Raw genomic sequence first — 454,206 nt, 5'->3', positions numbered from 1 at the left:
GTACAGGTAAAAAACGCAGTCCGTAAAAATTCAAGTTTGCATTTTCCACAATATTCTTTTGTAAAGAGTTCATATCAATGTTATTGGAAACAATAACAGTGCTTACCCAATCTACCTGTCCATTTTCACGATAGTCCCACATCTTTCTTAACAATTCTGTGGAAACAAAAGCCTTCGGTGCTGCGCGATATAATTCCCAGTATTCTTCATCGCGGTCACTTACAGTACTTAGATCTACTTCAAATGGAACATTCCAATCTCTTATATTATCTGCGTTTGTTAGTCCTTCAAATTCGGGAATTAGTTTTGAGGAAACTACGCTATTGTTCATCGCAATTTTTTTTGTTACTTTCAAAGTTAACGTTTTCGTTACCAAACGTCCACTGACCGAAGGAATAAAATACTCAAATTCCACTTCGTTATTTCCATTTAGTTTAAGATCTTCCGCCAGCCAGCGATTTACAAAAACCTCCCCCTCGGGTATCTCCAGCCCCTCAACTCCTCCAATCATCGCGTATGCTGCCACTTCTTCGCCGTTTTGAATTTTGTTTACCACGTAAACAGAGGCCAAACGTGCTTTTTCTTGCAATTTTTCCAAAGCTTTCTGAATACCCGACAACTCATAGTCATGGAAAACAAAATTTTTACTTTGAATAAAACGTTCGTCTTTTTCCAAACGAAAGTATATACCAAGGTCTTCACAAGAAAGATGCTCTCGCACATCTTTAATAGGGTCACCTGATACCAATAAAGTATTGATATAATTTTGCCGCTCCAGTTGCTTTGCTAAATAGTCTTGTGAAACAAAAACATTGCGTGGCATTTGAGGATTTGCATCGAGACGAAAACCTCCCATCCCCTGATCTGGTAAAATAGCCACCACTTTCACACGCAAAGTGTAAACATTATCTTCAAAATTCTTTCGCGCGAATAGAGTTTCCGTCGGAACAAAGCTCGATCGATAAATGTATAGAAGCAAACGCTGGTTTATTTTTATACCCAAATCTTTGGCAAGTGACTCGTTGATGGCCACTTCGCGCTTCTTGAGATTTAATTTCTGTTCATAGAAAGTGGCAAATTTATCGTCCACACCAAGAATATTCACCTGAGGGATGGTCATTTGCGAATGTTTGGTAACGCCAGACAACATCAATGCCGATGCAAATTGATTATTAGGATATTTTTTTTCTATATTTTCGACAAATTTTCGCGTAAACAATTTTGTACTTCTGAGCGCATAGTCAATATTACCAATGCGCGCCATCGCGTTATCCAGTAAACTTTGAGGAACAGATTTCCCAATAATCATCGAACCGGTAACCACAGTCGTTCCAATAATAATTCCGATGGTCACGAGCAATATTGTTTTCCAATAGTATTGGACACTACGCCATAACAAACGATACTTAGTCACTTTATACTCCTTCATTTACAAGGCGACCACTGCGCAAAACATAACAAGTATCAAATTGCTTGGCATATGCGACATTATGCGTGACCATGACGACAACCACTTTGTTTTTAGCAGCAATTTCTTTCAACAGACCAATAATTTTCTGTCCATTTTCTTCATCCAAATTACCTGTTGGCTCGTCGCATAGTAGTAATTTAGAAGCACTCATAATTCCACGAGCAATCGCAATTCTCTGACATTCACCTCCAGATATTTGCCATGGATAGAAGTCTTTGCGCTCTTTGAGACCTACGAAATCTAAAATTTCATTTGCTTCCACCTGAATATTTGTATTGACAAGTGTTGGCAGCAATACATTTTCCAGAGCGGTCAGCTGTGGTAGCAGATGATGATTTTGAAACACAAAACCAATATGCTGTGCGCGGAACATTTCTTGCTCTTTTTGTGAAAGTTCTTGTAGCTCACTCTCTCCCAGTTTTACACTACCTGAATTTGGTTTTTCTAACAAACCGAGTATATTGAGTAGCGTACTCTTACCTGACCCAGAAGGGCCAATAATTGCCACCGTTTCTCCTGGATTTGCAGAAAATTGAACATCTTGCAATATATTAATCGTAGAATTTGCATGCGCGAAACTCTTCGAGATAGATTCAACTTCCAAACGATCTGTATTCATAATTTGCAACTTTCTATGATGGACACGCCTTAGAAAAAAAAGTATTTTTTGCTACATTCTTTATATTCTGATACAATTTTAGAACTGTAAGCATGTAATTATAATAAGTTTTCTTCACTCTTTTCAATAGGTAGAAAATGGATTCTCCACAGTATATAACCGTAAAATCGCCCAGATATATTTCATATCTAATAGGACAAGCTTTCGGTGTTGCCAATGATAATGCAATAAAAATGACCATGACGGCTTTTGTACTAAGTACAATCATTCGCGAACAACAAGTTTTTTATACAAGTATTATTGCCGCTCTTCTTCCCATTGCATTTTTGATGTTTTCCCCATTCGCAGGTTACCTTTCCGACCGTTATGCAAAAAATAAAGTTTTGTTCTATTCAAAAAGCCCCGAAATTTTTGCCATGTTATTTTCTTGCGTAGCTTTGTATTTTAATAGTTTACCATTGCTACTAATTTCCTTTTTTTTCATGTCCATGCAAAGTGCCTTCTTTGGTCCGGCGAAATACGGAATACTTCCCGAAGCATTCCACAAAGAAGACCTATCAATGGCGAATGGACTATTAAACATGACCACCAACATCGCTATTTTACTGGGGGCTGTACTTGGAGGATTGTTATTCGACGTATTCGAAGGTCAATTGGTATGGGCGGGCGTTGTGTATCTCGTCATTGCTTTGTTGGGAACTTTTTTTGTTTACTTCGCTCCCCCGGTGCAACCCAAAAGGCCTGATGCTCCCGTGGAATGGAATGTGATCACATACCTATGGAAAAACTTTCCCAAAGTTTCCAAGACACCTGTTGTAATGAATACGATTTGGGGTATTACATTTTTCTATGGGCTCGGTGCTCTTTTTATGACGGTAATTCCTGTTTATGCCAAAAACGTTATGGGCCTAGACAGCGCTGCCGCCACTTTAACATTGGCCCTTTTAACAGTAGGGGTTGCGATTGGCTCTGTTCTCGTAGCACATTTATCACGAGACAATATTGAAGTTGGTTGGGTTCCTTACGGCTGTTTTGCCCTGGGACTTTTTGCGATAGACCTCGCCTGCTACGGTGACACAGGCACGCGTACTTTTATGAACTTTACGATACGTTCTGTTGTAGATCTATTTTTGCTGGGAATTGCCTCGGGTTTTTTCATTGTGCCTCTTTTTGCACAGCTACAAAATAAAAGTCCGGAAAACGAAAAAGGACACTATATCGCCTTCTCCAATATTATTAGCTTTGGAGGTATTCTCGCCGCTTCTCTACTTGCGATCTTCTTCTCCAGTGTACTTGGGATGGATTCAAGCAGCATTATGATAACAGTTGGTATTGTCACCATTTTATATTCCCTCGTTATGGCAGCGACCATTCCCGATCAGATACTACGTATTATTATTCTCGAAATTGTAAATACATTATATAAGGTACGTGCGATCAATAAAAAAAATCAACCGAAACGCGGTATGGTTGTGTCCAATCACTTGTCATATTTTGATCCCTTTGTTCTGGGATCAACTTTTGAAAAAATGTTGAGCTATCTTATGTTTCGTTCCTTTTACGAAATGCCTGGTACTACCTGGGTATGGAAAAAATTAAATTGCATTCCCGTGTCTGGTGGTGATTCTGCGGAGAAAAAACAAGAATCTCTCGATATCGCCCACAAATTTATTGCTGACGATGGTGTAGTGTGTATTTTTCCCGAAGGAAAGTTATGGCGCACAGGCAATTTATTGCCCTTCAAAAGTGGATTCCAAAAAATCGTCGCTGGCGTAGATTGCCAAGTAGTGCCTGTTTACCTAGACGGCTTATGGGGAAGTCAGTTCAGCTATGAGAGAGGTACGTTTTTCTTTAAAAAACCTATTAAATTTTCAGATTCCATCAATGTGATATTTGGTGAACCACTGCCATCAACTGTCGATGCTTTTACCGCCAGATCAAAAGTCATGGAGCTTTCCGCGGAGGCCTATCGTCATCGTCTCAAAGACCCACAGCCACTGCATATACAATTTATCTCTGTTGCCAAGAACAACTGGAAGAAAACTTTTATCATTGGTGAAAAAGCTCATCTCACTTTTGGCGAAGTTCTAACACAAGCATTGTCGTGGAGTTGTCCTACCGAAATTCCAGCGGGTTCTAGGGTGGCCGTATCTCTACCAAACGATACTGCATTTATAGTACATCTTGCTTTGTTATACAAAGGTTTGATTCCCGTACACATTTCTGACGTTGTACAGTGCGAAAAACTTGAGATCACTCATGTGATAACAAATGAGGAAACACAAAACTCCAAATCCAATCTCAAAACTTTTTCATGGCAGTCTCCCACACAAAATGTATCCTTGGCCTTTAAATCGTCAAAGAAAATAGAAAAAAATCATGTGGTAGGAAATCCTCATTGCGACGATGAATTCACGGTATATGCCGAAAGTAATACCTCCATCAGTCATCGTAATGTGTATAGTAGTATAAAATCATTCCAACAAACCTTTGAATTAAAAACAGATACTATTTTAGCGACAGAATCGATACATAAGCCTTTTTCTTTTGTCGCAAATTTTTGGATCCCTGCACTACAAGCACAACAAATAATGTGCATTTCGCCTGATAGTAGTAAATTCAAAGAGTCTAGCAACCAAATATCGATAATATTCACCGACGATCCGCAAAAACATTTGTCATATATCAATCAAATTAGCTCACAAATTCGTTATTTTGGTGTGGTCGCAGATACCATAAACGAAAAAATTCTCGGTCAATACAAGGAAGATTTCAATATTGACATTATGCAAATGTATGCATTAGACACTTGCAATATCGTAACTTTAAACCGCCCAGACTTTATAGATGAGGCAAACTTTAACACACAAATAGGAAAAAGACCTGGGTCTATCGGTCTTCCACTACCTGAGGTCGCTATAAGAATAGTCGATATTGAAACAATGGAGGATGTGGGTATGGATGCCGAGGGTACCATCATGGTCAAAGGACCAAATGTCGCCCAAAAAGACAGAAATCCCCAACTTCAGTTTCACAACGATTGGCTTGTTACAAAACTAAAAGGACATTTTGACGAGAAATGTTTTGTACACCTAGCTTCCCACGATGCGTAAAAAGTCCATGGATTGTAGTCGTCCTAACAACAAAGCAGTGGCAACACCTAGTGTCATTAGTTGCTTGCTTTGTCTGTCAAAACACCTTATACTTAAGGTAAGTCTGTTAAGTTTTTGGTGGTATCTGTTGTTTCCATCGAAAGTGTATTTGCCCTAAAACTTTGTAGTACTCACAAAATAATGTGGGTACTCACGCTCAGTTAAAACATAAGTGCATAATGGCATCACAGTCTCAAAACATGTAAAGGTATCTTTATGAACATAACTTCCGAAGAAAAACAAGAAATACAACATCTATGTGGTGTGCATCAACAAGTATGCGAACAACTAAAAAAGCGTATTGTTGGCCTAGAAGAAGCCATTGACCAAATATTGATCTCTATTTTTAGTGGTAGTCATGCACTGGTAGTTGGTGTTCCTGGCCTAGCAAAAACTCTATTAATTCGTTCTATATCGGAATTGTTAGATTTACAATTCAGTCGTATTCAATTTACGCCGGACCTTATGCCCTCGGATATCACGGGAACCGAAATTTTAGTCGAAGATACAAGTGACAACTCTCGTAAATTTTCATTTTTAAAAGGCCCTATATTTACCAACATACTACTTGCGGACGAAATTAACCGTACACCGCCTAAAACCCAGTCAGCTCTACTAGAAGCTATGGAAGAACATACGGTTAGTTCCATAGGAACACGCTTTGACTTAGATCCACCATTCTTTGTTTTGGCGACGCAAAACCCTGTAGAACAAGAAGGAACATACCCACTGCCTATTTCGCAATTAGACAGATTTATGTTCAATATTCTTTTTGATTATCCCAGTAGGGAACAAGAGTACCGAATTTTGCGCCTCACAGTATCCAATAAGAGCGACGTTTTTACACCTCTTCTTTCGAAAGAGACTATCTTGAAATCTTTGCAATTGGTTCGCAAAATACATACACCACAAGAACTCGTAGATTACACGATTAGGTTATGTCGTAACACCCGACCAGATGTGAGTAAAATACAATTTGCCATCGATAATATTGCTTGGGGAGTGAGTCCACGTGCCACGCAAGCTGTTCTTGTAGGAGCCAAAGCGCGTGCAATGCTACGTGGTCGTTTTGCTGTTACCGCCCAAGACATCCGCGAAATCATACAACCGGCTTTACGTCACAGAGTTGTACTCAACTATGTTGCAGAGGCAGAGGGTATTACACCTGATGAGATTATCGAGCATATTGTAGATAACACACCTTCTCCGGATGGCTACAAAAGAAAAAATACAAACAGTAATTATTCACAAAAACTATACATTGCAATGGCAGGCCAAAGATAGGGGGCAAAATTATGGATGAATGGTTTGAAGTAGTCGTAGAAATATTACAAAGTCATAAACAAGGTGACTACTCTATTTTACAAGAAGCAGAAACTCTACCTGAAAATGCCCCAATAGACATCAAGGCACTACTTTGCATGTCTCTTTGTCAGATGGCCATGGATGCCAATGAAGCAGAATTGGCCGAAGAATACCTACAAATGGCCATTGAGTGTGCAGACGAAGATGCAACAAACATGGTACAACACGAACAATTGTTCTATTTAGAATGCTTGCTAAACAGTAAGTTTTTCCACCAATTCGACAAAACAATCGCCAAAGCCCGGGGGAGTCGTTACAAAAACCACTACCTGATGCAGTCTATTGTGGGAGATTGTTTGTATTGGTGTGGGCACTTCTCCGAAGCTAGAGAAGTCTATACAAAGATATTAGATGAAAACACTGCCGAAGACTTTAACAGTGAAGAATATCTGTACAAACTCGCCTCCACCTACGTCCAACTCAATGAAACCGATGAAAGTAGAAAAATACTGGAACAAATTGTCGCCAATCATCCGCATATCAGTGATGATACACCTGAGTATGTATTTCACGCGATCGCAAAGCTAGTAGGACTTAGCCCTTACAAACCAGGTCTATACACGCAAGAACTACAAAACTTAGAGCTAAAACATCCGTATAAAAATGCCTACCTCAACCACATACTGGGATTAGATTTGTTTGTTCGAGGCGTAGATGATTTGGACAAAGCCGAATACTTTTTCCACTCCGTTTTGCAAGCCCCCATTCGCGACTTCGAAAAACTACCGTCCGTACGTTTTTTGATACATACTTACCACAAAACTAACCAACGCGAAGTCATGGAGCCACTCGTAAACAAATACTCGTTTACCAACATGTATTGGGAACAAGAGATTCAAAATATACTCTCCCCTGAAAAATTAGAGTCTCCCATTGAAACACAAGAGCCACCTTATGAGGAAAAAATCGAGACTCCCGTCGTTCCTGCGGAAAGCGAGACTTTGGTGCAAGAGGTTGCCGATACTATTGCGCAAAAAGAAGATGCGACACAACAAACGACTACTCCTATTGTCGAAAAAGAAGAGACAACACAACAAACGACTGCTCCTATTGCCGATAAGGAAAATGCGACACAACAAACGGACACTGTTCAACGGGTAAGCAAAAACATCCTACAAAATGTTAGTCCCACAAAAAACGATACAGAGAACAATACACAAGACACGGAAGACAGAGAAACTTCCATTCCGTTAACTGCTCTTTTGCTAGGTTTAGAATCTTTCCATAAACAAAACTAATACACAATGCATACATACAAAACAGGCGATGTTATAGACAATCGCTATAAATTAGACAAACTCCTTGGTAGTGGTCGTGTTGGTAAAGTCTATCTTGCCAATGACCAACAAAAAAATAGAGATGTGGCGGTTAAAATACTTGCCCATAGTTTCTCTTCGGAAAGAGAACAAACTCTTTTTAAACGAGAATTTTTGTCGATCAAAAATCTAAACCACCCCGGAGTAGTAAAAGTTTTCGAACAAGGGGAAAACTTTTTTACTATGGAGTATGTCAAGGGTTCTCCTTTAGATGTCTTAAAAGAGTATGAGTTTTCTCAAATATTCGATGTCTGTACCGAAATTACAAAAATTTTGGACTACATACACAAGCAAGGGGTTATTCACCGTGACTTAAAACCTGACAACATAAAAATAGACAAGAAGTTAACCCCTAAAATACTCGACTTTGGTTTTGCCACCTATGACAGTGTACAGAATTTTCTAGACCCACAGTCTGACATCATGGGAACCCTGGATTACATGGCCCCAGAAATGATCAAAGGTTTTCAAATTGATACACGTGCAGACCTTTACTCATTGGGCGTTTTATTTTATGAACTTGTTACAGGTCATGTTCCGTTTAAAAGCGATGATATTATCACCACAGTTTTGAAACAAGTAGAAACTACCGCCGTTCTCCCAAGTAAAATAAATCCAAAAATAGTTGGTGGCTTTGAAAAAATCATTATGAAACTTATCGAAAAGTCACCAGCAAAACGCTTTCAATCCGCAGAAGAACTCCTAGCAAGTATGCTGAGGCTTGCCGGAAAATCAGAAATCCAAAATATAAAAATAGAACGCGGAAAACACTTACTCGGTGCACCGACATTTTGTGGACGTGAAGACGAACTCAAGCATCTTTCATTGGGTTTTTCAAAAGCTTTAAAGGGCCGTGGATACTTTATCGCAATATCCGGGGAAAACGGTATTGGTAAAACCGCACTGCTCAAGCACTTTCAATCGCAAATTTCGGAAGGAACGGTTTCTGTTTTTGTTGACTGTACTCCGCAAGACACCATAGAATATCCTATTTTTCACCACGCGGTAACGCATATTCTCGAACACTTTAAAAGGGAAACCCCCAGTATACTTTCTGAAATACTCGATCGCTGGGGAAGTGTCCTGTGGTCTTTAAATCCGCAGCTATTCGAACAAGATAGTTATTTCTCTCATGTGAAGCCCGAAAAATCTTTGCCTACCAATATTCTACAGGAAAAGATATGCGAATTCTTTATTGAGATATCCAAGTACCACTTCCTCTCTTTGTTTATCGATAATATTCACAACCTTAACGAACAAAACTGTCAACTTCTGCTCAAATTTGTGGAAAAAACTCAAAATATCTCCATGTTTATTTGTTGCGCGTACAACAATATTCTCGAGGATATCCAAAGCCCTCTTAATAAATTTATTTCTAGCTTACAATGGAAGAAATTTTGCAAACAAATTGATCTGTCTCCTCTTAACAAGGAAGATGTTAAAGTTTTGTTTACCTCAATGGTAAATAATGAGTACATTGCCCCAACTATATTAGACAAACTTTTCGAAGTAAGCCGTGGAATTCCCATACTACTAGAAGACTCTATTCACAAAATAGCTGATGATGGACTTATATACCAAAAGGGTGGCTCGTGGGTCATCGACATTGACGATTTACGTAAAATTAAACGTCCAAATCTTTTGGAAGAGTCTTTACTGGAAAAATATAACTCGTTGGATGGCAAAAAGCTACAAATCATTCAACTTGCCACAATTGCAGGGCACCCACTTTCTGAGGAGTTCATAAAAAAAATACTCCACATAGATGAATTAGAACACCAACTACAGGAACTCATTGCCACTGGATTTATTGTCGCGCGAACAGATCAATATATTATTGGTTCGCAAAAACTAGCAAAAAAGATTTATAACAAAATACCCGTTGCCAAAAAACGCCACCTACATAGTCAAATAGCGGAAAAACTCAAAGAGCAAGAACCACAAAATGTTGAAAACTTAGCCTACCATTACACACAAGCCGCGCAAAACGACAAAGCGTTTCATTATCTCATTCAATCGGGAGACTTATGTAAAAAACAATATCTACATAGCGCGGCACTAAATTATTATCACCAAGCAATCCAACTAGGATACAAAACGGAACCACAACACCAAGTTGACTTGTTAATAAAGCTAGGTAACATACACCTAGCCTGTGGTCAATATAAAGAATCACTGTCTGTATTCGAAAAAGCTCTGTCTGTCGTGGCGCAAAACAAATTAGAAAAAAACTATGCCATTGCCAAGGGAATCGGCGACGCGGCATTCAAAAATGGTTTATTTGACAAAGCTCTACATCACTACAAAGATCTATTAAGTCATCTGCGTAACCAAGGGAAAAAAATTGCTGAGGAATTACTCACCATGGCGTCTATTCATATTGTAATGGGCTCATACAGTGAGTCGGAAAAACTCCTTGCCGAATCCCTAGAACTCGCCAAAAGCGAAAAAAATATTGAATTACAGGCATCTATTTATAGTTCATTTGCATCTATTCACTTCATAAAAGGGCAAATTCCCAATGCGATGAACTACTACCTTACGGCGTTTAAAATTCTTCACTCATCGGAAAATCTTCCTCTCAAAGCAAAAGTCGCGGAAGGCATCGCTCATGCGTATATTCGCAAAGGTCAAACGGACCTTGCATACCGCTATTTAGAAGAAGCATCTTACATCTCCAATATAGTCGGAGATCGTGAGCGCTTCACGATGGTTAAAATTAACCTTGGAAAATTATTTGAGTTACGTGGTCAATTTTCGCGCGCACTTAAAATTTATAAAGAGTGTCTCAACTTTGCAGAAGAGAGCCATGTCAAAATAGCTGAAGGTTACGTTCTACTGGAACTCAGCTATGCGATGAATATACTAGAAAAAAATGACGATGCTCTACGTTTCATACAACGCGCCATAAAAATTTTCGACGACTTAAAGATACAATCAGCGTCAGCAACCGCTTACAAAATATTAGGGCAAACATACACGGCATTAGGCCGTATGAGCGAAGCGCAAGAGGTATTCAAAATTAGCGAAGCATCTTTTCTATCTTTAGATATGAAGTGGGCCTTAGCAGATGTGTACCTAAGTTTGTCGGAGACTCTTCCAGATGCGGAAGCAAATAAAATGCTGAATAAGGCATTAAAAATAAGTAAAAAACACGATGACGATATGATCTCCGCTAAAATACACACACGCTATGGCGTATTTTGTACGAAAATCGGGCACAACCAAGAAGCCTTAGAACATTTTGTGTCCGCCACGGTCCTTTTAGAAAGGGTCACCAACAAGTTAGAGTTAGCAAAGACTTACTTTGAATATGGAAAAGCCTTGCTCCATTTTGAACAAGAAGGAGAAAAAGGCTTTGTAAAGGTAGCAATTAATCAACTGGAAAAAGCCCGAGAAATATATGCAGACATAGCTCCTTTACAAAAAAAAGCAAATTTACTTATAAAGCAGTGCAAGCGAGAGACACCCGTTGTTGATCACAAGAAAAATTTAGCTGCAAAGCTACGTAAATTTGGACAAGAAATTTCTTCATTGGAAAGAGAATATAAAAAACAAATACACGATTTACAACAACAACTTGAAACGGGTAAAGACATGGGACAAGAATATGTAGATGAAATTCATCGAAAATTGGAAGAAATACAAAATAGTTTTGATGAAAAATTACAAGATTTGACGTCAAAAAACACCATGCTAATAAATCAAGTTCAAGAACTCAAAGCAGAACGCGAAAGTTTATTGACATTGCAAAAAGTCTCCACAACGATTAACTCTGTTCTCGATTCGAAAAAGCTCTTTGATCTCATTATGGACATGGTGATTCGCGAATTAAAAGCAGAGCGTGGTTTTGTGGTATTAAAAGACGGTGAAAATCTCAACTTTAAGGCTGCGCGAAATATCGACGAAAAAGAATTATCGACTTCCGAAAGCAATTTATCAACGAGTATTGTGCAAAAAGTTATCAAAACAGGGGAACCAGTACTCACCTCGGATGCACAGGCAGATGGACGATTCCAGTCACAATCCATTGTAGATTTAAAGTTACGTTCTATTCTGTGTGTTCCTTTTAACATAAAAGATAAAACCATTGGTGCAGTTTATGTAGACAATCGCCTTGTTTCAGGTCTTTTTACCGAACATGATTTAGATTTTCTCATCTCATTCTCCGACCAAGCAGCTATCGCATTAGAAAATGCTTTCCTATATGAAGAACTACGCGAAAAAGAACGAATTGAACAAGAAATCAGCATCGCAGCTAAAATTCAATCGGGCTTACTACCCAAAGAGCTACCCAATATAAATGGCATTGACGTATATGGAAAGATGATACCAGCGCGTCAAGTAGGTGGCGACTACTACGACTTCATCACCGATCATAAAAATGACGCCTTATCTATCGTTGTTGGCGATGTTTCCGGAAAAGGAGTCCCCGCGGGACTAGTAATGGTAATGGCGCGCCTTACTCTCCACCACTTTCTAATAGGAAGAAAACTATCTACGAAAGAAATACTTCTCGAAACCAATCGTATATTAAAGGACAATACGGAACCCTTCATTTTTATGTCCATGCTTTTGGTTCACTGGGACAACAAAAACCAAAAGCTTGTTTACACCGGAGCGGGCCACGAAAACCTGATTATTATCAAAAATGACTCCCCTCCTATAGCAACACCAGCAGGAGGAGTGGTGCTTGGTGTCAAAGACAACATAGATAGTTTCTTGGAAGAAAAAGAACTTGATTTATCCTGTGGAGATAAAGTAATTTTTTATACCGATGGTGTTACAGATGCTATGTCACCAACAGGAGACATGTTAGAAATGGACGGCCTGCTAGAAATAATCAATAAGCACCGTGATAAAAAACCACGCGATATGGTATATGGTATCCTGGATGATCTTGAAGTTTTCATGAAAGACCAAGAACAACACGACGACATAACTTTAACTGTATTACAAAAACTCTAGGACGTGTCAATAAATTTTGTTTCATTGCTAACAAGCCCTAGCCCATCATCCACAATAAAAATAATTTGCATATAATTGTGAAGTTGCTTTATAATAGGCATGTCACCCTTTCTGATATACATAACCCAAAGAAAAACAGTAGAATCTGTAAATTTGGGAATAAATTTATCATTTTTTTCTACCCTAATGGTAGGGTAGAATACTTCTTGCGAAAACAATTCACAATTTTTTGGGTATTTTTGTCTACATATTCATATCAGCTAGACACCTCAAGATCAAAGGTAACAATATGTTAGAAGAACACTACGATATTATAGTTGTTGGTGCAGGCCATGCCGGATGTGAAGCAGCTTTGGCTTCTGCGAGAATAGGTGCGAAAACTCTCTTGGTAACTATGGATTTAGATCGCATAGCGCAAATGTCTTGCAACCCGGCCATTGGTGGTTTAGGCAAGGGACACCTTGTGCGTGAAATAGACGCTCTCGGCGGAGAAATGGGCAAAGCAATTGATGCCACAGCGATTCATTTCAAAATGTTAGGTCAAAGTAGAGGACCTGCTGTTCATGGACCTCGTGCCCAAGCGGACAAACAAGAATACCAAAGATACATGAAAAGAATAGTTGAAAATACACCTAATCTGACTGTTCGCCAAGATCGTATTGAAGGCATTTTAGTGACCAACGATCAAATAAAAGGTTTAAAATCACTTACGGGAACCTACTACTACGCCAAGGCCGTCATTTTAACCACGGGGACTTTCCTCAACGGAAAAATACATATGGGCCTAAACAACTATAGCGGTGGTCGTGCTTCGGAACCTGGGACGGGTGGTTGTAGCAATAGCCTAAAAGATTTCGGTTTTGAAATTGGAAGACTCAAAACAGGAACTCCTCCGCGAGTCAATACCCGGTCTGTCAATTTTGATGTTTGTGAAGCGCAACATCCCGACGACAATCCACATTTTTTTTCGTTTACGACAAAAAGTATTCAGCGAGTACAAGTTCCGTGTTATATCACATGGACAAACCCCAAAACTCACGAGATCATACATAGTGCCTTAGATCGTTCGCCAATGTATTCAGGGGCTATTCAAAGTGTTGGGCCGCGATATTGTCCGTCTATCGAGGACAAAATTGTTCGCTTTGCAGGACGCGAAAGACACCAAGTATTTTTGGAACCAGAAGGAATGTATACCGCAGAAGTGTATTGCAATGGTATATCGACTTCTCTTCCCCCAGATGTTCAACTACAATATGTTAGAAGTATTGTCGGTCTTGAAAAAGCGGAAATTATGCGTTTTGGTTACGCCGTAGAGTACGACTTTGTGTATCCCACACAAATATTTCCCAGCTTAGAAACAAAAAAAATAGAAGGCCTATACCTCGCAGGGCAGATAAATGGTACAACGGGGTATGAAGAAGCTGCCGCTCAAGGAATAATGGCGGGCATTAATGCCGCACGTAAGGTGGCAGGTAAAGATCCTGTTATCCTTACTCGCGACCAAGCATATATCGGAGTTCTCATCGATGATTTGGTCACACGTGGAACGGAAGAACCTTACAGAATGTTTACTTCACGAGCAGAATACCGACTTATTTTACGTCAAGACAATGCCAATCGACGCTTGACACCTGTGGGATACGAAGTTGGTTTGGTACCGAAAGATTTGTACGAAGAGCTCATCGCATACGAAGAAAGAATTGCAAAACTACACAAACAAGTGGCTAGTTTAAAACATGAAAATAAACCATTGAAAAAAGTCCTACGCCGTCCAGAGATAACAATTGATGACATTTGCCGTGAAAAAGAAGAACTACAAGAGTGGTTTAGCGATCCTCTGGTACTACAACAAGTAGAGATAGAAGTAAAATACGAAGGGTATATTGAACGTCAAGAAATACAAATCAATAAATTTCAAAAAATGGAAAATACTCATCTACCTACGAATACGGACTATTTTGCAATTTCAGCTCTTTCGCGAGAAGCACAGGAAAAGCTAACGAAACATACTCCAAGTTCGATTGGTCAAGCATCGAGAATCTCTGGTGTTACCCCAGCAGACATCTCTGTATTGTTAATTTATATTTCTGGCAACAAACTACCATGTAAAAATACTTAGGAGTTTTAAGCATGAGTCGAAGAAAGGTTCGTAAAAGGAGAGTTCCCCGACAACGCGTACCACGTGAAGCTCGTCCTATATCAAAAGATAACAGTATTATAGGTGTGTTGAGTTTTGTCGGTGCCTTTTTATTTTTAGTACTGATTGGCATTATATTCACGGACACAGGAAACAATCGTTCAGATGACTATCAAGAAGAATTTGCTTACAACGACAATTCCAACGAATATGATAAAAACAAAAACCAAAGGCCAAAGAACAATAAAAAGCCGCAAAAAAATACAACGGGCAATACAAAAAAAGATACGCCAAAAGATACACAAAAAGTCGCGAATAACGAAAGTAATAACGTAGACAAAAACGAAAACGAAGACGAAAACAAAAACAACAAAGATAATAAAGAAAATAATAACGCCGAAAAACAAATGGCGGAAAATAACAAACAAGACGAAGGAATTAGAGGTTTACCTGCACAACAAGTCAACAAAGAGAATCCCAAAAAAGACTTCAACTTGTCAGATGATGAAAAGTATCGTATTCGTTATGAGAGAGCGCGCCGCTCGGGTAGTCTTCAGGAGTTAATGACATTGGCAAAATGGTGCCAAGATAACGAAATGCCTGGCCGTGCGGAAGACGTTTACCGTCAGGTTATTTCCATAGAGCCGAACAATCCTACAGCACGTGCAGCCTTGGGCTACATTCGTCTAGGCGCAACATGGGGTACAGAGGACAATGCCGCACAACTTGGATATCATAAATACAAAGGAAACTACGTTAGCGCAAAATCACTACGTGACAAAGGACTATTTTTTTACGAAGATGAGTGGCTCACGAAACAACAACTTAGAAGAAAAAACCTTGTCATCCACGAAGGTAACGTAATGACGAAGCAAGAGCTAAAAGAATTCAAGAAAAGACAAAAAGAAGAAAAGCGCAAACTTCAATCTTCTCGTGAAGAAAGAGATGAAAAAGAAAATAAAATTGATTACAGTAAACAGATTACCCTGAGTTTTCGCCAAGTTAGAATTCTCACTCCGCCAATTGGTAACTGGTCTCTATCGAGTTCGGGCAGTCGTGGAGCACAAGGGATTTCGCGATCCAATAATCCAAATATCAACAATGTTCCCAACCCTAACAGTGGTGCGCTCAGAGATACTCTCACAGACTCTGACAGCGGCATTGTTCTTAAGATCCAAGGTTATAGTCCAGAGCTTTTATACACATTTGCCGACGGAAGTGCCGCACAAGGAAGTGAAATTACAAATCTACTCAAAGCGTACAGAGGTGAATCACTTAATCTCTACCAAAATTTGCGTTTTGATAGAGTACGTCGTGCGCGATATGGTTCGGAAACAATGACCCAACAATTTGGAATTGGTAGTAGTAACGGTAAAAAATATGCGGTTGTATTAACATTTTTCCGCTACGGAACTTTAACCTACGCTATTCGAATTACTTATCCTGTTCCAGACAACAAAAAAGATAACAAACTCGTTCAGCAAAAAATCAACTATTTGTTTACGTACATGCAAAAAACACGAAATGACTACTAGAGAATGTTTGACGGATTAACATGTTCTAGCTAAAATATTCTCTACAATTAACATTTTATAACAAACTGTACTTTGAAAGACCAAGTTGATCGTAGTATTTTCTTTAATAAAGAAAAGCATTGCTGCGAAATAAGATGAAATCTCTCAGGATATTTCTAATTTTGTTGACAAATTTATGATAAAATTCTAAACTAGAATTTTGTTAAGTCTCTAGGAGAGAATGGTCTACTAAAGTAGATTAAATTTGAGGAAAAACAAATGGCGAGCAATGAAGTATGGGGCATCGACATAGGGAAATCTGGTGTAAAAGCCGTAAAAATGCGTAAAGCAAAAAACCAGTTAGAAGTCGTTGCCATAGATATAATTGAATATGAACAGGCTTTATCTGAATCGGAGGATGTTGATCGAGAAGAACAAATTCGTCAGGCATTAGGTGAATTTCAAGCTCGCAATAAAATTAAAAGTAGTGACTGTATTTTTGCATCGATCCCAGGGCAAGCTACGTTTAACCGTTTAATCACCATCCCACCAGTTGAAGCAAAACGAATAAAAGAAGTTGTGACTTATGAAGCACAGCAACAGATTCCTTTTCCCATTGAAGACGTGATATGGGACTATCAATTAATTGGTAGCGTTGATAACAAGAATGTAGAAGAACGAGAAGTAATGCTTTTTGCGGTGCGCAAAGAATTGATTAACAACTTTTTGAGTAACCTAGAAGCGGCACAACTTCCCGTACAAGGAATACAAATTGCACCATTAGCTTTATACAACTTTGTACGTTTCGAACGCCCAGACATGGAAGCTGGCGTTGCTATCGACATAGGAGCGGAACACACAGATCTTGTCATCGTAGACTTAGACAAACTTTGGTTACGCGCTGTTCCTTATGCTGGTGATGACATTACCAAAGCCTTACAAAAACGCTTTAAGATACCTTACTCTGAAGCCGAAAAATTAAAAATAAAATCTGGGAAAACAAAACAGTCTCAAAGAATTTTTGAGGTAATGAAACCCATATTGAAAGACCTAGTCGGCGAGGTACATCGCTCGGTTGGATACTACAAATCATCAATGTCTAAAAACATTAAATTTGAGAAAATGTTATTTGTAGGTAATGCCACAAAATTAAACGGCTTTGAGCAGTTTTTCACTCAGAACATGCAGTACAATATAGAAATTCTTTCGCAAGTAAAAAATATTCACGTATCTCCCAAAATCAACGTGAATCAATTTCAAAGTAACATAGCGACCTTTGCCGTTGCACTTGGTCTTGCGATTCAAGGTTTAGGAAAAGCGAAAAACGATATAAAGCTTATTCCGTCAGAAATATCAATCGTTAATAATTTTAACAAAATAAAACCTTTTCTTGTTGCAGCCACAGCTCTACTTTGCGTAGCACCTATTTTGGAGTATCAGAAAGCAAAACAAATCCAAACAAATATGACGCAACTATCACGAGATGTTAGTCCAATTATCAACAAGATAAAAAAGCTACAAGATCGCCTTAAGAAGGTAAACAACTATGCTGGTATCCAAACAGAATTAAAAAAGGTAAGTGTTTACGGACAAGGGCGCGATATATGGCTCACAACACTCAACTTGCTCAATGAACAGTACTTGGAAACTTCACAAAAAGTTAAAGATGAAAATAAACCCAAATTCTGGATCGTAAAAACAAGTGCAGAAAAAAAACTGGATACAACGGTTGTAGACGCGAAAGATCCAAAAGATGCGCGTAAAACAATCAAAAAAACCATTGTAAAAAAACAACTGTTAGTCCAGTTCACAGTTGTCTTTAAAACCGTAGCCGAAAACTCATTGGGAAATAATGATTATCTAAGTAATTATCTAGTTGTACCATTAAGAGAAAAATGCAAAAAAACCTATGGTGAAAATTTTGGTACTATAGATATCTTGGAAGGTAGCTGGGGCTTTGTTGCAGGAGTTTTTCCCAATAGTAGTGATCAAGAAGAAAAAGATCACTTTAAGGTAACAATAAAATGGATATTGAATTTGGGAGAATAGGTGATGGAGCAACTTAAAAATAACCAATTTGCTGTAGCAATTGCAGCGATTATATTTATATATATTATTTTGTATATGTTTGTCGTAAGTCCCATATACACAGATGGGCAGAGAGGGATTGAAATCTTAAAACGCAAGTTATCAAAAGACAAACGACACTTGGATAAGTATACAAACCCTAGAGCTATTATTCCTAGTGAGGACTTAATAAAGTTCCATACAAAAAGAAAAGACGAACTCGTAGCCGCTCAGAAAAAAATATACGATATTTTTATTAACAAGAGTAAATCACTAAAGAAATCTTTCAAGGAAGTAGAAGAAAGACAAAAACAAAACGGTAGTGTATCTCTCTCTTACTTTCAACTGGTGTACGAAAAAGAAGTCTCCAACATTGTCAAGAAATATGCCAATGGCAATAGTAACCTGCAAATAGGTGAGTCTAAAGAAGATGACTTCTTCGACGGTGCGAGTAGTAAAGAAAAACAAGTACGCGAGATTCTCAGATTCGACGATTCACGCAGTATCGTCAGTACGACAACCCAGGCAGAAGCACAAAAAAAGTTTTGGATCATACAAAATATATTAGATATCCTCGAAGATAGCAAAGTAAAATCTCTAAAACAGCTTCTTGTGCGTAAAAATGATAAAGCCAACTATCCGGGTTTTGAAGAGTACAACGTTGAAATGACCGTAAACGTAGATTTCAAAAATATGCCCACAATCGTACAAAAGATACTTCAAACAGAAGAGATGCTAACAGAAATTTTGTTTGTCAACATGACAAGAAACGAAAGTTATACTCCTGACGATATTAAAGTATTTGTAAAAATCGGTCAAACAGAGCAACAAGCTCAAGAAGAAGCATTAAAGAAGCGGGGAATTTCATCAATCCCTGTCAGTGTAAGAATCGGATGCAAAATTTTAAATTACATACAACCTCAAAAATAACAAGGTTTTCTTAAATCTCTATTGGTAATCGGTTGCACTACTATTTGGCAGCCGTTTTAGTATAAGTTCTAACAAAAGCTGCAATCCATCAGAGATCGCACAGCATATTACCAGCTTTGCATTTCGAGAAAAGTAGATAGGCATAAGACTTAGCCGTTACTCTACTTTTGTTAGAAACTCTTAACATAATGAAAATTTCATTGTGGATTGCAATTTTTGTTGTTCTACATTTTTAGGAACGGTAAATAGAATGAAAAGCAATAGTAATCGTTGGATATACAGTATTGTTACTTTTGTATGCTTGTTATTCATTGTCGGCTGTACAACCACTCAAAATAAGCAACCTCAACAAGCCGAAGAGAATAAACAAGACGTAGTAAAAGAACAAGCTGAAGAACAACCACAAGAAACTCAAGTGGCGGAAAATACATCTGAAGATGTAGAAAATGACGCCGCTGATGCACAAGAACCTCAAGAGATTGATGGCGACGTTTCTCAAGAAGCGGCAGAAAATTTTAAAGCTACCGTGGAAAGAGAAAGACTTATCAATCAAAAAAGAGGCTTCATTGTACAAAGTTTCTTAAACAGTGCGAAAAACTATGCAAATGAAGGCAAATATGCGGATGCATATCAATTTGTGATAGAAGCACTAAACCAAGATCCAGAAAATAGAGAAGCACTTACTCTAAAACACATGTATGGTAAAAGACTTGGTTATCGCCCAGATGAAATTGCACAACAACTAGATGAAGCAGAAGCTGTTGCAAACGTAAAAATAGAACAAGCTCGCCTAGAAATTGACAACAAAATCATCCAGGGAAAACGTCTTTTCAATGATGGAGAGTATGGCAAAGCTATTCCACACTTTAAGCAAGCAAAAGAAATTCTTAAATTTATGCCTTATTACTCTATGGACACAAAAGGTAAAGCGCGTCAGATAGATTACCTAATACAACGTGCCGACGAAGAGAGAGAAAAGAAAGAAGAAGAAGAGCGTATCGAAAGAATGGCTGCTGCCGAAAAGCAAGCTTTGCAAGAAGAGGAAAATCGCCTACGCACTCAACAAGAGAAAATTGGCTATCTTTTCCGTCAAGCAAACTCTGCTTTCCAAAGAGAAAAGTATGACATCGCTGAAAATATTTGCAACCAAATCATGGCTATTGAACCAGACAATAAAGAAGCACAAAGTCTACGTCGCGTAGTTCGCGAAACACGTCATGAATTTATTGCAGGTCAAAACAGAGATCGTTATTCTGAAGAGTGGAAGAGAATTTTCGAACAAGTAGATGAAGCAACAATACCAACTACTGATATTCTGGTCTACCCAAGTTACGAAAAATGGAAAGAAATCGAAAAAAGAGGAAGTAAAGACAATCAAAATGATTTAGATCAAGATGATCCAGATACAAGAGCAGTAAAAGAACGTCTGGAAAACGAATCTATTACCATGAACTTTACCGAAGCTCCTCTACCAGAAGTAATCGACTTCTTAAGAACAACAACTGGTTTAAACATCATTATAGCGCCATCTGTATTCACTGAGTTTCCAGAAGAAGAAGCTCTAAAAGTAGAAATTACAGTAAAAGAACTAAAACTGTCTTCTATTTTGAACCTAATTTTGGCCAACAACGACTTAACATACAGAGTCGAAAACGGTGTAATCATTGTTTCTACAAAAACAGATGCTACCGAAAAAGCGATCTTGGATCTATACGATGTTCGCGACTTAACCGGAAAACTAACAGACTTTGCTGGTCCTGAACTTGACCTAGCAGAAATTAACCCTAACGAACAAAGCGTTGGTGTACAGCTACAAGAAGAAGATGAAGCTCCTGATTCTGCAATTACAGAAGAACAATTAACAGACCTAATCAAGAGCAACATTGACAAAAACTCATGGGATGAAAATGATCGTTCTATCGATGCAAGAGGTGGTACACTCATTATTCGTCAATCTAAATCTGTACACAAAAAAATCAGAAACTTACTTGAAGATTTACGTACATCAACAGGTATTCTTGTAACTGTTGAAGCTCGTTTTGTTGACGTAACCGATGACTTCTTAGAAGACGTTGGTGTTGACTGGCGTGGACTTGGTGCTGTAGTTGACCCAGGTATTGGTGAAATTGCAGAAGACGACATCACCAACAACAACGTAAACGGTATTGCTGCTGGTGAAATTGGTGTAAACGATACCATTGGTGCAGAATTCCGCAGATTAGACGACTTCGTCTTTGATGCAACAGGTGGTGATGCTGATGGCGCTATTGGTACAGGTTCTGCTGCTGGTTTCTTTGGTCTTTCTGGAGACAATGTGGAAACCAAGCAAAGAATTGAAAACTTGTTCAACCAAACACTTGGTGATGGTGCAACCTTCCGCGAGACAGGTGGTCTTTCACTACAGTTGGCATATGTTGACGACATCGAACTACAAGCGATCTTGAAAGCAGTAAGAAAGAAAGCGCGTAGTAACGTAGTTAATGCTCCTCTATTGACACTATTCAACACACAACGTGGTAACGTAACGATCATTACCCAAAGATCTTTCATCCAAGATTTTGACGTAGAAGTTGCGACAAACGCTGTAATCGCCGACCCTATTATCGGAACCTTCCAAGAAGGTGTGGTACTAGACGTGCGCCCAACAGTTAGTGCTGATAGAAAGTATGTAACATTAGAACTACAACCTACTTTAGCCGTAAACTTTGATATTCGCGAACTACAAACAGAATTAGGTAACGCAGCTGCGGGTGCGGTAACTATTCAGTTCCCAGATATCGAATTGACAAAAATTAGAACCACAGTTACCATTCCTGATGGTGGTACTCTTCTAATTGGTGGTCTAGCTCAATCGCGTAAAGTAGACCAAATGTCAGGTGTTCCTATTCTTTCTGATTTGCCGCTTGTTAGCTTCTTTACTTCACGTAAAGGTCAATCGACACAGAAGCTACAAAAGCTAATCCTAATCAAGGCAAAGATCATTCTTCCAGAAGAATATGAGCCAAAAGCTGGTCTAAGACAGTACTAAAAGCATTTAACTAGTCAGTCGAAAAATAAATGGGTGAACAAAATTTTGTTCACCCATTTTCATTTAGGTAAATAACATGACACGCCGTAGAAAAACACGCGCAATAAGAAAAGCCTCTAACTCTAGTGACACCTCACGAACAAATTCCAAAGCCACAAGAAGAAACAAAACCTCACGCCGACAACAGAAAAAAAGCGATACGTCACTTTACATAGGTATTGGATCGGTAGTTGTAGTCGTTTTGTTTATCATTGTCCTAATGGTTTCGTCTTCGTCACCAACCAAAAGAACCCCAAATCGCACCGGCACAGAACCTGATATTGCGAAAGCAGAGCAGTTATCGAATCGTGGTTATGAATTGTACAAGCAAAAGAATTATCGCGAAGCGCAACGAGTGCTCAAACAAGCGAAGAGTATTCTACACAAAGGCGTTGAATACTACAAAAACGATGCACGCAAACAAAAGAAAATGGAGCGAATGCTAGAAATTGTCAACAAACGTTATGTGGATGCGTACCACCATAGTGCGATTAAGTAGGTTTTCTACGGAAGTTGAAAGGGAAGAGTTTCGTTTTCAGATTGGTGCCCTCACCATCGAATTTAAGGTTTCAGCTTCGCTGAAAGCCTTTATTCTCATGCCTCTTCCACAGGGAGAGGCGTAACACGTCTTCATTTGTTTCCATTTGCTTTCTTTGATGCATATTCTAGATAATACGGTTTCGTTTTCAGATTGGTGCCCTCACCATCGAATTTAAGGTTTTAGCTTCGCTAAAAGCCTTAATTCTCATGCCTCTCCCACAGGGAGAGGCGTAACACGTCTTCATTTGCTTCCATTTGCTTTCTTTGATGCATATTCTAGATAATACGGTTTCGTTTTCAGATTGGTGCCCTCACCATCGAATTTAAGGTTTTAGCTTCGCTAAAAGCCTTAATTCTCATGCCTCTCCCACAGGGAGAGGCGTAACACGTCTTCATTTGCTTCCATTTGCTTTCTTTGATGCATATTCTAGATAATACGGTTTCGTTTTCAGATTGGTGCCCTCACCATCGAATTTAAGGTTTTAGCTTCGCTAAAAGCCTTAATTCTCATGCCTCTCCCACAGGGAGAGGCGTAACACGTCTTCATTTGCTTCCATTTGCTTTCTTTGATGCATATTCTAGATACAACATTAATCAAAAGATTGTATTACATCACTACTTTCGACCCGCAACTCAAGTAAATTTAGTTTTTTACAAAAGAGAAGCATTACACCTCTCCCTGTGGGAGAGGTATGAGAATAGCAGGTTTCAGCGCAGCTGATAACTGTTATTCGATGGTGAGGGCACCAACTCAAAGAAGAATATCTAAAACAAATATTCTTAATTTATAAATTCAACAATCTTGTCCACCACAGTTTGAAGTAAATCATCAGCGTCAATGATACAATCACAATCGCAGTAAAATTTATAGCGTTCGTTGTACATTTCTTGCATTTGAGCTTTAGATTTGGCTAGTGGGCGGGCGTAGCATTTGCTTAGTCGGGTGTGTAAGGTATCAATATCTACCTGGAGAAAGACGCGTGTACCGGTTTTTGCCATTAATTCGCGGTTTTTGCCACTTAGGATACATCCACCGCCGGTGGCGATCACACAGCTTTTTTCTTTTTCGCGCACAATCGCTGCCAAGGCTTTTTCTTCTAGCGTGCGAAAGTGTTTTTCACCGTGGGTTTCAAAAATCTCAGGGATGGACATGTTCGCTTGTTGTTCGATATACACATCCATGTCGACGAAATCGTATTCTAGACGTTGTGCGACGATCTTGCCCACGGTGCTTTTGCCTGCTCCCATCATACCGATGAGAAAAATGTTATTGGATTGCATTGTTTAGCTCTTTGCGAATCATCTCCACTGGTGGTGTCAGACTCGTCCATAGTTCAAAAGCATAGATTGCTTGATAGATTAGCATGCCTAGACCATCTACTCCTACAGCGCCATTTTCACGTGCTATGCGCAATAGTTTTGTTTCTAGAGGTTTGTACACCAAATCAAACACAACGTGATCTTTGTGTATACTCTCGCGCGAAATAGGCGATACATCGGCATAGGGGTACATTCCCACGGAAGTTGCGTTTATGATGATATCTGCGTCGTATACGATGGCGTTCTCTTCGCCAAATAGCACACCATTTCCGCCGAATAGCTCTACAAGCGTTTTTATCTTATCGCTACTTCGTCCGACAATGGACAATCCTGCGATATTTTCATCGACAATAGCCGCCAGTACCGATTTCGCTGCACCTCCGGTTCCTAACATCGCCACTTTTTTGTGTTGTAAATCAATGCCCTGTTCGCGAAGAGCACGTAGGGCACCTTTGCCGTCTGTAGAACTGCCATGCAGTTTACCGTTCTTCATATACAACGTATTGACCGCACCGCATCTTTTTGCCACAGGGCAAAGTTCGTCCACGAAATCTATTACCGAACATTTGTGGGGAATCGTGACATTTGCTCCTCCAAGTTTGCCATTGCGAATGTCATCTATCTTCGTAGACAACCCATCCATCACTACGTCGCTTAATGTATAGTGATGATCCAAAGAAAAGTGCACAAAGGCAGCATTGTGTATTTTGGGGGACAATGATTTGGCGACAGGGTGGCCAATCAGTGTATATTCCATTATTTGCGACGTCTTTTCTTTTTTAAACTTTTCTTCATTTCATTGTTCGCTATTTTTTCTGCAAAAAAATCTTTTTCATGCAAGTATTGCAGTAGTATCAAAATTAACGGTGGAAATATAATTAAAGATAACCATTCTAGTTTGGAAAATAACATTGCGATCATCATATTTCTTTGTCAACCTCATTGATAATTTGTAAAATTTCACAGCCATATTTTTCTAACTTCACTTTGCCAATACCAGAAATTTGCGCCATTTCTTCTAGAGTGCGCGGTTTTGATTTCGCCAGTTCTTCTAGCGTAGTATTGTGCAACACGACAAATGCCGGTTTATTTACTTCTTGAGAAATCCGTCTGCGCATTTCCGAAAGTTTTTTATATAAACGCAAAGTATCTCCATGAGTTGCAATTTCAGTTTTAGATTCTTTCTTTTGCGGTTTGCTAAAATTTCGCAGCGCGTCCAGTCGCGATGAGCGCTTTGTGGTTTTGGTTTTTGTTTTGGTCTGTTTCAATAAACCATCTTGCGGAAAGTAGCATTTTTCTTCGCCCATCATCACACTTCTTCCCATTTCGGTTAGATATAGTAACGGATAACGTCCGTCTTTTAGGCGAACCTGTATGTAACCCACTTCAATTAGCTTATCCAAAAAATCGCAGACATCTGTTTGCGAATATTTTTCTAACACTCCATAGGTAGGTATACTGTTGACGTTTAATGAAAGAAGATCTTTTGATTTGGAGCCAACGAGTAGTTGTGCAATACGTACTTTTCCCCAACGACCATTCAAACGTGCCACAGCACTTAATGCTTTTTGCATGTTGATCAAATCTTCTCCTGTAGCTTCTTGTAGCGCAACTTCATTTTTACAATTGTCGCAGGCATGACAACTTTCTTTGGTGTTAGTGTCTCCAAAATAGTCGAGAATCCACAAGCGTCGGCACCCTTTGTGGTATGCATACTTCACCATGTTGTTTAATTTTTGCTCGTCGTGCTCTTTGCGTTTTGCGTCATCGGATAAAATATTCTCTAAAATCGAAAATCCTTCTTGGGAAGGAGTCAGCACGTAAAAATCTCCAGGGTTTGCTTTTGCCACAAGGCCGGCACGTTCAAAAAATCCCAAAGTGTAGCGCACGGTCATATAACTAGAGGCCTTACATTCCGAAGAAATTTGTTCGATGCTGGGAACCACTTGTTCATTCTGGATAAAACTCCACATCTTATGAGCAAACTGTACTGTGGGATGAGCTTCTTCAATAAAAAAACGTGGTATACGTGTATCGGCATAGTTGAATAACAAATAGCAAGATGCAGGCTTGCGATCGCGACCTGCGCGTCCCACTTCTTGGTAGTACGATTCCATATCACCAGGAATGTCAAAGTGTACCACAAAACGAATATTTGCCTTATCGATTCCCATACCAAACGCATTTGTCGCCACAATAAGATCTATTTTGTTCTCCATAAACTCGTTTTGTATGGCCTCACGCTCGCTGTCTGACAATCCGGCGTGATATTTTTGAACATTCATACCAAAACGCGTCAATTCATTACAAATATACTCTACATTCTTGCGCGTACCAGCATAAACAATTCCCGCGGCTCCCTTTTCATCAAAAATTTCCGCAATGCGCTCTATTTTCGTTTTTTTCGATGCACAAAAAACCACAGAAAAATACAAGTTATTGCGATCAAAACCCGCGACATGGTCTGCCCAAGACTCAAGGCCTAGTCTCTCGGCAATTTCTTCGCGAACAATTTGCGTTGCCGTTGCCGTAAGAGCAACAGTTTGTGGAAAATCTAAATATTCGCGAATATCTTTTATTTTTAGATAATCAGGTCGAAAGTCGTGCCCCCATTGGCTAATACAGTGTGCTTCATCTACGGCCAGCATGGCAATTTTCGTACGGCGAAGCGCTTCTTGGAAACCTTGATGTTGTAGTCTTTCGGCAGATACATACACTAAATCGTAATAACCTAGTTGCATTCCATTCATCGCGTTATGTCGTTCTACGGAACTCAAGGTACTATTAATATAGGTAGCTTTCACTCCAATTTGTTGTAGACTATCCACCTGATCTTTCATCAAACTAATGAGAGGTGAAATGACGATGACCGTACCATCAAATACAACCGCTGGCAATTGATACAACATTGATTTCCCAGCTCCTGTAGGCATAATGGCCACAACATCTTCGCGTTTTAATACATCCTCAATGACTACTTTCTGTCCTGGTAAAAACTCTTCATAGCCAAATTGACTCTTGAGTACTTTTAGAGACTCTTCCACAGAAAAAGTTTTATTTTTGGTCATGCAACTGCTTTTCCTCACTCAACCAATCAAAGGGAATCTTGGTTTTCTCCCACAGAAAACTGTTTCTTCCCACCCGATCTCGAATATGTTTAACGATGTTGTAAGTTTTTGGGTCACGTAATCGTCCCAAGGCCCAAATAATTGCTGCCACTTCTTCTATATCATTGCGAATATCCATTTGCTTTAATTTTTGTATTAGCCACCACACAGAGTTCTTTGTACGAAATTTAATATCCGTGTTCCCCATTTTCCCCAAACATTCAATGGCTAAACGTCTCTGCCACACGAGAGGACTTTCCAAAAGAGATATAAGTTGTACAACAACATCTTTCTGTGGCATCGTAATTACCTCATTCACATATTCATCAAAAATACCAAATTGTGGTGGGGTGGCTAAATTGCGCTTAATGGCCGAAAGACGATTCAGATAGTATTGCTGTTGGCCATCTTTATATTGTTGTAAAATGTCAGGTAACTGCTCCGCCTCACGGCCTCCAATGGCACGGCAACGATTAAATGCCAATTCACTCAAAAGGTAATTATGAGCGCCGAGAGCAATAATACCTATGCCTTTTTCCACACGATACAGCAAGCTACGAATGCGACTGTCATCACCAAAAAATACCTGACACTTCTCCAAAGAACTGCGCATTTTGCGATAGTCTTTAATCAAATCTTTGCGCTTTTCCAGCTCAGACAGTGGGATATTCGCTCTTTGGCTTTCTCTAATTTGTAGGTATTGCGATTTTTCGGATGAGTCTAAAAAGTTTTGAACTTTTGCAATGGTAGATTCCAACTCTTCGAGGTAAGACTGCTGCGTTTTGCTTTCACGTTGACTTTGTCGCTCTTTTGCCCAGTACTTCACCATCACAATACCCAATATTATACTGAGCATCGTGACAAATACAAAAAATACGCGCAACAAAAATTTCTCGTGTCTACGAATGGAGTCCACAATATAAGACGAATTTCCCCACAATTGTACCTGAACTTTCTCCCCACGTAGAAATCGCTGTAAATCGTCCCCCATGAACGCCGCGCTGCGATAGCGAAATTCCTTATTTTTTTGAATAGCTTTCAAACAAATATTATTGAGTTCTTTGGGAATGCGCGAGTTGATCTTAATCGGTGGAGTTGCGGGAATGTTCATAATTTGATGGTATATCTGTGTAAAAGATCGACCCGAAAAAGGTAGGCGTTTTGTTAACATCTCGTAAAGAATAATACCCAATGAATACACATCCGTTCTCTCATCTACTTGATTGTTCTTTCCGCTTGCCTGCTCAGGAGACATGTAATAAATAGTTCCGAGAGAAGTACCTGTTTTTGATAGTTTTTCACTGCTATGGGTAATTTTTGCCAAACCAAAGTCCATAATTTTAGGTATGCCACTACTCGTAATAATGATATTACTCGGCTTTAAATCGCGGTGTATGATTCCTTTGCGATGTGCATAGTGCATTGCGTTGGTTAACTGGCCAACAATTTTACTTATTTGGCGCATGGTCAATAAATTATTCTTAATCGCCTCCGCGAGTGTATATCCAGAAAGAAACTCCATAACAAAAAAGTACGGAGGCGATGTAATTTGGATATCGTAAACTTTGACAATATTGATATGCTCTAAAACAGCAATTGATTTTGCTTCGCGAAAAAATCTTTTTAGTTGAACTTCATTGCAATCGACATCGCGCAGTACTTTAATAGCAACTGTACGTTCTAATTTAGAATCATGCGCTTTATAAACTTTCCCCATACCACCTTGACCCACTTCTTCGATCATTTCGTAGCGGTCAAAATAATTGATCATTCTTGCTGTCCTCTAAAACGATTTTCAAACTAGCGCAACAAATTTTACTTTACTAATGAACAGACTTTTGCATAATTTAAATATACCCTAATTGCTAGCGTTTGATGCCTTTACTCCGTGTTATTGATAGGAGGGCATCACATGTTAGCATTTACATAGTATTAAATTGTTGGCTAGTATACACGATACTTTAGCCACTTTTTAACGAACAATTAGAATACATAATAGGGCATGTAATTTAACTCACCATGACCAAAATCTAGCTGTTCATCATGGTTATAATTTAGAACAGTAGTCGTAATTGTAATCAAAAATAGTATAGCAAAAAAATAAACAAAAAGCTATTTTATCTCGAGTTTAGCTACACCTTGAGATTACTGTTGTACCTGTTTTACCAACAAATAATTTTATGATGCTCTATACAAAAATATATGCAACAAACGGCATAGACCTGAAAGGACAAATGAATGAAATACTGGTGTATTTTATTGGTAACTATGATCTTGCCACTGACGTTGTCAGCAAATGATTGTAGCGTTACTGTTGGTTCTATGGAAATATCACAATCTGTCCCAGATAAAGTTTCCATAGGAGAAGAGTATGTAAATAATATCGAGCTAAGAGCAAAAACAAACGTTCGCAAAGTACAAGCGACCGTATTTCTATCTCCAGGAATGGAATACGTAAAAAGTACACCTCCTGCACAAGTAGACGGAGATACTCTAACCTGGGACTATGATCAGATGAGTGCAGGAGAAACACAACAAATACAGCTGGCACTACGTGCTTCTTCTGAGGGAGAGTTAACAGCATGTGCGACAGTTTCGTCAATACCCGTTTGCTGCGCAACCACCTTTGCTGGTAAAGCGACTCTTGCTGTCGAAAAAACAGGCCCGGCAACGGCGACTGTAGGACAGAAGGTTACATATACCATCACAGTGAAAAACACCGGTTCTGCAACCGCACGCGATGTAAAATTGGTCGATAGAATTCCAGAAGAATTGGCCTATTCGAAAACCCAAGATCGCAAAGAAATTCGCCATTCATTGGGCAATTTACAACCAGGCGCATCCAAAACTTTCACATTGAGCTTATTCGCAGTTGCAAGAGGAAATGCATGTAACGTAGTTGAAATCAGCGCTTCAAATGCGGAAGCTGTATCCGATCAAGCATGTACTGACATCCGTCAGCTTGGTGCAGAATTAGTACTACAATGCCGTAGTGTTAGTTTCATCAACAAGTATTCCAAGAATACGCTAATTATACGCAACACTGGTGACGCTACTTTGACAAATGTCAAGGCAACGGTCAACATTTCTGACAAACTGAAAGTTGTCAAGACATCCATCCCTGCAGAGGGTTATGGTTCGCGTTCGACATGGACATTTGATGAAATCAAACCTGGAGAAGTCAAGAACATAGACATCGTTGTCATCTCCAAACACAAAGGTAAGCATTGCATTGAAGCCTCTCTAAGCACAGCAGAAGGGCTAAAGAAATCTGCAAATTGTTGTACAGAATGGCGTGGTTTTGCTGCGATCCTAATCGAGATGATCGACACAGAGGATCCGCTAATTGTCAATGAAGAGACAACTTATATCATCAAGATCACCAACCAGGGAACAGCAGACGACCACAATGTGAAAATTGATGTGCGATTCCCACAAGAAATTACACCAATTAGTGCATCTGGGGCTACCAAAGGTACCGTAGAGGGTAAACGCGTTGATTTCCAAGCATACCCTGTTTTTAGACCGAAACAAATCATTGAGTTCCGCGTTCGTGCAAAGGGAGTTTCTACAGGAGATGCTCGTATACGCGTATTCCTGACCTCAGAACTTCTCAAAAAGCCCGTACCAGAAGAAGAAAGTACCCACGTATACTAGAACATATAACAAATGCCCTCTCAACGAGGGCATTTCACTCATACACCTAAGGAGAAAATAATGCCAAGAGAGCCCATCCCTTCGCATTTTTTTACCATTATTGTTGCTCGTCAAGGACATAAATTCTTACTTGTACAAGAAAAAAAAGGCAAATGGTATTTTCCTGGGGGAGGTGTCTTGCCACGTGAAGATCTTTTACAAGCAGCAGAAAGAGAAACATTAGAGGAAGCGGGCATTCACATTTTTATCGAAGGAATTTACCGTATTGAGTACATTGCAAATCCAGATAGTACTAGTCGATTTCGCATCATTTTTACAGCGCGTCCGGTAGACGAAACTCCCCCTAAGTCACAACCTGACGAAGAGACATTGGCAGCACAGTGGTTTACTGTAGACGAAATAGAACAACTATCTTTGCGCAGCCCCGAAGTTTTACAAATTGTCAAACATATACTAAACGGAGCTGCTATTTCACCACGAGATTTACTACGCACGAATCCCTTACGGGTAAAAAAACTATAGGTTTTGCTCTAAATTAAAATGATAAACAACTGGTATCATCGAATTGTTGCATGCCCAAATCTCATTACCACAAAAACGTCCGGTTATCAAAGCGCGATCCGTTGCAAAAACTTGAAGTGCGCGACCTGTGTTCAAACACCATAAACGCATAGTCCCATCCAAAGACGTCGATAAACCAAGTTTGCCATTAGGAGAAAATGCAACGGACGTTATGCTTTTTTTGTGACCAGCAAATGTAAACACTTCTTTGCCTGTTTTCGTATCCCATAATTTTACCAAACAGTCTTTCGCTCCAGAAATGGCAGTTGAACCATCATGAGAGTATGTAATTGCTGTTACGGTGTCAAAGTGTCCTTCTAATTTGCGAATGTTATTCGTCTCTAAACTCCACAAGATTACATTCTTATCCGTTCCACCGGAAATCATCTCGGTGTTGCGCGGTGAAAAACTCAACGAAGTAACAGCACCTTTATGGCCGCGGAAAACACGAAGTAGTCGTCCGGCTTCGATACTCCACATTTTGATAATACCATCGCGTCCACCAGAAGAGAATAGGCGACTATATGGAGAGAATGCTAGAGATAAAATCCAATCGTTATGCCCTTTAATCCTCGTTACCAAGGGATCGTCTTGCTTCCAAAAGCCAATGGTATCATACTTACAAAAAATGATATACTTGCCATTAGGTGCCATTTCCACAACATTGGCGTCTGTTACTTTTGATAACAAAGTCGAAACTTCTTTCCCCGTCGCAGTGTCCCAAGTTTTTACAGAGTTCGGTGTCGCAACAATGATGCGATTACCGTTTTTAGAAAATGTTGCCGAGCACGCATTGCCTGCGTATTTTAAGATCCGCGTTGTCACCAATTTAGACGAGTCGTTTTGAATGCGATTGATTCTTTTTAACCAGTAAGAATTTTTTTTCCACGCCACATGATTAAGAGAATTCTCCAGAATATTTACAAGTAAATCTCCGGTGCGGTTGTTTTCGCGAATATTACTATACACCTGTTGAATAAAAAAGTGCGGGATATGTGCAAATTCATCAATATATTTCTTTTCTTTCACAAGAGCAGAACGCAACTTATCAATTTCCTTATTTCCTTCACTCCACACAAACGCAATATTAAAATCATCGATGATAGACTGTAAGTCTCGTTTGAATAGTTGCGCCTCTAAAAAAGAAAATTCTTTATACAAATCAAAAAGTTTCTGGGCCATACCTTTGCGAAAGTTACGCATCGTATTTTTGTCATTTAATTTAAAGTAATTCATTGTTTCACTGCGAATTAAACTATGCATCGACAAAGTGTTGTCCAAATTTTGATTTAGGAGCTTTAGACCTACCAAGCGCTGCATATTCTTTTTAATCACATCCGAGGTTTCATTAGCACCCAAAAAACACGCAAGTGTGTTGAGGGTAACACTACGATTCTCGGGAAATAATGCCATGACTTTTAACATGGTCATCGCACTTTCCTCTTTTACTAGCTCAAGATGTTTTTCGATAATTGACTGCACAACAACGAAAGGAGACATCTCTTTGGAGCTAAAAGACTGAACATACTGCGTATAGGTGCTATTCATATTTTTCCCAAAGTAGCTGCATAAAAGAGTCACAGCGATAGGGAAAGAATGGATATGATTGCACAATTCGCGTATTGCTTTTTCGTCGAGCATACTTGTGGGTTTGTGTATACCATTTAAATAAGAGAGTGTATCTTCAGCAGACACAACAGGTGTTTGGTATGTTTCAATACCTTCTATTTCTGTTTGCGAACTTATGTATATACTGTGACAATCACAGCTAAGCGGTGCAAAGCCAGGTACGATATCATGAGACATTTTTTCAAAATCCCCCACGTTATCCACCACCAACAAAGTTTGTTCTTTTTGCATATACATTTTGAAATTCATCAAAAATTGAATATTGTTTTTGTTATACTCAATATTCAAATTTTTTGCAGCATTGACAAATTCTTTTTCGAGATTGTTCGCACCGTTGATCCACACGATACCTTTTTCGAAAACACAGCCAAAGTTTTGCACAAATTGGTATACAAGCTCTGTCTTACCAATACCATGCGACCACTTTGCATCTGCCGGAATCACACAAACTTTCTGAGAGTCCAGTAGTTTAAGGTATAGACTGACAAGATGTTGATGATCTCCATAATAATTATTGTTGGCTTTACCAAAAAAACTTTGTTTTAGTGGTTTTACGTTGGCAATTTTGCGGCTCAGGCGATTCTTTGCCACGTTGTTCATAATCGTCAACAATTCTTCGGCACCTTTGCGAAACTTCCGCAATGACACACTTGGTAGGTTTTGCAATGGTAATGGAAGAGCGTACTCGTCATTGATAAAGCAGGGGATTACTTGCTTTTTTAAGATAACACCTATTGCCCATTCGCGACTAAAAAAAGTGCGGTCATCTGTACTGTCAGAGCACAGCAGTACTACAGAGTCACTTTCTAAAAGAGCGTTGGTAATTTCTTTCGTCCACTCCCCTCCTGTTTGGTAACGACAAATGTTGTAACGGTTCTCCATGAAATTTTCTTCAAGTTCCTCAGCCACACTAACATCATCGGGTGAGTGACTCAAAAAGATGCGCTTTTTGTTTTTATCGACGGTTTTATACTGTAGCTGATTTGGGCGCTCCTGACGAGAAGTTTCGCTCACCTTACTTATCGCGGGTTTTTTCTCACCACCGCTGTTTTTAAAAGCTGCAATGGCCTCTTCTTCACTATCGAAAATACCTAAAAAATGTTGGACCCCCATCATCTCAAAAAACGTTTTGATTTTGGGGCGCACATACACCAGGTTCACTTCCCCCTTCATCATTTTTGCTTTATTGGCAATTTCGATAATCATTCCAAAGGCCGTGCTCTGCATGTGCTCTACATCTTTAAAATCTAAAACAATGCGAAAATCCCCTTCGAGATAGCACACCTGTAGTTTTTCTTTTAAAAAAGTAATACTTTCTTTGTCTATTTTTCCTTTCAAACGCAGCAAAAGCACTCGTGCTTCGCCCGGTACTTCATGGTAGCTTTCGTCCACAATTTGAAAATTTTTCATATTAGACTTGAGTATCTTTTCGATCTCTGGGCTTAAAACTTTACGCTGCGTCTGCTCTATGGGCTCCACTTTTTCTATTTTGTCGATCTTATCGATAAGAGGCGTAAATCTCTCACTGGGCTTTTCCTGCTCATTTTTGGAGACCAATTGATAATTTTGCTCAATAAGCAAATCGGCCAACACTTCAAAAGTATCGAAAACCCCGTCTCCAGAAACAGCAGACGCCGATGTTTCGCGCGCATCCATGTAGTTCACTTCTTTTTGTAGAACTTTGATATCCTTTGCCTCTTCATGGTCGCGTTTATTCCACTGAATAACTAGTGGAATATCGTTCAGTTGAAGGTTTTGCTCCAAGAGCGAGTTTTCTAGTGCTGTGATCGCCTGAACACTTCCATCTAAATCGCAGCTATCGGCAACAAAAATAATTCCATCGACATTTTGTAATATAAGTTTGAGTATGGGCATGTAATCTTTAGAGCCTGGCACACCAAAAAGTTGAAAAGTTGTTTTCAACCCGCCCATTACGCCAACGTTCAAAGATAAAAAATCGAAATTTAAATCTTTCCCTCTCTCAGTAGCAATAGATGTAAGTTTATTTCCACGAGCATAAGAAGAATTTTGTTCGATATACTTTAAATTCGTAGTTGTTCCAGAAGATTTTGGACCATAATAAACAACTTTATACGAAACCTCTTTCTTCGTAGCGTTATATTGCACCATTTACTTCTCCATATTAAAAATCGACTGAGAAAAGTACTGAATTCTGTGATTAAGAGCATCCACAATAAAAAGCTGCCCATTTGCAATGACGACATCCCAGGGGTTGGCAAACATACCTATTTGCCGCCCTCCTGTACCAAAGTAACTAATTGCTTCACCATCTAAGGTAAATTTTTGTATACGGTTGTTTCCAAATTCACTTACATACAAAGCGTCTGGTGTTACAACAACTCCATAAGGATAGGATAGATCTCCCAAATCACTACCTATCTTTCCCCAGGTAGCAATAAGATTTCCTTGAAGGTCAAATTTTTGTATGCGGTGGTTGCACGCATCCGCTACGTACATATGATTGTGTTGATCAATCGCAAGACTCATTGGTCGATCAAACTCACCAGGTGCACTGCCTCCTTGTCCCCACGCGTCGATAAAATTTCCTTCATAATCAAATTTTTGTATACAGTCGTATTTACCTAATGCACCGCCATACTGCGAAACATATATATATTTATCATCAGCAGTCACGTCGGTAACATATATAAAATTGGGCGGTTTTGTACCATATTTTCCAAAAGAAAATAGTTTTTTTCCCTGAGGAGTATAGCAAAGAACACGGTGATAATGTGTATCAGCGACAAGCAGATTTCCGTTTTTGGCAAAACCTAATCCAGTGGGTTTCCCTTTTGCAATAGCAGGGGTATTGAACAAAAAAAGAAATTTTCCATAGGTATCAAAGACCTGTATACGTCCTGTCATATCTACGATGTAAAGGTTACCATCTTGTGATACGGCAGCCCCTCGTGGTTTATTAAACATTCCAGGGGTATTTCCTCGCCCACCAAATGATCTGATGGCATCATCATTTTCCATGTATGGATTAGAATCGCATCCGCATAAAATAACGGTTAGTAAAAACAAAAAGTATTTTATCATGAGTTATACAGGACCTAGTTTTGCAAATATTTTCAAAGCCTCGTCAACAATGTAATCGGTCGAACCATTTTTTTCGTCGAGATCAATCCATGGCATATTAAAACTTCGCCACCATGTCATTTGCCTTTTTGCATAACGCCGTGTATTTCTTTTGATCACATCCACCAAGTCCTCTTCGGACTTTTCACCTAGGATCACTTCAATAACATCTTTGTATCCAATGGCCTTGGCCGCTGTTTTAGAAATACCTTTTTTTGCAGATAACAACTCTCTTGTTTCGTTCATTAAACCTTGTTCAAACATCATGTCGACGCGTTTTTCAATGCGGCGGTATAGTAAGTCGCGTCGCCAATTTAAACAACATCCTCCCCAAGGATAGTGAATCGCAGGTTTTGTTTTTTCTCGTTGTAGCTTAGAAATCGTTTCCCCTGTCAAATGGAAAACTTCCAAAGCACGGATGACACGCTTACGATCGTTTACGGCAATACGTTCCGCCGCTTCACTATCAATCTCCTGCAATTTACAGTGAAGGTCAGCACTGTCTTGCAACTCTAACTTTTTGCGCAATTCTTCATCGGCCTGGGGTGCTTCAAACATTCCCTCGACTAGCGCCTTAAAGTATAGAGGCGTGCCCACCACTAATAAAACTTTTTTGTTACGCTTGAATATATCTTCAATGGCCTCAATACAGAAATGTAAAAATTTTTGAACATTAAATTCTTCCCATGGTTCGCAAATATCTAACAAATGATGACGTATTTTTTGCCGTTCATGGGGCAAAACTTTTGCTGTTCCTACATCCATGTTCTTATAGACAGACATGGAGTCAACACATATAATTTCGGCATCTAAAGTTTGTGCTATTTTGATAGAAGAATTCGTCTTTCCGCTTCCTGTAGGTCCGGCCAAAACATATAAAAATTTACTCGGATCCACTAGATATTTTATCCATTATATCATCCGATATCTCAAAATTGGAATATACGTTGTCAGCATCATCGTAATTCTCTAATTCGGAGACCAAACCTAAAACTTGGCGAGCGTTTTGCTCATCGAGATCTATTTTGTTACTTGGAACGGTAGTAACTTCGGCTAAGACAATTTTCACTTCTTTTGCCTCTAAAGTTTCCTTGACATCTTTGAGACTTCCGGGGTCTGTTACAATCTCATAACCATCCTCTTCATGCACCACATCATCAGCACCCGCCTCTAGAGCTATTTCCATCAACTCATCTTCCGAAAATCCTTTTTCTTCGACAGAAATAACACCTTTTTTATCAAACATATAAGCGACACAACCACTTTCGCCTAACTTACCGCCGTTATTTTCAAATATTTTTCGTATTTCAAAAGCAGATCGATTGCGGTTATCCGTTATAACCTCTACCATTACCGCAACACCTCCAGGGCCATATCCTTCATACATAATTTCGGAGAAAACCGTTCCCCCAGCAACAACACCTGCACCTCGTTTAATAGCGCGTTCGATATTATTTTTAGGCATATTGCCTTCTTTGGCGCGATCAACGGCATAGCGAAGTTTAAGATTACTACTTAAATCTGTACTTCCTCCACCGTCTTTTACGGCAATAATAATTGCTTTTGCGAGTTTTGAAAATAGCTTTCCACGTTTTTTATCAAGTGCACCTTTTTTATGCTTAATACCGGCCCAATGCGAATGTCCTGCCATCTTTACATCCTCTCTAATCACTTATATTTTTTTCACTGACAACAAAATCAAAATCATCATCGTCGTCAGAGTTTGTAACAAGAGTAATATCTACTTCAACATTGCTTTCTTCATCATCAAAAATGTGCAAATCATCTTCATTGATATTTAATGTTTGCGAAGCGGTTATTCCCAAGTGATCCTTGGTAAAATTTGCAATGCTTTCTAAGCCTTCTTCATCAATTTCTTCGATTTCTTCGATTTCTTTTTCTTGTGTCTCTTTGTCTGGTGAAGGTATAGGCAATGACAAATCTTTCATATCTTCATCATCGAGAACCAAATGTACTTCAGAAGAAGCGTTTTTTATAATGTCGGAAATTTCTTCTTTGACTATAGGTAAAATTTTTATTTCTTCGGAATCTTTTATTTTGAGAACTTTGCGAAAAAAATACGGTGTCAAGTACCCATCGTCTATCATAATCTGCTGTACAGATACATACTTTTTTTGTCTGCGAATTATATTGAGTTGTTTCAACAAACATTTGTTAATTCGCCATGGGCTCAAATATCTTTTTCGTGCAATTTTACGCGCAATTACAATATCATCTTTTTGTCGTTTGTAAAAAGGATATTTTTTTGAAATTGTTTTTTGCGCAACTTTATTCATTTTCTGCGCGCTTTTATCATTAATAAATCCTTTTTGCAGAAGAATTCCCAACAATTTTTTATTTGGCCAACTATCCTTTAATTCTGCCCAACATTCTTGTAGTTGATATTCTGATATGAAATCGTTCTTTACGGCGATTTGTCCTAAATATCGATCTTTTTGATATTGCGTAGCATCAACAACTAAATCCTCGGGAGATGAATGCTTTTTGGATTTCTTTCTCAGCAGTTTACGCACCATATATGGTGTCACATAGCCCTTTTCTACAAATAACTCAAAAAAGCATTTCTTTGTACTCTTTCGCAAATCAGCACAAAACTCAATATCCTCTTTGCAAACCAATTTCAGATTTTTGACTTCATGTAAAAACCTTTTATCCTTTTTACGTTTACGCTCTTTGCTTTTGACCTCTTCGTAATTTGCCTCTAACATCATAAGTTCATCGAGAGTTCCTTTGGTCAATATATTCTCCGCAAAAAGTATTTCTCCAAGATGCCTTCGCCCTTCCTCTTGAGCTTCAATGCACTTGTAGTACTCCAATTGGTCTTTAGATAATATTTGTTTTGCTATTAATAATCTCTCAAAGATTTTGCTCATAGCATCTCCTGATCATCCGTTTTATTCAGAGCTTCCCACTTCACCAGTTTTTGCATCATAGGTATATTTTTTACCAAGAGGTAATGGTTTTATCTCGTCTAAACCCGACTTGTTCACGATTTCCTGCAAATTGTTTGGAAAACGACCAAATTTTTTCTTAAATCGCTCCACCATTATTTGTATGCCGCGGACTTGTTTTTCCAGTCTTTTTTGTTCGATGCTAGGACTTAATACGCGATTAAGTTGTATGATATATTGTTGTCCATTAGGAAATTTTTTAGGCATATCTTGATGAATAAAACGGAAAATCGCTTGCTCCATTTGTTCTGCGGTCATAGACTTTTGCAACGAACTCATCACTAAGTTCAAAAGTTCACCGGTTATTTTACGCATGTCTTCTTCGCGTGGCTCTAGAGGAACAAAATGCATACATTGACTTAGTTTCGTGGGATATGATCCATGAGTTTTGTGATATTCACTAAATTTTTTGTGTATCGTATCCAAATGGGCTTCCGCAATAAGCTCACGTATAGTTTTTAAAATAAGATTTTGCAGTACCTCATTATCTCCTGCACTACTGTAAATTTGCAACCATGTTACCAAATCAAATGAAAAACCTTCGTCCAAACGCACCAGGAAATAAGCAAAAAACTGCGCTCCCATATGTTTGCCATCACTTAACTGCAAACACTTATTCATACAAGCCATTGCCTTACGCATTGTATCTTTAACAAAGATCATCTCTTTGTTTTGTAGTTCTAGACGCTGTAAACAGTATATACGCCCCAGCAGATACCACATCCACGGTTGACCAGAAAGTTTTTCGCTTTCGGGATATTTCGCACCAATACTTTTTTCTTGCTGCAAAGACTCCTCGATAAACTGAACCCCAGGCAGAGGTCTCTTTTCCACCATGTTGATGTAGATGCAGGCCGTTTCATACATTCCTTGAAAATGAGGATCTAATTTAGCAATACTCTTGTATACTTGCTTTACCTCTGGAAACGGCGTTTTTTCGATAGCGTATTGACGAAAAGCTTGGATACTGAGCATCCACAATATGTCGGCATATTCCGCTTCAAAACCAAAGGCAAACGATTTAATTTGGTTATTCTTTGCTAAATACAAAAATTCTTGTAGCTCTTGGTTTGGCCGAATATCATCCATTTTTTTTGCAATGCCGACAACAGCACTCATCATTACCACAATAATAACAAAGTGAATTATGAAAGACTTTACGCGTTTCATATTACAAATTCCTTTTGTTAATCGCCAATGACGCCAAATACAGCATCACGGAACTGTAAACAACCATGTACAAAAATGCATATAAGTAAACTTCACTTGGTATAGTTAACGCATGTGTTGCTTCTTCTTTAATGTCAAAATTATTGAAGTTCGGTAGTATGTAGTACATTATATTTGTCAGGTAATTCAGCGTCGCCGAATCACTAAATTGTGGTATCGCTTTTAAGTGATACGTGCTTCTTCCGATAAAAAAAGTAATCGCTGTTACGATAATGCTTACCGAAGAAGATGTCAGCACCGACAATAATATTGCCACGGAGTTGAGAACCATGAGTCCCATAAAAAGCATGACAATACAACCAACAAGGTCAAGACTAACTTGCCCGCCCATAAGAAAGTAATAACTACAGAAGAATATTCCCATGACAAACGTGGAAACAAAAAGCGTCATGCACATTCCCAAATACTTACCAAATATAAATTCCCAGCGATTCATCGGACAAGAAAGTATGGTATACAAAGTCTTTTTGTCTATTTCGCGTTGAATTAAACTGGCCCCAATAAAAATACACAGCACCACGCCAAAAATATCGATAGTTCCCAAAGAAAAGTCGACCAAAATCTTCAGGTCTTGACCAATAGACAACTCGCCAATTATCTTAGAAATGACAATGACAAAAATCGATACTCCAACAATAACCCGCAAAATCCGGTCGCGCATAGTTTCGCGAAATGTATTCAGAGCAATTATGGTAAATTTCACCTTAAACTCCTCTAGAATTTCTGACATAAAAATCTTCTAAATTTTCCCGATGAGGTATCATTGCACGTAGCGTTCCACCTCCCTTTTCCAAAATTTCCTTCGCTTGTTGTGCTTTTTCTTCGGTATCAACAGTAATGAGTACGGTATTATCTTTGTGTACCATATGCTTGCAAAGTTTCTCTAATTTCTTCAGGCAACCTTGCTCAAAACCCTCGCCGTGGATATCAACGGAAATCACTTCGCGATTAATAAGCTCATCAATCTTACCGAATGAAACCAATTCCCCTTGCGAGACAAGAGCTACTTCGTCACAAAGCATTTCGACATCGGCAAGTACATGTGATGTGAAAAAAATAGAGCTGCCTTTTTTCTTCAACTCAATGATCTTTTCGCGAACTTCACGACGTCCCACAGGATCTAAACCACTGAGAGGCTCATCCAAAATGTAAATTTCAGGATTGTGAACCATTGCCTGGGCCAATCCCAAACGCTGCTTCATACCTTTAGAAAAGCCCTTCACCGCGCGAGACTTAGCATCCTTTAGCCCAACTTCATCTAAAAGTTCATCCACACGCTTATTGATATCCTTTCGTGGGATTCCACGCAAACGCGCATAAAAAGTTAGTGACTCTCCCGCCGTTAAATATTCGTAAAAATATGGATTTTCTGGTAAAAATCCTATTTTGTTGCGCGCAGCGACGTTGTTAACGGATATCCCCATAATCTCCGCTTCTCCGCTAGTTGGTCGGCATAGGCCCGTCAAAATTTTAATTGTTGTTGTTTTTCCAGCGCCATTGTGTCCGATAAAACCAAATATAGAACCTTCCGAAACTTTCAAACTTAAATTGTGAACAGCTCTCTTTTGGACACCCCATTTCCCGCGAAAAACAACCGTTAAATTTTTAGTTTCAATTGCTGTCTTCATATCAAAAAGTTTCCATTTTTATAAATAAGTTCATCGTCAATGTAAACTTCGCTATCTTCACGCATATCTTTTACTATATCGAAGTGAATAGCCGAACGATTTGTCCCCCCCACCTCAGGATAAGCGTCTCCAAGAGAAACATTGCAAGTTCCCGCAATCTTTTCGTCAAAGAGAATATCGTTTGTCAGTTCTTTAATATCCGGATTGATACCAAAACCAAACTTTCCTAGCCGTTTTGCACCAGGATCAGTTTCCAGTAGCTGTGCAAATTCATTTTTGTTGCCGCTAGTGCTGCAATTTACGACTTCTCCATCTTTAAATTCTAAAAACAAATTGGGAAATTCTTTTCCGTTGTAAGAAGCACTATCAAAACGAATGTGGCCATTGACAGAACTATCGCACGGCGAACAAAAAATTTCTCCATTAGGTAAGTTAATGAGCAACGAATGCATGGTAAAAATTCGTCCTTCCCCCAGAGAAAAGTTCAGCTGTGTATCGTTTGTTTTAATGTGAAAGTTTTTGCCACTGTTCAACCGCTTCTCTATATGATTGTACTTTTTGTATAAGTTTTGCAAATCTACAGATACAGCGCTATAAAACAAGTCTTGGTATTCATCTAAACTCATATTCGCCTTATTTGCATAATATGCATTGGGAAAAATAGTCACCAATGTGGGCACAAAATCAAGTCTAGAGTGATATGGTTCAACAGTTTGATTCCACAAGTTAAGTCGCTCTTGATCAATTTTACTCAATTGGTTAGGGTTTGTTGCGGCATCGATAGAAATGAGTTTGGTTGCCAATTCGATATCTTTCGCCAAACCTGGTGGAAAACGTCTTAGGTGTTTTTTTTCTCCATATTTAAATAAAATATAGCGTGTCTCTTCTAGGGTAATGTGTATTTCTGGAAAAGCCTTGCGCAGTAAGATTTCTTTTTGCAACTCAAAAAGCAAAGAGGCGGTATTTCCTGTGCTCATGATAAGGACTACATCATCTTCTACTATCTCCAAAGCGTCACATATTATCTGTGTAAAACGAGTAATTCGCGGATCGCTCATTGTTTCCCTTTCTACAGTCAAGAACTCGTTTTTGCTTACATTGCCAATTTAAAGTCTCTCGGATAAAATATATTTTTGCGCATATGCCTTATTTTCAATTTGCCGGTTTATCATCGAACTTTTCGAGTTCAAAACTTTTTCCATAACGCACACATTGCGACGAATAGGGTACGGATGTAAGAGGAAAGCTCCGTCCGTTTTTTCCATGTCAGAATTTTTAATTACCCACTTATCAAATTGCTTTTGGTAAACTTCTTCCGCAGCACGATCGGCATAATGTTTACAACTACGCCAGTTCATCGCATATACAATATGTGCTCCATTTAAAGCATCATCCATTTTATTGCTCACTTCAAAAGAAGAGCGATTGTGCGCGGTATTCTTATCAATTAATTTAACAATACCAGAGTCTAATTCAAAACCTTTGGGTGCCGAAACCGTCAAATCCATGCCTAACTTTGAGGCGGCCAAGGCGAATTCGTTCGCACTCCCCACCCCATGGGCGTACGGGTGGTACGTCCAAACAATACCAGCTTTCCAACCATTGAAATTTTTCAACAATTCCTTAACACTCACAAGATCAGCCAAACCTTGTAGAGGGTTGTACAGGTTGGATTCCAAGTTAATAATCGGGATAGAGCTATAACGCGTAATATAGCGTAGCAGTGAATCCTGGCGATCGGTACGCCATGATCCTGAGTACGGTAAATGACGAATAGCCAAAGCATCTCCACATGTGTCTAAAAAAGCGGCAGCATCGCGAATATGAGCCATATTAGGATGAAGACACATCACACCACTTTCGTGAAGAAGATTCCACTTTTCACTAGAAAAGTTGATGTTAACGATACTACCTCCCAGTTTTTTTACTGCAGACTCTAGAGAAAGACGGCTATATATACAATGATCGGGAAAAAAACCGAGTATGGTTTTGTGCTCTAAACCAGAAAAGTGATTTTTTTCTTTTGCCTTAATTACACCTTCAATAAGATCCTCCAACTCATCGCGTCGTAGTTCTTGAAGAGTCAGAAAGTGTTTCGTTCTAAATCTCATTTATGCGCTTTCTAAATTTTTTTTTGTTTTTGTTGGCGGAACAACAGGCTGTTTACCTTGTATCATACCTTCGGTAATCGTAACGGTTTTGATATCACTTCGCGATGGAATTTCAAACATAATGTCTAACATAAAACTTTCGAGGATCGAACGCAAACCGCGTGCACCTGTACCGCGATCAAGCGCTTTTTTTGCTACAGCGCGCAATGCATCGTCTTCAAATTCTAACGCCACATCATCCATCTTAAAAAACTTCTCGTATTGACGTACAATAGCGTTTTTGGGTTCCACCATAATGCGAACTAAATCGTCTTCAGATAAAGGATTCAAGGATGCTACGATAGGTAAACGCCCTACAAATTCGGGAATTAAACCAAAACTGACCAAGTCTTCTACTTGTACCTGTTGCAAAAGGTCTCCTTTTTCTTTCTCGTTGAGATCTTTTGCATCTTCGTGAAAACCTATTAATTTTTTGCCTATGCGTTGTCCAACAATCTCTTCTAGCCCAGTAAAAGCTCCACCACATATAAATAGTATATTGGTAGTATCTAATTGAATATAAGATTGTTCGGGATGTTTGCGTCCTCCCTGAGGAGGGATATTCGCCATGGTGCCTTCGAGTATTTTTAAGAGCGCCTGCTGTACACCTTCTCCAGAAACATCGCGTGTTATAGACACATTTTTACTAGTTTTTCCGATCTTATCTATTTCATCAATAAAAATGATACCGTTACTTGCCCGCTCGATATCATAGTCCGCGGCCTGAACTAAGCGCAGTAGTATATTTTCGACATCTTCCCCTACATAACCCGCTTCGGTAACGGTCGTTGCATCGCCAATTGCAAAAGGAACATCTAAAATTTTTGCCAGAGTTTTTGCCAATAAAGTTTTCCCAGCTCCTGTAGGTCCTATCAATAGAATATTACTTTTTTCTATTTCAACTTCATCTCCGACATTTCCACGCAAAATTCTCTTGTAATGATTGTGAACGGCAACCGATAGAACTTTCTTTGCCATTTTTTGGCCAACGACAAATTTATCAAGTTCCGCCATAACTTCTTTAGGAGAAAGTAGTTTTTTATCTTTTCCAGAACCTTTTTCCTGTCCTTTGCGTCTGACTTCTTCTACGAGAATAGTATTGCAAAGTTCAATACATTCATTACATATGTAGATACCCGGGGGGCCTGCGATTAATGTATCAACTAATTTTCTACTCTTACCACAAAAAGTACATCGCTCAACATTATATTTCTTAGACATGAAGTTTCCCTAAAAAAGGCGTTTACGTAAAATGCATGAACGACCTCATCCATGTTTCTTTGATTTAAGGTCTCTTATACACTACAATATTCTTAAGTCGATTTATTTACTACATAACTATACAACAATCATACAATTAAAATTCAAATTTGCAAGATTTCTTACAAACGTTGTCATACAGTGTTATTAATTACCAAATAACCGATGAAAAAAGAAGACTTTGCCGACAGCAAAAATAGCAAATTTATCGTCTTTTTAAGGAAACGTTTATCTAAGAAAACTCTTTTATTTGCTGCTTTTCAGAATCGGGATTAGGGTCAAGATTGGGATCAATTAACTTTTTGCAACAGCACAAGTCGTAATAACGGAAATAAAACAATTGATAATCCCTACAAAAAATTGTACTATAATTTAAAATTAACCTTCCAAGTGAAGACTTGACTTATATCACAGACATGATATACTCAAAAAGATTATTATAACTATTCCAAATTAGGACAGCTATTTGCTTGACTAACTCAATATGTTTGTCAGTAAGAATTTGTCCTTGTAACCACGAACAGTTTTTGACAATACTGCAAGGAGGCCTAATGTGGCGGATTTGACATTTACTGTTGAGCAATTGCCAGAAATGAACACCGCAGCAATTGTCCGCATAAACGGAGCCATTGATGCAAAAACAGTAGTCCATTTCCAAGAAAAGTTGGATGAGCTACAAAACGGAGGATATACGCGCTTTATCTTAGATATGGTGGGAATCAAATATGTAAACAGTACAGGTTTAGGTACTCTGGTTAATGTCGCTGATGCCCTCGAAAATCGAGGTGGGGGTATTGCCCTTGTCAAAATACATCCCAAAGTAAAGGTTGTATTTGATATGTTGGGTTTGAACGCTTTCTTTAAGATATTCTCTAACGAAAAAGAAGCTCTAGGCTTTTTTCAAAAATCAGCCAAGCCAGAGGAAATGGGTGGCGGTTCTTCCCAAAAAAGTCAAACCCAAGAAAAACCAGCGAGTAGCAGTAGCAGCAGTAGCGGCAGTAGCAGTAAACCACCGGCTAGTAAAAGTGCTGACAGTGGCTACAATGTAATAAAAACAAAAGTACCGCCTCCACAATCTCCAGGATCTCCTTATTCACTAGTCTGCGCTGTATGTACTGTGAAGCTTACTATTCCCAAACCTGGAAGTTACAAATGCCCAAGATGTGGAACTTTCTTTAAGCTCACCAAAGACGGTACAGCAACATTTACCGAGAGAAAAAAAGCCGCTTCACTACAAATGAAATTGGCATGTACAGACGAATGCGTAGAAGGTCTTTGTGAATTTGTGGGTGTTCTTGCCAGTCGCATAGGTTTTCCAGCGGACTCCATCAAAGCAATAAAAGAATGTCTAATGGAAATTTGCGGCGCTGTGATCGAAAAAGCGTATGACAACAAACAATATTATTCTTACAGCGTTGTTATCAATCCATCCTCAACAGAACTCAAGATCCAAATATCTGATTATGGAAAATTCATTTACGACAACAAATCGTGCTTTGATAGAAGTCGACAAGTAATGGATGAGTTCGAACACAAACAACACCCTAAAGGCGGAAATGTCATCACCATGGTGAAAAAATTCAATTAGATTTCCCAACACGAATTCAGCAAATTTATTTGTTTACAAACTAGTATTCTTGCTGGATTCCGCCTTTGGCGGGAGTGTAACAAAAGATTGGATCTTTGATGAGTTTACAGTTAACAATACTAAACGGTGCTGGCAAAGGAATAAAGTTACAACTAAAACCAGGAAGTAACCTCGTAGTTGGTCGCGGGGATGACTGTGATTTACAAATAGCAGATGAAAGCGTTTCACGTGTTCATTGCTATATTAGTATGCTAGACCAAACGCCTTCCATCAGAGATGCCAACAGCGTCAATGGTATATTTGTTAACAATCAAAGAATTCAAGATCGTGCAACATTGTACACCAACGACCTAATTCAAATAGGTTTGATCAAAATTCGCCTCCATGAGAGTAACGAAATCCCTCAATACTCCACGCTTGAAATAGATCTAGAAAACAACGTACTTTTCCGTAAAAAGAAAAAAGACCCCACCTTTTCGAAAAACTTTCAAACCATCAAAATGCATCGTGACCTGATACTACTGCACAAGATTAGCAAATTAGTTTACAATTACCATAGCATTGACGAACTTTTGCAAGTACTCATCAAAGAGGTCACTATCGAGTTGTGCTCTGAAAGAGGCTGTGTATTTCTCATGCAGAGTTCCATGCAACCCAAAGAAGCTAAGCACATATTCTTTTCGAGAAAAGCTTCTGGTGAACAAAGCATGAAAGAATTTGAGCTAGACAAATCCATTCTCGATAACACAATCATCAACGAACAAGGAACGGTAAGTACAAAAGAATCACTACTCGAAAGTACACACTCGCAAAGACTCAAGATTCGCTCCACTATTTGTGTACCACTAATGGGACGATCTGGGTGTCTAGGAGCACTGTATCTCGACTCGACATCAACAGACAATCTATTTGGTGAAGATGAACTAGACCTTTTAACAGCCATCGCGCGTCAAGTAGGCCTCGCTTTGGAACGCATGCTTCTCGAAGAAAAGCTTATTGCCTCTGCAAAACATTACCGTTCTGTCTACCAATCCATAATAGAACATGCTTCGGATGTTATTTATCGTCATGACCAAAAAGGTAATTACCTACTCGTCAGCCCTTCCGTGGAGAAAATTTTGGGTTACGAACCAAAAAACTTCCTAGAAAACCCCAACACCTGGGATTTGTGTGTCTTTGAAGATGATTTTGAAACTTACTATGAGAAACGCAGTAAGGTCTTTGAACAAAAACACTGTTCTCTCCGATATCGAATGGTACATAAAAACGGTAAAGTCATCTGGGTGGAAGAAATACGTTACCTAGTTATCGATGAAAACGACACGTATATCCAAGGTATCCTACGCGATGTTACAGAAAAAATGGCCCTAGAAGAGCAATTACAACGCGCGCAACGTATGGAGGCGATGGGACTTTTGGCTGGTGGAGTAGCACACGACCTCAATAACATTCTCAGTGGACTTCTTGGTTATCCTGACTTACTGCTCATGAAACTTCCACCAGACAGTCCGCTTTGTAAATATTTACATGGAATCAAAGAGTCTGCCGAGCGTGCCTCTGATGTTGTCAATGATTTACTTGCTCTTGCACGCCGTGAAAATTATAGTATGGAACCCATTCCGATCAACCGCATTGCAGAAGACTATTTGCATTCGTTAGATTTTCAGGCCATCAAAAATCGCTATCCCAATGTAGACATTGACCTAGTACTCGATAAAGGCAACACCTTCATAAAAGGTTCTCTTTCTCACCTCATAAAATCATTCATGAACTTGATCATAAACGCAATGCAAGCAATGCCTAAAGGCGGCGAGTTGCGCGTTTGCCTAAAACAAAGATCCTTAGATGAGTCTTTTTTCGGTTACGAAGAAATAAAACCAGGTGATTATGGTGTGATCGAAATAGAAGACAACGGACAAGGAATCGCCAGCAAGGATATCAAAAAAATATTCGAGCCGTTTTACAGCAAAAAAATACACAAAAGGGGTACGGGATTAGGACTTGCCATTGTCTACGGCGTTATACATGATCACAATGGCTTTTTAGACATTAAAAGCGTGGAAGGCAAAGGCACAAAATTTTCGGTTTATTTACCGGAAACCGCCCCTCGCGAAAAAAGTGTTGCCACAGCATCGCTAAACTTAAGAGGAACAGAAAGTGTTCTTGTCATTGACGATGTGCCGGAACAGCGCGAACTGGCCAAAGAATTTTTAACGCCACTGGGATACAGAGTTCATTGTGTGACATCAGGTGAAGAGGCAGTGGCCTATCTATCGAAGAACTATGCTGATATACTCATACTCGATATGATTATGGAAGACGGTATAGATGGATTGGAAACCTACCAAAGAATCCTAAAAATACATCCAAATCAAAAAGCCATCATTGCCAGCGGTTTTGCAAATAACGAACGCGTAAAAAAAGCGCAAGAGCTGGGTGCGTGCAGTTATCTAGGAAAGCCTTACACTAGGCAACAGTTATCCGTTGCCATTCGCAAAGAATTGAATCGCAAAAAAAACAAAACTTTTTAAGTAAATTTGCTTGACACTCATCAACTATTTTTGTATTCTACTCTACTCAAGCCGAAGTGGCGGAATTGGCAGACGCGCTGGATTCAAAATCCTGTGAGGGCAACCTCGTGTGGGTTCGACTCCCACCTTCGGCATCCCCCAAATTTATCAAAACTACTTCTCCACATCATAACGTTCAAAAACAACAACCAACATAACTCCAACACAGCACATTCCACCACAAATTAATAAATGCGTCCATGATGCACTGGGCAAAATATTCTCCCCATAAAATGTCATGTTATCCACCACCAACGCTTTCTTAAACGGCCAGATACTATATAGAGAACCCAGTATAAGCCCTGAGAGAAAAAACATCAGTGTCGACTCATATTTTTCCAGAAGATATTTCATGACCTTCGTAAATCCAATCAAGCCCACCAAACATCCACATCCAAAAAATCCAATTATCCAAAGATCAAGTTGTTTAATTGCCAAAAGAACATCAAAATATGAACCCATCAGCAGCAAAATAAATGATCCGCTAACTCCCGGCAATATCATTGCAGAAATAGCAATAGCCCCTGCCATAAAATAGTAACCGAGTTCTGTATAGTCCACGTCGAGTTTTTGCTGCGCGACGCCTTGTTTTATCATAATTTTCTTCTGATGTGCCTGCGCTTGTTCCTCAGCGGACAATCCAAAAGAAAGACATACGACAAAGGTAGCTGCTATCGCGGCCGCCAACCAACCGTACCATGTTTTTTTGGTAATATAGCGAAAGGGGATTACAATAGAAGCCAGTATCAATCCAAAAAACAAACTGTATGTGGCATCGTGAAAATTCTTTAAGCAATAAGAAATGGCGAAAGAAAAAGCATATACAAAGACCAAAACGCCACAAAGAACCGTTGCCAAAAACCATCCTTGGATTTTAGACATCTCTTCTTTAAACTTACTCCAGCTCGATAAAGACTTCAATAACGACAAAACTGCTGTGACGTTCAGCGAATCAATTACCCCTATTAATCTTTTATAGATACCCAAAATAAGGGCCACAGTTGCCCCGCTCACCCCCGGAATAATATTACCTATTCCGATGAGTCCTCCCTGGATAAAGTGTTTAATTGTTTCTTTCATCACCATCCCTAAAACTTTTGTAATTTACCATGATAACCTTGCCACATTAAATATGCCACATATCCATATACAAACGACACCCAAAATAAATCGTCTCCTAATGGTGCACGTAGCATCGGAAGAACAGCAAAAACGCAAATTCCCAAAGCAAGCCATGAAGTGAGAAGAGGCAACCCTTTGCCACCTACTTCGTCTAACGCTCCGACAATAAGCCCGGCCAAACAGCCAAAAGCAAACGCGCGCAATAGAAATTCTGCTTGCACATAATCAACACCGCGTTTACCTATAATAAAAAAACAATAAACGCACATTCCTCCCACACCTGCCACAAGTATCTTGCGCAAAAGATCATTCATATTTCTTCTCCCTTTTATTATAAAATCGTAAACGAGGTAGTATCTTAATCGCCTCCCACGCAATGTCAAAAGACATTTTCGATTCACCATACACGCGGTCTTTAAACACGATGGGAAACTCCTTAATTCGGTAGCCTTGATTATGAATACGATATGTCGTTTCCACTTGAAACGTATATCCTTGAGAGCACAGTGATGCGAGATTCATACTACGAAGTACTTTGACATCGTAACATTTAAATCCACCAGTGAGATCTTTGTAACGTAAATTCAAAAAAATTCGCGCGTATATATTACCTCCACGCGAAATAAACTTGCGCCATAGAGACCATCCATCCACTCCGCCGCCGGGTACATATCTAGAACCCAAGACCAAGTCATATTGCTTAGACAACTCCACCATACGCACTAAATACTTTGGATCATGTGAAAAATCACAATCCATAGTAATTACTTTGTCATAATTTGCCGCCATAGCTTCGTAAAAGCCATGGATATAGGCACGACCTAAACCTTCCTTATTTTTGCGGTGAATCACAGAGATGTTGCGATATTTTTCACGCAGATTTTCCGCGACCTTCCCTGTACCATCAGGAGAATTGTCATCAATCACAAAAATATCTATTTGTGGTTTAAGTTGACAAATAGCCTCGACCATGAGCGGCAGGTTGTCTTTTTCGTTGTATGTAGGTAGTAAAATAACGATTTTCATATGATTGCTGAATGTAAAAAACCTGGAAATAAAAAAAATTTAGGTATATAATACCTGTTAATAGGAAAAAAATAAACATTTTACTGTTAGCAAGGTACAATAAATATGCTAGAGATACATGGAACAACGGTTCTTTGTGTGCGCGACAAGAATACAGTAGCTATGGCGTCCGATGGCCAAGTTACCCAGGGCAATGTAGCTATACTAAAAAACAACGCCAAAAAAGTACGCAAAATAAACGGAAACATACTGATTGGTTTTGCTGGCGCAACAGCGGACGCATTCACATTGATGGAATTATTTGAAGAAATGGTCACCAAGTTTCAGGGGAACATACAAAAAAGTGCGATAGAACTCGCTAAAAAATGGCGTACAGACCGCATCCTTCATCGCCTTGATGCACTCATGGCCGTTGCAAACGCCGAATCATCTTTACTTATTTCTGGTAGTGGTGATGTCATTGAACCTGCTGATGGTATTTTAGCGATTGGTTCTGGAGGTATGTATGCTTACGCTGCCGCAAAAGCCCTACAAGATCACAGTTCACTAACCGCCAAAGAAATCACCAAAGAAGCTCTGCTAATAGCTGCCTCGATATGTGTTTACACAAACGATCATATTACCATGGAGGAACTATCCATTGATTAATCTAACACCAAAACAAATCGTAGAAGAACTGGATCGATACATCATTGGGCAAAAAGAAGCTAAACGCAGTGTTGCCATCGCCGTACGTAATCGTTGGCGTAGACAACAACTTTCGGGAGATCTTAAAAACGAAGTCGCTCCTAAAAATATCATTATGATCGGTCCTACCGGAGTGGGTAAAACAGAAATAGCGCGACGACTTGCGCATCTAGTGAAAGCTCCTTTTCTAAAAGTCGAGGCCACTAAGTATACAGAAGTAGGCTACCATGGCCGCGACGTTGAATCGATGATTCGCGATCTTGTTGAAATCGGTGTCAATATGGTCAAACAAGAACAAACACAAAAAGTACAAGACGCCGCTTCCGCGGAAGCAGAAGAGAAGCTGCTCGACTTGCTTTTACCTCTACCACCGATACCTCAGGGGTCGGGAAGCGAAATAGACAACGAACAATATGAAGAAGAGAAGAAAAGGCGCGCAAAATCACGCGAACGCATGCGTCAAAAATTGCGTGCGGGCGACTTGGAAGACAGCACTGTAGAAATTAATGTCGAAGAAAAATCAGGACCCGTAATGGAAATTTTTACGAGTGGTAATAATCCAGAGCAAATGGGAATGGATATTCAAAACATATTCGAAAAAATGGTTCCTGGACGTAATCAACTCAAAAAAATGACCGTAAAACAAGCGCGCACTATACTCATACAGCAACAATCTGAAAAGTTGATTGACCGTGAAAAGGTGTCAAAAGAAGCGCTTACGCGTGTCGAAAACACCGGTATTGTGTTTATTGATGAAATAGATAAAATAGCCGGAAACAATGCCGGAAAAAATCCCGATGTTAGTCGCGCAGGTGTACAACGCGATTTACTTCCCATTGTAGAGGGTAGTACTGTTGTCACAAGATACGGAGTTGTCAAAACAGACCACATTTTATTTATTGCTGCGGGTGCATTTAGTTTTTCAAAACCGTCTGATTTAATTCCAGAATTGCAGGGGCGTTTTCCCATCAGAGTAGAACTACAATCTCTTTCTCAACAAGATTTACTCAAAATATTGACAGAACCACGTAATGCTCTTTTAAAACAATACATAGCTCTACTTGATACAGAAAACATTAGCATTAGTTTCCGTGACGACGCCATTTCCGAAATCGCCAAAATATGTGAAAAAGTCAACAAAAACACCCAGAACATAGGTGCGAGAAGACTACATACAATTATGGAAACCTTACTGGAGGAAATCTCTTTTTCTGCTCCTGATCTAAAGACAAAACAAGTTGTTATTGACAAACAAATTGTTTGTGAAAGACTAGATAAAATAGTGCAAGACGAAGATCTATCTCGTTATATTTTGTAGTGTTGTAGCTCCTTTACATTCAAGGATATTTTCATGAAAGCGCAACTTCTTATTCGTACAGCAAACAAAGAAGAAATACAAGTTACACTTAGTAGAACACAAAAAACAACGCTTGGTAGAAGTCGTAAATGCTCTGTGCCTATCAATGATGTACGACTTTCTCGTATCCACTGTGCTGTGTTTTTTCGCAATGAGAATTTCTATATCCAAGATAATGGCAGTACTAATGGTACTTACGTAAACGACCACAATATCGATAGCCCAACAAAACTAGAACATCCAACAACCATAACAATCGGTGGGTCGCAAATTATCTATACAGAAAACGGCAAAAAAGTCAAAAGTAGTTCTCTTCCTAGTGAAAAAATAGGTCCCTACAAACTATTAGAAAAGTTAGGAAAAGGTGGAATTGGAGCTGTGTATAAAGTGCGCAAAGATGAAACAGAGGAGATATTTGCACTTAAAATTCTAAAGCCAGAAGTGGTCGAAGATGAAAAAATAGTGGCGCGTTTTATTAAAGAAGCTCGGGTTACGGCGATCCTGGACCATCCCTCCATCGTGAAAACAATCGACATGGGTATACATGGTTCAGACCCTTATATCGTTCTAGAGTATTTACCGGACCCCTCTCTCTCGGAAGTGGTCCATAAAAAACGCAAAATTTCTTTAGAACACACATTGTATATCGCAGAACAGATTGCCAGTGCCCTTGCATGTAGTCACAAACAAGGTATTATACACCGCGATATCAAGCCTTCTAATATTTTGGTTTCCGAAAATTGGCAGGCAAAATTAATTGACATGGGTTTGGCGAAAGTCATCCATGAGAGTGGTTTAACCCTGAGTGGACAAGCGATGGGAACGCCACGCTATATGTCACCTGAACAAATTGTCGACTCAAAGTCCGTTGATCCTAGAACAGATATATATGCACTAGGTGCGACAATGTATTATTGCATCTGTGGTAAACCACCATACTATGACGTACACGATAAACGCATCGCAAGTTTACTAAAGAAAATATATGATAGTTCACCAACGCCTGTTAGTACGATCGTTGAAGTTCCCAAATTTATTGAAGAAATTATAGAAAAGTCTATGGCGCGCAACCCAACAGACCGCTTTCGCAACGCAAAGTCATTTTGCAAAACCTTGGGTAAGGCACGTAAAAAGTTAACTTCGAAAGAATAAATTGAAATGTAAAGGTAACACGGGAGAATATCCGGTGTTACCCAAAACCGCGATTAGTAACCGGCGTTATTCTCTCTGATGCGATACTCCACTTTATTTATGTCATAGTAATCCATATTGACATAATCCGCATGGTTTTGTTCCGCCCAAAATTTGTGATACATTTCAGGATAAGAGATCACATAACCGTTGTAGTAGGCATCATCTAGTTTGTCTTGCAGTTGATTCGAAGGACGTGTCAAACAGACATTGTAAAGTTCAAGAATCGGAGATGTTGCCAAAACAGTGACTTCTTTGAAGGTATTCACGGGAAGGTGGTATAGTAGATATCCGGCCCATGTAACAGAGTGTTTCGCACTCTCTGCCATGGTGACACCGCATGATGGCCAGTCAGTTCTCAAAATAGGTTCGGTTTCTGTTTCCTGTTGCAAAGTCACAATCTGGGCATAATTTTGTTTTGCAACTTGCAGGGATGGATCAACGACAGGCGTATGTGTTGCACAACCCACGACTAGAATTACACTTACTAAAATAACCATTCTCATAGTTCTCTCCTTATGTAGTAGAGGTGTGATCGTGAACGGAATAACCACTTGTTAGGTCTGTATACGCGTATGTACCTTCTAATTCAGAGGTTAAATTTGCTTCTACCTTACGACCGATTTTCAAATCCATTTTCCCAATAACGATTCCCTTACGTCCGCGTTCTTTTGCAGGAACAAATATCAACATGCGATCAGATGCGCCTAGGATATTGCTGCGAAAATCAGACTCGGGACTTTTGTTCGCTTCTTTTGCCAATTCAACCATGGCGTCGATTTGGCTATCTTCGCGAGTAGGATCATGGTGGCCTATTGCGACATTGGGGACTTTGAGTTTTTGCGCCATCTCCCCTATCAATTCGACACGCCCGTGACCAAATCCAGGGATATAGTTCTTATTTTCATACTGACCATCAATATAGAGAGCATCGCTACCTGCAACTTGGTCGCGAAAATATGTTTCTCTATAGTCCGTGTCGCGAATATCGTGGTCTGTCATGAAGGTAATGGCCGAAACAATTTGATTGTCGTGATTATAAGTTTCATAACGATAACTAATGCATGGATCAGGATGACAGGTAGGAAAACATTTTACCACAACACAATTTGCAAGATCATGACTCACTTTTTTATGCTTGATTTGTGGAACGTTTTGCTTCAATAAATTTTTAAACTCCGAACAACCCATCTCTTTAAAGTCGCCATCTGGTAAAAAAATAATCACCGAGGAACGCGGGTCTTTAATTTGATAAAACGCGTAGCTAGCATTCATTTCGCTAAAGTCGCGCGGAAAAACAGGGCGCTTGAATACATTTTGAAACATGCGTCTGGGACCCCAGCCACCAATAATCATTTTACGTATTACCAGGGAGTGAAAAAGACCTGTCAAAGGTGCTCCTGTATGCAAATGGTCATAATGATAGTGGGTATACGTATTGACCACTTCAGAGATGACGTTGGAGACTTTTTCTTTTGAATCAGCAAATGGATTTATACCTTGCGAAAAACACTTCCTGATAATGGCTTTGTCTATTTCTAAAATACCACTTCCACCATCACCAATGTATAGATAGTTGTTGGGGAGTTTTGGACTGTAAATTTGATAAGAGGTTGTGTTGCCACCATAACGTAAACATTCAGGTCCTGAAAAGGGAGTACTACCACGTGTTCCGTAAGTAATCATCAGAAGATCATTGTCATAAAAGTCAATGATATTTTCCCCTTCGGGACCTTTGTGAACATTTACCCAATCAATTTCAGATAAACATTTAATAATGTAATCCGGAAGCAACAATTTATTTGTATTCTTTCGGATAAGCTTCATCGATTCTCCTTTATAATAGGTTCTTCAACTATTCATACATATAAGATAGGTACCGATGGATAGTTGATTTTATAAATAAGGACGCATTGGAGTATGTAACACGCCATAACAACAATGCGTCCAAAATGTTGACAACAACATTTCCTAGAGTGCCTTGGCACTCTAAACAACAGGGAGATACGACTAGGGCAATGCCCTAGTGAGCCTCATCTAAATTTTACGAAAACAATTACTCTTCGTCTTCCTCTTCATCTTCGTCGTCGAGAAGATCTTCTTCGTCGAGTTCTTCTGCACTATCATCTAAGCTAAAACTAAACTTTTCAACAAGTCTGTCGTAGTTAACAAACTCATCGCGTAATTTCTCGCGGTAACGTAACTCCCAGAGCCCTTGTTGAATATTCACTAGTTTTGTTTGTGGAATTTCATTCAGAGTCGGTTCACGCTTAGAGTTCAGTAAAAATAGGCAAACAGATTTTCCTTCACTATCCTCAACAGGAACGCCGACGGAGCCAATGCTTGCTTTTTTAATCTCAGAATCAATTGTTTTAAAATCTTTGAGCCCACTGACATCAGCAATGTTCACAAAAGGAGCACTGCGATGGTATGTTAAAGAATGCTTGAGCGCTACAGTACGAAAAACTTCTTGCGAAATTTTTTCTAACTTTGCAATTTTTTCCGATTCAATCTCTTTTGCATCCTTACCTTCGAAATATGTATCGATACTCTTTTTGGCTTTTGCAAGTGTAGAAGTAAATTCAGCGGCCACATCGTTTGCGAAATTCTTCGCCGCGTCAACAGCTTGCTTTTGCAAGAACTTTTCTTTGACTTCTTCACGTACTTCTTCAAATTTTTCGCCGTCTTTACTTTTGTGCTCTAATACGATAAAGAAGTACTTGCCGTTTTTGTAATCGACAACTTCGGAAACCTTGGTGTCTTTTGTAACATTTGGCGAAAATTCATCGTCACCAGGAACATTTTCTTTTTTGATTTCATCGACGGTTTGTAAAGATGCACTTTCGTAATACTTTAGACCAACACGTCGTCCTAACTCTTCTACGGCAGGCCCGACATTTGCGTTGTTACCTAAATTCTTACATTGTTTTTGCACAGCGCCGATCTTTTGAAGAATACGCGTCTTTAGAAGATTTTTCGCACGAGAAAGAACATCATTTTTGACAGAATTAAAATCTTGATACCCATCTTCTGTCTTATACAGTTCTTCTTTGTACTTATCATAAAATTGCTTTAGATCATTGGTCGTAGGAATCAATGACTTTTCAATTTCATTGTAGTCAGCAACGACATATGCCAAACGATATTCATCTACGGACTTAAAGTCCCATTTGTTGTTTTCATAGTACGCTTTGAGAAAAGCGTTTTCATCATTGGCAACATCTTCTTTTGATAACCGACCATTTTCTACAAGTTCGGTTAGACGTACAAAGAAGTAACCTTGCGTTCTTCCTGCAAACACACGGCTAAAATCTCCAGACTTCAAACTTTCATATATTTGTTTCTTCGCAGATGTGGTTCCCACATCTTTTAAATCTAGAAAATTCGTTTCCGCTACGTCTGAGTGTTGACCATAACTCAAATTATAAGATTTTGCGATATTGTCTAGAGGAACTTTTCCGGTTAGATTCCCAAGAGTGATACGCAAAGAACTAAGTGCCGATTGTGCTTTTTGTTTTGCGATACTGGCGTTTAAATCTTCGATGATACGTCCGCGTTTTAATTCCAAAACCTCTTCTAACAAATCTTCTTCATGGTCACGATATCGATCCATGTTTTTGTCTGCGTAGTTTTTGATTTCTTCTTCGCTTGGAGTGTTTTGTGGTAGGAATGCTTCTTCGTTTGCGTATACAAACTCAAAACTTGCCGACGGAGGTCTAACGAAGAATGCTAAATCATCGTTCTTTTCAAAAAATGCGATGCGCTGTTTGCGCGAGTCGGCTTCATTTTTTGCCACAAAAGAATCAGAGTTTACAACAACGTAATCCACCTGAAACTCTTGGTAATCACTTTTCACATTTTCAAAAACCTCTTTCGAACGAACCTTTATAGTGCTTGCTTTTGTGTCGATTAGCTTCGCAATCGCAATCGCTTGGCCAATAATGCTGCGAAAATCAGAATACAACATACGCATGCTCTCGGAGAGTTCGCGATTAAACGCCTGACGTCCACCAAGACGATCAATGGTATTGCGCACAACAGTATCCACCTCTACATTGGAGACCTGAATACCGTGGCTAGCAGCTTCTTCTGCTAAAATAAGACACTTCCATACATCTTTTTCGGTAAGAGGTTCTTGCGCTCTCTTTTTGTTGTCTTCGCTCATGTTCAGGTAAGCGTCAATTCTTCTTTGCAAAATTTCTTGTGCTGTCAAGGGGTTAGGCGTTGACTCAATTTGCTTGTCAATTTCTGCGTCTACCTTTTGCACTGCATTACTTAACATGTAAACTTGGTTCCATATAGGCGGTGCTTCCATCTGGTCAAGGATCATACCTTGCATAAATCGAATGTACTGTTGGTAGTCTTGTCTATCGATCTGTGCACCTGCCGCTTTTGCCTGAGGGCTCATTTTTCGCGATAGTCGGTGTATCCCTCGCCAATGTTGTACTGCAACAGCGAATTGAGATTGAGAGTAGCTTTTGTTTAGTTCACCAATACTTGCGATGGAAGTAAAGTTACTTGGGTCAAAAATGGTAAAACACACACCACCTAGACCAAACGCAGCTGTGAGTAAAACAGTGATAAAAACTAAAAATGCCTTTTGATATTTTTCTATAGTCGTAAACATTTAATTATTCCTATTTTCGAACAGGTTCCTGAAAACGGGTTGACGTGTAAAACGTCTTAAAATCTATTCCAATTTTTCTGTAGCCTTGTATTCTTTTTTCATATGGTTCAGCCACCGTTTAAAATCTCTGGGAGACGGTTGCCTTTTTTTGAGAGATTTTTGAATCTCATTTTTGATAGATGACCAGCTAGCATTGGGAAAACCGTTATGTACACTTAATACTTCGACAACATGATATGCATTTTGCGAAAGTATCGGGTTACTAATTTGTTTGGGCTTCATATTCCATATTTTTTTCTCAAGATCGGGTGGTAGCTCTCCAGAAAATGCGATGGGTAATTTACCCCCCTCATCTTTCGTGGTCATGGCTTTCGACTTTTGTTTAGCCAAAGCCGCAAAATCTGCCCCCTTGTTTAATTTAGAGATAATATCCTGAGCTTCTTCTTTTGTCTCTACCATTATATGTCTTGCTTCGATGTGCTTACGTCGCAATTCAAACAAACGTATAAGTTGTTGAACAGATAAACTATAACGCCACTTAATAAATAAGTTTCTTTTTAAGTCACGCTCTGTTCCCCCTTGGCTCTTCAAATAAGCGGTCCAACTTTTACCTAATTCTTTTAACTTCTTCTTGGTTTCATTTATCTCTTTTAAAACGTTTTGAATCACGTCATTGCGACTAATTTTCACTTTTTCTTTTTCCACTTCCTTGCGAATGATGTAACGAACGACAAGTTGGCGGATCACTTCATTTGCCTCAAGTGGATATTGACGGACAAACAGATCAAAAACATCTTCTTTGGTAATTTGATAGTCATGAAATTTGACGATTACGTTTTTTTTGTTGTTTTGCGCCATTGCGGAAGTTGTTAAAGTGGCGAGAGATAACAACACAACTAAAGATCTAACAAAGGTATTCAAAACGTTCTCCTGCCAGTATCAAAATTAAGATAAGAGGTTAGTTTAAGATTTACTTTTTCGTTTGTCAACAAAATACTAAGGTATGTTTTGCCCATAACCCGGCGTGTTGACGCACCTTTATCCCAAAAAATCACTTTTTTTGATTTTTTACACATATTTACTTATAATAAAATATGTATTGCAAAAAATATCGAGCACTTCTTCCTTAGATTTCAAATAAAATTATGCAAACCTCCGCACCTAAGTTATTCCAATAATTACGGTTACACAGAAATTTTCTTTTCTGCAATACAAAAGACAAACTTCCTACGACCTATACATGAAAGTATACTATGCAAAATCTCCATTTTCCAGGCTTCGAAATCTTAAAAAAACTAGGTGAAGGCGGTATGGGTGCTGTTTACAAAGTTCGCGAAATACAAACAGCGCGCATTTTTGCCATCAAAACGATTCTGTCTGCGAAAAAAGACCAAACATCTTATCAAAGATTTCTGCGCGAAGCGCAAGCGTATGCCTCCGTACAACACCCAAATATCGTGCGCATTTACCGCATAGAGCCCCATCAAAACAACCCATTTATGGTAATGCAGTATGTAGACGGTTTACCGTTAGATGACTATCTAAAAAACAAACTCTCCGTCACACAAAAATTACAACTGTTTTGTGACATTGCTCAAGCCGTACATGTTTTACATAAAAGCAATATCATTCACCGCGACCTCAAGCCAGCAAACATCATGATCGATACGTCAGGTAAACCTTACATTATGGATTTTGGTCTCATCAAAGCCATCGACAACAGAAGCAAAGGTCTTACCAAAGAAGGAGATGTCCTTGGCTCTCCAAAATATATGTCGCCGGAACAGGTTGCGGGGAAAAAACTAGATGCGCGCTCCGATGTATACTCTCTTGGGGCATGTTTTTACGAAATGCTCACCGCAAGGCAACTTGTTGAGGGAGATAGTGCTATTAGTATTATGTTTGAAATATCGCACGGAACCATTACTTATCCGCGTAAAATCGACAAAACGATCCCTGTGGAAGTCGAAGCTATTTGCGTAAAGTGCTTGGAGAAGCAAACCAAAGAGCGTTATCCAAACGTATCGTCTATTCTCAAAGATATCGCAAGGTATGAAAATGGAGAAAAAATAAAAGCGAAGGAAGTCAATTTTTGGTACAACTGCAACAAAACTTTACAACGTTACACCACCGAAATTACAGTTGCCTGTGTGTTTTTATTGTGCTTATTCTTAATATGGGGTAGTTGGTCACAACAGCGGCAGATTTTGCTAAAGAATTTACGCGATTTTTCCAAAAAAGAAGCGATGGAAACATTGAACGAAGAACGTCACAAATACACCCAAAAAGACATCGCCATACAGGTACGTTACCTCCACAGTCTTGGCAACTACGCACAAGCTCTACAAATTTTGCAAGATACAAAATCAAACAGCACGCTGCAAATACTGAAGGGTAAAACCTTTTATAAAATGCTAGAATACCACAAAGCCTTAGCCATATATGAAAACATTGACAAAAGTGAGATAGAAAGTTCGGAAGTAAAAGAGTACCTCGAACTACAAATACTAAAAGTAAAGTTTGCTTTACAGGAAAACTTCGCCTTAGAAGACAAGTCCATTCCAATAGAACAATTTTGCAAAAATGCCAAACATAAAACAATACAAGTTGAAGCCCACTACCACTTAGCACAAAAATATCTAGAACACTTCGAGAACTATTTCTACAATTTCAACATCAATCAAACAAGAGGTCTACCATATCTAAATAGTGCCTTAAAACACTTCACACAGTCGCAAAATAAACAAAAACAAGTAAATCGCTGGGTTGTAGACATTTCGTTGGGGATCGCCGCGTGTTTTTTATACAAAGCGCAATTTGATCAAAAAAGCAATCAAAAACAACTCATTGCGAAAGCAGAAAAACACATTATGTCACCACAAAGCGAAAATTACGACAGCCACACACAACTTCGTTTTCATTACACAAAAGCATTGGAACACAAGCTCAAAGGAAAAACGCAGCAAGCTATAGAACAATACAATATCGCCATTAAAATAGATCCTTCGAATTCACAACTTTATGCGCAACGAGCCCATTGTTACAGGCTACTACAACAGCACTCGTTAAGTGAACAAGATTACCTACAAGTACTCGATATGGAACCACACAATTTTTCGGCTGCCTATGATTTAGTCAACAATATCTTTGAAGATACACCTATCCAGAGTAAATTTTCCACTTTACAATTATTACAAAAAATTGCGATAAGATCCTTCGCGCTATCAAAAAGTGATTTGTTCACCAAAGACAAAGAACAGCTATACAAATCATCGCGTTTTACAAAAACCCAACCCTACAACAGCGAACAAGTGCAACAATTTTTAAAAAAACTTGTCGATTTCGAACAAATAGAAAATCCCACACTACAAAAAAAACTGCAAAACTTAGTTATCAGTGGCTTGGAATGCCTGGGAGAATTTGAGAAAGTTTACAACGATTTACAAAAAAAACGCGATGTCCTGGCAACAGACAAACAGTCCCCCAAATCATTGAGGGAAGTGATCAAAAAAGCGCAGGATAAAGTCATTATTCGTGGACACATAAACATGTTAATTGATCTTTATCTTCGTAAAAAACAAAAAATTAACGTGGTGCCCAATCTTCCCCGCACCACAAAAACCCTTATCCGCATCATCAACAACAACTCCATTGCATCACAAAATCCCCATCATGCTGCGATCATCCGATATCTAATTTTCAAAGCGCTTGTGGACATTGGTTCACCTTTTTCTGCAGATTTTCTCGAAGGTGTTATTGACAAAGCCCGTTCCAATCGCACAACACTTTCACAAACCAAAGCCGAAAATTTAGCGATGTGCATGACATTGTTTTACAATAACTACTGGCCTTACAATTTTGCAAAAGGTCGCAAGTTATATGAAAGAGAAGTACAACGAGATGCACAGTTACTACTGTTTGCCTTAGAAAAAAGTAGTGAAATTGTACGTTGTTTTGCGCTAAATTCTATGCCGATAGAGTATAAGACAATTTTGATGAGTACCTTACGCATTGGCACGAAAAAAGAAACATTGTATGCGGCAAAGCGACTATGGGTACACGGACACTTGGAGGGAGGAGAATATTTATGTGATTTCATACGAGCACCTCAAGAGGAAACATTACTCGCCTTTGCTTACCAAGCACTATGGGAAGCTTACAATTTCGGAGCCACCAAAACAAGCTCTCTGCAAAAAAATAAAATGCGTAAAATCTGCCAACAGCAATTACCACACATGATCTACACCTTGCAAAAATGTGGCGATAGCCTAAAAAATACGCTGTTTACGAACCTAGCGGTGGTCGCTTCACCAGAATACGACAAAAACATTGTTGATTATATATCATCGCCCACAACAGACCCTTATGTTCGTTTACGTATTATCTCGAGACTAGGGCAAAGAAAAGATATTTCCATCATAAAACAAATTGTCAACGAAACATCTATACCTTTACTCTTTCGTATGATCGCTGTTGTTGGCGCCATCGACAACGATCAGAACTACAAAGAAATGCTAGATGTACTTTCCATACTTAAAAAGTCGCAAAACCCCAAAGTACAAAACCTTTTGCTCATATACTCAATCATGTATAGCAGTAATATCTCCAGGAGAAATCCCCTGCTGAAGGTAAGCGACACGTTCAAACAACAAGCGTACAAAAGTCTAGCAAGTAAAAACCCTCAAAAACAACTAGTCGCCCTTGTCGCTCTCTACGGAGAAAAAATTGCCTTAAAACATATGAACAAACTAAAGCCGCTCATAGCATCCACATCGCGTAAGATACAACGTTATGCAGCAATGAACTTAGGTGTACAACTTATTTACTTGTCCAATCGCCATCAATACGTGCAACAAATCTGTGGCGACCACATCGACAAAAAAAATGTTCGCGAAGGGATTGTACTTGGTTACCAAAGGCTTTTTTACGAATCACTAAAAAAAAGACGCAACACAAATTATCTTTTAGCCAGCACCACCTTGAAGAATTTCCACATGCACTTCACACATGAGAGAAATTTAGATACCGGCTTGCGCATGACTAAACCACGTCAAAAAGAGCGACAATGGAATTATATTCGCAAGTGGAGCAAAAACCTGTCACCACAAGTTCAACAGCAAATCCTTTTTTGGGATGGCTTATTACAAAATAGAATGGGTCTATACCAAAGAGCCCTGGCAACATTCCAATCTCTGCAAAACGATTTACAAAGAAACTACTGGCTAGCGAAAACTCATTACCGAAAAAATAGAATCAAAAAAAGTTTCGCTTGTATAGAAGAGTGTTTAAAAATTTCGCCGTGGGATATGCCGTCTCTACGCCTTAAATATTTCCTAATGGCAAAGGCCTCTGTGTTTCAGGTAAAAGATATAGAAAAATACATGACAGCGTCTGTGTATCCCTCATTTGAGTTTGCTCCCAAACAATATCGTTACGATGTCTTTTATTTCGCCTCCCAACGATATAGACAAAAAAACATTTCCCGCGAAGAAAAAAAACTATACGCAGAAGAAATGCGTGGCGTCATCGAAAACCTTCCCATGACACGTCTATCAGCGATTACACTGAGATCCCGCGCTCTTATTTATCTTCGTCAGCCATATCTTACAAACCAACAGGACACCAACTTCATCAACGACTGTTCTAAACTAGCGCATGATTATCTACTCTATAAAAATCAATTCTTCCACATACCTTTAAAAAGAATATCGGAATTCAAAAAATTACATGAGCTATTTACCAAATCAGAGCTGCAACAATTCCTTAGATAATAGTGTTACATTTTGTAACACTGTGTATAAAATAGACAACTCTAACAAAAGATAACGTTGAGGAACAAACGTTATCTTTTTATTTCTCCGAAATTCCTAATGCCTATTATTACATGGCATAGAGCGCAAAATCGCCTCCTCAAAAAAACTTTTGGCACGCTACTTGCATTACTAGAAGACTGCAATAATCAAATATAGGTACCACAATACCTTAAATACCAAATAATTAAATAATTAAATATAAAATGTTAAGATAGATCGAAAAAACAAAAAACACAGAAAGGGCTTAACATGAAACCTTTTATTTTTCAAGCACAAGAAACACAACCACCAGCATTAAATGTTAACACCATGTACCAAAGAGAGCAAGCTTTTGCAAGTAAACTAGGTGTTCGTTTCTTAGGTTTCGATACATGTAGTGAATCAAATGGTAAATGTGACGACGAAGATTAACATTACAATGTAACCATTTAGCCATCCCTTCTGTGGATGGCTAACAGCTTGGACTCCCCGATGATTCTAATAATTAGTAAACCAGACGATGCACACACCGTAACAATAGAAAAAAGAATACAACAATTAGAACCTGATCTACCCGTTGTAGTACTTGACACCTCACTTTTCCCCGAAAAAATGACTCTACAAGCCCACTATGGCAATGGTAAAAGCGAATATATATTCAAATATGCAGGAAAAACCTTTTCAAGTAGTGATATTCGAAGCGTTTGGTATCGGAGACCGCAAAGACCCACTATCCCCACCTCAGTCACAGATGAAGATACTAGGTCCTTCATCGAACGAGAATCCAATTTCGTTGTAGATGGCATATGGCGTTCATTAAATTGTTTTTGGGTGAACGACCCAGTATTGAATGCACGAGCCAACTATAAAATATATCAACTACAAATAGCCCAAAACTTTGATTTCCGTATCCCCAATACCATTGTTAGTAATGATGCAGAAGCCGTTCGTACTTTTTGGGAAACCAACCATCGCAAAATCATCTACAAACAAGTAAGAGGTATTTCGACAAGATCGGTAAAAACGAGCCTAGTCACGGAAAAAGAATTGGGGTTTCTCGATTCCCTGCAAATATCTCCTGTTATCTTTCAAGAGTACATACCTGCACAATACGATTTACGGATTACGGTGATGGGTAAAAAAATATTTTCAGCCAAGATCCATTCACAAAAGAGTGATAGCAAGCTAGACTGGCGTTTTGACCACGCACGACTATTAGAGCCTTATACACTTCCACAAGAAATAGAACAAAAAATACGTCAATACATCGACTTCCTCGGCTTGGTATACGGAGCCATTGACATGCGTGTCACCCCTGAAGGAGAATATGTATTTTTTGAAATCAACCCCAGTGGACAATTTGTTTTTGTAGAAATACTCACCGAACTACCACTTTCCGAAGAATTTGCCAAATTGCTCATTCGCGGACATGTATAAATAAAATCGCCTAGATTTCCTCCACATTTTCCATTCCAACAACACTAAAACCCACAACCACAAATACCTATGTACATTCGCAGTTTTTTCTATGGTTACTTTTGTTTAACTTGAGTTAAACAATTAAAGGTGCTATACTTATTGTAAAATTCAAATACATATTTTCGTAAAAAAATTACTGACCTATTTCACAATGATACACCATAATAATAGAGGATTTTTTCGATGCCAAAAAGAATAAGAATGCGGCAGTCACAACAAGTTGCCTCGGTACTTTATATTGTAGTGGGAGTTCTTATTTTAATTCGTCCGGATATTGCACTGACACTCCTCGCAGTGTTCTTGATTGTGATCGGCGCTCTGGGGTTACTTGGTTAGTATGCCGGCAAAAACAATCAAACGCAATGAAACTTTCCCATGTGGAAACTGCGGCCTTCAAGTGCCGATCGCCAAAAAGTCATGTCGTAACCACTGCTGTTTTTGTTTGTGGAGTTTACATGTAGACGGCGACGTTCCAGGAGACCGAGACTGTTCGTGTCATGGTCTTATGGAACCCTACAAAATCGAAACATCCGCCAAGGGGTATGTCATACACCATCGTTGTGTAAAATGTAAACAAATTAAAAAAAACAAAGCCGCCCCAGACGACGATTGGGATAAAATTATAGAACTCTCGCAATTTGTGTAATCGACGATGAAAGAATATATTGTGAAAAGAATACTACTATTTACGTCACTACTTATTATTTGTGCATGTAATGACACCACTCCCAAACCGCAAGTGGTTGTTTATACCGCTCTAGACAGAATGTTTTCAGAGCCTATTCTCAAAAAATTTGAGCAACAAACAGGAATCGAAGTGCGTGCAAAATACGACAACGAAAGTACAAAATCCGTTGGTCTTACGGCTTGCATTATTGAAGAGAGTTTGCGCCCACGCTGCGATGTATTTTGGAACAACGAAATCATCAATACTTTACGCTTAAAAAAACGCGGCTTACTTGCGCCTTTTTCTCCACCACAGGCCAAAAATATTGCAAAAACGTATAAAGATCCACAAAACTACTGGACGGGTTTTGCCGCACGTGCTCGCGTTATTCTCGTCAACACCGACAAGGTGAAGCCGCGTGATTATCCCAACTCCCTCTGGGATTTTACCGATGAAAAATGGCGAGGAAAATTTGGCATCGCCAAACCTGTCGCTGGTACAACAGCAACACACATCGCGTGTTTATTTGCTCTTTTAGGTGCAGAAAAAACCCAAAAGCTTCTCCAGCAATTAAAGAAAAATCAAGTGTCCATAGAAAGTGGGAACAAACAATGTGCACGTAAAGTTGCGGAGGGCGAACTATGGGCGGCACTCACCGACACCGATGACGCAATGATTGAAATTAACGACAACAAACCCGTTGCGATGGTTTATTTAGACACAAAAGGCATGGGGACTTTATTTATACCAAATACACTAGCACTCATTGCAAAAGCCCCTCATCCGCAAAGTGCAAAAAAACTCATTGACTTTTTACTCTCTCCACAAGTCGAAGAACTTCTGGCGAAAGGACCATCGGCACAAATTCCGTTAAACAGTAAAACAAAAACCCCGGCACGGGTAAAAACCCCCTTGCAAATCAAAGGTATGAAGGTAGATTTTGCCGAAGCAGCTTCTTCATGGGAAGAAGCGAGAAATTACGTCACTAAGTTTTTCCTACCTTAAGATTAGGAGTGAAAAATGCACCAAGCAGAATTAATTGGTCAAGTTATCGGTGGATGTCGCATTGACACCTTGCTCGGCAAAGGAGGCATGGGCTATGTTTTTTTAGCTCATCACCTAAATCTTGACATACCGATTGCTCTTAAATTACTCAATATCAGTATGTCTTCGTCACCTGAGCTCATCGAGCGTTTTATACTCGAAGCGCGCGCTGCCGCAAAACTAGATAGTGGCAACATTGTCCGCGTGATGCAAGTTGGCGAAGAGCGTGGTTTTTATTACATTCAAATGGAATATGTCGAAGGCGAAAGCCTAGCATCGTATCTAAAAAGAAATATTCCACTTGAGGTTCCGCTCGCCTTGCACTTTCTAAAACAAATTGCCGTTGGCCTACGCGATGCCCACATCGAAAATATTGTCCATCGCGATATCAAACCCGATAATGTACTCATGAATCGCAAAGGTATATTAAAAATTGCTGACTTTGGGCTAGTCAAAATTACGGAAAACGACAACAACTTAACTGCAACAGGCCAAGTACTCGGAACTCCGTATTATATTTCTCCGGAACAATGTGAAGGTAAAAACATCGACTTTCGCAGTGATATTTACTCGCTCGGAATCGTAATGTACTACATGCTCACCGGACATCTTCCTTTTGAAGGAGAAAGCTCTTTGGTCATTGTTGTTTCGCGTTTGCAAAAAGATCCACCACCTTTATCCCAATATCGCGAAAATATTCCACAACAAGTGAAACAACTCGTAGAAAAGATGATGCAGCGTCACCCGCAAGATAGACATAAGAACACCGAAGAACTTATTGATGATATCGACGAACTTATCGAAAAACATACACAAGGTTACAGATACAAAGCCTCACAGCTAGACATTAAAGTACCCAAAGCAGTGGACTTCACCAAGTCAAAGACAGAGGTCAAATTTAGTTCTGCGGCGACCGTATCCAATCTTGTTCCCGGGCACAGCAGTGGAAATATCGCGGCAAATGTCCATAGCGCCGAAACACAAATGTCCCTCAATACATCGCAGGCACAACAAAATACAATAGCAGAACCAACGGCACCGCGAGCAATGCAAACTCTGGCAACTCCTGGTGCACAAACAGTTCCGACAATGCCAGCGCCTAGTCCACAAACAGCTTCAACAACGCCAGTTCCTAGCCCACAAGCACCTCCAGCGTTGTCCCCCTTGCCAAAAAAGAAAACATCAGGACTTATGATGGCTGGTATCGAAATATTCGTGGCCATCTTAATTGCTTTCTTAGTCGTGCGTGGCGTGCGCAAGAATCAAATAATATCTTATACACATATCTACGACCAAGACTTTGGGGAAGCTCACTCTCTTGTCGAAAGCGACGCGGTAAAAAAATATCATAGAACAATATCTTCTGTTGTCGACAACAACAGCGACGAGGCATTGCAAAACATAGACACATTCTTGAGTCAATATGGCTATACTCCTTATGCAGAAGTTGTTAAGGAAGTAAGGGCTCTAGTCCTCCACAAAAAAGCTTTTTTAGCGGACCTCGACAAACAACTACAAAAGATCGTAAAACCGACATTACAAATTCAGTTAGTTCCACCGCCACTGCTCAATCATATGGTAAAAGATAACGAGCAAGATTTGCGTTCATATGTAGAAAATCACGCTGCACTGCGCAAAGTTTTTTTCTTATCCTTCGATGATGAGGTACAAGAAATTCTAGATAAAAACTTACAACTTCTACATGAACGCGTGGCCAAACACAAAGCACAGCACCAACAGCTAAAAGAAAATATAAAAAATGCCTTAGAAAAATTCGAAAACGGAGCGCACAGCCTATACAGAAAAACAAAGTCGAAAATACAAAGTACAGATTCCGTAGCGCAATTAAAGCTTGTTATGCAAGATTACAAAGCGTATACACAAAAAATACTCAATGAAGTGCTTTACCCTTTTGATGACGAACAGACAAAACAAAAAATCAAAGATATTGCCCTGAGTATTGCAGAAAAATTTGCACAAGACTTAGAACGCGATGCGGTAAAAAGGCGTCATAAAATTGTACGCTACCAAGGTGAACCCAAAAAGAATCCAAAGAAAAACAGGAAAAATAAAAACAAAGCTATCAATGATTTTTTCAAAGCGGCACAACGCATCGCAAACGATATGCCGGGTTTTAGAGGAAGAATCGTTCGCAGCCAGTTAAAGTCAATGCAAAGGCGTTTAAAGAAAAACCCTTCCGATGTCATCATTTACAAACTACTCAAAGACTTTGGCTCAAGAAATCCCGCCCTCAAAAAAGAGATTGATCAATTGTTTTCTGATATTGGTAAAGAAAAGTAAGGAGACGATATGCGACTTGTGTTTATTTCTATCTTTTTGATACTTAGTTCCTGTGGCACTGTAAGTAATGAACAGAAACCCTCAGGTAAAAACACCAATGAACCACGACAGCTAGATACGCTCTCCGAAAAACAAGTGCAAAAAAAACCGGTGAAAAAGGACAGTGCTTACATCGTAGAGGAACGTCTTCCATCACAATTTTATATATCGGGAAATCCCAAAGTAATACCGGGAGAAAAATACACCATAGATCTCAGCACAAGAGAAAAAGACACGGTGCAAACCATTGTGTATCACGTTAAAACCCCCTTGGTATTTACCGACGAAATTACCAGTGTAGAAAACCCCATTATTTCAGACGCCATACTGGCAACTCTCAGCGATGCACTGGTAAAGAAAAATCGCGCCGACCTCATTTCATATCAAAAAGACCGACAAATACAAACGATTGGAAATTGTGAAGTCGTGGATATCAAGGAAACGTACATCATCGATACATCTCCAGGGTGGGACAAAAGACAAATAGTTCTTGAATCCATTACCAAACCCGGTATGTACCTACTAGAAGTGCGTATAGGTCCCCAGGCGGCTTTTATCGTTGTTACAGCAAACGCCATGACGTCTGTCGTCGAAAAATATGGAAACAGAACTCTCGTGTGGCTAACAAATTCGAGTGGAAAAGGTATTGCTGGACTTCCTCTTTTTTATGAAGACCAAGATGGTAACTCTCTACAAAAACTCACCAATGACAAAGGTGTGGCCGTCATCGATTGCTACTCTCCATGGATTCTCGCTTGGAAAAAATCACAAGTCGCCGTTTTTACCAATCCACAACGCCAACACGATGAACGACGTTTGTGGCTTGACAAAAAAATATATGCCCGTGGTGAAACAATACATGTTGCCTGGAAACACGCATTGCCCTCACAAGCAACAGCCAAACTTCTATCGGCCACCGGAAAAGAAGTCATACGACAAAATATTTCCCCACAACCGAATATACAAATCGTTGTACCTCAGGAACTTTCACCTGGAGAATATAAAGTACAAATCGAAAATATTTCACAAAAAATAATCATCATCGATCACAAATCAGATCTAGAACAACCCACACAAATCACTACGGATCGCTACGCTTACAAATCAGGTGATATTGTTACCCTGAACATCTATGGCGTAAAAAAACGCGAAGTACAAATTGATATTTACCAACACAATACACTAGTGGATCGTCAAATACAAATCAGCAATAATGGTATGGCCACCTGTTACCTACAGTTACAAAAACAAGGTAACTATAAAATTCAAAGTTGTGGAGCCACAGCAGAGATATTTGTTGACAATGAAACATTAACAGCAAAAAAAGCTTTTCCAGAAAGAAAAACTTTTAACAAAAACTACGCGAAAATACTTTTGCCCAAAAACGACAAAAGTGTGTTGTACGTCTTGCAAGGAAGTGAAAACATATATCATGTACAACCTCCACAAGAATTAGGGATATGGAAAGAATTTGCCATAGAAGAAAGTGGTCACTGGCAAGGGACAGTCTTTAGTAATGGTACAAAGCAAAATACTTTTGAGTTTCACGTAAATGGTTCTTTTCGTTTGTCTATTCCAGCAGAAATGCATACACAACAAAAATATCAGGTCGGTATTGACTTTGCGCAAAAAAATGATAAGTATTTATTATGGGCCACAAATGGTAGTTATGTTTACCAAAAACCACAGCCAAATGACAAGATTCAAAGTAGCGACGCACGCAACTTACCCTATTTATATAAAAAATGGGTACATGACAAAGTAAAAGCGGACTATGCTCTCGCAATAGTAGACGCTTCAAAAAATAGACATGCTTCGGCAGTATACTTATGTCAGCAGATTTTAAAATGGATACCACAGCATAAACCTGCTCAGAGTTTACTACAAAAGTCTATTCGCTCTATGACAATCAGCAGTAACAAAGAATATTTATCTCCTAAAGAACGTTTAAAATACACATATGTCGGTGGTCTATCTCCCAAAATGACCTTCCAACAGCTCGTAAGTAAAATCGAAGAACAGGCAAACGTTTATATCGAAGTAGATCCCAAAGTTTACGAAAAATATCCGGCGCAAACATTTACAATCGCTGGTCTACCCAACGGAGAAAATGCCTTTTCATTACTCAGCTACTTTTTCACAACGCGCTCTTTAACTTATAAAGAAGAACATGGGACATTGTTTATTACACTAAACTCCGAAAATATTCTTCTAGACTTACTCGACAAACTCGATAAACGAATAGACACACAACTTGAAAACCTAAAGAGCGAATCCCCAAAAGTAAATAGCGACAAAAGACTTTTAAAAACGGCTTTTTGGAGCAATTGGAAGCCGGGAACACAACAAAGCACTATTTCTTTTCCCACACCGGGAATGTGGACAATACACGGAGTTATCGTTGACAAAAATAACAAGCACTATTCCTTTGTACAACAAGTATGGGTGGCCGATAAATTGCCATAAGCCATACACATTTTCCACATATTATACATTTAAGGAATTACTATGTCTGATGAACCAGTTAGACCTCACAAACCGGTAGCTGCTCTTGCAGCTATTTTTTGTTTATTCAATGGCGCCCTATTGTATTTAACTTCTCTCGATTTTACGGGAGATGGGGGAATGGGAACATCACAAAGCCAACAGCAAAACGAGAAAACCACGCAAAAAAATTTAAAAACGATTTATTTTCAAACAACCGCAGACAAAATTATGTACATGGGTAAAGAAATTTCCTTCGCGGAATTTTCGCAAATTGTAAAAGCAACGCAAAGAAAAAACAAAATACCGGAAATATATTTTGGTGAAGATACCACAAATGGTTTACACCAACGAATAGTATATTTTTTCAAACACAACAACATTACTTATCGCAGAGTTGAAAAAACCTCACTACAAAGTTCCGTCAAGCATTAGTGTTTGCGAGAAGCATAGCTTCTCGCGATATTTATATGAGAGAGGTGGTTTATGCGTTATTTTTTTATCATTTTACTATATGTATTCATACAAACAGCTTTTAGTGATACCGTCTATTTAAAAAATGGTAACCAAGTCACAGGCAAAGTGATCAGTAAAGATAAAAGCGGTGTAACCGTAAAAATGGCTTACGGAAAAATTTTTATTCCGCGGAAAAATGTCAAAAAGATTGTTCGTGAAAGTTTTGAGAGAACAGTTATTGCCCAAAGCAACCGTTTGATTGCATTGGGAGCTGATTACCAAGGAATCGCCTATCTCAAAAGAGCGATGCAAAAATACCCCAAAAAATTAACGCTAAAAAATGCCTTGGCAGATGTCTACTTTCAACTGGGACGCAAATATACACAAAGAAACCCCAAAAAGGCGCTGGACTATTTTTCTAAAGCCCAAAAGTTGAACGAAAAATTAGATATTCTTCCCTACAGCCAACAAATATCGCAAATACAAGATCAAGCTCTCGAGGTAAAAAAGAGTGCGGATGAGCTTCTACAGACGCAAAAATATCCACAGGCCTTGCAAAAATATCAAGAGGCTGTGAAACTAAATCCCGACTTACAACATACCATGGCCCAAGTAATGTCCCATTGTGCCTCGCAAATCGCCAACAAGCTTTTTCGTTCGAAAAAATATATAGAGGCTCTCGAATACTTTGAAATGGCCTTAAAACAATACCCCAAAGTATATCCATACATAGAACAACCGTGGTTGTATAGTAAAACACAATTTATTATGCAAGAGCACATGAGCAAACAAGACTGGAATGGCGCGGTCTTGCAGCTACAGGAAATTTTAAAACATCGCCCGGATTACCCACTTGCTCTTTTTCTTACGGGGAGCTGTTTAGAAAAATTAAAAGACTATGAACGCGCATACCAATACTATGGCAGTGTAGTTAACGAACGCAAACCCTGGGATCGCAAATTTACCTCTTTAGAACAAGCACGCTTGCGCTCTCAACAAGTAGTAAGTCGTCTAAGTCTACAACCGTTCTTTGTTCCCCAGGATACTCCGGCAACTGGAAATTGGATCAAATCAACCACGCAACACTTCAATGTTTTTTATCAAAACAAACAGCTTGCAGAAAAAGTGGCATCCACACTCGAATACCACTGGCAAGTGATCCAAAAGAAACTCGCACCACAAAACTGGGACAGAAAATGGCCACAACGTTGTGACGTCTACATTTTTCCCTCACGCCAGGAATACATGAAAAATACCGGCCTACCACAATGGTCCGACGGAGTAACGCAAATGGCTTTTCGACAAGGGCGTCTTTTTCAACACAAAGTATATCTATATGCAAGTGCTCCGCTACTTCTTTCCAATATCATTCCCCATGAACTCACGCACGTGATGTATCCATGGTTCTTAAAATATCGTACCTCATTACCACTGTGGCTCAACGAGGGAATTGCGATGACAAGCGAAGCTAACTTCCGTACGCGAAATCGCAAATTTATTTTAAAGCGCGCCTTAAAAAGCGGTAATGTATTTCCTGTCGCTCAGCTACTCACCATGAAACAATACCCGGAATCCGAAAGCCAAGCGGCCATTTTTTATTCGCAAAGCCTATCGATCGTTGAATTTTTACTGCAACGCGGTGGATCGCAAAGGCTGTTACTATTCGCCCAAAAAGCTGGTTCCAATGCACAAGGTGCTATCCAAGAAGTATATAATATTCGTAATTTTTCAACTCTCGAAAGGCTGTGGTTACAATATGCCAACAACTAAAACTCACCGAAAAGGTGCCGCTCTCATACTCGCAATTGTTGCCCTAAGTATGCTAGTTATTATTGCCATTCCCTTTGCTTCTTCCATGGCTGTTGAAAAAAGGGCTTCGCAAAATACTCTTGCAAAGGCCCAGGCTAAAATGGCAACGAAAGGTGCGATTAACTACGCGTTAGCACGACTCACGCAAACGCATGACATGCGTGAACGCGAAAGCGATGCCACGCATAAAACCCCTTTTGCCGACAGTCCAGACGAATACAATATAGATATTAAACTTCCTGCGATGGACACCAATAATCCCCGAGGGCAAATATGGTCCGTTGATGTGCAAGACGAACAAGGAAAGATCAATTTACATTCCGCGACTCCGTGGCTATTGGGAAATTTAATTGCTTCTGCGATCGCTGAAGAATTAGCCACAGATAGTGATAGTACGATTACCGTCGACTCTACTTCACAATTCACCCCAAAAAATGGCTTTTTGTGGGTAAATGGCGAACTCATTAGTTACAATTACACGGATGATAAACATTTTTTTGGTTGCACACGTGGTTTGTTCCAAGATAAACCAAATTTTCTCCCCCCACGTAACATCCGTCGCGGTACGTTAATAGTGGATGCAAGTGCTTACCGTATCATCAGTCATCAAACCGTTTTTGGTTTTTTTCGCACAATAGAAGAAGTAAAAACCATTGCCAATGTCGGAGGAAACTTCGCGATTTCTCCTCAGGTATTCGACAAACTATACTCCACCCTTACCGTGCACTCAACAACAACAAGTAACAGCGACTGGGTAAATGAACAAGTAGCTGATCTCATACCCAATACCCAGCCAAGTGATCCCGATGCTTTTACCGTAAATAATTCCATTTTTTATACTCCGGGGATGATCGTAAAAATATCTAGCGGTAGCAATACCGAACTTGCGATGATACTCGCTAGCGGAGGAAATCGCGTTGTGATTGACCGCAAATTACAAAATCGCGGAGGCCCATTCACGTTGGCCGCCAAGCCTCCCGCGGCGATTAATATCAACACCGCGTCTCCAAGAGTATTGTTTGCGACTTTTAAAGGCTTACGCGCCGGAGGAAGTTGGTTAAGTAGAGAAGAAGCAGCAACCCTCGTCAATGAAATACTCCTTGTACGTACCAAAGGAGGACACTTTACCTCTCTCGAAGGTTTTCAAAATTTCCTCAACGATTTACGCGAAAAATACGCGCAAAAACTCGACATCAACGAAAAACCCTTTTTCTCCAAGAAAAAAATTCGTCGTATTCTTTCCGCTGCGATCAGTACAAATGGTCTTAGAAACCGATTTCACGGCATTAACATCCGTCCAAGTGCGACAAACTATCGCCAACCTTTTCCCGTATTAGCTCCCATTATATTTCACAACCACGATACTTATACATTGCAAGCCACGGCAGTCATTAACAACTCTGCGGGAATTCCTCTTGCCCAACACACGCGTAAAACTATTTTAAGTGTTGCCCCTTCACAAACGTTACATTGGCGATTAAACACCCAACAAGATTTCCAAAATTTTTTAAACAATCGTTTAGCCACACGCGTTATTAGCCATCCGGTTTTAGTCGACATGTTTAGCCAATTTCCGCAACAAACTCCTGGGGATACCACTGGGATTTCACTAGATACTTTTACTGCAAACTATCGCTCACCACAAGGTGGCCAGCTCATACAAAAAAGTTCTTTTGACAACACGCACGAAGGGATTACCGGACAACAACGGGTAAACAACATTCGTACCCAAGGTTTAGAAGTCCGTCCAGGATGTATTTCATTGTGGTTCAAAATCCAACAACCAGCGAGACGTGTAGAAATATTTAATATGGGAGACCGTCAACAAAGTCAAAATCGCATAACGTGCTTTCTCGAAGGAGGTAACTTAACGTTACAAGTATTTGACGCCACGCAAGAAAATAGTTGTGCAGAAATTACGGCGCGCATCAATCTAGGTGGTCTGTGGACACACTTAATGGCCACTTGGTATACGACAGATTATGGTGGTTTATCGTTGTGGGTTGATGGTCGTCCCGTAGGTGATTTCCGCTACGATTTCGATGGCGCTAAAGTAGATATACGCACAAGACAACAAATAGACAGTACCGCAGATTCCATCTCCGTAACTTCCACACGTGGTCTTCCCTCTCAAGGGGCGGTACGCATCGGTAACGAAGTGATTGAATACCAAAGTATCTCCGGCGGTAGTCTACTTGTACGTAAGTCTTATCAAGACTTTACAAAAAATCAACTTGCCCGAGGAGCCCGAGGCACAATTGCCAATGAGCATGAGCAAGATGTCGCCGTTGTTCCTTTGGGTTATAGTAGTGCTTTGCGTTCTAAAATATTTCCAGCAACAACCATCACATCAACCATTGGATTAGGCGAACTGTTCACCACAACAACTTCACCCATTAGTATCTCCGAAACAACTATTGAGGTAGAATCCACAAAAGATTTTCCTCGTTCGGGATTCGTATTGATTGCCGACGCAACAACCGGAGCCACGGAGAAAATTCGTTACTTGCGCAGTGACAACAAAAAACTACGAAATTGTATTCGTGGGCAACTCAGTACCAGTGCCGTAGAGTTTGAAGAAGGTGCGTTTGTCGTCCCAATATCTATATCCGTTGCCAACAATAGCGAATACGATAACAATGGCATTGTGCAGATTGACAACGAATGGATCCAATACACCGGCAAAGTCGATAATAATGTTTTACTACTAAACCCCTCTAACAGTTCGATCAATCAATTGGTATCCACACAACAGTATAACCCAAATTATCGCAATGTTGCGGACACCATCAGCGCTTCACATTCTCGGGGCAGCAAAGCACTACCCGTTTTTCGCACCAGAACGCGCCTTTTAGGTAGATTCGACAGTGTCACAATTGTACAAGACAACGACTTTTCGCAACAAGAACAGATGGAAATCAACTGGGCACAAGGAGACCTAGCGGCGTTTACCGAAGATGTATCACGCATCTATGAACCCCAAGGACAACGAACGCGCATCATCAAATTTCCTTCAGGGGAACTTCCCAGTGAAGTAAAAGATTTTACTGTTGGACAAGGAGGTGTTGTCATTGACGAACTACAAGTCATCCAGGCTCCGCGAAAATTTGATATCTTACTCAACCAACCAACAGCAAGTACAAACCAGGACTTTGCAGTTGGTAATCAAAATGTTTTACCCGACGATGGCGGTATTTTAAAAATGGGAAATGAGTATATTAGTTACTCTTCGATTGTAAATGGACAGTTACAAAACGTACAACGCGGTTTTTTCAATTCTACGGCGAGAAACAATGACGCGGCAACAGCGATGTTCCCGATGTTTTTTCTACCAGTGTCTTCTCTAACCGCCGGCATTAGCGGAAACTCTATTTCATTGGGCAATACGACGGACTTTCCTACAAGTGGTTATGTGCGCTGCGGAGAAGAAATTATTGGCTATAGCATTCGCCAAGGAAATGAACTCATCTTACCCGAAGTCATCAGAGGCAATGGTGGACGAGGAGCTTTTGGCTCTTCCATTCAGCGCCACTCAGTAAATACACTAGTTCATTGGATGCCTACTCGCTATTGGGATCGTGCCCTTGTCAGTACGAATGACAACGAGGTGGCTTTCTTTGAAGCAGCAAAAGTAGCACCGAACGCTCGTTGGAAGACGGTTACCTGGCAAGCACAACTGCCCTCGCGAAATTTTAGCACCATAAAAGTTCTTGCTCGCGTGGATGGCAAGCCTAACTGGACAACAGAGCCGCAAAATACTCCTGGACAACTCTATGAGTTTACAGATCCCAAAGCGGAAAATCGCATTGATGTGACAGGAGACTTATTGGAGATCCGCGTATACTTTGTTTACAAAAACGGAGCCTTTCGTCGAGGAATTTGGAAAGAAAGTCCTCTGCTACAATCTCTCGATATTACGTACCTTCAACGTCCACAAAGATATCAAACAGAGTAGTTCCACAAAATAATGGTTGCATCTTTTAACGAATGCCTTAATAATTTAGTGTAGGCACCTTTTTGTTCATCAAGATTTTTTTGAGGATTTTAAACTATGAATAAATTAAGTATTTTTTGTGTACTGGTTCTTATCAATAGCATTTTTGCGCAACAATTCGACGTGGAAATTATTCCAACGCTTGCAGATCCTTCTCTTGACTACTGGCACAAATCCTTTGACAAAGATGCTTACACTATTCCCCAGGTTAAAAAAGTAGTTCCTGGACAAACATTCCGTTTGTGTATCTTTTTCGAAAACTATGGAACACAAAACAACGCAGCGAATGTAAAATTTTGGGTAAAATGTGTAAAACCAGACGGATCAAAGGGCTTTACCAAGAACAAATTAACGGGGCTTAGCGATAGCGGTACGGGAAAAAAACAGCTTTGTGAAAAAGTAATACCAATATCTTTTAGCAAAAACGATCCTATTGGAGAATATGAAATTCAAGTTCTTTGTGTTGATTACATCAACAAAAAAAAATTAAAGCGAAATTTTAAAATAGAACTCACTGAGTGGAAACGCGGTAGTTATCCCGGTTCTCTACAGGAGTACTCGCAATGGATGCACAACTACTACAAAAATCCGTCTCCTAACTATGCAGTGCATGCTTTTTTAACACACTTTACTCCGATAAAAACAGTAAAAGGAAAAAAGCAATTCCAATACGATGTTCTACATTTTTTCCGCACAGTTTTTACAAAAAATGAATACCTAATGGATCTAGCACTCAAAGACTTTGCTTCTTACTCTACTTCCGAAAAAGTAAAAATGGCCACATTGTGCAATGCAATAGGTAAAACAGACAAGGTTCTTAGCTTGTGCGATGAATCGGAACGCCAAATAGTCTCCAAAACAAAAATTCAAATTCCCGATCCATACAGTGAAGTGGACAATTTCGTGCAAATCAGCATGCTATGGATTGAATTTTACGCAACAGGTAATATAACTCCTATTGAGCAAATCGTCGACGCTCTAAAAAATGTAAAATACTTCGGCGCACAGAAAAAATATAAAGACTCCGCTGCGCAACACCAACAAGAAATTGTCAAAGATTTACTATTTCAAGTAACCGCATGGTCGCTACAACAACATTGGCGTATATCACCTCTTGCTACCAGCTATACAAGATACATACTAGACACAAATAAAAACTCACAAAAAATGTCGATACGCGCTCTACAGCAAGTTCTACAAAGCCAACAAAGAAAAAAGTAACAGCCATAAGCAAAATAGATAATTCGCACAGAACAAAGAGTCCCTATTCTAAGTGCAAAGCCTGGAAAGGATTGCACTTTGCACTTGCTTATGCCCCACAAAAATTATATACTAAGAAAAATTCTTTTCTAATCATGTTGTTGTTCTTGAGAAAGGAGATAGATAGAATTCCTATCTAATCTGCCATGAAAATTAATACACAAGATATCCAAAACAATATCAAATTAATAACATTAGAAGGGCATATAGACGAAAATACTATTAGCCTAGTTCAAGATACTTTCAACAGCCTTTTCAGTCAAAATAGCAGTAAAATAGTTTGTAACATGCAGGGTGTTGAACATATAAGCGCCCCTGTACTCAAAAACTTCTTAGAAAATGTCCAAGGTGCTCGCAATCGCGGCGGCGATTTAAAATTGCTCAACGTCCAAGCTTCTCTACAAGGTATTTTCAGATATGCTGGTTTTAACGACGAATCGGTATTTTGCAATAACGTACAAGTTGCTGTCCAACAAATAGAACAATCAGCACAAGCCAGATACGATAGTAATCAAGAAGACCCTTTTGGAGCTACCATTCAAACATCAAATAGTGGTTTTGCCCAACCAGCCAATGATGTATATGCTCCCACAATCCAAGGTGGCCAGTCTCCTTTGCAAAATCGCAACCAAAGTAGTGTACAAGACCCTTATGGTGCCACAATTCAAATGACCGGTTCTCCTCTACAAAATCGCAACAAAGGCAATCAGGCAGATGACCCTTACGGTGCCACAATTCAAATGACCGGTTCTCCTCTACAAAATCGTAACAAAGGCAATCAAAGTGCTCAAGCAGACGACCCTTACGGTGCCACAATTCAAATGACCGGTTCTCCTCTACAAAATCGCAATAAACCAGAGCCAAAGTCAGAAGAACTTTACGGAGCCACAATATCTCTAGATGAGTCACCTGTAAAAGGCTTATCGTCCGCAGCACCTCAGCCAAAAGTACAACACAGTGTTGATGATTTAACAAATGCAAGTTTCACAGCAGAATCTGGTGAACAAGACCTGAGTTTCTTATCCGACGATGGGGCTTCTGCCGCGGCAAATCAAACTCCACAAATACCAGCAATAGAAGCAAACCCAGCACCTATTGCGATAGAACCCACTGTCACTGCCGATTCCCAGTTTACTGGCACACAACAAGATACAAAAGTATTCAAATACGAAATCACCTACAAAATCGCAGATAAAATTGCCGAAGGGCATATGGGAAAATTGTACCGTGGTGAAGAAATAAGTGCTTGTGGATTTAATAAGCCTGTAGCTTTAAAATACCTCAAAACACATTTTTCCAAACAATCTTATTTGGAAATATTGACAAACGAAATACGCAGAGCTTCTTTAATTACACATCAAAACATTGCGCAAGTACATAAACTTGTAGCTCTTGGTAACTACTACTTTGTTGTCATGGAGCATGTTGATGGTGTTAATTTAGCCACAATGCTTGATAAACTTAGACAAAATAATCGTTTATTGCCTCCACACTTAGCATCTCTTATTGTTTACAATATATGTAGAGCTTTAGCTTACGCTAACCGCAAAATAGACAGTAGTGGTACAATTATTGATATTATCCACGGAGAGATCACTCCACAAAATGTTATCATCAGTAAAGATTTAGATATCAAGCTCGTAGGTCTTGGCGTATCGAAAGCAAGTAACTTAATTCGTCACCAAGAAAACCCATCATTCGCACTTGGATTTACTCATATGGCACCTGAGGTAAAACAATCTGGTATACCTTCAAAATCAGGCGACATATTCTCTCTAGGTGTTTTATTCTACGAATTATTGACGAATCAAAAACCTTACACGGCGGAACAAATCAACAATCAATCCAATGAAATCGTATTCCCAAGCCGTATCAACGCCAAGGCGACAGATATCGTTGATGGGCTAGTTTTGAGATGTTTGGGTGCTAACCCTGCCAGCCGTTGGAAAGACTTCGAAGACCTAGGACTACAACTAGAAGAAAGCTTGCAAGACAAAGGATTTAGTTTAACGCAAGCGAGTCTAAAGAAGTTCTTAGAAATCAACTCTATTTTCTAATTTCACTACTGAGTTTGTTCAACATGTAAACTATCTTAAGTGGCAAAGTATAACTTTGCCACTTTTCCCGTTTGAGATTTAAATATTATGAGTAACTTAAGCAACCGGAAACAAGACCACATAGATATTGTTCTAAATGAAAAAACGGAACCACTGCAAAGCTCTTTTGACAAATACTACCTCCCTTACTGCGCACTACCTGAAATAGACATGGCAAAAATAGACTCCTCGGCCATGTTACTAAACAAAAAACTATCATTTCCCTTTATCATTTCATCTATGACTGGTGGATTAGAAAAAGGCGAACAAATTAACAAAAACTTAGCCATCGCTGCGCAGCAAGAAAAAGTGGCTCTGGGTTTGGGCTCGATGCGTGTTATTATTCGCTACCCAGAAATGTTGAAAACATTTCAAGTCAAACAACATTGCCCGGACATCCCTCTATTCGCCAACATCGGTATCGTACAACTCAACTACGGTTTCACTGCAGAGGAGCTAAAGAAAATCGTTGACGGAGTAGAAGCAGATGCTCTTTTTGTACACATAAATCATTTACAAGAAGCCATTCAACCCGAAGGGGATACTAATTTTGAAAATCTTATTCCCAAACTGGAAAAAGTGGTAAAAGAACTTTCCGTACCCATATTCGCAAAAGAAGTAGGTCATGGCATTGACTTCAATAGTGCAAAAAAACTTCGCGATATTGGCGTAAAATACATTGATGTATCAGGCATGGGGGGATGTTCTTGGGCATGGATCGAAGGGTACCGTTTAACAGAAGAAGCTAACTTGGGTCATACTTTCAGAGCAGAAGGAATCCCCACAGATCACGCTCTAAAGATGTGTTCAAAATTACAGGATGTCACTCTTATTGCTGGAGGAGGTGTTCGCAGTGGATTAGATGTAGCAAAATCAATGACAATGGGCGCTTCTTTTGCTACTGCTGCAAAACCTTTTCTTGGGCCAGCACTACAATCGAGTGATGCTGTCGCAAAAGTCATACAACAGTGGAGAAAAGAATTCATTGTTGGTCTCTTTACTTGTGGGGCAGCCAATGTACAAGAGATATCAGGCATGGAATGTTTAAAAAGGGATTAATAGGTGAAAGAAAAAATCGTTATTCTACAAAATGATATATGGAATATGGAAGTAGACGCTATCATTTGCCATGCAAATACAGAACTAGAAATGTGCGAAGCAATTTCATCGCAACTTCTGGAGTATGGAGGTGATGAAATACAAAATGAATGCAATAGCTTCGATCAACTTTTCAAAGGGCAAGCGGTCATCACAACCGCAGGACAACTACCAGCGCAAAATCTAATTCACGCCATTGTGCACAACCTTGGCGAAGACTTTAATGATGGTGAGGAAGAATTTTTAATGAAAGCCATTCGCGAATCTTTCATCATAATTCGCGAAAAAAAGCTCAAAACAATCGCTTTACCTCTTATCGGAAGTTCTAGTCTAAACATCCCTGTCAAAAGAGCCGCAGAGCTTATCATGGCAGAGATAAAAAAGCATCTTGATGGTGAAACATGCGTAGAGAATGTATATTTTGTCGCACAAAATTACATTGTATACGACGCGATTGATGAGGCGCATCGGCAACTATAGGTGTATTATAAGGTTTGCGATGCCCCCGCAATCGGTGAAACCGATTGTGGGGGCACCAAATACTAGCATATCACTTCTGAAAAAATTCCAACCACTTCTTTTCAAACTTCTCAACAGGCATACCCACCAGTTCTTCAAAAGCTTTCACTTGGTCTTTACCACTCCATATATTGCGTACGTATGGACCAAACACATCTCCTTTACGTAGATCGAATAAGGTGGCAATATAGTAAACCACAGCCCATGATTGGATGTAGTGTAAATTAGAATTTTCCAAGTTGTCGCTCGACATAACCATAAAGTCTTTATATCCTGCAACCAAAAGATCTTTTATGGCGACAGCGTTATTACGCTTGGTAAATTTTTTCAAAAATCGCAAACGATCTTTATCCATCTCACCGATAATCAGGCGATCATTAGAGAAAAAAGATGACTCAAAGTATTGCGCAAGTCCTTCGTTCAACCAACGCGGAACATACATCGTTTGTTCTTCTGTAAATAAAAAGTTTTTCAAAAATGCATGAAATGCTTCATGATACATCATTTCAACCATAGAATCGACATACTTTGGTATAAGTTTTGAATTTTGATAGTCGTAACGACGTACTTCACTCTTCAGCTTTTTCTGATCGCGTAAGATACTGTTTACTTGTTTATTGATATTGGTGATTTGACTGCGAATATTACGATAAGCGTTGTCATAGTCACGTTGTTTTATCTGACCGCGTGCAAGACGTTTATCTAAATCATCGTGGAGTCTTCTTTTTTGTTGCGTAATTTGATTGCGATATCGCGCAATGCTTTGCTCGTTTTTTGCAATAGAAGCTCTTATCTTATCATGATGTTGTTTAATTTTGGTAATTTCTGATTTATAACTAGATAAATCGCAACTCGCCACAATATGGTTGTGTGTTGGTGAATAGTAGGCAGGATTGGAAAACGCCTTACCTATGTACCTTTGATATTCTGCGGTAGAATTAAAGATATATATCTTTATCTTTTGATCACTATTGCGTGTTATCGGAAAAAACTGTTTGTACGCTTCAAAGATAGACTCCGTGCGAAACGCAATTTCACGAGTAAATTCTTCTGGAGTGTTGCAGTAAAGGACAAAATGTTTGCTAGTGTATACAAGTCCTGTACCTTTACCAAATTCCCAAGCAACTTTCTCTAATGGAACAAGGTCAATCTTCTTGCGATCAACAATATTTTGTTTACCTATATTTTCTAAATCTTGCAACCGTTGTTGACGTATTTCATCAGAAATGCGCTTTACTTTCGCAATCTTGCTTTTTGCTATCTTTACCTCAACAAAAGAGGTCTTACCTTTGGCTATCTTTACCACAACAAAATGAATATACCGCGAGCTTTCTTTCTTAATAAGCCCCTTCATTTTTCGTTTTGATTTTGTATAAATAATATCAAGTGCTTTTTGTGAATAAACCGTTGACCCACGAACTTTTTGTGTATTTTCACCATCGCGATTTATTTTTCGCTGATCAAATTTTTTGGGTTCCCAAGTGACAAATTTTTCCTTGAGATCGTTGCGCACCATATTACATATGGCTTCCTGTAAATCTCCCGTTTGTTTCTTGGACAACTCTAAATAGATATTGGAAGAAATAACATCTTCCCAGTTCTTCACTTTGTTCGACTCCACCCAATAACTGACATTACACAAAGCGCGTAAACGGCGAATATGCTTGCGCTTTTTATCGCGATTGCCAAAATAACTACCGATATTCGCTTCGCGGTATTCACACACAATCCAATGTTTTGGTCGATCTTGCTGTGGTGTTCGCGATGAGAACTTTGGATACACATTGGCACGTATAATACTTTTTTCAATACCTGACATCACTTGATCGCGAAAATCGGTGGTGTCGTAGTCACCAAAAAAGTTAAATTTTGTGTATACGTAAAGAGTGCTGTCCTTTACAATTTCGTGGTGTCTTTGTTTTAGCTCTTGTGCTTTTTCAGAGGGGAAGTCAATCTTGTCCCACGTAACAATTTCCGAAACATTTTCCAATTCTTTTTGCATTACCTGAATTGCTATTCCCTGTTGCTTTAAAGAGATAAGATTGTCAACAAATTCCATATTGTCTGTATGCAAATCCACTAACGACTTGGTAATATCATTCTTATATTTTGTTTCAACGGACAAGTTTCCTTCAATAGAATTTGACAACTTCGAAAATTCGGCGGCAATATCACCGTACTGACCGAAAAATTTATCCCACTCGGATAAAAAATCTTTTAGCTGTACGTTTTTATCTTGTTGTAAATCGCTTAGTATGCTCTCGCGTATTTTTTCCAAATTCTTCCGTCCCACCGAAGTTTGGGAAACTTTATCCTCTAAGTCACTAAACAACTTACTTACCAAAATCCAACCATTTTCGGTTTCGATATACCCTTGTTTACGCAAATCGCGTGTACTCAGCCATAATCCGCCCATGAAATGGTATTTTTTCTTATATGTATCCGGCTTTAGTTTAACAAGGCTTTGGATGGCTTCTTGACGTAAATCTTCAGGCGTAGATGATTTCGCCAACAAACCCTGTAGGGTTATTTCGGAGTCTACGTTTAAGTCTCCCAATGCCCTAACCGCGTATATTCTCGCTTGATGCGTAAAAGCATTGGCATAATCTTCGACAACTTCTACGAGATAAAATGATGCACTTTGCGGATATTTACTGATATGGGTAATGATATCTTTGCGCATTTTCACCTGGGGACTATTCAAACCATAAACTAAAACTTCTACGGCATCTTCACCGCGTAACTTCAATTCAGAAAAAGCGTCCTGTTGTTTTTCGATATCTTGAGATAACAAATCTTCTTGCAATGCAGCAAGACTTTTCGGCATCATCAAAATTAAGCCAATAATCATCACTAAAATCGCTGCCGCCCCGACAATAGGGTATTTATGCTTTTCAAAAAGATTTTGGGGAGCGGCAGCCACTCCACCTTCTTCAGGCAAAATTTCCAGCGGGTCACCCGCCGGCGGTAATGCATCGTTCTCTTCAAAATCTAATCCGCTGGTACTCACAGGCTTCTTTGCCACCACGGGTGCCGGAGCCTTAGCCTGTACAGCAGGTTGGGTCTCTGCAGGCTCTAGGTCCAGATCATCTTCCAAAGCAGCATCTGCCGATGATTCATGAAGTTGCACTTCGTCGGCATCATCATCTTTGAAAGCCAAGTCTGTCGAAAGACCTATACTTGTAGGTGACTCAACAATGTCATCTCCCTGTTCGAGGCAACGTTTAATATCAGCGATCATCTCTTCACAATGATGGTAACGCTTTCCAGGATCTTGTTTCAAAGCCTTCATGCAAATAGCGGATAATTTTTGTCCAAGAGGTGGCAAAGAGCTTACCACATGTGGTGCCTTGAGGTTACCCTGGGTAACCATGTAACAAATTTCTTGCACAGTTCCTTTGAAAGGACATTTTCCCGTCAACATTTCGTAGAGAATAATTCCCAAAGACCAAAGATCTGATCGCTTGTCCGGAGGATTTTGCGACCATAATTCTGGAGCCATATACGATGGAGTACCAGATGTTATATTCATTGTCTGCGAGCTACTATCGGACAAACGCGAGATACCAAAGTCAGTGATCTTAGCTATGCCGTCTTCAGACATCACGATGTTTTCGGGTTTCAAGTCGCGATGAACCAACCCTTTTTTATGCGCAAAGGCCAACCCTTCTGTGATACCTAAAAATAATTCTATGCGTTGTTTTAAGTTGAGAACCTTTTTCCGGCAGTAATGATACAAATTACCACCCGCAACGTACTCCATTAAGAAAAACTTCTCTTTTGGATTGGCATAGTACATCGTAATGATATTTGGATGGTTTAATGTGGCTAGGATTTGAATTTCTCGCTTAAAACGCGAAAGCTCTTTGGGTGAAATAGAGGTCACAATTTTACAGGCTTCATAACGCCCACCAGTGTTGTTATTACGTACGAGCCATACACTTCCTTGGGCTCCACGTCCTAACTCCTGTACAAATTCGTAACCATCTGGCAACGTTGGTAATGTGTTATTAGACATTTTCTTGTCCTTTGTGTTGAAAAAAGCATACACGTGTCCTATAATAGTATAGGAAGGGAGAATAGTTATGAAATGCGACGAGTTTCGAGACAAAAAACACCAAGAAATAAGCTCAATGGTGCGTATGATGCATATAACACCGAGCAAAAACTTTAAAAAAAATCTGTATAAAGCTTTACACCACGAAGACACATCTTTTTGGGAAAAGTTTAATCTTATATTTGATTATGCCATTTATCGTTTTGTTCATACTCCGGTACATACAGCATGGATGTCTTTTTTAATCATAACAACGATTGCTTTACCGATCTGTTATTTTAACTACATGGAAAACCAAATACAAAACCAACAGCAGGCACTTCCGTTGTGGAAAATGCCCGCACAAATAACAGCAAACAAGTAATTTTTACTAGTTATCGTTGTTTGTTGGTAAAAAGATCTTAGAAGGAAATCTCTTAATTAGTTTTCCACTACGGCGAATACGAATCATTACGTCAAAAAGTCCTTTGGGATTTTCTTGTGGTCGTGTAGAGTCTTGTCGAGGATATGAAATCTGAATATTATAGGAGAACTGCGCCAAAGCTCCTCCAGTATCATCCTCACTAACCGCAACATTGAATCCATTGGCATTTTGGCCTAACAAGGCAAAATTTACATCGCCTCCCGCTTGCAATTCCGCGGTGTAAGTGGTTGTTGTTTTACGGTTGTCAACAGGACCCGCTGTTGGTGGATTCGCACCAATAGATGGTATACCTATAGACTCATCAACTTGTGGCAAAACATATTCATTGACGCGACCCCCGGAGTTAATACCATCATGGAAATAAATCAGGGGGTCTCCAGGAGCCATTTGTGAAGCGGAAGCGCGTAAAGAAGCATACACAGAATCGGCAATAAAAGCCGCATATGTCTCTTCCGCAGCCTTTTTCGTAGATTTTATTCCTGCAGGAAAAAGAGTTAATATCCCCACAACACCAAACACTAGAATTCCCAAAGAAATTAAAATTTCGATGAGCGTGAACCCAGCTGTTGATTTATTCTTCATGTACTTCCCTCCTAATTATTGGCATTTGCCACCCAAAAAACGCGACTAACGGTATGTGTAACGCGACTTTGTGAATCGGTAACGTCCATACGAACTCTCACGGCATCCACATTTCCGTTATTTACCGTCAATATATCCCAACGGTCGTTTCCCCCTGGGCTTGTATCATCAAAATAACTAGCGAAGTCAAAACTGATTCCAGGAATAGCTCCATTTCTTGGTGCTGCAATAAACTCGCACATTACATCATTTCCAACAGCACGTGCATTTGCAACAACAGGAGCAATGTTAGGATCGTCAAGGTTCGGGTCGTCGATCGCAGGAACGATAAAGTTACGCAATAAAACCCAGCGTTGATTGTCGCTTCCCTCTAGAGGAATAATACGATAGCTAATATTTGCCAAGCCTGTTTCAGGACCACTCGCTCCATCAAAAGTAATCACCGAACGAAAAGATAACAAACTTTGCTCTGCAGGAGTTGCTTGTGTTGGATTAATCTGCAAATTACCACGTGAACTCGCCAATTCTTTCGCCATTAAGTCGAAAGCCACGCGAGCATTCTGAAAAATGTTCATATTTGCTTCAGAAAGATTAAAAAGTTGCGTTGAGCGACTAAAAATAATAACGATCGCCCCCATAAGAATTAACATTAGAGATACCGCAACTAGTAGCTCTATCAATGTAAAACCTTTTTGTAGTTTTCTACGCATATACTTACCTCTCGTTATGGAGTGCGAATTTCAGAACGAACTTGTCCAATATTATTTACAATATCAATTAAAGCAATGTGCTCGCCATTATCTTGCTGTAACATTATATCTGCAACATCACCAGTAAAGGCCGGCTGGCCAGGAACCGGTAAATCACCTGTGTAACCTGTCACAACGCGTACGCTACCTGTCGGCGAAAATTCCAAAACCAATGGTTCGGTATAATTATCAACGTTTCCCAAACTTTGCACAGAGATAAAGTCGGGAAATTTTTCTGCTTGTGTTCTACTTTCGAACTCACGATTTGGGTTGTTTTCGTTAGAGTCAAATACTTGAACTGTGTTTACAAGTGCTTGCTGTTGGGTTGCTCCAGGTACGTTATCAAACGAAGAAGCAGGAACAGTGACTAACGTATCTGGCTGCGAATTTGCTTGCGTAAAAAGAACGACAAATTGTCGTTCGCGTTGTGCGATCGCCTGAGAGCGCGCTTGTAAGCATGCCATTTTTATCATGGATGCCGCCCCTTTCAAACGACTTTTTGACATGAAGTCAAGTGTTGTCGGTAGTACCGCGGCAGCAATCATTACTATAATAGAAATAACAACCAATAGTTCGATTAGAGTAAACGCTTTGAAATGTCTTTTATTTAATAGCACAACAAAACACCCCTAAAAACAAAAATTTATATATATTTTAGTATTTTATGTCATAATATTTTGTACAAGGTCATTATACATGATCATCAACCATGACTGCAAGAAAAACTTAGGATACATCTAACGTAAGTAACTACCAGTTATACTGGTACTAAAATAAGGGGTTTTCTAACACCCTATGGTAAAAAAATACGTAAATTTATATTTTTCTCTTGCATTGCCTTCGCACTATTAGTTTAATAGTTTAAATCTAAAAAGTTCTCAAAAAACAAGATTTTTCGAGAACAGTAACATGCAAATTAAATTTGCATATTAAGAATTGTTCTTTTTTGAAAGGACTTCACATATGATTAAAAATTGCATAATAATGTTAATGGTTTTTACAATGACTGCTTCCGCTTGGTGCTGTGGTGTTAGATCTATTAACTTAGTTCAAGCACAAAACCAAGTTCAGCAACAACAACCACAACCTGCTCCACCGATTACTCAGCCAGCTCCAGCTCCAGTACCTGAGCCAGAAACTCTAGCTGAAATTATTAAAGCTGACCTAGCTGATTTCGATAAATTTGGTTCTAACGATCAAGAAACAAATTTTGATGATAACGCAGTGGAAAGATTGTCTGAAGCAGCTATTAGAGAAGTTGAACGTTTCGAAGAAGCTTTAAACCTTCCTACATTTGCTGGCGACTCAGACGAGTCTCGCATTGACAGAAACGAAAAGCAACTTGACATAGCTGAAAACTTGGCACCTCAGTTACAACAAAGAGTTCTTGAGTTCATCAGTGATGTAAACAATGACGTAAGTAAGTTTGTTGCACCTGAAAACCAAGCTATTCTTGCAAATGCACCACAAAGTGTAATTGATTCTTTCTATGATCAAGTAAGTAACTTACATGAAGAGTTTTTTGTAGACTTAAACAACGCTATTAAGCTTGAGCTACAAACAGGAATCGACCCAAACAGTGTTTCTACAAACACATTGCCAGACGGCAGTACACAACAAGAAACAACAGATAATTTGGCTCAAATCGATGACACAAACTCTGCAGTTCCAACAGCTCAAAGAATTCTTGATAGACTACAGTTTACACAACAAGAATTCTTGAATGACTTCAAATTTGTAAGAGAATCTACTCTTGAAGAAATTCAGAACATTGAAACAATCAATAATGATCAAAGTAGTGAAATCAACACTACTCCTGACTTTGATGGAGCGCTTGACTCAACTTTTCAATCTCCAACTCAAACAAACAGAATTCGTTTAGACGTATTGAATCCATTGAGTCTACCTGGTGCAAATTTCGATCGTGGAACTGCATCTATCGTAAGCATGATCCAAGATCTACAAAATCGTTTTTCTGGCTCACAATTGGCACGTGACCTAGATTTCTTCTTGGCAGTATTTCCTTCTTCACAAGAAACAGCTGTTCAAGATTCTCTTGAGCCACGAACAGATCTATTCGTTAATGGTCAAACAACTCTTAACGATTTACAAGATCGTGAACTAAACCAAAACGATGCTAACCAACTAGCTGATTTCGAAACAGAAAATACTTTCACAACAAGTAGTTTCGCTATTGGACTAGACGGAAGACTTGTAGGTATCGATCAATCTGACGACAATCCAGTTATCAGTCAGTCTGAAAACGTAACAAGAATACAAAATGGAAGTAGTTTCAACACAAGAACTTTCGGTGGTACCCCTGGTCAATTCGAAAGTGTTAGAATCACAGTTGGTGACCGTACATACGAACTTTACGATCACGTATTCACAAGTCCAATCGTTCTTGATATGGATGGCGATGGAAAATTAGAAGCTTCTAACGGTGTTTACCTACCACACGTTTACAAAGATGGACGCGTTGTTGAGTTCGATATCAATGGCGACGGTTTCGTAGATCTTACCGAGTGGGTTGGCAAAAACGATGGTCTTCTAATTCAGTATGATTCAAGCAAGCCAGTAAGTGGCGCACAATTGTTTGGTGATGCTGATGGTTTCATCAACGGTTACGAAAAAATGAGATCTCTAGACGCTGACGAAAATGGTACTCTAGAAGGTCAAGAACTTTCTACTCTAAGTGTATGGCAAGACAAGAACCTAAACGCTAAAGTAGATGCAGGTGAAATTCAGTCTCTAGCTGATCTTAAGATTACAGAACTCAAAGTAGAGCACGACAACTTTGTTTCTCAATTCACAATTGATGGTGAAGAACGCACCATGTGGGATTGGTATCCAAGTGTTTTCCGTGTAAAAAAGAGAAAATAATCTGTAGAGATTGACACATGTAAAAGAGAGTATTATGCTTGACATAATACTCTCTTTTTTTTTTGGATTATTGCGTAAAATACCCGTAGAGTACTTGTAATCACATTTCCTGTATGACATAATTCTTACAGAAAATACATTACTGTTAATAAAAATAGGGGAAAACATGAAAAAGCTGTTAACAATTTTGTTAATATTAATAACCTGTATTTTTGCAGATAAATACAAGGTTTCGGTCGATGACATATCTCAATATAAAGTCGACTACAAAATCCTTAATCCATGCGCTGTTTCTAATGATGCAAGCTACTTCTTTGCAACAGAACGAGTATACGATGTCAAAAAAATTGCAAGAGGTAATGCATATGACCTAATCATTTTTCGTTTTAAAGATAAGAAACTAGAAACGATTGATCGCATACCGCTTAAGATCTATCACTTGGTCAATGTTGCTTATGACAGTGATAGGCATCGCATTTTTATCGTGGGAAACCGCGGAAACAAAATAATCCGTGTAGATCCGCGCAACAACAGAAAAAAAGTGGAATTTGAATACCAGCAAGGACAAAAAGGATTCAAGGCAGGACCATTTGTTTTTTGTCACAAAAGTAAACTATACGCTACGGGTTGGTTTTACGATGAAGAACAAAACTGGTTAGGTGATTATGTTGCAAGAATCGCCTTTACCAAAAAAGGTGTTCGTTTCCAAAGAAAAGCGAGTTTAGACTATTTATTTAAATATCGATTTTCCAATAGAGGAACTGTAAGAACAAACTTCTATGTCTCAGGCGATCTCTTTTATTTCTCATTAATTGATCAGGTAGAAAAAAAGACATTTCTAATGGAACTTCGCAATAAAAAACTCACTCCAGTTGATAAAGAACACATAATATCGACCTTTGCCGCCACCGATGAACGTATTTTTTACATCACCAGAGATGCAGATGGACATTATCATCACTTTCTGAAAAATTTTACAACTGGCGAAAAATATACCATCGGTAGAGAAAATGATCGTTTCACCTATCCATTTTTAGTAAAAGACCGACTTGTTGTCCTAAAAACAGATCTAAAACGCAAAACTTTCAATGCTTATGTTGGTATAGAAAAAGATAGATATCTACTACAACGTTTTATCAAAAATGAAACACTGGGTGCGATGAAAATATCTCAAAATGCAAAATACTATCTCTTTATGGGGATAGATGGCATTACAATCGGTACTCTAGTTAGAAACGAGTCAACAGAATAATGTTTTTTTCACAATGGTTCCTTTGAGGAACCATTGTTATCATCAATATTGTTAGCGAGTTCATTATGATAAAAAAAATTTTATGTATATTCTTTATCACCACATTCATTTCTCTCCATTCGCAAGAAGCAACAAAGTTTGTCAAAGTAAAAACGCTTGATTTAAAAGTGGTTCCCTATCCTTGGGCGAATGAACTTAGTTTGTCGATTAACATTTTTGCCAAAAGAATATTCAAAGACGTCAAATTTCAAATTCGCTTACAATACGAGGGTAGAAAGATAGGCTCATACACCGTCACCGTAAAAGAAAATGAAGGTCGTTACTACGCCAAAAAAAAATTTGAGCCCTTAAATAAGCCAGCACAAGAAGTATTGTATGGTGATTACAATGTATACATCGAAATGGTGGTAGAAGAACAAAATTCTAAATTTAAAGCACGCTGGAAAAAATTTTCCTCGGCAACACGACTTGCTATTGCCCAAAAAACTTTTTCTATTGGCAAAAAAAACCAAGTACAAAAACAGCAAAAAGAAATTCAAGAATTTTACATCGAGCGCATGAAAGAACTGAACAGGCTATACAAAATACTCAAGAAACAAGAAGTCGTTGAGTATAGAAACAGAGGTTTTCGTCGCCAAAAATGGCGCCAATGGCTATACACGGAGTACTTGCAAAAGATAAATAATGAAAAAAAACAATTAGAGATTCGCCAAGCAAGAGTCTACCATCCCAAATACAACTATACTTTAAACGGTATGAAATATTATTGTGATCTACTCGTGCGTATAGGTAAAACCTCGACAATGATTCTTTATAAGCGCCACGGTTTAAAGCAAGATGCCACCTCTATGTCAGGGATCGATCCGTTTGCGATCAAGAGTCGTAAGAGTTTAAACAAAATTATTGAGGGTATTCATCGCAGTAGCGCCAAGGAAATGGGCATTTCTCTCAAAAAAGAACTGGGCTTCATACCACCACCAAAATAATACGTCGAGGTGCAACCAGGCTGGAACTACAAACTACAAAAGGTGTCATCCCTGACTTGATAGGGATCCAGAGTTTACAAGTCAATTTTATGTTGCTGGTTTCCCGCTTACGCGGGAATGACATGAATTTGTGAGCCTTATATGTCGGGGACTGTGAGCATTATAGACTCTGTATCCCTTGTAATATCAAAAATTTTCCTTAACTTAATGGCATTGATTCCTGCTTTCGCAGGAATGACACCTTGTGGTAGTTCCGTCTCAATAAAACTGAGGTTTATCCGTTGCTGGATTCCTGCTTTCGTAGGAATGACATTTCGAGATAGATAACAAAAATAGGAATGCCCCCGATCTCAACCACCTAAATTTCGATTATCACACAAAAAAATTCGTAAAAAACCATAAAAAACTCACAAAATTCACAGAATAATTTCCCACCTACTCCCCACTATAATATACAGTTAAACGCATACAAACAAACACATTTAAATCTTTACACTCCTTTTATTTTATTGTAGAATGAAATAAAATTTAGTGAACAAGATTTCACTTTCTACTCCTTAAATACAATTCATTAGAAGGAGGTTTACGCATCTATAGGATGTGTTTTAAAAAAAACATGAAAAAGTTAAAAAATAAAGAACGCAAAGGTATCACCCTAATCATAGTAACAAGCATTATGTTGGTTTTATCTACAACAGCCGTTACTTTCGTACGCTTAACAGGCTATGAACGTACAGCGGCCAGTAATTATGCGTCCACTGTCGACGCCAAGCTAACTGCTTATGCTGGGGTGGATCATGCATTAGCACTCATTTACGATAACATAAGAAGAACAGGTCGCATTGGATTAAGCGAACCACCAGTCAATGGTGTTACCTTACAATATCCGGCGAACTCAGACCGCGATGTATTCCTTGCGAGTCAGACACCTGAACCAATCTCTTTGGAATTAGACATCGATCTATACAATGACGGTGACAACAATGATCCTTTTACGGTTTCAGGGCTTGTTGGTCGTACTATTGGTGGAGATATCTTTGGAACCAGCGAATTACATGGTAATTTTTATTCGCTAAAACTAGAAGACTCCTCGGGTAAACTCAATGTAAATAGTTTTATTCCCGTGAACGTCAATGCCAATGGTAACGTAACACTAAGAACCGACGCTGCGACAGTGGTTCCAAGTGCCGAGACCATGCGACGCCTGTTATTAACACTTGCAGAATTGGCTTTTCCGGCATCGGATGCGAATTTCCACAACGCATTGGCAAGTGCTGTTCTCAATACCCCTCTGAATCCAAACACACGTACGCGCTTTACCAGTATGCAAGAAGTAGAAACCAAAATAAATACAGACGTTGCTGGTTTTGAAGGATCTGCGGGTGCGGAAAGATTTTTGAGCAATCTTACAACCTCTTCTATTATCGATACAAGTACGGTCGCAGTAAGTGTCGAAGATGCTCTCGACCTACGCGATGCTCCCGAATACTACCATGAAGCACGTGCTCCGGTGAACATAAACACCGCATCACGAGATGTTTTGATCGCTTTGATTGTCAACATTCGCGGTCGCGCTAACTTTTTTGCTAGTCAAATCCAAGATGATGATGATCCAACCTTTAGTAACAATGCGATTAGAGTAGAAACAACTCTGCGTAACGACATAGCCCAGTTTGAAATTGCAATTCCTCAAGCAGAGGCCGAAGCACTTGCCGACGAAATTATTCGTCGTCGCGAAGTGGATGGCAATCCGTTTTTGGACCAAGGTGAAATTGATGAGTTTTTCAATGCGCAAAATATCAACATTCCTGTTCCAAATCTTGGTGACCCTACCAATGGTGCTATCAATGCGGCAACTGTGGTCAAAAACACAGGCTTAAACCCAGGTAGCCCTGTAGTTTCACAGCAAGTATGGAACCAAGCTGTACGCGATATGCTGCGTAGTAACTTCAACCCAAATACCGTTGAAAATTTTTGGAATCCCAATGCCGGAGCATTCCGCCGCGTAAGTACTTCTGATTTAGTACGTATTGAAAGCGATGGTACTAATTTACAGACAAATCCTTCTCACACTTTAGAGCTAGTACCTTCTTCTGTGGGTAGTGTTGAGATTACATCTGTAGGTCGTACCACCGCACAACAAGGTAACCTAGTTACCGGTATATCGATTATCGAAACCGTAGCAGAATTTGGTCGCGAAGTAACGCATACAACACAAAGTGACTTCGAGCCAGACACAGGTCTCGCCACCACAGTGACTTCACCAAACAACATTGCTCATCAAAGAGCAGTAGGAGCCCCTGTTGATGAGGATCTGTTCGCTGGTGCGGTAGAACCCAATCCGATTTTAGACATCAACGGAGACAACCCCGGTAACGGTAATAGAACCGGTGGCGGCAACAGTTTCTCTTCCGGTAACAACTTTGTCGCAGCGGGTAACAACGAGCAACAAAATCGATTCAACACCAACGGTACTTATAAATCGCCCGCACAATGGACAACCCAAACGGTAAACCCTGGAGGTGCGAAAACCATCAAGTACAATGTCAGAGCTGCCAACAATTCTCTGATAAAATCGTTTGAGGGGCTACCATTTATTATGGAGGCGAAAAATACGGTTCGTCAACCAGGCAACAATATCACATATGACGGCTTAGTTTCACGAAGAATGTATTACACGCCTGACTTTGTACGTGAAGTGAGTCCTTCCGATGCCGCAATAGGTCTTCGCCAAAATGACAGTTTAGAGCGTTACCTAATCGAAACGTGCTTCGAAGATTTCACCACTAGTTCTGGTGGAGACAACGTATCCTCTTATCTCGCGAACCGTAGTGTCGGAAATTCCCAACCAGATCTACGTTCAGGAAATACTTCTGGAGAGAGTAAGATGGGAAATCGCAATGGATCTGTCCAATTTTGGGTAAAATTCGATGCCGATAATACCGACGACATTAATGGAAACTCCATCGCTTGTGGTCTATTTGGCGCGACAACTGCGAGTGGTTTTCGTCAAGGACGTGTCGCAAACGACTCCCAAGGCAACGACCTTTTCGGACGTACCGATATATTTTTTCGTGAAGGAACGCAAACATATTTGTATATAAACGCCTTAGGAGAACTACGTGCCACAAGGCTATACTATGCTCTATGTTTTCCATTAACTGGCCAAACACCTTACGGAGCTTTCTTTGATACAGAAGTCGATTTTGCCAACCGCAAAGTACCGCGTCGCGACGTTATCATGAGAACAACCCCATTTAAGGCACATGAATGGTATCACCTACGTCTTGTTTGGGATGACACTCTGAATGGAAACGCATCTATAGACCTATTTGTCAATGACGAAAAAGTAACACCAAACATTGCAACAATCGAAGAAGTAGATGAGTTGGCGTTCAACAATGAATACTGTTTACTCAACGAAAGAGAACCACTCGATGGTATGTTCATAAACGGATTTCCTCGTGCACAGGCAAAAAAAGGTGGGTATTTCCACTTCAATGAAGACGGAGACCACATCCACATGCCAGGAAACGCAACCATTGATCAGTTTATCTCTTCAGAGAGTAAAAACTTTGCCACGACAAGTGGGGACAGCCGCCGTCGTTTTCCGGAAACCACGACATACACAAATTCATTTAACTTAAACGACGACGATGCTGTGATCGCTGCTATACGCTGGACATCGTATCCTCCTTATCGACAAGATGCGGATGATGACTCCGATTTTCCAAGCGTTCGCTTGTCTTCCGTAACGGTAAATGGTACTTCGCAAGGAGTTAACCAAAATAACACCACTACCGAAGATTCTCAGCAAAGAGAATTGGTTGTTGCCGGTGATATCATTGGTAATACCAATATAAATTCGCAGCAAGTCGATTATACTTTCGAATTTACTTCACCGCGTCCAAAGCAACCAGTGAACAATACGAACGAACTACAAGGAGCGCGCTGCGCAACTTTAGATTCGGTGACATTACTTATGTTGAAAAGGTATCCTGTGCTTAGAGATACTGAAATTCAATAATGAATTAGAATGTAGTTTCTACAAATAAAGTACTATGGGAAAATTCCCATAGTACTTCCCCCCAATCACTGCTTTATACCTATTATGAGGTCACAAAAATGGCTAAAATTCGTCTATCTCATCAAAGTTATGAAAAACACGATTGCGTTGAAATTCCCAAAAACACAAAAATAACCCCTGATATATTCGAATATCTCAAAAAACGAACTTTACGCGCCCAAGAGAAAAATAAGAAAATACTCATCACCTTACCAGGAAACACTGCTGTATCGAAAAGAAGTATCAAAGAATTTTTGCAGTTTTTTCAACAAAACAAGGAATACCTATTTATTCCTCAGGAAGCTTTGAAATGGGGGAGAATATGGGATAACATTATCAATGATGATTTAGCGACTACGGATATGGATAAAGCTCTGGCATGGCTTGCCGATGACTCATTCCTTACACCAAAAATCGTTCGTCGTGAATTGGGAAATGTCGCATACATAAAATTTAGTGGCCATGTTGCGAACGCCTCAAAGCATGCCGCAAAAAAAATTATCCAATCCTTAGAAGAGATAAAACCTTCTGGACGCATGCTAGAAGTTGCCAATGTTTTCGATACTGGTATCTGCAATTCATGGGTTCCCATATCAGGAGCCATTGTTCTCGACATCGCCGATTTGTTTATTCTCAACCAAAGATTTCTAAGTGCCATTACCGAAGCTCTGGAAGAATACAATTTAAGTGTCTCTTCAAAAGGAATTTTCTTTGTTACCTCTGGACTTTTCCAGTCGTGGCAATTAAAAAAAATCCTCAAAGGGCAAACGATCAACGAAATAGGTAACATGATCCGGGTGATCTCCAGCCGTGACAGTGACAACGAAAGTAAGATCCAAAAAGAATTAGCGGCAATTACCTCTGCGTCGCAAAAAAATGACCCACCAAAGCCTTTGTTCTTGCACACAGTACAAGGTCATGACTCCGCCCTAAAAACCATTGACTATTTTTCTCCTGATCTCGTTATCGTTGATGAAATCAGCGAAGCCACCGCAATAAAGCAGAACGTTCTCAAAAGCCGTGGTGAAAAAATCAATCACATTATACCAGCGACGGACCCCGGTTTACGCATATTGTCTCCACAAATGATCACCAAAGGTTACGACTACGATCTATTTGCCGAATACGTCATGTCGCGTTATTTGCATAACCGTGGAAAACCAAACGAAACATACATTTACTACCTGAATACCGACCAAGACCGCATGCGCAAAACGTCAATGTTCCTTGGTGGTGAACTATCGCATGTTATTGATGAAGACCTAGAGCAAATCATAGAATACCTTCCCCAATGTGAAACACAACCCGATGCCCAGGGAAGCTTTACCATTGCTCTTCTCGAAAAACAATTTTTAAAATTTGAAGTAGACCTGCACTTTACGGTAAACGGATTCAGTCAACTACTTTCCAAATATCCGAACCTATTTACCAAACACAAAGACAGCTTGACAACCTCAGTGCGCTTATACTTAAAAGCGGCACAAATATCGCATCCGATACAGGCGAAATTGCACTTAGCGGAAAGCTTCAATGAATTTTCCATCACCGAAGAGAACATCAATATCGAAATACGCGTACAAGACACGCGTAATATGCTTACATTTAAGGCCACACCTCACGAAGGATTAGAAAAGCGCTTTAAAACGCTCTTTACACTGCTCAATGGTAGCGACATATTTGACTCCCTACCCGACAAAGAGTTGTTTATCGAACTAGTATCATTGTTGTGGGAAAATTACCAAGCATCCATGTACAGAACTCAGGGTTTTACCATAAGTCTTATTTCTGAAAATGACGGTAGTTTTCGACTAGAAGTGTTCCAAAGTAAGCAAAATAAAGCCATTTTAAGTGGAAAAGTCGTTGATGGAAAACGTCAACTACGTTTTACTGGTAATACGCTTCATCACCCACAAGCCCAAAAACGTTTACTGAAGATGATTAGTTTGTATTTCAACTCTGGACAAAACGATCCAACAGAAAACACATGGCGCTTTGCTTGCTTCGAAGCCATGACCCAGGTGCTGGCAAATGGTTCACAAAACCAGTCACTAAGTTTTGATCTACAAGTTCAAGAACCGCGATGGGCGGCAATCATTATGTGTGATAGTATTGCTCCTAATATGATTGCCGAACGTTCGAAAAAAATGTTCGACGAAGGCGCAGACCTTGTCAAAGTAGGGGACAATGGTCGCCAAGTAACCCTAGTCAGAAAACCCGATCCAAAAGAAACAGACGCGGTATTGGGTTTTGATAGTTTACAATCAGAACTGGACGGCCTGCAAGAGAATGCCATTCTCGAAAAAGTCGAAAATGTGAAAAGCCAAGAGGCGGAAGAACGAAGTTTAAAATTACAAAAGACATACGAAGAAGCGCTCAAGGCGTACAATCAAAAATATGGTGGTATGGACGATGAAGACGACATGCAAGCAACAGGAAGAACATCACGTCCAAAAACTTTAGAAGAATCGGCACGGGTAAAAGTTGTTCGCCGTCGCGTCATGCCCAAAGGGGAAATAGAGAAGCGTCGCAAAAAAATGCGTATGTATATTGCAAGTGGTGCTACGGTATTCCTCATAGCAGCAGTATTGTTTGTATCCGTCAGTTTTTCAGGAAGAAGTACAGGTGAGCGTAAAGCATTGCGTGTAAAAAATATCGACTCAATGAGTGATGCGGAACTCGCAGAAATGTACGCAAAAAAGAAAAAAACCAAAAGCCCTTCGAAGGTGGATAAACCGCAAAAAGATAACAAAAAAAGAGACCCCGATCCACATGCGCAACTTGTAAAAAACACATGTCGCGCGCTATATGTTGCAGATGCACCAAAGCAGGAGTTGCTCAACGCCCTACTTAAAGAACTGTTTTTTGCTCTCAGAAAGTCACCAAATAGCGCGGATGCTCACAATTTGATGGCCAGACTTTTTTGGTATAAAGTCCATCTTGATACGCAGAAAATTTTTCCAAAGAAATGGAAAGTAAGTTGGCGTCGTGAGGCAAAACTTCATTTTGAAAAGGCACGTGAATTGTATCGCAAAGACACGATTCAGTCAGGGATATCGCTGCGAATACGCACATGGATGCCTGAGTATTACATCTATGAATCCAACAAGCCGAAAAAAGACAAGTCAAAAAAGAGCGTTTTTTATGCGAAGTACGATGTATACAAGGAAGCATTGAGCGATATTGACCTATTAAACTCACAGCTTCGTTAAAAGCGTTACATAATAAAAAAACCTACCTTTTCTAAAATAAAAAAGGTAGGTTTATAAACTACTTTCATAGTTAATACCAGTGTAGTTCATCGTACTACTTGCGAAGTAATTTTTCCACTTTTGCAAAAAGTAAATCGTTATCAAATGGTTTCGCTAGGATATCGTCAAAGTTTCTCTTCTTCAAATCATTGAGTTCTTTTTTGGTAATATTTCCAGAAATGCCTAAGATACGTACATTTTTCATTTCAGGCATGTTGCGAACATATTCACAAACGGTATTACCATCAATATCCGGTAAACAAATATCGAGAATGATGACATCGGGTTTAAATTCTTTGGCTAGTCCAGCATCGAAACCTCTTGATACACAGCGAATATCGTAGCTATCTTCATCAAATATTCCTTGGAAAACCTCAAGTATAATTTCTTCATCATCGACAGCTAATATCTTTGGGCGATTTTTTTGAAGCTGATCAATAGGAATATTGTGTTTTTTCATAAACTTGATTAAATTTTCTCTGGTAATACGACGGTTTTTCGATCCAGGAATTTTAAAGCCTTCGAGCTCGTTTGATTCAATCCACTTAATGACAGTTGGAATGGTTACATGGCAGAGTTCTGCTACTTCACCAGTAGTAAAACCTTTTTTATCATGCATATTTGAAACCTCAAAAATTAAATATTTTTTGCCTATACGCACCCAAAATACATATTGCAAAGAATATCTTACATTAAATTATATGAGTCTTGTCTTGTAGTTAGGTTAAGAATAATCTCTTATATAATATAGCATTATCACCGCAAATGTATTTAAAAAAATTTTTTTTTTTCCACTTTTAAAGAATTTTATCATTTTTGAGCGCTATCTATAAAATTCTACGGTAAAAATAGATTATATTCTACAATAAATCAGTACATTTTATTCATGTCGAAGGGCGTATTTTGCAATGCTTCGCACCAGAAATAGATTATATTCTACAATAAAAACCTGCGTATACTAGAGAATTTATAAATTTTCTATCGGTGGTGCCGTTCGACACGCCCTACGCTAATCCTGTTTCAATACCTGTTCGTAAGACTCAGATATATTATACAACAATAAATCATGAACCGTTGCCATATCTCTCAATTCTTCAAGTTTATTCTTCACGTGAACCCCCATCTCCCAAAAGTAGATGGTATTTATCGACGTTTCGAGAGAATCAATCACTGTAAATGCGCAACGATTAGAAGCATAATCCATAAATCGTACATATTGCTCGATGTCGCAGTTGATAAACTTCTGCCAAAAGTCTTCTTTTGCTTCTAAACTCTTACGTGTTTTACGTGGTATTAAATTGCGTAATTTTTTCTGATCGACACCAAATTCCGCCGAATCAAACATATTTTTCCCAAAGCAAGAATAAATCATTTTCCAATGTTCATGAAGTTCGTGCATTTCCAATTTTTGAACTAATATCTGTTTCAACGAAACATAAAATAAATACTTTGCGATCAAAAACCGCAGATACTGCTCACTCAAGTTATCCACCAAGTTTTTGCATATGATAAGACTTGGTGGGTTGGTATTTTCTAAGAAAATTTTGTTACGGTGTTTCGCAGTAATGTACATGTTTAGGTCGCGAATTCCCATTGCTTTCATAATACTATGTGTATGGTACCAAATGGGCCGCTGTACACGCTCCGCTCCCAAGTGTTCGCGTTTTTTAATATCAAATTTTTCTTCTATATTGGTTTGGTATATTTTCTCGCAATAATCTTCAATAGTCGAAATAACTTCACGCACTTCTTGTATTGGCTTCGGAATGATAAAAGAAGAAATCAAATCGTTATTTACCGGAACCAACTTACTGGATACTTCGACTTTTTCATTGCTCAAATATTGATATGCACGATAACACTTCATCGCGCGATTTTTTTTGTCGGTCTTCTCTAAAAGATCGTGCAAACTCAAGTACGAATCCACACGCAAGGAATCTTTCTTCAATATACGAAAATGTCCTTTAATCGCTTCTTCTTGACTCGCCGGTTCTTTGGTTTTTATTTTTGTCAAAGCAATAAGAGCCTCTGTATGATCATGATCTAATTGCAACACTGCTTCAAATTGCTCAATAGCCAAGTCATCTTTTTGAATTTTTTCCAGATACAAAAATCCCAAAGCAAGATGAATTGGCAAACCATTTTCCTTCTTGTCTTCCGGTAAATTCGTCAAAAACTCCCGGTAGGAATTTGATAAAGCCGACCAATTTTCTTCGGCAAGATATATCTCAGCAATTCCCTTAATTGCTTTTATACATATAGGATTTACCTTCAATGTTTCTTGGTAACAATGAACGGCTTCGCGTTTTTGACCTAAGCCAATCAAGATGCGCGCGTGTAAATTGCGATTTTCTTCTTTATCTTCGGCCTCTTGTAGCTCTGAAAAACACAAATCATTGTAATTGCGTGCTGCTTCCCAATCTTTTTGTCGAATGTAAAGAGCCACCAGTTTTTTCTTTAACTTAATATCGCTCTTACCATTTTCGATGGCCTTGAGATAGTAATCGATACTTTTGTCTAGATTATCGAGTTCTTTGTAAATATCACCCATTTCTTCGTATGCCACAGATTCCTCACCTTCTGGCGACTCATTTACCACTTGCTGTTGGTATAGAAGGGCACGATCCCATTCTTTCTTTAGGGAATATAGTGAACTCAACGACTTCAAAGTCTCTAAACGCGAAAATTTGCGATCGAGAAGCATCTGATAAAACTCAATGGCCTTATCGATATTCCCTAAGATTTTGTGCAATATCGCCGATTGGTGAATGATATTGATATTTGTCTCTTCACTTTCCAACGAATACGCTTTTTCGTAGTAGGTAAGAGACTCATGGAACGATTGTTTGCTAAAGTAAATTTTCGCCAAACTCAAGACAGAAGGTAAATGTTCATTGTTTTTTTCCACAGCACTTTTGAAATAACCGATCGCTTGATCAATTTTCTTTTGCTTCTGTGCCGCCACACCCCAATCGTAATATGCTTCAACAATTTTGTCTGTTTCCTCCTCAGGCAACACCGAAATGAGACGCTCTAACAAAATTTCCGCTTCTTTCCATTTTTCATCTGCGGAATATATGGCGATCACTTCGGAAAGCGGCTCTATTGATTTTGGTTGAATATCCAAAGCCTGGAGGTAATATCCTTTTGCTTTACTCAAATCATTGATGGAGGACTTGTAAATACTCGCGACTTTGGTGAGCAAAGAATATTTTTCTTGTGGATTTTTTGTGGTACCAAGAGCGGCCTGGATATAATCAATCGCTTGTTCCCAATTTTGCTCTTCGACCAAAATATCGGCAAGAAGCTTGATCGAATCGATATGCCCAGGGTCTTCATTTAGAGACATACGCAAGTGTGCAGTTGCTTGCTCGGTATCCTGGTAATTTTCCAAATAAACACATGCTAACTTATAGTATGTGTCAGACACTACCGCGGGATCTTCTACAGCTTTTAGCTTCAGATTGTAGACATTCATCAACGCTTCAATATTTTGCTCTTGGCTATATAGACCTTCGAGTTTCTCTAGAGCAAGTATCTCTGTCTCCGAAATTTGTAGGATTTTTTCGTAGTAGTGTACTGCGTTTTCTGGTTGCTGCAGTTTATCGATATATACATTTGCCAATCTATGTAACACCGTTATTTTTTGTTGCTCGTCTTCGGTGATGTTCATCTTATTTGTCAATAGATTTGCAAGTTCTTTGTATTGTTGCCGTTTTTCTAAAATTTCTTCCAAAAGATCAAATGCTTTATCATTGCTCGGTGAAAGTTCCAAACAACTTTTAAACAAATTGTATGCTTTATCGTAGTCTTCCAAGTAATAATAATATGTCTGAGCGGCATCCAGTTGCACTTTTAACTGTTCTTCTGTATCCATACGTAGTTTGGCATCGGCGATCAGCTTGTCGTAAATTCCAATGAGTTTGTCCCATATATACTGGCGCTTATAGATCTTTGCTAGTGCGTAGCAAGCATCAATATCATCTTCAATATCGAGAATATTCTCATAAGCTCCTATTGCGGAATTATCGTCAAAAATACGTTCGCCGTATATGTGCCCTAATTTATGGTATAAAGCAATTTTTTCATGGCCGTTAGCTCTATCGATAATAGAAAGGATGGAGTCCACCAATTTTTTGTAACATCCCCACTCTTCGTAAACATACTGCAATTTACGGATAGTTTGTAAATCTTCTTTGTATACAAGGGCCTGTTCGTAAAAGTCAATTGCACGATTTCCTTCGCCGAGATGCTCATGAAAAACTTCTCCCAACTGCACGCATAAATTGTACAATTCCTCCGGGTCTTGGGTATTGCGCGTTTGGCGATTGAGTATCCCAATATACATTTTCCAATCTTTGCGATATTTTGAGATTTCCGCCATCACTTTTAGCGTTTCAGGGTGCTGAGAATCAACCTTCAGCACTTTGGAATACGTGCGAATGGCTTCATCGGCTTTATGCAACTTATACCAATATATTTTCCCCAGCTGCAAATATTTATTTAAGCGCTCTTGCGGTTCACATTTCCGAGCGTCTTCCTCTAAAATCTTCGTCATGCCCTCGTAATCATTTAACTTTTCTTGAATCTCCACCAATGTTTCACTTGTCTTACGGTGGAAACCATACCCAATCACTTTCAAGTAGTTATCTCGTGCCTGGATGGGTGAATTTAGCTTTTTCTCCCATATTTCTCCTAGGCGGAAAAATATCTTCGCTTTCTTCTCTTCTGCTTCGAGTTCACTTTCTTCTAATAGCATCGCTGCCGCTTCTGGCCAACGCTTCATTTTCTCATATAGTGTCCGTAACCCTTTTACTACCGCTAAATTTTGAGAATTCTTGCTGTAGGCATACTGGTAATGAGGTAGAGCTTTTAAGTTATCCTGCAACTTATCTTCCCAAGTATAGGCAATTTTTAAATGAAGATTCACCACTTCCTCTTCATGCTCAGAGACCTGGGCCGTCCATTCATATACGTTTATCAAACGCTCCCAATTTCCCGTCGCCGAATATATTTGAATCAAATTCATCAGCGCCTTAGAATGCGAAGGATTCACATTTAAAATTCTTTCAAAACAGAAAATCGCGTCTTCTTTCTTATCGAGTAACGCGTATATTTTACCCGCTTCGAGATACAATCCACAAATTCGTTTACGATCTCCAATCTCGTAAATAAGGTTCGCTTCTTTCACACACATTGCGGCAAAGGATTCTTCCTCTTCCATTTTTTTATACATTTTTTGTAGGTATTGTATGGTCGGTAAATAGCCTTCGTCTATTTCAAGTATTGCCAAACCGTGATCTACGGCTTTTTGCCACTCGCGCAAATAGTTGCCATATGTTTTCATCGCGCTTTCATGTACTTCCAATACATTTTTATAGCGCTTTGTTAACTCAATTTTCTTTTCGAGAATAGCAACATACTCGTTCCACATTTTCTGTCCATGTAGAAGTGTTTCAAGGCTATTGATAATAAAAATATCATTGGGCCATGCTTCGTGGACAACACGGTAGTACTCAATACTTCCCTCGGGGTCCTTGAGATAGCGTTCTTTTAATTTCGCGATTTCGAGGTGTAGTTGCAAAGCGCGTGCGTCCTCCGTCTGTAACTGGAACTCGCGGAGAAGCATGACTTGTAACTCACTGTATTTCTTTTGCGCGCGATAAACTCTTTGTAAACCGCGAAGTGCTATCAAGTTATTTGGATCGAGTTCATTGTAAAGAACCTTGATGTAACTTTCGTGTGCTTGATCCCAGTCATGTAGAACAAATTCATATGTATCACCGCACATCAAATACAACCAAATGCGCCGTTCGCGCTCTATACTTTCCACTTCCAACTCTTGGATATACATTTTCAAAAGTGCTTCGGTATTTTTTTGACGCGCATAAATTGCCTGTAAGCCACGAATTGCCAGTAAATTCGAAGAATCCAACTCTAAAACTTGTTGGTACATCTCCAAGGCTTCATCACATTTATTTAGTTGCTCCGACCAAATATTTCCCAAATTGTTATAAAGATCGGTCATCGCTTTATAGTCGGTATTTTTTTGAAGCTCCTCTTCAAAAAACTCAATAAGAAGTTCCCATTTCTTTTGTGTACGTAGTATAGAAACTAAAGCTTTTTTTGCTTCTTCGTGCTTATCGTTTAGTTGCAGAATCTCCTTATATGTGGTAATAGCTTCATCCCACTTTTCGGTTTTTTCGCAGATATACGCTTGATTTAACTTTAAAGACAGTCGCCTTTTCTCATCCACTTCGCATCTATTGTGTAACACCTTGAGTAATTTATCGTACTCTTCTCTTTTATGATATAACGACTCCAGCCGATAAAAAGCCTCCTCGTGCATAGGGTCGACTTGCAGTAACTCTTCTAAGGTACTCGCGGCCATGGTGGGTTGATTAATATGATGTTGCGCTAAATTTGCTTTTTTCAGCAACAACTCAACTTTTAACTCGTGAGAAATGTCAAGCTTCAACTCACGATTAACTATTTGTAAAGCCTTGGGGTACTCCTCGATATCGCCATACAGATTGCGTAAAATCTCTAAGATACGTCGATCATTTTCGTCGATAGCAAGAACGTCATTGTATACTTTAATCGCTTCGTTTAATTGCATTGTTTTGCGATGATATATATTGGCTATTTTCAACAATATTTCACGACGTTCTTCCGGACAAATGCGCATTTTTAATTGCAAAATGCCCAAGAGTTTCTCCCAGTTTTCGCTGTGTATCTGTAAAAGATTTTCAATGGCTTGTTTATTTTTATTGTCCGAGTGTAAAATTCGTTCGTAGTGTACCGCTGCCTGCGATGGTGAATCGACATGTTCTTTGTAGATATGCGCTAAATGGGTGTGGTATTCGATAATTTTTGGTTTTTCACTACATATTTCGAGTTGTTTTTTACGGATATCAATTAATTTTTCCCAATTTTCATCGCTTTGATAAAAAGACGCCAGTTGCTCCAAAGCTTCTTTATTTTTGGCGTCTAATTCCACAATTTTTTGGTAATACAGCGCTTTATTGTCACATATTTGCGCTGCGTCGAGATACAGCTCAATCAATTTGTTATTGTCAGTGGTGACAACGCTCAATTTCTCGTATATGGCCTCTAACTTGTCAACGTCTCCTGCACCTTTATATAATTTTTTTAACCTAACAAGTGCATTGATATGGTAGGGATCGTTTAGAATAACATTTTCATATGCCCACATAGCGCGCTGAGGCTCTTTTAATTTCTCTTCTAGGATCATACCTGCCATAAAAATATAATTGACACGCTGAGAAACTTCTACAGACAAATATGAATTTTGCTGTAATATTTTTACGAGTTTCTCAAAGGCCTCTAGTTGTGTATATAATACTTCCAGTTTGCGCAGGACATCTACATAATCGGGTTTTAAAGCCTTGATCTTTTCAAAATAGAGCACTGCTTGATCTGCATCACGCAATTTTTCTTGGTAAAATGTGGCTATTTTGTAATAGATATCAATCACATCTTCGATTTCGCTACACATTTGCGATTGTTTTTGCAAAACAGCGATCAATTTTTTCCAATCTTGTTTTTTCTCATACAGCGCTTTTAGAGACTCAACTGCTCTGGAATTGTGACTGTCTACTTCAAGAACATTTTTCAGCTGTTCTTCTAGCTTAGAAACTAAATCACGCTCCTTATAAAAGTCACACAGTGAAAACAACAGATCGAGTTTTTCTTTAAACTTTGGTGTAATAGAAGCTAACTTTGATGTTATTTGCAAATACTCCGCTTTTTTATTATTTCTTTTGTACAGTGAACGTAAGCGCCGATATGCTTCGAGATTGTCAGGTACCGCCTGTATAATTTTCTCATAGCTCTTGCAAGCAATATCAATGTTATTTAAATGATTTTCGTAAATTTCCGCCATTTCCATATAACCATGCTCGTACATGGATTTATCCACATTGACGATTTGCTGTAAAATGGCAACGAGCTGTTTATGCTCCTGTTTTTCGCGATAGTAGTCCGCCAACAAATACAATACTTTGCGGTTGTTGGGTTGCAATTGCTTAATTTTTTGATAGTATACGATTGCTTCATCTTCCTTGCGCAACAACGTACAAAGTTCCGCAATCTCATTGAAAACTTCAACGCGCTCTTCCCCGCGTACTAACTTACTTTTCTTCACCAGAATCTGTAACAGCTTTTCTTTTTGATCTTCCTCGGCACAAATTTTTTGAAGCTCTTCGTATGCATGAAGGTTTTCGTCATCTAGTTTGAGAATATCTTCGTAAACGGCAATTGCCTCATTCCACCGTTCTTTCCCTTGTAGAATTTGTCCCATTTTTCCCCACAAATCCACTTTCTTTGCCGGATCTTGTAACCAGTTCACCTCTAAACGATAAATGTCCAGAAGACCATCTTCGTCGTCTGACTGCATACTCTTAAGGCGCTCAAGTATTTCCTTATCTTTGGGAAAGTCTTCCAAAGCTTTATACAAACAGGCAATGGCATCGCTCTTGCTGTTATGCTCTTCGTGTAATTTTGCCAACGCAAAATAAACTTCGCGTTTCTTCTTTCTCTCGCTCGCCAATTCAATTTGTTTTTGATAAACTCCCGCAAGTTTTTGCCAATTTTGTAATGTGCTGTAGTGTTTTTCTAAGCGTGTCAAAATAGCAAAATCTTCTTTGGCGACCGCCCCTTCCAAAAACGAAACGCATAACTCGTTGTCTCCTAGCTTGTTTTCGGCAATATCCGCCATGGAGATCAAATAATCATATAGTTGTGGCTCAGATAAACTCTGCGATTTCTTACGCATAATTCCCAGTACTGCTTGCCAATCTTGTTTTTCGGTATATATACTTTCTAAAGCGTTTAATGCGTACTCTTGCTGCGGCTGCAAGCTGAGTATTTCCATATAGAACTTTATGGCTTCGTCCGTTTTCTGCAATTGTTCGCACATACTAGCCACTTGCTGCAAACGCTTGAGTTTTATGTCATTTTCCGAACTGCTTTGAATTTGCTGGCGATACATCGCGATTAACTTTTCGTAATCGTCATCTTCCAAATACAGGAGTTCCAACTTTTCAAATGCTTCCTCGTTGTGGGGAAACTCATCGACAATACGTCGAAATATTTCTTTTGCTTTTTCACGATTCTTTATCTCTTGTAGGTGACATGTCGCAAGTTGTTGAAGTAGACTTATCTTTTCGTTGTCTGATTTACTATTTTGCAGTTGCTCTTCCCAAATATTACATAATACTTCCCAGTTTTTCATACTTTTGCATAACAGTATGAAACTGGACATATACGGATTGTTTTGTTTTTGTAAAGCATATGATTTTTGATAAGAAGCAAAAGCATTCTCGCTACGTGATAGATACTTTTCTTCAATGCTCGCTCTTTCGCCGTAAAGCTTCGCACCCAATTCGGGATCTCGCTTTTCAACAAAACCAACATGTAGAGAGTAAAGTTCTACAAGTTTTTTCCAATCTCCCACGCCAAGAAAAGATTCCTTTAGAACTGCAAATTGTTCTTCATTTTGTGGAGAATCTTGAAACTCAGCCCAAGCCTTTTCTAATTCTTCACCTCTTATCATAAATGCTCTCCCAGGTATATCTACATTCTGTCATAACAATCGTCACCGAACCTGACCACAACAGCACCCTCAATAATAGTGACCGTCTTCCGCAAGCCTTTGTACCATTACGAGTGTATATTTTTTTTAATTCGTCGTCAAACAAAATTGCCCAAAACCCTTATATTAACTCGTTTAAAAAACTACACTATCTTGATGTAACACCCCCTATATGTTTATTCCCCTGACCGTATACGAAACGAGAAATAAAATTCTTGCCAAAAACTTTCTGCTCGAATATCATAAACGTGCGCAAAACAGCGTACCGCAATTTTTACTGAGGAGATTATTTGCAAATGGCTCAAAAGTATATTACAAAAGACAATTACTTGGGAATCAAGGGGGATCTTACTCTTCCACCAGTGTGCATAATAACAGGAGAAGAAGTTCAAGGAGAAAGTGTCCATTCAAACATCGTCCAGCGTTTCTTTTCCCCTTTGCATGTTATCCTGATCTCGGTATCTACGGTGTCGCTATTCCTTGTGCCCTATGCGCTTCTCTTCTATGTATCCCTTTATGTGTTCTACAAACTTTGCACGCGAAATCGCTATCCACAAACGATTCACTACTACATCTCTCGACGCGCGATACGCACTTCCATGTTATGGAATTTGTGTGCCGCAACTAGTTTTGCCGTACTTGTCGCCTACTACGAACGTATATTTCCCGGAATCCTCGCGGCATGGTTAATCCACTATATGTTTGCACGAACGGAAATTTATATTGTGAAGCGCGAAGCATCGTATACTTTTCTCCACGGTATCTCCACGAGAGCAAGGAAAAAAATTCTCTCATTGAATATCAGTATGGCAAACCGCCCTTTTCCGGCAACAGCGTCAAGCGAAACTCTGGGTAATGATCATAACCTTTTGCCTCCTCATGTCATCGAGAATTTATCACCACCCAGCAAAGGTAATCTGCAACCTATCGTAAAAAAACAAAGTAAAAAAACCATCGATATCAGTGGGCAAAATCTAAAATACGTACATCAAGAACTATTGGAGGGAGTTGTCGAAAAAGATGTGGAGGAATTCAAAGCTTCCAACAACCCTATAGGGCAAATTCCTCCGGGAATTTTCGCTTTTGAGAACCTACGTAACTTGGAAATGAACAACACGCGCATCACATTTATGACCGGCATAGACAAACTTTCTCGATTAGAAAAGTGTTATGTGGCGAGTAATCGCATACGCAAAATCCCCGATGAAATACGCAAGCTATCCTCACTGACAACTTTGGATGTCAGTAGCAATCGTCTAAAGGACATCCCTGCGGAAATATCGTTTACGGCTCTCATAGAACTACGTTTACACAATAACTTTATCAACAAAGTGCCCGAACAAATCATTCACTTGCGCAGTTTAACAATTCTCGACTTATCCAATAACAAAATTAATGAACTTCCTGAAAACATAGGGCAATTGAAGCTTTTACAAAAACTATATCTCCAAAACAATCATTTACAATCTCTTCCCCATTCGTTTGCTCAATTACACCAACTCGAAGAACTCAACCTTGGCAATAATCAGTTTAGCGAAATACCTCAAGAACTTCAGCATTTACCTAAACTGTGCCATCTAAACATTTCGCAAAACGAAATAAGCGATATATCTGGAAACAATTTGCAAAACCTGATGAACCTTGACGTTAGCCATAACAACCTTAGCCAAGTGACGTTGTGTTTTCCCCAGTTGCATACGATAAACTTTTCCCATAACAATTTAGCACATGTAGTCATCGACGTAGAAACTAGTCAAAAACTCCGGCAAATCGAATTATCACACAATAAACTACAGCAATTACCACAAGAAATTTTTCACATTCCTTCTCTGGAAAAATTGTATTTAAACCACAATCAATTGCAAAACATTCCCTCTCTAGAAAATGCGCAACAATTAAAGAAAATAGAACTTCGCAACAACGATTTGCACGAATTTCCAAAATCTTTTGCCAATCTACAACACAAAGTACACATTGATGTTTCACAAAATCCACATATTGACATTCCAGCGCAACATCAACATGAAATTGAATACGATTGGTCCAAACTAAACGTTTTCGATAACAAACAGCCTCTCAATCCTTTTATCGTGAAGACAAAAGAGCACGTAATTGAATTGACAACAACAGAATGTATTCCCTACCCAGATATCGAAAAATACCAACAGCAAACTTATCTATGGCAAAGCGGCCACCTGAAGCCTTTGACAAAAATAGAAAACACAATACCTGAAAACACAGCTATCATTAGTGAAAATAAACTACATTTTGTTCGCGAAAAAAGACGCTTTGCCATCAAAGAAACTTTCGCACACTACTCACTGCTCCTTCCCTGTCCAAACAACGACTCATTGTCCAAAGTTTTTGTGGCTTACGACAATCGCAATTTTTGTCGTATAGAAATTTTTGAAGCCTCGCTCTCGTTTCACAAAGATTTTATCACCTCGTTGCAACAAGAAATAAAAAAGCAACGCGGCCAAGAAGCAACGACAGTGTATACTCTAGGACAACACCAACAACAAATATATGTAGTCACAAATTTTTACAAAGGAGTCCCTCTACAACACTACATACAAAACAACCAACTGTCTTTAGGTGAAACAATCTATTGGATTGTACAAGTTCTATCTTTAGTAAAGCGCGCGACTATTGACAACAACTACATAACTTTAAACAACATTAACGCCTACCACTACACGCTTAATTTGGTGGGTCTAGAAACACAAAAAGCCAGAGAGTCTGTACAAAAAAATATATCGCACCAAGGGAAAGTGCAGGACAATAAATACCATTTCTGCTCTCCACAAGTTTTAATGGACAAAAGCACCCCCAACACACAGCCAAATCTAATATATAGTCAGGGAATTATCTTTTTCTTTTTACTTACGAAAAGACTTCCGTTTCACCATACACAGCTCTTGCAGCTAATTTTGCTAATTATTGACAAACAACCTGGAGATATGACGATCTACAACCATAGTTTAAAAGCACAACCCATATGCGACATCATCTATAAAATGATCGCCAAAAAACCGCAGGACCGCCATCAAAATGAGCAGCAAGTGATCGCTGACATACAAAAGCATTACCCGAAACTATTTATAAAACATTTTTGTATACACAAACAAGTAAACTCGGGAAAATACTACAAAATGTATACCGGTCTTGATACAAAAACAGCCCAAGTATCTTCTATTATTACTTTCCATGACACAATCCAGTTGTCGTCTATACAAAAAAAGTGTATACACGCCTATCCGCAGATACAATTTTTTAACGACAACGGCCACAATGGCGTTGCAATTCCTCATCGTCATTTACATCGCATCACCGAAAAACAACAGCCATTAACCGTGGTGTACTTTGCCCTGGAAATCATAGACATTTTACAAGAATTAAACGCTTACGACTTATTTCCCATTCTCCATGAGAATATGCTTGGTATCGACGAAAAACAAAACCTCCGTCTAAATATTCCCGAAATGATGCAACAACTCGCCACAAAAAAAGAAGACAGCACACAACTTGTCTCGATAGAAAAAGCTTGTAATTTAAACAACTCAAAAGAAATAAACTATCGTTTACCCGATGAAATACTCACTCCACAGTACAATACCACGGCACAAATATACTCTCTGGGAGTTACCATGTACAACATGGTTAGTGGTAGTTACCCATACACGAAAAAAGAGTTGTTACACATGGATAGTTCGTTCTATCATCGTCGTATTCTTCTACATAGCAACGAGACACCACAACCTTTACGCAAAATAATCAACAAAGCCATTTCCTACCTAGACCCTACATATACCAAGTGGCAACAGCTTCGCCAAGATTTACATCAATGTTACAATGAACTAAAAACAAAGTTGCTTAATTCTGCGTAAAATATTACAATTTACTGTTTCTAAAGTATAGAAATTTGCTAGTATTTGCTACCCCTAAAATCAGCTTCGCCGGAGCTTACGTAATGAAAAAACGCAACTTTGGTTCGAGTCGATGAGTGCAGTCGGTGGCATGGCATACTAGAGAAATATCATTTAAAGTTTCTAGACTTATTTCTGGAGGTCAGTATGTTGAAACACACAATTATACTTTTCATCGCAATGATTACCATCATTTGCGATCCATATCCTAAAGAAGGTAAGGTTTACAAAAACCCCAAAGATCTACAAGACAATACAACCTTTGCCCTTGCACCACTGATGACAGAACAACAAGTGTTTTCCGAGGCACAACAAGTGATTCGTGTCGAAGTTGAATGGCTTTCCACCACAGACACATTTCGCTTTGCATATGCCGTTATTGAAAATTCCGGCACAGCAGCGCTAAGCAAACGCACGAAAAATTTGGATACATTTGGTAGTTACCGTGGTCAACTCGTCGACACCAATAACAACGCAATTTTATACTACAATTCACTAGGCACAGGGCAGCAATACCGGAAACTATCGCGCTCTTTGACGTTTCGTTTCCCCATCCCTCAGGATGTCGTTGAATTTCAAATGATTGCTGAAAATCCACAAACCGGTATCATGGAGCACGTTCTCACACAAAAAATAGATCCACAAACCATACCTGTGGTAAAAAACTCTATGACGTTTAACGATATCGAAGTGCGGGTACTACAACAAGCGACAAAGTTACCAAAACTTATCGTGAACGTTTATGCAGAGGGTTATGATACTTCTGGTAAAAACTCTTTCTGGCAAGACGCGCCTAAAGTAGTGGACCGTTTACGCAGCAAAAACTTCCCAATGTTTGAGCATCTTGAATTTCGTGGCGTTTTTGCCGTGTCACAACAAAAACTGGGTTCCGCAAAAAAACTGGGATTTCCGATACCAGAAAGAGATTCTTTTTTAGGTTTGTATTATCCGTACTGGGATGATTTTGGTCGTTGGTACCACGTAATATATCCCACACGAGAAAAGCGCTTTCGTCAAAACATCGGCCTTGTTCCTTATGACTACCCCATCGTTTTGGTAGATAGTAGTAGTTACTGGGGTGTCGGTAACTTTAAAGAACATACAGCGATTCCTGCACGTAGTAGTAGTTTTACTTATTTACTCATGCACGAATTTGGACATTATTTTGGTCTCAATGAAGAGTACGATAGTGGTGGCAAAACAGAATTGGCATTCGCTCCAGGTATTCGCGAACCATGGTCGCCAAACATTACTTTTCTAAATAATAAACAAAACGTCAAGTGGAAACAGTTTACCACAAAGGGAGTTCCCATCCCCACTCCCAAAAGCTATTGGACTGGAAGCGGTCCCTATGGGGCATATCGTGGAGGATACGCACAAACACCTCCTTTTGGTAAAAGTTACAAACCTGGTTTTGGCTGCATTATGAACAGTGGCAGTAATTTTTGCGATATTTGTCGTTTTTCCATCACCCAAAGAATACGCTTTGACTTAGGTTTGGAAACAAAACCCTTTAGCTTTAATAACACACAACAATGTTGTAAGTAGAAAGGAAATACTTGTGTTAAACATTGCTCATTTTATCCACAATTCCAATATGCGCTCCCCGCAAAAAACGGCGATGCGCTTAGGTGAAAAATCCTTTACTTACCAAGAGCTCACCGCACTTGCTGGCAAAGTTGCGTCGTTCTTAGAAGCTCAGGGCATTAAAAAAGGTGATACAGTGGCCCTTTCCTGTCCCAACGTTCCGTATTTTCCCATTGTTTACTATGGAATACTCCAACTAGGGGCTGTTGTTGTTCCACACAATGTCCTTCTAAAACCTGCAGAAATTGAATACCTACTCAACGACTGCGAGGCAAAAGCCTATTTTGCTTTTGAAGGAACCCCTGAGCTTCCCATGGGACAAATGGCATGGGAAGGTACGCAAAAAACACTGTGTAAGACATTTGTCATCATGACGGCCGACCCTGCGGCCCCCTCTCCAATAGAGGGAGCAACTACTCTAGGACAAATTCTAGCAACTTCACAGCCGAAACAAGAAATTACCCCTACCGACGCCAATGACACAGCGGTCATTCTCTATACATCAGGAACAACGGGTAAGCCAAAAGGTGCGGAGCTGACACATTTTAATATTTTCATGAATGCGCAAATCAGCCGCGATCTCGTTGCCGATGGTGCAGGACATGAAGATGTATTCATGATGGTTTTGCCGCTATTTCATTCATTTGGACAAGTTGTGGGAATGAACGCGACTTTCTACCGTGGCGCAGAACTTGTGATGTTGCCACGCTTTGATCCACAAGTTACCTTGCAACTAATGTATAAGCACAAAGTCAACATTTTTGCGGGTGTCCCCACAATGTACTGGGCACTTCTCAACACTGCGAGTAAAATACCCGAGGAGCAACTGACCGCCGTAAAAAATAATATCAAAGTTTGTGCTTCTGGTGGTGCGGCTCTTCCTGTGGAAATCCATCAACAATTTAAACAAGTCTTTGATGTGGAAATACTAGAAGGTTATGGACTCTCCGAAACTAGTCCTGTGGCAAGCTTTCACCATCGTGGACGTCCTCTCAAGGTAGGTTCCATTGGTGAGCCGGTTTGGGGAGTGGAGATGAAAGTATTTAATGAAGATTGCGAAGAAGTTCCCGTCGGCGAAGTAGGTGAAATAGTGATCCGCGGTCACAATATCATGAAAGGCTACTATCGTAGAGTACATGAGACAGAGCACGCAATGCGCAGTGGCTGGTTTCACTCAGGAGATATGGGAAAAATGGATGAAGACGGTTACTTTTACATCGTAGATCGTGTAAAAGATATGATCGTTCGCGGCGGATTCAACGTCTATCCACGAGAAATTGAAGAGGTTTTACAACAACACGAAGCAGTATCCCTTGTGGCCGTCATTGGCGTTCCACATGAGCAACATGGCGAAGAAGTCAAAGCGTTTGTTGTATTGAACGAAAACGCCCATATTACGGTGGACGAATTAATTGCGTGGGGTAAAGAAAAAATGGCAGCATACAAATACCCACGACTCATCGAGATATGCACAGAACTTCCCATGAACGCGACCGGCAAAATACTCAAACGCGAGTTGCGCGACCGCGAAGCTAAAAAGCAAGAGGATAACTCTCAAGAGTAAAACCAAATATGTAGCCGTAGTAATTACGGCTACATAACCAAGCCTAAAGCGTTTTTATTCTATTGACAAAAAAACTATCAGGATTTTAAAATGAAAAAACCAACGAATAGCAAAAATACGAAAAAACCTGTGAAAAAATCAGTAGCGAAAAAACCTGTAAAAAAAGCTGTAAGCTCCACAAACCGCAATGTCGTAAAAAAGAAAAACGTTACTAAGGCCGCAAATAAAAAAACGGTAAGCTCATCCACTAATCGCAATACTGCCAATAAAAAAACGGTAAGCTCATCCACTAATCGCAACGCTACCAATAAAAAAACAGTAAGCTCATCTACCAATCGCAATACGGCCAATAAAAAAACGCCAAGCTCATCTACCAATCGCAATACAGCAAACAAAAAAAAGGAAACGAAAAAACCAAAGCTGCGTACCTGTTCCAAGTGCAGTCACAAAGTATCTCCTTCGGCGAGAGTATGTCCAAGTTGCGGACACCCCATGGGGTTTTTAAGTTGGCTGACGGAAAACAAATTTTTACTCCTCATCACCAGTATCGTCGGAGTAAATGGCTTGTGGTTTGTCGATGTATGGGACTATTTTGCGAAAACAGAAGACACGGAAGTGCACGCGACAGATCACAACGACAGCACCACCAATAATCCACCGGTGATTCAAAACCCAGTTGTTGCTCCGGATAACACCAAAAAAGAAAAATGTAAGGTTTGTCGTGGTACGAAAAAGATGACATGCCCGGTATGTAAAAGATATGGAGGACAAGGGGGTATTCCTTGCTCCACATGTCGCGGACAAGGTAGAATGCGCTGTACGAAATGCAATGGTAGCGGACGCATGACAGTAGGTCAAGCCTCTGGCTTTTGTGATAAATGCCGCGGCTCGGGAAAAACACAATGCAATGTGTGTCGTGGTAGTCGCTTTCAAAGATGCCACAGTTGTAGTAACGGCAAGGTGCCGTGTAACTATTGTTATTAGCAGAAGACAACTAGAAAAAAAGTCTCGTGGTCGATACCACGAGACTTTTTTATTTATTTAACCGAAATCAATTTCCCACTAGAAAAAGCGGAAAATTCAGGTGCATACATACTTTGCAGCGTTGCAGGTCCCACACGAAAATCACCATTCATATTTGCACGAACACGGTACGTAAAATTGTATTCGCCTTGCGGCAGACGTTCGAAAAAGAAATTGGCTCCTGAATCGCGAATTTCTTCATACCATACAATACCATACTCCCAACGATGACGGCTTACACTATTTTCTGGTTCAAAACCCGCACCACGTGGATCGCGTAAGTGCACATACTCCATGGGGTGTTTGCAGCGAATACTGAGATGCACTTCCAATTGCTCACCAATGCTTACCTTCTCGACTTCCTCAAGAGGAGTAAGAACGTACTCTTTTCCTTGGTGTTTGCGCACAAAATATTTACGCGTCACTTGTAGAAAATCACCACGTGCTTCATCTGGTAGCTTTTCCGTGGAATAATGCCAGTTCATCGAAGCGAACATGTAACCTTTGCCTTCTTTTTCTATGGTAACCTTCGCCATCGTTTCCGGCTGAATATCTTTTCCTTCCACTACGATTTGTTTCTGTCCTCCTTCGTAAGTATCCGGACGGAAAACAACTTCATTTTTATTACCACCTAAATGCACTATGGCTTTTTCCTGAACCGCCAAAGATCCTTGTTGCTTCATAAAAGTGACGAGCGAATAAATCACTTCCGCAGTGGCGCGTGTTGATTTCCACTGATTCATCTTTTTATTTAGCAACAACCACAACACCAATCCATCGAGATGTTTATCGTTGTATGGTTGTACTTCCATGAGAGCACGTAGTATAAAAGCGTGAGACTCGATGGTATCGTTGTACCACAACCAACCACGATCTTCTGGTGCCCAAAACGTCCCTTGGTCTTGTTTGGTGATAGCACTATCCATAATACTGTCCATGACCATTATGGCGTCGGCACTGCGCTTCATACGTTTTAGTGTCAGTGACAACATCGCTTTGATGTATGGACTATGATCTTTCCAGTGCTTAACTGAATATTCCAGCATTGCCCAACGTTGCTTCTCGCTAAATGCGTGTTGATAGCTCTTCGCGTCGTAACATGAAAGAACATAGTTCAAGAATGTGATAAATTCATACCCATAATTCTCGATTACCATGCGTTTTTCATAATAATCACGGAAATGTTGCCCCATAAAAGTCCATGCTTTTTTTATCATGTCTTGTGGGATATCCACCTTGAATTCCAGAGCGCGTGCAAAACTACTCAGTAAGTATAGTGTCATGTAGGCGCTCGAAGGGCCACCCGTCCACCATGGAAACCCACCGTTATTGAGTTGTGCCTTGCGCAACTTATCCAGTGACGACTGGCGATAGTAATTGGCAATTTTCGGATCTAAAACGTTGATCAAATTATCCTTACTACCACCTTCGGCAGAAACCAACCATGGAGTTTCGGCTAAAGCCATCTTGCGATTGGCATCGGGTGCATTCCACTTTGCATATTTTGTATCGCGCTTCGCGGCGAATTCTTCCGCCATTTTCTTCATGGCGGGATACTGATCGTACATAGATGTCACCATGCCTGTGCATACAAAACGGTTCATGGTTTGCTCCACACACTCGTATGGATACTCGGTCAAAAATGGCAGAGCTTGCAACACAGTATATATAAGCTGTCCATTGAGATTCACCACAAGTGAGTCGTGAATCAACGACGCATCTTTCTCTGCATCGCGAAGATCTTTAATTTCCATAATGCGCATGTCATTGTTTTTCAGTGTCACAAAACGCGATTGGCTTAGATGTATTCTACTTGGCAGAACAGGCACGGGGCGCAATTCACCATCAGATACATTATCACTCACCGCAACAACCTTGAACGCATACTCACCTAACTTACTTGGAGCCGTTAAACTCCAGGAAACATTCGTGCTACCATTTCCTGCACATGTCCACTTTTGTTCGTGATTCTGAAGAGAGAAATCATTAGAACGATCTTTTTGGGTGTTGCGATCTAGAATACGCAAGGTCACTTTACCATTCATTTGTTTCGCTGTAGCGTTGTTGATCACCGCTTTCAAGGTTGCCTTATCGCCTTCGCGAAAAAAGCGTGGAACATATGGACGCACCATCAAATCTTTGCGCGTTGCCGTTGTGCGGTTCATACTCATATACTTAAGATCAGAGGTAATCGCATGAACATATACCTTCCACTCCGTAACACTGTCAGGTATTTCAAATTCAATCGTTGCCACACCTTTTTTGGTAACAATGTGTGGCAAAAAGAACGCCGTTTCCGAAAAATTACTGCGTACACGTGGTTCCTCGCCTTTTTTCTTTTGTGCAGGTACTTTAGGGGCACGTGGTACGGCCTGTTGTTTCAAAACCGTGTTTCCTTCGGGTACTGCCCCGCCCAGATCTCCACTCTCCACACTACTATCATCGGCAAATCCCTCTTCACCAAGAGATTCTTCCGAACGCAAATGAATCGCTGGACCGGTTTCTTCTGGACGAGTAGTAACGCGATAAAACTGTCTTCGTCCGGGTCCGCCTACACCATAAGAACGAAACGCCATGAACTGGTCGCGATAATATGATGGCGCTGCGGGAATGGTGTACCACCCCTTGTTCACGATGCTATAAAAAGAACGCGTAAAAAGACCATGACGTGTGTATTCCACACCGTATTTCGCGGGATATAACGTCGCCGGAGAAGTAAAAGTATGTGGAGCGAAAAAATCTAAACTACGGTCATACATATAAGCCAATACCTCTGCGGCAACATCTTCGGCATTTGGCCCCTTAACTTGTACAGTCCATGTTTCTTTTTGTCCAGGACGCAACACATCGCGAAAGGTAGCAAAATTCAATTGCAATTCCTTGTTGTCCCACGGTACAAGTATGTTCTCTGTTAAACTGTAGTATTGATAGTCGTGAACTCCATGAATACGTACGCTAAAACCACCACGATGTTTTTCAGAGACTTTTACTTTAAACATGCGCGTTTGGCTAGCATCGTCAATCCACATGCGTTTTAGCATATGTCCATTCTGATGAACCTCCACGCTAAGAGGTTGGTCGGAAATACCTGAACCCAAAAAGAATACAGCTTCTCCTCCCACACTTACTTTATTTTGTTTTGGAATCAAAAAAACCGGTACCGCAACACGTGCATTGTTATCGGCAACAATAAACTCTTTTTGTGTGGCATAGGCACTACCAAATTTGTCTTTGGTATTGTAACGAATGCGATATACACCTGGCGTTAGATCAGAAAACTCAAGGTTCGCCTTACCATTCTTTCCATGGGTAACGCTACCTGATTTCACCTGTTCACCATCCGCAAAAGAAAACAGATATTCTTGTAGAGAGCGGTTATGTTCCCAACGCGGGCGCATTAAATCTCCCGGTGTGTATTTTTTACCAGGTATTTTTTCGAATGGTAAATCTTTAGGCAACATCGCCTGTTGTGGTTGCTTTACACGAAACAAAGAATACTGAGCCTCTCCAGCGCGTGCAACGCCGTTTAGATCTTGCAAATGAATGTTTATCTTTGCCGTTTCTTTGGCAGAAACAAACTTATCGTTAAGAGAGATTTCGGCCTTCACCGCCACAAAACCAATGTTGTATGTCGAAGAAGAGTTACGCGTTTCTCCACCTTCGTCGGTAATTTCCGCATAAACTTCAAAACGATAGCTAATTTGTTCTTTGTTCGGCAAGTTATCATTGGCTTCCGGAGTAAAGTTAATTTTAAATTCCCCTTGGGTATCCAGCTGTGTATACCCAGAAGCCACTTCGTCGCTACTTTGCACCGAAAGGTCGCGATAGTACCACCAGTACCAGTATGGATAAACCGGTACACGTGTCACGCGATAAAAGACTTTTCCTGTTGTCAAAGGAAGACCAAAATAGTAACGCGCATTTCCGGTAATTTGCGCTTCATTATTCAAACGTAGCTCTTCTTTTGGTTTTTGCAGTTCAACTTCAAAAGTAGGGCGTTTGTATTCCTCAACGCGTACATTTGCATAACTGGTTTTACCATCGACAACAGCACGCAAACGATAGAGTCCCAAGAGTCTACCTTGTGGCACAGTGAACGATTCCGAAGCCGTTCCATAAGAATTCGTCACCACAGTCTTTGTTTCTACTTCTTTCCAGTTGGGGTCAAGAAGCGAAAGCTTTACCTTCTTATCGACCATCGCCTGATATTTTCCGGACAGTGAATTACCATCGAAGGTGACTACCTTACACATGATTTCTTGTAAAGGCCTATATATACTGCGATCGGTGTATACAAAACTTCCTTTGCGGTTGTGACTCACATTACTCGGATAAAAGTACAATGTATTGGGGTCAAAAGACACATCATTGTCTTTTTCCGCAACCATAAAATAGTTAGAGCCCCGTCCACTCATTCGAAAAAACGCCGTGCCACTTAGCGATGTCTTTCGCGTATCGATCAAACGCGCACCAACATTGTAATTGTATTGGTATAACTTCACCGTAGCTCCGGCAACACCTGTCCCTTTTTTACCATCAACAATCCATGCTTCCCAACCACCTTTTTTACGGTTTTCTAAAACGACCATGTTGCTAATCAACATGTAGGTAGAGGAAATCGCATTTTTGCTCGTGGAGAAATTCTCGTCTGCCGACGCAAATACCGCGAAAAAGCCATTGCGTTTCATTGGTGCGGTGGTGTATGTGTTGTGATACTCAAAATCTTTTAAGTCTTCGAGATCTACGCTCCAAGAGTGGGTAGGTCTTTGCTTATCTAGTGTTTGACGTAAGTCGTTGGTGTATACACTGCCAGGGTAGCGATGTGGACGTTTTAGAAATGCGTCAAAATTAATCATGTACGCGCGAAAGAACAACTTTTGCATATTCTTGTGTTGTATGCGTAGCGATTTTTCTCCGTGATGATCTACCCCCATCGAAATGATATTAAAAGCGGGCGCTTCCAATGTCTTTTGTAGCGTGAGACATTTTTTCCCACCTAAAGACTCGGGATATTTTTCCACCGCTTTTACTGCCGTTGTGTGTGCAGCAACACCTAATTGTTGCTCTTGTTGCAGTTTTGCCAGCTCATACATTCCCGCGGCCCACCACGGATACGAACTATACTTTTCGAGAAAAAAAGACAATTCCTTTGCCATTTTTTCTTTGTGGTGCTTTTCCCCAAAGAAACTTTTCAGCAAACGTATTTTTTCTAACTGCGATTCTAGAGCGGATTCGACTCTACCGTTGTCTATACTCCAAAAATACACATCATCCAAAACGTGCACTAATTTGAGAATGGGGTGAACATCGCTTAGCAAAATATCATCCAGTGTACGCTCGCGAAGATCAGAGGCCTTTAACAAATGCTCAAAATCAATACGATATTTTTCTCGCGATTGTTGCGGTGTCCAAGTTTGTGTGCTAGCGATAAACCCTGCCCAGCTATAACACAAAAAATCACGCATGGTGCCACGTACACGTTCGGGATACCCACCTATGCGGATAAATTGCTTAAAGTCTTTTACAGATAATTTCCCTAAGGTATAACGCACCTGGTAGGCTTTGTAATAGTGCTTGTGGATACGTTTAAAAATTTCGTTTTTACTCCACTTTTTTAAATCGACATCCTTCGCAGAAGCTACTTTTTCACGATTGTTAATTTCCCAACGATATGCGTAGTAGTACACTTCTAACGTATGCGCACAAAACATATTTAGTATACTGTTGCTTTCTCCGTCATGAGGCCATGCTTCCTCGTATAGTGTACGCACCGATGTTTCGTAGCCATGCAAAGCCGTCTGCAATGTAACTTTGCGAATGAGTGATTTACGCCACTCTGTTAAATTTTTCTGCTGCTGTGCGTTGTCGAGAATAACATCGACTTTCTTCAAAGCAGCTTTATATTTTTGTTTTTTCTCCAATTTGCTTACTTCAGCCCAAGGATCCGAAGTTTGTGCAAAAATGCATGAGAAACAAACAAACAACAAACTTAGATATAACTTCATTGTAAGCCTTTCTGTAGAACAGTCCGTGAATAAGTGGAAAATAGAATATCGCTTCCTAAGTTAGCAGTTAGCGACTATTCCGATTCCTAACTTTCCTTCAAGGAGCTACACAACAAATGTATAGGCATCTCTTCAGGATCGTCGAGAAAAATAGCTTCACCAAAGTATTGCTTGCTCATTAGAGAAAAGCGACTCTCTTGACCGATAAAGTCACTTTCTTCCCAATCTTCTACAGCAACCATCGCGATAAACTCGGCTATTTCCGCCTTGCGTTCATCGTTCAACTCCACAATAGAATCGACATCACATATAGCGCTATCGTAGATAATACTTTCCACAGCTTTTTGATGAATGTTTTTCCACAACATTGCATTTCCCGCCATCTCTAGCAGATAGTTAGTCTCTATTCTTTTTTCTTTCACCCAGATAAATGGATTCACTTGAATGGCAAAGAAACCTATTTGTTGTGGTTGTGGATTTTTTAAATCATCGAGCATTTTTTGCGCACGATTACGCACCGCGATCATTTGTTTGCTCATCTTTATATTTTGTTCATTCATCAAAGAACTTTGCTCTTCCATGCTACCCATAGTTATCGTTCTTGTACACGTAAAAGATTCCGAGCCTGAATTTGTATGGGTTACAGATTCGTACGTGCGTATTTTTTCCCAAGTCTGTCCTTGGTTTTGCGTATTAAAACGCAATCCCGAAGATGTGATGTCACTGCATACAGTAAAGTTTTTATTTTTGCCGGGATTCCAACGTCCATGCTGTACACATTGAACAGGAATTTCGTAACACCCTTGAGAAATAAGACAACTATGATATAACTGACGATCTTGGCCACCACCGATCAATAGATGCCCTTTAATACCAAGAGCATAACCTTCACCTTTGTAATCGACAGTCAACCGCGGTACGTTGCTGTTTTTTTGTTCTTGTATTTTCATCGTACCATCTTTAAGTGCCTCACCAAAAAGTTTGGGGACATGAAAGTCATTTTGCTTTTCGGAATACACGGGGATGATTGTCAAACCAGGATACGATTTGGCTTCATCAACACAAATATCCAATTGTTTGAGTGCATCTACCATAGATAACTCCTTTTGTTCATACTTGGACGTTTCAAGGTCGCAAAAGTTCCGATTTTTTTAGAAAATTGTTTCAAGGCTTAGTCAAATATCAACCTTTTTCGTAGCCGTAGTCGTCACCGTGACCGTAGTCGTCACCGTGACCGTAGTCGTCACCGAAAGATTCCTATTACGTTATGCTTACTTATTTAGATAACGATTACGGTAACGATTACGGTAACGATTACGGCTACGGTCAGGGTCAGGGTCACGGTCACGGCTTTAAACTAATTGATAACTGTCCCTAATCAAACATAGCTTGACGCAGTTGACAGCCAGAGAAAGTCGCTATCCCAGCGACAACGCCACCAACAACACCGCAGACAGCAATACACAGTGCGGGATGCGGAAGAGAAAACAAGTCGCTAATGCGCGTTGCAATAATCTGTGATGTAGTGAAAAACTGTAATGCCGCAACGCATATCCACAGTAATGCCACGCCACAAAATCCTTTGGCAAAAACCACAAAATCATTCTTGCCTTCTACCATCACAAAGCCAAAAATGAAGGCCGCAACAGCCATACTCCACCACGGAAAAAACATCTGTGCCACACCACAAACCACAAAAAGACCTATCATATTTCCCATTACTCTGCTCCTATGACTAATTTACGAACACATTTTTCTTGACGATCTTGTGGGCTAGCCAAAAATAGCAATTCGTAAAGCTCTCCCTGTTCCCACTTGCCAATAAAGTCGTCGTAATGCTTACTTCCAGGGTTACCTGACTGTCCTCCGGGATAAACTCCCCAAGCTTTTATGGGAGAAGAAAGCTCCACCACCATACGCCACGAAGGTCCCGCATTTTTTCGCGTAGCATTCACAATATGTCGGCCACCTCCTACAAACAAATCTTTTCGACTAAAGGCTCCTATACGCATCAAATGATTTACGTCACAACCACGATGGTTTCCCCATCGCCACTTTGTGTTTTCACTGGTAAGTGTCCCGTGTGCGTTACTCAATTTCTTAACAGCACCAGAAAACGTATTTTGCGCAAGTTCTTCTAAGGTCTCTTGTTTTTCGGTCGTAACATTGTCAAACCACTTACTACGGGGATCTTGTACAATAATTTCTACGGTGCGATGCCAACCTGGTTTGGTATATTTCTTGCCATCGCGGAACTCATCCCAAATAGCGGGAACCAATGATCTCCACCATTCATAAAAAATAGAGGGTGCTATTTTGTCAGGATCGTTGTTATAATCCCACTTTTGCAAAATCTCGATAGCCGACTTACTGTCCGCATCGTCACCTTTTACCATTTTTAAAAGTGTAGGAAGCACTGTAGAGGCATGTACGTTGTAATTATCGTTTAGTAAGCTGTTGAATTCCTTTATCGTAATGTTTTGCATCTTTGCCAAACGTTCGTTGATGCGTACATTGCGATAATATTCAAAACGTCCGTTGTAATAATATGGATATGTATCGTCGGTCGGATGTTGGTTTGCCGAACTCACAAAGCCACTCTCGGGATTTTTGATATGTGGTCTGTGCTCGTAAGGAACATAAGCTTTCCACTCTGTACTCGATGTAGTGCCGTCTTCGAGCATACGCCCAAAACCATCGGGCTTTATCGGAAATTTTCCATTGGGAGTAATGGCAATATCACCATTGACATCCGCAAATACGATGTTTTGTGCGGGGCTATCGTAATAAGTTAAGGCTTTGCGGTAATCATCGTAATTCTTGGCGCGGTTTAAGATGTAAAAAGCTTTGAACTCTAATGATGGATCGTGAGCCGTCCATCTCAAAGCGATAGGAACCGGTTCGTCAAAAGAAACTGGACCGTGATGGGTATAGACAACGTCAAATACATAGTCCTCTTCACCACGTATCTTAATTACTTCGCGGCGCTTTGTCGTTGGCAACCATTTATCGTCAAACCGGTAAAAGTCTTTTTTGTCGCTTTTGTACTTTATTTTGTACCAATCGATGACATCCCATACCGAATTAGTCATCCCCCAAGCCACATTTTCATTAAAGCCGATTACGATACCCGGCAAACCAGGAATCGTCACGCCATACACATTTACTTCAGGGCTAGAAAGTTGCATTTCCAACCAAATAGCGGGCATAAAAAGTTTTAGGTGCGGATCGTTCGATAACATCGGGCGCCCACTAAGTGTTTTTTTTCCAGACACCGCCCAGTTATTGCTTCCCTTGATCATATCTGGACGATTGGGGAATGGAATATCGTATATCTTATTGGTATTACGCGCATTTTTATCATCTTTAATGCCATGCGGAGTAAATGCCCATTCGGTTCCCGATGGGATAATAGGACTCGTTGAATTTTTCAGCGGAAACAAATTTTCCATGGTTTTGCGATCATACGCCGCAATGATGTTGTTCATTTCGCGGTCTTCGCTACGATATGACAATGATTTAGCCATATATTTTTGTACAAGAAATGTCTTTAGAGGACTCCATAACTCCGGTTTATAATCTAAGACTTTACACTCCACGGGGTAGTCTTCATAGGAAAGTGAATTAATGTATGCATTCACCCCTTCACAGTAAGCGTCGAGTAATTTTTTTACTTGCGGTGCTTTTTCCTCTAGTGCAGCGACCGTTCTCTCCGCAGCGAATGTTAAACCAATGCGACGATTTTCCTCGTCGAGTTTTTTCGCTCTGTTTCCTACAACCTCACACAAACGTCCACTCGCAACTCGTGCAAGAAAATCCATTTGCCATAGGCGATATTTCGCCGTCAAGTAACCTTGGGCGATCGACACATCGCGTTCGTTTTTCGCAAAAATGTGCGGAATTTCACGTTCATCCCAAACAACAGTAACTTCGTCTTTCAAAGCGGGAAGAGACAATGTCGTTTGTGTTTTACTCTCACCGTTGGCCCAAAAACCATGAAAAGGATCGCAAAACTTACCCAAAGGTGGCAGGGCTTTGTTATTGCCTATTGGCAAACGCGAATTACCGGTGATCACAACAAAAATCAATACCACCAAAGAACATGTAAATTTTAACCACTTCATACCTTCACCTTTCCAAAGAGGTATTTATCATACAAGTGTCATCACAGCAAAAGTTTTTAGCATATCCACTAAAAACATCCCCTGCAATGTAGTTACAAATATTTTCTTAACTTTCGCCATTTAGAAAAAGAATATGGATCCTTACTCAGAATCGATTTTCATCCATCAACTAGCGCAAGCCGTAATTTACTACAAAATAACATAAGTGTTGTGTATTGAAAATATAAAACTTCGCTGGAAGTTGTATGCAAATTCGGTTATTATAGTATAGATAGAATCTATTTTTGAAATTTTATTCTCTGTAGATAATTCGGGCTCAGGTTCACAAACAAATTCAGTTCTAATTTATTCATAAAACATAGGAATATGTAAAAGTATGTCGGAAAACAATAGTAGCGAATCGAACACACTGCAACCGCGTGTTACTCAGGTAAACACGATACAGTCTCCCCAGAAAGCCAAGCAAGAATATATTCGTGTAAGAAAAAATTTTCACAACTACTATATCGAATATAAACTTCAAGATAGTGGAATTGCAAATTTATATCGCGCTATTGACCAACAAACGACCACACCTGTGCTTATTAGAGAATTTGACGCCACAGATAATGAATTTCGCGACTACTTGTCTTGGGAATATAACTTCCTCAGCCATATCAACCACCCTAATATTGTCAAGGCACGCGAATTAATTGATTGCGGAGATAAAATTGCCATTGTTTTTGAATTTGCCGAAGGTTTGTCATTAAAAGAAATACTCGCCGAAGAGAGAAAATTTTCATGGCCAGATCGCATCGCCATCGCCTACAACATCGCCAATGGCGTCAACGTTCTTAACAAAGCAGGAATTATACTTCGCGACATGAAACCTGCCAATATCATGATCAATCAGCAAATGAATCAAATAAAAATACTATATCATGGCCTTGAAAACCCTTCGAATAAAAAAAACCTCCGTATTACTTTACGCAATAAAGTAGATGAGTCGGTTATGTATTTAAGCCCTGAGCAAACAGAGGGCCGCCAGAGTGACCGTAGCAACGTTTTTTCACTGGGAACCATTTGTTATCAGCTATTTGCCAATAACAAAAAGTCGCCCTTTTACTCCGACAATCCTTTTAGTTGTTGCTATATGGTTGGTAGTCACAACCCACTCATTCTCGAGAAGGTAATCAATAGCAGAGACATCGACAAAGATCTACGCAAGTACATATCAAATGTTATAAAGCGTGCTATGGAAAAAAATGACAAAGAAAGATGGGTGAGCGCCGAAGAAATGGCGATGCAGTTAGCTCGCTGTTACTTTGCCGTCATAAATAACGACAATACTCTTTTACAAAAACCTTTGGGTTTTCAACCACAAATAGATCTTTCGGGAAAAGAGGTACAGCTACAGGAAAAAGAAGAGATAACGTCTCTAGTTCTCGATATCGACAACATTGATATTGAAATACCGGCAGATGACATTCCCATCAATGAAGAAACACCACCCAAAAAAAATAAAAAACTAACGAATCGCATACAATATGAATTGCCAAATTTGCAAAAAGCGACCCAAGGCCGCAAAATGACACTTTCAGCACTTGTTATCCTCAACGTGGTAATATCTTGTTGGTTAATTTTAGCGGCACCTAAACAAAACACCAATGAAGGCGTCACAGAAAAACCACAATACACCACTGCCAAAAAGTTATTCGTGCAAAAAAGATATTTAGAAACGATGCGTGTTCTACAAAAGATAATGCAAAAAGAAAAAAACAATGCACAACTACATCGCGATCTAGCCGCATGCTATAAAATATTTGGTGAATACACCAAAGCAATTCATCACTACGAAAAAATGTTAGAAATCACCCCAAATGCAGAGATATACTATGCGCTTGGAAACTGTTATGCGTATTTACTGAGCTACAACGAAGCGATATCCTGCTTTAAAAAAGCACTAAAAATTCAACCCACTTTTACCCTAGCAGCGGTCGGCATGGCCGATATCTTTTATGCAACACGACAGCATACCAAAGCGATTTATTACTATAAACAGGCCTTAAAACAAGCCACAACCATAGACGAAAAAGCGAAAATTCACTTTCACATAGCCCTGAGTTTCTTTAGACAAAAAAATTACGCAACCGCAGTGGATCACTACTCAACAGCAATAGAGTTAAAACCGCAAGAAGCGCGCTTTTACAACAAACGTGCCGCAGCATACAAACAACTAGGCAAAGAACAACTCGCCGCAAAAGACCTTGCAACGTTTCATTCATTGCAAATTAAATAACTAGAATTCCCGATATATGACCTACGATAATATTTATAGTTCTCCACGAAAAAAAATCGAACGCTTCCGGTTTGACAAAGAGGTGGTTGATGTTTTCGACAATATGATCACACGTTCTGTTCCCGGCTACCTGACCATTGTGCAAATGATTTCCATGATGGCAAACAACTATGTACAACCAAACACCTCCATTTACGACTTAGGGTGTTCATTAGGTAAAGTCTCTAATGCCATTCGCCAAAAGTGCGCGACACCAATTATTGCCGTAGATAGCTCGGAAGAAATGGTGCAAAGTGCGCAAAAAAATCTCCAAGGATTATCCGATATTCAAGTCATTTGTGAGGATGTGTGTAAAACGAAGATAGAAAACGCTTCCGTGGTGATCATGAACTTCACTCTACAGTTTATTCCCCGCGAAAAACGCCAACAGTTATTGGAAAAAATATACGCTGGTTTACATCCACAAGGTATATTCATTCTCTCGGAGAAAATACAAAACTCAACGCTACAAATAGATCTACACCAAAGTTTTAAAAAAGACCAGGGATACTCGCAACTAGAAATAGAACAAAAAAAACGCGCCCTACAAAATTTTATGCTACTAGATAGTAAAGACGAACATTTACAACGTTTACACAGCGTCGGTTTTACAAAAAACGAACTGTGGTTCCAATGCTTTAACTTTGTCTCTTTTTTCAGTCAAAAATGCTAAACTACCAAAACCTATACGATACACTAAACGACGACGATCGCCTACAAAACTGGCTCTCACATTTACCACAAACAGTAAATCGTGCCTTAGATCCTTCGCAAAATAGCAACATCATCAAGTGGCGCTCCGCTTTGGAAAAACTTCCCGATGTAAACATAACCTCTGTGGATCTAAAAGACTCCGTCACCATAGACGGAAATTTTACCGATACAGAGTTCTTACGCGAGTTACTGTCACAGTTTCACCCATGGCGCAAAGGCCCCTTTTCTCTATTTCAAACGCACATAGATACCGAGTGGCGCTCCGATTGGAAGTGGGATCGCATCAAAAACGCGATTTCCCTAAAACAAAAAACCATTCTCGATGTGGGATGTGGAAATGGTTATCATTGCTGGCGTATGGCCGGTAGTGGTGCCAACTTAGTGGTGGGAATAGATCCATTGCCACTATATATAATGCAGTACCAAATATTTGCCAAATATTTACCACAAGTACCGGCCTATGTTTTACCTCTAAAAATAGAAGATGTGCCTATGGATTTGCGAGCATTTGACAGCGTTTTTTCCATGGGAGTGTTGTATCATCGCCGTTCACCAATTGATCACCTTTATCATCTGAAGTCATGCCTAAAACACCACGGACAACTCATACTAGAAACTCTAGTCATCGACGGCGAAAATGGACAAACCTTACTTCCAGAAAAACGCTACGCAAAAATGCGCAATGTATGGTTTATCCCGAGCTGCCTTACATTAGAAGCGTGGTTAAAGCGCTGTGGTTTTATTGATATCGAACTCGTCGACGTTAGCACTACGTCATTACATGAACAACGCGCAACGAAGTGGATGACGTTTGAATCACTACGCGACTTTCTCGATCCACAAGACACCAGTAAAACCATCGAAGGCTACCCCGCCCCCAAGCGAGCTATATTTATTGCCACGAAAAAATAGTTAAGTATCATTCAAAGCGATTTCCAACGATAGATTGTGATTATTCTATCTATTCTGTTTCATCTGTCAAAAAAAGCGAAAGACTTTCAAAAAAAACATTTGGCACTTCCTCCCTTGATATTGCAAGTATTTGACATATGTAGTAGACATAAAAAAAATACGTGTATTATGTATATATGTTTCAGAAACAGGTGAAAAATGTTTGGGAAGTATACGGATTATTAGGAAGCGGTTTGGATAAATGCAATGGTTTTATGCTAATCGTTTTTATGCTCTTTAAGTGTCTGGATGAGTATGGGAAGAACAGCTTTATCTTTTTCTCTACCAATTTCTTTTTTTAGTTCAATCAGGCTTTGTAGACTTTGAACGCGAACTTGTATTTCTCCTATTTGCATTAAATGAGAATTTGGTAAAAGGTCATTGTAGTCTTGTCCATTACCAAAGGTTCCCAGTAAATCAAGAAGTCCTTCATCTGTAGTCAATAAATGGTGCCCTGAAGACGCAAGGCCAGAAACATCAGGTTTTATAACTATACCGCGCCTTGTTCTGTAGGAGGTGTTTAGCTCATCTAATGCTTTTTCAAGACTCTGTAAATTTTGTGGGTCTCGATTATGCACTAAATCAAATCAAAAGTTGTTACTGGAGCACCATTAATTACAGCACTTACTCCACCAATAACAATATATTCCACATTATGCTTATTTAGAATTTCAAATATACGAAAGAAATTAGTTGATTTTTGTTGCACTTTGTAACCTTTGCATTACATTTATATGATCTTGTAAATATTGAAGTCTTTCCGTAGGAGTGAGAGACTTCATCTAACGAATAAGAGTCAAGTCTACACCTTCAGGACTATAGGCTTTTTCTTCACCTTCATTAACAATTTCAATTGGTTTCATTGTCACCTCCTCGGCAATTAACTTTTTCAAAATCGGTGCCAGACTCAGCCATTGAACAGTAGCGTACCCCAAGATTTCCGAAGCGTCATTGGCTTGGAGCTAAAGTAATTTTAGCTATCTACAGTTATGTAAATAGTTGCCCGTCCTTTACCTTTCTTTTGCAGAAGCCCATCCTTTACATATTCTTGTAAGTCTCTTCTTGCAGTTGCTTCTGATACTTTTGCGATATCTTGATAACAAGAAACTGTAATTTTACAATGCTTTTTTATATAAGATGCCATTGTCGTTTTTCTTGCTTCTTTTTTGTTATATTTTTTATCTTCTATCTTTAAGTGTATTTTATTTTTTAAAACAGTCAATTCTTCACGTATGCTGTATATGTTCTTCGTTCCATCTTTACGTACTAAGTAGATAAAGTTTTCTTCAAGTAGCCTCTTGAAATACATCGAAACATTTGATGGTTGTAACCCGAGACTGGTTGTAACACTTTTATTTGAAAATTCACTTTGCTTTATCATTTCTGATAGAATAACTAACTCTTGTCTTGATAGGGTATTGGTTTTTTGCTTAATAATTTTAGTTAAAAATTTAATTGCTTCTTCTTTTTTTAAAGTCTTGTATTTTTTGTATGGATAACTTAAAACAACTCGTGCGATACTATCCATAACAAATCTGATTTTGCCTTTATGAAGCTCATACAAGTATTTTATAAAACTATTTTCGACAGGTTTAATTTCTTTACCTTGTTCTATTGAAAGTAGTGCGTAACGAGTGTTTATAGCCTCGATAACTTCTTGATAGGTGAGAGGTGGTACTTGAATGGGCCATCCCATGATACTACTAACTCTTTCTGAAGGTGAAATAACTTGACTAAAGAATCCCTTACGCGCAACAAAGATATAGTATATATCTGGAAGAAGTAAAATATCTCGTATTTCTTCGAATAGCATTTTACATTTTTTCAAATCATCACTAGATAGTAACTCTAAATTATCAAAATGGAGGAAAATTCCGCCATACCCTAACTCTTGAATTTCTCTTATGATGTCCATTAAATAACCAATCAATTGACTTTCCGTTAAGTCTGGTATATTTAATTGTGTTTGGCGATTATAACTTATGCCACATCCAAATATGTTACCTTGTATATCATGTGATTCGCGGTAGAAAATGTCATACAAGAAACGAATTTTCTTTAGTTGTTGACTTTTCTTTATTTTCTTTTCTTGTGCCAACAGTAGCATTTTGCTGGATATGTGCCCTAAAATTTCTACGAGTAAACTCTTTGCAGTAGTTTTCCCATACACAGATATTTCTTTTATTGGGGTAAAGAGTTTATCTTCAGCTTCTTGTTCCCACAAATATCGATGATAGTTGACCAGTGTCGTTTTTCCAACTCCAATATGCCCTTCCACAATAGCTCGTCCCCCGCCTGAATTACGTATGACATTGAGTAATTGTGTCGATTCATTAGAGCTCATCGAACGTCCAACAAAAGCCTTGCTAATAGGGAGTAGCTTTGAGTGTAAGGTCAGAGCATTGGTATCAAATGGGTTTCCATTAAAACCCCAATGTTGCCAAATATTACGGACTAGTTTTACTTGCACGAACAGTTATCCAATCAAAAATATAACAAGTTTATAACAAAGAAACTACGATTATACAGTAACTGTAGTATCTTTTCCCAATCACTATATCATATTAATTTTAGTTTCTATGTCAAGGAAATCCAATCAAAAATATAACAAGTTTATAATATCAAATGTATACTTTATAAAGGTTGTATTGACGTTTTTCGATCATCCTTTGTAATTCCGTATGTGGTTCATTAACTTTCATAAAGTTCATGGCACACCGAGAGTTCATGGCACACCGAGAGTTCATGGCACACCGAGTCTGACACCCAAATTGAATTTATTGCTGAGTCTGGCACCAATTTTAATAGCTGACCTTCTAAATAAGAATAAAGTTTTACGTATCAATCAAGGAAAAAAAACAATTTACAAATTGTGTAAATGATATCAGATTCTGCAGAGAGTTCAGACTGAGTGACCTTAGTTTAACTGAATGGCACCAATTTATTGCTGAGTCTGGCACCAATTTTACGAGTGACCAAATTTTAGAGTCTGGCACGAATTTTTTTAAAGCGCAAATCGAGTCTGACACCCAACACCCCAAATTGAGTCTGACACCCAAATTGAGAATCGAGTCTGACACCAAAATCGAGTCGTTATATGACAGTCCTAATCAGAGTAGTCATCATCTTTATTCAAAACAACGTGCTTCCAGTTGTTGCCATCCGCTCCCACCCCAACACACCATGTTCCTTCCAGCTTATTTGTAGGCGCAGAATTTTCATTATATGCCGCGTTTGCCTTTGGTATCTTATCACCACTATAACTATGCTCTTTTGTGGCGAGGATAAAACCACTTTCATTTACCGCAAAGGCCCTGTGGCCTGTTTTACCTCTTTCTTTAGGCCATGCGTAAATGACAAAGCGTCTTTCCTGATCGGTAATAATTGCGCTGTCACTCTTCAGAGTTTGGACGTCGTCTTCAGTCATCACCTCGTTTTCACCAGGAAGGTAACAATAAAAGTAGTAGTTTTTGTTTGTGAAAAACCGCTGTTTCTCTTCGGCAATGAGACGTGGAGCTAAAGAATGTTGTTTACCGCGTATTGCTGTCACCCCTGCGAGTTCTTGTAGAAAACCATATTCTCCACGGTCATTGTTGTTCTGATCACAGTGTACCTCGGCGCGAAAGATTTGTTGTTTTGTCGCGTAAGATTGTAACAACGCAATTGCCTCATTTTCATTGGTAGAAAAAGAGCTCATCTGCATAATATATTCCCAAAATATTAGAAATACTATGACAAAAAAAACACAAATATACACAATGGCGGCCATCAAAAACTTACTCATTGCCAGCGCAGTGCGATCACTCTTTTCTTCGACTTTAACGCGAATTAAACGATCGCGAATTTCCGCAACGTACGGGTCCTCGATGCCTTTTAAAACTTGTAAATGCGTTTCGGCTAATCCTGAATCTTTACACTGCAATGCAATATCGGCAAACTTAGCATGTGCATAACGTTTCTTTTCCGTTGCGTGCTCGTTGCCACTCCATATTTCGATACTTCTCTCGTATAGCGTTATCGCCTTGATTAAATTGGCGTACAAGTAATTGCGATTCATCGCGTTTAATCTACTGGGTAAAACACCTATCTCTTTCTTAAAACAAACGGCTTTGATAAATTGCCATAGAACAAAAACTACATTGGAAACAATAAAAAGACATGGTATGCCCACTAAAACAGAAAGGAGAAGACTCTCGTCTTCAAAATAAAAAGAATAAAAAGAAAACAGCGCAATATAAATAGCAAAAATACATTTCCCTAACATATTACTGTAATACCAGAAGAAAGGAAATAACATGCGACCGGGAATATCAAAAAAGATGTACTTGAGTTTTGCTAACAACAAACGCCCTTGTTTTTGTTCTTCTAAATAAGTAGTGATTTCATCTAAGATATGATCGGCTTTTTCGGTAAGTATCAAACTTTCGCGATGCTGTAGGAAATTTTCAATCGCATGCTTGAATTCCGCAACATTGGGATAACGTTCTTTTATATCGCGAGACAAAGCTTTGTTACATATATTACGTAATTCTAGTGGAATGGACTCGTCGTAGCTAGGCGCTTTTCCTAAACTACAGGACATAATTGCCTCTAGTGGATTACCTCGATGTGGTGGTTGTTTCATCAAAATTTCATACAGAATACCACCGAGCAAATACGTATCTGTCCAGGGACCGATATCTTCACCTTGTCCATTGGCCAATTCATAAGGTATATATGCTGGAGTTCCCATAGGACTTTCGACATGTGATTTATGCAACATGTTTGTTCGTGGTTTTGCTGCGATGTCTACGGCAATTCCCCAATCCATAACGAGCACCTCGCCAAACTCGCCAATCATAACATTTGATGGTTTGAGGTCGTTATGCACAATATTCTTACTATGAGCAAAAGCCACAGCATTACATACGTTTAGCAAAATTTTTAAATGCTTCTCTAAACTATATTTTTTGTCAGTGTCTTGTGTATAGATAATCTCTTTCCACTCGACACCCCCGACTAATTTCATTGCCAAAAAAACATGTCCGTCTTCATTACGACCTAAATCATGAACAGGTACAATATTCGGATGGTTCAGGTAAGCCGTCATCACCGATTCCGCAATAAACTTTCCCTCGCGGTTCTTATCGGTACTGATACTTTGTTTTATGGCAATATCGCGCTGTAGATTTGTTTGCCGACCGCGAAAGACAATTCCCATGCCTCCTTGAGCGATTTTCGATGACAATGTGTAGTTTGTCGACGGCACATGAATGTTTTGCTTTACGGTTTTGTCACTGCCCACCGTTCCCATCAGCGTTGCCAGCGTTTCCTCCGGTAAACTACCACTACCTTTGTAGGTAGCCGTTGCATTTTCGTTGTCTAAACCAATGAGTGCTTTCCATTTTTTATCTATGTCCATTTATTTCCCCAGCCATGTGAGTTTATTCGCATTGCGAATGCAATAGCATACTTACCTATCGTTACAACCAATTATACTCTTTTTTCGTACCGTAGCGAAATCCCAAGTTGCCTTATGTAAAAAACTCATACAATCCCCTTAACAAAACCAAAATATTTTTGCATTTTTTTTATTTTAAAAATATAATGAAAATAATTAAGTAAAAAACAACAGTCAATGGTTAGGAATTTTCGTATGGATCGCAAAAAATTTATTTACTATGCCCAATCGCTAAAGTTTGTCGATGCGCCCGTGTGTAATGAAGCGTCGTATTGTCATTTAGTGGAAACACTTTCGCCACAGCAAAAGCAGGCCATTCACTTTATGATGTTACAGGATCAGATACTACAAAAATTAATCTCGGTAAATAAAATCAATGTTCCGCAGGCAGAAAACGTTTTAAGTCGCAGTTTCCATGCAATGAAGAGCAACAAAGTCCAATCTTTTTTTTCACATGTGGGTGTTACTCTGAATGATTTGCAAACCACCATTCAACAGAACGAACAATTTTATAATGACGACGAAAAGAAAGTGGCGCAACTCCTTTTGCGTATGGAGTCTAGTAACAAAAATCTAGATTTTGACTATTACCAGATTATAGAAAAATTGGGAAGTGGCGGGATGGCGACGGTCTATAAAGCCTACGATTCCAAGCTACAACGATATGTTGCTATAAAAAAAATGCATGGAGAGAATGACAAAATAAAAAAGCGTTTTCTCCAAGAAGCGCAGATTACCGCCAAGCTAAAACACCAAAATATCATTGCTGTTCACGAAATTTGTCCCGAAAAAAACTATATTGTCATGGATTTTGTCGATGGCAAACCGTTGACCGAACATTTAAAAAGCCGACGCCTTAGTGTTCGCCACGGCCTAGAAATTTTGCGCGATGTTGCCAATGCGATTCACTATGCTCATAATCAAAAAGTGATTCATCGTGACTTAAAGCCTGACAATATTATGATTGAAAACAAAACCAGGCGTGCGATTGTCATGGATTTTGGAATCGCAAAAAATACCGATGCCAAGAACGACCTAACCAAAACAGGTGAAATTGTCGGGACACCGCGTTATATGGCTCCGGAACAGTTTCAAGGGAAAAAAATCGTCGGTAAACAAACCGATGTCTATGCACTGGGAGCTATTTTATACGAATTACTCACCGGCAAAAATCTTGTTCTTGGCAAAAATACTATGAATTTGATGTACGAAATACTCAACGTGCCGCCCATTCCACCACGCACCCGCAATCCGCGTCTATCTGTTGACTTAGAAACCATATGTCTAAAAGCGGTGGAAAAATCTCCGCAAAAACGCTACGTAACCGCCGCAAAATTTGCCGCAGATATTGATAGTTTTCTCAAGGGAGAAGTCATCGCCGCAAAGCGCAGAAGCCGTTTGTATGTTCAGTGGCAAAATATAAAAAAACGCAAAAGTTTTGCCATAACGGTTTGTGCTCTTTTACTTCTCATTGGCTACCTTATGCATCGTTCTTTTTTTGCCGCGGCCTATATTAAAATTATCGTACACAATTCTCAACAACAAGTTGTCACCGACGCCAAAATTCGCGTCAATGGCGTCGCTGTTCCACCGAACAAATTTGTCAAAATAAGTGCCGGATTCAAGAAGTTTGTATTTACCTCACCCTCTTATCAACAAAAAGCGATTCACAAACGAATTTATCCTGGCGAAAAAGACGTCATCAAAGAAACGCTCGTGACCAAAAAGGGCTTTATATCTCTGGGTTCAGTTCTGGAAAACGTTCACGTTTCCCTACGTAAAGATATGCAATCTCCCATCGAACTCGTGGCCCCTATTCGCAATCATGCCCTGAACATTGGGAAATACACAATTACATTTTCTAAACAAAACTATTTTTCGTACACCGTGCAAACGGAAATTCTCCATGACAAAATCTTTCATCACAACATACATTTGATTCCGATGTTGATGTGGACAAACACTATTTTTCAACAACCACTTGCCATCGCCATTGCCAGCTCTGATATAGATAAAGATGGATTTGCTGAACTTATTTACGGAGATAAAAATGGGGACCTGTACTGCTTTAGTTTAAAAGAGCAAAAACAGCTGTGGAAAATCACCAGCAACTTGCCAGAAATACACAGCACTGGAAAAATCACCATACTCGATGTCAATAGAGATGGTACCGATGACATTGTTTGGGCACACTATACGGAGTTTTCTATTATCGATGGCAAGACACAACAGCGACTATTCCATCTACAAAATTGGTGGGGGAGGGAATTCGTTTTTGCCAACGCCAACGACGATGTGTATCCCGATTTAATTTTATTTCCGCGCTACCAAGGAGCCACTTGTCATGATATTTTTCACCAAAAAGTATTGTGGCAAAATCAGTTTATAGCACGCCGCATATGTAACCCGCGTTTTCGTTTGGCCAATGAAATTATTGTGACCCAAGGAAACTATATGAAACAAAAACTGAGCGGTGTGATTTCTATAAATGTAAGAAATGGTCATCTGCGTCCACTTGCGAAAATTTCAGGGCACTCCCCCGCCATGGATTACAACGCCAAAGAAAATCTATACACGCTGTTTTATCCATCACAAGGCCTTAGTTTACAAAAAATAAACGCGCAACGACGCATCATTCATCAAAGTGACAGTACCTACTTTGATGAACCGCAATTTTTTGATATTGATAACGACAACAACGATGAAATCATTTTATTTAGCGACAAACTATATGCTTTCGATACAAAAAAACGCCGTATAAAATATATGATGTGGGACCCGAAAGACGTAGCGTTTACGCGCAATGACATGAAGAAATACATTCTGGATATCAACAAAGATGGTATCGCCGAAGTCGTTTGTGTCTTTGATCACGTCGTGACAATTTCCAACTATAAATCACAACAAAAATCCGTTGTGCTAAAGTTACCTGAAAGAATTCTAGGCTGCGTTTTTGTCGATACCAATAACGACAACATACTAGATATTGTCTGCCTTTCCGCGAAAACCATATACTGCTTTTCTTGTTTCATCGACAAAACACATGTCGTCGACGAAAACACACGCTTTAATCAATTTTGTGTTGCTCCCATCAACCAGCAAGTTATCGTTGCCAATGCGGCAGGTAACATTCAAGCGTTTGACGCGCAAAATTGGCAAGAATTATGGAATTACACCACAAAAATACCGGGAAATGCTTCCATTACTGCCGCAAATATATTAGATGATTCTGGGGAAGAAGTTGTTGTGCATCATGATAAAGTCATCACACTATTGAAGAATGGTAAAAAAGTATGGGAGAGTAACGTTTCCGACACTCCGTCAAGTGTGCACAATGTGATTGCGGTAAGCGACCAAGATCGCGACGGGACCAAAGAGATATACAGTGGCTTATTTTTTGGAGGGATTGTGTGTCTTAAAGCAACCACCGGAAAACTTCTGTGGAGCAAAAATATTGGAAATATACAAACCAAGCCACACTTCGCGGATGTGGACGGGGACGGTAATGTAGAGTGCATTTTGTTATCAAGCCAAGGTTTATACGCGATTGACAAAACAGGTAAAACAAAATGGAAAACGTTTCTGGGACCACAGAGCGAAGGTCCGGCAATTCAAACTCATCACCAAACTATTATTGTGGGACAGAAGCAAGGTGTTGTATCTTGTGTCAATGGGACCACAGGGAGGATTCAGTGGCAAAAGAAAATACCATGCTCCATGATTAGTGCTGGCTATCTAATAGACATCGACAATAACGGAGACAAAGAGTACGTTTGCACAACGATCCGCGGAAAACTCATCGCTCTTCATCCACAAAGTGGTCATATCAAATGGATGCGACACAACCCAGATTACCGTTACATGATCATGGATCAAAAACACAATAGGCTATATGTAACGGGTAGTACTTTTACGATTGCCAAAGTAAATGCACAGGGATACTCTTACGACCACGTTTCTCATCAAGGAATCATCAGTGGTAGTAAGCTACATATCGCGGACCTGGACAATAACGGCAAAAACGAATTTATCTACATCAATGAAGAAAGACGGTTAGTTTGTGTATATAACTGGTTCGAAAAAAAGCGTAAGCAGGTAATTTTGTGCTATGATTCTTATACGCGAAAGTTTCTCCATGATTTACAACAAAGCAAATCTTTGCCACACATGTCACAGCGTAACAATAGGCGAAACGATACAAATTCCCTACATGCGATTCATGACCTCTTACAGCAACGTAATTGGTCCAAAGCACAACAACAACTATCAAAATTACACAAATTATATCCGCAAAGTATGGAAATTGAATTTTTGCAACTCATGGTCGCACTACACACAAATAATAAAAATGATATACACCGTATCGTACGAAATTGTATCAAAAAATCCGTATTGCAATTTGAAGCGTTATGGCAAAAATACGATGCCTTGGTCCATAAACATCGTCAACTGCACCACTATGCGTCCACTGCCATCGCCAAGACAAAAACCTATGCCAAATTAGAAAAAATATATTGGGGTTTAACATACAGCCATGGCAATGCAAATGAAATTTTACCGATACTCGCCAAATACGATATGACAAAAAATAAAAAATACCGCACGAAATACAAAAATACTCTATTTGCACATATTGACAAAAATAAAGCGGTATACACCCAGTACATCCACATTGAAATCATAGAACGCGGCATAAAGCAGCTTGTCAAAGACGACGAACTGTCCTATAAAAAATCGTTGTATCAATTTATATATAACTACGACACAAAACCGTTGCAAACGAGTGCTCTCATAAAAAAAATGCCTGTCGAAAAGCAAGCGCTAGGCTATGCGCTTCTTGCACTTTCTTTTGCTCACGACAAAACACATCTGAAAAATTTTTCGCGTTTAAATTTACAAAAAGATAGCCTTTTGTATAAGATATATGGATGTATTGCTCATAAAACACAAAAGGATATCGAGAATACTTTTCAGCAACATTCGCCACAAATCAGTCAAAATCCTTTCTATTCATATATTTTTCAAATTTTGAGACAGAGAAGATCACGATGACAGCAAAAAAAAACGCCTTAATGCAACTACAACGTGTTCTACAAACAAATATACAACAAAAAGAGTTTCGCCAACTCACCGTTCGCTTGGAGAGTAAAGGTCGTGTTAAGAATGTTCCCCTGTTTAAATGGATGGAAAAAAAAGCGACCACACACGTTGCCACTTGGCCAGAGTGGGCGGCTCTTATCGACAAACAACCAAAGAAAAGCGCACTCAAACGCTATGAGAAACAACAGTCCAAACCTGTAGCCATTACTCCAGGAGTTTTTCACATGCAACACAAAAAAACTCTAAAATCCCTTCACAAAGATATGCAAACATACTTGCAGAAATCGATAATGAACAGTTTGAATAAGTTTGAGCAAATAGCCGCATACAAAGAGGCCACAGCGAAGGTGAGAAAAAATATTTCCATAGCACGTATCGAAAAAATTCCCGAACTACTTCCCCTGAAAGACATTTTGCATCCCAGTAAATACATTGCTCGGGATATCATAGAAGAAATTAACGAGCGTATTGCGCAAAATATAAAAGATCTGCAAACATTGCCATATCCTTATCGTAAGGACGAACACTTGCGTTGGAACTTAGCCATGATACTGCGCGTTCAGTCCTTATTAAAAACAAACTATATCGATCGTTTGTCGCGTATTATTGCTGCGGCAGAAAGAAACTTTTATCACGTTTTTTGCAAAGAAATCATCACTGCGGAAGTATTGCCATGCCTTGTTAGAGTAATTAGCAATCCCAATTTGCTTGCAAAGTTGTAAGTGGAAGGCTTTAATATATAAAAGAAAATTACAAACGTTTCCGATCCCGTTCCGAAATCAATTCGGTAGCCAGGATCGAGATTCTTTAGATGAAAGGAAAGAGATGATTTCGCAAATCGCAACTATATTAGGGACGATATCTTTTGTTGTCCAAAAAATTATCGAATTTATACGCCCACTCCTTGAGGCCTATATTCCGTGGTTTAATTTTTCCGATATCAAAGTGACAGAGAAAAAGATCAGTTTACTTGACAAAGTGTATGCCAACACACTACATCAAACACAAGCAGGGGATATTAAAATTATCGACAATGGAGAAGATTTTACCTTTGGCGATGATATGATGGCTGTCGTTAAATTACGCGCAAAACTTTTGCAAAAAGTAAGCAATCGCAAAAAGTCAAAATCGCGTCGTTTTATGGTATTGGGTATGCTAATCGGTATCGTTTTATGTCTCATTATCAGTAAATTGATGGGTGTAACGTTCTTTAGTCTCGCGGAAGGCTACAAAAATTTACAGGCATCTGGCGCTTACTGGTTGTTGGATTGTGTTGTTGCCGGTATCTTAGTTGGTTTTGGTAGTAAGCCAGTAAACGATGTACTCAGCTACTTTAATGGTAGCGAAAGAAAAAAGACTGTCTAATATCCTATGAGTGAGCAACAAATACACCAAATATTTCATCCTACAGACTTGTCAAAAACAAGTGATGTCGCTTTTGCCCACGCTTTAAAACTAAGTCTTATCGGTAAAGCAGAACTCGATATTTTGCATGTTGGTGAAAATGTAGATACAAACAGTTTTCCCAAAGTACTTAAGTTCTTAGAAAGATGGAGCTACCTTCCACCGGGAAGTACAAAAGCCGACATTCTAAAATTAGGATGTTTTGTGCGTAAAATTGCCGCTCCAAGCAGTGATCCTTTTTCATGGATAATGGACTACTTGAAGACACACCACCCCGATTTAATTGTGCTACTGACACATCAGAAAAAAGGTATTACGCGTTGGATTAAGAAATCTATATCGGAGCCAATTGCTCGTAAATCAAAAGCAATGACGCTGTTTATTCCCGATGAAACAACAGGATTTGTGAGTGTTGAAAACGGATATTCACGGTTAAAACACATACTAGTCCCCGTGACCTCGGACCCCAGTCCACAAATTGCCATGAAAGTCGCGAGTAAGTTTGCGGAAAAAGTGGCAAAGGAAAATCAGGTAAGATTTACTCTATTGTTCGTAGGAGATCTAGACGATAAGCCTGTCATACCTCTTCCGAACAGAAATTGGGAGATTATTATCAAAAACGGCAACGTAGTGGAAAAAATTCTCCAAGTTGCCAAGTTTAAACAGACCGATTTGATTACAATGACCACAAAAGGACATGATGGATTTCTGGATGCTTTACGTGGAAGTACGACAGAGCAAGTAATTCGTGAAGCTCTTGTGCCTGTTTTGGCAATTCCCGCCACGAGAAAAAAAGATTAGCGTTGTATCCCCGTTTTTACGGGGATACAACAATTTTGGTATGCTAGTTTAACAATCGCAGCGTCTTCGTAATCAACGACTTGAGTTCTTCGTCTTTTGTTCTTTCTAGGTTGGTATTCAAATACTTTTTATAGCGTTGCAAAACGTTTAGCGTGCGTGGCGTTGGATCTAGTTTAAGTAGAGCGTAGATCGCCGCTATTTTCACCTGTGGAACGCTGTCGCGTAATCTTTCCTGTACTCTTCCGATAGATCCCATAAATTTTTGCTTTTCTATCAACAACACCGCACGGTAACGAATGTCTTTATTGTTATCAAGTGTCGCAATACCAATCATATCTTCCATTGGTGAAAGATCTTCTTCGGTCGAAAATGACGCGTTGATAACAGCACTACGCATTTCGCGACTTTGGCTACGCAAACGGCGTTTGAACACATTGATAATACTTTCTTCACCACTGTAAATCTTTCCTAGAGATGAGATAGCCGCAACACGCATTTCGCGACTTTCCTTGTTATCTCCTGCAACAGAAACCAAAGCGGAAACCGCGTTCTTTTCTTTCATCATCCCCAAGCGCTTGATAGCACGTATTCTTAGTCTTGGGTCCTTACCGTAAAGCACATGGTTGATTTCTTGAATGCTAGAGAATTGTCTTTGAGGCTTCTCATTCTTGCGGATGGCTTTGCTAAAGTCTACTTCCTCTTTTTTTGGCCCTTCGGCTTCCGGTTTTTCTTGGTTTTTCTCTGCTGTCGGAACACGATCGTCTTTCACTTCATCACTAGATTCTTTTGCACTTTTCTTTTGCTCGCGTTCGGCCTTTGCTTCCGCTTCTCTTATCTTCGCCGCTTTTTCTACTGCCACTTTCCAAGTTTTGAAATTCTTAACGAATGTTCGTTCTTTCTTGTTAACACCTCCGAAAAAAGTCTTAGCAATACCACCATTCCCTGTTCGCGAAAAGTTGTTACGTGCACGATTAAGTTGCCGACGTAAACTATGGTACTCTTCTTCGTTCCACTTCGCGTTGGGGGGATAGTCTGCGAGGAGTTGCTCTTCCTCTTGTGTCAAAGTAAGTTCTTGTTTGAGACGTTCTTCCGCAGCAACTCTATCGCGTTCCGCTTGTTGTTCTGCTTCGACCTTTCGTTGCTTGGCAAGTTCTTTTCGTTTCTCACGGCGCTCCACTTGTACATCGCGATAATCTTTGGCCACTTCACTGAGTTTCTTGACCACCTTATCACGTGCATCGTATCCTCTTTGAATAACAATGATCATCTTCACGTCACCATAGGGAATATATAGATGCCCAGGAGAATTTTTTACATACCACAAGCGAATACCGAGATTGCGTTTACTTGAACGTATCGACCGACTCTTCTTTTTCATTAAGTCATTCACGATTTTGCGATTTTGATTTTTAAGAACCACATACGCGCCATAACTTTGTTTTTCTAAAAATATTGCATTTCGCGCAACGCCCTTAATCGAAGATCCATTTTTTAATTTCACTTCGACCAACCAGTCATTCTTACCTTGTTGCTGCGCAAAAATACACGCCGTGCTAAAAACAATCATTAACAAAATCTGGATATTTTTCATTTTTCAACTCACTTTGCTATATTACAAACGCCACGCATTCCACAACTTCCACCGCGCCCTTCGGGGTTGCGGCACCTACGTGCTGTTGTTCGTAAAAACTTTTTCCCTGTATACCATGAACCACCACGTAAAACTTTTCCAATGTCTCCTTTACTCGGATCAATTTTTGTAGCATCTTGCTTACTTGGACCTTTGGGATTTTTGCTCGGAGACTTGGCATAGTAACTTTCGCCATACCAATCTTTACACCATTCCCAAACATTACCCGCCATGTCCAGACAACCATAGGGAGATGCCCCTTTAGAGAAGCTTCCTACACGCGAAGTTGACTTTTGCCCACGATTTCTTCCATAGTGAGGTTCTTCATTGTAATTTGCCAGCCATGTTCCATTCTCATCCGGCAAAGAATTTCCCCAGGGATATGTTCTTTTGGCATAAGGGTTTTTCTGTTGTTGTGTCTCATCTCCGTCTAACCAAATTCCCCCTTTTGCCCCTTTTTCCCATTGTGCCTCGGTAGCCAGTATTTTACCTGCCCAGATACAATAAGCTTTCGCGTCTAACCAACTAATGTTGACCACAGGGTGCTCTTCGTAAATTCCCCATTTGGGAGGTGCAGGCTTTGTATGACCTGTGGCATCGCAAAACATGAGAAATTGGCGCCATGTTGTTAGGTATTTGTCTATAAAAAATCCATCGAGATAAACGCGATGCTCGGGTTTTTCGATCTGTCCAGAAGCCTCATCATTGCCCATAATAAACTCTCCACCGGGAATGTAAACAAGTAGAGATTCGTCTTTTTCACAGATGATGTGATTGTCATCAAACCAATGAAAACCGTTTGGCAATTTAATTTGCATTTGTAAATCAGATAGCCCATTTTCTGCTTTAAGAGCCTGAGATTGCTCTAAAATTACTTCAAAGTCTGATGTTTTTAGGTGCACATCTTCTTTTTCTACTTCGGGTTCGTCTTTCATCGCCAAAGATGATGCGACATAATCGGCAATATCTGCAGGTGGAACTTCAATAACTTGCGTTTCTTCTTCAAAAACAACTTCGCTAACTTTCGAATCTTGCTCCTCGTTCTCGGTATCAAGTTCTTGCTCCGCAACTTCGGTGTTCGCGTCTTGCTCTTCCATTTCGACACTTGGTTGTTGTTCGTCTATATGGGAATCATCGTTTGCGCTACCATCTTCCACTTCATCAACTTCATCCAACTCGTCGTCTGTTGCTTCTACCTCAACATCTTCACTACTGCGTTTGACAGAAGAAGGTATCATTTGCACAAGACTGTCTTTCACCGTATTTATTTTCTCCAAAAGCAGCATCCAACTTTCATTCTCCTCTGCTTGAAGAACTTTTTGTAATGTGGCGTAGATATCTTGTTTTGTTTGCACATCGCTCTCTAACTTATATCTTTGAACCAAATCAATAATGAAATCAAGGCTTTTTTGAAAATTGCTATGGCCTGTCGCACTCGAAAAAATTTCTTCCAGAGATTTCTGTTGTTGCTCTTTTTCCAACTGCAGCACACGTTCTAGCTCTTCTCTTTCGACAAGCCCTTGGTCAAAGCCCTCTTGCAATACACGCGCTGCCTGAGAATAGTTTTTTGTCTTCTCATATTTCGCGACATACTTTTCGATATATTCTCGTAAGGCATCTTGTATGTCCTCAAGCATTTCACCGGCATGTTGGTAACGATCTTCTTGTTTTTTGGCAAGCGTTTTATCGAGTATTTTACCAATGCAAGGCGCAACGCCGTCAACGGCAGGACATCGAAGCCCCAAATCCAATATTTTTTCCATACAGTCGATGCGTTTATTTTCATAACATACTTCGGTAATTTTTCCAAAAGGAGGATGTCCGGTCAGCATTTCATAAAAAAGAACGCCCAAAGCATAAACATCTGCTCGTGCATCGGGACGACCGCGTAAATCTAGCTGTTCAGGCGCCATATAAAGAAGCGTTCCATGAGGACCAAGTATATTAGTGGCACTGCGGCCAAAACGTGCCAGTCCAAAGTCTAAAACAACAGGCTTATCTTCTCGAAAACAAATATTTTCAGGTTTTATATCCAGGTGCCAAATAGGTTTTGATTGGGTATGTGCGTGAGCAATTGAGTCGGTTATGTGATATAGAAGTTTCAGTGATCGCAAAGAGGAAATGGGGGCTTCCCGGTTTATGTATGCGCGCAAAGTCTCCCCTTGAATAAACTCCATTGTATACCAGGGAATCTCCGCGTGAATATCCGCGTCTAAAATCCCGACAATTCCAGGGTGACTGAGTTGTTGCAGTGCTTTGACTTCTTCTTTAAACTGCGCAAGAAGGACATCTCCCGAATCGGAAAAAGGTGCTTTTATTAGTATATTCTCGTGCTTAACATTATAAACAGCACCCATTCCGCCAACATTAAATTGTTTGTCTATCACATAATTCTTAACTATATCCCCTTCGTGAAAAGGTGGCTTCCCCATGAATATACTCCAGTATGTGTAGGACTATGTTGCTTTTGTGTAGTATTTACAAATTATAACTTAGGGATTGTAGGAAATCCTTGTTTGATTATAGCATATCGGCTACTTATTGACAAGAGCGCTCTTCTTTAGAATACGTTCCTAAAAACTACAACTTCAAACCGTATTTTTTTACTTTATAGCGCAGAGAACGAAAAGAAAGGTTCAGTAATTTTGCTGCTTGAGTTAAGTTACCATTCGTTTTTGCCAAAGCTTCTTTTATGTAAAAACACTCCACCTTTGTCAACTGATCTTCGAGGTCAAAACCGTCCTCGATGAGTTCCGGCAAAGAATTGTCCAAACTTTTTTCGCGATGTATTTCCAAATCTTCTTTGTGAATGATGTCTCCCTCGCACAAAACCACCGTGCGTTGAATAACGTTACTCAGCTCGCGAACATTGCCTGGCCAATCATAATCGTGCAATAATTGCATTGCTTGAGGTGAAAACTGTGTGACATTTTTGTTATTGTTACTTGCATACAAAGCAAGAAAATAACCGGCAAGAAGAGGTATGTCTTCTTTGCGATCTCTCAATGCTGGTACTTGAATAGGGATAACGTTTAGTCGGTAGAAAAGATCTTCGCGAAACTCTCCTCTTTTTACCATCTCTTGTAGGTTACGGTTTGTTGCCGTGATAAAGCGCACGTCTGCTTTTTGAGCTTTTACGCCACCAATAGGCATAAACTCGCGATTTTCCAAAACACGCAGTAATTTAACTTGCGTAGAGAGAAGCATTTCTCCCACTTCATCAAGAAACAATGAACCGTCATTTGCTACTTCGACAAGACCTTTTTTGTTTTGCACAGCGCCGGTAAATGCCCCCTGGACATGTCCAAATAACTCAGACTCTAACAGATTCTCGACCAAGGAACCGCAATTGATCGATATAAAAACTTGCTCTTGCCGCGAAGAAAAATTATGTATGGCCCGCGCCACCAACTCTTTACCAACACCACTTTCTCCATGAATAAGTACCGTAGCGTCCGTAGGGGCGACTCGCTGAATCAAATTCTTGAGCTTTTGCATTTGTGGGGAGTTGCCAATTATCTTGGAATCTTTTTCACGTTCCGATTCCGTAAGCTCTAGTTGGCGGATACCACGCCGTACGATGTTCACAATGTTATCGTTGTCAAATGGCTTACGTATATAGTTAAAAGCTCCCAAACGCATCGCTTCAACAGCAATCTGCCAATTCGAAAATGCGGTAATCACCACAATAATCATATTGGGATAGCGCTGCTTTATTTTTTTCAACAACTCTAAGCCATCGATATCTGGTAATTTTAAGTCTTGAATTACCAACCCAAAACTTTCATTCTCTAAAAGCTCCAGGGCACTCTCACCGGTTTGCGCCGTTTTTGTGTAAAAATTTCTCTCTTCTAACACATACGACAAAATTTGACATATGCTTTTTTCATCATCGACAATTAGTATCTTGTTCATAGTAACTAGTTTTCCACAGGAAAAAAAACAACAAAATCAGTACCTTTTCCCAAGGTACTTTTGACATAATAAGCTGCACGATGTGATTCTAAAATTTGTTGTACAATGGCCAAACCAATACCACTCCCCCCTGACTTCGTTGTAAAAAAAGGTTTGAAAATCTTGGTCGTTAGCTTCGGATCAATGCCCTTACCTTTATCGCAAAATGAAACCTGAATGCCCGCCGTTTCCTCTTCATAATGAAAGCCATGAAGTGTGCGATGTGTGTCACAAAAATCACCAAAAACACATGGTTTTGCCATCACTTCAATCAAATTGCTATTTTGATTTTCTTGTGCTTCTATCGAATTAATACCTAAATTGTAAAATAACTGTTTTAAATGCCCAGAATCTCCTTTGATAAGGAGCTCTTCTTCTCTCTGTACTTGTATTTGAGTATATTGGTCTCGTTGATTTAGTAGCAAAACGACTTCTTCTAAAATATTTCCTACTTCGCATATTTGAAAATTCGGTTGGCGTAGTTTAGAAAAACGCAGAAAATCATCCACGATGCTGTTAATTCGCTGCGATTCTTTTACCATAATATCAAATAAAATTTTGGCACTGTCTTCACTCGAAAACTTACGTTGTAACTCTTGACTTGCTCCAAGAATAGATGCCAAAGGATTGCGAATTTCATGTGCGATCATCGTCGCAGTTTCGTTGACAATGGATAGACGTTCTGCAACTTTTATCGTCGCTTCCATGCGTTTTTGCAGAGAAATGTCTTTCAGAATCACAATCGATGCTTTGGCTTTATTTATGGTAATAGGTGTAATGTCAACTCTCAAGGGAATCTTTTTGTTCGCATACTCCCAGGTAACTTGATACTCCAAAGCACGATGCATAAGTATACCTTTGAGTAAATTGAGGTGAATATCATAGTTCAGTAGCTTTAAAATCGAATCATTGCTGTAATTTTTGGAAAAAGATAAACCAAGCATTTTTTTTGCCCTCTGGTTTATATAATTCACACAATTCTTGTTATCCACCACTAAAACACCATCCACCAAATGCTCTAAGATTTCCTTGTGTAATATTCTTTCTCGGTAACGAATATCTGTAAGACGCCCACTAAAGAACGCGATGAGGTAAAACGAAATTCCTTGAGCAAATAAGTACGCACGGCAAAAATTTAAATCGTTTTCTTGAGGAAAGGAAATCGGTGGAAAAATATTAAATATAGGAAGATAAGAGGAATGAAGAATGCTGATGTAGTATATGATGACACTAATCGAAATACCGGTAATGGCAAACGAAGCGCAAAAAATACTGACGCGTAACGAAACAAACAAGCCCGCATACAAAACCGAAACAAAATAGAGGATGACAAAAGCAGATAAAATTCCACCTGTTACGTATACAAGGATTGTTTCAATAAAGAGATCTGTCATGATCTGCACAATGGCAAATAACGACCAAGAATGGCGTACATATGGTGTTACGATTAAGAACAAAACATTGATAATCAGAGCCGCGGTGAGCACAAAAATATTCAGCGTGTTTACTTTTTGTCCATAGTCGAGAAAAAAATGCGCAATAAGACACAAAGCGACAATAACAAAGCGGAATAAAATTAGCCAGTAGATTCGAGTTTTCGTAATAGAGTTGCTGTGCATTTCCATAGATGTATTCATGTATTGTAGAATTTTCGCTGTTTTCAGGACGTTTTCAAACCACTAGGCAACTGTTGCATCAATAACACGCGGTAGCCATCCTATAGAGGTGGATGGCTACATGGTGAAATTCCGCTATTAACCACCGCGAGCGAGCTGTTCCTGTAGTTTAAAGATCGGTAAGAATACCGCCAAAACGATCCCACCTACAATAAATCCCATAACGCCGATCATCAACGGTTCGATCAAAGAAGTAAGCGTTTCTACAGATGCAGAAACCTGCTGATCGTAAAATTCAGAGATTTTTTCCAATAGGGATTCCAGTGCCCCTGCGCGTTCTCCAATGGCGATCATCTTGGTAACCATGGGCGGAAATACCCAAAAATCCGACAATGGATCGGCAAGAGATTCCCCTTGTTTTACGTTATTCATTGATGCGCGTACCGCGTCTTCAATGATGGTATTTCCCGAGGTTTGACCTACGATTTCTAACGAACCAAGAATGGGTACACCACTACGTATTAGCGTTGCAAATGTTCTTGTAAATCTTGAAATCGCTACCTTCTGAAACAGCGGACCGAATACCGGTGATTTGAGTTTTACGAAGTCAAAATGCCTACGTCCTTGTTTTGTGGCGGCGTAAACTTTGAGAAATACAGAAAACCCAATAAGTCCTCCACCGAGTTCTAACCAATACAACTGGAGAAAATCGGAAAGTTCAAGAAGACCTACTGTAATTCCAGGTAAATCAACACCTAATGATACGAAAATTTCTTTAAATTTTGGTATGATACCTACTAAAAGAAAACCAGTGATACCAAAAATCATCGCCAGTGAAATAACAGGGTATGTCATCGCACTCTTAATTTCTCTGCGTAACTTCGCAGTTGCTTCTTGATATTCAGCCAATCTTGTCAAAATAACATCTAACTGACCACTAGCCTCCCCAGCTTTCACCATACTAACATATATCTTCGGGAAAATCTTTAGGTGTGCTGCGAGAGCTGTAGATAAGTCACTACCTGAACGTACGCGGTCAACAACGTCACCCAAAACTTTTGCAAAACCTTGGTTGGCCTGTTGGTCCTGGAGTATCTCCAAACTTTCGAGAAGAGGAATACCGGCAGATATCATTGTCGATAACTGACGTGTAAAAATTACCATTTCATCGAGTTTGACTTTAACTTTGGCTTCGCCAAACTCCATTTGCAGCAAACCCTTTTTTTGTTCAATCGTGATAACAATAAGCTGTTTCTGTCGCAATTGAATGACGACATCCTCACGGCTAGCGGCATTCATTTGACCTTTGAGCTCTTGGCCGCTATTATCTTGTGCTACATAATTATAGACAGGCATGCTTCTTTACCTTTCCTACCTCATTAAAATCTATTTATTCCATTTCATAAACTGTCGATGCAGATCTTCAGGATCTGTACTTCGTAATAGAGCTTCGTCTTTGGTAACTAATTTCTTGTCTACTAAATCGAATAAGGATTGGTTCATCGTCGTCATTCCAAACTTTCCACCTGTTTGGATAAGACCTTTTATCTGTTCAATTCTTTTTTCACGAATCATATTGCGTAACGCTGGTGTAGCAATCATAATTTCTGAAGCAAGTACACGTCCTCTACCAGAAACATGAGGCAAGAGTTGTTGGCAAAAAACTCCCTGAAGTACAAAAGAGAGCTGTGTAAGTATTTGTGCTTGTTGGTATGCAGGAAATACGTCAACAATACGGTTGATAGTTTGCGGACAGTCAGTGGTGTGAAGTGTCGCAAAAGTTAAGTGCCCTGTTTCCGCAACAGTTAGCGCCGCTTCAATTGTTTCCAAATCGCGCATTTCCCCTACAAGAACAATGTCGGGATCTTGACGCAACACAGTACGTAGTGCATACTTAAAACCATGAGTATCTCCACCAATTTCTCGCTGATTTACTAAGCAAGCTTTGTTCGGGTGGACAAATTCAATAGGGTCTTCAATCGTCATAATATGTTCTGCACGAGTCTCATTAATGTGGTTGATCATAGAGGCAAGAGTAGTTGATTTACCACTACCTGTAGCACCAGTAACCAGTACCAAACCTTTTGGCAGTGCGCATAATCTTTTGCAAACGTTTTCAGGTAAACCGAGATCTTTGAAAGTCAATATTTCATACGGAATAACCCGCAAAACTCCGCCTACAGCTCCACGTTGTAAAAAAACATTCGTACGAAAACGACCTAAACCTTGGATACCAAATGATAAATCCAGCTCCCAATCTTTTTCAAAACGAGCAATTTGTTCGTCATCAAGGATCGCATACATTAATCTTTGTGTCGTTTCTGGATCAAGCACATCATAATCTGTCTCCACCAACTCACCATCTATACGAACACGTGGCTTTGATCCAGCAGATAAATGAAGGTCTGATCCACCTTTTTCTACGAGAACTTGTGTTAATTCTTCAATGCTAGAAGGAAGCATCGCCTATCCCTTTTTAAATTTTTTTTGGAAATATACTTATTTTTGGGCGTCGTTACATCGCACGTAACAACGCCCAAAAAATTACTTTTCTTGTTCTGCTTTTGCTTTTGCAATTATTTTTTCTTGCAAATTACTTGGAACCACATCATAGTGCGAAAACTCCATCGTAAAAGAACCTTCTGCACCGGTAATCGCTTTCAAATCAGCAGAGTAAGTTAGCATTTCAGCTAAAGGTACATGCGCTTCAACTACTTGGAACTTACCTTCCGCATCACTACCCACTATGCGACCACGACGCGTATTCAAATCTCCCATAATGTCTCCCATGTAGTCTTGAGGTACAAAGATTTTTACATGTTCAACGGGTTCGAGAAGTACAGGTTTTGATTGCATAAAAGCTTCCTGAAAAGCTTTAGAGCCAGCTATTTGAAAAGCAGCATCAGAGGAGTCTACATCGTGTGTTTTGCCATCGTAAAGAGTTACGCGCACGTCCACAATGTGATATCCAGCAAGAATACCTTTCTCCATGGTTGCGATCATACCTTTTTCCGTAGACGCGATATAAGGAGATGGTATTACCCCACCAACGATCTTGTTCACAAAGTCAAACTTCTCGCCGCGCTCCGTAGGTTCCATTTTGATCGCAACTTCGCCAAACTGACCACTACCACCACTTTGTTTTTTGTGTCGGTAACGAGAGTCAGATTTTCCGGTGATGGTTTCACGGTATGCAATCTTAGGTAATTTTTTCGTACACTCTACCTTAAAACGTGTTTTCAAACGATTAAGTATAATGTCAAGGTGCAAGTTACTCATACCTGAAACCACAAGCTCTGATGTTTCATCGTCTCTGCGCATAACAAACGTAGGGTCTTCTTCCACAATTTTATTCAGTGCGGCAGAAATTTTCTGTTCGTCACCACGACTCTTTGGTTCTACAGCAAGAGGAACCATCGGTGTCGGATACGTAACTTTCGGAAACACTAGCTTACTTTTGTCAACAGATAGCGTATCACCATCTTGTATATTTTCAACTTTAGCAACGGCAACAATTTCACCAGCAACAGCTTCGTCGACTTGTTTTTGGTCTTTACCAAAGGTTTTCAAAAGCTGTCCTATACGTTCTGTGCCTTCTGTATTGGTCACGTAAATAGACGATGCGGACTTTAAAGTTCCGCTAAAAATTCGGAAATAAGAAACTCTTCCAAATGGGTCGTTAAAAATTTTGAATACTTGCGCAGAAAATTCGCCATCAGCAGAGGCTTCCACTGTTTTTGCTTCGCCATTTTCTTCCGCTTCTCTTGCAGCAGCATCTGCTGGAGAAGGACATAAAAGATCAATGCACGACATAAATTCTTTTACGCCGATGTTTTTTGTAGGGCAGACCACAACTATCGGGAAAATTTCTCCGCTAAGAACAACTTTACGAAATTGTTTTTTAAGATCATCGATAGGTATTTCTTCGCCTTCGAAATACTTACTCAACATTTCATCGTCTGTTTCCACAACTGCTTCAATAAGTTGTTCTTTGTACGTTGCTACTTTCTCATTGTCACTGGTCAATACGCTATACACTTCAGTTAACGCGTCACCATCTCCTGAAGGTATAATAAATGGCCGACATTTTTCTCCCAAGTCTTGTTGAATCTGGGAAACTGTATCGTCAAAACTGACATTTTCACCATCGAGTTTTGTCACAACGACAAGAGAAGCGACACCTTTTTTGCGGCTTTCTTCCCATCCTCTACGCGTATTAACAGTTACTCCATCAGCTGCAGAAACAACACAAACAGATGTTTCTACTACGTTTAAAGCACTAATAGCACTGTGTATAAAATCTTGATAGCCAGAAGTATCGATAAAGGTGATTTCTTTATCGTTCCATGAAAATTGAGCAAGAGCAGAATCAATACTTCCGCCTCGATCTTTTTCATCGGGAAGATAATCCATTATCCCCGCGGGAAGTCTGGTAGCTAGACCAGCCTCCATGAGAACAGCTTCACATAAAGTGGTTTTACCAGATCCACCATGTCCCACGAAGACGAGATTTCTCAAACTGCTTGTGTCATTTTTTGCCATAAGTTTTAATCCCATATGTTTGTGTTTATTTTATAGTAAATGTAACAGATTCTAACTTTTTAGGCTCTAGTTTTACAAAACGCAAGTAACAGATTTTAGAGCTTTACTTCGCAGATGTGCACTTCACTTTGCATATGGGTAAATTTTATTATGGTGACACATCCTCAGGAAGGAGAGTTCTTGCCCCGAACATACTATTTAGTTTGTTAAGAGCTCTGTAACTTTGCTCAAAGATTGGTCTCCGTTTTAACAAAAGCCAAAAATTCAAGATTCATGACTCCATTTTGCTTATGTTTCCGAAGCTCCCATGGAATGCCGATTGATGTACCTAACTTGTAGTAGTTGGTACGATATGGGATTCAGCTAAGGTATACAGCAAATCTACTAAAAGTAGGTGTTCATTTGATAACAGAGAAAGTTCGTATAAATCTTTCTTTTTTACGGACAACAATGCTATGTGCCAAGGTTTTACAATAAAAGCAGTAAATTTTAGGTTTCGTAGCTTATCCTAAAAAGACAGAACACACACAAGATAGTTCTTGTAGGTATTCACCTACGTTTGTTTGTATAGAGTGCTTTTCTTTACTTTTCAACCTTTTCCATACAATGGTTTCGTGATTTATTTTTACATAAAACGCGTTTTTTTGCAATAGTTATTTTATTACGCGCATAAACACACAAGAAGTTATAGAATTACAAGAAGATAAAAAACTTCAATACTTTGGCGAAGGTCGTGCTATTGTGGTGATAATTGTGGGAATAACAATGTTGTTAAGTTTAGAAGTGCTTACAGGAAGGTATTTGGCGGGCATCGCATTCACGACACCCGCAATGATTTGTAGAATTTTGGCTATTCGTCGTCGCTATCGTCAAGACCTAAATCAATCGTCAATTCACGATTTTGTTGCGGCTTCCTTGGTTGTTTATCAGGTGAAGAAGGAAATGTCATTGCCGCACCGCTTACGTCCAAATCATCCACCACCATCTCTACATCCGAATCTTCGTCGTCATAAGAGTCACTTGTGTTCACAGGCATCGTCATTTCTTGTCCGCCTCCCACAACAAGTTCGGCATCCGAATCGTCTTCATCGTTGTCGGTGTCGTCTAGTCCCAGGTTGATGGTCATTTCTCGTCCTGCTGCTGGTTGCGACGGTGTTATCTGCGGTGTGGGTGTCATTGCTGAAGAAGGTGCCATTGCCGCACCACTTACATCCAAATCGTCGACCACCATCTCTACATCCGAATCTTCATCATCATAGGAGTTACTTGTATGCACAGGCATCGTCATTTCTTGCCCACCACCCACTTGCGGTGTCGTTGCGTGAGAAGGAGTCATTGCCGCACCACTTACATCCAGATCGTCGACCACCATCTCGACATCCGAATCTTCGTCGTCGTAGGAGTTGCTGGTATGCACAGGCATCGTCATTTCTTGCCCACCGCCTACTTGCGCAGCCATATCGACCACAAGTTCCGCATCCGAGTCGTCTTCGTCGTTATCGGTGTCGTCTAGTCCCAGGTTTATCGTCATTTCCCGCCCTGCCGCTGGTTGCGACGGCGTTATCTGCGGTGTAGGAGTCATTGCCGGCGAAGGTACCATTGCCGCACCACTTACATCCAGATTGTCGACCACCATCTCTACATCAGAGTCTTCATCGTCGTAGGAGTTGCTTGTGTGTACAGGCATCGTCATTTCTTGCCCACCGCCTACTTGTGCTGCCATATCAACCACAAGTTCCGCATCCGAGTCGTCTTCGTCGTTGTCGGTGTCGTCTAGTCCTAGGTTTATCGTCATTTCCCGCCCTGCCGCTGGTTGCGACGGCGTTATTTGCGGTGTAGGATCTATTACCAAAGCGCTTCCGACATCGAGATTTTCCACCACCATTTCGCTATCGGAATCCTCCTCATCGTATGAGGCATTTGTATAAACAGGCATTGTCATTTCTTGCCCACCGCCCACTTGTGGTGCTACATCTACGACGAGTTCCGCATCTGAATCATCTTCATCAGCGTCATCCAACCCCAGATTTATAGTCATTTCTTGCCCTGCGGCAACAGAGCCATCCGGTGTCGTTTCAACAACAAGCTCCGTATTAGAATCATCTTCCGCAAAGTCGTGTCCATGATCCTCTAAATTCATGGTGACTTCTGCAGCAACCAACTCACCATCATCATGTCCGTCATCTAGCCCTAAATCAATCGTTACTTCTTTACCAAGAACAGGAAGAACATCATCTTCATCGTCTTCTTCGTCTTCGTCATCCGTTCCGAGATTAATCGTTACTTCCGGACCTCCCATATCTGGTATGTGTAAATCATCTACAGCTAAGGCACTATCAAGATCATCATCCGCACTGGTGGCCAACATAACTTCGTTGTTGTCTTCACTAGCACTGACAACTATTCCTTCGTTATTTGCGGTAGCAGCGGTAGCTTCGATAGGGTTGTCATCATCTTCATCAAGTTCGATGGTAACTTCGGGGGCGTTAGCAGCGGCTTGTTTCTGAGCTTCATACTCTTCTTTTGACACTCCTTTGAGTACTTTTCGACTGTCAAGAGAAGTTGTCGTTTTCTTTTCTTTTTCCACCAAGTCGCGAATACTTTTCGTCTTTGTTTGACCTGGCATAGGAACAATTACAGCTGTCGAACACGTTTTACACTTAAACCGCTTACCCACATCTTCTTGACTTACTCTGTACATTGTACGGCATTTACTACAGTGCACAATACGTTGTTTACTTGATTCTTTAATGATTTTTAACTCATGATTGGTAATAACTTTATTCTTAATCATGAAGACTTCGACACTGATACGAGGGTCTTTTTTACGCAGATCATCAAGTTCATCAAGAAGTCTCTGCATTTCTGCTTTAGAAATAAGGTCTTTGGAAGCAAGTAATTTCGCAAATTCAATATCTTTTTGTGTAGGCACGGTTCTCTACTTTCTTTAAGAAAAGAATAATGAGGATTTGTGGGGCTTTACACTTATACTCTAAATTTTAGTACCCATCCCAAGGTTTATTATAGCCACACCTATAAGCGTAGTTTTTATTAGGACACAATCTTAGTAAGGATTATTACCATAAGAAAAAATTCGCTCCATCATTATGAAGGATTTCCCCTGTGTCTTTTCAGAAATTTTTAATTTTAATATAAAAAAATTATGATATTCTAGGGCATATTTAAATTATGTAATTATAGTATAACTTTTCTGCAAATAAAATCTATTTTCTTAAAATTCTACAAAAATATCATATACTTCTTTCAGATACTAAACAGAAAACGATTTTACGAAAACAAAAAAATATGAAAATAGCCATCGAAGTACAAAAACTGCACAAGCACTATGAGTCATTCCACGCTTTAAAAGGTATTGATTTAAGTGTTCATCACGGGGAAATTTTTGGTTTCCTAGGCCCCAACGGTGCAGGAAAAACAACGACAATACGTTGCTTGCTAGATCTTATTCGCCCAAGTAGTGGAACGGTGAGAATATTTGACATCGATCCGCAACAGAATAGCGTAAATGTAAAAAAATTCATTGGTTATTTACCGGGAGAACTCAATTTAGATGATCGCTTAACCGCCAGACAATCGCTGTCACTATTTGCTGCTCTTCGCAACCATCAAGCGGACTGGAAATGGATTGAAGAACATGCAAATAAACTCAAATTGAGACTAGACACAAAAATTAAAAACTTCTCCAAAGGAAATAAACAAAAAGTTGGTATTATTCAAGCGTTTATGCACCAACCACGACTACTCATACTCGACGAACCAACAAGTGGTTTAGATCCTCTTATGCAAAAACAAGTATTGCAAATGGTAACCGCGGCAAAAAATAATGGTGCCACAGTGTTCTTTTCTTCTCACATTCTCAGCGAAGTAGAAGAAGTAAGTGACCGCGTAGCAATCATTCGCGATGGTGTAATTATTGATACCGCAGTCGTGCAAAACTTAATTGCCAAAAACGTACGTTGCGTAACAATCACGTGTGAAAAACAAATAGATGTTGACGGCTTACTAAACAAATTACCCCACTTAAAACTATTAGAAAATAAACAAAATACTATTGTGTTGCAGGTAGAAAAAGAACTAGCAAAAGTAATTGACTATTGTTCACCGTATACAATAAAAGACTTTGTGACCAAAGAGCCTTCTTTAGAAGAAATATTTTTAACATACTACACTAGCTAAAGGGATACTATGCTACCAATATTTAATCACAACTTTAGACGCTTAGTACCACAAATATTTGGCTGGGGCATCGGCTTGGCCTTTTACTGTGCTGTTGTCTTATGCTTTTTCCATATAGTTTCGGACAACGCCAACGAAATTCAAAAATTAATAGAAAGTCTTCCCAAAGCTCTCACTTCATTGGTTGGAGACCTGGACAAGTTCAATACTCCCGAAGGTTACATGAGCATAAGAATTTTCACCATTTTTCCCATTCTTCTAGGTATATTCGCAATTATTTGTGGATCCGGGCTATTACTGCGCGATGAAGAACAGGGTTTTCTAGACCTCATGATGGGGTATCCCATTAGTCGCCGTCAAATATTTTTTGCCAGACTTAGCTCTCTTATTGTTGCCATAATGGGAATACTACTCATCGTCTGGTTAGGCATTGCCATTGGTATATGGGTTTCAGACTTGCAAGTGTCGGTATGGAAAATTTTCTTTCCTCTCACCTCGCTATTTGCCATTTTATGTTGCTTTACAGCTCTTAGTCTTCTACTTAGTATGTTGCTACCATCACGAATTGCGGCAACCATGACCAGTGGGCTAATCATGCTCATCGCACAAATGATTGCCAACCTCGCCAAATTAAGTTCTACACTACAACCAGTAGCTGTTTTTTCTCCCTTTGAGTATTACCAGGGAATAAAAGCACTGGAACGATTCGACTTGGGACATTTCATACTTCTCATCGCCATCGCAATTGTTTTTACCATAATGGCTTTCTTGCAATTTAAAAAACGCGATATTCGCGTTGCTGGCGAAGGGGATATGAATTGGACAAAGTTCACTTTAGCAACAGTAACCACTTTGTTCATTTTTGTTTATACGCTCATCTCTCTCACACGAGACGTCTCACAAATAACCCCACGTAATTGTTTCAAAACAACCACGGTAAGTATTGAAGAAAAAAATTGGAAAAGCCTCACAAAGTGCATTAGTGAACAAACCAAAAAAGAGTGGTGTGCCGCCGCTCTGTTACGCGGATCTTTCGTAGCATTAGATGTCGGCGACAAGGGAGCAATACGCATGTGGCAAAACTCTGACCAACGTTTGGAGATAGGAAATGTTGAGCAGAACGGCACGCAACAGCAAGTTATGCAATCGCTTATTCAAATGCAAATAGCTGTGGCAAATGTGGACCTAAAAGTATTGCGTAGAAATTTAGAAATTATTCTTCGCTATCCCAACAAGCTATTTCTTACAACAGACGAAGTAGAAAAACTCGCCAGCGCTGTCAAAAGTAAAGATGCGTTCATTCAAGCTGTTTTACGTGCGACCAGTAACTTACGACAATTTGAAAATTACAGTGCAATAGAAAATATCAAATTGAAAGAGACAACTGCCACAGCAATTGCCATCACAAATTATGGACAAAAAGTTCCGATCTCTTTCACTAAAAATAAAACCAAATGGCACATTCACCTTCCTGCGCTCGATTTTGAAGCGAGTATACCCGCTGACAAAAAATCAAGCGAAGACAACTTGGGAGACTACATGCTATACGAAAATATTGTTTACGACACAAAGCATCAACTTCTACTAGACGCTTACATTCCGCAAAATTCTCAAAATAATCCAGGAATTTTACTCGTGCATGGCGGGGGATGGCGTACGGGAGATAAAGAACAATTAGCAAAATACGCACACTTTTTAGCCAGCAACAATTTTGCGTGTTTTGCAATTAGCTATCGTTTAGCCCCACAAAATATGTTTCCCGCACAAATAAATGATTGCCGCACCGCCTTAACGTGGTTGAAAAAAAATGCCACAAGCTACAAAGTAGACATAAACAATGTAGGTGCTGTAGGCTACTCAGCAGGGGGACACTTGGTTTCACTTTTGGCAACCACCAATGAAAAATCAGATTTAAAACTTCGTGTGGTAGTTGCAGGAGGAGCTCCGACAGACTTTAGCACATTGAGCGACGAAGTAACTACTTTTCGCTACTTGTTTGGAGATATTCCCTCCAAGGCGAAAAATTTATACAACTTAGCATCTCCGGTGGTACAGGCATCGAAACAAACGTGTCCCATAGGTTTCTTCCATGGACAAGAAGATATGCTCGTTTCTCTCGATGGTCCACTAACTCCCGTAAAACTCCATAAAAAACTACAAAAATTACAGGTGGCTACAGAATTGGAAACCATTGCCACAACGGGACACTTTGAGGCAATCTATCATCAAAAATCTCTTGACTTCACTTTGCGATTTTTGCAAAAACACTTAGGTAACCGCTAAGGAGATATCAATGGTTGGCCCGAAACATGTGAGAGACGCCATGGCAAATCTTGCCAAAAATTTTCATCAACATGTAGAGAGTTACAAAAAGGAAAAACAGGCGCAATTTGCCCAAGGCCAAACAACGGAACTTCAAAAAGAATTAGAAAGTATCCATGGCTACTTAGACCTCTATTATTCCGACAATGGCTCTCGCGTTTGTGATACTGCTGAGAATATAGCTTTTCAACAACAAAAAATATCGATACTTCAGCAAATTCTGTCAAAAAACAGTGGAAATGAGTAAATGATGGCAAAAAACCCGCAAAAAATAATCGAGAAAATACGCGAGTGTATTATGCAATATCCTGAAGTTGAAGAAAGCTCGGCATGTACGCGAATTTCTTTTAAGGTGCGTAAGAAAGGTGTGGTATTTGTCAGCGAAAAAAACTACGACATTATGGTGAAACTTGACAAATCGCAGCAACAAGTTGCAAAACTACAACAAAAACATCCGCAGAACTATCATATTGGTAAGCATGGCTGGGTTACTATTGTATTTGAAGGCGAAAGCGCACCTTCTTTCACCACAATGAAGAAATGGATCGATGAGAGTTACCGAATTTTGGCACCCAAGAAACTAGTTGCCACATTAGAAAACTAATACAACATTTATAGTGTGGCCGTGAATTTAAATTTTCACGGCCACAATTTATATTAACGGCTTACTTTTAGAGTACTTGTCCAGGTGTGACCATTTCCACGACACAACCAGTTATAAGACTTAACTGTTGGTCCTGACCATGGATCCATAACATAGGATGTACTTCCCGACAAACCTTTGCACACAACAAAGTGTCCGCCACCATTGTCCCATCCCCAACGTACAACAACAGGTCTTCCCGAATTGATTTCCGCTTGTAGGGCATTGTAACTTAGTCGGCTATTAACCCCAGAACTACGTAGTCCCCATGTGGAAAGTAGCTCGCGAATTCCTTTGCGATATGGGTTATTGGTAACGCCCCACAGCCAATTCCAAATATTGAGACCTCTTGTACCTTCCTGAGCGATTCTCTCTTGAGCTACATTTTTACCAAAATAATTGAAAATAGCCTCACTACAGCCTGCCCAACACCACTGGTTATATTTTTGGTAGCGCTGTGGTAAATTCAACACTTGACGCGTAGCATTAAAAGCCGCAGCATCTTCAACAGGTAGAACTTCGTATTCACGTTGCTGCATATTTTTTTGAACTTCTTGCCACAAGTTTTCCGCTACTTGATCAAGAGCACTTACATAGTGGTAATCTATCGCTTGCTTGGCGTGTAGTTCAATAACGGTAAGATTTTCTTTATTAAGTTGTGGTATGTGAAAAAAATATTGGCGTGCTTGGTAAGAAACAATGACTTGTGGCTCGAAACCGCGTTCATTTGCCCAAGTCTTTTGTATATTTTGCAATTGTGACGCTAAAAGAACGTTACCCAAGGATACTGCTTGCCATTTTTCATCGACCTTAGCCACACTTAAAATGGCAATATTTTTTTCTGCAGAAACGATGGCAAAATACCATGTATCGGTGTCCTGAGAGATAGACGCTACAGTATCTTCATTTGTATAAGCGCGTAATTTTTCAGGTACGATAGCTTTTAGCTGAAAAGACATACCAAGAGAACAGTTTGCTAACTGTTCCTTACTGGAAAAACCATATTCATCTAACATTGAATCAGGTATGGAGTTTAGGAAAAATCCCATTCCTTCCTGTGCAGCTTTTTCTGCCTCCTGCGGTGCAGCACAGACAAAAACCATGGCAAAAAGCGCCAGGAAAAATATCTTTTTGTATAGCTTCATAAATATCTCCCCTAATTTGTCGAATATTCCTAAACATTCGACTTGTGTATAATAATTAAAAACTCTGCCTATAAGTACATATGCTTATATAATAACAAATCACATAAATCATGTCATTAACCATTTTTGAAACCATAGTACCATGTTCTGCCATAGATCATCCCAGTCACTTTCACGCATAAAGTGTTCGGATTCAGGATATTCAATGTATCGATGTTTATCTTTTGCATAAAACTCCCGTAAATGTTGATGCAGTTCTCGAGCATCGTGTGCAGGAACGGAGGTATCTTTACCTGCATTGAGAGACATTAGTGGTGTTGGAAAAAAACATTTGTGATGTAAATGCGGACTATAAGGATTATTACCTTTCCATTTGGGGCTACCGAGAATAGACACCGCTGCTTTGAATTTCGGATACTCAACAAGAGCACGATAGGTAATAAATCCCCCCATAGAAATACCCGTAACACCAACCTTGGCATTGTGTATCAAGTCGCGTTTTTGCAATTCTTCAATAAGAATAGGTACTTCCTGAGCCGTTTCGAGAACGGCTTGTTGAAAATCTTGCTCTAAATTTGTATTTTTCGTCGAAAACCGCGTGTCAAAATCTTCATATTTTCGTTCCCCGTGACCAACATTATCAATTCCTACAACCAAAAAACCATGTTGCGCAAGATTTTCGAGGTCGTGTAACTGAACATCTTTTGAAGCTCCCAATCCATGAAAAAACAAAATAGTACCATTTCTCACAGCTTTTTTTATTTCATCCTTATAAAGAAAAACACAAGGAGTATTTTGTAAGTGTTGACGTTGTGTGTGTATCATTATTGTGTAATTTGTCCTTCGCGAAATAAACGGTTCATCTCTTTAAAACAGGAATGATTTTTGTCTCTTGCCCATTCAAAACCAACAGATTCGTGATTCGTAATGCTAGCACCTTCTCTTTGCATTCTTTGTAAGGCATGATGGCGATATTCTTCTCCACGTCCACTGATACATTCCCAACACAAATGCGTCTCCACACCACGCTGGATTAATTCAACTACAGTTTGCATAACGCAAATATGTGCTTCAATTCCCGCAATCACAACTTGTTGCTCTTCTAGCGCAACATCCGGCCTTGCAGATTGTAGCAAAGAGTAAAACTGCTCGTCACCACAACAGCCAAAACTATCTTTTTCCATGTGCATTTTTTCTGTCGTTAAACCTTCATAAACAGACAATACTTCAGGATGCGTTTTTCCTAAGCCTTTTGGGTATTGTTCGGTGATGATAACCGGTACTTTAAATATGTCCGCTAACTTCATCAAACGTATTGTGGACGCAATCACCAAATTAGGGCGATAAATCATATCCATCAATTTTCCCTGTAGATCAATCACCACTACAATGCTACGATTCACATCGAGTAATCCCATCATTCTCTCCAAAAAAATAAGAAATATTTACTGAAACATCTGTGCGATGTACACTATAAAATAAACCACAATTTTATAATAGACATTCAAAAATAGCAAATGTGGGTATACAAATCGTATTGAAAACCTTATAAAAAACGGGGTGCTGTATGAAAAAGATCTGTTTATTTTTAGTAGTTTTGTGTTGCATTTGTGCAGACAAATATCCTCCTTACGAAGATATTGCTGATAATGCTGCGAAGTATTACAAAAAAAACGTCGCATTTACTTTTGGTTTCGCAGGAGTACGATCCAAAGTTTCTGGAGCAATGAAACGCAGAGGATTCCGCGACAGTCAATATAGTCAGTTGTATGCAAATGATGTCAAGTTGGCGTTACTCATCACCAAAAATGGAAGTGCATGGAGAACAATAGAGTCCATGAGCAAAGGGACGAAGTTACTATGTAGCGGAAAAGTAAAACGCCTGAATGCGCGCTCAGGAGGCGACTTTTACTATCTAGAGATTGCTGCGATTAAACAATTAGAGTCGGAAGAAGATTCGACATCTGAGCAAGAAACAACGATTGAGGCGATAGCAAAATCTCCGGAAGAATTTGTGGATCGAGAAATAGAAACAAAAGATACCTTTATCCGCATAGTAAATTTTCAAAAAATTGATCGTGAAAAATACAAACGAGTACAATGTACATCAAAAATGATTATCGTTTTTCCCAACAGCAACAAGAGTATTGAAAATGCGCTTCGAAAAATATCAAAAAGAACCCCTATTCGTATTTTTGGAAGTATAAAGGAAGTGAAAATAAAGAAAAAAGATCGTCACGTACTTATTGTCAGTAAAATCGAATCGACAATCAAGGCAATAGAAAACAAAGCTCTACCTAAAAATGAATTTCGTAGACGTGGACGTCGACGCGGTAGAAACTAATCTTTCGTTAGTAATGCCCTCTTCATGGAAAATAGTCCACAGAGGGCATCAAAATCCGATAAGTATTATCTCCCACTTAGCCACCTCCCCCAACCAAAAGTAGACTATAAACTACAAAAACGAGTATTTCCCTCACAAAAATTCATCTTTGTTTTTTGCACCTCAAAAGCCTGCAAGCCTTTTAAAAAAAAGGCAACAGAACTAAAACTCTATTTACCAAAATACAAAAACAAAAACTTTTTTCATTTTCCACTTGCAAAACTGTAGCCTATATATTACATTTAGAAGTACATATGTGGAATATATTTGGTTTTGTTTTGTAGCATTAAAGACCATAAAGATTTAGAGTGGAGCTATTTGTCCTACTACGACCTAGATATACACCATGATTTTGGACAAATAGCATCGCTTGTTCAGCAACTTGATATTCATCTTTGAAGAACAAGCAAAAATCTAGACACAGAATGAAACGCCTGTTGCGTTGACCTCTGTGTCTACTCCTCAAAATAACATTCAGTTCAAAAGCGGTAGAATAAAGTCAACAAAATTAAGCTCATTACCCAACGATTAGCCAGCAAACAGCTGGCTATTTTTTTTGCTCACCCCCCTTTCAAACCAAGAAAAAATGAATCAGATAAACCTTTTTACAGTTTTTTTTATTTTCCTCTTGCAATATTGAAGTATATATATTACATTATTGTTAATATATGTGGAATATATTTGGTTTTGTTTTGTAGCATTAAAGACCATAAAGATTTAGAGTGGAGTTATCTACTCATACACAATACCATGTATCGTGACATTGGGTAGGTAACATCGTTTGTTCGATAGATAAGCGTTTATTTTGAAGAACAAGCAAAAAATCAGGCACAGATCAAGATGCTCGTTGCATCTCTGTGCCTGATACATCAACATAAGTAGCAATATGGAATTTGCAATTGCAACCAAAGCAGTTCAAACTTCAAATAAATTTTTTTATTTTTCTCTTGCAAAAATGTATAATATAAAATACTATATTAATAATTAATGTTTACTATATATATCAAACTTATAAATAATTGAGTGTATATTAAAAGTATAAACATTTTAGGCAAAAGCCTGCAGAACTAATAAAGTAAGTATCCTAGTAAACATAGTTGATATGTATTTAAAGAAACAACATACACCTTAGATTAGCAACTTGACGTACACCTTAGATTAGCAACTTGACGTACACCTTAGATTAGCAACTTGACGTACACCCTAGAAGAGCAACTTGACGTACACCCTAGATTAGCAGCTTGACGTACAACCTAGAAGAGCAACTTGACGTACACCTTAGAAGAGCAACCTGACGTACATCTTAGATTAGCAGCTTGACGTACACCTTAGAAGAGCAACTTGACGTACACCTTAGAAGAGCAACTTGACGTACACCTTAGAAGAGCAACTTGACGTACATCTTAGATTAGCAGCTTGACGTACACCTTAGAAGAGCAACTTGACGTACACCTTAGAAGAGCAACTTGACGTACACCTTAGATTAGCAACTTGACGTACACCTTAGATTAGCAACTTGACGTACACCCTAGAAGAGCAACTTGACGTACACCTTAGATTAGCAACTTGACGTACACCCTAGAAGAGCAACTTGACGTACACCCTAGATTAGCAGCTTGACGTACAACCTAGAAGAGCAACTTGACGTACACCTTAGAAGAGCAACTTGACGTACACCTTAGAAGAGCAACTTGACGCACACCCTAGATTAGCAGCTTGACGTACAACCTAGAAGAGCAACTTGACGTACACCTTAGAAGAGCAACTTGACGTACACCTTAGAAGAGCAACTTGACGTACACCTTAGAAGAGCAACTTGACGTACATCTTAGATTAGCAGCTTGACGTACACCTTAGAAGAGCAACTTGACGTACACCTTAGATTAGCAACTTGACGTACAACCTAGAAGAGCAACTTGACGTACACCTTAGAAGAGCAACTTGACGTACACTCTAGATTAGCAACTTGACGTACAACCTAGAAGAGCAACTTGACGTACACCTTAGAAGAGCAACTTGACGTACACTCTAGATTAGCAACTTAACGTACACCTAGATTAGCAGCTTGACGTACACCCTAAAAGAGACATACCCAAAAATCAGACACGGAATCCGATGTAACAAACATCATATTCTGTGTCTGCTTACTAAACTCAACGAATCCAGCTTGGCCAATCCCACACACAAAAACAAATCGTACAAATGCAAATTTTTTTTATTTTCCCCTTGCAATAATGAATTATATATATTACATTATAATTAATATATGTGGAATATATTTGGTTTTGTTTTGTAGCATTAAAGACCATAAAGATTTAGAGTGGAGCTGTTTGCCTCACTATGATTCAAATATGTATCATAATTCCAGGCAAACAGCATCGCTTGTTCGACAATCAGATCCGTCTTTGAAGAACAAGCTAAAAACTCAGGCGCAGAGCAAGATGCTCGTTGCATCTCTGCGCCTGCCTCCCCCCCAAAAGCATATGTAAAATAAATCCCACAAAATCACATGAAATCTGACCTCACTCAAAAGTCCAAATTTCCCTGAATACGTCTACTTTACTACCTTAGAGAAGGCAATGCACTTAGGCACACCACAACAATTTCAATTTCTTTTATTTTTCCCTTGCAATATTGACGTTTATATATTACATTATCATTAATATATGTGGAATATATTTGGTTTTGTTTTGTAGCATTAAAGAACACAAAGATTTAGAGTGGAGTTATTTGCCCTACTGCAACATCGTTATACATCATGACACCGGGCAAATAACATCGCTTGTTCGACAATCAGATATCTAATTTGAAGAACAAGCTAAAAACTCAGGCGCAGATCAAGATGCTTGTTGCATCTCTGCGCCTGCCTCCCCAAAAGCATATGTAAAATAAATCCCACAAAATCACGCAAACTCTAACCTCCCCAAAAAACCCAAATTGCCTTGAATGCCCTTATTTTACTTTCTCATAACAAGTAACACACATAAACACCGCACTAATTTCATTTTTTTTTATTTTCCCCTTGCAATACTGACGTTTATATATTACATTATTATTAATATATGTGGAATATATTTGGTTTTGTTTTGTAGCATTAAAGACCATAAAGATTTAGAGTGGAGTTATTTGCCCTACTGCAACATTGTTATACATCATGACACCGGGCAAATAACATCGCTTGTTCAGCAACTTGATATTCATCTTTGAAGAACAAGCTAAAAATCAGACACAGAACGAGATGCCCGGCATCGAAGTCTGTGTCTGGCCCTTAAGTAACATTCAATTCTAAAAAGCGGTAGAATAAAGTCAACACAATAAGCTCATTATCCAAATAGGCCAGCGAGACATCTCGCTGGCTGTTTTTATTTACCTTAAAGATATAAAATTACACACAATTCAGAGTTATTTTGTTGATCTCATTTTTGTAAACTGATAGACTCTTTTCTTCCAATATATTACATATACACCAAGCACCTAACTGCTAGCTGTAAGCCACGGAAATAAACCCTGCCACTCATTTCGAAACAGCTACAAAATCATACATATTTTCTCGAAGTGAGTTGTGAGCAAGCAAGGTACTTGATTTTAAACTTTGCATAAAAGACATTTTGCTTTGGAGATCAGAATATCAAATGACGAAACAAGCCTTAGGTAAACATATACTCGTAGAATTTTATAATTGCCCATGTGAAATCCTCAACGACGTAGTACGCATAGAAAAATGTATGCTGCGTGCGGCAAAAGAAGCAGAAGCCACTATCATAAACTCTGCATTCCACCACTTTTCTCCTTTTGGCGTCTCTGGAGTTGTTGTTATCCAAGAAAGTCATCTTGCAATACATACTTGGCCAGAGTACGGCTATGTCGCACTAGATATATTTACATGTGGAGAAAGTGTAGATCCATGGACAGCTTATGATGTTTTGATTAAAGATCTCGAAGCAGAACACGGATCGGCAATGCAAATATCACGTGGTCAACTACAGCTACTTACAAAACAAAGTAATGTACCGAGTCAGCAACAAATTTTAGAACAGCGCTCAAAACATATAAGAAATATTTGGTTTACTGAGCGAGGTGAAAATATGAGTGTATCTTTTCGCCACAGCGGAGACGTTGTTTTTCGCGAAAAGTCTAAATACCAAAAGGTAGAGGTTTACGACACGTATGCATACGGCAAAATGCTCACAATCGACGGATTGGTCATGTGTACAGAGAAAGATGAACATGGCTACCACGAAATGATTACCCATGTGCCGATGCTAACACATCCCAACCCAAAAAATGTGTTGGTAATAGGTGGAGGTGATGGCGGGACTATTCGTGAGGTAACACGCTATAAAAATTTGGAAAAGGTCACTCTTGTTGAAATAGACCAAGTGGTGATAGATGCGGCGAAAAAACATCTCCCAACAATATCAAGTGCCTTTAATCATCCTAAGTTAGAGTTACACGTTGCAGATGGTATCGAATTTGTTCGTTCTGCTCCTACTGGGGCGTACGATATTATCATCGTCGACTCCAGTGAACCGTGTGGTCCATCAGAGGGCTTATTTACCGAAGAATTTTACCGCAACGCATACAATGCCCTTAATGACGATGGAATACTTGTAACTCAAAGCGAATCACCGCGCTTTAATGCTCCGGTTTTTTGCGAAATGTACGATTGCTACAAAAAAATCTTTGGAGCTCATAAAGTTCACTGTTACCTCGCCTTTATACCTACATATAACTCTGGCATGTGGAGCTTCTCTTTTAGCAGCAAAGGCGAAATCCATCCATTACAAAACTTCAAAGAAGAACAATATAATGAACTTGTTCGTAACAACGACCTACAATACTATAACAAAGAGATTCACCAAGCAGCTTTTGCATTGCCTAACTTCGTTCGTAAAATGTTAAAAATTTCTCCATAACATAGAAGATGCAACCATGGCCAAAACACACGAGTGGGGAATTAGTGACTCGGAAAATCTTTTTTCTATAAAAGAATGGGGTGACGGTTACTTTACCGTTAACAAAAAAGGACATATTGCAGTATGCCCCAAAGGAAACTGTTCTCCAGACATAGACCTAATTGATGTTATCAATGAATTACAAGCGTCACATAGCAATATTTTTCCCATTGCTATCCGCTTTACCGACATACTACGCAACCAGACACAACGTTTACGAAAAAGTTTCCAGGAAACTATTCGTGCATCACAATATCAGGGTAAATATTTTGGAGTTTACCCCATTAAAGTAAACCAATTGTGTGGAGTGGTCGAAGAAATTGCAAACGCCAAATGCCAAATGGGCCTAGAAGCTGGTTCTAAAGCAGAGCTATTAGCTATTCTATCTACTTCGACAACAGAGAACACAGTTACCATTCTCAATGGTTATAAAAACGAAGACTATATGAAAATGGCCTTCATCGGTTCTAGACTAAAAGACAACCTAACGGTAGTAATTGAAAAACTTTCTGAAATTCACTTATTTCTGAAATTAGCTCGTGAACACACAGCGATTCCCTCCCTAGGCGTAAGAGTCAAACTCACAACGGAATCTTCGGGAAAGTGGAGAGACAGCAGCGGATTCAATTCGAAGTTTGGTCTAGTGACTAGCGAAATTTTAATGTTAATCGATTTATTACGCGAGGAACAACTACTACATAAACTGAAACTCATTCATTTTCACTTAGGTTCGCAAATACCGAATATTCATACATTAAAAGAGTCGATTATCGAGGGAGCACGTGTATACAGCCATCTCAAAAAGCTATGCCCACAACTCGAATATATAAACACCGGTGGTGGTCTAGGTATAGATTATGATGGTTCCGCAACGGCGAGTAATTCCTCGCGAAATTACAAACTCAAAGAGTATACCGACAACATCGTACAAGGTATCATGCAAATTTGCGATGAAGAAAATGTTGCGCATCCACATATTATTACAGAAAATGGAAGAGCTTTAACCGCGCATCACTCATGTATAGTGACCAACATAGTCAACCAAATCCAAACAGATCTCAATTTTGACCTAAGTATAGAAGAAGAGGAAAATGCTCTTTTGCAAAACATAAGAGATGTACTTACAAATATAAAGCAAAACTATCGCGTACAGCTTTTACACGATGCAACCAATCTATATCAACATTCCCTACAAGCTTTTAAAATGGGTATATTATCTATTACCGAGCGTGCCAAAATCGAGGTCATTTATTTAAAAATTCTTCAAGAAGTATCACTACAAAATGCTTTACAGAAAGCCAATAAAAATTTGCCTCTATATCTTTCTTCGCACTACATTTGTAACTTCTCCGTATTTCAATCAGTAATAGATCACTGGGCAATAGAGCAACTCATTCCGATAGTTCCTATTCAAAGGTTACAAGAGCGCCCCACAAACTATTCGATGCTTGCCGACATTACATGCGACAGCGATGGTAAAATAAAAAAGTACGTAACCAAAAATAGCAATAAAAACCATATACCGTTACACGATATTACCAACAAAGAAAAATATCTACTGGGGATATTCTTAACTGGTGCCTACCAAGATGTTATGGGAGACAACCACAATTTGTTAGGGCGTATCAATCAGGTATATATTTCTCACGACGAAACAGCAGAAAAAAATTTTCGTATAGATCGTTATGTAAAGGGGAGTAGTGTAAAAGATCTACTAAAAGTAATGCACTATGACACCAAGAGTTTAAGACAAAAACTCTGTGAGAAAATTTCGCAAAAATACCGCGACTCTTCTCACCTACAAGACTACTTGAATTTTTGTTCCACTTACTTAGAGGATTCGACTTACATATGAATGAACACCACGAAAAACCCCAATTCAGTAGACTACACTTTATGGGATCACAAGCATCAGAACAACAAGCGCAGTGGTACATAGTTGGTATACCTTACGATGGTACTTGCAGTTACAGACCAGGTTCACGCTTTGCGGCAAACGCAATTCGCGAAGCGTCCTGGGGACTAGAAATGTACTCTCCACAACAAAACGCCTCACTAGAAAACGTATCATACTACGACAAAGGTGACATAGAGCTTCCTTTTGGTAATTGTGCACGTACTCTAACACTTATTCACAGCGCCACACAACAAACTCTACAGCAACAAAAAAAGTGGCTAGGAATTGGTGGAGAGCATCTAGTTACCTTACCCACAGTGCAAGCATACGCGAAACATTTTCCGCAGCTTGCCGTAGTACAGATAGACGCTCATGCCGACTTGCGCAGCGAATATATACAAGAACCTTTATCACATGCTTGCGTCATGCATCACATCAGTAAAATAGTCTCGCCACAGAACATAACACAAATAGGTATTCGTTCTGGAACAGCAGAAGAGTGGCAGTGGATGCACAAACATAACAGCCTATTTACCTGCAAAGATACATTGCAACAACGTCTGGATTTATGGAAAGACATTCCCATTTTTCTTACCATAGACCTTGATGTATTCTCCCCGGGCATTTTTCCAGGAACAGGAACTCCCGAACCAGGTGGCTTTACGTGGAATGAATTTATGGAGTGGTTGCTACAACTGCGTAATCTGAACATTGTAGGTGTCGATGTTGTTGAATTAGCACCTCACTACGATACAAGTGGAATATCGAATATTCTCGCGGCCAAAGTCATTCGAGAGGTATTGTTGATGGTATCTTAATTAGCAAACGCCAAAACAATCTTCACCACTTAACGAAAACTGTTTTAGCCAAAACTACTAGGGCGTGTCATCAATTAACGAATTACACAAATACTAGATAAAACATACTCCTGGTGTCATCCCGCACTTGATGCGGGATCCACGAATAAAATTAGAAAAGCTTAAAAAATAAGGAATTCTTATTTCTAAAAATATTTCTTTTTATTTTTGATGTTTCTATTTATTAACTTGGATCCCTGCTTTCGCAGGGATGACACGAGAACGGAACAAATTTTCTAATTGATGACAGCCCCTAGCCATTCCAAAAATGCCAAATCCAATCAAGTCTTCCCCAGCCTGCCCTGGAGAAATACGGTAGGTGCGGTAAATTTTTTTGCCATACATCGATGCTTATATCACCTATGCATACCGATAGCCATTTTAAATTAGGCAACTGTTTAACATAGTTTACCACCTCTAATCTTAAGGGAATATCCGCTAAATCGAGATGTGTTAAAGAGGGAAATTTTGCTAGAGCAACATAATCGTCAAAATCAGAGTCGGCCAAATTTAAAAATTTCAAATTCGCCAAAGCAGGTAAATCTGCCAAATCTTTGACTTTGGTCTCATTGAGAAATAGACTTTGTAGGTTGTGCAAATTTCGTAAATGTTTTAGCCCACGACTTGTGACATTTGTTCTACCCAAGTTGAGAATTTGTAAGCTAGAGTAATCTTTTAAAAATTCAATATTGCGGTCGGAACATGCCGTATTGGATAAATCCAATTTAAGCAGCTGTGAAAACTGCATTCTAGCAAAATCATCACTAAAAACGTAAGCGGGAACCCCTCGCAAATCTAGAGATTGAAGATTATCAACACGCAATAACATTTCAATATTTTCCACTTGCATATTTTCTAGACTCAATTCGACAAGGCTATCTACACTGGTTAAAGATTCAATGTCTATTTCCCCACCACACAGAAGAAGCCGTTTTATGTGACAATCCCGCAATGTACTTTTGGGCACATAGTTGGTATTGATTTCGATAAAATGACATTTATGAAAAGTGCTATTGCGAAAATTTGATGTTAAGATGTGAAAGTTACAACAAGTGAATTCGCAATTTTCAATATACTGAATCATCAGTGACTCATCGCGAAAGCTGCAGTGCTCAAAAATGCAATCCATCACTTTGGTGACAGCTCGGTCAATAAATACCGCACAATTTATATAGTGGGTATTATTTTCAAGCCAGGAAATGTTTTGACGACGTACTTTTTTATTTACTTGCATGGCAATTATTTTAGTAAAGGGATTCGTAAGATTTTCATACACAAGTTGTGTTTATAAGGGCTAAGTAGTGAATGAATACGCCGGGATAACATACCCTAAAGAAAAACCTAAAATAAACCAATGATTTTTTTTAGAGATTATGGTATCTTAGAAGTATATGTAGGACAAATTTTAGCAAAATTTTTCATACATGTAAAGTTTTTAGGGTGTTGTGCGCCTTAAGAGAACGAAAAATTTCTTTGAAAAGTGTGGTTGAGATGGAATATATTTTTGTTTGTTTAATGCTACTTGCTTTTATATACTTCGTTATTTTTTCCGGACGCGGAAAAGATAAACCACGTAATCCCTACGACGCATTTGCCATGACAGGTATTGGCCGTGGTGGTGGAAATGGCGTTTTTCGCTCTCGTAAAATAAAAAATAATAAAAAACGTCGGGAATTTTACATAACAGGTGAAGTTGCTGGCGCTGTTTTAGGTGAAAAATCTGAACCTGAATTTGAAGTAAAACCCGTAACAGAACCATATAAAAAGAAGACGCCTGGCGAAAATAAAGATACAGATAACCAACCAAATAAACACTACAAAATACCAATAGAAAAACAAAAAGACGAGCAGCAAGTAGATTCGCTGGAAATAGAAGATCAAGAATCTGAAAAAATCGTACGTGAAATATTAGCGCCCTTTCAAGAGGACTCCAAAAAAGAAATCGACTCGTTTGTTCCTCCACAGCACAAAAACAATATCGATAAAGATCTTGTAGATGCTCTAGAACAAGTCCATTTAGAGGAAGAATTACAACGCAAGAAAACCGATAATGATTTTTTTGGAAAAAAGAAACGAAAGTCGTCTACCGACCGTTATTTTCCGAAAGGAGAATCTATGATCGATGCGAACAAAGAAAAAGAGCAAGATATATTGGCTTCGCTGGGAATTGACGATTTATTAAAGGAAGTAAATCAAATAAAAGAAATGTACAATGGCGGCCTCCCTCCAAAATCGGAACCTTCAACTAACCCATCATCTGCCGAGCATTACGAGGAAATAAATTCCAAAATATTCCAGAAAAAAGTAAATGATGTACTTAGTCAGCTACCTAATATTGAAGATCTAAAGGGAAACGAGCTACCCAAAATAAAAGCCGAAAAACTGTGGACGAGAAAAAGAAGTTATGAACGCTCGCAAGCTGTAGATGAGTGGCGTGCAAAACTTGGTTTAAAAAACTTTGATGACGTTTGATGCTAAGTAAGGAACACACTATGCCTTTGTTGCTAAGAGGCAAACTAAAAGATACGTTGGAGATACTATGGGATTTTCCTTGTGAAAAGATGATGGTATGTTCTAAAGACAATGAAGTTTTATACTCTTCAGATGTAACATCGCAAAATAAACTGAACATCCGCCTTGCCGATTTAGACTTTTCGCAAATTAGCGCAAAAGAATTAGATATTATTGCCGTTGCTTCTGATGTGATTTCACAACCAATTCGAATTCAAAAATGCCCACATGATGATTGTGATTTATGGGGACATGTCAAAGATGATGGGTACTGCAAGCACTGTGGACGACGCGTAAAAAAACACCAATACACCACCGGTTTTCCCAAACTTGGAATTAGTTGTATAAATGTTACTCTTGCCGATGGAGAACAAATCTCACTGTGGAAATCGAAAGAACAACATGAGCACGATAATTCGGTGTATTCCATAGGCCAGTACCAAGCGTCTGACGGGCAAAGAAAAGATGTCGATATTCTGGAAGAACAATTTTCAGAAAACACAAATGCCAAATTTTTACAACTATACAAAATTTTAGAAAACAGCGATCTCCTCGGCGAATACTGGCAGCCACCGCTTGTTAGCTTCCAAAAAGAATTCAATCGTATACTATGGATTTACCATAAACTTAAGAAAAGTGAGTTTCCTAGCATTTCCGCTTACGATTACATCACCTCAAAAGTGAATGAACCGTTGACAACAAAAGATATTCTGGGAATAGGAATTCAACTTTGTATTATCGCACGCAAAATACATTCTTACAAACAATACTGGTGTAGTTTGCGTTTAGCAGACCTCATTCTGCAAAGAAAACCAAAAAGTAAGTACCCCATATCTATTTACTTACGCTCACGAGATATAAGTTGGCAAGAGAATCCATCACCCAAACTGGTAGACAATAGTTTAATTCCCTGGGAATTGTATTGGGATGACTCTTCAGGACGTAAAATAAGTCAGGCTTCCGAAGTTTATATCATTGCCGCCGCTTTATACTTACTGAAAGCAAAATCTCCCAACCTTCTTCACTATAACGCCATATCGTATCACTGTGGTTTACCAAGTCTAAAGCTTTTTAAAGGTGACACACCATTGTCACCAGAGAAAAATGAACAAGATAAATACTTCGAGTCTATTATAAATCAAGCTCTCGTTGCTCATCCTGACGAACGTGGTTATCAAAACATAAAAGATTTCCAAGCTGTTCTCGAATCGCTATATCGTTCCACCCCCAGTGAAAACTGCGGAAAATTTCAACTTGAAATAGGCAGTGACCTTGATGTGGGAGATGCGAAACACACGAGTGACTTTACTCAAAATCAAGATTCTTTGTTTGTCACTCATTATACACTCATGCAACAAGGATGGGGACTATTTGTTCTTTGTGACGGGATTTCCACCTGTAGTTTTGGTTCAGGTGCAGAAGCAAGTAAAATTGTTACTGATACATTTAGAGAGTGGTGGGCCGAAAGTAACGAAGAACGGCGTAAAGAAGTGTGTACATACGCCAGCCACAACCACCAACAAGGCTGCAAATTTTTAAACGAACTTGTCGACAGTGCCAATGCGAAAATTAGAAAAAAAGTCATTCAACACGCAGGTGAAGTAGATTTTTCATCGATTATGGGCAGTACGGTAACCGCAGGGTTAATCCACGACGACTTTGTACTTTTTTCTTGGGTGGGAGACAGTCCCATATTTCGTTTTAGCAAGTATGGTTGGGAAAGACTCAACTTCGAAGATAACGAACGCAATATAAAGCTACTGTTAGGTAGACCCTTAGAAGAAGCGTTTGTCGATGGTGGTAGCGCTATTACACGATGTATAGGAGCCAATTACTACAATAAAGACCACGTAGACATGCATTTCGACTACACATACTTAAGTGCAAACGAAAGTATACTGATCTGCTCTGATGGAATTCCCGATTATATAGAACCAGAGTCCGATCTATCCTTACAAGAAAACTACCGTATGATGAGGCTAGCCTCTATTTTTTCATCTTACAATAGTGATTCCCTTGTCAACTCGAAAGCACTTTCTAGTATTTTAATTTCGAGTGCAAACCGCATTAGCGGTGGGAAAGACAATTTATCCGCCATTGTGTTACGTACTTTGCCGAAAACGTTCCATCCCAAAGTAGAGTCTTACAATAGACTTCGACTATTATCTTTTGTACGACAAAAGAAACTTCAAAGAGCAAACGCCGATGAAACGGCAAAAGTAACACGTAGGCTGTCTATTACCCAAGATATAGATTGAGGAGTTGTAGATGTTAGATGCAGAAAGCATTTTTAGTTTCAAGTGTGCCATAGAGCAAGTATATCTCCGCAGTGATGCGCCAGATCCGTTAGAAAAAGATATTCTCATTGAAGCATATCTACAAGATGAATTACGTGTAAAGCCTGAATTACTTTGCAATACACATTTTATATTGATGTTAGATATTAGCGGATCAATGGATGATATTCTGGAAGAAAATAAAACAAAATTAGAAGCGGTAGTACAAGCAGCGTGCCATGTAATTGACCAGCTACAAGACCAAGATCTTATTTCCATTATTACGTTTACCACAGAAGAAAAACTCTTTTGTTGGGCTGAACCAGTGAGCAATAAAGGAAAACTGCGCAATAAGATAACGGAAATTTATGAATACCCTCGTGGTTCAACAAATCTTTTTCCCGCGTTAAAACTAGCCAAGCAAAAACTACAACGCATGAAAACTAGTGCACAAAATGTTGCCACGAAGCTTCTTATTTTAACAGACGGTATGATCCACGATGTGGAAAGTTGTGAACCAGAAGCACGACATTTTCACGAGCAAGGCATAGATATAGATACTTTGGGTATTGGCGCAGATTTCCGCGGTGAAGAAATGGAACTCTTAACCAGTGGTTTCATGGAAAAACTAGAGAATGCCGCACAAACAATGGCTGTATTTGAACGTAGTTTGCGTATCTTACAAAATACAGTTGCCACAAAAGTAAAAGTAGAGCTAGAAACAACTCATGGAGTTGAAATCAGAGGCATCGCCAAGATTTCCCCGGACATAAAAATGGTCAACTACCAATCGAACACGATTTCTTTCGAAAATGTAGATCGCAATCGTCGTTACGCTGCGGTAGTAAGGACATTAATCGACCCAGGACTCATTGGGGAAAAAGCGATTATGACAGCTACCTTAGGTTTCGATGTACCAAAGCAAAATATTTTTGATGAAGTGATCGAAAGAATTGTAGTCGTCAACTTCACAAGTGACCAAGCACGGCTTTCCGAACCACCAAATAGCGAGGTAATTCATGCCTCGACGTACTACACAATTGCGATTCGCGCCCAGGAAATTCAAGATAATTGCGAAAACAAAGATTTAATTATGCGTAACCTGAAACTCATCATCAACCGACTGAAAAAGATAGGTGACTTGGAAACAATGGCAAGGTGGGAAGCCGTTAGAGATAGCTACATAAGTAAAGGACAATTTTCACTGGAAGAGTACAATAGTGTTGCCGTTTCAAAATCAAAAACAAGTGCCGCATATTCGGCTTTACCACCACCGGACATCTTAGATGAACATTATGACGACGAACTGGCTTGGTAGGCAACCGTATAAAAGGGTAAGTGATGGATAAGATTTTTTGCCACATATGTGATGAAGAACTCGCGGATAACGTAGAGCAATTACCGGAAAAGTGTCCAATATGCGACACACGCAAGTACGAAATTATACAGGAAATCAAAATTTTAGAAGAAACACAAGAACCAGGAGCGCAAACACAAACCCCACAAATAGAGGTAATCGCAAGTGCTCCCCTGATGGCAAAACAACCTGAGGTAACCAGCGAACCGCGCGTTGTAGAACAAGTTAGTGAACCACAGGTAATAGAGTCTCCTCGGGTAGTAGAATCTACACAGGTAGACGAACCTACAGTAGAAGAAAATGATAGCATAGAAAAGCAATCGAATGTAACACAAGTAGAAGCTTTTCGCAGTAATATGCCCGCTGTTGTCGTCGAAGAGCAAGATCCTATTAGCGATATTATGTGTTATGACGACGAAAGCGATGACCAAATTATTTTTAAAGAAAATATATCCATAGAGGAAAATCCGGCAAAAAACGATGTAATTTTTGACGAAACAGACGTAGTCTTCGATGATACTCCCGATGTAGTTTTCGAAGATGAAACCCCGAAAACCCAAGAACCAAAAGAGGCACCACGCGTACCACAGAAAACAGGGGCAAGTTCTTTGGAGGTTCTTCCCGACAGAGATATTGGTTTTCCCAAAGGCAGTTATTTAGTTTTATACAATGCCGAAAAAAAAGCAATTGCCTACTTTAAAATAGATGGTGCTGGGTCCATTATCATTGGTCGATCTAGTGAACGTGGTTCCCCCAATGATATTGATTTAACCATGGCTTGGAAACATGCATATAAACACAAGCTAGAAGCCGGAGCTTTCCAGGAAAAAATGAAAATGGTGAAGGGAATTTCGCGTAAGCACGCGCTTATTCGCTATGACAAAAATAAGAAAAGCTATGTGTTTTTCCATCTCTCGGAGAAAAACTATACGATTGTGAAAACACCACAAGGAGAGAAGCGAGAGCGTCCACCAAAAAATCGTAACCCAGTTCACCTGGAGCCAGGTAGTTTAATCTCAATGGGAAACCACAAAAATTATATTATCATGCGTTTTAAAGAAATTAGATAGTATTTGCGGTAAATGTTATGTCACAAACACTTGGACAAATAAAAACATATGATACGGTAAATGGCATGGAAGAAGCATTGTGCTTTGTTCACGAAGGCAAAGAACACTGGGTCAAACGTTACTTAAACAATGACCGCTACCAAGTTTGCGGATTTCTGGGAACTGGTGGCCTAGGCTGTGTGTATACCGCTTATGATCGTTGGAATTGCGACAACATGGTCGTTATCAAAACCCCCTACTACATGGGCGACTATTGTTTTCCGTGTGTTTCGAGAGGTAAGGCGGTTTTTGAACGCCAAATTAATAGTTTAAACAAGATATATCTTCGCGAAAAAAAGCATCTTGTCGAACTATCCAATGCTGGTTTTGACAGTGTTGTCAATTTAAATGATTTTTTTTACGATCGAAGTGTTGATCTTTGCAAATCTTTTCACAATGCTGCCCGAGTAAAATATCAAGTTGCTGAAAATTACCGAGAAAATACACCTTTTCTTGTAATGAAGTACATTCGCGGAAAAACACTCGGCAAAATAATAGAAGAAAAACCTCTGGGGAACTACAAAACCCTTGTCATTGCCAAACAAATTCTTGCATTAATGAAGTATATGCACAAACGAAGAGTTTCCAACAAAGGAAAAGAATATTATTACTTATTATGTGACTTAAAGGCGGAAAATATTATTGTGACAGATGATATGCATATAAGTTTAATTGACTTTGGAGCGGTAAAAATTTATTGGACAGCTCATGGAGAAGTAGATATTCCTATTTTCGTAACTGATGGCTACGCTGCACCAGAAGTTTACTCGGGTAGTCTTGAGTTTATAGACAATCCACGTATTGACGAACGTTTTGATCTATTTACTCTTGGAGCTTTAATGTCTTATTGTCTAACAGGTATAAAACCAAGAGACTTTTTAACAAATACAACTCCTCCACAATATAATTTCGATTTGGACAATTACGATAACATCACTAAAAATGTAAAAAACATCGTCAAAAAATCCACAATGCACCAACGACAAGAGCGTTATCAAAATAGCAGTACAATGCTATACGAAGTACTAAACGAATTGAGTAGGTTCCAGGGGTAGTGTATGAAGTTTTCTCCAGGTCAAACAATAGATGGACACTTGTACTTCAACAAGAATCGTTCCAACATAGCCGTCAAAGTAAAAGTAATTGAGTTGTTATTTGCAGGTGAACATTTTCACTACTACAAAGCACTAAATTGCAATGGGGACCATGTTTGTATTAAAGTAATTCGCTATCGTAGTGAAGGGCGAAATATTTTTAGTTCTGCCATGGACTATGTAGTATACCGACGTAAAATGCTACTAAATGAGCATCGTATACTTGCGATTTCGCATCCTTCCATTCCTGAACCTTTGGCCATGATTACCATTGAAAATAATTGTGACGATGATGAAAAATTATTTCACAAATTCCCTGATTGGCAACAATTAAAAACAGAAGAGCTCATTCTTGTTCAAGAGTACCTAGCGGGAAGCCCTCTACCGCAACTACAAGATCAAATCCAGTTATTTTCGATTAAACAACGGCTCAGCATTTTTTACAAACTCATTAAGCTCTTTTCTTTTGTTCACGAAAAAGGTTTTGTCATACAAAACCTACATCCAGAACATATTATTATGAATCCTGAGCACAACGACAACATCAATATCGTGGGTTTACACTACAGTTGTCCGCTCAAATCCTTGGAAAATACAGCAAAATATAAGAAGGCCTTGTTTCTATCTGGACAAAAGGTACCAACGCAGTATCGTCCAGACGTTCGCAGCGATGTCCAACAATTAGGCATTATACTACACTATTTGCTAACGCTTGACAATCCGTCATCAAATGATCGTGTAGACTTGAACGTAACCAAAAAAGCCGTTGAACAGTTAAGTTCTCACCACTCATGGGTTCTTAAACTGCTGGAACAGTTGTTATGTAATTCTATTCACAAACGTCTACATTCGGTAAATTGTATTGCGAGCTACTTAAATAATCCACCACAGCAAGATATAGACTTCGATATCGTAAAAGCCTCGCGTTCACAATTAGAAATAAAAATAACCCACGCCCCTAATTGGAGTAAAAATCTAGAATTTAGGATAGAGGACCACGACAAAGGAACCATCACCGAAAACAAAATTGCCTTCAGTCGCACCCTCCTTATACCGGGAAAATGGGGAGGTGAAATCACTTGCGGAATTCGCGCCACAAGTGGAAGTTCTTTTACATGGTGGAAGTACAAAAATGCCTTAACAGCACAAAAATTTCCTCTAAGTGAAATCCCTGACCTACCTACAGATCAAGTAGGTTTTGAGTGGCCTCCAATGCCAAACTTAAAGAACGTTTCTTTTTTTCTTGAAGAAAACAATCGTTTAACAAAGTTGTGCGATGCGCAAGAAAAGGTCATTTTGCCCGTCGATGGACAACCTCTGCCCTATAATAAAAAAATAAAGATTATTTGCCAGCCCAACTTCTTGCGTCAAGAGCAGAACCCAATGCAAATTATGCAAGAGGTATATTTAGTACCAACCATAAACGTTCCCGTCGTATACAACAAGCTTAACCAAATCTTTTTCGAAATTGTGCTCAGTAGCGAACAGCAAAAAATAATATCGCAAATAGAATTGCTACATAATGGCGTTCCTTACCGTACCCAAATAAAAGAAGACTTTATACAACAAATCCACAACGAAAAAATTGTATTTAAACTCAACAAACGCAATTTGCTCATGTTTGAAAAACACGTATTTTCGTGTCGTATTTTACTAGATTCTATTGGTTGGAAAAAAGGTCCGAATTGGCAAGTAGATATATCTCCGCCAGGTATTCAATCTCTTGCCATTGAGGAGCCCAAACTAGGTACATTACAACTAAGTTGGCGTAGTTATCCCAACAAATATTTACGTGATTATGGTATTTTTTACAACGGTGAAGAAATTGCCAAAACCACAGAGAACAACTACCAATTACAACTAGACAATGCGACAATCTCTCGTGAGATGGGCAACAGCGCAACCATTGAAGTTATTTCGTATTATGAGCAAGATGGCATTGTAAAAAAATCGCAGCCTTACGCAAAAGAGTATCTGTTCCCCACTATTGAAAATATCTTGCGTTGTAATATCAAGCGTTCTATTTCCCCAAAATCCGTCACTTTCGAGCTAGATTTCAAGCATTTCCATATTGTGCAGGACTTTTTCTACATCTATTTCTATCGCGAAGCCAATAATGAAACTTCATTAATTTCCAAATCTATTTTACGCGAAAAAATGTCCCTCAAAGATGAAAAAGTTTCCCCAGGAAAGACTTACAAATACTTTGCAGAAGTAGAAGGCGTTAAATACAAAATTTTTGACGAAACTCCCGAAATTCCGCAAATTGGAATTACCTTTTCCTTAGAAAAAGTGGGCTATGAAACTTGTTCATGGTTAATTCGCATTGACGAAAAAACGCTACAATGCATGGACGAAAATATCGAAATTCAACGTTTAGGCCAACAACAAAAAACCCATAAATTTATGTGGGACAAACGTAAAACCAGTTTGCAATTCACCGATAAATACTTAATTCCGGGTGAAGAGTTCGAATATTATTTGTATTTGTACTTGGAAAACGAGGAGCGATATGAGTATTTCCTAGGAAACATCACCACGAAAAAATTTGATTTAGACGTAGACGTAAATACCACATATAATTGCGCCAATATTAGCTGGAAACCTTCTCCACAAAACAGAATCGATTGCATCCAATTATACGATCACAGCAATAAATTTTTAGCCGCGACAAAAAGCGATTCCATCACCTTGGAAAACCTGGAACCAGAACGTGAATATGTATTTCCACTAAAATACAAGTATTTGTCTGGTCACATACAACAAGGAACCGCCATAAAATTTAAAACCAAACCATACAAAATGGAAGCGGAGACCACGGATTTTACCACGGATTCTTTTCGTTTAAAATGGGACATTACCGATACGGCCTTTGCCATGAAATTAGTTAAGTTGTACCTCAAAGTATCGGCAAATGTCGGAGAACACGAATTGAGTCATGAGACAAGAAGTGTACAACTCAAGCAACTTCTACCTTGTACAACATACCATTGGACAATACACGGACAATTTAAATCGGGAAGAAGATGTCTACTTGCAAGTGGAGATGCCACAACAGAAACACCTAAACTCAATGTAGAAATTGAAGTAGGTCTTATACACCACATAAAGTGGAGCTACAAAAAAATTCCTGCCATTTCAAAAATAGAAGTGCATCGCAATGACTTACCTCTCATTGAAACCGACGAAGATGAGCTATATGACAGTGATTTTAAAGGCGGAAAAGAAATTACTTACCGTTTCTTTTACGTAATGTCCGATGGAAGAAAGCTACTTGCCACAGAGAAAAAAGTTCAATCTTTAAGTATGAAAGATCTGTTTTCCGCTATCAAAATACAGCCCAAAACGGGCGCCATTTACTGGGACTTTAGCGAGCTTAAACGCTACACTTTCTTCCAAAGTGTTGAATTGTTTCTCAACAACAAATCTTTATTTCACCAAGAAAACACCGATGGTTCTCTAATATTTGAAGACTGGGGACAGAGTGTAAAAGCAGGCAAAACCATTGGTTTACCAGAAAAATCGATGAATTTTGAATTGGCCGTTGTTGGAATTGCCCCCATCAAACGAAAATGTAAAAAGAAATGGACACTTTCGATAAAAGGGATTAAATGTTATTATAGTAATCTCCCATATCAATTTAATGTATTTCGCGAGTACTCGACTATTTACTTTCAGTGGGAAAAAATGCCTACCGAACTCTTAGAAGAAGTTGTTTTAGAACGACTCAGCGACAACAGAGTTATTTACAGTGGGATAAATGAAGAAGTTTATATCGTTGATGATAATGATGGTTACGGCTTAGAATCACATACGAGCTATCAATACATCATGAAACTAAAGTATAAAAATCACCAGACCTTAAAAAAAATAGAAGTACTGTTAGAAGATTTTGACGAAGATAGACTCAACATAATCGAAGAACAAATCTCTGACTCTACATTACAAATTTCATGGGATAGTGAGCTCGATACTTCTATCACTCATATTGGTTGGGGTAAATCATTGCAATCTTTTGTACCCAAATTTTTAAAGAGATATCACTTTGTTGATTTTGCGCAAGGAAAAATCAACATTCCGATACAACCACAAGATATGAGTTATGAATTAGTTTACAAAGACTGCTACAATAATATATTCTATGGTGTCCGCAGACATATGCCGAAGGAACTTATAAAGTAGGAATAAACGATGAAAGAGATACTTTATCAACTGGCACAGCAATTAACACAGTATGAAATTACCCAAGATGATGCCGCTGAGAAAATTACATCTTTATCCACCGAGCCTCTAGAGTGGAACGAAGTTATTCAAGAAATTTCACAACAATGCCAGAATAAAAGTTTTGGTAACAATTTACTGTTTGTGATTCAGAAGCATTCTGAAATTTTGGAAAAAACCGAGCAATTGGAAAAACTAGAGCTTATCTACAAACAGCTAGAAAATAGTAATGTATACCAAGGATTATCGACGTTAGCAACCACAATAGGTAACCTACACCGCGATACCGGCAGTTTTGAAAAAGCGATTCCATATTTCGAAGTATCGCGCAAAATGTTGCAACTTCTCGACGAAGAATTGTTGAACTCTGAAGATGATGAAATGACTTTTGTTCCTTCAGAAGATGGCATGGTCGCAATTGAAGACACCACCGTAAGTTCTCCTATTTCTAAAATGGCTCTTCCCCCTGTAAAACTCCATCAAAAATCCCCTGAGGATACTTTGGCATTAGAAAAACTTGAAGAACAATTACAACAAGCCCGAAAACATCATGATAAAATTACCCAAAACGATCTACTTGTTCAGATGGGAGAGTATCACTATCGGCATAAAAATTTAGACAAAGCTAGTAATATTTGGCATGAATGTCTAATGATCGCCAAAGAAATAGAATATACAGAAAATATTATCCAAAGTTACGGAAACCTTGGCAAAGTAGCGATAGAACACCGCGAAATGGAAGAAGCCTCAAGCTTGTTATCTTTCGCTCTTGAAGGACTCAAAACCCTGAAGGATTACATTCCTAAAGTAGAAAATATTGACAAATATAAAAGTATTTTCCACAGTGCTGTCACCAGTTGTTTGTCGCAAAGTAATTTTAAAAAAGCCCTCTACTATACCGAGTGGGCACGCCGATGGCTATATTCCGCAAATATTGATGACTGTGAAGCCATACAATATAGCTCTGCACCCGCGGAGTTAAAAGGACAATATGCAGATTTACTACAGAAAAATTACAGCACGTATGAACAGTTACTCACCATGGATGGCCATTTCGAACAAAATGTCCAAACACTAAAGCAAAATTCCCCCTCTCTTAAACAATTGCGTCAACAAATCGCAGAACACGATCCACAGTGGAATGAACGCTTTGGTCGCGACTTTAACTTCGATATTCCGAAACTACAACAGAAAATAGATAGTTCAACAGTTCTTATTGAATTTTTAGTTACCGAAAAAGGTATGTATGTTTTTATGGTGGACCAAAACAGCATTGATGCTTTTTTAGTTCCGGAATTAACACACCAATACCTTGCTAATTTATACGAGCCTATTCTCAATATTGAAAAGTTTTTACAACTTTGGTCAAAATGGTGCATTGAAAAAAGTTACGGCTCCCAAGAGTCTTTCCAAGAAATTAGCGATAAAATCGGTAATTATAGCTGGAAGAATGCCTACGAGGCGCAAAACTCTTGGAAAGTACAACTTGGCCTCGCAACAAAAAAAATTGCAGAATCTATTTTGCCAGAAATCGTTTCGCGTATCGAATCACGAGGAAATGCCATCAATCGTTTGATTTTAGTGCCGGAAGGTGCGTTGCAGCTGTATCCTCTCCACCTCATGCAAATAGAAGGTGCAAATTTCCAAGTATACTTACAGGACCGCTACGAAGTTATTTACGCCCCCACAGCCTTTACGTTTAGTGAGTGTGCGCACAGTGCCTTAAACCAGGAATACAAAATAGTTATCGCCCACTGCACCCAACAGAATATCCCATTCATGCGCGAAGAAATTCGCATTATGAACCGCATTTGGCCAGGAGAAATAAATTTCCAACTAGGTGGAAACACCACATTTGAAAACTTCAAGAGCAACTTTAAACATGCGTCGCATATTCACCTTGCTCTACATAGTAACAATACCTATCCAAAAGTTCAGGATTCCAGTATTCTCCTTGCAGACAGCCAGGTCTTTATTAAAGATATTTTAGGAAACATTGGCGAGAACAATATCAACGCCATTACTTTTTCTGCAAACGAACGCAATATTGAAAATTTGGACAACTTTGGCGATTTAATGGGGCTACATTGGGCACTACTCAAAGTAGGAGTAAAAAACGTTGTTTCACCGATGTGGACGGTTCCTGATATCGCAACTTTCTTTGTTACAGAAAAGTTCTATAATGGCTTGGGGCAAGGACTAAGCCCCGCGATGGCGCTTCAAGAAGCACAAAACGAACTGCGCAAAATGACGATAAGCGACATTATTGAACGTATAAATCTACAACAAAAACTTTCCAATGAACGCGGAGCAAACTGGCTATCAAATTTATGCCAATTTCTTGTGGATTCCGATAAAGTAACTTTCGATGACAAAAAAGATGCGGTGGCCACACTACAAACAAATCGCAATATGATTCAATTCGAAGGCAAACCCATTAAAGTTCGGTTAAGTGATTTTATTCTAGATGTTAATGGAGCCATTCCTGGCGAAAAGGAATTTAAAGAGAAAAATTTTAGACCATTTTCCCATCCATTCTACTGGGGAGCATTTTATTGCGCAGGTGTTGGACTAACAGAATCATACCTTGGCGATGAAGACTCTGAAGAAGAGTATTATGAAATGGCAGAAGCAGTTGCCGAAGAAATGATCGAAGAAGCTCACGTTGCCGAGGAAGTAACCGAAGATAGCTACGTGGAACAAAATCGCGATCAAAAAAGTCCTTTTGACAAAGTAAAAATCCGCGCAACATGTCCACATTGTGGCACAAATATTCACTGTTTTCTTCCGATGGCAAATAAAACAGCGAAATGCCCGCGTTGCAAACTAAAAGTAAAAATTCCGAAAAGAGAAATTTTGCTCACCGAAATTGCGGCCGGTGATCCACACAGCAGTGTTTTATTGATAAATGGATAGAAATGGCTAAAATAAAAAATCTACAAAATAACGATATAGTTTCCTTTGATTCGTATGTAAATTTAGGACGCGCCTCGCGGTGCTCGATTACCCTAAAAGATCCCAAATTATCTCGAATTCACTGTGAAATTATTCGTGTAGATACAGATTTCATTCTAGTTGACTTGCAAAGTCAGAATGGAACAAAAGTAAACTCAGAGTCGATACTAGAAGTGCTTCTAAAAAACGGAGATACTATTGAGATTGGTCGATCGAAGTTACTTTTTGAAGTGTCATAGCACTAAGACTAAGATTCAGTTGAATTTGAGATAAAAATTGCTATAATAAAAAAGTTTATAAAACATTACAACGACATAACAGGGTAAAACTAACAAATGGCATATGTGAGGGTTTGTCATTTCGTTATCGAAAAAATCATGCACCCTAAACATAAAAGTGTAAAAGTCAAGCTGGAGGTATAAAAGGTGGATAGTGTTGGTCATGAAGCATTAGAAATCGAAAAACTAATAGGGCCAGCTATGGAAGTTATTGGGCAAGATAAAGTAGAATATGCGCATGCTTTTCTAGCAAGTAAATTGGAAAACGAAAAACTCAATATAGAAAAAGCGAGAACTCTATTTGATAAGATTCCAAATTCTCATCCCAATAAACCTATTCTTGCAAACAGAATAGGAGTCATATTGTTTGCAATTGGTTCGCCCGAAAAGGCATCGGAATATTTTCGAAGAGCGCTCGTTTTATCAGGAGCAGATCACCAACAACGTGTCAACATTGAAAGTAATTTGTTCCATGCCTTGTTAAACAAGGAAAGTTACGAAGCGGCTCTTAGTTATATGATGCAATCTTTAGAAGTGGGCAATGAAGAATGTGATTTGTTCGATGTAGAAAGATACGAGCCACAAAAAATACTTGGCGCCGGCGGTATGGGTGTTACTTTTTTATGCAATGATGTATACGAAGAACGGGAAGTTGTCGTCAAAACACTATGGCGTAACGCAAGCGGAACCATAAAAGAAGTTTTTTCTGAAGCACTCATATCCAAAAAAATCAATGACCCGCGCGTTCTTTCTATATATGAAATCCGCCGACATAAAGGAAGCCGTCCTTACATAGTCATGGAGTACTTTGAAGGCGTTGACCTTTACAAGTATGTCGTGAATAACAACAATAACGAACCCCTTGCGTTTGAAGAAACCCTACACATTATTCACGAAATAGCAAAAGGGATGCAAGCAGCGCACAATCTAGCAACACCTATCATACACCGCGACATAAAACCAAGTAACATATTGTATGATCCGCAAACAAAAGAAATACGAATTATCGATTTTGGGATCGCATGTATGCTGCCCGATGCGAAAGAAATTCATCGTACAGTAACTGTGAACTCCAACAGTGTTATCGCAAGAAAAATGTTGGGAACTCTTGGATATATGGCACCAGAGCAACAACGAGGTGATCAACAAATAGACACAAAAGCGGACATCTTTAGCCTCGGTAAAACTCTGATGTTTTTATTAACGGCGCAAACACCGCCAACGGAAAATATCTTAGCAATTAACCATACAGGTATTCGTAATTTGATCGCGGACCTTGTAGGGCACTGTTTAATGCCAGAGCCCAGTCGAAGATATGGTACCGCACAGGTTGTGCAAAAATTAGAAGAAATCAAGCAGCACGTCGAAAAACATGGTTATGCTCATGAACCAACCCCTCCATCACCACAACCAGCAACTCCAGTGGAAGCAATTGCTTTAGATGATGGGTTTGACGAAGATGGATTTGAAGACGATCCGTTCAATAACTTTGGTCAAGCTCCGCAACAATACTCTAATCAGGAAGAGATGGATGAAGTGGAAGAAATAGAAGAAATTGATGAGATAGATGAGATAGAAGAAGTGGATGAAGACGAGGAAAATGCAAAAGCAAACAACCCTGCTCAAGTTCCTTCTGAACCCACACTAGAAGCACCTAGCATGTTTGATTCTTTTGTCATAGAGCCAGACTTAGAAGAGTCTCAAGACGAGTCAAACCAGTCACCGATGGCAAATAATTTTGACTCAGTGGTTATCTCACCTGAAAACTTTGATTCACCAGCAAATGAAGAAAAAACCTCTCATATTACAGATACAGAAGCGGATATTCCAAGTGTCCCAAGTGAATTCGAGCCAAGCCCAGTGTCGATAGAACCTGAGGTAACAGGCCTATCAAGTAACGTAGAGCCAACTGTTGATATGGAACCTCTAGACATGCAACCTCTAGACATGCAGCCTCTGGATATGCAGCCTCTGGACATGCAACCTCTGGACATGCAACCTCTGGATATGCAACCTCTGGATATGCAACCTCTGGACATGCAACCTCTGGATACAGCCCCCGTCAACATGGACGGTCCTGACATAGAACCAATCGCCGATATACCAGAAGTAGATAATTCCGCATATGGTCTTGAAGAAGACAGTTCTTTTGGCGGAAGCCAAATGGGAATACAAGCGGAGAGAGGAAGTGTTGTCGAGGAAATAAATACAGCCACTTTAGCCTCGACCATCAACTTACCCATGGGGTTTAGTTTAGATGAAGAAGCAAATGAAATTATCTGCGAAAAAGACGGCTCTGTAATGATATATATCCCTGCGGGTTCTTTTCTGATGGGTTACAATGAAGCCGAATATGAATGTGAGAGAGGTGAACACGAAATAGCTCTCGGGGGATATTTGATCGACCAATGCCCTATAAGTTGGCTACAATACAATCATTTTTGCGATATGACAAACAGAGAAAAACCACGAAAACCAGCCTGGGAGTTGGACGACACAGAACCTGTTGTCAATATTACCTGGGAAGACGCCATGGATTATGCAAAGTGGGCAGGAAAAGACCTCCCTACGGAAGCACAATGGGAAAAAGCGGCGAAAGGTGGCTTTTACTTTGATGGAAACAATGGTACAAAACCCAATTCAAACCACCATCGTAGGTACCCCTGGGGAAATCAAATACCCAGCAAGGGCGGATGGAAGGCAAATTGTCAACATGAACCAGAATACGGCGGTAGAAGTACATCTCCTGTTGGACATTACCCTAAAGGTGCCTCTCCCTATGGATGCCTTGACATGGTAGGAAACGTATGGGAATGGTGCAATGATTGGTTTGATGATAGCTACTACTCAACTTCCCCAGCGGAAGACCCATCTGGCCCAAGAACAGGAAACGGTAAAGTAATACGTGGGGGAGCATGGAACAGTGACCCGAAAATGGTTTCCACTACTTTTCGCGGATGGATGGAAGTCGATCAGTGGTGGAATATAATAGGGTTTAGAACCGTTTACAAACTGTAACTCTGTATTCCTCATAAAAAGGCATTTGTGCCTGGCACTTTTTTTACGTCTTTGGGCGCGCTATCTAATGGTAGGTAGTGCGCCCAAATTTGTTTTGGGAATGTGGTAAACACTCTATCGCTGTATTCCCTTAGAAAGGTCTGTTGTAGAATGTTGAAAAATTTCACATGTGTATTTTTATTGATGTTGTCTTTATTTGCTGAAGATGTTCATCTATTTAAAATAGACAAAGTTTTTGCCAATAATACGCCGACGGATATTGTCATTTACACAGTAGATAGTAAAAATAAACCCGTCGATTTTGCCAGCAAAGTCTCGATAGAAGGTCTCGAAATTCCCGAAGAGCAACAGCTGGTTTTTGCTAAGGGAAAACTTGCATTAAAAAATGTAAAAAAACTACAAGATACGATTGTTATTGATTTAGAGCAGAAAAAATTTACCGTAGTATTTCCCGTGGTAGATCATTTTACATGTAATGATTTATATCAAAAAAACATACCGCAAACTTTTGTTTTTAAAGCCGTCGACAAAGATGGAAAAGTAATTGATTACACAAAAAAAATTACCCTGGTAGGGGTAAAAATTTTTGATGACACCTTCGAAGAAATGGAAAATAGTGTTCCTTTTAAGGCAGGTAGCGCAACTGTTCACCGCGTCAAAGTAACAAACGACGAAATCCATTTTATGGATAATGACAAAAAATATTCCATTACCCCTCCAACCTTTGATCATTTTGCAATAAAGGACTACTTCGCCAACAACCTTCCACGAGATATTGTCATTCATGCAAAGTCAAAAAGTGGTAAAGTCCTCAACTACAATAAAAAAGTAATTATTGAAAATCTTGAGCTTCTCAATAAAAAAGATAAGGTGTACAAAAAAACGGAGTTTCAGTTTAAAAAAGGTGTACTAAAACTAGAAAAGTGTACCATAAAAGGCGATGGCCTTATCATCAAAGAAAAAGATAGCGAATTTAAAGCGGACTATTCCTCTTTCAGCCCTTTTTGGACTTTAGTACCACCACTTTTAGCCATTCTTCTCGCTATTATTACCAAGGAAGTACTGTTGTCGTTATTTGTCGGTGTTTGGAGCGCCGTATTTATCATGAGCGGTTTTGATATCGCGGGTAGTTTACTAGACACTTTCACCGTGAAATTAGTTGCAACATTGTCGGAACACGAATACGTACAGGTAATTGTATTTACATGTACGATTGGTGGTATGATCGGGATTGTTTCAAAATCTGGTGGAATTCACGACTTAGTAGAGAAAATCTCTTTATGGGCCACCTCACCACGAAATGGTATGATTTCCACCTGGCTGATGGGTGTGGTTATTTTCTTCGATGATTATGCCAATACATTGATTGTTGGTAATAGTATGCGTGCGATTACGGATAAGTTAAAAATTTCTCGCGAAAAACTCGCGTACATCGTCGATTCAACTGCGGCACCGGTTTGTAGTATTGTGCTTATTTCTACATGGATTGGAACGGAACTTGGTTACATCGGAGGTGCCCTACAAGACTATGGGCAAGGTAAAAGAGCTTTTGATTATTTTTTCAATTCCATTCCTTTTCATTTCTATAGCATATACACCATTATTTTTGTCTACTATATTGCCTCTTCACAAAAAGATTATGGTCCGATGTTACAGGCAGAAAAAAGAGCGCGTTCTACAGGAGAAGTTCTTGGCCCCAACGCTGTTCCACTGAGTACAGCAGAATCCATCGAAGCTCCCGAAGGCAAACCACACCGTTGGCAAAATGCCGTTATTCCAATTGCGGTTGTTATTGTAGCTACGATGATTGGTTTATATATAGATGGTTCACGTGCATTAGGTGAAGAAGCGAAAGACGCGGCGCTAATGAACATCATCGGCGAAGCAAATTCTTATGTAGTACTTTTATGGGCCGCCTTTTGGGGATCACTATCCGCATTTGTCATTATTGTCGCGCAAAATATTCTCACAGCAAAACAAGTTGTAGATGCTTGGGTCGGTGGAGCAAAGGCCATGTTACTCGCTGTTTTAGTACTTATACTTGCTTGGACACTAAAAGATGTATGTAAAGAGTTGGGAACCAATAAATACATATACTACAACATCAAAGACATCATTTCGGTCAAGTTTCTACCAACGATCGGCTTTCTAACTTCTGCCGTAGTTGCCTTTGCGACAGGAACATCATGGGGAACAATGGGTCTACTATTTCCGCTCCTTATTCCTTTAGGTGTCGACCTATCACAACAACAGCTTGATTTGGCTTTGGATCTAAATAACTACATTTTACTTGGTACTTTAGGAAGTGTATTAGCAGGAGCAACTTTGGGAGATCACTGTTCACCGATTTCCGATACAACGGTTATGTCTTCTATGGCAAGTTCTTGTGATCACATTGACCATGTAAAAACACAAACGCCTTATGCACTTACATGTGGAATCATTTCATGTGTATTTGGGTACATACCTATTGGGTTTGGTGCTCCGGTGTGGTTGTGTCTTATACTTGGAATTGCAGCAATTATAGTATCAATACGCGTTTTAGGTAAAGAGTCTGTATAAAAAATAAGCCCGAAACACAATGTGTTTCGGGCTTATTTTATGCTTATTCGTGTTATGATTGCTTATGAAGATCTATACTGCTCCATGAGCTAGCATAGCGTCAGCAACTTTCACGAAACCAGCGACGTTTGCACCTTTCACATAGTCAACACCAGCGCCAGATTCGCCATACTTAACGCACTGGCCATGGATATTTTGCATAATACCTAGAAGTTTTTGATCTACTTCTTCTCGTGACCATGGTAAACCTGTTGCATTTTGAGTCATCTCTAAACCAGAAGTTGCTACACCACCAGCATTTGCTGCTTTACTCGGAGCATATAGTATTTGTGATTTCACAAATACACCGACACCATCCATATTAGTTGGCATATTTGCACCTTCAGAAACAAGCGTACAGCCATTTGACATCAACGATTGTGCATTTTCACCATTGATTTCATTTTGTGTAGCGCACGGGAAGGCTGCATCACATTTAACTCCCCAAGGTCTTTGACCTTCCAGATACTCACAACCAAATTTGTCTGCATATTCTTTAATGCGACCACGACGGTTGTTCTTCAAGTCTTTGACAAACTCAAGTTTCTCTTGGGTAATACCATCAGCATCGTAGATGGAACCACCGGAATCAGACATAGTAACAGGCTTTGCTCCTAGTTCGATAAGTTTTTGTACCGTAAACTGCGCTACGTTACCAGAACCAGAAACCGCACAAACTTTTCCAGCAATATCTTCGCCTTTGTGCTTCAACATTTCGTTGGCAAAATATACACATCCGAAACCTGTTGCTTCTGGACGGATCAAACTTCCACCGTATGCAAGTCCTTTACCTGTTAGTACACCGGTAAATTCGTTAACGAGTCTCTTGTATTGACCGAAAAGATAACCAATTTCTCTTGCGCCAACGCCGATATCACCCGCAGGAACGTCTCTCTTTGCACCGATATGACTATACAAAGTTGTCATAAAAGATTGGCAAAAACGCATAACTTCGCGCTCTGATTTACCTTTAGGATTAAAGTCAGAACCACCTTTTCCTCCACCCATCGGCAGAGTAGTAAGACTGTTCTTAAATGTTTGCTCAAAACCCAAAAATTTAAGAATACTTAAGTTCACAGAAGGGTGAAAACGCAAACCACCTTTATATGGACCTATCGCATTGTTAAATTGAACGCGATAACCACGGTTAGCACGAATGTTCCCTTTGTCATCTTCCCAACATACGCGGAAAGAAACAATGCGGTCAGGCTCCGTCATTCTCTCAAGTATATACGCATCGCGATACTGCTTGTGTTGCAAAATATAAGGCATAACGCTAGCTGCAACTTCATATACTGCTTGATGAAATTCTGGTTCCCCAGGATTACGTCGCTTTAAGCCAACCATGAATTTGTCAACTATTGCTCCGACGCTTTCGTCTAAGTCCCACATGTCATGAACCTTTCTGTGTGTTAATTAATGTAAATAGAATAAAATCAACTTAAAATAACGCCATTTGCAGTAGCCGTGGGCTTTAGCTTGTGAAGAACAACCTAGAGGCTGCGGCTACACAACGATACTTATTTCACTGGTTTTATGTTTATACGATAACCTAAATAAATGATAACAAGAGCTATTAACTCTGCCACATATAGTATTTCTGTATGCCCCATGCGTGCGGATGCTCCTCCCGCCGCTGCGCAAAATGTACCCAATGTAATCAAAACGTTTCCAATGAAACGGTTATAGTGTTCTCGACCTTTTTTGTAAAACCTCCATGCAGAGAGCAGTGCTCCACCGCCGAGGAAAAAAACCGCGTATACATTTAAGAAAATGCTGAAGTAGCGTACTTTTTTCCAGACAATCACTTTACCTGTAAGTTGTCCCCCCTCAGCAAGAGAGGCGTCGATAGGAGTCAAAAAAACAAATGTGGAGGCAATGACAACAAATAGAGAAAGAAAAACAGCAAGGGTGTGGGCAATTTTTTTATTGAGCAATAAGTATACTGTTCCTTGGGCAAGCGGTGCTGCTCCAAGTAAAGCTCCGGTGATATACCATAAACGGAACAAAGAGGGGTGCCATCCAAAAAGAGTCACACAACTTTCGATAAGAGTTCCTAAGCCGAAGCAAACAATTCCAATACTCCACCATAATAAATGAAGTCCCTGGCGCTCTCGATAGCGGTTGGCAACTTCCCAACTAAAAAATACGGCGGTTATTGTTGTAATAATCGGAAGATAATAGACTAGTTGCATAGGTCTTTCTTAAAAAGGACTGACTAATAATAGTAAGAGTGGTAATGATTTGTTATGAGTATGGCGCGCAATAGAAGAAAAGAAATCAATGAAAAACAACCGATTAAAAACCAAAAAAGATCATAATCTCTCATGCGATAGCTTCCCATAGCGCTACCAAGGAGAAATACATCGATTAATATGATAACCAACAGATATGGCACTATTGGTACAATGATGCGTAACGACAAATACGCAACAATAATACCAACAATGAATAACAGAGGTGATTTGGGAAAATCAAAAGTTTTTCTACTTGTTTTTCTTTTCATGCACTCAATATTTCTAGATACCCTAGCTTAAAGTCTCCTCTAGAGACGGTAAACCAATTGGAGAGGTTTCCTGTATTAATTTTGCCAAGGCAAGTACGTGTTCTTCGCTAGTCGGTTTACCCACGATTTGTAAACCAACAGGTAGTTTTTGTTGCGTCAATCCGCAAGGGACGCATCCAATGGGGAGACTGGTTAAACTCAACAGGAACGTTGGAGCGACCCAATCAATATATGTTTTCATTTCTTTCCCAGCAATAGTTAGAGGATAATTTTGTTTTGCTGGAAAAGGGGGAACGGCCATGCACGGAGTAAGTAAATAATCATATTTTTCAAAAAACGATCTAAATTTGTACCATGTTTGTGCACGATCATGGTGTGCCATAGCCAAATCTCTTGCAGATATTTTTAGCCCCGCATCAATATTTCCCAATAAATTGCTGCCAAATTCATTGCGTCGTTCGATGTTTTTATATTGTTGAATCAACATCCACTCTCCTCGCAAATGCAAAAACGCTTTACGAGCGAAAGATAAATCAAATTTTATTTCCTCAACCTCGACACCTTTTTCACGTAGAAGAAACGAAGCTGTGCGACATAGATTTTCGACTTCATCTTCAATACCGATATCCGCTATGTCAGAACAATAGGCAACACGTGTTCCCGCAGGTATACCTTTCAGTACTGTTTCTAGAAATTGTCTTCCATGGGTAGGTTGTCGCATGGGGGATAAAGGACTTTCTCCGGCAACAGCATCGAGAACAATAGCGATATCTTCCGCAGTGCGTGCCATGGGTCCTGTGACCTGCATATCATCCCATAAGTATTCAGATGGATATGTAGGAATCAAACCAGGGGTAGGTCTTAAACCAACAATACCACAGAAAGAAGCTGGTATACGTAAAGACCCCCCCAGGTCTGTTCCTTCTGCAATCGCAATCATGCCACTCGCAAGAGCAGCAGCCCCTCCACCTGTGGATCCTCCCGCACTAAGCTCAGGATTCCAAGGATTGAAGGTGGTGCCAAATACTTCGTTAAACGTGTTACCACCCGTTGCAAATTCGGGAGTATTTGTTTTCCCTAAAATAATGGCACCATTCTCTTTAAGACGCTGAACTACAAGAGCATCTTCTTTGGGAACATGGTTTTCGTAAAGTTTGCAGCCATACGTTGTACGCAGGTTGGCGGTAGGTGTTACATCTTTAATTCCTACAGGCAAACCATGCAAGGGATAAAAATTATCATTTTTAGCCTCACGTTCCCATTTTTCAGCTTGTTGAAAAACATCATCGCTAAGTGAGCAAACAGCGTTTAATTTCGGATTGTATTTTGTGTAACAGTCCATATAAGCTTGTATAACTTCCATGGGTGAAAGTTGCTTTTGACGAATGAGTTGTAAAGTTTCATGTGCACTTAGTTTTGTAATTTCCACTGTTTTACTTTCTAGTTACGACTTTCATATTTCAACAAATCTCGTAAATAAGCTTCTTTAATTTGTGCGATAAGCTTTTTGTATTCAGTTGTACTATGTAAATTGCGCAAATCACCATCACTACTCGCCCATTTATAGTCTCTAAAACCTCTGGCAAAAGCATCTTTGAGAGCCTTAATTGCCTTTTGTTTTGATCTACGTCGTGCATGAGCGCATGCTAAATGATAATACGCTAAACTATCATCAGGATTCACAGAAACAGCTTGTTTGAGATAACGAATCGCTTGGTAATTACGTCCTACACGTAGCAACATAAGCCCGAGATGGTAACAAATGTTGTCATCCGTAGGATCTTTTTCCACAAGTTTTTTGTCATGCTCAATGATCTGATTCCACCATGACCGAAATTTAAATTCTTTCAAAATACAGGCAACAGAACGACGCATACCCGGATCTTTGTGGTAACGCATTTTGCGCAATCGAGCCAATACCATAACTCTTTGACGTTTGCCCATAAACTCTTGCATTTGCGTAAGAGCATAGCCCGCCAAGAGCTTCATCTTTTGTCCTTTAGGATAGTTTTCCGTAAACTCCAAATGAATAAATCGATAATTGTCTTCCGTGTACATAGCAAGAAGAGGTTTGATGACACGCCCCCCCATTTTCACAATAGGTTTGTATTGTTCGTAGCATAGAGAATGCCCACCATAAGGTGAGATCAACTTTGCCAATTCGCTTTCCACCTGTTTGTAAGATAACGTATCGATAATTTCCTGAAGAGTATTTCTCTCTTTACGTGTCTGCGGCGTAATTTCCTTCAAACTGTTGACGAGGAGTGGTTCTCGATCAGACAGTTCCAGTAAAGAACCCGCTACACGCATCCTTACACCTTCGTCGCTATCGTTGATTGCTTGAAGAATGTATTCAATAGAGCGTTTATCGCCTATTCTTTGCCAAATGTCAATAATTTCACGCTTCATCAAATAGTTGCAGCGCGAGTATATTTTTGCCAAGTAGGGAGAGACGTTTTTTCCTAAAGAAATCAATTGTTCAGCAGCCAACTTTCTCTTGTGAGAAAACGGATGCTCAAGTAGACGACAAAGATTATCGACTTTGCGTTTAAACTCTACCTGTGTATTTTGGGAATATATAGGAATTGTTAAGAATATTAGCAAAGCTAATGTTAGATATTTTTTATTCGTCATAAACAATATTTCCTACCTACAATAACTTGTTATTATGGCAAACATTTAGCCTATTATTATATACAAATTACCCAGCCTATGCTAGTCAAAAATTCGATTCTTGGACGACAACATAAATTTTAGGTACGGATTCCATTTTGGGGGTACGGCTCTGGGATTTGACGTCAAACTCATACAAAATCCTAAATTCTTATTTTGCGATTACCTCTCATATAAAATAGAATTGTGTTTTGTAATTTACATTTGGTTAGCATAACGTAAAATTTTCACTTTGCCTGAGGGAGTCAAACATGAGATGGGAAATTTTCATCTTAGTTTTTTGTCTTGTATTAAATATCGAAGCGCAAAATAACACAAAAATAAACGAATTACAAAAAACGCATAACTGGTATCAACAACACTATGAAAAAGGTGCCTACGCGAAAGCATCGCCATATGCGGAAAAAATATACGCGCTTTCGAAAGAAATCTTTGGAAAATCTCATCCTGACACCCTAACGGCTTTGAATAATTTAGCGGGTTTGTATTGTCATCAGGGAAAATATAATCAAGCACGACCATTGCTCACGAAGTGTCTCAAACTACAAAGAAAAAACCTCGGAGACTCTCATCCAGACACCCTACAATCTCTAAATAACTTAGGCATGCTTTACTACAAACAGGGAAAATATGACAAAGCACAATCATTGCTCACGAAGTGTCTAAAGTTACGAAGAAAAAACCTCGGAGATTCTCATCCTCATACTCTCGTATCGCTAGATAGTTTAGGCGTACTGTATGAAAAACAAGGAAAATACCACAAAGCAGAAACTTTTTTGGTAACATGCTTCGAACTAAGTCAAAAACACTTGGGCAATTCTCATCAGAGTACGTTATTATCTCTAAACAACTTAGGAGCACTTTACTACAAACAGGGAAAATACCACAAAGCAGAAACTTCGTATCTCCAATGTTGGAAATTGAGAAAGGAAACTCTGGGAGAAGCTCACCCCCATACTCTAGCATCGTTAAATAATTTGGGAATGCTTTACGAAACACAAGGAAAATACAGCAAAGCAGAGCATTTGTATCTCCGTTGTTTAAAGCTAATGCAAGAAACCCAAGGAGACTCTCATCCCAACACGCTCACGGCTTTAAATAACCTCGGGATACTCTACAAACAACAAGGACGATACGACAAAGCAGAACCGATTTACATCCGGTGTTTACAACTCATAAAAGAAACTCTAGGGCACTCTCATCCTTACACTATAAAATCACTCAATAACCTGGGTATGCTCTATGACACCCAGGGAAGATATGATAAAGCGGAGCCTTTACTCCTTCAATGTTTGGAATTATCACAAAAAACTCAAGGTGACGCTCACCCCGACACACTAACGGCTTTAAACAATTTGGGAATGCTTTACAAAAGGCAGCTGAGATACAACAAAGCAGAACCTTTTCTACTAAAATGCCTCAAGCGAACCCGAGAAAAACTAAAAGAGACACATCCACACACCCTATCGTCAATGAATAACTTAGGTGTACTTTACCGTCTACAGGGGAAATACGATAAAGCACTGCCTTTGCTGTTAAAAAGTTTAGAGTTCATGCAACAAAAGTTTGGGAACACTCATCCGAATACTCTTTTGTCACTCAACGACTTAGGAATGCTTTACCATAGCAAAGGAAAATATGATAAAGCAGAGGCGATTTATATCCGGTGTTTACAGTTGATGAAGGAAGCACTTGGCGACAGTCATCCCAATACTCTTCAAGTACTCAACAACCTAGCGGTACTTTACAAAAGCTCCAAGAGGTATAATCAAGCACAATCTCTCTTTCTCAAATACATAAAACTCAGTAAGGAAAAACTCGGAGATTCGCATCCTGATGTGGTCGGGTCACTAAGTAATCTAGGGCTGCTTTACTACAACCAAAGAAAATACGAACAGGCTCAAAATATACTTCAAAAATGGTTTGATAAAAGAAATGACTCTTTACATGACTTATTACTCGCGACAGATAAAAAAACTCAGAGTCACTACCTAAAGCAAGACAAATATGTAAATGAAGTTTTGCTGTCTCTTTATCTGCAGAAAAACGATACGGCCTCATTACAAAAGATAGTTAATTACTCCCTCAACCGCAAAGGTATCTTACTACATTTTTCCCCTGACACACTTTCTCACACCCAACGCAAAGATAAAAAGATACAACAAGCTTTTCGCAAACTCCAAAGTGAAAGATCTACACTTTCACAGTTGATCATAAATCCTCCACAGAATATCTCGGCACAACAACTACAAACAAATATCAGTACCTTAAGAAACGAAATAGAAAAAAAAGAGGGGATGGTGGCGAGGTTAAATCACAACTTTCGACGTGCAAGTCGTAAAATCACAGTGAAATCTTTACAACAAAAGTTAAAACCACAGGAAATCATTATTGATTTTTTAGTCATGCAAATAAAAAACCTAGATAACAAAAAATCCCGACAATTGCTGGCAACAATTACAACAAAGAGCGAAGTGTACTTAGTGAGATTTGGCGAATTCTCTACAATAAAAAAGTCTATTCAAGACTACAGGAAAAAGATACTAAATTCGGAGACAAAGCCCAACAAAATTGCCAAGAAAATTTACAAAAAAATATGGCAGCCGCTACAAAAATACTGCAAAAATTACCAAACAATATACGTAATACCTGATGGCGAACTACATCTATTACCTCTACAAGCGATGGTAGATGAAAATAACCGTTATGTACTAGAGACACACAACATTCAAATGATAACCTCAGCTCGTTACCTAAGCTACACAACAGACGATTATGGTGTGGCCATGGATAACCCAACTATATTTGCCAGCCCCAACTATAAAAATCCCAATACCACACAAAAACGGAATCCTCACTTCGGAGACATTTATTTTTCACCGCTTCCAGGTACGAAAAAAGAGGGATTGGCCCTTGCTGAAATGCTAAAAACAAAGCAAAAAACCGCCGTGGTATATTTGGAAAATGAAGCCAATAAAAAAAACCTTCGCAAGGTAATTGCCCCACGGTTTTTGCACATAGCAACGCATGGTTTTTTTCTAAAAACACAAAGTACGGCAAAAAATGGCAGTAGAGGAATAGGTACCTTAGAAAAACAGCCTGTAATAGCATTGCCTAATCACAAAACACAACCAAGTACGTCCACCACGCCAACCAATTTAGCAAAAGCCGAAAACCCTCTGCTTTATTGTGGGTTAGCTCTTAGTGATGCAAATATTGATCAATTACAAGGTATCGTGACCGCCATGGAAGTATCATCTCTAAATTTATCTGGTACAGAGCTAGTAACTCTTTCCGCATGCAATACTTCCGAAGGAGAAGTAGTCTCGGGCGATGGTGTGTATAGTTTGCGCCGCGCTTTTCAAGAAGCTGGTGCTAAGGTAGTCCTATCTTCCTTGTGGGCAGCAAGTGATAAAGCGACGTTGTACTTGATGAAGAAATTTTACCACCATTACCTAAACAACGCCACCCCTCAATCCGCTCTACGTATAGCACAGTTAGAATGTATTGCCGAGGGGAGATACGCACATCCCCGCTACTGGGCAAATTTTGTCATGCTCGGATCAGATCGTCTTTTTCCCAATCGTCGCGTATTGAAGGTAATACCTGTCAAACGTAACCCATTACATATGTATCTGTGGATATTTGTAATGGTCGTTTTTGCTTCTATTGTAGTTGGATGGCTCATAATATTACGAAAACAAAAAGCACAACGCGAAACACTTCGTAGAGAAAGACAGCAACGCAGGCAAAGAAAGTAACTTATATAATTTCACATTTTATACACAACTAAAGTCCCACAAAATAAAGCCAATCAAGGAATTACAAACTCTATTTTTCAAACTCAGTTGTAAAAATTTCACAAAAAAAGTTTTTTTTGTCTATTATTCTCAACAACAATGTGGTATATATGTTTCATATCGTATTCGAAATGTAGAATATTGATCACAAACATAACGCAACCCAACAACATTGTAAAATATAAAGGACAAAAAAATGAGATACATTCTTCTTGGTCTAATCGTATTAGTAGCACCTTTTTGTCAAAAAGATATCGTAGATACAGCTGTCGCCTCAGGCAAGTTCAACACTCTTGTAGCTGCCGTTAAAGCAGCCGGGTTAGTAGATACGCTAAAAAGTGACGGCCCATTTACAGTTTTCGCTCCCACAGATGAAGCTTTTGCCAAACTACCTAAAGGAACCGTCGAAGCCTTACTTAACGATCCACAAGGTTTAGCAGCTATTTTAAAGTATCATGTAGTAGCGGGTAAGGTTCTATCAAACGCCGTTGTCACCAAAAATGGCCAAGGTGTAACAACAGTTAATGGCGCAGATGTCGTCGTTACAGTAACCAAAAATGATAACAAGGCTGGCGTGAAAATTGACGGAGCCAATGTTGTTGTTGCCGATATTGAATGTAGTAACGGTGTAATTCATGTGATTGATGCCGTGATTCTTCCACCAAGTAAAGACGTAGTTACAACAGCGATCGGAAACGATCAATTTAAAACCTTAGTAGCTGCGGTAAAAGCAGCGGGACTTGTTGAGACATTACAAGGTGATGGACCATTCACCGTTTTTGCTCCTACCGATGGGGCTTTCGGAAAACTTCCACAAGGAACTGTCGAAGCACTTGTTGGCGATAAGCCAAAGCTAACCGGTATTCTTACATACCATGTAGTGGCAGGAAAAGTCTACTCAGGAAATTTGCAAAGTGGAAAAGTAAAAACTGTCAATGGTAAAGAATTAGACATTGTTGTTAAAGACGGTGCTGTAACAATCAACGGCGCGAAAGTAGTTGTTGCCAATGTAAAATGCAGCAATGGTGTCATTCACGTAATTGACACTGTTGTTCTACCATAGCAAGAACATATATCGTCCAATTGACGTTCATCAACATTTGCAGCCAGAAGCGCTATTGTTAAAACTTCTGGCTGCAATAGTTTTTTCAACAACTGGCGGATTATTCCACCAAATGTACTGAAAAATGCGAAATAAAGACGATTTCATGTAATGCCCTAAACACTGCATATTGACAAAGGGATAAAACAATATGGAATTGATCATTTACATTTTACGATGGTGGATGTACTTCATAGTCACCGTTTTTGTTCTATTTTTAACACCCATTCTATTTGCAAATCTTTACGATTTGTTAAAACATAAGAAAAAGTACACAAAGAAACTATTGATTTCTTTCTACGTCTTAGTTCTTTGCACCACGGTTGTTGCCACAACAAACATAATCACATCTGAAAATGTATGGGCGTCCAATGCAGTACTGATCTCAAACCCTTGGGCACTAGCAGCATTGTTGGAGGCATACTTCGCATTTCTCACCTTTTATATTTGGGTTTTTTACAAAGAAAATAGTGTTATAGCCAAAATACTATGGTTTCTTTTCATAATAACCCTAGGTAACATAGCGATTGCAGTGTACATGCTAATTCAAATATCACGCTGGCAGGAAAATGAAGGTATCGAAAAACTCGTATCTAGGATATAAAATGGACGAAATTAAAACCCCCGCAACATCAGAACCCTCTATAAAAATATATCCATATACCTTAACCCCTGTAAAACCAGGTGATACCATATGGACAAGCTACGAAATAGATAGTGACGATCCGCAACAAAACCTTGCGGCGAAGAAGTACGAAGAAATAAAGGAAATAGGCCGCGGTGGTATGGGACGTGTCGAATTATGGAAAGATAAAAACATAAATCGGGTTGTTGCAGCAAAAATGCTATTAAAAGAACACCAAAAGTCAAAGCAGGCTCTAAAAGGTTTCCTGGAAGAGGCACAAATATCTGGTCAGCTAGAACATCCCAATATTGTCCCCATCCACGACATAGGCAAAGACGCTTCAGGTAACTTATTTTTTACCATGAAATATGTCGAAGGAAAATCGCTACACAACTTGATAGAAGATTTGAAAAACGATCCACAGAAAAAGCAATATTTTTCATTGAATAAACTTTTACAAATCATGCAATCTATCTGCCATTCCATTGATTACGCCCATGCAAAAAATGTCATTCATCGCGATCTAAAACCCAACAACATTATGTTGGGGAATTTCGGTGAAGTAATGGTAATGGATTGGGGAATAGCGAAAATTTTAGAGAGCAAACACGATATTCTAGATACAGAAAATTCTATTGTATTAAAGGAAAAAGGACAATTTCAAACGATTACCGGAAAAATTGTGGGCACTCCTATTTATATGTCACCGGAACAAGCACAAGCCGAATGGGAAAAGATAGATACACGAACAGACATATACGCGTTAGGTGCCATACTTTTTGAAATGGTAACAGGAAAAAAAATGATCGACGCATCGAATATTTTGGAAGCGGTTTTTAAAGCGAGTAATGGCAAAAAAATTCCCTTTCCGAAAAAAGGAATTTTTGGCAGCATTCCTCCCGAACTACAATCCATAATAGAAAAAGCCACCGCTTTTCAACCGCAAGATCGTTATCAAAAAGCAAGCGACATGTCACAAGACATACAAAATTTTATTGATCACAGCCCTGTAAAAGCACATTCGTATTCCACCACCGAAAAATTAGCAAAAATTTTTGCCAAATGGAAACGAGAGATCTTTTTGGTCCTCGTCACAGCCTTTGTTATGACAACCGCTTTTTCTATTTATAAATTTTATGAAGAGAACCATGCGGCCTTACAACACGAAAGAAAAGCAGATAGAATATTAGCGGAATTGGAAAAGCTACAGTCGCAAAACATCAATCCTCAAGATTTTTTAAATAAATCTATCGCGAGTATGGAAGAATATGGCAGTGCCTATGATGAAAAACAATGTGATGTTTGCAAGTTAACTCTAGAAAAATTGATCTCAAAAAAGATAGAGTTATCGCTTATCATTTACAAAAAAATGAAAGAAGTCGGAAACACACAAGCTGCGACTCTCCTCAAAGGACAAATCCGCGACATGAATCGTTACAACTACATCAAAAAAGATCACCCTCTATACAATGAAATCTTTGTTGAAAAATAAAATACCAATAACGGTCAAAATTATAAAACAAAATGGTTTTGTAATTCCCGAGAACATGGAACATACAAACCTTTATTTTCTTTATCGCCATCCATCAAGCTCGTCAAATGTATCCTCCTGCAGTTCTTACTCTAGCGCTCATTATTTGCTCCTATTTTTTCAATAACTGTAACAATTACTTGTACTTCACCAAAATGAGTTGTACATTTTATTGATACTCAATCATCATACACGGATCAACAATAGACAAAGCAGAAAACAAAGAAGATAAAAAATAAATCATTTTAGTAGCTGAATTTACGAAGGAAAAATAATGAAACCCAACATATTACTAAGTCACTATCACCAAGACCAAGAAATTGTCCAAGTGCTCGCAAAGCTAATTCAAGAAGTGACACGTCAACAAATCAATATATGGTTCTCCAGTGACATGTCAGGAAGTGGTGGAATTGAAGCAGGAGATATTTGGCTCAATACTATTCAAAAAAATTTAGAAGCTAGTGATGCAATTGTTGCCGTGCTCACCCCTCAAGCCTTAAATCGTCCATGGATTTATTTCGAAAGTGGTTTCGCGGCGGGAAATCCCAAAAGTTTTGTCATTCCTATCTGTGTGGGAATTGACAGCCTAAATGATATTCCTTTTCCTCTAGCGATGTACGAAGCGTACCAACTCATCAATGTCGACTCGCTCAAAGTATTTTTGAATAAACTTCTCGCCAAATTTGAACTTTCTCTCCTAGATTCAGAAGCTACGCAATCTGTCATACAAAACGCCATCACCCAAATTACCAACATAATAAAAAATACAACTTACGAAGCCGTGCAAGAAAATCCTATCGTAGACGAAATAAAACGTCATGTTGACCGTCGTTTTTACCAACTAAGTAACCAAGAGCAAAAAGGTAAGTTTTCTTATTCTGTTCCCTTACACATAAAGTTACCAAACTTAGAGCTAAAAGAATACATTGTCATCGACGAGAATACCATGGTAAGTAATGTCGCCGACCGCGTATATTTTATGCTGCAAAAACAAGTCAAGCCTTTTTCTTACTTGGTGGAGTGGGTCTTTTTTGAAACGAACAAAAAACAACCTCTGGTCATAGAAGATTTTTCTTTGGTTATTCCTGCAAAATATGTATTTGCGCCAGAGACAACTTGGGAAGTTAGAGCTCTTGAACAACCATATACGTCCATAAATCGTCAACAAAAAAAGCACTATCTTCAGTAAAAGATTTCCTATCTCGAGCGTAGGAAAATGTTCTCTACAAAACTTTCCTATGCATAGTATTAAGAAGTGGAGACAAGATATTCGTGATCATGTTTCAACTTATATCGATACGCGTTATTAATGAGAAGTTGCTGTAAGACGAGTTTTTGCAGCAACTTCTCAACTACGTTACAAAATAGTTCGTCTTAATATTGAAGCTTTTGTACAAACTTTTGCCATTTCGTTTTAAACTTATGCATATCCTTTTCTTCTAATACTTTCTGCAATGTAGCATAACCGCTGACATCTTTTTTATGGTTCTTGGTAAACTGTTGATAAAATTCACGTAATAAGCCTTTTTGCTGTAGATAGTAACAAAGATATCTCGCTTGACTGTAGTTAGTACCTGGGTCTTCATTATAAAATTGGTATGTTGTTGTACCTGTTAGGGTTTTAAATGATGGCACTTCGTTATGGGTAATCGCGATCTGTAAACCACGCAAGCGCCAATTTGTAAAACCGACTATGCGCTTATTTCTTTCGCCACATTGTTCAAAAAGCGATGCCAAACCTTCATTAAACCATGCAGGACAATCAGGAAAATTGGCGTGCATAAATGGATGGACAATTTCATGAACGAGTGTTCCTCCACCAGTACTAATGTTCATAACAAGTGCACGATCAGAGTAAGAATAATATCCAAATGGTGTACCTGGTCTTTTACCAAAAAGATGATATGTATTTTTCATATAGCTATTCCTGTTTTTAAACAACCATATGTTAATAATGTGATCCGGATCTTTTGTAAAGTAATCTTTCTTTAGTAAATTTACGGCCCACCGAACAGTGTTCTTAGCGCGACTTTTTACCTTGCTAGGAGATTCATCACCGATCACCACAAAGGGTTCCTCAATCAAAATTGTAAATTTCCCGCGCGGAAGATCTTTTTTAAGTTGTAGGATATGTTGTGCATAGTCCGCTTTCGTAAAATGCGTCGTGGCTTTTTTTACAGGAAGGTTTTGCGAATCAATGACCAAGGGCATGCGAATAAGAGTCCAATAATTTTTTTTGTATTTTAGAGGCCACAGTTTTAGGAACAAACTGCGCTTCATCCGTTTGTAAGCTCCTCTTTTTTCTGCTGGTTCGTGGTAGATCACCGTGTCTTTTTTTGCATCATATCCAAGAACTAGCCGAAAATGTTCCGTGGTGTGTGGCTCATCAGAATAATGCATACACACAATGGACGGGGTCCCACGCAATAAATCTTGATATAGTTTGTTCCATTGCTGGTGAATGCCTATATTGAAATTGGGGCCTTGTGCCTTGTACCATATACGTCCAACTTTAAAACCCATTTCTTTTAAAGATGTCGCTAACTCAGGCGTATAACAACCTCTTCCTAAAGATGCATCCAGAGTGGAAAGGTTAAAAACATCGTCTTGGTCTATTTTTGTACCAAGTTTTTGCAAATACATTGCAGCACATGCTTCGCCACAAAAATCCGGCTTTTGTTTTATATGCGGTACGTCGGTAATCAACGTGCTTTTGTACTCAGCGTGGGCATGGCAATAAAGTGCCAAAAGTAGAAGTAATGTTGTATACGTTTTCATTTGTTCTCCATTCAGGTAGAAGTAATTGTTATTTCTAGAGTACAACATTCTTCTCGCCACTTGCTGTAACAAGTTTGTAACAATAGACTGGGTAATCAAAACAGCGCATAAAAAAAGAGTGAGCCGAAATCGACTCACTCTTTTTCCTACAAATTTACAACGCTACCAAATTCGCGGAAAAACGCGCCCGGTTTGTTTCATATAACCGCGATATTCTTCACCAAAATGATCCAACATCATTTTTTCCTCTTGTGGTACACGTAGAAAATACATCAGGCCAAACGCAACGATGCCAGAAAAACCGGCGATCCAATTTTGCAGGAGAAAAGCTTGCGCAATTGCCCAAAGCCAAATAGACGAATACATAGGATGGCGAATATATTTGTAAACTCCCACAGTTACTAAACTATGCTTTTCGCGTATCTGTAAAGTCGGTGACCAATTTAAACCCAAATCGGCATGGCTTTTCGCAAAAAAGTATATACCACTCAAAAATGCACCAACACCCAAAAAGCCCATCCAAGATTCGCCGCTGTAATTTGCAAAATCGAATACACGACTAAAAATATAGATCAGAGGTATCAGCATCATGCCAATGCCAACGGCCGCAAGCAAAAATTTTTCAAGATTTGTCTTGCGATTATCCGTAAATGTATTTTTTCTGTATTTACTATCGTAAGGAATGCGTATGACAAAAGATACCACCATGCACACCAAAAACGTCATTTCCCAAATATTTATTTTCAACTCAAAACTCCTACGGCCCTGTCCATGTAACTTGTTTTTTGTACCACACTAAGTATTATTTAGGCTAACATGCGAAATGATCCTTTATCGCAATAAAAAAAAATTTCCGCAAAACGTAACGCGAGGTTTGATTCCAGACCAAACAAAATCGCGGTAGATCAAATTTGTATTGTATGTTATGCTATAAGATATGATTGCATAACATCCTAGTAAAGGAATTCGTAGAAAAATTTTATGCACCCATCAGTAAACTCCGTTAGAAAGTAAAATAGCATGAAGGCAAAAGTCATTACACTAGTGATAGTTCTTACGATTTGTGGCTGTAGAGCAATGTACTCTCCAACCCCACAGCAACACCCGCGAGAGGCACGCGATTTCAGCGATTGCATTCAAAAATGGGATTTCAAGAGCAATAAATATCTAGAGAGAGTGCGCGACAAATACAAGTATGTACAAAAAAATGTCATTCGCGCAACAACAATTACCAATGACTACACGCCATTAACTTTTGGTGATTTTACTATTTTAGACGAACAGGTACTTTTTGCCAGCAAACACAATGCGCACATTTTCGTCGATAGTAAATTTTTCAGTACATTATTGGTTGTCGATGTACCTAGATTGGTAAAAGAGAAAAAAGAGCATGTTGTCGGCAAATTTTTTCTTCTCAACGTCGAAGTTTTTCCACAACTGATCAAATTCTTACTCAATAGTGAAATTATAAGCACTTACCGCTATAACAAATCAGAACTATGTCTAACACAAGAAAAAATTACCGAAGAGTACTACCAAGCATACTTTAACACAAGACGTGTAAACGACGTGACCGCTAAAAACGAAGAATACTACCAATTTTCAATCCGAGTATACAAAACAAACGGACAAATCGTCGTCAATGGAGCGTAGGTATGATCAAAAATATCACCATTCGCAATTTTAAATCAATAAAAGAGATAGATATTACATGCGCAGACATTAATATTTTTATCGGTAAAGTAAATTCAGGGAAGTCCAACATACTAGAAACATTGGCCTTCTTGAGCTATTGTGGTACGGTTCAACCAACAAATATTCAAAGCTTTATTCGCGCGCAGCAAACATCAAATCTGTTTTACAATGAAATGATTCTTAACCAACAGATGAACATCCATCTACAAACAAAGTCGCAAAAATATTACACAACGCTCAAGCCAGACGCTTCAAGTGCGTTCTTTGATTTTTCAATCTCCCAAGGTAACGAGTCTCTTTATAAGTCGAAAATAGAACATAAAATCTCGCGTATGGAACATCCCAAATGCAGCGAACTAGAATTTATCAGATTTTACCAATATATACATCCATCTGAATTTTCTAACTTGTTTACGCAATATCTGTTGCCTCCACATGGAAATAACCTTTTTTATGTTACCGCGTCGCAAAAAAAGCATAAAGAAAGTTTTAAGAACCTTTTTAAAACACATGACGCGCGGATTTTATTTCGCCACCAACAGTGTACCTTTGAAATTCAAAATCAAGTGGAGGATGACGTTACGAACCTCCCATATTCATTGGTGTCAAACACGCTGAGAAAAATGGCATTTTATTGGATGATGATCGAATCGAACCGCAATGCGACATTAGTATTCCAAGAAGATAACGCGCCACCACTTTTCGCAAAAATGTTGGCAGAGAAAATTGCATTCGATAAACAAAACCAGTACTTTATCACAACGCATAGCATTCCATTTATCCAATCCATACGAAAAGCAACCTCGCAAAATGTTCGTATTTTTCATGTGTTTACCGATCAACGGCAAACCAAAATAAAAACATTAGATGAGCTAGATGAAAATACTCTACGTCGTTGTTTAGGTTAATTTCTTCGTCTACGAAAACGATTTCGGATAAAACGCTCGCGTGGTATTTCTTTTATACTCGCTTTGACTCGGTCTAATTCTAGAACATACACCTGACGATTTCTTATCTGCATCTGCCGTATTTTTCCACTGACTTTGATGGGATGTTTTTCTTGGACATCATTTAAAATATTGACGATGTTTTTTTGTTTTTTATTATAGACAATCGGCAGTCGCGACAACGTCCAAATTCGCTGGTAGTCTTTGTTGAATTGCGCTGTTTTCAGAAATAAGATACTAAGTTCTATTTTTTGCCCTGCGAAATCCTGTGGACGTTGGCCAAGTTCTTTCAGAGTAGGATTTTTTGTGGCTTTATTGCGATTTGGTTCATCATTTGTGTTTTTTTCAGAAGTGGATGTATTTTTTTGTTCGTCTTCACTTACTTCACGCACACTGCTAATAAGCACATAATAAAATTTATCTCCCCAACGCGCGTTCCAATACTTCACCTTTCCCAAAAACATCAATGAGGTATTTCTATCTGTTTTGCGCAACTTTTTATCAACAGAACTATTCTTATGCGCCAGAAGAGCAAGTTTTAGATCATTGGCTTGCAATTGAATATATTTTTTTTCACTTATCCCGTGATTTATGATCGCAGGGCTAATATGAGCGCGTAAACCTTTATAGCGAAAAGAGAATGTTACTGTTTTTTTCTTATAGTCCGCGGCATTGTTAGCTAACGCATCATACGTAGTTGTATCACAAAATACAACGGACATAAGTATGAACAAAACGATATATTTATTCATGAAAAACTCCTTTTTGTATACTGGGATTTTTGATATTTCATCATACGATATGTTACGCTAACTATCACTAATTTTTTGGCTATGCGCACGCGACTTTTTCATACATTAGACTACAAGTAGCTACACTATGATTAGCGCTTCTCGCGAAAACCCGCGTATTCTCCTATTTTTCCACGTGCTAAAAAATGTTCAAGATCCTTTGTTGTTATTACATTCATTTCTATACCATTTGCTTTTACTACAGTAACTTGTGCATCTTTTCTGTCGGCAACAACAAAAGACTGGTGGTAATCCATATACTTTACATATTTACCACTACCAAGTTGACGAGACAATCGGGTTGCAGAACTCACTTGATGGGGAAAAACGCGTATCGCACTTCCTGCCGCAATATCATTTTGACGATCCTTCATTATAAGTAAACTCTTGTCTTGTGGAGGCTTCTTTACCGAAACTTTTCCTTGATACACCCAAAGTTTTCGACCTTTATATTTGATTTGTAACCAACGTCGCTCCTTTTTAAGTTTTTGTAATTCTGTACCTCTTTTCACTCTTACAACGGAAGATTTATTGCTGGGGTCTTGGTACAACGAAGCATATTTTGATTTGACATAAATAGTTTCGCCATTTAATAAACCTAAAAATAGCAAAAGAAAAATAGCTCTTATCATCTGATTTCCTTATCATCGTCAATTGATCTAATCCATCTACGCTCTGTCTGTTGCCTATAACCCCCTAAGAAATTTTTATTTATTCACCTATTCGTTGCTGTTATAATATTTTTACAATAAACAAAAACTCTTTGCTGGGGTGCTAGGATGTTAAAAAAAATAAATGCGAATTGTTTGTGGTTGATTTGTGTTTTCATGGTTTGTACACATACACAAAATTTAGACTGGCTAAAAGTTCAAGAAGCTAAGTTTAAATTTAAACGCTATACTTGGGGAGATGAGTTTTCTTTCCTTATACGTGGAAATTCTCATCAATATTTGAAAAACGCCAAACTTATTTTAGAAATTCGTTACCAGGGCAAACTTGCGAGTCAGTATAATTTTCAACTTACAACCGATTCTTCGGCAACATATTTTCCATTTCGTCTTTTATGTGGACCTCTCAATGAGCCCTACCAGAGAGTTCTTGCGGGAAAATACAAGGTTACTATCTACATAATTATAGCAGGTCAGTCTCTCAAAGTACGTAAAAAGCTATCTTCTTTTAAAGGAGCGAAATACGATCTATTTAATGAGAGTATTTACTGGAAAACAGAAAAAGAATTTATCAAAGAAGATCGTGAAATAAAGAACTTTTACCAAAAACGTTTACAACGACTTGATACTTTATACAAAGAACTACTCAAGAATGCACAGCTAGCACTTGAGGTACAAAAAAGTATTCAATATAGAAAACCTAACCCTTTTATCGGCAAAAAGCAGCAAAAATTCTCCCCCATTTTATGGCGCAAGTGGTTACAAAAAAAATTACAAGAACCGACAAAAAACGAATTGGCAATGTTGCGGAAGTTTTATAAAAAAACATATTGTAGGCGTTATCCTGAACCAAATAGTAATTTGGAAGAGTTTGCATTTGTTTTGCTGCGCTATGCTCGTATTTTAAGTATTCGCATCCATGAGTACCACAAGGTCAAGGTAGATGTTCGCGATGCAAGCCGCGTAGATCCTTTTGGGGTTAGCCGAGAACAAGGTCTTATTAATCACTTATCAAAATTACTTCGCAATACAGCAAAAAGTTTAGAAAATACCAAATAGCCTTCTCTAAGACATCGTTTTACTGGAGAACCAAACAATGTTATTATCGAGTAAAAAACACAAAGCGATAGCACTTATGACAACGATAGGAGTACTTCTCGTACTCTCGACAACGGGCGTTACTTTTGTGCGTTTATCTATCATGGAACGGCAATCATCACAGAATTATACAGATAAAGTTGCAACGCGTTTGTATGCTTTTGCCGGTTTAGATCACGCCATAGCCGTCTTAATTGAGGAGGCTTCAGAAAAAGGCTTTAATGATATTCAAGATGTGCCGTGGCGTTTTCCCCATGACGAATCAGTAGATATTCGCGAAGCAATGAGTGAAAACTTCCCGTTAGATCCAGGACAAGGCACAGGAGTTTCGATTGAAGAAGGTATTGCTTTAGCTATTCGTTACTCTGGCCTACTAAAAGAGAGTGATTTTACACTTGATAGTTACTCACTAAAAATAATAGACACATCCACCCAAATAAACCTCAACAGCCACATCGCATTGCCACAGTCAGGAGTTCCGGGTAATCAACAACCATCCAATGTCACTCTGAATCGTATTGTGCGCAACTTGGCAGTAAACTGTGGTTTTTCAGGCGTAGACGCCACGACCATTGCCGATGCCCTTATCGATGTTAACTTCGCTCCTTTTTATACAGATATAACACAACCACTTCCACGACGTTGGCAGTCAATGGAAGACGTACTTTCCGTGATCAACTCTTTACCACTAAGTGTTAGCACTGTAGACGAACAACGCTTTATTAACCGTATCACCACTGATTCTTGGGTGGATGATCGCACATCACGCGCGATCAACATAAATCCGAATACGGATGCCATTCCTACATTTGTTGGTGAAGCACGTAGTCCCATCAACATTAACTTGGCGTCTCGCGAGGTTTTATCCAGTGTTCTACAAGGTTTACAAGCGGCCCCTGTTATTATTGATAACTCTGCCATTGTTCGCCAAAGTTCAAATGAAGGAAGTGTCAGCTCCGGTGACATTTTTGATGAAACAAATATTGAGTCGTTACCTGTACGCATCACACTAAATTTAATTCCCGATAAAGCCGCCGCAGATGCTATCGCAGATCAAATTATTAGCTTTCGTGCATTGCGACCATTTAAGAATTGGAACGGTCTGTATAAATTTATCGATGGTCAACTAACTGTTGGTGTTGAATTACCACTGGATGCAGATATCATTGAACGTCTACATCCTAATCCAACATCTCCCGAGATCACGGACCAAAACCTGGGAACGACCATTTGGGAACAAATTTGCCGCGATGCTCTCAAAGCGAACTTCAACCCCAACAATGTAGACAATCGTTTCAATCCCAATAACAATGCATTTCTGCGTGTCACAAAGGGAGACTTATTTTCAAATACCACCCTACAAGGGTCGCACACAACAGAGTTTAGTTTTTCCTCCATGGGAGTTTATGAAATTACATCCCTAGGACAAATGGCTCACGCCAATTTGGGCATCGTTGCCCAGACAATCATTGAGAGTAATGTGTCCATTATGGAAATTTTGCAACACACAACACAAAGAGATTTTGAAGACACAACACTTGTCTCACCGAGTTTTAGCAATACAACTAGTTTTCCCGCGGTGATTAAAAATTTAAATTGGCAACCAGAAGAGCACGTTGGGCGTATCGAGCCAGAGGTGCGGTCAACCACCCCTGCCGGAGCGCTATTTACCTCTAATTTTGCCGTTTCACGTGCTGGTACCCCTACATTACCAAATAGTAGCTCACAACGTTTTCTGACCTTTCCTGGCGGACTTCAAGATATGTCCATAGGAACAAACATACGTGATCCACAAAACAATATTGTTAACGATGGAATTTTTTCGGACATAAGACAAGTTAGTGACCCAGCACAGTTGCGTTATCACAGTGTACCAGCAATGCCTGCCGGTGTTGTTCGCGGTGAAAATACGACAGCAGGAGCGCAAATATCTTATTACCAAGGAACCATGGAGTTTTGGGTAAAGTTAACCGAATCGTCCAACACACAACTTGGTAGCGCGCTAGTCAGCGCAACTTTCATAAATCCAAATCCTCCTTACAACCCTGAAGAGGGAGATCTCACCAATCAGGCAAATTCTGAGGGTGTCCAATTTTATATTTTCAAAAATACTCTGGGAGAACTGCGATTTTCCCGTTTGTATTTTTGCATCACATTTGATGAGAGTCAAAATCCAATAGGTACACACTTCACCACCAATGCCGATGGTTGGGATATACCTAACGATGTGTGGCAACCACAAAGATTGGCAAATGGTTTTCGTTTTCCGATCCCACGACAAGATGTGGTGGTAAGGGCAAACGATTTAAATTGGGAAGCACATACTTGGCACCATATAGTGGTATCATGGAGTAATATAAATCCCGACACCCCTCTGCAAATAACCATTGATGGAGAAGAAAAAGAAACTGCTATTCAAAATATTGACTTTACCCCCGGAAATTTAGATGATCCGGAATTTTGTTTATTGAACGAAAGAGCTCCTAGAGATTGTTTTAACATAGGTGGCTTTTTTCGACCACAAGTGGATGCGGCACGCGGGCTATTCAAGTTTGCAAATAATGTTCACTTTTCCGCAAATGGTACCATTTCGAACATCAGAACGTTTGCAAATCCAGGAACTGTGGTTGAATTGAATAATCGTTTTGAAAACACCGCGAGTTTTACACACACATTTGTCATTCCGCGTAAGAGCAGCCTGGGAACTTTACACTGGAGTTCCTACCCTGATAAAAGCGATAATGGCGCAAGTGTAAATGTAACAACAACCATCAAAAATGCCGCGGGTAATACCGTTGCAAATTTTACAGAACCTACAGATATCGATACGGCAGGTTTTGATGGCGATGGTTTACCAATGGATAGCACCAATGTAGAAGAAGGATTTCAAGTAGAATACACCGTGGACTTTAATAAAAGTGGTAATGACGTTCCTGTTCTAGATGATGTACAGTTGCGTATCATCCGCGTTGCTTTTTTGGAAATAAAAGAGGTTCTATAATTTGGGAAGTGGAAAATGGCGACGACCTACTTTTGCAATTTACTTATTATCCGCGACACTGCGGATAAAAAACTGACGAGTTTCTATAGCCAAACTTTTAATAAATTTCCTACACAAAATATTTGTATCGGAAGCTCTGTAAACGCAGACATTATTGTAAAAAGTTTACAACCAGAGCATGTAAATATGTACTTTCAAAAAACAGCGATGTTCATGAATGCCAAAGCAAACACGCAGCTCAATACCAGTTCAATGCGCGACACGTTTGTTTCTGGAGCGATGCGCATTCCTTTTTCGCGTGAATCGCTAGATATGTTTCGCTGGCAAATAAAGGTAGCACCTCATTTATATATTGCAGGGCAAATTCACAAAGAAAACATCGCGACATTTACTTTGGAAAACAAAGTAAAACAAAAATACGGTATGTTGCGTAAAATTTGTGAAAAAGAGTACATTAGCTATCGTTTGGGGACACGCTATGTTGTGCAGATTCCTTCTCCTAGCTACCAAGATTGTTCCCAACAAATGGCCATTGCCAAAGAGCGCAAAAAATCTAAGTGCCAAATATTTCCATACATAAAACACATCAACGAAGAAGATAAGTTTATTATTTCTGAGTATTTTCATGGTTCAACTCTGGAAAATTATCGCGGACAAAACGGTATTTTGTCCGACAGTGAAGTTGCAATAATCGCCAAGAATATTAGCAAATACCTCGATAAACTAGGAGAGTGTAAAGTTGTATTAACTCCCGATAATATCTTAGTCGACCACAACAACGAAATTCGCGTCACAGGTTTGTCAACGCGAATAAAGGGCCGCTATCACTACTACAATCCTCCAGAATGTATGTTCGACAATATGCCTCAAGATCTTCTTGCAAATGTATATACCCTTGGAGTACTTCTTTTTGAACTTCTTAGTGGTCGTAGTTTATTCAGTTCTCTTGACGACTACCAAGAAGCGGTAAAAACCAACACCAATCCTAATTTGAAATTTTTAGAAGACGTATCTATACGCACCGAAGTGAAAGAACTTGTCAAAAAAATGTTGCTCTTCAGTCGCAAAGACCGCGCATCACACATCGATGTTGTTGAGACTCTAGAACGTCTAACTCAAAAAGAGACCGACAAACCAACTCTAATGGAAAAACTGGAGCACATTGAAAATATTCAAAAAACCGCAATGCGTACCAGTAGCCCCCTTGACCACATAAACTCCATCATAGACGGTTCTTCATCCCAAGTAGACTACACAAAACAAATGCAAACGAGTGTGCGTCAACCGCCCAAACTAGGAAAAAATCAGACACGAGCATTCGTCTCTCCTAATGAGAGCGAAAACATACCTGACGCCGTTCATAAAGAGATGCTTGAAACAGCCATTCGTCCCACATCAGACAAAGAAAGCGCATTTACTGCAATCTATGATGAGTTCAACGATAAACAATCGCCAGACAAGTCGCAAAGGACACAGCACGGTGTCAGTAATTTTTTGCGCGCGAACAAGAAAGAAATAAATGAATTTAATAAAAAATCGCGTTATGTTGTCATCGGATGCATTGCCTTTTTCGCGATAGTTCTCGTTGTTTTGACAAATCCATTTTCAACATCACAGATCACAAAGAAAAAACCGCGAAAGATCGTCCATAAAAAAACGTCAACAACTACAAATGCGACAAAAAACGTAGCAGCGATCAAATCGCCCTCAAAAAAGAAAATTCAAGTAACGACGCAACAGAAAAAGTTTTTGCGCAGTATTCAAACAAATTTATATGTATTGCAAAAACCTTCGCAAAAATACTTAAATGGTATTCTAAAAAAAATTACTATCGATATTGGAAACTATAGTCATACGCCTATCGCGGGAGATCTATACAATCTCATTGCTCGTTTGTATTTATATAAGATACATCTCGACAAGGAAGAACAGTTATTTGAATCGTTTTGGAAAAAAGAGTGGTGGCGCCAAGTCAAATTAAATATGCAAAAAGCTAAAGAAGCTTACCAACGCGAGGACGTTATTGCAAGTTTACAACTCATTGTGTTGCCATGGATGCCAGAAAAAAATTATGTTAAGAACACCGCGGTTGTTTATCGAAGTAATAAAGACGCCCTCAAAGACATTAATCTATGGTTAAATAATTTGGTAAATAATAGATGAATGATATAGCAAACTATAATGCGCAAATTGCACAAATTCTCCATCAACAGCAAGCATTACAAGAAAACACTATTCAACAAGCACTATCATACTGTAATGCCCAAAAACTTAATCTAGCCCAAGTACTGATACAGCGCAAAGTTCTGCCTGCCCAGTATGTGGCGCAAGTCATTAAAATGATTCACACGCGCCAAGGTTTAAATGAAACCCACGCGAATAGCACAAGTACTGTGCAAGAAGAACCATCAAAGTCCATCGTCAAAACTATTGGCAAATATGAAATAATTAGTGAGCTGGGACGTGGGGGAATGGGGGTTGTCTACAAAGTGAAGCAACCGGGGATCAATCGCGTTTTAGTTTTGAAAACGCTTCTGAGCAATATAAGTTCCGATCCCGTTAGTGTAAAGCGCTTTCACAAAGAAGCACAAATGATATCGGCTCTACAACATCCGAATATCATTCCCATCTATGATTTTGGCGAAGAAAACGGTTTTCCTTATTTTGTCATGCAGTTTATTGAGGGGATCGATTTTCAAGAACTGATCGATAAAAATACCTGTGAACGCGACGAACTACTGCAAATTCTCATTAAAGTCGCCAATGCTTTAGATCATGCCCATAAAAATGGTATTGTGCACCGCGATGTCAAACCAGCAAACGTTTTTCTTGATAAAAACAACAATCCATATCTTGCGGATTTTGGTTTGGCAAAAATGAGCGATAAGTCATCATCATTAACACAATCAGGTGCTATTATTGGTACTCCATTTTACTTATCTCCCGAACAAGTTCGTGGGCATCGCAAAAATATTGACCATCGCTCGGATGTATATGCGCTAGGAATTATCCTTTACAAACTCATTACCGGACAATTCCCCTTTGTCGACAACCAGTTTTCAGCTCTCTACAAAAAAATTCTCCAAGAAATGCCCACCGCGCCACGCAAAATCAATCGCGAAGTTAGCAAAGAACTCAACTTTATTTGTTTAAAGACCATTGCGAAAAATGTCGAAGATCGTTACCAAACAGCGGCAAGTTTTTCCCAAGCACTCCAAGCCTATCTCGCAGGAGAAAAACAAAACATCGGCAAGGAACGCATGGCATTTGAAACAAAATTATGGTGGAACACCTACAAAAAAACAGTAACAGCGGTTGTCGCTCTGTGTATTACAGTCATCGCAATGTTTGCATGGTGGCAAGTAGCAAAATACCAAACTTCAGAAACAGCACAACGCGAACGAATCTACTACAATGCCTATGACTTAATGCGTGGTGAAAAATACGATCTCGCCTTGCAAAAAATTTCACAAATCAAAAGTAATACTTCGCGCTTCACAGCCTTGAAAGCGCGGATCTATCAACTAACAGGTGAGATCAACAAAGCGCAGAAACTATTCACAAAAGCTTTACAAGCACAAGACAAAGACAACGAAGTATTGTTCCTCTACGCGCAATTTTTATACGACACCCAAAAATATCAAAAGGCGTTACAGTATGCGAACCATATTGTGAAGAATTCTCGCGAAACGGCAAAGTACTATAGACTACGTGCCGCTATTTACGAAAAAAAACAGCGCCAAAAATTTGCCACGCGCGACCGAGTCCGCGCAAAAAAAATTGAAGATAAAAAAATTGCTATTGAGTTAAAACAATTGCACAAGTATCAAAATACCAATGTTGACAAAGCCTTAGCCATCGCCAGTCAACTAACCATCACTTTTCCAAGACGCGCAATCGGTTTTCGTGAACGAGCACAAATTTTTCTACGTAAGAATAAATGGGACTTAGCGATTAACGATTTGCAAACTGCGGTAAAATTAGAACCTATTCCCAAAGATTACAAAAATTTAGGCGATATAGAATACAAAATAGGTAATGAGTCGCAGGCTCTGTCGTATTACAAAAAGTATGACTCCTTGGAAAAGATTGTGGAGTCTGGCACCTTAAACAAGGTATTGAGTTTACAGGTAAATTTAAAAAAATACCTCGAAGCAAAAGAAACATGGAAAAGCATTACCGCAAAATCAGCCATAAATTTATTGCAAATATCTCGTGTATATTACTATTTACAAGATTATAAAAACGCGAAAAAATTTTTACAGCAAATCGCAACCTCCGATGAGAAATTACAAACAGAAGTATTGTACTACACGGCCATCACATATTATGAATCAGGTGAGAAAAACAAGGCGTTGACACTGTTGAAAAAACTGTTTGCGCAAAAAAACGCTCTAAACCACGAAAAATTCTTAGTGCCTTTCTATCTCGGTGAGTGGGAATTTGACAACAAAAATTATGAAGCGGCGTTTGAGTATTTACAAACAGCGGCGACGCTAAACGGCGAACATGCACAAACGAATTTTTTATTGGCAAATTGCCATCGCTTGCGCAAAAAGTATACGAAGGCCATCGAGCTTTACACAAAAGCCATTGAATTAGAGCCATGGATTGATACGTACTATAAGGAACGTGCTTTTTGCTATATCTCGGTAAACCAAAAACGACGTGCCAACGATGATTTTCTACACTGCATTGAATTAGATATTGGTAACTTATATTTAGCGAGTTATGTATACAATAATATGATTCGCCAATCCAACATATTTGAACGTTTTGTCTTAAAAAAAATGCTACGCGGTCGCGTATTTCTCAACTATGTTGACGACAAAATTGACTTATTTTTCAAAGAAAAAACAATACTAAGTCGTCGTTACGCACAAACGGCGACATTGCAAAACGCCAAACAAGATCCTAAAAATATTGAGCGCGCACAGCGCTTAATCGATACGTTGAAAACCAGCAAAGAGAAACAGATAGACGACATTGCCCGCGAAGGACTTATGGGAATGTTTATGATTCAAGAAGTACGCGACAAGCTAGCACAAATCACCAAAGACAAAAGTTTAGATAACAGCGTACGTCAAAAGTTCCAAGCTATCTATAATGATATTCGTCAACAATACATCACTAACCAAAAGGCCTATTTCCGCAAAATTATCAGTCGCTACTACATGACCGAAGATAATAGTACATTGCTGTCACTACACTCAAATAAGCAGATTAACATCGATGTACTACAACAAATAATGATAAATCCATGGGAAGATATGATTACGCGCTTTTTTGCGGGACAAATCATTGTTGAAATCGCGAGAAATGATGTGCGTAACTTTTTCAAAACAGCGTATCAGTCAGAATCACCTCTGACGAAACTACTCATCAATACTCTTAGTATGAAGAATAACCTAAATTTAAAGTTCGAAATACCACAAAGAATCCCCGCAGATACTCCGGTATTTTTACAAGCAAAGCTAGCGGAAAGTTTACCGGTTAACCACAATTTATTAAAATATCTTTTACAAAGTGATGATGCGAAAATATCACTACCCGCAGCGCAAAAAATGTGGCTCGCGGGCAAAAAAACCCCGCAAGCAATTTTACTGCGCTATTGCAAAGATAGTAGGGAAACTATCCATGCCTATGCACTCGACACACTGTGGAATTTACAAAAGTTTCCGCGACCTTTCCAGCAACAAATTGTCGAAAAATACACACAAGTACTTGTTGCCGGTGCAGACCATAGTTCGCAAAAAGTCAAAAGAGTTGCTCTATCGAGAATGAAGTACTTCACAAAACCCGAATTCGTCAAAAAACTCAAAAAATATGCGTGGAGCAAAGAAACACCGGTGCGTTTGCAATCGATATTCTCTTTGGCCATACAAGGAGAAATCACCTCTTTAATTCCCATCATTAGCAATCCCGAGGAAAATTTAGCCTTACGCGCAGCACCAATGATTTATTTTGAGTCGGACCACAAAAACAATACCCCTATTTTTGACATCATCACTTCCGCGCAAAAATTGGTGCAAGACGATAATCCAACCATGCGTTCTATTATGATCGAATACTTAATGCGCGCTAGTCGCGGTAGGCTCATCAAATTTTTTCTAAGTCACATAGATCAAAATAATCCGAAAAGTGCTTGGGCAATGGCCAATGGACTCATCGAATGCGATATTGAAATATCAAATTTGCTATTAAAGCTCTGCAAACATAAACATAAAATGGTACGTAGAGCGGCAACGATGTCATTGGTACACAATTATCTTCGCCACAAAAAAATAAAAGAATTAGACGCCTTGCACAAAAAGCTACGAAAAGCAGACAAGAAAATGCGCACTTTTGCGGCTTTTGGATACTCTTTTCGCGTATACCACAATTTGTATAGTGCGAAATATTTTGCCTCGAATATCAACAATTTTGAAAACAACAACACCTATATAAAATTTTTGCAAAAGTTAGAAAGTCACTTTTCAAACAAAAAACTACATGAAACAAGTCAATACAAAATGTGCTTAGATCGCGCTGTGGAACTCGATCCACAAAATGATCGTTGTTTGTTAGAAAAAGCCATCGCAGATTATCTGTTGCAACAACCACAACAGAGTTTACAAACATTGCAAAAGATTAAGCGCGAGAACTGTCTACAGCAATACTGGATGGCAAAAGCACATCTTAAATTGCGCAACCTAGAGGCCGCGCAAGAAAATATCAAAAAGGCAATTCTAAGCCAACCATGGAATGCAAAATTTTTAAAACTAAAGTCACAAATTGCTACACAAAAAAATCTAGATAAGGGAAAGTAAAATGTCAGATAAACTCAAAGTATTGCTACAATCATTTCACTTCAATCAAAATTTGATTATTTTTGCTGACACAAAAGCAGTTGCGATCTTGACAATCAATGGAATTTTGATGGGATTTATCGTACCTTTGGGGAAAGTTCTAAAAGGTATGGCAGGGTACTCATTTGGTCTAATGCTAACTCTTTATATTTGTTACTTACTCATCGCATTTACCTGCTGCATATTATGCGTAGCGGTCATCTATCCGCGACCACATCGCCGCGGGGCAGATGTCGCAGATCTATTCAACATGGCAAGTATACAAAAACATTATCCCAACCCAGACGATTCGCAAAGTTACGCCGAAAATTTCGCACAAACAGATATCCACAAACTTGAACATGACTACGCGGTGTTACTACACCGCGAATATTTAGTTTCCGCAAAAAAATATCACTACGTCAAAAAATCAGTATTCTTTTTCTTGATCTCGGTAATCTTTGCCATGACCGTATTTACGATGAATGTCTTTCTCAATATTTGAAAGCAGATGAATGTATACAAAGAGATTGTTAAACGCTATTTTTTGGGCGAGTTTGGTTTTGAGTATCACCGCTTGTGGTACCATACAATCACAAGCGCAACAAAACGATTTTAGTGAAAACAGCGAATACATAGGACCATTTTCGGGAGTGGTATACGACGGAAAATGGTCCGTCTGTAACCCGCTTCGTTTGGTAGATTTACCCGTAAGTCTTGCGGCAGATGTTGTGATTTTTCCTTACACCATATACCGTGCCAATGAAAAATGCCGCGCCGAAAAATGTGAAGCTCCCGAGTAGAGGCTTAGACCTCGCAGCTTAGAATCTGGCTCTAGACCGAAGCCCGCGAATTACCCGTTGATCACTACCCTCCATTGAAGTTTGCTTTTCCTACGTTTACGATAATGATGTTTTCAGTATCAACCTATTTTAGGAGTCAAAAATGAAAAAGACACCAACCATTTTTAAACGAGATGAACAAGATCGAAAAAAAGTGATTGATGAAGTTTACCCTGGATGTGAGTGGGTATTTGCTGGCGAAGGAGTTGCTACACGTAAATACGATGGTACATGTGTAAAAATAGAAGATGGTAAATATTTTAAACGCCGCGAAGTAAAAAAAGGTAAGAGTATCCCAGACGGATTTATCCAAGAGGTACTTGACGAAACTACGGGAAAGCGTTTTGGTTGGATGGAAGTTGATCCTGAACTAGCGGAGAATAAATGGCACATGGAGGCCTTTGACGCGTCTTTGACACCTGGTACTTACGAGCTTGTTGGTCCAAAAATCCAAGGTAATTTAGAGGGCTATGAGACACATACACTAGTCAAACACAGCGATGCTGAGAAATACGATGACGTCCCAAGATCGTTTTCGGGCATATCTCAATGGCTAGAAGATAAAGATGTAGAAGGACTTGTTTTTCATCATCCAGATGGGCGTATGGCAAAAATCAAAAAACGTGACTTTGGATTAAAACGATAAACAGTTTTATTGGGTGTCCTCTCCAAGTTATAGAATTTAGATTTTGTGACAAATCAAGTGAGGACACAATAAATGTTTTATATTCACAATATAAAAATCCTATTTGTCGAATATTTCTGATCACTTTATTCCATTACAGGCACAAAAGAAACTTACATTTGGTCAATTTTGAAAGGGCGGTCATGAGCAAAATAGTACTTTTCATTTTTATTTTATCTTCCATTATCGCAGAAAATTGGGGACATCGGGCTGGTGTAGATCACTATACAAATTTACCTGAAAACTCTTTGTACATTTTAGAAAAATCATTAAACACCATTCAGGACAATGAAAATTTTGTGTATCTTGAGTTTGATATTCAAGAAACATTTGATGGAAAGATTGTCGTATTTCATGACAAAAAATTAAAAAGAATGTTGCCCAATGCCGGTGATAATCGCGAAATATTTTCGGTGCTATATCAAAAACAAAAATTCATAGAGCGAATGAAACAACTATATGGGAAAACGCCGAAGGCACATGATTTAAAAATTGCTGATTTGACATTAAGTGAATTAAAAACCTTGTACTTAAATGGAAATAAAGATAACTTACAACAGCGCATACCAGAGTTAAGTGAATTTTTAGCTTCATGCGAAAAACATAAATTAATCAAGCCCATGGTAGTAGAAATAAAATACTTGAAAACAGAAGAAGCTCGGGAAGATTTATTTAACGAAATCCTAGTCTTCAGAGATCGTTATGTCAGTCAAATCAACGTGATCAAAGAAAAGGACTACGACTTTCCTTTTGAGATAGGATTTATGTGCTTTTATAGCAACTGGACATCCTCATATGGGTCAAAAGAAAATCGCGAACGCTGGTGTCAAATCTTAAAAGATCATGATTTTTACGGTATGTTTATGCCCATTACACATTGGAGCCATTGCGGCTTAGAAAAAAACGCTCAAAAACAGTAGAAATTGGCAATCGTATAAAAGCTCAATATCTTTTGAAACAATCGTCAACTCTTTTGTAAATATATTCTGCTATATTCCAATACAGCTCAACTAGCTTCCGATTTGCAATTCTAATATAATTCTCTTTTGATGAAGTAATTAGCTTTACAACTTCATTTCAATTTTCTTTAACATCTTAGTTACCTTTTGTCTCAACATGTTGAGACAAAAGGTAGCCGAGTTTCTGAAGGCAGTTAATACAAACAGGAAAATATGATTTTAAAATTAGAGTGATACAAGTGTAATTTTTCAACTCAATAGTTATCATTGTTATCAAACACTATGAATCCGTATATTCGCACAAAACCCATATTGCCCAAATCTTAGACCAATGGATTTTGCCTTGAACAAACTTCGTCCACAAATCAGTACAGAATTTGTCATTGAGAGCTGATTTTGTGACTTTGTCATGGAAAGATTCGCGACCATGATCCTGCAACCACCTTGCAAAAGGAACGACAAAACCTTGTTTTTTGCGATACGCTACTTCTTTGGGGAGCAAATCAGCAAAAGATTCCACGAGTAAACATTTGGGAAATCTTTTGGATAGGCGCAAGTGCTCTTCAATACAAAAAATGTCTTTGAGGAATGAGGCATCTAAGAAGGGAACTCGAATTTCCAAGGAATGCCCCATGCCCATCACATCGCTATCGCGAAGTAACTGATTTTTCATATACAAATCTAGTTCTAAATGACTTATATAATTACGCGGCGAACACCTGGGTGTCTCCAATTCCAATTGCTGTAAAAAATCCCAAATCGATTTTTCAGATTTTCCCAATAACATAGCGATTTCATCGGGACGAAAAAAACCGCGCAGTACTAAATAGTACCTATATGGATTATTCAATTGCAAAAAAGTCAAGCGTTTCAAGTTATGGGGCAACAGCAAACCCAACTTCGCAAATAATTTTGGGAGAAATAGATTCAAAAGCTTTTCCCCGTGGCCAAAAGTTGTGTACCCGGCAAAAAGTTCGTCTCCTCCAATACCAGCAAGAACAGCCTTCAAACCTGCTTGTTGTGCGCACCTTGAGACAAAGTAGGAATTTACTCCATCGGTGGTTGGTTGGTCCATTTTTTGAAAAATATCTGGCAGCGATTCAAAAAAGTCTTGGTAGGTAATTTTATGGGCGGTGTGTTTGCTCGATATTTTATCCACAATCATTTGTTGGTATTTTTCTTCGGAGTAGGAGCTATCATCAAAAACAATAGACAGTGTACACAAATCACTTTTAAACTGCTTGGCGACAAGAGCGATAAGGCTAGAGTCTATTCCTCCGCTGAGAAAAATACCAAGAGGTGCGTCAGAAATGAGATGCCTTTCAATGGCGTTTTGCAATGAATTTCTCACGGTCGCAATCGCCGTATCGTAGTCTGTTATTGCTTCGCTAAAATCAAACTGGGCATAGCAGTGCTGTTGTTTGATGATTTTGCCATTCATATTAAATTTACAAAATGTGCCTTTTGCCAACATATGCACGTTGTGTAAAATGGTATATGGCTCCGGAATGTGGCCAAACGACAAGAACAATTCTTGCCAATGGTCACTTTTTTTCCACTGTGCGTCATAGTGATAAAACGCGCGAATCTCCGAAGCAAATATCAATTCATGATCGTCGTAATAAAAATAGAGAGGTTTTATTCCACTGTGATCTCTTACTAGATATAGAGTATTGTTTCGCTTGTCTAGTAGCGCAAAAGCAAACATTCCATGTAGTTTTTCAAAACTGTCTTCGCCCCACTCTAAATAGGCTTTGATAATGACTTCGGTGTCTGATTCAGAGACAAAATGGTGTCCCTCTTTCTCTAAAAGCAATTTCAACTCGCGAAAGTTATAGACCTCTCCGTTGTAGACAACGACAATATCATCTGCGATAAAAGGCTGATGAGCATCTTGCGACAGGTCAATGATCGACAAACGTCGATGTCCCATCGCGATGTTTTTTCCCAAATAGAAACCGCAATCATCTGGGCCACCGTGGGACAAAGAGTCGCGCATTTTTTCAACGATAGAGGTTTCTATTTTTTTTTGGGTACTGAGTACTCCGACGATTCTGCACATGTGAAATTCTTTTCAAATATTGGTTGATAAAAACGACTACGAAAAAAACATATGCGCGTTTTTGGAAAATATTTTATCTTTTATACTACTCGAAGTTTTTAGGTGCTCAATTCTTCTCACCTCAAAAGGGAAATAGTAGTACGGTGAACCACTACCAAATAGTACGCGTTCACTACCCAGTTTATCGATCGCATCTTCGATATAGTCTTCGCGATAGATACCACTGGTTTCAAAAAAAGTATTTTCATGGTCGCGAAAAATCTCAAAAGCTTCCGCCATGTGCATACCGCTGATGTTAATTTGCCCACCATGCGTTATGATAAAGCGTACATCGGGAAATGCGCTCACGAGTGGTTGCACTTGCGCACTATGGGAAAACGGCAAATATCCGCAAGCGAGCATAACGGCGAGATTTTTACTTTTTGCTTCTTCGACGACTTGCTTCACCAGAGGATTTGTGGGATAGATTTGCTCTTCGAAAAAATGCAAAAATAGCACCGGACTTTTTGTTTCTTTGACCATGCGTAGCGCCTGTTCATTACGCCAGGGGTCTACACGTAAAATGTGATGTAAATCCTCATGATTTTGCGCGAGATCACACAAATCGCCGTTGGGTTTTTCATAGTCGTAGTCAAACGGCTTTGTCGGTATCACCGCTGCTTTTGTGAGAGAATATTCTTTTTGTAATTGCTGCACATTTTCTAAGAAAAAATCCTTGTGAAATAAAGATTTTCCCAGGTACATATGAATGTCAAAAATACTCATTTGGATCCTAACAATTGCATAATGTTATCGTGAAATATTTGTTTTTCGTCTTGTGCATCCAGCTGCAAAACGGTTATTTTTTCCACCTCCAATTTAGGCAAGCATCCTGGACCATCGCTACCAAAAATCACGCGATGTGCTCCCAATTCTTTCACGGCTTTTTCGATGATTTTTGGATTTGGGGTCGCCGAAGTTTCCAAATAGCAATTTTCATAGTCTTTTGCCACGGCAATGGCATCTTCGACGTGAAAATATCCCCCCATATGTCCAAGAATCACTTTCGCGTCGGGAACTTTCTTCAGTAGTTTCGCAATTTGCAGCGGAAGTGTCCATTCTTCATCTCCACAATGAAACAAAGTGGGGACTCCTAACTCACACGCCTTTTCTACAAACATAACCGTTAAGGGATCAGCTGGGTGTATAGATGTCCCGACAGGGTGAAATTTTAAGCCGCGTATCCCGTCTTCCACAACGGACTTTTCGAATATTTCCACCCCTTCTTTTCCACCACCTGGGTGCATGCGCGCAAAACCCATTAAGCGCTCAGGAAATTTTTTGACCGACGCAATCGTATATTCAAGAAGACTTAGATCTTCGGGTAAAATCTCTCCATATGGCATAATCACCGCTTTGGAGATATTGGCCTCATCCATCAGTTTTACAATTCTTTCTGGAGGAGAGTCCCACATGTGATTGGGCAATGAATGAACATGTGTATGCCCATCTATTATGTCAAAATTCATAAATCACTTTCTAAAAAATCAGAAAAACGTTTTTCCATAAAGCATTATATTATATAATTGAATGAAAATGTTTATCTTGCAAATTTCATATAGTATATAAATTACAAGAATAGGAAGGTCAGATGCTAAGAAAAGCAATATTTATTATTTTCGTAACTGCATTCGTTTGCAGTGAAAAACTTCCTGTTGTTTATTTTAACTTACAAGTATTCAATTCTCCAACTATTGTCAGTGAATTGACAGAAGAATTTCATTCATATGTGAGTTATCAACAAGATACTATTCCAGCGTCTATAAACAACAGCTATTCCAAATCAGCTCCTACACACAATCCTTTTTACAATAGTGACGAACAACCACAAGAAAGTTTCTACAGTTTGAGTAACCCACGACTGATAGAAGGTCTTCTCGCCAATGGTTATCACGTCAATGTCTATATGTGGGTTGTGAAAGACGAGAAACCTGTTTTTGGAACCACATGCACCATCGTAGGTTATAATCGCGAAGAAAGTACCTTTATTGGACAAAACAGTAACGGTACCGAAAGTAAGATTTCCTACGAATATGCTGCGAAAAATTTTCGTCTTGCCGAAGTATACAGTGAAAATCCGAGTGAAAATAACTGGAAATGCTTGGCATACTCGATGACAGAAGATCCGACAAAACCTTTGCAGGTAGATCTAACAACATCTTCTTTTATCGGAACTTCCGAAAAAATTTCTCAGCAAATTACCGCAAATGACTGGTTGATGCAAGACGTAGCATGTCAGGCGCACATCGTTCCGCAAAAGCTCAACCTGCGTGAAAAGGAAGCCAGCGCCAAGTTCAGCATGCAAATCAAAAAGAAGAAACTGTCTTCTAAAGGTTGTGGTGGATTTATTTGGTGGCCAACGGGTTCGAAGGAATGGGACACCATCGTGTGGGACTCAGAGAAGAAAGGCCGTATCCTTTACCTTGATCCTACCATGCCGATTGATTATCCTAAGTATGGTTCCAAAAACTATATCCACAACCGTCACGCCAGATGCCACCCTTGTGGTAATAGTACCATGGTACCAGGTGTGTGGGTCAATGTGAAAATCGAAGGCAACATCATTCGCACCAGAATCGTCAAGAAAAGTACATGCAACATAGGTCATGGATACTTGGACAAATACGGTAACTCCACAGCAACTGTTGTTGGTCTTATCAATGTATGGGTGGCAAAATAACCCATCATAAATAAGTAAATTTCCGTATACTACACAAAAAAGCTCCCTGTAAATAAGGGAGCTTTTTTTATTAGACACCAGAGGTTTCTCATGCTGAAAAGAGCTTAGGAAATAAATATTCTACATATCAATACGAAGAGACGGAATCCTTTCGATTTCATTTGGTAACTTTGTTATTTCTGTATCCCACAAAGATAACAAAACAAGAGAAGTAAGTTTTCCCATCTCTTTAGGCAATTCGGTTATGCTTGTTTCATCCAGATATAGCTCCTTAAGCGAAGAAAGTTCTCCAATTTCCTTGGGTAGCTCTGTTATTTTTGTCTCACTCAAGTTTAAACAAGTAAGACAAGAAAGCCTTCCGATCTCTTTGGGCAACTCCACTACTTTTGCTTTACTTAAATCCAAATGCGTAAGAGCAGATAGTTCTTTTATCTCTTTTGGTAGCGTTGTTATTATTGTATTATCCAAATAGAGATCCGTAAGGCATGACAATTGCCCTAATTCATTAGGTAAATCTACTATTTTTGTTCCACTTAAATCTAGATGAGTAAGAGCCGATAGTGCTTTTATCTCTTTTGGCAATTCGACTATTTCGGTACAACTCAAGCCTAGTTCGCGAAGAGAAGTGAGTCCTTTTATCTCTTTTGGCAACGCGGTTATTTTTGTATCGCTCAAGTATAGATGAGTAAGAGCAGTAAGTTCCTTTATCTCTTTTGGCAACGCGGTTATTTTTGTATAGCTTAAGTACAGCTGAGTAAGAGAGGTTAGTTTTTTTATCTCCTTTGGTAAACCTGTTATTTCTGTGCAAACCAAGTTGAGATAAGTAAGAGAGCTTAGTTGAAATATCTCTTTTGGTACCTCTGTTATTTTTATCTCATTTAGGTACAGATGGGTAAGAGAGGTTAATTCTCCTATCTCTTTTGGCAACTCCATTACTTTTGTCCCCTTCAAGTATAGATGAGTAAGAGAGGTTAGTTCTCCTATCTCTTTGGGTAACTCTGTAATATTTGTATAACTCATATCTAGATGGATAAGACCGGTAAGTTTCTTTATCTCTTTTGGCAGCTCTGTTGTTTCTGCGCAACTCAAGTTGAGTATTGTAAGAGAACATAGTAATCCAACTTCTCTGGGTAATTTTGTTATTTTTGTTCTACACGAACATAGATGAGTAAGAGCGGTTAGTTCTCCTATCTCTTTGGGTAACTCTGTGATCTCTGATCCAGTTAAATCCAAGAGAGTGAGAGCAGATAGCTGACCAATCTCTTGTGGTAACTTTGCGATCTTTGTATCACCTAAGTATAGATCAGTAAGGGAGGTTAGTTCCTCGATCTCTTTGGGTAACTCTGTTATTTCTGATCCATTTAAATTGAGATGGGTGAGGGATGATAGCTTACCGATCTCTTGTGGTAGCTTTACGATCATTGTATTATTCAAATATAGATGAGTAAGAGAGGTTAATTCTCCTATCTCTTTGGGTAACTCTGTGATATCTGTTTCACTTAAATTGAGATGGGTGAGGGCTGATAGCTGACCAATCTCTTGTGGTAGCTTTACGATCATTGTATTATTCAAGTATAGATGAGTAAGAGAGGTTAGTTCTCCTATCTCTTTGGGTAAATCTGTAATATCTGATCCAGTTAAATTGAAATGGGTGAGAGCTGATAGCTTACAAATCTCTTGTGGTAGCTTTACGATCATTGTATTATTCAAATATAGATGAGTAAGAGAGGTTAGTTCTCCTATCTCTTTAGGTAAATCTGTGATCTCTGTCTCACTTAAATTGAGATGGGTCAGAAAAGCTAATTTAAATATATCTTCTGGTACCTCTGTTATTTCTGCACCACTCAAGTCAAGACAGAACTTACTCGAGAAACTACAATTAATGAAACGACTATTTACTATTTTGCAAAAGTTTACATCTGTGCGAAAACTACAATTTTCGAAAATGCAACCATTTGCTTCGTACTTTTCGTCTTGGCCTAGAAAAAAAGTACAACCATGGTACGAAGTATCATTCTCTATTTCGTCTAATGATTTCAATTTTACTTCCATTGACAACATCCTCATTTATTTTTCGTTTTGCGCTTTTGAATCAAATAAACAATAAAAGAGTATACACTGGAAAACTTATACTCGCGATCTACGTATTTTTCGATGACATAAAACATGAAGTAGTAACTTCGCGCAGAGCTCCAAATCAACACGCCAATAAGCATCGCTCTTCGCCATATTGCGCCTTCAAATAACAGCAATAATGCACTTGTAACTACGATAAAAATAAATAAAAACCCTTTGACATAAATCCAAAATAAATTAAGATCGTCACCTAGTTTCATCTTTGTCTACTTTCATCTTTGTCTACTTTCATAAACTCTTTTGACTTTTATGATTTATTTGCTGAGCTGCGTTCACGTATATTTTGAAATGTGATAATCGTCTACGGCATAACACAAATAAAGAATAGCTTCCATCTACGAAAACGATACTATCTCCTTATAGCATGTTTTATCTCTTCGGGTACATCTGTTATTCCTGTTCCTCTCAAACTTATCCTATTTAGAGAGGTCAATTCTCCTATCTCTTTTGGCAACTCTGTTATTTTCGTATAATCAAGGTATAAATACGTAAGAGAGGTCAGTTGTCCTATCTCCTTGGGCAACTTTGTTATTCCTGTATAATCGAGGTATAAATACGTAAGAGATGTGAGTTGTCCTATTTCTTTCGGTAACTCTGTTATTTCTGATTCTTTCAAACCTAGGTGCGTAAGCGAAGACAGTTGCCCTATTTCTTTCGGCAACTTTGTTATTTTAGACTCACTAATATATAACAGTTCAAGAGAATTTAGTGCTCCTATTTCTTTCGGCAACTTCGTTATATTTGTATCACATACGTATAGATAAGTAAGAGAGGTTAACCCTCTTATCTCTTTTGGTAACTCTTTTATTTCCGTAGCAATGAGGTTTAAATTTATAAGAGAATTTAGTTGTCCTATCTCCTTGGGCAACTTTGTTATTTTTGCGCCTATCATAGATAACTCCGTAAGAGAGGCGAGTTGTCCGATTTCCTTGGGTAACTCTTTGATTTCGGTATTACACAGAGATAAGTGTGTTAGTGAAGAAAGCTTCCCAATGTGTTGTGGCAATGCCACGATCCTTGTTGAGTCCACATGCAACTCTACTAGAGAAGTGAGTCGTCCGATCTCTTGTGGTAACTTCGTTACTGCTGTGTAACTTAATGTGAGTCGTGTAAGAGAAGTTAACTTTCCTATTTCTTTTGGCAATTCGGTTAGTTTTGTATGGTCTAATCTGAGGTGTGTGAGCGAAGTTAGTTGCCCAATCTCTTTTGGCAACTCTGTTATTTCTGTTTTACCCAGACTTAGGTCAGTGAGTAAAGTTAGTTGCCCGATCTCTTTTGGCAACTCTGTTATTTCTGTCTCATCCAAACTTAGGTCAGTGAGCGAAGTTAGCTGCCCGATCTCTTTTGGCAACTCTGTTATTTCTGTCTCATTCAAACTTAGGTGAGTGAGCGAAGTTAGTTGCCATATCTCTTTTGGCAGCTCTGCTATTTTTGTTTTCACCAGACCTAGATGAGTGAGCGAAGTTAGTTTTCCTATTTCTTTTGGTAACTTTCTTATTTTTGTTCTGCCCACATCGAGGTGAGTGAGCGAAGTTAGTTGCCCTATTTCTTTTGGTAGATTTCTTATTCTTATTTCTGTTGAACTCACATCTAAATATGTGAGAAAAGTTAGTTTCCATATCTCTTTTGGTAGCTTCGTGATTCCTGTTCTACTCAAATTGAGGTAAGTCAGCGAAGTCAGTTGCCCGATCTCTTTTGGCAGCTCTGTTATTTCTGTTCTACTCAAATCTAGATGAGTCAGCGAAGTTAGTTTCCATATCTCTTTTGGCAGCTCTGTTATTCCCGTTCCCCCCAAATCCAAACAAAACTTACTAGAAAAATTACAGTTCACAAAACGACAATTTTCGATGTTCGAAAAATGGACATCTGTGCGAAAACTACAATTTTCAAAATGGCAACTTTCGATGGAAAGTACTCCATTTACAAAAAAAGCACAATCATAGTACGAAGTATTATTTTTTATTTTTTTCAATGATTTCGCTTTGACTTTCATTGAGCCCATCCTCATTCATCTCATATTTAATGACAAGCATTGTAACTTATAGTGATCTATCATTTTTCGTGCATATTTCAAAAACTAGTTTGTATCTAAAAGCTTGATTTTACAAGCAAAAAGTACTTTAATTAAGGTAGGAATAAAACAAAGAGTCTACGATGAGGGAAATCAACATGAAAAAATACTTATGGCTTTTACTGATCATTGCGAGTGTCTACGCCGAAGAGTACACAATGGGTGGCTTTGAAATTATGGGCAACAAAACCATGACGCGCGAACAAGTAAAGGAGTTGTACCCTATTTCTCCGCAAGACATTTACACTCCGCAAAATGCGATGCAATACTATAAACGCTTGATGTCCTACAACAAAGAACTAAAAGACAAATACAATTTGTACCATGTCGACGCGACGATTGTTTCCTATCTCAATTTTAAATTTTACGTGGTCATCGATATCGTCGAAAAAAGTGAACAGCAACGCGCACAATTTCGTAAAGCTCCGGAAGAAGAAATCGAGTTTGTCACCAAAGAAACTTTAAAGTTGTATCAAAAACTACAAAAGAGACAGCAACAATTGTTTGAACAAGGAAAAGCGGTAAACGAAATTGTAAAAGACGGAAAATATCGCGACTACAGTGATCCGCAAATGCATGAAATTGTACTAAAACTCATCGAACAAGTTCCTGCACAACGCGAAAATATATTACACGTTTTGCGATACTCCAAAAATACTTGGCATCGTATGCAAGCAGCGACTCTTCTCAATTGGGCATTAAAACCTGCGGAGAGCATCGCCGTGGCACACACTTTTCTTGATGACCCCAGCGTAGGAGTACGCAATAATATTTCGCGATTTATGATGCCTTTTACATCGTATATTAAAGACCCAAAACTCATTCGCGCCATTAGCGACTCTTTAATAACGCAGCTACATCGTCCTTCACATGGTGATCGCAACAAAGCGTTGTATTCGCTTCTTACGATTGCGGAAATTTCACCGCAAAATCATGCGTATATATTGGAAAAAAGTAGAGGTATATTAGAACACATCGCCGAAAACAGCGTACTAGAAAATGTACAAAAACCAGCGCAAGATTTGTTAAAAAAACGCGTGAGTGAATAGAAACGTGCATTCACCTGTATTCGAAGGACGGGCGGACACTAGGTCCGCCCCTACATTTCACCACGATTCCCGTTGTCCCTAGCTACACAAAAAAAGCACTCTACCAATTGTAATGATAGAGTGCTTTTATAATCGAAAAGACGTCTAGAACTATTTCTTTTGTTCTAACAATTGCTTTTGTTGCTCTTCTAGAAGGTCGCAACGGCTGCGATTGCTGCGTACATTGACCATATTGCAGTTTTTGCCGGGATGTTTGTGGCTCTTAGAACGTTCACCAGGAACTAGTGTAAAAAACTTGATTACCGCTTCTGCGTCTTTTGCTAAATTAGCAGAGTGTGCAAGTTCTAACAACATAGTCCAGATACCGTGAGCGTTGTAGCACCAATCTTCAAATGCACCAGTCGCGGGATAAATCACATCTGCGTGTGTACCGGTACGATAGTTGTTGATCTTGCAACATTCTTTACCGATCATGTCGTAGATTTTATGATCTGCGGTTTTGGTTTTTTTGGTGTACATTCCCCATGGGTAAGTAAAAGTTCCGATGTAACCGTGAACGGTTACGGCACCCAAAATATTGTTTCTTTCTACAAAGTTCGCAATATTTTGTGTACTCATTAATTTGAAGTATGAGTTGCTATCACACGGATCAGGATAGTCGCGATTTGGATCGTGAGAGTATCCGTTTTTATCGCGTTCTGCACGACTGTAGGCGTTAAAACCACCGATGTTAAGTACAGGTACTACATAGATGACAGAAGCAGATAATCTCGCGTAATGCTCATGGTTACGATTTTTAAGAATCTTTACCATTTGTTCTGCTGCTTCTACGCACAAATAAGCACTTTGGCGTTCGTTTCCGTGGTGAGTACCAACTAACAAATAGTTTTTTTTCTCTTCGTCAACTTTAAACGTAGCATTTTCAATTTTTACGCCGCGGATATCTTGGCCTTGGTCGTTCTTTCCAATATCCATCCACTGTGCGATCTCAGAGTTGTTGTCAACTAAGTTTGTCAAACTATTAATGATCTTATCATACTCTGCACTCCAAACACTTGCACAGAGAATCAAAGCAATAAATAAATGTCTCATTAAGACCTCCTAAATGTCGCCAAGGAAAAGCAACATTTCTTCAGAATCGGTTTTATCTTCTTCGTAAGGTAAAATATCTTAAGAAGTGAAACTATATGATGAGGATATTTTAGCAAATGTTTGAGTGTATTTGCCAGAGAAATCTCCCCGTTTGCTTTTAAGGTATGTGTTAAATCGGGCAAACGCATAGCGAAGGTATCAAGAACCACGCGAATGGAAAGTAGATCTTGCGACTGCTCCGCTAGCCAAAAACCTTCCATATCAACAACCCATGCACCTTTCTCATAAAGCCTTGTCTTTTCACTTTGTGCGGCAATGACTCTGTCTGCGGTATATACGCTTTGATGATATGCACAAATTCCTTCTTTGTTGAGATGAGCAACGAACTGTGTGGCGAAATCAGTGTGTTTTTTGCAGGTAATCTCTTTATCATTGTGCATAAAATGACTACTCACCACAATATCTCCTGTTTTTAATTCAGGAGACAAAGCTCCTCCATAACCAACAACAACTGGAAATTCACAAGGGATAATGTTTTGTTTACCTACACCAAAGCATGTGCAATAAAAATCAGAGACCTCATAAATAACGCCACTTTTATGCGAGGAATAAATCGCTTGTAGTTCATTGGTGGTAGGAAATAAAAATAATAGGTCCATTATTTCATTTCAAAAAGAGTAATAGGTGCGAGATTCTTCACCGCAAATGTAGATGTTGTCTTAGTATCAAACAAATTTTCGGTGACAATACGCGGATCAGTAGAAATGGCAACTTCTAACAAGTATCCAGGTATATCGGAACGTAAATCAAACGAGGATTTGCGCGGTTTCACTTCCTCAGAATGGCCATCGATAATATTGCGAAACCATGTTGGCATGCTGTCAAGGGATGTGCTTCTCTTAACCGCCTGCTCTAGCTCCCAGATGCGAATAGTGGCATCTGCGGATGTCGAAATAAAACCCTTCCCATCAGGGCGAAACGCCATGCCGGTGATCTCAGAACTTGAGTGCTGAAAACGCGACACGAGTTTGCCGGTAATGACATCCCACAACAATATAGTGTTATCTGCCGCCGTTGAAATAAGGGAGTTACCGCGAAACATAAGAGAAACGATGGGCTGCGAATGTTCTCTTAGCACATAAAGTTGTTTCCAATCCGAGGTATCCCAAATGCGAATAGTTCTATCATCAGACGCGGAGGCTAAAAATTCTCCACTAGCGCTAAACACCACAAAGTTTACTGCCGCTTTATGCCGCGAGATGACTTTTAATTGTTCATTGTTTTTCGTATCCCAAAGACGAATCGTGTTATCCTCAGAGGCGGAGGCGAGAATTTGATCGTTTGGATGAAATGTAATCGAATTTACCTTGGCAAGGTGTGCATCAAACTGCATTATTTTTTTATGGCGTATTTTACTTGTGGCGCGTTCAATACTCCATAAATTTATGCTTGTGTCTACAGAGCTCGATGCTAAAATACTGGCGTCACTATTGTACTGTATTTGAGTAATGTGCTTTGACTGCGTTGCGAATGAGTATAGAGGGTCAAGACTACCACTATCCCACAAGATAATCTTTCCATCTTCACTCGCCGAAGCGATTTCTTCTCCGTTGTAGCTAAAAACAACCTTAGACATTTTTGCATTGCGGCGTTTTTTCACGCGAATGGGGCGTGAGTCTTTGTGATTCCAAATATGAATATGGTCATGACTAAGTGTCGTAAACAACTTTCCTTGGGGATGATACGCAATATCATGGATTTTTTGGTTTTTATATCCTCTACGCAAAGTAATTTGAGGTTGCGCGGGAATTGTCCATAAGCGCAGCGTTTTATCCTTTGATCCAGAAAGTAATTTTTTTCCATCAGGGCTATACGCAATATCTGTTACAAAATCGGTATGTCCCGTTAAAATTTCCACGGGTGCCCCCGTGGCAATGTCCCAAAGTTGGATATTATTCTCCAGTGCAATAATGAGCATTTGGTCGTCTTTAGTGTACTGTAAACTCTGAACGTTCTTCATATCGTCAATTGTGATGTATGCCTTACCGGTTGCGATATTCCATATCTTAATGACACCATCTCTAGACGCGGTGGCGACCGCATTTCCAATCCCATTGTAGCACACTTTGTGAACAACGTCTTTGTGACCATCATTACCGAACAACATCCACGTTGCTTTTCCTTTTTCTACATCCCAAATGCGAATCGTCTTATCACTAGACGCTGTCGCTAAATATTTTCCCTTCGGACTATAGTGAACCGATTCAATACCTGAATTGTGCCCTTCAAATTCCGCGGTCACTTTTTTGGTGTTAATATTCCAAATTTTCACAAGCCCGTCGTCAGAGACAGAGGCCAGTTCCTTGCCATCCGGGCTAAAGCAAATGTCGTTGATCTTATCTGTGTGCCCAGAAATAATTTTAGTAAGTAGACGCTTTTGTTGCGCATCCCAAATAATGAGATCACTCTTGGAGAATGAAATTAAATAGCGCCCGCCCTTGGTGTAAAAAACGCCGTTGACATCGCTATCGTGTTGTTTGAATTGTTTGATTTTTCGTCCCGAGTTACAATTCCATATACAAATGCTTTTGTCCGAAGAACAAGAGGCCAATTCTTCTGTTTGTGGACGAAATGCGACCCCTTTTACCCAGGAACGATGACCTTGAAATTTAAAAATACGCGTTCCGTTAAAATCCCAGATATAAACATTACTTCCCGCAGATGTGGCAAACATCGTACGTTTGTCGTGAAAATCAATCGCACTTATGTCCGAACTATGGGAAAATCGCTTTTGTTCTTGAAAACGATCATTCCACATAATGGCATTGTAGTCAGAGGAAGTAGAAACACAAATTCGCTTATTAAAATTTCCCTTTAAATCTGTTACCCAGGCGCGATGTTTACGGTATAGTTTTACCAACTTTTTGCTCTGCAAATTCCACAACGCAATTTTTTTATCCTTACCACCGCTGAACAAGAACGGCTTATTTGCAAAGAAAAATAAAGAAATCACCGGTGCGCGATGTGCCGCAAATACTGCGAGAAGCTTTCCTTGCTTCGCGTCCCACAAACAAACACGATTGTCATCTGCGGCGGATGCCAGTAAACTCTTTTGCGGATGAAAGAGTAGTTTGTTAATTTTTCCTGTGTGTTCGCGTAAAACGAAACGTAGTTTGTTTCCCTGCCAAACACACACCGCATTGTCTTCACCACCAGATGCAAGCATACTACCGTCATTGTTATATGCCAAAGCGGTGATCGCCTTATCATGACCGGAGAGTACGGCTTGTTGATTGCCCGAGGGAATTTGCCAAATGCAAATATCGCTGTCCTTAGAGCCAGAAGCAAAAACAGCACCTTTCGGGTGTACGGCAACTTGTGTTATGTCATCATTATGTCCATACAGTGCTACACTACTATCATTTTCGAGGTCCCAAAGTTTTACCTTGCGGTCAAATGACGCCGACGCAAGTAAATTCTTTTGTGGATGAAAAGCAACGTCGGCGATAGTGTCTTTGTGCGCTGAGATCTCGCGAACTTGTTTTCCAGTACTAGTATTCCAAATGCGAATGGTGTTGTCTTTTGCAGAAGATGCGGCTAAATCTCCACGAAAGTTAAATGCGACCGATGTGATCTCTTTGGTGTGGATGGGGAGATGCGATTTTCTCTTACCATCGTTCCATACATGAACATACCGATCTTGGGTGCTCACGAAAAGAGTTTGCGCTTTTTGATGGTATGCCATTCCAATAATTGCCGCGTTGTGGGTAATTTTTTCCCGTGAATTTTTAGATAAGTCCCAATTATTGACCATTCCGTTTTTGTGGCTCGAAAACAGTATGTTGTTGGGAATGAACACCAAATCAGTGATCGGCGACGAAATGCTAATTTTTTGAATAGGTGTACCGTTGTTTTTGTACAAAACAATATGCGCGTCGTTTGCCATAGCTAGAACGGTTCTCTTCGGGCTTACCGCCGTTAATTTTACCTCGCGAAGGCTTGTAAACTTGCGAACGATATCCCCTGTAGAGATATCTAAGTACATGCCACTTTTATACGCGACAAGTAGTAGTTTACTACTTAGGAATTTCATATCTTTGACCGTAATATTTGCCTGCAGCTTCACGCGTCGCCATATCTGAAAAATACCATTTTTTGGCCGAAAAATAATAATTTCACCTTGACCACCAACGACCAAAGTATCCCCGTCATATGCCATACAATTTACCGCAAAAGTGTCACAATATATACTTTGGATTTGTTTACGCGTTTGTAAATTCCACAAACGTATTGTTTTGTCCTCAGACGCAGAAACTAGTATATTCTTATCATGCACAATGTTGCGAATCGCTGCGGCATGTCCCGAAAGAGAAAAACTTTGTTTACCCGTAACAGTACTCCACACGCGAATCTCTTTATCGTTCGCGGCAGTAATCAGTAAGTCATCCTCATCAATACACAACATTTTGTGGATATAATTTCCATACCCAGGATTTGTTTTCCAAATCAAATTTTCTTTTTGCAATGCTAGGCGAATAAAACTGCGATTTTTGCGACGCAAATTTGCACTTGTGTTTTCGGAAAAATCCTTAATCAAATCCAAACCAATCCCCGCATACACACCGCAATTTTTCCACTGCGCATCTTCGTAAGCCTCGTTGGCTTTTTGTAATGCAATTTGTGCAAGTGTTTCTTTGGCTTGTTGTGCCTCTTCGACAACTTTTTTCTTTTGTTTTTCCAAGGCTAAAGCATATCCTTCGGCCTTTTCTTTGGCACGCTTTGCTTCATTTTCGCGATTAATTGCCTCGTTACGACGATAGTACGCATGTTCGCGCTGCCGTGCTGCTTCCGCAGTTTGAATCTCCGTACGCTTTTTCTCTTCTTGCAAAGACAAGGTAAATAGTGTCAACCCCACGATAATAAGAACGATTGCCCCTAAAAGCATGTGACGTAAACGACTATAACGTTTTTGGTGTTTATGGAGATTTTTTTTGGCTTTTTGCACTTTTCCCAGAGTAGTAGACGCCTGCGAGTGGTTGCTTACCTTTAGCAATTCCGCTTGGGCTTCCGCCAAACCAATGTCCCCATTTAATAAAGCAAAATCAGCGTACAAGCTCCGCGCCTGCAATTCTCCGCGATGCGCGGGATAATTTCCACGCCATAGCATTTGCGCCTGCTCGAAAAAAGCCACCGCTTGTGCAAACTCGCTATACAAACGGTTGCGCTGTGTTTCTTGCATTTTTACATGATTTTTCATCAAGTGTTCGACATTGTTTTGACATTTTTGCAAAACAAACCGCGCTTTTTCTTCGATGGCAATACTTTCGCGGTGCTTCAAGTAATCTTCGATGGCTCTTTGGAACTCTTGGATACTTTGGTAACGCGATTCTTTGTTTTTACTTAAAGCTTTATAACAAATTCCCTGCAACTCTTCTGATATATCATCATCAAATTTCGGTAACAACCCTTCGCGGCATGAAATGAGAGACAACCATACTGTTTCTTGATAATGAGGTGGACGCCCGGTGATCAACTCGTAAAGAATGGCCCCCAACAAATACACGTCTGTCCAGGGGCCAATATCACACCCTCGTCCTTCTGCGAGTTCTATCGGAATATAGCTTGGGGTTCCCATTGGCTTCACAACCTCGGATTTGTGAAGTGTTCTTGGTTCTTTTTTTTCATCGCTAATGTCTACGGATATACCCCAGTCCATCACAAAAACTTCACCAAATTTTCCCACCATGATATTGTCGGGTTTCAAGTCGTTGTGGATAATTCCCTTGTTATGGGCATAGGCAACCGCATTACACACGTTGATAAGTATTTTGATGTTGTCAATTAATTTATCATTGCGTTCTTCTTGGGTACTGTTTTCACGTAGAAGCGTCTTCCACGATACGCCATCAATCAGCTTCATCGACAAGATAACATTTTGTTCCTCATCGTAGCTCAGTTGGTACACAGGAACGATGTTGGGATGGTCGAGGTAGGCTGTGACCAAAGCCTCCGAGATAAACTTTTGCCGGTGTGAGGCAATATTACGATTTTGTGGTAGGATTTGTTTTACGGCAATGTCTCTTTTTAAACTAGCTTGTCGACCGCAACTAATCGTACCCATTCCACCGCGATTTATCTCAAAAAATATTTCATAATCATTGCGCCGCGAAGGAATAGATAAATTTCCGTCGCGTAAATTGTCGTCAGTAGTTTGCCCAGAAAGTGTACCTGGTTGTTGTTCGTTGAGCGTTTGTCCAGACAGTGTACCTGGTGGTTGTTGTTCGTTGAGCGTTTGTCCAGACAGTGTGCCTTGGACCACTTCTTCATTCGCTGTGACACCAGACAACGTATCTTTAGGATGAGTGCTTTCGCAATCCGGGCTCATATAAGAAATATCTTCTTCGACCACTATGGGTAAAGGCTCTCCCGAATCGTCCTTGAGTTGTAAACTATCATATAATGAAAATTCATGAGAATCTTTAAACGTCGCATCGCAGCGACTGCCATCAAGATATTCTTCCGATACCATATCTTCCCATATTTTGCGAAAGCTTTTTTCATCCATAATACACCTACTTTTGATCCTCTGCATCTATGTGGGAAACCGTAATTCGCGAATCACCTATACTAAACTTTCCTGGAGAAAGAGCGTAACACTGGCTTTTAGAAGGATTGTGCAACCATAAAGTATTGTTAATATATATAATTTCGATAATGCCATCGCTCTGTGGATAAAGTCTACCTTTGGAATCTATCCCCAAACGAAAGCTTCCAGGTACAAGAGCATAAGAATGCTCAGCACCGTTATCGGGACGTTCCACAAATATTGCCGGAGCAAGATAACTACGACCTTCATTTTCGACACTGTAAACAAGGTTAGGAGACGGAATACTATATATATTTAGATCCAATACCTTGGCGATGTTCACTTGGTGGTGTTTTTGCAATTCAATCATCGCATTGGCTTGCGCTTTTTCTCCATCAACGGTGGTACCATATGTACTGTTCGTGTCCGCAAAATAACTCTTGTTGTTTTTTGATACCAGCTTGCAGTGTTTTCCTGAAATTTTACGCGTAGAACCCTCATTGCCCTTTGCGGGTCGCAAACGCAAACAGACATGTGTGGCTTGCTCCTTCGTCGAATTTCGTCCAAACGAAAGCTCACCCCCACCATAAATAAAAATGGTATAGTCTTCTCGACCATTGAATATCGAAAATTTCGCTTGCTGCATTCGCGTTTTGACATTCGCAATCAGTTCCAACTTTTTGATGCGCGATGTCACACGTTGCATATCTATCTTGCGCAATTCTGGAATCGCATCTTCGATATTTTTCCCATAATGCAACATAAGTTTTTCAATTTTTGCCAGCGCTTTGTTAGGAGAACTTGGTCTCTTACGTGGTTTTTTTGCCATCAATTCGCATAAAAAATCAAAGACTTCTTTACGAACTTCGACATTGGTAATTGGCGGAACTGGTGCGTAAAGATGTTGTTTTAAAATTTCGACCAATCCATCGGCGTTAAAAGGAAGATTCCCGGTCATACATTCGTAAATCATAACACCTACGGCGTATAAGTCACAACGAATGTCTACTTCTTCAGGAGAGTATATTTGCTCCGGAGCCAAGTAGTATGGCGTCCCCACAACATTGTCTTGTTGCGTTAACATTGTACGGTCCGATGATGTAGAGCGTATTAAACCTAAATCCGAAAGTTTTACTGTTCCGTCGCGATGGATCAAAATGTTACCTGGTTTAATATCGCGATGTACCAAGCCAAACTCGTGTATTTTTGCCAGAGCTCTTAGTACTTGACGCCCTATTTTTAGGCAATCAAGTTCCGACAAAGTTCCTTTGGCGATCACATCTTCCAGAGAGCCACCTTCAACAAGTTCACAAGCCAAATACAAAGTGTTGTCTACTTCTCCGGTGTCAAATGTCTTTACGATATTTGGATGTTGTAACTCCATTGCGTATCGAGACTCGCGATTAAAACGCAAACGTGCAACACTAGTATCTTCGTGCTCATTTTCATTGCTAGAAATTAATTTTAAAGCCACTTCTTTGCCATCGGGATCTTTAGCGTGAAAAACCACTCCCATAGAGCCTTTGCCAATAGTAGAAATGATTTCATATTTTCCAAAACTACTACCTATCATTTGTTGTATTACCTTACTTAGAAGAGTCCTGTTTACTTGCGTAATTTACATATACTTTGTGCCATGAAGTTTCACCTAGCTTATTATAACATTTTGCCAGACCTAAATATAAGTTTTTGTTGCTAGGAAAAAGTAATATCAATTTGGAGTATACTTTACGGGCTTCTTCGTATAAACCAACTTTGACATATAACTCCGCAATCGATTGCATATTTTCTAAATCATAATTGTGGATTTGTAGTTTGGCTAACCATGCTTTGGCTTCATCCACTTTCCCTATCTCATGGTAGATTTTTGCAATAGTATAAATATATTTATCGCTGTTTTCAGCAAATTTTAATGCTTTTTTCAAATCTTCGAGTGCCGCATTGTGTTTTTTGTCAAACATATGAATCAAACTGCGCTCATAGTAATAGTATGCTTCCGGATACAGATCTATGGCAAACGTTATACGTTCTCTTAAATGTTTTTTTATTGTAGGGTAGCGAAAAAAGAGTTGCAACTTCTCAATATAGCTTTCGTAGTATTGATTTTTAGAATCGAGATTAAAACGTCCTTCTTGATCCATTCTTGCTAAGATAGGAACGCGCGCTGAACTATAAAAACCGACAGCCGCTCCCTCAAGTATATTCTTTTCTTTGCGCGTTTTCACATCGTCAAATAGCACTCTTTGTTGGTCAATATTTAAAAGAGATGCGTAAGAAATAAGCGCCGCTTTTTGTATAACGGTATTTTTATGATTTAAAAACGGCTGTATAATGGAAAGTTCGCGACGGTGGTTGCTACTACGACTACTAAGTAACTTAAATTTAATATTTGCAATAATATGTGCTTTCACATAAGGATCTTTTTCATCCTTAATAAAGTCGGTAGGCTGAAAGCCAGCGACGGATAAAAAACAATATATAATAAAACGAAAACGCGGTTCTGGATCTTGGGTTAATTTACCCAATTCTTGGAGCAACTTAAAAAACTTACGTTGAATTTTTGGTTTGCGCTCATGTTTGGGGGTTTTTCCCATAAAAAATAAACGACACATAAAAGCAAGGGCACGTGTCGAATATAAATATTTGTCGTGACTGTAGATCATCTCATCAAACATGGCGTTGTCGCTATCATAAGTTGCTAAGCCCGATAAAGCCATACGCAGTACCGTATCTTCTTTGGCACTTCGCAGTAGAGCGCACAATTCATCCCATAGCTTCGGGTCGACAAATAGATCGCGGTAAAATAGTACGCTTTTCTTCACGCGTATATTTGGATCGCGTAACCCAGCAATTATATAATTGAGATGTCGCATTTTGTCTTCATTGACAATATACGAGCGCCACAAAAAATAATGGGCATAACTTCGAATGTCGGGGCTTTTGTGCTGTGTTAGTTTCGCTAAAATTTCCCGAGCGTTAAAGAGATGCTGCCGGTTTTCATTGCGTTGTGCGACATTTGCAGCGGCGTAAAGACGCACAATTTCATCGCGGTGTGCCTTAAACAATAGCCAGTCTTGTGCAGAATGCTTTCCATAACGAGCGACAAACTTGGTCAATAGCAAATTGTCTTTCCAAGGTAAGTTTTTGTAGCGAAAAGGTCGAGGAAAACCACTTTCGTTCAGCACCGTACGGCAGATTACGGCACATGAATTTCTTTTTTTTGCCAAGTTTTCGATTTCTTTAAAATCCAACAATTTCATGATAATCTTTGCCGCCAAGTATCTCATGAAAGTATTTTCTTCTTCGTCGCGTAAAATATCATAAACAAACTGTACTTGAATATTCTCTTCTATTTGCTGCTGCGATATGTGTTTGACAAAATAGTATTTCGCAATCAAATAATAACTCACATATTTTTGCTCTTCACGACGCATGCGGAAAATCATACCAAAAGTCTGAGCCAAACGCTCTTTCACGTGCTTTTTATAGGCACCATTTTGCAGCGTTTTCGCCATCAAGTCTATCTCGGGATGATAACGTAGTGTCAACAAACCTTTTTGAATAGAATCGTATATCTGCAAGGATATATTTTCTTTTAACAAACGCTTCGCAAAAGAGTGGGGATTTCCCTGAGTTTTTTTTATCGCCAAATATTGAATGTAGGCATTCTGGTACTTGCGTTGTATTTTCAAAACATCATTGGCCATCAAATCTGTTGCCGCAACTTTTTGTATTTTATTTAAATAATACATTAGATGCTGAATATTCGTTTCGATAACGGCAATATCGCGCAGCGGGACAGTAAGAAGTCCCCTTGTCGCCGTAAAATTCTCACTGTCAATATCCAAAGCGCGAATATACATCGAATTTGCCTCGCGGTATTCTCCTAGAGCTTCAAGACTATTTCCTAAATGTGCATAATACATACTGTTGTTTGTATCTAGTTCTACACATTTGCGAAAACATTCCTGGGCTTTTTTGGCATCGCGAATAGGACTTTTTTCCTTCAAATAACATGTACCTAGAGCCGAATATATGTCCACGAGATTGGGCAAAAAGTTTTGCGCTTTTTTCAAATAATTTTCTGCCAAAGAGTAATTCTTTTCGTTTAGGTAACAATTACCCAAATGTAAAAAAAGCGTTGCCTTCAGAGAATCATCAAAATTATTATTGTTTTTAAAGAGTAAGTGCTCCACTTTCTCTAAAAATTTTTTAGCGCTGTTGTAGTTCCCAAGTTCATAATCCGTTTCCGCTAAGTAAAACATCACCTGTATTTGTTTTTGTGGAAACTTTTTGCTGTCTTTTAAATTTTGCAATAAACTTTGTGCCGTAGAATAGTTTTCTAAATAATAATGGGCTTTGGCTATGGCCAACATAATTTCAGGATTTTTCTGCTTTGTAGAAGAAAGTTTTTGGTAGTGAAAAAGAGCTTGTTGGTAATGACTCAAATTCACGCTTGTTGCGATTAAATAGCAACGAATCTCTTCTTCTCGCGCGTCTAAATTCGGAGTCGCCAATGCTTTGGTAAATATTTCATGGGCCTGCTGAAAAAACCCCTTGTCGACAAGCCTTTTCCCGTACTTCGGCCACTTACTTGGTGAGAGTTGTTCCCAAGAAATTCCCAGTTGATAAATATCGTTCTTTGTTCTTTGCCCAAAACCATAACCAATGTATATCGACAACAAACTCGTCATGACAACAATCGCTGCTATACGCCATTTTTGAGTAGAGATAGGATTTCGCGCATGAACTTTTTCCCCATTCTTAAATCGTTCGAGATCTTCCGCCAACTCTTTACCACTCTGATAACGTTTGTACACTTTTTTATGCATGGCCTTAAGACAAATGGCTTGTAAAGGCTTCGGGATACGTGGATTTATTTTAGAAGGGAGTACGGGGTCCGCTTTGGTGATTTTGTTTAGAATTTGCATTGTCGATGGCGCACTAAATGGTACTTCTCCAGTAAGTAACTCATAAAGAATCACACCTAAAGAATAAATATCTGTCGTACGCTCAATATCTTTGCTCTTACCTGTGGCTTGCTCAGGAGACATGTAATAGGGTGTTCCCATCACCTCTCCTGTTTTTGTCAGGCTTTTGTCCACTTTATCCAGTTTTGCTAAACCGAAGTCCATGACAAATGGTTCCTCTTCTTCGCTTAGCAATATATTTGCCGGCTTTAAATCGCGGTGAATCACACCTTGGCTATGGGCATAATCAATGGCATGAGCCACTTTAATCATGATATTGACAATTTTAGGTATACGTAGTTTGCGATTCGTTCCTGTTTCGTGTAGGGTTGTCCCTTCGATAAATTGCATGGTAAAAAAGCGCTGCCCTTTGTCCACGCCTATTTCATATAGACCGACAATATTGGGATGCTGTAATTTCGCCACCGCCAATGCCTCTCGCGAAAAGCGCTCAATTACTTTTTGCATATGGCTATTACGCGGCAAAAGCACTTTCAATGCCACAGGACGATTGATTTTTGTGTCCCAAGCTTTATAAACTTTCCCCATTCCACCTTCGCCAAGAATACCCGTAATTTTATAGTGCCGTAACATATTTTGCGTAGGTTCTTGTCGCTTAAGATTCATCGTACTACGACCTTTTACGCGCGTAACGGCATATTTGTCTTGACTATCATCTGAATTTGCAGAATGGTGTGTGGCCATTTATATAAACTTTCGTATAATATACTATTTAGGGGTTGTCAAATGCTTCCATATTATTTTACAATATAATATAAGTTACGCAACAATAAAGCTTAGGGGCACGCTACTGTAGAAAAAATATTGTACAATTATTGACAATATTGTCCATAATAGGTAATATTAGTTTATTATGAAAATAAGTATAAAAAAAGCAGCAAAAGAGCTAGGAGTATCAGCAAAAACTCTAAGGCGGTGGGAAGAAAAAGGTAAGATAAGTTCAGAAAGAACAAAGGGAGGACACCGCCGCTACGACATACGAGAATTGCGCAAAGCGAAAATGCTGGGAGTACAGTCAGTAGAAGAAGTCACACTAGCATACGCGAGAGTATCAAGTCACGATCAAAAGCAAGATTTAGTGAGACAGGCAAAACTACTGGAGTCGTATTGTAGTTCCCAAGGATGGAAATACGAAGTACTAAAAGATATGGGCTCAGGCTTGAATTATCGCAAACGTGGATTAAAAACGCTGATAAAAAAGATCTGCCAAGGAGAAATAAACAGGCTTGTATTAACACACAAAGACAGATTACTGAGGTTTGGTTCAGAAATCGTGTTTAGTTTGTGCGAACAATTTGCCGTAGAGGTGGTGATTATAAATAGTTCAGAAGAAGTAACTTTTGAAGAAGAACTAGTAACAGATGTATTAGAGATAATAACAGTGTTTTCAGCACGATTGTATGGAGCTAGAAGTCACAAAAATAGAAAAGTGATGAAGCAGCTAAGGCAAGTTGCCGAAGAAATAGAAAAGGAATAAATGCAAGTAGTCTCATTGAAAATCCCATTTTGGAAACCTTCTCGTCGTTGGCTATTCTTTGATGACAAGTTGCAAGAACTTTATCGGACACGCCGAGAACAGGTTAAGGTGTTTCTCTACTCTCTTGCAAATCGTCTTTTTCGCGAATATGATGTTGTCAGTGTTGGTGACTACACTCCAAATGGTGGAGGACTTACCTCCAAAATGCGAAGAGCGATGAATAATCAATCTCTCATTGGTCAATTCAAACTTATCTTAAATTGGGTCGCTAATCGTTCTGGTCGTGTTTTTGTTGAATGGTCAGAAAAGGCTTCAACCCGTACCTGCCATGATTGCGATCATGTTGTTAAAGATCGTATTTCTCCCGAGTTTCGTTATTGGACTTGTCCTGAATGTGACTCCTTTCATTTTCGAGATGAAAATGCTGCCAGAAATGGCTTAAACAGAACTCTGCAAAAATTACAGATGCCTTGCTCGGGCCGTCGTAGTGTTTCTAAGCGGCGAGCTTGGCGGTTTAGTGGTCTAGGAGTTTTCGAACTTCCGGGGATTACTGACGAACAGGTAAATTCTTACGCTGTTAGCTGCCAAGAAATTAAATCTAAGGGTGATACCCTGAAATCCAAAGATGGGTAATATTGTCCAACTTTGGAAGAGCGGCACTATCCGAAATTCACTGCATCTCAAGGGTTATATAAAAAGAATTGTTTAGGGCGCGCTTATGACAAATTTAAATAAACCATGTTCGACAATGACCATCGAATTGATCCAATATATCCAAAACAATCCAGATACAATCCAACATATGGATGCTTTTTTATCTCGATACCAGACGCCTATCTTCAATTTTGTACGTTTAACGGTCGGGCACTACCACGATAGTTACGATCTCACCAACAAAATTCTGCTTACGCTATCGAAAAAAGTCAAAGAGGTTCGCGAAAAAAAGGCTTTTAACGCTTTGGCACTAAAGGTGATTAAAGGTGAAATAAGCAATTATTGGAAAGGTAAGAAGACCAAAAAAGCACAACTGATGCGCCAAGCAACCATATACCACAACGATGAGCACATCTCTCTTTTATCTACGCTCGAGAGTAACGAAAAAAAAGCAGAAGAGGTACTCAATTTATTGGTAATACGCGACTTAATCGAACATGCCGAAGATCCACTAATGAAACAGATTTTCATTTTGCGTTATCGTGACGATGAGAGTATCGAATCTATCGTAAAAAAATTAAACATTACCGATTACCAAGTAAAAAAGTACTTGAAAAGTATTCACAATGAAGTCAAAAATTACTTGGAGGAGGGCGAAAATGAGTGATGTATCAAATAGGGTAGATGCTCTATTGCGCCAATGTGCCAAACTACTACCCGACGAAGATAGTGCAAATGATCTCGACAATCAACAAACAATGAGCGAAAAATCCGGAAATGATTTAACGGCAACGGTCGGACAGCAACGTTTTGAGTTCCAAGGAAAAATAGGACAAGGCGGTATGGGAGTGGTATACAAAGCGTATGACAAAATACTTTCGCGCGTAGTGGCCATCAAACAAATAAAACTTCCTTCGGCGATTGCCCTCAAGCGCTTTCAAAGAGAAGCGCGCAATAACGCGTCGTTACACCACCCGAATATTGTTGCTGTTCACGATTTTCAAACGATCAATAATTCCCCATGTATCATCATGCAATACATCGAAGGAATCTCTTTGGCGGCATACCTCAAGAGCAAAAAACTGCACATCAAAGAAACCCAACATATTTTTATGCAAATTCTCGACGCCATAGAGTATGCGCATAGTAAAGAGATCGTACACCGCGATCTAAAACCGAGCAACATACTCATTGATGAAAATGACAATGTATTCATCACCGACTTTGGAATCGCCAAGGCACTAAACGAAGGAAATTCCAACTTATCCATCACCGGAGAAGTTCTAGGAACCCCCATGTATATGTCACCAGAGCAGGCATTGGGACAAGCAGTAGACCAACGCACCGATATTTATTCATTGGGTACCATACTATATGAAATGCTGGCAGGACGCCCCGTCTTCACCGGAAAGAATCCCTTTACCATACTCCAAAAAGTGATCAAACAAACTCCGTCTCCCATCGAAGACATGTCACCGGTTTGGAATAACTTCTGTAAAAAAGCGCTGCACAAAGATAGAAATATGCGCTTCGCGTCTGTCACGGAGATGAAAAGGTCTTTACAAAGTAGACAGAAAACGCCAGTTTTCATCCGTTATGCTTCGGTACTCGCCGTTGCAATCGTTGTCTTTTTTGTTGCTGTGGCGTATGGTAAAAATAGGCAAGAAGAGGTTCCGGCGTCCATGGCACAAAACGAAAAACCACAAAGTAATGAAAACAGCAAGGAAGAGAATAAAGATCGCAAGGGCAAGGAAAAGGACAAAAACCAAGACGCAGCGCCTCCACAACAGGTGATTACCCAAAACTTTATTATGGAGTATGATCAAAATCAAGATCAAAAGATTGGACTAAATGAATGGCCTTTTAAAAAGGATAGTTTTCGTTCGATTGATCGAAATAACGATAAGTTATTAACCAAAAATGAGTTGAGTAAAAAATTCAAAAACATTTTCAATTATATGGGAAAGAGGCGTGAGGCACACGTATGGATGCAACGCATGAGAAAGCAAAAAATGATGCGTAAGGTACCGCCTTTTCATCAACTAGACAAAAATAGCGATGGCAAACTATCCAAAGCCGAATTCAACAAACCTCTGTTTTGGAAAATAGATAGCGACAAAGACTCCTATATTTCCAAACGCGAATACCGCATGTTTGTTCGCAGAGCAATAAAAAACAAATAGAAAAGCTTGATGAAATATCAAGCTTTTATCGATCTTTTAGGTTAAGGTCTTATTTTTTACACCAACGCGTTTTCATATAAGCAAATTTACGTTGACGGTTCTGTGAACTTCAACTAGATCGGATCGAAAAAATAGGCGATATTCTAGTACCGCGACACGTCTTAGTAAAATGTTCCAAGATATATCCATATGTAGATAATTACCACGATAATCCCTACGTAGACAAGATAGTAAGAAGAACTTGTGGTGATAAGTTGTGGTGGCTCATCATGCAAAACACTTTCTAAATCCTCTGCGAATCTTTCTGCAGATACGTAGCGTAGCTCTCTATTTTTTTCAAGCGCTGTGAGACATACTTTTTGTAAATCTTCGGATATTTCGCTGCGAATACTTCTTGGAGATATAGGCTCAGAACGTAATATCGCGTTGATGACCATCATATTTGACGTACCCATAAACGGAAGGCTACGCGTCAAAAATTGATAGAGAACAACACCCAAAGCAAAGACATCGCTACGCGCGTCAATATCACTGTCCCCGCTCGCCTGCTCGGGTGAGAGATAATACAGTGATCCGATCACCGTATCGCTATCGGTCAATTTCGTGTTGTACCCCAAAGATTTTGCAATTCCAAAGTCCATGAGAAAGGCCTGATGGTCGGATGTCCATATGATATTCTCCGGCTTTAAATCACGGTGAAGTATATTCTTTTGGTGGGCATGGTGCACCGCTTTTGCGATTTGGATAAGAATGCGCAAACCATCTTCCACGGACAAATCGTTCCATGTATCCATTGTAAACAGTTTGCCTTCAATGAAATTCATCGTATAGTACCAACGTTTTTCAAATTGCCCCGCTTCGTAAAGAGTCACAATATTTGGGTGGTGTAGTTTACGCATCATATTGATTTCTCTAGTGAATCTTTTGATGTGAACTTCACTTTCTGATTCCGCAGCAACAATGGTCACTTTTAAAGCTTTGATCACATGATCGTCTTCAAGATCTTCGACTTTGTATACTAAACCCATGCCACCTTCGCCAATTTTGTGCAAAACTTTGTACCGATCGGCAAAAACTTCCCCAGGGTACAAGGCAAAGTAGATGTCCACATTATTGATCTCATTGTTATCAAGACTCGTTTCCTCACCACGCAAAATGTTTGTGGTTTGCAGTTGGCGACGAATCGTGTCTTCTCGTGCTTTTTTCTTATCACTCATGGTCTTACCACCTATTTTATATCGTAATGAATACCGCACGCTTCGCGAATTTTATCGAGTATACCCATAAGTTCTAAGCTGTCTTGCCAACTCCACAAAGAGCTTTGCTGTTGTGTTCTTTCCATTGAGCGCATCACTTCTACAATTTCGAATGTATAACCATTGCCTATATTGTCATAATTAAAGCGAAATTCTTCATCGTCATTGTCTTCATATTTTCGTAGAGTGAGGTGTGAAGGTGCATACCATGGAGATTCAATCTCTAAACGTGCGTTGCTTCCGTATATCATCGCTTGTGTTTTTGTTTTACAGGTAATGGAGGATAATAACGTGGCCATTGCACCGCTCGCATAGCTCATATTCATGGAACAAATTTCATCGACATTCGTCTTACCAATGTTGGCTTCGGCTTCGATTTTTTGTGGCACACCTAACAACAAATACGATAGAAACACAGGATAAATTCCCACATCGAGAAGGGAACCACCACCTAATTGATTGTTAAAAATTCGTTTTTGTGGATCAAAGGGAGCGCGAAAGCCAAAGTCCGCTTCAAGTAGACGAATATCGGAAACAGTGCCATTGTCGACAAAGTCTTTCACTTTACGTATGTGAGGTAGAAAACGACTCCACAAAGCTTCCATAAAAAAAACGTGATATGTTTCCGCAGCTTTTACCATCTCTTCGGCTTGTCTACGGTTCATTGCCACAGGCTTTTCACAAAGAACACTGATATGTTTCTGCATACACATCAATGACACTCTATGGTGCAAATGATGAGGTGTTGCCACATACACAATGTCCAATTCCGCATTGTCTAATATTTCTTCATAGCTACCGTAGTAGTGCGGTACATCGTATTTCATGGCAAACTTTTTCGCTTTTTCCATTGAGCGAGATGCAACAGCGCATAGCCGCGCTTGAGGAACATGCTTTAGTCCTTGGGCAAATAAATGTGCAATATTTCCAAGACCTATAATTCCCCAGTTGTAGGTATTTTTGATCATCTTACATTTTCCCGCAATTTCATCAAATTTTATTCTCACCGTCCAAAATGTTCTAGACATAGAATTTTTTTATCATCTGGTAATTGTAGCAAAGATTTTTTATTTTAGATAAAAAAAATTGTTCTCTTCACTTCTCTATAAAGGAGTACAAGACTTTGTTCTTGTAGTGCATTGTATGAAAAATCAACAAATACAAGGAATCATGCTTCTTTTTGCCGCAGTGATTATTTTGGCGTCTTCCAATTCTGTGGTAAAAAAACTCGTCGCCATAGGAGCGCAAAATCCCATTAACCCCATTACTTTCTGTAACGTACTTTTTGTGGGGAATTTGTGTGCTTTGCTATCTCTACTCATTATTTATCGCAAAGATCTCGAATGGTCTTTTTTTCGCAGCGCTTCGTATAAGGAAATACTATCACTAATAAGTGTTGCGGTGTTGTCGGTAGCGATTGCTCCCGCTTGTATATTTATTGCCTTAGAAAATACAACCGTAACCAATGTCGTTTTAATAGGACGCATCGAACCACCACTACTACTTTTTTTATCTATTTTACTGCTAAAAGACCGCGCCTCAAAATTACAAATAGCGGGTGCGATTACCTCTTTTGTTGGTGCCATTTTATCTGTGATCTTACAGCAAAACATCATGGAACTCTCTTTTGGAAAAGGAGAGATATATGCCGCAGTTGGTGCCATCGCTTTTACCTGCTCCACTGTCATTAGCAAAACGAGCTTGGATCGTATCCCCATGTGTATATTTGCGATCTTCCGCATGGTGGTAGGTACAATTGTATTTTTTACTCTTGCCACTTACCTTTATGGACTACAGCACTTCTCTGATGCCTTTTCGGGAACACTGTGGAAATGGATGCTTCTTTATGGAGGGATTATTGTCGTTGCTGGACAATTATGTTGGTTTAGTGGACTAAGAATCGCTTCCCCTTCGACTGTGCCTCTGATTACGACATTTAGTCCCGTCGCTGGTCTTCTCGCGGCTTTTCTTATTTTGGGCGAAGTTCCCAGTAGCGCACAATTCATCGGTGGCTTTATTATCTTATGTGGTATGGCACTTTCATTGAAGAAACCAAAGGTTCCTGATGTTAAAGCGCAAATGGATACAGAAGTGGGTTTTAAAGGAGTGTAAAAGTATAGATAATCGCATAGTTTGCGATTATCTATTCAAAACGCATTACTGTTGTCTAAAGACAATATACTACGTTAGTAAATGTTGCACTGCGTCTCTCTCTTCGCTGAGTTCTTTTGTGGTCGCAGCAATTTTTTCTTGGGCAAATTCGTTATGGCTAATGCCTTGTACGATTTCCCATTCTTCGCCATTAGAACGCACAGGATAACCAAACATCAAACCTTCTGGTATTCCGTAGCTACCGTCAGAACAAACGGCAACAGAAAAATGCTTACCTTCAGGTGTCGGAGTCACAAGATTTCTCACGGTATCCACGGCTGCATTTGCCGCTGAGGCAGCGGAAGACAAGCCTCTTGCTTTAATAATCGCTGCACCGCGTTGTTGAACTGTTTTAATAAAATCTCCCTTTAGCCATTCTTCATCGCTAATGGATTCCGTTACTGGCTTTCCTGAAATGGTTGCGTTGTAAAAATCAGGGTATTGAGTGGAAGAATGGTTTCCCCATATGGTGACATTTGATACATCGGTATTGTGAGCATTTGCTTTTTGCGCTAGTTGGGTAACGGCGCGATTTTGATCTAGCATTGTCATGGCGAAAAAGTTTCTCGCAGGAATGTTTGGTGCCATGCTCTTTGCAATATAAGCATTCGTGTTGCAAGGATTTCCTACAACCAAAACTTTGCACGTATTTTTGGCATTGTCATTTATCGCTTTCCCTTGTCCGGTAAAAATACCTGCATTTTTTTCCAGCAAGTCTTTTCTTTCCATGCCTGCCTTACGTGGAAAAGCTCCGATGAGTAGCGCCCAATCAACATCTTTGAAAGCCACATTAGCGTCAGAAGTTGTGGTGATAGATTGTAGAAGAGGAAATGCACAATCGTCTAACTCCATCTTAACGCCTTCTAAGGCAGGTAAAGCAACTTCTAATTCTAATAGATTAAGATGTACTGCTGTATCAGGACCAAACATCTGGCCAGAAGCAATGCGAAATAGAATAGCATAACCAATCTGTCCAGCGGCACCAGTGATCGCTACACGTACTGACTTTGTCGACATAAGAAGATCCTTTATAAGAAATTTGCAAAAAAATAAGTGTGAAAACATCCACTCACACATGCGTACTATCATCTTACAATTTCAAGTAATATTGTAAAGCTTAATTATGAGAACATAACTCATTTCTTGCAATACATCGATTTTTTGCATAAAATAGCTAAAGCGTGTCATCAATTAAATTTTGTTTAAGGTCTAAAGTTATTGTAAATTCTAGCAAGGCACGACAAAGGTATTATGACCTAAGTATTTAACTTTGCCGTAATGCAGCTAGTGTTTTCAAGAGCTAGAGATTAGATAAGAGTTAACTGATGATAACACTTTAACTCAACAACAATGTTATCTATGGAGGAAATTCATGGAAGAATCACATAATGTTTACGATCAGTTAATCGCAGATTACACAGCTCAAATAGAGCAAAATCCTACAGCTGAGTCTTACAATAAGCGTGGTGTTTGTCATTACAACAAAGGTGACTATGATACCGCTATTGCCGATTTTACAAAAGCAATCGAAGTACAGGGTGATTTTGCAAATGCTTACGACAACCGTGGTGCTTGCTATCACAAGCAAGAGTTGTACGAACAAGCAATCGCTGATTGCAACAAAGCTTTACAACTCAATCCAAACTATGCAAACGCCTATTATAATCTTGCATGTAATTACTGCATGCAAAAAGACAAAGCAAAAGCTTTAGAATGTTTAGAAAATGCTTTGGAAAATGGTTTTAAGGATTTTGATCATCTAGAACTAGACGATGATTTAAATTTCATCCGCGAAGACCAAGAATTCAAAAATTTAATGGACTCTTACGAAAAAGAACCTTTGGAATCAATCGGAATGTTTTAATTATTTAATTTGCCCATGATTATTTTAACTTTTAGATTAGGATCTTTTGCAAAAGATCCTAATCTAGCAATGCATCAAGTCTTACTTAAAATTACGATTTCTTCTCGCGCCACCATGCCAAAAACTCGTCCACCCCTTCTTCCACAGTTTGTTGCGGATCATAACCAAGTTTTTCACGTGCTTTCGCGATATTTAGCGTCATAGACTTCGCTAGGGCTGCGACAGTAATGGGAAGTAAACGCGGTTCTTCTTTGCGTTTAACGCAAATAGCCACCATTTGGTTAACTCTTGCCAGCCTCAACATCAAGCGATATGGAACCTTTTTGCGTTCTGTAGAAATGCCCATTTTTGTCAATACCATGTCGACAAATTTCCAAAATTTTACCGGCTCACCGTTACTAATATTGTACACTTCTCCCATGGCATCGTGGGGGGCCTTTAAGCATAATAAAATAGCGTCTACAACATTCTTCACCGTGGTGACATCAACAATGTTTTCCCCATCGCCTATTTGTACCAACATATTGGATTTTTGCAAACGAATCAGTCGCGGAAGAATTTGATTGTCCCCCGCACCAATGACAAAACGTGGACGCAAAGAAACCGTCAAAAACTTTTCATTATGAGCTTTCTCCACAACCTTTTCCGCTTTGAATTTCGTCGTGGCATAATGATTGGAGAATTTTTTTGGTAAATCTCCTTCCACAAGGTCTAGTTGATCGCGATAATCAAAATATATACTTGGGGAAGATATATTTACAAAGCGCTGCACGCCGCTTTTTTGTGCTGCGGCGACTAATTTTTCGGTGGCAGTAACATTTGCTTCATGATAATCCTCGTATTTTCCCCATGTCCCTGCCAATCCAGCACAGTGTACGATCATGTCGATATCACGTGTGATCTCATTCACATGCTTATCATCTAGCAAACTGCCTTCATGAAAGCAGGCGCCTTTTTTTTCTAAGTGTTCTGCCTTACTGCGATTGCGTCCACAGCATCGTACTTCATCGTAAGAAAGCGATAGAAGTGCTTCCACAGTACGACCTCCGATAAAACCTGTAGCTCCTGTAACTAATATCTTCATTTTGCTTCTCCTTTATTTTGCGCGTTTATTTAATATAGAAGAAGCTTCACGTAAGCGATCCTCTAAAACTAAAAGCTCGACACTACCAACGAGCTGTATCGGCATCATTTCCATGCCTCCACTATCATCTGCCGAAACTCGTGCCATAATTCCTTCGGCTTCTAAAAGCGACTTAGCTAATTCAGCCTCGAGACGGTTGGGAAATTTTTTTACACACACAATTTTGGACATAGCAAAACTCCTCAAGCAAAAATTTACCTAGCACAACAACAGATTTTAATTATAATGGTTGTAGGGCGTAAACCCCTAGTATCATTCAAATAACTATCAGGTAAAAGTGTTTTATATAGGAAAAACAAAATGACATATTATGTATTCTCCGGAATTACAGGACTTGTGGGAATTATCTTTTGGTTTATACGTGGATCTTCATTAAAAAAACTACAACAAATTGTAGACACTCCTACCTCAACAGTAAAACAACTCGAAGATCAACTTCATCACAGTAAAGGGCAAAATGCCAGTAAAGAATTTCGCCAAAAAGTAGAACTCAAGGGTAAAATCGTTTGTGAAAAACCTCTTTTAGGCGAAATATCTCAACAAGAATGCGTTTATTACAATACAAAAGTAACACATGAATTTGAAGAACGCTATCAAGACCGCGATTCTGACGGCAATGTCCGATCTGGAACAAGACGCCGCAGTGAAATAATGACCAAAGACACGCGTCATATACCCTTTTATCTAGAAGACGAAACAGGCAAAATTCGCATTGAAGGCGAAGGTTCTGATGTCGATGCTATTGAAGTTGTCAACAAATTAGAAAGACACCCAAAAGACAACAATTTGGCTATGGGAAAACTGGTTCTTGATCTTGCAAGTATGGTTCTCAATAAAGGACATCGTACTATTGGTTATCGTATGCAAGAGTCCATCATTCCTCTTGATCGTAGACTATACATTCTCGGTGAAGTATGTGGCGACGAAGAACTTGTTGTAAAAAAACCAACGACCTCGGGTGCCTCTTTTATTATCACAACAAAATCAGAAGAAGAGCTTGTGCGTAGCCAACAAAGTACAGCAAAATGGATGGCAATCCTAGCCTATATCTTTTTTATCGCAGCAATTGTACTTCTGGTCTTGGGAATAAAAGCGAATTCATAAATAACAAAAGGAAACTGTATGGCTTTACGCAAAAAAGGTTCACGACTGATCACCGTAGATGATGTAGAATATCGTTGGGTTGTTGCCTCTGACAAAAAGGGTATCCACTTGGTTATCGAACATGCCGAGGAACCAGGCCAACGATTAGTAGTCGCTTTTCATCGCAAAGATAAAGACGGAGAAGCAACCGCAGTGACTCCCACAAATGTAAAAGATATCGTGGAAATTGGCTTACAAAAAGGATGGAATCCAACAAAGCAAGCGCAGCAACTGCATCTTGGACAAGGTGAAGAAATTCTACAATATTTCTAACCTTTTGCTAACTTGCAACGCACAAAAGAAGCATACCTTTTACAAAGTGCATTGCAGGGGCGGACCTAGTGTCCGCCCGTTCCTCAAACTACGTTAGGCCTAAGGAACAAAACCTATTCGTCACTCTTATTGAATTACCTCCCACCCTCAACAATAAGGCGCAAGATTCCCTCCATGCCTAAATCAGGATACACTTTGTCTATTTCAAAAGAAGCGCGTTCAATTTTACTGATCATACCCCCACTGGCAACAACAGGTATATCATCGCGGCCAATCTCTTTCTTCATGCGCGAAATAAGGCCATCGACAAGGCCAGCGAAACCATACAAAATCCCACTGCTCATGGCCGTTTCCGTTGTTTGTCCAATCGCTTTCTCTGGTAATTCTAAGTATGTTGTACTTAATAACGCCGCATTATCAATCAATGATTCGACAGAACCTTTGATACCCGGGGCAATCGCTCCCCCAATCAAAATACCTCCCACGACGGCAAAAACAGTTGTTGCTGTTCCCGCGCAAACAATGATAACGTCTTTTTGATTCACCATTGCCATCGCTGCTTCAGCAAGTATTAGAATATCAGCTCCGATTTTTTTACCGATGCGCTCATCAATGGTAAAAGAAAAAGGACTATCGGCATCAATAAACGTCATGGAGATCCCTTTGGTTTTCCCCAACATTTCGAAAGCAATATTTACCGACGGAACTACACTAGCAATCCATAAATGAGGAATTTGTAAAAGATCGTGTTCGCGACAAATATTGCGCAACTGGAAATAATATTCGTCGATAGACTGTTCGCGAATCGTACGAAAACGATACACTTGTTCCACAGTTTTGTTTTTGATGATCCCAACTTTGTAGTGCGTATTTCCTACATCAATTGCCCAACACATCGCGCGTTTTTTCCTCCACTTTCTGTAGCAGTTGTCGTTTTTCATCGAAGGGTAAAAATGCCGCAGTAAAACTGTTTATGATGAGCTCTTTGACTTGCTTCTTGCTAAATGAATATGTATTGATGGCCAGCATATATTCATCCGTTAATGTTGTTGCAGACATGAGGCGATTGTCTGTGTTTAAAGTAACACATAAACCTTTTTTGACAAATCGAGGTAGTGGATGTTCTTCTAATGGTGTTCCGGTTTGTGTATTGCATTTTAAACAAACTTCAATCGCAATGCGATGATTGTTGACATATTGGAATAACTGTTCATTTTCCTCTAAACTGATGCCATGTCCAATGCGATGAGCACCTAATTCAATAGCTTGGAAGATACTCTTTGCACCAAAAGCTTCTCCCGCGTGAATGGTACGGTTGACTAAACTCTTGCGTATCATAGCAAACGCTTTGCCGAATTTTTTGGCTGGATTTCCGGCTTCTGCACCTGCTAGGTCAAAGGCAACCACACCCTTTCCATAATACTTTACGCACAGACGCGCCATTTCTAAAGCCTCGTCCAAAGACTTTTCGCGCATCGCACAAATGATAAGTCCTACTTTTATATTGTACTTTGCTTCGCCTTTTGCAAAGCCGCGCAACACTGCCTCAACAATTTCACTGTAACTCAAACCTTTTTTGTCGTGTAAAGTGGGAGAAAATCGAACTTCAAAATACCATAAATTTTCTCGTGCAGCATCTTCCACTAATTCAAAGGCGATTCTTTCTAAAGCATCCTTGTCCTGCATCACCGACAAAGTCATGCGAAATGCATCGAGATACTCCACTAAATCAACAACTTTGCGTCCACAAATAAGATGTTTCTCTAATCCGCTCTCTTCATAAGAGGGCAATTCTATTTTGTACTCACGCGCAAGATCAATAATTGTATTTATGCGAACAGAACCATCTAAATGACAATGCAGTTCACTTTTGGGTAAGGATAAAATATCTTGTTTGGTTATTTCCATAAACTGGCCTACATATCTAGTTTACCGCTTTACAATGTAAAACTACACAGGAAAGCGCACGTAACATTTCCATACAAATTTCCAACATGGTATAACATAATCATTCATTATCGTCATGAAAAACTGCGGATAATTCCAAAAGACAAACAATAAGGCAATGACTCCAATGAGATCTATAATAATAAAAAACCGCCAACGCGGTAAAAATCCATAAAAAGCTTTGATGCCATCAAGAGGGGGAAACGGAATCATATTTAGGCATACGAGCAAGGCATTAATCAGTACACAATTCCCCAAAAAGTTGATCATTAAACTTGTCTTCAATTCGTCAGGTGTCATGAAAAATTTACTCATGATCATAATAACAAGCGTTACAATAATAAGTAATAAATTCATACCTGGTCCGGCGAGAACCGCAGCCATGGTATCGCGACCACGATGGCGCAAAGCTTCAATGTTAATGGGTACAGGTTTAGCACTACCGAAAATTACTTGGCCACCTGATGCGTATAAAATAAGAGCGGGAAACAATATCGTTGGCACTAACCCGATGTGCTTTAGAGGATTTAGAGTAACGCGCTTTTCAACACCCATATCACCACAAGCGTAGGCAATACGAGCATGGGCGTATTCGTGGAGTCCAGAAAAGATAAATATCATACCGAAAAAATATGCCAAGCTCACATAATGGTCAGAACTCATATGAAAAAAGATATCCCACATTACGCCGTTTCCTCCGTATTTTGTCTACACCACAGAGCAATTCGTTCTAATTCTTTCAAATCGTTCACTGTACGTCCTGTCTCGCCAATCGTCTTGACCTCGCCAAGAACTTGCAATGCAAATGTATCTTCAACATCTTCCATACCAATTTTTTGTAACCCATACTTTACCGAAGAAATTCCCGACATGTGGTCCAGGCATATTTCCATTTTACGTCCAACAATTTCTGGGGCAAGGCTATGGTAATGCAGAGGATTAATCACCGCGGCGTGTGTATGCACCCCCGCACAGTGGGTGAATGCGTTTTGCCCAATAATCGGCAAATTTTTCGCGATGGCAATTTTTGCATAATGGCTTACAAACTCATACAGCTCATTCAATTCCAACAAATTCCATTCATTTGTTACAGAAAAATCTTCGCGAAACAATACCAAAAGTTGCGCTAAGTCAACAATACCAGCACGCTCGCCAATCCCTAACACTGTGCAATCAATAATATCCGCTCCGGCACGATATCCATCAATCGCGTTTGCCAACGCCAAACCTCGGTCATTATGGCAATGAACTGCAATTTGTGGAGCGACACCTTCTTTGTCGAAAACCAATTTTAGCTTTGTGACAAAATCGTACATACTGCGATCGGTTCCAGGAATCATATAGCCGGTGGTATCCGCAATACTAATCACATCCGCCCCTGCTTTTACTGCCGCCACAGCAACTTGTGCCACATTATCAAAATTCGAACGCACTGTGTCCTCAGGTGTATAGCGAATCATAAGATCTGGACGTTGCTCACGTGCATAGGAAATAATTTTGCTAATTTGTTCGGTGGCATATGAAAGATCTTTTTTGAAAACACCATCCAGACGTGCATTCGACACACAATAAAATATGCCGAGAAAATCAACACCACAATCTAAGGCGATATCGACATCTTTTTTTGTCGAACGCGAGTGAGCCGCCACCTTGGCCTTGAGACCCATATTGGCAATCTGCTTCACCGCTTTATAAATATTATTGCTAATAAGAGGGTGTCCTGCCTCGATAATATCGACCCCCACACTATCGAGCTTTTCAGCAATGGCTAATTTATTATGCCCCTCAAAATATACTCCAGGAGTTTGCTCGCCTTCACGTAAAGTTGCATCTAGTATTTTAACCATAATTCTCTTATTCACCTATATTTTCTAAAAATTCGCCAAAAGGATGGTACTGGATAATTTCGTTAGGGTCCATTTCCAAATTTAATCCACATTCCGGGCATGTGGTCGCATTTTCGACATGTGTACCACATGCAGGACATTCTCCGGTAAAACCACTCCCAGAACCCAAACCAAAAAAATCCTTTACCACTTCCACTGCTGCGGCAAATTGTTTCTCAAGTACTTCAAAAGTGACAATCTCAGCGTAAGAGGGATAGTCAGGATGTCCACAACACAAGACATGTTCGCGAAACACAATTTTTTGCTCCGCAAAAAGCTCTTTGATTTTTTCCGCTTCTTCTCCAGAAAACTTCCAAATTTTTTTGAGCTTAGCTGATTTTTCATTCATACTTTCAGAAAACTCTGTGACAATCGGAACCTTTGCTCCCAGCAATGTTTGCATCATTACGCGCTTCACTTCTTCATCATTTTCAATATTGATCGCTTCTTCAACACCCAAAAAACCTTGTTTACTTTCGATGCCAATTTGTCCAATAGTACTGACTAAACGATAGCGAATTTGCCAATCATCACTACCTAAAAACGGTAGTATTGCGTGTATTGCTGGTTGGCCAAAACCAACGAGAACTTCACGTAACTCTTCGCGAATTCCTCCATCTTCTTCCTCAATGATCTTTTTCACGAGATCTTCAATATCATCTTTCATCTATTTACCCCAAAAAATAATTAAAAAAACTATTGTAAAATTTTTGTGATGATATTCCAGCAAAATACGCGAAACTTTCTCTGTGGTATGAAATATTTACAAACAACAGCAAAAAACGCAGTACTTTACAGCACTGCGTTTTCATGATTTGTATTAGCTAATAACACACTCAGAACTATTATTCTTCAAAAGCAATTTCTTTAATAAAAGAAAGCTCTTTCACTACTTTTTCCGGAAAATTACAATTTTTACTATTCACATAGCTGAGTAATTTTTTGCTGTAAGCAATTTTTACATTCATACCACGGCCGATACTATTTTTTGGTGTTTCTTCTTCTGCTTCCAACCACAATTTTCTCTTAGTTGTTTTGCGCAAACGGCCTATTTTCGCGAGAAAATCCTCTTTTAATTTTACTAAATCGTCATCCTCTTGTTGTTTGAGCTCGATTTTTTCGACAATCTCTTTCTCGCGTTTTTCAGCAATCTCGATGCGTGCTTTTTCTTGTTCAGCCCACTCTTCGCCCCAATTTTCTGCCAACGCTTTTTGCAAATACGGCGAATAGTTTTTCTTAGCATAGTTATTGGCATACAATATATTCCACTTTACGTATTCAAAACCGTGAGAATCGTAATATTTTCTAACAGCTTTTTTCAGTGCATTGGAGCACTTTTTGACATTCATTTTTTTGAACAGGTCACTCAGATCGGCATCTATTTTGTCTTGATCTATATCCATTTTGCTTTGTTCAAAATCATAATCTAGTTCTACGGACTCAGGTTCGTCCTGAAATAATGAGAGCTGCGAATTGTCCGCCGGAGCTACTTTTCTGATTTGCACGTCCTTTTTCTTGGCATGCTTCATAAACTCTTTGTGAATCCACACTGCCTTGGGCTTTTCATTTTTTTCAACTAATTCTTCATAGCTACCACGTATTTTTGGATACAGATCAATTACTTTTGATATGGGTAAAGAGGCAATATCTCTTTTTTTACTTTTATGAAAATATGGTATGTTGTTAATCCAGTCGAGAAAATCGACAAAAACCGCTTGCTCTTCTGCAGTAACAATACAGTCTTTAGCATTATCTTTTCCAGAAGAAGTTACGATATCGTGAACTTTAGGAGTGGGGTTTCTTGCATATTCAAAAATACACAATTTCTTCTTTTTGTCAAAAACATAGCTAGACAAAAAGCCTTTATCAATAAGTGAATTAGATATCTTTGCGAGACGTTTGCGGCGATTGGTTACGTTTTTATCCACAATAGGTAACCACCGACACAGCGCTTCTTCAGAAATGGTAAATTTTCCATCGACGTTATGATAGTGTCTCTTAGCTAAGTACTCGTAAAGACGCCGCGCAAGACCTTCTGGTAAAGCGCGATACCATACCATATCCAAAAGCTGGTAGTACTTCGCTTCGAGATTTCCTTTTATGATATCGGGAAAAATTAACTCCGATTCGCTAATTCTTTTGCTTTTTCCGCGTTCATGCTCAAACAAGCTAGCGGAATCAAATAGTGAAAAGTGTGTAGAAACTTTTTTATTCCCCGCGTCGTCGGCTTTAATAAAACACTGTACAAATTCATAACGCGCTTGCGCAAGCTTGCGCAACGATTTCTTTATTTTTCCCACCCATGCCTTGATCGGTGTTAAATTTAACTCTCGTGCAATATCGCTATAGTTCAATTTGATACTCGTCGCGGGCATACCATTTTTTACCCAAATTCTCATGCAGGCGGCATAAACGTCTTGTTCAAAACTACCAGGAACACCATATTGACATACACAGGTTAATTTATAATTTCCTCTACCATCCGCCCATTCACTGATTGTTTTTTCTGGGACTGGTCTTCTTTTTCCAAAATGAAAAAGTGATAGTTGCAAAAGATTATTTTCTTTTGCATAAGGCTCCATATAGTCCATAGATATCCTATTTAATCATACTTTCAAAAAAAGTTAATCATACCGCCAGAAAAGAAATATCAAGTATTACAGCGATATGTACCTAAAAATCAACAACGCAACATGATTTCACAAAAATCAATATTTTGAGAGTTCAATCATACCTTCAAAAAACGATAATCATACTTTCAAACAAGTTATAATCATACTTTCAAACAAGCGTAATCATACTTTCAAACAACTGTAATCATACTTTCAGAAAAAAAAAATGCTCGGATAACCTTATAAAATATACGTAGTCGCAAAATGTATACTTTACTATACTCTTATAAACTATTAATAATAAACTACTACTATACAAGAGCGCTTGTCGTCGTTGTTTTTTTGGAAATAAATAAAAAGAAAAACAACAAATCCAAAAACAATTCTTTTAAGGATGAATGGATTCAATATGTATCAAATACATAAGGAGATCCACATAAGTTGATAACCGAAGATTCTATTGAAGTTCTCATGACCGTATTAATAATAGTTTGAGTTTGTTGTATTTGCAAATTTAAATTGAAAAACTTTTTTCAAAGTATGATAAAATTTACAAAGATTGCATATCAAAGTTTTATGAAAGTATGATTAAAAATGTGAGTTATTTATGGGAAAGTCTAGGTATAACTTGTGTTGTAGTATGATTGACGTTTTAAGTTTTACTACAAAAGTTTTATGAAAGTATGATTAAAACTACGAAGATAGGTAGCTTTTCTTTTATGAAAGTATGATTAAAAATGTGAGTTATTTATGGGAAAGTCTAGATATAATTTGTGTTGTAGTATGATTAACGTTTTAAGTTTTGCTACAAAAGTTTTATGAAAGTATGATTAAAAATGCGAAGATAGGTAGCCTTTCTTTTATGAAAGTATGATTAAAATGATATAAATCTATTTTAAAATAAACAATCGTCATGCTCACATCAAAAAGACTCACATCAAACAAGACCGCAAAACAACAAACAAAGAGATCGAAATCGACGCATTACGCCTCTCCTTGTGGGAGAGGCATGAAAATTAAGGTTTTCAGCAAAGCTGAAACCTATAATTTGATGGTGAGGGCACCAATATGAAAACGAAATTCTTTATGGTGAAGTCACCAATATAAAAATAAAACTCTCTATGGTGAAACCACCAATATGATACAGAAACCTTAGCCGAAAGGTTGGTGCATAGCAATAAATGTACCAAAAGTTTTATGAAAGTATGATTGAATGGCCCGAAAAAATGTACATGAAGTTTTATGAAAGTATGATTAAATTTTCACCGAAATAAAGTAGTTTTGATATTTATGTTCGTATTGAAACCTTTGTAAATAGGTTTTTTAAATTGATACCATTCAAAAAAAATTCAAATAAAGTTTTATGAAAGTATGATTAAAATCTTACAAAAATAGAGTATAAAGTTTTATGAAAGTATGATTAAATTTTTTGTATTTTTCTTTTTTTTGGTGTGGTTGGACTTCTAAGTTAAGAGTTTCGTACTTCTAAGTTAAGAGGTTCATTTTCATATTAGTTTTCTCACCTTCGCATTACACTAGTACTTTTTAGTTAGAGTTTCGTTTTCATATTGGTGCCCTCACCATCAAATTACAGGTTTCAGCTTTGCTGAAAACCTTAATTTTCATGCCTCTCCCACAGGGAGAGGCGTAATGCGTCGGTTTTGATCTTTTTGCTTGTTGTTTTGCGGTCTTGTTTGGTGCGTGTTTTTTTTGAAAGTATGATTAAAATTGGTGTGAATAAGTGGTTTGCGGTCTTCTTAGGTGCGGTCTTTTTTTGTGCGGGGTTCTACTCGATGCAAATCTTTTATGAAAGTATGATTAAATTTAACCGAAAATCGTCTGTAAATCGTTATATAAAAATTACATAAATATTACTGCCCCATGACATTTTGATGATATTCATTTGCTATACTTTAAACATTCGTAAAAAGGCTTGGAATTTGCAGTAGCAATCATGACAATCGTAGTGGCTATCCCATGATAGCCACTTATTTTTTTATCTACGTCGAAAAACTATTGTGGAGGAATAAAATATGAATCGTATAAGTATAGCATTAACCATACTGGTTGTTGTAGGAGGGTGTACATTAGGTACACCTAAGACTTCTCGTGAGTACAAAACGGCAAAGCGTTATGATAGTCAGAATAGCGATTTGGATGAAAGACCATTGGTAATACCTGAAAGTCAAAGTGTTGTAAATAGTAACTCAGGTTCTGGTCAAGAAACAAGAAGCCTCTCTAAATCTAACCTTGATTCCAATTGGCAGCATAGCGATATGGGAGGAATGGCATATGGAGACGAAAATTCCATGCACGGTATTCGCACATATCCATCTTATGAGGAATGGAAGCCAATTACGCCTCCCCGAGATCAAACTACCGAAGAATACCAGCATACCGCAGAGAACGATTACAAAGATCCACATCGCGAAGCCTTATCTACTTTTTCTATAGATGTTGATACAGCATCTTATAGCAATATGCGGCGCTATCTTTCAGGAAATCAATTGCCGCCTCGCGATGCTGTTCGTGTGGAAGAGCTTGTCAATTACTTCTCATATGATTATCCTATTCCACAAGATAACGCGCCTTTTTCGCGCACAATGGATGTTGCAGAATGTCCGTGGAATCCAAATCATTGGCTTGTACAAATTGGAATACAAGGATTTAAAGTACCACAGCAACAAATGCCACCTTCTAATTTAGTTTTTCTACTCGACGTTTCTGGGTCGATGAGTAGTGCAAAAAAATTGCCCTTATTAAAAACAGCTATGGGACTGCTTACGCAACAATTGCGACCTGAAGATACCATTTCTATTGTGGTATATGCTGGTTCCGCGGGTTTAGTACTGCCACCGACGTCTGGGCGCAATAAAGATCGTATACTTCGTGCGATGAGTCAATTGCAGGCTGGTGGGTCGACAAATGGCGGTCAGGGAATTCAGTTGGCTTACCAAATTGCAACAGATAACTTTATCCCTAACGGTGTAAACCGTGTTATACTTGCTACTGATGGAGACTTTAACGTCGGGATTTCTAATTCTAACGACTTACAGAGGCTGATCGAGACTAAGAGGCAGAGTAATATATTTCTTACCGTTTTGGGTATGGGAATGGGAAATTTAAAAGACGCTACCATGGAACAGCTGGCAAATAAGGGAAATGGAACGTATCATTATATTGATACGTTGTCTGAAGCGCGAAAGGTTCTCATTCATGAGTTAGGTAGTACGTTGTTTACTATCGCAAAAGATGTTAAAATACAAGTAGAATTTAATCCTGCATATGTCGGAAATTATCGTTTACTTGGATATGAGAATCGTTTGTTGGCTGCAGAAGATTTTAATGACGATAGAAAAGATGCAGGAGAAATAGGTGCAGGGCATACGGTAACAGCTTTTTATGAGATCGTACCGCGAAATGCTGATTTTCGTCCACGAGTTGACCCACTAAAATACCAAAGGAAGCGCCCTGTTCCTCAGTATAATTACAGCAATGAAATTTTGACATTAAAAATTCGCTACAAGGCACCTAAAAGTGATACGAGTAAACTTCTCACTAGTGTATTGCGAACACCCGTGAAGCAAATTAATGAAACTTCACCTAGTTTTCGTTTTGCAACAGCGGTTGCTGCTTTCGGAATGATTCTGCGTGATTCGCAATATAAGAATAACGCTTCTATGGAGTTAGTACGTAGTTTGGCAATGAGCTCTCTGGGTGAAGATTACTATGGATATAGACGCGAGTTTGTCGATTTAGTGAATATTGCAGACACATTGCTGAAAATGAGTCGGTAAATTTGGGAAAATACATTGGTAAGGCAAATAAAATGTCAATAAAAAGAAATATCATCTGTGCTTTTGCAATTTTTTTTATCGCTGTGTGCTGCTCAAGAAACTCTTCTATGAGGGGTGGAGACAGCCTAGCTTCGCCGTTAATGATGTCGGCCACAGATGCCCGAGAACCGGGTAACATTGTTATAAATGAAATGGGGATGTCTGACAGTGTTGTTGAAGAGATGAACACCGAAGAGTATTCACATATCAAAGAAAATGAATTTAAAGATACGGTGAAAGAACCACTTTCCACATTTTCTATTGATGTGGATACAGCTTCGTATAGCAATATGCGACGATTCATTACACAGAACAAACTTCCTCCTAAAGATTCTATACGTATTGAAGAGCTCATCAATTACTTTTCTTATGCTTATCCTATACCGGAAGATGGTGTGCCTTTTTCGCGTTCTATGGAAGTCGCAGAGTGTCCATGGAATAATGACAATTGGTTAGTAAAAATAGGTTTACAAGGGTATAAGATTGAAACAAAAGAGTTGCCTCCTATGAATTTGGTATTTCTACTGGATGTTTCGGGATCAATGAGTAGTAATCAAAAACTACCCTTATTAAAAACAGCGATGGGCATGTTGACAGGAGAGTTGCGCGCAAGCGATACGGTTTCTATTGTCGTTTACGCCGGGGCGGCTGGTCTTGTTTTACCACCTACACCAGGGAACGATAAATCCAAGATTCTCGGAGCGTTTAATTCTTTGAATGCTGGTGGATCGACAAATGGTGGAGAAGGTATACAGTTGGCTTATGACGTTGCTGCGCAAAATTTTATCCCCAATGGAATTAATCGCGTAGTTTTAGCCACAGATGGAGATTTCAATGTAGGGATTTCTAGTGAAGGTGATTTGATACGTCTCATTGAGGATAAACGTAAGAGTGGCATCTTTTTGAGCGTTTTAGGATTGGGTATGTACAACCTGAACGATTCGATGATGGAAAAACTCGCTGACAAAGGAAATGGAAATTATGCCTACATCGACACTTTAGCGGAAGCAAAAAAAGCCCTTGTGGAAGAACTCGGCAGCACGCTATTTGCGATTGCAAAAGATGTAAAAATTCAAGTGGAATTTAATCCTAATTACGTTACAAGTTATCGTTTAATTGGTTATGAGAATCGTTTGCTTGCAGCAGAAGATTTTAACGACGATACAAAAGACGCAGGCGAAATAGGGGCTGGGCATTCAGTAACAGCACTTTACGAAGTCGTTCCCCAAGGAAATTTAGCACAAGGTGGTAATGTGGATTCTTTGAAGTATCAGGGAGAAAGACCACTTTCTGCGCAATCATTTAGCGATGAGATTTTAACGCTTAAAATTCGCTATAAAGCTCCTGATAGCGAAGTTAGCGAATTGTTGAGCAGTACTTTACCTATGCCAGTGAAGAGTATTAACGATACTTCGACAAGTTTTCGTTTTGCCTCTGCTGTTGCTGGTTATGGTTTGCTCTTGCGTGATTCGAAATTTAAGGGAAATGTCTCGATGGAATTGGTAAAAAGTTTGGCAATGAGTGCGCGGGGTGAAGATCGCAATGGTTATCGTAAAGAATTTATTGATTTGGTGGACATTGCGCGTACTTTACTGGAAATGAGACAACCATAGAGTTCTTTTGAATTCTTGAATAGATAAATCACAAATCTATGTGTATAACGCAAAAAAGGTGGGCTAGAAAATTTTTGTTTTCTGGCCCACCTTTTTTTATTGGGGTGAAATGTTGTAGGGGTTCTAACGATCCTACCATATCCTGTATATAGTTGTGAGGGGTATTTCTGAAAGCTATTATTGTTTAGTTTGTGGTATGTCTACCAAACCTATTTATTAGGTTTCTATATAAACCAAACATCATGTTTTTGTTTGCTATTGTTTTTATTGTTACTTCTATAATACAACATAAAAAATGAAAGTCAATAATAAAGTACGAAAAACTTACGGTTTTAATTATTTTTTCGTGTAAAATTAATTATATTAAGTACTTAAGGTTTTATTTTTTTTTGAAAAAAAGAGAGTTTTTGGGAGAAATTGAGGAAAGGTACTGCTGGATAATGAGTGAATGGAGTGTACATTGACTAAGAAAAAATTTTTGTTTGGTGTGAGATGACCCCAGACTGTCATCCCTGCAAAAGCACATATGTGTCAAGCTAAGATACAAAAACCTTATGGTGTCATCCCTGCAAAAGCACATATGTGTCAAGCTAAGATACAAAACCCTTATAGTGTCATCCCTGCAAAAGCAGAGGGATCCAGCGTTCACAAGTCCACTTTACATTGCTGGTTTCCCGCTTACGCGGGAATGACACGGATTTGTAAGTCTTTATTAAGAAAGTTTCACTCTTAATTTGACAGCCATGTGCAAAAGCAGGGATCTGGCGTCTATAAATCGACTAAGGTGTGCAGAAAAAGATGTCACTGGTATGTGAATTGTAAAACAATTTGATGATTTTACTAAAAGTAGCGAAGATATCTTTGTACGCGTGACTGGTCGTTTTCGTTTAAGTCGTTTTTGGGTAGAAATAGCGTTTTACGAGATGGATTGCGGAAAAATATCTTTTCGAATAGGTCGCGTGCTTCCGACCACATTTGTAGTTTTGCATAAACTTGTACCACTCTTAACAGAAAAAGATTATCTTGGGCGAGAATTTCTTTTTTGATTGGGTTACCAAAGAGGTTTTTTACTTTTATTGTTGCTTGTGGCGCGCTTTCGTTTTGCGTGTAGTATTCTGCTAACTTTAGACGACTCATGATCGTTTCAATTGCCGCCGGAGCGTGGTGACTTTCTACAATTTTTTCCCATGTAAAAACGGATTGTATCAGTTGGTTGTATGCTGATTGAATAATGGCCTTTTCAAATTTGTATGTAATATTATCTGGATCTAATTGGATGGCTCGATTTAGGTGTTTTAGTACTTTTTTGTGCATTTTGCGTTTGCTCTTGTCTTGTAGAGAGGCAATATAGGTGTAATATTGTGTGTTTAACGATTGTATTTCATCTGCGGCGAGAAATCGTGAGAATGTCATTAGTTTCACAAAACCGTGTATGGATTGGGCAAATATAATTTTTTCGGTTTTACTTTTCTGAAGGTAGGAATCAAATAAACGTTGACGTCCTTCGCTATTAGAATAAACATACGAGGCGAGTAGTGCGTTACTGCGTATGAGTTTATTGGAAGATTCGAGGTGTTTGTTGACAAATTGTAATTTTTGTTGATCGCTCCACTTGTCTTTAATTTCTTGGTTTAGGGCTTGAAGTACAAAGCTGGCGAGAGGATTGTTTTGGTTTTGTAGTCCGCGTAAGATTCCATATTTTAAATAGCAGAGATTTTGTAGAACATGAGCCTTAATGATATCGTTTTCGCGGTCAAAAGAATCGAGCGTGTGAAAGCCAAATATGGCAGATATGTAGTAGACGAAAAGTTTATAGTACCTGTCATGCGAGCGTTTGTTTTGCATTTTACGTAGATTTTTTTTTAAAAATCGCATTGTTTGGATCGCAGTATTTGGTTTCCACGACTTAGAGGAACGTTTAAAAATTTCACTATTGTATGACAAAATTCTCGCAATAGGATGCTCACCTTGGGTGTCGAGTGGTTGGTAGTAGGGAAAGTGAAAATATAGAGTTTTGATTGCTTGTAGTCGTGAAACACTTATGTGTTTTGATTTTTGACGCTCACTTTCAATGTACCTCGCCATAAATTGTGCAATCACATTTACCTTGTTTTGGTCAAATATTTTGGATCTAGCAAGTAAAATCATTGACGAAATAATCGGTTCATGTGTTTCTTGCCACGCTTTTGCATAGTACGGCCAGTACTTTGTCATGCGTTGTTTCACATAATTGTTTTGCCAAAAGTAGTAGTGGGCGAAAAAACGCTCTTGGACTTTATTGCTATCCATTGTTTGCAATAAAACGTTTTCTGCTTGTGCCCATAGTTTTTGTGGCATTCCACGGATAGCGAAAATAACTTGCGCCGCTTGCATGCGCACAGACTGTTCATTGCGTGATAATAGTAGATCTTGTAACAGTGACAGTGTGGAAGTCTCGACGTGTTCTCCGTTTAAGTACAACAAGTGGATCGCGAGCAACTTCAATGGAGACAGCGCTTGTTTTTGTTTGAGATAATGGACAATGGGTGCAATTTCTACAGAAATGGACTCACTGCGATATGCCATGCAAGTGATGAGCTTTGCTGTTGTCGAAGGGGTAGTATTCAGGTAATTTTCTGTGTATTGTGTATCTTGAGAATTAAGTAAAGCTTTTGCGGCCAGATATCTGTATATAATATTTTCATTTTCATTGGTCAGTATGGAACGCAAACTTTTTTTATCTTCTGTGGCAAAGCCGCTCTGTGTCCAATCAAGTAACATTTTGCGATCTCTGTGTAGATACCATCTTGCGAGTCGATAGTAGTTTGCTTGTGCTAGTTCACGTTGTTTTTTCTTAATAAAGGTGTTGAGTATTTCTAAATATTCACTACTATCGGAAAATTCTTTTGCGATATAACTACGCATTTGCTCTTCCATATTGTGGTGATGACGAATTAAATTCAAATAAGAACGCAATTGATTCATCGTACGGAAAAAACTTTTTTGTATATTCAGTTTTTTTGCGTTGTGCTTTGTTCGCCACCATTGTAAACGCTCATATGCGTCTCGATAATTTTTTTCAAGTTCTTCGACCTGTGCCGCAATGCAATCCGGAGGAGTCACTTTGTCAAAGTTTTTGCTGTAAAAGGTCATCGTCATGTAATATTCTTGTTTTTGCTGCGGATTTTGATAGGCAAGGTCAAGGAATGCAGTACTAGCAATATTGTTGCGTGGATCTAGCTTTACCGCTTCGATAATGTATTTATATGCTTGTACAAAATCCTGACGAGCAATATCGACCTCAGCAAGTAAGTTATAGTAGCGAGCGCGGCCAGAGGTGAGATCTATGCATTTTTGGAAGTAGGATTGTGCCTGTGGTAAATCAGATTTTTCAATAAGAAGTGACCGACCTAAATACTCATATACATCAGGGTTATTTGGCAATTGTTGTTTTAGATCATTTAAAATATCTTTGGCCTGCTGTAAATGAAATTTTTTCTTACTTTCCTGATATGCTTGAAAATAAGCTTTTCCCAAAAGTAAACGACTAAATATTTGCTTACTATGAATAGGCTGTAACTCAGAATTTTTATTAGTTTTAAGGCTTTTGAGTAGTGTAGAAATGACTTCCTCATACCGTTTGGTTTTGTAGAAAATTTTTGCTTTTAAGTAGTAAAAATCCGTCGCGAGAAAGTGCGTACTTGACACCTTATGATTTAAATATTTTCGTGCTTTTTTCCAATCTCCTTGCTCAAAATACATATGCGCCAACGCAAGGTCTGCTTGTAAGATATTTTTACCGCGAAAATAACGTAGGGCCAACGTTTCCAACTTATACCACTTCTTCTGTCTTTTGTATATTTCGATCATCGCTAGGTGCATTGGCTGTCGTAAAGGACTTTGCAAGTTTATTTTTTTCTGCAAAGAAGTTAGTTGTCGCAAAGCATCCTCATCGAGACCATAGTTTATTAAATTTTGCGCATTTTGTAAGATGTCTTGAGGAGACGTGATACGCAGATCGAAAGAGTCGCGACGGTTTTGTGAAAACCACACCGCTAAAATCATCGCCACACAAATACATACGGGGATTAAAAATTTTTGTACTTTACTTTTTATACGCCACATGTTCGCCATTGGAGCTTTATGTTGTAAAAATTTTTGTAGATCATTGGCAAATTCCATGGCGCTCTGATAGCGATTTTTTGGGTTTTTTTGTAAAGCTTTGTATGCGATACATTCAATTGCGTAGGGCGTATCTTTGTTTATTTTACGTAGTAGAGTAGGATTTTCGTAAGAAACTTTGCGGAGAATTTCCATTACATTTTCACCACTCACTGCCGGAACGTTGCCTATTAACTCATAAAATACAACTCCAAGTGAATATATATCGGATAAATGATTGAGTTTGCGCGTTTCTCCGTCTGCCTGTTCCGGCGACATGTACGTTGGCGAACCCATTAGCATACCCGTTTTTGTTAGAGTGGCATCTACCTTCATACGTTTTGCTAAACCAAAATCCATCAAATATGGTTCATGTTTTTTATCCATCATGATATTTTGCGGTTTAATATCGCGGTGCACGATATTTTGTTGGTGGGCACAGTTGGCAGCATGTAGAATTTTTATAAATAGCTCTACTTTTTGTGTTATCGTTAGAGTATTTTGCTCCATGTATTGGTTGAGAGTAACTCCATCAATGTATTCCATTACCAAGCATGGAAAATTTTTTACCATAATGATTTCGTAAATTTTTAGTATGTGGGGATGCACTAACGATCCAATTGATTGCGCTTCGCGCATCATTCTTTTGATATAGTATGAACTTTTATCGTTGATATGCTTTATGGCAACTTTTCTCTTGAGCGTTTCGTCATATGCTAAATGAACAGTTCCCATTCCCCCTTCGCCTAGCTTACCAATTATTGTGTATTTTCCAATAGTTTTTGTCATGATGAACATTTCTAAGTAAATAGTGAAGAATCCGCGATAACCACCTTATAGGAAAGTCTAATGCGGATAGACGATAAATGCAATACAAATGTCTATCCTCAGTACAAAATGCTATCTATTTCGCGACAACACTTTGAGAAAAATGAGTATGCTACAAAAAATTAAAATGGCCGCAAGTACAAATGGTGCACCCGGAAAGTGAAATATTTTTTCTTTGCCTGTGAAATGACTAAAAGTTTGTGTCATGACAATGGGAGAAAGAATGGCCGAGAAACTTACAATACAACTTACTGCTCCTTGCAATTCACCTTGCTGATTTTCGTCGATTTGGTTTGACATGAGTGCGCGAATAGAAGGATCGATAAATCCCCCGAGAGAGGATACAAATATAAATAAATACGCCATCCAGGTTTGGGTGATGAATGCGAAACCTACAAATGCGCAGAATGACATGAATAAGCCGAGTAGTAATGTTTTATTTTCGCCTAATTTGGGAATGGCAACACGTATAAGTTTTCCTTGGACAAGAGCCAGTAACAATCCGACAAGAGCAAGCGAGTAACCTACTTGGCTTTCTGACCAAGTAAAGTTTTCCATGGCGTAGTATGTCCAAATACTTGGGTAGATGTCGCGGGCAAGTTGTGACACAAATAACACTGTTAGTAGCCCTGAAACGAGAGGAAATTGTTTCATTTCCATGAGTGCACCTACAGGGTTGGCACGTTTCCATGAGAATGAGCGTCGTTTGTCGAGACTAAGCGTTTCTGGGGCGACGAAGAAACCATAAATAGCCGCCAAAAAAGCCAAAACAGCAGAAAGATAAAAGGGAATACGTGTACCATATTCGCCGAGCGTACCTCCAAGTGCTGGGCCTATAATAAAACCGACGCCAAAAGCGGCACCTATCACGCCAAAGTTTTGCGCCCGTTCTCCCGGCTCACTGATGTCGGCGATGTATGCCGCTGCTGTTGCGTAAGATGCCCCCGCTATCCCTGCAAGAAACCTTCCGAGGAACAACCAATATAGATTAGGTGCTACACTCATAATTGCATAGTCGATGCTTAATGATACAAGCGAAAAAAGCAGTACCGGACGCCTTCCGTAGCGATCACTGAGGTTACCGATAATCGGAGCACAAAAAAATTGCATGAAAGCGTAAATAAAGAACATCCAACCACCGTAAACCGCGGCACTGCTTATTCCTTCACCAGTCAGTTCCATAATAAGTTCGGGCATAACAGGAACAATAATCCCAATACCCACAGCGTCAATGAAAACAGTGAGGAAAATAAAGTAGAGAGCTTGTTTACTGTGCGTCATGGTTTTCCTATTCTTAATCATATGGAAGCGGTGCATTTGTTATTTATAGCGCATGTAGATTATTTTATGATAACGTTCGCGAAATGTGAATAAATATCTAAAATAAAGAAATTGTTTGTTACGCGTGATCTTTCCAGTAAAATAGGTTATCCGTGTTTTTATTTTTAGAAAGAGATTTGCATGACAAACGAAGAGATGCAGTGTATGGAAGTGTGGGGGGGAAATCGCGATTGTGATTGCCACCTTGATTTAATGGGCTTAGGTGTAGAGGTCTACAGTAAGCCATATGCTGGTAGCGAAGACGGCGGGGATGTCTATTATGTTTCTTCGTGTGCGACTGGACGCATAACGCGTTTGATGGTTGCCGATGTGAGTGGCCATGGTAAAGACGCTTCTGAATGTGCGAATCAATTGCGGCGGCTTATGGGAAAGTATATAAACTTTGTAGATCAGAGCCGTTTTGTCGAAGAAATGAACAATCAATTTACCACAATCGTGGAACAAGGAAGATTTGCGACGGCGGTTGTCATCACTTACTTCGCACCAACAAATGAAATGCTTATTTCCAATGCGGGACATCCTTCACCGTTGCTGTATCGCAAAAAAAGTAATCGTTGGTGTTTTATTGATAAAAATATGATCGGGAAGCGAACGGATATTCCACTGGGCATCCTGAGTGGAACCAACTATCATCAATGTAAAGTATACTTGGAGCCTGGAGATATTGTACTGTGCTACACTGACTCTCTTATTGAGCTACGTAAAAACAAAGAAGACAATGTAATAGGACCAGAAGGTCTACTCCGTTTTATGCAAAAAGTTACGGACTTGAGTTTACCCAACGCGCAAAAACTTCTACAAAATCTTCAGGAAGAAACACAGGCGCAATTTAACGACGATGTCACATTGGTAACATTGGCGATTAACGACGCACCACGCGTATCTTTGGCGACGAAATTTTTAGTGCCGTTACGTATGTTACAGGTCATTTTTCGCGCAGTGATTTGGAACCGTATACCTGTTCCAAAAACAGAGTGGTCGATAAAAAACCTTGGGGGCGCTTTTTTCTACAAATTGAATTTTCTTGGATATAAAAAGAAGAAACCATAAAAAGAGGTTTCTGACAAATCAGATATCTAACGTCTTAAATCGAAAATATTGCATTTGCAAACCTTCGGCCACTACTTGATGATGGGTTGTTGTAAAACCCATTTGTAAATATAAGTTAACCGCCGGAATATTTTTTTGTGGTGTTGCGACAATCACATCTTTCTTTTTTTGTAGTATGAATGAAACCAATGATTTTGCAATACCTTTTCGCGAGTGATTTGGGTCTACCATTAATCGATGTACGTCCAATACCTCGTTGTCTATTTTGTACGAAATGACACCCTGTATTTGCTGTTGTTGTACATATCCCACGAAAGTTTCCTCACTGTGATGTAGATCCTCTCTTGTTTCCTGCAACGGAGGAATATCATAAAAATTAATCAATTGTGCCTCTTGTGTATAACACTTCCTCTGAAGAGCATGTACCGCACATCGTGTTTTCAAATCATTTATATCTAAATATACGATCATTTTTTCTTTCCGTTTTGTTTTTGTATATCGTTCCCTACATTTTTTCTTGACTTTGTAGAATAAATTCCTCATAATGGAATGCCAAATACAATATAACAAATGACAGCGAGTATTGTGGGGGAAAAAATATGAAAGAAAAAGCTCTATACGGCGTTCAAAGCGTACGCAAAGATGACCATTGTAGCGAAAAAAGCCCAAAATCACGACGTACTCCCAAAAAAATTATTTTGAATGCGGCCAAGTTGTTTACCAAAAATAAAAATATAGCTCGTGCGCAACGCGAAAAAAAACCTGATCAAAAAAATGTAATTAAACTAAAAACTTATCGAAACGACATCGACACGCTGAGAATTGTTGGTAAGGAAATAGATGACAGGTATTTGATTGAAAGAGCAATCGGCCACGGAGGGATGGGGGTCATCTATTTAGCGAATCACAAAAGACTCGAGAAAAAATACGCGATCAAATTTTTGTATGATAAGAATCAGGAAAGTAGCATTAGTGACGAGTTGGAGCAAAGATTTGTTATGGAAGCACGTATTGCCACGGAAATACGTCATAACAATTTAGTTGAGGTTTACGATGTTTCTTCGTACAAAAAATATCTATACATGGTAATGGAATACATCGATGGTGAAACGGTGGAGCAAGCGGTTATCCAAGGAAAAATTTTTACAGAGCAAGATGTGATTCGCATCATGAAAGAACTGTTGAGTGCTTTGGAGGTAATGCATGAAAAAGGTTATGTTCACCGCGATATAAAGCCCTCTAACATAATGGTAAATCAGAATGGTGTTGCAAAATTAGTGGATCTTGGCATTGCCAAAGATTTAAGTAGTACAGAAAATCTCACACAACCCTACATAATTATTGGTACCTTAGAATTTATGTCTCCAGAGCAAATTGCCGACGGCGATGTTGGCTTTGCAAGCGACTTATATTCTCTTGGAGCAACGGCATATTACATGCTAACCGGAGAGAATTATGTCGAGGGTAGCAATATGCAAAAGATGGATGCGATATGCTTGGGAGATTTTTCTATTGATCTTCCTCATGTTAGCGAAGAATTTATGGAAGTTTTACGACGTATGATGACTACTTGTAAAAAACGTCGTTTCCAAAGGGCAAAAGATGTTATTGAAGTACTAAACTTAATTGAAAATGTACGTAAAACTCAATCTATACAAAAAGATCGCTTTAAAATGAAATAATTCGAAACCAAAGCTGTGCGGATATGTTTTAGAAAACTTATCCGCAAATGCAAATTAGATTTTCCTGCCATACTTAGCTCTCACCTATAAAATAGCACTGCACATTTTCGTTGTCTATATCCCACATTCACCTCTGCCTCGCCTTCATATTAATGGATCCCCATGAATATCAACTCTCATTTTGCGGTAGTTATGTCGATAAAATTCTACTTCTTGAGTATTTTTTGTAGATAAAAAACTACTTTTTTGCTTGAATATGTCGATTAAATTCTATACAATAAAATTGTAAAAACAGAATTGAACAAAATATAGCAAAAATGACTGAATGATAATATCGTGAGGAAAATATGAAAAAAAAGGTCCTATATAGCGGCCACAGTATTTTTGAGGACAACTACCGTGTTGGGGAAACTTCCACGCGGAAAAGTACCTCAAAGCCGAGAAAGGTGGTTCGCGCTTCCGAATCTTTTCTTGCCGAAGATAGAAAATCCGAAGGTTCCAAGCCAAGAAAAGTGATTCGTACTTCCCAAACATTTCTTGTCGAAAATAGAAAATCAGAAACTGCAACACATGAACGACGGGAAAACAAAAGTAGCGTGTCAAAAATATATACAACAGAACACGAAGTACATAACAGTGAAATCGACACACTGAGAATTGTCGGGCAAGAAATAGATAACAAATACATCATCAAAAAACCAATCGGACATGGTGGAATGGGTGTTATTTACCTAGCAAAGCACAAGCTTTTGCAAAAAGAATACGCCATAAAATTTTTGTATGACAAAAATCAAGTGTACAACACAGATGACGAGTTAGAACAACGCTTTATTTCCGAAGCGAGTATGGCCGTAGAACTACGCCACGACAATTTGGTCGAGGTTTATGATATTTCGAAATACAAAAACCACTTCTATATGGTAATGGAATACATCGAAGGGGAAACGATTGAGCAGGCGATTGCCAAAGGCAAAAACTTTGTGGAACAAGATGTGATTCATGTCCTACACGAGGTTCTCAGCGCCCTGCAAGCGATACACGAGAAAGGTTTTGTCCATCGCGACATAAAACCTTCAAATATCATGATCAATCAAAACGGCGTTGTCAAGGTCATGGATTTTGGTATTGCCAAGGATTTAAGTAAGTCTGAAAATCTCACACAGCCGAATATTATTATTGGAACTCTCGAGTATATGTCACCAGAACAAATCATGAGTACGGATGAAGTGAGTTTCACGAGTGATATATATTCGCTTGGAGCAACAGCATACTACATGCTAACAGGGGAAAATTATATTGAGGGCAATAATATGCAAAAGATAAGAGCGATTTGTTCTGGGGACTTCTATATCGAAATTCCGGGCATAAGTGCCGAATTTTCTGAAGTATTGTTGCGTATGATGAATACTGATAAAAAACAACGCTTTCAAAATGCACAAGAAGTGAAAGAAGTATTGGCCTTATTAGAAAAAGGGAGAGAATAATGATGGAAATTCGGCTTACATATGTCAGTAAATTTTCGCGTCGTTTATCAAACGAAGAGATCGAGCAAATTGGGGAAGTTTCTCAGAGAAATAACTCTAGAGAAAATCTAACAGGTATGCTAGTTGCCTTAGGTGGGATGTTTTTCCAAGTCATCGAAGGAGACAAAGATAAAGTTGAGAGGCTATTCGATAAAATTTGCCGAGACGATCGTCATAATCGCGTGATTATGATTCGCGTAGAGGAAGATATCGAGCAGCGAAACTTTTTCGCATGGGGAATGAAGACCCTTAACCTGGACAATCAAATAGGGGCTCTTATACAACAACCGATTCAAACGCTATTCTCGGTAATGTTGGAACAATTACAACACCGTTGTTTTTTGGAAAATATTCTTATGCAAACAATAAATCGTAACGCACAAAATGTATTACGTGTGGGTTTTGATGAATGTTGTGATTTAACAGAAGCGAGTAAAGCATGCATGTTTTTGTGGGACGAAGAAGAAAAGACCTACAAATCTACAGAAGTTGTCGGTGGTAGTACGCAAATTATTTCGGCCAAACCAAGGACTCTTGACACCTACATGCTACAAATGGCGAAAGTTAGACAGACATCTCATATTGTATTACTCCCCATTACGTCGCAACAAAAGACAGTGGCGATTTACTTCATTCAGCGAGATGAAATTTTTCATGAAGATGCACTGCGCAACTGCGAGCTTGTGTGTTTACAAACTTCTAAAACGTACGAAAGTTTACTAAAAATTGAATCGGAAACAGGTAATTTTCAAAGGCTGGGTCAGACAATCACCATTCCTGACGATGAGCTACCAAAAGGCCTAAATGGCAGCATTACCGAGTTTGTGGATACGATGGCCTCATTTGTCAATAATTACGAGTGCGATGACAATACCCCCGACAATGAGTTGAAAAAACTACAAAAGACAATGAATAGCCTGGTGGACAAAATGGAAAAGAATAGAAGTGACAGGACTACTGATGAAGTTAGCGAAGTGAAGAAAGTCGTTTAAATGAACACATCTATTTATTTGCAAAATGTTTGTAAATCATACCGTGAAGGTGACAGACAGCTTTCTGTTTTAAACAATGTCAACACCACATTGTCTCACGGAAAATTTACCGTACTCTTAGGGAAAAGTGGTTCGGGAAAGAGCAGCTTACTGAACCTTATTACGGGTGTTGACACTCCCGACCGTGGAGATATCGTCGTTGGAGACACAAACATAACGACACTATCAGAACACGAAAGAACACTGTATCGACGAAGAAATGTCGGCATTGTCTTTCAGTTTTTCAACCTAATCCCAACCTTAACCGTTCTAGAGAATATTACCTTGCCGTTAGATCTTGATGGTAAGCCGCGAAAAAAGAGTGTGGAAAAAGCCCTATATTTATTGGAGAGAGTTTTTCTCCAAGACAGAGCGCACAGTATGCCAGATGTACTATCGGGTGGTGAGCAACAGCGCGTTGCCATTGCCCGCGCTCTTGTACACGACCCGCATTTGATTATATCGGACGAACCAACGGGGAATTTAGACCAAAAAACCGGCCAACAAGTTTTGCAATTACTACTCGAAGTAACGAAAGATAAAACGCTGGTCATGGCCACTCACAATCTCGATGTGGTTTCTCATGCTAATTTTGTATATCGCATTGCGGAAGGTGACCTTGTCGAGGAAAATGTGCAATGAATTTGACACTTCTGCGTTTGGGACTTAGCAATGTAAAGCGTCATCCGTGGCTTACATTGTTTTTGATTTTAGGGGTAACACTTGGTGTCGCCGTTATCGTCGCTATTGACATTGCAAATCAAAGTGCGATGCGCTCTTTTTCGATGTCTTTAGAAAGCGTTTCGGGTAAAACCACCCATCGCATTGTGGGGGGATCGCAAGGAATTGACGAGAAAATCTATTCCGATTTGAAAATCAAACTAAATGTTGCCAAATGTGCCCCTGTCATATCCAACTACGTGAACGTAGGACGTGATATAAAACTCATCGGTATTGATATTTTTGCCGAAGCGCCTTTTCGCAGCTACGTGAACAGAGACAACTTGTCGTTAAGCGATGATGCCTTCGTGGCGTTTTCACAACAGGAGCGCGCAGTGATCTTGTCGCAGCAGTTGGCCACAGAGCTCAATACCGGAGTTGGAAAAAAAATAGATATGGAGTTTGGCGGACAACGCATACCCGTTTCTGTGGTTGCTGTTATTTCTCCACAAGATCCATTCGTCCAAAAATCTCTTTCCGGTATTATGATTACTGATATTAGCAGCGCTCAGGAAATTTTCGGTAGTTATGGACGTCTGTCACATGTCGATTTGATTATCGAAAAAAATATAGTAGAAACACTAAAGAAGATTCGCAACATACTACCGGAAGAAGCACGTATTGAAGAACTACAGCAAAGTAACCGCAAGACACAACATATTATCTCGTCGTTTCAACTCAACCTTTCGGCACTCAGCTTACTTGCCATTTTAATCGGTGCGTTCATTATTTATGACACCGTCACTTTCTCCGTGGTTCGTCGTCGGCACGTAATTGGAGTACTGCGTTCGGTGGGGGCCACCAAACGCAACATTTTTATGATGATTATGGGCGAAACATGTGTGATGGCTCTTGTGGGTGTATTCTGTGGCTTTTTTCTCGGTGTGGTTCTTGCCAAGTTTGCGGTGACCATGGTAATGCAAACCATAAACGATTTGTATTTTACGCTTACGGTTACCGATTTTTCCATCGCGGGAACCACTATATTAAAAAGCTTACTGGGCGTGGCGATCGCTCTGGTTGCGGCATTGATACCCTCTGTGGAAGCGGCAAAGATTCCTCCGGTTGGTATGTTGCGGCGTTCTGTTCTCGAATCGAAAATCCATGCGTACTTATCACGTTTTACGCTAAGCGGTATCGCACTACTCTGCCTGGGAGTTGTGGTCTTTTTCATTCCCAGCAAAAGTTTGATTCTTGGTTTTATTGGTATTTCTCTGGTCATTTTGGGCGCGTCGCTATGTGTACCACTACTATTGCTAGTGTTGATGAAACTGATCTCGCTAATCGCGGCGAAGAATAATTTTGTCATTGTAAAAATGGCAGCGCGTAGCATCGAACGTTCCTTAAGCCGTACTTCTGTAGCGGTTGCAGCCTTAACAGTCGCTGTTTCTTGTTTAATTGCGATCAATATTATGATCGGTAGCTTTCGCATTACCTTTATTAACTGGATTGATTCGGTTTTGACCGCAGAGATTTTTGTTTCTGGGGATAACAAAGGCATTGCAAGGGCAAAGGAATTTTCGCGTGAATTGGCAGCCAAAGTTGCCCAAGTCGATGGAGTGAAAAGTATATCTCTGTCGCGTATTACCGATGTCAAATCGCAGACAAAAGATATTGTGCGCCTCAATGCTGTAACACGTAACATTGCGAATCGTGGGGTGTTTTCTTGGACGCATAAAAATATTGATGGTAAATGGAATGATATCAACGAACGCTCCATTGTGGTCTCTGAGCCCTTTGCCTATCGTTACAACATGGCCCAAAACGAGGGAAATTCTATTTCCCTTTATACAGATAAGGGTTTACAGGAATTTCACGTTGTAGGTATATACGTTGACTATGCTTCCGATCGCGGACAAATTTTAATGGCCGACGAAGTGTATCGTCATTACTGGAAAGACGACAAGATAACAGCAATTGCTGTATTCCTGAAGGATGGATACAACCGAGACTCGGTGGGGAAAGAAATAGAAAAGTCTTTAGAAGGTTATGAAGACTTAGTCGTAAACCCCAGCGAAAATTTGCGCGAAATAGCTCTGAATATTTTTGATCGCACCTTTGCCATCACATTTGCGATGCAAATTTTAGTGGGATTTGTGGCGTTTATTGGAATTATTAGTACATTAATGGCATTACAGCTGGAGCGAAAAAAAGAGATTGGAATTTTGCGCGCCAATGGCATGACGCCCCGACAATTACGTAAATTAGTGTATTGTGAAACAGGTCTCATGGGAGCTGTCGCCGGCATTATCTCTATTCCGCTAGGGTTTGCCGTAGCTGTTATTTTTATTTATGTGATTAACGTGCGTTCTTTTGGTTGGACAATTCAATTTTTTCCATATGCCAAGTATTTTGTTCAAGGTCTAGTTACGGCCATTATCGCCGCAACACTTGCTGGTATATACCCGGCATGGAAATTTGCGGTGACGAATATCGCCAGTGTTTTGCGAGAGGAGTAGACAAGTGAAAATATTGCTCACATTTTTTAGTTTTTGCTGTATCGTTTTGTACCTTGCCACGTCAGATGCGTTTGAAACAGGAAAATATGAATTGCCTTCGGTGGCGAATGCCCTATCTTTAGGGAAAACAGAAGGCTTTTCGCGTGCCGATAAACCATACGCGTTTTCGTTTCCTCGAGATGAGGGACCTCATCCTGACTTCCAAACGGAGTGGTGGTACTATACCGGAAACCTTACCACAAAAGATGGACGACGTTTTGGATACCAATTTACTATTTTTCGCCGTGCGATTTCCCCAAAGTTAGAGAAGCGCAATTCTCCGTGGTATACCAACCAAATATACTTTGCACACTTTGCGGTGAGTAACATCCAGGAGCAATCTTTTTTGCATAGCGAACGCTTTAGTCGTGGGGCAATGGGACTTGCCGGGGCAGAATTGGACCCTCTGCGCATTTGGATTGAAAATTGGTCGATTACACACCACGCTGACGGAAGTGTACATCTTGACGCTGTGGCAAAGGATTTCGCCATTGATTTAGTACTTCATTCGCAAAAACCGAGAGTCTTAAATGGAGACCGCGGCCTAAGCCAGAAAAGTAGCGCTAAGGGAAATGCTTCTTACTATTACTCGCGAACACGGCTCATCACCTCAGGTACCATTTCTGTCGCGAAAGAAAAGTACGCTGTGAATGGTTTGAGTTGGCTAGACCGCGAATGGAGCACCAGCGTATTGGGAAAAGATCAGCAAGGTTGGGACTGGTTTTCCATACAGCTCGAAGATGGCCGTGAAATTATGTTGTACGAATTGCGTAAGAAAGATGGAGGGGTTGATACAAACTCTTCGGGAACTTTTATACTACGTGATGGCAAATATAAACATCTAGCCAAAGAGGACTACAAAATTGAAGTTCTTGATCACTGGACAAGTGACAGCAGCGGTGTTCGCTATCCCGCGCATTGGAAAATCACGATAGAAAAAGAAAACATTGTTTTCTATGTAAAGCCACATCAACCCAATCAAGAGCTATCGGTGAATTTTGTTTATTGGGAAGGTGCAGTGCGCGTTTATGGGGAAGGAATCCGTGGTAACGGTTACGTAGAACTAACAGGATATAAATGATTTGTACGAATAAATAATATACGATACTTTCTTTGTTCAATAGCGCCTATCTTAGGCGCTATTTTTATTGGCCATACCTCACTCAATACATCCCACAGTCTATCTACATGCGTTTTGGAGCTTTTCAACAACTTCCCATGTGATGGTCACGCCAAGTCTGCAATGATGTCATTCCACTTCAAGTTTAAATTTTTGCTTTTATCGATTTTAGAGGATAAATAGCAAAAGCATAAAAAAATGGGGTATCTAGGATAGCTATGCACACCTTTATGGTGTAATCACCTATAATGAGTTTGGCGATATTGATTGCCGGCATAGTAAACGCAAAGGCAAGCGTGAAGAAAATCGCGGTGTCTAAAAGCTGCGAAACCATCGTGCTGCAATTATTACGCAACCACCATAAGGCCTTATATTTCTCTTTTAGACGATGAAATATATGAATATCGATATTTTGTGAAATAATAAACGTTAAAATAGAGGCGCACGCTATGCGCAGATCTGCGGCAAAGGCCGATGGGATAATGGCAAGTACCACTCCGTATTTGACGACTTTTTGTACATCGTGTTTTCCATATTTTTCTGACAAAATATCTGTAAGAAGAAAAGTGAATGGATAGATGACCGCACCATAGGTAAGCCAGTCATTTATGGGAATTTGTACCGTATAGTTGGCAATGGTAATGAGAGCGGCAAAGATAATGGCGAATAGCCATACTGATTTGTTGTTCATCTCGTGGTAAGTCCTTAAATCATGCAAATAGCGCCTAATTAGGCGCTATTTTTTGTATCTCTAGTTGTAAGGGAAGAAGCCATCTTCGATTACAGGTCCAAATCTTGGTTCTGGAGCTGGAACTATCGGAGGAGCCGGAGTTGTGATTGGTGGCGCCGGAGTTGTGATCGGTGGTGTTGTAGGCGTTGGAGCTGGAGCCACTGGTGTCGGTGTCGGAACAGTTGGTGTTGGCGCTGGCGTAGGCTCTAAAAGAGGGCCTTGTGGGGTTGTCTCTTCTGGTTGTGGTGGAGTCGTTGCCGCGTCAATTTGCTGTTGTATGGATGACAATTCCGATTCCAATTGTGAAATTTGGCTTTCCAAACTGTCGCGTTGTGCTCTTAATCTTTTGAGAACAGACCAGTAGTTTGGATGCGCTTTGTCAGAAAATTGTCCAAGGTCGCTTAGTGCACTTTGGATGAGACTTTCTGTTTCGGCAATCTGGCTGTTAACTTCTGCTAACTCGCTCAAAGAAGCGCTAAGTTGCGCTGAGGTTTCTAAAAAGGATTCTTGTAAGGAACCTAAACTTTGAGCAATACAACAAGACATAACAAAAAGAAATGTTATAATATATTTCATGTTGATCCCTCGATTAAGTTTTGTTTTTTATTTATAAATTTCGCTACAATGTAACATATTTTAATTATACTTAATCGTTTATGTTTTGTTAAACAAGAAAAAACAAAAGTTACAAAAGCGCTGATAATGGTTTGCGCTACAGTATACAAATTTAGTAGGGGAAGTTATGTTTCGTAAAATTTTTATGGTGGTAATTTGTTGTTTGCCTGTGTTGATGGCGGAGTCGAAAAAAAAATATGATCTTACGTGGCGTTTTCGCAAGGGACTTGTAAATATCATGCCTGAAAAGAGCGTTATTGATCGCCAAGTGTTTCTAGTGGAAGGCGAAAAAGAAAAACTCATCGATTCGGAAAAAATGACGTTTCAAGGCACAGCGCATTGGAAGGTCGAAAACGTAATTAACAAGAAGCAAGCGGCGATTTTAAATATTATCCAAGGTGATCGACTCGAAGTGATAAAAAATGGCAAAAAGTTTCGTTACAATCCGAATAAAGACTGGAGCGAGCAGGACGAAGCTCTGTTGCCGTACAAACAACGTGTGGGTTTTGGCATTGCTTTTCTTTTGGATATTGATACGCAAAAAGTACTTGTTACCTGGGATGTGAAGAAACAAGACGATGGTTCGTATAAAAGAATTATGTATCGTGGTAAACAAGATCCCTATGATCTAGGTACGGCATACAAACAACTTGTGAATAAAAAAGTTCCGATGGGACACACTTGGACCTTGCAACGCAAAACAACACAGGGATTTATTTACAACTACCGTTATACTTTTGCCGACATCGTGCGCCACAAAGGAAAGTCTGTGGCAAAGATCGAAGTGAGCGGTGACATTTTATGGAATAACTTAAAGATAGGGTCTATTTCCGGTGAAATGCTACATGACTATAGAACGCGGTTGATGAGAGAGTACAAAGTGACCGAATCTGTAGAACAAGTTACAGAGCAAGGTGGAAAAAAATATATACGCCGTGTGGTTGTTGACATGCGTTGGTATTTAAAGAAAACTAATGCCACACAACAATGAGACGATTTTGTAAATCCAACTACAAATACCAAGAATTTTTTTGCGAAGAAAACATTTGGTGGCTAGGTAAATCTTTACATGAAGAAGGTTTTGCGTTAGAGAGACAGCACGTTTTGATCTTTTCTAACGCTAAACAAACCACACCTCTTTTTTGCCAAGGTGAGAATTTACTCGTTTGGGACTACCATGTCGTTTTATATTACGAAGACTTAGGCATTTTTGACTTTAATACGCTTTTGCCATTTCCATGTGAAGCAGAGCGTTACTTTGCATGTACTTTTCCACAACTATTACCTGAAGACTATCGAGTATACGTACGTAAAGTTGCTATGGAAGAGTACCACGAGCATTTTTGTAGTGATCGTTCACATATGCTGGATAAAGATGGCACTCCTGTGCAACCTTTTCCTTCATGGGCTGCAATTTGTCACAAAAGAGAAAACGTGGTTCTTCTCAAGGATTATATCGACTTTTCGCAGAATTGTTCTAGCATAATTGCCACAAATGAGTTTGTGACACGTTTCGTTGTAGACTAACAATGTGAGTTTAGTGCTTTTTGCAACACAATATTACAGTCGCAAACAGCTTTTGCCGTAAGCTTTTCACCGTTATAGGTCACGAAACCCATTTTCTTATAGAAATTTTCTGCGCGGTGGTTGTTCTCTTTCACTCCGGCAAACATAAATAGAGCGTTGCGTTTTTTTGCCCAATGAAAAATTTCTTCGAGAATTAGGCGTGCGGTATTGGTACCGCGATATTCGGGAGATACCCACATCGCCACCAAATGTGAATGATGTTCATTGTCTTCATCGGGCAAACCAACACCCATGGCGATAGGCTTTTGATTGTCGAAGGCAATCGCACAAAACGACTTTTCTCCTTGCGCACCTTCCGATGTGCGTTGTTGCCAATGCGCGTCTGACATTTTCTGGGCAGTGGCGAAAGATGTAGCAAACGCTTGTGGGGCGTCCTGTAAAGCGGCTAAACGTATTTTTTTCATTAGTGCCCATTCGTTTGGTTGTATTTGTCTTGCGGTAATTGACATGATCCCCTCTTGCTTCCCATAATAAATTGTGCTACAAATATAAAACATTTTAGGCGTTGGCAAACGCCTCACTACTATTATAAGTTGAAAGGAAAACAATGTTGAATAAAAAATTAGCGATTGCATTGCTGTGCTTTGTTACATGCGCTGTTTATGCAGATTGGCCGCGTTATTTAGGTAACGATTATGGACAAGCGCAAACAAAAATTGCGCGCCAGTGGCCAAGCGATGGGCCTAAAGTTTTGTGGCAAAAAAAATTAGGCGTTGGTTATGGTGGAGCATGTATTCACAATGGAGAGGTTTTTCTTCTAGACCGTGTGGATAACAAAGAAGATGTGTTACGCTGCTATAGCCTTGAGAACGGTAAAGAATTGTGGTCGGTTTCTTTCGCCGCGAAAGGGCGCTTATCCTATGACGGGTCACGCTCAACACCTGCTGTTAGTGACACCCATGTTTACGCTTTTGGTCCTTTTGGTGATGTATACTGTGTTGATCGTAAGACTCACAAGGTTGCGTGGACAAAAAACTTAGGTAAAGAATACGGGTTTGCGATGCGTTCTATACCTCACCGTTGGGGATTTGCACAATCTCCATTGCTACACGATGGCAAAATCATTTTAACACCGGCCATTTCGCGACGCGTTGGTCTAGTGGCTTTCGACGCGAAGACAGGTAAAGAGGCATGGAACAATAAAGAGTTTCGCGGACAAACATATGTTTCGCCGATGATTTATAATATTGCCGGCGTTGAGCAGGTTGTGGTGATGGTTTCGCGTGCGATTGCCGGGGTTGATCCTACAAATGGTAAAACGCTTTGGACTTACAAAGGTTATAAAAATCCTATTCCCATTCCCACAATGACTCCTCTGGGAAATGATCGTTTTTTTATTACTGGTGGATACCGCAGTGGTTCCGTTGTTGTGGACTTTACTCAAAAAAACGGTCGTTTTCAAGTAAAAGAGGTAGCAAAACTCGACAAGGGGGCGCAAATTCATCCGGGAGTTTTGGTTAATCGCTATATCTATGTTAACCTCAATGAAAATGCAAATCTAAATAGTTCTCCGCCAAACTTGGCATGTGTAAGTACCCAAGGAAAAATACTGTGGGAAAGCAAAAAAGGTCCTGCCATTGGACGCGGAGGTATCATTGCGATCAATGGTTTGCTACTGATTCTTGCGGGACAAAGTGGCGAACTGCATTTAGTCGAACCTAGCCCTACAGGAGTGAGAACTCTGGCAAAAGCTCAAGTTTTTCAACAAAGCGGTGGAAATTATATTTGGGCTCCCATGGCATTTTCGAATGGAAAACTGGTTATTCGCGACCAAACCAATTTGAAGTGTTTGGATCTTCGCTAAAGCATAGTCAATGTCGCTAACATTGACAGATTTTTTCAGGAGTCCTTCCTTGGGCTCCTGAGGATTATACCGTTCCCATCTAATGATCTATTCATTTTCATCAAATAAGAACTTTACATGACAAATACCTGCCTCAACACTTATCTTTAATTTATGCGACGATGACTTTATGATATTCAATACTTTGTTGTTTTCCGCTAGTATATCCATTGCCACCCCCCTAACTCCACGTTCACGAGCAATTTGAATAAGGTTATTTATTAACAGCCTGCCAATGCCCTGGTTTTGCCAGTCGTCGCGTACGACAACCGCTATTTCGATCATATTGGAACGTTTTTCTAGGTAGTAGCGCGCAACGCCTAGAATATGTTGATGTTCTTTATCAATCGCACATAAAGCCATTGTCGTGTCGTAGTCAATGTGTACGAGATGATGGAGAATTTTACGCGGTAAATATTTGATGGTGGTAAACGCACGAAAATAGATCGTTTTGTCGGAAAGAGAGTAGAACATTTGTTTGATCAAATCTTCATCACTACTCTTTAGTGGACGAATAAAAATAGGTCGATTAGTTTTGGTACGTACGTTTTTTTCTGTGTGCTGAGGATAAGTATTTTTTTCGCTAGTAATGGTTATTTGGTCTTCGGGAAGGTAATGATTTGTTTTTGCCTGTTGTAGTAACTGGGCTCTAAATTTGGGGTGAGCTATATTTATTAGTGATAGCGCACGTTGACGAATACTTTTGCCATGCAAATAGGCAATGCCGTATTCTGTGACCACATAGTGTACATCGCCGCGGGTTGTGACAACACCAGCACCGCTAGACAATTCTGTGACAATACGCGAAACTTCACCGTTTTTTGCCGTCGATGGCAGAGCAATGATTGGTTTTCCCGAAATGGAACGCGCGGCACCGCGTATAAAGTCTAATTGACCACCAATGCCGCTATAAAAAGCGTGACCAATAGAGTCGGCACAGACTTGTCCGGTTAGGTCTACTTGCAAAGCGGAGTTGATGGCAACCATATTATCATTTTTCGCAATGATAAAAGGATCGTTGGTGTACTGCGATGGATGAAATTCAACATTTGGATTGTTGTCGACAAAATCGTATAGTTTTTTACTACCCATGACGAAACTGGTAATGATTTTATTGCGGTGTAGTGTTTTGCAATTGTTAGTGATCACTCCTTTTTCGATGAGAGGCAAAATGCCATCAGAGAACATTTCTGTATGTATACCCAAGTCTTTTTTGTCGTGTAGGTGTGCTAAGACTGCATCGGGAATGGAGCCGATCCCTATTTGTAGGGTTGCGCCGTCGTCAATCAGCATGGCGATGTAGCCGCCTATTTTTTTAATGACATCGTCTTTTACAGGGGTTTTGTATTCCAAAATAGCGCTGTCATGAAGAACTACCTGATCGATGTTGTCTATGTGTATAAACGAATCTCCCTGTGTTCGCGGCATTTGTGTGTTGATTTCCGCAATGACGTAGTCCGCAGACTCCACGGCAGACTTTACAATATCCACTGATACTCCGTAACTGCAAAATCCTTCTTCGTTTGGTGGGGACAGTTGTACTAAAGCCACGTCAATGGGAAGTATTTTATTGGTAAATAGCTGTGGAATTTCCGAAAGAAAAATAGGAGTGTAATCGGCTTCGCAATTTTGTACTTCTTCGCGAATGTTTGCCCCCACAAAGAAAGTGGCGTGGTGTAAGTTTTGTACGGAGCGATTTTCCACTGTGGGGTCCACTCCGAGAGTAAGTATATGAACAAGCTCGGTATCGTATAACTCATCAGATCTTTGTGCGAGAGCTTGCATGAGTTGTTGTGGGACCGCAGCACCTGAACCAATGAAAACTTTTTGTCCTGACTTTATTTTTGTCACCGCTTCTTTTGCTGTGACGGTTTTTTGTGATAATTTGTCATTGTCATACATAAGTTTACTCTTCACTTGCGTTTTAGAAAGATGGAATTATGTTTCGTTAATAACTTATATTTTATCCCAAGTCAAAAACTTTTTGTTGATCTTAACTTCGGCATGTTATGAATTCGCCATGCGGAAGATGGATAGATTTACAACGGAACGTCTCCTTTCCTGTACATCTTCTACAATTTGCTCTTCTCCAGTGTTAAGGCATATTTTTTGCTTTTAGACATTACGTACTATTAACTATTAACGTCTGTTTGTCATGGAGATTAAAATGAGATACATCATATGTTTCGTAATACTATGTTCCCTAGGAATACAGGCTCAAAGTTCGTGGAAGAAAGTTTCTGGTTCGGTACATCTTGTTTTACAGGGAAATGACGGAGCTGTTTACAGTGTGAAGCACGATCAAAATATTTATCAATATCAAGGTAAACAGTGGCAAAAGATTGGTAATCGCGCAAGAAATTTTGTGGTGGCGCGTGGCGATTTGTATGCGTTGTCAAGCGATGCGCAAAGTGTTCTCCTCTATAACAAAACATTGAGTGCATGGCAGCGTGTGGGAGGAGCCGCTACGGAGATATACGGTGGTGGTGCAGGTTTGTTCGCGAAAAATGCGATGTCAGAAATCTATGCGTATAATTGCCACTTGTCACAACGTGGCTGGAGTAAAATTTCAGGTCCAGCGCAAATGGTCGCCGGTGCATCGGTGAACGGACAATACTATTTGTATAAAATTCATAGTAATGGCGCGACCGTTTCCCAATACGATTTTGCTAGAAAAGTTTGGAAACGCGTTGGGGGAGCAGCCGGAGCAATTTATGCCGGAGGTGACCAGCTATACGCTACAAATCCGCAAAATGGTGATTTATGGCAATACAAAAGAGGTCGCTGGCGTAAAATCAGTCATCGTGCACGGATGTTTGCTGTGGCAAATCGTACTGGAAAACTATACCGTTCACTAGAGGAGGGCGTTTACCAGTACAACGATGCGCAAAATAGGTGGTTTAAGATCGGTGGTCCTGCGCAAAAAATCTTTGTATCTGCTGTGGGCGACGTGTACGCAACCAATCCACAAACAAACGAACTATGGACACTGACTTCGGAAAGCGAAAGAGAACCGCGACAAAAGGGAATGCTTAGTAACATTAGTATTGCGAGTATGATTGCCGCACACCCTTGTCCTGAAATGCTGTGGGTGACATTGCGCTTACTACAACGTTACCAACAAAATTTTCCTGGCGGTGCCTCGCAAATAGAAAGTTATTTCCGCAATTCGATTGCTACGGCAAAAGAGCGAGAAAATTTGCAAAACATTACCCGTGGTTTGGCGAAACATGCGGCAGCAATACAAGCGCGCGTTCGTACAGCAAGTTTGCGCAGCATGTCTGTTCAAGATAGAATTTCGCCACAAGTGATGAAGATGGTTGTTAGTGCGATGAAAAAGCCAGTTAAAGTGCAAAAAACGTACAATATAACCGAATTACCCCTTGGAAAATTGTTGTACAACGCACGACATTTTGGGCAAAAGTATAACATTCGTCTTGTGGGGATTAAATCGCATCGCGATGCTGACGACGAAGGTTGGGAAATAGGGCCTGATCACGAAGAACCTGTTGTTATTTGGACAATGTTTGGGCAAAATTATTTTCGCGCAGGAACAACAGATGCGGCAAGTATTGCTTTAAATGAGGAACATCAGTTCAAAAAAGACATCAATGTTTTTGGAGGACCGCAATACGAACCGTTGACTCCCGCACAGATCTCTTTGTTCACCTATCAGGTGGTAGAACTTGATAGCGATGGTCCGTCCGTCGATGATATGAAAAATACATTAAAAACCGCAGGGAAAGCTGTCTTAGCAGGTTTTAAAGGCGATTGGGGGGCTGCCATTTCCAACGGTCTCGATGCCATTGGTGATACCATCAAAATTTGTTTGGCGATTGCTGCAGGTGGGCACGATGTCTCGCCACTAATGTTGGCGGTTTTTACGCCCGATAATTTGTTAAAAATGACTTCGGGAAGCCAAGAGTATCCCGTGGATAAAGCTTATCTAAAAAGCGTTGGTGACTACAAATTGTTAAGTATTCGCCGTGCAATAGTATATGGTACCTCCAATAACCCGCAGTGGTCCGTATACTACGTAATTACACGTACCAATACCCGCAAATAACTGCGGAACTGTAAAAGACGCTAGCTGATTTGTATATTGTACGAGTCAGCTGGCGTTTTTTTATCGGATGTGTTACGATGCTGTTCTATGATTCTGTAGTTTTGCATACGAGGAGAAAGAAATGCCATTAGAGCACACAAGTTATGAAAAGATTTCCGAAAATGAAAACAAATGGGTGGTCACCGAAGAAGATTATCGCAAATTCAACAAGCATAATTGGGTAGTGACCGAAAAAATTCACGGGGCCAATTTTTGTATTTTAAGTGACGGAGAGCGGGTCATCTGCGCGAAGAGAAAAGAAATTTTAAATGCCGGAGAGAGTTTTTTTGGGCATGCAAATGTGGTCCATCGAATATCGACACAAATACGCAAGCTGTATACAATTCTTCACCAAGATAATCCACAATTAACAAGTATTTCTGTATATGGTGAGCTTTTTGGCGGAGATTACCCACACGCGGAAGTAGAAAAAAAAGCGGGAATTTCCGCTGTTCAAACCGGAGTTTATTATTCTCCTGATATTGAATTCAGCATATTTGACATTGCGATCACCAGCGGCGCAACGCGTGAATATTTAACTTGGGACGTATTTTGCAAAGTACTCGACGAAGTTCAGTTACTGAGATGCCAATCCCTGTTTACTGGGAAATATCAAAAAGCAATGGCGTTTAATGAACGATTTCAAAGTACGATTCCCTCACTCCTTGGCTTGCCTAAAATAGAAGACAACTTAGCCGAAGGCGTTGTCATTAAGCCTGTAGTTCCTGTGTATGTTTCCAGCAAAAAAGGTGCGGTGCGTGCGATACTCAAAAAGAAAATAAGCGAATTTACTGAAAGCAAAAAGTTTCACGAAGCGCAAAAGTGGAGCGAGTCGTCTATTTGGGAAAGTTGGAAATACACCATAGATGCGATGTTAACGAAAAATCGCGTCGACAGTGCGATTTCCAAAATAGGCAATGTATCGGTCTCTGATGCCGCCCAAGTTCAAAAAGTCTGTGACTTGGTTGTCGAAGACCTGGCAGAAGAGTTAAACTTAGATGTATCACAACATGACTTGATGACAAATGTGAGAGCAACGGTGCAAAACTTTGTTGTACAGTGTTTGTAATGACACTGGTTTGCTGGCTTTTGGTGTGTGGCGTCTGGTGCCTTTAATTGAAGTTTTCCTATGGGTGTCATTCCTGCGGAAGCAGGAATCCACAATGTAAATTTGACTTGTCAACGCCTGGGACCCTGACTTACTCAGGGATGACACCTAGTGTCAATATGCGATTGGTTTGCTGGTTTTTGGTGTGTGGTTATGTTTGTTTATTGATTACGTTAAACAAGTGATGGATGAGTGCAATTGGAATGTCGTACACTCATTGTGAGTATGATTTGCGAAGTGTTGAATCGAAACGCTGGCAAATTCGGCTGTGGAATCCTCTGTATTTTGTATCTCTAAATTTGCAAAGTTGCAATAGATGAAAAAGCTGTTGGTGATTTTGCTAAAGATCGTTTTGTCGCGAAAAGTGCAGTTGTAGAAGCTACAATTTTGTACTTGTTGCGGTGTGTCTAAATAAAATGCGCAGTTTTCGTAATCATTACCTGAGATAATTTTATGTTGTGTTTGCTGTTGCTCTTTTATGGGGCTTCTAAACTGAGGTGTTTGCTGTATATGCTTTTGCGTTAGTTGGTCTATGCATGTGTAGAGGCAGGGAAAGACACCAATATTTTGTGGTGCCGAAGCTAAAAAGGCGGGATAGTTTTGTGGATTTAGGGCTTGTTGTAGTGTATCCACGTTTTCTTTCGCGGGGCTGTCGCGAAAATTCCACTGGAAAACCTGAGGAATATCGTTGTTGTTTAGCATTTGTAGTGTATCGGTTTGTTCTTGCTGTTGTTGTGCGAGTTTATTTTTATCGCTGTCGATGATCCATATCAAAGCATCTGCGCCGTGTAGAGCGGTGCTTCGCGAAGAGTTATGCGCTGTGGCCGGAACATAGTGTATGGTAAATATGTATTTATAATTGTGGTGTTTTATTTTGTTATTTGCTTTGCGTGATTGTAGTTTGCAGTGAAAAATTCTTTTCCTTCCCGTATCTATAATACCACCCTTCTGCACAACTTTATGATGTGGAGTGTGTGCTGGTAAGTGGCTGATATTCGTTGTTTTCCCGGATAAGGGAATTCCCACCAACTTGATTTGTAAATGAATTTCTTTTTTGGCAAAGTTAACTTGCATCTCTTATTCTTCTCCGAAATAGTAAATCTCGCAATTTTGCAACTTTTCTTCGGCCACTTTTCGTTGTTGTGGATTTCCGGAAAGGTATATCCATTGTAAGTTATGGAGGTTTTCAATTTGTGGTGGTAGCGTTTGTATATTGTTTTGGCGAATGTCTAAAGCCACTAGTGAGCTGAGCTTCCCTATTTCATCAGGAATTTTTTGTAAGTGATTGTTTTGCAAATGCAAAACTTCCAGTGTGCGCAAGTTTTGTATTTTGGCTGATAGATGTTGTATTTGGTTATTGCTCAAATTTAAAAATGTCAATTGTGGCAGTGAGTAAACTACTTGAGGGATTTGTTTAAAGTGATTATTGTTGAGCACCAGCAGCTCAAGTTGTTGTAGTTGCGAAAAACTTGGTGGTAGTTCGCTGAGAGAATTGTGCTGTAAGTTGAGGGATTGCAAATTTTCTAAGTTACCAATGTTTTCTGGCAGTCGCGAAATTTCATTTTGTGCCAGACTCAGTGTGTCGAGATTGCAGTGTAGTAATGAGTGAGGTAGTGTGGCAAGATGGTTATCCTCAATACTGAGCTCACGTAGATTTGGTAGGTTGTAGAGGTGAACCGCGGATTCATTTAGAGCGTTATTACTCAAGTCAAGCAAATACAGTTGTGTTAAATCGCGAATTTTTACATCGTTCAGTTTGTTGTAAGAGAGTATTAATGTTTGCAGTTGTGAAAGAGAGTTCATTTCTTCGGGTAGGTTACTGAGGCTGTTTCTGTATAAGTCGAGGTGCTTGAGATGTTTTAAATTTCCGATTGTAGTGGGGATTTCAGAAATGGAGTTGTGTTGTAGATTCAGTTCGCGGAGATTTGCAATATTGGTCACCGACTGCGGAAGTGAACGCAAATAATTGGCCGATAAATCTATGGCACGTAGGGTTTTTATTTTCGCGATTTCTTGGGGAATATCACTAATGTAGTTACCTCGAAGATTTAGTTCAATAATGGGGAGTTCATATACATACTGTGGAATATGCTCTAGGTTTTTTTGTGATAGATCTAAAATAAAACCTTGTAAAAAACTACAGTTGGTAAATGTGCAATTCTCCACAGTGGTAAAATGAATCTTTTCGCGGAAACTGCAATTGTCAAAATGGGTATTTTTGATGTTGTACCACACGTTGTTGTTGGTGTAAAACGTACAGCCATAGTAATGATTATTGCTGTGAATTTCTTGTAGAGATTTACTTTTTATTTTTAACATAGAGGTCCTAACAATTATAAAATACAATATTATCATATATATTTTTTTAAGGAAAAACAATGGACAAAGTGATGTTCAACTCAGAACTACCAGGAATTCATAGTGGCAAGGCGGCATTTGCCGATACAGCATTGGCCAAATCATATGCACATTTTCATCGTTTGGCCAACGACAATAGCACTATGTACTTTGCCAGTGCTGATGACTATGAAGAGGGAAGGATTCGCGGACATTGGTTGCCGTGGCATGATGCGTGGATTCCTGTGAGTGAAGAAGTTCCAGTAACATTTGTGTTTAACAAACTCGATTGTTGTGACGAAGTTCACGCGCAAGTACTTAATGATTTGCGTAAGCGCAAGATACCGATTTACGGTGATTGTGCACTCGGAGAGTTTGTCGCGGACAAATGGCAATGCTATGAGGAATTTCGCGATTATTTTGCGCTTACATGGCGCATTGACAAAGACAAAGACGCTGCACAACAAATTCGCGACTTCTTTGTGCGTATGGATTCTTTTTATCGAGAACACAATAATGCGGTCATTCTCAAGCCAATAAGCGGCTGGCAAGCACGCGGAATACATCTTGTGACGCGCGAGGACGATGAGCAACTACAACTACGTTATTTATTTGGGCAACCAGTGGATGATGAGCGTTTGGTAAAGCACATTTTACAACTATTCACCCATGTACCTTATATAATTCAAGCGTATGTCGATACCAAAGGTGGAATTCCTGAAATTGGTTTGGGAGAAGTTGCTTTTCACGATGTGCGTTTTGTTTTTTACATCAAGGAATCTGGAGTTGCGCAGTTTGTGCAACTGTATTTAAAAACGCCGCAGGGTATGGTGTACCATCCCATTGAAAATTTTCCACAGGAGGCTTTTTCTGTCGTGGAGCCCGTGGCGACGAAAATCGCGGAGAAGTTTGCTTTTGGCGTTTTTTCTGTGGATGTCATGCGCGATCGTGGAGGGGCTTGGTATTTAACAGAACTAAACGATCAAATAGGTTTCAATATCAATTGGCAGCAAACGAGTGATATTGAAAATGTAACGCATTTAATGATTACTTTTCTGCAGGATATGGAACGTTTGCAACGTAAGTTGTTGTAACTTGCGTGGTGATTTTTTTGGTGTTTAATGATTTTCAGTATGTTACAATCTTTTGTGTACTACGTTGTTGTGATTATGCTTAATTATCTGTCGTTTTCGCAGGTATTTTGAAATTTTGTCGTTCAGGTATGACGGAGGCTAAATTGAAAAGAATACACATTATACTTTTTATAACGGCTATATGTTTATGTATTGGATTTGCAAAGTTCTTTAATCAAAGTATTTTGACTTATACTGCGATGATGGAAAAAGATGCAAATGTCCAAAAAAACGAGGGCGTGATAGGACTAAACGGGCAAGATGAGATTTCCGTTGTAAAAAGCGCAAACAAAAAAAGAGATAGTCGCAAACTGCGAAACGAGGAACCACGTGCTCAGAGCTATGAGTCGGCTGTGACCGTTTATGAATCGGAAGCTACGAGCCACGAGTTAAGAGCTACGAGCCACGAGTTAAGAGCCACGAGCCACAAGCCACGAGTTACGAGCCACGAGCCACGAGTTACGAGTCATGAGCCACGAGCTACGAACGACGAGCCACGAGTTAAGAGCCACGAGCCACGAGTTAAGAGCCACGAGCCACGAGTTAAGAGCCAAGAACCACGGGCGTTAGAGAAAAAAGCCACTCGCAAAAATAAAGTTGCTGGGGAAATCGTGAATCGTCAGAGTAACGACTTTGAAGATGGAATGCGAAGATTTAACTTAAAAGGTGCAGATGACGAAAATGCTGATGAGGACGACGAGGAAGAAATACCTTCGCGTGACACCGATGACGAAGAAATGTCTTCGCGTGACACCGATGACGAAGAAATGTCGTCGGGTGATGAGGACGACGATTCGCAAATTGCACAGGATGAAAACAATAACGAAAGTGCCGACGAAGAAAATAGTGACGAAGAGATCGATGAAGACCAAGTGGCGTCCAATGAGGACGACGCATTTGATGGGGATTTCGATGAACGTGGTGAAGAGACGAAGGAGGATGAGGACTTTGATACCGAGTCTCTACCACAGGATGAAAATAAAAGTGAATTTGCCGAAGACGACGATGATGAGTCCTACGATGAGCAATTTGAAAGCGATTTTGAGAAGGAATTTGCACGGCAAGATGCCGATGAAGTATACAGCGAAGAGGATGAAGATTACGATGACGGCGAAAATATAGAAGGCGACGAAAGTACTGATGTGGAAAAAGTCGTTTCTGCCGCAGAAAGTAGTGTCATCGAGGAAATAAAAAATGCCTACGCCAAGAACGATCTGCGAGAGGTGCACAGGTTACACAAAGCAAATCCTAATTTAACTTCCATTGAGGTGTACCGAAAATTATACGCCGAGATAAAGTTTTACCGCAAAAGTTTACGTGGTAGAAAAGTGCAAGAGCAAATAAAAAATTGGTCGCAGTTTTTGGAGTATTACCCGCAGAGTGTTCACGCAAAGTTTGCCAAGAGCAAGCTATTATTTGCCATTGGTCGAAATATTTACCGAATACCTTCGCAAAAACGTCAGCAAAGTTTGCAGATGAAAGATTTGCCACAAAATGCCAAAGATTTGGTCGATTTGGCGATTGTTGTGTGGAAGAGCAATAGTGCCAAATCTTATTCAATGTTGAAGTCCGTACACAAAGACGTTTTTCTTGGTCAAGTGCATCAGGGAGTACAAGGTCTTCAATATTATCTATACTTGCGCGACATCCGCCGCAATTTGCAAAGTGGTCAGTACAAAATGGCTATGGAGCTAAAATTTGAAGTCAGCGGTGAGGTTGAACTTGAGGCATATTTTTTATTGCAGGCCTTAGAAAATGAAATCTTAACTCAAAAAGAATTAGAAGAATACGAAAGTGCTTTAAAGCTTGTGAAAGACGGTGATTATCGCAAAGCGTTTACCGTTTTATCTCGCGTTAAGAACCAAGGAAATAGTTTTTATCGCGACAAGGCCGCGGCTAAATTAACGGAAGTTGTAGAAACTATTATTGGTGACGGTATTAAAAAAGGTGAGAAATATAGTGCGAAACAAAAATTTTCCGCAGCAACGGCAACATACAAGTCTCTAAGTCCATATGCGCTCACTTTAAAGCAACAGCAACTGCTGGAAGACAAAATATCTCAAACCTCCGAAATGGAGTTTCGCTCTTACTATGTTGCGGCACAGAAGTTTTTTAAAGAAAAACAGTATCGCAAATGTTTGTCCGAGATTATAAAAGCGGAGAAGTTCTACAACGGTACTCCTGATATCTATTTACAAGAATTGAAAAACTTAATTGTTGAGCGTGTCTTCAAGGCACACGATCAAGAAATTCGCAAATTGATCGATCGTGAGCAGCTGGTGGAAGCGGAAAATTATATAAACAAAATTTACAGCCAACATGATCCTGGACAAAAGCATCGCGATAACATCGCACGGTATGCGGAATTCATTGCTATTTACCCAAAAATTATCAAGGCGTATGAGAACAAAGAATATGCGAAAAGTTCGGAATTTTGTCAACGAGCATTAAGATATTACAGTGAAAATGCCCGTGTAAACAAGATTTATAAATTTACGATTGAAGAATCAAATACGATTACACGACGTATTAATAATGCGCGTGAGGCAATCCACAAAGGATACATTGTTCGTGCCTTAAAAGAAATTGACTACTGCGAAAGAATCGCGCGTACCGAAATGAATTCCGTAGAAGAATTAAAGAAAACATGGTTTTTACAACTGGCGACAAAATACAATGCGAAGTTTATTAAGGACGTTATGTATTTTGTGAAAGAAAAAGACCGATGGATTCTTGATATGACCGTCGATCGCTGGAAAAATTTATCTCTTGCAAAGAAAATAGAAGTGAGCCAGGCTTACCAGGAGGCATACGCTGTACAAGAAAATGTACCAGTGGAAAACACATTTGCGATACCCAAGAAAAACGGTAACGACGAAGATGTGAATTTTGAAATGGTTTTTGTACCACCAGCGCGTTTTTTAATGGGTTCCCCTAGTGATGAGAAGGATCGTTTTACTGACGAGTTGCGTCATATTGTGGTTCTCGATACAGCATACTGGATGGGAAAATACGAAGTTTCTGTCGCACAGTGGGAAGCCGTGACCGGGAGAAAAATTCATCAGTTAAAATTAGGTGATGATAAGGCGGAAAATACGCCCGTTTCTCACGTTAGCTGGGATGATATTCGTCGCCACTTCCTCTCGCGAGCGCACGAGTCTTTTCGTTTGCCTACAGAAGCGGAATGGGAATACACGTGTCGTGCCGGAACACAGAGCCGTTTTTACTGGGGGGATGATCCAAAGCTCGAAGATATTAAAGATTATGCATGGTATAATGAGAATACAGAAAAAGTCGGAGAGCCTTATGTTCATGAAATAGCGACAAAAGACGCGAACCCATGGGGTTTATTTGACATGAGTGGCAACATGTACGAGTGGTGTAATGATTGGAGTGGACCATACCCGAAAGGGGAGGCGGTAAATCCTCAAGGGGCGAAAAATGGAAAAATGCGTGTCTATCGTGGTGGATTGTGGTTCCACGATGCCAAATACTGCCGTTCTGCCGCGCGTGTTAGTTATTATCCTGATTATAGAGGTTATTATATTGGCTTTCGCTTATTCCGTCGCCACGCCGATCATAAAATCGTCATTGCGCATATGGACTGGGTGGCATCTTCTGTTGTGGAAAGAATCATGCAGCGCATGATTGAAAAAGAATTCAATATTCCTGTCAAATTTTTGCCGGTATCGCAGACTGAAGTTTGGGGAAAATTGGAGGCCGGTGTTGTGGATATTCATCCTGATGTGTGGCTGCCAAATCATCAAGAGATGTTCAATAAATACGTTGAAAAGAAAAAAACAATGTATGCAAGACTCAGTTATCGCAACGCTTTTCAAGGATTTTATATTCCCGAATATGTCGCCGATAAGTATGAAATCTACCACATTCGCGATCTCCAAGGTCGCGAAGACTTATTCGATCTTAACCACGATGGAATAGGCGATGTATGGGTCGGAGAGCCTGAGTGGCTCACAAGCAAAATCAATGAAGTAAAAGTGAGAAGTTATCAGTTGAATCTTGATGCGCTGACTTTGTATGAAAGAGAAATTATCGATATTGTGCGCGAACGAGTGTTGAGTCGTAAACCGATTGTTTTTTACAGTTGGGAACCTAACCCTGTTGTCGAGTGGTCAACGTTGCGCCGTTTAGAGGAACCAAAATACGACGTTACGAAATGGAACTTTCATCAAGAAAATATCGAAAACTCAAAAATCACTTGTGGGTATCCCGAAGCATCGGTATATGTTCTCGCTTCTTCGCAGTTGAAAGAACGGCATCCCCAAGTTTTCAAATTTTTGATGAATTGGTATTTTCCTATAGAAGAACTGAAAGATTTAATGTTGAAAGTGGAGAGCATTAGCAAAACAGCTTCTTCTCTTGAGATTACAGATATTATCACTAAGTGGATGGATGAAAATCCACGTATCAAACGTGATTGGCTACGAGGGGTCCGTTAGAGGTGAGTACAATGAATAATTTGCAAGAAAAATTGTTTGAAGAATGCTGTGCGATGATTTCGCATGCACAGAAGGTGGGGAAAAATTTCCCCGCGCATATTAATGTATTGACCGAAGTCTCTTTTGCAAGTAAAAAAATGAGTGATTTGCAAGAGCTACATGGTGAATTACAAGCGCTCATTGCTCCGGCGTTGGTAGAAAATATTGTTGAGCAAAAGCCTTTATTTTCTATGTGGTTGGCACGTTTTTCTCTAAGTGTTTTCATTGTCGGGCTTGTCGCATTTTCGATATGTGGCGTCCTCCATTCTTTCGATAGGTACTCTACAAAGACGATGCAACATGGTTTGTTGTTGGGGGCTGTATTTGCTGCGAATGGTCTTTATTTACTGTTTGAGTTAAAGAGGTTCCGCGAGAGTTTTGCTTTGCAACAAAGTGTCGAGGCGACAATGTGGATGCGTGGTGCTATGGGAATATTTTCGTCGGTTTTTTTAGTGGAAGCCGTTTTCGCAGATGCACAGATTATGCAAATGCCACGGTTTGTTCCTTTGCTATTTGTCTTTTCGTTTCCTTTCGCGATGTTCCACTGTTGGGATATCGTGTGGGCATCGATGAAAAAACTATTTTTTGCCGCGGATGTGTCGGAAGATGTTTATGAACTTTTGGCAAAGGAAATTGCGGTATTACATCGTTACCCAGCGAACTCAGACAAGGCACGTGCGCAATGCGATCAAATCCAAAAATTCTTACACCGACACAATTTGTTGGATGATATTGATTTGTTAGCGGAGTATGCTGCGGAAGATACACAAGAGTATTTGAAATTACTACTTTTTACACGCTTTATTGCGACGCATGAAAATGTTCCCGTCGTCGAGGAAAGTACCGAACAAACTACGTGTATTGATGAAATTGTAGATACGCATATTCAAAAAACTTTGTACAATCTTCGCAAGAGCAATACAAAAAAACAGAAAAACTCGAAGAGAAAGAAATCTAAGTCTAAAAAAAATAATACTTCCGTGGAAGAAATTTTCGAACAAGAGTTTGTGTGTATTAGGGACAACAAAAATGTCAAATCTGACAATGTATGAGTCAAACTATCAATGCGTTCGTGATCATCTACAATACATAAATTTGGTACTGGCTAAATTACTTTTGACACGAGAAGAATCCTCAAAAGGACTGTATATTTCGCAAGAAGAAGTATGGAATGTGATGGACAACATTGAGAAAGTTGTGGAGTGTGAAAATACACAACTTATTTCGAGTATTGACGAGGCTTATAGTATTATCCAATCACGCATTCAGGCGTCTTTGCGAAAGGGGTGCAACTTTCCCTTTTTGAAATTGTACTCTCTATTCGAACTAGATGAAGATGAGATTTTTATTGTATCGCTGCTTCTCGCTGGTCATACCAATCCTAAGTATAAAACTGTTTTTGCTTATCTGAACAACGATTTGAATCAAAAGTTTGCCACTGTTGAGTTACTCTTAGATGCTGTGTCTCACAACCATGAGGAGCGCTTTCGAAAACAGTGTTACTTTCGCCGTTCAGCGCCGTTACTTTCTCATCGTGTTATACAAATACAAGACGAGTGTGTGTCTTTAACAGACCGTTTTAAAGATTGGTTGTGTGAGGTCGATTGCGTGGAAAAAGATATTGAAAATATCGTTGAAATACATAAACGCGGTGATGACTTACACAACGCAAGAGCAATGCAAATATTTGCCGACAAAACGGCGATGACGTGGTTAACAGGTATCGACACCAATGAAAAAATTCGCTGGATACATTGCCAGCATCCACAGATAGAAGAAATTGTCGTTGGTGATCTCGACGCAATTTTGTCACACAAAGATCTTTACGATGTTTTAGACTTGGCTTTTCGTGAAGCATTACTTCGTGAATCTTGTCTTTTTTTTCGCAACGGAAGTACTTTACATGAGCACCCCCAAAGCTCGATGATTTTACGTTTTATAGAGAAGAAATTACGCACCGGAAAGTGCCAATTGTATGTTTGTGGAGAAAATCGCGGTAGTTTTGGTATGCAGAGTCATCATGTTGCCATGCCCCCACTTGAAGAACGAAAGCAAATTTGGATGTTGTTTGCTAAAAATGAAATTTCACAGAATAAAATCAATAAGTTGGCGGAAAAATATTCATTATCTTTTTCACAAATAGAGAACATTTATAAAGAGTGGTGTCGGAGTGGTAAGTCGCTAGAGGTGATATGTAAAGAATTTTTGGCTCCTAAGAAATCGCACTATATTCAGTTTATTGATCCACATTACAAATGGAAAGATATCGTACTGCCCAAAGACAAGAAGCAAGAGTTAAAAGAGATTAGCAAGTGCATTGAACATAAAGATTTTGTTCTTGATGAGTGGAATTTCCAAAGTAAAGTGGCGGGAAAGCGCGGAATTAATATTGTATTTAGCGGTGGGCCCGGAACGGGGAAAACAATGACTGCCGATATTATTGCCGGCAGCAATAACATGAATTTATACAAAGTAGATACCGCGAGTATTGTCGACAAGTATATTGGAGAAACAGAAAAAAAATTGAGAACGGTTTTTGAACAAGTTTCTGATACAAATAGTATTTTGTTTTTTGATGAGGCGGATTCACTTTTTGGTAAACGCGGTGAAGTAGAACGTGCCCAAGATCGTTATGCCAATGTCACTGTAAGTTATTTGTTGCAAAAAATAGAAGACCACAATGGAATCGTTATTCTGGCAACTAATTTGATTGAAAATTTAGACAAAGCATTTGTGCGGCGTATGAATTTTGTGATTCAGTTTCCACATCCCACAATAAAACAGCGTGTGGGAATATGGAAGAAAATATTTCCACGAGAGGTTCCTGTGGATAATATTGATTTAGAATTTCTTGCAAAAAAAGTAGATTTGTCGGGAGGTTATATCAAAAATATCGCGTGGCTAGCTTGTTTTTATGCTGCGGAAGACGACAAGGTACTACGTATGTCACACATTATTCGTTCTGTTCGCCGTGAGTATCAAAAAATAGGTAAAGCGTTTCTCGATTCTGACTTTGCACCTTACGTCTAAATGTCGTTCATTTTTACGTTCCTGTGGTCTAAAACACCAAGAGCCCGCAGCCGTAGAGTTAAGTAACTTTGTAAATGTCATCGTCTAGTTAGTTTTGTGGAAAAAGTTATGAACACTGTTTTTCGAGATATAAATGCAACACTTAAAAAGTTGTTGTTTAAAAATTTGTCGAACTTTGTCGAAGAAAGTTCGATTGTGTTTGGCCAGCCTGACCAAGTAGAGACATCAGGCAATACGCAAATATGTATGTTTCTGTATCGCTTTCAACCAAATGCACATTTGCGCAATGTTCCTCCTCGTTACGAGAATAACAAAATGATCGACCCCCCTCTTATCATGGATTTGCATTACATGGTAATTCCTTACGCAAAAGACCATGAAACTGAATTGATGTTACTAGAACGCATCATGGCAACTCTCCATGACTATGCCAATTTAAAGGGGGACCTCTTAGAAGGGGATCTTGCGAATACAGGTAATTCGCGCGTAAAAATCATACAAAACATAAAAGGAGCTGAAGAAACTCAGCCGTTACTTACTTCTGTCATGAAAGACAAATTTAAATTAGCTGCTCATTATGTCATTACACCCGTACAAATTCCATCGAGCAAGGCAGCGGAAGCGAAGTTAGTTGCCAAAAGAATTATTGATGTTAAAGATTTAGAGCAACTAAAAAAAGAAGAAGACGCTATAAAAGAAGCAAAGAAACAAGCGCGTAAAGAGTACATGAAGAAATTATGGGAAATACAGAAAAAAGCATACGAAGAAAAAGAAGAAGAAGAGGAAGAGGATTACGAAGAAGACGAGGATGAAGACGAAGACAAAGATGAAGAAGAAAGTGACGACGAGGATTACAGCGAAGACGACGAAGATGATGATGACGATGACGACGAAGATGATGATGACGATGATGACGATGATGACGATGACGATGACGATGATGATAAAAAAGACAAGAGCAAAGACGAAGACAGTGATGACGATGATGAAGATTATAGTGAAGACGATGAAGACGATGACGACGATGACGACGATAAAAAAGACAAGGATAAAGACAAAGATAGCGATGATGATAAAAAAGACAAGGATAAAGACGAAGATAGCGATGACGATGATGAAGACTACAGTGAAGACGAAGATGACGACGATGACGACGATAAAAAAGACAAGGATAAAGGTCGCTAATCTGTAGAGCTGTACTTTGTAATTGGTACCAAGTTTTGCAACGGCTTGCTACCAATTACAAGCGCGAGTTAACAGCAGAAGTCTAAAATGGAACTACTCGTCACAAAGGAGTTCGATCACTTTGTTGATGTTCTTTTTTTTGTGATTTATGTTATCTTTCTTTTCTGCGATATATTTTTGCTTTTGCGCAATTTTTTCGCGCAATTTTTTAATTTGTTGTTGGAGTAGGAGCACTTGCTGCTTGTGCATGCGGATGTCTATATGCTGTTCTTCTTTGTAATCTTTTAATTTGCGAAATTTTGTCACTTGCTGATTTTTTTCACCAATGACTTTTTGTAAGTAAACAATCTTTTCATGGAGGTCTTTGTCGCGAAGTTGCATTTGTTGTAAAAGACCCTGCAAATCTTTGTCACTATACTTTTGCTGTGCGATAACAACCGGGCCTGAATTTGTTACTTTTGTTAATAAAAAAGCGGTGGCTTGTTGGCATTGTCGCTGTTTGCGAATGTACTTGTTTTTTTGCGCGGTTAGACTCGTAATTTCTTGGGTGAGAAGAAGTTCTTCGTTGGACAACGGTTGCGAAAGTGCTAGTTGATGAAATAGCCCATAACGAACCCCTGTGGCAATAAAAACGAATAGCAATATCGAGTATATTACCTGTTGTTGTGGACTTTTTTTCATTCAATTTCCCCTTCCAAATAGACCTACTTTTTTCGTTCGAAATTTATGTTCTACGGTAGAATGTTGCATAATTTTTTGTGTTTACAAAGAAGAAGTTTTTATATAAAATTATAGGCAAAAGAAGAAATTTTAATTCTTGACTTCTAACAATTTATAGCGAGTAACATCGAACCAATTTAAATTATTATAGAGTTTTCGTTGTTAAAATTGCAATGAAAACCTGCAATAATTTTAATGGAAAACCTAGTATATTGCTCAATAAAGCGGGTTTTTTTGTTGTTAACAATAGTATATAGAACCCCAAAAGCAATACTTAGCTGCAAATGTTAGAATCATTCGTAATACTATTTACAGTTATTTTGAGGAGACCCTAATGGCATATCAGTCGCCAGGTGTATACATTAAAGAAGTCTCAAGTGGTTCTAAACCTATTCTAAGTGCAAGTACTTCTACTGGCGCTTTTATTGGAATAGCTGAAAAAGGGCCTACAAATAAACCGGTTCTCGTAACGAACTGGACACAGTTTATCACCACTTTTGGTAATTTTATTCCAGGCGGAAGACTTGCCTATGGAGTATATGCATTTTTCCAAGAAGGTGGTAGTAGCTGTTTTGTGGTTCGCGTAGATGCTGACGATGCTAAAGCGGCCAATGCAACAATGAATGTTGGTGAAGGTGACGCAGCAGCAAGCATAAAAATTACTGCCAATTCTAAGGGACTATGGGGAAATCGCGTTAGTTTGCGCGTTTCTGATCCTTTGGATGCAAATAAAGATACACATTTTCGTTTAAGTGTCATGTACCAAGAAAATGAAAATTTTACCAACGAATATGATGGTAACGATCCACGTGAAATTAAAGAAAACTACGTCGATGTCGATTTACAGAGACTAGTTGAATTAGCCAATCCTTTGGAAGACGGAGAAGGCGGCTCTGCTTTTATTCGCGTTGAAGTTCCAGAAGGTTTTAATGGTACTGGTAAGCGTTTACCAAATGGTGACATTAAACTAGAAAATGGTCTAGATGGTACTCTCCTCGGACAAGACGGAGTAAAGTCGTTTACAAACGCTTTAAAAGTTCTTGATCCAATTGATGAAATACTTCTTCTGTGTATTCCTGACCGTCCTGGAGACCGCGCTGTTATGATTGCAGCGATGAGTTATTGCCAGTTACGTCAAGATGCATTTTTTATCGCTGATCCGCCACGTGCTTTAGAGCCCACTGATGTTGCCGATTTTAAAAATGGTACGGGTAACTACAAAGGTGAAAAAGGTTTAGCCACTTCTTACAGTGCGTTGTACTATCCGTGGGTTTATATCACTGACCCAGCAACAGGGCGTAAAAAGTTAGTTCCTCCTTCAGGCCACATCGCAGGTATTTATGCATACACCGATAACAAGCGCGGTGTACACAAAGCTCCCGCTGGTATGGGGGTTGGTAGTTTGAAGACCATTGTTGGTATGGAACGCAATACTTCCAAAGGTGAACAAGACTACTTGCATCCACGTGCTATCAACGTTTTACGAAGTATTACTGGTGCTGGTGACTGTGTATGGGGAGCAAGCACTCTATCCGCAGATCCAGAATGGAAGTACATCAACATTCGTCGTTTGTTCATTATGGTGAGAGTATCTATCGCAAGAGCGACACAGTGGGTTGTTTTTGAACCCAATGATAAGCTACTCTGGGGTAAGGTAAAGAGAAATGTAAGTGCATATCTCAGTAATGTATGGCGTACAGGCGCTTTGGTAGGCGATAGCGAAGATCAAGCTTTCTACGTCAAGGTAGACGAAGAAAACAACCCGCAGTCTAGTATTGATGCTGGTGAATTGCATATCGATATAGGAATCGCTCCTGTTAAACCAGCAGAATTCGTCATATTTACTATTACTCAAAAATCCCCGCAATCATAGATAAAGGAGTGATTCATTATGGCAGATAGAAGAGACCATCTCGATCCATATCTCGGATATCGTTTTCGCGTTGATATTGACGGTATTGGTATAGCGTCTTTTAAAAGAATTGCTATTCCAAGTCCGGAAACGCAAGTAAAAGAATATGCGGAAGGTGGCAATGTTACCACAAGTAAATTGGCCGGTATCACCTCCTATCCTGAAATTACACTGGAAAAAGGTTTGTTCAGTAGTTTGGAATTGTGGGAATGGTATAATTCTGTAATCACAACAGGCGCAATCCCCAACCGTAAAAATATGTCAATTACTGTAGTTGATGAAGAAGGTAACGATGGCCCTTCTTGGGAAATTGTAAATTGTTGGCCTTCGAAGATTGAGTATGGCGAATTGGATTCGACAAACGACGAACCTATACCTGAAACTGTTACGATTCAACACGAAGGTGTAAAACGCGTAACATAAGGAAATGATACATGACCGTTTTACAAATAGAACACGATTTTGAATTACCTTTGGGCTATGTAGACGAAGACGGCAATTTGCATAAGGTCGGAAAAATGCGCCTTGCCACAGCAGCGGACGAAGTTTTACCGATGCGCGATCCACGAGTTCAGCAAAATCCATCCTATTTGAGCATTATTATCTTATCTAGAGTAGTTGTCAAACTTGGCACCCTAAAAATGGTGACGCCAAGAACTGTGGAAAATTTATTCACCAAAGACTTCAACTACTTACAAAGAATGTATAGCCAAATTAATGGTGTAGAAGATAATTCAGAAAATTAGAGTGTTTAAAGCGTACATCTATAACCACAGCTTACAATGTAAAATCATAGAACACATTTGAAGACAAAGTTATAGATGTATGTTTTTTGCGCTAGTATATGTTCTACATGAACGAATTTTAATCAGCTATTTGTGGAAGCCTAAAGATGGATATTGCGACACAATTTGAATTTTCGCTGCCTATGGGCTATGTTGATAGCCAGGGAGTCGTTCATAAAAATGGTATTATGAGATTAGCGACGGCTGCAGACGAAATATTTCCAACCAAAGATGCTAAAGTAAAAAGCAATCCCTCGTATTTACCAATTGCTTTACTTTCCAGAGTGATCGTTCGTCTTGGTAGTATTGAAGAAATTAACACCGATATAATCGAAAATTTATTTACTAAAGATTTTGCGTATTTGCAAGACTTGTACAACCGACTTAATGAGCATGGCGAAGATGCGTTTCGTACGAAGTGTCCAAATTGTAATGCAAGAATTAAAGTTGAGGTGCCTTCATTGGGGGAGTAGCTCGCTATCCTTTGGAACGTCTCTATGAAGAGATAGCATTTATCGCATTCCATTTTCATTGGGCACGGCAAACCATTATGAATATGGAACACAAAGAGAGACAAAAGTGGTGTCAACAAATCAACAGCATTAACGATAAGCTCAATAGCAACGAAAAAAAGCCAAAGACCCAAAGTATTTTTAGTATAAAGTAAGGATTATTATGGTAGATATTCGAACAGCGGCATTTGGATCTACTCCAGATCTACTTTTTTTAAATCATCGTTTTATGGTAGAAATCAATGGTTTACCCATTGCGGGATTTGCTGAAATTTCTGGTTTAGAAGTAAGTATTGAGACGGAAACAATTAGTGAAGGAGGGTGTCCTTTCCCCTACACCATTCGTACGGGTGTAAGTTACAGCGATTTGACTTTGAAGCGTGGATTAGGCTTGATCCCTTTTTATTCGTGGGTCAAAGACGTTGCCGAGGGAAAAACGGGGCGTGTAGATATTATTGTGCACCTTTTAGAAAATATACCTGGTCCCATTCCGCTTCCGACGAAAACATGGATGTTTCTAAATGCTTTTCCCACGAAATGGTCTGTCAGTGACCTAAATTCGACAGACGGAGAAATTGTGTTTGAAGAGATCACCATGGCTCATCACGGTTTTAAACAGATTTTGTAGGAATGTTTCTTCGCGAGTGAAAATTTTCATTGTCCATTACTTTTTAGCTACACAACGGGAGAAAGGAAGTGCGAGGTCTATAACTTTGTGGTTCGCGTTAATTCACTTGTGAGTTCCCTCGCCACGTCATAATGAACGCTATTAAGTACATTAAACCACAAAATTTGATTACTCAGCATCTGCATAGAGAAAATCTCAATGTCAAAATTTGGGAAAAATATCGTGCGCCGATGATGAGAACGGAAATTTTTCCACTTGTCTTTCAAGAAAATCCAATGGTAGAACCCGAGGAAACGGAAGAAACGTCTACCACCACAAATATACACAATATAAACTTTTTTCTCAAACACTTCGAGCGCATTTTACAAACAAATCTCGAAGATAAAACGAATTTGCATTCGTTCTTTCCTCTTTATTCTCTCCAAAATATACAAAAACATACACAGAAAATTGCGCAGCACATGAAGTTTTTTAACGAAAATGTTCAGCAAAATATGTTTTCTAAAACTTCACAAAAACAATACAAGTACTTGTATAAAAATTCGCAAAATACTCATCTTGTAGAGGCCACCACACAACGTAAAAGTAGTATGTTACAGGTGGTGAATAATCGCCAGGGAAATGTGAATAACGCGGCATATAGAATATTGCAGCGTAAAAGCGCGAATACGCGCAAGATGCTGCAAGTGGTGAATCACTTAACATATAACACGCCACAACAATATGTCGAAGAAGTAGACAATACGTCGCAAACGAGAAATGTGGCGCGAACGAGTACCAATAGTTTATCGCAAGTACTCAATCATCTAGCGTATATGTTGCCCGCGGAGACTGTAAACAATGCAACATACATCGCGTTACAGCGCAAAAGTACGAATATGCGCAAGATGCTGCAAGTGTTGAATAACTTGACATACAGTACGCCACAACAATACGTAGAAGAAATAAGTAACACGTCGCCACAAAATAGAAATGTGACGCAAACGAACACCAATAGTTTACTACAAGTCCTCAATCATCTAACGTATACGTTGCCCGGGGCTTATGCAAATAACGTGGCATACACAACGTTGCAGCGCAAAAGCACAAATATGCGCAAGATGCTGAAAGTGCTGAATAATCTGACATACAGTACACCACAACAATATATAGAAGAAATAAACAATGCGTCGCCACAAAATAGAAATGTGACGCAAACGAGTACCAATAGCCTACTACAAGTGCTCAATCATCTGGCGTATATGTTGCCCGCGGAGAACGTAAGTAACGCAACATACACGATCTTGCAGCGCAAAACTACAAATATGTGCAAGATGCTGCAAGTGGTGAATGACCTGACGTACAGTAAGCCACAACAATACATAGAAGAAATAAACAATGCGTCGCCACAAAATAGAAGTGTGACGCGAACGAGTACCAATAGTTTACTACAAGTACTCAACGATCTGGCGTATACGTTGCCAGCGGGACACACGAATAATGTGGCATACACGACGTTACAGCGCAAAAGTACGAATATGCGCAAGATGCTGCAAGTGGTGAATAACCTGACATATAGTATACCACAACAATACGTAGAAGAAGTAAGTAACGCATCGCCTCAAAGTAGAAATGTGGCACGAACGAGTACCAATAGCCTACTACAAGTGCTCAATCATCTAGCGTATATGTTGCCCGCGGACAATGTAAATAGCGCAACATACACGACGTTGCAGCGTAAAAGTACGAATATGCGCAAGATGTTACAGGTAGTGAATAACCTGACATACAGTACACCACAGCAGTACATAGAAGAAATAAACAACGCGTCGCCACAAAATAGAGATGTGACGCGAACGAGTACCAGTAGCTTACTACAAGTGCTCAACGACCTGGCGTATACATTGCCGGGGGGGCACACGAATAATGCGGCTTATACGACGTTGCAGCGCAAAAGTACGAATATGCCCAAGATGTTGCAAGTGTTGAATAACCTGACATACAGTACACCACAACAATATATAGAAGAAATAAACAACGCGTCGCCACAAAATGTGACGCAAACGAGTAACAATAGCTTATTACAAGTACTTAATCATCTAGCGTATATGTTGCCCGCGGAGAATATAAATAACGCAACATACACGACGTTACAGCGCAAAAGCACAAATATGCGCAAGATGCTGCAAGTGGTGAATAACCTGACATACAGTACGCCGCAACAATACATAGAAGAAATAAACAACGCGTCGCCACAAAATAGAAATGTGACGCAAACGAGCACCAATAGCTTATTACAAGTACTTAATCATCTGGCGTATATGTTGCCCGCGGAGAATATAAATAACGCAACATACACGACGTTACAGCGCAAAAGTACGAATATGCGCAAGATGCTGCAAGTGATGAATAACCTGACATACAGTACGCGGCAACAATACATAGAAAAAATAAATAACGCGTCGCCACAAAATAGAAATGTAACGCAAACGAGCACCAATAAATTACTACAAGCACTCAATCATCTGGCGTATATGTTGCCCGCGGAGAATGTAAATAACGCAACATACACGACATTACAGCGCAAAAGTACGAATATGCGCAAGATGTTGCAGGTAGTGAATAACCTGACGTACAGTACACCACAGCAGTACATAGAAGAAATAAACAACGCGTCGCCACAAAATAGAGATGTGACGCGAACGAGTACCAGTAGCTTACTACAAGTGCTCAACGACCTGGCGTATACATTGCCGGGGGGTCACACGAATAATGCGGCTTATACGACGTTGCAGCGCAAAAGTACGAATATGCCAAAGATGTTGCAAGTGTTGAATAACCTGACATACAGTACACCACAACAATATATAGAAGAAATAAACAATGTGTCATCACAAAATAGAAATGTGACGCGAACGAGTACAAATAACTTACTACAAGTGCTCAATCATCTCGCGTATATGTTGCCCGCGGAGAATGTAAATAACGCAACATACACGACGTTGCAGCGCAAAAGTACGAATATGCGCAAGATGCTGCAAGTGGTGAATAATCTGACGTATAGTACACCACAGCAATACGTAGAAGAAATAAACAACGCGTCACCACAAAATAGAAATGTGACGCGAACGAGTACAAATAGCTTATTACAAATGCTCAATCATCTAGCGTACATGCTGCCTGCGAATCATACACGTAATGTGACGTATACGATGTTGCCGCGCAAAAATGCCAGCATGCGCAATATGTTACATGTCGGCAATCATTTGACGTATCAGCAACACATGGAAAATACACCGGAAATTTCGCGACAAGGTAGCCATCAAAATAAACTATTACAGGTGCTAAGTAACATATCTCACATGATTCCTAAACAAGGCAATACTGTATTGCAACGCAGAAGTGCAACCCCAAATATGTTGTATGCCTTGAACCACTTTACATATAAAACGCCACAAACGGACAACCATGCATATTATCCTACAAACAGTAAGATGCTCTCAGAAAGACTTGTGAGCTTAAGAGACCGTGTGGCAAATCAATTTACACAGCTCCACAATAAGTATTTTTTTACGGCAAACAATCCTCTGTCTCATCGAATATATGTAAACCACGAATCTGAAGTAAAACCTTTGAATACATCGTCATCGCATCAGCGTTTACAGTATAAACGTCGTGAAACTATACCAAAATATATTGCTGTGCAGCGTGAACAATTACCATTAAAATACAAAGAGAACCCACAGAAGCAAATCATTGAGGAAAAGAAAAAGCCGCAAAAAAATCAAAGGACAACACATATTCACGTGAGTGATACCAAAATTAACAGTATTGCAACACGAGTGTACAAGATATTGGAGAAAAAAATGTCAATCGAAAAAAATAGAAGAGGAATTTTCTAATGGTAAGCCTAAATCCTTTCTTCCCGTCAGAAGTAGATTATCGCGTAACAAATAGCCAGCGCGCCTTTATCAAAAATGAAGATACAGGGGAAGAGTTTACGGTTATGTTTAACCCTGAAGGATATAGTTATAAATTAAGCGCGGATGACAAAGAGGGTAACGAAAAAGACGAAGACGTACTCACGGTTACTGGTGGAGATGTTACGGCGAGTAGTGAATCTGTGGATTTGCCGTTTCACAGTACGGGAATAGGTGACCTGGACATTACCTTACAATATCACGCGTATACGTCAAGTATTGACATTCGTTCTGAGATGATGAAGATTCAGGAACTCACTTTGCCAACCCAGTCGAGTGGTAGTGTTCGTCGTCGTCCAGAATGTTCCTTCAATTGGGAAGAGTTTTACTACCTCGGCTATATTACGGAGGCCGAGGCAAAGTATACCATGTTTGATAGTGATGGGAAGCCACTTCGTGCAGAATTGTCTCTTAATTTCAAAGCGATTATTCCCGAGAAAGACAAAAATAAGTACTCTGGTTTCGAAGGTTGCCGTAAGACATGGATTGTTAAAGGAAATGACCGTTTGGATTTAATAGCTAACGCCATTTACCAGGATGCGAAACAGTGGCTATTTATTGCCCGAGAAAATGATATCGATAACCCTATTAAATTTCCAACACCGAATGACATTGGTAGAGTGTTGATTTTACCGGACTTACCTACGTAGAGATAAAAAATGGGAAAACCAATAGCGAAAATTTTGATTGATAATTCTGAAGCCGACGAATGTAAGATGGCAAAATTGATTGAGGTGGTTGTGGAAGAAGAATTGAATCTTCCCACGATGTTCTACTTCTATTTGTCGATTATTGACGATGAAAGTGGACCATGGAAAAATGTAGACCTTTCTAAATTTGCTCCGGGGAAAGCGGTGACCATTTCTATGGGACTTGATACGGAAAAAGAATTATTCAAAGGCGAAATTACCGCCGTTGATATTTCTTTTTCATCGGTTCCTTATATTGAAGTTCGTGGATTTGATCGTCTGCATCGTTTGCAATTTGGCCGTAAGAATCGTTCTTTTGCCGAACAAAAAGACAGTCAAATTGTCTCAACAATTGCAAGTGAAGAGGGGCTTTCCGCCACAGCAGATGCCACAACAACGGTATACCCGTGTTTGTTTCAGTTTAACCAAACGAACTACCATTTTCTTTTGGAGCGTGCGCGTAAAATTGGTTACGAGTTAATGGTGGATGATAAAAAGTTACTGTTTCGCAAATCCCAAGAGGATAAGTCGGCGTCCATTAGTTTAAATTTTGGAGAAGATATATTCGATTTTAATGTAAGTTTGCGGACGGTGCGACAAGGGGCTGTTGTCGAGACACGCGGTTGGGACGTGACAAAGATGGAAGAAATTCTCGGTAGTGGAAAAGCGGGAGATGAAATAAGTAAAATGGGGGGAAGCCAAACGGGGCATGCTATGGCCACTTCTGCGTTTAAGAGTGCTGAAAATACCATTGTCAATGAAAATTTTGTAGATAAAAGCGAAGCGGACACACGTGCTGCTGCCTTTTACAATGAAACGCAACAAGACTTTATTACAGGTGAAGGGACGTATTCAGGTACAGAGCAAATACGCGTTGGAACAACCATTGAAATTACCAACTTGGGAGATAAATTTAGTGGGAGTTACTATGTAACAGGTACAACGCACGTTCTCAACAAAAAACAATACACGACCAAATTTAAAGTGAGAAAGACGGGAATATGAGTTTTGTCGATATGTTTTATCAAAGTGAAAATCAGTCGCGGGTAACAGGAGTATTTATTGGTGTGGTTACCAATAACAAGGACCCCGATAAACTCGGTAGAGTAAAAGTTAGATTTCCAAAAATTAGTAAAGACAACGAGACGGATTGGATTCGTATCGCGACGCTATTTACGGGAGCAGAGTTTGGATCTTTTTTCCTACCGGAGGTCAAAGACGAAGTTTTGGTGGCATTTGAAAATGGAGACATCAACATGCCGTTTGTGATTGGTTCGTTGTGGAATGGTGTCAATAAGCCCGTGGAAGACAACGCTGATGGTAAGAATAATTTCTCTGTTATTAAGACGCGTAGCGGGCATACCCTTAAATTTGACAACACCGACGGTTCGGAAAAAATTGAGATTATCGACAAAACGACAAAAAATCTAATCACCATCGATTCAAGTACCAACACTATTTCCATTGTAAGCGATGCGGACATTACCATGACGGCCAAAAACGGCAAGATTGCTTTGGATGCAAGTGATGTGGAAATTAAAGGTTCGAGTAGTATAAAAATCGAATCTTCTGGAGGCCTTGATGCCAAAGCCTCGGGAACTGCCAACTTCGAAGGCAACACGACGAATATTAAAGGAAGTACTACTAATGTTAAAGGAAGTACGGTAAACTTAAATTAGGGCGCTGTATAGTGGAGAGAAAAAGTGGCAGAAGATCATGACTTCTTAGGAAAAGGTTGGAAGTACCCGATGACCGAGCGGACGAAAAAGTCGGAAGCCGGAGGGGAAGATAGTATTGCACAATCTATTCTTATTATCATTGGAACGATGAAGGGCGAACGGGTGATGCGTCCGCGTTTTGGCTGTGATATACACAAGATTATTTTTGAATTGAAAAATAAGAGAACATATCACACTGCGGAGCGTTATGTTCGTGAGGCCTTGGAAGAGTGGGAGCCGCGTATTGGTAATATCAAAGTAAAAGCAACCCCTGATCCAGATCAAGATAGCCGCATAAATATTTCAATCGATTACACTGTAATTGATACCAATACACAAAGAAACTTGGTCTATCCTTTTTATATAAGTGGTTAACAAAATGGACACATTTGCAAAAGAAGCATATACAAAGTTAAAAGAGCTGCGCGAAGAGTGGGATGCCGGCCAAAAAATGTTAGTACAACTAGATGCAAAACAACAAGAGCTAGAACAAAAACGTAAGGACCTGCAACAGATGATGTTGCGCATAAGTGGTGCCATTCAAGTTTTAGAAGAAATTTTACCTGACGCAGAGGAGCAATGATGCATTTTCATCTTGATCATAGAACTGCAGAGGATATTTTCAAGCATACCGTCGAGTTAGCTCGGGAATATTGTCCTGAATGGACAAAAGATTGGCCGGAAAATGTAAACGAAATAAATACCAAAGATTTTCGCGTTGTGGTGTTGAAGTTATTTTCGGAGTTGTCGGAAACGATCATTGAGCAACTGAATATTCTTCCTTACAAATACCTAGTTGCTTTTTTAGATTTGATGGGCGTCTATCCGTTACCTGCAGAGCCAGCAAAAGTACCTTTGAGTTTTACCATTGCCGAGGGGGCCACAAGCACTTATGTACCATTTCGTACACAGGTGGCGTCGTCGGAAAATGGCGATGTTATTTTTGAAACTCAGGAAGGTCTCTCGGTGTTTCACACGCCACTACAGCAGATTGTGTCGCTTAATCCGTGGTTTGGTCAGTTTACGAATCATCCTTTGATTTTGGAAGAGCAGCAGCAAGGTTTTTACATTTTTGGTAAGGACGACAAAGAACAATATATTCCCCACAAGATGTATTTGGGGGATTCTATGATTTTTTCTAGTGAAAAACCCGTCGATATTAAAATTAAAATTATCGGGTCGGCGAAGAATTTTCTTCCCTATTTTTCGATTTGGAAAGATAGCACAGGAAAAGTTTACGAACCGAAAAACAAGGTAGGCGAAGAAGAGTTTGAACTCACATTTGAAGGGATTGGCCCACTGGAAAAATCTGTGGTAAATGGTATCGAAGATTATTGGTTGTCGGTCGAGCCTGATTTTACAGAAGTAAAAATTTCTGAAGAGGTGATACTTCCAAAAATTAGCAGAGTAAGCGCTGATTTAAAGGTGAGCAATTTACTTTTAGATTCCGCAATTGCCAATGACAGTTCCGTGGAAATCGAGAAGGGGTTTTATCCTTTTGGCGAAACTCCAAAGAAGTTAGATACATGCTATATTGCGTCGCATAATTTTGCTAAAACCGGTGCGCAAATTAGCATGAATATTAATCTACAAGAAGATCTACCTCACATTAATCCTACAAGCTATACTGTGGCCAAAAGCGACATTAAAGATTTATTTTTGCTGAAAAGACGACTTATCAGCAATAGTCGAATTTCGAAACACTTGCAAACGAAGTTTTCCGCAGAGTTAAAAGGAGAAATTGACAAAGCGGAAGAACCAGACCAAGTGTCAGAGAAAGTACTCGAGGCACTCAACGCGATGATTGATAGCGAAGGACTGTTGTACGACAAGAAGGCCTTTAAAGACGTTGTTCTAAGAGAGGAAGCGCGCTATTATGTTTACAGCAGCGATGTCGAAGAACGCGACGTTAAGCATATAAATCGACTATTACTCGAAGACATATTTCACACGGAACTGCAAAAGCATGTCGAAGTCGAGTTATCTTGGGAATATTGGAACGGTGAGCGGTGGTTAAGTCTTGAGGAAAAAGAAACGGTAGACAAAGAGAAAGACCCTAAAGACGAACGCGAAGTTGAGGATGAATTTGAAGTGGCGGACAAACGTGAAGTCGAAGATGAAGAAGACGCACGTGAAGACGAAAATGAAGTGGAAGACGAGTTTTTAGCGGTTGAAAAAAGTAAAAAAGCAAAGAGTTTCGAGTTTCAAGACGATACACAAGGACTTACGAAGAGTGGACGCATTACTTTTGTTTGTCCGGCAATGAAGTCTGTCGAAATCAATGGCGTGAAGCACTATTGGATTCGTGCTCGTATTAGCAGTGGAACATATGGTATTCCCGGTAAATATTTGAAGACAAGAAATATTCTCGAAATACTCGACGGCTGGGACGACATTGCCAATATTTTGATTAAAGAGGGCATTACCGGAGGTGTTCGTTATCAGACACCGGAGTATACCCCACCTTTTATTGAAAATGTGGTTATGGATATCACATTTCGCGAAAAAGAGTTCTCGCATATCCAAAGCCACAGCAACTTTGAGTATTTTATACACGACCAACAAAAAACGTTTTATCCGTATCGCCCAGTAATCGGAGAAAATCCATCACTGTATTTTGGTTTTAATAAAAATGTGGGAGGAATCGCTTATACTCTATACTTTGCGATGCGAGAAATCTATAATGATAAAGATATACGTACACTAGTAAAAAGTACTTCAAAGAAAAATGGAATAGCAAGTGCCGCGGTAACTTGGAAATATTTTGATGGTACGACTTGGAAAACATTAGAAGTCGAAAACGGCGATAGTTTTTTTGGGAGCGGAGAAATCACCAAATTTTTTATTCCAAAAAATATTCAGCCAATGCATAAGTTTGGTAAAAGTCTTTACTGGATTAAGGTGGAAATTGAGGGAGACAAAGTGGTTAGTCCATCTCTCAAAGGAATACATTTTAATTCTGTATGGGCAAAAAATAGCGTAACGATTACCAATGAAATTTTAGGTTCGAGTAACCACACGCCAAATTTGAAATTTCAATTGACACAAACGCCCATACTAAAAAACCAACAACTGATCGTTCATGAGTCGAAACTTGTGCCAAATGAAGAGCGCGAGTTATTATTTGCTGAAGAAGGGCAAGATGCCATCTTTACAAAAGAAGGAAAAACTTGGGTGCGATGGCATGAAGTACTCGACTTCTCGGGGTCAACACCTTTTAGTCGTCATTATACGTTAAATCGCCAAGATGGTACGATTACATTTGGTGACGGGCTTAAAGGAATGATCCCTTCTGCGGGTAAAGACAATATTGTGGCAAAAATATATTCGAGTGGTGGCGGTAGAAGTGGAAATGTTTCGATCGGTACAGTTTCATCGTTGACAATTAATATTGCGAATATTGATAGTGTGAATAACTATGCTGTTGCTTTGGGAGGCAACGACCAGGAAAGCTTAGACGATGCTGTAAAACGTGGGCCACAAACGATAAAGAGTAAAGACCGCGTTGTTACCAAAGAGGACTATGAGTGGTTGGCTCTGATGGCTTCTCAAGAAGTGGCCAAAGCCAAATATATCGATAGCAATCGTGGAGAAGTGACCATTGCCATTGTGCCAAGTGATGAAAGTGAAATTTATCCTAAAAAAGCGCTTTTAGATAATGTACGTGAGTATTTACAAAAACGCGCACTTCTTACCATTACCGAAGGAATTCGCGTTATTGGTCCGCGATACCAAAAAGTGAATATTATTACCGAAATCGTACCTACTTCTGTGACGGAAATTGCACAGGTAGAAGAAAAATGTTTGCGCTTTCTCAGTAACTTCTTACACCCGACAAAAGGTGGAAGAGATCAAAAAGGTTGGGAATTTGGTTCACGGATTTTGATTGCGGATGTTGTTCGAATTTTGAACAGTGTGGAGAATGTTGTATCAATTAAAAAAATTACGGTTGAAAAAGTGCAAGAAGGTGTAGTTGCGGAAACTGCCTACGGTTCAAATCAAGGGTGGATTACACTAGAAGCCGATGCTCTGCCTATTGCTGGGAATATTCAAATAAATATTACTGCGTAAAAATGGAAGATGAAACATGTCATTACCTGTTCCGAATTTACATAAAAAAAATTACGATGAGTTGCGCGAAGAAATGATTTCGTCCATAAAAAAATACAACAGTGAGTGGACGAATTATAATGCTTCTGATCCAGGTATAACAGTTATTGAACTACTTAGCTGGCTGGGAGAACACTTACTTTATCGCGTCAACCATATACCAGAAAAAGCATATCTGAATTTTTTGCGTTTGGTGGCGGGAGCTACGGGAAATCAAATTGACGATGTGTTATCGCAAAAAGATTTGGATTTGGAGTACCGAGAGCTTTTAGAGTTTTTAAGAGAACTGGAAGACTACTTTGTGTTTAGCATAACAGAAGACGTCGAGGAGATTGTCGAATACTTATCTAAAGCGGACTTATCGGAGACGATTCGTAAAGCTTTTGCGGCAGAGAGCATTGAAATTTCTCCTTATGCAGAGGCTCAGATAAACTCAGACGACGAGTGGATTATCAAAGACAAAGACCAGTATTTGATTCGCTATGAAAATCTGATGTTGGATGTTTTCAAACAGGGAAAAAAAGTTGATTTAGGACAAATTCGTCAGGCAATATCGCGATTTGCCAATTCGCGATACCGCGCAGTGACGAAGGAGGACTTTGAACTTCTGGCCATTAAATCGACAGAGAATCGTTCACTAAGTAAAGTACGACGTGCTATCGTAAATGAGCGTAAAGACTTGGGAAAAATCGAAGTTATTGTTATTGCTGATGAAGAAAATTCGTATAAAGAGTTGCTACCTGTTGTCGATAAGTATTTAAGCGAACGAAAATTATTGGGAACATGGTTGGAAGTGAAGAAGGCTGATTACACTTCCATTAATATTGTGGCAAAAATTATGATACCTTTTCACGTACCAGAAAACGCGGTGGTGAAAAATGTCAAGAAAAAGATACTCGATTATGTTGATCCTATACGTGGCTACCACGATGGTAGTGGTTGGCCATACAAAAAACCGATCAATATTTATGAGTTAACGGAGATTATTTCAAAAGAAGAATACGTAAGTGGTATTCACCATATTTACATCGATGATGAATTGGTAGAGAAGCCGGTAAAAGGTTTGATTCGAATTGAAAAAATGGACATTCAGGTAGTTTATATAGGAGACTAAATCGATGAAAGACAACGGTTCGCGAAAAGAAAGCTCCTATTTAAATTTTTTACCACGTATTTTTCGGGAAACACCTGATAAGGATCTTCCACCATTCTTCGATTCGTATTTGAAAATATTCGAACGAATATGGGGAGAAGTAGATGACGACAAGCTTTTTGATTACGTTTTTTCGATACCTCTGTCTTTTCGAAAAGATATAAGAAATGGTGAGGTGAATCAAAAATTACGTAAAGAATTTAAACAAGCGGGGCATGACCTTACGCGAAATGCGCGTCTTGTTACTTTAACACCCAAAAAGAAGTGGAGTCTACACGACCACGATCATACGTATTTAATTCATCGTGGTGATGATGAATTTGTCGTCTATTTGTCTGGACGTAAAGGGATCGAAGAGCTTCTGGATGTCATTGCCGATTTTTTTCATCCGCGTTTTTCATTTTTATTTTCGAAAGTAAATACCGAATTTATTCCTGAATTAGATAATCGTGATTTACAAAAACTCAATAGATACTTTACACCCAATAAATCTTTTGATGATTGGTTGGAAGAGTTTTTATTTTGGTTTGCGGGAGCGGTTTCTTTGACACTTCGAAAACAGTGGTCGATTCATAAAAAAAGACAAGTAATTGCTGAAATTATACCTTTATACCGCATGCGAGGTACTAAGATAGGTTTAGAGAAATACTTGTCTATTTACATTGGTGAAAAGATTCGCATTACCGAGTCTATTAAACCTATGTACTTGGGAGAAAATACAGTTGTTGGGGGAGCGTTTACTCTAGAAGGAGCTCCATACTTTTTTGATGTTTACGTTACCTTAAAACGCATGCCTGTTCACGAGTTGCGCATGACAATAAAATCGCTTATCGAGATTATCGAGACGGAAAAACCTGCGCATACGAATTACAAGTTACACATAGATATGCCGACAATTGATGTTGAAAAACATAGTCGTATAGGTGTAGATACTATTCTTGGAAAGTAAATTTACTACCAACGATATACGTTGGTGAGTTTGATCAATGCAAAGGAATTAAAATGTCACCACAAAGAGTCAATTTCTTCAAAGGCCAATTGCTTAGAGTTAAAGATTTTAAAGATGAACAAGAGTATCATGTAGAAATGATGCGTATGCATCATCGCTATTTGCACACTTGGGGAATTATAAATGGTTTAAGGGTGAATGCAGTTCGTCAGACAATTTCGATAGAAGCAGGTAATGCTATTTCTGCCAATGGTGATTTTATATCTCTGAGTAAAACTCTAAATATCGAAGACAGTGAGTTTCCTTCAAATAAATTTCATGTTGTTGTTATGTACGATGAAAAAATGGCAGAGCCAGTAGAGGAAGCGGGAATTAAGGGGTATAGCCGTATTATCGAAACGGGAAAAGTGGATTTAGTGTCTTCTCCTGATCGAGATTCTCACGTTGTACTCGCGAAAGTTATTGTGAAGTCAGACGGAATAAAAATTGATGGTTCTGGACGTCGCAGTAGTGGATTGGCGGTCACTTCTGAAACAGGTGAAAAATTAAGTATATACGGAAAACTTTACGAAAAAGAAGAAAGTGGATTATTTTTTGATGCACCATGGGCGGAGTTTGCAGGCCGCCTGTTGACAAAAAATTTAAAAGTGACGGGTACCGCAATTTTTGGAAATGATGAAGATGATCATGCGATTTTTAATAGTGTGATACACCCGCGCATAAAACCAAATAAGCCGCTTCCAAGTAATCGTTATCCAGGGCGTAAATTGCAAATAGCAGGGGATGTTGAATTTCAAGAAATTTTATCTACCCCCGATGGTATGATTGTGTCGGCAGGGAAAGATATATCTTTAATATCGAATAGTGGAGTGTATATAAAGACGGACAATCCTGGAGCAAATAACCTAGGCGGGCATTTGATTGTCGAAAAAGATTTACGTGTTCTTGGTAAACTAAACGCCAAAACCAAGCAATTTGTCATTGATCACCCGACAAACCATGAAAAGGATTTACAGCACTCTACACTCGAAGGACCTGAAATAGGTGTATATTACCGTGGTGAATCGCAACTCATCAATGGAAAAACAACGATTGTTCTTCCTGAATACTTTGAAGCGCTTACTCATGCGGAAAATCGCACAGTTCTTATTACACCTAAGTGTGACCCTGGAGAAAATAAAACTTCTGCCTTGGCTGCCTCTGCGGTTCGCAATGGTCAGTTTTCGGTAACAGCGATTGATGATAACAATAAACGCCAGCGTTTTTACTGGGAAGTAAAAGCGGTACGTTCCGATGTTCCACATCTCGATGTTGAGGTTGTAAAAACCACCGACACGCTTGTCAAAAAATAGTTTGGCCTATGGCGAAAAGTTGAGTACGGTTTGCGAAAGTACATATGTTAAAGTTAAGAAGTAAAGCACTCTAAAATTAGGGTGTCATCCCTGGTCAAGCCAGGAATGACACTGTTTTGCAAGTCTTTATTGAGAAAGCTTTTATTCTCAGCTTGACATACGCTTACGCGGGAATGACACAATTTTGTAAGTCTTTCTATTGGCAAAAGGAACGGAATACGTTCTATTCATCAATGGGTTGTCCGGTGATTGTTTGGGTTTTTTCAGATACTTCTTCAAAGTTAGCATCGACGTAAAGAAAGGCATCAAAGCCGTCTACCAAAAGATATTCTGAACCATTGAAGTTGACTTTTCCATCGTTTGTCGAAATGATATAAGCGGCATCCTGATCCGAAAAAATAAGCGCAGACCCTTTTTGAAAACTAACGGCCAATATATCTTCATCTACAATGAGTATAACACCCGGTGTCATTTCTTCGATGATGACGTCTTGGATATCTTTTTGCGCGTTGGGCGTTATTTGTCCATCTTTTACAATAGAATCATTGTCCTCTATTTTGCGCATTTCTACATCTTCGGAGACGTAAACTTGTAGAGATTTTAAATTTTCTTCCGATAAGTTAAATTTATCAATTAATTCTTTATTGAGTACCATTAGGTTGGATGAACACCCAACAAAGAATAGCGCGATTACAAAAGCAAAATAATTCATAGCAACTCCAAAGAACGGAAAGGTAATGAAAAAATTTATAATATATATTTCTATTCTACTAGTATGTTCTTGTAAATCAACACCGCCGCGCAAAAAAGTGGTGGAAGAAAAGCCTTCTTTTAGTTTTGCAAGATGTGAGCGAGTGCATAACGAAATCAAAGTTCGTTTGGCTTTAGCAGTGAATCACCTCGATATCAACGATTCTTTTATTGCATTTTCTCCGTATTTAAAAAAGTATTTACAGCAAAATTTTGTCCATCTTTTAAGCAAAAACAAAGAAGAGAATCGCGAAGTGACTGTAGAGGTTTTGCGAAATTATCTTTCTTATCTCGATGGCTTTTTGTCGCGGACATTGACCATTACAGAAAGAATGCGCATTTATCGCGAACTATCACAGACATTTTCCATGCTGGAGTATTCTGTACTTTGGTACGAAGACGAGCTATATAAGCCGCATCAGGTCAAATCTTTTTTGTGTTTTGCGGAAGGGCTTGTGGCAGCGTTAGACCGTTATAAGACATCAAGCTCGGATCGTGGAGATTTACATTTGCTAGCAAAGCCAAAACAAATCGAGATGTATGCTTACATTAAATCAAAAACCAATCGTTACGAGAACCCCAAAAAAGAAGTGACTCCACCAGTAGAACAGAAAGAAATAGATGAGAATTCTGCTGTAGACAAAGCACCGCTGATGACCGATAATGACTCTGAAATGGAGAGGAATTCGCAAAGCACTTGGGAACCTATACCTGGAGAACCTGACGCGGTAAAAGTGAAAGAACCTGTTATGCCTGAATTCAAAGAGAACGAGAAGGGCGTAATCGACCTAAGCAACTCTTTTATAGATGAAGTGCCAAAATCAACGAATGAAGTGACATCATCAACGTCAACGACGGAAGATAAGTCAGATGGAGATTCTGGTACGGAGAGAGAAGACTATGAAAAAAATGATTGGCAATCCACTACATCTCAAGAACCAGAGATGATTCCGTGGCATAACACGGTTGACTTAAGTAATTCGGAGAGTGAGGAAGAAGAATGAGATATGTATTTTGGATATGTTTTCTTGTACTTACCGGCTGTTTTTCTAGTACAGAAGTTAACGAACCACCGCAACAAACGGAAAAAGTAACGTATGATGCCGAGGCGTGTAGTTTTATCGATAACAAGACACGAGTGAAGTTTGTACTGTTGGTCAAGAAAATGGCGTTGAATGAACAATTTCAAATATGCGCGAGTGAGATCATTAAATATGCACAACGTCACTATATGTTAGATTTACATGCGAATCAAATTGTGAACCGTTACATTAATACGAGTACGATGAAGAGGCATCTCTCTCATCTCGACAAAATTATGGCGGAAACCATGACGAAAAAGGAACGTCAAGATTTGTATCTTGGTATGGCTGAGATTCTTCCGGTTACCGGATTGACAACCCCTGAGGACGATCAACAGTTGTTTGAACTGTCGGTAATTCATAATTTGATGTGCTACAGCGGTGGGATACTACAAGTCTTAAAGAAATATGAAGACAGCGTTACTTCGGATGAACAACGCAAAGTGGTTGCAGAGAATAAAAAAAATTATCAGCAAAAGCCGGTGGTGGAAATCGACATGGATGCTTTTTTCGATATTCCTCAAGGAGAAGAGATTGCGTATCCTGAATACACCGTAGGTTCGACAGGGGACGAAAATACACCGACACCAACGAAAAAGAAAAAAGCACCACAAACGCCACAGCAAAAGAAAGCGCGGAGCTTTGTTTTGGTCAATCCGCAGGAAAAAGGTCAAACCAAAGGAAGCGAAGGGGCTGCTGCTCCTAAGGGAGATGGTGGTGGTAGTAGTCTGCTGGAACCTGTTGCAGCTAAAGTAAAAGAAGTTACTCAGCCAGCAGCAAATCAAGTGGAGCAAAAAGTGAGAGACCTGATTACAGAAGAAGTTCAAAAAGCTCTTGGAAATTAGAGGGTGGTATGAAATATCTTATTTTTAGTTTATGTTGTTTGTGTATGGGGTGTTCGAGTTTAATACCTTATACCGATGGTGTTGTTGAAAGTTATAAATTGACAGATAGCGAAATCAAAGGTTTGCAGTTTTACACAGAAGGTGACGACATCATTTTACAGCGCGAAGTGAAACGCGTAAAGCGCGATGTGGAGAGTTCTTTAGAGGAAGAATCGGGAAGTTTTATTGACGAAATTGTTCTTGAAGAAGGAACTCCAGGTGTACTATGCCATTTTTCGGAAACGCACATTGGAGTGAGTTTTGAGGAAAAGTTTTGTCTAGTTTTCGCCAAAGTGGAAGACGGCCGTTATGGTTTGGGTTATATCGATGGTTTTGTAAATTATTACAATCTCGAAAATGGAAAAACTTTTCAATTTCGCCGCGTACACCCCTACGAGTTTACATATATCGCCGTAGACGAGGATATCCTCGCGCGCATCGATAAATTGCGCACGTATCTTCCCGGGCGTACAGTGGAATAATAGGTAGAGGTAAATATTATGAGAACTTTGATCGTATGTATCGCATTTTTAGCTGTTCCAATCGTTGTGGCACAGGATTTTGAAATTAGTTTTATTGACAAATCTGAAATAATGAAGTTTGCAAAAGAAACGGTGAAAGTCAGTATCAATGGCGATAATATTCCTGATGAAGTAGAAAAACTTTTTGTCGATAGTGGCAAAAAAACAACGTTAAAGGACCATCTATCTCTGAAGGAATTTGTTGACACAGCAGAGAAAGATATTGAAGAAATGTTGGATCTACTCAGCACCGATAAAAAGAATTTTGAAGAAAAACAACAGCTTGTCAACGACTTTTCGGAGAATATCAAAAAACTAGAAGAATTGGTAGAAAAAGTTGCCAAGGAAATTGAAACGAAAATCATCGAAAAACAAAAAGTGAAAAGAGTTTTTAATAGTAATTCGATAGGTTGGGAGGTTGAAATTACCTATCCCCGTTTTCGTTACGAATACGTTATCGACGAGCAAAACAAAGCATATGAGAGTTTCGTTAAAGACTTCAAAGAAGAAGAGAAGGAAGTTAAGGCAAAGATATATCGCGAAAAACAAGAGAAAAGGTTTAAAAAAGAAGTTTTACCCAAGATTAATAAAATTAAACGCAGAGCCTTCGATAACATTCGAAATTGTCTAAAGTCTGATAAAGCGATCAACGAATTGGAAGGACTTTACGACGATTTACAAGAATATTTAGAAAAGGATATGGTTGCTAAACTTCGCGGAGAAAAATCGTATGCGGATCTACAGGACAAGTTTGAAGAACATCTCGGTAAAATGAAAGATTTTCCCAATTTTATACGATATCTTGTTCAAGATATGAATAAGATATTAAACCTTGTAAAAGGTTATAAAGAATTCCGTTTGCATCCAAAGGATGCACAATTGCTAGAGCGCATTAAAAACGACTTGCAAAAAGAGAGAAAAGATTATTTAAGTATGCAAAAAAAAGCACAAGATGTGAACGCTTCTTTTGCGAGTGATAAAGCTTTAGCGAGAATGTTTAAGAGGTTTAAGAAGAAAAAAGAGATCAAAAAATTCTTGGCAAGTGTTGGCAAAAGTAAGAAGGCCATTCGCAAAATTGATGCGGAGGTACCTGTAAAAAAGTTTAAGAAGTTACTTGGTAAAATACGTTTTATCATTGTAAAGAAAGAAGATTTAAAATAGTGTGTTCTGCAATTCCTCAATTACTGAGGAATTGCGGACGAAATTACTTACTGTTGATATTGAAAATAACGTTGTCGATATCTGCTTCTTGTTGCGCACTGTCTTCATTGCTAATATCTTGCGCTTTTTGATTGATGTAATCTTGTTTTTCCTGAACTTGCTTTTGTAAATCTGTAATTTCTTTTTGCAGTTTTTCTATTTCTAACTTCTGCATTTGAATTTCAAGTCCATCTTCCTCTAGTTGATCGCGAATAGCATTTGCTTTTCTAAATTGTTCTTGTTTCGCAACTAAAATAGTATTTACATACTCAACCTTCTTGGTCAAATTTTTATGTCTATTTGTAAGTTGCTTGTGCAATTTTTGAGCAGATTCTTTGTTGATTTCCGCTGTTCCCAATTTAAAAGTGTCTTTATCAGTCGCTAGCTCTTGTATTTTTCCATCAAGTATGTTGATTGCACTTAGACATTGAGCCTGCTTTGTCTCTAATTTTTGTTTTTGTGTACTGAGTTTTGCAATTTCTTTATTGAGATCTTCATCTTGTTGAAAATTCTCTATTTTGTTCATACTTGTGGTAACTTGATAGTCTTTGTAGGCGTCAAGTCCTTTTGTCGCGATAGAGAATACATCAAAAAAAACGCCAATTGCGAATATAAAAGTTGTTAATACAGTGTATATAATGCGTTTTTTGGTTTTTGCTTTAAATTTTTTCATACACAACACATGGCGAAACAGCCACCCTCCTAAACCAAAGTTTTTAGAACTACTACGGAACTGTAAATCCAATATGTACAAATATTTGTTTTACGATTCTATAAGATTTAAATTTTATTATAACAAATATCCTCTTATAACAATTACTTTAAATTTGAAATGGAGAATAAAATTTATTTATTTTTGCATCTGGACATGATCATGATTTACAATTGAATATACCGTAAACACACAAATACAAAGATTTTAGTAAAAGAAAATGAGAATGATAAATCGTAAAGAAGCAAGTAATCTAGTTCTAGATGTGTATCGCCCGCTACGCGAAGTAACGGGAACTATTACCGCAAATCAATACGATTATTATCGTACAACCGAGATGCCGGTTTCGCAAACATTGATAAAGCGCAGTGGTAAAAAATGGAATGAAATTTTGGATGAAATCAATTTACCCCATCCCCTGGATCGTTATACCCTTGCGATGTTTAGCCGCTCGTTGCACCTATTGGAAAAAAAAATCAAGAGTATATTTGCGATTGGTTGGCAAGAACAGAGTTTTAAGGTAGCGGGAAAAACACTGCGCCCGGACTCTTTTTATGTGGAGAGGTCTCTGATCCAAAACGGTCGATTTTTTCTATTGGATATCAAGCTATGTGTTTCAGCAGCACCGATCGCCATTTACAAATACTTACCTCTTTTTGAGAGTGATCCCTTCTCTAAAGAACAAAGCCAAATCACCTTTTTTGATACTTGGCTCCCCGAAGAAGCTGTCGAAAAACCATTCTTGCACTACGATGAGGATGGACAAGCCAACATGGCGTTAAAGAATAATGTTCTATATATTTGCTATTTATTGGGAAAACCAAAAAATGATATCGTTCCTTTGTCTATGATCGCTAGCCGTAAATCAAGTAAGAAAATCCCGCGCAATATGGAAGTGCGTTATGTGGATTTTTTAGAATTGCCGCGTTTTTATTGTGACCTAGCCAATATCGATTACGAAGAGCAAAAAGTCCGAGAGATTAATCACTGGGCAAAAACGATCAAGAGTTATATTCTTCATCCTCCGAGCAATGTAAGTTCTCTAGTAAAAGAAATCTACAAGGACATAAAGCATTACTGCAATTCAGCACAATTCTAAAGAAACCTTCGTGGATTGGCCTCCTGGCTATTGATTCTGGTTGTGAGTTTGTTGCTGGGAGAGCCAATCAATTGCTTTTTGTAAAGCTTTTTGCATTTCAACGCGCTCTATCCTCTTTTGTGCTTTTGATGACGAAACCCAACAGCGTTTTCGATCTAGCTCTAGCCACGTATTTTTACAGTGCGTTACCCTCATGAGTTGCACCGAAGTTAGAAGATCAAATCCTCTTTTGTGATAAGTGAACGCCCCTAAGTCCGTAACAATCTCTCCTTCAAGACCCGCCTCTTCATTGGCTTCCTTGAGTGCGGTTTCCTGTGGTGTTTCCTCTCCATCAATACATCCCTTCGGAAAAATCCAGTCGCCGTGATTACGTGAGGTGATTAAGCAGAAATAGATGGCTTTGTCTTCCATGCGATACGGAATGGCACATGCCTGTTGGTAGTTTGTACTCATAATATGAAATCCCTAGTAGTTATGAAGACATTATATAAAACTGTTGGTAATATGATGAAACGATGACAAATATATGACACTTCTTTGGTATATTATCTGAAAAAAGTATAAAAAATGACAAGGAGAAAACATGCCACTTCGAATCTTGGTTGTAATAATATGTTCATTTATGATGAGTTGTTCTACAGAAAAAAGTGCCGACTTGCAATTAACAAATAGCAAAAGGATTGTAGATGCTCAACCCTTGGGACTTCGTTTATTTGATAATGGAGAGGAAGAAGATTCTCTCGTAGAAGGCGATGGGGACAGTATTGAATTAGAAAGTGATGGAAAGATCACAGAAAAAGATAAAGAGACAGGGCAAAAACAAGATGCGAAAAAATGGGTACGCAACAAAAAAGACACCAACGTGGCGCAAGTCCGTGTGGGTAACGATGAGTTTTTGGAATTGAAGTCCGTACGTACGCTCGTTTCTGTGGAAGGAATCCGTACGCGTACAGTTGTGGATCATGTATTCCATAACTCTTATGAGCGCACTCTGGAAGGAGATTTTCGTTATAAATTGCCCGACAATGCCAGCATTTGCTACTTTGCATTTTATCCAGAAGGCTTTGTAAGTAAAGACTCCGATAAAGAAGTGGCTCTTCCCAGTTTACCTACCGCTGCCCAAATACACCGTAAGAAGATAGAAGACTATTTTGCTGAAGAGGAAAGCAACTTTGGCAAAGCGAAAATTGCGCATGCTGTGCCGCGACAAAAGGCACTTCAAGCTTATGAGGCCGTTGTGCGGCGTGGAGTTGACCCTGCTCTTGTGGAGTGGGCCGGAGGAAATGTTTTTATCACACGTGTATTTCCCCTTCAAGCCAACCAGTACTATCGCATTGTAATTGGTTATGAACAGACGTTAATAGATGTGGAAGATGTGATTACCTATCAATTTTCTTGTGCGGATGTTGATAGCGATTTCATGTTGGTCGCCGATAAAAGTTATATCGAAAGTTCACAGATGAATGTGGCGACTCCTGCAAGTGAAAGTGACGAATTCGTTTCGTATCAAACGCGCGTACGCAATAAAAACGTTGTGTTCCGCGCAAACCTAACACAAAAATTTATTACCAGCCAAGATGAGAAACAGGGCATTACTTACAGTTACGGTTATGTCTCTCCGCAGTTTTCCTCACCGCAATACAATTCGCGTTCGAAGCGTGCGATTTTTTTGCTAGATACATCGCTGAGTCAGGAGAAACAAGAATTTGGAATGTATGTTGCACTTTTGGAGAAAATACTAGAGCGCAATCGCGACATCGAAGAATTTAACGTATTGTTTTTTGACGTAAGTAGTGGTTGGTTACAAGATGGTTGGATTGCTAATAGTCCAGTTGGTTTGGCGCTATTTCGCGATAAAACGCAGGTGATGCACCTCGAAGGCGCCACCGATGTTACGCAAGCATTACAACACATGGTCGACACTCCGTGGTTAAATGAACAAAATGCCAACGTAGATGTTTTTTTTCTCAGCAATGGCCAGCACAACTGGGGAGAACTTTCGTTGCGCAAAAGTATGGCAAAATTTCGCCAAAAGTTACAGTTTTCTCCGCATTTTTTCTGCTATAATCTCGGCCTAGGAACAGCCAATACCGTGCTTTTTGACCTACTGAATGAATTTGGTGGGGGAAGTTTTTCTAGTACAATGCAACTAGATGAGTTGGCCGTTGCACATCGTCGCAGTACGCTGTTTGTGGAAAACATTTATGGTGAGGGAATTAGCGATCTCGTGACCGCGGGAAGTGTCAAAGTACTTTATCCTGGACAGCGCATTCTTCTTGCGGGCAAAATAACGGGTAACGAAGCGCGCATCACCATAACCGGTCGTATAGGTACACAACGCAAAAGTTTTGTGTTTACTGTACCCACAAAATCTTCAGGCTCTTTAGCACCAAGGGCATTTGGTGAATTAGTGGTGCGCAAAATGGAAAGTTTAGAGGACCCCGCTCTTGAGGAAACCATTGTTGCCTACGCCAGATATTTTTCGATTCCTGGAAAAACGTGTTCCTTGTTGATGTTAGAGTCGCAAGAAGATTACCAAGAGTTCAATGTGAATTTGCAAAAAGACAGTCAAAAAATTGAAAACACCATGGTAAAGCAGGTGCTAGAAAACATAGATGCTTCTTTGGAAAAAAGTATTTCTTCTCCCAAAAATAGCTTTATGTATTTTTGGGAAACTCTTAAAGACAACGAGCTCGTGAAACTCAACCCGCAGAATGTCGAAGAACTACTCTCACTTTTGGATGATACGCATTTTACTTTCTCACCACAAAAGCTACGCTATGATTTTTCCTCTCAAAAAGAAGGTGCGTCTGAGAACTTCCTCTTTTATATCAAAAAAGCTCAAAGTTATGACGCCAAGAGAAATTTAAGTGGTTACTTGCGTGCGGTGAGTTCGATCGTGGAGTTAAAGTCTCAAGAAAGTTCTGCATTACGTGTCGCTGGTTATTTGTTGTTGAAAGAGCAAGTCGCCTCTCACGCAGTGTCGATTTTTACCAGAGTGCGCGATAAACGTCCTTTCGAACCACAAGTATATCGAGATTTGGCCAAAAGTTACGCGGCACTAGAAAAATACCACATTGCCGCTTTGTATTACGAAATACTCATTTCGGGAACTTGGAACGAACGTTTTCGTCAAATCAATAGTATTGCGCAAGAAGAATACGCACATATCTTGCGCAAAATTACCCAAGAAACCCGTGAATCATTCTTTCAAAAGAGGTTGCAATCTATTGCCGAAAAAACCACACAACACAATGACATCACCGTTACCATCACCTGGACAACAAATGACACCGACGTGGATCTGTGGGTTATTGAGCCAAGCGGAGAAAAATGTTACTATGAAAATAAAAATACCCGCAGTGGTGGACAAATTTCCGACGATGTGACCCAAGGATACGGACCAGAACGCTACGCTTTGAAAAAAGCAGCGGCAGGTGAATATAAGATAAAGGTAAATTACTTTCGCTCCAATGAGGCGCGCATTAGTGACATTACCTTTGTCGAGACAACCATCACCACACATAGTGGTTCTCGTGACGCGCGAACACGTAGTTTTTATACAATGTTAACATCTTCAAAAGAAGAGACGCACATTGATACTTTGAAGTGGTAGATTTGTGGAGTTTTGTTTCCGTGTAGAGTTTGCCCCATAAAAGGGGCAAACTTTATTATATTAGTGCAGTAAGATTACTCGTAGGCTTTTAGGTGCGCTTTGGTGATGTGCTTTTCAAAAATACCCCCAGGGAACCACAAGCTGTAGTTTTTTTCCGGTTTCTTTTTGTATAAAGAAGTGAAAAACGAGTGCCAATGTGTCACCACTCCTTCCGGCAATGAAATATCAAACGACTGTATGATTTTTTCATCTAGTGGTAGATTCATATCTTTCACCCAACCCGCAGGATATTTTTTGTATTCAACTGTGTATGGTAAATACTTTATGTAACTCAACATGATGTATTTACGTTCCTCTTTTTTTACCTGTGCGTAGTTCTGTCGACTTGTGTAGCCACCTCCATGATGCAATGTTGCGTGAAATTCTGTTAGGATAAATGCTGTGATTGCAATGGAGTAACAACAAATTTTACGTATTTTTCTTTGTGGAACAGCGGCAGAAATTACTAAAATAAAAAGAGCAGGAAGTACTATTAATATTAGCGGGACACGTTCTCTACATAAGCACGGAGAAGTCATTGCCCACACAAAAACCATAAGTGTTGTAAATAATATGCCATAAAGAGAATTTTTGATGCTAAACTTTGTCGCATATTTCTTTACGATGTAACAACTTAGTATAATAAAAATTAAAAATATAATTGCGAATATGTGTCCATACATTATACGCTCCTTAACTAAGGATATATTGGTAATATATATAAAAACAGCCTACAACGACATTTGGTATGAAATATAAAGGTATTCAAATGTCTGAAGTAGAATACAACCAAAAAGATTTGCAACCTTTTGGGTTATATCGTTTCGATATAATTTTTACCAAATCATAAATGTATGAATGTAGTTATTATGCATATAGTATGTCACATAAATGTCGGCTTTGCATATTTTTTTTTAGTTAAGTAAAAAAGAGAGATTCCATTGAACCATCAAAATTCAAATACGGCTAACTTTGGCAAATATATCATCGAGAAAGAACTTGGTCGTGGAGGCATGGGAGTTGTTTATAAAGCCTACGATACACAATACGATATTTATGTTGCTTTGAAGCTAATCACCAAAGAAGGTTTTTCCCAAGACGACTATGAGCGTTTTTCCCAAGAGATTAAAGCTCTTGCACGTCTTAATCATCCAAATATCGTTCGTTTTTATGAATTTTCCACCACACCAAAACCTTACTTTACCATGGAGTATATCGAAGGTTGTACACTTGACAAAAAGATCAAAGAGCATAATGTGAAGTCTTTGTGGTTGGTGGAGGTGATGATGCAAATTTGCAAAGCGTTGGAACATGCGCACCAATGCAACATTATACACCGCGATATTAAACCCTCCAATATTTTGATCGATACGCAGGGGGTGGTAAAGGTGATGGATTTTGGGGTGGCGAAAATTGATAGTGCCCATCGCCAGAATTTATCGCAAAGTGGAACGATTATCGGCTCGATTCATTATATGGCTCCTGAACAAGTTTTAGGAAAAGCGACCTATGCCAGTGACATCTATTCCGTGGGAGCAACGATGTATGAGGCCTTGACGTATCGAACGATGTACCAAGGGGATAATCAGATGAATATTTTTTATAAGATCATTCGCAATGACTTTATCCCTTTGCGACAGATTCGTCCGCAGATATCACCTTATTTGGAAGCGATATGCATAAAGTGTTTGCAAAAAAGAAGAAAAAAGAGATACCAAAGTTTTACAGAACTACACACCGAGTTAAAAAACTTTAAGTCAAATCGACCTATTACCGCAAAGAAATATACGAAGTGGGACGCATTTTACAAATTTTTTAATCGTCACCGGTTCGCGCTCACGAGTGTCGTGATCATTTTTCTTACTCTCGTGATCTCTCTATTTGTGACGTTGGGTGCCCTGAAAAAAGCCGATCAAACGGCACAAAAGTTACAGGTTGCTCTCGAAGAAGCTGACCAGTCTTCTGAAAAATTACAAAAGCTAAACGAAGCGATGCTGCAATCTTTGACATATATCTCGCGGCAAAATCGCCATGTGGATTTATTTCGCGATGCCCAATTTTTAAAACCTGTGAGAGACGTTTTTGCACAGTCGCTTGAATTACAAACTGCCGATCAATACCGGATTCTTCGCGGATATGTCTTATTGGAAAGTCACCATGAAAAAGATCTCTTACAAGCGGTAAAAGACTACACCGCAATTCTTCAAAAAGTGAAAAATCATTTTATGTACACAAACCGCGGTAAAGCATACGAGAGACTGGGCAAGAGAAAAAAAGCGATCGCCGATTATAATCGCGCGATTGCGCTAGATGCTAACCATTACTTTGCGTTTTTTAACCGTGGTGTTCTTTTTCAAAAGGCAAAACCTCATCGAGCCATCTCCGACTATACCCAGGTGATCAAATTACATCCGTCTTACTACAAGGCATACTATAATCGCGGTCAAGTATACTATGATTTAGCAAAATATCAGGAAGCGCTTGCTGATTTTAGCAAAGTACTATCGATCGTTCCTGAATATGTGCATGCGTACTTTTGGAAAGGTCTCACATATCGCAAGTTGAACAAAGCAGACGTGGGTTTACAGAACTTTAGCCATGCGATTAAAGTGGATGCAAAGTATTTTCGCGCGTATTTTCAGCGTGGGGTGATTTATGTCAATAAAAAACAGTTTGTGAAAGCGGAAAGAAACTTCAGCCAAGCCATTGCGATAAATCCTAAATTTTGGGGAGCATATGTGCAGCGCGGTGTGCTATATCGCCATTTACAAAAATACGACAAAGCGCTTGCGGATTTCAATTTAGTGGTCAAACACGATAGTAAAAACTTTGCGGGGTATTTGCACAGAGGGGTTTTGTTTTACGAAATGGAAGATACCAAAAAGGCATTAGAGGACTTTCATACAGTGATCACGTTAAATCCCCGGCATAAAAAAACGTATCATCACCTGTTTCTTTGTTATCGACGTCTTGGACAAAAGGAAAAAATGCAGGAGTATATAAAGAAGTGGGAAGAAAAGTAAACCGAACTGAACGTGCCAAAGTTGAAATTTTGTCAAAGAAATATGATTTTTAATAGAATTTTTGATATTGAGAATTGCCTCATAAATGACTGACGAATTCAAAAAGAAATGTCTTATATATTAAGGAATACAGCAAAAAAAGTTGCAAAAATGATTGACGAATGAGGCAATTCGAGTGATAAATTAAGTTAAAAATAGAATAGTTTTTTTACCATATGGTGTTGTAGTATTTTCGAAGTATTGGGTTTAGTTTTAAATGAATAGTTCTGCCATATGGAGAATATTTTTTGAAAACAGTTGAAAATGAATCACTCCAAGAAATTGAAAGTGATACCTCTTATGTATGTTGCGCATTTTATTTGGACGAAAATAATTTGTATTATATAGAAAACTCTCATTTCTCTGATTGTAGTTTTAGAAGTAGTGTGGCATTAAACGCGTCTAATTGTCATTTCGAAAACTGTGGATTCTCAGATGAGTTTGAGTTGCATTTTGACAATAGGGAACTTACTGCATTTCCTATGGAGATCAAGAATTTTGTTGATCTTACTGGTTTATCATTGAAGCAAAACCTCTTAAAGGATTTGCCAGCGATTATAGGAAATTTTACTAAGATGATTACCCTTGATGTGTCACGTAACCAGATAGAGAAACTACCAAAAGAAATAGGAAAACTGAGAAATCTTACCTATTTAAACTTGGAGCATCTTAAATTGAGTGAGCTACCTGGGGCAATAGGAAATTTGACAAATCTGAAGGAATTAGATTTGCACGGGAACCATTTTGATCGGTTACCTGTGGAAATAGAAAATTTGACAAATCTTTCACATTTGAATCTGTCGAATAGTAACTTGAGAAACTTGCCTCGCGAGATAGGAAATTTGAGAAATCTAGAGGAGTTAGAGTTACATGGTAATTATTTAGAAACATTACCAACAGAAATAGGAAATTTAACGAACATTCCCCATTTAGATTTGTCGAATAACAACTTAAAAGAACTGCCGGCAGAAATAGGAAATTTAACCAATCTAATGACGCTGGATTTATCGCGCAACGAGCTAAAGGAAATCCCTGTGGAAATAGGAAAGTTACAGAAGCTTCACTCTCTGGAATTATACATGAACTCAATAACACGTTCGCAAGTAGAGTGGCTGCAAAAATTGTTGCCGAATTGTTCTATATATTTTGAATGATATTTTTTTATTAGTACTTCAGAAACGTGTGTCGAACTGTATTTGGGGAACGGGCGGACACTAGGTCCGCCCCTACATTTCACCACAATTCCGTGGTTTTTTGTTTTGATTTTTCACCTATTATGTGTTATTTTCTTCACGCTGTAAAAAATGTGTTACAGCTTTTGCCTACCACAAACTCATCTAATCTATATAGAAGTCCAGTGGTGCATTTCGTTATTCACTTTTCGGAAGGTAAACATGTAGCGATCTATCGGGATTATTGGATAAAGCAAATAGGTCTGCTGTTTTGCAGCGAAGGCGCGTTAAACAACATCCCGAGAATGTACAACTACAAATACTGTTATCTTCATCCGTAAACTTGGACTTCATCTTCGCAAAACAGCTTCTTTTGCTACACAAGCCTGTTTTCTCCTTCTAATGACACGTTGTGTTCCCTTCGTTTTGTTATGGTATTTTGCATTTGTACATTTGTTGTTGTGTCTTAACTTCTGGCCTAAAGCTTAATTTTCTATTGGTGTGGAAAGTTTGTTTCTTTGTAGAGAAGAAGCGGACGCTTTATTAAAGGAGTGCGTTATGTCGAATTCTACAAATGTTGTATATGGCTTAGATTTTGGAGCCTCAAATACCGTTTTGTCTGTTTTTTGGAATGACAAACTAGATGTAATCAAGCTTTCCGAGTCCTCTTGCAGTTTGCCTACGTTGCTATATTATACGCAGTACGAAAGCTATATGGGCAATGATGCGGCGTATATGATGCTCAACTCTATTGCTGACAAGGGACGCTTTATTCGCAACGTCAAATCAGCGTTAGCTATCGAGGGAAGCGATAGTACATTTGTTGTGGATAAGAAAAAGCCTTATGTCGATATTGTTTGCGACTATATTTCGTTTGTGAAAAAAGTCGGAGATCGACATGTCGGGCAAGAATGTAGTGAAGTGGTGATTGGAATTCCGGTGAATTTTTGTACCGTGGACGATTTAAACGAACAAGCAAAAACGTTTTTGAAAAAAGCGGCGTGGCGCAGTGGGTTTCGCAAAGTGTCTTTTGTGTACGAGCCAGTGGCGGCAATGGTGAACAATTTGCAGCAGTTTCGCGAAGGGGATATTGCCCTTGTCTTTGACTTTGGCGGAAGTACGCTAGATTTTCACTTGATTGAATTTCATTCGCGTTTTGATATCCGTCCTCTCGCAACACACGGAATTAAACTAGGAGGCCACGACATCACCAAAAAAATGATCGAGCACAAAGTGCTACAACATTTTGGCCTGGGTGTGACATACAACAGTAAAATGCTCGACCGTAAGAATAACAAAAGTAACAATGTGTTGGTACCAAACTCTTTACCGTTTTTATTGTTAGATGATGATTTGAATCGTTCACGCGACCAAGGAATCCTCGAAGAGATAGAGCGAATCTTATGGGATGCGGAAGCCGATATCCCCGAGTTGCGTTTTCTAAAAGACTGCATACAGAAAAAGTTGTATCATCATATCTTTGCCGCAATGGAGTCCGCGAAAATAAAACTGTCTAGCCAACCACAAGTGGACATTGATCTAGATATTGCCAACCGTGAAATCAAGGAAAAGCTAACGCAAGACGAGTTCAACGAGATACTTTCTTTCTACAAAAGTGACATTCTCGATGCCTTTGCTGTTTTGATGAATAGCGCGCAGATGAATAGCGACGAAGTCAACAAAGTGGTGCTCATCGGAGGGACAACGCAAATCGCCTATTTCCAAGACTTGCTAAAGAGTTACTTCACGCAAGCACAAATAGTAGAAACGGAGTTTTTATTCGAAAGTGTCGCGATGGGTTTAGCCTCTATTGCATGCAATGATAGGTATAGCAGCTTGGTATGCTAATTCAGCATAGACCGAATACCAGTGGAGTCTTTTCCTATAGGTGTTAGGTTGTTTCAAACTAAATTTTCCCCAGGGGTGTCATTCCTGCGAAAGCAGGAATCTACAATATAAAGTAAACTTCAAAGCGCTGGATCCCTGATCAAGTCAGGGATGACACTCCGATGGTGGTTTTGTGGTTCCAGAGAACAACCTGGGGGTTTGTTAGTAAAAGAGCTTAAAAAACCTACTCCTACTAGAGACAAAACATTTACAAACGAAATGTAATAGGCACCTTAATCCACGAATTGACAGGGTTACCGTTTTTGGTGGCGGGATAGAACAACCATGTCTTTACCGACTTCATTGCCGCCTTGTCTAGCATGCGCATTCCACTGCCTTTGACGATCTCAACTTGGTCGACACGTCCATCTTTTAAAATCTTAATTTTTAACATAAGACTTCCCGATAGCCGTAATCTTTTCGCGGCTTGCGGGTAGTCTATTTTGTATTTCTTACGTAGCTTGGGTCTTTCTATCTTCGCAGGAACACCCGCGGTACTTCCCCCACCAGCAGCGCTGCCACCTCTTGCACCAGCTCTTTTTCCAGCAGTATTATCACCATGAGGATTATGGGAACGCGAGCCACCGGCTGTCGGTTGTCCACCAGCGCTTTGCGACTTTCCACCGGAGTTTTTGGAGGTGACCACTGCCGAGGATTTCTTGTTATTGGTGGCCGTTTTTTGTTTTGGCGGCTTAACGGTGCTCTTGGCGATATTTTTTTGTGGTTTTGTTTTTGGCTTTTTGGGTGTTAGGCGCAGAGTACCAAAGCGTTCGTAGTTTTTGACAGGACGCTGTTCACGCTCTACGATGGGTTGCGCGAAGTCGTCTTTTTGCTGTGTGATGTCGACATGAGAACTTCGTGGGTCGTTGATTTTGGGTTCAAAAACTGTGGGAGTCATGTGTAGGTTGTCGCGCAGATGTGTGGTGCGCGCTACGTGTATTTGGATATTGTAACTTATCGGGGTCTTACTTTTTTGTTTTTGCCCGACAAATATGGTGAACGACACGCCAAAAATCGCTAAGTGAATCGCTAGGGAGATGAGGATACTTTTGTGTGCTTTCATGTCGTTTTCCAAAAAAATATATTTTCACGTGAACTATCGTTATTTTATTTCGTATACGTAAAATAATCGGATAAGTTCATGCGAAAATGTATTTTTCTAAAAAAACTTATCTGACAACCTTTAAAGCGAAGAAATGAGACGCAGCAAGTTGAGAATGGTATCCATAATGATATTTTAGGAAGAAAAGTATGAAGTTACTACTATTAATTTTTTGCACGATGTTGTGTATTTTCGCAGATGATGATGTCATCTTTGATGAGCCTCTAGAACTAGAAGAACAAGAAGTTCAAGAAAAGCAAAATTTACCGGAAAAACAATCCGATGTGCAAAAAACACCACATGAAAAAAAGCCTGAGTTTGAGATCATTCCCAATAGCAATATGAAGCGCAAGCAGGCTGTTGAAGAACAAAAAAAAGCCCAAGAGGAAAAAAATGCCGAAAGTGTGGAAAATGACAATTGGGCGTTAAACGAAACTGTGGTGACACCTGATACGCAAGAGAGTAAGAAGTTCGACCTACCAAGTGTTGTCTATAGCCTTGACCACGAAGTACTCATCAACGAACGCATGGTACGCTCTATACCGGAAGCTCTGAAACAAACTCCCGGAGTGATGGTACAAAAGACAGCACATAGCCAAGGTTCTCCTTTTATTCGTGGATTTACTGGATTTCGCAACTTGTTTCTCATTGATGGAATACGACTCAATAACTCTATTTTTCGCGAAGGGCCTAACCAATACTGGAATACCGTGGATTTTTTCGCCGTAGAAAGACTCGAAATTGTCAAAGGGCCGGGTTCCCTGATTTACGGTTCGGACGCTGTGGGCGGGGTGATCAATACCATTACGCGCGAACGCGAAAGATATGGTGATGACTCACTTCTCAATTCGCGTTTGTTTTACCGATATTCCAGCGGCGAACAATCACATATGGCGCGCGGTGAAATTTCGGGAAACTATGGCTACGATTTTGGTTTTGTGGGGGGCGTATTCTATAAAAAATTTGGCAATATTATCGCTGGTGGTGACAGCAATGAGCTTGACAAAACTGGCTACCTCGAAATGGGAGGAGACTTTAAACTCAATTGGTTTCTCTCCAATCACGAAGAGCTGGTTTTTGGTTACTATGGTGTGAACCAAAATGACGCCGAAAGAACACACAAAACCATTTTTGCCAAAAGTTTTCGCGGTTCGGCTGTGGGAAATGAACTACGTCGTCGTACCGACCACGATCGTCATTTAACATACATTCAATACCGCATGTATGACTTGGAAGATTTTTTTGACAATGCCACTTTTACCGTTTCGTGGCACTACCAAGCAGAGGAACAAGACCGTATTCGCGGTGACGGACGTCGCGACATCCAAGGAATCACCACAAACACCGTTGGTTTTCTGGCGCGTTTTGCCAGTAATGTGGGGTTTGGTCAGCTGATTTATGGTGGTGAGTATTACCGTGATTTTGTGCGCTCTTTTCGCGAAGACTTCAACGCCGATGGAACCTTTAATCGCCGAAGAATTCAGGGACCTGTTGCCGACGATTCCACCTACGACACATTAGGCGTTTATGTTCAATGGGAAATGCCCATTCACGAGCAATTTACGATTATTCCCGGAGTGCGTTACACCCATTCATGGCTGGAAGCTGGGGAAGTTGAGGACCCGCTGACAGGTAACGAGGTGTCTATTGAAGATGACTGGGGTGGTTTTATTGGTAGTTTAAAATTCGTATGGGCCCTCAATGCCAATTGGAATATCTTTGGCGGGGTGTCACAGAGTTTTCGTTCCCCTGGTCTTTCTGACTTAACGCGTTTTAACAGTGCGCGCTCTAACGAAATAGAAACTCCGGTAGATGAACTAGACCCCGAATACTTTATTTCTTACGAAATAGGTCTAAAAGCACAATATTCGAATTGGTTCTTCCAGGGATCGTACTACTATACACAAATCGACAATATGATCATCCGTTTTCCTACGGGAAATATCATCAATGGCGAAGTGGAGGTAACCAAAGACAACGAAGGGGATGGATTTGTCCACGGTGTTGAATTTGAAGCCGGCTATAACATCACTCCTCAGTGGCAGGTGTTTGGTGGATTTGCGTGGATGGAAGGTATTGTTTCCACATTTCCCGAAGCAAATAGCAACAAAGAAGATGAACCGATTGACCGTATGCAACCCGCACAGGGGTTTGTCGGACTGCGTTGGAATCATCCTTCGCGAAGATATTGGGCCGAGGGGGTTGTCACCATGGTGAGAGGGCAGGATCGCCTGTCAACACGCGATGCCGCCGATACGCAGCGTATCCCTCCTGGAGGAACGCCGGGTTACACTCTTTATACGGTGAGAGCGGGAGCGCGTATTACCGATAATATTACGGTAAGCGCTGCCATTGAAAATATTACCGACAAAGATTACCGTGTTCACGGTTCGGGTAACAACGAGCCTGGTTTTAACGGAATTCTATCCGTAGACCTTAATTACTAAAACTTCAACCAGGAGATTTGCTGGTAATTCAAAATGTTGATCTAACTGTATTTTGGGGAAAGGGCGGACACAAGGTCCGCCCCTACATTCCACCTCAGTTCCTGTGAACTAGGTAAATGAACGATTCTTAAATATCTTGCTGCAAATCAACATTTACATTTCTCTCTTTTAGATGCGCAAGTATTTTCGTCAGACAATCTTCATGTTGTCCAACGTACTCTGGAGGGCAAATACCTTTGCGGGTGAAGTGTCCTTCGGCGATTAGTCGCGCAGCTCCTGTGCAGGTATATCCAGTTGTTTTTGCCATGGATGTTGTATCTGTTTCACTGCAATAACGATCTAGCATATTGTATACATACTTTTTGTTCTCACCGTTTTCCTTACCCTCTATGGTGATGCGCATTACGGTAAAATCGTGTTCTTTTTCCTCAAATTTCCATTTCGGGAATAGCAATTGCGCAGTGAGATCGATGGGGCGTATTTTATTACCTTTCACCGAAATTTCTTCTTTGGAAAAAAGTCCGGTTTCACGCAGTACCTTCATATACTCAATATGTCTACCTGGGTAGCGCAGTGTCTTTTCTTTCATGTTGGGAATTTGCATGGTTTTGAGTAAAGTGCGTAGGCCATCGCTATTGAAAGATTCCAACGTACCAATTTCGGGAAATTCCACGTGTTCGGTTTCAGATAACGCCTCTTTGATGACAATTTGTCCATTTTCCATAATACGCGCAGGTCTTGTGTATTCTTCAATAACGTCTATGGGAGAAAAAGGCGCCTTGTACTCGTATGGCCACGATCTTCTGGTGGGTAATCCACCTACGAGACACTCGAAGTTATCTATTTGCATGTTTTGCGTATGGTGTCCGAGTATGATGTTTCCTAAACCAGGTGCCACACCGCAATCGACCACGGCGGTCACACCGTTTTCTTTTGCTAAATCGTCTAACAAAAAGAAATCTTCTTCGCAAAAAGAAATGTCTGCCACATCTTTTTTGGCTTCGATAACAGCTTTTAAAGCATCAAAGCCCATAAATCCCGGTACGGCTAAAACGACTAGGTCAAATGGTGCGACGCAACTCTTGATGGTGTCTGCTTGACTAAGGTCCGCGGTTTTGGTTTCGATATTGAGCTGCTGTAATCCTTCTAAATTTTTTGGGTTTACATCAACGGCGGTAACCTGATAGTCTTTTGCTAAATCTTTGGCCATTGCCTTTCCCATAAGGCCAGCGCCTAACACAACAATTTTTTTCATGAATTTCTACCTCTCTTGTAAATAAACTGTGCAGCTGCGTGGTGGCAGTATAAGTTTTTGGTGGTGCGCAACTTCGCGCAAGTTACTGTCAATACGGTGTTTTTTTCCACGAACGGAGATGAAAACAGGTTCTGTAAGTGCAGGATGAAGTTTCCATTGTCCTTGGAGTAATGCATGTGAAAATTCTACCTGTTGTGGAGCGGCGTTAAAAGCCATCACGATGTTTTTGTACTGCTTGTCAAATACAAAATCACTATTGTCAATGAGCATCACGATTACTCCAGGAAGATTTTGTGCATTTGCATTTAAGAATTTTACGCGGCGCTTGATTTCTTTTGCGTTGGGTAGACGAAATAGCTTGGAGCTATAACGCACCTTTAGCACGCGCAAAAACTGCGCAAAACATTCTAATATGTGTGGAGTTGTTGTTTGTAAATTTTCGTCTTGTAACCGTGGTCGCCAAAAATCCCATTCGTGGTAGTTCTTCTCTTTACATGGAATACCAACTCCCCAATTATTTGTGGCATAGGATAAATCGAGTTTGTTGAACCAATCTCCTGAGTTGTAGCTATCACCATCTCCTGACTTGGAACGTGCAATTTCGCTTCCGGCATGAATAAACGGAATTCCCTGCCCCAAGAGGACTAAACTCAAACCGAGATTTTGCATGGCGATGCGTTCTGTGGTTGTGGCGGTATTTGGTGTTCTGTTGTTATTGTGAAAAGGGGCCTTGGCACAAATTTGATCCCATAAAGTGTAATTGTCATGTGCGGAAATGTAGTTGATGCATTCGTAAGGTTGTGATGTATAACCACAGGGAGCACCGCGGTAGTCAATTTCAAAGCCATACACTGTTTTGTCATTGTCTTGGTATAGTGGAAAATCCGCCAATCCTCCGGCCAAAGAAACGCGAATATTATTGGCATAGTTCACTAATTTTTGACGTTGGTGCTGTAAATTGCCGCTCGTCTCACTGTTGTCAGCACAATTATTGTAATCGTAAAAGAGACCTGTGACAAAGCCTTGGTCCGATTTGGTGCGATGTTCAAAATTACCGCCGCGTGCGGTGTCGCGTAAACGATCGTTAAATGTTCCGATGCCGGTTCCGCGCGCGTTTATTTGGTTCATGACTTTTTGCGGATAGATATTGTGTAGTGAACCAAAAGTCCATCCTTCGCCATAGAGATAAATCTTTTTGCCGTCAACTCCGTCTTTTTCTGGGGTTAATTGATCCAAAGCACGACGGATATTGTGTAAATTATCGACGGTGTGATGCCCCATCAGGTCAAAACGAAATCCGTCTATTTTGTAGTATTTTGCCCATATCACCAAAGTATCGATCATCAATTTTTCCATCATCGCATGCTCTGTCGCGGTGTCAGGGCAACAAGTGGTATTTTGCACATAACCATTTTGTTGCAAGCGATAGTAGTAGCCGGGAACGATTTTATCGAGAACCGACCGTTGGTGCTGTCCGCTCGAATGCGTATGATTGTATACGACATCCATCACAACGCGTAGGCCAATTTTCGCAAGAGACGTAACCATAGAACGCATTTCTTTAATGCGTGCGCTACCTTGGGGATTGACAGCATAGCTGCCTTCGGGAACGGCGTAATGAAAGGGATCATAGCCCCAATTAAAACCATCTTCATCGCGGATCTTACCGATGAGTTCTTGTGGAATTTTAGAGTCGCGCGCCAGATTTTCGGGGATTTCACAAGTTTTTTGTTGTTGTCTATCTTCATGGATGGTGGCGATGTCGAAAACGGGAAGCAAATGCACGTGGGTAAGTCCGTACTGTGACAACTTTTGCAAGTGTTGCATGGCAAAAGAATCGGTGTCGGTGAATGCCATGAAAGTACCGCGGAATTCAGGACGAACACTACTGTCCAAAATACTAAAGTCGCGTACATGTAGTTCGTAAAGTGATATATCCATAAAATCTTTGAGTAAGGGTTTTTGCAACTGATCCCATCCTTCAGGCTTAAGATCTACATCGTCTAAATCAATAATGTGGCTGTGAGTGCTGTCTTGTGCCAGACTCAGCGAATAAGGATCGGTGACTAGGTTTTTTTCAACGCGATTTGTTTTTGGAACAAAAACTTCGACTTCGTATAGGTAGAACTTGTTTTTCCAGTTCTTTTCTCCGTGTATTTGCCACATGCCGTGATGCTGATATTGCATATGTAAAATCTGTGGCTTGGTATTTTTTACCGTATCAAATAAATGCAGTTTCACAGACTTAGCGCTAGGGGCCCAAAGACGTAAAATCGGTTTGTCATTGGTGAATTGTACACCCAGAGAATCCTCATAGCGGAAAGTATGATCAAATAATGACCATAATTGTACTCCTGTGGCAAATAGACATTGCTCCTTTTGCACAATGGCAAAAATGAGCTGTTTCTGCACTAGTTGGCGAATTTTTTCATTGGTAACGTCGACGTTAAATTGCATGTGGTTTTGCAAATAACGTGGAACTGCTATGGTATTTGATTCTCTAGCTTGCAAAGTGATAAACGGATGTTGTTGCAAGTTTTGCAGCGTGGCTCCACCGTTTTCTACATAGTAAAGACGTGCATCTCCATCTTTCGCTTCTGTAGGCAGTTTGCATAAAACGGTTTGCGATGTAAACCAGTATGCTTTACATGTATCAAAATGGTGTTGTTGTGCCATGAGACATCCTAACAAAATGCATAAAAAAATCGCGTTTTTCACAGTCTTATTCTCCTAGAACCCTCAAAAAATGCCGTAAATCTTGTTGCGACTCTTCTTGTAATTGAATGATAAATTCTCTCAAAAACTGTCGTTGCTCTTTGCCTAAATTATTGACAATTTCGCTCACCTGAAAGGTGGTTTGGAGGCGCGCTATTTTGGCCGCCATATCGTTTTCTTTTTCCAGGTGCTGTAAAAATTTATTGACGTCTATGCTCACAAAAATTAGCGGCATCGCTTCTTCATAGTTTTCAAGAGAAACGTTTAAGTTATAATATCCGATGTGGAAAGTCAACTTTTGTGTCTGCGCGAAAGCATTGACGACGACGTAACTTCCCAGTGAGTTAATGTCTATTTTGTTTGTATCTACATCTCGTCCATCTTCTTTTACTTGTAAACGATATATCTGGTTATCTATGCGCAATTCTTTTGGGGAAGAAATGGTCATATTGCCGAGATGCAAAACATCATAAACACTGAAACTAAAATCGCGTTCGTTGTATGGTAGGTCTGCATATATTTGGTAGATATCCTGACCGACGTTTATATTTACTTCTGTTGGCAACTCCCCATATCTCTCACTGATGACCATTATCGTATAATTTCCGGGAGGTAATAACAGTTCTTCACTGTAGGTACCGTTGTGGACAATGGCTTTAATTGGCTCTTGTAGCTGTTTTTGTGGGTCTATAATTACAGGGAGTACGCGCACTAGAACAGGTTGTAAATTTACATTGTAGACACTACGTTCGCCAGTACGCAACACAACTTTTTGGGCAAATTGTTGATAGCCGGGCGCCGAAATTTTGAGAGTATACTCTCCCGGAGGAAGCATGGATACGCGCGTGTAGGGAAAAACGATTTGGCGATTGTTGGCATCAATTACCGTTAACTTTGCATTGTTGACAGGCACGGCGTTTTCGATATTTAATTCGAGTGGAACATTTTGCGCAACTACTGTTACTTTGTATTCAAAACTTTGCTCTCCTGGGGGAATGTTTACTTTTTGTGTGATCTCCTTGCAACCAGGTGCCACAACGCGAATTTTCCACTCCCCTGGATGCAGTTTGTGCGAGGTGCCCGCCGGCAATGATCGCTTGTTTTCTTCTTGTTCTACAATGATTTGTGCCTGTGGAACATTGCCGCTATCTTTCTTTACGTAAAAGATCACATCGCGTTTCTTCACGGTGATTTTTTCGCGTAAAGTAAACGAGGTGTTTTTGGGAAGTACATCTATGGTTTTATTGACGACCACAAAACCGGGTTGTTCTATTTGCAAAGTGTACTTTCCTGGCAATATGGATTGTGGATTTTGTTGTTCGTTGAAGATAACAATACCGTTGAATTTATATTGCTTAAGCCCGGTGTTAATTTCGTATTTAATAGTACGTTTTTTGGCGATGATAGGCATGATAATTTTTTGCGCGTCTTCACCTGGAGTAATGATAATTTTTTTTGTAAATTTTTCAAAGCCTTCTATTTCAATGTCAAAGCGATATTGTTCGGGTAACAGACTCTCTGGAAGTTGTTGTAAAGGCTTTTTGTTCTGGGTGATACTTGTGATTTTACACTGTGACCGTTCACCAACGTCAGGACTCATTATCCATTTTAAAGAACGAGGTTTGGGAATTAACCTGGCATCGAGTTTTTTAAAATCTTCGCCTTTGTTCAAATTTGCTTCTATTTCGAAAGGGTGGTATCCTGGTTGACGAATAGTTATTTTATGTATTCCCATGGTAATTTCACTATTGTTCGTATACTGTTGTTCTCCTATGGAGAAGTTATTGATGTTGATGAAACGACCTGATTTTACATCGAATCCTTGTATGACTATTTCGCACTTTTCTGCCAGCACTTCATGGGAAAAGAACTTTGACATGGCTGGTTCACTGGCAAATCCAAGATGGTCGATACTGGTGACTTGGCAGTAATAAACGCCGTTGTCGACACCACGCAATTTGTGTTCTACTTTTTCCGTTTCAGCACCGACATCTTCTGATTGCAACGGAATTTGTGGATTTTTCTGGGTAAAAACTTCTAAGTTGTATAGGTCAATCCCCTGGTATCCTCGCCATTCGAGAGGAATCGCATTTGTAGAAATGACTTCGTTGTCTTTATTGGGTAAAATCCACTGTGGTGCCTTCGGAAGAGATCGCGGTGTTGAGGGCGCTTGTCCCTTTTTGACAGAAGACCCCTGATTTTCTCCTACAGAGACTGTCTCGCCACCGGAAGTTAGTCCAATAGATCCTTGATAAACAGAAACCAAAGAACCTTCGTTTTCTTTTACGCCTACGCGAAATTTATTACTACTTACATCCATACGATCGGCGTCGGGAATGGCGATGCGTGGAAAACTTTCTTGTTGTACGGTGGTGGTTTTTTGATAGCTAACATCACCTTTTTTTACATTTAGTTCATTGTCATAAGTAGATGAAATTAAACTACGCCCTACACTATTTATGTAGACGTTTGCAGAATTGTACAGTTTTACCGTGGCTTTATTGTGAGTTTGTAGTACACAAAAAGCTCCTGGTGCGAGTTGAATATTTTGATATTGACGTACAAGATCGTTTTCACGGACCTCTTTTCCGTCAACTGTCACGGTTCCTGATATGGATACAATGCGTAGTGATTGCGTAATTTTAACCCTTTGCCAATGCCAAAAACCTAATAGTATAATTAGCAATGCGACAAGTACAGAAACTATACGACGACGATGTTCTATGCAAAATCTTTGAACAGAAGTCATAAAACGTTTGATCACAACAGGCCATCGTTCGGGGTATATACTTAACTGTACTTTTCCACTGGCACCACCGACTTCCATTTCTAAGAATTCTAGCTGGACGTTTTGTGCCTTTTCTCGAAAACAAAAGATTGCATCGGATTGCGCCATACCTTCATAAAACGTAAGTTTGAGCTTCCGCGGAATTTTTTTGTCGACTTTGTCTTTGCAGCTACACAAATATACGCGCTTGCCATTGTATGTTTTGTCGACTTCACCGTTGAGCATAACCGTAAAATTGGCGGCAAATTGTTCTAGCATTCGCGGTTTTTCTTCCGTAGAAAAGATGATCTCACGCCCACAAGGTTCGACTTGCCATGCGTCGTCGCGGTGTGTGCATGCGTCACTGACACCATAATATTCATCGTGGTATTCTACGCGAACACTGATATCGTGCTTTCCAAGAGGTACTTGATCATTCAGTGCGACGAGCACCGGTAACATACCGCGCTCTCCAGGCATAATTTGTGGCTTTTTCTTGGTGGTGATGGTGTAGCCTTCGTCGACTTTACGGTCATTTATATAAAATTGTATTTGGGTGTCGCGAATAGTTGCCGGCGTTTGTCCATTGTTTTCCACGTGAATAGACACAACATAATTACTTTCGTTCCACTGAACTTTTTTGTTGCTAATGGCAACGTTTACGACTTGTAAAATTGCCGGAGCTGGTGTGATTTCAATGGGGAAACGACTTGTACATTGTGAACTACGCAATAAAATTTGCACGTTTTCCGTTTCTTGTAGTGTCGAGTCGTAACGTAAGTTTTGTGTGACTATTCTCGCTTTTCCCGCGTTAAATTGTTGAGGATGGATTACGCAAGGTTCATTATTGAAGTACAAGGAACCACTACCAATCGTTTCCAGAGTGACTTTGTCGGCGAAATCTTCGTTGATGTTACCGTACTCGTCGTGAGCTTCGACGATAAAATTTCCATCAAATGGACGACATGCCACTTGTTTTTGTACACATGTCACATGGAAAGTCTTTGTTTGATTTGCCTTGCATTGCGGCAAGGTGAGCATGGATTCTGCACCACCTGGTCCAGGTAATACGACGTCTATGGCATAGCGCTCTTGACTTTTATACAAACAAAAAACCTCTGGGGTTTTGGCGACACCTTGATAAAAATTTAATTCCAGGCAATCTGGTATCATGGTTTTCGCCGTGGTGGGATGCCCTTGTAGTTGCAAAGTACTTTTACGGTTATAGGTGACGTCGGTTTCGCCTTCGCGACATACCTGCACTTGTAACGCAAATTTTTTACCAGCAGTGACTTGGTCAGGCATGGAGAATTGCAATGTGCGGTCTTTGGGCTCTACTTGTAGGCAAAAACGGTGACCGAAGGAGTAACTTTGCTCTTCGTTTGTCACCGGGTCTATTGTTTCAACACTTGGATAGACGTTTATATTGGCAGAGATAATATCTTTCCGGAGTTCAAAGGTATAGTTTTTGCGAAAGTGTTCTTTGGCGTTGATTTCTGTTTCTTCGTCTATACATAGAGTGTTGTCGCCGATGGCCAATAGGATGCGTTTGGCTTGAATGGATGTTTCGCCATTGTTGTACAAGTGCAAGTTAAAATGAATTGTATCTCCGCATTCTACAAGTGATTCTTGCGCAGCAATGTTTTTACAAACCAACACTCCATGTTGTGGTTGTAGTTCTACGGGAAATTTGGTGACGACTGTATTACAGCGCAAAGAAATGTAGGATGGTTCGTCGATATTTATTTTCGTCATGCAAAAATTACTGAAGCGATATTTTCCATTTGCAAAGTAATCTCCTGGAATGACAGAGGAAAAATTTTCGTTGTAAAAGTATGCATTTTCGGTGGATATACCTACGTGATCGCCAAAACTATCTATGATATTGTCAAATTTGTCTTTGGCGACAATGTAATTGTCTCCCGTAAAAGGTTTTCCACTTAGTTGTGGTTCTACGTGTATAGCAAAGTGATCGAGTACGCCACTGGCGATTAAACAGGAAAAAGTCCCCTTTGCACCACCGATTTCGGAATCCTCTACACCAATGGTAATTTGTTGGCGGTGTTGAAATTCAAAAATTTTGCCGGTATATGCTTTGCCGTCTACGAACTCTAGAGCAATTTTTTGTGGCAAATCCGTGGTTTCTTTACGAGCGCCATAATACAAAAATAGGTTTTTTTCCCCTTGGTAGCTTTTGTCGATGAAATTTCCGTATTTTGCTTCAATGGAAATTCCAAAAGGCTTCCCTGCACAAGTATCTTCGTTGCAAATTGTCGTGAAGGTACGTCCCTTTTTCTCAATGAATAACCCCGGTATTTTTTGTGAAGACACCACCTTTATCTCTCCGGTAGTTTTGTTGATGAGATCCATCACCAACTGCATGGAAACGTCTCCACTAATTGTTCGTGGTTTGGTGGGAAAACTTACTTCTAATTTACCATTGAAATATGCGAAGTCACCCTGCACCTTGACGTTTTCTTCCGCAGTCTTTTCATAGATAATATGTATTTTTTCTATCGAAAATTTTGCGGGGGATATGGATGCCTCTAGGGTAATTTTGCCCGAATTTCCTTCGAGTATTCGTTTATTCTTTAGCTTTATATTTTCTAACTGTACATCGCACTGCAAGGATTCTAGTTGCCACGAGTCACGTATGGTAATACCATCGCATTGACATAAGATTGCGGCAGGTTGAGACACATCGTCTACCACACAAAAAACCTCCGCGGCCGTTAAGTCAATTGTTCCATTTTCGGGTTGGAGTTGTAGCTTGGTGTCTTTGTTATTGTTTAAATTTCCATTTTCAAGTGTTAGAGTCAGCGGTTTGTTGAAGTCGTGAATGATGTTACCGTATATATCGCAAACAGTAATGGTATTTTTGCCTTTCAAGAACTCACCATTGATCTGTGGCGAGGTGAGATGAAAAATAAACTGCGGTTTCTGTGCCGGAGTTATCTCGATATTTTTGGTAACTTCTTGCTGGTCATATTCTAGGGTAATTTTTGCTTCTTTTTGAGAGGCAAACGCACAAAACACTTCTTCGCTAGTGGCGATACCTTCGTGAAAACTGAGTTGATATTGCTGTGGAGCTTGCGGTTGTTCGCCGTTTTTGGCTTGTTGTGCGGCGAAAGAGAACATCACGTCTAAGGTTTTATGAAAAGACGTCACTAATTTCTCGTTGCGCATGGCGCGAATTTCTAGCGCAAATTTTTCTCCCGCCATTTGTGTGGGCGCACATTGTATGGCAAAATTTATTTTTCCTTTTGTGGGAACAACGCAATCGATATCTTTGACAAAAGTTTTACGGGCATTTGGTAGCTGTACCAAGGTTTTTACTTTTGCTTTTATCGATGGTATTTCCGGTTGAGAGCAATCGATCCTAAATGGCACAATATACTTATCTCCGGCTAAAATTTTTACCTTAGAAATGTCCGATTTCCACTGTAGGTCGTTGGAAAGTTCTAGCACAACAGATAACAGATCAATATCTATTTCGTTGCGATTTTCCAATGTAATTTTTCCTTGTAGATCTTCGTTTTCATCACGAGGGGAAAAATCTACTTTGGCAATTTTGATGCGTTCGTCTTTTATACCATTGAGTTCTTTTAAGATGAGTTCGCATTTGGTGTTCGCTTGCTCATTAAGTACCGCTTTTATGCGTGTGACACCGCTGTATACATTTGCGGTATAGGCAATTGTTACTTGACCGTTATCCTTGGTTGTGGTCGCGATCTTTTGATTTTGTCCACGTTGGCGCTCAATAAATATCTGTACTTTTTGCGCGGGAACAGGGTTATTGTTGCGGTCGACGGTACGCACGGTAATACTTACCGTACTTTTGCCATCGGCAACAACAGCATTTTGCGACAAGCGGAGTTGAAGTTTTGCCGCCTGCACACGCGGTATTTCAATTTGTATGTGGCACTGGGAGCAAGAAATGCAAGTGCCAAACGACTTGCTTGTCAATCTTTCGATATTTTTGCAGTAAGGGCAAATCGCCACGATTGCTTGTTCTACTTTGGTCACTTGGGCAAAGGGCGGTATTCGCTCTGGGGGATTTGGTATCTCGATTTGTCCGTTGCAGTTTGTACAGCTTCTAGTTTCCCCTACTTCGGCAATTTCATTTACTAATTTAGCATGACACAACGGACAGGCGAAAAAAAACATATTTTTTTGCATGATTTCCTCATTGTTTTTTTATTTTTACCGTTCTACATATACAGCGAAAACCAATAAAGCCAGCATGTTCTGGCGCTACAGCATAACTTACATATGTACGTGCGCGATCAAGAACCGCATTGAAATGGCTTCCTTTTACTAGATATTTACCATTTTCGTTGCGGGTACTCGTCCACTCCGAAACGTTTCCTGCCATATCGTATGCACCGTAAATACTACAGTCATATGTAAAACTCTTTACTTTAGCAACACGCCCAAATTGTTGGTTGACCGCTACATTGGTGAGAGAAGAATCTTGCTTTTCTCCCCATGGAAAAGTGCGCCCATCTGTACCACGTGCTGCCTTTTCCCATTCTTTGACGCGTGGTAAGTCAAAGCGAACACCGCTTATACGACTTTTCCATTTACAGTAATCTTTTGCCGCATAGTAATTGACTCCAAAAACGGGATTGTCGTCCTGCAAGCCAAAACGCAATTGTAAATCATCGTTCCACAGCTGTTCCCATGAATTTGCTAGCATGACCCGCGGAATGTGTTTGTCTTCACCAAAGGCCTTAAAAAAACGTTTGTAGTCACCAAATGTGACTTCTGTTTCCTCAATAAAAAATGGCTTAACGTCTACTTGATGTTGGTAATCATCAACAAGTAGTCGCGCGCCAACATAGAATTTTCCGCCAGGCACAAACACCATGTTGTCTAGTTTGCTTTGCAAACGAAATATCGGAAGGCGCAGTTCGCCTTGTGTATCGACGATAAACGGAAGAAAATACTGCGGCGTTTTTAGTCCATAACTACCCAATTCGAGTTGCCATTTTTTATTTTGTGTGATTTGTGGAATACTTTGGAGGCGAAATAATCCATCTTTGTCAATCACACGGTACAAAGTGAGCGCTTCATCCATAGAGTTTGCGATGAATACGTCTCCTTGGTTTTTTATATTCTTCACCGCAGTTTGTAACTGCGGATTTAATTTGACGGCGTTGTCTATTTTTTCTTGTATGTTGGCAAAATCCGTGTAATCCCGTTCGCGAAATTTTCTTGTCGCACTGTCTAGATAGTTCTGGGCGAGAATGTTTTGTATTTTTTCATTCGCGGAAAAATTCAAGATGTTTTTACACAGTGTTTCTATGCGCTGTTCACACTCTTCTATACGCGCATTGAGTTCGGTTGCTTTTGTCAGTAGTTTATTCGCAGAGCTTTTGTTTTGTTCGCTGCGTAAAACATCTAAAATGTCTAAGCGCTCTTGAAATAAATCTTGCCAACGCTTTTGCGAAAGTTCTACTTGTTTTGTGACTTCACTAACCCAGTACTTTTTTTGTATTTTTAGGGCTTGTTCTCCCGCAGCAGCACTCGCTTTATTGACGGTAAGAAAATGGTATCCCCATGCCAAGAACACGACAAATAGAAAGGAAACCATAGCCATTGCGGCATTTCGGGCCACCATCTTTTCTAGTTTAGCAAACCAATTATCGCGAAGAGCATGGACTGATTTGCCTTCCATGAATAACCGTATATCTTCGCGCAGTTGGCGCACCGAGTGATAGCGGTGATATTTTTGTTTGGCCATGGCTTTTAATGCGATTGCCATGAGTTCTTTTGGAATGACATCTCCATTGCTGTTGAGACGTTTTTTTTCCGCAGGAGTGCTTACAACCATTTCAATGAGTTGCAGTACATTTTTTGCGGTAAATGCCGGCTTTAAAACTAAAAGTTCGTAGAGAATGGCCCCTAAAGAATATATATCGGTGCTCTCGTCTATGGTCTTTGTTTCGCCTTGCGCTTGTTCTGGTGACATATAACGTGGCGTACCAATGATACTGCCATGGGCTGTTTCATCCGTAAAATCTAGGTTAAGTTCTTTGCTCGCTTGTTCTGCGTCTGCTTCTCCAATTTTTTTTGCTAAACCCCAATCAAGGACCAAAACCTCGCCAAATTCCCCAATCATAATGTTTTCTGGCTTTAGATCGCGGTGGATAATTTTTTTGCTATGAGCAAATTCTAAGGCATAGCATATATTTTGTACAATTTCTAAGCGCCGTACAATTGTGTATTCTTTACTTTGAGCTGTTTTATTGCGCAGCTCTTCAATGATATGTGCGAGGGTTACGCCACCAATCATACGCATGGTGAAATACAAGTCGTCTAGACACGAAATGTCATATATTGTGATGATGTTGGGGTGTTCGAGAACGCCACTAATACGCGCTTCACGCATAAATCGGTAGCGCGAAGTATCGGTAATGTTGTTTCCTTTGATCAGTTTCATCGCCACTTCGCGTTGTAAAATATTGTCTCTAGCTAAGAGAACGACACCCATACCACCTTTACCTAGCGTTTTTTTGATTTCATAGCGTTCTTCGTTGGGGATGCCTTTTAAATTTTCGATAGTGATGTCTTTGCCACTAGTGGATTTTCCGAGAGTGGCGCCAATACTTTTTACCTTTTGACTCCAAGAATCTTCGTAGTCTTCGTCACTAACCCTCGGTAAATCTTGGGCTGTTTTTTTGTTGGCGGCGTTTTTACTGGAGGGGTTGCGAAGAGGAATGTTTTCTGTTTTTGCGGGAGAGGGAACATCTATCACCGTTTTCGACTTGGATAGAGAGTCGTTTTTAGTTTTTTCTGTAGGTACAATCTCTAAAGAGGCAATTGTTTGTGGAGGCGTATCGCTCTTTTCTGTAGCAAAATCGATATCAACAGTTTCTTGTATATCAGACTGTTGTGCATGGTGAACCGTGTCGGCCACTGTCTTTTTCGAGCCGTTTTCGCTTTCTGTATCACATTGTGTTTGATTTTGCCTTTCGTTGCTTTTGCTATTATTTTCCATGTCTAAACTTCTTTCCTATGAAAGCTTCCTTATTTCTTGGGAAGTTTGATGGTAAATGTAGTCCCTTCCCCTACGTGGCTTTCAATTTCTAGTATCCCTTTATGGTCTTTTTCAATAATTTTTTTACAACTAAAGAGGCCCATTCCGGTACCAGTACTTTTTGTTGTGAAAAAAGGTTCGAAAATTAAATTTTGATATTCTGGACGAATCCCTGGTCCATTATCTTTGAAGTATAAAATAACATGTGTGTCGTCCTGGTGAGAGCCCACTTCGAGTACAGACTTTTCTTGTTCCGCCATTGCTTGAATTGCGTTTAAACACAGGTTGATAAATACTTGATCTAAACGGTTTACGTCCATATAAACACTGGGAAGATCCGCTGTAAAATTTCGTTTTATCGTTACTTTTTGGCAGCGGGCTTCGGTTTTGATGAGTTGTAAACTCTGTTCTACTTTGTCGTTAATGTTTCCCATCGCTAGTTTTATCGGATCTGTTCGTACTAGTGATAACAATTGTTGTGTTAGAGACTGTAGACGTTCTATTTGTCTTTCAAAAGCCTCGCGTAGTGAAGGATCTACTTGATCATTTTTTAATACGATGTACGACACACCAAGTATAGGGGTTAGGATATTTTTCATATCGTGAGAGATTGCCGTTGCCAGAGTACCGACGATAGACAATTTTTCGTTCTTTACAAGTTGTTCTTGAGCACTTTTCAGTTCTTGGTGTTTTTTTTGCAGCTCTTCATATAGTTTTATATTTTCAATCGCCAACTCGGCTTGCTTGGCAATAGATGCGAGTAGTTTTAAGTCATTTTGGTGAAATATTTGTTCGTGTCTTGAATCGAGATATATGACTGCCGCGACCTTATCTTTGGAAATGAGAGGCACGCACATTGCTGCTCGTGTCGAAGAACGGCGAATACTTTCGCTATTTTTGTAATCGCTATCACTTTGGGTGTCTTCGATGAGAATTGCTAGACGATCTTCAATACACTTGCGCAATATTGTTTCGCTAACTGTCGCACTTGTGGCATAGTTTTTTACTACGACAGGTTCAGAAAATTGCATGTTTTGGTCGACGAGTAATACAAATGCTCGCTCGGCGTGGATCGCCTTTATAATGATTTCCACAATTGCTTCGAGAAAGTTTTCCATTTGTAATTTGCCGACAAGAGACTCGGAAACTTTCTGGAATACGGCAATATGCTTTTTGAGTACCGTAATATCACTATTTTCAATACTCAACCTAGCGGTAGATATTGTCGAAAAATTTAAATGCGCGGTAGGTGATGAGGAGAGTGTAACAGCGCTTTCTTGTTCGTTGAGAATCAGAAATTCTGTTTGGCCAGCGGTAAAAGTTTCACCGCTTTCTAGTTGGGCATACGTTACTCTTTCGTCGTTTACCCATGTTCCATTTACGCTGTTCAAATCATGTAATATGTAATCTGCACCATCATGAACAATTTCACAATGACAACGAGATATTTTTACATCGTCGACTAGGCGAATATCTTGGTCTGCTTTGCGACCAATGGTTACCCTTTCTTTTTGGATATGGAATATTCGACCTTTTCCTGGTCCTGATAAAATTTGTAACTTCAAGACATGACCTTTCATCTACCAATGCTATTTCAACATAAAACTTGTAAAATGATATCGAATAGAAAGACATAATATATAACGATTATGAATGGAAAACTAGAGTTTTAATAGAATAATTGCAGGATTTCATAAAAAATACTCCAAAATATTTATTTTGGAGTATTTTTTTAGGCGTGTTTAAAATGAGTTCTCGATTAGAGAATGTTTTTTATATCTAGAACTATTTTTTTCACAAATTAACCCGTTTTGAACACACCCTTATTTAGTACTAGGGTGTGAATCTAGTATTCTTTTATCAAATTTGTTGCCGCTATTTGTGTCGTGTGCACAGTGACATTGTTTTGTAAACGCAATTCGGCTATTTTGTTTTTGTATTCTGCCGTGTTTGCTTTTACAAATTGATAATGTATTTTTCCTTGGGTTGAGAGCTTTGTGAAAAAATGTGTAAGCTGTTTTTCACTTACGTCTTTAATGTTTACAACATAAATAGATTGTATTTTTATATTTTTTCGTGCTAAACTTTCACGTAAATTAAACGATAATTCATTTAAATTATCATCAGATTTCTGTATATTATTATGCAAATCGCGATAAAACTTTTCCAGGTCGTTTTGAGCAATGGTTCGTTCGTTTGTTTCTTCTATAAACATCAGAGCATAAGGTGCATACTGAATCACCATAGGTACCACTTGCTGTAATATCATGCCTGGAAGTTCTAATAAGGAGCAGCCTGGACATAACAGGATACTTATTAGTAGGATAAAAACTATACATTTTTTCATAAAAAACCATATGTTAGACAAAGTAATCATAACTTAGAGCAACAATTTAAATATTAATAATATGATACTATAAAAGGGGTTATGATTCTAGATAAATTTTTATTTCATGTAGCATCAAGTAAGGTAATCCGATGAAAACCTCAATGGAAATACGCAATCAATTTTTAGATTTTTTTGCAAGTAAAGATCACAAAATCGTAGATTCAGCACCAATCGTGAATCACGGAGATCCAACTTTGTTCTTCTGTAATGCTGGTATGAATCAATTTAAGGATATATTTCTAGGTACACGTCAGACAAGCGACAAGAGAGTTGCTAATACGCAAAAATGTTTACGCGTTTCAGGAAAACACAATGATCTCGATGTGGTAGGAAGAGATACATACCACCATACTTTTTTTGAAATGCTTGGCAACTGGTCCTTTGGCGATTACTTCAAAAAAGATGCGATTTCTTGGGCATGGGAATTTTTAACAAAGGTATTGGAAATTCCTCAAGAGCGTCTATGGGTAACCGTTTTCGGTGGTGACGAGCAAGACGGTGTTCCTGCTGATGAAGAGGCTTCCACCTTGTGGCATGAGGTCGCAGGTGTTCCCAAAGAAAGAATACTTCCTTTTGGTAAAGGAGATAATTTTTGGGAAATGGGGAAAAGTGGACCTTGTGGACCATGTTCTGAAATACATATTGATCGTGGTGAGACGATTGGTGACTTAGCGTTGGCAACAGATCCGAAACTAGGCGTCAATGGTGAAAATGATCGTTTTATTGAAATTTGGAACCTGGTATTTATTGAATACAATCGCAATGAAGACGGCGGATTAGAGTCTTTACCTGCAAAACATGTTGATACAGGTATGGGATTTGAGCGTCTCGTCGCTTATCTACAAGATAAAAAATCTAACTATGACACAGATCTACTTGCTCCGATTATACAAGAGACGGAAAATTTGTGTAGTATGAAGTATTCTGCGCAAGATACTTTGTTGTCTGATGTGGCCTTTCGCGTAATCGCTGACCATATACGCGCTATCACGATTGCTTTTGCTGATGGAGGTCTACCGGGAAACAAAGGTAGTGGTTTTGTGTTACGGCGTATTCTAAGACGCGCAGCTCTCTTTGCGAAAGAATATCTAAACACTAGTGATGCTTTTCTGCATAAACTTGTTCCGTGTGTAGGTAAAATATACGCTGATATTTTTCCCGAAATTTTACAACAACAAGACCACATTATGCTGGTGATCAAAAGCGAAGAGGAATCTTTCTCTAAGGTTCTGGAAAATGGAACATCTCTGTTCAACAAATTGTTAGAGGAAACCAAAAGCAAGAATCTCAAAGAAATTTCAGGAACAAAAGCATATTCTTTATATGAGACTCACGGATTTCCCGTGGATCTTATTGAGTTGATGGCGGAACAAAACGAAGTGACTATCAATCATAAAGAATGGAAAAAAGCAGAAGAAAAACATCGCGAACTGTCTAAGGACAAAGAATTTGATTATAATTTTTCCATGACGGAAATCGAAGGACTTCCAGCGACCAAGTTTAATGGCTATGGAAAACTTTCTGGACAGGCAAAGCTTTTGAAGTTAATCGGTACGGATAAGATTATTTTAGATCGCACCACGTTTTACGCAGAATCGGGGGGGCAAGTTTCCGATACGGGTACTATTACCGGAAAGAATTTTGCGTTTCAAGTAGATGATACACAAAAGCATGGTGAGATTTATGTGCACTATGGACAACTTGTCGAAGGAAATTTATCGCAGTTACCTCGTTGGGTGAGTACACATGTAGATAAACAACGACGTCGAAAAATTATGGCAAATCACACGGCAACACATTTGTTGCATTCTGCTTTGCATCGTGTATTAGGAGAACACGCTGTACAGAGAGGCTCGGAAGTTTCTCCTGAAAGATTGCGTTTTGACGTATCGCATCCACAAAAAATTACCCAGGAACAAGTACTGTCAATAGAGCGTATTGTAAATGAAGCCATTGCGCAAAACACACGCGTTAGCCGTCGTATTTGTTCTCTTGATGAAGCAAAAAGCAAAGGGGCGATGGCTCTCTTTGGCGAAAAATATGGAGAGAAAGTTCGCGTGGTATCTATAAGCAACTACTCGATGGAACTATGTGGAGGAACACATGTTCACTATACGGGAAATATCGGTTGTTTTAAAATAACCTCGGAAGGCGCTGTACAAGCTGGTGTACGTAGAATTGAAGCTGTTACGCGCGGAATCGCTATTGAAAATATTCAGGAAAAAAATATACTCCTCGACAAAGTTCAGACGCAGTTAAAGGTAGGAGAAGAGCAAGTCTTAGAGAAAATTTCGCAAATGCAAGACGAAATAAAAGAGCTACGTAAGACACAGAAGCAATTTGAACAACAACAGGTGAAAATCCAAAGAGATGCTCTTTTGCAGCAGGCAAGTGATATCAATGGTGTTAAATTTGTTTTTGCTACCTTACCGGAAGCTAAAGTGGAAAACTTAAGAGATATGGCGGATTTGATGCGTAAGAGTTCTACCCCATGTGCTGGCGTTATTTCTTGCGAAAAGAATGGAAAGCTACCACTCGTAGTTTTTGTGTCGGATCACTTAGCGGACCATCCCAAACTTCATGCAGGTGAATTACTGAAAAAAGTTTGCGATTTGTTGGGTGGAGGTGGAAATGCGAAAAGAAAAGATTTTGCCCAAGGACAAGCAATCAAAATAAATCAGATCAACGAAGCTCAAGATCTGGCGCGGGATTACATTACCGCTGCTACAGAGTAGGTAATTTCGCAATGGTTATTTCCATTTCACGGTGTCTAGTGCCGTAGAGACCTTTGGCTTATTGGATATCGTGAAAGCGGAAATGACTACCGTCGTTTATATAAAACAATATAGACAATAGTATATGTAGATTTGTGGTTGTTGCGAGTAGGTAAGCCGTTCGTTTTCATTTTTTTTAAGAGGGCGACACGCCTAGCTGCGGTAGAATATAGATTACCAAAAAAAAGTTGACAAACTATTATATGCTTGCTATATTCCATAACTTGTTATTAACTAGAAAATTATTAACTTTGAACATTATTTTCGAAAGATAGAAAATGGCCGTTCCAAAAAGAAGACAATCAAAAGCTCGTTCGAGAAAAAGACGCTCTCACGACGCGCTCATCGCCCCAACATACACATTATGTACAAATTGTGGCGCACTTACTAGACCTCACTCTGTTTGTACCAGCTGTGGAACTTACAAAGGTGTACAAATTCTAAAAGTAAAAGAAAAGAAGAAATAGGTTTATTTTAGCCATCATTTAGAAAGGCAAATAAGAGCGTGACACGAGACGAAATTCAAAAAAAGATTATCAATATTGTGGCTGATATTGCGAGTTTCCCTGAAGATAAAATAGAAGGAAGTTCTTCTCTAATTGAAGATATCCACGCAGATTCTTTAATGGTATTTGAAATCGCTCAAGAAATAGAAGCTACATTTGAGATAGAGATTGACGAAGAAGATTTAGAAACAATAAAAACGATAAATGATGCAACGGATCATATAGAAAAAAGATTGAAGTAAATAAGCGTATGACAAAAAAAAGACGAGTTGTTATTACAGGTTTAGGTTCTGTGAATTCATTGGGACACAATGTTGCGCAGTTGTGGAAAAATTTATTAGACAATAAAAGCGGTATTGATACCATTTCCAAATTTGATTGTGCAGAACACCGATGTAAAATCGCAGGTGAGGTTAAAGATTTCGATCCAACATCCGTCATTCAACCACGAGATGTTCGTCGCCTGGATCTGTTTACTCAATACGCTCTATATGCTACCCATGAAGCAATCGAAGACTCAAAACTTGATTTTGCCAAAGAAAATCCGTTACGCGTAAGCGTAAACTTAGGTTCAGGCATGGGCGGAATGACATTAGTAGAAAAACAAGTTCAACTCGCTAGAGAAAAAGGCTTTCGTAGAGTTGCGCCCTACACAATTCCTTCCGCGATGTTAAGTGCCGCAAGCTCCGAAGTTTCGATAAAATACGGTTTTAAAGGCATGAATTTTACCGCTTCTGCAGCATGTGCTTCTGCACCTTATGCAATTGGACTATCTGCGCGAATGATTCAGTATGGAGATGCCGACATCGTTGTTTCAGGGGGAACCGAAGCAATTATTACACCCACCACAATGGCGGGATTTTCGTCATCCAGAGCACTATCTAAGAGAAATGATGAACCGAAAAAAGCGTCGAGACCATTTGATAAGACACGTGATGGATTTGTTATGGGAGAAGGCGCTGGTATCGTTATTCTCGAAGAGCTAGAGCATGCTAAACAAAGAAATGCCAAAATATATGCGGAAGTTGTTGGTGTTGGCTGGGGAGCTGATGCATACCATATAACGGCACCTGACCAAGAAGGGAAAGGTGCTGAGTATGCCATGAACCAAGCAATTGACGATGCACAAATACAAAAAGAACAAATTTCCTACATAAACGCTCATGGTACAAGTACGAAACAAAACGATGTTATCGAAACAATGGCAATTAAAAAAGTGTTTGGCGACTATGCATATAAAATTCCGGTATCGTCAACAAAGTCGATGATTGGACACCTAATCGGTGCCGCCGGGGGCATAGAATGCATCGTGTGCGCACTAAGTGTTTTTCACAACAAGATCCATGGTACAGCGAACTATGAGTTTCCTGATCCAGACTGCGATCTTGATTACGTTCCCAACGAATCAAGAGATTTAGATGTGCAATATGCCATGTCTAATTCTTTTGCATTCGGAGGATCAAACGTATCACTTGTTTTAGGCAAACTACAGAATGAAAACTAAATTTCTTTTGAAACAAGAGTCTTTCTTTTGTCCGATTTAGTTTTCATCCTTAAAAACTAGTTATGTAATAGAATAATACGCTTTAAAATCTATTCATGAAAAACAACAAAATTTTAAACTTGTTATTCCAATAGAACACTGAATAAAGGAAAGCAAACTCATTTAGTTTGAGATTTGCAACATAAAAATTATGAACCTGGAACTTCGTATAACTAAAGGACAAAGAACTGGTTACCTAAAACAAATCACTAAGCCAGAGAGAGTACTTATAGGTAGAGATGCCAGCTGTGATCTGTCAATTCCTGATGATCCACTACTTTCTAGACAACATTGTCTTATAGAAATAACAACTTCAGGTATAAAAGCAATCGATTTAAAAAGCCGCAATGGTACTTTTGTAAGTGGACAGAGAATAGGGGAAAAAATTCTCAATCTGCATGATGAAATTCGTGTGGGAAGTCATGTATTTCAAATAGTGCCTCAACAAAACTTGTCTCCTGGAGTTGTGGGGAAATGTGGGCAATGTGGCTGTAACATTTTAGACAGTGATGTCAAGCAAAGAAGAGCTTTCCGACATGGCGACCAAATATATTGTCAGCAGTGTTTAGAACGTGGGATTCCAGCTAAAAATCAAAGACGTGCCCCGCAAGTTACGATTACGTCGGATGAAATGCCACAAAGAACCTTAGAAAGACCGCCTCATCCACAAGTGAAGCCTTTACCTCCAGGAATTCCTACACAAATAGGACCTTTTCAGGTTTTAGACATTCTCGGAGAAGGTGGGATGGGTTTTGTGTTTAAAGCACGACATACATATCTAGAAAATGTCGTTGCGATTAAGGTGATTAAAGAGGAGTTTACTTCGGAAGAAAAAATTGTGAAGCGTTTTCTTCAAGAAGCAAAACTGGGTATTTCTCTCGATCACCCCAATATTTTACGTATCCATGACGCTGGTGAAGCCAATGGAAATTTTTATATTTCCATGGAGTGTTTTGATGGGGAAGATGTAAACAAAATCATCAAAAAACACGGTCCTTTGGTTCCACCAATATTGATAAAGTTAGCCATACAAATGGCAAGCGGTCTTGGACACGCTCATCTTAAAGGTATTATTCATCGCGATGTAAAACCATCAAATATACTAGTGGATCGCAAGGGTGTGGTTAAGATAGCGGACTTTGGATTAGCAAAGGTGCGTGAAAAGGCAGGGCAACTTACTGCATCAGGACAGATGCTTGGAACAATACAGTATATTTCGCCTGAACAATTAGAGGACGCAAAAAGTGTAAGTGCACAAACGGATATATTTTCATTGGGTGGAACTTTGTACTACACCTTAACAGGTTTCCCTCCGTTTGGTGAAGATCCTCCAGGTAAAGTAATTGAGAATATCCTGCGCAATGATCCACCTCCATTGAGAAACACTGTTGCGAATATTCCTCCTGAGTTGGAAAAAATCATCATGAAAGCGCTTGCGAAAAAAAGCAAGGATCGCTTCAAAACCATGGAAGAAATGCGCGACGCACTTCTCGCTATTAAGATATAAAAAAGCTCCCTTTGGGAGCCTTTTTTTATGCTTTTTCCATTTTCAATTCACAAACTCTTAACGAAGACGCTTAATAAAGTAGTCATAGCGCCTAGAATTAGGTAAATAATCTCCCGGATAGAACGCAACAAGCTTCTCCTCTTTTAGAAAACTTTTCCATTCTTTTTCCAGTTCTTGGTGCGACTTGTGGAATTTTTTATTGTGAAATGATTTGCGGAATAACGCGTAGCCATAAGTGTTTATATACCATTTGACAAAAGAACCACCGACCACATACACCTGCCATGATCTATAGTCTCCCATACGTGAACCACCCATGTAGCCCGCCCAATTTATGATTTCATCTAGTGGAAGTATCTCATTTTTTTTGATAAAAAGTCGTACCCAATTATCGTTGGTTTGTCCATATTGTGGCCAAGTATCGGGAATGCGATTTTCTTCTTCTAATACGACTTCTAACGTTGCGGTGGCAATGCCTTCTTTAAAGAAGAATAGCGATTTAGAACCGGTGGCATGGTGTCCTAACTCATGGATATATGTTTCTACAATACTTTGTGGGCGGAAAAATGCGGGCACGCGAATTGTTCCGCGGTAACAGGTTCCGACACCTTGTCTATTTGTCAATATACATATCACAGGGCCAGGGTTGGCGTTGTTGTAAGTGTAAACCTTTGGTGTCCAATACAGAATTTGTTCGCGAAGGTCACGATAGAGTTCTTGTGGCAATTGTGCTTCGTTGACAATACGCACCACAGGTTTTTTCTGTAAGCGAATATTTTTTTTGTCGTGGCCACTACATCCCAGCAACAATACAAGCAATAAGTAAATGACATTCCTGCTAATCCTGTTAATCCAGTCTAAATAATACATTTCTATCCATCCTGTTAATCCAGTCTAATTTTTTTATAGATGTTCTTCGCGTAGTAAATCGAATATGGTTTTTACGGGAGTAAATGTGGTGATGGGAACTTCTACGAATATGGTATTCCAGTAATGCATACTTCCGTTCCATAGACCGGGTCGTTCTATTGATTTTAGATATTTGCCGCGATGTGATTTTTCTACGGTGATGAAGGCATCGTGATTTACATATTTATGGAGGTCAAATTTCTCCCCGCGAAAGTTTTTGACACCACATACAACGTCCACAGGATTAAAATGACTGGCATTTTGCATGATATCTTGTTGCTCAGGTAAGATTTGTACTTTTTCGACGATTTGGCAACTACACCCATGCGGTTCTTTGACCCAAAATGGACCACCACCAGGTTCCCCGGTATTTGGTACCACTCCACAAACACGAAGTGGACGATTTAAAAAGTCAATTAATTCAGTGGGGGACAGTTCTTGCGAATGAGCGATGTGTAAAGAGTTTTTGGCAAAATTATGCGCTTCGCGTATTGTTTGTTCATCTGGGTTTGCGTGTAGCTTTTCTAAAAAACGAAAACTTTGCTGTTGTAAATCGTATAATAAACCAATGAGAACTTTTTTCCACAAATACGTATCGTTTTTTCGCGAATCAGGGCAGACATTGTCTACATTTTTAAGAACGATAATATCGCTATCGCAATTGTTCAAATTGTGAATGAGCGCTCCATGCCCAGCGGGGCGTAATAACGGTTTTCCGTTTTCTGTACGCCATAATTCTCCTTGCTGATTTAAGGATAGAGAATCCGTACAATGCTCTTGGTGTGAAAAACGAATATCAAAATGACTATTCCACCTCTGTTCCCAAGTGTTCATTTTCGAGTCTATGAGGTTTTGAAAAAGAGGTAGGTGCTCTTCGGTAATCGTAAAATGCAAACGGCAATGTCCGTCTTTTTTTATATAGTTAACGGCTTCCGCTAAGTGTTCTTCAAATGCTAAGCGTGGTTGTGGATATTTGTGGAATAGGAGTAGGGCTTTGGGTAAATTGGCGTAGTTTAGTCCCTCTTCTGTTAGTAAGAATTGCAATACCTCTATTTGTTTTTGGTGTTTGTGTGATGGAATCTGATCGTAAAAAGCGAATTTGTCGAGGTTTTGGAAAAACTTTTGTATTTGCGGTGAGTTATTTTGCGGAGATTCGATATATGCAAGTAGTTCTTTGAACATACGTGTTGCCGCTCCCGAAGCGGGAACGAATTTCGTGATATTTTGTTTGTCGCAAGCTTCTTGCCATAGTTTTATGTACAAGTCACTATCATTGATTTGGGTGATTCCATCTCCATGTGTACAAGCACGTTCTAAGGTGAGGTAACGCTGTGATTGTTTTATGCGTTCAAGTTGTTCTCTTGCTGTATCAATATCTATGTTATGTTGTTTTAGAAATTGAATATCTACACTGTTTAGCATAAGAACTCCTATTTTTTTTGTATTTTATCTTTCTGTTGAACCCACAGGTAGACACGATTAATGATAAATACATAGAGATAAATAATGGTGAGTATATTGACTACATAAATGACATTGTTGGAAAAATTTTCGGCATTCCCGCGGTAAAACTGAAAAAGGCCTCCCACGCGAATTGTGTCGTATGGCCAGTAGTAAATTACAGTGACGGCAATCGTGGCAATGGTGCAGATTGCGATAGTAAAAAACATATTCAATGGATTAGGCAGCAATGGATTTTGTGGCGTTTCAATAAATCCAATTACCGAACTCAAGAAAATAATTCCCCACAAAAGAAAAATCACGTATTGCATATCTATCGCATAAAAATAACTATAGCGAGAAATCACACTGTTGAGAATCGGCGTTAGAAATGTAATGTTGTCATTGGTAAATTGTCGAAATTCGTAACTTTGTTCATAAAAATATGTGACAGCGACTATATTGAGAAATATTGTAAGAATAAATAGATATATAAGACTACTAACTCTATGTTTTTTAAATGCTTTCTCCATTTTTTCTAGAAAGCTCCTAATTCTTAGTGGTGGATAGGAATCGCGAAAACCACAATTTCATCCAAACACTTTTTTCCTAAACAAACTTTAATTGATGACACGCCCTAGTGTTTTTATTACAATATGATCCATGCTGAAAATCAAACAAAAAACAAAAAACTCGTAGCAAGGAACACACATCATGGGCATTGTAAAATCCACACTTAAATTTTTATGGTATGGCTCGATTGGCGCGTCGTCTTTTTATTTTCGACGTAGCAAATTTCCTCAAATTCTTAGCAACTCACTTGTTCACTTAGGTCCTGTATATGTAAAGATGGGGCAAGTCATAAGTACGCGTCGCGATGTAATACCAGAGGAGTACACCGAAAAGCTTTCCACGTTGTGTGATAATGTGCCTCCTGAAAAAGAAAAAATCATGCGTAAGATTATACGTGAGAACCTTCCTAAAGACGCAGAAGAAATTTTCAGCGAATTCGGCGAAGAACCGATTGCTGCGGGTTCTGTTGCACAAGTTTACAAAGCCAAGTTGCATAGTGGAGAAGACGTGGCTGTTAAAGTACTTCGCCCAAATATACTGAGTGAGGTACACGACAACTTTAAATTTATTCGTATGATGGTCAATGTTTTTGAGTTACTTTTCAAAAATTTACGAATGATTAACCTACCGGGGATCGTCAATGAACTAGAAGGCCTGTTAATTACTCAGACGGACCTAACTCATGAAACCGATAACTTTATACGTTTTCGCGAGCTATTTGCTGACGAACCAAACCTCACCGTTCCCAAAGTATATGCCGAGTTCTCAAGTACACAAGTTATGGTAACAGAATTTGTCGACGCTGTCCAACCGTACGAGTACGAAAAGCTGAATACTCCCGGAGAGGAGCTAGCGAGCCGTGTAGATAATCTTATGGATTCGATGATATTTTTGCAAGGATTGTGTCATGCGGATTTACACCCTGGTAACTTTTTTTGGAATACCAAAGGAGAACTAGTACTCATCGATTTTGGTTTAGTTCATGAGTTTCCGGTGGAAGATCGCAATCACCTGACCACATATTATTTTTCGTTAGTCGAAGGATTTTATCACTTTGCAACGCAGTATTTTATCGATCACTTTATTATTCCACATCCCAAACGTCGCAAGAAAGAGTTTGACAAAAAGGCATTGCTAGACGAATTGTATGACATCGTTAAGGAACACAGTAGCTCTCAAGACGGTTTTTCTGTTGTTTTTTACAAACTGATGCATGTACTCTCGCGTTATCAGTTACAATTAAAACCCAACACTAGCAAGATGTTTTTGACCCTTATTACCGTAGAAGGTTATATCCTACACTTAAATCCTAAGTTCGATATGATTGAAAATACACGTAAGAAAAAAATGGATATGGCCGAATACACCTCTTTACCTGAAGAAGTCGAAAAAATGCTTATGCAAGACTTTGGAAGTTACTCCACAGCACTTTTTAAAGACAATTGTTCCATCGAACAGGCGTACAAGAATCGCAATGAATTCACCATGCAACAAATTGGTCTTAAGAAAGGTCAGTTTGTTATTGATGTTGGTTGTGGACGTGGACAAATGTTAGATGCGATGAAAAAACGCGGAGCCGATGTTTTAGGGGTTACGATTAGTAAAACCGAACAGCAATTGTGCGTTGAGCGTGGACTAGATTGTGTATGGTCGAGTTGGGAAGATTTTGACAACGTAGTGGAAAAGCCATATCCGCTCGCCGATGCGATTGTTATCATTGAAATTTTAGTGCACATGGCGTCAATATTCGAAAATCGAGCAGGACTTATGGATTTGAGGCTGCAAAAGCTATTCGAATGGTGCAGTGGCAAGCTAAAAGACCACGGGAAGTTGTATATTCAGGTTCTCAACGCCGATAGTCGTTTTATTGAAGGACTAAAACACCAAGAGACATGCAATGAAATTATCGAAAAAGCGCCGATATTGGGATTTGCGTCGGTAAAACAGTTGGTGGCAAATAGCGATCCGTATTTTGAAGTGGTAGAGATTCACAACCATTCCGAGGACTTGTTAAAGACCTACTATTATTTCCAACAGCAATTCGATAAGCACGAAAAAAGATTCGCCGAACTACTAGATCCCAAATTTCACCGATTGATGCGCATGGAATTGAATATCCTAACCGAGCTGGCCGAGAAAAAAATTATGCGTCTGCATCGCATTTTATTGCAGAAAAAGGCCTAGGTGAGATAGACATTCGTTTTCATATTGATGCCCCATCAATATGAAAACGATACTCTTTTACAACAACCTACCAAATAACCATTGTTCTTGGAAACCATGAACTTACTTCCTTTTGGTGCTTTTTACTTACCTTGTTTTTACCTACATTCAAACGTCTGAGATTTTTTAGTTGTGACATTTCTTTTGGAATAATTTTTATCGTGTTCTCGTGTAAATCCAGACGAGTTAATTTTTGCAGTTGTGCGATTTCTGGTGGAATAACGTTTATGTTGTTATTATATAACACTAAAGCCTCTAAGTTGTGTAATTTTCCTATTTTTGGAGGTATCATCGTTATTTTATTGAAAGATAAATCCATCTCAACAAGATTTTGTAATTCACCTATTTCTGGTGGCATTATCGTTATTTTATTTAGACATAAATTCAGAAATGTAAGATTTTGTAATTCTCCTATTTCTCGTGGAATTTTTGTTATGTAGTTGTCGGCAAGGATAAGGGTCTCAAGCTTTTTTAATGCTCCTATTTCTTTAGGGATGGTAGTTATTCGGTTGCAGTCTAAATTTAACTCGGTAAGATTTTGTAGTTCTCCAATTTCTGGAGGAATTACCACGATACTATTTTCTTCCATCACAAGAATTTGTAATTTTTTCAACTTGCGAATTTCTGTTGGTATTGTCTTAAAGGTGTTGATGGATAAATCTAAATGCTGCATTTCCTCCAGCTGCGATAAAAAAGGGAAATCTTCTTTTGTGGCGGTGTCAAAAAGTTGCTTACGATAATCCCATATAAAAGGCGAGTACAGTCTGTTGTCTCGATGAGGGGCAAGCCCGTATACACGGAGAAAACGCCAAGAAACAGTACCTATTTTGTAGTCATCTCCAAAACGTTTGACAATTTCACTTCGCATCTGAAAATACATGATGGCAATAACAATTGCAAAAATACTCACCAAAAAAGTAAACGCGATAAAAATTTGCGAAAGCCACTTTTTTTTATTCATTCTAACTCTGCCTCCGTCATTTTTTAACAAAATTCCTAGTTTAAGGCTTGATATAAATACATGATCGTTTCACATAGCCGCAATCATGATTATGATCACAGCTATGTGACAGTTTTGAGGAGATCAGAGCGTCTTCCCCAAAACAAGGCCAATAAGCGTCCAGCTAACAACAGGATCAATAACATTGGCAAAAGTATAGTATAGTGGAAAGCCAAACCAGATCATTTGCGCGACGTATAATGTGGCAATAAGTAGTGATAGCACCACGAAGAATGCTACGCGTCTGGTGTAGCTTTCTATTTGCGCTAAGCGAATGAGAATAATGGCCATGATTACCATCAGCAAGTTGAGTAATAGCGATGATAAAAATTTTTGTGGGGAAAGTGGGTCGACTCCTTTAGGTAGAACCACCATCAAGCTCACCACTGGTCCACGCTTGGATTCTTTGATCAGTTGCTGCCACGCTTCCGGAGTTTCCTCTGCGGGAAGTCCTGGTGAATGAAAAACGCCTGGCTGGGGGATATTTTGTAAGACCTGTGGATCTATGGCGCCTTGTGGCAAGTTTTGCAGTGAGTTGCTGTGAAAAGGGAGTACCATCCACGAAATGGCATTCCATATAAATAAAATAATGGTACCGCTTACAATACTGATAAATAGCTTTTTCATATAACCACCTCCTAAGGACCTATAAAATTGCTATTGTAAAAAAAGTTGCACAACTTTTATACAATAATAAAAAAAACGCTTGACTTTTTATAGGCATTGTATTATTCTTTTCACGATGTAACAAAAGCCGAAGTGGCGGAATTGGCAGACGCGCAAGGTTGAGGGCCTTGTGAGAGTAAAATCTCGTGTGGGTTCAAATCCCACCTTCGGCACTTTTCATCTAACACCAAACCAAAAAATTATGAAAAAAAGTCTATTTACCAACCTAATTGCAATAGTTGTATTTATCATCACATATTTTAGCCCACAATTTACTGGTCAACAACATCTATATCAGGCCAGCTTATTCGCCCTATCAGGTGCATTCACCAACTGGTTAGCCGTGTATATGCTATTTGAAAAAATTCCTTTTCTGTACGGATCTGGTATTATTCCTAATCGTTTTGAGGAATTTAAAAGCGGTATTCGCAACCTGATTATGGATAACTTTTTCACTCAAGAAAATTTCGAAAAATACGTTAAGGAAGCTATGACAGAAGAGACGGACCTAAGTTCTGTCGTCGATGGGTTATTTGATAAACTACTACAAACCGTAGAAGAATCTTCCTTTGGTTCTATGTTAGGTATGTTCGGTGGAGTAGGTGCGCTTGAGCCTTTACGTGAGAGTTTTAAAGAGAAAACCCTCAACTTTTTAAATGAATCTAATATTCTCGAAAAATTTACAACAGGAAATTTTGAAAGTCTTCGAGAAAAAGTAGAACAGCTCGTCGACAAACGCCTAGAAGAACTCACACCACAAAAAGTAAAAGAGATTATTCAGAGTATGATTCGTGAACACCTCGGTTGGCTTGTTGTCTGGGGAGGTGTATTTGGTGCTCTGTTGGGTTTATTCACCTCTTTATGCCTATAAAAACCACGATATTTTTTTCTTGAATTTTATAAATCTTATGGTTATAGTTGCCACTTGTAAAGCAAAATTTGCATATACGCATATTTTTATATTATAAATTCTACATTATAGATGGAAGTCCGAATGGATAAGAAAAAATCTTTGACAACAGGTGAGGTCGCAAAACTTTGCGATGTTTCCATTCCTACAATCCACAAATGGATACGTGAAGATCGAATAAAACACTTTAAAATGCCAGGGTCAGGAAAAATTCGCATTCCGCGTGATGCCGTATACCAATTTATGAAATCTCATGGTTTTCCTACAGACGAAGAACAAGATGTGATCAATGTTTTATTGATTTGTGCACCGGAAAATTACAACAAAAAATTTGCAAATGCCATATTGAAAAGCGATACGTTTCAATTTAGTATAGCAAACGATGTTTTCGCAGCTGGTATGACGGCTACCCAAGAATTGCCCAACATTATTTTTGTTGATTTATCATTGACAGGTGTAGATAATAAAAACTTCTGTGGTTCGATTCGTAATACGGTGAATAATGCAAATTTAATTATCGTAGCTATCTCTAGTGCTTTTTCGAATTCTCAGAAGAAAAAATTGACTCAATATGGATTTAACGAATTTTTAGAATTTCCGTTAAAAGCAACCATGTTTAAGAAAAAAATTAACTCTTTGTTGAAAAAGAATTAAAAAATGAAAAATACAGTCGTGTTGGGCACACAGTGGGGTGATGAGGGAAAAGGAAAGTTAGTTGACCTTCTCTCTGAAAATTACGATGCTGTAGTGCGTTTTCAAGGTGGTAACAATGCTGGTCATACAATTGTTATTGGAGAAAATACATATAAACTACGCCTAATTCCCTCAGGTATTTTTCACCAAAAAACCTGTATATTAGGTAATGGCGTTGTTATTGATCCGCAAGTCTTACTCGAAGAACTCGAAGTATTGCAAAAAGCCGATATTGGTATTGATAATCTACGCATCAGTGAACGCGCACAGGTGATTATGCCATACCATAAAATTTGGGAAGCAATAGAAGAGAAAAATCGTGGTAAAAATAAAATAGGTACAACTCTCAAGGGGATAGGACCTACCTATAGTGATAAAATTTCGCGAAGCGGTGTTCGTATTTGTGACATATGTGACAAAGATCTATTGCGAAAACGTCTCGAAATAGTTTTTCCGTTAAAGGAAAAAGTGATTGTTGCATTAGGGGAAAAGTGCCCAACTATAGATGAAATTTGTGATGAGTATGCAAAGTATGGTGACTTGATCCGCAACTACGTTACAGACACCTCTCTTCTGTTAGAGGAACATATTTCTGCGAAGAAACCTATCCTTTTTGAAGGCGCGCAGGGAATATTTCTCGATATAGATCACGGTATTTATCCTTTTGTTACCTCTTCCAATACGTGTGCAGGAGCCGCAAGTTTGGGAAGCGGTGTACCTCCTAGTTGTCTTCACAATATTGTTGGAGTTGTCAAAGCTTATACAACAAGAGTTGGTAGCGGTCCATTTCCTACTGAATTGGAAGACGAGATCGGTGAAAGACTGGGAAAAATAGGCAACGAATTTGGCACAGTAACAGGTCGCAAAAGGCGTTGTGGTTGGTTGGACACCGTTTTGCTAAAAAATACGCATCGTGTGAACGGTTTGACTAGTATTGCTCTTACAAAGTTAGACGTTCTCTCAGGGATTGATGAACTCAAAATCTGTACACAGTACAAGTATCAAGACCAAATTTTACACCATTTTCCCAATTCTTTGAATGTTATTGATGATTTAGAGCCGGTGTATGAATGTTTACCTGGTTGGACAGAAGATATAGCGAACTGCAAAAATTTTGCAGATCTTCCAGTGAATTGTAAAAACTATATCGAAAAAATAGAGCAACTTGTCGGGGTTTCCGTTGATATTATTTCTGTAGGTCCCGAGAGATCACAAACTATTTTCAAAGAGTAAAACTTGACAGTGTGGTCATACAATGATATTATAAAAAATTCTTCAATAGTTCGATATTACTACCAATCGCTAGTTGTAAGAGTTATGTGAAATAACATAGGCATATGCATCTGCAAAAGTACCGTAAAAATAGTAAGTTTTCGGAAACATTTCCCGCAGGCATTTGTAAAAATTGAACTAGCAACTAAAATAATTACAAGGACAAGAATTATGTCTAGAGTTTGTGAAGTTACAAAAAAACGCACACAATTTGGGCGTAGCATTGCCAGAAGAGGTAAGCCTAAATGTGAAGGCGGTATCGGTTTAAAAACCACAGGGATCTCAAAGAGAACATTCAAGCCAAATTTACAAAAAAGAAAAATTTGGGTTCCTGAATTGAATGCTCATGTACAGGTAAAACTGTGTAAAAAAGCATTGAAAACAATTGACCGTGATGGTCCCTACAGAGTTTTATTGAAGGCAGGTCTTATTAAGCCAGTAAAGCCGAAGAAAAAGAAGAAAAATAAAGACAAAGAATAATGCTACACCCATGTGTTTAGGCACAGGAATTTCCTGTGCCTAAAACCATCTATCATCACACCAATATATCCAACGTCGCAACAAGCTCATGCATATCAGAGAAACGATCCTGTGGGTTCTTCGCAAGCATCTTTAAAATAATCTGTGATACCTCTGGACTTATTTTGTCGTTGTGTTCCTCAGGAGGTACAGGCAACTCATTGATTACCTGATACATTATTTGCATCGGTGTTCCCGTAAAACAAAACTGTCCTGTTATTAAAAAATAAAAGGTAGCTCCTAACGAGTAAATGTCACTTCTAACGTCAATCGTTTTCTTTTTGATCATTTCTGGAGCCATAAACTGAGGTGTCCCGATAATCGTAGACGTTGATGTCAAAGCAACATCTCTATTCAGGTCTTTTGCGATACCAAAGTCCATAATCTTGACGGTTTCTTTTCCGAGCATGAAGTTTGCGGGCTTTACGTCGCGATGAATGAGACCTTTTTCATGAATTGCTGCAAGACCTAGGGCGCATAATTTAATAATTTTTGCTGCTTCTTTAACATTGAATAAACCATTTTTTTGCATGTATTGGTCAAGGCTGTGTCCTTCTATATACTCCATAACAATGAAGTAAAATTTTTCTGTTTCATCAATGTCGTGAACTTGAACAACATTAGGATGTTCAATGGAAGCGGCAATGTTCGCTTCGGCATAAAATCGTTCGATATCTTCTTCAGGAATTGTTGCTGATTTGGGCAGTATTTTAATCGCGCGTTTCTTACCAAGATTCTTATGTTCAGCTAAATACACCACTCCCATACCACCACGGCCTAAAAGTCTTTGCACGTTGTACTTGTCTATGATAAATGAACCGATAAGACCCATCGGATCTTTTCTTTTGTCTATGGGTTTTTGAGGAACATTCTGTGGTTCTTGCGCAACAATGGTTTCTGCATAACCTTGTTGCACCGGTGGAGGTCCCGTTTGTGTGTCAGCAGTTTGTTTTATTGTCTCTGCATACCCTGAACCAGGTACAGATACAGGTACATCTTCGTTGATGGTGGCATCGGATGTTACGAAATTACGTAAGTGATCGTCGTGTATACTTTCTTGTGAGAAGTCGGCATTGATGGTTTCTGCGACACTGTTATTTTGTGGCGGTTGCGGTTGTTGTGACTGTTCTTTTTTTTGTATAAACTCAATGTCATCGTTTTTATTTTGATGGTTGAGTTTAATGGGGGATTTTTGATTTTTTTGAAATTGCAGTGCCAACTGTTGAAAGCTTTCTTTACCTGTCAACGTCTGCGTTTTCAGTGGGCTTTCTGTCTTTTGTTGGCGATTTTCCTTGTCTGTGAGTGTCTGTGTTTTCGAAGGGGTTTCTGCCTTTTTTTGGAAGTTTGGTATATTAGTTCTTTTGGTCGGAATATTAAGGTTTAGATCGCTCATTCGTTTACGTTGTGTTTTCTGAATGGGTTTATAAAAAGGCAAGTTGGAGGTTTTATAGTAATTTTTTGTGTGTAAATCGCGACCTATCTCATCCTTCTTTCTCACTTTGGTATTACCTGTGTCTTGTGTACGCTGTGTACCTAGTATACGCTGTGTACGCTCTGCATCTTGTGAGCTGTGTGTGCCTTGTGTACCTTGTGTACTCTGTATATTTTGTGTATTTTGTGTACTCTGTGTATTTTGTGTGCTCTGTGTATTTTGTGCGCTCTGTGTATCTTGTGTACTCTGTGTATCTTGTGTACTCTGTGTATTTTGTGTACTCTGTGTTTGCGCCGATACGCTTTGAAATCGATTCGTTTTACTTAGCAATTCTTCGTTCAAACGCTCAATTTCAGAGCTAACGGCAAGTAATTCTTCTTGCTGCTGCTTTTGAAGCTTTTTTTGTTCACGAAACTCTTCTATTGAACTATTTTTTTGGGAAGAGGAATCTTCTTTTTCAGATTGTTGTATTCTTTTACCCAAATTTATTTTTGCTTTTTTATCCATATCTTTTACCACAATATCTTTGAGGGAATACTATCGTTTCCATTATCGCTTACATTATTTTGCTCGGGGTCTCTACTATTTCCTACACAATGGTTTGGTTTTTATGAAGAGAAAATTCGCTAGTACCCAAAACAATAATAGTGAGCGTCATACAATGGTCTCTTCGTGAAAATTTTATTGCAAATAATGACTTTGACTTCTATAATCTCTTGAATCTAGAGCTGTAGATTAAATATCAAAATTAGAGAGTCCGCTTGTTTTGGGAATGAAGCACATTTTCCTTTACATGGTGGTAAAATATTTTGCTATTGTCTAAAAACAATTTATGACAATGTAGTAGACGACACCCGGATTTGTACCAAAAATGTTTCACAGATTTCAATATACTCATCTCTACTATACCACAAAACAAGAGAATGTTCTACTCTAAAAGGTTTCTGGGGAAATTTACAAACAAAGATCTAAGCGCGTAACAATATTTTTATTCTGTTGTACTTAAATCACTACAACCCCATTACAATACAGCTTAAACGTAAAAAATCACTTAACTAGTTTTAATCAAACCGAGGTAAGCTTTATGCAAATTTCGATACCGAAAGAAACTCATGCAAATGAAAAAAGAGTTCCTGTGATACCTGAGACAGCTGGAAAGCTTGTTAAGATGGGAGCTAAAGTTATTATTGAGTCTGGCATGGGTTTAGGATCTGGTTACCAAGATGAGGATTATACAAAGGTAGGCGCAGAAGTAGAAACTGATCGTGAAAAACTTCTCAAAGAAGGCGACATTGTACTGCGTTTGCGCAAGCCAGAAAAGTCAGAAATCAAAAAACTCAAAAAAGGATGTATTCACGTTAGTTATTTGGATCCTTTTAACGAGTTAGAATTAGTAGAAGAATTTAGCAAAGAAGGAGTTAACGCTATTTGCATGGAGTTAATTCCGCGATCTACAAAAGCCCAAAAAATGGATGCACTTAGTTCTCAGGCAAACCTTGCAGGGTACACCGCGGTAATTATTGCTGCAGACCATCTCGATAAGATTTTTCCGATGATGATGACCCCATCGGGAACAATTAAGCCTTCGAGAGTATTTATCATTGGGGCAGGTGTTGCAGGGCTCCAGGCAATCGCTACAGCAAAAAGATTGGGAGCACGTGTGGATGCTTTTGACACCCGTCCTGTCGTGGAAGAACAAGTGAAGTCACTAGGTGGAAAATTCCTGAAAATTGATCTCGGTGACACTGGGCAAACCAAAGATGGTTATGCGAAAGCACTTACCGAAGAACAATTAGCAATACAACGCGAAGCAATGGCGAAACATTGCTCACTTTGTGATGTTGTGATCACAACAGCACAAGTATTTGGACGCAAAGCTCCCGTAATTGTCACGGCGGATATGGTCAAGCGTATGAAGCCGGGAAGTGTTCTTGTCGATTTAGCGGTGGAAACCGGAGGAAATGTCGAAGGTTCGAAGGTAGACGAAGTAGTTGATGTCGATGGGGTAAGAATAATTGGTCTAGGCAACTTACCTGGGCGCGTTGCAATAAATGCTAGTCAAATGTATTCGCAAAACTTGTTTAACTTGATCGATGAGTTTTGGGACAAAGAAAACAAAACTTTCAAACTAGATTTGGAAAGTGAAATTATGCAAGGGTGTCTTTTGACACACGATAATGAAGTTCGCCATGAAAAAATCAAAAGTTTGTTAGAAGAAAAGTGAGGCAATTATGGACAATCAGGTAATCTATCTATTATTTATACTTGCACTATCAATCTTTTTGGGTTTTGAAATTATATCAAAAGTGCCTTCTACTCTTCACACTCCTTTAATGTCGGGATCAAATGCGATATCTGGTATTACTCTAGTAGGAGCAATTATTGCCGCAGGAACAAGTGGCGGAGACCAAACAACATTGATACTTGCAACGTTGGCTGTAACATTTGCGACGATAAATGTCGTTGGAGGTTATATGGTTACAGATCGCATGTTAGGTATGTTTAAGAAAAAGGGTAGCGGAGGTAACAAATGAACGCAGGATTAATAGAATTATCATACATAGTTGCAGCGATATTATTTATCTTTGGCCTAAAAATGATGAGTTCTCCTGCTACTGCGCGCAAAGGTAATTTTGTGTCTTTTGTAGGCATGCTTATCGCCATTGTTGCAACTTTCTTATATCTCCCACAGCTAGCAGAAGCAAAGTTAGGCACAGTCACTGATTTGCACTATGACTGGATTGCTTATGGTATGATCGCTGGTACTATAATTGGTCTTCTAGCGGCAAGATTGATTGCAATGACAAGTATGCCTGAGATGGTAGCGCTACTCAACGGTTTTGGTGGAATTAGTAGTTTACTTGTTGGTTGGGCTGTATACCAATACGATGTTGTGGCCACCATTGCAATAAAAAACAGTACCTCTGCAGATACTCTGACTCTAGCAACGATATTTTTGTCGGTGCTTATCGGAGGTGTTACTTTCTCGGGTAGTTTAATTGCGTGGGCAAAACTCAAGGAAGTTATCGGTGGAAAACCAACTGTTTTCCCTGGGCAACACATTTTAAACATTTTGCTTGTTGCTGGAGCGGTTACTTGTGCGGTAATGATTACAAAAGACCCCACAGCGGACATCGCCAATTACCTATTTTGGGGAGCCATCGGTATTTCTGTTGTTCTTGGTGTTTTTGCGGTTATTCCTATCGGTGGGGCAGATATGCCGGTTGTTATTTCTCTGATGAACAGTTATTCAGGGTTAGCGGCTTGCGCAGCAGGGTTTGTCGTTAAAAACAACATCTTGATTGTTTCTGGTGCTCTTGTAGGTGCTAGTGGTGTTATCTTAACAGTTATTATGTGCAAAGCGATGAACCGTTCGCTATCCAATGTACTATTTAGCGGATTTGGTGGAGCATCTTCGAGTGGTGGTAAGGCCGTGGAAGGTGAAGCGAAAGCAGCTAGTCCTGAAGATGCATATTATGTACTCGAAAGTGCAAGCTCTGTTGTATTTGTACCAGGATACGGTTTGGCTGTTGCGCAAGCGCAACACGTTGCTCGTGAATTGGGCGAACTGCTAGAAGAGAATGGGGCCGAAGTTAGTTACGCCATTCACCCTGTTGCTGGTCGTATGCCGGGGCACATGAATGTACTTTTGGCAGAAGCAAACGTTTCTTATGACCAACTCATCGAAATGGATGACATCAATCCCAACATAGAAAACATTGATGTGGCCATTGTTGTCGGGGCAAATGACGTTGTAAACCCTGCGGCACGAGACGATGAAACTAGCCCTATATATGGAATGCCTATCATAAATGTTGACAAGGCAAGAACTGTATATGTTTTAAAGAGGGGTATGGGCATGGGATTTGCGGGTATTCAGAATCCTCTGTTTTTTAAAGAAAACACTCGTATGATTTTCGGTGACGCCAAAGGAACCATACAATCTCTTGTAGACGAGTTTAAAAACTAGTTAAATAAACTTTCGATTATTCGTTGGTAATCGCGAAAGCGATTACCAACATTATTGTTTTGGCAAGATTTTGAAATGATATATTTAGACAACAATGCCAGCTCTCCTCTCGCACCACAAGTAAAACAATTTCTTTTAGAACATCTCGATATTTATGCCAACCCCTCCTCGTTTCATACTTTGGGAAAAAATAGTCGCCAGCTATTAGATGTCGCGCGAGAACAAGTGGCATACCTACTAGGGGGCAGCCCTCGCGAAATCATTTTTACCAGCGGTGGAACAGAGAGCAATAATCTGGCAATACTTGGTTCTCTTCCCTGTGCTCCCAAAGGTCAAAACCACATTATCACTACTAAAGTAGAACATCCTTCTGTGCTCAATACTATGCGTTACTGCGAAAAGCAAGGATGGGATATTACTTATCTTCCCGTTTGTAAAAGCGGTTTACCTGACCTCGACTATCTAACTAACTCTATTTCTTCACGAACATTTTTAGTTTCGGTTATGTATGCCAATAACGAAACAGGGGTCATTCTGCCAATAGATGAAATTACACGTATACTTGAAAAGTACAATGTCATTTTTCACGTAGACGCTACACAAATGATTGGCCGCCAGCCGCTAAGTGTAAGTGACCATTCTATTGATTTATTGACGATTTCGGCGCATAAATTTCATTCGCTAAAAGGTGCAGGGGCTTTGTATGTAAAAGATGGTACGCGTATATCATCTACCGTACAGGGAGGAAAGCAAGAGAGAAATCTTCGTTCGGGAACGGAAAATTTTCACAATATAATTGCTATGGGGCAAGCTTCCTACTTGGCAAAAACATCATTTTTAGATAAAATGGATAAAATAGAACAAATGCGCAACCACCTACAAAATTTTATTTTACACAATATACCGCAATGCGTTGTAAATGGTATTCGAGCTCCGCGAATTGCAAATACCTTAAATGTCAGTTTTCGCGGTGTTTTAGGGGATGTATTGGTTCGCGAGTTATCACAACACAATGTGTACGTTTCTCATGGAGCGGCTTGTAGCTCCGGAGCAAGAGAACCCTCTCATGTTCTCAAGGCAATGAACCTCGAATGGGATTTTATTACAAGTGCCATTCGTTTTTCCTTTTCTATCTATAACACACAACAGCAGATAGAAGACCTTAAAGAACTTTTGCCAAAGGTTGTGGATAAACTACGCAATATGCCAGAATGATACTATGGAATATTTACAAGATCGCTATCAGCTTCAAGAAATTATAGGTAAGGGAGGCATGGGAAAAGTATACCGTGCCCTTGACACCAAAAAAAATCAAATTTGTGCTATCAAACAAAACATTATCGTGGTTACAGGAGAAAACCGCGACGTTATCACACAACGTTTGAAGCGTGAGTTTTATTTTTTATCAAAAATTTCCCACCGTAATGTTATTAAAGCCTACGATTTTTTCGCAGAAAACCACCAGTACTTTCTTGTCGTTGAATATGTTCCTGGTTTATCGATGAAAGAGTTTCTACGAGAAAAACCACATGCGCTGAATCTTGCAGACCAGTTGTGTGTCGCCATCCAGATATGCCGTGCTATTGACACGATCAACACCATCGGACTGATTCATCGCGACGTTAAACCTTCTAATATAGTTGTCAATGAAGAACAGCGTGTTGTTAAACTACTCGATCTCGGTGTCGCCAAGGCCGTGTCGAGTAAACTGGCAAAAATTACCCAAGACAACTCGCTCGTAGGTACCCTGGGCTATATGAGCCCTGAGCAACTTATGGGAAAAGTCGAAAAAAACACCGATGTATTTTGTCTTGCCATCGTGTTGTACCAGTTTTTTTCACGACAAAATGAGTCACCATTTCACGCCTCGTCCCCGGCAATCATGATTGATAAAGTGCAAAGCGAAGATTTACCTCCTTTGCAAGACACACTACCCAAGGATGCAAACTACAAACACTACGCCGCCATCAATGAAGTTTTACAAAATGCCCTTTGCAAAGATGCCCAAAAACGTACATCCTCTGCGAATTTGTTGGCAGAAAAGTTTAGCGATATTTTTCAAAATGTTGCGGAAAAAGGGTCGTGGAGACCTACATCTGATTCTTCTTTTATTGTCAAACGCAAATTGGTAAAACTGGAGAAAGATTACCAAAATTACTGTAAAAAGCAATTGATGGAGAAATACAGAAATTCGCGGAAAAATTTACGCAAGTATTATTATTTTACAGCGGTTTTTATATTTGTAAGTTGTTTTTGCATATATGGCTACTTGTCTTACGCCAAGCGAGATGAAATTTTTCAAAACTCATTTCGTTTGTACCTCAAAGGAAATTATCAACAAGCGAAAACGAATAACTTACCACTGGTAGAAGACAAAAACCCCAAAGCCTCCATTTTGCATGCTCTGATTTTGTACAAAACAGAATATCGTGATCGCGCAAGTGAAATCATTCAAGAAAATCTCTCGTATTTACAAAAAAATAATGATGTGTTTTCATGGTATGCGCAGGGAATTATTTACAAAAATGGTTTAGGTGTGGAGCAAAACACGTCGCTTGCTGTCAAATTTTTGAAAAAGGCAGATTGCGTTTTTCCCGCTATTTTGGAATTGATTGCGATTTTTGAAAATAATGCGGCGACTATGTCCATTGATAATTATGTAAAACTATTATATACAGCTGCAAAGAAACAGCATGTCTCTTCTATGGTCAAATTGGGGGCGGTGTATTTCGCTGGAGATATAGTGGAGAAAGATATCCAAAAGTCATTGTATTGGTACGAAAAGGCAAGCGAAAAAAATAATAGTGACGCTCAAGTGGAGATCGCAAAGATTTATCTTTTGCAAAAACAATACAAAAAAAGAAAGAAGTGGCTATTGAGAGCCGCAAATAGTGGAAATCCTTCTGCAATGTTGCAGTTGGCACAAACATACTACCATGGAACTGGTGAAACAACCAATGTTTCTCAGGCAAAACATTGGGCGAAACGTGCGGCAGAAACAAACGATGTACAAGGTATTCTTTTCTATGCAAAGATTTTGAGCTCTAGCGGTTCTCCCGCTATTCGTTGGTATATAAAAGCCGCGGACTTAGGACATCGCGAATCGATGAAATATTTGGGCAACTATTTTTTTGGTCAAAAGCAATTTCGTAAAGCTTTTGATTGGACATACAAAGCGGCGCTGGCAAATGATGCAACGGCAATGAGCAATCTTGGGAGTTTGTATGCTTTGGGATCAGGGGTCAACCAGGATTTTAATGCCGCATATGAATGGTTCAGTAAATCTGCGCAGTTAGGTAACTTTGGTGGAATGTCGGGCATTAGCAAAATGTATATGCGCGGAGACGGTGTCGCAAAAGACATCGCAAAATCTATCGAATGGTTAGAAAAGGCAGCAAAGGCAGGTGGTATTATGGATATGAGAACACTCGGCCAATACTACATGAAAGGCCAGTACGTAAGTAAAGACATCGACAAGGCACGTTATTGGCTACAAAAAGCCGCAGATAATAATGACATGATTGCGCGACAACTTCTCCGCCAATTGGATAAATAATCCTCACAATAACCAAACCCACATCTCGTCCTTCGCAATAATGGAACAAGACCAACCTGCGTTTAGCACAAGGCTAGCAGCGGTTGTTTTAGTACATCAGACATCGCAATTACGATCGCGAGCATTGACTTAAGGATAACAGTGAAAAAACTTACCATATCATGTCATCCCGCACTTGATGCGGGACCCAGCAATATAAAGTCGATTTTATTTGCTGGGTCCCGTATCTTTCCAAAAACTTAAGTTTTTGGGTACGGGATGACAAGTTATTAGTTTTTTTAAGTACTTATCTCGCCTCACATACTAGCATACTTTTCGCTATGACAATACACAATAAATGTAGAATTTTTTTGATAAAATAAAAATAAAATGTTTGCTATTTTCTACATTTTGTGTATTATATATACATCATTTCTATAAAAATACTACAACACAATGCGGGTCATTTATGAAAAAAATAGCAATCGCTGGCGCGAATGGCTTTATTGGACAAGCACTTCTTGAGAAATTATCACCCTCGTATCATATTGTTGCCTTGAGTCGTAATGTCAGCTCACAAAAATCAAGTGAAAATATCGAATGGCGAAGTTGTGATTTATACTCCATGCTGGACGCAGAAAAGGGTCTTGAGGGAGTTGACTACGCCATTTATTTAGTGCATTCTATGATGCCATCTGCACGTCTTACACAGGGAAGCTTTAGCGATACTGACCTTGTTTTAGCGGATAACTTTGCACGTGCAGCTAATAAAGTGGGTGTAAAACAAATTATATACCTTGGGGGAATTATACCTGACGAGGGAGATCCGGGAGACCTTTCTTCGCATCTTAAGAGTCGCCTGGAGGTGGAAGTTACATTGTCTAGTTACGGTGTACCTCTCACCGCAATACGCACAGCGATGATCGTCGGACCAGGCGGATCTTCGTTCCACATGTTAGAAAAACTTGTGCGGCGTTTACCAGTCATGATTTGTCCGCAGTGGACACTGTCGAAAACGCAGCCCATTGCGTTGCAAGACGTCATTGCGGGAATAGAACAATCCATTGGAGATGAACGTTTTTTTCACCAAGAAATTGAATTGGGCGGTCCGGACATTTTCAATTACCAACGTCTCCTAAAATTGATGGCAAAAGCTTTGGGAAAAAGACGTCTTCTTATTACAGTCCCCTTATTTACTGCAAAACTTTCTACGTTGTGGGTAAGTCTTGTCACTGGGACAAGTCGCAAACTTGTGGCACCACTTATTCAAAGCTTGCGACATGATATGGTGGCAAAAGATCATCCTTTGAAACAGGAGTTGAAACTTCCGCAAATTCCTTTTGAAAAATCCGTGCGCGAGGCCATTGACTTGGCACCCAAAAAATCATACAAACGCAAAAAGTTTATTCCACGTGCGAGTGATGTGCGCTCTATTCAGCGACTTCCTCTGCCTCCGGGGAAAGACGCCAGTTGGGTCGCGAAGGAATATTCTACATGGTTAGATCGCTACATGAAGGGAATTCTTTTTGTGAAGAACGACGATAAGGGAAACTCCTCCTTTTACTTGCGTTTTTTTAAACGTTGGCCACTGCTTATTTTAACACTCTCACCGGAGAGAAGTAGTGAAAATCGTTATCTTTTTTATATCACCGGAGGTATTCTTGCCAAAACCACCGACCGTGGGAGACTAGAATTTCGCGAAGTCATGCAGGGCAAGTATATTATTGCCGCTATTCACGATTTTTGCCCCACGCTACCATGGTATATTTACAACATCAGCCAGGCATGGATACACTTGTGGGTGATGAATCGTTTTGGTAATTACTTACGTAACTACAGTGGAGAACATCATGAGTAAATCTTACATGGTAATAACAGGTGGTAGTCAAGGAATTGGTTTTGAGATTGCCCGCAACTTTGCGAAAAAAGGTGAGAACATCGTAATTATTGCACGAAACGAAGAACGTTTGCAATCGGCACGTGATCGTTTGCGTGAATACCACGATGATATACAGTATCTATCTGTAGACCTTTCTGTCGAAAGCGCAGGCATAGAAGCGATTCAGCATATTCGACAGAATTGGGGAGAGATCAACACCTTAGTACTCAACCATGCTATTTTGCACAATCGTTTGTTTTCGCAGAGTTCGCTTGCAAATATCGAAAAAGAGTGGCGCACAAATTTCTTAACCCCTGTGGCAATGTTAAAACAACTCATCCCGTTGTGGCAAAAGAAGCGCTATGGAAAGGTTATTGTTGTCGGATCTTTAACAGCACTTGTTCCCTTTCCTGGCAACGCGAGCTACGCGGCAACAAAGGGCGCACTACTTGCATTAATACGGTCTATACGTATTGAATTACAAAACTATGGAATACAAGCAAGTATTGTACTTCCTGGGCTTACACGTACGTCGATGAGTAAAGAAATGCAGTCTCCTTTTGTCCCCACTCTGTCGCCGCAGCAAGTTGCGAAGTCGGTAGATAAAGTCTACCGTACAGGTAAAGGAGTTGTTATTCCCGGAAAATTGGATTTCGTATCTTCTATAGCTTTTCAACTTTTTCCAACGACATTAGAAAAAATAGTGCAGCGTTTTGCCAAGTATTTACTACCAGCCTACTATGAACAGCGAGGAAACGAAAATGGAAACGAAATCAGTGATCGTGATCGTGGGTGGAGAGGGGTTTATCGGGAGGCAACTACGCAAATACCTGTTTCATAAGTATCGTGTGATTAGCATAGATAAAAAGCAACCGCATTGCCTGCACGAAGACGAAGTATGTTTACAAGTAGACATGGAAACTGATCGCGATATCACAACGTTTTGGCAAAACTTGCCTTGCGAGGCATCGCAAATTAAAGCGGTGGTGTTTTTAGCAGCATACTATGATTTTGCAAATACGGCGAACGAGCATTATATTAAACTGCAACGAGGTTTAGAACTTTTCGTTGACTTATTTGCTAAGCACACCTCACCGCAAAGTGTATTTGTCTATAGCTCAAGTATGGCGGCACTTGCACCTACAAGCCCTGATAAAGCGATCACAGAGATTAGTCCACAACTTGGTTTATGGCATTACCCTAAATCTAAGATTGTCGCGGAAAACTTTCTACAAAAGCAAAAGCTAAAGCAGACGGTTGTCATTCTCGTTCTCGCAGGTGTTTACAGCAATTATTGTGAATTAGTTCCCCTGTATCAAACCATCGAATTAGTACGTAGTCGCTCCCCGGAGAAATTTTTTTATCCCGGACGTAGTGATCGCGGTATCACATACGTTCATGTGGAAGAGGTTTGTGATGCGATCGAAAAGTGTTTTGCCGTAGGGCAACAAAAACAGACGCAACGTTTTTTAATAGGGCAAAACGCTCCCTTGCATTATCGCGAGATTCATCGACGTGCAGCGTCATGCCATTATGGAAAGTCCATTGCGTTATTACGTGTTCCGAAAATACTCGCATATATTGGGGCCTACATTCTGCAAAAGATGTCGCGTAAACGTCGTTTTATTCAGCCATGGATGATTCGTTTCGCGGGAGAACATTTTTACTTAGATACTTCGCATGCGAAAAAAAGTCTTGGGTGGTCTTCGCGGCGTTTTATTGGCCAAGATCTCGATATTATTTTGCAGAATATGCAGAATTTCTCTGATAAATGGTACGCCAAAAATGAGCAGCGACCATGGTAAAGAAAGGTTTTTATTATGTGGACGAAAAATGTATCGCTAACGAAAACAGTTGCATTTCAAGCAGATTTAGAAACAGTGCGACAAGTCATCATGCAGACATGGGAGTACCCCCAGTTTATCGATTCGATTTCCTCTGCAAAAGTCATCGCCAAAGATGATGAACGCAATGAAGTCACGTTTTATGCAAATTTGATTGTCCCTGTGCAATATACGGTTATCACGAAAAAAATCGCGGCGGATCGCATCACCTTTCAACAGAAATCAGGCTTTTTTGCCTCACTTGACGGTGGATGGAAGTTTACCGAACAAGACGACCACATTGAAGGTGACTATGAAGTAAATTTAAAAGTGCCGATGATCGCATCGAAGAAGATTGTAAAACAGCTGATGAACATTAATTTTCCACGCATGTTGGATAATTTTCAAACGGAGGTTCATCGACGTTACGGACTACAAAACGCATAACTATTGCCACTTTTTGGAAATGTTAAATTTTCTCATTTTAGAGGTCAAAGTTGTGGCGGGAATTTGTAAATATTGCGCTGCTCCATCGGAACCATAAATTTTCCCCTGACATTTTTCTAGGGCGTTGAGTAAAATTTCTTTTTCTAAGAGTTTGTATTTTTGCAACGTCATATTGTTGATGTCCACATGAAAATCCCGTGGCCTTTGTGGCTTTGCATCCTCGTGAGAAAACTGCGAGAAGTCGCGTTTATCTAAAGTAAAATTTAATGCGTCATTCTGTGAAATAATGAGTGCTCTCTCTACGACATTTTTTAGCTCGCGAATGTTTCCTGGCCACGAATAGTTCTGTAGTTTTGTCATTTGCGCGGGAGAAATTTTGGGTTGTTTCACTTTGAGATCTTCGGCAAGAATATCCGTAAAGTGCTTTACCAAAGGTACAATATCTTCTTTTCTTTCTCTTAGAGGAGGTATTTGTATAGGGAATACACTCAATCGATAGTATAAATCTTTGCGAAAGTTGCCTTTGGTAACTTCACATAGCAAATCCTTATTCGTCGCAGCAATGATTCTCACGTCGACATTATGCGTCTTGGGATCCCCGAGTCTTTCGAATTGCTTTTCTTGTAGTACACGCAAAAATTTACTTTGTAGGGATAATGGCATTTCGCCAATTTCATCTAGGAAAAGCGTACCGCCATTTGCCAGTTGAAATCTTCCGACACGATCGGTAAAGGCACCTGTAAATGCCCCTTTTACATGACCGAAGAACTCGCTTTCAAATAGTTCTTTGGGAACAGAAGCACAGTTAACTTTTACCAACGGGCGATCTTTACGGTCACTGCTTTCGTGGATAGCTCTTGCCACTAATTCTTTACCTGTTCCCGATTCTCCGTTAATGAGTACGGTAGAATTGGTATGTGCCACTAATTTAACTTGGTCTAAGGTTTTGGCAAATGCGGCGCTCGTACCGACCATAAACCCAAAATGTAATTCTTTGCGAATTTGCTGATTTAGGTAAATATTTTCTTGGGAAAGAATTTTTCCACGAGCAATTTCAGCTTCTAATTTTTGGATAGTTTGTTCCAGATCTTTGGTTCTTTCTTGTACCCGAGTTTCGAGTTCTTTATTCATTTCCTGCAAGTCGGTATATGCTTTTTGTAATTGCGATTGTGCTTTTTTCTTTTCGGTAATATCAGTGTAAACGCCAAATATTCCAATGATGTTACCTTTACTATCTTTGATGGCATTGGAGTTATTTAGTGCATAAAATTTTTTACCTTTTATAGATTGCATCAGCATTTCGCCCGACCAACTTTTTCCCGACCACACAGCGGAAAACATTTCGTTGGCCTTTTGTTGATCACCAAAAATGTTTCGTTTGGTTTTTTCGGTCATTTGTTCCAGAGGCCACTCGAACATTTTGGAAAAAGAAGGGTTGAAGTAAAGGCGGTTTCCCTCTTTATCGGCGATGACAATGCCATCACATGCACTATCCATTGCGGAACGAAATAATTTAGATTTCATTAAAAAATCCTAAAAAAACGAAAAATAGTTGTCTTTAATATACCTAAAATACGCCGGTTTTTTCAAAAAAAAGTTTTCGGTAAAAAAAATATCGAAGTTGTCATGTAGAAGTTTTGTGGCTTTATAACTTAACAGCCACTGGTAAAAAAAAGTATTTCTAGATTTTTTTTAAGCAGGCATGAATTGAGCTTAAGAAGACACTAGTATGCATATGCATACTAGTAAATTTTACAAAGAATTTTCTACAACCTATAGGAAGAAAAAAATGACAAAAGTACTAGTTGTTTATTACAGTATGTATGGACACGTAGAAACCATGGCGAATGCTGTGGCGGAAGGTGCCCGACAGGTAGAAGGCACCGAGGTTGTTGTAAAAAAAGTGGAAGACTTCATTCCCGAAGAAAAACTGAAACAAATAGGTGCAAAAGTAGATCAGCCAGCACCCGTAGCTGATCCCAAAGAATTAGGTGATTACGATGCGGTTATATTTGGTTCACCTACGCGTTTTGGGAACATGGCTGCGCAGATGCGCAACTTTTTAGACCAGACAGGAAAACTATGGATGGAGGGGGGATTAATTGGTAAAGTAGGAAGCGTATTTACCTCTACCGGAACTGGGGGAGGTAATGAAACAACGATTACCTCTTTTCATTCAACTCTACTACACCACGGTATGGTTATTGTTGGTCTACCATATAGCTGTTCGGAACTGACGGACATAAGTGAAGTTCTTGGAGGCTCTCCTTACGGTGCTTCGACGATTGCGGGAGCAGATGGTTCAAGGCAAGTCCATGAAAAGGAATTGACGATGGCCAAGTTCCAAGGGAAGCATGTCGCTGAAGTGGCAAAAAAATTGTCGTAAATAGCGTCTTATATTTTAAGTAAACAATTTTGGCAAATGTTGCCTTCCATTTTGTTATAGGGCAGGCATTTGCCATTGTAAACAGTAATTTTCATTGTCAAACAGGAGTTATTCACCAATGCAAACAGCCATTCTTTGGTATCGCAATGATCTACGCATCCATGACCATGAACCACTGGTAAATTGTAGCAACAAAATTGTCATTCCCGTGTATTGTCTTGATCCCAGCCTTCATGGTAAAACTTCATTTGGTTTTCCGAAAACAGGCGTGCACCGCACGAAATTTATTTTGGAGTCACTACATGACTTGCGCCAAAGTTTACAAAACATCGGAGGGCATTTGATTGTTTGCCATGACAATCCAGCGGTGGCAATTCCACAGCTAGCGAAAAAATTCAAGGCCAAAGAAATTCACTTTCACGACGAGGTGACACATGAGGAAATCGTGTGTGAAAAACAAGTGATCGCTGCTCTCGATGATAGCGTCAAAGTTTTTCGTTATTGGGGAAGTACTTTAATGCACGACGACGATCTACCTCATGATATAGATCATTGTCTAAACACCTTTAGCAAATTTCGTAATCGTGTGGAAAAGAAGTGTTCGGTGCGCAAGACACTACCTACACCAAAAAAATTAAACACACCACAGATAGATAGCCCTGGTGATATACCAACGCTGGAGGCGTTTTTTGCCGATTATCGTGTCGAACCACGTAGTGTATTGTCGTTCACCGGAGGTGAAAGCGCAGGACAAGAACGCGTTCGTCAATACTTATGGGAAGAGGATTGTCTTAAAGAGTATTTTAATACGCGCAACGGTCTTCTCGGAGCAAACTACTCCTCAAAATTTTCTGCGTGGTTGTCCTTAGGTTGCGTGTCACCGCGTTGGATCTATGAAGAGGTAAAGAAATATGAGCAACGACGTCACAAGAACAAGTCGACGTATTGGCTGATTTTTGAGTTATTGTGGCGCGATTTCTTTCGCTTTGTTGCCGATGATGTGGGGAACCAAATTTTCTCTCCCGAGGGAATGCGCAACGAGCCGGTAAGCTGGCAAGGCAATGAAGACGCATTTGTGGCGTGGCAAGAAGGACAAACGGGCATTCCATTCATTGACGCTAACATGCGTGAGCTAAATGCAACAGGATTTATGTCAAACCGCGGTAGGCAAAATGTGGCGAGTTTTTTAACAAAAGATTTAAAAGTCAATTGGTTGCGAGGTGCGGAGTATTTTGAGTCTATGTTGATTGATTACGATGTTTGTAGTAACTACGGCAATTGGTGTTATGTGGCCGGGGTGGGAAATGATCCGCGAGAAAATCGTTATTTCAATGTCCTAAAACAAGCGTTGTCCTACGATCCACAAGGCGATTATGTTCGACATTGGTTACCAGAATTGGCGGCGTTACCTGGGAAGTCCATACATTATCCGTTTTTTTTATCACAAAAAACGTTGCGAGAGGCGAATATTCAGTTAGGGCATAGTTATGCAAATCCGCTAATCGTTCCGCGTAGCTTTCACAAATTGAAACCGCATAATTTGGATTGACGATGAAGATCGAATGACAAGCCAGAGTTAGGAGGTAAGTTTTGTCAAAACGTTTTGGGCGTTACATCCTACACGAAGAAATTGGTCGTGGTGGAATGGGAGCTGTGTACAAAGCCGTCGACACAACTTTAAAGCAGGAAGTCGCTCTTAAAATTGTTTTACAGCAACAGAACATGAAGCGATTTTTACAAGAGTGTTCTGTTATGTCAAACCTACAACATCCCAACATTGTCAATTTTTTAGGCTTTGGAGAAAGTCCGTATCCATACTTCACTATGGAGTACATCTCTGGCGTTTCTCTTGCTGATTTGATACGCGAGGAGAAACTCTCGTCTTTACAAGTCATCGATATTTTGATACCGATTTGCGAAGCTCTAAACTACATGCATCGTCATGGTATTCTACACCGTGATATAAAACCCAGTAATATTATGATCGCGAAAAACGGTGTCGCAAAGCTGATGGATTTTGGCCTTGCCAAGACCCATAACGAAGAAAGTTTATCTAAAACAGGAGACATTATTGGAACGCTTTCCTATATGTCTCCAGAGCAAATCAGCGGGAGTGCTACACAACAGAGCGATATTTACTCTATCGGAGCGACAATGTATGAAGCCCTCACTTCCAAAAAGTTATTTGACGGCGAAACACACGCAAGTATTTTATTTCAAGTGTGGCACGACGACCCTACTTTACTCCGACAAATAGACAAACGTATATCACCCTATGTGGAAGCGGTGTGTTTGAAATGTTTGGAAAAGAATCCGCAAAAGCGCTATCAGAATTTTTCACAACTTATTACCGATCTCAAAAATCTAAAACGCAATCGACCGGTCTCCGCAAAAAAATACAACTCCGCACGACATTTTTTCCACGTGATGGCGCGGTACAAAGTTCTGAGTACTGTGGTATTCGTTTCTTTTGTTTTATTGTCTGTCCTGAGTGGATACCTTTTTTATTTCTTGCAGCAAGCGCACGACGCCAATACCAAAGTACAGCAAGAAAAACGCGCCATCGCCTTTACATTGGCGAACGTTGCCTTGAGGGAAGCCGAAGAGGCAAGACAAAGCTCTCGTTGGAACCATGCAGGTAGTTTGGCAGGAACTGCGCTACAGTTTGTACAGAATTATCATGATGATAGTGCGACGTCTATACGCCGACAGGCAAAGCAACATATAAAGCAAGCTCTGTTTCACAATAAATTATTGTGGAAATATCCTGGGGTATACGCTAGAAATAAACGCATAAAATTACTTTTGTATTCCCAGGATGATGAATATTTATACGTGGTAGAGAAGGACGCTATTACATTGTGGGATGTCGCGTCGGCAAAATTAAAAATGAAATTTTCGATAGATGGAGAGATTTCCGATGCAAGTCGCGCGGGAAAGAATATCGTCGTTGTTATTCGCGACCACGTGCAAAAGGGTACCTATCTTTTTGACACCACGACACATCAATTACGACAAATCCTGAAAAGTTATCCTGGACGTTTTATTGCCAACCACAAATCGTTAGTTGCATGTTATCAAGATAAGTTGCATGTGGTAGATTTAGCAACTAGCCATTCTCATACCATTAAAATTCCTGGCTTGATGCGTTCGTTGTGCATTGACCAAAGTAATTCATGGATGGCCGGTATTTTAAAAAATACAATCTATGTGTGGGATGTGCAAAAACGTAAATTGTTGCACCAGTTTCATTGTGGGAAACTTGAGCGCCATATTGGGTTTGTCACAAATGGCAATTTAATTTTTATTGATAATGGTAAGATGAGTACATTCCATGTAGCTTCGAAAAAGATAAATCAGTTCCGTTATATAGGAACAACTACTTCTTTGACGGTTTCACCTACCGCGAAAAAATTTGCTTTTGTGAATGAGGAATTTCTTTTTGTTTTTGAGTGGAAAAACATGCAGTTGGTTTTGAACAAAAAAATACCAACACCCAACTATTCTATATCTTTAAAATGTTGTTTTACAAATAAGGAAGATGTTTTCACTTGTGCAGAGTACTCGGTCGCGCGATACGATCTTAAAAGTGGAAAAAAACTCAACGATATTTCTGATGTTAACAATAGTGTCGGAACCATTTCTTGGAGTCCCGATTCACAAAAAATACTTACGTTAAATTATGATAGAATGTTACGTATATGGAATGCGCAAAATGGAGAATTGCTTTACGAAATAGATAGTAGCAACGCTTTTTATGGAAAATTTCTCGATGAGCAAAATTTTGTCGTATATTGCATGGAGTACTCTGGTACCACACGCAAGAAAAATAAATATTTATTGTTTTATAGACTATCCAGCAATACACCTTTACGTAAAGTAAATATAGGCGATGCAGCTGTTGATGTTACAAGTAAGTACATTGCTCGTTACTCTGATAATCACATCACTGTAAGTACTCTAAGCGGGCGCTTCGTACGAGAAATTTCGTTTAAACACCCTCTGAAATATATACGTTTCCATCCCTTCAATGATAGCTTAGTTTTGGCAACAGAAAAAAGCGTTTATTTGTGGAAGAAAAAACTGTTGTTTTTATTTCATACCGATCAGCCGATCGTCAATATTGACTATGATGCCAGCGGGAATTACGCTCTATTACAAGAAGAGAACAACAATACTTTACATATTGTTGATTTACGTACCGCGCAAAGAGTAAAAAGACTGGCATCTAACTTTAAAGAAATTCGCGGAGCCTTATTCACAAAGGATGTAAAAAAGATATTATGCCTATCGCACAACGAGAGTTTTGTTATGCATAGTGCAAACGGAGGAATAACAAATATTGAAAAGAAAACAACGGCCATCGCGATGAATCCACAGAAAAATTTTATCGCCAAAGGTTTTACAAATGGAGCTTTGTCAGTAGAAGTGAACATGTTATGTACAAAGCCCTTTACATCTAAGAATATATCAGCTAAAGAGCACACTTCTAAACTTTCCGTAATCAATACACGGTTTAGTCGCGACGGAGCCTTGACAGTAACGAGCTATGACGATCACAGAGTCATCATACATGATACGACATCTTTTAAACCTGTGGAGATCCATTTTAAGGAAGATCAAACTTCTGTAGATTTCAATGTGGATAACACTCTATTGATGTCGATGGGGGGATCAGCTTTCCACACATACAACGTAACCACAAAAGAAAGCGCCAAATTGATAGCAGATAAGCCGGGCTTTTTTATCAAGGCGATTTTTCATCCACAAAAACAGCAACAAGTTTTTAGCACTTCCTTGTCTAAGAATATCTACGAGATACGTTTGTGGGATTTACAAACGAAGCGTTATCAAATCATTGGCAAACATCGTAAGTTTATTGTCGATTTTGTCGTTTCTGAAGATGCGACAAAGTTATTTGCACTTGAGTTGTTTGGAAATATAACGGTGTGGGACATATCAAAACGACAACGAATTGCGGAATTGTCTCTAATAAATCGCAATGACAATAGACAGAATTTTCTATTTCTGAAGAAAAATTTTCTCGTAGCGGTGGGTTTTAAAACGGTATTTTTATGGAATTTAAGCTCTCTTAAGACTCGAAGACAGTGGAATATTCCTTATACCAAGAGCGCTTGCTTGTCATACGATGGTCAGTATTTACTCACGGCGACAAAGACAAATGTACAGGTGAGAAAGGTTGCCTCGGGAGAACTTTACAAAGAGTTTCCTGTTGTGGCCACATGTATTTCATCTCACGAATTTCAACATAAATATCTGTTGGGAAAAGCCAATGGAGATACGGTGGTGTTAGATCTCGATGTGGTCCCTGACGATATTCACCTATCATCTTATTACAAAGATCTTTTTTTTGTAGAACAAGACGAAATGAAAAAATCTGCGTTTGATTTCCGTAGCGACTTTCCGGGTATTTTTATCGAAAAAATCCTTGATCGCGAGCCTCAGAAACTTACCGAAGTGTTATTTGGCGTTTACGTGGATGATAGCTTGCAGAGTAAAGAGGGAAGATTTGAGAGGTTATGGTATTGATGAGGTGTCACAGTCATTCCTGCAAAAGCACATGGCTGTCAAGCTAAGATGTAAAGTAATACAAATAAAAGAATTACATTTTTTTCTCTGAAACTAAAAAACTACCTTACAAAGCCGTGTTCTCTGGAACTACAAAACAAAATGGTTTTGCAATTTTGACCGTAAGTAGTAACTGTACAACACTTTATACGACCAAATTGTACAATCCCAACAGCAAGTTGAAGTAGTTTCATTTTAATAAAACAACAGCGAGCTGTCGGGCACGGTCATCCCTGACTTGATCAGGGATCCAGGCGCATACAATTTAACTTTGTGTTGTGGACTCCTGGTCAAGCCAGGAGTGACACGGCTTTGTAAGTCTTTATTGAGAAGGCTTTTACTCTTAGTTTGACACTGTGGTAGACATATTTTATTTAAAATCCCAGAGACAGAAAATTTATTTCTGCTCTAAAAGATCGGAAAAGTATTTTTTTACATGCTCCGCATGCTCTTTGGGAATCTTCTCTTCGGAAATGCCGCTTTCCACTTCTTGCATCGCTTCCTTGACATACTCTTCGTATTTTACACGAGCTTCACCTTTAGGGGCTTCACCGCGGAATTTGAATTCTGCGACTTTTTTACCTTTGAAATTGTTGCCTTTGACAACTTCTTTCTTCCAGTTGTTTTTCCCATTGTTTTTTCCTTTGGGAGGAACTCCGCCGCCTTTGCCTTTTCCACCGCTACCGTTTCCTTGGCCTTGTCCTTGGCCTTGGCCATTGCCCATTCCTTGACCTTGTCCCTGGCCTTGTCCGTTTCCACCTTGTCCGAGAATGGGCAGTTTTCCACCGCCTTGGCCTTGGCCTTGACCTTGTCCTTGGCCTTGTCCCTGGCCATTGCCTTGGCCAAATTTTTGTTCGATACCTTTTTTATCTTTGTCGGATAGGGCTTTGCGCTCCGATTTTAGAGAAGCGTACATTTTTTTGAGTGCCTTGAGTTGTTCGAGATATTTTTTCATATCTTTGAGCTTTTCTTGCATATCTTTGATGTTTTTCATTTGCTCTTCGATATTCTTGTTTTTGGCTGTTTCTTTTTCTAAGTAATCGGGCTTCATTTGTTCGGCAAGTTCTTTCAGTATTTTTTGCAACTCTTTGGACAATTCGTTGTCTTTGTTGAGAGCTTTTCGCAACTTATCTAGCTCTTTTTTGAGTTCGGCCATCTCTTTCTTTTCTTCGGCGGTGGGAGCTTTTTTCTTTCTGCGGCGCAAACGTTTTTTTGCAAACATTTTTTCAATTTTCTTGCGCAGTTTCTCTAGCTCTTCTGCCGCTTTTTCAAACTTACCTTGTTGCATATTTTCCAATAGCGCTTTGGTGTCATTTAAATCTTCTGATTTTGCGTCGTTGTTGGTCATTTTTTCAGAGTTAACGAGTTTTTCTTGGGTTTTTTTGTGTAGATCTTCCAATTTCTCTAAAAGTTGGGTCATTTTGAGTTGATTCTTTTTTATGCTTTTTTTGGGATTTTTCTGCATATCTTTGGCCAACTTCTCTAATTTTTTTATCACCATGGTGATGTTTTTGTTTTTTAGAGAGAGTTTGGGAAGATCTTTTTTCATCTTCGCTATTTTCTTTAACAACTTGCGTGCGACTTTTTTCTGACGTTTTTCGACTTCTTTGGTTTTTGTGTATTGCTTTCCCCATCCAAGTACATCTTTTTGCGGGAACATGTTATGTATGATTGCGGTAATAATTACTGTAACGAGGGCTACACCTAAAACCTTTGCTATTTTAGGTGTAACAATGGGGAATAGTCCACGAACATCTGTTTTTTCGACATGAGAAACCGCGTCTTCGTGAATGGGTTTTGCCAAAGAATTTTTTTGAGGAATGACCAATGCGCTAGAAACGCGTTCTTTTAACCCAGCTCTTGTATCGATGGCAATGGCTACTTGCTGTGACGATAGATTGAGTCTAGCGAGCTTCCACAGAGGATATAAAATGGCTAGAGTAGCTGCCGCAATATAGAAACTATTGTGCTCCGCTATAGGAAAAAATAGACGCACTAATACGATGACACATGCACAAAAAATAGACACGACCAAGGCACTGTGTACAAGAGCTTTCAAAAAAACTTCCATAATAATACGATACTTAGCGCGACTAATGGCTTTTTGGATTACATTCATCACGACCCTTTCTGCATATAGTTTTGCGAATTTTACCCTCAAAGATTCACAAGTTTGTACTCGTTAGACAATTCTCTACGCAAAAAGTTCCTTTATTTGGAACTTTTTTGGCGGTTTCTAGCTATTTTGTTGCGAAGTATTGTAGATAAAACACTTTTATATAATCAGTACGCGATCTAAATCGTTGAGTACAGCGGTCATATTTTGGTAACGCTCATTGGGGTCTTTGGCGATCATTTTATCAATAATTTTTTCTATTTCTGGGCTAACTTCGGGAACAACTTGGGTGACAGGTATAGGAATTTGCTCATTGATGTTTTTGAGAATCTCTTTTGCGTCGTTACCGGTAATCGGATACTCTCCGGTTAAAAGTCTGTAAAAAGATACTCCCAAGGCATATATGTCTGCTCGTTGGTTTGCTTCCTGAGGATTATGAATCAGTTCTGGAGACATATAGTAAGGTGTTCCCATGGTCGAAGCTTTTTTTTGTAATTTGGACAGTTGACGTGCCAATCCCAAGTCCATGATTTTTACGATTCCATCATGACGAATAATGAAGTTCGATGGTTTGATATCGCGGTGTACAATGTCAAATGAGTGAATATGCTCTAGTCCCTGACCTGCTTGGGTGATAATATCTAGTGCATCTTCTTGTGAAAGTTTTTGTTCTTCTAGAAGACGATCCCCCAAGTTGACACCTTCGACAAGTTCCATGGAATAGTAGTAGAAACCTTGGTCATTGCCTACTTCAAAAATGTGAACGAGGTTTGGATGATTTAGAGCGGCAGATAAACGAGCTTCTCGGTAAAATTGGTTGAGATGCTTTTTTTTGCGCGCAAATTGGTCAAAGAGAATTTTAAGTGCTATGGTACGTTCCAACTCTAACTGCACCGCACGGTAGACAATTCCCATTCCCCCTGAAGCTATTTCAGAGATGAGTTGATATCCACCAAGTACACGGTTGATGAGCCCCTTACGACTGGGGTCATCGCTGGAGACCGCCTGTTGAATATAACGGCGAATTTCTCTTGCTTCTTTAATTTCATTGATACGCGCTTGTTGTACCAATCCATGAGAGACAACCAACTGGTCTATAGGGATAAATGTTTTTTGTTCTAAGGCACGCTGTTGAATATTCAAGCAATTTTTTAGTTTTTCTCGCGGGACGACTTTCATTTTTACGATGTAGTCGACCATTGCCTGATTTTCAATTTTTTTGATATTTACTTTGCGTCTTTTTTGTAAGTTGATAATTTGATCTTTGGACAAAAGTTTGTGGTTAAAAAGCACTTGTTCTATGCTTTCCTGACCTTCGGTTTTGTCCATGATCTCTACGCTTTGTTGCAGTTGCTCTTCGGTTAGCCACTTTTTTTCTACAGCTAACCGGCCTATATTTGTATGCATCATACAACCCTCATGCTCAACATCGTTAAATCATCGTGTTGGGGGCCTGTATTTTGATGGCGCAAAACCCCACAAACAATATACTTGGTAAAGGCATCCGAACGTAAATCTGCTCCGCGAGCAATTGTTTCAAATAGTCGAGGTTCTCCGTATTCCTCTTGGTCAGGACACATCGTTTCCACTAAACCGTCGGTGAATAGGATAAAACGATCTCCAGGATCCAGTTGGATCGTTTCTTCTTGTAGCGTTCTCTCAAAAGCGTTGCCCGATAAAATTCCCAAGGGCATACCACCTTTTTTGGTTTCAATGCATTTTTTTTCATTCTGTCGCCATATCACGGCGGGGTTGTGTCCCGCGCAAGAGCAACAAAGTTCTCTTTTCTCTATATCCAGTATGCCGTAGTAAACGGTACAAAAGAAGCCTGGTAAGATATCGCGCGCCACCATAGGATTGACCTTTTTCAAAAGTTCACGAGGACTTTCGCAGTGAGGTGCCCAAGTGTGTACAGCGGAACGAACCATAACCATTACCATCGCTCCGGTGATTCCGTGACCTGATACGTCGGCAATTAAAAAACCGACTTTATTTTCGTTGATTTGAATGACGTCGAAGTAATCACCACCGATCATATCGTAGGCTTTGTAGTACGAGAAGATTTCCAAACCGTCGATTTGAGGAAACGATTTGGGCATTAGATTGCGTTGAATTTCCCGGGCTTTTTTAAGTTCTGCTTTCATTTCATCAGGTAGATGATCTGTTGGAATTGGGTCCGTTGGGATAGGATCATCAACGACAATTGGAGGGCAGTGCTCATCGATGAAAGGCAACAGTTTTTCTACGGCCAAATCGGTTTTGGCGTGGAAATCCATCTTGCGGTGCATCTGTACTTCGAAAGAACCTTGGGCACTTGCCATATCTGTACACATAATGGTTGGTATACAAATACGCATTGAGTCTAGGTTGCGCAACACTTCGATACCCGACATTTCCGGAAGCTTGGCGTCCATGACGACGAGATCGGGTTTTTCTTTTGCTTTGGTGATTTTTTCCAACAGCGCCTTTCCGTCGTTGACAATGTCTATTTCAAAACGCAGTTGTTTGAAAAAGTTTTGGTATGTTTTTATTGGTTCTTCTTCCATTTCCGCAATTAAGACGTTGCCGCGTTTTTTGTCGATGACAATATCGTTGCGGTCTAGTTGTTGCAGAAGCCCGAATATTTTGTTCATCTTATCCTGAGAACCTTGGTCACCTTCTTGTAAACCAAATTTTTTGGCAATTTCCTCGGCGAGTTGTACAATGTCGCCGTTTTCGGTGACTAACTTGTCTATTGCTGTGGACAAATCTTTACCGCTGGTAACTTCTTCGGCAATCATTGATGCTTTTCGTTCGCCAGAAAAGTTCTTTATAATTTTGTCGAGGTCTTTTTCCGATTTTACGACACCACCGAAGAGTAACTTTTGTACTTCGGGGTCCATGGTTTGGACGGATTCTTTCAAACTGGTTTTGGTTTTACCTATGTCTCCCCCACCCAGGTTTTCGATACTCATTTCAAAGAAGTCGCGAATTTCTTCGTCTTCGTTGCCAAATTCTTTTTCGGCAAGTTGTGGTAGGATTTTTTGGATAACACTACCTATTTTTTGTAGCGCTTCAGGCCCTTTTAAGTCTTTGAACTCTTCTTTAAAAATACTGTCTAAAAATTTCTTGGCCTCGGTAAGTTCTTCCATTTCGATATTGGAGAGATATGTTTCTTCTTCGATTTCTATCTTTTGGAAAGGGGCTAAGAGTTGTGGATCAATACGGCCGTCGACAAGAACCTGATCGCGTTTGGTACTCATCAACGTAATTAAAGCTCCTAATTCTGCTGAAGATGCGCCGCGCGAGATGGTTACTTTACCAATTTCACGGTCAGCCATCTGTTGGAGAAATTGTTCGGCGATGATGTTTTTTTCGGTTATTTTATCTCCCTGGATAAGTAACTTTTCTCCACCTTCCGCTCCCCCTCTACCAAAATACAACGAAGTGACGCTCGCCAATATATTGCGTAGGTCTTCCTCTGCTTTTTGGGTACCCGCTATTACCACAGGGTGCTTTTCGTTGTACATTTGTCGGTCGCGAATCACTTTCGATAGCTTCATCAAAAACTCAAGAGATTTTTTTTGTAGTTCTCTTTTTGCTCGATCCATAGTATTACCCCTACAAGAAATAGTTATGTCTTTTCTTTTGCCCGTCTTATAATTATAAGATATTCATTATTCTTTGCAATGAGTTTCCTGTAAATCTTTACGACAATCGGAGCTAAATCTAATGACTAAATACGACTTCGCAGCAATAGTTTTTCTAGTACTTTCGCTCATTCTTTTCGTAGCAGGTACCTATCATCAAATTTACCAAAGAAAAATGCAGTTGCTGTGTCGTGGAAAATTAAACCACTTGGGAAGTGTGTACTTTATCTACCGTAAAAATACAAATAACGATCCTAAAGAATTGACATCGTGGCGACAAAAATTGCAAAAGTACTCCCCAAGTACGGATTTTGGAGTTTGCCCTTGCGAGAACACAACTGTTTTTAGCTACCAGTTAAATTTGTCGGGACTATTTGCCAATAAAGGTGAGGAACACATTTTATTTTTTGATAGTCACCCTACACAAAAATCGCATTGCAAAACGTTTACCGAGGATCTTGTCGCGTGGCGTCATTTGCAGGGGGCAAATTTTTTGCTGTCAAATGGTGCTGTCGTACATTACAAAAAAAACAATTTTCCACAAAAGCATTGAAGTACTTCATCGCGTTATTTGAAAATATCTCTGTTTGTTCTGTGGTTTTATTTGGCTCCGTTACGATCAAATCTGCGAGAGTGAGAAAATTTCGTTGTGTAAGAATTGTTTGTGCGCTAGAATGTAAGTCTTTTCTAGACGGAGCTTTGGGGAATTCATAGGTGCGTGTTTTGTTAGAACATTGTCGTTGAATCGGAAAGTATTTACTATGACTTTAAATCAAAAGTCACAACAAATAGAAAAAAACAAGGTCCTTATTGTCGAGGACGAATTTGCCGTAGCTAATTTTTGCGCTATGGCCTTAAATGAAGCGGGAATAAATGCGCGTATTGTCCAAGATCTTTCGCAGGTAGAACGTGATTTACAAACGTTTTCTCCGCATTTAATTCTTCTTGATTTGTACATTCCTGATTTTGACACAATGGAATTTATTCGTCACTTGCGCAGGCAAGAAAACTACGTTACGATACCTATTATACTTATATCTGCGCACGATAACCCTGACAATCGCTTATGTGCTTATGATGCTGGTGCGGATGATTTCATTGAGAAACCGGTACATCCTGATTATTTGATTTCCATTGTCAACTCACGTATCAAGCGTCTACGACATATTAAAAGTGTCATTGAACTACAGCAAATAGAGCGTGGGACGCTTCCTACGCAAAAACTGGGCGCGCCAGAGAAGTTAAAGCATCACACTGGTTCTCGTCCGCAAAGCACATCTATTGCTGACGATATACTCTGCAAACTTTTACTTGATTTTGATATTGTCTCGGCAGAGGAGATGCAGGATCTTCTTCGCAGACAGAGTGAGATGGAAAATGACGAATATTTTGTACGTTTATACGATTTAATTCTTTATCTAAAAGTGGTTGACGAACATACGCTATGCAATATTTCTTTGTTAAAAGATATTGGTGGAACATCTCTTATTGAAGGATATCAAGCCGATGAAATGATCGCCGAAGGCGGGATGGGTGTAGTGTACTCTGGCTATGAAACCAGTACACAAAAACGCGTAGCAATAAAAGTTTTTTATGATAGAGATAACACGCATTTGATAGACCTACAACGCTTCATTCGCGAATGTGATTTAGCTCAGTCTCTAGATCACGAAGGTATTACCAAAGCATATAAATTTGGCGAAATAAACAATATTTACTATATCGTAATGGAATTTATTGATGGCGTCGCACTTTCTGAAAAAATAAAAGAACAAGGCTATTTGGTCGAGTCAGAGGCTCTGCAAATATTTGGCAAAGCTTTGCAAGCAATGAGCTTTGCCTGGGAAAAAGACATTATTCATCGCGACTTAAAGCCAGACAACATTATGCTCACTGTTGATGGAGATGTGAAAATTTGCGATTTGGGTCTTGCCAAAGCAATCAACAGTAATGCACAACTAACGCAAGACAATGTGATTTTGGGGACACCTTCTTATATGTCACCGGAACAGTGCATGGGAGCGACTCTAGATTATCGTTCCGATCTATACTCTCTTGGGGTAACATTGTATGTTATGCTGACAGGTAAAGAGCCATTCCACGGAAATTTTCTGGAGGTAGCGCAAGGGCATATGACTGAGGTGCCTCCACAGCCCAAAGTTAAACTATCAGAACCTATTCATAAATTTATGTATCAGTTGTTGTATAAAAAACCTGCATGGCGATGTGTGAGTATTAAAGGACTCCTTCGTGATTTTGACGACGTTCAGCGAGGACGATTACCTTATACTTATCGCTTGCGCGCAACGAAAAAAACATTGCGTAAGCAGTTGTATGTTCTCGCTACATTGGTTGTGCTCGTGTTCGTGGTTTTGGGTAGTTTTTGGAGTTATGAAAAATTTTATCATCTACGCCAACGCAATGTAATACTCGCTCATTTTTCGAATAAACAGTTTGCAAAAACTATTTATTTGAGCTATGGCTATCTTCTAAATAATCCTAACAATATACAAATACAAAAGATAAGAGCACAAAGTTGGTTAAAACTAAGAAAATACCAACAGGCGGTCAAATATTTCGCGGAGGTGGTTGTTCAATCACCTAATGAAGACGAAATTTTAGGAGATTATGCTTACGCGCTTTATTATCTAAAGCGATTTGATGAGGCACAACGTCAAATAGAAAAAGTATTATTAACGCAAAAGAGCGCAGATCATTACTACCTATTGGCGCGTATAAATTGGCAAAAACAGCGCAGTGGTTTATCGAAAAAATATTTAAAAAAAGCAATTGCGCTTACGCCCGAATATTGGCAAGCATATTATTTACTCGGTATTGTAGATGATGTAAAGTGGTTTAATACACTATACGAATATTTGCCACAAGATTGTCCTGTGGAGTTAAGACAGTGGATTTATTACGTGAATGGTGTGCTTCTCTACCGCCAACACCAATATGATAAGTCGAAAAAACAATTTCTTTTTGCACAAGCATTTGGGGAAACCAAAGAGATCAATCAATATTTGGCGGCGATCTTTTGCCATAAAAATAATCATGACAAAACAGTCCAATTACTTGGTACTGAGCGCTTATCCTTTGCCAAAACCTTGGAGAATATTCATACGATGATCGATATTCCCGCTCTTTACTTTGCGTTACGCGAAGATCTTTTGGCGCACTATTTGGCCACAGCATTTTTGCACACCAACTCTCCCCAAAAAGCGCTGTTTTACATAAAAAAAGCTCTAAAGCAAAACCCTAAAGAAGTGAAGTACTTGAAAACGAGTTCTGACATATATCACAAGTTAAAAAAATATCAAAAGTCTATTGCACAGCTACATCTCATTTTAAAATATGCCCCAGATCAAAAATATCAGGTAAAATTACATAAGGCGAAAAACTTGATTGCTTTGCATAAATGGCAAGAATCATTGATACTTTTGAACGAACTTGTTAAAGTAAAGTATAATTTGCGACAAGTGATGCCTTTGCAAATTGAAGCACTTATATATAGAAAAAATACGAAGTTGCTATGCTGCAGATAGAAAAATTTGTAATTTCATACCCTAACCATATAGATATTTTTTTGCTACGTGGTAGAATATATGAAGAAAAACAACAGTTAGACTTAGCCGTAAAAGATTATCAAAAAGTAGTTCAAAAAATAGATAACATTGAGGCATACTATCGCTTGGCTAACATTTACTACAATACAAAAAAGTATCTGCGTGTAGTGGATATCATAAATAAAATTTTTGCCACCAGATTAAAAATACATCCGGGAGCAAAGTCCAATTTTTTATTTTTTCGGGGTGTTGCACGGTTTTTTTTAGATCGATTTCAGGATAGTTTAAACGACTTTTCTCAAATCAAAGAAAAAAGAAAATATCTGAAAAGTAAAGATGCGAGTTATTTATACTACTACCAAGGTATTATTTTACTTCAGCAAAAAAAGTATAGCGAAGCAAAAAAATCATTTCTTATTGCCGCAAAAGGCTTGAAAAGTTCTTCTCAACAAAAAAGCATTCAACGTTATTTGCAGCAGATAGAAAAAATCAACAAGTAGGTCAGATGGATTTTTTCCAGAAAGGAGATACGGGGTTAATGTAAATGATGAAGCCTGAATGGAAATGTTCTTGATAAAAGCGCATTTGCCTAAGGTAACCTCGTTACAAACTGATGAAGTATTGTATATTTATTTATATTTTATGTTTTGTTTTTTTTGTTGGTTGCGGAGATGACATAGATCTCGACGGCCGCGCTTCTCAGAATAGTACAATTCAAATCTCCGACGATGACAATTTTGTCGTTGCGATCAATAGAATTGCCAGTGCGGATTCGGGAGTAGCTTTTAATCGTCTGTCAGATGTAAATGGTTCTCTATCGATTCTTCGTGTAGCCAATGATGAAAACATCAAAGTGGATGAAATCACTGTAGGTAAAGATCCGCGCAGCGTATCTATCAATAAAGACTTTACGCGCGCATTTGTGAGTAACGGCCAAGACAACACGGTAACCGCAATCGATATCTCTGCCGTTCCTGGTGGTGGAACCGCTGCTGTTTTAGCAACAATAAATGTTGGATCTGAACCGCGTGGTACCGCGCTAACTCCAAGTGGCGAAAAACTATATGTCGCGAACTACGGAGAAGGAACTGTTTCGGTGATTGACACCGCCACAAATACCGTTATTCGCACAATAGAACTAGAATTTTTTGGTACAAATATTGATCCTTTTGTACTGGCGAATCCATATGCAATCGGAATTAGTGACAATGGCGATGATGCAGATGAAGACGAAAATGTTATTGTCGCGGACTTTTTCGGGCGTCCTATAGAGCAGTTGCCGAAGGATAGCCGTGAAGGTTTTGACAATGGAAAAGAAGGACGCATTGCTTTTATTGATGTATCTAACGATGAAATTCTAAATGTGATCACTCTTTCTCCTGTAAGAGATACTGGTTTTACCGCAAACCGTATTCCTTTTCAACAAACCGTATTTAGAGTCTCTGGTGGCGCAAAAGGCAATGCACCACAAGGAGCTTTTTTCAACCAGCTTCACACCATGACATTTCGCGATGGTACGGCAAATATCTATTTGCCATCTATTGGGGCAAGTCCAGAACCTCCTGTAAATTTCAATGTGAATGTTCAATCGCTTATTGGTGTGATCCAAACAGGTGCGAATGCTGAAGTTGCCAACCAACATTTCAATCTAAATGCACGCTTCAAAAATGAGCGTGAACCAATACCTCCATTTGATGCAGGAAATGATTTTCGACTTGACCGCACATTCTCTGCTGACACCATTGCTATGGCGATTGAGGTCGATACGGCTTTATTTTTGAGTCGTGCGGGAGCTTTTGTTACCAAAGGCTTTTTTAATGGTGACCAGATCGCTTTTGATGTACCAGCGGCTTTTCGCATACCTGTGGGCAATGTACCGAATGGTATTGTGATGAACAGCGACGCGACCCGCGCCTATGTAAACTCAGATGTGGAGTCAACAACAACCGTGATTGATGTCGAAGCGGCAGAGCAACTTGCGAAGATCGAAAACGCCACATTGCCTCCAGCAGGTACGGAGCAACATCAAATTCTGATAGGAAAACTCGCATTTTACACTGGAATGGGTTTACCTGCAGAAGATTTATTGAACCAAAACGTACGCGATATCGACACTCATAGATTTCGTAACGTGGCTTCTAAGGACAACTGGAGCTCTTGCGCTTCCTGTCACCCTGATGGTTTAACTGACGGTGTTACATGGATTTTTGGTACTGGTCCACGACAAACTCTTCCCTTAGACGCAAGTTTTTCATTCGTTGATCCTGACAATGACCGTCGCGTCATGAACTGGAATGCTGTACGCGGAAGTGTGACCGATTTCAACAACAATGCGCGTAATGTACAAGGAGGCTTTGGTTTTACTCCTGATGCACAGCGTGTTATTGATGACCAAGGGCAACCAGGCGATGTCGAAGACTTTGATGAAGTATTCAATCATGGTCCCGATGAAAATACCTTTGTTGAAAACTTAGGGCGTATAGGTATCTCTGATTCCTTGAATTTAATGACACTATACACCCAAAGGGGGATACGTACTTTTAACCGTCCTACCAATTTAGATAACGCCGCCGTACTTCGCGGACGCGATGCGTTTGAAATTTTCTGTGTAGATTGTCATAGTGGAGATAAGTGGACAACTTCGCAGATTTTGTGGGACACGCCGCTATTTGACATCGGAGGAAATCAGCTCGATGATGGCGTTGTGGTCATTGGACCGGCACGTAGTACTCTCGAATTCAATGAAAATGGCGAAACATTTACCATTATCAATCAAAATTTCGAAACCTTTGACCCAAATAACCCCATTGAAGTGCGTGGCAATGCACAACCTGCTTTGGGACAGAACGTTTCCTTCAACCCTCCTTCGCTTCTAGGAGTGCGCCACACATCACCTTATGGACACAATGGTCGTGCGGAAAGACTGGAAGATATATTCTTACCAAGAGTTGACGACGGTCTAGAGCATTCTACTTTCGGGGCCAATGATGCGCAAATAAGAGATATCCTTGAATTTTTGCAAGCCATCGATGAAGCCGAAGCGCCATTTCTATTTCTAAGAAAAAAATAAACGAAATATCAGCGTGTAGTTCTTTGCTACACGCTGTACATTCCACGTTAATCCCGCTCCACACATTCTCATGAGGTCTATATGCAAACTTTCCTTAAAAACGCCACAACATTTTTTAGCAATGCTGGTTTTATTGCATTTTTTGTCGCGGTGAGTTTATCTTTTTATGTAGGTCAATTTACTTCTCCTACCTGGACAACAACTAGAGTTACTATTGATGCCAAACAAGACGATAGTGGTAATTTTTACTATATTTATCGCGAAAAAAAGCAAGAGCTTTCTGAACCTGTAAGTGAAGACAAGGCAGTATTGAGTGCGAAAAACTTACAGCAACTCAATGCAAAAGGTCTTGCTCCTTCTATCACCGAAGAAGTAGTTTTCGCGGTCAAAGACGGTAAAACTTTATATTATCAAATAACAGCAAAGCGCCATTGGCAAATATGGTCTCTACTTCCGGCTTTTATAGCCATTGTTTTATGTTGGTGGACACGCGAGCCTATAACAGCCTTGAGCAGTGGGGTCATTTGTGGTGTTTTGCTTGTTGGGGATATCGATGTCTTCACAAGTGCTCTTTTACCGAATATAGGTACAGCAAATGCCGCGACCATTTTAATACTGTATTTATGGTTTTTAGGTGGCCTCTTGGGAATATGGGCAAAAACAGGCGCTTCGTTGGCATTCGCAGAATACGTGACAAAAAAATTTGTTCGTGGTCCCAAATCAGCAAAACTGGTTGCGTGGTTCTTGGGTGTTATCTTTTTTCAGGGGGGAACCATTAGCGCTGTATTGGTTGGTACAACAGTGAAACCTATTGCTGACAAAGAAAAAGTGAGCCATGAAGAACTATCTCTTATTGTCGACTCCACGTCTTCACCGATTGCAGCAATACTGGCGTTTAACGCCTGGCCAGGTTACGTACAGGCTTTTCTATATGTCTCAGGTGTTGCGTGGCTAGCCACGGAACAAGACCGCGTTGATTTTTTCTTCCGCAGTATACCGTACAGTTTTTATGCCCTCTTTGCGGTGATTTCTACATTCTTAGTAAGTATCGATAAACTTCCGAGTCGGACATTGCGCGCGGCGAGGGAACGAGCGCGCGACACAGGTGCACTTGATGCTCCGGGAGCGGAACCATTAAGCTCAAAAGAACTTGAACTGGCCGAGGTTCCAGGCAACTACGCGCCACATATGATTGATTTTTTGTTACCTTTGTTCACTATATTGGGAATCGCCATCGGTACATACATTGCATCAGGAACACCACAAATTTTATCGGCGTTTGGAATTTCCTTGGTGTTGTCGATGTTTTTGGCTTGTTTTCGTGGCATGAAACTTCGCGATGTGATTGAAGGAATGGCAAATGGTTGGAAAGGGGTGGTTCTTGGTAGTGTTATTTTACTACTCGCCATTTGCATCGGTAATGTGAGTAAAAATGCCGGAGGAGGAGCATACTTAGTCGATCTTTTGGGTTCGGAGACACCTTATTATTTGCTACCAGCGATCTTATTGGTTATTTGCATTGTCATTTCGTTTTCCACAGGAACAAGTTGGGGAACCATGGCGGTGACTTTTCCTTTGGGGATGCCTCTTTCTTACGCGATTGCGGTAAATAACGGCCTCGCTGATCCACAGTTCTATATGATGGTTTGTTTCGCTACCATACTTAACGGATCGATATTTGGCGATCAGTGCTCTCCGATATCTGACACGACTATTTTAAGTTCGATGTGTACTGGTTGCGATTTAATGGATCATGTGAAGTCGCAAATACCCGTGGCGGTAACATCAATGCTATTGGCTCTTATTTGTTGGACTGTGTGCGTTGTCGTGTATGCATAATATTTGAGAAAGGAACTTCTATGACAGAGCAGCTTTCGCAGCTTTTTGATGAAATATGGGAATGGCAGATGGAGACAGATCCCTTAAGTGCCACGTTTTACGGAGATCATCGTTACAACGATCGTCTCCCCTCATTGCGCCTGGAGGACATTGAAGAGCAAGCGACAAAAAAACGTGAATTTGTCGAAAAATTACAGCAGATAAATGTAGATGAACTCAAGCAAACGGATCAAATCAATCACAAAATAATGCACCGACTTCTCGATGAAAAACTACAGAGTTTTCACTTTAATATGCATTTGATGCCTCTAAGTCAAGTTCACGGATTTCATGTGTATCTACCAGAGCTACCAAACTATACTGTATTGCGTGCAGCTAAAGATTACGAGATGTACATTACACGGTTACAAAAAATACCACAATACATTGAAGAACATATTGAATTAATGCGCGTGGGGCTACAAAAAGGTTGTACCTTGCCAAAGGTGGCATTGTCTTCTTGTACGAAAAGTATCAGTACGCAAGCAAAGCAAAAAGTAGACGAAAACCCCTTGTTCCAGCCGTTTTTAAAAATTCCAGTAACGATAGAAAATGGTCAAGAGCTAAAAGAATCTGGCGAACAAGCGGTACAAGAAATACAGCAGAGCTACCAAAACTTTTTGCAATTTTTAAGCGAAGAGTATATTACAAACACACGCGAAGAAATAGGTATTTCCGCGATTCCCAATGGCAAAGCTTGTTATGAGTTTTTGGTGAAATCCCAAACAACTCTTGATGTGACACCTCAGGAAGTTCATGATATTGGTTTGCGCGAAGTCGAACGCATCAAAGCAGAGATGCTGAAAATTTTAGAGCAAGTCAATTTTAGCGGGGATCTAGAACAGTTTTGTAAATTTTTACATAGCGACGAAAGATTCTACGCAAAAAGTGAAAAACAGCTCCTCGCAGAGGTAAGTTTTATTTTGAAGACCATGGATGGTAAATTGCCACAGCTCTTTTCACATTTGCCACGCACACCGTACGGAATTAAAAAAGTTCCGGATCAAGTAGCGGCGCGTATGCCAGCCGCGTATTATATGCCCGCTCCTGGAGATGGCAATGGCGCTGGTTTCTATTTTGTGAATACCTATAACTTAGAATCGAGACCTTTGTACGAGTTGGAGGCTTTATCTCTACATGAAGCTGTTCCTGGGCACCACTTGCAAATTGCCATACAACAAGAGTTGACAGAGTTGCCGAAGTTTCGACGTTTTGCGCGATTTTTAGGCTTTTTGGAAGGTTGGGCTCTGTATTGTGAAAAACTTGGCAAAGAGATTGGTTTTTACGAAGATCCATATAGCGATTTTGGACGGTTGTCCTTTGAGATGTGGCGTGCATGTCGTTTAGTGGTGGATACCGGACTACACTATTTTGGTTGGAGCAGGCAACAGGCCATCGATTATCTTTCGAGTCACTCTTCGTTAACAAAACACAGTGTCACTGTGGAGGTGGATCGATATATTTCTCTGCCAGGGCAGGCCGTGAGTTACAAAATGGGTGAGTTAAAGGTGAGTGCTCTGCGCAAGTTAGCCGAAGAAGGTTTGCAAGAAAAATTTTGCGTGCGCGAGTTTCATCACGTATTCTTAAAAGAGGGGGCGATCCCATTAAACATATTAGAAGAGAATATCAAGTCATACGTTGCGCAAGGCAAATAGTTGGTAAATCTTACCAACTATTGCTATTTTTGTAAGAATAACTGTAGTGGGTGCGGATAATGGGTAGTTCGCGTTCACCTAGGTTTGATTCTTTTACTTGTTCTTCTGGGTGAACTTGCATGAAGTAGTATTCTTTTTCACCATGACTACTGAATTTGATATCCGTATACTCTTGGGCTTCAAAATTTGTAAATATGGTAAAGATAAGACCCATTAGAGAAAATATTGCGAGTAAACGTAACATTGTAAATCCCCTTATGTAAAAGACTTTTCGAGTTCCTGTGCTCGACATTTTAATATTTCGACATATTTGAACAAATGTCAAATTTTTTATGGAAAAATATCTATGCTTACTCTTTTTATTCGTAACACCTTGGTTGTTTTAGCCTCTGTATTTGGGAGTGTTAGCGCAATATTTGCCGCAATGGTTTTTTCTCCACCTACAGAGATTTTTCCTGTACAAAAAATATATTTGTATCTGTTTTTATGCGCATTTTTGTGTGTGACATGTATCGTTGCGCTATACATCATGGCAAAGAAAAACAACTCTTCTAGCGACATGGACTTGCTGTTGTGGCTTATAAACGGCCTCATATCGACTTTCGTACTCATCGCTCTTTTAACCTATCTTTTGCTCAGGACCTTCAGAGAGGAATTAATGTGAAATATCCCAAGCTTTTGTTACTGTACCTATTGCCAAAAAATCTGCTGAGCTACATCGTGGGGATTTTGACAAGTCTAAAATTACCACAGTTTATACTCAAACCTCTTATCGCTACATTTGTGCGTGCTTACAAAGTCAGCATGAACGAAGCCGTGCCTGCAAAATATCGCACGTTTAACGAATTTTTCACCCGGGCACTACGCCCTGAATGTCGCCCAATAGACGAAGATACACATAGTATCGTGTCTCCTGTAGACGGTATCGTAGGTTACAGTGGCGAAATCAAAAGGGACACTTTGATCCAAGCCAAGGGACGCGAGTACTCCCTAGACGCTTTCGTCGCCAATAAAGAATACGCTGAGATATTTCGCGGAGGCGTATACATGACAATATACCTAAGCCCGAGCCACTATCATCGTATTCATACTCCCGTCGCTGGTAAGGTGACATCTCTTAATTACATTCCGGGAAAACTATATCCCGTGAACCCGTTCGCGATCAATAATATCGATCACATTTTTTCCAAAAATGAACGTTTGATTTCCATTATCGAGTCTGACACCGCAGGCAAAGTAGCGGTAGTCAAGGTCGGAGCGACAAATGTCGGTAAAATTAAGGTAGTCTATGATAGCGTCACTTCTAATAACTTTTGGCGCAAAGGTGTGTTTAAAACATACGAGGATGTGAATTTGCAAAAATGTGAAGAACTAGGCAGATTCGAATTAGGCTCCACAGTCGTGCTACTCTTCGAAAAAGGCAAAGTAAAGTTAACACAAGACACCCCAGAGAGTGATGTACTCCTAGGACAAAAAATCGCCGAAGTATGCAAATAAAATGATATCGATTGTCCTACCCGTATACAACGCCGAAGAACACATCAAAAATGCCATAGATAGCCTGCAAAGGCAAACTCTACAGCAATACGAGTTAATTATCGTCGACGACGGTTCTCGTGATCATACAGCGCAGTTCATACGCAGTTACAACGACAAACGCATAAATGTAATTTCGCTAGAGAAAAATCGCGGGATCGTCGACGCTTTAAATATAGGTATCCAAAACGCGACAAGCGCGTACATCGCACGCATGGACGCCGACGATCTATGCCACGAAAATCGCCTACAGCAACAATACGATTTTCTACGAGAAAATGAACACATAGGTGCGGTGTCGTGCCGTGTAAGATGTGAAACGACGCAGCACAATAAGGGCATGCAAGAATTTGTCACGTGGACAAACACACTTCTCTCATGTGAGGAAATCTACCGCAATCGTTTCGTAGAAACTCCGCTAATACATCCCAGCATGATGTTCCGTAAGAGCCTGATAGACAAACACGGTGGTTACAGTCACGACTTTCCCGAAGACTACGAACTGTGGCTGCGCTGGCTGCATCACGGGGTGCGCATACAAAAACTTCCCGAGTATTTATTCACCTGGAACGACCCACCACAACGCCTAACCCGAACAGACCCTCGCTATCATGAAAGTCAATTTTATGCGTGTAAGACGCACTACTTAGCGAAGTGGCTAGATAAGAAAGGTATTGGCGAAGTTGTGGTGTGGGGAGCAGGAAAAAAAGCACGACAATATGCGGCACTGCTGCGAGATTATGGCGTCAATATCCAGGGATACATAGACGTAGACGCCAAAAAAATTGGCAAAACAATACACCAAAAACCCGTGTACCACTACGAAAAAGACTTTGTGCAGTACAGCGATTTTTTTGTACTCTCTTACGTAGGAAATCGCGGTATTCGCGACAAGATCACCGCCTACCTAGAGGAACGTGGATTGACCAATGGCGTAGATTTTTTATTGATGGCTTAGGGAAACCATAGTTACTATCTCTAAGCCAAAACACTAACTTAGATTGTCATCCCTGTAAAAGCACATACCTGTCAAGCTAAGATGTAAAATATTTCTAAATAAAGACTTACAAAACCGTGTCATTCCTGGCTTGACCAGGAATCCACAAAACAAAGTTAAATTGTATGCGCCTGGATCCCTGATCAAGTCAGGGATGACACGAGTTTGTAAGTCGTTTTTTTAATCGCACAACATATTTATGTTGTGCGTTGTTGGAAACGAAAGTCAACCGGTATTTGGGGGAACGGGCGGACACAGGGTCCGCCCCTACAACGCACGTTGTAAGAGGTAAATTTATGTTGTGCGGTGTTGGAAACGAAAGTCAACCGGTATTTGAGGGAACGGGCGGACCCTGTCCGCCCCTACAACGCACGTTGAAAAAGGTAAGTTTCTGTTGTGCGGTTTGTTAACCGGTGTTTTTCAATCCACCAGAGATGGCGTTGGTCAATTGCAGTAAATCCTTGAGAAGTTTTTCGGCTTCTTTGCTTTGGCTTTGTGCACGCCATTCTTGGAGTTTTTTGACCTGTAGTTCGTGTAGCGCTACCAAAATAGGTCCACGGCGCGCGATGTTTTCTAGCTGGCGGGTACGTCTTTCGGATACCGGAGCGTCGAACATGTGGGTGATTTGCTTTAGCGCTTCTTTGTAGTCGTACAACAACACGTCCATCAGCGCCGTTTGTGCGTCTTTGTTGCCTACTAGGTTGGCGAACATTTGCATTACCTTGTCGTCGGCGTTGAGTAAATTTGTCTCTACTTGAATCAAGGTGTAGAACAAAAATGGCCATGACTCGCTGACTTCTTTCAATTGCTTGTACTCATCGGGAGATTCTGTTTGCAATTGTTGTAAAGCATTTCCCACGCTAAACCATCCGGTAAGGTTAAAACGTGCTTGGTTCCAGCTAAATACCCACGGAATAGCGCGTAGGTCTCCCAAGGAACGTTTACCTGTGCGTCGTGCAGGTCTGGAGCCAATTTTACTGTGTTCGATGACATCTATGGGGGTGGCGTTGCTGTAGAATTCGATAAAATGGTCGTGGTTGACTAGTTGTGGATAGTGGGTGAAGGCTAGGCTGGCCAACTTATTCATTGCCGCGGTAGGATAATCTTCATGGGTTTTTCCTAAGTAGCTCTTCATTGCCTGACGTGCGACACCGGCTTGCAGCATTTCTAGATTGTATATACTGCTCATAGGGTTGGAGAACTGTTCGGCGATGGTTTCTCCTTGGACGGTTAGTTTGATGTGTCCGCTGACGGAACCTGCCGGCATACTATCTAAGAAGCGGTGGTATTTTCCACCTCCACGGCTAATGGTTCCTCCGCGACCGTGAAAAAAGCACAGTTTTACATCGTGTTTGGCGGCGACGGCACTGAGTTTTTTCTCTGTCTGGTATATATTCCAGCGACTTGCTAGTATTCCACCATCTTTGTTACTGTCACTGTAACCCAGCATCACTTCGTAGAAACCGTCTTGGTATTTGCGGCGCTCTTGGGTAAGAGGGTGGGTGAAAAAGGCTTGTAAAATTTTTTCTCCGGCCTGTAAGTCTTCTATTGTTTCTAAAAGGGGAACTACGCGAATGGGGGAATGTAATAATCCTACTTCACGAAGAAATAGGTACACCACCAACAAATCGCTCACACCGCGTGTCATACTCACAATGAAGGAACCCACGCCATCGTAGCCATACAATTCGGTGTATTTTTTGACTTCCCAATAGTAAGCGAGTAGCTCATCGGCTTCTTTTCCACACTTACTTCCTTGTAGAGTAAAAGGACGATTTTTGCTGAGTTCGTTGTTTAAAAACTCTATGCGTTGCTCCTCGTTCATTTCACTATAGTGCTGCTGTGTTTCTCCGCAAAATTTTAATAGCTGATCTAGGGCCTTTTCGTGGTAACTACTGTTTTGACGAATGTCCAATTTGGCTAAGTGAAAACCAAAGCATTGTACCTGTCTTTCAATGGGGAACAGCAAATGGTCGGCGACTTTTTGTGCTCCTACTTCTGCTAGAGTAGAGCGCAGCAATTGTAAGTCTTCTTGAAGTGCCTGTGAACTGAGGTAAACTAAGTCATTGTTGTCGTTTTCATCTAAGGTATTTTGTAAACGCAATATCATTAAGTTGACAAATTGTCTCCATGGCTCTTTGGGGTTGCGTTTTAGGGCTTTTTGTCCAGCGTCACCGTGGATTTCGCTGCGCTGAGTAATAAAATCTTGCAGTGACTGTGGCATTTCATTACGTAGAGCGGAAAAACTCAAACGTTTCGCCAAATCAACGAGCTTGTCGCGTAAGATAGTTAAAGCGGCCTGGCGGTGTTTACGCAAGGTCGATGCGGTGACATCGGCACTTACATAAGGGTGGCCGTCGCGATCTCCGCCTACCCAACTTCCAAAATGCAAACGCGGATAGTGTTCTGCGCGACACAGTAATTTAGGATCAAAGCCCATGTTTCGCCATACATTTTGTAAGTGTTGATCACTCATCTGTAGTGCCAGCGGAAATGCATGTGAGAAGTAGTGCATGACATTGTCGCGTTCGTCACTGATTTGCGGTTTTTCTAGATTGACATTACCTGTGCGCCACCAGCGTTCTAGGAGTGCTTGTACTTCACGGCGAATGGCCTCGCGTTCTAGATTTGACCACATGGTGTTTTCGTTTTTCACAAGTAACAAATATAGTTCGCGATGTATTTCGAGAACGGTAATTCTTTTCGCTTCTGTAGGGTGTGCAGTAAGAACAGGGCAGATGTTTAGACTCGAAATCAATTCTGCCATTTGCTGCGGCTCGATACCTTGCTTTTGCCAACCGCGAAATGTTTCTTCCCATGAACCGCGAATCGCTTTCTCTGAATCTGTTACTTGCCTGCGATGCTGAACAGCGGCGTTTTCTTCGACGAGATTTAGTATTTGAAACGCGATACTAAAGGCTTGGATTTGTTTGTTTAAGATACAAGGATCGTTTGAAAGTTCCACTGGGGCGTTTTCGTCACATAACCACGGCAGAGCCTTGGCAATTTCATCCTCACCTAAATTTTGTAAGACATGCTGAAAACACTCCATCACAAAATACAAATCTGCTGAGACTTTGTTTGTACCTTGCGCATTAACATCTTTTTTCATATCATTTACCATGAACTTATTCCAGAAAGGTTAACAACGGTTAGAGTTTTAGTTACAATGTGGTTATTACAAACATTTTTCACAATGTCAAACCTATTTTACCATATTTTATTGACAATAAGATCTTTTCAGCACTAAATCCAAAAAATGATAAAACTTTACGAAGTGGAGACATACGATGAGATACATTTGTTTTCTCGTTATTTTTCTGGCTGTTGGTTGCCAGAGTTTTAATCAGGAAAAATACGACGCGGCTCTAAAAGTCGTCGAAAGTGGTTTAGAGGAAGAGTTTACTCAAAAGAAATATCCACAAGCTGCAATACTTGCACGTGCAGTCCTAGATGCAGAGCCAGACAATGGTCGTGCGTTAGAAATCAAAAAGATCGTTTTGCAAGAAGACCCACGTCTAGATATTTTGTTTAATAAAGCGACACTTGGTTCAAACTACACCGATCGCATCGCCAGTGATGGTGGCAATAGTATTGTATGGGGAATACTACTGTATTTACCCAATAGAGTTTTGGATGTACTTGATTTACTAAATGTAGAAACAGGTGTTTCCGCGGGTGTTGGAGTCAATATCAACATGACCGAATACGGAGCGTTAGGTGCGCAAATTTCCGCTGGTGAGGTACTCATTGGCCTTGACCGTCGTCATCTAAGTTCACGTGCGAGCATTCGCGAATCTGTGGAAATTTTTCCTTTTGAATTGGGGGCAATGGGTGAAGCTCATGCTTCTACAGGTGGCGCAAGAGCCATTGCCTATACCAAAGCGGGTATCAAAAGTCCTTTAGATGACGTCTATCAAAAATCGCGCGACTTCTGGGCAATAGGTGCAGAAATACAGCTAATACCGATGGCTTTTAAGGTGGGGATTCACCCTGTGGAGATGGTGGATTTATTGGCCGGATTCTTTTTTATTGATATACTCAATGACGATTTGGGAACATCACAATCTATCGACTTACGCGGAGATTTAGAAGCGAATATGCGTACTCTGATGCAGCAAACAGCCATTCGCGAGAATCGTTAATCGAGTGCCATATATAAAACCATCGTCACTTGACCGATGGTTTTATATAACCGGTCGCTTTTACAGAAAGAAAACTAATGCGAAAAATTAAGGGGAAATCGCTCAATAAAATCGAAGACAACACCACGTATTTTGCATGCATATTTTATCTCAGCGAAGGAAAGCACACATTTAAAAATTGCTCTTTTCACGATTGTAGTTTCCGCAGCAAAGTAATTCTGGAAAATCCCCGAGGTTGTGAGTTCGTGAACTGTGGATTTTCCGGAGATTTAGAGCTTGATTTATCACGAGCTAATTTGGACGAAATACCTGAGTATGTTTTTTCCCTGACTTCACTTTCCGCACTTGATCTTTCCTCAAATAACATCACTTGTATTCCCCGTGATATATCAAAATTAGTACATTTGACCCATCTGTGGATATTTGAAAATCACATCACTCATATCCCTCCTGAAATAGGACATCTGCGCAAACTACATTACCTCAATGCCTCGATTAATAAAATTAAAGCTGTTCCTCGTGAAATGGGCAAACTCGATAACTTAATCGAGTTACGTCTACGACACAATCAGATGATAGAATTTCCTCTGGCGGTGACAGAACTAAAAAATTTAGTATACTTGTCTTTGACGGGTAACAGAATACGTAATATCCCCCCACAAATTAAGCATCTTACCAAGCTAAAAAAGCTGTGGTGTGACAACAATCCTATCACGGAGGTTAGTGAAGAAATCAAAAATTTACAAAACGCTGTTTTAATCGACCTACTATGGATTTACTTCAGTGAAAAACAAGAGCGATTCCTCCAAGAGGCTTTTCCGGATAGCAAACTCCTCATGACGCCACGGGATTCGTATTTTTTTGAAAAATAGTGAGCTATTTAGATTTGTACTCTTGTAAAAGATCGGCCAAAAAACGTCTAGCAGCATAAAGGCGCTGTTTGACAGCATTTTCTTTAATGCCCAGTTCTGTGGCAATTTCTGCAATTTTTTTCCCTTCCAGATAGAAAAGACTAAATGGTAGGTGTAGTTTTGGTCTTTGCTCCTTAAGTTTTTCTACAGAGTCGTTGAAATCGATATATATATTTACCCATTCATCAACGTTGGTTTCTTTCTCAAACCCTTCGAAAGTAGATGTTTTTTTCTGTTTGCCCACCTCGAAAAGTTTAGATTTTATAATGCGAAAAAAAAGACCGCGTAAATGTCCGCGATCGCGACTTAAACGTTTTACGCCACGGTAGTCATTTTTTATTAAATCGTATAATACATCTGATGCCAATTCATACGTCTTTAAATCGTCTAGGCGTGGGGCATAACGCTTAAATTTTGCCGCTAAAGCGTCATAATATTTTGCTGCCAAATACTCTGCTAACATCGAAGGACCATTGTCGTGGGCAATATTTTCCATTTCGCTCCACTGAGTATCAATTTTTGATAAGCTTTCCACCATTGTGTTTTCCCTTTACTTGCAACAATTATTTTTTTCCATCATAACATTCTGCAGTAAGTTTAGAAAAAAAATTTTTCATCATAACCTTTTGTTTTGTTACTCGGAATACATATGTAAATGAACACAATACTTAACCATTAAAATACACTTTCAAAAGGGGAACAAACATGAAAAAACTTTTTATACTTATTGCTATTATCGCGAGTGGGTGCCAATCTTTTCCTTCACCTGAATATCGTTCTGCTGTTTCATTTTCTCAATTTAGTAACGATTTTAACTTCTCGGAATCTTCCGGTGTTTTCTCAGGCTTACAGTTAAATTCACCATCTAGGAGTATTGAAAAGTCTAATCGCAGTTCTTTGTGGGATTCTCTTGGTTTGTCAAATACAAAAACAAATTCAAGTAGTGTAGAATTTGGTGTAATGAACAATTCTTCCACTACCTCTATGGAAGACTATGGAACTATTGGCGCTCCAAATAGTCTATTTGGTCGCTAATCATATACTAAATTGTGAATTCGTGATACAAATTTGATTTTCTATTGCCTAAAAATAGTAAATTATTATAACCTAATAGTGGTTTAAAAAATTTCGTCATTAGGTGGTGGAAAAATGCACAAAAAAATAGGAGAACTCATCGTTGAGGAAGGGTGGATTACACCAGAAGAACGCGATGAAGTATTGGCTATGCAACAAGAAAAACGCAGAAGTGGTGCTGCAAATGTGGAAACGCTTTTGGGAAAATTACTGGAAGAACAAGGACTGGTTACTCCTACAGTCATTGCCGAAATTCTCGATAGACAAAATAATTCTTTTCGCGATAAATTCGAACGTTTAATCACCGAAGAAGAAACTTTCGATTTTGCGGGATACAAGGTCGAACAATTTATTGCTCGTGGTGGCATGGGAATGATTTACAGAGTAAGTTCTCCTAAATTTCGCGGCCCTTTGGTGATGAAAATTATGGATTTGTCGACGATTTCTGAAAAAGTAAAGAAGCGTTTTCAGCGAGAAATTTCTATTATTTTGCGCCTATCACACCCTAATATCGTACAAGTTTTTGATTATGGCGAGTTAGATGGTATTGACTATTTGGTCATGGAGTATTTGGAAGGAGAAACATTTGACCAAATTATCAATAATAGTTCTTTGCACTATTCCTTTTGGTGCCAAAAATTTTTGGTACTTTTGAGTGCCATACAAAAAATTCATGAAAATGGTATCGTGCATCGAGATCTAAAACCGCAAAATATTATGTATAGCAAATACAAACAATTTGTCGTTTTGGATTTTGGTTTAGGTAAAATAAAAGATGAGATTACAAGTCTCACTAGTATTGAAATTCTGGGTACACCGTCTTATATGTCCCCTGAACAAACTGTTCCGACGACAAAGCAAACATTTCAAGTGGATATATGGTCATTGGGGGTTATTCTTTATCAACTATTAACACAAAGGCTTCCTTTTGATGAACAAACAAAGCGTGATCTTCTCCATGCGATTCGCAACCAAGAAATTGTGTCGCCGCAAGTCTATAATCCTGAAATACCGAATGCTCTTGTTGAAGTTTGTAAAAAAGCGCTAAATAAAAATCCCGAAAATCGCTATGCCCAAGTGAAAGATATGGCGGATGCTTTGAAAAAAGCGCTTGCACAAAAAACATCTAAGCCGCAAAAATCGCTTCGCTATCAAAAAATGATGATCTATGGCTTGGGGTGTCTTACTTTAGCAGTAATGATTACCTTTTACCAGCAAGTAATAGTAAAAAGACAAAAACAGCAAACGCCTAATGTGCAAAATACAAATCAGCCAAGCGCAAATCGACAAACAACAAATGATGAAAATACGGATGGTGCAAAACCGTCTTTGCATAAACAAGGTTCGGATACAGTCAACCTGGAACAAGGTGCCCATGAAAAATGGCGTGTTCGCTTAGAGAAAATGCAGCGTGAATATCCGAAAAATAGCCGTAAAGTAAAAGATTGGCAAACCTTTCTTCGCAACTTTGCACAGGACAACCCCTACACAGATGAAGATGACAAGATGAGACAGACGGCTCGTAAAAGAGTGGAAGTATTGCGCAAAAATATACACAAGAAAAAGTGGCATATTCGTTTGGGTAAAATGGAGCGCGAGTATCCGAAAAATAGCAGTAAAGTAAAAGATTGGCAAATTTTTCTTCGCGACTTTGTGCAGGATAATCCCTATACAGATAGGGACGATAAAATGCGGCAAACGGCTCGCACGAAGATACGTACATTACAGACATACAAGAAAAAGATTCAGCAGATAATGGCACAATTTTCCCAAGTTGAAAAAACTCCGTACGTGTTAATTAATGAAAGAATAGAGGCGTGGCAGAGTTTTTATGATAAGATCCAGCGCGATATACCATATTTTTTTCAGGACAATCACATACGCCAAAAAATAAAAGCGCGAATATTAGAGCTAAATAATGAAAAACTACGCAATAGTCAAATGCTCGTTATTTTGATTGTACAAAACAAAGAAATCTTGGCAAAGTGTACCGCTATTTTGCAAAAGGAAGGCTTCCGAACCGATGTATTAAACATAAAAACGAGTAAAAATGAATGTATATACTACAGTCGATTAGAAAGTACTCCTACATTACAACAAGTACAGCATATTTGTAATATTGTCGCAAAGTTTGCTCATCGCAAATTACACATAAAAAAAATTAAAATTGCCGATAAAAAAGAGATACGTTTAAAAATAAGCGATTGAGGTAAAGCACTAACGAATGCGCACACAACGAAAGTAAATTATAGATTTTTGTATAGGTCATACAAATCCTGCATCATTTCTTGAGGATTTTGGTAGCGAGAGTCGATAAGCGCCATCGATTTTTCGACTATTCTTATTAATTCGGGTGATATTTCTATGTCGTAATCCTTTAAACTCTGGTACTTATTCTCTTTCTTGGCGATGGCAACTTGTAGTATTGTTTTGTGTCCACTAAAAGGCTCTACTCCACATAGAGCGTTGTAAAGCGTTGCACCTACCGAATAAATGTCCGCACGGATGTCGGCGGTTTTGGTCGCAGCCAATTGCTCGGGAGACATAAAATAAGGACTCCCCTTAATCGCTTCAGCATCTGTCAATCCATAGGTTTCATCCACTATTTTTGCTAGACCCATATCCAGAATTTTTACCTGACCATCGTCCGTAATATAAATATTTTCTGGTTTGATATCGCGATGAACCATATTTAATTTATCCGCATATGCCAGACCACTCAGAACACTCAAAATTATTTTTATTGCTTCACGTGGTGTTAAATACCCTCTTTCGGTGATAATTTCGTCGAAGGTTTGCCCTGGAAAATATTCCATGACCAAGTAATAAAGATCTCCATGATTACCTTGATCTAACAACTGAATGATATTTTTGTGCTGTAGTTTTTGTTGCATACTGCATTCGCGTTCAAAGTGTTTTAAGTTGGCTTGGGTGGGATGCGCCAGGGTTTTTAAAGCGACTTGTTTTCCATTGTGATCTGTTGCTAGATATACCTGCCCCGATCCACCGCTACCGAGCATGCTGTTGACAATGTACTGGGAGATTTTGAAAAGGTAATTGCCACCGCACACTTTACAGTTGATGCAAAGAAAATCAGTATTTTGCGACATTTCAATTTCTATGGTGTGTTCACAATCACATTTTTTTTCAAAATAACTACTGTGCATCATTTCTCCTTTTTCCCTAAAAAAATCCCGTCTACGTTTATTTATCTAGACGGGATTTATGCGATTGTTTAAAAAAGCGTCCACGACAAACTGAGTTGACTTGGATATAGTACGCGATCAAAATAATACCACAAAGAACTAACTTCGCGAATGGGTTTAAAGTTTTGTGGAGAAATTCCCGCACAATAATGATGAAATCCATATACCGTACTATATGTCCAGTTTGGATCCACATGATGTAGTGAAATGTGACCACCATCTGGAACAACGATCGCCATAATATTATTGAGTTTCTGCTTATTGATGATATCAGCGGCTTCATAAATATGCTGTACATCTATTGTTGTATCGTCTTGTGCATGGATAATGAGCAGTGGTAGTTTTATTTTTGGGAGTAAGTCATGTGTGCTGGCTTCTCTGAGTAGATCCTTATGATTTTTCATGGACTTAAATTTGCTTATATACTCCTGGGTTTTTTGGTCGAGATATTTATACTCTTCTCCGTAAATTTTTTCGCGCAAAAATTGTAGATTCTCATCGCTTTTTGTGGCATTGCGATTTGCTTGGTAGCGCGGCAAAATGATTTGATTAATGTATTCGTCGAACTCGTTGATTTGTATATCTTGTTGAATAAATTTACTTTCCCGTAAAGCTTCGATGCGGCTCAAAAACAAGCCATGGAAAAAATTACTGGTCGTACGCCCAAATCCGTGTTGTTTTAAATCATCAAAAGCTTTCACCATATCACAAGGAGGAGAAATCGCGACACCCGCGTCGATAATAGGGGCGTTGCCACTAAGAGCTGCTTCCTGTGAAGATTCATACATAGCGCGTATTGTGGTGTGTGCACCAAGGCTAAAGCCGATAAGGCCTACGTACTCTATTCCATAATCGCTTTTCAGACGCTTTGCAAGATAACAAAGGTCAAGAGCTTCATATATGCCAACACTCATTTCGGAAGATAAGCTTTCCCCGTGGCCACGCATATCTATAGATACCACTGAAAAGCCTTGTTCTTGAGCAACTCTAACATATTCTTTTAAGAAATATGTTCTTTTACTAAAAAAAATACCATGAATGATGATAATTGCTTTTTTGCTGCCATGAACAATACGCCCTTTTATTTGTAAAGGTTTATGACCAACAGGCGCACCTAAGAAATCTGCTGGTAGTTCATGATAGTTAGCTCGTTGTACATCTACACCGGCTTTTCCCGGAATTTGGTCCTCGAAAATGTCGTCATATGAATTCAAAACGATAAAAGAAGTCGAGGTCATTCCCAACTGACGTGGAGAACCAAAGGAACTTTGGTAAATAATATTATTGTCCTTGGTCAACTTTTGAAATTTTGGTAGTGAATTTTCGGTTTGTACAATGTCTGTATATTGGAAAGGGATATTGACAAAACATCCACATAGTAAAGACGGTAACAGAAACAATATTAGTTTATTTAGCATAATATACCTAGTTTAATAATCGTTTTTGACATAGCCCATATCGCGTAAATCAATTAGTTTTTGCTGTGCTAATGATTTTGCAAAATACATATTTCCCACAACTTCGCCATCGATAACGAGTTCATGTTCTTTGTCATAATTCAAGGTGTACACACCGTCTGTGGTAGAAGTTACAAATATATTCATGTTAAATGGTGCTTCATGATAAAAGTTTTTCTCACCTTCTGTTGGAAAGTGGCGGATCATGGAGTGCTGGACATCTACGTTTAGGACTTTTTTCTTTTGGAAATCATCAATCGTATGCTGTTTTTCGATGATGCGATAGTCAGCAGAAAAAAGTACCTCATTTGTTTTATTGCGTACAACATAATAGCGTCCAAAACCTTCGACCAAGAAGCGGTTGTGATCTTTAGGATTTAAGGTAATCGACATCACAAAACTTCCCTTGACGAAAATGTTTTTGCTCTGCAATTCTTGAAAATATTCACTGGAACCGAGGTAATCGATTAAAATCTCCCAGTTTTTTTGCCCCATAAGTTTTTCTAAGGCTCTTGCCGCTTGGCTTTCGTCTTTAAAATTGTATGTTTGCTTATACGAGTCTATTTGTGTAACGCGTGCCATCTGAATAGGCGCAACCCGACAACTTTGTAAAAATAATAGCGCGAGGGTTAACAACATAAGTTTTTGCAGCATGAATGTATCCTTCAATGAATAAGTAAATGGAAATAGGTAATAGTATGTTTTGGATGATTACGGTTGTTATTGCCGATAATCACGGATTAACAACATACCTCTACCATATATTTCGTAAAAATGGCCATGTGGTTAGAAAACTTTATTATTTTATTTTGATTTTTATTTCAAACTCTTTGTTACGCAGCTTTTTTCTTTGCAAAGAGAACTTGTTGTTTATCTGCTTTTGTATTATTTTTTGAATGAGTTTGACTCTAAACATGATATGGTTTGGGGTTGGTTCTTCCACCGTATAATATACAATTTCATTGTTTCGCGCTGTTATGGGGAGCACATCTACTTTAAATCCGTTTTGTGCAAGTATACTCTGTACTGTTTTTAATACTTTATTGTTTTTGCTAATAATGATTATTTTGTATTTCGCATTATTTTGTATTTGGTCTAGGTATTGTCGAATTTGATTTTTAATGCGCTCATCTTCTTGTGAAAGAGGGTTATTTTGGGCAAATTGAGAAAGAAAGACTTGCCACTCCGAAACGGAAGCTCGTTTTTTCTGTAATTGAGCGAAGGTCGATTGCATTTTTGCCAATTGATTTTGCCAATTTTCGATGGCTAAACGCAGCTCTTTTATTCTATTTTGCGCATAGCTACGCATTTTGTTATCTGTTTTTGTGTAGGGATTTTCCTTTGCATATGTTTTGGTAAATTTTTTCCACAGAGATAACTCCTCTTGCAAACCACGGCGACTTTTTCGAATTGTCTCAAAAGATTTTTTCATTCTTTGCAGCTGTGAATACCATTGTTTTTTTTGCGCTGTTTTTTGAGCTTGTTGTTTTTTGTATTTTTGAAGTTCTTTGCGTAAAGACGCGATCATTGTGTTTGCTTCTTTTTTTAACTTTTGATCTTGTTGTGTATATGGGTTTGGCGCTTTATTCTTTTTAAGAAAGTTTTCCCATAGCGCTATTTTCTCTGATATCGATGCTTTTTGTTTCGCAATGGTTTTAAATTGAGTTTGCATTTGTTGTGATCTTTTACGCCACTTTTCGCGATCTAGTTTTTGTGCTTTGAGTTTCTGATTTTGTAGATCTTTAGCATAGTTTTCAACGGTATCACTAGCTATTTTGTACATTTGCTCGTCTTGTTTGGAGTAAGGGTTATTTTGACTAAACTTTTTTAAGAACGTTTTCCATTGTTCTATTGTTGCTGGGGAATCTTGTTTGGCATTTTTTATTGTTTCAAAAGCCGCGCGCATGGCATTGAGTTTTTTATCCCAATTTTGTTGTTTTACGTTAGCTTGGGCAACGTGATTTTTGGCAGCGTTCAACATTGTGTTGTCTTCTGTAAAATAAATAATATTGGCACTAAATTTATCAACAAAAGCTTGCCAATCTTGCAGTGTAGACTGTGGTGTAAGTTTGGCATATTCTTTTTGCATGTTGTTTAATTGATATAATTGAATACCAACATAGCCACCTAGAAACAACATCACAACAATCATAGATGCTACGGCGGTACTTAACCAAGATTTTGGTTTGTACACTTCTTGGGAAATCATCGATGGTTCGTCACCCAAATATTGGCGTATATCACTGATCATATCTTCCGCGTTTTGGTAGCGCTCGTTGTGGTTTTTTGCCAAGGCTTGCAAACAAATAGACTCTAGCATTTTCTGTTGAGGTGTTAGTGGTTCTTCGTGGTTTTGGTATGGAGAAGGAATAGGCGTTTCAGCCACAACGGCATACATGAGTTGGTAACTGCTCAAATCGGAGTAAGGCTTTTTTCCGGCAATAATTTCATACAGCATAATGCCAATGGCCCATATATCACATAATGAGGTGGCATCCTTGGCATTTTCCCACTGCTCTGGTGACATATAACTCGGTGTTCCAAATGCGGCCTGCGATTTTGTCAAGTCGCTTTCATCTTGGATTTTTGCCAAACCAAAATCCGTAATCTTTGGTGTCATATCGTCGGAAAATAAAATGTTTCCTGGTTTTAAATCGCGGTGAACAAATCCTTTTTGATGCGCAAAAGACAAACCCTTTAGTACCTCTTTCAGCAACCGCACTTTTTTCTCGATCGGCATGGCGTTATCTTTGGTGACGACCTCAAAAGTTCCTTGAGGTAGGTTTTCCATAATAAAGTAGGCCTCTTCAGGATTGGCATAGTAAATGGTGGCGATGTTATTGTGGTTGAGTGCCGCCATATAGTGTATTTCACGACGAAACCTCTCCAAACCCGATTCGCCAATATTACTCAAAATTTTTACCGCTTCGTAGCGATGCATATTCGTGTTTTCCACAAGCCACACCTCTCCTTGCCCACCTTTCGATATTGGTTTTACATATTGGTAATTGGAAGGAAGCTGGGGCTTTTGGTAGTATTTTTTTGTCTCGGGAGGAGTCACATTTTCTCTACGTGAGGTATTTTCCATTTTATGACTCTGAGGATCGGTTCTCGATGACTTTGAAGTTTCTTTTTTAGCAATATTTACTGCTGATAAACGATCACTAATATCATCGGTGTTTGTTACTTCATTGGGTTGTGGTATGTTTGTTACTTGTGTTTGGTTTTTGTTCAGGGCCTCTGTTTTTGCTGTTTCAAAATTAGAGTTGTCTTGTAGCGGCACAGTGACGTCTTCACTGTAAGGAACGGTGATATCTTTGCTATACGCAACTGTCATATCATCTGGGTTAAGCGTATCTTCTTGCACGATGTTGTTTGTTTCTTTGGGGTTGGGAATATCTACATGTTTTTTTGGGGGGTGTTTTGCGACAATATCGTCGGGATTGATTGTCTGTTCTTGAACCTCTACTGCTCCTGAGAATGGTAATCTTTCCATGGTATGCGATTCAGGATTGACGGTCTCTTCTTGATTTTGGCTGAATACGCTTTGTTCTTGTGCAACAATGGCTTCGGGAATACTGCTTTGTTCTTGTACAACAATGGCTTCGGGAATACTGCTTTGTTCTTGGTCTACGGGAATGGCCGCAAAAGTACTGATTTCTTTTTCTGTCGAAGTCCCCGTGTCGTCATTGGGGACCATCGTTTGCTCTCCCGAAATATACTGAGGAGTTGCATTGGAAGGCGTTGTGGGTTTATTTATATCAAAAGCGGTCGCTTCTCCATCGATATACGAAGTGTTTTTTGGTTTATTGTTTATATCATTTTCATTGTTATTATTCGGTTCCGTCATGGCGTATCCCCATATATGTATATTAAATGGCTCAAAAGACACTTTAAAATATAATATCCATTAAAAAATGTAAAATATTTTTTAATGGATATTTCATAAGTCGGTTTCTATTTTTTGAAAAGAAGACCATTTGGCCGCATAGCAAATTAGCTGATTAATGTTTTTTAACTTTAGTTTGAGATTTACTATCGTTTTACCTGTCAATTTCCGAAACACTGCTTCGGGAATTGACAGATAAAATTTTTGGCATTGAAAGCCTTACGATCGTTTATTCGTGCGACCATTTCGTTGCCTTTTCAAACCGGGGAACGGTTACTTACGACTAATATAGTATCTTGTACTGTAACTACCGGTAATATTTCGTGTTCCATAATAGTTACTCACTCGAAAAGCATTGACCGAGGCTGCGATTCTGTATAAACCTTTTGCCAGGGATACTATTGTATTCTGACCGGGAGAAAGGACAACTTTTTTGGACGTTTTTCCACTGTAGCGTATTGTTAGAGTATATTCCGTTTGGTTTGTGATCATCAGACGTGCCATGCTGCCCGTTGTATTTGACTGATTGACTTCGGGAATAGATCCGTATGCCCCACGAGATATATCATCTACTACTAGGATTGGTAAAGGTTTCTCTGTAAGACACTTAGCGAATTTCAGGAAATTTTTTTTGGTTTACCTGCCAATTTCGCAAACACTGTTTGCAAAATTGGCTGATAAAAATATACTTGATCTCAATGTTACCAAGAATAAAGGGCTACAAAATGGTCTTGTACGAGATTTAAACGATGTAGACTATTTACGCTTGTTGTTTTCTTCTCTTAGTTGGTCGCACTTTATCGAGTTAATCAGAATTAAAGATGAACTACAACGCTCTTTTTATGAAATTGAGTGTGTGAAAAACAATTGGTCTGTGCGCGAGCTCATTCGCCAAAAAAATAGTATGTTGTTTGAAAGACTGGGGCTGAGTAAAGATAAAGCAAAAGTTATTAAAATGTCGCAAAAGGGAGCGGAGATTACATCGCCAGAGGATTTAATCAAAAGTCCGTATATTTTTGAATTCTTGGGTATAAAAGAACAGGCAGCGTATAGCGAGAGCGATTTGGAAAGCGCACTTATTTCTCATTTGCAAGAATTTTTGTTTGAGATGGGGAAAGGGTTTTGCTTTATTGCGCGCCAGTATCGAATCTCTTTTAACAATGACCACTACTATGTTGACTTGCTTTTATATAACCGCATCATAAAGTCACTAGTTCTCATCGATTTAAAAATTCGCGACTTTAAGCCTGAAGATGCTGGGCAAATGAATTTTTACTTAAACTATTGTAAAGAGCACGAAATGTTGCAAGGCGAAAACGAACCGATTGCTATTATTCTGTGTGCGGGAAAAGATGATGTTATGGTGGAATATGCCTTTGGAAGTTTTGAAAACAAAATATACACTGCCGAGTACCGATTGGTTTTACCATCTCCCGAAGAACTCAAGCGCGAGATGACAAATTACAAAGATCACCTGCTCCACTCATTTCAACAGGATAGACACCGTAGTCATGATATGGAAGAAGTGGAAGCTTCTATTGATCTATACCAAAATATTCTTGTTCATTTTAAAGGAATTACGAAAAAGCGTTGTGCGAAGTTGTTAGATTATTTCCGTCAACACAATGAAATTCGAATGCCAGAATATTTAGAGATGAATCAAATTTCCGAACGTACCGGTCATCGCGATTTTGAAAAGTTTCAGAGAAAAGGCGTTGTTAAATTTGTTGGAGCCAAGAAAAACGGTCATTATGAGTTGACGGAGCATTACTATGAAGTTTTTTCTAAACTCAAAGGAAAATAACTACGGAGCGCTAGAATATTATTGTGACTTTTGATGGAAAAAATATTATAGTGAAAATAACACAAAAGCCACGAAGGCTAATAGTTTGCAGCATCATTTGCTGGTCTATCATTCTCTGCATGGAAAAAATCACTGTAATCCCAAGGAATTGTCATGGACGAAAATAATCACAAAAAAAATACACAACAAAGTAAGCTGGCGGATAGTTTTGTTATTGGGCAACCATCTTCCCAAAAAACTTCTGCAACACAAGACTATACTTTGCCGAAAACGAAACGCTATACCTTGCAGCAAGAGTTAGGTCGTGGTGGGATGGGGGTTGTGTACAAGGCTTATGACAATATTTTGCGGCAAACCGTTGCGGTGAAAATTATTCAACAGTGTGATGCGCGACAGATTCAAAGATTTCTAAATGAGTGTAAGGCGATGGCACAGCTTGACCATCCTAATATCATTAAGTTTTTCGAGTTTGGTGTGGAGCCTAAGCCTTATTTTACTATGGAGTATATTGGTGGTAAAACGCTCAAAGATGTGATTCGCGATAAAAAACTCAATTATGTTTCTTTGATGAATTTGATGATACAGATTTGCGAGGCACTTTCTTACGCCCATAAACACAATATTATCCATCGCGATATAAAACCGGAAAATATCATGATTACCGCGGATTCTAAAGTCAAAATTATGGACTTTGGTTTGGCGAAAATGTTTGATGTTGACGATGAGAGTCTTTCGAAAACCGGAGACATTGTCGGTTCTATTCACTATATGCCTCCGGAACAAATTCGCGGTGAGGTTTGTGGCCAAAGTGATATATATGCAGTGGGAGCGGTTCTTTACGAATGCCTGACATACGAAAAGGTATTTCGCGGTGATTCTCAAGTCGATATCATGTACCAAATTTTTGAAAAAACACCGACACCACCACATAAACTAAACGCGAAAATTTCTCCTTATCTGGAAGCCATTTGTTTAAAGTGCATAGAAAAAAACGTCAGCAAACGCTACAAAGATTTTCGCGAGTTGTTGCGGGAATTTCGCAATTTGAAAAACAATAAACCTATTTTGGCAAAAAAATACAGCTTTCAACTGCAAGCAACAAATTTTTTGAAAAAGCACTACCATGTTTTGGTGGGAATTATCTTCTGTACTATGTTACTGACCATTGTATGGTTACTACAAGCGGATAAAAATCAAAGAGAACAAAAGCCGAGATCTCGTACAATAAACGATACCACTAAAAATCACAGGGAACAAAAGCCGAGATCTCGTACAATAAACGATACCACTAAAAATCACAGGGAACAAAAGCCGAGATCTCGTACAATAAACGATACCACCCCAAATCGCCAAAAGGCGGAAAAGCATTTGGCAAAAGGTGAACAATACCGAAATCAAAATATGTTTAAAGAAGCGATTGTCGAATATTCACAAGCAATTCGTTTGGCGGGAAAGGGATGGCATTTATATTGGAAAGCATATCGGTCACGCGGCGGTGCATACTCACAGGAAAATCAACACGAGGAAGCTTTTGCGGATTATCAAAAATCTTTGGAGTATGACCCTGACAACTGCTACACGGTGTTTGCACGAGGAATTTTGTTTCAAAAAGTAGGTGACGACGAACAAGCTTTGAAAGATTTCAGTAAAGCGATAGAACTTGCGGAAAGTACTCTTCAGCGGCCGGAAATTATGAGGGATAAAGGAAAAACAAAAATATTTATCAAAGGCCTTTTAAAAATTTTGATGAGTAGAGCAAAAATATATATGGAATTGAAAAAATTTGATTTGGCCCTTGTGGACTTTGAACGTTACTCCAAATTTGCTCCTAAGAAACCAAATGTCTATTATCTACAAGGAATGGCGCGCAAAAATTTGAAACACTTTGGCCATGCCATTCGTAACTTTCAGAAAGCGATTTCACTGGGATACAGGGGAAAAGAAAAACTCAATAAGGAAATTCTTTCTTGTAAAGAGTCCCTCGAAAAGTTTATAAATCTAGCAACACAGGCGATTGAGAAAAGCGAGAAACCGCAAGCGCAACTGTATATTACCCGTGCCAAGTGCTACCGGCAAGTGCAAAAATTTAAAAAAGCGATCGATGATTTTAATCGAGCAATTGCTCTCTCACCCTTTACAAAGAAAGGACGTCTCTATTTGGATCGGGCCGATGTTTATTTGTCTTTGCGAGAGGACAAGCAAGCATTGCTGGATTACAAACTCATACGGAAAAGTTATATGAAACAACTCCGTGCTGAACAAAAAGAAATGGTTCAGCTTCGCATTCGCAATTTGGAAAAACGCGTACAATACAATCAAAAATAAAAACACATATGCTACTCGAATGACATTTTTGTCATTCATATCACCTTTGTCATCGTTGTGAAATCCACACCGCTCGAAAAAATGTTAAATTTAATATTTTTTACCTAACCAAAACTTCTTTTTGTGCAAATAACAGTGTAAACATTGTATGCAACATTTCATTATCACAGAAAGAGGAAGTTATGCCTGCCAAAATCTATATTACGCTGCTACTATGCTTTTTTACGATAAATATTTACGCTGACAAAGCGGTATCATTAGAACCGCATAGTTGGTGTCCGGTGGTAAAAGAGCAGTTGGAGAAGTTAATCGCCGACAATGCTCATAAAAATAAGAAGGTAGTTTTTGATTTTGACAATACCATGATTTGTCGTGATATTGGCGAAGCTATGTTTGTGACAATGGCGATGGATCAGAAATTGCAGTTGCACCGTGATTTGCATCCGTCTTTTGTATTTGCTGGAAAAAAACACGGTGCTGCGTATACCAAAGATATCGTTACCTATTACGAAAATTATCTAGCGATGTCTAAGGATATGGATGACGAAACGCCTTATGCAAACGGTTACGCGTGGTTAGCACAAGTGATGCGTGGGATTTCTCCTGGTGAGGTGGTCACTTATACACAAAAAGCATTTGCCGGTAACATTGCGCGGCATGACCAGGAGAAGAATACGCAAACGACCATTCGTGGTTACCGTCGTCCTTTTTTCTATCCAGAAATGGTGGATTTAGCGGGGCGTCTATTATACAATGGTTATGACGTCTACGTTATATCTGCGAGTAACATTTGGACCGTGCGGTGGATGGTGACAAAGAAACTCAATAAACGCATCCAAAAAAAATTTGGAAAGCATCTCGGAATAGCTGCCGATCATGTTATTGGTGTTAGCGTTTTGTTAAAAGACCGTCGCGACAACAAATTATACAAAGACGCCTATTTGGTGAAAAACAACAATGCCTACGCTGCGATGAACGCAGAGGAACTTGAAAACTACACCTTGACACCCGAAATCACCTACCCGTTAACAGGATACTTTGGCAAAGTGGCCAATATCTTTAAATATGTATCACAACGTCGCCCCTTTTTAGTGTGCGGGGATAGTCCCAATGATTTTCCCATGCTCAATTGGGGACAAAACCGCTTGTTTATTACGCGTCTTGAGAAAATAGATTACCAGAAAAAACTTGTTGAACAAATCAACAAATCACTTCCAGGGAAGTGGCTATTGCAGCCGACGTTGTACAAAAAGTCACCAGGATTTGTCTCTTCACGAAGAGAAATAGAGTTGCGTCTCAAGGGAAATAGATACAAGAGAGTGGTTGATTTATTGGAAAAATCGCAGTATTTACGTGGATTTTCGAAAAAATAATTAGAACGTGTAATAACATGCTCTAGAATGACCCCATGAAAGGTTTGGATATGGCTCTAATTGGTAACTATGTCATTTATATTGTAATGGCATGCGCAATGGCAGGAGCTATTGCTTCGATTTTTAACGATGAGGATGGTTTAGGTAAAGAATTTAAGGAAGGTATTTACTCGATTGGGTATATCTTTTTACCGGTTGCGGGTATTATGGCTTCGATACCCTATTTATCTTATTTTATTAAGATTATATTTGGCCCTGTCTTTACATGGGTGGGGGCCGATCCTTCCATTGCAGCGACTACTTTTATCGCGGTAGATATGGGAGGATATCAACTCGCCGAAGCACTTGCCGCCACCAAAGAGAGTTGGATTATGGCAATGACCATCGGTTACATGGCGGGTGCAACGATCGTTTTTTCGATACCTGTTGGCTTGGCGATGATCGAGAAAAAAGATCACAAATACATGGCTCTAGGTGTTATGGCCGGCATTTTGAGTGTCCCTATCGGTGTTTTGACTTCTTGTTCACTGTTAGCTATTACCTCTCCCACGATCAATGCTCAGGCGAACACGACAGATCCTTACCAGTTGGCGCTTACTTTTTCGACCATTGTTGCAAATTTAATTCCACTTATTGTGATTGTCATTTCGATTGCTGTGGGTTTACGTTTCTTACCCGATGTAATGATTCGCGGTTTTTTGTGGTTTGGACGTATTATGAACGCTTGTATCACCATGGTCTTGGTATGTTCCATTGTCGAATATTTTACGTATGATAAGGTCATGACGGGAGGCGGAGTGTTTGCGTATATCTTTGGTAGCTGGGGATTTGATCCTATTATCGCTGACAAAGAAGACCAATTTCGAGCTTTAGAAATAGCTGGTTACATCGGTATTATGCTTTCTGGTGCCTTTCCGATGGTCTATCTAATTCAAAAATATCTCAAAAAGCCAATGGAATCTTTTGGACAAAAAATTGGAATTGAAAGTGCTGGTGCTGCGGGAATTTTAGCGGCAATTGCCAATATCTTGGCGATGTTTCGCCTTGTGAAAGACATGTCTCCCAAAGACAAGGTACTCAATATTGCTTTTGCAGTTTGCGCAGCGTTTATGTTCGGTGATCATTTGGCGTTTACCGCTAATTTTCAACCCAATTTAATCTTCGCGATCTTATCGGGGAAGCTTGTGGGGGGAGTATGCGGTTTTATTCTTGCTTATTGGTTATCGGTTCCCAAAGCGCTCGAATTAGAAAAAGCAGAAAATGAAGGAGTGAGCAATGATTGAAAAGATTATTAAAGAAATTCCGCATTGGAAGGGCACGAAGTTACCTATACGTCGTTGTCAGGTGGTATTACCAACTTGAATTATAAAGTAGACGTGGGTAACGAATCTTTTGTGGTATGTGTAAGTGGAGCGAAAACTTCGTTGTTGGGTATTGACAGAGAAAGGGAACATGCCATTAACAAAGCCGTTGCGGCGTTGGGCATTGCACCCGAGGTGATTCACTCCACCGATGAAGGGCATCTTGTGACGCGTTTTATCGAAGGTTCATCACTATCAGAAGAGGATGTACGGCAACACAAAAACATCACGCGCATTGCGAGCACTATACGTGAATTCCATTCGATTTCTGATATGCCATGGCAATTTTGTGCGTTTAATGTCGTGAAAAATTATACTAAGGTGGCCGAAGATCACGACGCGACATTTCCCGAAGAATTTCCATGGTTACTCGAACAAATGGAAAAAATTGAACAAGTACTCAATCAAAAGAAGAGGCGATTTTGTCTGTGTCACAATGATTTACTTAGTGGTAACTTTATCGACGATGGTAAGATTCGTGTAATTGATTGGGAATACGCAGGAATAGGCGATCCGTTTTTTGATATGGCAAACTTTTCGTCGAATCACTGCTTTGAGGAAGAGCACGACCAAGTGTTGCTGCGTAACTATCTCGAACGAGAAATCACTGAGGCCGATGTCGCACATCATAACTTGATGAAAATTATGTCGGACTTTCGCGAAGCAATGTGGGCACAGGTACAGACGCAAATTTCTGATTTAGAGGAAGACTTTCCCGAATATGCACAGAAGCATTTCCAGAAAACATCCTCGCGCATTAAACACTCGGATTTTAATGAGTATTTAAAAGCGCTCATTTGACGAATTTAGAGTAAGCAACGTAAGAGAAGAGGATCGTTTGCGGATTGGTGCCCTCACCATCGAATTTAAGGTTTTAGCTTCGCTAAAAGCTCTCGTTTTAAGCAACGTAATAGAAGAATATCGTTTGCGGATTGGTGCCCTCACCATCGAATTTAAGGTTTTAGCTTCGCTAAAAGCCTTAATCCTCATGCCTCTCCCACAGGGAGAGGCGTAACACGTCTGAATTTGTTCTCATTGTTTTACTTTGTTGCAGTCAAAGATACATCAAAATGGCAGTTTAATCGTTTTTACAAAGGGAATACCGATATAAACTTTTGTGGTTTGTTGTAGCTCCAATGTTTTTGGGGTGGTTTTTTGGCTATCCCATTTTTCGTAATAGATACGCTTGACAGTATTAAAACGCTTATGCTCTGCTGGTTTGGTGTTCCAGATACCACGTTGCAGATTGATCACCGTGTCTTTTGAGACATCCTCGTAGGTCATCCATTCATTGTTTACCAGCATGTAACGTAGATTTCCCGCCATTCCTTGCGTATTGGTGAGAAAAGCGGTGGTGTCACTTTCCAAAATGTCACTGAGTAGCTCTTTGGGCTCTCCATTTTGTAGTACGACCGTTACATTCATTTTTAACGGCTTGGCGTGTTTTTGTGGATTTCCGGTGCGAAATAAGAAAAAATCAGTGATGCGTCTTTTGGTGGAATCCCAAACAAGGCTAGGACCACCTTTCTGTTTTCTGCGTGGTAATTTTTGTGGATTCCACGTAAATGTGGTGTTTGCCCAACATTTTATTTCGACATTTAATATTTCAGAAGCTAAAAGGTGACACTTTTCTTGTATTTGCGCCGCGGAGTCGATATTCTTATCGTTAAAAAACGATTCCTTGCCACCAATGGGAGCTTGAATACCACGGTATAATCCCATTAAGCCATTTTCTTGTGGAACAAAACAGTAGATAACCTCCGCCAATCCTCCGGGAGCAAGAAGTTTTTTGTCCTTGTCGGCTTTAAGATTATAGTGTTGTAGCTCTTTTGACTTTGTCGTTCCTGCATAACGAAGTACGGGGTGTATGTTTTCTTGTGAAATTTTGCGAAGGAAACGCAATCGTTGTTTACCATTCTTGTCATAGTCTAGTAGTAGGCCAGTGATTGTCATGGATTCTGGTAAATACATTGCGTTCAAATCTTCACTGATAATATCCATAATATTGCGCGAGGTTTCGAGTATTTCGCGGCGTTGTTCTGTTGTCCGCCATACATTGACAGACTGTGACAATACATTCACTAACATCAGAGTGAAAACGGTTAGCAATGCCACTGCCATCATTAACTCAACTAATGTAAACGCACGAATTGGTTTGTTTCGCATTTTATCCACCATCTTAATTGAAATTTATGGGTAGTTATTTACAATACCAACTGTGTTTTGTTGGATTGCTAAAATGTGTATTATAAACTATTATAAGTATGTTACGGTAGAAAATCCACACTGTGAGGTAGCTACACAAAAAAAATTCGCCAAATGATAACATTTTAGAGGTCGCAATGAGTAAAAAAGTAAAATTGAAATCGCTACAGTCTATTGAAAACAATACTTATTACGATGGATGTGCCTTTTTCTTAGATAAAAAAGAGAAGTACAAAATTGAAGGATGCGTTTTTCAACAATGTAGTTTCCGTACAGATGTCATTTTTTGTGACATAAAACAATGTGAGTTCATTGATTGTAGTTTTTCAAACAGCGTTTGTTATGATCCGAAACGAGTGCGTTTAATACCGCATTACGTTTGCGAAGGAAATTGGTAAACTTGCTCGTCTGTCAAATTTAAATTTGGGATCTTGTAAACTACCCAAAGAGATTGGAGATCTAAAGTCTCTTACAGAGTTGAGCTTACCTTACACAAAAATAACCGAGTTACCCAAAGAAATTGGTAAACTTAGAGGCCTTAAAAAACTAAATCTAATCTGCGCAAAAATTACAAAGTTACCCAGAGAAATCGAGAATCTTACTTCTCTTAAGACGTTGAATTTACATGGTGTTGAAATAGAAGAATTGCCAAACTGTGTTTGTCGCTTATATGGTCTTGAAGAATTAATTTTATCAAAAACAAAATTAACGAAGCTACCTAAGGAAATTGCGCAATTAAAGTCCCTAAAAAAATTAGATTTATCGCAAACAGGTATAACCTTGACACAAGGTGTAGATGAATTACCTTGTTTAGAAACTCTAATATTGCCTAGCGGTTTTCGTGCCACTGAAAGAGATAGGTGAAATAAAATCATTGATAAAATTCGATATGTCTATGCTACCACTAATGATGGAAAAATAATTTGTAATGCAACATGCTAGGGCATAAAATACAAATGAAAACAACAACAAAAGAACTATGAGGAATTTTGGGAATGGAAAACAAATATTTAGTCCTGGCGTATTACAAATATGTTGATGTAGAAAACCCCCATCGTGAGGTAATGGTACACAAGAAGTTTTTTAAAAATCGCGATGCCTTGGGGCGTATTTATATTTCCGAGGAGGGAATCAATGGTCAGATTAGCGCTAGCGAAGAGGTGGCAAACTCGTACATGAAGTGGATGGCAAATCGCAAGATGTTTCACGATGTTGAGTTTAAAATCCACGAACATCCACAACACACTTTTCACAAAATGACTGTCAAATACCGCAAAGAACTCGTGGCATTAAAATACAAAGTCGATTTACAACAAGGTGGCGAGCATGTTTCTCCACAAAAATGGCGGGAAATGATCGAAAGTGGTGAGTATGTTCTTCTGGATGTACGCAATGACTATGAGTGGGAAATTGGCCACTTTGAAAGCGCCGAAAAACCTGATTGTCGCTATTTTCGTGACTTTCCCAAGTATGCCGATCAATTTAAGGAAAAATACGATCCTGAGGAATCGAAAATAATGATGTGTTGTACCGGAGGTATTCGCTGCGAGACTTTTTCTGCTCTTTTAAAAGAAAATGGCTACAAGCAGGTATACCAGCTCGATGGCGGCATGATCAAGTACGGACTAGAAGAAGGGACCAAACATTGGAAGGGCAAACTATTTGTTTTTGACGAGCGCCTATCGGTTCCTATTGACAATAAAACCGAACTTCCTGCGATTAGCCATTGTTATATATGCAAAGAGCCTGCGGATATGTATTACAACTGTGCTGATGTAGAGTGTGACCGTTTATTTTTAGGTTGCGATAGGTGCCGTGAGGAACTACAAGGGTTTTGCTCTGAGCAGTGTTTACAGAAAGTACAAGAGAAGAATTCCGTTTCCTAATTTTTGATAAAAGCGATTTCTTGCTGTGGATGTGCTATGTACAAGCAGTTGTGTAGTAAAGAGGATATTATTTTTCCAGGTGAATTTTGTAAAGAAAACTACCTTCCTTCGCCGACTCTGGTGTAACTGACGGCACAGTGAGGCAACCACTCTTTTATTTGCCTTTTTTGTTGTGCGGATATACGACAGTTGCAGAATTCTATACGCTTCAAGGAGGTTAACTGTTGTATCTCTTCGCAAATTTTTACAGCATAATTTTGATAGATCTTTAAATGCGTTAGATGAGTTAGCTTGGCGATGTACTTTCCTATGGCGCGAATGTCACTACCCGAGAAGGATAGGTGAGTTAGAGATTGTAATTGCGAGATTTCCTTGGGTATTTCCGATATGGGCATGTTTAGAGATAAATGTGTCAGAGAGTTTAGCTGGCAGACTACAGTGGGAAATGAGGTACAATTCTGAGAAGACAAGGTGAGTTTTTGCAAAGACGTTAGCATCGCAAATTCTTGTGGAACTTCTGTGAAGTTACTATGTAAACAACACTGCTGTAGCTGCACTAACTTGCCTATTTCCCGTGGTATACCTGCACAAACAACTTCCATACTATTTGGGAATGCTTGCATCGGGATTGATTGTCGCGAATTATATTTTGTTGTAAAAATTGTTAGATGTGTCAATGAAACCAGGTTGCCTATTTCTTTGGGTATGAGGTGTACGCAATGCTCTAATTTTAAGTGTTGAAGAGACGTTAATTTTCCTATTTGTTTAGGAAATCGCAACTCTGTTGCTTGATGAATCGCCAAATGTTGTAGAGAGGTCATTTGCCCGATTGTGTTGCATACATTTGTTACCTCACCATTTTCAATGACAAAGCGATGTAGTGGTAAATGGGTAAAATCTTGTGAAAGTTCGCATTTTACAGAGTTTAAATGCACTTCGCGAAGAGAAGGCAGATCAGTAAATGCTTCGAGGAAGTTGTGAATATTTGCATAGCAAATAACGTTTAAGTGAGTTAAAGAGGTATGAATGCCAGAGCTTTTGAAAAAGTCACTGTTCATGTTTTGTTTTGTTCGCTCTTCATGCCTTGAACCAAATGGGAGAAATGACAGAGGTTGTAAAAAGCCTTGTATATGTACAGATTTTAAAGACGGTAGTCCATGGAGTTTTTCTGGAAATGCATGAGGACGTACATGGACATTGCAATTTTGATCGAAGTGACAGTCCTCAAAGGTACAGGCATCCAAAAAATCAAAAGTCACATTAGAGGAAAAGCGGCAACCGCAAAATTTTGTATTGGTAATGCTGTACGCTTTTTTTTCATCAAGGTGAAAAGTGCACTGAATGTATTCACGGTCGCTTTTTATATTGCGTAGAGTCCTATTTTTTATGGGTTTTGTCATGATTATTTACGCTTTCTGACTTATGGCTCGTAAGATTATTTTACGGGAAGGCTTCCGGTAATAACATAGTCTAAAATTTGTACGATTTGTTCGGGTTTTTCGGCAACAGCTAGGGCGGCGGCATCGACTTCTTTGAGAGCATGGCGATGTTCTGGTGCATGTAAAATGATCAG

At 39.5% G+C, this 454,206-nt stretch carries 303 protein-coding genes and 2 tRNA genes (2 of these 305 only partly in view); 182 read left to right on the top strand and 123 right to left on the bottom strand.

The window, feature by feature from the left end:
* Both UABAM_RS32650 and UABAM_RS32645 read right to left on the bottom strand, forming a co-directional pair.
* On the bottom strand, positions 1-1,414 hold the beginning of the coding sequence (locus UABAM_RS32650) for an ABC transporter permease (RefSeq protein WP_173013712.1). It extends 1,835 nt beyond the left edge of the window; 1,414 of the gene's 3,249 nt are visible here — the first part of the coding sequence; it begins with the start codon at positions 1,412-1,414; its stop codon lies beyond the left edge, outside the window.
* Between the two features lies 1 nt (position 1,415).
* Positions 1,416-2,090 (bottom strand): ABC transporter ATP-binding protein, encoded by a 675-nt coding sequence (locus tag UABAM_RS32645; protein WP_152021817.1) that lies wholly within the window; start codon positions 2,088-2,090, stop codon positions 1,416-1,418.
* A gap of 137 nt (positions 2,091-2,227) precedes the next feature.
* Here UABAM_RS32645 and UABAM_RS32640 point away from each other — a divergent pair, with 137 nt between their 5' ends.
* From UABAM_RS32640 to UABAM_RS32595, 10 genes are all read left to right on the top strand, one after another.
* A complete protein-coding gene (locus UABAM_RS32640; protein WP_152021816.1) occupies positions 2,228-5,203 on the top strand; it encodes an MFS transporter in 2,976 nt (991 codons plus the stop codon).
* A gap of 255 nt (positions 5,204-5,458) precedes the next feature.
* Positions 5,459-6,526 carry an AAA family ATPase gene (locus UABAM_RS32635; RefSeq protein ID WP_152021815.1) on the top strand — a complete coding sequence of 356 codons (1,068 nt, stop codon included), beginning with the start codon at positions 5,459-5,461 and terminating at the stop codon, positions 6,524-6,526.
* Positions 6,527-6,537: 11 nt separating this feature from the next.
* Complete coding sequence (locus UABAM_RS32630; RefSeq protein ID WP_152021814.1) at positions 6,538-7,845, top strand: tetratricopeptide repeat protein; 1,308 nt, start codon at positions 6,538-6,540, stop codon at positions 7,843-7,845.
* 6 nt (positions 7,846-7,851) lie between these two features.
* Positions 7,852-12,891: a protein kinase domain-containing protein gene (locus tag UABAM_RS32625; protein ID WP_152021813.1), complete on the top strand. Its 5,040-nt coding sequence runs from the start codon at positions 7,852-7,854 to the stop codon at positions 12,889-12,891.
* A gap of 289 nt (positions 12,892-13,180) precedes the next feature.
* On the top strand, positions 13,181-15,010 hold the full coding sequence (mnmG, locus tag UABAM_RS32620; RefSeq protein ID WP_152021812.1) for a tRNA uridine-5-carboxymethylaminomethyl(34) synthesis enzyme MnmG: 1,830 nt from the start codon (positions 13,181-13,183) through the stop codon (positions 15,008-15,010).
* An 11-nt stretch (positions 15,011-15,021) separates the two neighbouring features.
* Positions 15,022-16,563, top strand: coding sequence for a tetratricopeptide repeat protein (locus tag UABAM_RS32615; RefSeq protein ID WP_152021811.1), 1,542 nt, complete (start codon positions 15,022-15,024; stop codon positions 16,561-16,563).
* A gap of 258 nt (positions 16,564-16,821) precedes the next feature.
* Positions 16,822-18,591: a type IV pilus assembly protein PilM gene (gene pilM / locus UABAM_RS32610; protein ID WP_152021810.1), complete on the top strand. Its 1,770-nt coding sequence runs from the start codon at positions 16,822-16,824 to the stop codon at positions 18,589-18,591.
* 3 nt (positions 18,592-18,594) lie between these two features.
* The gene (locus UABAM_RS32605; RefSeq protein WP_152021809.1) at positions 18,595-19,539 is read left to right on the top strand and encodes a hypothetical protein; all 945 of its coding nucleotides are present in this window, start codon (positions 18,595-18,597) and stop codon (positions 19,537-19,539) included.
* A 250-nt stretch (positions 19,540-19,789) separates the two neighbouring features.
* Complete coding sequence (locus UABAM_RS32600; RefSeq protein WP_152021808.1) at positions 19,790-22,567, top strand: hypothetical protein; 2,778 nt, start codon at positions 19,790-19,792, stop codon at positions 22,565-22,567.
* 76 nt (positions 22,568-22,643) lie between these two features.
* Entirely contained in the window at positions 22,644-23,105 is a 462-nt protein-coding gene (locus UABAM_RS32595) for a hypothetical protein (RefSeq protein WP_152021807.1), read from the top strand.
* 821 nt (positions 23,106-23,926) lie between these two features.
* Here the strand turns inward: UABAM_RS32595 and UABAM_RS32590 are convergent.
* The 4 genes from UABAM_RS32590 to UABAM_RS32575 form a co-directional block, all read right to left on the bottom strand.
* Positions 23,927-24,427, bottom strand: coding sequence for a shikimate kinase (locus UABAM_RS32590; protein ID WP_152021806.1), 501 nt, complete (start codon positions 24,425-24,427; stop codon positions 23,927-23,929).
* The gene (gene aroE, locus UABAM_RS32585; protein ID WP_152021805.1) at positions 24,414-25,223 is read right to left on the bottom strand and encodes a shikimate dehydrogenase; all 810 of its coding nucleotides are present in this window, start codon (positions 25,221-25,223) and stop codon (positions 24,414-24,416) included. Before aroE ends, UABAM_RS32590 begins: the two co-directional genes overlap by 14 nt.
* 163 nt (positions 25,224-25,386) lie before the next feature.
* The gene (locus UABAM_RS32580; protein ID WP_152021804.1) at positions 25,387-27,534 is read right to left on the bottom strand and encodes a RecQ family ATP-dependent DNA helicase; all 2,148 of its coding nucleotides are present in this window, start codon (positions 27,532-27,534) and stop codon (positions 25,387-25,389) included.
* Positions 27,521-29,344, bottom strand: a complete 1,824-nt coding sequence (locus UABAM_RS32575; protein ID WP_152021803.1) for a serine/threonine protein kinase — start codon at positions 29,342-29,344, stop codon at positions 27,521-27,523. Before UABAM_RS32575 ends, UABAM_RS32580 begins: the two co-directional genes overlap by 14 nt.
* Before the next feature lie 467 nt (positions 29,345-29,811).
* On the opposite strand from UABAM_RS32575, the gene UABAM_RS32570 reads away from it, so the two are divergent.
* A complete protein-coding gene (locus UABAM_RS32570) occupies positions 29,812-31,230 on the top strand; it encodes a CARDB domain-containing protein (RefSeq protein ID WP_152021802.1) in 1,419 nt (472 codons plus the stop codon).
* A 60-nt stretch (positions 31,231-31,290) separates the two neighbouring features.
* Positions 31,291-31,752, top strand: a complete 462-nt coding sequence (locus UABAM_RS32565; RefSeq protein WP_152021801.1) for an NUDIX domain-containing protein — start codon at positions 31,291-31,293, stop codon at positions 31,750-31,752.
* Here UABAM_RS32565 and UABAM_RS32560 read toward each other — a convergent pair.
* The 11 genes from UABAM_RS32560 to clpX are packed head-to-tail and all read right to left on the bottom strand — an operon-like array spanning position 31,747 to position 45,723.
* Positions 31,747-35,550, bottom strand: coding sequence for an STAS domain-containing protein (locus UABAM_RS32560; RefSeq protein WP_152021800.1), 3,804 nt, complete (start codon positions 35,548-35,550; stop codon positions 31,747-31,749). The two genes, UABAM_RS32565 and UABAM_RS32560, sit on opposite strands and share 6 nt — an antisense overlap.
* Positions 35,551-36,483, bottom strand: a complete 933-nt coding sequence (locus tag UABAM_RS32555) for an NHL repeat-containing protein (protein ID WP_152021799.1) — start codon at positions 36,481-36,483, stop codon at positions 35,551-35,553.
* A 3-nt stretch (positions 36,484-36,486) separates the two neighbouring features.
* Complete coding sequence (gene miaA, locus UABAM_RS32550) at positions 36,487-37,419, bottom strand: tRNA (adenosine(37)-N6)-dimethylallyltransferase MiaA (protein WP_173013711.1); 933 nt, start codon at positions 37,417-37,419, stop codon at positions 36,487-36,489.
* Complete coding sequence (locus UABAM_RS32545; RefSeq protein WP_151972417.1) at positions 37,406-38,173, bottom strand: YebC/PmpR family DNA-binding transcriptional regulator; 768 nt, start codon at positions 38,171-38,173, stop codon at positions 37,406-37,408. The genes miaA and UABAM_RS32545 overlap by 14 nt, the downstream gene beginning before the upstream one ends.
* A 13-nt stretch (positions 38,174-38,186) precedes the next feature.
* Positions 38,187-39,416 (bottom strand): hypothetical protein, encoded by a 1,230-nt coding sequence (locus tag UABAM_RS32540; RefSeq protein WP_151972415.1) that lies wholly within the window; start codon positions 39,414-39,416, stop codon positions 38,187-38,189.
* Positions 39,417-39,437: 21 nt separating this feature from the next.
* Positions 39,438-40,664, bottom strand: a complete 1,227-nt coding sequence (locus UABAM_RS32535) for a hypothetical protein (protein ID WP_151972413.1) — start codon at positions 40,662-40,664, stop codon at positions 39,438-39,440.
* Position 40,665: 1 nt separating this feature from the next.
* The gene (locus UABAM_RS32530) at positions 40,666-41,454 is read right to left on the bottom strand and encodes an ABC transporter permease (protein WP_151972411.1); all 789 of its coding nucleotides are present in this window, start codon (positions 41,452-41,454) and stop codon (positions 40,666-40,668) included.
* A complete protein-coding gene (locus tag UABAM_RS32525) occupies positions 41,429-42,352 on the bottom strand; it encodes an ABC transporter ATP-binding protein (RefSeq protein ID WP_151972409.1) in 924 nt (307 codons plus the stop codon). Before UABAM_RS32525 ends, UABAM_RS32530 begins: the two co-directional genes overlap by 26 nt.
* Positions 42,349-43,410 (bottom strand): aminopeptidase, encoded by a 1,062-nt coding sequence (locus UABAM_RS32520; protein WP_151972407.1) that lies wholly within the window; start codon positions 43,408-43,410, stop codon positions 42,349-42,351. Before UABAM_RS32520 ends, UABAM_RS32525 begins: the two co-directional genes overlap by 4 nt.
* A gap of 48 nt (positions 43,411-43,458) precedes the next feature.
* Positions 43,459-44,463 (bottom strand): Rossmann-fold NAD(P)-binding domain-containing protein, encoded by a 1,005-nt coding sequence (locus UABAM_RS32515; RefSeq protein ID WP_151972405.1) that lies wholly within the window; start codon positions 44,461-44,463, stop codon positions 43,459-43,461.
* Entirely contained in the window at positions 44,464-45,723 is a 1,260-nt protein-coding gene (gene clpX, locus UABAM_RS32510; protein WP_151972403.1) for an ATP-dependent Clp protease ATP-binding subunit ClpX, read from the bottom strand.
* Between the two features lie 592 nt (positions 45,724-46,315).
* Here clpX and UABAM_RS32505 point away from each other — a divergent pair.
* The 3 genes from UABAM_RS32505 (at position 46,316) to UABAM_RS32495 (ending at position 50,015) form a co-directional block, all read left to right on the top strand.
* Positions 46,316-47,350 (top strand): anti-sigma factor antagonist, encoded by a 1,035-nt coding sequence (locus UABAM_RS32505; RefSeq protein WP_151972402.1) that lies wholly within the window; start codon positions 46,316-46,318, stop codon positions 47,348-47,350.
* A 98-nt stretch (positions 47,351-47,448) separates the two neighbouring features.
* Complete coding sequence (locus UABAM_RS32500; RefSeq protein WP_151972400.1) at positions 47,449-49,881, top strand: ATP-binding protein; 2,433 nt, start codon at positions 47,449-47,451, stop codon at positions 49,879-49,881.
* A gap of 50 nt (positions 49,882-49,931) precedes the next feature.
* Positions 49,932-50,015: transfer RNA gene (locus UABAM_RS32495), tRNA-Leu, on the top strand.
* 19 nt (positions 50,016-50,034) lie between these two features.
* Here UABAM_RS32495 and UABAM_RS32490 read toward each other — a convergent pair.
* From UABAM_RS32490 to UABAM_RS32480, 3 genes are read right to left on the bottom strand one after another with little or no spacing between them, the layout of a single operon-like run.
* Entirely contained in the window at positions 50,035-51,000 is a 966-nt protein-coding gene (locus UABAM_RS32490; protein ID WP_173013710.1) for a DUF368 domain-containing protein, read from the bottom strand.
* Between the two features lie 8 nt (positions 51,001-51,008).
* The gene (locus UABAM_RS32485) at positions 51,009-51,356 is read right to left on the bottom strand and encodes a hypothetical protein (protein WP_151972396.1); all 348 of its coding nucleotides are present in this window, start codon (positions 51,354-51,356) and stop codon (positions 51,009-51,011) included.
* Positions 51,349-52,068: a polyprenol monophosphomannose synthase gene (locus tag UABAM_RS32480; RefSeq protein WP_151972394.1), complete on the bottom strand. Its 720-nt coding sequence runs from the start codon at positions 52,066-52,068 to the stop codon at positions 51,349-51,351. The genes UABAM_RS32485 and UABAM_RS32480 overlap by 8 nt, the downstream gene beginning before the upstream one ends.
* 105 nt (positions 52,069-52,173) lie before the next feature.
* On the opposite strand from UABAM_RS32480, the gene hslV reads away from it, so the two are divergent.
* The 3 genes from hslV to UABAM_RS32465 are packed head-to-tail and all read left to right on the top strand — an operon-like array spanning position 52,174 to position 55,264.
* Positions 52,174-52,716, top strand: a complete 543-nt coding sequence (gene hslV / locus UABAM_RS32475) for an ATP-dependent protease subunit HslV (protein ID WP_151972392.1) — start codon at positions 52,174-52,176, stop codon at positions 52,714-52,716.
* On the top strand, positions 52,709-54,073 hold the full coding sequence (gene hslU / locus UABAM_RS32470; RefSeq protein ID WP_151972390.1) for an ATP-dependent protease ATPase subunit HslU: 1,365 nt from the start codon (positions 52,709-52,711) through the stop codon (positions 54,071-54,073). Before hslV ends, hslU begins: the two co-directional genes overlap by 8 nt.
* A 33-nt stretch (positions 54,074-54,106) precedes the next feature.
* Entirely contained in the window at positions 54,107-55,264 is a 1,158-nt protein-coding gene (locus UABAM_RS32465) for an FHA domain-containing serine/threonine-protein kinase (protein ID WP_151972388.1), read from the top strand.
* 53 nt (positions 55,265-55,317) lie between these two features.
* On the opposite strand, the gene UABAM_RS32460 is transcribed toward UABAM_RS32465, so the two are convergent.
* The 4 genes from UABAM_RS32460 to UABAM_RS32445 all read right to left on the bottom strand — a co-directional run bounded on the left by UABAM_RS32460 (position 55,318) and on the right by UABAM_RS32445 (position 60,851).
* Positions 55,318-55,809 (bottom strand): hypothetical protein, encoded by a 492-nt coding sequence (locus UABAM_RS32460; protein ID WP_151972386.1) that lies wholly within the window; start codon positions 55,807-55,809, stop codon positions 55,318-55,320.
* Positions 55,810-55,819: 10 nt separating this feature from the next.
* On the bottom strand, positions 55,820-57,130 hold the full coding sequence (locus UABAM_RS32455; protein WP_151972384.1) for an MBL fold metallo-hydrolase: 1,311 nt from the start codon (positions 57,128-57,130) through the stop codon (positions 55,820-55,822).
* A 229-nt stretch (positions 57,131-57,359) separates the two neighbouring features.
* Positions 57,360-59,930 (bottom strand): hypothetical protein, encoded by a 2,571-nt coding sequence (locus UABAM_RS32450; protein ID WP_151972382.1) that lies wholly within the window; start codon positions 59,928-59,930, stop codon positions 57,360-57,362.
* A gap of 63 nt (positions 59,931-59,993) precedes the next feature.
* Positions 59,994-60,851: a peptidylprolyl isomerase gene (locus tag UABAM_RS32445; RefSeq protein WP_151972380.1), complete on the bottom strand. Its 858-nt coding sequence runs from the start codon at positions 60,849-60,851 to the stop codon at positions 59,994-59,996.
* 332 nt (positions 60,852-61,183) lie between these two features.
* Here UABAM_RS32445 and UABAM_RS32440 point away from each other — a divergent pair, with 332 nt between their 5' ends.
* From UABAM_RS32440 to UABAM_RS32375, 15 genes are all read left to right on the top strand, one after another.
* Positions 61,184-65,701: a serine/threonine protein kinase gene (locus tag UABAM_RS32440; protein ID WP_151972378.1), complete on the top strand. Its 4,518-nt coding sequence runs from the start codon at positions 61,184-61,186 to the stop codon at positions 65,699-65,701.
* 291 nt (positions 65,702-65,992) lie between these two features.
* Positions 65,993-66,154 (top strand): hypothetical protein, encoded by a 162-nt coding sequence (locus tag UABAM_RS33635; protein ID WP_173013709.1) that lies wholly within the window; start codon positions 65,993-65,995, stop codon positions 66,152-66,154.
* A 60-nt stretch (positions 66,155-66,214) separates the two neighbouring features.
* Positions 66,215-67,159: an MvdC/MvdD family ATP grasp protein gene (locus UABAM_RS32435; protein ID WP_173013708.1), complete on the top strand. Its 945-nt coding sequence runs from the start codon at positions 66,215-66,217 to the stop codon at positions 67,157-67,159.
* 243 nt (positions 67,160-67,402) lie between these two features.
* Entirely contained in the window at positions 67,403-67,537 is a 135-nt protein-coding gene (locus tag UABAM_RS32430; RefSeq protein ID WP_151972374.1) for a DUF3096 domain-containing protein, read from the top strand.
* A gap of 1 nt (position 67,538) precedes the next feature.
* Entirely contained in the window at positions 67,539-67,847 is a 309-nt protein-coding gene (locus UABAM_RS32425) for an RNHCP domain-containing protein (protein WP_151972372.1), read from the top strand.
* A gap of 21 nt (positions 67,848-67,868) precedes the next feature.
* On the top strand, positions 67,869-68,873 hold the full coding sequence (locus UABAM_RS32420; RefSeq protein WP_173013707.1) for an extracellular solute-binding protein: 1,005 nt from the start codon (positions 67,869-67,871) through the stop codon (positions 68,871-68,873).
* A 15-nt stretch (positions 68,874-68,888) separates the two neighbouring features.
* Positions 68,889-71,213: a serine/threonine protein kinase gene (locus UABAM_RS32415; protein WP_151972368.1), complete on the top strand. Its 2,325-nt coding sequence runs from the start codon at positions 68,889-68,891 to the stop codon at positions 71,211-71,213.
* Between the two features lie 9 nt (positions 71,214-71,222).
* A complete protein-coding gene (locus tag UABAM_RS32410; protein WP_151972366.1) occupies positions 71,223-73,718 on the top strand; it encodes a hypothetical protein in 2,496 nt (831 codons plus the stop codon).
* 42 nt (positions 73,719-73,760) lie between these two features.
* Complete coding sequence (locus UABAM_RS32405; protein WP_151972364.1) at positions 73,761-74,171, top strand: hypothetical protein; 411 nt, start codon at positions 73,761-73,763, stop codon at positions 74,169-74,171.
* A gap of 51 nt (positions 74,172-74,222) precedes the next feature.
* A complete protein-coding gene (locus UABAM_RS32400; protein WP_151972362.1) occupies positions 74,223-75,962 on the top strand; it encodes a tetratricopeptide repeat protein in 1,740 nt (579 codons plus the stop codon).
* Positions 75,949-79,956, top strand: coding sequence for a type II secretion system protein GspK (locus UABAM_RS32395; protein WP_173013706.1), 4,008 nt, complete (start codon positions 75,949-75,951; stop codon positions 79,954-79,956). The genes UABAM_RS32400 and UABAM_RS32395 overlap by 14 nt, the downstream gene beginning before the upstream one ends.
* A gap of 96 nt (positions 79,957-80,052) precedes the next feature.
* A complete protein-coding gene (locus UABAM_RS32390) occupies positions 80,053-81,216 on the top strand; it encodes a hypothetical protein (protein WP_151972358.1) in 1,164 nt (387 codons plus the stop codon).
* 185 nt (positions 81,217-81,401) lie between these two features.
* Positions 81,402-83,312: a protein kinase domain-containing protein gene (locus tag UABAM_RS32385; RefSeq protein ID WP_151972356.1), complete on the top strand. Its 1,911-nt coding sequence runs from the start codon at positions 81,402-81,404 to the stop codon at positions 83,310-83,312.
* Between the two features lie 87 nt (positions 83,313-83,399).
* Complete coding sequence (gene fni, locus UABAM_RS32380; protein ID WP_151972354.1) at positions 83,400-84,410, top strand: type 2 isopentenyl-diphosphate Delta-isomerase; 1,011 nt, start codon at positions 83,400-83,402, stop codon at positions 84,408-84,410.
* Positions 84,411-84,413: 3 nt separating this feature from the next.
* Complete coding sequence (locus UABAM_RS32375) at positions 84,414-84,929, top strand: macro domain-containing protein (protein ID WP_151972353.1); 516 nt, start codon at positions 84,414-84,416, stop codon at positions 84,927-84,929.
* A 70-nt stretch (positions 84,930-84,999) separates the two neighbouring features.
* Here UABAM_RS32375 and UABAM_RS32370 read toward each other — a convergent pair whose 3' ends face one another.
* A complete protein-coding gene (locus UABAM_RS32370; RefSeq protein ID WP_151972351.1) occupies positions 85,000-88,986 on the bottom strand; it encodes a serine/threonine protein kinase in 3,987 nt (1,328 codons plus the stop codon).
* A 67-nt stretch (positions 88,987-89,053) separates the two neighbouring features.
* Between UABAM_RS32370 and UABAM_RS32365 the strand changes: the two genes are divergently transcribed.
* A complete protein-coding gene (locus tag UABAM_RS32365; RefSeq protein WP_151972350.1) occupies positions 89,054-89,389 on the top strand; it encodes a hypothetical protein in 336 nt (111 codons plus the stop codon).
* A 6-nt stretch (positions 89,390-89,395) separates the two neighbouring features.
* Here the strand turns inward: UABAM_RS32365 and UABAM_RS32360 are convergent, their stop codons facing one another.
* The 3 genes from UABAM_RS32360 to UABAM_RS32350 are packed head-to-tail and all read right to left on the bottom strand — an operon-like array spanning position 89,396 to position 91,397.
* The gene (locus UABAM_RS32360; RefSeq protein WP_151972348.1) at positions 89,396-90,031 is read right to left on the bottom strand and encodes a type IV pilus modification PilV family protein; all 636 of its coding nucleotides are present in this window, start codon (positions 90,029-90,031) and stop codon (positions 89,396-89,398) included.
* A gap of 11 nt (positions 90,032-90,042) precedes the next feature.
* Entirely contained in the window at positions 90,043-90,741 is a 699-nt protein-coding gene (locus UABAM_RS32355) for a PilW family protein (RefSeq protein ID WP_151972346.1), read from the bottom strand.
* 14 nt (positions 90,742-90,755) lie between these two features.
* Entirely contained in the window at positions 90,756-91,397 is a 642-nt protein-coding gene (locus UABAM_RS32350) for a pilus assembly FimT family protein (protein WP_151972345.1), read from the bottom strand.
* A gap of 385 nt (positions 91,398-91,782) precedes the next feature.
* Between UABAM_RS32350 and UABAM_RS32345 the strand changes: the two genes are divergently transcribed.
* The 5 genes from UABAM_RS32345 (at position 91,783) to UABAM_RS32325 (ending at position 103,176) form a co-directional block, all read left to right on the top strand.
* Positions 91,783-93,663 (top strand): hypothetical protein, encoded by a 1,881-nt coding sequence (locus UABAM_RS32345; RefSeq protein WP_173013705.1) that lies wholly within the window; start codon positions 91,783-91,785, stop codon positions 93,661-93,663.
* 166 nt (positions 93,664-93,829) lie between these two features.
* Positions 93,830-94,915: a hypothetical protein gene (locus UABAM_RS32340; protein WP_151972341.1), complete on the top strand. Its 1,086-nt coding sequence runs from the start codon at positions 93,830-93,832 to the stop codon at positions 94,913-94,915.
* A gap of 65 nt (positions 94,916-94,980) precedes the next feature.
* Entirely contained in the window at positions 94,981-95,901 is a 921-nt protein-coding gene (locus UABAM_RS32335) for a hypothetical protein (RefSeq protein ID WP_151972340.1), read from the top strand.
* Between the two features lie 616 nt (positions 95,902-96,517).
* The gene (locus UABAM_RS32330; protein WP_151972338.1) at positions 96,518-99,928 is read left to right on the top strand and encodes a pilus assembly PilX N-terminal domain-containing protein; all 3,411 of its coding nucleotides are present in this window, start codon (positions 96,518-96,520) and stop codon (positions 99,926-99,928) included.
* Between the two features lie 98 nt (positions 99,929-100,026).
* Positions 100,027-103,176: a hypothetical protein gene (locus UABAM_RS32325; RefSeq protein ID WP_151972337.1), complete on the top strand. Its 3,150-nt coding sequence runs from the start codon at positions 100,027-100,029 to the stop codon at positions 103,174-103,176.
* Positions 103,177-103,270: 94 nt separating this feature from the next.
* Here the strand turns inward: UABAM_RS32325 and UABAM_RS32320 are convergent, their stop codons facing one another.
* Both UABAM_RS32320 and UABAM_RS32315 read right to left on the bottom strand, forming a co-directional pair.
* The gene (locus UABAM_RS32320) at positions 103,271-103,834 is read right to left on the bottom strand and encodes a response regulator (RefSeq protein WP_151972335.1); all 564 of its coding nucleotides are present in this window, start codon (positions 103,832-103,834) and stop codon (positions 103,271-103,273) included.
* A 390-nt stretch (positions 103,835-104,224) separates the two neighbouring features.
* Positions 104,225-112,792: a tetratricopeptide repeat protein gene (locus UABAM_RS32315; protein WP_151972334.1), complete on the bottom strand. Its 8,568-nt coding sequence runs from the start codon at positions 112,790-112,792 to the stop codon at positions 104,225-104,227.
* 335 nt (positions 112,793-113,127) lie between these two features.
* Here UABAM_RS32315 and UABAM_RS32310 point away from each other — a divergent pair, with 335 nt between their 5' ends.
* The 4 genes from UABAM_RS32310 to UABAM_RS32295 all read left to right on the top strand — a co-directional run bounded on the left by UABAM_RS32310 (position 113,128) and on the right by UABAM_RS32295 (position 120,892).
* Positions 113,128-116,718 carry a leucine-rich repeat-containing protein kinase family protein gene (locus tag UABAM_RS32310; RefSeq protein WP_151972332.1) on the top strand — a complete coding sequence of 1,197 codons (3,591 nt, stop codon included), beginning with the start codon at positions 113,128-113,130 and terminating at the stop codon, positions 116,716-116,718.
* Between the two features lie 186 nt (positions 116,719-116,904).
* Positions 116,905-118,305, top strand: coding sequence for a M64 family metallopeptidase (locus UABAM_RS32305; protein ID WP_151972330.1), 1,401 nt, complete (start codon positions 116,905-116,907; stop codon positions 118,303-118,305).
* A gap of 13 nt (positions 118,306-118,318) precedes the next feature.
* On the top strand, positions 118,319-119,908 hold the full coding sequence (locus UABAM_RS32300) for a long-chain-fatty-acid--CoA ligase (RefSeq protein ID WP_151972328.1): 1,590 nt from the start codon (positions 118,319-118,321) through the stop codon (positions 119,906-119,908).
* 90 nt (positions 119,909-119,998) lie between these two features.
* The gene (locus tag UABAM_RS32295) at positions 119,999-120,892 is read left to right on the top strand and encodes a zinc-ribbon domain-containing protein (protein ID WP_151972326.1); all 894 of its coding nucleotides are present in this window, start codon (positions 119,999-120,001) and stop codon (positions 120,890-120,892) included.
* 53 nt (positions 120,893-120,945) lie between these two features.
* On the opposite strand, the gene UABAM_RS32290 is transcribed toward UABAM_RS32295, so the two are convergent.
* The 4 genes from UABAM_RS32290 to UABAM_RS32275 all read right to left on the bottom strand — a co-directional run bounded on the left by UABAM_RS32290 (position 120,946) and on the right by UABAM_RS32275 (position 131,060).
* Positions 120,946-126,936, bottom strand: a complete 5,991-nt coding sequence (locus tag UABAM_RS32290) for an alpha-2-macroglobulin family protein (protein ID WP_151972324.1) — start codon at positions 126,934-126,936, stop codon at positions 120,946-120,948.
* A gap of 86 nt (positions 126,937-127,022) precedes the next feature.
* Entirely contained in the window at positions 127,023-128,030 is a 1,008-nt protein-coding gene (locus UABAM_RS32285; RefSeq protein ID WP_151972322.1) for an ARPP-1 family domain-containing protein, read from the bottom strand.
* Between the two features lie 280 nt (positions 128,031-128,310).
* Positions 128,311-128,655 carry a hypothetical protein gene (locus tag UABAM_RS32280; protein ID WP_151972320.1) on the bottom strand — a complete coding sequence of 115 codons (345 nt, stop codon included), beginning with the start codon at positions 128,653-128,655 and terminating at the stop codon, positions 128,311-128,313.
* Complete coding sequence (locus UABAM_RS32275; protein ID WP_151972318.1) at positions 128,655-131,060, bottom strand: penicillin acylase family protein; 2,406 nt, start codon at positions 131,058-131,060, stop codon at positions 128,655-128,657. Before UABAM_RS32275 ends, UABAM_RS32280 begins: the two co-directional genes overlap by 1 nt.
* Positions 131,061-131,436: 376 nt before the next feature.
* On the opposite strand from UABAM_RS32275, the gene UABAM_RS32270 reads away from it, so the two are divergent.
* The 3 genes from UABAM_RS32270 to cmoB are packed head-to-tail and all read left to right on the top strand — an operon-like array spanning position 131,437 to position 135,003.
* Positions 131,437-133,338, top strand: coding sequence for a protein kinase family protein (locus tag UABAM_RS32270; protein ID WP_151972316.1), 1,902 nt, complete (start codon positions 131,437-131,439; stop codon positions 133,336-133,338).
* 16 nt (positions 133,339-133,354) lie between these two features.
* On the top strand, positions 133,355-134,050 hold the full coding sequence (gene cmoA, locus UABAM_RS32265) for a carboxy-S-adenosyl-L-methionine synthase CmoA (RefSeq protein ID WP_151972314.1): 696 nt from the start codon (positions 133,355-133,357) through the stop codon (positions 134,048-134,050).
* Positions 134,044-135,003 (top strand): tRNA 5-methoxyuridine(34)/uridine 5-oxyacetic acid(34) synthase CmoB, encoded by a 960-nt coding sequence (gene cmoB, locus UABAM_RS32260; RefSeq protein ID WP_151972312.1) that lies wholly within the window; start codon positions 134,044-134,046, stop codon positions 135,001-135,003. Before cmoA ends, cmoB begins: the two co-directional genes overlap by 7 nt.
* 257 nt (positions 135,004-135,260) lie before the next feature.
* Here the strand turns inward: cmoB and UABAM_RS32255 are convergent, their stop codons facing one another.
* From UABAM_RS32255 to UABAM_RS32245, 3 genes are all read right to left on the bottom strand, one after another.
* Positions 135,261-135,620 carry a hypothetical protein gene (locus UABAM_RS32255; RefSeq protein WP_151972310.1) on the bottom strand — a complete coding sequence of 120 codons (360 nt, stop codon included), beginning with the start codon at positions 135,618-135,620 and terminating at the stop codon, positions 135,261-135,263.
* A 395-nt stretch (positions 135,621-136,015) separates the two neighbouring features.
* Entirely contained in the window at positions 136,016-137,512 is a 1,497-nt protein-coding gene (locus tag UABAM_RS32250; protein WP_151972308.1) for a DeoR family transcriptional regulator, read from the bottom strand.
* Between the two features lie 636 nt (positions 137,513-138,148).
* Entirely contained in the window at positions 138,149-140,443 is a 2,295-nt protein-coding gene (locus UABAM_RS32245) for a serine/threonine protein kinase (RefSeq protein ID WP_151972306.1), read from the bottom strand.
* A gap of 234 nt (positions 140,444-140,677) precedes the next feature.
* Between UABAM_RS32245 and UABAM_RS32240 the strand changes: the two genes are divergently transcribed.
* The 4 genes from UABAM_RS32240 to UABAM_RS32225 all read left to right on the top strand — a co-directional run bounded on the left by UABAM_RS32240 (position 140,678) and on the right by UABAM_RS32225 (position 147,787).
* Positions 140,678-145,534 (top strand): serine/threonine-protein kinase, encoded by a 4,857-nt coding sequence (locus tag UABAM_RS32240; protein WP_173013704.1) that lies wholly within the window; start codon positions 140,678-140,680, stop codon positions 145,532-145,534.
* Positions 145,531-146,304 carry a restriction endonuclease subunit S domain-containing protein gene (locus UABAM_RS32235; protein ID WP_151972302.1) on the top strand — a complete coding sequence of 258 codons (774 nt, stop codon included), beginning with the start codon at positions 145,531-145,533 and terminating at the stop codon, positions 146,302-146,304. The genes UABAM_RS32240 and UABAM_RS32235 overlap by 4 nt, the downstream gene beginning before the upstream one ends.
* A gap of 103 nt (positions 146,305-146,407) precedes the next feature.
* Positions 146,408-146,947, top strand: a complete 540-nt coding sequence (locus UABAM_RS32230; protein ID WP_151972300.1) for a hypothetical protein — start codon at positions 146,408-146,410, stop codon at positions 146,945-146,947.
* Between the two features lie 6 nt (positions 146,948-146,953).
* Positions 146,954-147,787, top strand: a complete 834-nt coding sequence (locus UABAM_RS32225) for a universal stress protein (protein WP_151972298.1) — start codon at positions 146,954-146,956, stop codon at positions 147,785-147,787.
* Between the two features lie 43 nt (positions 147,788-147,830).
* On the opposite strand, the gene UABAM_RS32220 is transcribed toward UABAM_RS32225, so the two are convergent.
* From UABAM_RS32220 to UABAM_RS32185, 8 genes are all read right to left on the bottom strand, one after another.
* Positions 147,831-149,378 (bottom strand): HEAT repeat domain-containing protein, encoded by a 1,548-nt coding sequence (locus tag UABAM_RS32220; protein ID WP_151972296.1) that lies wholly within the window; start codon positions 149,376-149,378, stop codon positions 147,831-147,833.
* An 8-nt stretch (positions 149,379-149,386) separates the two neighbouring features.
* On the bottom strand, positions 149,387-151,849 hold the full coding sequence (locus UABAM_RS32215; RefSeq protein ID WP_151972294.1) for a bifunctional serine/threonine-protein kinase/formylglycine-generating enzyme family protein: 2,463 nt from the start codon (positions 151,847-151,849) through the stop codon (positions 149,387-149,389).
* Between the two features lie 148 nt (positions 151,850-151,997).
* The gene (locus UABAM_RS32210; RefSeq protein ID WP_151972292.1) at positions 151,998-153,332 is read right to left on the bottom strand and encodes a sigma-54-dependent transcriptional regulator; all 1,335 of its coding nucleotides are present in this window, start codon (positions 153,330-153,332) and stop codon (positions 151,998-152,000) included.
* A gap of 5 nt (positions 153,333-153,337) precedes the next feature.
* Complete coding sequence (locus tag UABAM_RS32205; RefSeq protein WP_173013703.1) at positions 153,338-154,996, bottom strand: two-component system sensor histidine kinase NtrB; 1,659 nt, start codon at positions 154,994-154,996, stop codon at positions 153,338-153,340.
* 129 nt (positions 154,997-155,125) lie between these two features.
* A complete protein-coding gene (locus UABAM_RS32200; RefSeq protein WP_151972288.1) occupies positions 155,126-156,343 on the bottom strand; it encodes a type II secretion system F family protein in 1,218 nt (405 codons plus the stop codon).
* 30 nt (positions 156,344-156,373) lie between these two features.
* A complete protein-coding gene (locus UABAM_RS32195) occupies positions 156,374-157,450 on the bottom strand; it encodes a type IV pilus twitching motility protein PilT (RefSeq protein ID WP_151972286.1) in 1,077 nt (358 codons plus the stop codon).
* An 81-nt stretch (positions 157,451-157,531) separates the two neighbouring features.
* Positions 157,532-159,529: an elongation factor G gene (fusA, locus tag UABAM_RS32190; RefSeq protein ID WP_173013702.1), complete on the bottom strand. Its 1,998-nt coding sequence runs from the start codon at positions 159,527-159,529 to the stop codon at positions 157,532-157,534.
* A gap of 850 nt (positions 159,530-160,379) precedes the next feature.
* Entirely contained in the window at positions 160,380-162,461 is a 2,082-nt protein-coding gene (locus tag UABAM_RS32185) for a hypothetical protein (protein ID WP_151972282.1), read from the bottom strand.
* Positions 162,462-162,835: 374 nt separating this feature from the next.
* Between UABAM_RS32185 and UABAM_RS32180 the strand changes: the two genes are divergently transcribed.
* The 4 genes from UABAM_RS32180 to UABAM_RS32165 are packed head-to-tail and all read left to right on the top strand — an operon-like array spanning position 162,836 to position 166,652.
* On the top strand, positions 162,836-163,726 hold the full coding sequence (locus UABAM_RS32180) for an ABC transporter ATP-binding protein (RefSeq protein ID WP_151972280.1): 891 nt from the start codon (positions 162,836-162,838) through the stop codon (positions 163,724-163,726).
* Positions 163,727-163,735: 9 nt separating this feature from the next.
* Complete coding sequence (locus tag UABAM_RS32175; RefSeq protein WP_151972278.1) at positions 163,736-166,009, top strand: alpha/beta hydrolase fold domain-containing protein; 2,274 nt, start codon at positions 163,736-163,738, stop codon at positions 166,007-166,009.
* Positions 166,010-166,019: 10 nt separating this feature from the next.
* On the top strand, positions 166,020-166,295 hold the full coding sequence (locus tag UABAM_RS32170; RefSeq protein WP_151972276.1) for a hypothetical protein: 276 nt from the start codon (positions 166,020-166,022) through the stop codon (positions 166,293-166,295).
* On the top strand, positions 166,296-166,652 hold the full coding sequence (locus tag UABAM_RS32165; RefSeq protein ID WP_151972274.1) for an MmcQ/YjbR family DNA-binding protein: 357 nt from the start codon (positions 166,296-166,298) through the stop codon (positions 166,650-166,652). It begins immediately after the preceding gene.
* A 53-nt stretch (positions 166,653-166,705) separates the two neighbouring features.
* Here the strand turns inward: UABAM_RS32165 and UABAM_RS32160 are convergent, their stop codons facing one another.
* From UABAM_RS32160 to UABAM_RS32150, 3 genes are all read right to left on the bottom strand, one after another.
* Positions 166,706-167,836, bottom strand: coding sequence for a papain-like cysteine protease family protein (locus UABAM_RS32160; protein WP_151972272.1), 1,131 nt, complete (start codon positions 167,834-167,836; stop codon positions 166,706-166,708).
* 108 nt (positions 167,837-167,944) lie between these two features.
* Positions 167,945-168,661 carry an alpha/beta hydrolase family protein gene (locus tag UABAM_RS32155; RefSeq protein ID WP_151972270.1) on the bottom strand — a complete coding sequence of 239 codons (717 nt, stop codon included), beginning with the start codon at positions 168,659-168,661 and terminating at the stop codon, positions 167,945-167,947.
* Positions 168,661-169,257, bottom strand: a complete 597-nt coding sequence (locus tag UABAM_RS32150; RefSeq protein ID WP_151972268.1) for an isochorismatase family protein — start codon at positions 169,255-169,257, stop codon at positions 168,661-168,663. The genes UABAM_RS32155 and UABAM_RS32150 overlap by 1 nt, the downstream gene beginning before the upstream one ends.
* Before the next feature lie 146 nt (positions 169,258-169,403).
* On the opposite strand from UABAM_RS32150, the gene UABAM_RS32145 reads away from it, so the two are divergent.
* The gene (locus tag UABAM_RS32145; RefSeq protein ID WP_151972266.1) at positions 169,404-170,180 is read left to right on the top strand and encodes a hypothetical protein; all 777 of its coding nucleotides are present in this window, start codon (positions 169,404-169,406) and stop codon (positions 170,178-170,180) included.
* Between the two features lie 2,337 nt (positions 170,181-172,517).
* Here the strand turns inward: UABAM_RS32145 and UABAM_RS33630 are convergent.
* Positions 172,518-172,673: a hypothetical protein gene (locus tag UABAM_RS33630; protein ID WP_173013701.1), complete on the bottom strand. Its 156-nt coding sequence runs from the start codon at positions 172,671-172,673 to the stop codon at positions 172,518-172,520.
* A 1,178-nt stretch (positions 172,674-173,851) separates the two neighbouring features.
* Between UABAM_RS33630 and speE the strand changes: the two genes are divergently transcribed.
* The 3 genes from speE to speB are packed head-to-tail and all read left to right on the top strand — an operon-like array spanning position 173,852 to position 177,889.
* Entirely contained in the window at positions 173,852-175,135 is a 1,284-nt protein-coding gene (speE, locus tag UABAM_RS32140) for a polyamine aminopropyltransferase (protein ID WP_151972264.1), read from the top strand.
* Positions 175,136-175,151: 16 nt separating this feature from the next.
* Entirely contained in the window at positions 175,152-177,029 is a 1,878-nt protein-coding gene (gene speA / locus UABAM_RS32135; RefSeq protein ID WP_151972262.1) for a biosynthetic arginine decarboxylase, read from the top strand.
* A complete protein-coding gene (gene speB, locus UABAM_RS32130) occupies positions 177,026-177,889 on the top strand; it encodes an agmatinase (protein ID WP_151972260.1) in 864 nt (287 codons plus the stop codon). Before speA ends, speB begins: the two co-directional genes overlap by 4 nt.
* Positions 177,890-178,181: 292 nt before the next feature.
* On the opposite strand, the gene UABAM_RS32125 is transcribed toward speB, so the two are convergent.
* The gene (locus UABAM_RS32125; RefSeq protein WP_151972258.1) at positions 178,182-179,162 is read right to left on the bottom strand and encodes a leucine-rich repeat domain-containing protein; all 981 of its coding nucleotides are present in this window, start codon (positions 179,160-179,162) and stop codon (positions 178,182-178,184) included.
* Positions 179,163-179,419: 257 nt separating this feature from the next.
* Here UABAM_RS32125 and UABAM_RS32120 point away from each other — a divergent pair, with 257 nt between their 5' ends.
* From UABAM_RS32120 to UABAM_RS32075, 10 genes are all read left to right on the top strand, one after another.
* The gene (locus UABAM_RS32120) at positions 179,420-180,400 is read left to right on the top strand and encodes a hypothetical protein (RefSeq protein ID WP_151972256.1); all 981 of its coding nucleotides are present in this window, start codon (positions 179,420-179,422) and stop codon (positions 180,398-180,400) included.
* Between the two features lie 20 nt (positions 180,401-180,420).
* The gene (locus UABAM_RS32115) at positions 180,421-182,697 is read left to right on the top strand and encodes a PP2C family protein-serine/threonine phosphatase (RefSeq protein WP_173013700.1); all 2,277 of its coding nucleotides are present in this window, start codon (positions 180,421-180,423) and stop codon (positions 182,695-182,697) included.
* Between the two features lie 10 nt (positions 182,698-182,707).
* Positions 182,708-184,033, top strand: a complete 1,326-nt coding sequence (locus UABAM_RS32110; protein WP_151972252.1) for a vWA domain-containing protein — start codon at positions 182,708-182,710, stop codon at positions 184,031-184,033.
* A 23-nt stretch (positions 184,034-184,056) separates the two neighbouring features.
* Positions 184,057-185,142 (top strand): FHA domain-containing protein, encoded by a 1,086-nt coding sequence (locus UABAM_RS32105; RefSeq protein WP_151972250.1) that lies wholly within the window; start codon positions 184,057-184,059, stop codon positions 185,140-185,142.
* Positions 185,143-185,159: 17 nt separating this feature from the next.
* Positions 185,160-186,236: a protein kinase domain-containing protein gene (locus tag UABAM_RS32100; RefSeq protein WP_151972248.1), complete on the top strand. Its 1,077-nt coding sequence runs from the start codon at positions 185,160-185,162 to the stop codon at positions 186,234-186,236.
* Positions 186,237-186,239: 3 nt separating this feature from the next.
* Entirely contained in the window at positions 186,240-190,457 is a 4,218-nt protein-coding gene (locus UABAM_RS32095; protein WP_151972246.1) for a protein kinase domain-containing protein, read from the top strand.
* Positions 190,458-190,466: 9 nt separating this feature from the next.
* A complete protein-coding gene (locus UABAM_RS32090; protein ID WP_151972244.1) occupies positions 190,467-193,412 on the top strand; it encodes a CHAT domain-containing protein in 2,946 nt (981 codons plus the stop codon).
* Positions 193,413-193,414: 2 nt separating this feature from the next.
* A complete protein-coding gene (locus UABAM_RS32085; RefSeq protein ID WP_151972242.1) occupies positions 193,415-193,690 on the top strand; it encodes an FHA domain-containing protein in 276 nt (91 codons plus the stop codon).
* 186 nt (positions 193,691-193,876) lie between these two features.
* Positions 193,877-196,747 (top strand): SUMF1/EgtB/PvdO family nonheme iron enzyme, encoded by a 2,871-nt coding sequence (locus UABAM_RS32080; RefSeq protein WP_151972240.1) that lies wholly within the window; start codon positions 193,877-193,879, stop codon positions 196,745-196,747.
* Between the two features lie 150 nt (positions 196,748-196,897).
* Entirely contained in the window at positions 196,898-199,309 is a 2,412-nt protein-coding gene (locus UABAM_RS32075; RefSeq protein ID WP_151972238.1) for a Na+/H+ antiporter NhaC family protein, read from the top strand.
* 72 nt (positions 199,310-199,381) lie between these two features.
* Here UABAM_RS32075 and gdhA read toward each other — a convergent pair whose 3' ends face one another.
* The 5 genes from gdhA to UABAM_RS32050 all read right to left on the bottom strand — a co-directional run bounded on the left by gdhA (position 199,382) and on the right by UABAM_RS32050 (position 204,488).
* Positions 199,382-200,740 carry an NADP-specific glutamate dehydrogenase gene (gdhA, locus tag UABAM_RS32070; RefSeq protein ID WP_151972236.1) on the bottom strand — a complete coding sequence of 453 codons (1,359 nt, stop codon included), beginning with the start codon at positions 200,738-200,740 and terminating at the stop codon, positions 199,382-199,384.
* A gap of 128 nt (positions 200,741-200,868) precedes the next feature.
* Positions 200,869-201,543: a hypothetical protein gene (locus UABAM_RS32065; RefSeq protein ID WP_151972234.1), complete on the bottom strand. Its 675-nt coding sequence runs from the start codon at positions 201,541-201,543 to the stop codon at positions 200,869-200,871.
* Positions 201,544-201,566: 23 nt separating this feature from the next.
* On the bottom strand, positions 201,567-201,854 hold the full coding sequence (locus UABAM_RS32060; RefSeq protein ID WP_151972232.1) for a hypothetical protein: 288 nt from the start codon (positions 201,852-201,854) through the stop codon (positions 201,567-201,569).
* Positions 201,855-201,876: 22 nt separating this feature from the next.
* On the bottom strand, positions 201,877-203,283 hold the full coding sequence (locus UABAM_RS32055; RefSeq protein ID WP_151972230.1) for an amidase: 1,407 nt from the start codon (positions 203,281-203,283) through the stop codon (positions 201,877-201,879).
* An 11-nt stretch (positions 203,284-203,294) separates the two neighbouring features.
* Positions 203,295-204,488, bottom strand: a complete 1,194-nt coding sequence (locus UABAM_RS32050) for a TPR end-of-group domain-containing protein (protein WP_151972228.1) — start codon at positions 204,486-204,488, stop codon at positions 203,295-203,297.
* A gap of 290 nt (positions 204,489-204,778) precedes the next feature.
* Between UABAM_RS32050 and UABAM_RS32045 the strand changes: the two genes are divergently transcribed.
* The 5 genes from UABAM_RS32045 (at position 204,779) to UABAM_RS32025 (ending at position 212,774) form a co-directional block, all read left to right on the top strand.
* A complete protein-coding gene (locus UABAM_RS32045; RefSeq protein ID WP_151972226.1) occupies positions 204,779-208,288 on the top strand; it encodes a CHAT domain-containing protein in 3,510 nt (1,169 codons plus the stop codon).
* Between the two features lie 235 nt (positions 208,289-208,523).
* Positions 208,524-209,390 (top strand): fasciclin domain-containing protein, encoded by an 867-nt coding sequence (locus UABAM_RS32040; RefSeq protein ID WP_151972224.1) that lies wholly within the window; start codon positions 208,524-208,526, stop codon positions 209,388-209,390.
* Positions 209,391-209,580: 190 nt separating this feature from the next.
* Positions 209,581-210,033 (top strand): DUF1475 family protein, encoded by a 453-nt coding sequence (locus UABAM_RS34320; RefSeq protein ID WP_151972222.1) that lies wholly within the window; start codon positions 209,581-209,583, stop codon positions 210,031-210,033.
* Position 210,034: 1 nt separating this feature from the next.
* On the top strand, positions 210,035-211,546 hold the full coding sequence (locus UABAM_RS32030) for a serine/threonine protein kinase (protein WP_173013699.1): 1,512 nt from the start codon (positions 210,035-210,037) through the stop codon (positions 211,544-211,546).
* Between the two features lie 313 nt (positions 211,547-211,859).
* The gene (locus UABAM_RS32025; protein ID WP_151972218.1) at positions 211,860-212,774 is read left to right on the top strand and encodes a toll/interleukin-1 receptor domain-containing protein; all 915 of its coding nucleotides are present in this window, start codon (positions 211,860-211,862) and stop codon (positions 212,772-212,774) included.
* 185 nt (positions 212,775-212,959) lie between these two features.
* On the opposite strand, the gene UABAM_RS32020 is transcribed toward UABAM_RS32025, so the two are convergent.
* Both UABAM_RS32020 and UABAM_RS32015 read right to left on the bottom strand, forming a co-directional pair.
* Entirely contained in the window at positions 212,960-214,363 is a 1,404-nt protein-coding gene (locus UABAM_RS32020; RefSeq protein WP_173013698.1) for a C39 family peptidase, read from the bottom strand.
* A gap of 162 nt (positions 214,364-214,525) precedes the next feature.
* Complete coding sequence (locus tag UABAM_RS32015; RefSeq protein WP_229759335.1) at positions 214,526-215,110, bottom strand: protein-S-isoprenylcysteine O-methyltransferase; 585 nt, start codon at positions 215,108-215,110, stop codon at positions 214,526-214,528.
* A gap of 273 nt (positions 215,111-215,383) precedes the next feature.
* Here UABAM_RS32015 and UABAM_RS32010 point away from each other — a divergent pair, with 273 nt between their 5' ends.
* A complete protein-coding gene (locus UABAM_RS32010; RefSeq protein WP_151972214.1) occupies positions 215,384-216,016 on the top strand; it encodes a hypothetical protein in 633 nt (210 codons plus the stop codon).
* Positions 216,017-216,018: 2 nt separating this feature from the next.
* On the top strand, positions 216,019-216,966 hold the full coding sequence (locus UABAM_RS32005) for an AAA family ATPase (protein ID WP_151972212.1): 948 nt from the start codon (positions 216,019-216,021) through the stop codon (positions 216,964-216,966).
* Here the strand turns inward: UABAM_RS32005 and UABAM_RS32000 are convergent.
* Positions 216,963-217,757 (bottom strand): hypothetical protein, encoded by a 795-nt coding sequence (locus tag UABAM_RS32000; protein ID WP_151972210.1) that lies wholly within the window; start codon positions 217,755-217,757, stop codon positions 216,963-216,965. The genes UABAM_RS32005 and UABAM_RS32000 overlap by 4 nt on opposite strands.
* Before the next feature lie 131 nt (positions 217,758-217,888).
* A complete protein-coding gene (locus tag UABAM_RS31995; protein WP_151972208.1) occupies positions 217,889-218,428 on the bottom strand; it encodes an SH3 domain-containing protein in 540 nt (179 codons plus the stop codon).
* Positions 218,429-218,575: 147 nt separating this feature from the next.
* Between UABAM_RS31995 and UABAM_RS31990 the strand changes: the two genes are divergently transcribed.
* From UABAM_RS31990 to UABAM_RS31955, 8 genes are all read left to right on the top strand, one after another.
* Entirely contained in the window at positions 218,576-219,523 is a 948-nt protein-coding gene (locus tag UABAM_RS31990) for a hypothetical protein (RefSeq protein ID WP_151972206.1), read from the top strand.
* Positions 219,524-219,560: 37 nt separating this feature from the next.
* Positions 219,561-222,563 (top strand): hypothetical protein, encoded by a 3,003-nt coding sequence (locus UABAM_RS31985; RefSeq protein WP_151972204.1) that lies wholly within the window; start codon positions 219,561-219,563, stop codon positions 222,561-222,563.
* Positions 222,564-222,578: 15 nt separating this feature from the next.
* The gene (locus tag UABAM_RS31980; RefSeq protein WP_151972202.1) at positions 222,579-224,726 is read left to right on the top strand and encodes a protein kinase domain-containing protein; all 2,148 of its coding nucleotides are present in this window, start codon (positions 222,579-222,581) and stop codon (positions 224,724-224,726) included.
* Complete coding sequence (locus tag UABAM_RS31975; protein ID WP_151972200.1) at positions 224,723-229,372, top strand: serine/threonine-protein kinase; 4,650 nt, start codon at positions 224,723-224,725, stop codon at positions 229,370-229,372. The genes UABAM_RS31980 and UABAM_RS31975 overlap by 4 nt, the downstream gene beginning before the upstream one ends.
* Position 229,373: 1 nt before the next feature.
* On the top strand, positions 229,374-229,895 hold the full coding sequence (locus tag UABAM_RS31970; protein ID WP_151972198.1) for a hypothetical protein: 522 nt from the start codon (positions 229,374-229,376) through the stop codon (positions 229,893-229,895).
* 10 nt (positions 229,896-229,905) lie between these two features.
* Positions 229,906-230,193 carry a YceK/YidQ family lipoprotein gene (locus UABAM_RS31965; protein WP_151972196.1) on the top strand — a complete coding sequence of 96 codons (288 nt, stop codon included), beginning with the start codon at positions 229,906-229,908 and terminating at the stop codon, positions 230,191-230,193.
* Between the two features lie 142 nt (positions 230,194-230,335).
* Positions 230,336-230,878 (top strand): hypothetical protein, encoded by a 543-nt coding sequence (locus tag UABAM_RS31960; RefSeq protein WP_151972194.1) that lies wholly within the window; start codon positions 230,336-230,338, stop codon positions 230,876-230,878.
* A gap of 182 nt (positions 230,879-231,060) precedes the next feature.
* Positions 231,061-231,837 (top strand): glycerophosphodiester phosphodiesterase family protein, encoded by a 777-nt coding sequence (locus tag UABAM_RS31955; protein WP_151972192.1) that lies wholly within the window; start codon positions 231,061-231,063, stop codon positions 231,835-231,837.
* Between the two features lie 319 nt (positions 231,838-232,156).
* On the opposite strand, the gene asnB is transcribed toward UABAM_RS31955, so the two are convergent.
* The 3 genes from asnB to UABAM_RS31940 are packed head-to-tail and all read right to left on the bottom strand — an operon-like array spanning position 232,157 to position 235,446.
* Positions 232,157-233,938 carry an asparagine synthase (glutamine-hydrolyzing) gene (asnB, locus tag UABAM_RS31950; protein ID WP_151972190.1) on the bottom strand — a complete coding sequence of 594 codons (1,782 nt, stop codon included), beginning with the start codon at positions 233,936-233,938 and terminating at the stop codon, positions 232,157-232,159.
* 36 nt (positions 233,939-233,974) lie between these two features.
* A complete protein-coding gene (locus UABAM_RS31945) occupies positions 233,975-234,703 on the bottom strand; it encodes an amidohydrolase family protein (RefSeq protein ID WP_151972188.1) in 729 nt (242 codons plus the stop codon).
* Entirely contained in the window at positions 234,700-235,446 is a 747-nt protein-coding gene (locus UABAM_RS31940) for an amidohydrolase family protein (protein WP_151972186.1), read from the bottom strand. Before UABAM_RS31940 ends, UABAM_RS31945 begins: the two co-directional genes overlap by 4 nt.
* A 122-nt stretch (positions 235,447-235,568) precedes the next feature.
* Between UABAM_RS31940 and UABAM_RS31935 the strand changes: the two genes are divergently transcribed.
* The gene (locus tag UABAM_RS31935; RefSeq protein WP_151972184.1) at positions 235,569-236,657 is read left to right on the top strand and encodes a hypothetical protein; all 1,089 of its coding nucleotides are present in this window, start codon (positions 235,569-235,571) and stop codon (positions 236,655-236,657) included.
* Between the two features lie 120 nt (positions 236,658-236,777).
* Here UABAM_RS31935 and UABAM_RS31930 read toward each other — a convergent pair whose 3' ends face one another.
* From UABAM_RS31930 to UABAM_RS31920, 3 genes are all read right to left on the bottom strand, one after another.
* Positions 236,778-238,709: a leucine-rich repeat domain-containing protein gene (locus tag UABAM_RS31930; protein WP_173013697.1), complete on the bottom strand. Its 1,932-nt coding sequence runs from the start codon at positions 238,707-238,709 to the stop codon at positions 236,778-236,780.
* Positions 238,710-238,720: 11 nt separating this feature from the next.
* Positions 238,721-238,993: a hypothetical protein gene (locus tag UABAM_RS31925; protein ID WP_151972180.1), complete on the bottom strand. Its 273-nt coding sequence runs from the start codon at positions 238,991-238,993 to the stop codon at positions 238,721-238,723.
* A 149-nt stretch (positions 238,994-239,142) separates the two neighbouring features.
* The gene (locus tag UABAM_RS31920; RefSeq protein WP_173013696.1) at positions 239,143-240,786 is read right to left on the bottom strand and encodes a leucine-rich repeat domain-containing protein; all 1,644 of its coding nucleotides are present in this window, start codon (positions 240,784-240,786) and stop codon (positions 239,143-239,145) included.
* A gap of 176 nt (positions 240,787-240,962) precedes the next feature.
* Between UABAM_RS31920 and UABAM_RS31915 the strand changes: the two genes are divergently transcribed.
* Complete coding sequence (locus tag UABAM_RS31915) at positions 240,963-241,913, top strand: hypothetical protein (RefSeq protein WP_151972176.1); 951 nt, start codon at positions 240,963-240,965, stop codon at positions 241,911-241,913.
* Positions 241,914-242,063: 150 nt separating this feature from the next.
* Here the strand turns inward: UABAM_RS31915 and UABAM_RS31910 are convergent, their stop codons facing one another.
* From UABAM_RS31910 to UABAM_RS31890, 5 genes are read right to left on the bottom strand one after another with little or no spacing between them, the layout of a single operon-like run.
* A complete protein-coding gene (locus tag UABAM_RS31910) occupies positions 242,064-243,005 on the bottom strand; it encodes a M14 family zinc carboxypeptidase (RefSeq protein WP_151972174.1) in 942 nt (313 codons plus the stop codon).
* Positions 243,005-243,664, bottom strand: coding sequence for a nucleoside phosphorylase-I family protein (locus UABAM_RS31905; protein WP_151972172.1), 660 nt, complete (start codon positions 243,662-243,664; stop codon positions 243,005-243,007). The genes UABAM_RS31910 and UABAM_RS31905 overlap by 1 nt, the downstream gene beginning before the upstream one ends.
* A complete protein-coding gene (locus UABAM_RS31900; protein WP_173013695.1) occupies positions 243,664-249,570 on the bottom strand; it encodes a WD40 domain-containing protein in 5,907 nt (1,968 codons plus the stop codon). Before UABAM_RS31900 ends, UABAM_RS31905 begins: the two co-directional genes overlap by 1 nt.
* A gap of 7 nt (positions 249,571-249,577) precedes the next feature.
* Positions 249,578-251,164 carry a serine/threonine protein kinase gene (locus tag UABAM_RS31895; RefSeq protein ID WP_151972167.1) on the bottom strand — a complete coding sequence of 529 codons (1,587 nt, stop codon included), beginning with the start codon at positions 251,162-251,164 and terminating at the stop codon, positions 249,578-249,580.
* 13 nt (positions 251,165-251,177) lie between these two features.
* A complete protein-coding gene (locus UABAM_RS31890; protein ID WP_151972165.1) occupies positions 251,178-255,266 on the bottom strand; it encodes a serine/threonine-protein kinase in 4,089 nt (1,362 codons plus the stop codon).
* Positions 255,267-255,435: 169 nt separating this feature from the next.
* Here UABAM_RS31890 and UABAM_RS31885 point away from each other — a divergent pair, with 169 nt between their 5' ends.
* The 4 genes from UABAM_RS31885 (at position 255,436) to UABAM_RS31870 (ending at position 258,896) form a co-directional block, all read left to right on the top strand.
* Complete coding sequence (locus UABAM_RS31885) at positions 255,436-256,059, top strand: IS607 family transposase (RefSeq protein WP_151972163.1); 624 nt, start codon at positions 255,436-255,438, stop codon at positions 256,057-256,059.
* Positions 256,060-256,692, top strand: a complete 633-nt coding sequence (locus tag UABAM_RS31880; RefSeq protein ID WP_151972161.1) for a zinc ribbon domain-containing protein — start codon at positions 256,060-256,062, stop codon at positions 256,690-256,692.
* Positions 256,693-256,777: 85 nt separating this feature from the next.
* Positions 256,778-257,380: a sigma-70 family RNA polymerase sigma factor gene (locus UABAM_RS31875; protein WP_151972159.1), complete on the top strand. Its 603-nt coding sequence runs from the start codon at positions 256,778-256,780 to the stop codon at positions 257,378-257,380.
* Complete coding sequence (locus UABAM_RS31870; RefSeq protein WP_173013694.1) at positions 257,373-258,896, top strand: serine/threonine-protein kinase; 1,524 nt, start codon at positions 257,373-257,375, stop codon at positions 258,894-258,896. The genes UABAM_RS31875 and UABAM_RS31870 overlap by 8 nt, the downstream gene beginning before the upstream one ends.
* 161 nt (positions 258,897-259,057) lie before the next feature.
* Here the strand turns inward: UABAM_RS31870 and UABAM_RS31865 are convergent, their stop codons facing one another.
* Complete coding sequence (locus UABAM_RS31865; RefSeq protein ID WP_151972155.1) at positions 259,058-260,113, bottom strand: serine/threonine protein kinase; 1,056 nt, start codon at positions 260,111-260,113, stop codon at positions 259,058-259,060.
* A gap of 11 nt (positions 260,114-260,124) precedes the next feature.
* Complete coding sequence (locus UABAM_RS31860; RefSeq protein ID WP_151972153.1) at positions 260,125-261,180, bottom strand: Gfo/Idh/MocA family protein; 1,056 nt, start codon at positions 261,178-261,180, stop codon at positions 260,125-260,127.
* Between the two features lie 115 nt (positions 261,181-261,295).
* Here UABAM_RS31860 and UABAM_RS31855 point away from each other — a divergent pair, with 115 nt between their 5' ends.
* A complete protein-coding gene (locus tag UABAM_RS31855) occupies positions 261,296-262,264 on the top strand; it encodes a DMT family transporter (protein WP_151972151.1) in 969 nt (322 codons plus the stop codon).
* Positions 262,265-262,333: 69 nt separating this feature from the next.
* Here UABAM_RS31855 and UABAM_RS31850 read toward each other — a convergent pair whose 3' ends face one another.
* Positions 262,334-263,320, bottom strand: a complete 987-nt coding sequence (locus UABAM_RS31850; RefSeq protein WP_151972149.1) for a malate dehydrogenase — start codon at positions 263,318-263,320, stop codon at positions 262,334-262,336.
* Between the two features lie 355 nt (positions 263,321-263,675).
* Here UABAM_RS31850 and UABAM_RS31845 point away from each other — a divergent pair, with 355 nt between their 5' ends.
* Positions 263,676-264,167, top strand: a complete 492-nt coding sequence (locus tag UABAM_RS31845) for a tetratricopeptide repeat protein (protein ID WP_151972147.1) — start codon at positions 263,676-263,678, stop codon at positions 264,165-264,167.
* Between the two features lie 91 nt (positions 264,168-264,258).
* Here the strand turns inward: UABAM_RS31845 and UABAM_RS31840 are convergent, their stop codons facing one another.
* Both UABAM_RS31840 and UABAM_RS31835 read right to left on the bottom strand, forming a co-directional pair.
* Entirely contained in the window at positions 264,259-265,251 is a 993-nt protein-coding gene (locus UABAM_RS31840; protein WP_151972145.1) for an NAD-dependent epimerase/dehydratase family protein, read from the bottom strand.
* 12 nt (positions 265,252-265,263) lie between these two features.
* Complete coding sequence (locus UABAM_RS31835; protein ID WP_151972143.1) at positions 265,264-265,482, bottom strand: putative signal transducing protein; 219 nt, start codon at positions 265,480-265,482, stop codon at positions 265,264-265,266.
* Between the two features lie 129 nt (positions 265,483-265,611).
* On the opposite strand from UABAM_RS31835, the gene UABAM_RS31830 reads away from it, so the two are divergent.
* Positions 265,612-266,415, top strand: coding sequence for an E3 ubiquitin ligase family protein (locus UABAM_RS31830; RefSeq protein ID WP_151972141.1), 804 nt, complete (start codon positions 265,612-265,614; stop codon positions 266,413-266,415).
* Between the two features lie 18 nt (positions 266,416-266,433).
* Positions 266,434-266,727, top strand: coding sequence for a hypothetical protein (locus UABAM_RS31825; protein ID WP_151972139.1), 294 nt, complete (start codon positions 266,434-266,436; stop codon positions 266,725-266,727).
* Positions 266,728-266,861: 134 nt separating this feature from the next.
* Here the strand turns inward: UABAM_RS31825 and UABAM_RS31820 are convergent, their stop codons facing one another.
* The 6 genes from UABAM_RS31820 to UABAM_RS31795 all read right to left on the bottom strand — a co-directional run bounded on the left by UABAM_RS31820 (position 266,862) and on the right by UABAM_RS31795 (position 273,151).
* Complete coding sequence (locus UABAM_RS31820) at positions 266,862-267,623, bottom strand: type III pantothenate kinase (protein WP_173013693.1); 762 nt, start codon at positions 267,621-267,623, stop codon at positions 266,862-266,864.
* Entirely contained in the window at positions 267,607-268,635 is a 1,029-nt protein-coding gene (gene add / locus UABAM_RS31815) for an adenosine deaminase (protein WP_151972135.1), read from the bottom strand. The genes UABAM_RS31820 and add overlap by 17 nt, the downstream gene beginning before the upstream one ends.
* Positions 268,636-268,677: 42 nt before the next feature.
* The gene (locus UABAM_RS31810) at positions 268,678-269,358 is read right to left on the bottom strand and encodes a site-2 protease family protein (RefSeq protein WP_151972133.1); all 681 of its coding nucleotides are present in this window, start codon (positions 269,356-269,358) and stop codon (positions 268,678-268,680) included.
* Positions 269,358-270,521, bottom strand: a complete 1,164-nt coding sequence (locus UABAM_RS31805; protein ID WP_151972131.1) for a homocitrate synthase/isopropylmalate synthase family protein — start codon at positions 270,519-270,521, stop codon at positions 269,358-269,360. The genes UABAM_RS31810 and UABAM_RS31805 overlap by 1 nt, the downstream gene beginning before the upstream one ends.
* A 7-nt stretch (positions 270,522-270,528) precedes the next feature.
* Positions 270,529-271,227 carry a hypothetical protein gene (locus UABAM_RS31800; RefSeq protein WP_151972129.1) on the bottom strand — a complete coding sequence of 233 codons (699 nt, stop codon included), beginning with the start codon at positions 271,225-271,227 and terminating at the stop codon, positions 270,529-270,531.
* 178 nt (positions 271,228-271,405) lie between these two features.
* Entirely contained in the window at positions 271,406-273,151 is a 1,746-nt protein-coding gene (locus UABAM_RS31795; RefSeq protein WP_151972127.1) for a hypothetical protein, read from the bottom strand.
* 2,054 nt (positions 273,152-275,205) lie between these two features.
* On the opposite strand from UABAM_RS31795, the gene UABAM_RS31790 reads away from it, so the two are divergent.
* Both UABAM_RS31790 and UABAM_RS31785 read left to right on the top strand, forming a co-directional pair.
* A complete protein-coding gene (locus tag UABAM_RS31790) occupies positions 275,206-276,969 on the top strand; it encodes a vWA domain-containing protein (protein WP_229759334.1) in 1,764 nt (587 codons plus the stop codon).
* A gap of 32 nt (positions 276,970-277,001) precedes the next feature.
* Complete coding sequence (locus tag UABAM_RS31785; RefSeq protein ID WP_151972125.1) at positions 277,002-278,621, top strand: vWA domain-containing protein; 1,620 nt, start codon at positions 277,002-277,004, stop codon at positions 278,619-278,621.
* A gap of 840 nt (positions 278,622-279,461) precedes the next feature.
* Here UABAM_RS31785 and UABAM_RS31780 read toward each other — a convergent pair.
* Positions 279,462-283,550 carry a serine/threonine-protein kinase gene (locus tag UABAM_RS31780; RefSeq protein WP_173013692.1) on the bottom strand — a complete coding sequence of 1,363 codons (4,089 nt, stop codon included), beginning with the start codon at positions 283,548-283,550 and terminating at the stop codon, positions 279,462-279,464.
* Between the two features lie 111 nt (positions 283,551-283,661).
* Positions 283,662-284,870 carry a TCR/Tet family MFS transporter gene (locus UABAM_RS31775; protein ID WP_151972121.1) on the bottom strand — a complete coding sequence of 403 codons (1,209 nt, stop codon included), beginning with the start codon at positions 284,868-284,870 and terminating at the stop codon, positions 283,662-283,664.
* A 180-nt stretch (positions 284,871-285,050) separates the two neighbouring features.
* Between UABAM_RS31775 and UABAM_RS31770 the strand changes: the two genes are divergently transcribed.
* Positions 285,051-285,980: a PP2C family protein-serine/threonine phosphatase gene (locus tag UABAM_RS31770; RefSeq protein WP_151972119.1), complete on the top strand. Its 930-nt coding sequence runs from the start codon at positions 285,051-285,053 to the stop codon at positions 285,978-285,980.
* Positions 285,981-285,998: 18 nt separating this feature from the next.
* Here UABAM_RS31770 and UABAM_RS31765 read toward each other — a convergent pair whose 3' ends face one another.
* Positions 285,999-286,451, bottom strand: coding sequence for a GNAT family N-acetyltransferase (locus UABAM_RS31765; protein ID WP_173013691.1), 453 nt, complete (start codon positions 286,449-286,451; stop codon positions 285,999-286,001).
* Between the two features lie 128 nt (positions 286,452-286,579).
* On the opposite strand from UABAM_RS31765, the gene UABAM_RS31760 reads away from it, so the two are divergent.
* From UABAM_RS31760 to UABAM_RS31735, 6 genes are all read left to right on the top strand, one after another.
* Positions 286,580-287,662 carry a serine/threonine protein kinase gene (locus UABAM_RS31760; protein WP_151972115.1) on the top strand — a complete coding sequence of 361 codons (1,083 nt, stop codon included), beginning with the start codon at positions 286,580-286,582 and terminating at the stop codon, positions 287,660-287,662.
* A 347-nt stretch (positions 287,663-288,009) separates the two neighbouring features.
* Positions 288,010-289,146 carry a serine/threonine protein kinase gene (locus UABAM_RS31755; protein ID WP_151972113.1) on the top strand — a complete coding sequence of 379 codons (1,137 nt, stop codon included), beginning with the start codon at positions 288,010-288,012 and terminating at the stop codon, positions 289,144-289,146.
* Positions 289,146-290,177 (top strand): BLUF domain-containing protein, encoded by a 1,032-nt coding sequence (locus UABAM_RS31750; RefSeq protein ID WP_151972111.1) that lies wholly within the window; start codon positions 289,146-289,148, stop codon positions 290,175-290,177. The genes UABAM_RS31755 and UABAM_RS31750 overlap by 1 nt, the downstream gene beginning before the upstream one ends.
* Complete coding sequence (locus UABAM_RS31745) at positions 290,178-290,858, top strand: ABC transporter ATP-binding protein (RefSeq protein ID WP_151972109.1); 681 nt, start codon at positions 290,178-290,180, stop codon at positions 290,856-290,858. It abuts the gene before it with no gap.
* Positions 290,855-293,395 carry an FtsX-like permease family protein gene (locus UABAM_RS31740; protein WP_151972107.1) on the top strand — a complete coding sequence of 847 codons (2,541 nt, stop codon included), beginning with the start codon at positions 290,855-290,857 and terminating at the stop codon, positions 293,393-293,395. The genes UABAM_RS31745 and UABAM_RS31740 overlap by 4 nt, the downstream gene beginning before the upstream one ends.
* 4 nt (positions 293,396-293,399) lie before the next feature.
* Positions 293,400-294,515 carry a lipocalin-like domain-containing protein gene (locus UABAM_RS31735; RefSeq protein WP_151972105.1) on the top strand — a complete coding sequence of 372 codons (1,116 nt, stop codon included), beginning with the start codon at positions 293,400-293,402 and terminating at the stop codon, positions 294,513-294,515.
* A gap of 184 nt (positions 294,516-294,699) precedes the next feature.
* Here UABAM_RS31735 and UABAM_RS31730 read toward each other — a convergent pair whose 3' ends face one another.
* Together UABAM_RS31730 and UABAM_RS31725 are read right to left on the bottom strand one after the other, a co-directional pair.
* Positions 294,700-295,245, bottom strand: coding sequence for a queuosine precursor transporter (locus tag UABAM_RS31730; RefSeq protein ID WP_151972103.1), 546 nt, complete (start codon positions 295,243-295,245; stop codon positions 294,700-294,702).
* 60 nt (positions 295,246-295,305) lie between these two features.
* Positions 295,306-295,860 carry a coiled-coil domain-containing protein gene (locus UABAM_RS31725; protein ID WP_151972101.1) on the bottom strand — a complete coding sequence of 185 codons (555 nt, stop codon included), beginning with the start codon at positions 295,858-295,860 and terminating at the stop codon, positions 295,306-295,308.
* Positions 295,861-296,026: 166 nt separating this feature from the next.
* Here UABAM_RS31725 and UABAM_RS31720 point away from each other — a divergent pair, with 166 nt between their 5' ends.
* Together UABAM_RS31720 and UABAM_RS31715 are read left to right on the top strand one after the other, a co-directional pair.
* A complete protein-coding gene (locus tag UABAM_RS31720) occupies positions 296,027-296,890 on the top strand; it encodes a hypothetical protein (protein WP_151972099.1) in 864 nt (287 codons plus the stop codon).
* Positions 296,887-297,426, top strand: a complete 540-nt coding sequence (locus UABAM_RS31715) for a protein N-terminal glutamine amidohydrolase (protein ID WP_151972097.1) — start codon at positions 296,887-296,889, stop codon at positions 297,424-297,426. The genes UABAM_RS31720 and UABAM_RS31715 overlap by 4 nt, the downstream gene beginning before the upstream one ends.
* Here the strand turns inward: UABAM_RS31715 and UABAM_RS31710 are convergent.
* Positions 297,423-297,935: a GNAT family N-acetyltransferase gene (locus tag UABAM_RS31710; protein WP_173013690.1), complete on the bottom strand. Its 513-nt coding sequence runs from the start codon at positions 297,933-297,935 to the stop codon at positions 297,423-297,425. The genes UABAM_RS31715 and UABAM_RS31710 overlap by 4 nt on opposite strands.
* 98 nt (positions 297,936-298,033) lie before the next feature.
* Between UABAM_RS31710 and UABAM_RS31705 the strand changes: the two genes are divergently transcribed.
* Positions 298,034-299,290, top strand: coding sequence for an outer membrane protein assembly factor BamB family protein (locus UABAM_RS31705; RefSeq protein WP_151972093.1), 1,257 nt, complete (start codon positions 298,034-298,036; stop codon positions 299,288-299,290).
* Between the two features lie 87 nt (positions 299,291-299,377).
* Here UABAM_RS31705 and UABAM_RS31700 read toward each other — a convergent pair whose 3' ends face one another.
* A complete protein-coding gene (locus UABAM_RS31700) occupies positions 299,378-301,231 on the bottom strand; it encodes a bifunctional acetyl-CoA hydrolase/transferase family protein/GNAT family N-acetyltransferase (protein ID WP_151972091.1) in 1,854 nt (617 codons plus the stop codon).
* Positions 301,232-301,496: 265 nt separating this feature from the next.
* Between UABAM_RS31700 and UABAM_RS31695 the strand changes: the two genes are divergently transcribed.
* Both UABAM_RS31695 and UABAM_RS31690 read left to right on the top strand, forming a co-directional pair.
* Positions 301,497-303,395 (top strand): tectonin domain-containing protein, encoded by a 1,899-nt coding sequence (locus tag UABAM_RS31695; RefSeq protein ID WP_151972089.1) that lies wholly within the window; start codon positions 301,497-301,499, stop codon positions 303,393-303,395.
* 121 nt (positions 303,396-303,516) lie between these two features.
* The gene (locus UABAM_RS31690; RefSeq protein ID WP_151972087.1) at positions 303,517-304,503 is read left to right on the top strand and encodes an RNA ligase family protein; all 987 of its coding nucleotides are present in this window, start codon (positions 303,517-303,519) and stop codon (positions 304,501-304,503) included.
* 207 nt (positions 304,504-304,710) lie between these two features.
* On the opposite strand, the gene UABAM_RS31685 is transcribed toward UABAM_RS31690, so the two are convergent.
* On the bottom strand, positions 304,711-305,616 hold the full coding sequence (locus UABAM_RS31685) for a GTPase domain-containing protein (RefSeq protein WP_151972085.1): 906 nt from the start codon (positions 305,614-305,616) through the stop codon (positions 304,711-304,713).
* Between the two features lie 3 nt (positions 305,617-305,619).
* A complete protein-coding gene (locus tag UABAM_RS31680) occupies positions 305,620-306,861 on the bottom strand; it encodes a leucine-rich repeat domain-containing protein (protein WP_173013689.1) in 1,242 nt (413 codons plus the stop codon).
* Between the two features lie 59 nt (positions 306,862-306,920).
* Between UABAM_RS31680 and UABAM_RS31675 the strand changes: the two genes are divergently transcribed.
* From UABAM_RS31675 to UABAM_RS33625, 5 genes are all read left to right on the top strand, one after another.
* Positions 306,921-307,973, top strand: coding sequence for an ATP-grasp domain-containing protein (locus tag UABAM_RS31675; RefSeq protein ID WP_151972081.1), 1,053 nt, complete (start codon positions 306,921-306,923; stop codon positions 307,971-307,973).
* Positions 307,974-308,116: 143 nt separating this feature from the next.
* The gene (locus UABAM_RS31670) at positions 308,117-312,472 is read left to right on the top strand and encodes an SUMF1/EgtB/PvdO family nonheme iron enzyme (protein ID WP_173013688.1); all 4,356 of its coding nucleotides are present in this window, start codon (positions 308,117-308,119) and stop codon (positions 312,470-312,472) included.
* An 11-nt stretch (positions 312,473-312,483) separates the two neighbouring features.
* Positions 312,484-313,563, top strand: a complete 1,080-nt coding sequence (locus tag UABAM_RS31665) for a hypothetical protein (RefSeq protein ID WP_151972077.1) — start codon at positions 312,484-312,486, stop codon at positions 313,561-313,563.
* Positions 313,541-315,541: an ATP-binding protein gene (locus tag UABAM_RS31660; RefSeq protein ID WP_151972075.1), complete on the top strand. Its 2,001-nt coding sequence runs from the start codon at positions 313,541-313,543 to the stop codon at positions 315,539-315,541. The genes UABAM_RS31665 and UABAM_RS31660 overlap by 23 nt, the downstream gene beginning before the upstream one ends.
* Before the next feature lie 108 nt (positions 315,542-315,649).
* Complete coding sequence (locus tag UABAM_RS33625) at positions 315,650-316,726, top strand: DUF4255 domain-containing protein (RefSeq protein WP_173013687.1); 1,077 nt, start codon at positions 315,650-315,652, stop codon at positions 316,724-316,726.
* Positions 316,727-316,819: 93 nt separating this feature from the next.
* On the opposite strand, the gene UABAM_RS31645 is transcribed toward UABAM_RS33625, so the two are convergent.
* The gene (locus UABAM_RS31645; RefSeq protein WP_151972073.1) at positions 316,820-317,407 is read right to left on the bottom strand and encodes a hypothetical protein; all 588 of its coding nucleotides are present in this window, start codon (positions 317,405-317,407) and stop codon (positions 316,820-316,822) included.
* 373 nt (positions 317,408-317,780) lie between these two features.
* On the opposite strand from UABAM_RS31645, the gene UABAM_RS31640 reads away from it, so the two are divergent.
* From UABAM_RS31640 to UABAM_RS33620, 16 genes are all read left to right on the top strand, one after another.
* A complete protein-coding gene (locus UABAM_RS31640) occupies positions 317,781-319,319 on the top strand; it encodes a phage tail sheath C-terminal domain-containing protein (RefSeq protein WP_151972071.1) in 1,539 nt (512 codons plus the stop codon).
* An 18-nt stretch (positions 319,320-319,337) separates the two neighbouring features.
* Positions 319,338-319,781, top strand: coding sequence for a phage tail protein (locus UABAM_RS31635; protein ID WP_151972069.1), 444 nt, complete (start codon positions 319,338-319,340; stop codon positions 319,779-319,781).
* Between the two features lie 11 nt (positions 319,782-319,792).
* Positions 319,793-320,104: a hypothetical protein gene (locus UABAM_RS31630; protein ID WP_151972067.1), complete on the top strand. Its 312-nt coding sequence runs from the start codon at positions 319,793-319,795 to the stop codon at positions 320,102-320,104.
* A gap of 146 nt (positions 320,105-320,250) precedes the next feature.
* On the top strand, positions 320,251-320,616 hold the full coding sequence (locus UABAM_RS31625; protein WP_151972065.1) for a phage tail assembly protein: 366 nt from the start codon (positions 320,251-320,253) through the stop codon (positions 320,614-320,616).
* Between the two features lie 11 nt (positions 320,617-320,627).
* Positions 320,628-320,810, top strand: coding sequence for a DUF6760 family protein (locus UABAM_RS34315; protein ID WP_368239158.1), 183 nt, complete (start codon positions 320,628-320,630; stop codon positions 320,808-320,810).
* Positions 320,811-320,818: 8 nt separating this feature from the next.
* On the top strand, positions 320,819-321,283 hold the full coding sequence (locus tag UABAM_RS31615) for a phage tail protein (protein WP_151972063.1): 465 nt from the start codon (positions 320,819-320,821) through the stop codon (positions 321,281-321,283).
* A 230-nt stretch (positions 321,284-321,513) separates the two neighbouring features.
* Positions 321,514-325,164, top strand: coding sequence for a hypothetical protein (locus UABAM_RS31610; protein WP_151972061.1), 3,651 nt, complete (start codon positions 321,514-321,516; stop codon positions 325,162-325,164).
* Positions 325,164-325,892, top strand: a complete 729-nt coding sequence (locus UABAM_RS31605; RefSeq protein WP_151972059.1) for a CIS tube protein — start codon at positions 325,164-325,166, stop codon at positions 325,890-325,892. The genes UABAM_RS31610 and UABAM_RS31605 overlap by 1 nt, the downstream gene beginning before the upstream one ends.
* A 9-nt stretch (positions 325,893-325,901) precedes the next feature.
* On the top strand, positions 325,902-326,936 hold the full coding sequence (locus UABAM_RS31600; RefSeq protein WP_151972057.1) for a phage late control D family protein: 1,035 nt from the start codon (positions 325,902-325,904) through the stop codon (positions 326,934-326,936).
* Positions 326,933-327,610, top strand: a complete 678-nt coding sequence (locus UABAM_RS31595) for a phage baseplate assembly protein V (RefSeq protein WP_151972055.1) — start codon at positions 326,933-326,935, stop codon at positions 327,608-327,610. Before UABAM_RS31600 ends, UABAM_RS31595 begins: the two co-directional genes overlap by 4 nt.
* A gap of 24 nt (positions 327,611-327,634) precedes the next feature.
* Positions 327,635-328,024, top strand: coding sequence for a GPW/gp25 family protein (locus UABAM_RS31590; protein WP_151972053.1), 390 nt, complete (start codon positions 327,635-327,637; stop codon positions 328,022-328,024).
* A 4-nt stretch (positions 328,025-328,028) separates the two neighbouring features.
* The gene (locus tag UABAM_RS31585; RefSeq protein WP_151972051.1) at positions 328,029-328,232 is read left to right on the top strand and encodes a hypothetical protein; all 204 of its coding nucleotides are present in this window, start codon (positions 328,029-328,031) and stop codon (positions 328,230-328,232) included.
* On the top strand, positions 328,229-331,720 hold the full coding sequence (locus UABAM_RS31580) for a putative baseplate assembly protein (protein ID WP_151972049.1): 3,492 nt from the start codon (positions 328,229-328,231) through the stop codon (positions 331,718-331,720). Before UABAM_RS31585 ends, UABAM_RS31580 begins: the two co-directional genes overlap by 4 nt.
* A 16-nt stretch (positions 331,721-331,736) precedes the next feature.
* Positions 331,737-332,873 carry a baseplate J/gp47 family protein gene (locus UABAM_RS31575; RefSeq protein WP_151972047.1) on the top strand — a complete coding sequence of 379 codons (1,137 nt, stop codon included), beginning with the start codon at positions 331,737-331,739 and terminating at the stop codon, positions 332,871-332,873.
* Between the two features lie 4 nt (positions 332,874-332,877).
* The gene (locus UABAM_RS31570) at positions 332,878-333,861 is read left to right on the top strand and encodes a phage tail protein (RefSeq protein WP_151972045.1); all 984 of its coding nucleotides are present in this window, start codon (positions 332,878-332,880) and stop codon (positions 333,859-333,861) included.
* Positions 333,862-333,914: 53 nt separating this feature from the next.
* Positions 333,915-335,213 carry a hypothetical protein gene (locus tag UABAM_RS33620; RefSeq protein ID WP_173013685.1) on the top strand — a complete coding sequence of 433 codons (1,299 nt, stop codon included), beginning with the start codon at positions 333,915-333,917 and terminating at the stop codon, positions 335,211-335,213.
* Positions 335,214-335,436: 223 nt separating this feature from the next.
* Here UABAM_RS33620 and UABAM_RS31560 read toward each other — a convergent pair whose 3' ends face one another.
* The gene (locus UABAM_RS31560; RefSeq protein ID WP_151972043.1) at positions 335,437-335,925 is read right to left on the bottom strand and encodes a hypothetical protein; all 489 of its coding nucleotides are present in this window, start codon (positions 335,923-335,925) and stop codon (positions 335,437-335,439) included.
* A gap of 25 nt (positions 335,926-335,950) precedes the next feature.
* Here UABAM_RS31560 and UABAM_RS31555 point away from each other — a divergent pair, with 25 nt between their 5' ends.
* From UABAM_RS31555 to UABAM_RS31540, 4 genes are read left to right on the top strand one after another with little or no spacing between them, the layout of a single operon-like run.
* Complete coding sequence (locus tag UABAM_RS31555; protein ID WP_151972041.1) at positions 335,951-336,967, top strand: hypothetical protein; 1,017 nt, start codon at positions 335,951-335,953, stop codon at positions 336,965-336,967.
* Complete coding sequence (locus UABAM_RS31550) at positions 336,964-337,890, top strand: hypothetical protein (RefSeq protein ID WP_151972039.1); 927 nt, start codon at positions 336,964-336,966, stop codon at positions 337,888-337,890. Before UABAM_RS31555 ends, UABAM_RS31550 begins: the two co-directional genes overlap by 4 nt.
* An 8-nt stretch (positions 337,891-337,898) precedes the next feature.
* Positions 337,899-338,411 carry a hypothetical protein gene (locus tag UABAM_RS31545; RefSeq protein WP_151972037.1) on the top strand — a complete coding sequence of 171 codons (513 nt, stop codon included), beginning with the start codon at positions 337,899-337,901 and terminating at the stop codon, positions 338,409-338,411.
* An 18-nt stretch (positions 338,412-338,429) separates the two neighbouring features.
* On the top strand, positions 338,430-339,611 hold the full coding sequence (locus UABAM_RS31540; protein ID WP_151972035.1) for a hypothetical protein: 1,182 nt from the start codon (positions 338,430-338,432) through the stop codon (positions 339,609-339,611).
* Positions 339,612-339,654: 43 nt separating this feature from the next.
* On the opposite strand, the gene UABAM_RS31535 is transcribed toward UABAM_RS31540, so the two are convergent.
* Complete coding sequence (locus UABAM_RS31535; protein ID WP_151972033.1) at positions 339,655-340,323, bottom strand: hypothetical protein; 669 nt, start codon at positions 340,321-340,323, stop codon at positions 339,655-339,657.
* 265 nt (positions 340,324-340,588) lie between these two features.
* Here UABAM_RS31535 and UABAM_RS31530 point away from each other — a divergent pair, with 265 nt between their 5' ends.
* Positions 340,589-341,461 carry a hypothetical protein gene (locus UABAM_RS31530; RefSeq protein WP_151972031.1) on the top strand — a complete coding sequence of 291 codons (873 nt, stop codon included), beginning with the start codon at positions 340,589-340,591 and terminating at the stop codon, positions 341,459-341,461.
* A 27-nt stretch (positions 341,462-341,488) separates the two neighbouring features.
* Here UABAM_RS31530 and UABAM_RS31525 read toward each other — a convergent pair whose 3' ends face one another.
* Entirely contained in the window at positions 341,489-341,914 is a 426-nt protein-coding gene (locus tag UABAM_RS31525) for an NUDIX hydrolase (RefSeq protein ID WP_151972029.1), read from the bottom strand.
* A 130-nt stretch (positions 341,915-342,044) separates the two neighbouring features.
* On the opposite strand from UABAM_RS31525, the gene UABAM_RS31520 reads away from it, so the two are divergent.
* Positions 342,045-345,077, top strand: coding sequence for a DUF2135 domain-containing protein (locus UABAM_RS31520; RefSeq protein ID WP_151972027.1), 3,033 nt, complete (start codon positions 342,045-342,047; stop codon positions 345,075-345,077).
* Positions 345,078-345,151: 74 nt separating this feature from the next.
* On the opposite strand, the gene UABAM_RS31515 is transcribed toward UABAM_RS31520, so the two are convergent.
* The gene (locus tag UABAM_RS31515) at positions 345,152-345,799 is read right to left on the bottom strand and encodes a hypothetical protein (protein WP_151972025.1); all 648 of its coding nucleotides are present in this window, start codon (positions 345,797-345,799) and stop codon (positions 345,152-345,154) included.
* A 258-nt stretch (positions 345,800-346,057) separates the two neighbouring features.
* Between UABAM_RS31515 and UABAM_RS31510 the strand changes: the two genes are divergently transcribed.
* The 3 genes from UABAM_RS31510 to UABAM_RS31495 all read left to right on the top strand — a co-directional run bounded on the left by UABAM_RS31510 (position 346,058) and on the right by UABAM_RS31495 (position 351,198).
* The gene (locus UABAM_RS31510; RefSeq protein ID WP_151972023.1) at positions 346,058-348,139 is read left to right on the top strand and encodes a serine/threonine-protein kinase; all 2,082 of its coding nucleotides are present in this window, start codon (positions 346,058-346,060) and stop codon (positions 348,137-348,139) included.
* 287 nt (positions 348,140-348,426) lie between these two features.
* Positions 348,427-349,332, top strand: coding sequence for a leucine-rich repeat domain-containing protein (locus UABAM_RS31505; protein WP_151972021.1), 906 nt, complete (start codon positions 348,427-348,429; stop codon positions 349,330-349,332).
* A 576-nt stretch (positions 349,333-349,908) separates the two neighbouring features.
* Positions 349,909-351,198 (top strand): Hsp70 family protein, encoded by a 1,290-nt coding sequence (locus UABAM_RS31495; RefSeq protein ID WP_151972017.1) that lies wholly within the window; start codon positions 349,909-349,911, stop codon positions 351,196-351,198.
* A 247-nt stretch (positions 351,199-351,445) separates the two neighbouring features.
* Here the strand turns inward: UABAM_RS31495 and UABAM_RS31490 are convergent, their stop codons facing one another.
* A complete protein-coding gene (locus UABAM_RS31490; protein WP_151972015.1) occupies positions 351,446-352,300 on the bottom strand; it encodes an energy transducer TonB in 855 nt (284 codons plus the stop codon).
* A gap of 188 nt (positions 352,301-352,488) precedes the next feature.
* Between UABAM_RS31490 and UABAM_RS31485 the strand changes: the two genes are divergently transcribed.
* Positions 352,489-354,786: a TonB-dependent receptor gene (locus UABAM_RS31485; protein WP_151972013.1), complete on the top strand. Its 2,298-nt coding sequence runs from the start codon at positions 352,489-352,491 to the stop codon at positions 354,784-354,786.
* Between the two features lie 127 nt (positions 354,787-354,913).
* On the opposite strand, the gene UABAM_RS31480 is transcribed toward UABAM_RS31485, so the two are convergent.
* The 6 genes from UABAM_RS31480 to UABAM_RS31455 all read right to left on the bottom strand — a co-directional run bounded on the left by UABAM_RS31480 (position 354,914) and on the right by UABAM_RS31455 (position 370,834).
* Entirely contained in the window at positions 354,914-356,041 is a 1,128-nt protein-coding gene (locus UABAM_RS31480; protein ID WP_151972011.1) for a saccharopine dehydrogenase family protein, read from the bottom strand.
* A 6-nt stretch (positions 356,042-356,047) separates the two neighbouring features.
* Positions 356,048-358,717, bottom strand: coding sequence for a pullulanase-type alpha-1,6-glucosidase (pulA, locus tag UABAM_RS31475; RefSeq protein WP_151972009.1), 2,670 nt, complete (start codon positions 358,715-358,717; stop codon positions 356,048-356,050).
* 46 nt (positions 358,718-358,763) lie between these two features.
* Positions 358,764-365,702 carry an Ig-like domain-containing protein gene (locus tag UABAM_RS31470; RefSeq protein ID WP_151972007.1) on the bottom strand — a complete coding sequence of 2,313 codons (6,939 nt, stop codon included), beginning with the start codon at positions 365,700-365,702 and terminating at the stop codon, positions 358,764-358,766.
* A gap of 7 nt (positions 365,703-365,709) precedes the next feature.
* Entirely contained in the window at positions 365,710-368,526 is a 2,817-nt protein-coding gene (locus tag UABAM_RS31465) for a bifunctional serine/threonine-protein kinase/formylglycine-generating enzyme family protein (protein ID WP_151972005.1), read from the bottom strand.
* Positions 368,527-368,555: 29 nt separating this feature from the next.
* A complete protein-coding gene (locus UABAM_RS31460) occupies positions 368,556-370,130 on the bottom strand; it encodes an ATP-binding protein (RefSeq protein ID WP_173013684.1) in 1,575 nt (524 codons plus the stop codon).
* A gap of 281 nt (positions 370,131-370,411) precedes the next feature.
* Positions 370,412-370,834, bottom strand: a complete 423-nt coding sequence (locus UABAM_RS31455) for a hypothetical protein (RefSeq protein ID WP_151972001.1) — start codon at positions 370,832-370,834, stop codon at positions 370,412-370,414.
* A gap of 209 nt (positions 370,835-371,043) precedes the next feature.
* Between UABAM_RS31455 and alaS the strand changes: the two genes are divergently transcribed.
* From alaS to UABAM_RS31430, 5 genes are all read left to right on the top strand, one after another.
* Complete coding sequence (gene alaS, locus UABAM_RS31450; RefSeq protein WP_151971999.1) at positions 371,044-373,689, top strand: alanine--tRNA ligase; 2,646 nt, start codon at positions 371,044-371,046, stop codon at positions 373,687-373,689.
* 317 nt (positions 373,690-374,006) lie between these two features.
* The gene (rpmF, locus tag UABAM_RS34310; RefSeq protein ID WP_151971997.1) at positions 374,007-374,195 is read left to right on the top strand and encodes a 50S ribosomal protein L32; all 189 of its coding nucleotides are present in this window, start codon (positions 374,007-374,009) and stop codon (positions 374,193-374,195) included.
* A 38-nt stretch (positions 374,196-374,233) separates the two neighbouring features.
* The gene (locus tag UABAM_RS31440; RefSeq protein ID WP_151971995.1) at positions 374,234-374,476 is read left to right on the top strand and encodes an acyl carrier protein; all 243 of its coding nucleotides are present in this window, start codon (positions 374,234-374,236) and stop codon (positions 374,474-374,476) included.
* Between the two features lie 8 nt (positions 374,477-374,484).
* Entirely contained in the window at positions 374,485-375,738 is a 1,254-nt protein-coding gene (gene fabF / locus UABAM_RS31435) for a beta-ketoacyl-ACP synthase II (RefSeq protein WP_151971993.1), read from the top strand.
* Positions 375,739-375,928: 190 nt separating this feature from the next.
* Positions 375,929-377,284, top strand: coding sequence for an FHA domain-containing serine/threonine-protein kinase (locus UABAM_RS31430; protein ID WP_151971991.1), 1,356 nt, complete (start codon positions 375,929-375,931; stop codon positions 377,282-377,284).
* Between the two features lie 57 nt (positions 377,285-377,341).
* On the opposite strand, the gene UABAM_RS31425 is transcribed toward UABAM_RS31430, so the two are convergent.
* From UABAM_RS31425 to UABAM_RS31415, 3 genes are read right to left on the bottom strand one after another with little or no spacing between them, the layout of a single operon-like run.
* Complete coding sequence (locus tag UABAM_RS31425) at positions 377,342-378,154, bottom strand: hypothetical protein (protein WP_151971989.1); 813 nt, start codon at positions 378,152-378,154, stop codon at positions 377,342-377,344.
* Between the two features lie 33 nt (positions 378,155-378,187).
* Positions 378,188-379,615, bottom strand: a complete 1,428-nt coding sequence (locus UABAM_RS31420; RefSeq protein WP_151971987.1) for a DUF4301 family protein — start codon at positions 379,613-379,615, stop codon at positions 378,188-378,190.
* Positions 379,616-379,623: 8 nt separating this feature from the next.
* The gene (locus UABAM_RS31415; protein ID WP_151971985.1) at positions 379,624-380,166 is read right to left on the bottom strand and encodes a hypothetical protein; all 543 of its coding nucleotides are present in this window, start codon (positions 380,164-380,166) and stop codon (positions 379,624-379,626) included.
* Positions 380,167-380,347: 181 nt separating this feature from the next.
* Here UABAM_RS31415 and UABAM_RS31410 point away from each other — a divergent pair, with 181 nt between their 5' ends.
* A complete protein-coding gene (locus UABAM_RS31410) occupies positions 380,348-382,390 on the top strand; it encodes an AarF/UbiB family protein (protein WP_151971983.1) in 2,043 nt (680 codons plus the stop codon).
* A 67-nt stretch (positions 382,391-382,457) separates the two neighbouring features.
* Here UABAM_RS31410 and UABAM_RS31405 read toward each other — a convergent pair whose 3' ends face one another.
* On the bottom strand, positions 382,458-383,390 hold the full coding sequence (locus UABAM_RS31405; RefSeq protein ID WP_151971981.1) for a leucine-rich repeat domain-containing protein: 933 nt from the start codon (positions 383,388-383,390) through the stop codon (positions 382,458-382,460).
* A gap of 123 nt (positions 383,391-383,513) precedes the next feature.
* Positions 383,514-384,056, bottom strand: a complete 543-nt coding sequence (locus UABAM_RS31400; protein WP_151971979.1) for a hypothetical protein — start codon at positions 384,054-384,056, stop codon at positions 383,514-383,516.
* A 126-nt stretch (positions 384,057-384,182) separates the two neighbouring features.
* Here UABAM_RS31400 and UABAM_RS31395 point away from each other — a divergent pair.
* The 5 genes from UABAM_RS31395 to rpmB all read left to right on the top strand — a co-directional run bounded on the left by UABAM_RS31395 (position 384,183) and on the right by rpmB (position 387,450).
* Positions 384,183-384,268: transfer RNA gene (locus tag UABAM_RS31395), tRNA-Leu, on the top strand.
* A 29-nt stretch (positions 384,269-384,297) separates the two neighbouring features.
* Complete coding sequence (locus tag UABAM_RS31390; RefSeq protein ID WP_151971977.1) at positions 384,298-384,966, top strand: DUF445 domain-containing protein; 669 nt, start codon at positions 384,298-384,300, stop codon at positions 384,964-384,966.
* 123 nt (positions 384,967-385,089) lie between these two features.
* On the top strand, positions 385,090-385,659 hold the full coding sequence (locus tag UABAM_RS31385; protein WP_173013683.1) for a helix-turn-helix domain-containing protein: 570 nt from the start codon (positions 385,090-385,092) through the stop codon (positions 385,657-385,659).
* A 3-nt stretch (positions 385,660-385,662) separates the two neighbouring features.
* Positions 385,663-386,931, top strand: coding sequence for an adenylosuccinate synthase (locus UABAM_RS31380; RefSeq protein WP_151971973.1), 1,269 nt, complete (start codon positions 385,663-385,665; stop codon positions 386,929-386,931).
* Between the two features lie 210 nt (positions 386,932-387,141).
* A complete protein-coding gene (gene rpmB / locus UABAM_RS31375; RefSeq protein ID WP_151971972.1) occupies positions 387,142-387,450 on the top strand; it encodes a 50S ribosomal protein L28 in 309 nt (102 codons plus the stop codon).
* 55 nt (positions 387,451-387,505) lie between these two features.
* On the opposite strand, the gene UABAM_RS31370 is transcribed toward rpmB, so the two are convergent.
* Complete coding sequence (locus tag UABAM_RS31370) at positions 387,506-389,428, bottom strand: serine/threonine-protein kinase (RefSeq protein WP_151971970.1); 1,923 nt, start codon at positions 389,426-389,428, stop codon at positions 387,506-387,508.
* A gap of 577 nt (positions 389,429-390,005) precedes the next feature.
* Here UABAM_RS31370 and UABAM_RS31365 point away from each other — a divergent pair.
* The 9 genes from UABAM_RS31365 to UABAM_RS31325 all read left to right on the top strand — a co-directional run bounded on the left by UABAM_RS31365 (position 390,006) and on the right by UABAM_RS31325 (position 400,575).
* Positions 390,006-391,145, top strand: coding sequence for a Re/Si-specific NAD(P)(+) transhydrogenase subunit alpha (locus UABAM_RS31365; RefSeq protein WP_151971968.1), 1,140 nt, complete (start codon positions 390,006-390,008; stop codon positions 391,143-391,145).
* Between the two features lie 7 nt (positions 391,146-391,152).
* Entirely contained in the window at positions 391,153-391,455 is a 303-nt protein-coding gene (locus UABAM_RS31360) for an NAD(P) transhydrogenase subunit alpha (protein WP_151971966.1), read from the top strand.
* On the top strand, positions 391,452-392,891 hold the full coding sequence (locus UABAM_RS31355) for an NAD(P)(+) transhydrogenase (Re/Si-specific) subunit beta (protein WP_151971964.1): 1,440 nt from the start codon (positions 391,452-391,454) through the stop codon (positions 392,889-392,891). The genes UABAM_RS31360 and UABAM_RS31355 overlap by 4 nt, the downstream gene beginning before the upstream one ends.
* A 75-nt stretch (positions 392,892-392,966) precedes the next feature.
* Entirely contained in the window at positions 392,967-394,106 is a 1,140-nt protein-coding gene (locus UABAM_RS31350; RefSeq protein WP_151971962.1) for a cysteine desulfurase family protein, read from the top strand.
* Between the two features lie 4 nt (positions 394,107-394,110).
* A complete protein-coding gene (locus tag UABAM_RS31345; protein WP_151971960.1) occupies positions 394,111-396,447 on the top strand; it encodes a serine/threonine-protein kinase in 2,337 nt (778 codons plus the stop codon).
* A gap of 448 nt (positions 396,448-396,895) precedes the next feature.
* On the top strand, positions 396,896-398,284 hold the full coding sequence (locus UABAM_RS31340) for an NAD(P)H-binding protein (RefSeq protein WP_151971958.1): 1,389 nt from the start codon (positions 396,896-396,898) through the stop codon (positions 398,282-398,284).
* Positions 398,277-399,146 (top strand): SDR family NAD(P)-dependent oxidoreductase, encoded by an 870-nt coding sequence (locus tag UABAM_RS31335; RefSeq protein ID WP_151971956.1) that lies wholly within the window; start codon positions 398,277-398,279, stop codon positions 399,144-399,146. Before UABAM_RS31340 ends, UABAM_RS31335 begins: the two co-directional genes overlap by 8 nt.
* On the top strand, positions 399,067-400,110 hold the full coding sequence (locus UABAM_RS31330; protein ID WP_173013682.1) for an NAD-dependent epimerase/dehydratase family protein: 1,044 nt from the start codon (positions 399,067-399,069) through the stop codon (positions 400,108-400,110). The genes UABAM_RS31335 and UABAM_RS31330 overlap by 80 nt, the downstream gene beginning before the upstream one ends.
* A 15-nt stretch (positions 400,111-400,125) precedes the next feature.
* A complete protein-coding gene (locus tag UABAM_RS31325; RefSeq protein WP_151971952.1) occupies positions 400,126-400,575 on the top strand; it encodes an SRPBCC family protein in 450 nt (149 codons plus the stop codon).
* Here the strand turns inward: UABAM_RS31325 and UABAM_RS31320 are convergent, their stop codons facing one another.
* Positions 400,576-402,099, bottom strand: coding sequence for a sigma-54 interaction domain-containing protein (locus UABAM_RS31320; protein ID WP_151971950.1), 1,524 nt, complete (start codon positions 402,097-402,099; stop codon positions 400,576-400,578). It lies immediately after the preceding gene.
* Between the two features lie 265 nt (positions 402,100-402,364).
* Between UABAM_RS31320 and wrbA the strand changes: the two genes are divergently transcribed.
* The 3 genes from wrbA (at position 402,365) to UABAM_RS31305 (ending at position 408,511) form a co-directional block, all read left to right on the top strand.
* Positions 402,365-402,961: an NAD(P)H:quinone oxidoreductase gene (gene wrbA / locus UABAM_RS31315; protein WP_151971948.1), complete on the top strand. Its 597-nt coding sequence runs from the start codon at positions 402,365-402,367 to the stop codon at positions 402,959-402,961.
* A 118-nt stretch (positions 402,962-403,079) separates the two neighbouring features.
* On the top strand, positions 403,080-404,510 hold the full coding sequence (locus UABAM_RS31310) for a DASH family cryptochrome (protein WP_151971946.1): 1,431 nt from the start codon (positions 403,080-403,082) through the stop codon (positions 404,508-404,510).
* 41 nt (positions 404,511-404,551) lie between these two features.
* Positions 404,552-408,511 (top strand): WD40 repeat domain-containing serine/threonine protein kinase, encoded by a 3,960-nt coding sequence (locus tag UABAM_RS31305; RefSeq protein WP_151971944.1) that lies wholly within the window; start codon positions 404,552-404,554, stop codon positions 408,509-408,511.
* A 436-nt stretch (positions 408,512-408,947) separates the two neighbouring features.
* On the opposite strand, the gene UABAM_RS31300 is transcribed toward UABAM_RS31305, so the two are convergent.
* The 3 genes from UABAM_RS31300 to UABAM_RS31290 form a co-directional block, all read right to left on the bottom strand.
* Complete coding sequence (locus tag UABAM_RS31300) at positions 408,948-410,672, bottom strand: hypothetical protein (protein ID WP_151971942.1); 1,725 nt, start codon at positions 410,670-410,672, stop codon at positions 408,948-408,950.
* Positions 410,673-410,825: 153 nt separating this feature from the next.
* Entirely contained in the window at positions 410,826-412,076 is a 1,251-nt protein-coding gene (locus tag UABAM_RS31295; protein WP_151971940.1) for a serine/threonine protein kinase, read from the bottom strand.
* On the bottom strand, positions 412,073-414,256 hold the full coding sequence (locus UABAM_RS31290) for a fused response regulator/phosphatase (protein ID WP_151971938.1): 2,184 nt from the start codon (positions 414,254-414,256) through the stop codon (positions 412,073-412,075). Before UABAM_RS31290 ends, UABAM_RS31295 begins: the two co-directional genes overlap by 4 nt.
* A gap of 121 nt (positions 414,257-414,377) precedes the next feature.
* On the opposite strand from UABAM_RS31290, the gene UABAM_RS31285 reads away from it, so the two are divergent.
* The 6 genes from UABAM_RS31285 to UABAM_RS31260 all read left to right on the top strand — a co-directional run bounded on the left by UABAM_RS31285 (position 414,378) and on the right by UABAM_RS31260 (position 424,464).
* On the top strand, positions 414,378-414,848 hold the full coding sequence (locus tag UABAM_RS31285; protein ID WP_151971936.1) for a hypothetical protein: 471 nt from the start codon (positions 414,378-414,380) through the stop codon (positions 414,846-414,848).
* Between the two features lie 208 nt (positions 414,849-415,056).
* Entirely contained in the window at positions 415,057-417,840 is a 2,784-nt protein-coding gene (locus UABAM_RS31280) for a protein kinase domain-containing protein (RefSeq protein WP_151971934.1), read from the top strand.
* Positions 417,828-418,361, top strand: a complete 534-nt coding sequence (locus UABAM_RS31275) for a tetratricopeptide repeat protein (protein WP_151971932.1) — start codon at positions 417,828-417,830, stop codon at positions 418,359-418,361. Before UABAM_RS31280 ends, UABAM_RS31275 begins: the two co-directional genes overlap by 13 nt.
* 113 nt (positions 418,362-418,474) lie before the next feature.
* The gene (locus tag UABAM_RS31270; RefSeq protein ID WP_151971930.1) at positions 418,475-420,931 is read left to right on the top strand and encodes a YncE family protein; all 2,457 of its coding nucleotides are present in this window, start codon (positions 418,475-418,477) and stop codon (positions 420,929-420,931) included.
* Between the two features lie 81 nt (positions 420,932-421,012).
* Positions 421,013-422,770 (top strand): Na+/H+ antiporter NhaC family protein, encoded by a 1,758-nt coding sequence (locus tag UABAM_RS31265; RefSeq protein ID WP_151971928.1) that lies wholly within the window; start codon positions 421,013-421,015, stop codon positions 422,768-422,770.
* A 20-nt stretch (positions 422,771-422,790) separates the two neighbouring features.
* Entirely contained in the window at positions 422,791-424,464 is a 1,674-nt protein-coding gene (locus UABAM_RS31260) for a DUF885 domain-containing protein (RefSeq protein ID WP_151971926.1), read from the top strand.
* Between the two features lie 10 nt (positions 424,465-424,474).
* Here the strand turns inward: UABAM_RS31260 and UABAM_RS31255 are convergent, their stop codons facing one another.
* Positions 424,475-424,708 (bottom strand): hypothetical protein, encoded by a 234-nt coding sequence (locus tag UABAM_RS31255; protein WP_151971924.1) that lies wholly within the window; start codon positions 424,706-424,708, stop codon positions 424,475-424,477.
* An 86-nt stretch (positions 424,709-424,794) separates the two neighbouring features.
* Positions 424,795-425,058, bottom strand: a complete 264-nt coding sequence (locus tag UABAM_RS31250; RefSeq protein ID WP_151971922.1) for a hypothetical protein — start codon at positions 425,056-425,058, stop codon at positions 424,795-424,797.
* 66 nt (positions 425,059-425,124) lie between these two features.
* On the opposite strand from UABAM_RS31250, the gene asd reads away from it, so the two are divergent.
* Both asd and UABAM_RS31240 read left to right on the top strand, forming a co-directional pair.
* A complete protein-coding gene (gene asd / locus UABAM_RS31245) occupies positions 425,125-425,961 on the top strand; it encodes an archaetidylserine decarboxylase (protein WP_151971920.1) in 837 nt (278 codons plus the stop codon).
* Position 425,962: 1 nt separating this feature from the next.
* On the top strand, positions 425,963-426,958 hold the full coding sequence (locus UABAM_RS31240; protein WP_151971918.1) for a glycosyltransferase: 996 nt from the start codon (positions 425,963-425,965) through the stop codon (positions 426,956-426,958).
* 445 nt (positions 426,959-427,403) lie between these two features.
* Here UABAM_RS31240 and UABAM_RS31235 read toward each other — a convergent pair whose 3' ends face one another.
* Positions 427,404-430,109 carry a phosphoenolpyruvate carboxylase gene (locus tag UABAM_RS31235; RefSeq protein ID WP_151971916.1) on the bottom strand — a complete coding sequence of 902 codons (2,706 nt, stop codon included), beginning with the start codon at positions 430,107-430,109 and terminating at the stop codon, positions 427,404-427,406.
* Positions 430,110-430,287: 178 nt separating this feature from the next.
* On the opposite strand from UABAM_RS31235, the gene UABAM_RS31230 reads away from it, so the two are divergent.
* On the top strand, positions 430,288-431,142 hold the full coding sequence (locus UABAM_RS31230) for a hypothetical protein (protein ID WP_151971914.1): 855 nt from the start codon (positions 430,288-430,290) through the stop codon (positions 431,140-431,142).
* 77 nt (positions 431,143-431,219) lie between these two features.
* Positions 431,220-432,014 (top strand): leucine-rich repeat domain-containing protein, encoded by a 795-nt coding sequence (locus tag UABAM_RS31225; RefSeq protein WP_151971912.1) that lies wholly within the window; start codon positions 431,220-431,222, stop codon positions 432,012-432,014.
* A 4-nt stretch (positions 432,015-432,018) separates the two neighbouring features.
* On the opposite strand, the gene UABAM_RS31220 is transcribed toward UABAM_RS31225, so the two are convergent.
* Entirely contained in the window at positions 432,019-432,591 is a 573-nt protein-coding gene (locus tag UABAM_RS31220) for an RNA polymerase sigma factor (protein WP_151971910.1), read from the bottom strand.
* Between the two features lie 167 nt (positions 432,592-432,758).
* Here UABAM_RS31220 and UABAM_RS31215 point away from each other — a divergent pair, with 167 nt between their 5' ends.
* Both UABAM_RS31215 and UABAM_RS31210 read left to right on the top strand, forming a co-directional pair.
* The gene (locus UABAM_RS31215) at positions 432,759-433,088 is read left to right on the top strand and encodes a hypothetical protein (protein ID WP_151971908.1); all 330 of its coding nucleotides are present in this window, start codon (positions 432,759-432,761) and stop codon (positions 433,086-433,088) included.
* Between the two features lie 114 nt (positions 433,089-433,202).
* A complete protein-coding gene (locus tag UABAM_RS31210) occupies positions 433,203-435,335 on the top strand; it encodes a serine/threonine protein kinase (protein ID WP_151971906.1) in 2,133 nt (710 codons plus the stop codon).
* Between the two features lie 38 nt (positions 435,336-435,373).
* Here the strand turns inward: UABAM_RS31210 and UABAM_RS31205 are convergent, their stop codons facing one another.
* The 4 genes from UABAM_RS31205 to UABAM_RS31190 form a co-directional block, all read right to left on the bottom strand.
* Entirely contained in the window at positions 435,374-436,297 is a 924-nt protein-coding gene (locus UABAM_RS31205; RefSeq protein ID WP_151971904.1) for a serine/threonine-protein kinase, read from the bottom strand.
* Between the two features lie 65 nt (positions 436,298-436,362).
* Complete coding sequence (locus UABAM_RS31200) at positions 436,363-437,751, bottom strand: alpha/beta fold hydrolase (RefSeq protein ID WP_151971902.1); 1,389 nt, start codon at positions 437,749-437,751, stop codon at positions 436,363-436,365.
* A 12-nt stretch (positions 437,752-437,763) separates the two neighbouring features.
* Positions 437,764-438,444, bottom strand: coding sequence for a hypothetical protein (locus UABAM_RS31195; protein WP_151971901.1), 681 nt, complete (start codon positions 438,442-438,444; stop codon positions 437,764-437,766).
* A gap of 145 nt (positions 438,445-438,589) precedes the next feature.
* Positions 438,590-441,640 carry a serine/threonine-protein kinase gene (locus tag UABAM_RS31190; RefSeq protein ID WP_151971900.1) on the bottom strand — a complete coding sequence of 1,017 codons (3,051 nt, stop codon included), beginning with the start codon at positions 441,638-441,640 and terminating at the stop codon, positions 438,590-438,592.
* 565 nt (positions 441,641-442,205) lie between these two features.
* Between UABAM_RS31190 and UABAM_RS31185 the strand changes: the two genes are divergently transcribed.
* From UABAM_RS31185 to UABAM_RS33615, 6 genes are all read left to right on the top strand, one after another.
* Positions 442,206-443,483 carry a PDDEXK nuclease domain-containing protein gene (locus UABAM_RS31185; RefSeq protein ID WP_151971899.1) on the top strand — a complete coding sequence of 426 codons (1,278 nt, stop codon included), beginning with the start codon at positions 442,206-442,208 and terminating at the stop codon, positions 443,481-443,483.
* Between the two features lie 153 nt (positions 443,484-443,636).
* Positions 443,637-445,808 (top strand): serine/threonine-protein kinase, encoded by a 2,172-nt coding sequence (locus UABAM_RS31180; protein WP_151971898.1) that lies wholly within the window; start codon positions 443,637-443,639, stop codon positions 445,806-445,808.
* Between the two features lie 182 nt (positions 445,809-445,990).
* A complete protein-coding gene (locus UABAM_RS31175) occupies positions 445,991-447,181 on the top strand; it encodes an HAD family hydrolase (protein ID WP_151971897.1) in 1,191 nt (396 codons plus the stop codon).
* A gap of 50 nt (positions 447,182-447,231) precedes the next feature.
* Positions 447,232-448,464: an ethanolamine utilization protein EutH gene (eutH, locus tag UABAM_RS31170; protein WP_152022087.1), complete on the top strand. Its 1,233-nt coding sequence runs from the start codon at positions 447,232-447,234 to the stop codon at positions 448,462-448,464.
* A 24-nt stretch (positions 448,465-448,488) separates the two neighbouring features.
* Positions 448,489-449,343, top strand: coding sequence for a choline kinase family protein (locus UABAM_RS31165; protein ID WP_151971896.1), 855 nt, complete (start codon positions 448,489-448,491; stop codon positions 449,341-449,343).
* Positions 449,344-449,380: 37 nt separating this feature from the next.
* Entirely contained in the window at positions 449,381-449,557 is a 177-nt protein-coding gene (locus UABAM_RS33615) for a hypothetical protein (RefSeq protein WP_173013680.1), read from the top strand.
* Between the two features lie 50 nt (positions 449,558-449,607).
* Here the strand turns inward: UABAM_RS33615 and UABAM_RS31160 are convergent, their stop codons facing one another.
* Positions 449,608-450,708, bottom strand: coding sequence for a PilW family protein (locus tag UABAM_RS31160; RefSeq protein ID WP_173013679.1), 1,101 nt, complete (start codon positions 450,706-450,708; stop codon positions 449,608-449,610).
* 176 nt (positions 450,709-450,884) lie between these two features.
* Here UABAM_RS31160 and UABAM_RS31155 point away from each other — a divergent pair, with 176 nt between their 5' ends.
* The 3 genes from UABAM_RS31155 to trhO all read left to right on the top strand — a co-directional run bounded on the left by UABAM_RS31155 (position 450,885) and on the right by trhO (position 452,633).
* A complete protein-coding gene (locus UABAM_RS31155; protein WP_151971894.1) occupies positions 450,885-451,145 on the top strand; it encodes a hypothetical protein in 261 nt (86 codons plus the stop codon).
* 25 nt (positions 451,146-451,170) lie between these two features.
* The gene (locus UABAM_RS31150) at positions 451,171-451,611 is read left to right on the top strand and encodes a leucine-rich repeat domain-containing protein (RefSeq protein ID WP_173013678.1); all 441 of its coding nucleotides are present in this window, start codon (positions 451,171-451,173) and stop codon (positions 451,609-451,611) included.
* Positions 451,612-451,742: 131 nt separating this feature from the next.
* The gene (trhO, locus tag UABAM_RS31145) at positions 451,743-452,633 is read left to right on the top strand and encodes an oxygen-dependent tRNA uridine(34) hydroxylase TrhO (RefSeq protein ID WP_151971892.1); all 891 of its coding nucleotides are present in this window, start codon (positions 451,743-451,745) and stop codon (positions 452,631-452,633) included.
* A 98-nt stretch (positions 452,634-452,731) separates the two neighbouring features.
* Here trhO and UABAM_RS31140 read toward each other — a convergent pair whose 3' ends face one another.
* Together UABAM_RS31140 and UABAM_RS31135 are read right to left on the bottom strand one after the other, a co-directional pair.
* A complete protein-coding gene (locus UABAM_RS31140) occupies positions 452,732-454,033 on the bottom strand; it encodes a leucine-rich repeat domain-containing protein (RefSeq protein ID WP_151971891.1) in 1,302 nt (433 codons plus the stop codon).
* A 35-nt stretch (positions 454,034-454,068) separates the two neighbouring features.
* On the bottom strand, positions 454,069-454,206 hold the 3' end of the coding sequence (locus tag UABAM_RS31135) for a YtoQ family protein (RefSeq protein WP_151971890.1). Its footprint extends 327 nt past the window's final position; only the last 138 of its 465 coding nucleotides appear in the window; its start codon lies off the right edge, out of view; the stop codon is at positions 454,069-454,071.

Source organism: Candidatus Uabimicrobium amorphum (assembly GCF_009002475.1).
Taxonomy (GTDB): Bacteria; Planctomycetota; Uabimicrobiia; order Uabimicrobiales; family Uabimicrobiaceae; genus Uabimicrobium; species Uabimicrobium amorphum.
This window is presented reverse-complemented; position numbering and strand designations above follow the sequence as displayed.

Bases quoted from the DNA above. Each gene is read 5' to 3' on its own strand.
- UABAM_RS31515 (WP_151972025.1), bottom strand. From the start codon at position 345,799: ATGTATGGACACATATTCGCAATTATATTTTTAATTTTTATTATACTA.
- UABAM_RS31915 (WP_151972176.1), top strand. From the start codon at position 240,963: ATGAAAAAATACTTATGGCTTTTACTGATCATTGCGAGTGTCTACGCC.
- trhO (WP_151971892.1), top strand. From the start codon at position 451,743: ATGGAAAACAAATATTTAGTCCTGGCGTATTACAAATATGTTGATGTA.
- UABAM_RS32435 (WP_173013708.1), top strand. From the start codon at position 66,215: ATGATTCTAATAATTAGTAAACCAGACGATGCACACACCGTAACAATA.
- fabF (WP_151971993.1), top strand. From the start codon at position 374,485: ATGACAAAAAAAAGACGAGTTGTTATTACAGGTTTAGGTTCTGTGAAT.
- UABAM_RS32220 (WP_151972296.1), bottom strand. From the start codon at position 149,378: ATGAAAAATATCCAGATTTTGTTAATGATTGTTTTTAGCACGGCGTGT.
- UABAM_RS31725 (WP_151972101.1), bottom strand. From the start codon at position 295,860: ATGAAATATATTATAACATTTCTTTTTGTTATGTCTTGTTGTATTGCT.
- UABAM_RS31715 (WP_151972097.1), top strand. From the start codon at position 296,887: ATGAGACGATTTTGTAAATCCAACTACAAATACCAAGAATTTTTTTGC.
- UABAM_RS32460 (WP_151972386.1), bottom strand. From the start codon at position 55,809: ATGAGAATGGTTATTTTAGTAAGTGTAATTCTAGTCGTGGGTTGTGCA.
- UABAM_RS31810 (WP_151972133.1), bottom strand. From the start codon at position 269,358: ATGTGGGATATCTTTTTTCATATGAGTTCTGACCATTATGTGAGCTTG.
- clpX (WP_151972403.1), bottom strand. From the start codon at position 45,723: ATGTCTAAGAAATATAATGTTGAGCGATGTACTTTTTGTGGTAAGAGT.
- UABAM_RS31535 (WP_151972033.1), bottom strand. From the start codon at position 340,323: ATGAAAAAATTTAAAGCAAAAACCAAAAAACGCATTATATACACTGTA.
- UABAM_RS32430 (WP_151972374.1), top strand. From the start codon at position 67,403: ATGCGGCAGTCACAACAAGTTGCCTCGGTACTTTATATTGTAGTGGGA.
- UABAM_RS32175 (WP_151972278.1), top strand. From the start codon at position 163,736: ATGCTACCAATATTTAATCACAACTTTAGACGCTTAGTACCACAAATA.
- UABAM_RS32325 (WP_151972337.1), top strand. From the start codon at position 100,027: ATGGCTAAAATTCGTCTATCTCATCAAAGTTATGAAAAACACGATTGC.
- UABAM_RS31870 (WP_173013694.1), top strand. From the start codon at position 257,373: ATGAGTGATGTATCAAATAGGGTAGATGCTCTATTGCGCCAATGTGCC.
- UABAM_RS31465 (WP_151972005.1), bottom strand. From the start codon at position 368,526: ATGGAAAATAATAGCAAAAGCAACGAAAGGCAAAATCAAACACAATGT.
- UABAM_RS31265 (WP_151971928.1), top strand. From the start codon at position 421,013: ATGCAAACTTTCCTTAAAAACGCCACAACATTTTTTAGCAATGCTGGT.
- UABAM_RS32285 (WP_151972322.1), bottom strand. From the start codon at position 128,030: ATGGTAGATGCACTCAAACAATTGGATATTTGTGTTGATGAAGCCAAA.
- speE (WP_151972264.1), top strand. From the start codon at position 173,852: ATGACGAAACAAGCCTTAGGTAAACATATACTCGTAGAATTTTATAAT.
- UABAM_RS32330 (WP_151972338.1), top strand. From the start codon at position 96,518: ATGAAAAAGTTAAAAAATAAAGAACGCAAAGGTATCACCCTAATCATA.
- UABAM_RS32085 (WP_151972242.1), top strand. From the start codon at position 193,415: ATGGCTAAAATAAAAAATCTACAAAATAACGATATAGTTTCCTTTGAT.
- UABAM_RS31840 (WP_151972145.1), bottom strand. From the start codon at position 265,251: ATGAAGATATTAGTTACAGGAGCTACAGGTTTTATCGGAGGTCGTACT.
- UABAM_RS31960 (WP_151972194.1), top strand. From the start codon at position 230,336: ATGAAAAAGACACCAACCATTTTTAAACGAGATGAACAAGATCGAAAA.
- gdhA (WP_151972236.1), bottom strand. From the start codon at position 200,740: ATGTGGGACTTAGACGAAAGCGTCGGAGCAATAGTTGACAAATTCATG.
- UABAM_RS32400 (WP_151972362.1), top strand. From the start codon at position 74,223: ATGCGTTATTTTTTTATCATTTTACTATATGTATTCATACAAACAGCT.
- UABAM_RS31685 (WP_151972085.1), bottom strand. From the start codon at position 305,616: ATGCAAGTTAACTTTGCCAAAAAAGAAATTCATTTACAAATCAAGTTG.
- UABAM_RS31400 (WP_151971979.1), bottom strand. From the start codon at position 384,056: ATGAAAAAGCTATTTATCAGTATTGTAAGCGGTACCATTATTTTATTT.
- UABAM_RS31345 (WP_151971960.1), top strand. From the start codon at position 394,111: ATGGAATATTTACAAGATCGCTATCAGCTTCAAGAAATTATAGGTAAG.
- UABAM_RS32365 (WP_151972350.1), top strand. From the start codon at position 89,054: ATGAAATGCGACGAGTTTCGAGACAAAAAACACCAAGAAATAAGCTCA.
- UABAM_RS32630 (WP_152021814.1), top strand. From the start codon at position 6,538: ATGGATGAATGGTTTGAAGTAGTCGTAGAAATATTACAAAGTCATAAA.
- fni (WP_151972354.1), top strand. From the start codon at position 83,400: ATGAGTAACTTAAGCAACCGGAAACAAGACCACATAGATATTGTTCTA.
- speB (WP_151972260.1), top strand. From the start codon at position 177,026: ATGAATGAACACCACGAAAAACCCCAATTCAGTAGACTACACTTTATG.
- UABAM_RS31750 (WP_151972111.1), top strand. From the start codon at position 289,146: ATGATGGAAATTCGGCTTACATATGTCAGTAAATTTTCGCGTCGTTTA.
- UABAM_RS32455 (WP_151972384.1), bottom strand. From the start codon at position 57,130: ATGAAGCTTATCCGAAAGAATACAAATAAATTGTTGCTTCCGGATTAC.
- UABAM_RS32180 (WP_151972280.1), top strand. From the start codon at position 162,836: ATGAAAATAGCCATCGAAGTACAAAAACTGCACAAGCACTATGAGTCA.
- UABAM_RS31275 (WP_151971932.1), top strand. From the start codon at position 417,828: ATGCTGCAGATAGAAAAATTTGTAATTTCATACCCTAACCATATAGAT.
- UABAM_RS32125 (WP_151972258.1), bottom strand. From the start codon at position 179,162: ATGCAAGTAAATAAAAAAGTACGTCGTCAAAACATTTCCTGGCTTGAA.
- UABAM_RS31405 (WP_151971981.1), bottom strand. From the start codon at position 383,390: ATGAATAAAAAAAAGTGGCTTTCGCAAATTTTTATCGCGTTTACTTTT.
- UABAM_RS31720 (WP_151972099.1), top strand. From the start codon at position 296,027: ATGTTTCGTAAAATTTTTATGGTGGTAATTTGTTGTTTGCCTGTGTTG.
- UABAM_RS32305 (WP_151972330.1), top strand. From the start codon at position 116,905: ATGTTGAAACACACAATTATACTTTTCATCGCAATGATTACCATCATT.
- UABAM_RS32155 (WP_151972270.1), bottom strand. From the start codon at position 168,661: ATGATACACACACAACGTCAACACTTACAAAATACTCCTTGTGTTTTT.
- UABAM_RS32195 (WP_151972286.1), bottom strand. From the start codon at position 157,450: ATGCTTCCTTCTAGCATTGAAGAATTAACACAAGTTCTCGTAGAAAAA.
- UABAM_RS31935 (WP_151972184.1), top strand. From the start codon at position 235,569: ATGCTAAGAAAAGCAATATTTATTATTTTCGTAACTGCATTCGTTTGC.
- UABAM_RS32200 (WP_151972288.1), bottom strand. From the start codon at position 156,343: ATGCCTGTCTATAATTATGTAGCACAAGATAATAGCGGCCAAGAGCTC.
- UABAM_RS32225 (WP_151972298.1), top strand. From the start codon at position 146,954: ATGAGTGAGCAACAAATACACCAAATATTTCATCCTACAGACTTGTCA.
- UABAM_RS31235 (WP_151971916.1), bottom strand. From the start codon at position 430,109: ATGAAAAAAGATGTTAATGCGCAAGGTACAAACAAAGTCTCAGCAGAT.
- UABAM_RS31780 (WP_173013692.1), bottom strand. From the start codon at position 283,550: ATGACAAAAACTATTGGAAAATACACAATAATTGGTAAGCTAGGCGAA.
- UABAM_RS31420 (WP_151971987.1), bottom strand. From the start codon at position 379,615: ATGCTAAACAGTGTAGATATTCAATTTCTAAAACAACATAACATAGAT.
- UABAM_RS32385 (WP_151972356.1), top strand. From the start codon at position 81,402: ATGAAAATTAATACACAAGATATCCAAAACAATATCAAATTAATAACA.
- UABAM_RS32370 (WP_151972351.1), bottom strand. From the start codon at position 88,986: ATGTCTAATAACACATTACCAACGTTGCCAGATGGTTACGAATTTGTA.
- aroE (WP_152021805.1), bottom strand. From the start codon at position 25,223: ATGGAATATACACTGATTGGCCACCCTGTCGCCAAATCATTGTCCCCC.
- UABAM_RS31660 (WP_151972075.1), top strand. From the start codon at position 313,541: ATGTCAAATCTGACAATGTATGAGTCAAACTATCAATGCGTTCGTGAT.
- UABAM_RS32640 (WP_152021816.1), top strand. From the start codon at position 2,228: ATGGATTCTCCACAGTATATAACCGTAAAATCGCCCAGATATATTTCA.
- UABAM_RS31520 (WP_151972027.1), top strand. From the start codon at position 342,045: ATGCCACTTCGAATCTTGGTTGTAATAATATGTTCATTTATGATGAGT.
- UABAM_RS32280 (WP_151972320.1), bottom strand. From the start codon at position 128,655: ATGGGAAATATGATAGGTCTTTTTGTGGTTTGTGGTGTGGCACAGATG.
- UABAM_RS31695 (WP_151972089.1), top strand. From the start codon at position 301,497: ATGAGATACATCATATGTTTCGTAATACTATGTTCCCTAGGAATACAG.
- UABAM_RS31675 (WP_151972081.1), top strand. From the start codon at position 306,921: ATGGACAAAGTGATGTTCAACTCAGAACTACCAGGAATTCATAGTGGC.
- UABAM_RS31645 (WP_151972073.1), bottom strand. From the start codon at position 317,407: ATGAAAAAAAGTCCACAACAACAGGTAATATACTCGATATTGCTATTC.
- UABAM_RS32580 (WP_152021804.1), bottom strand. From the start codon at position 27,534: ATGACCAAAAATAAAACTTTTTCTGTGGAAGAGTCTCTAAAAGTACTC.
- UABAM_RS31630 (WP_151972067.1), top strand. From the start codon at position 319,793: ATGACCGTTTTACAAATAGAACACGATTTTGAATTACCTTTGGGCTAT.
- UABAM_RS32405 (WP_151972364.1), top strand. From the start codon at position 73,761: ATGTCTGATGAACCAGTTAGACCTCACAAACCGGTAGCTGCTCTTGCA.
- UABAM_RS32500 (WP_151972400.1), top strand. From the start codon at position 47,449: ATGAGTTTACAGTTAACAATACTAAACGGTGCTGGCAAAGGAATAAAG.
- UABAM_RS31595 (WP_151972055.1), top strand. From the start codon at position 326,933: ATGAGTTTTGTCGATATGTTTTATCAAAGTGAAAATCAGTCGCGGGTA.
- UABAM_RS31700 (WP_151972091.1), bottom strand. From the start codon at position 301,231: ATGTATGACAATGACAAATTATCACAAAAAACCGTCACAGCAAAAGAA.
- UABAM_RS31770 (WP_151972119.1), top strand. From the start codon at position 285,051: ATGACAAACGAAGAGATGCAGTGTATGGAAGTGTGGGGGGGAAATCGC.
- UABAM_RS32555 (WP_152021799.1), bottom strand. From the start codon at position 36,483: ATGATAAAATACTTTTTGTTTTTACTAACCGTTATTTTATGCGGATGC.
- UABAM_RS32440 (WP_151972378.1), top strand. From the start codon at position 61,184: ATGCAAAATCTCCATTTTCCAGGCTTCGAAATCTTAAAAAAACTAGGT.
- UABAM_RS31540 (WP_151972035.1), top strand. From the start codon at position 338,430: ATGAGAACTTTGATCGTATGTATCGCATTTTTAGCTGTTCCAATCGTT.
- UABAM_RS32045 (WP_151972226.1), top strand. From the start codon at position 204,779: ATGAGATGGGAAATTTTCATCTTAGTTTTTTGTCTTGTATTAAATATC.
- UABAM_RS31285 (WP_151971936.1), top strand. From the start codon at position 414,378: ATGACTAAATACGACTTCGCAGCAATAGTTTTTCTAGTACTTTCGCTC.
- UABAM_RS32245 (WP_151972306.1), bottom strand. From the start codon at position 140,443: ATGGACATAGATAAAAAATGGAAAGCACTCATTGGTTTAGACAACGAA.
- UABAM_RS32320 (WP_151972335.1), bottom strand. From the start codon at position 103,834: ATGCATGATAAAAAAGGTTTTACTACTGGTGAAGTAGCAGAACTCTGC.
- UABAM_RS32575 (WP_152021803.1), bottom strand. From the start codon at position 29,344: ATGATCAATTATTTTGACCGCTACGAAATGATCGAAGAAGTGGGTCAA.
- UABAM_RS31980 (WP_151972202.1), top strand. From the start codon at position 222,579: ATGGCGACGACCTACTTTTGCAATTTACTTATTATCCGCGACACTGCG.
- wrbA (WP_151971948.1), top strand. From the start codon at position 402,365: ATGACAAAAGTACTAGTTGTTTATTACAGTATGTATGGACACGTAGAA.
- UABAM_RS31865 (WP_151972155.1), bottom strand. From the start codon at position 260,113: ATGAGTGATAAGAAAAAAGCACGAGAAGACACGATTCGTCGCCAACTG.
- UABAM_RS32340 (WP_151972341.1), top strand. From the start codon at position 93,830: ATGAAAAAGCTGTTAACAATTTTGTTAATATTAATAACCTGTATTTTT.
- UABAM_RS33630 (WP_173013701.1), bottom strand. From the start codon at position 172,673: ATGCAACGAGCATCTTGCTCTGCGCCTGAGTTTTTAGCTTGTTCTTCA.
- UABAM_RS31615 (WP_151972063.1), top strand. From the start codon at position 320,819: ATGGTAGATATTCGAACAGCGGCATTTGGATCTACTCCAGATCTACTT.
- UABAM_RS32240 (WP_173013704.1), top strand. From the start codon at position 140,678: ATGGATCGCAAAAAATTTATTTACTATGCCCAATCGCTAAAGTTTGTC.
- UABAM_RS33625 (WP_173013687.1), top strand. From the start codon at position 315,650: ATGAACACTGTTTTTCGAGATATAAATGCAACACTTAAAAAGTTGTTG.
- UABAM_RS33620 (WP_173013685.1), top strand. From the start codon at position 333,915: ATGTCACCACAAAGAGTCAATTTCTTCAAAGGCCAATTGCTTAGAGTT.
- UABAM_RS32600 (WP_152021808.1), top strand. From the start codon at position 19,790: ATGAAAAGCAATAGTAATCGTTGGATATACAGTATTGTTACTTTTGTA.
- UABAM_RS31925 (WP_151972180.1), bottom strand. From the start codon at position 238,993: ATGAAACTAGGTGACGATCTTAATTTATTTTGGATTTATGTCAAAGGG.
- UABAM_RS31800 (WP_151972129.1), bottom strand. From the start codon at position 271,227: ATGAAAGATGATATTGAAGATCTCGTGAAAAAGATCATTGAGGAAGAA.
- UABAM_RS32530 (WP_151972411.1), bottom strand. From the start codon at position 41,454: ATGTCAGAAATTCTAGAGGAGTTTAAGGTGAAATTTACCATAATTGCT.
- UABAM_RS31830 (WP_151972141.1), top strand. From the start codon at position 265,612: ATGACATATTATGTATTCTCCGGAATTACAGGACTTGTGGGAATTATC.
- UABAM_RS32645 (WP_152021817.1), bottom strand. From the start codon at position 2,090: ATGAATACAGATCGTTTGGAAGTTGAATCTATCTCGAAGAGTTTCGCG.
- UABAM_RS32110 (WP_151972252.1), top strand. From the start codon at position 182,708: ATGTTAGATGCAGAAAGCATTTTTAGTTTCAAGTGTGCCATAGAGCAA.
- UABAM_RS32310 (WP_151972332.1), top strand. From the start codon at position 113,128: ATGGCTCAAAAGTATATTACAAAAGACAATTACTTGGGAATCAAGGGG.
- UABAM_RS32215 (WP_151972294.1), bottom strand. From the start codon at position 151,849: ATGGGGAAGCCACCTTTTCACGAAGGGGATATAGTTAAGAATTATGTG.
- UABAM_RS32425 (WP_151972372.1), top strand. From the start codon at position 67,539: ATGCCGGCAAAAACAATCAAACGCAATGAAACTTTCCCATGTGGAAAC.
- UABAM_RS31680 (WP_173013689.1), bottom strand. From the start codon at position 306,861: ATGTTAAAAATAAAAAGTAAATCTCTACAAGAAATTCACAGCAATAAT.
- fusA (WP_173013702.1), bottom strand. From the start codon at position 159,529: ATGGCAAAAAATGACACAAGCAGTTTGAGAAATCTCGTCTTCGTGGGA.
- UABAM_RS31835 (WP_151972143.1), bottom strand. From the start codon at position 265,482: ATGTCCAAAATTGTGTGTGTAAAAAAATTTCCCAACCGTCTCGAGGCT.
- UABAM_RS31610 (WP_151972061.1), top strand. From the start codon at position 321,514: ATGATGAGAACGGAAATTTTTCCACTTGTCTTTCAAGAAAATCCAATG.
- UABAM_RS32410 (WP_151972366.1), top strand. From the start codon at position 71,223: ATGCGACTTGTGTTTATTTCTATCTTTTTGATACTTAGTTCCTGTGGC.
- UABAM_RS32515 (WP_151972405.1), bottom strand. From the start codon at position 44,463: ATGAGATTTAGAACGAAACACTTTCTGACTCTTCAAGAACTACGACGC.
- UABAM_RS31280 (WP_151971934.1), top strand. From the start codon at position 415,057: ATGACTTTAAATCAAAAGTCACAACAAATAGAAAAAAACAAGGTCCTT.
- UABAM_RS33635 (WP_173013709.1), top strand. From the start codon at position 65,993: ATGAAACCTTTTATTTTTCAAGCACAAGAAACACAACCACCAGCATTA.
- UABAM_RS32065 (WP_151972234.1), bottom strand. From the start codon at position 201,543: ATGCAACTAGTCTATTATCTTCCGATTATTACAACAATAACCGCCGTA.
- UABAM_RS32565 (WP_152021801.1), top strand. From the start codon at position 31,291: ATGCCAAGAGAGCCCATCCCTTCGCATTTTTTTACCATTATTGTTGCT.
- UABAM_RS32290 (WP_151972324.1), bottom strand. From the start codon at position 126,936: ATGAAGTTATATCTAAGTTTGTTGTTTGTTTGTTTCTCATGCATTTTT.
- UABAM_RS31325 (WP_151971952.1), top strand. From the start codon at position 400,126: ATGTGGACGAAAAATGTATCGCTAACGAAAACAGTTGCATTTCAAGCA.
- UABAM_RS31900 (WP_173013695.1), bottom strand. From the start codon at position 249,570: ATGGATGAAAAAAGCTTTCGCAAAATATGGGAAGATATGGTATCGGAA.
- UABAM_RS31880 (WP_151972161.1), top strand. From the start codon at position 256,060: ATGCAAGTAGTCTCATTGAAAATCCCATTTTGGAAACCTTCTCGTCGT.
- UABAM_RS31425 (WP_151971989.1), bottom strand. From the start codon at position 378,154: ATGTATTATTTAGACTGGATTAACAGGATTAGCAGGAATGTCATTTAC.
- UABAM_RS31240 (WP_151971918.1), top strand. From the start codon at position 425,963: ATGATATCGATTGTCCTACCCGTATACAACGCCGAAGAACACATCAAA.
- UABAM_RS31745 (WP_151972109.1), top strand. From the start codon at position 290,178: ATGAACACATCTATTTATTTGCAAAATGTTTGTAAATCATACCGTGAA.
- UABAM_RS32490 (WP_173013710.1), bottom strand. From the start codon at position 51,000: ATGAAAGAAACAATTAAACACTTTATCCAGGGAGGACTCATCGGAATA.
- UABAM_RS32010 (WP_151972214.1), top strand. From the start codon at position 215,384: ATGAAGGCAAAAGTCATTACACTAGTGATAGTTCTTACGATTTGTGGC.
- UABAM_RS31195 (WP_151971901.1), bottom strand. From the start codon at position 438,444: ATGCTGCAAAAACTTATGTTGTTAACCCTCGCGCTATTATTTTTACAA.
- UABAM_RS32465 (WP_151972388.1), top strand. From the start codon at position 54,107: ATGAAAGCGCAACTTCTTATTCGTACAGCAAACAAAGAAGAAATACAA.
- UABAM_RS31790 (WP_229759334.1), top strand. From the start codon at position 275,206: ATGAATCGTATAAGTATAGCATTAACCATACTGGTTGTTGTAGGAGGG.
- UABAM_RS31190 (WP_151971900.1), bottom strand. From the start codon at position 441,640: ATGACGGAACCGAATAATAACAATGAAAATGATATAAACAATAAACCA.
- UABAM_RS32040 (WP_151972224.1), top strand. From the start codon at position 208,524: ATGAGATACATTCTTCTTGGTCTAATCGTATTAGTAGCACCTTTTTGT.
- UABAM_RS32335 (WP_151972340.1), top strand. From the start codon at position 94,981: ATGATAAAAAAAATTTTATGTATATTCTTTATCACCACATTCATTTCT.
- UABAM_RS31255 (WP_151971924.1), bottom strand. From the start codon at position 424,708: ATGTTACGTTTACTCGCAATATTTTCTCTAATGGGTCTTATCTTTACC.
- UABAM_RS31205 (WP_151971904.1), bottom strand. From the start codon at position 436,297: ATGATGCACAGTAGTTATTTTGAAAAAAAATGTGATTGTGAACACACC.
- UABAM_RS31530 (WP_151972031.1), top strand. From the start codon at position 340,589: ATGATAAATCGTAAAGAAGCAAGTAATCTAGTTCTAGATGTGTATCGC.
- UABAM_RS32145 (WP_151972266.1), top strand. From the start codon at position 169,404: ATGAAAAAGATCTGTTTATTTTTAGTAGTTTTGTGTTGCATTTGTGCA.
- UABAM_RS32395 (WP_173013706.1), top strand. From the start codon at position 75,949: ATGCCAACAACTAAAACTCACCGAAAAGGTGCCGCTCTCATACTCGCA.
- UABAM_RS31390 (WP_151971977.1), top strand. From the start codon at position 384,298: ATGAAAAAAAGTCTATTTACCAACCTAATTGCAATAGTTGTATTTATC.
- UABAM_RS32415 (WP_151972368.1), top strand. From the start codon at position 68,889: ATGCACCAAGCAGAATTAATTGGTCAAGTTATCGGTGGATGTCGCATT.
- UABAM_RS31200 (WP_151971902.1), bottom strand. From the start codon at position 437,751: ATGCTAAATAAACTAATATTGTTTCTGTTACCGTCTTTACTATGTGGA.
- UABAM_RS32590 (WP_152021806.1), bottom strand. From the start codon at position 24,427: ATGCAATCCAATAACATTTTTCTCATCGGTATGATGGGAGCAGGCAAA.
- UABAM_RS32270 (WP_151972316.1), top strand. From the start codon at position 131,437: ATGTCGGAAAACAATAGTAGCGAATCGAACACACTGCAACCGCGTGTT.
- UABAM_RS32485 (WP_151972396.1), bottom strand. From the start codon at position 51,356: ATGAATGATCTTTTGCGCAAGATACTTGTGGCAGGTGTGGGAGGAATG.
- UABAM_RS31570 (WP_151972045.1), top strand. From the start codon at position 332,878: ATGAAAGACAACGGTTCGCGAAAAGAAAGCTCCTATTTAAATTTTTTA.
- UABAM_RS31370 (WP_151971970.1), bottom strand. From the start codon at position 389,428: ATGGATAAAAAAGCAAAAATAAATTTGGGTAAAAGAATACAACAATCT.
- UABAM_RS31895 (WP_151972167.1), bottom strand. From the start codon at position 251,164: ATGATAGGTAGTAGTTTTGGAAAATATGAAATCATTTCTACTATTGGC.
- UABAM_RS31795 (WP_151972127.1), bottom strand. From the start codon at position 273,151: ATGGACTATATGGAGCCTTATGCAAAAGAAAATAATCTTTTGCAACTA.
- UABAM_RS32560 (WP_152021800.1), bottom strand. From the start codon at position 35,550: ATGGTGCAATATAACGCTACGAAGAAAGAGGTTTCGTATAAAGTTGTT.
- UABAM_RS32635 (WP_152021815.1), top strand. From the start codon at position 5,459: ATGAACATAACTTCCGAAGAAAAACAAGAAATACAACATCTATGTGGT.
- UABAM_RS32450 (WP_151972382.1), bottom strand. From the start codon at position 59,930: ATGTTTACGACTATAGAAAAATATCAAAAGGCATTTTTAGTTTTTATC.
- rpmB (WP_151971972.1), top strand. From the start codon at position 387,142: ATGTCTAGAGTTTGTGAAGTTACAAAAAAACGCACACAATTTGGGCGT.
- UABAM_RS31855 (WP_151972151.1), top strand. From the start codon at position 261,296: ATGAAAAATCAACAAATACAAGGAATCATGCTTCTTTTTGCCGCAGTG.
- UABAM_RS31845 (WP_151972147.1), top strand. From the start codon at position 263,676: ATGGAAGAATCACATAATGTTTACGATCAGTTAATCGCAGATTACACA.
- UABAM_RS32625 (WP_152021813.1), top strand. From the start codon at position 7,852: ATGCATACATACAAAACAGGCGATGTTATAGACAATCGCTATAAATTA.
- UABAM_RS32120 (WP_151972256.1), top strand. From the start codon at position 179,420: ATGGAATATATTTTTGTTTGTTTAATGCTACTTGCTTTTATATACTTC.
- pilM (WP_152021810.1), top strand. From the start codon at position 16,822: ATGGCGAGCAATGAAGTATGGGGCATCGACATAGGGAAATCTGGTGTA.
- UABAM_RS31140 (WP_151971891.1), bottom strand. From the start codon at position 454,033: ATGACAAAACCCATAAAAAATAGGACTCTACGCAATATAAAAAGCGAC.
- UABAM_RS31995 (WP_151972208.1), bottom strand. From the start codon at position 218,428: ATGATAAGAGCTATTTTTCTTTTGCTATTTTTAGGTTTATTAAATGGC.
- UABAM_RS31890 (WP_151972165.1), bottom strand. From the start codon at position 255,266: ATGGCCACACACCATTCTGCAAATTCAGATGATAGTCAAGACAAATAT.
- UABAM_RS32525 (WP_151972409.1), bottom strand. From the start codon at position 42,352: ATGAAGACAGCAATTGAAACTAAAAATTTAACGGTTGTTTTTCGCGGG.
- UABAM_RS31705 (WP_151972093.1), top strand. From the start codon at position 298,034: ATGTTGAATAAAAAATTAGCGATTGCATTGCTGTGCTTTGTTACATGC.
- add (WP_151972135.1), bottom strand. From the start codon at position 268,635: ATGGAAATAACCAAACAAGATATTTTATCCTTACCCAAAAGTGAACTG.
- UABAM_RS31545 (WP_151972037.1), top strand. From the start codon at position 337,899: ATGAAATATCTTATTTTTAGTTTATGTTGTTTGTGTATGGGGTGTTCG.
- UABAM_RS31775 (WP_151972121.1), bottom strand. From the start codon at position 284,870: ATGACGCACAGTAAACAAGCTCTCTACTTTATTTTCCTCACTGTTTTC.
- UABAM_RS31290 (WP_151971938.1), bottom strand. From the start codon at position 414,256: ATGGATCGAGCAAAAAGAGAACTACAAAAAAAATCTCTTGAGTTTTTG.
- UABAM_RS32595 (WP_152021807.1), top strand. From the start codon at position 22,644: ATGACACGCCGTAGAAAAACACGCGCAATAAGAAAAGCCTCTAACTCT.
- UABAM_RS31940 (WP_151972186.1), bottom strand. From the start codon at position 235,446: ATGAATTTTGACATAATAGATGGGCATACACATGTTCATTCATTGCCC.
- UABAM_RS32230 (WP_151972300.1), top strand. From the start codon at position 146,408: ATGATTTCGCAAATCGCAACTATATTAGGGACGATATCTTTTGTTGTC.
- UABAM_RS32165 (WP_151972274.1), top strand. From the start codon at position 166,296: ATGATGGCAAAAAACCCGCAAAAAATAATCGAGAAAATACGCGAGTGT.
- UABAM_RS31805 (WP_151972131.1), bottom strand. From the start codon at position 270,521: ATGGTTAAAATACTAGATGCAACTTTACGTGAAGGCGAGCAAACTCCT.
- UABAM_RS31945 (WP_151972188.1), bottom strand. From the start codon at position 234,703: ATGAGTATTTTTGACATTCATATGTACCTGGGAAAATCTTTATTTCAC.
- UABAM_RS32295 (WP_151972326.1), top strand. From the start codon at position 119,999: ATGAAAAAACCAACGAATAGCAAAAATACGAAAAAACCTGTGAAAAAA.
- UABAM_RS31360 (WP_151971966.1), top strand. From the start codon at position 391,153: ATGGACAATCAGGTAATCTATCTATTATTTATACTTGCACTATCAATC.
- UABAM_RS31310 (WP_151971946.1), top strand. From the start codon at position 403,080: ATGCAAACAGCCATTCTTTGGTATCGCAATGATCTACGCATCCATGAC.
- UABAM_RS31380 (WP_151971973.1), top strand. From the start codon at position 385,663: ATGAAAAATACAGTCGTGTTGGGCACACAGTGGGGTGATGAGGGAAAA.
- UABAM_RS31330 (WP_173013682.1), top strand. From the start codon at position 399,067: ATGGAAACGAAATCAGTGATCGTGATCGTGGGTGGAGAGGGGTTTATC.
- UABAM_RS32520 (WP_151972407.1), bottom strand. From the start codon at position 43,410: ATGAGCGATCCGCGAATTACTCGTTTTACACAGATAATATGTGACGCT.
- UABAM_RS31965 (WP_151972196.1), top strand. From the start codon at position 229,906: ATGTATACAAAGAGATTGTTAAACGCTATTTTTTGGGCGAGTTTGGTT.
- UABAM_RS31220 (WP_151971910.1), bottom strand. From the start codon at position 432,591: ATGGTGGAAAGCTTATCAAAAATTGATACTCAGTGGAGCGAAATGGAA.
- UABAM_RS31755 (WP_151972113.1), top strand. From the start codon at position 288,010: ATGAAAAAAAAGGTCCTATATAGCGGCCACAGTATTTTTGAGGACAAC.
- UABAM_RS32090 (WP_151972244.1), top strand. From the start codon at position 190,467: ATGAAAGAGATACTTTATCAACTGGCACAGCAATTAACACAGTATGAA.
- UABAM_RS31910 (WP_151972174.1), bottom strand. From the start codon at position 243,005: ATGAGACATTTATTTATTGCTTTGATTCTCTGTGCAAGTGTTTGGAGT.
- UABAM_RS32025 (WP_151972218.1), top strand. From the start codon at position 211,860: ATGAAACCCAACATATTACTAAGTCACTATCACCAAGACCAAGAAATT.
- UABAM_RS31740 (WP_151972107.1), top strand. From the start codon at position 290,855: ATGAATTTGACACTTCTGCGTTTGGGACTTAGCAATGTAAAGCGTCAT.
- UABAM_RS31525 (WP_151972029.1), bottom strand. From the start codon at position 341,914: ATGAGTACAAACTACCAACAGGCATGTGCCATTCCGTATCGCATGGAA.
- asnB (WP_151972190.1), bottom strand. From the start codon at position 233,938: ATGTGCAGAATCGTCGGAGTACTCAGTACCCAAAAAAAAATAGAAACC.
- UABAM_RS31990 (WP_151972206.1), top strand. From the start codon at position 218,576: ATGTTAAAAAAAATAAATGCGAATTGTTTGTGGTTGATTTGTGTTTTC.
- UABAM_RS31690 (WP_151972087.1), top strand. From the start codon at position 303,517: ATGCCATTAGAGCACACAAGTTATGAAAAGATTTCCGAAAATGAAAAC.
- UABAM_RS32115 (WP_173013700.1), top strand. From the start codon at position 180,421: ATGCCTTTGTTGCTAAGAGGCAAACTAAAAGATACGTTGGAGATACTA.
- UABAM_RS32605 (WP_152021809.1), top strand. From the start codon at position 18,595: ATGGAGCAACTTAAAAATAACCAATTTGCTGTAGCAATTGCAGCGATT.
- UABAM_RS31860 (WP_151972153.1), bottom strand. From the start codon at position 261,180: ATGTCTAGAACATTTTGGACGGTGAGAATAAAATTTGATGAAATTGCG.
- UABAM_RS31820 (WP_173013693.1), bottom strand. From the start codon at position 267,623: ATGTGTTGGGCAATTGATGTAGGAAATACGCACTACAAAGTTGGGATC.
- UABAM_RS31970 (WP_151972198.1), top strand. From the start codon at position 229,374: ATGTCAGATAAACTCAAAGTATTGCTACAATCATTTCACTTCAATCAA.
- UABAM_RS31640 (WP_151972071.1), top strand. From the start codon at position 317,781: ATGGCATATCAGTCGCCAGGTGTATACATTAAAGAAGTCTCAAGTGGT.
- UABAM_RS32615 (WP_152021811.1), top strand. From the start codon at position 15,022: ATGAGTCGAAGAAAGGTTCGTAAAAGGAGAGTTCCCCGACAACGCGTA.
- UABAM_RS31625 (WP_151972065.1), top strand. From the start codon at position 320,251: ATGGATATTGCGACACAATTTGAATTTTCGCTGCCTATGGGCTATGTT.
- UABAM_RS32020 (WP_173013698.1), bottom strand. From the start codon at position 214,363: ATGAAAACGTATACAACATTACTTCTACTTTTGGCACTTTATTGCCAT.
- UABAM_RS31270 (WP_151971930.1), top strand. From the start codon at position 418,475: ATGAAGTATTGTATATTTATTTATATTTTATGTTTTGTTTTTTTTGTT.
- UABAM_RS32000 (WP_151972210.1), bottom strand. From the start codon at position 217,757: ATGAATAAATATATCGTTTTGTTCATACTTATGTCCGTTGTATTTTGT.
- UABAM_RS31480 (WP_151972011.1), bottom strand. From the start codon at position 356,041: ATGAAAAAAATTGTTGTGTTAGGCGCTGGCCTTATGGGAAAGGCAATG.
- UABAM_RS31490 (WP_151972015.1), bottom strand. From the start codon at position 352,300: ATGAAAGCACACAAAAGTATCCTCATCTCCCTAGCGATTCACTTAGCG.
- UABAM_RS31635 (WP_151972069.1), top strand. From the start codon at position 319,338: ATGGCAGATAGAAGAGACCATCTCGATCCATATCTCGGATATCGTTTT.
- UABAM_RS32570 (WP_152021802.1), top strand. From the start codon at position 29,812: ATGAAATACTGGTGTATTTTATTGGTAACTATGATCTTGCCACTGACG.
- UABAM_RS32205 (WP_173013703.1), bottom strand. From the start codon at position 154,996: ATGGAAATGCACAGCAACTCTATTACGAAAACTCGAATCTACTGGCTA.
- UABAM_RS31875 (WP_151972159.1), top strand. From the start codon at position 256,778: ATGACAAATTTAAATAAACCATGTTCGACAATGACCATCGAATTGATC.
- UABAM_RS31250 (WP_151971922.1), bottom strand. From the start codon at position 425,058: ATGAGGCCGTTTATAAGCCACAACAGCAAGTCCATGTCGCTAGAAGAG.
- UABAM_RS31350 (WP_151971962.1), top strand. From the start codon at position 392,967: ATGATATATTTAGACAACAATGCCAGCTCTCCTCTCGCACCACAAGTA.
- mnmG (WP_152021812.1), top strand. From the start codon at position 13,181: ATGTTAGAAGAACACTACGATATTATAGTTGTTGGTGCAGGCCATGCC.
- UABAM_RS32390 (WP_151972358.1), top strand. From the start codon at position 80,053: ATGAATAAATTAAGTATTTTTTGTGTACTGGTTCTTATCAATAGCATT.
- UABAM_RS31415 (WP_151971985.1), bottom strand. From the start codon at position 380,166: ATGGAGAAAGCATTTAAAAAACATAGAGTTAGTAGTCTTATATATCTA.
- UABAM_RS31455 (WP_151972001.1), bottom strand. From the start codon at position 370,834: ATGATATTACAGCAAGTGGTACCTATGGTGATTCAGTATGCACCTTAT.
- UABAM_RS32235 (WP_151972302.1), top strand. From the start codon at position 145,531: ATGACAGCAAAAAAAAACGCCTTAATGCAACTACAACGTGTTCTACAA.
- UABAM_RS31320 (WP_151971950.1), bottom strand. From the start codon at position 402,099: ATGAAATCTAAATTATTTCGTTCCGCAATGGATAGTGCATGTGATGGC.
- UABAM_RS32210 (WP_151972292.1), bottom strand. From the start codon at position 153,332: ATGAACAAGATACTAATTGTCGATGATGAAAAAAGCATATGTCAAATT.
- UABAM_RS31260 (WP_151971926.1), top strand. From the start codon at position 422,791: ATGACAGAGCAGCTTTCGCAGCTTTTTGATGAAATATGGGAATGGCAG.
- UABAM_RS31495 (WP_151972017.1), top strand. From the start codon at position 349,909: ATGTCGAATTCTACAAATGTTGTATATGGCTTAGATTTTGGAGCCTCA.
- UABAM_RS31765 (WP_173013691.1), bottom strand. From the start codon at position 286,451: ATGATCGTATATTTAGATATAAATGATTTGAAAACACGATGTGCGGTA.
- UABAM_RS32105 (WP_151972250.1), top strand. From the start codon at position 184,057: ATGGATAAGATTTTTTGCCACATATGTGATGAAGAACTCGCGGATAAC.
- UABAM_RS32075 (WP_151972238.1), top strand. From the start codon at position 196,898: ATGTTGAAAAATTTCACATGTGTATTTTTATTGATGTTGTCTTTATTT.
- UABAM_RS31385 (WP_173013683.1), top strand. From the start codon at position 385,090: ATGGATAAGAAAAAATCTTTGACAACAGGTGAGGTCGCAAAACTTTGC.
- UABAM_RS31930 (WP_173013697.1), bottom strand. From the start codon at position 238,709: ATGGAAGTAAAATTGAAATCATTAGACGAAATAGAGAATGATACTTCG.
- UABAM_RS31365 (WP_151971968.1), top strand. From the start codon at position 390,006: ATGCAAATTTCGATACCGAAAGAAACTCATGCAAATGAAAAAAGAGTT.
- UABAM_RS32060 (WP_151972232.1), bottom strand. From the start codon at position 201,854: ATGAAAAGAAAAACAAGTAGAAAAACTTTTGATTTTCCCAAATCACCT.
- UABAM_RS32005 (WP_151972212.1), top strand. From the start codon at position 216,019: ATGATCAAAAATATCACCATTCGCAATTTTAAATCAATAAAAGAGATA.
- UABAM_RS31215 (WP_151971908.1), top strand. From the start codon at position 432,759: ATGAAAAAACTTTTTATACTTATTGCTATTATCGCGAGTGGGTGCCAA.
- UABAM_RS31760 (WP_151972115.1), top strand. From the start codon at position 286,580: ATGAAAGAAAAAGCTCTATACGGCGTTCAAAGCGTACGCAAAGATGAC.
- UABAM_RS31410 (WP_151971983.1), top strand. From the start codon at position 380,348: ATGGGCATTGTAAAATCCACACTTAAATTTTTATGGTATGGCTCGATT.
- UABAM_RS32360 (WP_151972348.1), bottom strand. From the start codon at position 90,031: ATGAAGAATAAATCAACAGCTGGGTTCACGCTCATCGAAATTTTAATT.
- UABAM_RS31230 (WP_151971914.1), top strand. From the start codon at position 430,288: ATGAGATACATTTGTTTTCTCGTTATTTTTCTGGCTGTTGGTTGCCAG.
- UABAM_RS32030 (WP_173013699.1), top strand. From the start codon at position 210,035: ATGGACGAAATTAAAACCCCCGCAACATCAGAACCCTCTATAAAAATA.
- UABAM_RS31160 (WP_173013679.1), bottom strand. From the start codon at position 450,708: ATGCGAAACAAACCAATTCGTGCGTTTACATTAGTTGAGTTAATGATG.
- UABAM_RS31985 (WP_151972204.1), top strand. From the start codon at position 219,561: ATGTTATTATCGAGTAAAAAACACAAAGCGATAGCACTTATGACAACG.
- UABAM_RS32315 (WP_151972334.1), bottom strand. From the start codon at position 112,792: ATGATAAGAGGTGAAGAATTAGAAAAGGCTTGGGCTGAGTTTCAAGAT.
- UABAM_RS31920 (WP_173013696.1), bottom strand. From the start codon at position 240,786: ATGAAAGTCAAAGCGAAATCATTGAAAAAAATAAAAAATAATACTTCG.
- UABAM_RS32355 (WP_151972346.1), bottom strand. From the start codon at position 90,741: ATGCGTAGAAAACTACAAAAAGGTTTTACATTGATAGAGCTACTAGTT.
- hslV (WP_151972392.1), top strand. From the start codon at position 52,174: ATGCTAGAGATACATGGAACAACGGTTCTTTGTGTGCGCGACAAGAAT.
- UABAM_RS31665 (WP_151972077.1), top strand. From the start codon at position 312,484: ATGAATAATTTGCAAGAAAAATTGTTTGAAGAATGCTGTGCGATGATT.
- UABAM_RS31155 (WP_151971894.1), top strand. From the start codon at position 450,885: ATGAGTAAAAAAGTAAAATTGAAATCGCTACAGTCTATTGAAAACAAT.
- UABAM_RS31600 (WP_151972057.1), top strand. From the start codon at position 325,902: ATGGGAAAACCAATAGCGAAAATTTTGATTGATAATTCTGAAGCCGAC.
- UABAM_RS31225 (WP_151971912.1), top strand. From the start codon at position 431,220: ATGCGAAAAATTAAGGGGAAATCGCTCAATAAAATCGAAGACAACACC.
- UABAM_RS31560 (WP_151972043.1), bottom strand. From the start codon at position 335,925: ATGAATTATTTTGCTTTTGTAATCGCGCTATTCTTTGTTGGGTGTTCA.
- UABAM_RS32275 (WP_151972318.1), bottom strand. From the start codon at position 131,060: ATGAAGTGGTTAAAATTTACATGTTCTTTGGTGGTATTGATTTTTGTT.
- UABAM_RS32545 (WP_151972417.1), bottom strand. From the start codon at position 38,173: ATGGCAGGACATTCGCATTGGGCCGGTATTAAGCATAAAAAAGGTGCA.
- UABAM_RS31580 (WP_151972049.1), top strand. From the start codon at position 328,229: ATGATGCATTTTCATCTTGATCATAGAACTGCAGAGGATATTTTCAAG.
- UABAM_RS32100 (WP_151972248.1), top strand. From the start codon at position 185,160: ATGTCACAAACACTTGGACAAATAAAAACATATGATACGGTAAATGGC.
- UABAM_RS31905 (WP_151972172.1), bottom strand. From the start codon at position 243,664: ATGGACCTATTATTTTTATTTCCTACCACCAATGAACTACAAGCGATT.
- UABAM_RS34320 (WP_151972222.1), top strand. From the start codon at position 209,581: ATGGAATTGATCATTTACATTTTACGATGGTGGATGTACTTCATAGTC.
- UABAM_RS31210 (WP_151971906.1), top strand. From the start codon at position 433,203: ATGCACAAAAAAATAGGAGAACTCATCGTTGAGGAAGGGTGGATTACA.
- UABAM_RS31575 (WP_151972047.1), top strand. From the start codon at position 331,737: ATGTCATTACCTGTTCCGAATTTACATAAAAAAAATTACGATGAGTTG.
- UABAM_RS31585 (WP_151972051.1), top strand. From the start codon at position 328,029: ATGGACACATTTGCAAAAGAAGCATATACAAAGTTAAAAGAGCTGCGC.
- UABAM_RS31555 (WP_151972041.1), top strand. From the start codon at position 335,951: ATGAAAAAATTTATAATATATATTTCTATTCTACTAGTATGTTCTTGT.
- UABAM_RS31470 (WP_151972007.1), bottom strand. From the start codon at position 365,702: ATGCAAAAAAATATGTTTTTTTTCGCCTGTCCGTTGTGTCATGCTAAA.
- UABAM_RS31485 (WP_151972013.1), top strand. From the start codon at position 352,489: ATGAAGTTACTACTATTAATTTTTTGCACGATGTTGTGTATTTTCGCA.
- UABAM_RS31180 (WP_151971898.1), top strand. From the start codon at position 443,637: ATGGACGAAAATAATCACAAAAAAAATACACAACAAAGTAAGCTGGCG.
- UABAM_RS32050 (WP_151972228.1), bottom strand. From the start codon at position 204,488: ATGACGAATAAAAAATATCTAACATTAGCTTTGCTAATATTCTTAACA.
- UABAM_RS31430 (WP_151971991.1), top strand. From the start codon at position 375,929: ATGAACCTGGAACTTCGTATAACTAAAGGACAAAGAACTGGTTACCTA.
- UABAM_RS31355 (WP_151971964.1), top strand. From the start codon at position 391,452: ATGAACGCAGGATTAATAGAATTATCATACATAGTTGCAGCGATATTA.
- cmoA (WP_151972314.1), top strand. From the start codon at position 133,355: ATGACCTACGATAATATTTATAGTTCTCCACGAAAAAAAATCGAACGC.
- UABAM_RS31955 (WP_151972192.1), top strand. From the start codon at position 231,061: ATGAGCAAAATAGTACTTTTCATTTTTATTTTATCTTCCATTATCGCA.
- UABAM_RS31550 (WP_151972039.1), top strand. From the start codon at position 336,964: ATGAGATATGTATTTTGGATATGTTTTCTTGTACTTACCGGCTGTTTT.
- UABAM_RS32095 (WP_151972246.1), top strand. From the start codon at position 186,240: ATGAAGTTTTCTCCAGGTCAAACAATAGATGGACACTTGTACTTCAAC.
- UABAM_RS31605 (WP_151972059.1), top strand. From the start codon at position 325,164: ATGGTAAGCCTAAATCCTTTCTTCCCGTCAGAAGTAGATTATCGCGTA.
- alaS (WP_151971999.1), top strand. From the start codon at position 371,044: ATGAAAACCTCAATGGAAATACGCAATCAATTTTTAGATTTTTTTGCA.
- UABAM_RS32535 (WP_151972413.1), bottom strand. From the start codon at position 40,664: ATGAAACGCGTAAAGTCTTTCATAATTCACTTTGTTATTATTGTGGTA.
- UABAM_RS32170 (WP_151972276.1), top strand. From the start codon at position 166,020: ATGGTTGGCCCGAAACATGTGAGAGACGCCATGGCAAATCTTGCCAAA.
- UABAM_RS31340 (WP_151971958.1), top strand. From the start codon at position 396,896: ATGAAAAAAATAGCAATCGCTGGCGCGAATGGCTTTATTGGACAAGCA.
- UABAM_RS32150 (WP_151972268.1), bottom strand. From the start codon at position 169,257: ATGATGGGATTACTCGATGTGAATCGTAGCATTGTAGTGGTGATTGAT.
- UABAM_RS31710 (WP_173013690.1), bottom strand. From the start codon at position 297,935: ATGTCAATTACCGCAAGACAAATACAACCAAACGAATGGGCACTAATG.
- UABAM_RS31885 (WP_151972163.1), top strand. From the start codon at position 255,436: ATGAAAATAAGTATAAAAAAAGCAGCAAAAGAGCTAGGAGTATCAGCA.
- UABAM_RS32160 (WP_151972272.1), bottom strand. From the start codon at position 167,836: ATGAAGCTATACAAAAAGATATTTTTCCTGGCGCTTTTTGCCATGGTT.
- UABAM_RS31295 (WP_151971940.1), bottom strand. From the start codon at position 412,076: ATGATGCATACAAATATAGGCCGGTTAGCTGTAGAAAAAAAGTGGCTA.
- UABAM_RS31175 (WP_151971897.1), top strand. From the start codon at position 445,991: ATGCCTGCCAAAATCTATATTACGCTGCTACTATGCTTTTTTACGATA.
- pulA (WP_151972009.1), bottom strand. From the start codon at position 358,717: ATGGCACAACAACACCATTTTGATACATGTAAAGCATACTGGTTTACA.
- UABAM_RS31850 (WP_151972149.1), bottom strand. From the start codon at position 263,320: ATGTCGACAAAGTCAGTACGTGTAGCGATCACTGGTGCCGCTGGACAG.
- UABAM_RS32540 (WP_151972415.1), bottom strand. From the start codon at position 39,416: ATGAGCAAAATCTTTGAGAGATTATTAATAGCAAAACAAATATTATCT.
- UABAM_RS31730 (WP_151972103.1), bottom strand. From the start codon at position 295,245: ATGAACAACAAATCAGTATGGCTATTCGCCATTATCTTTGCCGCTCTC.
- eutH (WP_152022087.1), top strand. From the start codon at position 447,232: ATGGCTCTAATTGGTAACTATGTCATTTATATTGTAATGGCATGCGCA.
- UABAM_RS32345 (WP_173013705.1), top strand. From the start codon at position 91,783: ATGACTGCTTCCGCTTGGTGCTGTGGTGTTAGATCTATTAACTTAGTT.
- UABAM_RS31825 (WP_151972139.1), top strand. From the start codon at position 266,434: ATGGCTTTACGCAAAAAAGGTTCACGACTGATCACCGTAGATGATGTA.
- UABAM_RS32480 (WP_151972394.1), bottom strand. From the start codon at position 52,068: ATGAAAATCGTTATTTTACTACCTACATACAACGAAAAAGACAACCTG.
- UABAM_RS31975 (WP_151972200.1), top strand. From the start codon at position 224,723: ATGAATGATATAGCAAACTATAATGCGCAAATTGCACAAATTCTCCAT.
- rpmF (WP_151971997.1), top strand. From the start codon at position 374,007: ATGGCCGTTCCAAAAAGAAGACAATCAAAAGCTCGTTCGAGAAAAAGA.
- UABAM_RS31785 (WP_151972125.1), top strand. From the start codon at position 277,002: ATGTCAATAAAAAGAAATATCATCTGTGCTTTTGCAATTTTTTTTATC.
- speA (WP_151972262.1), top strand. From the start codon at position 175,152: ATGGCCAAAACACACGAGTGGGGAATTAGTGACTCGGAAAATCTTTTT.
- cmoB (WP_151972312.1), top strand. From the start codon at position 134,044: ATGCTAAACTACCAAAACCTATACGATACACTAAACGACGACGATCGC.
- UABAM_RS31335 (WP_151971956.1), top strand. From the start codon at position 398,277: ATGAGTAAATCTTACATGGTAATAACAGGTGGTAGTCAAGGAATTGGT.